At 72.2% G+C, this 458,760-nt stretch carries 413 protein-coding genes, 3 rRNA genes, 9 pseudogenes and 2 CRISPR repeat arrays (2 of these 427 only partly in view); of the genes and pseudogenes, 220 read left to right on the top strand and 205 right to left on the bottom strand.

All coding sequences use genetic code 11. From position 1 onward, the window contains the following. The 5 genes from ABFY03_RS35065 to ABFY03_RS35045 form a co-directional block, all read right to left on the bottom strand. Positions 1-337, bottom strand: the 5' portion of a protein-coding gene (locus ABFY03_RS35065; protein ID WP_346171875.1) for a GTP-binding protein. Its footprint begins 275 nt before the window's first position; only the first 337 of its 612 coding nucleotides appear in the window; its start codon is at positions 335-337; its stop codon lies beyond the left edge, outside the window. Further along, positions 318-746 carry a DUF742 domain-containing protein gene (locus ABFY03_RS35060; RefSeq protein ID WP_319012245.1) on the bottom strand — a complete coding sequence of 143 codons (429 nt, stop codon included), beginning with the start codon at positions 744-746 and terminating at the stop codon, positions 318-320. The genes ABFY03_RS35065 and ABFY03_RS35060 overlap by 20 nt, the downstream gene beginning before the upstream one ends. 12 nt (positions 747-758) lie before the next feature. Then, positions 759-1,193 carry a roadblock/LC7 domain-containing protein gene (locus ABFY03_RS35055; RefSeq protein ID WP_319012244.1) on the bottom strand — a complete coding sequence of 145 codons (435 nt, stop codon included), beginning with the start codon at positions 1,191-1,193 and terminating at the stop codon, positions 759-761. Then, complete coding sequence (locus tag ABFY03_RS35050) at positions 1,190-4,156, bottom strand: sensor histidine kinase (protein ID WP_346171874.1); 2,967 nt, start codon at positions 4,154-4,156, stop codon at positions 1,190-1,192. Before ABFY03_RS35050 ends, ABFY03_RS35055 begins: the two co-directional genes overlap by 4 nt. 128 nt (positions 4,157-4,284) lie before the next feature. Continuing rightward, positions 4,285-5,121, bottom strand: coding sequence for an MHYT domain-containing protein (locus ABFY03_RS35045; protein ID WP_346171873.1), 837 nt, complete (start codon positions 5,119-5,121; stop codon positions 4,285-4,287). A 151-nt stretch (positions 5,122-5,272) separates the two neighbouring features. On the opposite strand from ABFY03_RS35045, the gene ABFY03_RS35040 reads away from it, so the two are divergent. From ABFY03_RS35040 to ABFY03_RS35030, 3 genes are all read left to right on the top strand, one after another. Then, a complete protein-coding gene (locus ABFY03_RS35040) occupies positions 5,273-5,881 on the top strand; it encodes a class I SAM-dependent methyltransferase (RefSeq protein WP_319012241.1) in 609 nt (202 codons plus the stop codon). 190 nt (positions 5,882-6,071) lie between these two features. Then, positions 6,072-6,362, top strand: coding sequence for a hypothetical protein (locus ABFY03_RS35035; RefSeq protein WP_346171872.1), 291 nt, complete (start codon positions 6,072-6,074; stop codon positions 6,360-6,362). Positions 6,363-6,452: 90 nt separating this feature from the next. After that, positions 6,453-7,259, top strand: coding sequence for a hypothetical protein (locus ABFY03_RS35030; RefSeq protein WP_319012239.1), 807 nt, complete (start codon positions 6,453-6,455; stop codon positions 7,257-7,259). A 19-nt stretch (positions 7,260-7,278) separates the two neighbouring features. On the opposite strand, the gene ABFY03_RS35025 is transcribed toward ABFY03_RS35030, so the two are convergent. Both ABFY03_RS35025 and ABFY03_RS35020 read right to left on the bottom strand, forming a co-directional pair. Continuing rightward, entirely contained in the window at positions 7,279-7,824 is a 546-nt protein-coding gene (locus ABFY03_RS35025) for an MOSC domain-containing protein (protein WP_319012238.1), read from the bottom strand. A 48-nt stretch (positions 7,825-7,872) separates the two neighbouring features. Then, on the bottom strand, positions 7,873-8,961 hold the full coding sequence (locus ABFY03_RS35020) for a fatty acid desaturase family protein (RefSeq protein ID WP_346171871.1): 1,089 nt from the start codon (positions 8,959-8,961) through the stop codon (positions 7,873-7,875). Positions 8,962-9,237: 276 nt separating this feature from the next. Here ABFY03_RS35020 and ABFY03_RS35015 point away from each other — a divergent pair, with 276 nt between their 5' ends. From ABFY03_RS35015 to ABFY03_RS34985, 7 genes are all read left to right on the top strand, one after another. Continuing rightward, positions 9,238-12,186 (top strand): DEAD/DEAH box helicase, encoded by a 2,949-nt coding sequence (locus tag ABFY03_RS35015; RefSeq protein WP_386723803.1) that lies wholly within the window; start codon positions 9,238-9,240, stop codon positions 12,184-12,186. After that, positions 12,183-13,511 carry an SWF or SNF family helicase gene (locus ABFY03_RS35010; RefSeq protein ID WP_319012236.1) on the top strand — a complete coding sequence of 443 codons (1,329 nt, stop codon included), beginning with the start codon at positions 12,183-12,185 and terminating at the stop codon, positions 13,509-13,511. Before ABFY03_RS35015 ends, ABFY03_RS35010 begins: the two co-directional genes overlap by 4 nt. A gap of 471 nt (positions 13,512-13,982) precedes the next feature. Next, complete coding sequence (locus tag ABFY03_RS35005) at positions 13,983-15,494, top strand: ATP-binding protein (protein ID WP_346171870.1); 1,512 nt, start codon at positions 13,983-13,985, stop codon at positions 15,492-15,494. Between the two features lies 1 nt (position 15,495). Further along, positions 15,496-15,906: a roadblock/LC7 domain-containing protein gene (locus tag ABFY03_RS35000; RefSeq protein ID WP_031012348.1), complete on the top strand. Its 411-nt coding sequence runs from the start codon at positions 15,496-15,498 to the stop codon at positions 15,904-15,906. Next, positions 15,903-16,259, top strand: coding sequence for a DUF742 domain-containing protein (locus tag ABFY03_RS34995; RefSeq protein ID WP_031012350.1), 357 nt, complete (start codon positions 15,903-15,905; stop codon positions 16,257-16,259). Before ABFY03_RS35000 ends, ABFY03_RS34995 begins: the two co-directional genes overlap by 4 nt. Then, positions 16,240-16,860 carry a GTP-binding protein gene (locus ABFY03_RS34990; protein ID WP_319012234.1) on the top strand — a complete coding sequence of 207 codons (621 nt, stop codon included), beginning with the start codon at positions 16,240-16,242 and terminating at the stop codon, positions 16,858-16,860. The genes ABFY03_RS34995 and ABFY03_RS34990 overlap by 20 nt, the downstream gene beginning before the upstream one ends. After that, positions 16,857-18,314, top strand: coding sequence for a cytochrome P450 (locus tag ABFY03_RS34985; protein ID WP_346171869.1), 1,458 nt, complete (start codon positions 16,857-16,859; stop codon positions 18,312-18,314). The genes ABFY03_RS34990 and ABFY03_RS34985 overlap by 4 nt, the downstream gene beginning before the upstream one ends. Before the next feature lie 4 nt (positions 18,315-18,318). Here the strand turns inward: ABFY03_RS34985 and ABFY03_RS34980 are convergent, their stop codons facing one another. The 3 genes from ABFY03_RS34980 to ABFY03_RS34970 form a co-directional block, all read right to left on the bottom strand. Then, positions 18,319-19,458 (bottom strand): terpene synthase family protein, encoded by a 1,140-nt coding sequence (locus ABFY03_RS34980; protein WP_346171868.1) that lies wholly within the window; start codon positions 19,456-19,458, stop codon positions 18,319-18,321. Positions 19,459-19,788: 330 nt separating this feature from the next. After that, positions 19,789-20,436 (bottom strand): alpha-ketoglutarate-dependent dioxygenase AlkB, encoded by a 648-nt coding sequence (locus ABFY03_RS34975; protein ID WP_319012231.1) that lies wholly within the window; start codon positions 20,434-20,436, stop codon positions 19,789-19,791. A gap of 60 nt (positions 20,437-20,496) precedes the next feature. Continuing rightward, positions 20,497-21,429, bottom strand: a complete 933-nt coding sequence (locus ABFY03_RS34970) for an LLM class F420-dependent oxidoreductase (RefSeq protein WP_346171867.1) — start codon at positions 21,427-21,429, stop codon at positions 20,497-20,499. Between the two features lie 113 nt (positions 21,430-21,542). Between ABFY03_RS34970 and ABFY03_RS34965 the strand changes: the two genes are divergently transcribed. Continuing rightward, positions 21,543-22,055: an HD domain-containing protein gene (locus tag ABFY03_RS34965; protein ID WP_346171866.1), complete on the top strand. Its 513-nt coding sequence runs from the start codon at positions 21,543-21,545 to the stop codon at positions 22,053-22,055. A gap of 5 nt (positions 22,056-22,060) precedes the next feature. On the opposite strand, the gene ABFY03_RS34960 is transcribed toward ABFY03_RS34965, so the two are convergent. The 4 genes from ABFY03_RS34960 to ABFY03_RS34945 form a co-directional block, all read right to left on the bottom strand. After that, positions 22,061-22,420: an ArsR/SmtB family transcription factor gene (locus ABFY03_RS34960; protein WP_319012228.1), complete on the bottom strand. Its 360-nt coding sequence runs from the start codon at positions 22,418-22,420 to the stop codon at positions 22,061-22,063. Between the two features lie 7 nt (positions 22,421-22,427). Further along, complete coding sequence (locus ABFY03_RS34955; protein ID WP_319012227.1) at positions 22,428-22,790, bottom strand: zinc ribbon domain-containing protein YjdM; 363 nt, start codon at positions 22,788-22,790, stop codon at positions 22,428-22,430. A gap of 70 nt (positions 22,791-22,860) precedes the next feature. Then, entirely contained in the window at positions 22,861-24,717 is a 1,857-nt protein-coding gene (locus ABFY03_RS34950) for a CASTOR/POLLUX-related putative ion channel (protein WP_346171865.1), read from the bottom strand. A gap of 123 nt (positions 24,718-24,840) precedes the next feature. Further along, positions 24,841-25,656 (bottom strand): SDR family NAD(P)-dependent oxidoreductase, encoded by an 816-nt coding sequence (locus ABFY03_RS34945; protein ID WP_319012225.1) that lies wholly within the window; start codon positions 25,654-25,656, stop codon positions 24,841-24,843. A 185-nt stretch (positions 25,657-25,841) separates the two neighbouring features. Between ABFY03_RS34945 and ABFY03_RS34940 the strand changes: the two genes are divergently transcribed. The 5 genes from ABFY03_RS34940 (at position 25,842) to ABFY03_RS34920 (ending at position 29,751) form a co-directional block, all read left to right on the top strand. Further along, a complete protein-coding gene (locus tag ABFY03_RS34940; protein ID WP_346171864.1) occupies positions 25,842-27,404 on the top strand; it encodes a sensor histidine kinase in 1,563 nt (520 codons plus the stop codon). Then, positions 27,401-27,802 (top strand): roadblock/LC7 domain-containing protein, encoded by a 402-nt coding sequence (locus tag ABFY03_RS34935; RefSeq protein ID WP_031012374.1) that lies wholly within the window; start codon positions 27,401-27,403, stop codon positions 27,800-27,802. Before ABFY03_RS34940 ends, ABFY03_RS34935 begins: the two co-directional genes overlap by 4 nt. Then, a complete protein-coding gene (locus tag ABFY03_RS34930; protein WP_319012223.1) occupies positions 27,799-28,158 on the top strand; it encodes a DUF742 domain-containing protein in 360 nt (119 codons plus the stop codon). Before ABFY03_RS34935 ends, ABFY03_RS34930 begins: the two co-directional genes overlap by 4 nt. After that, a complete protein-coding gene (locus ABFY03_RS34925) occupies positions 28,139-28,735 on the top strand; it encodes a GTP-binding protein (protein ID WP_319012222.1) in 597 nt (198 codons plus the stop codon). The genes ABFY03_RS34930 and ABFY03_RS34925 overlap by 20 nt, the downstream gene beginning before the upstream one ends. Positions 28,736-28,839: 104 nt before the next feature. Continuing rightward, positions 28,840-29,751, top strand: coding sequence for an adenosine kinase (locus tag ABFY03_RS34920; RefSeq protein ID WP_319012221.1), 912 nt, complete (start codon positions 28,840-28,842; stop codon positions 29,749-29,751). Here ABFY03_RS34920 and ABFY03_RS34915 read toward each other — a convergent pair. After that, the gene (locus tag ABFY03_RS34915; protein ID WP_319012220.1) at positions 29,744-30,430 is read right to left on the bottom strand and encodes an adenosylcobinamide amidohydrolase; all 687 of its coding nucleotides are present in this window, start codon (positions 30,428-30,430) and stop codon (positions 29,744-29,746) included. The genes ABFY03_RS34920 and ABFY03_RS34915 overlap by 8 nt on opposite strands. Positions 30,431-30,471: 41 nt before the next feature. Further along, positions 30,472-31,761 carry a threonine/serine exporter family protein gene (locus ABFY03_RS34910; protein ID WP_319012219.1) on the bottom strand — a complete coding sequence of 430 codons (1,290 nt, stop codon included), beginning with the start codon at positions 31,759-31,761 and terminating at the stop codon, positions 30,472-30,474. A 186-nt stretch (positions 31,762-31,947) separates the two neighbouring features. On the opposite strand from ABFY03_RS34910, the gene gadC reads away from it, so the two are divergent. Together gadC and ABFY03_RS34900 are read left to right on the top strand one after the other, a co-directional pair. Beyond that, positions 31,948-33,414, top strand: coding sequence for a glutamate/gamma-aminobutyrate antiporter GadC (gene gadC / locus ABFY03_RS34905; protein ID WP_319012218.1), 1,467 nt, complete (start codon positions 31,948-31,950; stop codon positions 33,412-33,414). Beyond that, complete coding sequence (locus tag ABFY03_RS34900; protein ID WP_319012217.1) at positions 33,411-33,851, top strand: hypothetical protein; 441 nt, start codon at positions 33,411-33,413, stop codon at positions 33,849-33,851. The genes gadC and ABFY03_RS34900 overlap by 4 nt, the downstream gene beginning before the upstream one ends. Before the next feature lie 21 nt (positions 33,852-33,872). Here ABFY03_RS34900 and ABFY03_RS34895 read toward each other — a convergent pair whose 3' ends face one another. Then, the gene (locus ABFY03_RS34895; protein ID WP_346171863.1) at positions 33,873-34,697 is read right to left on the bottom strand and encodes a polysaccharide deacetylase family protein; all 825 of its coding nucleotides are present in this window, start codon (positions 34,695-34,697) and stop codon (positions 33,873-33,875) included. A 221-nt stretch (positions 34,698-34,918) separates the two neighbouring features. On the opposite strand from ABFY03_RS34895, the gene ABFY03_RS34890 reads away from it, so the two are divergent. Continuing rightward, on the top strand, positions 34,919-36,721 hold the full coding sequence (locus tag ABFY03_RS34890) for an ATP-binding SpoIIE family protein phosphatase (protein ID WP_346171862.1): 1,803 nt from the start codon (positions 34,919-34,921) through the stop codon (positions 36,719-36,721). A 194-nt stretch (positions 36,722-36,915) separates the two neighbouring features. After that, positions 36,916-37,185 carry a hypothetical protein gene (locus ABFY03_RS34885; RefSeq protein WP_346171861.1) on the top strand — a complete coding sequence of 90 codons (270 nt, stop codon included), beginning with the start codon at positions 36,916-36,918 and terminating at the stop codon, positions 37,183-37,185. A gap of 24 nt (positions 37,186-37,209) precedes the next feature. On the opposite strand, the gene ABFY03_RS34880 is transcribed toward ABFY03_RS34885, so the two are convergent. Next, positions 37,210-39,150 (bottom strand): hypothetical protein, encoded by a 1,941-nt coding sequence (locus ABFY03_RS34880; protein ID WP_346171860.1) that lies wholly within the window; start codon positions 39,148-39,150, stop codon positions 37,210-37,212. 70 nt (positions 39,151-39,220) lie between these two features. On the opposite strand from ABFY03_RS34880, the gene ABFY03_RS34875 reads away from it, so the two are divergent. After that, positions 39,221-39,619, top strand: coding sequence for a hypothetical protein (locus ABFY03_RS34875; protein ID WP_346171859.1), 399 nt, complete (start codon positions 39,221-39,223; stop codon positions 39,617-39,619). 96 nt (positions 39,620-39,715) lie between these two features. Then, positions 39,716-40,936, top strand: a complete 1,221-nt coding sequence (locus tag ABFY03_RS34870; protein ID WP_386723804.1) for a nitric oxide synthase oxygenase — start codon at positions 39,716-39,718, stop codon at positions 40,934-40,936. Positions 40,937-40,949: 13 nt separating this feature from the next. Here the strand turns inward: ABFY03_RS34870 and ABFY03_RS34865 are convergent, their stop codons facing one another. Together ABFY03_RS34865 and ABFY03_RS34860 are read right to left on the bottom strand one after the other, a co-directional pair. Beyond that, a complete protein-coding gene (locus tag ABFY03_RS34865; RefSeq protein WP_319012211.1) occupies positions 40,950-41,504 on the bottom strand; it encodes a hypothetical protein in 555 nt (184 codons plus the stop codon). A gap of 107 nt (positions 41,505-41,611) precedes the next feature. Further along, a complete protein-coding gene (locus ABFY03_RS34860; protein ID WP_346171857.1) occupies positions 41,612-42,055 on the bottom strand; it encodes a DUF1707 SHOCT-like domain-containing protein in 444 nt (147 codons plus the stop codon). Positions 42,056-42,108: 53 nt separating this feature from the next. On the opposite strand from ABFY03_RS34860, the gene ABFY03_RS34855 reads away from it, so the two are divergent. Beyond that, positions 42,109-42,678 carry a TetR/AcrR family transcriptional regulator gene (locus tag ABFY03_RS34855; RefSeq protein ID WP_319012293.1) on the top strand — a complete coding sequence of 190 codons (570 nt, stop codon included), beginning with the start codon at positions 42,109-42,111 and terminating at the stop codon, positions 42,676-42,678. A 21-nt stretch (positions 42,679-42,699) separates the two neighbouring features. Here the strand turns inward: ABFY03_RS34855 and ABFY03_RS34850 are convergent, their stop codons facing one another. The 6 genes from ABFY03_RS34850 to ABFY03_RS34825 all read right to left on the bottom strand — a co-directional run bounded on the left by ABFY03_RS34850 (position 42,700) and on the right by ABFY03_RS34825 (position 48,355). After that, entirely contained in the window at positions 42,700-43,317 is a 618-nt protein-coding gene (locus tag ABFY03_RS34850) for a TOPRIM nucleotidyl transferase/hydrolase domain-containing protein (RefSeq protein ID WP_346171856.1), read from the bottom strand. A 66-nt stretch (positions 43,318-43,383) separates the two neighbouring features. Next, complete coding sequence (locus tag ABFY03_RS34845; protein ID WP_319012208.1) at positions 43,384-43,872, bottom strand: hypothetical protein; 489 nt, start codon at positions 43,870-43,872, stop codon at positions 43,384-43,386. Between the two features lie 194 nt (positions 43,873-44,066). After that, entirely contained in the window at positions 44,067-45,032 is a 966-nt protein-coding gene (locus ABFY03_RS34840; RefSeq protein WP_346171855.1) for a TIGR03557 family F420-dependent LLM class oxidoreductase, read from the bottom strand. A gap of 92 nt (positions 45,033-45,124) precedes the next feature. Then, positions 45,125-45,397 carry a hypothetical protein gene (locus ABFY03_RS34835; RefSeq protein WP_319012206.1) on the bottom strand — a complete coding sequence of 91 codons (273 nt, stop codon included), beginning with the start codon at positions 45,395-45,397 and terminating at the stop codon, positions 45,125-45,127. A 186-nt stretch (positions 45,398-45,583) separates the two neighbouring features. Further along, positions 45,584-47,416: an ABC transporter ATP-binding protein gene (locus ABFY03_RS34830; RefSeq protein WP_319012205.1), complete on the bottom strand. Its 1,833-nt coding sequence runs from the start codon at positions 47,414-47,416 to the stop codon at positions 45,584-45,586. A 123-nt stretch (positions 47,417-47,539) separates the two neighbouring features. Continuing rightward, positions 47,540-48,355, bottom strand: a complete 816-nt coding sequence (locus ABFY03_RS34825) for an alpha/beta fold hydrolase (protein ID WP_319012204.1) — start codon at positions 48,353-48,355, stop codon at positions 47,540-47,542. Between the two features lie 226 nt (positions 48,356-48,581). Between ABFY03_RS34825 and ABFY03_RS34820 the strand changes: the two genes are divergently transcribed. Beyond that, a complete protein-coding gene (locus tag ABFY03_RS34820; protein ID WP_346172356.1) occupies positions 48,582-49,685 on the top strand; it encodes an amidinotransferase in 1,104 nt (367 codons plus the stop codon). A 148-nt stretch (positions 49,686-49,833) separates the two neighbouring features. Further along, positions 49,834-52,023: a catalase/peroxidase HPI gene (gene katG, locus ABFY03_RS34815; RefSeq protein WP_346171854.1), complete on the top strand. Its 2,190-nt coding sequence runs from the start codon at positions 49,834-49,836 to the stop codon at positions 52,021-52,023. A 142-nt stretch (positions 52,024-52,165) separates the two neighbouring features. Here the strand turns inward: katG and ABFY03_RS34810 are convergent, their stop codons facing one another. Continuing rightward, a complete protein-coding gene (locus ABFY03_RS34810; RefSeq protein WP_319012202.1) occupies positions 52,166-52,465 on the bottom strand; it encodes a hypothetical protein in 300 nt (99 codons plus the stop codon). Between the two features lie 156 nt (positions 52,466-52,621). Between ABFY03_RS34810 and ABFY03_RS34805 the strand changes: the two genes are divergently transcribed. Then, complete coding sequence (locus ABFY03_RS34805; RefSeq protein ID WP_346171853.1) at positions 52,622-53,905, top strand: ROK family transcriptional regulator; 1,284 nt, start codon at positions 52,622-52,624, stop codon at positions 53,903-53,905. A gap of 7 nt (positions 53,906-53,912) precedes the next feature. Here the strand turns inward: ABFY03_RS34805 and ABFY03_RS34800 are convergent, their stop codons facing one another. Next, positions 53,913-55,391 carry a TerD family protein gene (locus ABFY03_RS34800; protein WP_346171852.1) on the bottom strand — a complete coding sequence of 493 codons (1,479 nt, stop codon included), beginning with the start codon at positions 55,389-55,391 and terminating at the stop codon, positions 53,913-53,915. Positions 55,392-55,585: 194 nt separating this feature from the next. On the opposite strand from ABFY03_RS34800, the gene ABFY03_RS34795 reads away from it, so the two are divergent. From ABFY03_RS34795 to ABFY03_RS34765, 7 genes are all read left to right on the top strand, one after another. Next, positions 55,586-56,161 (top strand): SRPBCC family protein, encoded by a 576-nt coding sequence (locus ABFY03_RS34795; protein ID WP_346171851.1) that lies wholly within the window; start codon positions 55,586-55,588, stop codon positions 56,159-56,161. 58 nt (positions 56,162-56,219) lie between these two features. Continuing rightward, positions 56,220-56,375 carry a hydrophobic protein gene (locus tag ABFY03_RS34790; RefSeq protein ID WP_319012198.1) on the top strand — a complete coding sequence of 52 codons (156 nt, stop codon included), beginning with the start codon at positions 56,220-56,222 and terminating at the stop codon, positions 56,373-56,375. A gap of 159 nt (positions 56,376-56,534) precedes the next feature. Continuing rightward, the gene (locus ABFY03_RS34785; protein ID WP_319012197.1) at positions 56,535-57,014 is read left to right on the top strand and encodes a carboxymuconolactone decarboxylase family protein; all 480 of its coding nucleotides are present in this window, start codon (positions 56,535-56,537) and stop codon (positions 57,012-57,014) included. A 135-nt stretch (positions 57,015-57,149) separates the two neighbouring features. Further along, complete coding sequence (locus ABFY03_RS34780; RefSeq protein ID WP_346171850.1) at positions 57,150-58,667, top strand: SulP family inorganic anion transporter; 1,518 nt, start codon at positions 57,150-57,152, stop codon at positions 58,665-58,667. A 113-nt stretch (positions 58,668-58,780) separates the two neighbouring features. After that, a complete protein-coding gene (locus ABFY03_RS34775; RefSeq protein ID WP_319012195.1) occupies positions 58,781-59,533 on the top strand; it encodes an ABC transporter ATP-binding protein in 753 nt (250 codons plus the stop codon). A 5-nt stretch (positions 59,534-59,538) separates the two neighbouring features. Then, positions 59,539-60,909 carry an FtsX-like permease family protein gene (locus ABFY03_RS34770; RefSeq protein WP_346171849.1) on the top strand — a complete coding sequence of 457 codons (1,371 nt, stop codon included), beginning with the start codon at positions 59,539-59,541 and terminating at the stop codon, positions 60,907-60,909. Beyond that, positions 60,902-62,182 (top strand): sensor histidine kinase, encoded by a 1,281-nt coding sequence (locus ABFY03_RS34765; protein WP_346171848.1) that lies wholly within the window; start codon positions 60,902-60,904, stop codon positions 62,180-62,182. Before ABFY03_RS34770 ends, ABFY03_RS34765 begins: the two co-directional genes overlap by 8 nt. A gap of 11 nt (positions 62,183-62,193) precedes the next feature. Here ABFY03_RS34765 and ABFY03_RS34760 read toward each other — a convergent pair whose 3' ends face one another. Genes ABFY03_RS34760 through ABFY03_RS34750 form a run of 3 tightly spaced genes read right to left on the bottom strand, consistent with a single transcriptional unit; the run spans position 62,194 to position 63,610 of the window. Further along, positions 62,194-62,865, bottom strand: coding sequence for a response regulator (locus tag ABFY03_RS34760; protein WP_386723806.1), 672 nt, complete (start codon positions 62,863-62,865; stop codon positions 62,194-62,196). Next, complete coding sequence (locus ABFY03_RS34755; protein ID WP_319012191.1) at positions 62,865-63,182, bottom strand: MazG-like family protein; 318 nt, start codon at positions 63,180-63,182, stop codon at positions 62,865-62,867. Before ABFY03_RS34755 ends, ABFY03_RS34760 begins: the two co-directional genes overlap by 1 nt. Before the next feature lie 41 nt (positions 63,183-63,223). Next, positions 63,224-63,610, bottom strand: coding sequence for a VOC family protein (locus ABFY03_RS34750; protein ID WP_319012190.1), 387 nt, complete (start codon positions 63,608-63,610; stop codon positions 63,224-63,226). 563 nt (positions 63,611-64,173) lie between these two features. Between ABFY03_RS34750 and ABFY03_RS34745 the strand changes: the two genes are divergently transcribed. After that, positions 64,174-65,748, top strand: a complete 1,575-nt coding sequence (locus ABFY03_RS34745; RefSeq protein ID WP_319012189.1) for a pectate lyase family protein — start codon at positions 64,174-64,176, stop codon at positions 65,746-65,748. Positions 65,749-65,759: 11 nt separating this feature from the next. On the opposite strand, the gene ABFY03_RS34740 is transcribed toward ABFY03_RS34745, so the two are convergent. Both ABFY03_RS34740 and ABFY03_RS34735 read right to left on the bottom strand, forming a co-directional pair. Next, entirely contained in the window at positions 65,760-67,022 is a 1,263-nt protein-coding gene (locus ABFY03_RS34740; RefSeq protein WP_319012188.1) for an arginine deiminase, read from the bottom strand. A 70-nt stretch (positions 67,023-67,092) separates the two neighbouring features. After that, complete coding sequence (locus ABFY03_RS34735; protein ID WP_319012187.1) at positions 67,093-68,553, bottom strand: basic amino acid/polyamine antiporter; 1,461 nt, start codon at positions 68,551-68,553, stop codon at positions 67,093-67,095. Positions 68,554-68,765: 212 nt separating this feature from the next. Here ABFY03_RS34735 and ABFY03_RS34730 point away from each other — a divergent pair, with 212 nt between their 5' ends. Beyond that, on the top strand, positions 68,766-69,188 hold the full coding sequence (locus tag ABFY03_RS34730; RefSeq protein WP_346171847.1) for a CBS domain-containing protein: 423 nt from the start codon (positions 68,766-68,768) through the stop codon (positions 69,186-69,188). A gap of 19 nt (positions 69,189-69,207) precedes the next feature. Here ABFY03_RS34730 and ABFY03_RS34725 read toward each other — a convergent pair whose 3' ends face one another. Further along, positions 69,208-70,386, bottom strand: coding sequence for a lactate 2-monooxygenase (locus ABFY03_RS34725; protein ID WP_319012185.1), 1,179 nt, complete (start codon positions 70,384-70,386; stop codon positions 69,208-69,210). A 220-nt stretch (positions 70,387-70,606) separates the two neighbouring features. Here ABFY03_RS34725 and ABFY03_RS34720 point away from each other — a divergent pair, with 220 nt between their 5' ends. The 4 genes from ABFY03_RS34720 (at position 70,607) to ABFY03_RS34705 (ending at position 74,202) form a co-directional block, all read left to right on the top strand. Continuing rightward, a complete protein-coding gene (locus ABFY03_RS34720) occupies positions 70,607-71,626 on the top strand; it encodes an aminoglycoside phosphotransferase family protein (protein ID WP_319012184.1) in 1,020 nt (339 codons plus the stop codon). 472 nt (positions 71,627-72,098) lie between these two features. Next, positions 72,099-72,827: a hypothetical protein gene (locus tag ABFY03_RS34715; RefSeq protein WP_346171846.1), complete on the top strand. Its 729-nt coding sequence runs from the start codon at positions 72,099-72,101 to the stop codon at positions 72,825-72,827. Between the two features lie 101 nt (positions 72,828-72,928). After that, positions 72,929-73,561 carry a carbonic anhydrase gene (locus ABFY03_RS34710; protein ID WP_319012182.1) on the top strand — a complete coding sequence of 211 codons (633 nt, stop codon included), beginning with the start codon at positions 72,929-72,931 and terminating at the stop codon, positions 73,559-73,561. Continuing rightward, the gene (locus ABFY03_RS34705; RefSeq protein ID WP_319012181.1) at positions 73,558-74,202 is read left to right on the top strand and encodes an L-threonylcarbamoyladenylate synthase; all 645 of its coding nucleotides are present in this window, start codon (positions 73,558-73,560) and stop codon (positions 74,200-74,202) included. Before ABFY03_RS34710 ends, ABFY03_RS34705 begins: the two co-directional genes overlap by 4 nt. A 75-nt stretch (positions 74,203-74,277) precedes the next feature. Here the strand turns inward: ABFY03_RS34705 and ABFY03_RS34700 are convergent, their stop codons facing one another. Beyond that, positions 74,278-75,498, bottom strand: coding sequence for a S8 family peptidase (locus tag ABFY03_RS34700; RefSeq protein WP_346171845.1), 1,221 nt, complete (start codon positions 75,496-75,498; stop codon positions 74,278-74,280). Between the two features lie 358 nt (positions 75,499-75,856). Between ABFY03_RS34700 and ABFY03_RS34695 the strand changes: the two genes are divergently transcribed. Beyond that, positions 75,857-76,471: a hypothetical protein gene (locus ABFY03_RS34695; RefSeq protein WP_346171844.1), complete on the top strand. Its 615-nt coding sequence runs from the start codon at positions 75,857-75,859 to the stop codon at positions 76,469-76,471. Between the two features lie 7 nt (positions 76,472-76,478). On the opposite strand, the gene ABFY03_RS34690 is transcribed toward ABFY03_RS34695, so the two are convergent. The 4 genes from ABFY03_RS34690 to ABFY03_RS34675 all read right to left on the bottom strand — a co-directional run bounded on the left by ABFY03_RS34690 (position 76,479) and on the right by ABFY03_RS34675 (position 79,639). Next, positions 76,479-76,889, bottom strand: a complete 411-nt coding sequence (locus ABFY03_RS34690) for a RidA family protein (RefSeq protein ID WP_319010336.1) — start codon at positions 76,887-76,889, stop codon at positions 76,479-76,481. A gap of 59 nt (positions 76,890-76,948) precedes the next feature. Further along, positions 76,949-77,743: a DUF6193 family natural product biosynthesis protein gene (locus tag ABFY03_RS34685; RefSeq protein WP_346171843.1), complete on the bottom strand. Its 795-nt coding sequence runs from the start codon at positions 77,741-77,743 to the stop codon at positions 76,949-76,951. Positions 77,744-77,769: 26 nt separating this feature from the next. After that, the gene (locus ABFY03_RS34680) at positions 77,770-79,113 is read right to left on the bottom strand and encodes an MFS transporter (RefSeq protein WP_346172355.1); all 1,344 of its coding nucleotides are present in this window, start codon (positions 79,111-79,113) and stop codon (positions 77,770-77,772) included. 166 nt (positions 79,114-79,279) lie between these two features. Next, entirely contained in the window at positions 79,280-79,639 is a 360-nt protein-coding gene (locus ABFY03_RS34675; RefSeq protein ID WP_346171842.1) for an ArsR/SmtB family transcription factor, read from the bottom strand. A 411-nt stretch (positions 79,640-80,050) separates the two neighbouring features. Between ABFY03_RS34675 and ABFY03_RS34670 the strand changes: the two genes are divergently transcribed. Then, positions 80,051-80,455, top strand: coding sequence for an STAS domain-containing protein (locus tag ABFY03_RS34670; RefSeq protein ID WP_346171841.1), 405 nt, complete (start codon positions 80,051-80,053; stop codon positions 80,453-80,455). 141 nt (positions 80,456-80,596) lie between these two features. On the opposite strand, the gene ABFY03_RS34665 is transcribed toward ABFY03_RS34670, so the two are convergent. Then, on the bottom strand, positions 80,597-81,805 hold the full coding sequence (locus ABFY03_RS34665) for a GNAT family N-acetyltransferase (protein ID WP_346171840.1): 1,209 nt from the start codon (positions 81,803-81,805) through the stop codon (positions 80,597-80,599). Between the two features lie 458 nt (positions 81,806-82,263). Next, the gene (locus tag ABFY03_RS34660; protein WP_319010331.1) at positions 82,264-82,695 is read right to left on the bottom strand and encodes a VOC family protein; all 432 of its coding nucleotides are present in this window, start codon (positions 82,693-82,695) and stop codon (positions 82,264-82,266) included. Between the two features lie 128 nt (positions 82,696-82,823). On the opposite strand from ABFY03_RS34660, the pseudogene ABFY03_RS34655 reads away from it, so the two are divergent. Further along, positions 82,824-83,381 (top strand): annotated as a pseudogene (locus tag ABFY03_RS34655) (2-phosphosulfolactate phosphatase); the annotation flags it as partial. Positions 83,382-84,087: 706 nt separating this feature from the next. After that, positions 84,088-85,668 (top strand): carbohydrate-binding protein, encoded by a 1,581-nt coding sequence (locus ABFY03_RS34645; protein WP_346171839.1) that lies wholly within the window; start codon positions 84,088-84,090, stop codon positions 85,666-85,668. Positions 85,669-85,705: 37 nt separating this feature from the next. Here ABFY03_RS34645 and ABFY03_RS34640 read toward each other — a convergent pair whose 3' ends face one another. The 3 genes from ABFY03_RS34640 to ABFY03_RS34630 all read right to left on the bottom strand — a co-directional run bounded on the left by ABFY03_RS34640 (position 85,706) and on the right by ABFY03_RS34630 (position 88,861). Next, a complete protein-coding gene (locus tag ABFY03_RS34640) occupies positions 85,706-86,356 on the bottom strand; it encodes an HAD family hydrolase (RefSeq protein WP_319011330.1) in 651 nt (216 codons plus the stop codon). A 102-nt stretch (positions 86,357-86,458) separates the two neighbouring features. Then, a complete protein-coding gene (locus ABFY03_RS34635; protein ID WP_346171838.1) occupies positions 86,459-87,853 on the bottom strand; it encodes an NAD(P)/FAD-dependent oxidoreductase in 1,395 nt (464 codons plus the stop codon). A 141-nt stretch (positions 87,854-87,994) separates the two neighbouring features. After that, on the bottom strand, positions 87,995-88,861 hold the full coding sequence (locus ABFY03_RS34630) for a PaaX family transcriptional regulator (protein ID WP_346171837.1): 867 nt from the start codon (positions 88,859-88,861) through the stop codon (positions 87,995-87,997). Positions 88,862-89,034: 173 nt separating this feature from the next. Here ABFY03_RS34630 and ABFY03_RS34625 point away from each other — a divergent pair, with 173 nt between their 5' ends. The 4 genes from ABFY03_RS34625 to ABFY03_RS34610 are packed head-to-tail and all read left to right on the top strand — an operon-like array spanning position 89,035 to position 92,864. Further along, positions 89,035-89,970, top strand: coding sequence for an SDR family NAD(P)-dependent oxidoreductase (locus ABFY03_RS34625; protein WP_346171836.1), 936 nt, complete (start codon positions 89,035-89,037; stop codon positions 89,968-89,970). Between the two features lie 11 nt (positions 89,971-89,981). Then, the gene (locus ABFY03_RS34620; protein WP_319011436.1) at positions 89,982-90,851 is read left to right on the top strand and encodes an amidohydrolase family protein; all 870 of its coding nucleotides are present in this window, start codon (positions 89,982-89,984) and stop codon (positions 90,849-90,851) included. 10 nt (positions 90,852-90,861) lie between these two features. Next, positions 90,862-92,391: an acyl-CoA synthetase gene (locus ABFY03_RS34615; RefSeq protein ID WP_319011326.1), complete on the top strand. Its 1,530-nt coding sequence runs from the start codon at positions 90,862-90,864 to the stop codon at positions 92,389-92,391. Positions 92,392-92,408: 17 nt separating this feature from the next. After that, positions 92,409-92,864: a MaoC family dehydratase gene (locus ABFY03_RS34610; RefSeq protein WP_319011325.1), complete on the top strand. Its 456-nt coding sequence runs from the start codon at positions 92,409-92,411 to the stop codon at positions 92,862-92,864. 121 nt (positions 92,865-92,985) lie between these two features. Here the strand turns inward: ABFY03_RS34610 and ABFY03_RS34605 are convergent, their stop codons facing one another. Further along, positions 92,986-93,702, bottom strand: coding sequence for a TetR/AcrR family transcriptional regulator (locus ABFY03_RS34605; RefSeq protein WP_319011324.1), 717 nt, complete (start codon positions 93,700-93,702; stop codon positions 92,986-92,988). A 205-nt stretch (positions 93,703-93,907) separates the two neighbouring features. Here ABFY03_RS34605 and ABFY03_RS34600 point away from each other — a divergent pair, with 205 nt between their 5' ends. Continuing rightward, entirely contained in the window at positions 93,908-95,542 is a 1,635-nt protein-coding gene (locus ABFY03_RS34600) for an amidohydrolase (protein ID WP_346171835.1), read from the top strand. 19 nt (positions 95,543-95,561) lie between these two features. On the opposite strand, the gene ABFY03_RS34595 is transcribed toward ABFY03_RS34600, so the two are convergent. Next, positions 95,562-96,767, bottom strand: coding sequence for a LacI family DNA-binding transcriptional regulator (locus ABFY03_RS34595; RefSeq protein ID WP_346171834.1), 1,206 nt, complete (start codon positions 96,765-96,767; stop codon positions 95,562-95,564). 143 nt (positions 96,768-96,910) lie between these two features. Between ABFY03_RS34595 and ABFY03_RS34590 the strand changes: the two genes are divergently transcribed. The 5 genes from ABFY03_RS34590 to ABFY03_RS34570 are packed head-to-tail and all read left to right on the top strand — an operon-like array spanning position 96,911 to position 102,156. Beyond that, positions 96,911-98,551: an ABC transporter substrate-binding protein gene (locus ABFY03_RS34590; protein ID WP_319011321.1), complete on the top strand. Its 1,641-nt coding sequence runs from the start codon at positions 96,911-96,913 to the stop codon at positions 98,549-98,551. Then, positions 98,548-99,501, top strand: a complete 954-nt coding sequence (locus tag ABFY03_RS34585; protein WP_319011320.1) for an ABC transporter permease — start codon at positions 98,548-98,550, stop codon at positions 99,499-99,501. The genes ABFY03_RS34590 and ABFY03_RS34585 overlap by 4 nt, the downstream gene beginning before the upstream one ends. After that, on the top strand, positions 99,498-100,367 hold the full coding sequence (locus ABFY03_RS34580; protein ID WP_346171833.1) for an ABC transporter permease: 870 nt from the start codon (positions 99,498-99,500) through the stop codon (positions 100,365-100,367). The genes ABFY03_RS34585 and ABFY03_RS34580 overlap by 4 nt, the downstream gene beginning before the upstream one ends. Positions 100,368-100,372: 5 nt before the next feature. Beyond that, positions 100,373-101,356: an ABC transporter ATP-binding protein gene (locus ABFY03_RS34575; protein WP_346171832.1), complete on the top strand. Its 984-nt coding sequence runs from the start codon at positions 100,373-100,375 to the stop codon at positions 101,354-101,356. 5 nt (positions 101,357-101,361) lie between these two features. After that, positions 101,362-102,156 (top strand): ABC transporter ATP-binding protein, encoded by a 795-nt coding sequence (locus tag ABFY03_RS34570; RefSeq protein WP_346172354.1) that lies wholly within the window; start codon positions 101,362-101,364, stop codon positions 102,154-102,156. Between the two features lie 231 nt (positions 102,157-102,387). On the opposite strand, the gene ABFY03_RS34565 is transcribed toward ABFY03_RS34570, so the two are convergent. Beyond that, positions 102,388-103,860 (bottom strand): dienelactone hydrolase family protein, encoded by a 1,473-nt coding sequence (locus ABFY03_RS34565; RefSeq protein ID WP_346171831.1) that lies wholly within the window; start codon positions 103,858-103,860, stop codon positions 102,388-102,390. A gap of 112 nt (positions 103,861-103,972) precedes the next feature. Between ABFY03_RS34565 and ABFY03_RS34560 the strand changes: the two genes are divergently transcribed. The 9 genes from ABFY03_RS34560 to ABFY03_RS34520 all read left to right on the top strand — a co-directional run bounded on the left by ABFY03_RS34560 (position 103,973) and on the right by ABFY03_RS34520 (position 115,925). Further along, complete coding sequence (locus ABFY03_RS34560) at positions 103,973-104,881, top strand: MerR family transcriptional regulator (protein WP_346171830.1); 909 nt, start codon at positions 103,973-103,975, stop codon at positions 104,879-104,881. Between the two features lie 120 nt (positions 104,882-105,001). Beyond that, positions 105,002-105,823 (top strand): VOC family protein, encoded by an 822-nt coding sequence (locus ABFY03_RS34555; protein ID WP_319011315.1) that lies wholly within the window; start codon positions 105,002-105,004, stop codon positions 105,821-105,823. 98 nt (positions 105,824-105,921) lie between these two features. Beyond that, complete coding sequence (locus ABFY03_RS34550; RefSeq protein ID WP_346172353.1) at positions 105,922-106,311, top strand: MarR family winged helix-turn-helix transcriptional regulator; 390 nt, start codon at positions 105,922-105,924, stop codon at positions 106,309-106,311. Between the two features lie 143 nt (positions 106,312-106,454). After that, on the top strand, positions 106,455-107,318 hold the full coding sequence (locus ABFY03_RS34545; RefSeq protein WP_346171829.1) for a DUF4344 domain-containing metallopeptidase: 864 nt from the start codon (positions 106,455-106,457) through the stop codon (positions 107,316-107,318). Positions 107,319-107,488: 170 nt separating this feature from the next. After that, positions 107,489-110,479: a carbohydrate binding domain-containing protein gene (locus tag ABFY03_RS34540; protein WP_346171828.1), complete on the top strand. Its 2,991-nt coding sequence runs from the start codon at positions 107,489-107,491 to the stop codon at positions 110,477-110,479. Positions 110,480-110,695: 216 nt separating this feature from the next. Beyond that, positions 110,696-112,462 (top strand): S8 family peptidase, encoded by a 1,767-nt coding sequence (locus tag ABFY03_RS34535; RefSeq protein WP_319011312.1) that lies wholly within the window; start codon positions 110,696-110,698, stop codon positions 112,460-112,462. Between the two features lie 214 nt (positions 112,463-112,676). After that, a complete protein-coding gene (locus tag ABFY03_RS34530) occupies positions 112,677-113,582 on the top strand; it encodes an AurF N-oxygenase family protein (RefSeq protein WP_319011311.1) in 906 nt (301 codons plus the stop codon). A gap of 40 nt (positions 113,583-113,622) precedes the next feature. Next, entirely contained in the window at positions 113,623-115,284 is a 1,662-nt protein-coding gene (locus ABFY03_RS34525) for an FAD-dependent oxidoreductase (RefSeq protein WP_346171827.1), read from the top strand. Positions 115,285-115,385: 101 nt separating this feature from the next. After that, positions 115,386-115,925, top strand: a complete 540-nt coding sequence (locus ABFY03_RS34520; protein ID WP_319011309.1) for a DUF6328 family protein — start codon at positions 115,386-115,388, stop codon at positions 115,923-115,925. Between the two features lie 40 nt (positions 115,926-115,965). On the opposite strand, the gene ABFY03_RS34515 is transcribed toward ABFY03_RS34520, so the two are convergent. Then, positions 115,966-116,544, bottom strand: a complete 579-nt coding sequence (locus ABFY03_RS34515; protein ID WP_319011308.1) for a Type-2Aa cytolytic delta-endotoxin — start codon at positions 116,542-116,544, stop codon at positions 115,966-115,968. A 74-nt stretch (positions 116,545-116,618) separates the two neighbouring features. Next, entirely contained in the window at positions 116,619-117,386 is a 768-nt protein-coding gene (locus ABFY03_RS34510; protein WP_319011307.1) for a LysR family transcriptional regulator substrate-binding protein, read from the bottom strand. A gap of 92 nt (positions 117,387-117,478) precedes the next feature. Here ABFY03_RS34510 and ABFY03_RS34505 point away from each other — a divergent pair, with 92 nt between their 5' ends. The 4 genes from ABFY03_RS34505 (at position 117,479) to ABFY03_RS34490 (ending at position 120,334) form a co-directional block, all read left to right on the top strand. Next, positions 117,479-117,889 (top strand): DUF5997 family protein, encoded by a 411-nt coding sequence (locus tag ABFY03_RS34505; protein WP_346171826.1) that lies wholly within the window; start codon positions 117,479-117,481, stop codon positions 117,887-117,889. 57 nt (positions 117,890-117,946) lie between these two features. Further along, positions 117,947-118,900, top strand: coding sequence for a universal stress protein (locus tag ABFY03_RS34500; protein WP_346171825.1), 954 nt, complete (start codon positions 117,947-117,949; stop codon positions 118,898-118,900). Positions 118,901-118,912: 12 nt separating this feature from the next. After that, a complete protein-coding gene (locus ABFY03_RS34495) occupies positions 118,913-119,434 on the top strand; it encodes an NUDIX domain-containing protein (protein ID WP_346171824.1) in 522 nt (173 codons plus the stop codon). A gap of 102 nt (positions 119,435-119,536) precedes the next feature. Further along, positions 119,537-120,334 (top strand): VOC family protein, encoded by a 798-nt coding sequence (locus ABFY03_RS34490; RefSeq protein ID WP_346171823.1) that lies wholly within the window; start codon positions 119,537-119,539, stop codon positions 120,332-120,334. 90 nt (positions 120,335-120,424) lie between these two features. Here the strand turns inward: ABFY03_RS34490 and ABFY03_RS34485 are convergent, their stop codons facing one another. The 10 genes from ABFY03_RS34485 to ABFY03_RS34440 form a co-directional block, all read right to left on the bottom strand. Beyond that, positions 120,425-122,014 (bottom strand): hypothetical protein, encoded by a 1,590-nt coding sequence (locus ABFY03_RS34485; protein WP_386723808.1) that lies wholly within the window; start codon positions 122,012-122,014, stop codon positions 120,425-120,427. A 149-nt stretch (positions 122,015-122,163) separates the two neighbouring features. After that, positions 122,164-122,280 (bottom strand): 5S ribosomal RNA (gene rrf / locus ABFY03_RS34480). A gap of 72 nt (positions 122,281-122,352) precedes the next feature. Next, positions 122,353-125,473: ribosomal RNA gene (locus ABFY03_RS34475) — 23S ribosomal RNA — on the bottom strand. Positions 125,474-125,758: 285 nt separating this feature from the next. Beyond that, a 16S ribosomal RNA gene (locus tag ABFY03_RS34470) occupies positions 125,759-127,284 on the bottom strand. Together the 16S, 23S and 5S rRNA genes form the textbook arrangement of a ribosomal RNA operon. 645 nt (positions 127,285-127,929) lie before the next feature. Continuing rightward, complete coding sequence (locus ABFY03_RS34465) at positions 127,930-128,124, bottom strand: hypothetical protein (protein ID WP_031007597.1); 195 nt, start codon at positions 128,122-128,124, stop codon at positions 127,930-127,932. Positions 128,125-128,242: 118 nt separating this feature from the next. Then, positions 128,243-128,914, bottom strand: coding sequence for an ABC transporter ATP-binding protein (locus ABFY03_RS34460; RefSeq protein WP_346171822.1), 672 nt, complete (start codon positions 128,912-128,914; stop codon positions 128,243-128,245). Next, positions 128,907-129,899 (bottom strand): ABC transporter ATP-binding protein, encoded by a 993-nt coding sequence (locus ABFY03_RS34455; protein ID WP_346171821.1) that lies wholly within the window; start codon positions 129,897-129,899, stop codon positions 128,907-128,909. The genes ABFY03_RS34460 and ABFY03_RS34455 overlap by 8 nt, the downstream gene beginning before the upstream one ends. After that, complete coding sequence (locus ABFY03_RS34450; RefSeq protein WP_319009961.1) at positions 129,896-130,732, bottom strand: ABC transporter permease; 837 nt, start codon at positions 130,730-130,732, stop codon at positions 129,896-129,898. The genes ABFY03_RS34455 and ABFY03_RS34450 overlap by 4 nt, the downstream gene beginning before the upstream one ends. After that, on the bottom strand, positions 130,725-131,717 hold the full coding sequence (locus tag ABFY03_RS34445; protein WP_319009960.1) for an ABC transporter permease: 993 nt from the start codon (positions 131,715-131,717) through the stop codon (positions 130,725-130,727). The genes ABFY03_RS34450 and ABFY03_RS34445 overlap by 8 nt, the downstream gene beginning before the upstream one ends. Continuing rightward, positions 131,714-133,348 carry an ABC transporter substrate-binding protein gene (locus tag ABFY03_RS34440; RefSeq protein WP_346171820.1) on the bottom strand — a complete coding sequence of 545 codons (1,635 nt, stop codon included), beginning with the start codon at positions 133,346-133,348 and terminating at the stop codon, positions 131,714-131,716. The genes ABFY03_RS34445 and ABFY03_RS34440 overlap by 4 nt, the downstream gene beginning before the upstream one ends. Before the next feature lie 125 nt (positions 133,349-133,473). On the opposite strand from ABFY03_RS34440, the gene ABFY03_RS34435 reads away from it, so the two are divergent. Beyond that, a complete protein-coding gene (locus ABFY03_RS34435; RefSeq protein WP_346171819.1) occupies positions 133,474-134,172 on the top strand; it encodes a class I SAM-dependent methyltransferase in 699 nt (232 codons plus the stop codon). Positions 134,173-134,919: 747 nt separating this feature from the next. On the opposite strand, the gene ABFY03_RS34430 is transcribed toward ABFY03_RS34435, so the two are convergent. The 4 genes from ABFY03_RS34430 to ABFY03_RS34415 form a co-directional block, all read right to left on the bottom strand. Next, the gene (locus tag ABFY03_RS34430) at positions 134,920-136,005 is read right to left on the bottom strand and encodes an acyl-CoA dehydrogenase family protein (RefSeq protein WP_346171818.1); all 1,086 of its coding nucleotides are present in this window, start codon (positions 136,003-136,005) and stop codon (positions 134,920-134,922) included. Beyond that, positions 136,002-137,189 (bottom strand): acyl-CoA dehydrogenase family protein, encoded by a 1,188-nt coding sequence (locus tag ABFY03_RS34425; protein WP_319009956.1) that lies wholly within the window; start codon positions 137,187-137,189, stop codon positions 136,002-136,004. The genes ABFY03_RS34430 and ABFY03_RS34425 overlap by 4 nt, the downstream gene beginning before the upstream one ends. After that, positions 137,186-138,154, bottom strand: a complete 969-nt coding sequence (locus ABFY03_RS34420; RefSeq protein ID WP_346171817.1) for an NADPH:quinone oxidoreductase family protein — start codon at positions 138,152-138,154, stop codon at positions 137,186-137,188. The genes ABFY03_RS34425 and ABFY03_RS34420 overlap by 4 nt, the downstream gene beginning before the upstream one ends. A gap of 165 nt (positions 138,155-138,319) precedes the next feature. Beyond that, entirely contained in the window at positions 138,320-138,907 is a 588-nt protein-coding gene (locus ABFY03_RS34415; RefSeq protein ID WP_346171816.1) for a helix-turn-helix domain-containing protein, read from the bottom strand. A gap of 67 nt (positions 138,908-138,974) precedes the next feature. On the opposite strand from ABFY03_RS34415, the gene ABFY03_RS34410 reads away from it, so the two are divergent. Then, positions 138,975-139,925, top strand: coding sequence for an NAD(P)/FAD-dependent oxidoreductase (locus ABFY03_RS34410; protein WP_346171815.1), 951 nt, complete (start codon positions 138,975-138,977; stop codon positions 139,923-139,925). Between the two features lie 456 nt (positions 139,926-140,381). After that, positions 140,382-141,161, top strand: a complete 780-nt coding sequence (locus tag ABFY03_RS34405; RefSeq protein ID WP_346172351.1) for a VOC family protein — start codon at positions 140,382-140,384, stop codon at positions 141,159-141,161. A 10-nt stretch (positions 141,162-141,171) separates the two neighbouring features. Here ABFY03_RS34405 and ABFY03_RS34400 read toward each other — a convergent pair whose 3' ends face one another. From ABFY03_RS34400 to ABFY03_RS34370, 7 genes are all read right to left on the bottom strand, one after another. Beyond that, complete coding sequence (locus ABFY03_RS34400) at positions 141,172-141,762, bottom strand: hypothetical protein (protein ID WP_346171814.1); 591 nt, start codon at positions 141,760-141,762, stop codon at positions 141,172-141,174. A gap of 55 nt (positions 141,763-141,817) precedes the next feature. Next, positions 141,818-142,579 carry a PIG-L deacetylase family protein gene (locus ABFY03_RS34395; RefSeq protein WP_319009951.1) on the bottom strand — a complete coding sequence of 254 codons (762 nt, stop codon included), beginning with the start codon at positions 142,577-142,579 and terminating at the stop codon, positions 141,818-141,820. Next, on the bottom strand, positions 142,576-143,511 hold the full coding sequence (locus ABFY03_RS34390; protein ID WP_319009950.1) for an SIS domain-containing protein: 936 nt from the start codon (positions 143,509-143,511) through the stop codon (positions 142,576-142,578). Before ABFY03_RS34390 ends, ABFY03_RS34395 begins: the two co-directional genes overlap by 4 nt. Positions 143,512-143,614: 103 nt before the next feature. Beyond that, positions 143,615-144,922, bottom strand: a complete 1,308-nt coding sequence (locus ABFY03_RS34385; protein ID WP_346171813.1) for an alpha/beta fold hydrolase — start codon at positions 144,920-144,922, stop codon at positions 143,615-143,617. 197 nt (positions 144,923-145,119) lie between these two features. After that, entirely contained in the window at positions 145,120-145,518 is a 399-nt protein-coding gene (locus ABFY03_RS34380; protein ID WP_319009948.1) for a VOC family protein, read from the bottom strand. 103 nt (positions 145,519-145,621) lie between these two features. After that, complete coding sequence (nadE, locus tag ABFY03_RS34375; protein ID WP_319009947.1) at positions 145,622-146,452, bottom strand: ammonia-dependent NAD(+) synthetase; 831 nt, start codon at positions 146,450-146,452, stop codon at positions 145,622-145,624. Positions 146,453-146,495: 43 nt separating this feature from the next. Continuing rightward, on the bottom strand, positions 146,496-147,650 hold the full coding sequence (locus tag ABFY03_RS34370; RefSeq protein ID WP_346171812.1) for a sulfite oxidase: 1,155 nt from the start codon (positions 147,648-147,650) through the stop codon (positions 146,496-146,498). 162 nt (positions 147,651-147,812) lie between these two features. Here ABFY03_RS34370 and ABFY03_RS34365 point away from each other — a divergent pair, with 162 nt between their 5' ends. Continuing rightward, positions 147,813-148,235, top strand: coding sequence for a hypothetical protein (locus ABFY03_RS34365; RefSeq protein WP_386723509.1), 423 nt, complete (start codon positions 147,813-147,815; stop codon positions 148,233-148,235). A gap of 27 nt (positions 148,236-148,262) precedes the next feature. Here the strand turns inward: ABFY03_RS34365 and ABFY03_RS34360 are convergent, their stop codons facing one another. From ABFY03_RS34360 to ABFY03_RS34340, 5 genes are read right to left on the bottom strand one after another with little or no spacing between them, the layout of a single operon-like run. Continuing rightward, positions 148,263-150,338, bottom strand: a complete 2,076-nt coding sequence (locus ABFY03_RS34360; RefSeq protein WP_346171811.1) for an ATP-binding protein — start codon at positions 150,336-150,338, stop codon at positions 148,263-148,265. 51 nt (positions 150,339-150,389) lie between these two features. Continuing rightward, the gene (locus ABFY03_RS34355; RefSeq protein ID WP_319009944.1) at positions 150,390-151,364 is read right to left on the bottom strand and encodes an amino acid ABC transporter permease; all 975 of its coding nucleotides are present in this window, start codon (positions 151,362-151,364) and stop codon (positions 150,390-150,392) included. Continuing rightward, a complete protein-coding gene (locus ABFY03_RS34350; protein WP_319009943.1) occupies positions 151,361-152,026 on the bottom strand; it encodes an amino acid ABC transporter permease in 666 nt (221 codons plus the stop codon). Before ABFY03_RS34350 ends, ABFY03_RS34355 begins: the two co-directional genes overlap by 4 nt. Positions 152,027-152,036: 10 nt before the next feature. Continuing rightward, entirely contained in the window at positions 152,037-152,879 is an 843-nt protein-coding gene (locus ABFY03_RS34345; protein ID WP_319009942.1) for a glutamate ABC transporter substrate-binding protein, read from the bottom strand. Positions 152,880-152,898: 19 nt separating this feature from the next. Then, complete coding sequence (locus tag ABFY03_RS34340; protein ID WP_319009941.1) at positions 152,899-153,708, bottom strand: amino acid ABC transporter ATP-binding protein; 810 nt, start codon at positions 153,706-153,708, stop codon at positions 152,899-152,901. Positions 153,709-153,888: 180 nt separating this feature from the next. Between ABFY03_RS34340 and ABFY03_RS34335 the strand changes: the two genes are divergently transcribed. The 3 genes from ABFY03_RS34335 to ABFY03_RS34325 all read left to right on the top strand — a co-directional run bounded on the left by ABFY03_RS34335 (position 153,889) and on the right by ABFY03_RS34325 (position 156,270). Further along, positions 153,889-154,347: a Crp/Fnr family transcriptional regulator gene (locus tag ABFY03_RS34335; protein ID WP_319009940.1), complete on the top strand. Its 459-nt coding sequence runs from the start codon at positions 153,889-153,891 to the stop codon at positions 154,345-154,347. Between the two features lie 98 nt (positions 154,348-154,445). Beyond that, positions 154,446-154,823, top strand: a complete 378-nt coding sequence (locus ABFY03_RS34330) for a DUF6114 domain-containing protein (protein WP_346171810.1) — start codon at positions 154,446-154,448, stop codon at positions 154,821-154,823. 85 nt (positions 154,824-154,908) lie between these two features. Next, positions 154,909-156,270, top strand: a complete 1,362-nt coding sequence (locus tag ABFY03_RS34325) for a carboxyl transferase domain-containing protein (protein ID WP_319009938.1) — start codon at positions 154,909-154,911, stop codon at positions 156,268-156,270. 64 nt (positions 156,271-156,334) lie between these two features. Here ABFY03_RS34325 and ABFY03_RS34320 read toward each other — a convergent pair whose 3' ends face one another. The 3 genes from ABFY03_RS34320 to ABFY03_RS34310 form a co-directional block, all read right to left on the bottom strand. Continuing rightward, the gene (locus tag ABFY03_RS34320; protein ID WP_031007533.1) at positions 156,335-156,658 is read right to left on the bottom strand and encodes a hypothetical protein; all 324 of its coding nucleotides are present in this window, start codon (positions 156,656-156,658) and stop codon (positions 156,335-156,337) included. Positions 156,659-156,679: 21 nt separating this feature from the next. Continuing rightward, positions 156,680-157,006 carry a DUF3040 domain-containing protein gene (locus tag ABFY03_RS34315; RefSeq protein WP_346171809.1) on the bottom strand — a complete coding sequence of 109 codons (327 nt, stop codon included), beginning with the start codon at positions 157,004-157,006 and terminating at the stop codon, positions 156,680-156,682. 79 nt (positions 157,007-157,085) lie between these two features. Then, positions 157,086-157,508, bottom strand: a complete 423-nt coding sequence (locus tag ABFY03_RS34310; RefSeq protein ID WP_346171808.1) for an ATP-binding protein — start codon at positions 157,506-157,508, stop codon at positions 157,086-157,088. A 190-nt stretch (positions 157,509-157,698) separates the two neighbouring features. Here ABFY03_RS34310 and ABFY03_RS34305 point away from each other — a divergent pair, with 190 nt between their 5' ends. Then, complete coding sequence (locus tag ABFY03_RS34305) at positions 157,699-158,622, top strand: SigB/SigF/SigG family RNA polymerase sigma factor (RefSeq protein ID WP_346171807.1); 924 nt, start codon at positions 157,699-157,701, stop codon at positions 158,620-158,622. Here the strand turns inward: ABFY03_RS34305 and ABFY03_RS34300 are convergent. The 5 genes from ABFY03_RS34300 to ABFY03_RS34280 form a co-directional block, all read right to left on the bottom strand. After that, on the bottom strand, positions 158,570-159,073 hold the full coding sequence (locus ABFY03_RS34300; RefSeq protein ID WP_346171806.1) for an ATP-binding protein: 504 nt from the start codon (positions 159,071-159,073) through the stop codon (positions 158,570-158,572). The genes ABFY03_RS34305 and ABFY03_RS34300 overlap by 53 nt on opposite strands. Continuing rightward, a complete protein-coding gene (locus ABFY03_RS34295; protein WP_346171805.1) occupies positions 159,070-159,492 on the bottom strand; it encodes an STAS domain-containing protein in 423 nt (140 codons plus the stop codon). Before ABFY03_RS34295 ends, ABFY03_RS34300 begins: the two co-directional genes overlap by 4 nt. 111 nt (positions 159,493-159,603) lie before the next feature. Continuing rightward, positions 159,604-160,773, bottom strand: coding sequence for an oxygenase MpaB family protein (locus tag ABFY03_RS34290; protein ID WP_346171804.1), 1,170 nt, complete (start codon positions 160,771-160,773; stop codon positions 159,604-159,606). A gap of 116 nt (positions 160,774-160,889) precedes the next feature. After that, entirely contained in the window at positions 160,890-161,945 is a 1,056-nt protein-coding gene (locus ABFY03_RS34285) for a polyprenyl synthetase family protein (RefSeq protein ID WP_319009931.1), read from the bottom strand. Then, positions 161,938-162,243 carry a polyprenyl synthetase gene (locus ABFY03_RS34280; protein WP_319009930.1) on the bottom strand — a complete coding sequence of 102 codons (306 nt, stop codon included), beginning with the start codon at positions 162,241-162,243 and terminating at the stop codon, positions 161,938-161,940. The genes ABFY03_RS34285 and ABFY03_RS34280 overlap by 8 nt, the downstream gene beginning before the upstream one ends. Before the next feature lie 185 nt (positions 162,244-162,428). Here ABFY03_RS34280 and ABFY03_RS34275 point away from each other — a divergent pair, with 185 nt between their 5' ends. Further along, complete coding sequence (locus ABFY03_RS34275) at positions 162,429-162,911, top strand: hypothetical protein (RefSeq protein ID WP_346171803.1); 483 nt, start codon at positions 162,429-162,431, stop codon at positions 162,909-162,911. A gap of 10 nt (positions 162,912-162,921) precedes the next feature. Here the strand turns inward: ABFY03_RS34275 and ABFY03_RS34270 are convergent, their stop codons facing one another. Next, positions 162,922-164,634, bottom strand: coding sequence for a glycosyl hydrolase family 8 (locus ABFY03_RS34270; protein ID WP_346171802.1), 1,713 nt, complete (start codon positions 164,632-164,634; stop codon positions 162,922-162,924). 134 nt (positions 164,635-164,768) lie between these two features. Beyond that, complete coding sequence (locus ABFY03_RS34265; RefSeq protein WP_319009927.1) at positions 164,769-165,533, bottom strand: alpha/beta fold hydrolase; 765 nt, start codon at positions 165,531-165,533, stop codon at positions 164,769-164,771. Positions 165,534-165,734: 201 nt separating this feature from the next. On the opposite strand from ABFY03_RS34265, the gene ABFY03_RS34260 reads away from it, so the two are divergent. Beyond that, the gene (locus ABFY03_RS34260) at positions 165,735-166,370 is read left to right on the top strand and encodes a LysE family translocator (protein ID WP_346171801.1); all 636 of its coding nucleotides are present in this window, start codon (positions 165,735-165,737) and stop codon (positions 166,368-166,370) included. Here ABFY03_RS34260 and ABFY03_RS34255 read toward each other — a convergent pair. The 3 genes from ABFY03_RS34255 to ABFY03_RS34245 form a co-directional block, all read right to left on the bottom strand. After that, complete coding sequence (locus ABFY03_RS34255) at positions 166,360-167,889, bottom strand: hypothetical protein (RefSeq protein WP_386723507.1); 1,530 nt, start codon at positions 167,887-167,889, stop codon at positions 166,360-166,362. The genes ABFY03_RS34260 and ABFY03_RS34255 overlap by 11 nt on opposite strands. A 96-nt stretch (positions 167,890-167,985) precedes the next feature. Further along, entirely contained in the window at positions 167,986-168,372 is a 387-nt protein-coding gene (locus tag ABFY03_RS34250; protein ID WP_319009924.1) for a VOC family protein, read from the bottom strand. Next, entirely contained in the window at positions 168,369-168,662 is a 294-nt protein-coding gene (locus tag ABFY03_RS34245; protein WP_319009923.1) for an ArsR/SmtB family transcription factor, read from the bottom strand. Before ABFY03_RS34245 ends, ABFY03_RS34250 begins: the two co-directional genes overlap by 4 nt. A 137-nt stretch (positions 168,663-168,799) precedes the next feature. On the opposite strand from ABFY03_RS34245, the gene ABFY03_RS34240 reads away from it, so the two are divergent. Then, a complete protein-coding gene (locus ABFY03_RS34240; protein WP_346171799.1) occupies positions 168,800-171,190 on the top strand; it encodes an ATP-binding cassette domain-containing protein in 2,391 nt (796 codons plus the stop codon). Here ABFY03_RS34240 and ABFY03_RS34235 read toward each other — a convergent pair whose 3' ends face one another. The 3 genes from ABFY03_RS34235 to ABFY03_RS34225 are packed head-to-tail and all read right to left on the bottom strand — an operon-like array spanning position 171,191 to position 172,958. Continuing rightward, positions 171,191-171,835, bottom strand: a complete 645-nt coding sequence (locus ABFY03_RS34235; protein WP_346171798.1) for a 4'-phosphopantetheinyl transferase family protein — start codon at positions 171,833-171,835, stop codon at positions 171,191-171,193. Next, positions 171,832-172,062, bottom strand: a complete 231-nt coding sequence (locus ABFY03_RS34230; RefSeq protein WP_319009920.1) for an acyl carrier protein — start codon at positions 172,060-172,062, stop codon at positions 171,832-171,834. The genes ABFY03_RS34235 and ABFY03_RS34230 overlap by 4 nt, the downstream gene beginning before the upstream one ends. Before the next feature lie 29 nt (positions 172,063-172,091). Continuing rightward, positions 172,092-172,958, bottom strand: coding sequence for a class-II aminoacyl-tRNA synthetase family protein (locus ABFY03_RS34225; RefSeq protein WP_346171797.1), 867 nt, complete (start codon positions 172,956-172,958; stop codon positions 172,092-172,094). A 460-nt stretch (positions 172,959-173,418) separates the two neighbouring features. Here ABFY03_RS34225 and ABFY03_RS34220 point away from each other — a divergent pair, with 460 nt between their 5' ends. Genes ABFY03_RS34220 through ABFY03_RS34205 form a run of 4 tightly spaced genes read left to right on the top strand, consistent with a single transcriptional unit; the run spans position 173,419 to position 178,892 of the window. After that, positions 173,419-174,543: a phytanoyl-CoA dioxygenase family protein gene (locus ABFY03_RS34220; RefSeq protein WP_386723506.1), complete on the top strand. Its 1,125-nt coding sequence runs from the start codon at positions 173,419-173,421 to the stop codon at positions 174,541-174,543. After that, a complete protein-coding gene (locus tag ABFY03_RS34215; protein ID WP_346171796.1) occupies positions 174,525-175,862 on the top strand; it encodes a DUF6271 family protein in 1,338 nt (445 codons plus the stop codon). The genes ABFY03_RS34220 and ABFY03_RS34215 overlap by 19 nt, the downstream gene beginning before the upstream one ends. Continuing rightward, a complete protein-coding gene (locus tag ABFY03_RS34210; RefSeq protein WP_346171795.1) occupies positions 175,859-177,607 on the top strand; it encodes a condensation domain-containing protein in 1,749 nt (582 codons plus the stop codon). Before ABFY03_RS34215 ends, ABFY03_RS34210 begins: the two co-directional genes overlap by 4 nt. Continuing rightward, positions 177,594-178,892, top strand: coding sequence for an MFS transporter (locus tag ABFY03_RS34205; protein WP_346171794.1), 1,299 nt, complete (start codon positions 177,594-177,596; stop codon positions 178,890-178,892). Before ABFY03_RS34210 ends, ABFY03_RS34205 begins: the two co-directional genes overlap by 14 nt. 51 nt (positions 178,893-178,943) lie before the next feature. Here the strand turns inward: ABFY03_RS34205 and recQ are convergent, their stop codons facing one another. Next, positions 178,944-181,028 (bottom strand): DNA helicase RecQ, encoded by a 2,085-nt coding sequence (recQ, locus tag ABFY03_RS34200; RefSeq protein ID WP_346171793.1) that lies wholly within the window; start codon positions 181,026-181,028, stop codon positions 178,944-178,946. 162 nt (positions 181,029-181,190) lie between these two features. Between recQ and ABFY03_RS34195 the strand changes: the two genes are divergently transcribed. Further along, entirely contained in the window at positions 181,191-181,448 is a 258-nt protein-coding gene (locus ABFY03_RS34195; protein WP_319009913.1) for a lipopolysaccharide assembly protein LapA domain-containing protein, read from the top strand. 32 nt (positions 181,449-181,480) lie between these two features. On the opposite strand, the gene ABFY03_RS34190 is transcribed toward ABFY03_RS34195, so the two are convergent. After that, on the bottom strand, positions 181,481-181,813 hold the full coding sequence (locus tag ABFY03_RS34190; RefSeq protein WP_319009912.1) for a helix-turn-helix transcriptional regulator: 333 nt from the start codon (positions 181,811-181,813) through the stop codon (positions 181,481-181,483). Between the two features lie 102 nt (positions 181,814-181,915). On the opposite strand from ABFY03_RS34190, the gene ABFY03_RS34185 reads away from it, so the two are divergent. Continuing rightward, positions 181,916-182,239, top strand: a complete 324-nt coding sequence (locus ABFY03_RS34185; protein WP_319009911.1) for a hypothetical protein — start codon at positions 181,916-181,918, stop codon at positions 182,237-182,239. A gap of 25 nt (positions 182,240-182,264) precedes the next feature. Here the strand turns inward: ABFY03_RS34185 and ABFY03_RS34180 are convergent, their stop codons facing one another. The 7 genes from ABFY03_RS34180 to ABFY03_RS34150 form a co-directional block, all read right to left on the bottom strand. Continuing rightward, a complete protein-coding gene (locus ABFY03_RS34180) occupies positions 182,265-183,302 on the bottom strand; it encodes an ABC transporter permease (RefSeq protein ID WP_346171792.1) in 1,038 nt (345 codons plus the stop codon). Further along, positions 183,299-184,912, bottom strand: coding sequence for a sugar ABC transporter ATP-binding protein (locus ABFY03_RS34175; RefSeq protein WP_346171791.1), 1,614 nt, complete (start codon positions 184,910-184,912; stop codon positions 183,299-183,301). The genes ABFY03_RS34180 and ABFY03_RS34175 overlap by 4 nt, the downstream gene beginning before the upstream one ends. Before the next feature lie 200 nt (positions 184,913-185,112). Then, a complete protein-coding gene (locus ABFY03_RS34170) occupies positions 185,113-186,162 on the bottom strand; it encodes a substrate-binding domain-containing protein (RefSeq protein ID WP_346171790.1) in 1,050 nt (349 codons plus the stop codon). Between the two features lie 218 nt (positions 186,163-186,380). Further along, complete coding sequence (locus tag ABFY03_RS34165) at positions 186,381-187,715, bottom strand: ABC transporter substrate-binding protein (RefSeq protein WP_346171789.1); 1,335 nt, start codon at positions 187,713-187,715, stop codon at positions 186,381-186,383. A 58-nt stretch (positions 187,716-187,773) separates the two neighbouring features. Then, positions 187,774-188,751 carry a carbohydrate ABC transporter permease gene (locus ABFY03_RS34160; protein ID WP_346171788.1) on the bottom strand — a complete coding sequence of 326 codons (978 nt, stop codon included), beginning with the start codon at positions 188,749-188,751 and terminating at the stop codon, positions 187,774-187,776. Between the two features lie 5 nt (positions 188,752-188,756). Further along, positions 188,757-189,683 carry a carbohydrate ABC transporter permease gene (locus ABFY03_RS34155; protein ID WP_346171787.1) on the bottom strand — a complete coding sequence of 309 codons (927 nt, stop codon included), beginning with the start codon at positions 189,681-189,683 and terminating at the stop codon, positions 188,757-188,759. Between the two features lie 367 nt (positions 189,684-190,050). Continuing rightward, positions 190,051-191,034, bottom strand: coding sequence for a LacI family DNA-binding transcriptional regulator (locus ABFY03_RS34150; RefSeq protein ID WP_346172350.1), 984 nt, complete (start codon positions 191,032-191,034; stop codon positions 190,051-190,053). 371 nt (positions 191,035-191,405) lie between these two features. Between ABFY03_RS34150 and ABFY03_RS34145 the strand changes: the two genes are divergently transcribed. After that, the gene (locus tag ABFY03_RS34145) at positions 191,406-192,842 is read left to right on the top strand and encodes an RICIN domain-containing protein (RefSeq protein ID WP_346171786.1); all 1,437 of its coding nucleotides are present in this window, start codon (positions 191,406-191,408) and stop codon (positions 192,840-192,842) included. Between the two features lie 81 nt (positions 192,843-192,923). Beyond that, complete coding sequence (locus ABFY03_RS34140) at positions 192,924-195,362, top strand: RICIN domain-containing protein (protein ID WP_346171785.1); 2,439 nt, start codon at positions 192,924-192,926, stop codon at positions 195,360-195,362. A 68-nt stretch (positions 195,363-195,430) separates the two neighbouring features. Here ABFY03_RS34140 and ABFY03_RS34135 read toward each other — a convergent pair whose 3' ends face one another. Next, positions 195,431-197,182, bottom strand: a complete 1,752-nt coding sequence (locus tag ABFY03_RS34135; protein ID WP_346171784.1) for a glycoside hydrolase family 35 protein — start codon at positions 197,180-197,182, stop codon at positions 195,431-195,433. Between the two features lie 324 nt (positions 197,183-197,506). Further along, a complete protein-coding gene (locus ABFY03_RS34130) occupies positions 197,507-197,968 on the bottom strand; it encodes an NlpC/P60 family protein (protein ID WP_346171783.1) in 462 nt (153 codons plus the stop codon). Positions 197,969-198,183: 215 nt separating this feature from the next. On the opposite strand from ABFY03_RS34130, the pseudogene ABFY03_RS37985 reads away from it, so the two are divergent. Together ABFY03_RS37985 and ABFY03_RS34125 are read left to right on the top strand one after the other, a co-directional pair. After that, a pseudogene (locus ABFY03_RS37985) lies at positions 198,184-198,411 on the top strand (FHA domain-containing protein); the annotation flags it as partial. Then, positions 198,400-200,079 carry an FAD-dependent monooxygenase family protein gene (locus ABFY03_RS34125; RefSeq protein WP_386723510.1) on the top strand — a complete coding sequence of 560 codons (1,680 nt, stop codon included), beginning with the start codon at positions 198,400-198,402 and terminating at the stop codon, positions 200,077-200,079. The pseudogene ABFY03_RS37985 and the gene ABFY03_RS34125, both read left to right, overlap by 12 nt. 2 nt (positions 200,080-200,081) lie before the next feature. Here ABFY03_RS34125 and ABFY03_RS34120 read toward each other — a convergent pair whose 3' ends face one another. Both ABFY03_RS34120 and ABFY03_RS34115 read right to left on the bottom strand, forming a co-directional pair. After that, positions 200,082-202,154 (bottom strand): MMPL family transporter, encoded by a 2,073-nt coding sequence (locus ABFY03_RS34120; protein ID WP_346171782.1) that lies wholly within the window; start codon positions 202,152-202,154, stop codon positions 200,082-200,084. 221 nt (positions 202,155-202,375) lie between these two features. Further along, positions 202,376-202,867: a MarR family winged helix-turn-helix transcriptional regulator gene (locus tag ABFY03_RS34115; RefSeq protein WP_319009907.1), complete on the bottom strand. Its 492-nt coding sequence runs from the start codon at positions 202,865-202,867 to the stop codon at positions 202,376-202,378. A 251-nt stretch (positions 202,868-203,118) separates the two neighbouring features. On the opposite strand from ABFY03_RS34115, the gene ABFY03_RS34110 reads away from it, so the two are divergent. After that, positions 203,119-204,183 carry an AraC-like ligand-binding domain-containing protein gene (locus ABFY03_RS34110; protein ID WP_428838200.1) on the top strand — a complete coding sequence of 355 codons (1,065 nt, stop codon included), beginning with the start codon at positions 203,119-203,121 and terminating at the stop codon, positions 204,181-204,183. Then, entirely contained in the window at positions 204,180-205,172 is a 993-nt protein-coding gene (locus ABFY03_RS34105; RefSeq protein WP_346171780.1) for an alpha/beta hydrolase, read from the top strand. Before ABFY03_RS34110 ends, ABFY03_RS34105 begins: the two co-directional genes overlap by 4 nt. A gap of 10 nt (positions 205,173-205,182) precedes the next feature. Here ABFY03_RS34105 and ABFY03_RS34100 read toward each other — a convergent pair whose 3' ends face one another. The 18 genes from ABFY03_RS34100 to ABFY03_RS34015 form a co-directional block, all read right to left on the bottom strand. After that, positions 205,183-207,438 carry a helix-turn-helix domain-containing protein gene (locus tag ABFY03_RS34100; protein WP_346171779.1) on the bottom strand — a complete coding sequence of 752 codons (2,256 nt, stop codon included), beginning with the start codon at positions 207,436-207,438 and terminating at the stop codon, positions 205,183-205,185. A 169-nt stretch (positions 207,439-207,607) separates the two neighbouring features. After that, entirely contained in the window at positions 207,608-210,439 is a 2,832-nt protein-coding gene (locus ABFY03_RS34095) for a helix-turn-helix transcriptional regulator (protein WP_346171778.1), read from the bottom strand. 112 nt (positions 210,440-210,551) lie between these two features. Beyond that, entirely contained in the window at positions 210,552-211,388 is an 837-nt protein-coding gene (locus ABFY03_RS34090; protein ID WP_319009902.1) for an alpha/beta fold hydrolase, read from the bottom strand. A 135-nt stretch (positions 211,389-211,523) separates the two neighbouring features. After that, the gene (locus ABFY03_RS34085; RefSeq protein WP_346171777.1) at positions 211,524-214,280 is read right to left on the bottom strand and encodes a helix-turn-helix transcriptional regulator; all 2,757 of its coding nucleotides are present in this window, start codon (positions 214,278-214,280) and stop codon (positions 211,524-211,526) included. Further along, on the bottom strand, positions 214,277-215,164 hold the full coding sequence (locus ABFY03_RS34080; RefSeq protein ID WP_346171776.1) for a carbohydrate ABC transporter permease: 888 nt from the start codon (positions 215,162-215,164) through the stop codon (positions 214,277-214,279). Before ABFY03_RS34080 ends, ABFY03_RS34085 begins: the two co-directional genes overlap by 4 nt. Further along, complete coding sequence (locus ABFY03_RS34075; RefSeq protein ID WP_346171775.1) at positions 215,161-216,126, bottom strand: carbohydrate ABC transporter permease; 966 nt, start codon at positions 216,124-216,126, stop codon at positions 215,161-215,163. The genes ABFY03_RS34080 and ABFY03_RS34075 overlap by 4 nt, the downstream gene beginning before the upstream one ends. Beyond that, complete coding sequence (locus ABFY03_RS34070; RefSeq protein WP_346171774.1) at positions 216,126-217,457, bottom strand: ABC transporter substrate-binding protein; 1,332 nt, start codon at positions 217,455-217,457, stop codon at positions 216,126-216,128. The genes ABFY03_RS34075 and ABFY03_RS34070 overlap by 1 nt, the downstream gene beginning before the upstream one ends. A 103-nt stretch (positions 217,458-217,560) precedes the next feature. Next, complete coding sequence (locus tag ABFY03_RS34065; RefSeq protein ID WP_346171773.1) at positions 217,561-218,286, bottom strand: alpha/beta fold hydrolase; 726 nt, start codon at positions 218,284-218,286, stop codon at positions 217,561-217,563. A gap of 47 nt (positions 218,287-218,333) precedes the next feature. Further along, a complete protein-coding gene (locus tag ABFY03_RS34060) occupies positions 218,334-218,660 on the bottom strand; it encodes a GNAT family N-acetyltransferase (RefSeq protein ID WP_319009896.1) in 327 nt (108 codons plus the stop codon). A gap of 44 nt (positions 218,661-218,704) precedes the next feature. Beyond that, positions 218,705-219,430 carry a GPR1/FUN34/YaaH family transporter gene (locus ABFY03_RS34055; protein WP_319009895.1) on the bottom strand — a complete coding sequence of 242 codons (726 nt, stop codon included), beginning with the start codon at positions 219,428-219,430 and terminating at the stop codon, positions 218,705-218,707. A gap of 13 nt (positions 219,431-219,443) precedes the next feature. Then, on the bottom strand, positions 219,444-221,330 hold the full coding sequence (locus tag ABFY03_RS34050) for an amidohydrolase (RefSeq protein ID WP_346171772.1): 1,887 nt from the start codon (positions 221,328-221,330) through the stop codon (positions 219,444-219,446). Continuing rightward, a complete protein-coding gene (locus ABFY03_RS34045; RefSeq protein WP_346171771.1) occupies positions 221,327-222,280 on the bottom strand; it encodes an alpha/beta hydrolase in 954 nt (317 codons plus the stop codon). The genes ABFY03_RS34050 and ABFY03_RS34045 overlap by 4 nt, the downstream gene beginning before the upstream one ends. A 64-nt stretch (positions 222,281-222,344) precedes the next feature. Further along, positions 222,345-223,196 (bottom strand): alpha/beta fold hydrolase, encoded by an 852-nt coding sequence (locus ABFY03_RS34040; RefSeq protein ID WP_319009892.1) that lies wholly within the window; start codon positions 223,194-223,196, stop codon positions 222,345-222,347. Between the two features lie 158 nt (positions 223,197-223,354). Next, positions 223,355-224,779 (bottom strand): dihydrolipoyl dehydrogenase family protein, encoded by a 1,425-nt coding sequence (locus ABFY03_RS34035; RefSeq protein ID WP_346171770.1) that lies wholly within the window; start codon positions 224,777-224,779, stop codon positions 223,355-223,357. Continuing rightward, positions 224,779-225,357, bottom strand: coding sequence for a Dps family protein (locus tag ABFY03_RS34030; protein WP_319009890.1), 579 nt, complete (start codon positions 225,355-225,357; stop codon positions 224,779-224,781). The genes ABFY03_RS34035 and ABFY03_RS34030 overlap by 1 nt, the downstream gene beginning before the upstream one ends. A gap of 89 nt (positions 225,358-225,446) precedes the next feature. Continuing rightward, positions 225,447-225,953, bottom strand: coding sequence for a DoxX family membrane protein (locus tag ABFY03_RS34025; protein ID WP_319009889.1), 507 nt, complete (start codon positions 225,951-225,953; stop codon positions 225,447-225,449). Positions 225,954-225,958: 5 nt separating this feature from the next. Next, positions 225,959-226,621, bottom strand: coding sequence for a hydrolase (locus ABFY03_RS34020; protein WP_346171769.1), 663 nt, complete (start codon positions 226,619-226,621; stop codon positions 225,959-225,961). A 250-nt stretch (positions 226,622-226,871) separates the two neighbouring features. After that, positions 226,872-228,170, bottom strand: coding sequence for an MFS transporter (locus tag ABFY03_RS34015; RefSeq protein ID WP_346171768.1), 1,299 nt, complete (start codon positions 228,168-228,170; stop codon positions 226,872-226,874). A 56-nt stretch (positions 228,171-228,226) separates the two neighbouring features. Between ABFY03_RS34015 and ABFY03_RS34010 the strand changes: the two genes are divergently transcribed. The 11 genes and pseudogenes from ABFY03_RS34010 to ABFY03_RS33955 all read left to right on the top strand — a co-directional run bounded on the left by ABFY03_RS34010 (position 228,227) and on the right by ABFY03_RS33955 (position 239,193). Then, positions 228,227-229,249, top strand: a complete 1,023-nt coding sequence (locus ABFY03_RS34010; protein WP_346171767.1) for an ArsR/SmtB family transcription factor — start codon at positions 228,227-228,229, stop codon at positions 229,247-229,249. 247 nt (positions 229,250-229,496) lie between these two features. Beyond that, the gene (locus ABFY03_RS34005) at positions 229,497-231,407 is read left to right on the top strand and encodes a vWA domain-containing protein (RefSeq protein ID WP_346171766.1); all 1,911 of its coding nucleotides are present in this window, start codon (positions 229,497-229,499) and stop codon (positions 231,405-231,407) included. 230 nt (positions 231,408-231,637) lie between these two features. Continuing rightward, positions 231,638-231,959: pseudogene (locus ABFY03_RS33995) on the top strand (alpha/beta fold hydrolase); the annotation flags it as partial. Positions 231,960-232,086: 127 nt separating this feature from the next. Beyond that, entirely contained in the window at positions 232,087-233,064 is a 978-nt protein-coding gene (locus ABFY03_RS33990; protein WP_346171765.1) for an alpha/beta hydrolase, read from the top strand. Positions 233,065-233,355: 291 nt separating this feature from the next. After that, the gene (locus ABFY03_RS33985; protein ID WP_346171764.1) at positions 233,356-233,961 is read left to right on the top strand and encodes a sulfite oxidase-like oxidoreductase; all 606 of its coding nucleotides are present in this window, start codon (positions 233,356-233,358) and stop codon (positions 233,959-233,961) included. Continuing rightward, positions 233,958-234,692 carry an FAD-binding oxidoreductase gene (locus ABFY03_RS33980; protein ID WP_346171763.1) on the top strand — a complete coding sequence of 245 codons (735 nt, stop codon included), beginning with the start codon at positions 233,958-233,960 and terminating at the stop codon, positions 234,690-234,692. Before ABFY03_RS33985 ends, ABFY03_RS33980 begins: the two co-directional genes overlap by 4 nt. Positions 234,693-234,742: 50 nt before the next feature. Then, positions 234,743-235,030 (top strand): DUF6510 family protein, encoded by a 288-nt coding sequence (locus ABFY03_RS33975; RefSeq protein WP_346171762.1) that lies wholly within the window; start codon positions 234,743-234,745, stop codon positions 235,028-235,030. A 217-nt stretch (positions 235,031-235,247) separates the two neighbouring features. Then, positions 235,248-236,543, top strand: a complete 1,296-nt coding sequence (locus ABFY03_RS33970) for a metal-dependent hydrolase family protein (RefSeq protein ID WP_346171761.1) — start codon at positions 235,248-235,250, stop codon at positions 236,541-236,543. 119 nt (positions 236,544-236,662) lie between these two features. Beyond that, positions 236,663-237,115, top strand: a complete 453-nt coding sequence (locus ABFY03_RS33965) for a DUF5709 domain-containing protein (RefSeq protein ID WP_346171760.1) — start codon at positions 236,663-236,665, stop codon at positions 237,113-237,115. A gap of 93 nt (positions 237,116-237,208) precedes the next feature. Then, a complete protein-coding gene (locus ABFY03_RS33960; protein WP_346171759.1) occupies positions 237,209-237,493 on the top strand; it encodes an FAD-dependent oxidoreductase in 285 nt (94 codons plus the stop codon). Positions 237,494-237,666: 173 nt separating this feature from the next. Further along, positions 237,667-239,193: a catalase gene (locus ABFY03_RS33955; protein ID WP_346171758.1), complete on the top strand. Its 1,527-nt coding sequence runs from the start codon at positions 237,667-237,669 to the stop codon at positions 239,191-239,193. Positions 239,194-239,382: 189 nt separating this feature from the next. On the opposite strand, the gene ABFY03_RS33950 is transcribed toward ABFY03_RS33955, so the two are convergent. From ABFY03_RS33950 to ABFY03_RS33885, 14 genes are all read right to left on the bottom strand, one after another. Continuing rightward, positions 239,383-240,552 carry an agmatine deiminase family protein gene (locus ABFY03_RS33950; protein WP_346171757.1) on the bottom strand — a complete coding sequence of 390 codons (1,170 nt, stop codon included), beginning with the start codon at positions 240,550-240,552 and terminating at the stop codon, positions 239,383-239,385. A gap of 47 nt (positions 240,553-240,599) precedes the next feature. After that, positions 240,600-242,051 (bottom strand): purine-cytosine permease family protein, encoded by a 1,452-nt coding sequence (locus tag ABFY03_RS33945; protein ID WP_346171756.1) that lies wholly within the window; start codon positions 242,049-242,051, stop codon positions 240,600-240,602. A 158-nt stretch (positions 242,052-242,209) separates the two neighbouring features. Next, positions 242,210-243,355 carry an agmatine deiminase family protein gene (locus tag ABFY03_RS33940; protein WP_346171755.1) on the bottom strand — a complete coding sequence of 382 codons (1,146 nt, stop codon included), beginning with the start codon at positions 243,353-243,355 and terminating at the stop codon, positions 242,210-242,212. Positions 243,356-243,392: 37 nt separating this feature from the next. Continuing rightward, entirely contained in the window at positions 243,393-244,196 is an 804-nt protein-coding gene (locus ABFY03_RS33935) for an ABC transporter ATP-binding protein (protein ID WP_346171754.1), read from the bottom strand. Continuing rightward, a complete protein-coding gene (locus tag ABFY03_RS33930) occupies positions 244,189-245,187 on the bottom strand; it encodes an ABC transporter ATP-binding protein (RefSeq protein ID WP_346171753.1) in 999 nt (332 codons plus the stop codon). The genes ABFY03_RS33935 and ABFY03_RS33930 overlap by 8 nt, the downstream gene beginning before the upstream one ends. Beyond that, entirely contained in the window at positions 245,184-246,038 is an 855-nt protein-coding gene (locus ABFY03_RS33925; protein ID WP_346171752.1) for an ABC transporter permease, read from the bottom strand. Before ABFY03_RS33925 ends, ABFY03_RS33930 begins: the two co-directional genes overlap by 4 nt. Then, on the bottom strand, positions 246,035-246,994 hold the full coding sequence (locus tag ABFY03_RS33920) for an ABC transporter permease (RefSeq protein WP_346171751.1): 960 nt from the start codon (positions 246,992-246,994) through the stop codon (positions 246,035-246,037). The genes ABFY03_RS33925 and ABFY03_RS33920 overlap by 4 nt, the downstream gene beginning before the upstream one ends. Continuing rightward, positions 246,991-248,679: an ABC transporter substrate-binding protein gene (locus ABFY03_RS33915; protein ID WP_346171750.1), complete on the bottom strand. Its 1,689-nt coding sequence runs from the start codon at positions 248,677-248,679 to the stop codon at positions 246,991-246,993. The genes ABFY03_RS33920 and ABFY03_RS33915 overlap by 4 nt, the downstream gene beginning before the upstream one ends. A gap of 80 nt (positions 248,680-248,759) precedes the next feature. Next, complete coding sequence (locus tag ABFY03_RS33910) at positions 248,760-249,770, bottom strand: agmatine deiminase family protein (protein ID WP_346171749.1); 1,011 nt, start codon at positions 249,768-249,770, stop codon at positions 248,760-248,762. Positions 249,771-249,867: 97 nt separating this feature from the next. Then, positions 249,868-251,619, bottom strand: coding sequence for an urease subunit alpha (locus ABFY03_RS33905; RefSeq protein WP_346171748.1), 1,752 nt, complete (start codon positions 251,617-251,619; stop codon positions 249,868-249,870). Beyond that, the gene (gene ureA / locus ABFY03_RS33900) at positions 251,616-252,311 is read right to left on the bottom strand and encodes an urease subunit gamma (protein ID WP_346171747.1); all 696 of its coding nucleotides are present in this window, start codon (positions 252,309-252,311) and stop codon (positions 251,616-251,618) included. Before ureA ends, ABFY03_RS33905 begins: the two co-directional genes overlap by 4 nt. 200 nt (positions 252,312-252,511) lie before the next feature. Beyond that, entirely contained in the window at positions 252,512-253,090 is a 579-nt protein-coding gene (locus ABFY03_RS33895; protein ID WP_346171746.1) for a TetR/AcrR family transcriptional regulator, read from the bottom strand. Positions 253,091-253,147: 57 nt separating this feature from the next. Next, the gene (locus ABFY03_RS33890; protein WP_346171745.1) at positions 253,148-254,308 is read right to left on the bottom strand and encodes an agmatine deiminase family protein; all 1,161 of its coding nucleotides are present in this window, start codon (positions 254,306-254,308) and stop codon (positions 253,148-253,150) included. 94 nt (positions 254,309-254,402) lie between these two features. Continuing rightward, positions 254,403-255,941, bottom strand: a complete 1,539-nt coding sequence (locus ABFY03_RS33885) for a serine/threonine-protein kinase (protein ID WP_346171744.1) — start codon at positions 255,939-255,941, stop codon at positions 254,403-254,405. A 126-nt stretch (positions 255,942-256,067) separates the two neighbouring features. Here ABFY03_RS33885 and ABFY03_RS33880 point away from each other — a divergent pair, with 126 nt between their 5' ends. The 3 genes from ABFY03_RS33880 to ABFY03_RS33870 all read left to right on the top strand — a co-directional run bounded on the left by ABFY03_RS33880 (position 256,068) and on the right by ABFY03_RS33870 (position 258,888). Further along, positions 256,068-256,658 carry a TetR/AcrR family transcriptional regulator gene (locus ABFY03_RS33880; RefSeq protein ID WP_386723583.1) on the top strand — a complete coding sequence of 197 codons (591 nt, stop codon included), beginning with the start codon at positions 256,068-256,070 and terminating at the stop codon, positions 256,656-256,658. A gap of 179 nt (positions 256,659-256,837) precedes the next feature. Continuing rightward, the gene (locus ABFY03_RS33875; RefSeq protein WP_346171742.1) at positions 256,838-257,998 is read left to right on the top strand and encodes an agmatine deiminase family protein; all 1,161 of its coding nucleotides are present in this window, start codon (positions 256,838-256,840) and stop codon (positions 257,996-257,998) included. Between the two features lie 20 nt (positions 257,999-258,018). Then, a complete protein-coding gene (locus ABFY03_RS33870; RefSeq protein ID WP_346171741.1) occupies positions 258,019-258,888 on the top strand; it encodes a DUF4436 family protein in 870 nt (289 codons plus the stop codon). Positions 258,889-259,185: 297 nt separating this feature from the next. Here ABFY03_RS33870 and ABFY03_RS33865 read toward each other — a convergent pair. The 4 genes and pseudogenes from ABFY03_RS33865 to ABFY03_RS33850 form a co-directional block, all read right to left on the bottom strand. Then, positions 259,186-259,353: pseudogene (locus ABFY03_RS33865) on the bottom strand (pirin family protein); the annotation flags it as partial. 408 nt (positions 259,354-259,761) lie between these two features. Then, the gene (locus ABFY03_RS33860) at positions 259,762-260,889 is read right to left on the bottom strand and encodes a tyrosine-type recombinase/integrase (RefSeq protein ID WP_346171740.1); all 1,128 of its coding nucleotides are present in this window, start codon (positions 260,887-260,889) and stop codon (positions 259,762-259,764) included. Between the two features lie 1,502 nt (positions 260,890-262,391). Beyond that, entirely contained in the window at positions 262,392-263,099 is a 708-nt protein-coding gene (locus tag ABFY03_RS33855; RefSeq protein ID WP_346171739.1) for an HAD family hydrolase, read from the bottom strand. Continuing rightward, complete coding sequence (locus ABFY03_RS33850; RefSeq protein ID WP_346172349.1) at positions 263,096-264,574, bottom strand: helix-turn-helix domain-containing protein; 1,479 nt, start codon at positions 264,572-264,574, stop codon at positions 263,096-263,098. The genes ABFY03_RS33855 and ABFY03_RS33850 overlap by 4 nt, the downstream gene beginning before the upstream one ends. Positions 264,575-264,873: 299 nt before the next feature. Here ABFY03_RS33850 and ABFY03_RS33845 point away from each other — a divergent pair, with 299 nt between their 5' ends. The 16 genes and pseudogenes from ABFY03_RS33845 (at position 264,874) to ABFY03_RS33775 (ending at position 274,427) form a co-directional block, all read left to right on the top strand. After that, positions 264,874-265,476, top strand: a complete 603-nt coding sequence (locus ABFY03_RS33845) for a hypothetical protein (protein ID WP_346171738.1) — start codon at positions 264,874-264,876, stop codon at positions 265,474-265,476. Next, positions 265,473-266,084: a DUF6624 domain-containing protein gene (locus ABFY03_RS33840; RefSeq protein WP_346171737.1), complete on the top strand. Its 612-nt coding sequence runs from the start codon at positions 265,473-265,475 to the stop codon at positions 266,082-266,084. The genes ABFY03_RS33845 and ABFY03_RS33840 overlap by 4 nt, the downstream gene beginning before the upstream one ends. Before the next feature lie 26 nt (positions 266,085-266,110). Beyond that, a complete protein-coding gene (locus ABFY03_RS33835) occupies positions 266,111-266,488 on the top strand; it encodes a hypothetical protein (RefSeq protein ID WP_346171736.1) in 378 nt (125 codons plus the stop codon). A gap of 16 nt (positions 266,489-266,504) precedes the next feature. Further along, positions 266,505-266,696, top strand: coding sequence for a hypothetical protein (locus ABFY03_RS33830; protein WP_346171735.1), 192 nt, complete (start codon positions 266,505-266,507; stop codon positions 266,694-266,696). Continuing rightward, on the top strand, positions 266,675-266,977 hold the full coding sequence (locus ABFY03_RS33825) for a DUF6082 family protein (RefSeq protein ID WP_346172348.1): 303 nt from the start codon (positions 266,675-266,677) through the stop codon (positions 266,975-266,977). The genes ABFY03_RS33830 and ABFY03_RS33825 overlap by 22 nt, the downstream gene beginning before the upstream one ends. A 280-nt stretch (positions 266,978-267,257) precedes the next feature. Next, on the top strand, positions 267,258-267,419 hold the full coding sequence (locus ABFY03_RS33820) for a hypothetical protein (protein ID WP_346171734.1): 162 nt from the start codon (positions 267,258-267,260) through the stop codon (positions 267,417-267,419). A 122-nt stretch (positions 267,420-267,541) separates the two neighbouring features. Next, on the top strand, positions 267,542-268,141 hold the full coding sequence (locus ABFY03_RS33815) for a winged helix-turn-helix domain-containing protein (RefSeq protein ID WP_346171733.1): 600 nt from the start codon (positions 267,542-267,544) through the stop codon (positions 268,139-268,141). Further along, positions 268,138-268,314: a hypothetical protein gene (locus ABFY03_RS33810; protein ID WP_346171732.1), complete on the top strand. Its 177-nt coding sequence runs from the start codon at positions 268,138-268,140 to the stop codon at positions 268,312-268,314. The genes ABFY03_RS33815 and ABFY03_RS33810 overlap by 4 nt, the downstream gene beginning before the upstream one ends. 2 nt (positions 268,315-268,316) lie before the next feature. Then, a complete protein-coding gene (locus ABFY03_RS33805; RefSeq protein WP_346171731.1) occupies positions 268,317-268,943 on the top strand; it encodes a hypothetical protein in 627 nt (208 codons plus the stop codon). Next, a complete protein-coding gene (locus ABFY03_RS33800; RefSeq protein WP_346171730.1) occupies positions 268,940-269,731 on the top strand; it encodes a hypothetical protein in 792 nt (263 codons plus the stop codon). Before ABFY03_RS33805 ends, ABFY03_RS33800 begins: the two co-directional genes overlap by 4 nt. 61 nt (positions 269,732-269,792) lie before the next feature. Then, complete coding sequence (locus tag ABFY03_RS33795) at positions 269,793-269,987, top strand: DUF5999 family protein (protein ID WP_346171729.1); 195 nt, start codon at positions 269,793-269,795, stop codon at positions 269,985-269,987. A 14-nt stretch (positions 269,988-270,001) separates the two neighbouring features. Continuing rightward, the gene (locus ABFY03_RS33790) at positions 270,002-271,870 is read left to right on the top strand and encodes a glycoside hydrolase family 15 protein (protein ID WP_346172347.1); all 1,869 of its coding nucleotides are present in this window, start codon (positions 270,002-270,004) and stop codon (positions 271,868-271,870) included. Further along, on the top strand, positions 271,867-272,793 hold the full coding sequence (locus ABFY03_RS33785; protein WP_346171728.1) for a hypothetical protein: 927 nt from the start codon (positions 271,867-271,869) through the stop codon (positions 272,791-272,793). The genes ABFY03_RS33790 and ABFY03_RS33785 overlap by 4 nt, the downstream gene beginning before the upstream one ends. A 5-nt stretch (positions 272,794-272,798) precedes the next feature. Continuing rightward, positions 272,799-273,119 (top strand): hypothetical protein, encoded by a 321-nt coding sequence (locus ABFY03_RS33780; RefSeq protein ID WP_346171727.1) that lies wholly within the window; start codon positions 272,799-272,801, stop codon positions 273,117-273,119. Beyond that, a pseudogene (locus ABFY03_RS37980) lies at positions 273,116-273,655 on the top strand (M14 family zinc carboxypeptidase); the annotation flags it as partial. The gene ABFY03_RS33780 and the pseudogene ABFY03_RS37980, both read left to right, overlap by 4 nt. A gap of 142 nt (positions 273,656-273,797) precedes the next feature. Next, positions 273,798-274,427, top strand: a complete 630-nt coding sequence (locus tag ABFY03_RS33775; RefSeq protein WP_346171726.1) for a hypothetical protein — start codon at positions 273,798-273,800, stop codon at positions 274,425-274,427. A gap of 88 nt (positions 274,428-274,515) precedes the next feature. Here ABFY03_RS33775 and ABFY03_RS33770 read toward each other — a convergent pair whose 3' ends face one another. Further along, positions 274,516-275,121: an HD domain-containing protein gene (locus ABFY03_RS33770; protein WP_346171725.1), complete on the bottom strand. Its 606-nt coding sequence runs from the start codon at positions 275,119-275,121 to the stop codon at positions 274,516-274,518. 21 nt (positions 275,122-275,142) lie between these two features. Further along, positions 275,143-276,237 carry a helix-turn-helix domain-containing protein gene (locus tag ABFY03_RS33765; protein ID WP_346171724.1) on the bottom strand — a complete coding sequence of 365 codons (1,095 nt, stop codon included), beginning with the start codon at positions 276,235-276,237 and terminating at the stop codon, positions 275,143-275,145. A gap of 283 nt (positions 276,238-276,520) precedes the next feature. Here ABFY03_RS33765 and ABFY03_RS33760 point away from each other — a divergent pair, with 283 nt between their 5' ends. The 13 genes from ABFY03_RS33760 to ABFY03_RS33700 all read left to right on the top strand — a co-directional run bounded on the left by ABFY03_RS33760 (position 276,521) and on the right by ABFY03_RS33700 (position 289,191). Next, positions 276,521-277,447 carry an HpcH/HpaI aldolase/citrate lyase family protein gene (locus ABFY03_RS33760; protein ID WP_346171723.1) on the top strand — a complete coding sequence of 309 codons (927 nt, stop codon included), beginning with the start codon at positions 276,521-276,523 and terminating at the stop codon, positions 277,445-277,447. A gap of 2 nt (positions 277,448-277,449) precedes the next feature. Continuing rightward, positions 277,450-277,992 carry a MaoC family dehydratase gene (locus ABFY03_RS33755; protein WP_346171722.1) on the top strand — a complete coding sequence of 181 codons (543 nt, stop codon included), beginning with the start codon at positions 277,450-277,452 and terminating at the stop codon, positions 277,990-277,992. A gap of 16 nt (positions 277,993-278,008) precedes the next feature. After that, a complete protein-coding gene (locus ABFY03_RS33750) occupies positions 278,009-279,184 on the top strand; it encodes a GNAT family N-acetyltransferase (protein WP_346171721.1) in 1,176 nt (391 codons plus the stop codon). Between the two features lie 121 nt (positions 279,185-279,305). Then, entirely contained in the window at positions 279,306-280,205 is a 900-nt protein-coding gene (locus ABFY03_RS33745; RefSeq protein ID WP_346171720.1) for an aminoglycoside phosphotransferase family protein, read from the top strand. 92 nt (positions 280,206-280,297) lie between these two features. Then, positions 280,298-281,131, top strand: coding sequence for a protein kinase family protein (locus ABFY03_RS33740; RefSeq protein ID WP_346171719.1), 834 nt, complete (start codon positions 280,298-280,300; stop codon positions 281,129-281,131). Between the two features lie 37 nt (positions 281,132-281,168). Next, complete coding sequence (locus tag ABFY03_RS33735) at positions 281,169-282,203, top strand: Ldh family oxidoreductase (RefSeq protein WP_346171718.1); 1,035 nt, start codon at positions 281,169-281,171, stop codon at positions 282,201-282,203. 25 nt (positions 282,204-282,228) lie between these two features. Next, the gene (locus ABFY03_RS33730; protein WP_346172346.1) at positions 282,229-283,374 is read left to right on the top strand and encodes an LLM class flavin-dependent oxidoreductase; all 1,146 of its coding nucleotides are present in this window, start codon (positions 282,229-282,231) and stop codon (positions 283,372-283,374) included. Next, positions 283,371-284,909, top strand: coding sequence for a Gfo/Idh/MocA family oxidoreductase (locus ABFY03_RS33725; RefSeq protein WP_346171717.1), 1,539 nt, complete (start codon positions 283,371-283,373; stop codon positions 284,907-284,909). Before ABFY03_RS33730 ends, ABFY03_RS33725 begins: the two co-directional genes overlap by 4 nt. Further along, positions 284,906-285,922: a phosphotransferase family protein gene (locus tag ABFY03_RS33720; protein WP_346171716.1), complete on the top strand. Its 1,017-nt coding sequence runs from the start codon at positions 284,906-284,908 to the stop codon at positions 285,920-285,922. The genes ABFY03_RS33725 and ABFY03_RS33720 overlap by 4 nt, the downstream gene beginning before the upstream one ends. Next, positions 285,919-287,223 carry a hypothetical protein gene (locus ABFY03_RS33715; RefSeq protein WP_346171715.1) on the top strand — a complete coding sequence of 435 codons (1,305 nt, stop codon included), beginning with the start codon at positions 285,919-285,921 and terminating at the stop codon, positions 287,221-287,223. Before ABFY03_RS33720 ends, ABFY03_RS33715 begins: the two co-directional genes overlap by 4 nt. Next, positions 287,220-287,870 (top strand): PIG-L deacetylase family protein, encoded by a 651-nt coding sequence (locus ABFY03_RS33710; protein ID WP_346171714.1) that lies wholly within the window; start codon positions 287,220-287,222, stop codon positions 287,868-287,870. Before ABFY03_RS33715 ends, ABFY03_RS33710 begins: the two co-directional genes overlap by 4 nt. A 62-nt stretch (positions 287,871-287,932) precedes the next feature. After that, positions 287,933-288,547 carry an NADH-quinone oxidoreductase subunit E gene (locus tag ABFY03_RS33705; protein WP_346171713.1) on the top strand — a complete coding sequence of 205 codons (615 nt, stop codon included), beginning with the start codon at positions 287,933-287,935 and terminating at the stop codon, positions 288,545-288,547. Between the two features lie 14 nt (positions 288,548-288,561). Then, positions 288,562-289,191: a helix-turn-helix transcriptional regulator gene (locus ABFY03_RS33700; RefSeq protein ID WP_346171712.1), complete on the top strand. Its 630-nt coding sequence runs from the start codon at positions 288,562-288,564 to the stop codon at positions 289,189-289,191. Between the two features lie 78 nt (positions 289,192-289,269). On the opposite strand, the gene ABFY03_RS33695 is transcribed toward ABFY03_RS33700, so the two are convergent. Then, the gene (locus ABFY03_RS33695) at positions 289,270-290,673 is read right to left on the bottom strand and encodes a helix-turn-helix transcriptional regulator (protein ID WP_346171711.1); all 1,404 of its coding nucleotides are present in this window, start codon (positions 290,671-290,673) and stop codon (positions 289,270-289,272) included. A 1,021-nt stretch (positions 290,674-291,694) separates the two neighbouring features. On the opposite strand from ABFY03_RS33695, the gene ABFY03_RS33690 reads away from it, so the two are divergent. The 8 genes from ABFY03_RS33690 to ABFY03_RS33655 all read left to right on the top strand — a co-directional run bounded on the left by ABFY03_RS33690 (position 291,695) and on the right by ABFY03_RS33655 (position 298,500). After that, a complete protein-coding gene (locus tag ABFY03_RS33690; RefSeq protein WP_346171710.1) occupies positions 291,695-292,759 on the top strand; it encodes a hypothetical protein in 1,065 nt (354 codons plus the stop codon). Positions 292,760-292,806: 47 nt separating this feature from the next. After that, complete coding sequence (locus tag ABFY03_RS33685) at positions 292,807-293,520, top strand: ATP-binding protein (RefSeq protein ID WP_386723588.1); 714 nt, start codon at positions 292,807-292,809, stop codon at positions 293,518-293,520. 113 nt (positions 293,521-293,633) lie between these two features. Further along, the gene (locus ABFY03_RS33680) at positions 293,634-294,248 is read left to right on the top strand and encodes a WhiB family transcriptional regulator (RefSeq protein WP_346171708.1); all 615 of its coding nucleotides are present in this window, start codon (positions 293,634-293,636) and stop codon (positions 294,246-294,248) included. A gap of 51 nt (positions 294,249-294,299) precedes the next feature. Then, entirely contained in the window at positions 294,300-295,328 is a 1,029-nt protein-coding gene (locus ABFY03_RS37975; protein WP_386723584.1) for a DUF2637 domain-containing protein, read from the top strand. After that, the gene (locus ABFY03_RS33670) at positions 295,325-295,516 is read left to right on the top strand and encodes a hypothetical protein (protein ID WP_346171707.1); all 192 of its coding nucleotides are present in this window, start codon (positions 295,325-295,327) and stop codon (positions 295,514-295,516) included. Before ABFY03_RS37975 ends, ABFY03_RS33670 begins: the two co-directional genes overlap by 4 nt. A gap of 241 nt (positions 295,517-295,757) precedes the next feature. Further along, positions 295,758-296,276: a plasmid mobilization protein gene (locus tag ABFY03_RS33665; RefSeq protein ID WP_346172345.1), complete on the top strand. Its 519-nt coding sequence runs from the start codon at positions 295,758-295,760 to the stop codon at positions 296,274-296,276. Positions 296,277-296,280: 4 nt separating this feature from the next. Next, positions 296,281-297,975 carry a mobilization protein gene (locus ABFY03_RS33660; protein ID WP_346171706.1) on the top strand — a complete coding sequence of 565 codons (1,695 nt, stop codon included), beginning with the start codon at positions 296,281-296,283 and terminating at the stop codon, positions 297,973-297,975. 105 nt (positions 297,976-298,080) lie between these two features. Beyond that, the gene (locus ABFY03_RS33655) at positions 298,081-298,500 is read left to right on the top strand and encodes a hypothetical protein (protein WP_346171705.1); all 420 of its coding nucleotides are present in this window, start codon (positions 298,081-298,083) and stop codon (positions 298,498-298,500) included. A gap of 291 nt (positions 298,501-298,791) precedes the next feature. On the opposite strand, the gene ABFY03_RS33650 is transcribed toward ABFY03_RS33655, so the two are convergent. From ABFY03_RS33650 to ABFY03_RS33635, 4 genes are all read right to left on the bottom strand, one after another. Further along, positions 298,792-299,388 carry an SPDY domain-containing protein gene (locus ABFY03_RS33650; RefSeq protein ID WP_346171704.1) on the bottom strand — a complete coding sequence of 199 codons (597 nt, stop codon included), beginning with the start codon at positions 299,386-299,388 and terminating at the stop codon, positions 298,792-298,794. A gap of 228 nt (positions 299,389-299,616) precedes the next feature. Continuing rightward, positions 299,617-299,913: a hypothetical protein gene (locus tag ABFY03_RS33645; RefSeq protein WP_346171703.1), complete on the bottom strand. Its 297-nt coding sequence runs from the start codon at positions 299,911-299,913 to the stop codon at positions 299,617-299,619. Positions 299,914-299,982: 69 nt separating this feature from the next. Further along, positions 299,983-300,342: an SPDY domain-containing protein gene (locus ABFY03_RS33640; RefSeq protein WP_346171702.1), complete on the bottom strand. Its 360-nt coding sequence runs from the start codon at positions 300,340-300,342 to the stop codon at positions 299,983-299,985. A gap of 200 nt (positions 300,343-300,542) precedes the next feature. Then, a complete protein-coding gene (locus tag ABFY03_RS33635; RefSeq protein WP_346171701.1) occupies positions 300,543-301,223 on the bottom strand; it encodes a hypothetical protein in 681 nt (226 codons plus the stop codon). Positions 301,224-302,243: 1,020 nt separating this feature from the next. Between ABFY03_RS33635 and ABFY03_RS33630 the strand changes: the two genes are divergently transcribed. Beyond that, positions 302,244-302,876 carry a hypothetical protein gene (locus ABFY03_RS33630; RefSeq protein WP_346171700.1) on the top strand — a complete coding sequence of 211 codons (633 nt, stop codon included), beginning with the start codon at positions 302,244-302,246 and terminating at the stop codon, positions 302,874-302,876. Here the strand turns inward: ABFY03_RS33630 and ABFY03_RS33625 are convergent, their stop codons facing one another. Continuing rightward, positions 302,877-303,983 carry a hypothetical protein gene (locus ABFY03_RS33625; protein WP_346171699.1) on the bottom strand — a complete coding sequence of 369 codons (1,107 nt, stop codon included), beginning with the start codon at positions 303,981-303,983 and terminating at the stop codon, positions 302,877-302,879. A gap of 172 nt (positions 303,984-304,155) precedes the next feature. Here ABFY03_RS33625 and ABFY03_RS33620 point away from each other — a divergent pair, with 172 nt between their 5' ends. Then, entirely contained in the window at positions 304,156-304,308 is a 153-nt protein-coding gene (locus ABFY03_RS33620; RefSeq protein WP_346171698.1) for a hypothetical protein, read from the top strand. Positions 304,309-304,445: 137 nt separating this feature from the next. Here the strand turns inward: ABFY03_RS33620 and ABFY03_RS33615 are convergent, their stop codons facing one another. The 19 genes and pseudogenes from ABFY03_RS33615 to ABFY03_RS33525 form a co-directional block, all read right to left on the bottom strand. Beyond that, positions 304,446-305,054, bottom strand: coding sequence for a prealbumin-like fold domain-containing protein (locus tag ABFY03_RS33615; protein WP_346171697.1), 609 nt, complete (start codon positions 305,052-305,054; stop codon positions 304,446-304,448). 111 nt (positions 305,055-305,165) lie between these two features. Beyond that, positions 305,166-305,324: pseudogene (locus ABFY03_RS33610) on the bottom strand (SpaA isopeptide-forming pilin-related protein); the annotation flags it as partial. 360 nt (positions 305,325-305,684) lie between these two features. Continuing rightward, positions 305,685-307,394 carry a SpaA isopeptide-forming pilin-related protein gene (locus ABFY03_RS33605; protein ID WP_346171696.1) on the bottom strand — a complete coding sequence of 570 codons (1,710 nt, stop codon included), beginning with the start codon at positions 307,392-307,394 and terminating at the stop codon, positions 305,685-305,687. Between the two features lie 59 nt (positions 307,395-307,453). After that, complete coding sequence (locus ABFY03_RS33600; RefSeq protein WP_346171695.1) at positions 307,454-307,930, bottom strand: hypothetical protein; 477 nt, start codon at positions 307,928-307,930, stop codon at positions 307,454-307,456. A gap of 18 nt (positions 307,931-307,948) precedes the next feature. Then, complete coding sequence (locus ABFY03_RS33595; protein ID WP_428838208.1) at positions 307,949-308,563, bottom strand: hypothetical protein; 615 nt, start codon at positions 308,561-308,563, stop codon at positions 307,949-307,951. A 239-nt stretch (positions 308,564-308,802) separates the two neighbouring features. Continuing rightward, the gene (locus ABFY03_RS33590) at positions 308,803-309,996 is read right to left on the bottom strand and encodes a hypothetical protein (RefSeq protein ID WP_346171694.1); all 1,194 of its coding nucleotides are present in this window, start codon (positions 309,994-309,996) and stop codon (positions 308,803-308,805) included. 29 nt (positions 309,997-310,025) lie between these two features. Then, positions 310,026-311,288, bottom strand: a complete 1,263-nt coding sequence (locus tag ABFY03_RS33585; RefSeq protein WP_346171693.1) for an MFS transporter — start codon at positions 311,286-311,288, stop codon at positions 310,026-310,028. 29 nt (positions 311,289-311,317) lie between these two features. Next, positions 311,318-311,734, bottom strand: coding sequence for a hypothetical protein (locus tag ABFY03_RS33580; RefSeq protein ID WP_346171692.1), 417 nt, complete (start codon positions 311,732-311,734; stop codon positions 311,318-311,320). Then, positions 311,731-312,633, bottom strand: coding sequence for a winged helix-turn-helix transcriptional regulator (locus ABFY03_RS33575; protein WP_346171691.1), 903 nt, complete (start codon positions 312,631-312,633; stop codon positions 311,731-311,733). The genes ABFY03_RS33580 and ABFY03_RS33575 overlap by 4 nt, the downstream gene beginning before the upstream one ends. Before the next feature lie 43 nt (positions 312,634-312,676). Then, the gene (locus ABFY03_RS33570) at positions 312,677-313,096 is read right to left on the bottom strand and encodes a hypothetical protein (protein WP_346171690.1); all 420 of its coding nucleotides are present in this window, start codon (positions 313,094-313,096) and stop codon (positions 312,677-312,679) included. Further along, complete coding sequence (locus ABFY03_RS33565) at positions 313,097-313,519, bottom strand: hypothetical protein (protein WP_346171689.1); 423 nt, start codon at positions 313,517-313,519, stop codon at positions 313,097-313,099. Next, on the bottom strand, positions 313,516-313,953 hold the full coding sequence (locus ABFY03_RS33560) for a hypothetical protein (RefSeq protein ID WP_346171688.1): 438 nt from the start codon (positions 313,951-313,953) through the stop codon (positions 313,516-313,518). The genes ABFY03_RS33565 and ABFY03_RS33560 overlap by 4 nt, the downstream gene beginning before the upstream one ends. 400 nt (positions 313,954-314,353) lie before the next feature. Continuing rightward, complete coding sequence (locus ABFY03_RS33555) at positions 314,354-315,052, bottom strand: hypothetical protein (protein WP_346171687.1); 699 nt, start codon at positions 315,050-315,052, stop codon at positions 314,354-314,356. 143 nt (positions 315,053-315,195) lie between these two features. Continuing rightward, positions 315,196-315,540, bottom strand: a complete 345-nt coding sequence (locus ABFY03_RS33550; RefSeq protein WP_346171686.1) for an SH3 domain-containing protein — start codon at positions 315,538-315,540, stop codon at positions 315,196-315,198. A gap of 121 nt (positions 315,541-315,661) precedes the next feature. Continuing rightward, positions 315,662-316,342 (bottom strand): hypothetical protein, encoded by a 681-nt coding sequence (locus ABFY03_RS33545; RefSeq protein WP_346171685.1) that lies wholly within the window; start codon positions 316,340-316,342, stop codon positions 315,662-315,664. Continuing rightward, the gene (locus ABFY03_RS33540; RefSeq protein ID WP_346171684.1) at positions 316,339-316,995 is read right to left on the bottom strand and encodes a DUF3631 domain-containing protein; all 657 of its coding nucleotides are present in this window, start codon (positions 316,993-316,995) and stop codon (positions 316,339-316,341) included. Before ABFY03_RS33540 ends, ABFY03_RS33545 begins: the two co-directional genes overlap by 4 nt. Continuing rightward, positions 316,992-317,501 (bottom strand): hypothetical protein, encoded by a 510-nt coding sequence (locus tag ABFY03_RS33535; protein WP_346171683.1) that lies wholly within the window; start codon positions 317,499-317,501, stop codon positions 316,992-316,994. Before ABFY03_RS33535 ends, ABFY03_RS33540 begins: the two co-directional genes overlap by 4 nt. 30 nt (positions 317,502-317,531) lie before the next feature. Continuing rightward, positions 317,532-318,158, bottom strand: coding sequence for a DUF4913 domain-containing protein (locus ABFY03_RS33530; protein ID WP_346171682.1), 627 nt, complete (start codon positions 318,156-318,158; stop codon positions 317,532-317,534). Positions 318,159-318,265: 107 nt separating this feature from the next. Then, entirely contained in the window at positions 318,266-319,021 is a 756-nt protein-coding gene (locus ABFY03_RS33525) for a DNA-methyltransferase (RefSeq protein ID WP_346171681.1), read from the bottom strand. 644 nt (positions 319,022-319,665) lie between these two features. Between ABFY03_RS33525 and ABFY03_RS33520 the strand changes: the two genes are divergently transcribed. The 8 genes from ABFY03_RS33520 (at position 319,666) to ABFY03_RS33485 (ending at position 327,370) form a co-directional block, all read left to right on the top strand. Continuing rightward, on the top strand, positions 319,666-320,775 hold the full coding sequence (locus tag ABFY03_RS33520; RefSeq protein ID WP_346171680.1) for a C40 family peptidase: 1,110 nt from the start codon (positions 319,666-319,668) through the stop codon (positions 320,773-320,775). Between the two features lie 189 nt (positions 320,776-320,964). Continuing rightward, positions 320,965-321,249: a DUF6112 family protein gene (locus ABFY03_RS33515; protein WP_031008868.1), complete on the top strand. Its 285-nt coding sequence runs from the start codon at positions 320,965-320,967 to the stop codon at positions 321,247-321,249. Then, positions 321,249-321,929 (top strand): hypothetical protein, encoded by a 681-nt coding sequence (locus tag ABFY03_RS33510; RefSeq protein WP_346171679.1) that lies wholly within the window; start codon positions 321,249-321,251, stop codon positions 321,927-321,929. The genes ABFY03_RS33515 and ABFY03_RS33510 overlap by 1 nt, the downstream gene beginning before the upstream one ends. A 38-nt stretch (positions 321,930-321,967) precedes the next feature. Beyond that, a complete protein-coding gene (locus tag ABFY03_RS33505; RefSeq protein ID WP_346171678.1) occupies positions 321,968-323,299 on the top strand; it encodes an SCO6881 family protein in 1,332 nt (443 codons plus the stop codon). Positions 323,300-323,380: 81 nt separating this feature from the next. Continuing rightward, on the top strand, positions 323,381-324,832 hold the full coding sequence (locus ABFY03_RS33500) for an SCO6880 family protein (protein WP_346171677.1): 1,452 nt from the start codon (positions 323,381-323,383) through the stop codon (positions 324,830-324,832). Between the two features lie 45 nt (positions 324,833-324,877). Continuing rightward, positions 324,878-325,312: a DUF6238 family protein gene (locus ABFY03_RS33495; protein ID WP_346171676.1), complete on the top strand. Its 435-nt coding sequence runs from the start codon at positions 324,878-324,880 to the stop codon at positions 325,310-325,312. 22 nt (positions 325,313-325,334) lie between these two features. Further along, positions 325,335-326,825, top strand: a complete 1,491-nt coding sequence (locus tag ABFY03_RS33490; protein ID WP_346171675.1) for an ATP-binding protein — start codon at positions 325,335-325,337, stop codon at positions 326,823-326,825. Further along, a complete protein-coding gene (locus ABFY03_RS33485) occupies positions 326,822-327,370 on the top strand; it encodes a hypothetical protein (protein WP_346171674.1) in 549 nt (182 codons plus the stop codon). The genes ABFY03_RS33490 and ABFY03_RS33485 overlap by 4 nt, the downstream gene beginning before the upstream one ends. Here the strand turns inward: ABFY03_RS33485 and ABFY03_RS33480 are convergent. After that, a protein-coding gene (locus ABFY03_RS33480; protein ID WP_428838198.1) for an IS5 family transposase occupies positions 327,367-328,202 on the bottom strand; the annotation gives its coding sequence in 2 pieces (ribosomal slippage) (positions 327,367-327,827 and positions 327,827-328,202; 837 coding nt in all). The two genes, ABFY03_RS33485 and ABFY03_RS33480, sit on opposite strands and share 4 nt — an antisense overlap. Positions 328,203-328,288: 86 nt before the next feature. Here ABFY03_RS33480 and ABFY03_RS33475 point away from each other — a divergent pair. Then, positions 328,289-329,109, top strand: a protein-coding gene (locus ABFY03_RS33475) for an IS5 family transposase (RefSeq protein WP_428838199.1) whose coding sequence is annotated in 2 segments (ribosomal slippage) — positions 328,289-328,646 and positions 328,646-329,109 — 822 coding nt in all. Because the reading frame shifts where the segments join, the coding sequence is not laid out codon by codon here. On the opposite strand, the gene ABFY03_RS33470 is transcribed toward ABFY03_RS33475, so the two are convergent. Then, the gene (locus tag ABFY03_RS33470) at positions 329,099-329,455 is read right to left on the bottom strand and encodes a hypothetical protein (RefSeq protein ID WP_346171672.1); all 357 of its coding nucleotides are present in this window, start codon (positions 329,453-329,455) and stop codon (positions 329,099-329,101) included. The genes ABFY03_RS33475 and ABFY03_RS33470 overlap by 11 nt on opposite strands. An 82-nt stretch (positions 329,456-329,537) precedes the next feature. Here ABFY03_RS33470 and ABFY03_RS33465 point away from each other — a divergent pair, with 82 nt between their 5' ends. The 8 genes from ABFY03_RS33465 to ABFY03_RS33425 all read left to right on the top strand — a co-directional run bounded on the left by ABFY03_RS33465 (position 329,538) and on the right by ABFY03_RS33425 (position 337,294). Beyond that, on the top strand, positions 329,538-330,125 hold the full coding sequence (locus tag ABFY03_RS33465; RefSeq protein WP_346171671.1) for a hypothetical protein: 588 nt from the start codon (positions 329,538-329,540) through the stop codon (positions 330,123-330,125). A gap of 38 nt (positions 330,126-330,163) precedes the next feature. After that, entirely contained in the window at positions 330,164-330,895 is a 732-nt protein-coding gene (locus tag ABFY03_RS33460; RefSeq protein ID WP_346172343.1) for a glycosyltransferase family 2 protein, read from the top strand. Between the two features lie 2 nt (positions 330,896-330,897). Then, positions 330,898-331,962 carry a hypothetical protein gene (locus ABFY03_RS33455; RefSeq protein ID WP_346171670.1) on the top strand — a complete coding sequence of 355 codons (1,065 nt, stop codon included), beginning with the start codon at positions 330,898-330,900 and terminating at the stop codon, positions 331,960-331,962. A 549-nt stretch (positions 331,963-332,511) separates the two neighbouring features. Then, positions 332,512-332,751 (top strand): hypothetical protein, encoded by a 240-nt coding sequence (locus tag ABFY03_RS33450; protein ID WP_346171669.1) that lies wholly within the window; start codon positions 332,512-332,514, stop codon positions 332,749-332,751. Positions 332,752-332,775: 24 nt separating this feature from the next. Further along, complete coding sequence (locus ABFY03_RS33445; protein ID WP_346171668.1) at positions 332,776-333,798, top strand: hypothetical protein; 1,023 nt, start codon at positions 332,776-332,778, stop codon at positions 333,796-333,798. A gap of 41 nt (positions 333,799-333,839) precedes the next feature. After that, complete coding sequence (locus ABFY03_RS33440) at positions 333,840-335,051, top strand: MFS transporter (protein ID WP_346171667.1); 1,212 nt, start codon at positions 333,840-333,842, stop codon at positions 335,049-335,051. 43 nt (positions 335,052-335,094) lie between these two features. Beyond that, positions 335,095-335,592, top strand: a complete 498-nt coding sequence (locus tag ABFY03_RS33435; RefSeq protein WP_346171666.1) for a hypothetical protein — start codon at positions 335,095-335,097, stop codon at positions 335,590-335,592. A gap of 499 nt (positions 335,593-336,091) precedes the next feature. Further along, on the top strand, positions 336,092-337,294 hold the full coding sequence (locus tag ABFY03_RS33425) for an IS110 family RNA-guided transposase (RefSeq protein ID WP_386723767.1): 1,203 nt from the start codon (positions 336,092-336,094) through the stop codon (positions 337,292-337,294). A gap of 419 nt (positions 337,295-337,713) precedes the next feature. Here ABFY03_RS33425 and ABFY03_RS33420 read toward each other — a convergent pair whose 3' ends face one another. Then, positions 337,714-339,837 carry an FG-GAP-like repeat-containing protein gene (locus ABFY03_RS33420; RefSeq protein WP_346171665.1) on the bottom strand — a complete coding sequence of 708 codons (2,124 nt, stop codon included), beginning with the start codon at positions 339,835-339,837 and terminating at the stop codon, positions 337,714-337,716. A 28-nt stretch (positions 339,838-339,865) separates the two neighbouring features. Then, positions 339,866-340,372 (bottom strand): hypothetical protein, encoded by a 507-nt coding sequence (locus ABFY03_RS33415; protein ID WP_346171664.1) that lies wholly within the window; start codon positions 340,370-340,372, stop codon positions 339,866-339,868. 611 nt (positions 340,373-340,983) lie between these two features. On the opposite strand from ABFY03_RS33415, the gene ABFY03_RS33410 reads away from it, so the two are divergent. After that, positions 340,984-345,039: a polymorphic toxin-type HINT domain-containing protein gene (locus tag ABFY03_RS33410; RefSeq protein ID WP_346172341.1), complete on the top strand. Its 4,056-nt coding sequence runs from the start codon at positions 340,984-340,986 to the stop codon at positions 345,037-345,039. A 25-nt stretch (positions 345,040-345,064) separates the two neighbouring features. After that, the gene (locus ABFY03_RS33405) at positions 345,065-345,571 is read left to right on the top strand and encodes an Imm1 family immunity protein (RefSeq protein ID WP_346171663.1); all 507 of its coding nucleotides are present in this window, start codon (positions 345,065-345,067) and stop codon (positions 345,569-345,571) included. Between the two features lie 579 nt (positions 345,572-346,150). Here the strand turns inward: ABFY03_RS33405 and ABFY03_RS33400 are convergent. Next, the gene (locus tag ABFY03_RS33400; RefSeq protein WP_346171655.1) at positions 346,151-347,020 is read right to left on the bottom strand and encodes an IS5 family transposase; all 870 of its coding nucleotides are present in this window, start codon (positions 347,018-347,020) and stop codon (positions 346,151-346,153) included. Positions 347,021-347,270: 250 nt separating this feature from the next. Further along, positions 347,271-348,900 (bottom strand): annotated as a pseudogene (locus ABFY03_RS33395) (ISAzo13 family transposase). 227 nt (positions 348,901-349,127) lie between these two features. Beyond that, positions 349,128-349,766: direct repeats of the CRISPR family, unit length 29 nt; unit sequence CGACCCACCTCCGCCTGCGCGGAGAGCAC. Between the two features lie 200 nt (positions 349,767-349,966). Here ABFY03_RS33395 and ABFY03_RS33390 point away from each other — a divergent pair. The 36 genes from ABFY03_RS33390 to ABFY03_RS33215 all read left to right on the top strand — a co-directional run bounded on the left by ABFY03_RS33390 (position 349,967) and on the right by ABFY03_RS33215 (position 388,000). Further along, entirely contained in the window at positions 349,967-352,858 is a 2,892-nt protein-coding gene (locus tag ABFY03_RS33390; RefSeq protein WP_386723766.1) for a CRISPR-associated endonuclease Cas3'', read from the top strand. A gap of 218 nt (positions 352,859-353,076) precedes the next feature. Beyond that, entirely contained in the window at positions 353,077-354,708 is a 1,632-nt protein-coding gene (gene casA, locus ABFY03_RS33385) for a type I-E CRISPR-associated protein Cse1/CasA (protein ID WP_346171661.1), read from the top strand. Beyond that, the gene (casB, locus tag ABFY03_RS33380) at positions 354,705-355,424 is read left to right on the top strand and encodes a type I-E CRISPR-associated protein Cse2/CasB (protein ID WP_346171660.1); all 720 of its coding nucleotides are present in this window, start codon (positions 354,705-354,707) and stop codon (positions 355,422-355,424) included. Before casA ends, casB begins: the two co-directional genes overlap by 4 nt. 72 nt (positions 355,425-355,496) lie before the next feature. Next, positions 355,497-356,675: a type I-E CRISPR-associated protein Cas7/Cse4/CasC gene (cas7e, locus tag ABFY03_RS33375; RefSeq protein ID WP_346171659.1), complete on the top strand. Its 1,179-nt coding sequence runs from the start codon at positions 355,497-355,499 to the stop codon at positions 356,673-356,675. After that, entirely contained in the window at positions 356,672-357,541 is an 870-nt protein-coding gene (gene cas5e, locus ABFY03_RS33370) for a type I-E CRISPR-associated protein Cas5/CasD (RefSeq protein ID WP_346171658.1), read from the top strand. The genes cas7e and cas5e overlap by 4 nt, the downstream gene beginning before the upstream one ends. After that, complete coding sequence (gene cas6e, locus ABFY03_RS33365) at positions 357,538-358,215, top strand: type I-E CRISPR-associated protein Cas6/Cse3/CasE (protein WP_346171657.1); 678 nt, start codon at positions 357,538-357,540, stop codon at positions 358,213-358,215. The genes cas5e and cas6e overlap by 4 nt, the downstream gene beginning before the upstream one ends. A 71-nt stretch (positions 358,216-358,286) precedes the next feature. Beyond that, the gene (cas1e, locus tag ABFY03_RS33360; RefSeq protein WP_346172340.1) at positions 358,287-359,204 is read left to right on the top strand and encodes a type I-E CRISPR-associated endonuclease Cas1e; all 918 of its coding nucleotides are present in this window, start codon (positions 358,287-358,289) and stop codon (positions 359,202-359,204) included. 26 nt (positions 359,205-359,230) lie between these two features. Next, positions 359,231-359,542, top strand: coding sequence for a type I-E CRISPR-associated endoribonuclease Cas2e (cas2e, locus tag ABFY03_RS33355; protein WP_346171656.1), 312 nt, complete (start codon positions 359,231-359,233; stop codon positions 359,540-359,542). Positions 359,543-359,560: 18 nt separating this feature from the next. Beyond that, a CRISPR array of direct repeats spans positions 359,561-363,251; the repeat unit is 29 nt; unit sequence GTGCTCTCCGCGCAGGCGGAGGTGGGTCG. Between the two features lie 249 nt (positions 363,252-363,500). Further along, positions 363,501-364,370, top strand: coding sequence for an IS5 family transposase (locus tag ABFY03_RS33350; RefSeq protein ID WP_346171655.1), 870 nt, complete (start codon positions 363,501-363,503; stop codon positions 364,368-364,370). Between the two features lie 68 nt (positions 364,371-364,438). Continuing rightward, positions 364,439-365,274 (top strand): IS5 family transposase gene (locus ABFY03_RS33345; RefSeq protein WP_428838198.1). Its coding sequence is split into 2 segments (ribosomal slippage): positions 364,439-364,814 and positions 364,814-365,274, totalling 837 coding nucleotides; the frame shifts between segments, so codons are not numbered across the junction. A gap of 116 nt (positions 365,275-365,390) precedes the next feature. Further along, complete coding sequence (locus ABFY03_RS33340; RefSeq protein ID WP_043224602.1) at positions 365,391-365,801, top strand: hypothetical protein; 411 nt, start codon at positions 365,391-365,393, stop codon at positions 365,799-365,801. A 58-nt stretch (positions 365,802-365,859) separates the two neighbouring features. Beyond that, the gene (locus ABFY03_RS33335; RefSeq protein WP_346171654.1) at positions 365,860-366,750 is read left to right on the top strand and encodes a relaxase/mobilization nuclease; all 891 of its coding nucleotides are present in this window, start codon (positions 365,860-365,862) and stop codon (positions 366,748-366,750) included. After that, positions 366,747-367,388 (top strand): hypothetical protein, encoded by a 642-nt coding sequence (locus ABFY03_RS33330; protein WP_346171653.1) that lies wholly within the window; start codon positions 366,747-366,749, stop codon positions 367,386-367,388. The genes ABFY03_RS33335 and ABFY03_RS33330 overlap by 4 nt, the downstream gene beginning before the upstream one ends. 31 nt (positions 367,389-367,419) lie before the next feature. Beyond that, positions 367,420-368,184, top strand: coding sequence for a hypothetical protein (locus tag ABFY03_RS33325; RefSeq protein WP_346171652.1), 765 nt, complete (start codon positions 367,420-367,422; stop codon positions 368,182-368,184). 220 nt (positions 368,185-368,404) lie between these two features. Further along, on the top strand, positions 368,405-368,782 hold the full coding sequence (locus ABFY03_RS33320; protein WP_346171651.1) for a hypothetical protein: 378 nt from the start codon (positions 368,405-368,407) through the stop codon (positions 368,780-368,782). After that, a complete protein-coding gene (locus tag ABFY03_RS33315) occupies positions 368,779-369,555 on the top strand; it encodes an SPDY domain-containing protein (protein WP_346171650.1) in 777 nt (258 codons plus the stop codon). The genes ABFY03_RS33320 and ABFY03_RS33315 overlap by 4 nt, the downstream gene beginning before the upstream one ends. Positions 369,556-369,647: 92 nt before the next feature. After that, on the top strand, positions 369,648-370,463 hold the full coding sequence (locus ABFY03_RS33310) for a DUF317 domain-containing protein (protein WP_346171649.1): 816 nt from the start codon (positions 369,648-369,650) through the stop codon (positions 370,461-370,463). A 17-nt stretch (positions 370,464-370,480) separates the two neighbouring features. After that, a complete protein-coding gene (locus ABFY03_RS33305) occupies positions 370,481-371,065 on the top strand; it encodes a hypothetical protein (protein ID WP_346171648.1) in 585 nt (194 codons plus the stop codon). Between the two features lie 50 nt (positions 371,066-371,115). After that, a complete protein-coding gene (locus tag ABFY03_RS33300; protein ID WP_346171647.1) occupies positions 371,116-372,363 on the top strand; it encodes an ATP-grasp domain-containing protein in 1,248 nt (415 codons plus the stop codon). Continuing rightward, positions 372,360-373,139: an SPDY domain-containing protein gene (locus tag ABFY03_RS33295; RefSeq protein WP_346171646.1), complete on the top strand. Its 780-nt coding sequence runs from the start codon at positions 372,360-372,362 to the stop codon at positions 373,137-373,139. The genes ABFY03_RS33300 and ABFY03_RS33295 overlap by 4 nt, the downstream gene beginning before the upstream one ends. Beyond that, the gene (locus ABFY03_RS33290) at positions 373,136-373,753 is read left to right on the top strand and encodes a hypothetical protein (RefSeq protein WP_346171645.1); all 618 of its coding nucleotides are present in this window, start codon (positions 373,136-373,138) and stop codon (positions 373,751-373,753) included. Before ABFY03_RS33295 ends, ABFY03_RS33290 begins: the two co-directional genes overlap by 4 nt. Continuing rightward, a complete protein-coding gene (locus tag ABFY03_RS33285) occupies positions 373,753-374,526 on the top strand; it encodes an SPDY domain-containing protein (protein WP_346171644.1) in 774 nt (257 codons plus the stop codon). Before ABFY03_RS33290 ends, ABFY03_RS33285 begins: the two co-directional genes overlap by 1 nt. A gap of 5 nt (positions 374,527-374,531) precedes the next feature. Next, entirely contained in the window at positions 374,532-375,275 is a 744-nt protein-coding gene (locus tag ABFY03_RS33280) for an SPDY domain-containing protein (RefSeq protein WP_346172339.1), read from the top strand. Positions 375,276-375,323: 48 nt separating this feature from the next. Then, positions 375,324-377,117 (top strand): TraM recognition domain-containing protein, encoded by a 1,794-nt coding sequence (locus ABFY03_RS33275; RefSeq protein ID WP_346171643.1) that lies wholly within the window; start codon positions 375,324-375,326, stop codon positions 377,115-377,117. 272 nt (positions 377,118-377,389) lie between these two features. After that, a complete protein-coding gene (locus ABFY03_RS33270; protein ID WP_346171642.1) occupies positions 377,390-378,031 on the top strand; it encodes a hypothetical protein in 642 nt (213 codons plus the stop codon). Between the two features lie 12 nt (positions 378,032-378,043). Further along, positions 378,044-378,274: a hypothetical protein gene (locus ABFY03_RS33265; RefSeq protein WP_346171641.1), complete on the top strand. Its 231-nt coding sequence runs from the start codon at positions 378,044-378,046 to the stop codon at positions 378,272-378,274. A 75-nt stretch (positions 378,275-378,349) separates the two neighbouring features. After that, positions 378,350-378,754, top strand: coding sequence for an SPDY domain-containing protein (locus tag ABFY03_RS33260; RefSeq protein ID WP_346171640.1), 405 nt, complete (start codon positions 378,350-378,352; stop codon positions 378,752-378,754). A 221-nt stretch (positions 378,755-378,975) separates the two neighbouring features. Continuing rightward, entirely contained in the window at positions 378,976-379,578 is a 603-nt protein-coding gene (locus tag ABFY03_RS33255) for a hypothetical protein (RefSeq protein WP_346171639.1), read from the top strand. Positions 379,579-379,613: 35 nt separating this feature from the next. Then, the gene (locus ABFY03_RS33250) at positions 379,614-380,417 is read left to right on the top strand and encodes a hypothetical protein (RefSeq protein ID WP_346171638.1); all 804 of its coding nucleotides are present in this window, start codon (positions 379,614-379,616) and stop codon (positions 380,415-380,417) included. Then, positions 380,414-381,268 (top strand): hypothetical protein, encoded by an 855-nt coding sequence (locus tag ABFY03_RS33245; RefSeq protein WP_346171637.1) that lies wholly within the window; start codon positions 380,414-380,416, stop codon positions 381,266-381,268. The genes ABFY03_RS33250 and ABFY03_RS33245 overlap by 4 nt, the downstream gene beginning before the upstream one ends. Before the next feature lie 41 nt (positions 381,269-381,309). Further along, the gene (locus tag ABFY03_RS33240; RefSeq protein ID WP_346171636.1) at positions 381,310-381,873 is read left to right on the top strand and encodes a hypothetical protein; all 564 of its coding nucleotides are present in this window, start codon (positions 381,310-381,312) and stop codon (positions 381,871-381,873) included. A 163-nt stretch (positions 381,874-382,036) separates the two neighbouring features. Beyond that, complete coding sequence (locus ABFY03_RS33235) at positions 382,037-382,897, top strand: adenine nucleotide alpha hydrolase family protein (RefSeq protein ID WP_346172338.1); 861 nt, start codon at positions 382,037-382,039, stop codon at positions 382,895-382,897. Next, positions 382,894-384,180, top strand: a complete 1,287-nt coding sequence (locus tag ABFY03_RS33230) for a DNA cytosine methyltransferase (protein ID WP_346171635.1) — start codon at positions 382,894-382,896, stop codon at positions 384,178-384,180. Before ABFY03_RS33235 ends, ABFY03_RS33230 begins: the two co-directional genes overlap by 4 nt. After that, a complete protein-coding gene (locus ABFY03_RS33225; RefSeq protein WP_346171634.1) occupies positions 384,180-385,304 on the top strand; it encodes a DnaB-like helicase N-terminal domain-containing protein in 1,125 nt (374 codons plus the stop codon). Before ABFY03_RS33230 ends, ABFY03_RS33225 begins: the two co-directional genes overlap by 1 nt. Positions 385,305-385,320: 16 nt before the next feature. Continuing rightward, positions 385,321-386,616, top strand: a complete 1,296-nt coding sequence (locus ABFY03_RS33220; RefSeq protein ID WP_346171633.1) for a DUF317 domain-containing protein — start codon at positions 385,321-385,323, stop codon at positions 386,614-386,616. Positions 386,617-386,842: 226 nt separating this feature from the next. Next, the gene (locus ABFY03_RS33215) at positions 386,843-388,000 is read left to right on the top strand and encodes a hypothetical protein (RefSeq protein ID WP_346171632.1); all 1,158 of its coding nucleotides are present in this window, start codon (positions 386,843-386,845) and stop codon (positions 387,998-388,000) included. 618 nt (positions 388,001-388,618) lie between these two features. Here ABFY03_RS33215 and ABFY03_RS33205 read toward each other — a convergent pair. Both ABFY03_RS33205 and ABFY03_RS33200 read right to left on the bottom strand, forming a co-directional pair. After that, complete coding sequence (locus ABFY03_RS33205) at positions 388,619-388,792, bottom strand: hypothetical protein (protein ID WP_346171631.1); 174 nt, start codon at positions 388,790-388,792, stop codon at positions 388,619-388,621. Between the two features lie 15 nt (positions 388,793-388,807). Then, positions 388,808-388,954, bottom strand: a complete 147-nt coding sequence (locus ABFY03_RS33200; RefSeq protein ID WP_346171630.1) for a nucleoside triphosphate pyrophosphohydrolase family protein — start codon at positions 388,952-388,954, stop codon at positions 388,808-388,810. 259 nt (positions 388,955-389,213) lie between these two features. On the opposite strand from ABFY03_RS33200, the gene ABFY03_RS33195 reads away from it, so the two are divergent. Beyond that, positions 389,214-389,513 (top strand): DUF6087 family protein, encoded by a 300-nt coding sequence (locus ABFY03_RS33195; RefSeq protein ID WP_346171629.1) that lies wholly within the window; start codon positions 389,214-389,216, stop codon positions 389,511-389,513. A 180-nt stretch (positions 389,514-389,693) separates the two neighbouring features. Then, positions 389,694-390,110, top strand: a complete 417-nt coding sequence (locus ABFY03_RS33190) for a TIGR03618 family F420-dependent PPOX class oxidoreductase (RefSeq protein WP_346171628.1) — start codon at positions 389,694-389,696, stop codon at positions 390,108-390,110. Positions 390,111-390,260: 150 nt separating this feature from the next. Here ABFY03_RS33190 and ABFY03_RS33185 read toward each other — a convergent pair whose 3' ends face one another. Together ABFY03_RS33185 and ABFY03_RS33180 are read right to left on the bottom strand one after the other, a co-directional pair. Further along, positions 390,261-391,109, bottom strand: coding sequence for a DUF5655 domain-containing protein (locus ABFY03_RS33185; protein ID WP_346171627.1), 849 nt, complete (start codon positions 391,107-391,109; stop codon positions 390,261-390,263). Between the two features lie 510 nt (positions 391,110-391,619). Continuing rightward, positions 391,620-392,681 (bottom strand): zinc-binding dehydrogenase, encoded by a 1,062-nt coding sequence (locus ABFY03_RS33180; RefSeq protein WP_346171626.1) that lies wholly within the window; start codon positions 392,679-392,681, stop codon positions 391,620-391,622. 260 nt (positions 392,682-392,941) lie between these two features. Here ABFY03_RS33180 and ABFY03_RS33175 point away from each other — a divergent pair, with 260 nt between their 5' ends. Continuing rightward, entirely contained in the window at positions 392,942-396,154 is a 3,213-nt protein-coding gene (locus tag ABFY03_RS33175) for a bifunctional cytochrome P450/NADPH--P450 reductase (RefSeq protein WP_346171625.1), read from the top strand. A 62-nt stretch (positions 396,155-396,216) separates the two neighbouring features. Here the strand turns inward: ABFY03_RS33175 and ABFY03_RS33170 are convergent, their stop codons facing one another. Together ABFY03_RS33170 and ABFY03_RS33165 are read right to left on the bottom strand one after the other, a co-directional pair. Beyond that, positions 396,217-396,840 (bottom strand): TetR/AcrR family transcriptional regulator, encoded by a 624-nt coding sequence (locus ABFY03_RS33170; RefSeq protein WP_346171624.1) that lies wholly within the window; start codon positions 396,838-396,840, stop codon positions 396,217-396,219. Between the two features lie 755 nt (positions 396,841-397,595). Then, on the bottom strand, positions 397,596-397,736 hold the full coding sequence (locus tag ABFY03_RS33165) for a hypothetical protein (protein WP_346171623.1): 141 nt from the start codon (positions 397,734-397,736) through the stop codon (positions 397,596-397,598). A gap of 280 nt (positions 397,737-398,016) precedes the next feature. On the opposite strand from ABFY03_RS33165, the gene ABFY03_RS33160 reads away from it, so the two are divergent. Next, the gene (locus ABFY03_RS33160) at positions 398,017-398,199 is read left to right on the top strand and encodes a hypothetical protein (protein WP_346171622.1); all 183 of its coding nucleotides are present in this window, start codon (positions 398,017-398,019) and stop codon (positions 398,197-398,199) included. Positions 398,200-399,358: 1,159 nt separating this feature from the next. On the opposite strand, the gene pntB is transcribed toward ABFY03_RS33160, so the two are convergent. From pntB to ABFY03_RS33125, 7 genes are all read right to left on the bottom strand, one after another. Beyond that, a complete protein-coding gene (gene pntB / locus ABFY03_RS33155; protein ID WP_346171621.1) occupies positions 399,359-400,777 on the bottom strand; it encodes a Re/Si-specific NAD(P)(+) transhydrogenase subunit beta in 1,419 nt (472 codons plus the stop codon). Position 400,778: 1 nt separating this feature from the next. After that, positions 400,779-402,308, bottom strand: a complete 1,530-nt coding sequence (locus ABFY03_RS33150) for a Re/Si-specific NAD(P)(+) transhydrogenase subunit alpha (RefSeq protein WP_346171620.1) — start codon at positions 402,306-402,308, stop codon at positions 400,779-400,781. Positions 402,309-402,880: 572 nt separating this feature from the next. Continuing rightward, positions 402,881-404,962, bottom strand: coding sequence for a SpoIIE family protein phosphatase (locus tag ABFY03_RS33145; protein ID WP_346171619.1), 2,082 nt, complete (start codon positions 404,960-404,962; stop codon positions 402,881-402,883). Between the two features lie 736 nt (positions 404,963-405,698). Further along, positions 405,699-406,595, bottom strand: a complete 897-nt coding sequence (locus tag ABFY03_RS33140; protein WP_346171618.1) for an MBL fold metallo-hydrolase — start codon at positions 406,593-406,595, stop codon at positions 405,699-405,701. 345 nt (positions 406,596-406,940) lie between these two features. Beyond that, the gene (locus tag ABFY03_RS33135; protein WP_346171617.1) at positions 406,941-408,665 is read right to left on the bottom strand and encodes an alpha/beta hydrolase; all 1,725 of its coding nucleotides are present in this window, start codon (positions 408,663-408,665) and stop codon (positions 406,941-406,943) included. A 144-nt stretch (positions 408,666-408,809) separates the two neighbouring features. Further along, on the bottom strand, positions 408,810-409,511 hold the full coding sequence (locus ABFY03_RS33130; RefSeq protein ID WP_346171616.1) for a DUF1345 domain-containing protein: 702 nt from the start codon (positions 409,509-409,511) through the stop codon (positions 408,810-408,812). Positions 409,512-409,667: 156 nt separating this feature from the next. Continuing rightward, entirely contained in the window at positions 409,668-410,891 is a 1,224-nt protein-coding gene (locus tag ABFY03_RS33125) for a cation:proton antiporter domain-containing protein (RefSeq protein ID WP_346171615.1), read from the bottom strand. Positions 410,892-411,120: 229 nt separating this feature from the next. On the opposite strand from ABFY03_RS33125, the gene ABFY03_RS33120 reads away from it, so the two are divergent. Then, the gene (locus ABFY03_RS33120) at positions 411,121-411,834 is read left to right on the top strand and encodes a TetR/AcrR family transcriptional regulator (protein ID WP_346171614.1); all 714 of its coding nucleotides are present in this window, start codon (positions 411,121-411,123) and stop codon (positions 411,832-411,834) included. Between the two features lie 88 nt (positions 411,835-411,922). Here ABFY03_RS33120 and ABFY03_RS33115 read toward each other — a convergent pair whose 3' ends face one another. From ABFY03_RS33115 to ABFY03_RS33080, 8 genes are all read right to left on the bottom strand, one after another. Continuing rightward, the gene (locus ABFY03_RS33115) at positions 411,923-413,458 is read right to left on the bottom strand and encodes a class I adenylate-forming enzyme family protein (RefSeq protein WP_346171613.1); all 1,536 of its coding nucleotides are present in this window, start codon (positions 413,456-413,458) and stop codon (positions 411,923-411,925) included. 185 nt (positions 413,459-413,643) lie between these two features. After that, entirely contained in the window at positions 413,644-415,359 is a 1,716-nt protein-coding gene (locus ABFY03_RS33110) for an aldehyde dehydrogenase family protein (protein WP_346171612.1), read from the bottom strand. Beyond that, entirely contained in the window at positions 415,356-416,912 is a 1,557-nt protein-coding gene (locus ABFY03_RS33105; protein ID WP_346171611.1) for a GMC family oxidoreductase, read from the bottom strand. The genes ABFY03_RS33110 and ABFY03_RS33105 overlap by 4 nt, the downstream gene beginning before the upstream one ends. A gap of 85 nt (positions 416,913-416,997) precedes the next feature. After that, complete coding sequence (locus ABFY03_RS33100) at positions 416,998-417,948, bottom strand: alpha/beta hydrolase (protein WP_346171610.1); 951 nt, start codon at positions 417,946-417,948, stop codon at positions 416,998-417,000. Then, positions 417,945-419,492 carry a flavin-containing monooxygenase gene (locus tag ABFY03_RS33095; protein ID WP_346171609.1) on the bottom strand — a complete coding sequence of 516 codons (1,548 nt, stop codon included), beginning with the start codon at positions 419,490-419,492 and terminating at the stop codon, positions 417,945-417,947. Before ABFY03_RS33095 ends, ABFY03_RS33100 begins: the two co-directional genes overlap by 4 nt. Beyond that, a complete protein-coding gene (locus tag ABFY03_RS33090) occupies positions 419,489-420,763 on the bottom strand; it encodes an acyl-CoA dehydrogenase family protein (RefSeq protein ID WP_346171608.1) in 1,275 nt (424 codons plus the stop codon). The genes ABFY03_RS33095 and ABFY03_RS33090 overlap by 4 nt, the downstream gene beginning before the upstream one ends. 2 nt (positions 420,764-420,765) lie before the next feature. After that, complete coding sequence (locus tag ABFY03_RS33085; RefSeq protein ID WP_386723799.1) at positions 420,766-421,812, bottom strand: phosphotransferase family protein; 1,047 nt, start codon at positions 421,810-421,812, stop codon at positions 420,766-420,768. Further along, positions 421,809-422,564: an SDR family oxidoreductase gene (locus tag ABFY03_RS33080; protein ID WP_346171606.1), complete on the bottom strand. Its 756-nt coding sequence runs from the start codon at positions 422,562-422,564 to the stop codon at positions 421,809-421,811. The genes ABFY03_RS33085 and ABFY03_RS33080 overlap by 4 nt, the downstream gene beginning before the upstream one ends. 190 nt (positions 422,565-422,754) lie before the next feature. On the opposite strand from ABFY03_RS33080, the gene ABFY03_RS33075 reads away from it, so the two are divergent. The 8 genes and pseudogenes from ABFY03_RS33075 (at position 422,755) to ABFY03_RS33040 (ending at position 433,161) form a co-directional block, all read left to right on the top strand. Beyond that, positions 422,755-423,399 (top strand): TetR/AcrR family transcriptional regulator, encoded by a 645-nt coding sequence (locus ABFY03_RS33075; RefSeq protein ID WP_346171605.1) that lies wholly within the window; start codon positions 422,755-422,757, stop codon positions 423,397-423,399. A gap of 1,092 nt (positions 423,400-424,491) precedes the next feature. After that, positions 424,492-426,096, top strand: a complete 1,605-nt coding sequence (locus ABFY03_RS33070) for a sodium:solute symporter family transporter (protein WP_346171604.1) — start codon at positions 424,492-424,494, stop codon at positions 426,094-426,096. A gap of 197 nt (positions 426,097-426,293) precedes the next feature. Next, on the top strand, positions 426,294-427,268 hold the full coding sequence (locus ABFY03_RS33065; protein ID WP_346171603.1) for an NAD(P)H-dependent flavin oxidoreductase: 975 nt from the start codon (positions 426,294-426,296) through the stop codon (positions 427,266-427,268). A 43-nt stretch (positions 427,269-427,311) separates the two neighbouring features. Then, on the top strand, positions 427,312-428,196 hold the full coding sequence (locus ABFY03_RS33060) for a crotonase/enoyl-CoA hydratase family protein (protein WP_346171602.1): 885 nt from the start codon (positions 427,312-427,314) through the stop codon (positions 428,194-428,196). Between the two features lie 43 nt (positions 428,197-428,239). Further along, positions 428,240-428,674 (top strand): annotated as a pseudogene (locus ABFY03_RS33055) (Re/Si-specific NAD(P)(+) transhydrogenase subunit alpha); the annotation flags it as partial. A 425-nt stretch (positions 428,675-429,099) separates the two neighbouring features. After that, on the top strand, positions 429,100-430,350 hold the full coding sequence (locus ABFY03_RS33050) for a saccharopine dehydrogenase family protein (RefSeq protein WP_346171601.1): 1,251 nt from the start codon (positions 429,100-429,102) through the stop codon (positions 430,348-430,350). Positions 430,351-430,848: 498 nt separating this feature from the next. Then, positions 430,849-432,204, top strand: a complete 1,356-nt coding sequence (locus tag ABFY03_RS33045; protein ID WP_346171600.1) for a flavin monoamine oxidase family protein — start codon at positions 430,849-430,851, stop codon at positions 432,202-432,204. A 345-nt stretch (positions 432,205-432,549) separates the two neighbouring features. Next, entirely contained in the window at positions 432,550-433,161 is a 612-nt protein-coding gene (locus ABFY03_RS33040) for a TetR/AcrR family transcriptional regulator (RefSeq protein WP_346171599.1), read from the top strand. Between the two features lie 171 nt (positions 433,162-433,332). Here ABFY03_RS33040 and ABFY03_RS33035 read toward each other — a convergent pair whose 3' ends face one another. Beyond that, a complete protein-coding gene (locus ABFY03_RS33035) occupies positions 433,333-433,566 on the bottom strand; it encodes a hypothetical protein (RefSeq protein ID WP_346171598.1) in 234 nt (77 codons plus the stop codon). A gap of 221 nt (positions 433,567-433,787) precedes the next feature. Beyond that, positions 433,788-434,528, bottom strand: a complete 741-nt coding sequence (locus ABFY03_RS33030; RefSeq protein ID WP_346171597.1) for an IclR family transcriptional regulator — start codon at positions 434,526-434,528, stop codon at positions 433,788-433,790. A gap of 278 nt (positions 434,529-434,806) precedes the next feature. Here ABFY03_RS33030 and ABFY03_RS33025 point away from each other — a divergent pair, with 278 nt between their 5' ends. The 3 genes from ABFY03_RS33025 to ABFY03_RS33015 all read left to right on the top strand — a co-directional run bounded on the left by ABFY03_RS33025 (position 434,807) and on the right by ABFY03_RS33015 (position 438,879). Continuing rightward, on the top strand, positions 434,807-435,682 hold the full coding sequence (locus tag ABFY03_RS33025) for an alpha/beta fold hydrolase (protein ID WP_346171596.1): 876 nt from the start codon (positions 434,807-434,809) through the stop codon (positions 435,680-435,682). Positions 435,683-435,710: 28 nt separating this feature from the next. Continuing rightward, on the top strand, positions 435,711-437,228 hold the full coding sequence (locus ABFY03_RS33020; RefSeq protein ID WP_346171595.1) for a flavin-containing monooxygenase: 1,518 nt from the start codon (positions 435,711-435,713) through the stop codon (positions 437,226-437,228). 466 nt (positions 437,229-437,694) lie between these two features. Beyond that, positions 437,695-438,879, top strand: coding sequence for an SAVED domain-containing protein (locus ABFY03_RS33015; RefSeq protein WP_346171594.1), 1,185 nt, complete (start codon positions 437,695-437,697; stop codon positions 438,877-438,879). Positions 438,880-439,030: 151 nt separating this feature from the next. Here the strand turns inward: ABFY03_RS33015 and ABFY03_RS33010 are convergent, their stop codons facing one another. The 6 genes and pseudogenes from ABFY03_RS33010 to ABFY03_RS32985 form a co-directional block, all read right to left on the bottom strand. After that, a complete protein-coding gene (locus ABFY03_RS33010; protein WP_346171593.1) occupies positions 439,031-440,773 on the bottom strand; it encodes a ThiF family adenylyltransferase in 1,743 nt (580 codons plus the stop codon). Continuing rightward, positions 440,770-441,774, bottom strand: a complete 1,005-nt coding sequence (locus ABFY03_RS33005) for an SMODS domain-containing nucleotidyltransferase (protein ID WP_346171592.1) — start codon at positions 441,772-441,774, stop codon at positions 440,770-440,772. Before ABFY03_RS33005 ends, ABFY03_RS33010 begins: the two co-directional genes overlap by 4 nt. A gap of 645 nt (positions 441,775-442,419) precedes the next feature. Beyond that, positions 442,420-442,938 (bottom strand): ImmA/IrrE family metallo-endopeptidase, encoded by a 519-nt coding sequence (locus ABFY03_RS33000; protein WP_346171591.1) that lies wholly within the window; start codon positions 442,936-442,938, stop codon positions 442,420-442,422. Beyond that, positions 442,925-443,242, bottom strand: coding sequence for a helix-turn-helix transcriptional regulator (locus ABFY03_RS32995; RefSeq protein WP_346171590.1), 318 nt, complete (start codon positions 443,240-443,242; stop codon positions 442,925-442,927). Before ABFY03_RS32995 ends, ABFY03_RS33000 begins: the two co-directional genes overlap by 14 nt. A gap of 978 nt (positions 443,243-444,220) precedes the next feature. Next, a pseudogene (locus ABFY03_RS32990) lies at positions 444,221-444,391 on the bottom strand (pirin family protein); the annotation flags it as partial. Positions 444,392-444,863: 472 nt separating this feature from the next. Then, positions 444,864-446,099 carry a PucR family transcriptional regulator gene (locus ABFY03_RS32985; RefSeq protein WP_346171589.1) on the bottom strand — a complete coding sequence of 412 codons (1,236 nt, stop codon included), beginning with the start codon at positions 446,097-446,099 and terminating at the stop codon, positions 444,864-444,866. Between the two features lie 320 nt (positions 446,100-446,419). On the opposite strand from ABFY03_RS32985, the gene ABFY03_RS32980 reads away from it, so the two are divergent. Further along, on the top strand, positions 446,420-447,028 hold the full coding sequence (locus ABFY03_RS32980) for a helix-turn-helix domain-containing protein (RefSeq protein WP_346171588.1): 609 nt from the start codon (positions 446,420-446,422) through the stop codon (positions 447,026-447,028). A gap of 132 nt (positions 447,029-447,160) precedes the next feature. Here ABFY03_RS32980 and ABFY03_RS32975 read toward each other — a convergent pair whose 3' ends face one another. From ABFY03_RS32975 to ABFY03_RS32965, 3 genes are all read right to left on the bottom strand, one after another. Then, entirely contained in the window at positions 447,161-448,525 is a 1,365-nt protein-coding gene (locus ABFY03_RS32975; RefSeq protein ID WP_346171587.1) for an NAD(P)/FAD-dependent oxidoreductase, read from the bottom strand. Between the two features lie 50 nt (positions 448,526-448,575). Further along, positions 448,576-449,640, bottom strand: coding sequence for a dihydrodipicolinate reductase (locus ABFY03_RS32970; protein ID WP_346171586.1), 1,065 nt, complete (start codon positions 449,638-449,640; stop codon positions 448,576-448,578). A gap of 200 nt (positions 449,641-449,840) precedes the next feature. Then, a complete protein-coding gene (locus ABFY03_RS32965; protein WP_346171585.1) occupies positions 449,841-451,289 on the bottom strand; it encodes an APC family permease in 1,449 nt (482 codons plus the stop codon). A gap of 611 nt (positions 451,290-451,900) precedes the next feature. On the opposite strand from ABFY03_RS32965, the gene ABFY03_RS32960 reads away from it, so the two are divergent. The 6 genes in view from ABFY03_RS32960 to ABFY03_RS32935 are tightly spaced (at most 29 nt apart) and all read left to right on the top strand, a layout consistent with a single transcriptional unit that may run on beyond the window. Next, positions 451,901-453,436: a flavin-containing monooxygenase gene (locus ABFY03_RS32960; protein ID WP_346171584.1), complete on the top strand. Its 1,536-nt coding sequence runs from the start codon at positions 451,901-451,903 to the stop codon at positions 453,434-453,436. Next, positions 453,429-454,364 (top strand): alpha/beta fold hydrolase, encoded by a 936-nt coding sequence (locus ABFY03_RS32955; RefSeq protein WP_346171583.1) that lies wholly within the window; start codon positions 453,429-453,431, stop codon positions 454,362-454,364. The genes ABFY03_RS32960 and ABFY03_RS32955 overlap by 8 nt, the downstream gene beginning before the upstream one ends. Then, positions 454,348-455,742, top strand: a complete 1,395-nt coding sequence (locus ABFY03_RS32950) for a flavin monoamine oxidase family protein (protein ID WP_346171582.1) — start codon at positions 454,348-454,350, stop codon at positions 455,740-455,742. The genes ABFY03_RS32955 and ABFY03_RS32950 overlap by 17 nt, the downstream gene beginning before the upstream one ends. Beyond that, positions 455,739-456,443 (top strand): transporter, encoded by a 705-nt coding sequence (locus ABFY03_RS32945; protein ID WP_346171581.1) that lies wholly within the window; start codon positions 455,739-455,741, stop codon positions 456,441-456,443. Before ABFY03_RS32950 ends, ABFY03_RS32945 begins: the two co-directional genes overlap by 4 nt. A 26-nt stretch (positions 456,444-456,469) precedes the next feature. Next, the gene (locus tag ABFY03_RS32940; RefSeq protein ID WP_346171580.1) at positions 456,470-457,828 is read left to right on the top strand and encodes an NAD-dependent succinate-semialdehyde dehydrogenase; all 1,359 of its coding nucleotides are present in this window, start codon (positions 456,470-456,472) and stop codon (positions 457,826-457,828) included. 29 nt (positions 457,829-457,857) lie between these two features. Then, positions 457,858-458,760: the 5' portion of a Zn-dependent alcohol dehydrogenase gene (locus tag ABFY03_RS32935; protein WP_346171579.1), read on the top strand. The gene runs 213 nt beyond the window's last position; 903 of the gene's 1,116 nt are visible here — the first part of the coding sequence; its start codon is at positions 457,858-457,860; its stop codon lies off the right edge, out of view.

The following is a 458,760-nucleotide window of genomic DNA, read 5'->3' as shown; positions in this document are numbered from 1 at the left end:
CCGCGCCCAGGGCGCCCTGCGAGAGCTCGTCCCAGAGGAACCAGAAGCGGTCCTGGCCCGGGGTGCCGAAGAGGTACAGCGAGAGTCCCGCGCGGATCGTGATCCGGCCGAAGTCCATGGCGACCGTCGTGGTGGTCTTCTGGGCCACTCCCCCGGTGTCGTCGACGAGTTCGCCCGCCCGGCTGAGCCGTTCCTCGGTGCGCAGCGGGCGGATCTCGCTGACCGCGCCGACCAGCGTGGTCTTGCCGACGCCGAACCCGCCGGCGACCAGGATCTTCAGGGCGAGAGCGGTGTCGCCGCCGTCCGCGCCGGTGCTGTCAGAGCGCTCGTAGGCCATCGATCACTTCTCTCAGGATGCGTTCGTCGGGGAGCTGCGCGGGCGGTACGGGCCTGCTGACGCGTACGAAGCCCGATTCGAGGAGGTCGCCGAGAAGGACCCGGACGACGCCCACGGGGAGGTCGGCGTCGGCGGCGAGTTCGGCCACCGACTGGGTCTCGGCCCGGCAGAGGGTGAGCAGGGCGCGGTGTTCGGGGCCGAGGACGGCCTCCTCGGCCGGGCCCGGCGGGTCGTCGTCGACGACGACGAGGGCGATGAGGTCGAACCGCACGTTGCTCGGGCCGGGTTTGGTGCGGCCGCCGGTCATCGCGTACGGCCGGACGAGCGGCCCGGCGTCGGCGTCGTACCAGTGGCTGCCCGGTGCGGGCGGTCCGCCGCCGGCGGTGTCGCCGGTGCTGTCCATGGTCATGGGGGTCTCCGGTCAGCCGGCGGCCGGCGGGGTGGCCGCGAGCCGCGGCGGGGTGTGCAGGTGTTCGCCGACGCGTTTGACCAGCCGGGCCATCTCGTAGGCGATGAGGCCGATGTCGGCGCTGACGGAGCTGAGGACGGCCAGGCAGGAGCCGTCGCCGGCGGCGGCGACGAAGAGGAAGCCGTCGTCCATCTCGACCATGGTCTGCCGGACGCCGCCGGTGTGGAACTGGCGTCCGGCGCCCTTGGCGAGGCTGTGGAATCCGGAGGCGATGGCGGCGAGGTGTTCGGCGTCCTCGCGGCTGAGTCCGCTGGAGGCGCCGACCGCGAGGCCGTCGCTGGAGAGCACCACCGTGTGGCGGACGTCGCGCACCCTGTTCACCAGATCGTCGAGGAGCCAGTCGAGTTCGCCGGAGCGGTGGTGGGAGACCCTCTCGTGGTCGATCATGCGTCGTCTCCTTCGGATCGGGGGTCCTGGGGCGGGTTGGCGCGGGCACCGAAGTACGGGCCGAGGTCGGTACGCGCGCGTGCGTCGCCGCGCGGGTCGTGCGGGGCGCCGTGGGGGGCGGCTCCGTGGGACGCGGAGTCCGCGTGGAGCGCGGGATCGGCGTAGGGGCGCGTGACGCGGCCGGGGTCGGTCCCGGCCGGTGCGCCGACCGCGGAGGGTGCGCCGCCGCCGAGCGGCCGCCGGGCGCCCGGCGCGGGCCCGCCGCCGCGCTGCCAGCCGTCGCGGTAGGCGGCCATCCGGTCGCGTACCTGCTCGGGTGTCCGTTCCGGCGTGCCGGGGGCGGCGGGCGCGGGGACCGGGGCCGGTGCGGGCACCTCCCGCAGCTGCGGGACGAGGCTCGCCTGCCGGACGCGGCGGGGCAGGCCGGTGTCGGCGTCCACACTCCGGTCGTGCTCGGACGGCGACGGCGAGGGCGGCGACTGCGACGAACGCGCCGGTACGACAGGGCCTCCGCGCGGCCTCAGGGCGGTCACGCCCGCCGGCACGGAGGGCGGCGCGGACGGCGGTACGGCGGCGGGCCCGGCGTCCGGGGCCGGCGCGGGGACGGCCGCCGGGCGCGGCAGGGGCTGCGGCCGGCCCGGCGGGGGCGGGGCGAGGGGGGCACCCGCGGCCTCCGGTGCGGCGGGGGCGGCAGGAGCGCCGGCGAGGGCCTTCGGGGCGGCGGCGGGGGTACGGGGGTCGTCCGGCGGTCCCGCGAAGCGGCGGGCCTCCGCGCGGTGGGCCTCGGCCTGTTCGCGGGCGGCACGCTCCTCGCCCGGTGCGGCGGCCCCCGCGTCGGCGGTGTCGCCGGCCGGCGGGAGGGCGCCCTGGAGGAGGTCGGTGGGCAGCAGGACGACGGCGGTGGTGCCGCCGTACGGGGACGGCCGCAGATGGACCTTGATGGCGTGCCGGGAGGAGAGACGGCTGACGACGAAGAGGCCGAGCCGGTCGCTGTCGAAGAGGTCGAGGGCCTCGGAGTGGTCGATGCGGGCGTTGGCCTCGGCGAGGCTCTCCTTGCCCATGCCGAGTCCCCGGTCCTCGATCTCCAGGGCGTAGCCGTTGCCGACGGGTTCGCCGCTGACCCGGACCTTGGTGTGGGGCGGGGAGAACTGGGCGGCGTTCTCGATCAGTTCCGCGAGGAGGTGGGTGAGGTCGGCGACGGCGGCGCCCGCGACGGCGGTCTCGGGGAGCCTGCGCACCTCCACGCGCGCGTAGTCCTCGATCTCGGAGACGGCGGCGCGGACGACGTTGGTCAGCGGCACCGGCATGCGCCAGGCGCGGCCGGGGGCGGCGCCGCTGAGGATGATCAGGCTCTCGGCGTGCCGGCGCATCCGGGTGGTGAGGTGGTCGAGGCGGAAGAGGTCGCCGAGTTCGCCGGGGTCGTCGGCGCGCCGCTCCATGCTGTCCAGGAGGTTGAGCTGGCGGTGGACGAGGACCTGGCTGCGGCGGGCGAGGTTGACGAAGACGCCGGAGATGCCGCTGGCGAGTTCGGCGCGTTCGACGGCGGCGGAGAGGGCGGCCCGGTGGACGGTGGTGAGCGCTTCGCCGACCTGACCGATCTCGTCCTGGGGCGCGGGTCCCGGCGGGGCCTCCGCCTGGACGTCGATCTCCTCTCCCGCGCGGAGCCGGCTCATGGCGGCGGGGAGTTTGCGGCGGGCGATGCCGAGGGCGGTGTTGCGGAGGCTGACGAGTTCGACGACGAGCCCGCGGCCGATCCGGACCGAGATGACGAGGGAGGCGGCGACGGCGGCGAGGCCGAGGACGACGGCGGCGCCGGCCGGGCTGAGGATGCCGCCGGTGAAGGGGCCGGTGGCGTCGGTCGCGGCGGCGCGCGCGTCGCTCTCGACGGTGGCGAGCCCGGTGCGTACGGCGGCGAGGGCGGGGTCCCAGTCGGCGGAGGGCGCGGCCTGGGCGGCGGGCCGCCCGTCGGCGGCGGCGGAGACCCGGTCCTCGGCGGCGGTGAGCCGGGTGTGGTCGGTGTCGGCGGCGAGCCGGTTCCAGGCGTCCCGGCCGGCCGGCGGCAGGTCGGCGGTGGCCGAGGCGAGGAGGGTGCGGCGGGTCTCGACGGCGCCGGTGAAGGCGCGCTGGCGGGCGGCGGTCAGCCGGCCGGTGAGGTGGGCGGCGCCGAGGAGGGCGTCCTCGCGGGCGAGCATCTCGGAGGCGCGGGCGAGTTCGAGGAGCACGCGCGCGTGGGAGCCCTGGCCGGTGTCCTGGATGCCGCTGAGGGCTCCGCCGACGGCGAATCCGGCCGAGACCGCGGTGGTGTACTCCGCGTAGACCCGGTCCCAGTCGCCGCGGCCGCCGGCGGCGGCGGTGCGCGTCCGGGTGAGGCCCTGGGCCTCGCGGACGAAGGCGCCGACGCGGTCGGCGACGTCGGGGGGCAGGTCGCCGGAGTCGCCGACGGTGTGGCCGTCGCCGAGCCGGAGCCGGGCGACGGCCTCGTCGGTGCGGCGGATCCGGTCCTCGAGGTCGGCGGCGCGGGCGGCGCCCGGAGCGGCGATCTGCCGCAGGGCTGCGCGGCGTTCGTCCTGGAGGGCCGCGACGGCGGCGGACACCGGTCCGCGGATGTCGTCGTCGACGCGCTGCAGCTGGCGGATCCGGGCCATGTCCTGGGCGGTGGTGACGGTGGCGAAGCCCCAGAGGGCGAGGAGCGAGACGACGGGGACCATGAGGAGCGACACGATCTTGGCGCGCACGGTACGGGGCCGCAGGCCGCGTCGCCGGGAGTGCTCGGCGGGTGGCGCGACGGCGTCGCTCCCGGGGCCCTCCGCCGGGGCGCCGGCGTCGGTCGGGGTGTCGGGGCCGGCGTCGGCGGGGCGCGGTTCCGGTTCGTCGGCGGGCGGCCCGGCGTGCGCGCGCCGCCCGCGTGCGGTCGCCGGCGGCGCGGGCGCCACGGCGTCCTGGTTCTTGCGGGGAGTTCGCATGGGCTCCTCGTTCCGGCTGGAGGGGGAGGGTGGGGAATCCGGGAGACGGGGTGGAAGGGACGGGAGGCGGCGGTCGGCTGGTCGAGGGGGCGGACCGGTGGTCCGTGGTCGGGGGGACGGCCGGATGGTCAGGGGGCCGGCGTACGGAGGGGGTCGCGGCCGGCGCGGAATCCGGGCGGTGCCACGTCGACCGCGCGCTCGTCCGGTTCGGTGAGGCGTTCGGCGGAGGCGTACGCGGCCCGTTCCCCGGCCGTCGGGGAGAGGGCCACGAAGGCGGAGGTGATGAAGAGGTACGAGCCGAGGCCGACGGCCAGCGGGAAGATGAACTGCATGACGGTGGCGCCGGGGAGGTCCGCCGAGGAGGGGACGACGTCGACGCGGACCGCGAACATGCCCGTGTAGTGCATGCTGCTGACGGCCGCTCCCATGACGACGGAGGCGAGCGCGACCGCGATCGGGGCGTGGATGTTGAGGGCCGCCCAGAGGGCCGCGGTGGCGGCGACGACCGCGATGGCGACCGAGAGGGCGACGAGCAGCGGGTCGTAGTGGACGGTGCCGTGGAGGCGGAGGGCGGCCATGCCCATGTAGTGCATGCTCGCGACGCCGATCCCGGTCGTCAGGCCGCCGATCAGAAGCGATCGCACGCGGTCGCGTCCGTAACCCACGGCGAAGACGCCGACGCCCACGACGCCCATCGCGATGAGGAGGCTGAGGATGGTGAGCGGCACGTTGTAGCGGATGTCGGTGCCGGCGACGCCGAAGCCGAGCATCGCCACGAAGTGCATCGTCCAGATGCCGGTGCCGAACGCGGAGGCGGCGGTGAGCAGCCAGTTCCGTCGCGACCGGCCGGTCGCGTCGAGCGCGCGCACGGTGCAGCGCAGCCCCAGGGCGGCGCCGATGCAGGCCATCGCGTACGACAGCACAGGTGTCAGCCAGCCGAAGGTGGCGTGGTCCAGGTGTCCCATGACTGGGGGACGCTAGTGCGCACGAGGGGGCGCACAGGGGGCGCATTTCGAAAGCTGCTGGAATATGACGGAGAGAAGTACCGGATCGATCGGACGACGTTCGAACGTGCACACAGAACGTTCACACCCAGGGGTGGGCGATCATGGGCGCATGAGCGATGACCCCACAGACGTACGAGCGTTCTTCGCCACCCGCGCGGCCGACTGGGACAGCCGGTTCCCCGACGACGGCCCCGCCTACGCGGCCGCCGTCGCCGACCTCGGACTGCGCCCCGGCGACGCCGTGCTCGACGCGGGCTGCGGCACCGGCCGGGCGCTGCCCCCGCTGCGTACCGCCGTCGGGCCGTCGGGCACGGTCATCGGCGCCGACCTCACCCCGGAGATGCTGGCCGAGGCGGTACGGGCCGGGCGGCGCGGCCCCGGGGGTGCCGGGACCCTGCTCCTGGCCGACGTCGGCCGGCTGCCGCTGCGGGACGGCGCACTCGACGCGGTCTTCGGCGCGGGCCTCGTCTCCCACCTGGCCGATCCGGCCGCCGGTCTGCGGGAACTCGCCCGGGTGGTCCGGCCCGGCGGCCGTCTCGCGCTCTTCCATCCCATCGGGCGGGCCGCCCTCGCCGCCCGGCACGGCCGGCAGATCACCCCCGACGACCTGCGGGCCGAGCCGCGGCTGCGCCCGGTGCTCGCCGAGGCCGGCTGGCGGCTCGTCTCGTACGTGGACGAGGACGCCCGCTACCTCGCCCTGGCCGTCCGCGAGGACTGAGCGCCGGGGCGTGCCGGAACGGCCGTCCGGACGCGGCGGCCGGCTCCAAGGAGGAATCCGCCGCCCGCGCCGCGGGCCGGGCCGGCTCCCAACGCCCCCTTCTGTCCCGGCACTTCCCTGTCTACCGTGGAAGTGCCGGGCAGCCCTGTCCGGGGAAAGGCGGCAGGCCGTGGCACGGATAGCGGAACGCATGCGCAAGCTCCTCCCCTCCGCCCGACGCGCTTCCGGGAGCGAGGCCGCCCCAGCCGCCCGCTCCGGGCGCCAGGGCCGCAACCTCTTCGAGGCCGCGGCGGTCTACGTGGCCGCCTGCGCCGAGGACGACCAGGACCGGATGGACGAGGCCGTCGCCTGGGTCTCCCCCGGCCAGCTCACCTTCGGCGTCAACGAGCTGGCCTGCCGCGCCGTGCTCACCCTCGCCCGGGAGCGCAACCAGACGCCCGAGACCGTCGCCCGCTCGCTGCTCGGGATCAGGGAGCGCTGAGTCTCACACCCCGGGGACCCTCGACGCGCGGGTTACTCACTGGTTAAGGTGCGCCGACGATCCGATGGGCGACGAGATGGGGAGGGTGCCGTGGCGGCGACGGAACCGGCGGCGGGCGAGGACTCGCTGTACGTGCTGACCGCGTGCCTGCTCACGCCCGCGCAGTTCCCCAGCGTGCTCGGCGACGACTACCCGGCGGCCTGCGCCGCCCTGGGCCTCGAACCGTACGAGACGGGGTACGGGCTCGTCTTCGGCCAGGACGGGCTCGGCGCCCGCTGGACGGTCGTGATCGACGACGTCTCGCTGGTCGCGGTCGCCATTGCCTCCTGGGACTGCGGCATGGCCTACGACCTCTCGCCCGACGAGGGGTCCGTCGTCGCCGGACTGCCCGGCTGGCCGCTCGCCGTGGCCACCCGGGCCCCCGGCCTCCCCGACCCGCACGACCCCGCGCCGGAGGCGGGCGACCCCGCCCCGCTGGCACCGCCCGCCGAGGACGAGTGGGGCCCCGCCCAGCGGCGGCTCGGCGCCGACGAGGTGGCCCGGCACTGGCAGGAATGGCGCGGTCAGATCGAGCCGCCACCCGCCGCGGCGCAGCCGGACGAGGCCGCGCGGGAAGAGCCGACCGGCCCGTACGCCCAGGTGCGCCGCGCCCTGGACGAGCTGCGGAGCTATCTGAAGGAGCCGCCGCCGGTCGGCCGGGTGCGGTCCGGCTTCGCCGGGGAGGGCGCGCGGATGCTCCGCGCCGACGGCCCCGGCTGGTCGCTCGTGGCCCGCACCGACGACATGGCCTTCGTGCTGCTCGACGACTACCCGCGCGAGGTGCTGCCGGTGGCCCGGGGCCCCCGGCTGCCCGCCCTCCTCGAAGGGCTCGACGCGCTGGCCGTACGCCCCTCCTGACCGGGGGCCCCGGCCGGGCTCAGACGCGGTCCAGCGGGCGGTGCGGTTCGGCCGGCAGCTCCACGGCGATCGGGTCGCCGGGGCGGACCTCGCCGCCGGTCAGCACGATGCCCATGATCCCGGACTTGCGGACGATCTCGCCGTCGGCGTCGCGGCCCACGACCTGCTTGAGCAGTCCGTGGCGGAAGTCGTCGATCTGGGCGCAGGGGTTGCGCAGGCCGGTGACCTCGACGACGGCCTCGGCGCCGAGGCGGAGGCGGGTGCCGGTGGGCAGGGCGAGCAGGTCGATGCCGCGGGTGGTGACGTTCTCGCCGAGGTCGCCGGGGGCCACCTCGAAACCGGCCTCGGCGACCTCGTCGAAGAGCTCGGCCTGGATGAGGTGGACCTGCCGGAGGTTCGGCTGCGTCGGGTCCTGCGCGACCCGGGAACGGTGCTTGACCGTGACTCCGGCGTGCACGTCGCCCTCCACGCCGAGCCCCGCGAGGAGCGTGATCGACGGGCGGTTGGGCTTGCTGAAGGAATAGGTGCCGTTGCTGCTGACCGTGGTGACGGTGCCGTCGCCCATGCGGGAGACCCCCCTGGTTCTCTGCGGTGACCGCTGACGCCCGCGACCCTACTCCGGGCGTCCCGCGCGCTCCTCGCGCAGGGGGGCGCCCACCTCGTGCAGGTGGCCGAGGGCCTGCCGGTAGGAGTCGACGAAGCCGGTCTCGGTGTACGGGATGCCCAGGGCCCGGCAGTGCGCGCGGACGGCGGGCTGGGCGATCCGCAGGTGGGGGCGGGGCATGGACGGGAAGAGGTGGTGCTCGACCTGGTAGTTGAGGCCGCCGAGGAACCAGTCGGTGAGGACGCCGCCCCGGATGTTGCGGGAGGTGAGCACCTGCCGGCGCAGATGGCCCCAGCTGTCGCCGTCCTCGTGCTGGTCGGGCCGGTCCATGCCCTTGTGGTTGGGGGCGAAGGCCATGCCGAGGTGGACGCCGAACAGCATCTGGTGGACGAGCGCGAAGACCAGCGCCTGGACGGGCGTGAGGGCGGTGAGGAGCAGCGCCGTGTACCCGGCGAAGTGGAGCAGCAGCAGGGCGCCTTCGGTGAGGCGCTCGCGCCGGGTGCGGTAGGGGCCGTCCTTCGCGAGCAGGGCCTGGACGCCGTACAGCTTGAGCGCGAGGCCCTCCAGGGTGGTCAGCGGGAAGAAGAGCAGGGCCTGGTGGCGGGTGAGGAAGCCGCGCAGGCCGGTGCGGCCGGCGGTCTGGTGCTCGGCGAAGACGAGGACGTCGGCGGCGACGTCCGGGTCCTTGTCGAGGTGGTTGGGGTTGGCGTGGTGCCGGTTGTGCTTGTCGTTCCACCACTCGCGGCTCATGCCGAGGAGCAGGTTGGCGTGGACGAGCTGGACGGCGCGCCCGGCCCGGCGGTCCGCGGTGACCTGGGCGTGGCCGGCGTCGTGCGCGACGAAGGCGGCACGCGCCGAGAGCACCGCGAGGGGCACGGCGAGCAGGACGGACCACCAGGTCGGTCCGGCCAGCAGGAGGCCGCCGGCGACGGCGGCGATCCCGAGGAGGGTGAGCGCGATGTCCCGGGCGTACCAGCCGGGACGATGGTCGAGCAGCCCCTGGTCCTTCACCGTGCGCAGGAGCGGGGAGAACTCGCTGCCGCGCCGCGGCCGGGCGGCGGGCGCCGGGGCGGGGGCGGTGGCGATGGCCTGGGACATGGAGGGGCTCCGGCTTCTGTGAGGCGGGGGCGACGGCCGTCCGCAACGGGCGGGCGGCCTTGGTCCTCACCGTAGGGATCGGTGACGGTCCGGAACCATGGCGTCACCACCCGGCTGGGCGCTGGTGCGGGCCGGGGCCCGGGGGTGGGGCCTTCCCCACCCCCGGCACGGGTCCGGGGCACCTGTGGCGGGCGTCACGCGCGGAGGCGCGTGGTCCGCGGCGGGCGTGAGGTAGGGTCGGCCGCTCGCTCTCACCGGCAGTCATATGTGGGGAATGTGTTGACGTCGTCGTTCCGGTCCTCCGGCTCCGCTCCCGAACCCTCCGCGCCGTGCTCCGGCCCGGCCGTACCGGCCGCCGTGTTCCTCCCCGCCGATCCGCCCCGGGCGGGCCGGATCGCCCTCTGGTCGCCCGACGGCGCACCCGTCGCCGCCCCGCCGGGGGCGGTGGGGGGCGAGATCACCGTGGTGGACGCGGCGGAGCTCCAGCCGGTGCCGGTCCCCGCGCTCCTCCTGTCGGTACGGGACGCCCTGCCGCTGCTCGCCCGCGCCCGGCTCGCCGGGGACGCCGACCCGGCGGCCGCCTTCTGGGGCGGCGCGGCCCTGCTCGCCCTGGACCTCACGGCGCGCGGACTGCTGCTGCCCGGGGTGACGACGGCGGGTCATGACGCCTGGCGGGCGGGGCCGTTGGGGCCCGAGGAGCTGGACCGGCTGCGGACGCTCGCCGCGTCGATGCCGCCGACCGCGCACGCCGTCCCGCTGGGTCGGGCGGAGGAGCCGGACGAGCCGGAGGAATGGCTGCTGCCGGAGCCGGAGGCGCTGCTCCGCGCCTTCCTGGACGCCGTCGCCGACACCCTTCCCCGTACGCCGGCCGCGGAACTCGCCGCCGGCGGTCCGGCGTTCGCCGCGGCGGCGGCGCAGTCCGTACCCGAGCAGCGCCCGTGGGCCGCCGATCTGGCGGCCGGTCACGACGCGGGGGTACGGCTGTCGCTCCGGCTCGAACTGTCCGGCGCCGGCTCCGGGTCCGGCGCGTCGGAGGTTCCGTCGTTCCGTGCCGTGCTCCAGCTGCACTCCGCCGCGGATCCGGCGGTGGTCGTGGACGCGGCAGAGGCCTGGTCGGGTGCCGGGCCGGCGGCGGCGGCGCTCGGGCCGCGCGCCCGGATGGACGCCCTGCTGGCGCTGCGGCGGGCCGCGCGCGCCTGGCCGGCGCTGGCCCCGCTGCTCGCGGCGGCCGTGCCGGACGCGATGGAGCTGGCCGACGAGGAGGTCGTCGAGCTGCTGGGACCGGCGTCCCGGGCGCTCGCCGCGACCGGCATGCACGTCCACTGGCCGCGCGAGCTGACGGACCGGCTGACCGCGCGCGCGGTGGTCGGGCCGGTGGAGCCGGCGACCGGGGCGGGATCAGGGTGGAGCGACGGTCCTGCGGAGACCGGAGGAGCCGGCGGCGGTCTGCCGTCGTTCCTCTCCGCCGACGCGCTGCTCGCCTTCAACTGGCGTTTCTCCGTGGGCGACCAGGAGCTGACGCGCTCCGAGCTGGACCGGCTCGCCGAGGCCGGGCGGCCGCTCGTGCGGCTGCGCGACCGGTGGGTCCTGGTCGATCCGGCGGAGGTGCTGCGCGCCCGGGAGCGGCAGGACCGCAAGCTGTCGCCGGTCGACGCGCTCGCCGCCGTCCTCACCGGCAGCACCGAGGTCGACGGCCGCCGGTTCGAGGTGGTCGCGACCGGCGCCCTGGAGCGGCTGCGCGAGCGCCTCGCGGACCCCGAGGGCGGCGTCCGCGAGGTCCCGCAGCCCGCCGCGCTCGCCGCCACCCTCCGCGACTACCAGCTGCGCGGACTGAACTGGCTGCACCGGATGACCTCGCTCGGCCTCGGCGGCTGCCTCGCCGACGACATGGGCCTGGGCAAGACCATCACCCTCATCGCGCTGCATCTGCACCGGCAGGGCGATCCGGCCACCGCGGGCCCGACGCTCGTCGTCTGCCCGACCTCGCTGATGGGCAACTGGCAGCGGGAGTTCGAGCGGTTCGCGCCCGGCACGCGCGTGCGCCGCTTCCACGGCACCACGCGCGACCTCGACGGGCTCGCGGACGGGGACGTCGTCCTCACCACGTACGGCACCATGCGGCTCGACGCCGAGCGGCTGGCCGCCCGGCCGTGGGGGCTGCTCGTGGCGGACGAGGCCCAGCACGTGAAGAACCCGTACTCGGCGACGGCCCGCCGGCTGCGCACGATCGGCGCACGCGCGCGCGTGGCGCTGTCCGGCACGCCGGTGGAGAACAACCTCTCCGAGCTGTGGGCCATCCTCGACTGGACGACCCCGGGGCTGCTCGGCGGGCTCGGTGCCTTCCGCCGCCGGTACGCCGCCGCCGTCGAGGGCGGTTCGGACCCGGCCGCGGCGGAGCGGCTGGGCGCGCTGGTCCGTCCCTTCCTGCTGCGCCGCCGCAAGTCCGATCCGGGGATCGCGCCGGAGCTGCCGCCCAAGACCGAGACCGACCGGGCCGTCTCCCTGACGCCGGAACAGGCCGGTCTGTACGAGGCGGTGGTGCGCGAGAACCTGCTCGCGATCGCGGCGGCCGACGGCATGGCGCGGCGCGGGCTCGTGGTGAAGCTGCTGACCTCGCTGAAGCAGATCTGCAACCACCCGGCGCAGTACCTGAAGGAGGACCGGCCCCGGATCGCGGGCCGTTCGGGGAAGCTGGAGCTCCTCGACGAACTCCTCGACACGATCCTCGCCGAGGGGGCGAGCACCCTGGTCTTCACCCAGTACGTCGGGATGGCCAGGCTCCTGGAGGCGCATCTGGCGGAGCGCGGGGTGCGGACGCAGTTCCTGCACGGCGGCACCCCGGTCGCCGAGCGGGAGGCGATGGTGGCCCGCTTCCAGGACGGCGAGGTGCCGGTCTTCCTGCTGTCGCTGAAGGCGGCGGGGACGGGGCTCAACCTGACCCGGGCCGAACACGTGGTGCACTACGACCGCTGGTGGAACCCGGCCGTGGAGGCGCAGGCCACCGACCGGGCGTACCGGATCGGGCAGACGCGGCCGGTGCAGGTGCACCGGATCGTCGCGGAGGGGACCGTCGAGGACCGGATCGCCGCCCTGCTCGACCGCAAGCGCGAGCTGGCCGACGCGGTGCTGGGCACGTCGGGCGACGCGCCGCCGGAGCTGACCGAACTGACCGACGCGGAACTGGCGGAGCTGGTCCGGCTGCGCGGGGACGGGGACGGACGATGAGCGAGTACGGGACGGGCCACGGGGCCGAGGAGCTGACCATCGCGGTGCCGCCGCCGGTGCGCGGCGGGGCGTTCACCCGCACCTGGTGGGGGCGGGCGTGGCTGAAGGCGCTGGAGGACACGGCGCTGGACGGCCGGCAGGTGAAGGCGGGCCGGGCGCACGCGCGCGCGGGGGCCGTCGGCGCGGTGTCGGTGCGGCCGGGGCGCATCACCGCCGTGGTGCAGGACCGTGACGGCACGGCGTACCGCAGCGACGTGCTGGTGCGCACGCTGACGGACGAGGAGTGGGACCGGCTGCTCGACCTCGCCGTCGACAGCGCCGGGCACATCGCCGCGCTGCTCGACCACGAGGTGCCGCCGCACCTGGTGGAGGACGCGGCCGGCGTCGGCGTCGAACTGCTGCCCGGCATCGGCGACCTGGAGCCGGAGTGCGGCTGCGAGGCGTGGGACCACTGCCCGCACACGGTGGCGCTCTGCCACCAGATGGCCCGGATCCTGGACGAGGACCCGTTCGCGCTGCTCCTCATGCGGGGGCGGGGCCAGCGGGCGGTCGTGGACGCGCTCCAGGACCGCAGCGCCGCCCGCGCGGGCGGCCGGACCCCGTCGCCGGACGCGCCGCGGGACGCCGGGGCGGCGGACATTCCGGCCGGGGTCTCGGCGGCGGAGGCGTACGCGCTGCGGGACATTCTGCCGCCGCTGCCCGCCGCGCCGGTGCCGGAGGCAGGGCCCGGGGAGCCGCCGTCGCTGGACACGGAGACGGATCCGGAGCCGGGTGTGGAGCCGGCCGCGCTGGAGTTCCTGGCGGCCGACACGGCGGCCCGCGCCCACCGGCTGCTGACGGAACTGCTGGCCGGGCGTCCGGCCCCGGTGGGCGGGCCGGCGGCGGACCTGACGGTCGCCGAGGACGCGGTCCGGCTCGCGGCCGGCGGACCGCCCGCGTGGGTGGCGGCGCGGCTGGCCTCCCGCACCGGGCGGTCGCGGGCGGAGCTGGACGCCGCCACGCGCGCGTGGCGGTGGGGAGGGGTCGCGGCCCTCGCCGTGCTGGAGGGGTCCTGGGCCCCGGACGAGGAGGCCCTGGCGCGGGCTTCGGCACGGCTCGCCGACGCCTGGGAGGACGGCGAACGCCCGGAGCTGAGCCGGTCGGGGGCGCGATGGACGGCAGCGGGGGCGCGGGCCCAGCTGCGGCTCGGCGAGGACGGCCGGTGGTGGCCGTACCGGCGGGAGGGGGACGGCTGGTCCCCGGTCGGTCCGGCGGACCGGGATCCGGCGGCGGCCCTCTCGACGGCGAGGGGCGAGGCCGAGGGCGACGGCGAGGGCGAGGGTTAGGGCGAACGGGAGGGGCGACGGAGGGCGCGCGGCGGGCGCGCGTTCCGGCTCCCCCTGCGTTTCGGAATGACCGGTAAAAAGCACTGACCCTGATCAGTTGTTGTCATTTTCGCTATGCATTTCTGCCCTCTTATAGGGCCAGTTTGATTGATAGAACCCTTCCTTCCATCGAGGTCACACGCCAATCCCGAACTGACTATGCTCCGCAGATGTGTTGCGCCGCGCTCACAGCGAGTCATGAACGCTGGGAGCGGGCGCCTAGACGGAGCACGGCCACAGGGAGACACGGGCATCGACGTGTGAGCGAAGGAACCCGGAAACGGTCCCGTTCGAGCACGCGTACGCGATCGATCGCATGTTCACTCTTTCCTGCCGGTTCGTCGCGCCACTTCAGTCCTCTCCTATTCCAGACGCTGAGGGAAACCGTTGATGGTTCGCGCAGGTTCAACATCCAGAGCCAGGCCCGGTGCGGTGGCTCCGGTGTGGCTCGTCCCGCCGGGGGTCCTGGCCGCACTCTTCGCCATAGGGCTGCTCTTCGCGCCTGCCGAGATACGGACACCGGTGGCCTGGTACGGCTTCGCGGCGGTCTCCCTCACCGTCGGCAGCGCCGCGCTGACCGTGCGTCTGGCGCGGGCGGCCGAGGCGGCCCGGCACACCCGCACGGTGCAGGCCGCGCAGCAGGCCCACGCGGAGCGCGAGGCCGCGCTGCTCGGACGCCTCGCCGACCAGCGGACCACCACCGTGTGGCTGGCCGAGGAGCTCCTGCCGGCCGCCGTCGCCCGGCTCCAGAAGGGCGATCCGGCGTCGGAGATCGTGAACTCCGTCCGTTTCGGCGACCACCTCGACGACGGGTTCACCGACGCCCTCAGGGGAGCGCTGCGGACCCTGCTGGAGGCGGTGGAGGCCGAGGAGAACACCCGGGACTCGTCCCAGCGGGCGCTCGTGGCCGTCGCGCGCCGCGTCCAGGCGATCGTGCACCAGCTCGCCAAGGACCTGCGGGAGATGCAGATCGTCCACGGCACGGACCTGGTGCTCGCCCGCGGTCTCCAGGACGTCGACCACCGCAACGCCCTCATCGGCCGCCTCGCGGCCAGCATCGCCGTCCTCGGCGACGCCCGCCCCGGCCGCCAGTGGTCGAAGCCCATCCCGCTCTACGACGTGCTGCGCGGCGCCATGTCGCGCATCGTGGACTACCCGCGGGTGAAGCTCCAGTCGGTCACGGAGGCGGCGGTCATCGGCCCCGGCGCCGAGCCGCTGATCCACCTGCTCGCCGAGCTCCTCGACAACGCCACGTCGTTCTCGCCGCCGCACACCCCCGTGGAGGTGAGCGCCGTCGAGGTGCCCTCGGGCATCGCGATCGAGATCGAGGACCGCGGCGTCGGCCTCACCGAGGAGGTCCGGCACCGCATCAACCGCGTCATGACGGAGTCGGCGTCGGGCATGTTCCTGGCCGGACTGGGCGAGGTGACGCAGCTCGGCCTGCCGGTGGTCAGCCGACTGGCCCGCGAGCACGGCTGCGACGTCGACCTGCGTCCCTCCGCCTACGGAGGCGTACGGGCCGTGATCCTCGTACCCCGGCGCCTGATCACCACGGTGGAGAAGCCCGTCGTGAGAACCCCTGAGCCCGCCCGGAAGCGCGCGGCCGGACCGATCCGCCCGCTGCCGAAGCGCGGCACCCCGTCCGTCCCGCCGCCGGCCCCGGCCCCGCTGCCCGTGCCGCCGCCGGCGCCCGCCCCCCTCCTTCCGTCGCTGGACGACGGTGCGGACCCGTTCATCGACGGGAAGACCCTCAACGGTCTGCCGCGCCGCCGCCGCGACACCCCCGTACCGACCCCGGTCGTCCGCACCGGCCCCGAGCCGGCCCCCGCTCCCCGCACGTCCGCCCGCGAACCCGGGCTGATGTGGGAGGCGTTCAACGCCGACAAGCACGCGGGCACCGACTCCCCCACTCCGCACAGCCAGCCGTCTGATGAGGTCGAATAACATGCAGCCACTGCCCAACATCGACTGGATGCTCACCGAGCTCGTGGGCGGCGTTCCGCACGTACGGCACGTGGTCGTCCTCTCCTCGGACGGCCTGTGCATCGGCCAGGCCAACACCGCGTCCGACACCGCCGACGCGATCGCCGCCGCCTGTTCCGGCATCCAGAGCCTGGCCCGCGCGATCGCCCAGATGTTCCCGCACGGCAACGGCACGACCCACATGGTCGGGATCGAGGCCGACGGCGGCTACTTCTCCCTGATGGCGGCCGGCCCCGGCGCCTACCTCGCCGTCCTCGCCGACGAGGAGGTGGACGCGGGCCTGCTCGGCGCCCGCATGCGCGCGCTCGTGGTCCGGATCGGCCGGCACATGACCAGTCCGCCCCGTGAAGACGTCGTCCGGCAGGCGATGTGACTTCGGACAACCCCCATCCCTGGGACGAGGGAACCCCCGTACCGCTGTACGTCATCACCGGCGGCGAGGGCTCCTCTGCCAAGACCTTCGACCTCGTCACGCTCATCGCGACCAGGTCCGCACCGGAACCCTCGATGCAGCCCGAACAGGCCGCCATCCTCTCCATGTGCGAGTACCCGCTGTCGGTGGCCGAGGTGTCGGCCTACCTCAGCCTCCCGTTCAGCGTCGTCACCGTGCTGCTGTCCCAGCTCGTCGACGACGAACGCGTGGAGGCGATTGCACCCGTGCCCGTCGCGGCCTTCCCCGACCGCGGCCTATTGGAGGCGGTGATCCATGGACTACGGAGACTCTGACACGCTCAGGGCAGGACCGCGCGACACCGACCTGCTGCTGCCGCACGGCGCCAGGGGCGTCAAGGTCGTGGTCGTCGGCGGCTTCGGCGTCGGCAAGACCACGATGGTCGGAGCGGTCAGCGAGATCCCTCCGCTGACCACCGAGGAACAGATGACGCAGGCCGGCGTCGGGATCGACCACAATCCCGGCGCCTCCGGCAAGACCACCACGACCGTCGCGATGGACTTCGGCCGGATCAGCATCAACGAGGAGCTGATCCTCTACCTGTTCGGGACCCCGGGGCAGGAGCGGTTCTGGTTCCTGTGGAACGGGATCTTCGAGGGCGCGCTCGGCGCCGTCGTCCTCGTCGACACCCGCAGGATCGAGGTCTGCTTCGAGGTCATCACGCGCCTGGAGGACCGCCGCGTCCCCTTCGTCGTGGCCGTCAACACCTTCCCCGAGGCCCCGCAGTACCCGCTACCAGAATTGCGCACGGCCCTGGCCCTCAGCGAGTCCGTCCCCCTCGTCACCTGTGACGCACGTGACCGGGCGTCCTGCCGGGACGCCCTGCTCTCGCTGATGGTCTACCTGTGCTCCATCGCCGCCCAGGAGACCGTATGACCCTCCCCGCCCACGAGCACGCCCCGCACGAGAGCGGGCTCGTCCCGCCACCCGGCTGCCCGGCCCACGCCGCCACCGGACCCGGCGGGGCGGCCCGGCTCTACGGCCCCGCCGCCGAGACGGACCCCATGGGCCTGTACGAGGAACTGCGCGCCGAGCACGGCCCGGTGGCGCCGGTCCTCCTCGACGGCGACGTCCGTGCCTGGCTGGTCCTCGGCTACAACGAGAACCGTGACGTGGCCACCCGCTCCACCCAGTTCTCCCGCGACCCGCGGGTCTGGCACGGCTGGAGCACCGGCGAGATCGACCCGGCCACCTCCCCGCTGATGCCGATGATCGGCTGGCGTCCCGACTGCGTCTGCGCGGACGGCGAGGAGCACCAGCGGCTGCGCAGCGCGGTCACCGCCTCGCTCGACCAGTTCGACCACCGGGGGATCCGGCGGCGCATCAACCGGTTCGCCCACGAGCTGATCGACACGTTCTGCGAGGACGGCGAGGCCGAGCTGGTCGACCGGTTCACCGAGCATCTGCCGATGCTCACCCTCATCCACCTGCTCGGCATGTCCGACGAGGCCGCGCCGAAGCTGGTCCAGGCGGCCCGGGACCTCTTCAAGGCCACCGAGACCTCGCTGGCGAGCAACGCGTTCGTGGTGGAGAGCCTGGAACAGCTCGTCCGGGACAAGCGCGACAAGCCGGGGCAGGACATCGCCTCGGCGCTGATGTCCCATCCGGCGGGGCTCACCGACGAGGAGGTGGTGCAGCACCTGCGCCTGATCCTGCTGGCCGGCTACGAGACCACCGCCAACCTGATGTCGAACGTGCTGCGGATGGTGGTGACCGATCCGCGGTTCCGCGGTTCGCTGGCCGGCGGCCAGATGACCCTGCCGGAGGCCGTCGAACAGGTCCTGTGGGACGAGCCGCCGCTGATGGTCTGCCCGTCCCGGTACGCCAACGGGGACACCACGCTCGGCGGGCAGCGGATCATGGCGGGCGACATGCTGCTGCTCGGCCTGGCCGCGGGCAACATGGACCGGGCGGTCCGCCCGGACCCGGCGGCGCCCGTCCACCACAACCGCGCGCACCTGTCGTTCAGCGCCGGCAGCCACGAGTGCCCGGGTCAGGACGTCGGCCGCATCATCGCCGACACCGGCATCGACATCCTGCTCACCCGGCTGCCCGACATCGTGCTGGCGATCCCGGAGGAGGAGCTCACCTGGCGTTCCTCCACGTGGGCGCGGCATCTGACGGCGCTGCCGGTCACCTTCGCCCCCCGGGCACCGCGGACCCATCAGTTCGAGGCACCGCTGCCGGCGGCCCCGCCGTCGCAGCTCGCCGCCGTCCCCGCGCCGGCCCCGGCTCCGGAGGCGGTGCCGGAGACCGTCCCGGCCGCCGTGCCCGGGCCGCGGTCGGCGTCGTGGTGGGACGGGCTGCTGCGGCTGCTGCGGCTGCGGTAGGCGGTCATGGCTCGGCGTCGAGGCCGAGCCCCACGGCGGAGGGGGGTGTCGGCGTGTGCCGGCCGGCCCCCCTTCCGAACCAGTCGTCCGCGGTGGCGGGAGCGGGCCGGCGCTGTTCCGGGAAGGGCTGCTCGGTGGGGACGTACCGGGGGGCGCCGGTGTACCAGGCGTGCAGGCCGGAGAGGAAGCTGCACGCCCCGCCCAGCCAGGTGTCCAGTTCGGCCCGCTCGTCGTGGCTCAGTCCGGCGCGCCGGGCGAGCAGCGGGACGTCCTCCTCGCGGAGCTGTTCGAAGTCGCGCATGCGGGAGTTGACGAGGTGGACGGAGGCCGGCACCGCCTCGCGGAGGGGGATGCCGAGGGAGGTGCCGAGGACCACGACGAGGTTGTTCACGTCGTGTTCCTCGTGGACCTCCCGCTCGTAGGAGGCGATGTCGTTCGCCAGGCCCATGACGTCCATGAAGGCGGCGGTCAGGCCGCGGACGGTCCGGCTGTGCCGGATCCGCTCGGGTATTCGCGCTCCGGTGGCGAGCTCGACGGAGTACGGGGCGGTGTGGGCGGCGAAGCTGTCGCGCCGGAAGGGCGCGTAGTCGATGAGGTGGGGGACGCGGCCGGAGCGGCTGTTGGCCAGCTCCTCCACGCCCGCGTCGATGTAGCGGGCCAGCGCCCGGCAGAACTCCTGGCGCCAGTGGTTCAGCCGGGGCGGGAAGAGGTGCCGCTGCAGGTCGGCGATGCCCCGCTCGACGGCGTTGACGGGGTCGGGGAGCCGGGCGCCCTCCTCCGGGCGCAGGAAGGCGTGGAGCCGGGCGGTGAAGTCGTGGGCGCCCTGGAGGTCGCTGGTCCGCTTGAAGGCGTGCGCGAAGTAGTCGTCCCAGGCGAGCGCCCAGATGTTGAACCGGTGGTTGAGCCGGAGGGCGGCGGGGCCGGCGTCGGGCAGCGTCCAGGCGGTGAGGAGGTCCACGGTCATCGCCCGGAACTGGGTCTGGGTCCAGATCGGACGGCGGTCGGACCGTCCGTCGCCCGCGTCGAGCATGCCCATCTCGCGGGCCCAGGTCTCGCTCTCCGCCCGCAGGCCCGGCAGGTGCGGATTGACCCTGAGCGGGTGAGGCATCCACAACTCGGGGATTTCGACGGCATGCAGGGGCATGGTCGCTCCACCTCCTTCAGTCCTCGGAATCCGTTCGTAATGTTGCCGCTGTCACTGACGGCCGACAATTCCCGCCATGTGACGCTGCAAACCTGCCCGCCCGAACCGGCCCACAACCCCCGGATTCAACGACTCCGGATCCCGGTAACCCTGGCGTCTTCCTGGGCAGTTGTGTGCTCCTGAAGCGACGGGGCCATCCGTGGAAGGCCGTTGGGCGGTCTCCGGCGGGCCGGACGACCATGGCCAGTTCCGGCTGACGACGACCGCCTCCCGGATCGTCGGGGCCGGGGCGTTCCCGGCGGTTCCATGATCCGGACGGTGCGGACCGGGTCAGCGTACGCCGCGCGGGCGGAACTGGACGCTGATCCGGGGACCGACCGCGCGGCTCGTCTTGGGCACGGCGTGGTCCCAGGTGCGCTGGCACGACCCGCCCATCACGACCAGGTCGCCGTGGCCGAGCGGGAGGCGGAGGGCGACCGGGCCGCCGCCGCGGGGGCGGAGCACGAGGTCGCGGGGGTCACCCAGGGAGAGGATGGCGACCAGGGTGTCGCGGGTCGAGGAGCGTCCGGTGCGGTCGCCGTGCCAGGCGACGCTGTCCCGCCCGTCCCGGTAGAGGCAGAGCCCCGCGGTGGCGAACCCCTCGGCGAGCTCGTCCGCGTAGTGCGCGCCGAGGACCTCGCGGGCCTCGGCGAGGGCGGGGTGCGGCAGGGTCTCGCCCTCGCGGTAGTGCGCGAGGAGGCGGGGGACGGCGACGACGTCGTCGTACATCCGGCGCTCCTCGGCGCGCCACGGCACCCGTCCGACCAGCTCGCCGAAGAGCGCGTCGGCCCCCTGGAACCAGCCGGGCAGGTGATCCACCCAGGCCCCGCGGGCCAGCGGGGTCCGCCGCAGCCCGTCCAGGGGCCCGGGCCGGGGTTCGTCACCCTGGCCGAAGAGGGATCCCTGGAAGCCGGGCAGGTCCGGTGGTGCGGCGGTCATGGTCCCAGCATACCCACCCAACCGAACAGGTGCTCGAATATGGAGCGCGGGTGACCCGGATCATCCGGAGGCCCCGGAGAGCGCGCCGAGCAGCTTCCAGGTGCGGCTCCGCGCGTCCTCGCCGCCGAGGTCGGTGGCCGTGAAGACCACCTCGGTGGCGCCGGCCTCGTGGTAGCGGCGGACCTCGGCGGCGACGGTCTCCTCGTCGCCCAGCACGGCCAGGTCGGCGGCACGGTCGGCGCCGGAGAGGTCGAGGACGCGGCGGTAGGAGGGGATCCGTTCGTAGAGGGAGAGGGCTTCGGCGGCCCGGGGGCGCAGGCCCTCGGGGTCGGCCGTGACGACGCCGGGCACGAGGGCGACGATCCGGGGCGCGGGGCGGCCCGCCGCCTCCGCCGCGGCGGTCACGGCGGGGACGATGTGCTCGGCGAGGGCGCGCGGTCCGGCGAGGAACGGCAGGATGCCGTCGGCGAGCTCGCCGCTGACCCGCAGGGCCTGCGGCCCCATCGCCGCGACCAGGACCGGCACCGGCGGCCGGGCGCCGGGAACGGCCGCCGGGTACGGCGTCGTCGCGGTCAGCAGCTCGCCGTGGAAGTCGGCCTCGCCGCTGTCGAGGAGCGGCCGCAGGGCGGTGAGGAACTCCCTGAGCAGGCCGATCGGCCGCTGGTACGGGAGGCCGAACGCGGTCTCGGTGAGGTGCCGGGTTCCCAGGGCGAGCCCGAGGTGGTAGCGGCCGCCGGTGGCGGCCTGCGCCGTCTGGGCCTGGCTGGAGACGAGCAGCGGGTGGCGGCCGAACACGGGGAGGGCGGCCGTCCCCACCTGCAGTCCCGGCACCTCGCGGCCGACGAGCGCGGCCAGCATGGGCGAGTCGTACGCGAAGGACTGGCCGAACCACGCGGAGTGCAGCCCGGCGTCCCGGGCCTCGCGCGCGAGCTGCACGGTGTCGTCGAGGGGGAGCTGCCGGCTGGTCGAGCTGAGCGTTACGCCAAGGGTCATGCGACGGCAACGGGCCGCGCGCACAGGGGAATTCCCGGCCCACGTGAACAGTGTGCGACGGCTCGCGCACGGCATGGCTCCCGCACGCGCGCGCGTGCCGCGATGATGGGGTCATGATGACCCTCGCCGAAGTGGACGCACTGGCCGACCGGGCGCACGCCGGTCAGGTCGACAAGATCGGTGTCCCGTACGTGGAACACGTACGGGTCGTCGCGGCGGGGCTCGCGCCGTTCGGGCCCGAGCTGGCCATGGCGGGGCTCCTCCACGACGTCGTCGAGGACACGGCGTGGACGGCCGAGGACCTGCGCGCCGCCGGGGTCCCGGACCGGGTGGTCCGGATCGTCGAGGCCGTCACCAACGAGCCGGACGGCTCGCCCACGGCGTACGAGGAGAAGATCCGGCGGGTGGCGCGCGACCCCGACGCCGCGCTGGTGAAGATCGCCGACAACGCGCACAACAGCCGCGCCGACCGGGCGGCGGGGCTGCCGCCGGAGCAGCGGGAGCGACTCGCGGCCAAGTACCGCGCGGCGCGGCGGGTGTTGTGGGCGGCCGCCGACCCCGCGCGGGTGGCGACGGTCCTCCGGATCGTCAACCCCGACCTGCTGCCGGAACTGACCGGGGCCTGACCGCCTCAGGCGGCCGGAGGTGCTTCCGGTGCGGCCGAGGCCTGGAGGTCGGCGAGGAGTTCCGCCTGGCCGGCCAGGACGCCGGAGAGGATGCCGCGGGCGACCGCGAGCAGCTCCGCCATGCGCGGGTCGGTCAGCGAGTAGTGGACGGCCGAGCCCTCGCGGCGGGCGACGACCAGGTTCGCGCGCCGCAGCACCGCGAGCTGCTGCGAGAGGTGGGCGGGCTCGACGGCGACCTCGGCGAGCAGCTCGGACACGGCGTGCTCGCGCAGGCTCAGCAGCTCCAGGACGCGGATGCGGACGGGGTGGCCGAGCGTCTTGAAGAACTCCGCCTTCAGCTGGTAGAGCGGCGCGGTCCTGGTCATGGCGCGGTCAGACCTTCTTGACCACGCTCGACTTGAGCTGCATGGGCCCGAAGCCGTCGACCTTGCAGTCGATGTCGTGGCCGTCGACGCCGTTCACGAGCCGGATGTTGCGGACCTTGGTGCCGGCCTTGATGCCGGTGGGGCTGCCCTTGACCTTGAGGGTCTTGACGACGGTGACGGTGTCGCCGTCGGACAGCACGTTGCCGACGGCGTCCTTGATCACCTGGGCGCCGCCGGTGTCGCCCTCGGCGGCCGCGGCCTCACCGGCGGCCGGCCACTCGTGGCCGCATTCGGGGCAGACCAGCAGGGCGCCCATCTCGTAGGTGTAGACGCCGGAGCATTCGGGGCAGGGAGGCAGGTTCTCGTTCACCCCTCGATCCTATGAGCGATGTGACCACTTGCGAAATTCGGCAACTTGGCAGGGTCGGGGCGGTCCGGGTTCAGGCCGGTCCGACCACGATCAGGACGTCGCCCTCGCTCCAGCGTCTGGTCTCGGCCTTCGGGGGGTTGAGGCGGGGGCGGCGGGCGGCGCGGGGGCGGTAGCCGAGGGCGGCGGCGCCGTGCCGGGCGGCGGCCGTGACGAGGGCGGCGAAGGGCGCTTCGGTGCCGGGCGGGACGAAGTCGGTGGCGGGGCGGAGGCGGACGCCGTGGCCGGTGGGGGCGAGCAGGGTGTCGAAGACGGCCGCGAGGTGCGGGTTCTGGGAGACCTGGGCCATGAGGAGGGCGGCCAGCCGGCCGGTGACCACGAGGTCGGTGCGGGGTCCGGCGGGGGCGAGGGGGCGGTTGCGGGCGTCGGTCAGCTCGGCCACGGTGGGCACCGCCCGGCCCGTCTCCCGTTCCCGCGCCCTGAGGTGGAGCAGGGTGACGAGGGTGGGGGTGTCGGGGTGTCCGTCGTCGTCCGGACCGGCGAGGACGACCACCCGGTCGTACGTCTCCGGCGCCGTCGGCCGCCCCTCGTCGTCCCGCACCGCCGCCGCCCCGCCCGCCGCCAGGCCCTCGGTCACGCGCTCGCCCCGGCGGTTCCAGCCCAGGAGGAGGATCCGGCGCACGGCGGCCGGCGCCGGGGACCGGACGGGCCAGGCGGCCGCGGGGACGGCGGGCGCGGCGGGCAGGACGGTCGCCCGGTGGTCCTCGGCCAGGACGAGGAGGCCGTCGCCGGGGGCCAGCACGGTCCGGGGGGCCGGGGCGAGGTGCGGGGTGCCGTCCGCCCGGACGATCCCGACCGCACAGGCGTCCGGACAGGCGGCGGCCAGTTCGCCGTAGCGGCGGCCGGGGAGGCCGGGCGGCCGGAGGACGTGGAGTTCCGCGCCGGCGAAGTCGAGCAGGTCCTCCAGGACGAGCGCGAGGCCGGGCTCCAGGGCGCACTGGACGAGCAGCCGGGCCGCGAGGTCGTCGACGTCCAGGACGGTCGCGCCGGGCCCCGCGGCGAGGCGGGCGGCCGCGAGGTGGGCACCGTCCCGGACGGCCGCCACGACCGGCACCGGGCAGCCCTCCCCCACCGTCGCCCGGAGCGCGAGGAGCGTCCTGACGACGTGGGCGTCGGCGCCGGGGGCGTCCGACGGGAGGACGACCACCGCCCCCGCGGCGGCCGGGGTCACCCGGGCCAGCGCGGCCGGGTCGGCGGGGCGGCCCCGGCGGCACACCAGTCGCACCCGCGTCCGCGAGGGCAGCGCGTCGCGCGACTCCCGTTCCGTCTCCGCCTTGTCGCGGTCGGCGAGGACCACCACGGCGCCGCGCCCCCGCTGGGCGTGGGCGGCGAGGAGTTCCGCGACGACCGTGGGGGCCTGCTCGGACCAGCCGAGGACCAGGGTATGGCCGCGCTCGACGACCGTGGTCTGGCCGCGTTCCAGCTCGGCGAGCCGGTCGGTCAGGGCCGTCGTGACGATCCCGACGAGGAAGGAGACGTACAGCAGGGAGACGAGGGCCAGGAAGACCGTGAGGGCGATCCGCAGCGGCGGGCCGACCTCGCCGCCGAGCCGGAGGGTCTGGCCGACCGTCCGCCAGACGGTGGCGGCCTTGCCCTGGAGGGTGTCGGGAGCCTTGTTGTCGGTCCACACCAGGAGGGCGCTGGCGGGGGCGACCAGGACCAGGGAAGCCAGGGCCAGCCAGGCGACGAGGGCCGTGACCCCGCGCACCACGGTGCGGTCGACCCAGTACCGCGCCCGGGCCCGCGTCCCGGGCGGCGCGGCTTGGCCGGGGGCGGGCGGTCCGGCCGCCCGGACGGCCGGTGCCGGGCCGGGCCGGGTCCGGCGGGGCGCTCGCTGGGACGGGACCGTGGACTCGCGCTCCTTACGCACGTCAGCAGGGTGGCGGGGGCCCCGGCGCGAAACGCCGTCGACGCCCGGCGTTCATCCTTTCGGGCAGGCGCACGGGAGGCACGCGTTCGATTCGTTCACCCGGCGCGCGCCGCGGCGGCGGTGTCAACTGCGGAGGTGCGAGGCGCCGTTGAGGTCGAGGATGGTGCCGGACGCCCATTCGGCGGCCGGGGAGGCGAGCCAGAGGACCGCCGCCGCGATCTCGTCGGCGTCCGCGACGCGGCCGAAGGGGCTCTGCGCGCGGATCGCCTCGCCCTCGGGACCCTCCAGGCGGGGCGCCACCCGCTCGGTGGCGAAGAAGCCGGGGGCGACCGAGGCGACGCCGATGCCGTACGGGGCGAGGGAGACGGCGAGGGACTGGCCGAGCGCGTGGACGGCGGCCTTGGTGGCGCCGTAGGCGGGGTGGTCCGGCTCGCCGCGGAAGGCGCCCCGGGAGCCGATGTTGACGATCCGTCCGCCCGTGCCCCGGTCGATCATGCGGCGGGCCACGAGGTGGCTGAGGTGGGCGGTGGCGAGCAGGTTCACGGCGACGTGCCGCTGCCAGAGCGCCGCCCACTCGTCGTAGGGGGTCTCCGCCAGGGGGTGCGGGAGGTTCACGGCGGCGTTGTTGACGAGGACGTCGACGCCCTCCTCGCCGAACGCCTCGACGGCCCGGTCGACGACCGCCGCCGCTCCGGCGGGGTCCGCGAGGTCGCCGGCGACCAGGACGTGTCCGGTGCCGTCGAGGGAGGCGAGGGTGGCCCGGGCCTCCTCGGCGCGGGTGCCGTAGTGGACGGCGACCCGGTCGCCGTTGGCCGCGAACGCGCGGGCGACCGCCCGGCCGAGCCCTCGCGAGGCGCCGCTGACGAGGACGCGCCTGCCTGTGCCGGGCAGCTTCACCGGTGTGCCTTCCGGTCGGGGACGTACCGTACGGTCCGTCATTCTGCCCCGGGGTGCGCGGTGTTGGGCCATCGCGCCGTCATGGCCGGAACCGGTGCCACCATTTGGAAGGTTTTGTATCACTCCGGATACCGATCCGATCAGAGTGAGTTCCAGACCGATCAAGAACGCCTCTATAGTGCGGTCGTTCCGAACCTCCCTGTGCCTGCCTCACGAGAGTCCGGTAGATGTCGGCGTCGCCCACCCCGTTCCGCCCTGCCCTGATCGCCTCCGTGCTGACCGTCGCCGCGGGCGGTGCCCTCGTCGGCGCCGCGACGAGCGCCGCGCCGGCCGAGGTCCGCGCCCCGCTCGCCTGGTTCGCGGTCTGCGGAGTGCTGCTTCTCGCGGCCGCCGCCTTCGCCGTCACCTGGTACGCGCGCACCGCGCGCGGCCTCGCCCGGCGGGCCGAACGGCTCGCCGCCCAGGTCGCCTCCCAGGACACCTACGCCGCGCAGCGCCAGGCTGCCTTCGAGCGCGAGACCGCGGCCCTGAAGGAGCGCCACGAGGCCCAGTCCGCCGCCGAGGCCGCCGCGCACGCGGCCCGCGCCGACGAACTGGTCCGCGCCCAGCGGGCCGAGGCCGAGCGGCTCGCCGCCGGCCACGCTGCCGCCGTCGCCGGACTGGAACAGCGGCTGCGCCGCGCCGAGTCCGCCCGCTCCGCCGCCCTCGCCGCCGCCGCCAACGCGGCCGGCCGGATGCAGGCCCTGGCGACGAGCATGATGGCCGACCTGCGCGAGATGGAGCACCGGCACGCCGACGAGGACGTCCTCGCCGACCTCCTCCACCTCGACCACCGCACCGCCCAGGCGGGCCGGCTCGCCGACTCCGTCGCCGTCCTCACCGGCGCCCGCTCCGGCCGCCGCTGGCCCCGGCCCATCGTCATGGAGTCGATCCTGCGCGGCGCCATGGGCCGCATCTCCGGCTACCAGCGGGTCCGGCTGCACTCCACCTGCGAGGCGGCCGTCGCCGGCCACGCCGCCGAGGGCGTCATGCACGCGCTGGCCGAACTCCTCGACAACGCCGCCAACTTCTCCCCGCCCAGCGCGGAGGTCCACGTCTACGTGGAGGAGGTCCCGGCCGGCGTCGTCATCACCGTCGAGGACAGCGGACTGACCATGAGCGACGTTCAGCTGCGGCGCGCCGAGGCCGCCGTCGACGCGGCCGCCCAGGACCTGGCCGGCCTTTCCGGCACCCGCCTCGGGCTGCACGTCGTCGGCCGGCTGGCCCGCAAGCACAACCTGTCCGTCTCCTTCCGGCCCTCCGCGCGCGGCGGCACCGGCGTCGTCATGATGATCCCCCAGGAGCTCGTCACCCGCGGCACCGAGGCCGCCGCCGCGCCCGCCCCGGCGCAGGCCGCCCCCGCCCCCGCGCAGGCCGCCGCCCCGCGCCCGCTGCCCGCCCGGACCGCCGCGCCCCGCCCCGTACCGGCGGCCGAGCCGGAGACCACCCACGAGTCGGCGGCCGAGCCGCCGGCGGAGGGCACGACACCCGGCATCCCGCTGCCGCGCCGGCGGCGCGGCCGGACCCTCGCCGCGCAGCAGGAGAGCAGCGGCCGCGCGGCCGCCGAACCGGCCCGCAAGGCCACGCCCCGCACCGGCGAGGCGGCGCGCGCCCGCTTCGGCGGCTTCCAGAGCGCCCTGCGCGGCACCGACGGCAAGCCCGCCGAGACCCCCGCCACCCCCTCCTCCTCCGGGGCGGAACCGACCACGCCGTCCTCGAACGACCCCCATTCGGAAGGCAATCCGCGATGACCGGCACGACCACCGACGACAAGCTCAGCTGGCTCCTGGAGGGCCTGCTGGAACGGACCCCGGGCACCCGGCACGCGCTGGTGCTCTCCCGGGACGGCCTCAAGCTCTGCCGCACCTCCGGGCTCTCCGTCGACCAGGCCGACCAGCTCGCCGCCATCGCCGCCGGCATCCAGAGCCTGTCGCACGGGGCGTCCGTGGAGTTCGGCGACGGCACCGGCGGGGTCCGCTCCGCGATGGCCGAGTTCTACGGCGGCATCCTCTTCATCGTCGAGGCCGGGGAGGGCGCCCACCTCGCGCTCGTCGCCGACGAGGACGCCGACGCCGGGCTCGTCGGGCACAACATGACGGAGCTGGTCGAACAGCTCGGCGAGCACCTCGTCGCGAGGCCGCGGGGATGAGCCGCCTCAGGCCGGGTCGCGACGACTCCCCCGACCGCCTCTACACGCTGACCGGCGGCCGCAGCCGCACCGGGTCCACCGCCTTCGACGTGGTGACGCTCGTCGTGGCCGAGAGCGATCCGGTGCCCGGCATGCAGTCCGAGCACGCCGCCATCCTGCGCATGTGCCGCTTCCCCACCGCCGTGGTGGAGGTCGCCGCCGGGCTCGGGCTGCCCGTGTCGATCACCAGGATCCTCCTGGCCGACCTGCACGACACCGGCCGGATCAGCGCCCGGCACCCGCGCCCCACCTCCTCGTACCGCCTTCCCGATCACGACATCCTGGAGCAGGTGCTCGTTGGACTCCGCAATCTCTGAGCAGCGCCAGACCCTGAGCAGCACCGCCGACAACGGACTGAAGATCGTCGTCGTCGGGGGCTTCGGGGTCGGCAAGACCACCCTGGTCCGCTCGGTCAGCGAGATCCGTCCGCTGAACACCGAGGAGACGATGTCGCAGGCCGGCGAGGGCATCGACGACACCGGCGGCGTGGCCGCCAAGACGGCCACCACGGTCGCCTTCGACTTCGGCCGCATCTCGCTCGACGCGCGCAACGTGCTGTACCTGTTCGGCGCGCCCGGCCAGGAGCGGTTCTGGTTCCTGTGGGACCGGCTGTTCTCCGGGACGCTCGGCGCGGTGGTCCTCGTCGACACCCGCCGGATCGCGGACTCCTGGTACGCGGTCGACCGGCTGGAGCACCACGGCACCCCGTTCGTGGTCGCCTGCAACGACTTCGGCGGGCCCGCGCACACGGCCGCCGAGATCCGCGACGCACTCGACCTTCCCGACGAGGTGCCGCTGGTCTTCTGCGACGCCCGGTCCCGGGAGTCCAGCAAGCAGGTCCTCATCACGCTCGTCGAGCACCTGCAGCAGGTGGTGGCCGCCGCCGGGCGATGACCGCAAGACTTTGCTGAAATCCCGCGCAAGATCTTGCCGGTCTGCGCGCGGGGCTGGTTGACTCCTGACACGTCCACGCCGTGGTGCCCGTGTGAGGAGAAGCGATGAACAGCGACTACGACGTCCTCGTCCTCGGAGGGTCAGGCGTCGACACGATCGTGTACGTCCCCGAGCTCCCGCTGCCGTACGCCGACAGCTACATGATCCGCCCCGGCATCGAGGCGCGCGCCGGCCAGACCGGGGACTTCGTGGCGCTCGGGACGACCGCGCTGGGGCTGCGCACCCACCACGTCGACATGATCGGAGACGACGCCTTCGGCGACTTGGTGCGCGCCCTCCACCGCGACCGCGGCATCGGGTTCACCGAGGTCCCGCAGCCCGGCGGCACCAAGCGGGCCGTCAACCTCGTGGGGCCGGACGGCCGTCGGCTCTCGCTCTACGACGACAGCCGCTCCCGGGAGTCGGACCGGCTGCCCGAGGACCTGGTGCGCAAGCTCGCCGCCGCCTCCCGGCACGCGCACGTCTCGATCACGCCCCCGTGCGCCCACGCCCTGCCGCTGCTCCACGAGGCGGGCCTCACCGTCTCGACGGACCTGCACAACTGGGACGGCGAGAACCCGTACCACGAGCCGTTCGCGTACGGCTCCGACGTCGTCTTCGTGTCGGCCACGGCCCTGCCGGACCCGGTGGCGACCCTGCGCCGGGTGCTGGAGCGCGGCCGGGCGGAGGTGGCGGTCGCCACCGCCGGCGCGGAGGGCTCCTACCTGCTCACCCGCGACCGCCGGGACCCGCTGCACGTCCCGGCGGTCGCGCCGCGCGGAGCGGTCGTGGACTCCAACGGCGCGGGCGACGCCTACGCGGCCGGTTTCCTCTTCGGCCGGCTGACCGGCGAGCCCCCGGAGCGCTGCGCCCTGTACGGGGCGGTGGCCGGCGCCTTCGCCTGTACGGTGCCCGCCACCGGCAGCGACGCCATCGGCCGGGAGGCGCTGCTCGCCGAGGTCGCCGCGCTCAGCTGACACCGGGCGCGGGCAGCGCGGCGCCGACCGCCGCGTGGACGGCCCGCGCCAGGCGGGCGCCCCACAGCGAGCGCGGGCCGGCGAAGGGCTCGGCGGGACCGCCGGGCAGGGGACGGAGGGCAAGGACGCAGACAGCGTCCGTCGGGGTGCCCGAGCAGTCGTGGCCCGCGTCGAGGAGCGCCTGCGTCTTGGCCTCGGTGGCGGTCGCCACGGCGTTGACGAGCGCGGCGTCGGTGAGCGGCGCGGGCACGGTGACGACGATGTTGATGGTGCCGGGGGCCTGGGGTCCCGGCACGTCCGGGCCCGGTGCCGCCGCCCAGCCCCGGACCTCGATCCCGGCGGTGGCCACCGCGTCGACGCCGCCGTCGCGGGCGGCTCCGCTGCGGGCGACCTCGGCGGCGGTCATCAGGCCCACCCCGGAGCCGTGGAGGCCGGCCCGCCGGGCGAGCCCCGCGAGGTGCGCCTCGGGGTCGGTGCGGGTGTAGCCGTGGGCGACCTGGACGTTCATCACCCAGGTCCGCTCGCCGATCCCGCCGCCGAGCACCGCGCTGCTGACGGCCCGCCAGCCGGGACCGTGCCGCCAGACCAACGCCCCGAGCACCTGGCCGTCCTCGTCCCGCTCCCACAGCTCCGGAGGGGCCGGCAGGACCGGCGGGGTCGGTTCCACCACGGCGGTCACTGCTGCGTGCTCCTCGCTCTCGCCCGTACGTCCGGGTGATCCTACGGGCCGGTCCGAGGCCGACCGGAGGCCGGACCCCGTTCCGGCACGAGGGTGGCGCCGAGGACCAGGCCCACCGCGATGGCGGTGACGACGAGGACGAGCTCCAGCAGGTCCGTGAAGCCGTCCACGACGTGCCCGCCGACCAGCGTGGTCAGACCCCGCATGCCGAGCGAGCCGACGGTGAGCGTGAAGAAGCCGGGCAGCACGAGGAGCAGCCGGGGCGGCCGCTCCGGGCCCCGGGACAGCAGGGTCGCCGCTGCCGCGAGCACCGCCGCCGCGACGAAGGTGCCGCCGGTCTCCCCGATCAGCACGGTGGCCGCGGACTGCACCCCGACCGTCAGGTAGACGAGCGCCAGCAGGGGCCAGAAGAAGCGGCGGGGGATCGCGAAGGCGAGCAGGGTCCCGGCGGTGAAGACCGTCCACGAGGCGAAGAGCGCCCAGCGCGGCAGGTCGGCCTCGGCCGCCGTGTCGAAGAGCGCCTCGGTGGGGGTGCCGGTGACGTACACCCCGAGCAGCACCCCGACGCACAGCTGGACCAGCAGGAAGGCCGCGTACACCAGCCGGATCGCGCCGGTGGAGACGAGCCCGGCGCCGAGTTCGGCGGCGGCGGCGCTCAGGTAGTCGCCGGGCACGAAGAAGAACAGCGCGGGCAGCATCAGCAGGACCGGGCCGCCGTGCGCCGGGTCGCCGGCGAACAGCCCGACCGTGACGACGGAGACGCTCACCGAGGCGACCAGCGGCAGCACCCGGGCGAGCCGCGGCACCCGGTCGGACGCCACCGCGAGGCCCGCGGCGAGCGTCGCGAGGACGGCCGTGGTGCCGAGCTCGTACCAGGTGGGCTGCATCAGCGGGGCGAAGCCCAGCGAGAAGAGCACGATCCCGAGCAGCTTCAGCCACCACGGGTAGGGGGCCGGGGACGCCTCGATCCGGTCCAGCCGGGCGCTCGCCTCCGCCGCTCCGGCCCGCCCGGCGCACACGTCTGCCACCAGCGGCTTGAGCGCCGCGATCCGGTCCAGCCGGGCCACCTCGGGGGCGGCGTGCACGATCACGGTCCGCGCCCGGCCGCCCGGGACGGCGACGGTCAGGGTGACGGCGTCCATGACGAGCAGCACGGACACCTCGGCACCGAGGGCGCGTCCGGCCGCCGCGACCTCGCGCGCGATCAGCTCGGCGCCCTCGCCCGAGGTGCGCAGCAGCAGTCCGGTGAGCCGTACCAGGAAGCCGGTGACCGCCTCGGCGCGGTCCTCCGCGGTCTCCGCCTCCGCCGGTTCCCCCTCGGGTCGCGCCACGACCGCCTCCTCGGGTCCAGGGTGACGAACGATCAGCATCCCCCACCGGGCCGCGCCCGGCATCCGGCGCCGCTCGCCCCCGCCTCTCCCGGCCCTCCGTCACCCGAACGGCCGTCCCGCCCTGCGGCCCCCTCCCCCGTCGCGCAGCCTGGTGCGGATCACGTCGGTTCCACCTGAGGAGGGCCCATGGCATCGATGGACGTCCCGGCCGATCTGCCGAAACCCCGCGTGGAGGCACGGCCGGTCGCTCCGCCCACGATCACCTGGGTGACGCTGGCCCTGATGACGACCGCCTCGGTGGCGAGCCTGCGCGCCGCGCCGACGATGGCCGTCTACGGCCTGGCCTGCGTCTTCCTCTATCTGGTGCCCGCCATCGTGTTCCTGCTGCCGACGGCCCTGGTCTCCGCCGAGCTGGCCTCCGGCTGGTCGGGCGGTGTGTACCGGTGGGTGGCGGAGGGGCTGTCGAAGCCGCTGGGCTTCCTCGCCGTGTGGTGCCAGTTCGCGATGACGATCTTCTACTATCCGAGCCTGCTGGCCTTCGTGGCCTCGACGATCGCCTTCGTGATCGATCCCTCGCTCGCGTCGAACGGCGTCTACACCGCGATCGTCATCATGGTCCTGTACTGGACCGGCGTCTGGGTCTCCTCGCGCGGCACCAAGGCCCTCGCCGGGCTGTCGTCCTGGGGCCTGATCATCGGCACGCTGGTGCCCGGCACCATCCTCGTCGTGCTCGGCATGGTCTTCCTCGGCCAGGGCAACCCGTCGGCGGCGCCGATGGACGCGAGCCATCTGCTGCCGCAGTGGACCGGTCTCGCGAGCCTCGTCCTGATCGTCAACAACTTCCTGTCGTACTCGGGCATGGAGATGAACGCGGTGCACGTCTCCTCGCTGAAGGACCCGGCGAAGGAGTACCCGAAGTCGATGTTCCTGGCGATGGGCCTGGTGCTGCTGATCTTCATCCTGCCGGCGCTGGCGATCAGCTGGGTCGTCCCGGCGGACCAGCTGAGCCTCACGGCCGGCGTGATGCAGGCGTTCGACGCCTTCTTCTCGTACTTCCACGTCGGGTGGATGACACCGATCGCGGCCGTCATGCTGATCTCCGCCTCGCTCGGCGGCATGCTGACCTGGCTGGCCGGCCCGTCCAAGGGCCTCCTGGAGATCTCCCGCAGCGAGGGCTATCTGCCGCCGTTCCTGCAGAAGCTCAACAAGTTCGGCATCCAGCAGAACATCCTCGTCACCCAGGGCGTCGTCACCTCGGTCATCGCCCTCGGGTACGCGCTGATCCCGAACGTCTCCAGCGTGTACTGGATCTTCTCGACCATCACCACGCAGGTCTACCTCATCGTCTACCTGCTGATGTTCGTCGCGGCGATGCGGCTGCGGAAGCTCCAGCCGGACCACCCGCGCGGCTACCGGGCGCCCGCCCTCGGTCTGATCTGCTCGGTCGGGCTGCTGGCCTCGCTCGCGGCCCTGTTCATCGGCTTCGTCCCGCCCTCGCAGTTCGGCAGCGGCAGCGTGCTGTCGTACGTCGCCATCGTCGGCGGCGGTCTGGTGATCCTCGGACTGCTCATCCCCTGGACGTTCCTGAAGCTGCGCAAGCCCAGCTGGCGCACGGCCGAGGCCGCCGCCCCGAACGAGGGAGACGCCGCATGAGCCCGACCCGCTTCGCCTCCGAGCACAAGTGGATCTACTGGGGCGCGATCGTGATCCTGGTCGGCCTGCTGATCACCGGCATCGTCCGCTACGGCAGCTTCAAGCGGACCCAGGAGACGTCCCAGAAGGCGCAGCAGCTCAGCGAGCAGCTGGTGAAGGCCGGGTATCCCGCCCCCGACCTGGAGACCGCCGAGCGCCTGCTCGGCACCGACGGCGGCCCGGTCTGCGAGAACCCCGGCAACGCCCTGAAGAAGGCGCTGTACCGGCTCCAGCAGCTCACCACCGGCGCCCCCGGCCCCGGCAACCGCCCGGTGATCGCCGACTCCAAGGCGGTCGACGTCGAGCGGATCGTCCTCCAGGTCTACTGCCCCGACGAGGTCGACGAGTTCGACGAGGCCGTCGAGGACCTCAAGACCGACGACACCGTCAAGCGCTGACGGACCGTGCGGCCCCGCAGGTCAGGGGGTGTCCGGGGCCGTGCGGACCGGGAAGCTGAAGGTGTGGCCCTGCTCCTTCAGCCAGGGCAGCACCTCGCGCAGCGCCGTCACGCTCTGCGAACGGTCGCCGCCGCCGTCGTGGAAGAGGATGGTCGGCCCGTTGGGCAGCTCGTTCTTGACGGTCGCCACGATGGCGGCGGCGCCGGGCCGTTCGAAGTCCTTGGTGTCCACGTTCCATCCCAGCGGCCGCATCCCGGCGGCCGCGGCTATCTTCCGGCTGTCCGGGGTGAACGCCCCGCCCGGGGCCCGGTAGTACTGCACCTCCACCCCGCCGGCGGCCTCCTCGATCAGCTTCCGCGCGTCGAGGATCTGCCGCTTCTGGTACGCGACGGGCTTGCGGTCCATCGTCGTGTCGTGGGTCATCGTGTGGTCGCACAGCCGGTGCCCCTCGGCCACCACGCGCTTCACCAGGTCGGGGTACTGCTGCGCCTGCGGGCCGATCATGCAGAAGACGGCCTTGACGTCGTTCTCCTTCAGGATGTCGAGCACCTGCGGCGTCCACCGGGGGTCGGGACCGTCGTCGATGGTGATGTTGACGGCCCGTCCGCCCGCTTCGGCCGCGTGCGCGATGCCCTCCGGGACCCGGACCGCGGGCTTCGCCGGCCGGCCCGGCTCCGCGTTCCGCTGGGCCGGCACACCCGGCCGGGCCGCGGCCCCGCCGCCCGGGGCGGCGGCGTTCTCGCCGTCGTCGCCCACCAGCGCCGTCGCCCCCCAGGCGGCCAGGCTGATGCCGACCGCCGACGCCAACACGGCCACGTGCGCGGTGTACTTGCCCATCCGGCGCATGCGCCCTCCGATCCTCGCGTTCCCGTTGCGACCCCGCGTCCTTCGACGCGGTCCCGGGGGAGAGGACGAAACATCCCCCGAACAGGTTTCACCCGTTCGGCGGATGTGACAGAGGTACCGTTCGGTTGCGATTCCGCTGCTGTTCGGATGGTGCGCCGGACGGTCTTCCGGTGCAGACTGTGCACCACACCTGGTCGAGATCCCCCATGGAGGCCGGAAGAGTGAGCGGCGGCAGCGACGGACGACGCCTGACCGGCAGGGTCTCGCCCGTGCGCACCTCGGCGGTGTACCGGTCCGCGGCGCTGCGTGCCCGGCGCCGCCGCGCCGACGGGGCGATTCCGCTCGACGCCCCGGACACCGAGGAACGGCTCGCTTGGCTCAACGCCGCGACCACCCGTATCGGCACCACGCTGGACCTGGAGAGCACCGCCCGGGAGCTGGCCGAGTTCACCGTCCCCGGCTTCGCCGACGGCGCCGCGGTGGACATCCTGGAGAGCGTCCTGCACGGTGAGGAGGGCTCCCGCTGGACCGGCAGCGGCGTCCCGCCGATGCGGGCGGTCGCGCTCTCCGCCGTCGACACCATGAGCACCCTGGAGGCCGTGCCGGTCGGCGAGACCTATGTGCGCGACCAGACGCGGCACGAGACGCTGCTGCACCGGTACTGTCTGCGGCGCGGCGAGCCCGTCCTGGTGGCCAGGATGCGTGAGGAGGACTTCGCCCGCGTGGCCCCCACCGCGAGCGGGGCGGAGAAGATGCGCGCGCTGGGCGTGCACAGCTATCTGGCGGTGCCGCTGATCGCCCGCGGGCTGCTGCTCGGCAGCGCCGACTTCGTCCGCGGTCCGGGCAGTCCGCCCTTCTCCCCCACCGACCTGGTCCTCGCCGAGCAGCTGGCCTCGCGCGCGGCCGTCTTCATCGACAACGCCCGGCTGTACGGCCGGGAGCGCGAGCACGTCGTCTCGCTCCAGCGCACCCTGCTGCCCCGGGCGACGCCGGTCACCCCGGGACTGCGGGTGCACGGCGAGTACGCCCCCTCGGCGGCCCGCCACACGGTGGGCGGCGACTGGTACGACGTCATGTCGCTGCCCGGCGGCCGTACGGCGCTGATGGCGGGCGACGTCATGGGCCAGGGACTTCCCGCCGCCGCCACGATGGGCCGGCTCCGGGCCGTCGCCCGCACCCTGATGACCCTCGACATGGCGCCCGAGCGGGTCCTCGCCCGGCTGGACCTCGCCACCCGCGATCTGGAGGACGACCAGGTCGCCACCTTCCTCTGCGCGGTCTACGACCCCGCGGACTCCTCCTGCACGCTGGCCGGCGCGGGACACCTGCCGCCGCTGCTGCTCGACGGGCGCGGCGGGGCCTCGTTCGTCGGGCTGCCGGCCGGGGCGCCGCTGGGCGCCGGGGTGATCCCGTACGACCCGGTCACGGTCACCGTGCCGGACGACGGCGCGCTCGTGCTGTTCACGGACGGGCTGGTGAAGGCGCGGGGCGCCGACCTGGAGGAGCAGCTCGCACGGCTGCGGGCGGCCGCGCTCGGGCTGCCGCCGTCCGCGCTGGAGGGCGGCGGGCTGATCGCGGCGGCCCCGGCGGGGCCGGGCCGGTTCGACGAGGCGGTGCTGCTGACCGCGCGGTCCGTGCGGCTCGGCGCGGAGACCGGGCTGCGGGTGTGGCCGCTCTCCGGCGACGGCAGGGCCGCCTCCGAGGCCCGGCGGCTCGTCACCCGGCAGCTCGCCGAGTGGGGCCTGGACGACCTCGCCGACGTGTGCGAGCTGGTCGTCTCCGAGCTGGTCGGCAACGCCCTGCGGTACGGGAACGGGCCGGGCGAGCTGCGGCTGCTGCGCGGGGAGCGGCTGGTCGTCGAGGTGTCGGACACCGGCCCCGACCTGCCGCAGATCCAGCACGCCGACCTCAGCGACGAGGGGGGCCGCGGTCTCCAGCTCGTGAACATGCTGTGCCGCCGCTGGGGCTCCTGCCGCACCTCCGGCGGCAAGGTCGTCTGGGCCGAGCAGCACCTCCCCTCGTGATCCGCCCGCCGGGTCGGACGTCCCGGCCGGGGGTGACGTACGGCCCTGCCGGACGGCCGCCACGGCCCGGCAGGCTGTCCCTACGAAGGCCGCCGCGATCCGCCTCCGGGCGGGGCCCGAGGAAGGAGAGCCATGCCTGCGGATCCGACCGCGTCCCCGCGGCTGGGCCCCGCGCGCCGCGGGAGTTCCGCTACGTGCTCGGGCGGGCGCTGCCGTTCCTGGTGATCGTCCTCGCCACCCTCGCCGACGTCCTCACCCCACCGGTCGAGCGCTTCGACCGTTTCCTGATCGCCGCCCCGGCGCTCGCGGCCGCCACCTGGTCCGCGCGCGGCACGGCCGCGATCGGCACCCTCGCCATGGCGGCGACGGCCGTCACCGCCGCCGTGCTGGTGGTCCGCGACGGGCCGGCGGCGCCCCTCCGCCGCATCCCGTCGCCGCCGCTGGCCGGCTCCCTCCGGTCCTGAGCGGGCCGCCCCGGGGGGCGCCGCTCAGCGGGAGGGGGGTGTCCAGCCGCGCAGTACGCCTCCGTCGGCGAGCCGCCCGTCGAGGACGACCACGCCCTCCGCGGCGGAGCGGACGGCGAGGACCGCGCCCCGCGCGTGGGCGCGGACGGCACCGCCCGCGGTGATCCCGACGACGTGCCGGCTGCCCGCCGCGAGCAGGTAGCGCGTGCCCGACGGCGCCGTCCAGGGTCCTCCCGCGAGGACGTGCTGCCCGAAGCGCCCGCAGGCGGCCGTGTCGGGCACGGAGGCGAGGGGCCGGGCGGGCCCCGGGGGACGGACCGGTGTCTCCAGGAGGACGTCGGCCCGGCCGGTGCCCTCCCAGGTCTCGGCGCGGACGCACGCCCACAGCGCCCGGCCCGCCCGCTCGGGCAGCTCCTGTGCGGCGAACTCCCAGCGGTTGACGGAGCGGACGCCGGAGTCCCGGAGCCCGTCGAGGAGGCAGCCGGTACGCGCCCAGGCCGCCAGCCCCGCTGGCCCCGCGGCCTCGCGGGGCTGCCGGGAGGGGATCCCGGGAGCGGGAAGCGGCGTCCAGGTGAGGTGGGCGGGGCCGAGGCCGCCGAGGTCGGCGACGAGGAAGGCGTGGTCCTCGACGATCCGGGCGGACGAGCGCAGCTGGAGCACGGTGGTCGCGGCGCAGTCGGCCGCCGCGCCGGGCCCGGGGGCGGGCAGGGGGACGGGCGCGGTGACCCCGTCCCGCGCCACGGGCAGCGCCCGGGCGGGGGCCGCCGGCGCGCGCAGGTCCCGCGCGCCCGCCTCGGCGATCCAGGGAGCGAGGAGGAAGCGGGTGCCGGCGCCGGTGCGGGAGAGGGCGACCGAGGCCGCGGTGGTGACGTCGGCGTCGTCCGCGCGGGCCAGGGTGAGCACGGGCCGGCCGGTGGACGGCTCGGTGTAGCGGGCGAGCCGGAGGCCGTCGTGGAGCAGCACGACCGGGTCACCGTCGACATCGCCCGCGTACAGCAGCGCGGGAGGCGCGGACGGGGGTCCGCCGGCCGTCCCTGGGGTGGTGCGCGTGACGGCGTCTCCCCCGGTCCAGGCGTCGAGGGCGCGGCCGAGCAGCGCGGTGTCGCCGGTCCGGGCGCCCCGGGCGGGCCAGGCGGTGAAGTCCACTCGGGAGGTGTCGGCCCAGCGGTCGGGATCGGCCCGCCGGAGCTCCGCCGGGTCGGCGGAGGGCGCGGCCGGTGCCGGGGCGGGCGGGGGCGCTTCCGCGCGGAGGGCGTCGGCTGCGACGGGGACGGCGACGAGGAGAAGGGCCGCCGCGAGGATCCCGGCCCGGCCTCGGCGCCGGCGGCGCAGCAGGTCGGTGGGGCGCAGGTGGACCGTGCAGGGGTCGAACTCGGGGCCGCGCAGCAGGGCGGCGAGGTCGCCGGAGACTCCGGCGCGCAGCTCCTCCGCCCCGGCGAGGGCCCGTCCGGGGTCCCGTGCGCCGGCCGCGGACAGCAGGGCCGCGGTCTGCTCCGGGGTGAGTCCTTCGAGGACGGTGAGCGCGAGGGCGGCTCGGGTCTCCGGGGTGACGGCGGAGAGGGCGCGGTCGAGGGCGAGCTCGTCTCCGCCGCCGGAGCGGGGGAAGAGCCGCAGTCCGGTGACCCGGGGCAGGGCGAGCGCCGCGGGCCGGAGCGGCCGGGCGGCGAGGGCGCGGGCGACGACGCGGGCCCGCAGCCAGGCCCGGGCCTCGTCGCGTGGCGTCCGCGGATGGGGCACGGGGGCGGCGGACCGGTCCGGCCGGCCGCGGGGCAGGGCTCGCTGGACGGTGGCGTGGGCGGTGAGGACGCGCCGCTGGCGGCCGAGCGAGGGCGGCAGGACGAGGTGGGCGAGGCGCACCAGGGCGGGATAGTGCTCGACGAGCGCGGCCTCGGCCGCGTCCCGGGAGGGACGCGGGCCGGATATGCCGGCGGCCGGGCGGGCGCGAAGGGTACGGAGTTGTTGCACGTGTGGAGAACGAGCGGGCCCGGTGGGCCGTCACTCCCGGCGTCGCGGCGCCCCGTGCTAAGAAGGCCGGATGACGCTCACACAGGGCCTGCGGGTGCGCCTCGCGGCCGATCTGAGGGTGGCCGGGACGGTCACCGTGGCCGGCGACCCGGCCGAGGAGCCGGCGGCGGTGGCCGGGGGTCTGCTGATCGGGGCGGGTGCGGAGGGGGTCGTCGAGCGGGTCGACGCGCCGGAGGAGGCCCGGCCGGATCCGGAGGCGGCGGAGTACGAGCGTCTCGTGTCGCTGCTCGACGCGTTCGGTGCCCAGATGCCGCCGGCGAGCCGGGAGCGGGCGGAGGAGCGGGTGCGCGCCCTTGAGCCGGCGTGGACGGCGTACCGCGACCGCCGGCCGGTCGTCACGGCGCGGGTCCGGCTCGACGGCGGGCTGGTCCTGGAGCGGGTACGCGAGGACGTGCTGACCGCCGTCTGAGGCGGCTGCCGGGGGCCGGGCACCTTACCAGGACGGACCGCCCTCCCTGGCGAAGTTCGAACACTCTCCACAGTCGGACGAATCCGTACGGTAGTCATGGGCCAGGGAGGAAACACCTTGGTCTTCAGTCTGATCCGTCGCCGCGCGGCCGCCCCCGCCGGCGCCGCATGCCCCTACTCGGCCGCCGCAGCGGCCCCCGCCGTCGTGCCGCCGGCGGCCGTTCCGCGCGAGCCGGAGCGGGTGGACCGGCGGCAGGCGGAGGAGTTCGTCCGGCAGTTCCACGACGAGTCCCCGGGCGCCGGGGACGCGGACGCCCGGGTCCGCCAGGTGCGGGCGGAGATCGCCCGTACCGGCACCTACGAGCACACGCCCGAGGAGCTGGCCTTCGGCGCCCGGGTGGCCTGGCGCAACGCGGCCCGCTGCATCGGACGGCTCTACTGGAGCAGCCTCGTCGTGCGGGACCTGCGCGGGGTGTCGTCCGCGGACGGGATCGCGGCCGCCTGCGCCGAGCACCTGCGGGCGGCGGAGAACGGCGGGCGGATCCGCCCGGTCCTCACCGTCTTCGCCCCGGACCGGCCCGGCCGCCCGGCCCCCCGGATCGTCAACGACCAGCTGGTCCGGTACGCGGGCCACCGCACCGCTTCCGGCCGCTGGATCGGCGATCCGCGCACGGCGGCGATCACGGCGCTCGCCCGTGAGCTGGGCTGGAAGCGGGAGGAGGAGCCCTTCCAGGTGCTGCCGCTGATGGTGCGGGAGCGGCCCGGCGCCCGCCCGGAGTGGTACGAACTGCCGGACGGCGCCGTGCGGGAGGTGCCGCTGCGCCATCCCGAGCACGCCTGGTTCGCCGGCCTCGGGCTGCGCTGGTACGCGGTGCCGGCCATCAGCGACATGGTCCTGGAGATCGGCGGGGTGCGGTATCCGGCGGCGCCGTTCAACGGCTGGTACATGGGCACCGAGATAGGCGCCCGGAACCTGGCCGACGCGGACCGCTACGACCTGCTGCCGGTGGTCGCGGAGAAGCTGGGCCTGGACCGCTCGTCGGAGCGGACGCTGTGGCGGGACCGGGCGCTGGTGGAGCTGAACGTGGCGGTGCTGCACTCCTTCCAGGAGGCGGGGGTGACGATGGCGGACCACCACACCGAGTCCGAGCGGTTCCTGAAGCACATCGCGCGGGAGCGGCGGCACGGCCGGGCGACCCCGGCCGACTGGAGCTGGATCGTCCCGCCGCTGTCGGGCGCGGCCACGCCGGTCTTCCACCGCTACTACGACCCGGTCGACCCGTCCCTGCGTCCGGCGTTCGTCCCCCGGCAGGGGTAGACCGGGGCCGGGGTCAGTACCGTCCGCCGCCCGCGCGGTCGCCCCGGCCGCCCCGGCGGGGGCGGCGGCCCTGGCGGGGGCCGCCGGGGTCGGTGGCGCCGCCGGCGGCCTCCGGCGAGGAGAACAGCACCGGGACGGCCGGGCCGGAGGCGGCCGGGGTCGCGGTCCGCGGCTCCGGCACCCGCTCCGGTCTGCGGGACTCGGCCGGACTCGCCGCCCGCGCCACGATCCGGGCGTGGGTGATCAGCGGGGCGCACGCCTCGCAGATCTCGGCGAGCGTCCAGACCTCGCCGACGGCCGGGTTGTGGATGAGGACGAGGAGGGTCCGGCCGGAGCACAGGGCCCGGGCCTGGTGATGGCGGCAGCCGGCTCCCCCGCACGCGCACGAGGCGTTCGGGCGCGGGGTCGCCAGCCGGGCGTGGGCCCGCACGTGCTCGGCGGCGAACGCGCGCAGCGCGCGCACGTCCTTGGAGCGGTCCGGCATGCGGCAGCCCGCGGTGGTGCAGCTGACCCGCGCCGAGTGGTCGTGGTGGCCGGTGAGGCGAATCGTCCAGGTCCTGCCTGGCACACGGGATCCGAGTGGCATGCTCAACGCGCACAAGTCCGTTCGGGAGAGGAGGCGTTCGGTCTCTGTTTACCCCGAAGACGAGGGCTCGACGCGTCCTCCGCGGCGTGTCAGGCGGTGTCGTCACCCTTCCCGTCCCGCGGCCCGAGCGCCGCGGCGCCGAGCACGGCCGCCCAGATGGCGAGCGGGGTCACCGGCCAGTAGAACTTCAGCTCGCCGGCGCTGAGACAGGTGACGCCCCAGATCACGGTCATGATCAGGAGGCCGCCGAGCCAGTGGCGCCACTCGGCATACCACTCGGCGCGTTCCTCGCGCTCGCGCTCCTCGCGGCCGGGCACGGGCGCGGGCAGGTCGGCGGTGAGGACGGCGAGTTCCCCGGCGGTACGGGCGCTCAGGGCGGCCTCGACGCGGGCGGCGTGCTCCCGCGGCTGGAGCCGTCCCTCGGCGAGGGCGGCGGCGAGGATGTCGACGGCGGCGTCGCGTTCACGGTCGGAGACGCGCATCTCCGGGAAGCGTTCCTGCGGGTCGGTCGGCTGATCGGGCTGCTGGTCCATGTGCTCCCCCATTCGTTAGAATACGACCGTATCCCAAAGTGCGGAGCGTGACGATGCCCAGGACCGTCGACCGGTCGGAACAGCGCCGGCAGATCGGCGCCGCCCTGCTGCGCCTGGCCGGCGAGGAAGGGCTCGACCAGGTGAGCGTGCGGACCGTGGCGGCGGCCAGCGGCCGGTCCCCCGGCGCGGTCCAGAAGTACTTCCGCAGCAAGGAGGACCTGCTCCTGTTCGCCTCCGAACTGGCCGGGGAGCGGATCGAGCGGCGGATGGGCGCGGTCGACCCGGGTCTGCCGCTGCGGGCGGCGCTCCGCGAGCTGATCCTCACCACCCTGCCGCTGGACCAGGAGCGCCGCGCCGAGACGGCCGCGCAGCTGGCCTTCGCGGTCCACGCCGCCCACCACCCCCGGCTGGCCGAGGTCCGCCAGCGCGTCGACCGGGAGCTCCGCGACGCCCTCGCGCACCGGCTCGCCGCCGCCGGCAGCCCGCTGCCCGGGCCGGCCGCGGACGCCCTCATCGCCGTCTCCGACGGCCTCGCCCTGCGGCTGCTGTACACCCCCGACGAGGCCCCGCCCCTGCTCGCCGCGCTCGACCTGGCCCTCGAAACCCTGACGCCGGACGGCTGAGGCGCCGGAGCGCCCGGCCGCTCAGAGGGAGGCGAGCAGGTCGTCCAGTGGGGCCGGTACGCGGGTGAGGTCGAGGGCCTCGGCCAGCACGCGTCCGTAACGGATCTTGCGCCCCGAGGTGGTGCCGAGGAAGCGGCGCATCCGGAGCAGCGGGCTGCGGTCGCGCTGGGCGGGCTGGTTCAGGAAGGTGCGCAGGGCGCGGCCCTCGCCCTCGGCGTCGACCAGCTCCCCGACCCGTTCCACCCCGAGGGCGCGGATCAGCTCGTCCTCCAGGTCGGCGACGCAGACGAAGAAGGCGTCCGGGTCGGCCCCGGCGGCCGCCAGGCCGCGCGCGTAGTGGGCGCGTTCGGCGTCGTCGCACAGACCGGTGAGGCGCAGCCCGAGGCCGGACGGGCCGAGCAGGCGGGCGTGACGGGCGGCATTGGTGGCACCGTTCATGGACAGCACGCAGACGCCCTCGGCGGCGAGGTCACGGCCGCGGCGTCCGGCGAGCGTCTCGACCGCAGCGACGTCGCTGCGCCCTTCGAGCAGCACCACGGTGCGGACGGGGAGGCGGGCTGCGAGGTCGCGCGCGGTGTCGCCGGGTCCGCCGGCCGCCCAGGCGGCGACCTCGGCCCGGAAGGCGTCCATGTCGGTCATGACAGGAGTCTCGGCGCCGGACGGCCCGGGCGGTACCGGTTTTCGGGGGCGCGGCGGCCCACCGCGTCAGTAGCGCAGGGCGGTGGGGACCGAGGCGGTCACGGTGCCGGAGAGCTTGTGGGTGCTGCGGGCGGTGCCGTCGCCCGGTTTGCCGGCCGGCACGTCGGAGATGGTGACGACGACCGTGTCGACCAGTTTGCCGTCGCCGTCCTTGAACTCCACCTGCACCGCGAACGAGCGGGTCTTGTCGTCGGTGTTGTCCACGGTGACCGGGACGGTGGTGCGGCCGTCGGCGTCGGTGCCGGGGTCGCCGAGCGTCACCTCGTCCTTGGCGTCGACGCCGTTCTTGACCTCGGACAGCTGCTGCTTCGCCTGGTCGGCGGCCTTCTTCGCCGCGCCCGAGAGCCCTTCGGCGGCGGACTCGACCGCGGAGGCGGCCTCGCTGACCGCCCCCGAGACGGGGTTGTCGCCGTCGTCCGAGCAGGCCGCCGTGCCCATCAGGACGGCTCCCGCCAGCAGGCCGCCGGCGGCGCCCCGTACCCAGCGTCCGGACATGTCGTGGTCTCCCTCGGCTCGCGTGTGGTCGTCCGCCCAGTCAACGGCAGCGTCCGGCGGCCCGCATCCCGGGAACCGGCGGTCAGCGGTGGCCGAGCGCGACGATCACGCTCATGGGCCGGCCGGTGGCGGCGTCCACCCTCACGAACGGGAGGACCGAGGCGACGGCGAGGGTCCCTGAGTGGCAATCGGCGTCACTCCCCCCGCAGGGCGGGCAGCAGCGTGGTCCGGGCCCATTCCAGGAAGGGGCCCTGGTGGGCGCCGCCGATCTGGACGAGCGCGAGATCGGTGAAGCCGGCCTTCCGGTAGGCGTCGGCGGCCTTCACCACCGCGCCGGGGTCGTCGCCGCAGGGGATCGCCTCGGCGACGTCCTCCGGTTCGAGATGGGCGGACGCCTGGGCGAAGCTCGACGGCAGCGGCAGCTCGGGGTTGACCCGCCAGCCGCCGAGCGACCAGCGGAACTGCTCGTAGGCGCGGGCGACGGCGGCGTCGCGGTCGGTGTCGTAGCAGAGGGCGAGCTGCCCGATCCTGGGCTTCCCCGCGCCGCCGTGGCGGTCGAAGTCCTCGGTCAGCTCGCGGCGCGGCTCGACGGCGACGAGCAGGTCGGCGCGGCGGCCGGCGAGCGCGCTGGAGCGCGGGCCGGAGGCGGCGATCCCGATCGGCGGCGGCCGGTCGGGCAGGTCCCAGAGGCGGGCGGCGGTGACGTCGAAGTGGCGCCCGTGGTGGTTCACGTACTCCCCGGTGATGAGGGCGCGGATGATGTCGACGGCCTCCTCCAGGCGCTCCAGTCGGACGCGGGCGGTGGGCCAGCCGGCTCCGGTGATGTGCTCGTTGAGGTTCTCCCCGGAGCCGAGGCCGAGCCGGAAGCGCCCCTCCGAGAGGAGCTGGAGCGTCGCCGCCTTCTGCGCGACGACGGCCGGGTGGTAGCGGAAGGTCGGGCAGGTCACGAAGGTCATCAGCGGGATGCGGGAGGTGGCCTGGGCCGCGGCGCCGAGCACGCTCCACGCGTACGGGGAGTGTCCCTGGGCGTCCAGCCAGGGGAAGGAGTGGTCGGAGACCACGGAGAAGTCGAAGCCGACGCGCTCGGCCTCGACCACGTGGTCGACCAGCTCACGGGGGCCCGCCTGCTCGGTCATCATCGTGTAGCCGAAGTTCGTCATGCGCGGCGCCTTGCCGGGCGCGCCGGTTCGTAAACGGGCGCGGGGCCGTCGACGGCGGGGAGCCCCCGGCGGACGGCCGCCGGGGGCTCGGGTCACTCCTGGAGGGGTGTCGCGGCGACCGTGACGGGGCCGACGACGGTGAGGGGTATCCGGACGTTCTCGCAGAAGCGGCGCACCTTGGACAGCACGCTGAGCGAGGCGGGGGTGGGGTCGGCGGTGGAGAGCTGGACCCGGACGTGCCGGGGCCGGTGGGCGTGGGCCAGTTCCTGGGCCTCCAGGTCGGCCGCGGAGCGGCTGGTGTGGGCGAGGTCGCCGGGGAGCGACAGGTGCAGGACGCCTTCCTCGAAGGCGTGGCCGATGAGCATGACCGCCTCCTTCCGTCGTACGCCGTCCCGCGGCCCTGAGGCGGCGGGACGGACGGTTTCCGTCAAGGCGTTGTGCCGGCACGCAGACACCAGGCTGGCAGACGCGGACCGTGTCCGCACCCGCACGGCCCGCAGCCGCCGGAACCTGCGGGCGGGCGAACCCGCTGGTCGGGGCGGTTCCCCGGGTCAGTGGGCCACGGTGGCCTCCGGTCCGGTCCGGCCGGTCGGGGTGTCGTCGAGGAAGCCGCCGGACTGGTGCTGCCAGAGCTTGGCGTACGCGCCGTCGGCGGCGAGGAGTTGGTGGTGGTCGCCCTGTTCGACGATCCGGCCTCGGTCGAGGACGACGAGCCGGTCCATGCCCGCGACGGTGGAGAGCCGGTGGGCCACGACGAGCGCGGTCCGGCCCTCCATGAGGCGCCACAGCGCGTCCTGGACGAGGAGCTCGCTCTCGGAGTCGAGGGCGCTGGTCGCCTCGTCGAGGAGGAGGATCGGCGCGTCGCGGAGGATCGCCCGGGCGAGCGCGACCCGCTGCCGCTGCCCGCCGGAGAGCTTCACCCCGCGCTCCCCGACCAGGGTGTCGAAGCCGTCGGGGAGCGCGTCGGCGAACTCGGTGACGTGGGCGGCCTCGGCGGCCCGGCGGATCTCGGCCTCGGTGGCCTCGGGCCGCGCGAAGGCGATGTTCTCCCTGAGGGTGCGGTGGAACATGGCCGGATCCTGCGGTACGGAGGCGATGAGGCCGCGCAGGTCGGACTGGCGGATGCGGCTGATGTCCTGACCGCCGATCAGGATCCGGCCGCCGTCGACGTCGGTCATCCGCAGCAGCAGCCGGGTGAGGGTGGTCTTGCCGCCGCCGGAGCGGCCGACGAAGCCGACCTTGGTGCCGCCGGGAACGTCCAGGTCGAGCCCCTCGAAGAGCGGCTTCGCGCCCCGGTGGGCGAAGTGGACGCCCTCGAAGCGGACCGCGCCGGACCGGTCCACGACGGGCTCGGGGTGGGGCGGGTCGACGACGGTCGGCGGCTCCAGGAGGAGTTCGGTGAACTGGGCGGCCTCCGTCATGGAGCTCTCCAGGCGCCGGTAGATCTGGTTGAACTCGAACATGATGCGGGTGGCGTTGGCGTAGTACGTGAACGCCACGATGATCGCCTCCACGCCCCGCTCCCCCGCCCCGAGCATCAGGGCGAGGACGAGTCCGAGCACGTTGGTGACGACGGAGAGCGGTGCGACGAGGGTGTCGATCCGCAGGTTGCCGTAGTCCCAGGAGCGCAGGGTGATCCGGCGCGACTCGGCGGCGCGGGCCCGGTGTTCGGCGGCCTCCCGCTCCTCGGCGGCGAAGGAGCGGACGCTGTCCATGTTGGTGAGCACGTCGGCGACGTGCCCGGACACCCGGGCGATGGCCTGCTCGCGTTCGGCGACGATCCGCTGCCGGCGGCGGACGAGCGGGAAGACGCAGACGCCGGTGAGCGCGATCATCACGAGGAGGCCGACGACGAGCAGCGGGTCGTACTGCCAGAGGACCACCGAGGCGAAGAGCAGCGGGACGAAGCTGCCCATCACCTGGAAGGTCAGCGTGTCGACGAAGTCCTCGAAGCGGGAGGCGAAGCTGATGACCCGTTTGGTGAGGGAGCCGGCGAAGTTGTCGTGGAAGAACGCCGCGTCCTTGGCGAGCAGTTCGTCCATCCCGACGGCGTACAGGTGCTCGATGCCGCGGGCGTCGAGCCGGTTGAGGCAGTGGTAGCCGCCCCGCCACAGCGCCTCGCCGACGAGCAGCACGCCGGCGAAGGCGAGGGCGAAGGGCAGGACCGCGTCGAGGGTGGTCGGGCCGCCGTCGGCGACCCGGCCGACGAGCTTGGCGACCACCAGGGGTGCGAGGTAGTTGATGCCGATGTTCCCGAGGGCCGGGAGCAGCAGCGCGGGCACGGCCACCCGTCGGAGCCGCAGCAGTTCTCCCCCGTAATGGCGGAGCGCGAGGCGGACGGGGCCTTTGCCCGGTCCGCCGCCGCGTTGTTCTGACGTTCCCATCACGACCTTCCGTCGTCGTACCGATACGTGCGGTGACGGAGTGTGGCGGAGGACGGACCGGGCGGTCCACGGATTTTCCGGGCGGCCGGGGAGCGTACGGGGGGCGCGCGGGCGCCGCGGGGCTCAGCCGCGCAGCGCGGCGGTGAAGGCGACGAGCTCGCGCACGACCCGGTCCGGGTCCTCCCAGTAGGGGACGTGCCCGGTGCCCTCGTGGACGAGGAACCGGGAGTCGGGGATCGCGTCCAGGATCAGCTGCTGGTCCGAACGGGTGAGCAGCGGATCGCGGTCGCCCCAGACGACGAGGGTCGGGACGAGGATCCCGGTCAGCGTGGCCGCGAGGTCGGTCTCCAGGAGTCCGCGCAGGGTCTCGCGCCAGACCCGGGCCGGGGCCTTCAGGCTCTCGTCGATGACGGTCTCCAGGAAGCCGGGGGCCACCCGGCCGGCGACGAGCCCGCGGGTGAAGCCGGCGGCGAAGGCCCGGTCCACCGGGTCCTCCAGGGTCCGGACGGTCTCCCAGACGCCGGTGACACCGGGTTTGTCGGCGAGCAGGGCGGGGACGCCGAGGAGGACGAGTCCGGCGACCCGGTCGGGCCGCCGGCCGGCGACGATCCGGGCCTGGACCCCGCCGCTGGAGCCGCCGACGAGGACGGCCCGCTCGATGCCGAGGTGGTCGAGGAAGGCGACGAGGTCGTCGGCGAAGTCCTCGGGGAGGTACCCCTCCGCCGGCTTGTCCGCGTCGCCGTGGCCGCGCTGGGTCGGCGCGTAGGCGTGCAGGGCGGACGGCATGGCCCGCAGCATCGGCTCGAAGGTCCACCAGGAGTCGGCGTAGCCGTGGACGAGGACGAGCGGCGGCCCGCTCCCGGGACGGCCCGCCTCCGCGTAGGGGAGCGTCGGGCGCCCGTCGCCGAGGACGGCGCGGTGCACGGCGACGACGGCCATCGGCACCCTCCTGTCTCTCTCGCCTCAGCGTAGGAACGCTTCCCGGGGCCCTCAACACGGAGCGGGCCGCGGCAGGCATGCGGGGGCCCATCCGGGGAAGCCGCGCCGTGCACCCGGCACCCGATGCCGCGCCGCCGCCCAGGAGGCCGCCGTGACGCCCTTCCGGATCCGCTCCAGGCAACTTCCCCCGTCCGGCCCGTCGCCCGTCCCGCCGGAGACCCCACCGGTGGTCTCCCCTGCCGGGGCCGCCGCGGGCTCGCCGGTCCGCTCGTACAACGAGTGGGATCCCCTGGAGGAGGTCGTGGTGGGCCGGGTCGACGGGGCCACGATCCCCTCCCGCCATCCGGCGGTCCGGTGCAACCTCCCGACGTGGGCGGCCCGGCTCCAGGGCGCCGCCGCCGGGTTCCGCTACCCGCGGGCGCTCGTCGGGAGGGCCGAGGAGGAGGTCGAGGGCTTCGTCGCCCTCCTGGAGTCCCTCGGGGTGACGGTCCGGCGCCCGGACCCCGTCGCCCACCGGCGGCGGTTCGCCACCCCGGAGTGGTCCTCCCGCGGCTTCACCAGCGCCTGCCCGAGGGACAGCCTGCTCGTCGTCGGCGACGAGATCATCGAGACCCCCATGGCGTGGCCCTGCCGCTACTTCGAGACGCACGCCTACCGCACGCTGCTGAAGGACTACTTCCGGCGCGGGGCACGCTGGACGGCGGCACCCCGGCCGCAGCTGACGGACGCGCTCTTCGACCCGGCGTTCCGGGTGCCCCCGCCCGGCCGGCCGGTGCGCCACCTCGTGACGGAGTTCGAGCCGGTGTTCGACGCCGCCGACTTCGTCCGGGCGGGCCGCGACCTGTTCGTGACGCGCAGCAACGTCACCAACCGCATGGGCGTCGAGTGGCTGCGCCGGCATCTGGGGCCGGAGTACCGGATCCACGAGATCGAGAGCCGCTGCCGGACCCCGATGCACATCGACACCACCTTCCTGCCGCTCGCCCCCGGCCGCGCCCTGGTGAACCCGGAGTACGTCGACCCCGACCGGCTGCCGCCGGTGCTGGACGACTGGGAGATCCTCACGGCCCCCGAGCCCGACCCGCTGCCGGACCGACTGCTGCGGGTCACGTCGATGTGCGGCAAATGGCTGAGCATGAACGTGCTGATGCTCGACGAGAAAAGGGTCGTCGCCGAACGCCACCACACCGGGACCCTGCGCGCCCTGGAACGCTGGGGATTCGAGCCGGTCCCCTGCGACCTCCTGCATTACGCGCCGTTCGGCGGCTCCTTCCACTGCGCCACGCTCGACGTCCGGCGGAAGGGACCGGAACCGTTCGACCCCTCCTGAGGAGATTCCTGTCCCCTGCTTTCCGGGCCGCCGCGCCCTGCGTGTTCGCATGGCCGCGAGGACGCGCGTGCGCGACCATACGGACGCGCCGTCGTGAGAATCCCGGCCGGCGGCGGGAAAGAGCGAGCACACAGGAAGAAGGCCGTACGTGACCGGCAGCGAGAGCGAGAACCCGGCAATTCCCTCCCCCAGCCCCAAGGACACCCGGCCCCGTACCAATCGGGACTGGTGGCCGAACCAGCTGGACCTCTCCGTACTCCATCGGAACGATCCGCAGGCCGACCCTCTCGACAAGGATTTCGACTACGCGAAGGAGTTCGCGGGCCTCGACGTCGAGGCGCTGAAGCGGGACGTCATCGCCCTGATGACGGATTCCCAGGAATGGTGGCCCGCCGACTACGGTCACTACGGCCCTTTCTTCATCCGGATGAGCTGGCACGCGGCGGGCACCTACCGCATCGCCGACGGCCGGGGCGGCGGCGGAAGCGGCGCGCAGCGATTCGCGCCGCTGAACAGCTGGCCGGACAACGCGAGCCTGGACAAGGCGCGCCGTCTTCTCTGGCCGGTCAAGCAGAAGTACGGACAGAAGATCTCCTGGGCCGATCTCCTGGTTTTCGCCGGTAACTGCGCGATGGAATCCATGGGGTTCAGGACCTTCGGATTCGGATTCGGCCGCGAGGACATCTGGGAGCCGGAGGAGATCTTCTGGGGACCGGAGGACACCTGGCTCGGAGACGAGCGCTACAGCGGCGACCGGGAGCTGAAGGGGCCGCTCGGCGCGGTCCAGATGGGCCTCATCTACGTCAACCCGGAGGGCCCGAACGGGAACCCGGACCCGATGGCCGCCGCCCGCGACATCCGGGAGACCTTCGGCCGGATGGCGATGAACGACGAGGAGACGGTCGCGCTCATCGTCGGCGGCCACACCTTCGGCAAGTGCCACGGGGCCGTCAGCCCCGAGTTCATCGGCCCGGAGCCGGAGGCGGCGCCGATCGAGCAGATGGGCCTCGGCTGGAAGAACGCGTCCGGCACGGGCGTCGGCGCCGACGCGCTCACCAGCGGCCTGGAGGGCGCCTGGACGAACCAGCCGACCCGGTGGGACAACGGCTACCTCGACAACCTCTTCCGGTACGAGTGGGAGCTGACCACCAGCCCCGCGGGCGCGCAGCAGTGGAAGCCCGCCGACCCGGCCGCCCAGGACACCGTCCCGGACGCGCACGACCCGTCGAAGCGGCACGCGCCGATGATGCTGACGACCGACCTGGCGCTGCGGGCGGACCCGGTGTACGAGCCGATCGCCCGCCGCTTCCACGAGAACCCGGAGCAGCTCGCCGAGGCGTACGCCAAAGCCTGGTACAAGCTGCTGCACCGGGACATGGGGCCGCTGTCGCGGTACCTCGGCCCGTGGATCCCGGAGCCGCAGCTGTGGCAGGACCCGGTGCCGCCGGTCGACCACGGCCTGGTCTCGGACGAGGACATCGCCGCGCTCAAGGAGCGGATCCTCTCCTCGGGGCTGAGCGTGCCCCAGCTGGTCACCACCGCCTGGGCGTCGGCGGCGAGCTTCCGCGGCACGGACAAGCGGGGCGGCGCCAACGGGGCGCGGATCCGGCTCGCGCCGCAGAGGGACTGGGCGGTCAACGACCTGCCGGAGGTGGCCGAGACGCTCCGCGCCCTGGAGACGATCCAGCGGGAGTTCGCCGCCGGCCGGAGCGACGACACCCGGATCTCGCTGGCCGACCTGATCGTGCTGGGCGGCTGCGCGGCCGTCGAGCAGGCCGCGAAGGACGCCGGGCACCCGGTGACGGTGCCGTTCGCCCCCGGGCGGACGGACGCCTCGCAGGAGCAGACCGACGTGGAGTCGTTCGCGGTCCTCGAACCGCGCGCCGACGGCTTCCGCAACTACCTGGGCCCGGGCGAGAAGCTGTCGCCGGAGACGCTGCTGCTCGACCGGGCGAGCATGCTGACGCTGACGGCGCCGGAGATGACGGCGCTGGTCGGCGGCATGCGGGTGCTCGACACCGGGCACGGCGGGGTGCGCCACGGCGTGTTCACGGACCGTCCGGGCAGCCTGACCACCGACTTCTTCGTCAACGTGCTGGACATGGGGACGGAGTGGAAGGTCTCGGCGTCCGACGAGAACGTCTACGAGGGCCGGGACCGGGCCACCGGCGAGCTGAAGTGGACGGGCACCGCCGTCGACCTGGTCTTCGGCTCCCACGCCCAGCTGCGGGCCCTGTCGGAGGTGTACGCGGCGCGGGACGCGGGCGCGAAGTTCGTCCGCGACTTCGTCTCCGCCTGGTCCAAGGTGATGGAGCTGGACCGCTTCGACCTGCGCTGAGGCACGCCGCCCGGGCCGGGTCCGCCCGGACACGCGCCGGCGCCCGGACGGTCGTGCTGCGGCCGTCCGGGCGCCGGAGTGCTGCGAAGCGTCAGGCGTCGGTGGATCGGATGAATCAGGTCGATCAGGTCGATCGGGCGGATCAGGTGGAGATGGCGGGGAGCAGCCCGGTGACCGGCGCCGCCTGGTCGGTGAGCTGGTGGAGCTGGTGGAGTTCGTTGACCCGGCTCAGTCCGCCGAGCTGCTCGCCGACGCCGGGGTACGCGGCGCGGGCCTCCTCCGTCATCCCGGTGGTGGCCAGGTTGTCGAGTTCGGCGATCGGGCTGATCGGCGGTCCGAGCGGGCTCGCGGGGGCGGCGACGGCCTGCGTGGCGGCACCGCCGAGGCAGGAGAACGCGGCGGCGACGGCGAGGACCGAGGAGATGCGTCGAGGTGAGGTCACACCCTCACAACGGAACGTTCCGCCGGGGGACACGCGGCGGGCCCCGGCGTCCTCCGAACGGGCCATGGCACCCCGGCCGCCGGACCCGCCCACGGGCCGGGGACCGCGCTGTAGGCTGGCCGTTCGAACCGAGGCCGACCCGCGTGCGGAGGGCAGTTGAGCGAGCTCGTCCGCGGCACCCCCGGACTCGTGCGGGCGGTCAACGACCGCGCCGCCCTCCATCTGCTGCTCCGTCAGGGGCCGCTCACCCGCCCCGAGATCAGCCGGCTCACCGGTCTGTCCAAGCCGACCGCCTCCCAGGTCCTCGCGCGCCTCGAAGGCGCGGGCCTGGTGGTGGGCAACGGGCTGCGCACCGGGCTGCCGGGCCGGGTCCCGGAGACGTACCGGGTCAATCCGGCGGCGGCCTACGCGACGGCCGTGGACGTGACGCCGGAGTGGATCGCGGTGCGGGCCGCGGACATCACGGGCGCGGTGCTCGGCGAGACCGAGGCGCCCGCGCCGGCCGGGGGCGGCCGGGAGGCGCTCGTGGCGGCGCTGCGCGCGGCGCTCGCCCGGGTGCCGACTCCGGAGCCGCCGAGGCGGGTGGTGGTCGGCGTGCAGGGCGCGGTGGACCCGACGACCGGGCGGCTCGCGTACGCCAGCGAGGAGGACATGGCGGCGTGGTTCTTCCCGGACGTGGAGCGGACGCTCGGCGCGGAGCTGGGGGTGCCGGTCCGGATCGAGAACGACGTCAACCTCGCCGCCGTCGCCGAGCGGGCGCACGCGGCGGCCGGCTGCCCCGACTTCGTCCTGCTGTGGGCGGACGAGGGCCTGGGCGCGGCGCTCGTCCTCGACGGGCGGCTGCACCGCGGCCACTTCGGCGGCGCGGGCGAGGTCGGCTATCTGCCGCTGCCCGGCGCGCCGACCGCCCGCGAGGCCGGCGGCCCGTACGGCCGCCACGGCTACCAGGAGCTGGCGGGCGGGGACGCCGTACGGGAGCTGCTGCACGCGCACGGGGTGCCGGGCGCGGACTTCGCGGAGACGGTGGCGGAGGCGGTCCGCCGGGCCGGGTACGGGGCGGACGCGCCGCCCGTGGCCGGGGCGGGTGCGCTTCCCGAGGACGAGGAGGGCGCGCCGACCGTGGGCGGGGAGGCCGAGGCGGCGCGGGCCGGGCTCGGGCGGGTGGCGGCCCGGCTCGCCGCCGGCCTCGCCTCGATCGTCACCGTCGTGGACCCCGGACTCGTCGTCCTCGCGGGCCGGCTCTGCGCGGCGGGCGGCGAGCCGCTGCGCGCGCTGGTCGAGCGCGAGCTGCGGATCCTCGCCCACTCCCGGGCGCGGATCCGGCTGTCGGCGGTGCCCGGGAACCCGGTGCTGGCCGGTGCGCTCGACCTGGCGCTGACGGCCGCCCGCGAGGACGTCTTCGGCGGGCCGCCGCCGGTCGGGGGCGGCCCGGTCCTCTGACGCCGCCTCAGCGGCGGGGGAACCAGCCCTTGCGGTCGGCCGCCGGGGCGGGCGCCTGCCAGGGGCTCGCGGGGGCGGCTCCGGGGAAGAGCGGGCCGGTGCGCGGCTGGACGCGCTCCAGCCGGGCGGTCCACGGTCCGTCCGCGTACTCGAACTGGACGACGAGCGGGCCCTCGGGCAGCGGCGCCCGCTCGCGGCGCGGGCCGATCTCGCTGATCAGGTAGTCGTCGTCCGGGAGCACGGTGGGGTCCTCGTGCCCGGCCAGCTCGAAGACGTTGACGATGAGGTTGCTGTCGCCCCGGTAGTGGATCGCGAGGTCGGCGACGCCGAGGGTGTGCAGCAGCACGTCCGGGCCCCGGAACTCCGCCTCCCGCTCGGTCAGCCGCCGGGCCGAGGCGAGCGGCGCGACCTCGAACCGCCACGGGCCCTCGGCCTCCAGCCGGAGCCGCAGGGTGCCGCTGGTGGGGACGGTGGCGAGCACCCGGCCGACGTAGTGGTCCTCGGTGCTGCTGATCAGGTTGTCCGTGTCCTTGTTGCGCTTGTCGAGGACGTCCAGGCACGTGTAGCCGGCGTCCGGGACCTCCAGCTGCACGATGACGGGGCCGGGCGGCAGCCCCTCCACGGTGAGCACGTCGTTGTCGCGCCCCGTCTCGACGTACGGGGCGAACACGGGCCCGTACGTCCACGCGTCGTCCAGGGCCGGCGGCACCGGCGCTGCGGGAGCCTGGGCGGCTCCGTGCGGGGCCGGCGCCGGATACGGCGCGGGGGCGGGCAGGGGAGCGGGGACGGTTCCGGGTACGACTCCGGGCGGGGCGTACGCGGCGGGCGCGGCCGGCGGGGGCGCGAAGCCCGGCGCGGGGGCCGGGGCCGGGGCCGGAACGGGGACGCCGGGGCCGAAGGCGGGCGGCGCGGGCGGGGGCGCGAAGGCGGGCGCCGGGGTCGCGACGGCCGGTGGGGGTGTGTGCGGTGCGGGGGCGGTCCGCGGCTCCGCGCCGGCGACGTGCACGCCGTGGTCGGTGGCCAGGCCCTCCAGGCCGTTGGCCCAGCCCTGTCCGACGGCCCGGAACTTCCAGCCGCCGGCCCTTCGGTAGAGCTCGGCGAGCACCATCGCGGTCTCCCCCGCCGCGTCGGTCACGTCGTACCGGGCGACCGGGGTGCCGTCCGGGGCGAACGCCTCCACGGAGAGGCCGGGCACGTCCCGGAGGGCTCCCCGGTCGGTGGAGCCGACGACGAGCACGCGGTCGACGTCAGGTTCGAGGGCCGGCAGCCCGACCTCCAGCCAGTCGCCGCCGTCCTCGGCCCGGGCGAACCGCACGGCGCCGTTCGGGTGCGCGGGCTGTCCGTGGAAGACCACGTCGGCGTCGCCCCGGACGAGCCCCCGCTCGGTGAGCAGGAGCGCCATCGCGTCCATGCCCCGGCCGCGTACGGCGATCCGCAACGGCACCGAGGGCACGAAGCCGTTGCCCCCCTTGATCAGCGTCGTCATCGCGCTCCGGCCCTTCCCCTCGAGTCCCCACCTGGTCGATCAAGGAAGATCCTCCGCGACGCGCGGGCCCGGGACAAGGGCGGAGGGGCAGGACCGGGCAGCCCGGGCCGGGTTCGCGCGAGTGCTCCGGCCGGTGCGGGGCACACGCGGGATGAGGCGCCGGCTCCGCCCGGCCGTTCGAGGAGGTGACGAACATGGTCCGCGAGAGCGTCCTGGTCCAGGCGCCGCTGAAGCGGGTGTACGACCAGTGGACGCGGTTCGAGGAGTTCCCCCGCTTCATGCACGGCGTGGTGGCGGTCGAGCAGACCGACGAGCGGCATCTGCACTGGCGGACGAGCATCGCCGGGGTCCGCCGCGCGTTCGACACCGAGATCGTCGACCAGTCGCCGGACGAGCGGATCGCCTGGCGCACCGTGGGCGGCGAGGTGCGCCAGCGGGGCGTGGTGACCTTCGAACCGGTCGGCACCACGCACACGCGCGTGCGGCTGGTGATGGAGCTGGAACCGCGGGGGCCGGCCGAGAAGGCGGCCGCGGCGCTGGGCGTGGTGTCCAGCCGGGTCTCCGGTGACCTGCGGCGCTTCAAGGACTTCGTCGAGGACCGGCACGGGGCGACCGGCGACCGGCGCGGCCGGCTCCGGCCCGCCGGCGCGGCGCGCTCCCCCGGCGCGGAGCCCGGTCCCGTATCTCCTTCCCCCTCTCCTCCGCCTCCTTCCGATCCGTCCGATCCCCCCGGCTTCCCGGACGGGCGGCAGCCGATGCCGCCCCGCTGACCCCTGGCGCCCGACATCGGTCCGCCCACGTCCCCCCGACACTCGAAAGGTCCTGGTCATGGTTCCGCTCCTGCTCGTCCTTCTCCTGATCCTGGTGCTCTTCGGCACCGGCTTCGCCGTCGAGGCCCTCTGGTACGTCGCCCTTGCGGTGCTGGTCCTGTGGGTGCTCGGCTTCCTGTTCCACGGCTCGGGTTCGCGGTGGTACCGCTGGTGATCCGGACCCCGTCCCCGGGAGCCCGCCGCCCTCCGTGGGCGGCGGGCTCCCGGGCCGTTCCGGCGCCACCTCCCCGGTTAGTTTGATTTTCAACCAACAATCGGGGGATGATGACCCCACGGCCCGCGGCACGCGCGGGGCGAGGCGAAGGAGCGGACAGTGAGCGACGCCGTGGCGGCACCGGCCGGGCAGCGGATCTTCCTCGACAAGCAGACCCCCGACGCCTTCAAGGCGTACGTCAGGACGGCCCAGACGGTGCGCGCCGCCGCCGACGAGGCGGGTCTCGACCGCATCCTCGTCGAGCTGGTGAACCTGCGCGTGTCCCAGCTCAACGGTTGCGCGTACTGCCTCGACACCCACACCCGCGCCGCGCTCGCCGCCGGCGAGACCCCCCGCCGCCTCGGCGTGCTCGCGGCCTGGCGGGACACCCAGATCTTCACCCCGAGCGAGCGGGCCGCCCTCGCCCTCGCCGAGGCCACCACCCACCCGGCCGACGCCGACGCGCAGGAGCGTGCGTACGCCGAGGCCCGCGAGGTCCTGGACGACGCCGCGCTCTCCGCCGTGATCTGGGTGGCCATCACGATCAACGCCTTCAACCGGGTGTCCATCCTCAGCAAGCACCCCGTCCGCGAGAGCTGACGCCCGGTCGAGCCCCGCCCTGTCGCACACGCGATCGGCCCCGGACGGCCCGGACGGGTAAAGTCTCCGGGTCGCCCGAGCCGCCGCGCCGCCGCCCGGGACTCCCCCCTCCCCCGTACGACAGGTCCCCCTCTCTTGCCTTCCGCCGTCGCCCCCGCCTCCGCCCCGACCCCGGCCGCCTCCCGGTTCCGTGTCCCGAAGCCCGACTGGCTGCGCGATCCCCGGGTGTGGCGGACCGAGGTGCTGGCGGGGCTCGTCGTCGCGCTGGCGCTGATCCCGGAGGCCATCGCCTTCTCGGTGATCGCCGGGGTCGATCCGGCGATGGGCCTCTTCGCGTCGTTCACGATGGCCGTCACGACGGCGATCGTGGGCGGACGGCGGGCGATGGTCTCGGCGGCCACCGGAGCCGTCGCGCTCGTCATCGCGCCGGTCAACCGGGAGCACGGCGTCCAGTTCCTGATCGCCACCGTCATCCTCGCCGGCCTCTTCCAGATCGTGCTGGGGCTCGTCGGGGTGGCGAAGCTGATGCGGTTCGTCCCGCGGCCGGTGCTGGTCGGATCCGTGAACTCGCTGGCCGCCCTGGTCTTCCTCGCCCAGCTCCCCGAGACCCGGAACGTGCCCATGGCCGTGTACGGGCTGATCGCGGGCGGCATCGTCCTGCTCGTCCTCTTCCCGAAGGTGACGACGCTGATACCCGCCCCGCTCGTCACCATCACCGTCCTCACCCTGGTGACGGTGGCCGCCGGGATCGCGGTGCCGACCGTCGGCGACCGGGGCGCGCTGCCGTCGGCGCTGCCCGTCCCCGGCCTGCCCGACGTGCCGTTCACCGCCGGCACACTGGCGACGATCGCCCCGTACGCCCTCGCCGTGGCCCTCGTCGGCCTGGTGGAGTCGCTGCTGACGGCGAAGCTCGTCGACGACCTCACCGACACCCCGTCGAACAAGACCCGGGAGTCGGTCGGCCAGGGGATCGCGAACGTCGTCACCGGCCTCTTCGGCGGCATGGGCGGCTGCGCGGTCATCGGCCAGACGATGATGAACGTGAAGGTGGCCGGGGCCAGGACCCGGGTCTCCACCTTCCTCGCCGGCGTGTTCCTGATGGTCCTGTGCGTGGTCCTCGGGCCGGTGGTCTCGCGCATCCCGATGGCCGCGCTGGTGGCGGTCATGGTGATCGTGTCCGTCGCGGCCTTCGACTGGGAGTCGGTCGCCCCGCGCACCCTGCGGCGCACACCCGTAGGGGAGACCGTCGTCATGCTGGTGACGCTGGGCTGCGTCCTGGTCTCCCACAACCTCGCCCTCGGCGTCGTCGTCGGTTCGCTCACCGCCACCCTGGTGTTCGCCCGGCGGGTCGCCCGCCGCACCACCGTCACCTCCGTCACCGACCCCGACGGGGCGACCACCGTGTACCGGGTCTCGGGCGAGCTGTTCTTCGCCTCCGCCGAGGCGTTCGCCGACCGCTTCGACCCCGCCGGCGACCCGGACCGGGTCGTGGTCGACCTCTCCGCCGCGCGGATCTCGGACGCGTCGGCCGTCGCCGCGCTGGACGCCGTCGAGGCGGCGTACGCCCGGCGCGGCAAGACCGTCGAGATCACCGGCCTCGACCCGTCCGGTACGGCCCTCCGGGCCCGCCTCGCCACCACGTCGGCGCACTGACGCGTCCGCCGTCCCCCGCACGCGCGCACGTGCGTGCCGTTCGGTTTTCCGAACCCCCGGTTCGGGTGCGGGCACCATCGCCTGGTCAGGGGCCGTCCGCCCAGGATGGGGGCATGATCGAGACGGCGAAGGACATCGGGACGGAAGCGGCCGCGCGGGCGGAGGACCTGCGCCGCGTGTACGGGCGGGGCGGCGCGGCGGTGCACGCGCTGAACGGGGTGTCGGTGAACCTCGCGCCCGGCACGTTCACGGCCGTGATGGGGCCGTCGGGTTCCGGCAAGACCACCCTGCTGCACTGCCTCGCGGGCATGGACCGGCCCACCGGCGGCTCCGTCTGGTGGGGTGGTACGGAGATCTCCCGGCTGCCCGAACGACGGCTGGCGGAACTGCGCCGCAGCCGGGTCGGTTTCGTCTTCCAGGCGTTCAACCTGATGCCGGCGATGACCGTCGCCCAGAACGTCGAGCTGCCCGGCCGCCTGGCCGGCGAACGCCCCGACCGGCGCCTGGTCCTGGACGCGCTCGCCCGGGTCGGGCTCGCCGGGCGCGAGCGGCACCGGCCCGGGCAGCTGTCGGGCGGGCAGCAACAGCGGGTGGCCATCGCCCGCGCGCTGGTCGCCCGGCCGCGGGTGCTCTTCGCCGACGAGCCGACCGGCGCGCTCGACCGGGCCACCGGCCACGAGATCCTCGCCCTGCTGCGGGCCGGGGTGGACCGGGAGGGGCAGACCTGCGTGATGGTGACCCATGACCCGGTCGCCGCCGGATACGCGGACCGGGTGCTGCTGCTCGCCGACGGGGTCCTGGTGGACGCGCTCGACCGGCCGTCCGCCGCGCAGGTCGCCGAGCGCCTGAGCCGGCTGGGCGGGTGAGCCCGGTGATCACGCTCGCCCTGGCGCCGCTCCGCCGGCGCCCGGCCGCCTTCGCCGGCCTGGCCGTCGCCCTCTTCCTGGCCATCGCCACGCTGACGATGTTCGGCCTGCTGTTCGCCGCCGGTCTCACCGCCGGCGAGGAGGACCGGCGGGCGGTCGCCGGCCCCGGACCGATGGTGATCGCGGGCGCCTTCGGTGAGATCGCCGTCCTGGTCGCGTTCTTCGTCGTGGTCAACGCGCTCGGTTTCGCCCTCCGGCAGCAGCACCGCGAACTCGCCCTGCTCCGCACCGTCGCGGCCACCCCCCGCCAGACGCGCCGGCTGGTCCGCGGCCAGGTCGTGGCGACGACGCTGCTGGCCACCGCGCCGGGATGGGTCGCCGGCGCCGCCGCGGCCCGCCGCTTCCTCGGCGAGCTCCAACGGCGCGGCATGGCCGCCCCGGGCCTGCGGGTGCCGGACACCCTCCTGCCCATGGTGATCGCCCTGGCCGCCGCCCTCACCGTCGGCCTGGCCGCCACGGCCGTCGCCGCCCGCCGGATCTCCCGGATCGCGCCCGCCGCCGCCCTCACCGCCAGTGCGACCGAGCACGCGCGGACCGGCGCGCCGCGGCTGCTCGCCGGCGTCGTCGCGCTGGCCGGTGGCGGCCTGCTGCTGCGGCTGGCGGCGACGCGGCCGGCGGCGGAGGCGGACAAGGCGGGGCAGGCGGCGCTGCTCGGTTCGCTGGTGCTGCTGGTCGCGGTCGCCCTGCTGGGCCCGCTCGCGGCGCGCCTCCTGGCGGCCGCGGCGGGCACACCGGTCCGGCTCCTGGCGCCCCGGGCGGGGTGGCTGGCCGATGCCAACCTGTGCGGGTACGCGCGGCGGCTCTCGTCCGCCGTGGTGCCCGTCGCGCTCCTGGTGGGCCTGTCGGGCACCATGTCGATCATGACGAGCACCGCCGGGAACGCGCCGGGCATGACGGCGTCCGGCGTCACCTCGGACACGGACGTGTGGCTGCGCCAGAGCGAGCTGGCGCTGCTGGTCTGCTTCGCGTCCGTCTCCACGGTCAACACGCTCGTCGCCGTGACCGCGGGGCGGCGGCGCGAGTTCGCGCTGCTGCGGCTGGTGGGTGCGACGTCGTCGCAGTTGCTGCGCGTGCTGACCGTGGAGGCGGTGCTCACCACGGTGGTGGGCGTGCTGCTCGGCGCCACCGTCGCGGGTGCCGCGTCGGCCGCGTTCAGCACGGCCGTGACCGGCTCGGCCGTGCCGACCGTCCCCCTGGCCGCCTGGGGCTGGATCGTGGCGGGTGCCGCGGCGCTGACGATCCCGGTCATCCTGGTCACGGGGGCGCGGACGGTCCGCGGCCCGGCGGCGGAACGGGTGGGTGGCGACGGTGACTGAGCCGGGAGGCGGGGGCGGCGCACCAGGGGCCGCTCCGGGGGACGGTTCCGCTCCCGGAGGCGGCGGACGGTTCTCCGTCGGCGCCGGCGAATGGCTCTTCGCCGTCGTCGGGCTGCCGCTCGCGCTGGTCTGCGGCGGTTACGCGATCGCCGTCCTGTACGCGGGCGTGCTGCTGTCGCTCACGGTGCTGGGCCTGCCCTTCGTGGTCGCCGCGCTGCTGGGCGCGCGGCTGCTCGGCGCGCCGCACCGGAGGCTCGTCGGCCGGCTGCTCGGGGAGCGGGTCGAGGCGCCGGCGCCGCTCCCCCGCGCCGCGGGCCCGGTCGCGTACGGCCGTGCCGTGCTGACGGACCCGGCCTGCTGGCGCACCCTGCTCTACCTGGTGCTGCGGCTGCCGCTCGGCGTCCTGGGGTTCGCCGCCGCCGTGGCGCTCCCGCTCGGCTGCGGCTGGCTGATCGGCTTCCCGCTCTGGGTACGGCTCCTGGAGCCGGAGCCGCGGGTGTTCGGCTGGGCCGACGTCGTCTCCGTACCGCTGGGTCTGCTGCTGCTCGCCGCGGTCCCCGGCGCGATCAGGGCGCTGAGCGGCGCGAACCGGCGGCTCGCGGCCCTGCTGCTCGGTCCGGCACCGGCGCAGCGGCGGGTCCGGCGGCTGGAGGCGGCTCGGGCCGTCCTGCTCGCCGAGAACACCGACCGGCTGCACCGGCTGGAGCGCGACCTGCACGACGGGACCCAGTCCCGGCTGGTCGCGCTGGCCATCACCCTCTCGCTCGCCGACGACGCGCTCGCGCCGGCCGCGGGCCCGGACCTGGAGCGGACGCGCGGCCTGGTGGAGCGCGCCCGCGCCCAGACCGACGACACCCTCGCCGAGCTGCGGCTGCTCACCCGGGGGATCCGGCCGGTGGCGCTCGACGGCGGGCTCGCCCAGGCGCTGCCGGGCCTCACCGCCACCTCGCCCGTCCCGGTCACCCTCCGCCTCGACCTGCGGGAACGGCCGGACCCGGCGGTGGAGCGGGCGGTGTACTTCTGTGCCGCCGAACTCCTCACCAACGTCGCCCGGCACAGCGGTGCGCGCACGGCCGAGCTCGGGGCGAGCGCGGCCGGCGGGCGGGTCCGGCTGTCCGTCCGCGACGAAGGGCACGGCGGTGCGGCGCCCGGCGTCGGCACGGGTCTGAGGGGTCTGGCCGAGCGGCTGGCGGCGGTGGACGGCGTCCTCACCGTCGACAGTCCGCCCGGCGGGCCCACCACGGTCACGGCCGAACTCCCGTCGCGGCTGTGAGCGGTGCTCTCTCAGCCGCTCTCCGCGAGGTACGCGAGGACGGCCTTCACGCGCCGGTTGTCGGTACCGGTCGCGTGCAGGCCGAACTTCACGAAGACGGCGGCGACGTGCTTCTCCACCGCCCGCTCGGACACCACCAGCGACGCGGCGATGGAGCGGTTGGAACGGCCCTGGGCCATCAGCTCCAGCACCTCGCGCTCCCGCGCCGTCAGCGTGTCCACGGGGCCGCGCCGCCCGCCGCGCATCAGCCCGGTGACCACCTCGGGGTCGAGCGCCGTGCCCCCGCTCGCGACCCGGTGCAGCGCCTCGACGAACTCGTCGGTGCGGGCGACCCGTTCCTTCAGCAGGTAGCCGACGCCCGCCGCTCCGGCGGCGAGCAGCCGGGAGGCCCAGACGGTCTCGATGTGCTGGGAGAAGACCAGGATGCCGACGTCGGGGATCCGCGCCCGGATCTCGACGGCGGCGCGGATCCCCTCGTCGGTGTGGGTGGGCGGCATCCGGATGTCCACCACCGCGACGTCGGGCCGGTGTTCGTCGACCGCGGCGACCAGCTCGGGCGCCGTACCCGCGGTGGCGACCACCCGGCAGCCGCGGGCGCCGAGCAGTTCGACCATGCCGTCGCGCAGGACGACGGAGTCCTCGGCCAGGACGACGCTGAGCTGTCTTTCGATCACCGGCCCCATTATCGGGGAAGCGAACGGTCGGCCACCCGCCGCAGGTGCCCGGCGAAGACCTCGGCGGCGTCGGGGGTGAGGGTGCGCAGGGCGACCATGGCGGTGATGACGACGTCGCAGAGCTCCGCCTCGACGTCGCCCCAGCTGTGGCTGGTCCCCTTCCGCGGGTTCTGCCCGGTGGCCCCGATCACCGCCTGCGCCGCCTCCCCGACCTCCTCGGAGAGTTTGAGGACGCGGAGCAGGATCTCCTGGCCGGGCGGCAGCTGCTGGTGGGTCGTGAGCCAGTCGTGCAGGCGGGCGATGGTGGTCCAGGTGTCGTCGGTCATGGCAGCAGCCTGCCGGACCGTACGGCTCCCGGGGCCCGGGGCTACGCCTGGACGTCCTGCGGGTACCAGCGGAGTTCGACCGTGTTGCCGTCCGGGTCCTTCACGTAGACGGACTGGGCCGAGCCGCGGGCGCCCCAGCGCGGGACCGGGCCCTCCAGGACGTCGAACGCGCCGGAGTCGATGACCTCCTGCCAGTCGAGCGGGTCGACGACGAGGCAGATGTGGTCGACGTTGGACTCGCCGCGGGGCCGGGAGAAGAGGTCGATGACGGTGCCCTCGTCGATCCGGACGGACGGGAACGGCACCTTGCCGGCCCGCCACTCCTCGACCCGCTCCGGCGCGAGGCCCAGCGGGCCGGTGTAGAAGGCGAGGGCCCGCTCGACGTCGGTGACGTTGAGGACGAGGTGGTCGAAGGCTTTGACGCGCATGCGGTGTCTCCCGTGATTCCGTTCGATGGTGCCGGTTCGACGGGGTCGATGACGGCCGCGGTGCTCGACCGCGCCACCCGCCGCCCCCTCCGCGCCTCCGCGCGGCGTGACCGGCCCGCACCTCCCCCGTGCAGGTAGTGCCTATCACGTCGGACCGCCCGTCCCCCACCCCGCGTCCGTCGCGCCATCAGGTCCCGGGCGGTGGGCGGGCGTACGCCGGGGGACACCTGCGGGAAAATCGCCCGTGACGCCGCGGGGTCGGCACCTGCCCTGGGAGTCCCGGCCCGCGCGGCCCGCCGCCGGCCCCGGCCTGCGCGGTGGCCGCGCGTCGGCCGGTCGCGTACGGGGAGGACGGAGGCCGCGCGGCGGGCTCGGCCGCGGGCGGGAGAGAGCGGCGGATTCGGGCCCGTCGTGTCCGAAGCCTTGTCAGGTGCTCCGCGACGCCCCTATCGTCACGCGCCGAAAGCGCTTTCTGGAGAGCGCTTTCTATGTTGCGTTACCCAGGGACGGGGCTGACGACGACATACGTCCGCGACCACGCGGACGTCGACGAAAGGGCAGGCATGGGACGACGATCCCCCTCCACCCGGCTCCGCGCGGCGCTGGCCGCCATGGCGGTCGCCGCGGCCACCGGCGCGGTGCTGACCATCCCGGAGGCCTCGGCCGCCACCGCCGGCGCCACCGGCTACGCGAGCCAGAACGGCGGGACCACCGGCGGCGCCGGCGGCCAGACCGTCCGGGCGACCACCGGCACCCAGATCCACGCGGCCCTCTGCGGCCGCGCCTCCAGCAGCACCCCGATCACCATCCAGGTCGAGGGCACCATCAACCACGCCAACACCGCCAAGGTGTCCGGCACCAGCTGCAACACCGCCGACGGCGTCATCGAGCTCAAGCAGATCAGCAACGTCACGCTCGTCGGCGTCGGCTCCGGCGCCGTCTTCGACCAGCTCGGCATCCACATCCGCGAGTCGAGCAACATCATCATCCAGAACGTGACGGTCAGGAACGTCAAGAAGTCCGGCTCGCCCGTCTCCAACGGCGGCGACGCCATCGGCATGGAGAGCGACGTCCGCAACGTCTGGGTCGACCACGTCACCCTGGAGGCGTCCGGCGGCGAGTCCGAGGGCTACGACGGGCTGTTCGACATGAAGGACAACACGCAGTACGTGACGCTCTCCTACAGCGTGCTGCGCAACTCCGGCCGCGGCGGCCTGGTCGGCTCCAGCGAGACCGAGCTGAGCAACGGCTTCATCACGTACCACCACAACCTGTACGAGAACATCGACTCGCGCGCGCCCCTGCTGCGCGGCGGCATCGCCCACATGTACGACAACCACTACCGGCAGCTCAACGAGTCCGGCATCAACTCCCGGGCCGGCGCCCGCGCCAAGGTGGAGAACAACTACTTCGAGGACTCCAAGGACGTCCTCGGCACCTTCTACACGGACGCGGCCGGCTACTGGCAGGTCGCCGGAAACGTCTTCGACAACGTGACCTGGTCCCCCGCCGGCACCGACTACCGCCCGGCGGGCCCGAACCCGGTCTCCAACACGTCGGTGTCGATCCCGTACGCGTACACCCTCGACAGCGCCTCCTGCGTCCCCGACGTGGTGGCGCGCACCGCCGGCGCCGGCAAGGGCCTGCTCGTCTCGGACGGCTCCTGCACCCCGCAGACCCCGAGCCCGACGCCCACCCCGACCGCCACCGCGACACCCACGCCCACCCCGACCCCGACACCGACCCCCACGGCCACCGCCACCACCGCCCCGCCCTCCGGCACCAACCTGAGCATCGGCGCCGGTTCGGACGGTTCCAGCAAGGCCGACGGCACCAGCTACGGCAACGTGCGGGACGGCAGCCTGAGCACCTACTGGTCGCCCGTCGGCAGCACCGGCTCCGTCTCGGTCAAGTGGAGCGCCCCGACGACGATCTCGTCGGTCCGCGTCCGCGAGGCCGCCGGGGCGGGCACGGTCACCGGCTGGCGGCTCCTGAACGCCGACACCGGCGCCGTCCTCGCCACCGGAGGCGCGGCCGGCACGATCTCCTTCCCGGCGACCTCGCTGAGCAAGGTCACCTTCGAGATCACCGCCGCCACCGGCACCCCGCGCGTCGCCGAGTTCGAGACGTACGCGTAGCGGTCGCGGCGTCAGAAGTCGATCGGGTCGCGGACGAGGGGGCAGGTCATGCAGTGGCCGCCGCCGCGTCCGCGGCCCAGCTCCGCGCCCACGATGGTGATGACCTCGATGCCCGCCTTCCGCAGCAGCGTGTTGGTCTGGGTGTTGCGGTCGTAGGTGAAGACCACGCCGGGCTCCAGGGCGACGGCGTTGTTCCCGCTGTCCCACTGCTGCCGTTCGGAGGCGTAGACGTCGCCGCCGGTCTCGATGACCCGCAGCCCGGGCAGGCCGAGGGCCTTGGCCACGACGTCCGTGAACGGGGTGTCGCCCTCGTCGGTGATCTCGACGCCGGGGGCGCGGTCGGAAGGGCGCAGGGAGAAGCTGTGCACCGCGTCCATGATCTTCGGGTAGAGCGTGACGACGTCACGGTCGGCGAAGGTGAAGACGGTGTCGAGGTGCATGGCGGAGCGCAGTTTGGGCATGCCCGCGACGACGACGTGCCGGGCGGCGCCGTGCTCGAAGAGCGCGCGGGCGACCTGGGTGATGGCCTGCCGCGAGGTGCGCTCGCTCATGCCCATGAGGACGACGCCGTCGCCGACCGGCATGATGTCACCGCCCTCGAAGGTGGCCTGGCCCCAGTCCTGTTCGGGGTCGCCCCACCAGACGGTGGCGTCCTTGAAGTCCGGGTGGTGGGTGTAGACCGCCTTCATGAGCAGGGTCTCGCCGTGCCGGGCGGGCCAGTACAGCGGGTTGAGGGTGACGCCGCCGTACAGCCAGCAGGTGGTGTCGCGGGTGTAGAGGGTGTTGGGGAGCGGCGGCATCAGGTACTCGCGCGCTCCGACGCCCTCGCGGGCCAGGGCCGCGTGGCCGGAGCGGACGTCCAGGGGCAGGTCGGCGGTGGAGAGGCCGCCGATCAGGTAGTCGGTGAGTTCGCGCGGGGCGAGCGAGTCGAGGAAGGCGCGGGTGTCGTCGATGAGCCCGAGGCCGACCTCGTTGGCGGTGATCTTGCGGTCGAGGAGCCAGGCCCTCGCCTCGGGCAGGGCCATGGTCTCGGTGAGCAGGTTGTGCAGCTCGACGACCTCGACACCGCGCTGGACGAGCTTGTTGACGAAGTCGGCGTGGTCGCGCTGGGCGTTCTCCACCCACATGACGTCGTCGAAGAGGAGGTCGTCGGAGTTGGTCGGGGTCAGCCGGCGGTGGGCCAGGCCCGGCGAGCAGACGAGGACCTTGCGGAGCCGGCCGACTTCGGAGTGGACGCCGAGGGGGCGGGCGGCCTCGGGGGTGGCGGGGTTCATCGCTGGCCTTTCCTTTCCGGAAGGGGCGGTTCGCGGAGCTGCTGCCTTCGGGACTGCCGCTCGCGGTCGCTCACAGTTCGATCCAGCCGGCGGCGAGGGCGACGACGCCGACGACGGCACCGGCCACGGAGACGGCGCAGACGACCGCCTCGCGGGGGCTGAAGAGGCGCCGGCCCTGCTCCCGGCGGGCCTTGACGAAGAGCAGGGTGGCGGGGGCGTACAGGATGAGGGAGACCAGGAGGAACTTCGGCCCGGCCGCGTACAGCAGGAAGGCGGTGTAGAGGGTGGCGACGGCGGCGACGACGAGTTCGCGCCGGGTGCCGTCACCGGTCACCCGGTTCTGCCGGGGCCGCAGGGCGATCTTGACGGCGAAGGCGGCGGCCAGGAGGAAGGGGATGAGGCTGAGGGCGCTGGTGAGGTCGAGGGCGAAGTTGAAGGCGTCGTCGGAGAAGGCGGTGACGACGAGCACGGCCTGGCTCAGCGCGGTGGTCATGAGCAGGGCGGGGGCGGGGACGTCGTTCTTGGTGGCGCGGCCGAGGAAGCGTGGCATGTCGTCGTCCTTGGCGGCGACGAAGAGGACCTCGGCGGCCATCAGCGTCCAGGCGAGGTAGGCGCCGAGGACGGAGACGATGAGGCCGACGCTGACGAAGACCTTGCCCCAGGTGCCGACGGCGGCCTCCAGGACGCCGGCCATGGAGGGCTGGCGGAGTTCGGCGATCTCGCTCATGGGCAGGATGCCGTACGACACGATGGTGACCGAGGCGAAGACGGCGAAGACGCTGAGGAAGCCCAGGACGGTGGCGCGGCCGACGTCCTCGCGGCGCCGGGCGTGCCGGGAGTAGACGCTGGCGCCCTCGACGCCGAGGAAGACGAAGACGGTGGCGAGCATGGTGCCGCGGACCTGGTCGAAGAGGGAACCCGCGTAGTCGGCGCCGCCGAAGTTGTCGGCGAAGACGGAGGCGTCGAAGCAGAAGGCCGCGAGGAGGACGAAGACCAGGATGGGCACGATCTTGGCGACCGTGACGATCCGGTTGATCGCCGCCGCCTCCTTCACCCCGCGCCGGATGAGCAGGAAGAAGCCCCACAGGCCGACCGAGGAGAGGACGATCGAGAGGGCGGTGTCCCCGTCGCCGAGGGCGGGTGCCACGGCGCCGATCGTCGACATGATGAGCACCCAGTAGGTGACGTTGCCGACGCAGGCGCTGGCCCAGTAGCCGAAGGCGGAGAAGAAGCCCAGGTACTCGCCGAAGCCCGCCTTGGCGTACGCGTACACGCCGGCGTCCAGGTCGGGCCGGCGCACGGCGAGCGTCTGGAAGACGAAGGCGAGCATGAGCATGCCGGTGCCGGCGACGGCCCAGGCGATGAGCGCGCCCGCGACACCGGTCTCCTGGGCGAAGCGGCGGGGCAGCGAGAAGACGCCGGCGCCGACCATGGAGCCGACGACCATGGCGGTGAGCGTGAGGAGGCTGAGTCTGACGGCCGGTGGGGTGCCGCCGGAGGCGGTGTCGGAGCTGGGTTCCGCGGTGGTCATGGGCGTACCTCGCCGGTCCGCTCGCGCCGCGGTTCGGCGCGAAGTGAAGAGCGTCGGGCCGCTCAGACTCTAGTGGCGAATGACCCCTTGCGCCCGTTTTGTTGCATCTTGTACGTGCCCTGTCGGCCGGGTCGCGCATGCCGTCCGGGGGACGGGGCAGCCGCCGCGTGTACGAGAGTCCATGACGTCACGCACGACGGCAGGGGGTCGTCATGACGAAGGCACGCGAGATCATGACTCCGGACGTGACCTGTGTCCGGAGCGACGAGAGCGTGGTCGACGCCGCGCGGAAGATGGTCGAGCTCGACGTCGGCGCGCTGCCGATCTGCGGGCCCGACGAACGCCTGAAGGGCATGCTCACCGACCGTGACATCGTGGTGCGGGTGGTCGCCCAGGGCCGGGACCCGTCCGCGTGCACGGCGGGCGAGCTGGCCCAGGGCGAGCTGGTGTGGGTCGGCGCCGACGACTCCCTGGACCGGGTCCTGGAGCTGATGGCCGACCGGAAGGTCCGCCGGATCCCGGTGATCGACGGACACGTCCTGGTCGGGATCATCGCCCAGGCGGACGTGGCCCGCCGGCTCCCCGACAGCACGGTCGGCGACCTGGTCAGCGACGTCTCCCGCCCGGCCGCCTGAGGACCGCGCCCCCGGACGGTCAGAGCCGGCGGAGCGCCCCTTCCGCGCGGAGGTCGGCGAGGGCGGGGTAACCGTCGACGGCCATGAGCAGGTCGGCCTCGGCGAGGAGCGAGCGCAGCACGTGCACGACGCCGTCCTCGCCGCCGGCCGCGAGCCCGTACGCGTAGGGGCGGCCGACGCCGACGGCGGTGGCGCCGAGGGCGAGCGCCTTGACGGCGTCCGCGCCGGTGCGGACGCCCGAGTCGAAGAGGACGGGCAGCCCGTCGGCGGCCTCGACGACGCCGGGAAGGGCGTCGAGCGCGGGCAGTCCGCCGTTGGCCTGCCGGCCGCCGTGGTTGGAGCAGTACACCGCGTCCACCCCGCCGTCCCGCGCCCGGCGCACGTCCTCGGGGTGGCAGAGCCCCTTCAGGATGAGCGGCAGGTCGGTGAGGGAGCGCAGCCAGGGCAGGTCGGCCCAGGTGAGGGGGTTGCCGAAGACGCCGACCCATTCGAGGATCGCCGCCCCGGGGTCCTCCTCGGGCGCCTTGGCGAGGCGGGCGCGGAAGACGGGGTCGGAGGTGTAGTTGGCGAGGCAGTGGCCGCGCAGCTGCGGGAAGTTGCTGCCGGCGAGGTCGCGGGGGCGCCAGCCGGTGACCCAGGTGTCGAGGGTGACGACGATCCCCCGGAAGCCGGCGGCCTCGGCACGCCGCACCAGGCTCTCCGCGAGGTCCCGGTCGGTCGGCGTGTAGAGCTGGAAGAACCCGGGGGTGTCGCCGAACTCGGCGGCGACCCGCTCCATCGGGTCCACGCTCAGGGTGGAGGCGATCATGGGGACGCCGGTGCGGCGGGCCGCGCGGGCGGTGGCGAGGTCGCCGTGCCCGTCCTGGGCGCAGAGCCCTATGACGCCGACCGGGGCCATGAACAGCGGCGAGGGGAGCCGGAGCCCGAACAGGTCGACGCCCAGGTCCCGCTGGGTCGCCCCGACCATCATCCGGGGCACCAGGCCCCAGCGCTCGAAGGCCGCGACGTTCGCCCGCTGGGTGAACTCGTCGCCGGCCCCGCCCGCCACGTACGACAGCACCGACGGCGGCAGCGCCGCGCTCGCCCGGGCCTCCAGGTCGGCGTAGGTCATGGGGTGGGAGGGGAGGACGCCGCCGAGTCCGGCGAGGTAGATCTCGTTCTGGTAGTCGCCGTACCGCCCGCCGAACGCCCCGCTCATCGTGGCCCCGCCCTTCCCTCGCCCTCCCGGCCCGGGCCCGCCCCGGCCGCCGGTGGCGCCCACGGTGCCAGTCCGCGGGCCGGAGCGCCATGGTGCGGGGCGAGGTGGTCCGGGCGAGGTGGTGGTCCCGGGGCGCCGTGGTCGGGGGCCGTGGCCCGGGGCGCCGTGACCCGCTGATATTCCGGTGCGACCGGGGGCGGGCCGGTGGTGCAATCGCCGGATGCGCATGGACGACGAGCGGACGACGGTGGTGGACCGGGGGCGGTTCCCGGACGCCGTGACCCCCTGGGACGACGAGGAGTGGCGGCGGGACGTGCTCGGCTGGGCCGAGCGGGTCCTGGCCGGACGAGGTCTGGTGGAGACCGGCGCGCGCGAGGTGCGGGTGCGCCCGTGGTCGGTGCTCGTGCGGTTCCGCACCGGCGAGGGCGAGCGGGACGCGGTGTGGCTGAAGGCGGGTGCCCCGTCGAACGCCTTCGAGGCCGGGCTGTCCCGTGCGCTCGCCGACTGGGCGCCGGGTCACGTGATGACCCCGCTGGCGGTGGACGCCGGCCGCGGGGTGGCACTGCTGCCCGACGGCGGGCCGCTGTTCCGGGGGCTCGTCGACGCGGGCGAGGCCGGCCCCGAGGCGTGGACGGCGGCGCTGGGACAGTACGGGAGGATGCAGCGGCGGCTCGTCCCGTACGCGGACCGGCTGGTCGGGCTCGGGGTGCCGCGGAGCCGGACCCGCGACCTGCCGGACGCCTTCGACGCGCTCGTCGCCGACAATCCGTACATCGACGCGGACGAGCGCGCCGCGCTGCTGCGCCGGCGGCCGCGGCTGGTCGAGCTGTGCGCCGAGCTCGACGCGTACGGCCTGCCCGACTCGCTCGACCACTGCGACCTGCACGACGGGCAGCTCCTGGCCCCGGCCCCCGGCCGCTTCACCTTCTTCGACTGGGGCGACGCCTCCGTGGCGCATCCCTTCGGCAGCCTCCTGATCCCGGTGCGCGCGGTGCGGGAGCGGTACGGCCCCGAGCACGTGGCCCCGATGGTGGACGCGTATCTGGAGCACTGGACCGGCCTCGGCCCGTCCCGGGCGGAGCTGCGGCGGGCCGCGGGCCTCGCGGTCCGGCTGGCGGCGCTGGGGCGCGCGGGCACCTGGTTCCGGCTCTTCCCGGGCACGCCGCTGGGGAGCAGCCACGACGCGAGCGCGTACTGGGTGCGGGAACTCTTCGCCGCCGAGGACCTGTTGGAGCCGTGAGGCCCCGCGACCTCTCGCCGCGCGCGTCACGCCGGGCCGTCCGCGCCGGCGTGACGGGTCCGGCGGCGTGGGTGACGGCCCGTCGGACGAAGTGCCGGGGCGGGTGTCGCGGTGGGCGTCCCGCCCGGCCCGTCCTGGCACTTCGTGTCTCCGTGCGGGCCCGTGAGGCGTCCCTCCCCCCGGCCGATCGATACCGCCCCGGGGTATGAGATCCCCTCCGGGATCGGGGCCGCCGCCGTCCTCGGCGGGCGGAGGGCCGGGATGGCACCGCGTGCCTGCTCGGAGGGGACCGGGACGTCGGCTGGACGGAGGGGCCGGGAAGCTGGAAACCTCGGCGTTCGAGGACCCGATCACCGGTCCCGTACGTGCGCCGCCGCGAGGGGAGCGTGGCCCGGGGCCCGTGATCGTCGCGTCCTCGAAGGCGCGTCCGCCGCACCCGTACGCGCCGGAACCGCGAGGAGGAGGACCACCGATGACCGCCGCCCGGGAAGAACGGCTCCAGCTCGACGCCGCGAGCGTCGACAACGCGAGGACGACGCTGCTCCAGCTCCTCGCGCGGGCGGGGGTGTACTCCGGCGACGCGGAGGAGCTGATCGGCCTCGTCGAGGCGGGCGCGCTCGCCGTCGCGCACGAGACGCTGGCCGGCACCGGACGGCAGGCGCCGCCGGGAAGCGGCGAAGCGTACGGCGCGGGCTGGCGCGACGGCTCACGGGCCGTCACCGAGGGGCTCGCGGGCCTCGCCGACCGTGCCCTGGGCGCGGCCGTCGCGGCGGAGGCCGGGGAGGACCCGGACGCCCGGCCGCGGGTCGGCCGGATGGAGGTCGAGCGGGCGAAGGTGGCGGTCGTGCCCCTGTACCTCAGCTTCTCCGAGGAGTCCGACCTCGACCCCGAGGTCACCGAGCAGGTCCTCGCGGCCTCGCTCGCGACGATGGGGGTCCGTCAGCGGGCCTCCTATCCCGGACGGCTGACGGCCTTCGCGGCCGAGCACCGGCCCCATCTGGAGCGGCTGTACGCCACGTACGGGCCGGGCAGCGCGATCGCCATCCACGGCCGCTACACCCTGGTCCACTCCCCCACGAGCCTCGCCGTCCTGGAACGGCTCGCCGTCCGCCCGGCGGAGCTGCGGGAGGAATGGGACGCGGCCGAACTGCCGCCGGCCTGGCTGGACGGGCTGACCCGCGCGTGGGACGAGACGGCCTGATCCGCGCGCAGAGCGCCGGCGCGGGGTGCGCTCCGTCACACGCCCCCGGCCGAGGGCGACCCGGTATAGCACAGGCCCGGTCGCCCGCATAGGGTGGCGGCATGCCCAGAACTTCTCCGGCCCTTGCTCTCGACGCCCTCCTCGACGGCAATCGTCGCTTCGTCTCGGGCACGCCCGAGCACCCGAACCAGGACGCGGCGCGCCGCACCGAGCTCGCGCCCGGCCAGGACCCCTTCGCCGTCATCCTCGGCTGCTCCGACTCGCGGCTCGCAGCCGAGATCATCTTCGACCGGGGGCTCGGCGACCTGTTCGTCGTCCGCACCGCCGGTCACGTCATCGGCCCCGAGGTGCTCGGCAGCGTCGAGTACGCGACGAGCGTCCTCGGTGCCCGCCTCGTCGTCGTCCTCGGCCACGACTCCTGCGGCGCGGTCGCCGCGGCCCGCGCGGCCGTCGAGGAGGGCTTCTCGGCCGGCGGCTTCGTGCGGGACGTGGTGGAGCGCGTGACGCCGAGCATCCTGGCCGCCAGGACCGCCGGTCTGACGGCGGACAGCGACATCATCGACGAGCACATCCGGCACACCGTGGACCTGCTCCTGGACCGCTCCCGCCTGCTGTCCGACCAGGTCGCGGCGGGCGAGACGGCCGTCGTCGGGCTCGGCTACCAGCTGGCCGAGGGCAGCGCCCGCCTGGTCACCACGCGCGGCGTCGCCGCACCGGAGGGCACTCCGGTATGACGACCCGCTTCGACTGCGCCGACCCGGCGGCCCGTGCGGCGGGCCTCGCCGAGGCCGCGGCCGCGGTGCGCCGCGGCGACCTGGTGGTCCTGCCGACGGACACCGTGTACGGGGTCGGGGCCGACGCCTTCGACCCGAAGGCGGTCGCCTCGCTGCTGGCCGCCAAGGGCCGCGGCCGCCACAAGCCCTCCCCCGTCCTGGTCGACTCGGCCGCCGCGCTCGGCGAACTGACGGACGAACTCCCCGACGCGGCCCGGGCGTTGATCGACGCCTTCTGGCCGGGCGGGCTGACCCTGGTGGTCCGCCACCGCGCCTCCCTGGACTGGGACCTGGGCGAGACCGGCGGCACGGTCGCCGTCCGGATGCCGGACCACCCGCTGACCCTGGAGCTCCTGGCGACGACGGGCCCGCTGGCCGTCTCCAGCGCCAACCTGACGGACCACCCGTCCCCCCAGGACTGCGACGCCGCCCAGGCGATGCTCGGCGACACGGTGGCGGTGTACCTCGACGGCGGCCGGACCCCCGGCGCACTGTCGTCCTCCATCGTGGACCTCAGCGGCGCGACCCCGGTCCTGGTCCGCGACGGCGTCCTGCCCCTCCCCGAACTCCGCGCACTCGTCCCGGACCTGATCGTCCCCTGACGGGCGCTGCGCAGTCCGGCAACCGTGCCCCGGCGCCCCACAGGGGCCCGGGGCACGGTTGTCGCGGCCCTGGGGTTACGGGACCAGGCGGAGGAGGCGGTTCGGGGAGCCGGTGCCGGGGGTGGTGACCTTGCCGGGGGTGGCGCCGTTCACGAGGGCGGTGGCGACCTCGGCGGGGGTGGCGGAGGTGTGGCCGGCGAGGTAGACGGCGGCGGCGCCGGCGACGTGCGGGGCGGCCATGGAGGTGCCGGAGATGGTGTTGGTCGCCGTGTCGCCGGTGTGCCAGCCGGCGGTGATGGAGACGCCCGGGGCGAACAGGTCGAGGACGGCGCCGTAGTTGGACCAGCTCGCCTTCGCGTCGGTGTTGCTGGTGGCGCCGACGGTGATGGCCTCGGTGACCCGGGCGGGCGAGGTGTTGCGGGCGTTGACGCCGGAGTTGCCGGCGGCGACGGCGTAGGTGACGCCGTCCGCGATGGAGCGCTTGACCGCGTTGTCGAGGGTGGTGGAGGCGCCGCCGCCGAGCGAGAGGTTGGCGACGGCCGGGGCTCCGGCGGTGTGGTGGGAGGTCACCCAGTCGATGCCGGCGACGACGCCGGCGGTGGTGCCGGATCCGTTGGCGTCGAGGACGCGGACCGCGACGACCTTGGCGGCCTTGGCCACGCCGTAGGTGGAGCCGGCGATGGTGGTGGCGACGTGGGTGCCGTGGCCGTTGCCGTCCTGCGCGACGGTGTCGCCCTCGACGGCGTCGTAGCCGTTGACGGCGCGGCCCGCGAGTTCGCCGTGGCTGATCCGCACGCCGGTGTCGATGACGTACGCGGTGACCCCGGCGCCCGCGCTGTCCGGGTACGTGTAGGTGCCGGAGAGCGGCAGGTCGGCCTGGTCGATGCGGTCGAGGCCCCAGGGCGCGTTGGTCTGGGTGGCGTCCGCGCGGACGATCCGGTTCTGTTCGACGGTCGCCACGGCCGGGTCGGCGGCGAGGCGGCGGGCGGCCGCGGCGTCGAGGGTGACGGTGTAGCCGTTGAGGGCCGCGCCGAAGGTCTTGCCGACCGTGCCGCCGTAACCGGCTATGAGCCCGCGGCCCTTGGCGGAGCCGGCGGTGAAGCCGGCGCCCGGCTTGAGGGTGACGAGGTAGCTGCCGGCGACCGCGTCGGGCGAGCCCGCGGCGAGGACGACGCCCTCGGCGGGGGCGGGAGCGGCCTGCGCCGGGGCCACGGTGAGGCCGGTGGCGAGCGCGGCGACGGTGGCGGCCGAGGCGATCAGCGCCCGGCGGGCGGTGCGGTTCGCGGGGAGTGCCATGGTGAGGGATGCCTCCTCTGGGCGTGGCGCCCCGGGTCGGGCGCCGCGTGTGGGGGTTCGCGTGCGGTCGCACGCACCGCCGGGGAGGGGCCCTCCGCTCGGCGTGGGCAGTAGCCTGTGCCGCACCGGCCCGACGGATCAAGGAAGTTGACGCCTTGTCATGCATCCGACACACGCCGGACACGGAGACCCCTCCCATCCCCTGCCGAACCCCCGCGAACCACCCCCGCCCACCCCGGTGTCACGATCCGGCCGCCACCCGCCAGGACCGGCCACCGGACGACGCCGCACGAAAGCCGGACGCCCGCGACGAGACCCCGCGACGTCCCTCCCCGTGGGGCTCCGTCATGATCGGGGCATGCGCGAGAAGAACCGGCCGGACACCGGCGCCCCCGCCCTCCCCCCGTACCAGGAAGGGCTGCGCCGACGCCTCCTCTCCGCCCCGGTCGTCCCGGCACCGGCGCCCTGGCGGAGCGTTTTCGGCGGACACGCCCCCGTCGGCGGGCTCACGGGCATCGGCTTCGGCGTGGACCCCGCCACCGGCCACGACCTCGTGATGGTCGTGTCCTCCCAGGGGTACGGGGTCTTCGACGCCGTGACGGGCGAGCGGATCGCCCGGGACCGGGACCCCGAGGACGACGGGCCGGACGGCACGCCCGACCTGTCGTGCCCCTGGATCGGCCCGCTGACCGGTCGACGGGTGCGCGTCGCCGGGCTGTTCGGCGGCGGGCTGCACAGCACGAGCGGCGACGGCTGGACCGTGGACGTCGAGGCCCCCGACTGGCCGAACCACCGCATCCTGCTGTCGGACAACGGCGGGAACTGGCACCGGCCGCCGCACACCGAGGGCTGGTGGCACGTCTTCCACTCCACCTGGTCGACGCTGCGCGCCGCCGGCTTCTCCCCCACCGGACGGACGCTCGCGGTCGCCACCTCCAGCGACCTGACGCTGTGGACGCGCCGGCCCGCCTGAGGAGCGGTCAGGCGTCGAGGACGGCGGCGACGGCCTCGACCTCGACCAGCTGGTCGTGGTACCCGAGCACCGTGACGCCCATCAGCGTGCTCGGGACGTCGTGCGCGCCGAAGGCGTCCCGCACCACCTGCCAGGCGGCGACCAGGTCCGCCTGGCGGGTCGTCGCGACGAGCACGCGGGTGCTGATGACGTCCTCCATGCCGGCGCCCGCGTCCCTCAGCGCCGTCCGGAGGTTCTCGACGCAGGCCGCGGCCTGCCCGGCGACGTCGCCGACGGCGACGGTCGCGCCCTCGGCGTCGAGCGGGCAGGCGCCCGCGAGGAAGATCAGCCGGGCCTCGGCCGGCGCGGTCGCGGCGTACGCGTACTCGGCGACGTCGGAGAGGGAGGAGGAACGGATGAGGCTGACGGCACTGGGCACAGGGGGTCCTCTCGGCTGCGGCGGCGGCCCGGGGCCCGAAGCCGGCCCCGGTCACGGGATCACCCCACCATGTCAGGCCCCCTCCGCCGCCTCGACTCGATTTTCCGCGCCCCCGCGTGCGGCGCCGTACCGCACCGGCCCCAGCCCCTCCGGAAGCAGCCGCACCCCCTCCGCGACCGCCTCCGGCGCCGTGGCGACGTGCCGCCCGCCCTCCGCCATGAGGCGCGCCACCCGGTAGCCGCCCTCCCGCGCGCAGACAGATTCGGCCCCACGACGTCCAGGAACGGCCGGGTCGCGGCGGAGAAGCGCAGGGTCCAGTGGCTGGTGAACGGGTACAGCGCCCTCAACCGCGGCTCGGCGTACGCCGCTTCGACCAGCGCCCGGTACGCGTCCGCGAAGGGTGCGTCGAGTGCGGCGGCTTCCGCCACCAGGTGCCGCCACTCGGACTCCGCCATGCGCGCGGGGTCGCGATCGGTCAGCTCCAGGCGGCCGCTGGGGCGCACGAAGGGGGCCACCGCGTGGACGTCGTCCGGCGTCCGTCCGTCGTGCCACGCGCGGAGCGCCGCGGCGACCTGGGCCAGGTCGTCCGTCACGCCGTGCACGAGGGACAGGCCGAGGAGCGGTTCCGCCGCCGAGACGGACCACTTCCGCTCGTGGCTCCACGCCGAGACGCGCATCGCCTCCCGGTGCGGCAGCACGCTCCCGGCGGACGCGCTGGAGAGCGGTCCGCCGTCGGGCGAGGTCAGGGGCACGTCGTCGAGGGCGCCGTCCGCGACGGCGCGGAGCGCGGCGGCGAGGCTGCCGGCGGCGGCGATGTCGGGGAACAGGACCGCGGGTTCGGGAGGCGTCGGCATGGCGGCGATTCTGCCCGGTCCGCGCCTCAGCCGGCGGGTGTGGGCCAGTGCCGGTGGAGGGCGTCGATACGGAAGGTGTGGACGTGCCGGTGGTCCGGCCCGGTCGCGGTGACCATGTGCGGGTGGCCCGCGGGGAGTTCAGGGTGGGCGTGCTCCAGTTCCTCCGGGTCGCCGCGCGGCCACAGCCGGGCGGCGCCGGCGGCCGCGCCCAGGGCGACGGCGGTGAGGGCGGCGGCGGAGACGGCGGTCCCCGCGCGGGCGGCGAGCCAGCCGGCCAGCGGGTACGTCAGCAGCCAGCAGCCGTGCGAGAGCGAGAACCGCGCCGCGAAGACGGCGGGCAGGTCGGCGTCGGCGGCGGACCGGCGCAGCAGCCGGCCGCCGGGGGTGAGGACCGCCGAGGTGGCGGCGCCGAGGCAGAACCAGAGAGCGAGCAGCGCCGGCCAGGCGGCCGCCCGGTGCGCGTCGGCCCAGCCGGTGGCGAGCCCGGCGGTCAGCAGGCCGAGCGCGGCCGCGAGGACCGCGGCGGCGGGCAGCATGAGCGCGCGGTCCCCCGTCCGGTCGAGCAGGCGCGGGAGCAGCAGGGCGACGGTCATCGAGCCGGCCCCGTACGCGGCCAGGGCGAGGGACACGTCGCCGGCCGGCCGGGCCAGGCCGTCCTGGACGAGGACGACCGTGTCGACGAGGACCGCCGCGCCCGCGGCGGCGACGGCGAGGTCGAGGGCGAGCAGGGCGCGCAGCCGGGGCGTGGCGAGGAGGAGCCGGACGCCGAGGACCCGCGCGGCCGCCGGGCCCGGCCGGTCCTCCGGCGGGAGGCGCAGGGGCAGCACGAGGAGCGCGGAGAGGAGGAACCCGGCCGCGGTGCCGGTGAACAGCCATCCGTACGGCACGAGGGCGAGGAGCGCGGCCGCCAGGACGGGGCTGGCGAGGCTCTCCAGGTCGTAGGCGAGCCGGGAGAGGGCGAGCGCCCGGGTGTAGTCGCGCTCCTCGGGCAGGACGCGCGGGATCGTCGCCTGGAAGGCGGGGGTGAAGACCGCGGAGGCGGCCTGGAGCAGCAGGACCAGCGCGTACACCTGCCAGACCTGGTCCACGAACGGCAGGACCAGCGCGGCGAGCAGGCGTACGAGGTCGGCGCCGACGAGCAGCGCCCGGCGCGGCACGCGGCGGGCCAGCGCCCCGGCGAGCGGGGCCAGACCGACGTACGCCGCCATCTTGAGCGCGAGGGCGGTGCCGAGCACGGCGGGCGCGTGCCCCCCGGCGAGGTCGTACGCGAGGAGGGCCAGGGCGACGGTCGCCAGGCCGGTGCCCGTGAGGGCGACGACCTGAGCGAGGAAGAGGTGCCGGTACGTGCGGTCGCGCAGGACGGACAGCATGGGGACGCCCTCGGTCGGCTCGGGTGCGGTCCCCTTCACCGTAGCCGACATGTGCACGTGTGCGCACATGTCGATTCCGCAACGGCCGGAACCCGGAGTCCCCGACCCCGTCGCGGCTCCGTCGTGGCTCCGTCGCGTCAGGGGCCTCCCCGCCACCCGTCCGGCGTCAGTCGTGCCAGGGCTCCCCGGTGACCACGTGGTCGGCACGGTTCAGGGCCTCGACCACGAGCCGCTTCAGGTGCCCGTCCGGCAGCGTGTACACCACCCGCCGCCCGTCCTTCCGGGCCTGCACCAGCCCGCCCAGCCGCAGCTTGGCCAGGTGCTGGCTGACCGCCGGCCGCGCCGCCCCGCACGCCTCCGTCAGCGCGCCGACGTCGGCCTCGCCCCGCGTGAGCAACCAGAGCAGCTGCAGCCGGGTCGGGTCGCTGAGCAGCCCGAACACCTCGGCCGCCGCCGCGAGCTCGGGCGCTCCCGGCGTCCGTGGATGGACGGGAGTCACGACCTGTTCACGTACGGGATCCGCCATGGGCCCATCGTAGGGAGACGGACGAGGGGTTCGGCCCCCGCAGCGGCTCCAGGGCGGCCCGGGACTCCCGCCGGGCGTCCCGGGCCGCGACCAGGAGGGAAGGCGGGAGGACGTCGCCGTCGCGGACCGGCGACGGTCGGGGCGCGTCGTCATGGCAGGGCTTCCTCGCGGGGTGGATGGCCGTACACCGTCGTACGACGGGGCCGGTGGTTCACCCTCGTACGACGGGGTGGGTGCCGGATCCGATACGGACCCGGGAGCGTGACCCGGATCGCCTCCGGCCGCGCCCGCCTGCCCGTCCGGGTCCCGGGACGGGTGACCGATCCGTGGACCGGTCGTGCGCGGGGGCCGGGTCTCGGGTGAGGATGCTGCGGACGGCCGGGACGTGGCCGGGAGCGAGGAGAGACGACGATGACCATCGAGTGGCGCTACACCATCCACCCCGGCCTCGGTGTGCTCTCCTTGGCCGGCTTCCTCGGCCAGGAGGCGGTGGGGCGGTTCCAGGGGGCCGTCGGCTGGGCGCTCGCGCGCGGCACCGGGCCCGTGGTCCTCGACCTGACCGGGCTGCGCGGCTGGTCCGACGGCGGACGGCTCGCGGTGGCCGAGGCCGCGTCGCGGCTGGCCGCCGAGGGGCGCGGGCTCGAACTCGCCGCCGTGCCGGCGAGCGGGACGGACGGTCTGCCGGGCGGCGGATTCGCCGACGGACCGGTGGCCATCGCGGTCCACGGCGACCTCGCCACCGCCCTCGCCGCCCACCGGGACCGGGGCGTCGAGGAACGCGCATGGCGCAGCGACGCCTGGCCGGAGGGCGGCTGAGACGACGGGCCCCGGGGGCCGAGGGCCCCGCCCGGGCCGGTGTCGGCGCCGGGACCGCGGACCGGGCCGGGACCGCGGACGCTCGCCGGTCGGACCGTGCGGGCCTGCGGGCAGTGCGGGCAGCGCGGGGACGCTCGCCGGTCAGAACCAGTGCAGGCAGTGCGGCGGGCGCTCCGTCCGGAAGAGGGCGTCGGCCAGACCGGCCGCGTGGTGGGCGCGGATGTGGCCCGCGCCCACGAGCGTGCTCGGGGCCGTACCGCCCAGGTAGACCGAGCCGAGGTCGCTCACGTCCAGGGACAGGTCCGGGTCGCGGTCCGTCGGGACGCACTCGGCCTTGCCGTCCCGGACGGTCAGCAGATGGCGGCCCCGCTCGCCGAGGAACGGGTCGTGGACGTCGAGGACGAGCTCGCCGTCCGACAGCCAGCCCCGCGCGGTGAGCGCGCGCGGGACGTCGAGGACGCGCACCCACAGCCAGTCGGTGTCGTTGCTCACCTCGGCGGCCCGGTAGTCCGCGAACCGGTACCGCAGCGGATGAGCGGGCGGGACGTGCTTGAAGACGACCTTGTCGACGAGGTCGTGGTCGAGCGCGAAGCGGGCCAGCGCGGCGAAGACCGCGTCGTCGGCGGTGATGATCTCGTCGACCGTCAGCGTCTCGCCGTCGAGGGAGTACGAGGCGTACCCGTCCGGGTTCCCGTCGGCGTCCCGGTGGACGGCCACGTGCCGCGGTGCCTTCGCGACCGGGGGCTGACCGGCGCCGAGGGCCCACCAGCGGGGCGGCCGGGAGAGCGCGCCGGGCCGGGTGCGGCGGTAGCGGTCGTAGACCTCTTCGAGGACGGCGCCGCCGTCGGCCCGCCGGAGCAGTTCGACCGAGCCCCCCGGGGCAGGCGTCCCCGCGCGCGGGTCAGCGAAGGCGCTCTGGTGGCGCCGTACGGTCATCCGCTGCGTGGAGGTCGCCGGTCCGTAGCCGAACCTGCGGTAGATCAGGGCCTCGGAGGCCAGCAGCACGGAGAGGACCTCGCCCCGGCCCTTCAGCTCGGTGAGCTGGTGCCGCATCATCGCGGTGAGGACGCCCTGGCGTCGGTGCGAGGGCACGACGCCGACGGCGGTCACGCCGGAGACCGGGACGACGGTCTCGCCGGGCAGGGTGAGTTCGAAGGAGTACGCGCCGGCGGTGCCGACGGGGCGCCCGTCCGGGGCGAGGGCGAGGAGGTTGCGCTCCATCTCCAGGGCCGACCACCAGACGCCGCCGCCGTCCTCGCCGGGGGTCTCCGGGAAGCGTCCGAACGCGGCGTGCAAGGTGTCGACGAAGACCTCGAGGTCCTCGTCGGTCGTGGGACGGATCTCTACCACTACGGCTGCCTCCTCGTACCGGCGCCACGACTCCGCGGCACCCGCCCCAGTCCAGCGCCGCCCCGCGACCGGGTCAACCGAATTAGGAGGTAGGAGGCTTGACGGGGCGACACGGAGGGGGCCGGTCACGCGAGATCGGGACCGGCGGCGCGCCGGCGTGAGGCCGTGGGCGGCCGCCCCGGCCGGCGGGTCTTCGATGCCGTCATCGCCCCGTCATCGGGACCGACTCGCCCCGTCATCGCCCCGTCATCGGGACCGACTCGCCCCGTCATCGCCCCGTCATCGGGACCGACTCGCCCCGTCATCGCCCCGTCATCGGGACCGACTCGCCCCCTCTTCGGACCGGCTCGCCGTGGATGGCGTGACCCGGCCTCCCACCGGTCCTCAGTACCGCCCGCGACCGGAGCCCGCCGGTGGGTCCGGGCGACGGCGGGCGCGGTGCGGGCGGCAGCCGACGCTCAGTCGAGGCAGAACTCGTTGCCCTCGACGTCCCGCATGTTGATGCAGGACTCGTTGACGCCGTCGGCGTACAGCGTGTGGTCGTGGACCGCTCCGAGCGCGACGAGGCGCGCGCACTCCGCCTCCAGGACGGCCAGGCGTTCCGCGCCCACGAGTCCGGTTCCGGCGCGTACGTCGAGGTGCACCCGGTTCTTGACGACCTTGCCCTCGGGGACGCGCTGGAAGGAGAGCCGCGGCTCCTCGCCGACCGGGTCGATGGATGCCCGGTCCGCGCCCCGCCGCCCGGGCTCGGCGTCGTCGAACTCCTCCCAGGAGGCGAACCCCTCCGGCGCCGGCGGCGCGTCGTACCCGAGCACCGCGCACCAGAAGCGCGCGACCCGCTCGGGTTCCGCGCAGTCGAACGTGATCTGGACCTTCTTGATCGACGGCATCGGGGCCATCATAGGGAGGGGCTTCCGGAGCCCGGGGGCATTTTCTCCCTGGCGGGAGCGGGACGCCGACTGCCCTTGAACGTCGGCCACTTGAGCCGGTGCGACGGCCGTGCGCGATCATGATCCGCATGGACGCTCGCTTCCCCGGCATCACCGAACTCACCGAAGTCCCGTCCGTGGCGGTCGTGGTGGACGTCATGCGCGCCTACACCGTGGCCGCGTGGGCCTTCGCCCGCGGCGCGGAGAAGATCGTCCTCGCCGCGTCCCTGGACGACGCCATGGCCCTCAAGGCCCGCCACCCGGAGTGGTGGGCGCTGAAGGACGGGCCACCCGCGCCGGGGTTCGACCTCGTCAACTCCCCGGCGCTGCTGCGCTCCACCGACCTCACCGGCCGGACGGTCGTCCAGAAGACGACGGCGGGGACCGTCGGCGCGCTCGCCGTCAAGGACGCGGAACTGGTGCTGTGCGCGGGGTTCGTGGTGGCGGAGGCGACCGCCCGGACGCTGCGTGCGCGCGCGGGCGACACGGTCACGTTCGTGGTGACCGGCGAGGACGGGCGCGCGGAGGAGGACCTGGCGTGCGCCCAGTACATCGCCGCGAGGGCCACCGATCCGGACCCGCCCGCCGACGCGGCTCCCGCTGCCGCTGCCGACACGAGCTCCGGCGGCGCCTCCGGCCCGGGACCCCGTACGCATTCCGGCACGGCCTCCGGCCCGCAAACCGGCCCACGCTCCCGTACGACCGCCGGCCCGCACCCCGGCGCCGCCCCAGGCCCCCACTCCCGTACGACCCCCGGCCCGCAATCCGGCCCCCACCCCGGCGCGGCCTCCGGCCCGCGCTCCCGTACGGACGCCGGCACGGAATCCCGTACGCGCTCCCGTACGACCCCCGGCACCGCATCCGGCACCCGTCCCACCACGCCCGCCGGCCCGGGCCCCGCTCCCCACCCGGCCTCCGCCTCCGGCCCGGAATCCCCTCCTCGCTCCTCCCTGACGCCCTCCGGCACCGACCCCACTCCCTACCTCCGCCGCGCCGCCGCCTCGCGCGCCGCCGTCGAGCTGGCGCGGGGTGTGCGCGCGGGGGCCCATCCCGACGACGTCGCCCTCTGCCTGCAGCTGGACCGCTTCGCCTTCGCCATGGTGGCGACTGTGGAGGACGCGCTCATGGTGCTGCGCCCGTACCCGGCGCCACCGCTTCCCGCCACCCCCGCCGAACCCCCCACCCGCACCCGCACCTGACGACGGACACCTCCTCGCCTCGTTCACAACCCTGAACATCCTTCACGTACCCGCATATTGACGTGTCTCCAACACTCCCCCTAGCGTCGGCGCCAGCACGCCAGAAAGCGCTTTCTCGACCGTGTCCGAGCCGCTTCCCCACCAGGAGACACCGATGCGCACCCCTTCCCTCGCCCTGAGCGTGGGCCTCGTCGCCGGCACCCTCGTCGCGCTGTCGAGCGCCGGCGGCGCCCAGGCCGCCACCGCCCGGTACGAGGCCGAGGCCTCGCCCGCCGTCTGCACCGGGACGATCGACTCCGACTGGACCGGGTTCTCCGGCAGCGGGTTCTGCAACGGCACCAACGCGGTCGGCGCCCACGCGCAGTTCACCGTGTCGGCGCCCGCCGCCGGGAGCGCGACGCTCACCGTGCGGTACGCCAACGGGACGACCACCGCCCGGCCCGCCGACGTCGTGGTCAACGGGACGACCGTCGCCGCCGGGGCCTCCTTCGGGTCCACCGGTACGTGGACGGGCTGGACGTCCAGGACGTTCACCGTGCCGGTCGCGGCCGGCACCAACACCGTCCGGCTCGTCCCGACGACCGCCGCCGGACTGCCCAACGTCGACCACGTCGAGCTGGCCACGGCCGACTCCCCCGCCCCCTCCGGCCCCGCCCTGTACGTCTCGCCCGCCGGGACCGCGGGCGCCTCCGGCACCCAGGCCGACCCGACGACGCTGGCGTCCGCGATCACCCGGATCGGCGCCGGCGGCACGATCTACCTGCGCGGCGGCACGTACGCGCACTCCACCACCGTCACCGTGGCCGCCGGCAACAACGGCACCTCGGCCGCCCGCAAGACCATCGCCGCGTACCCGGGCGAGACGCCGGTGCTCGACTTCTCCGCGATGGCCGAGTCCTCGTCCAACCGCGGGCTCGCCCTGAACGGCAACTTCTGGCACGTGAAGGGCCTGATCGTGCAGCGCGCCGGCGACAACGGCATCTACGTCGGCGGCAGCGACAACGTCATCGAGCGCACGGTCACCCGCTTCAACCGGGACACCGGCCTCCAGCTCGGGCGGATCGGCTCCACCACCCCGCGCGACCAGTGGCCGGCCCGCAACCTCATGGTGAGCGTCGAGTCGCACGACAACGCGGACGCGGCCGGCGAGAACGCCGACGGCTTCGCCGCGAAGCTGACCACCGGGCCGGGCAACGTCTTCCGGTACGCGGTCGCCCACCACAACATCGACGACGGCTGGGACCTCTACACCAAGCCCGACACCGGCCCGATCGACCCGGTGACGATCGAGTACTCGCTCGCCTACACCAACGGCACCCTCTCCGACGGCACGGTGAACGCCAACGGCGACCGCAACGGCTACAAGCTCGGCGGGGAGTCGATCGCCGTCGACCACGTCGTGCGGCGCAGCATCGCCTACCGCAACGGCAAGCACGGCTTCACGTACAACAGCAACCCGGGCTCGCTGAAGGTCTCCGAGAACATCTCGGTCGACAACGCGCAGCGCAACTTCACCTTCGAGGCCGGCACGTCGGTCTTCCGGGGCAACACGTCCTGCCGCAGCACGGGTTCCGGCACGAACGACAAGCTCGTCGGCGACGTGGACGGCACGAACCAGTTCTGGTCCGGTACGAACGGCGCGCGCTGCGTGAACTACGGCGGCGCCCTCGGCTGGTCCTTCGCCTCGGACGGTTCGCTCGCCGCCACCTTCGGGGGCCGGCCCGTCACCTGGTGATCCGCCGGCCGCGAACCGCGCGCCCGCGCCCGTCCGTTCAGGCGCGGGCGCGCAGTTCCCTGCCGAGGGCGTACGCGGCCCGCAGGTCGTCGCCCTCGTATCCGGCGCCGGCCAGGGCGCGCAGCGCCGGAGAGGCGTTGACGGCCACCGTGTGGCGCAGGACGGAGAAGAGCGGCACGTCGGAGCCGGAGTCGCCGTAGGCGACGCAGGAGTCCCGGTCGAGGCCGAGGGCGGCGCGGAGCCGGTCGACGGCCGTCACCTTGTCCCCGGGGACGAGGATCCTGGCGGGGTCGAGCGCCGTACGGAACGGGGGCGGCGGGAAGCCGGAGGCCACCACGTCGTCGACGCCGAGGCCGCGGAGCCGGTCGGCGAAGAAGTCCGGCGACATGGTGACGACGACGGCCCGGTCGCCGCGGTCCCGGATGTCCTCGAGGACCTCCGGGAGCCCGCCGATCCACGGCGCCGCGTCGAACGCCTCGGCGACGACATCGGGGGTCAGTTCACGCCACAGCCCGTGCAGGACGGCGGCGAAGCCCCGGGTGTCGATGCTTCCGGCGGCGAACTCGGCCTCCAGGGCGCGGAGTTCGTCCAGGCAGCCGAGCCGGGCGGCGATCTCCAGGCCGGCCGAGGTGTTCCTGAGCAGCGTGCCGTCCATGTCGAAGACGTGCAGCAGCCGTCCGTCCTTCACCGTGCCTCCCCGGTCCGGGGATCAGCGTACGGTGCGGACGAAGACGACCGACACGGCGCCGGCGAGGGTGACGAGCGCGGCGGTGCGGGGAGGTGCGCGGGGTCAGCTGCCGAAGCCGAGGCCGAGGCGGTCCAGGGTGCGCAGCCACAGGTCGCGGCGGCCCTCGTTGCGGTCGGACCGGGTGAGCGAGCGCTGGGTGAGGCCGATGCCGATGGAGCGGACGGGCTCGGGCGGGAAGGGCAGCGGCTTGCGGCGTACGAGTTCGAGGGAGGTGCGCTCGGTGCGGGCGCCGGCCAGCAGGTCGAGCATCACCTCGGCGCCGAAGCGGGTGGCGCCGACGCCGAGGCCGGTGAAGCCGGCGGCGTACGCCACCTTGCCGTGGTGACTCGTGTCGAAGAAGACGCAGAAGCGCGTGCTGGTGTCGATGGCCCCGCCCCAGGCGTGGCTGAAGCGGACGCCCTCCAGCTGCGGGAAGGTGCGGAAGAAGGTGCGGGCGAGGGTGGCGAAGGTCTCCGGGCGCTGGTCGTTCTCGGCGCCGACGCGGCCGCCGTAGCGGTAGACGACGTCGTAGCCGCCCCACAGGATCCGGTTGTCGGCGGAGATCCGCACGTAGTGGAAGTGGTTGGCGGGGTCGGACCAGCCCTGGCGGTTCTTCCAGCCGACGGCGGCGAGCTGTTCGGCGCCGAGCGGTTCGGTCATCAGCGCGTAGTCGTAGACGGGCACCGTGTAGGGGCGGTGGCGGCGCAGCAGCGACGGGTAGGCGTTGGTGGCCAGGGCGACGCGGCGGGCGGTGATCCGGCCGTAGGGGGTGCGGACGGCGACGACGGCGCCGTGCTCGTCGAGGGAGAGGCCGGGGGTGTGCTCGTGGACGCGGACGCCGAGGTCGAGGCAGGCCCGCTTGAGGCCCCAGGCGAGGCGGGCCGGGTTGACCATGGCGGTGTCGCTCTTGTTCCACAGGCCGCCGAGGAAGGTGGGCGAGTCGATCTCGGCGCGGACGGCGTCGGCGTCGAGGAGGGCGGTGGTGGCGCCGTACCGTGCGGCGGTCTCGGCCTCCTCGGCGAGCCAGGGGACCTGGTGGGGTTCGGTGGCGACGGTGAGGGAGCCGGTGCGCTCCCAGTCGCAGTCGATGTCGTACCGCTCGACGGCGTCCTCCATGGCCTGGAGGTTCTCCCGGCCGAGGCGTTCGAGGGTGGCGATCTCGCCGGGCCAGCGGTCGAGGCCGTTGCCGAGGCCGTGGGTGAGGCTGGACTCGCAGAAGCCGCCGTTGCGGCCGGAGGCGGCGTGGCCGATCTCCGCGCCTTCGATGAGGACGACGTCGGTGGCGGGGTCGCGTTCCTTGGCGAGGAGCGCGGTCCACAGGCCGGCGTAGCCGCCGCCGACGACCAGGAGGTCGCAGGTGGTGCCGCCGACGAGGGCGGGGGTGGCCCGGGGGCGGCGGGGGTCGTCGAGCCAGAACGGCTTGGGTTCGGCGTCCCGCAGGGAGTTCAGGTGGTCCATGGGGGTGTCCTTCGGATCGCGGAGGAGCCCGGTCGCGGGGCTCCTTCCGAGGTGCCGCCCATGAGACCCGGCCGCGCCCGACAAGGTCAATGGTGTTGACATAAGGCGCGCAGCCAGGGCCCGGAAGGGGCCGCCGGCGGCTCAGCCCTGCGGGTCCCAGCGGTCGAGGAGCCCTTCCGCGATGCGGCGGGCGCCGGGGTCGTACCGCTGCGCGAGGGTGCGGAAGGTGCGCTCGGCGGCCTCGGCGGGCCACTCCTCGGGGAGGTGTTCGGCCGGCAGGTACGGGTCGCGGCGGACGAGTTCGAGCCAGTCGGTGTGGAGCAGCAGCTGGCGGCCGAGGTCGTCGCGGGCGTCGGCGGCGGGGTCGTCGCCGCCCCAGCGGGCGAGGAAGGCGCGGTAGCCGGCGGCGATGGCGTCGAGGTCGAAGGCGGTACGGAGCAGGGGGCCGGCCTCGGTCGGCGCGGCGGCCGCTCCGTGGAAGGCCCTGATACGGTCGCCGAGCCCGAGCTCCGCCGCGAGGGGCGCGACGTCGACGCGGCCGGGGGCGGCCCACAGGCCGCTCTGGAGCGGGCCGAAGCCGGCCCAGACGAGCCGGGAGCGCAGGTCGTGACGCTCCCGGCGCCAGGACTCGGGGAGCGAGAAGCCGACGAGGGTCCAGGTGCCGTCCCAGGCCCGGTTGACGGCGCCGGTGCGCCGGACGCGCTCCTCGCCGTCGGCGAGGACGGCGGCCGCGCGGTCGGTGAGCGAGAAGTACATGCGGCGGCCGCGCCGGTGCCGGTCCAGGAGTCCCCGTCCGACCATGCGGGTGAGCGTGGAGCGGACGGCGTCCTCGCCGACGTCGGCGCGGGCGAGGGCGTCGATGACGCTGGCCGAGGAGAGCGCGGTGCCGGTGCCGAGCACGTGGATGCCGAAGAAGCTCAGCATCAGGGACTGGGGGCGGGGCGCGGAGCCGCGTTCGCCGGTGTCGGGCTCGGTTTCGTCGGTGCGCTGCGGGGCGGGTGGGGTCACGGGGACAGCGTAGGCGGGCGGGTTCCCGGCGCGCAGACCCCGGGAGAAATATTCGGCACTTTGTTGACCGCAGACGGGACGTTGCCTAGCTTTGGCGCCGCCGGTGCGTGTGCGAGGCGGCGATCCCGCGCCCCGCCCCCGGCGACCCTCGACTCACGGGAAGGACCCCGTCCATGACTTCTCCCCAGGTGAATCCGGCGCGTCCGGTGGACCTCACCGGCAAGGTGGCCGTCGTCACCGGCAGCGGCCGCGGCCTCGGCCTCGCCTACGCCCGTTCGCTGGCCGCCGCCGGCGCCGCCGTCGTCGTCAACGACGTGGACGCCGAGGCCGCCGACGCGGCGGTGAAGGAGATCACCGAGGCGGGCGGCCGGGCCGTCGCCGAGGTGGTGCCGGTCGGCTCGACCGAGGCCGCCGAGGCCCTCGTCGCCCGGGCCGTCGACACCTTCGGCCGGATCGACACGATGGTCACCAACGCGGGCGTGCTCCGCGACCGCGTGCTGTGGAAGATGACCGACGACGACTTCGACACCGTCGTCCAGGTCCACCTGCGCGGCACCTTCACCTGCGTCCGCGCCGCCGTGGAGCGGATGCGCGAGCAGGGCGACGGCGGCCGGATCGTCGTCGCCGGCTCCCCCGCCGGCCAGCGCGGCAACTTCGGCCAGACCAACTACGCCGCCGCCAAGGCCGGCATCGCCGCCATGGTCCGCACCTGGGCGATGGAGCTGGGCCGCGCGGGCATCACCGCCAACGCCGTCATCCCGGTCGCCGCCACCGCCATGACCAAGACCGTCCCGGTCTTCGCCCCGCACATCGAGGCCCTGGAGCAGCACGGCACCCCGTTCCCGGACAGCCTGCGCAAGGGCGAGGGTTTCGGCACCCCCGAGGACGTCGCCGGCCTGGTCGCCTTCCTCGCCTCGGACGCCTCCGCCGGCGTCACCGGCCAGTGCATCGGCATCGGCGGCGACAAGCTCGCCCTCTGGTCGCACCCGCAGGAGATCGCGGTGGCGTACGCGGACGGCGGCTGGAGCGCGGACGCCATCGCCGCCGCCTGGCCGGTCTCGGTCGGCCGCGCCCCGGAGACCTACGGCATCCCGGCCCCGGTCCTGTGAGCGGCGGCGTGATGGACCTCGACGCGCTCGTCGCCATCGACATGCACGCCCACGCGGAGGTGTCCGCGAAGGGCGGGGCGTCGCTCTCGGCCGAACTGGACGCCGCCGCCGGCGCGTACTTCAAGGCGGAGCACCGTCACCCGACGCTCCCGGAGATCGCCGCGTACTACCGCGAGCGGTCGATGGCCTGCGTGGTCTTCACCGTGGACGCGGAGTCGGCCACCGGCACCCCGCCGGTGCCGAACGAGGAGATCGCCGAGGCGGCCGCCGAGAACCCGGACGTCATCATCCCCTTCGCCGGTGTCGACCCGTACAAGGGGAAGGCGGCGGTCCGTCAGATCCGGCGGCTGGTCGAGGAGTTCGGGGTCAAGGGCTTCAAGTTCCACCCGAACCTCCAGGCGTTCCACCCCCACGACCGGATGGCCTACCCGCTGTACGAGGCCATCGAGGACGCGGGCGCGATCGCCGTCTTCCACACCGGGCAGACCGGCATCGGCGCGGGCGCGCCGGGCGGCGGCGGGATCCGGCTCAAGTACGCGAACCCGATGGACGTGGACGACGTCGCCGCCGACTTCCCCGGCATGCGGATCGTCCTCGCCCACCCGTCCTTCCCCTGGCAGGACGAGGCGCTCGCGGTGGCCACGCACAAGCCGAACGTGTACATCGACCTGTCCGGCTGGTCCCCCAAGTACTTCCCGCCGCAGCTCGTCCGCTACGCGAACAGCCTCCTGCAGGACAAGGTGCTGTTCGGCTCGGACTATCCGCTGCTCACGCCGGACCGCTGGCTCGCCGACTTCGCCGGGCTGCCGCTGAAGGACGAGGTCCGGCCGAAGATCCTGAAGGACAACGCGGCCCGACTGCTCGGACTCGCCACCACCTGAGGGGGGACCCATGCGCAACCAGGGCATCGGGTCCTGGCCGGCCCGCCGCAACCGCAGGACGCCCCGCCGGACCGCCCTCGTCCACGAGGGCCGCACGACGGACTACGCGACCCTCCACGACCGCTCCACCCGCCTCGCCCACGTCCTGCGCGGCGCGGGCGTGCGGCGCGGCGACCGGGTCGCCTTCCTGGGCCCGAACCATCCGGCGTACCTGGAGACGCTGTTCGCCGCCGGGCTCCTCGGGGCGGTCTTCGTACCGCTCAACAACCGGCTCGCCACCGCGGAGTTGGCGCACCAGCTGACCGACTCCGGCAGCGACGTGCTGGTGCACGCCCGGCAGCCGGAGGGCAAGGCGGCCGAACTGGCCTCGGCCGCCGGGACCGCCACCCTGATCGCCGTGGAGGGCGAGGGTCCGGGCCGGTCGTACGAGGAGCTGCTCGCCGCCGCGCCGGCCGATCCGCTCGACGAGGAGGTGGGGCACGACGACGTCTGCCTCATCATGTACACCTCGGGCACCACGGGCCGGGCCAAGGGCGCCGTCCTCACGCACGGCAACATCGTCTGGAACAGCCTCAACGTCGTCGTCGACACGGACATCGCGGGCGACGAGGTGGCCTTCGTGAGCGCCCCGCTCTTCCACACCGGCGCGCTCAACATGAGCTGCCTGCCGACGCTCCTCAAGGGCGGCACGGTCGTCCTGGAGTCGGCCTTCGACGCGGAACGGGCCCTGCGCCTGATCCGGCAGCACCGCGTCACCGCGCTGTTCGGGGTGCCGACGATGTACGACGCGATGGCGGCCGCCCCCGGCTGGCAGGAGGCGGACCTGACCAGTCTGCGGCTCCTGCTGTGCGGCGGGGCGCCCGTCCCCGGCCGGACCGCCCGGACGTACCTGGACCGGGGGCTCGCCTTCGTCCAGGGGTACGGCATGACCGAGGCGGCGCCGGGGGCGCTGATCCTGGACCGTGCCGACTCGGCGAGCCGCGCCGGCACGGCGGGCGTGCCGCACTTCTTCACGGACGTCCAGGTGCTGCGCGAGGACGGCACGGAGGCGGCGCCCGGCGAGAAGGGCGAGGTCGTGGTGGCGGGGCCGAACGTGACCCCGGGCTACTGGAACCTGCCGGAGGCGACCGCCGCGGCCTTCCGCGACGGGGGGCGTTTCCGGTCCGGCGACATCGCCACCGTCGACGCCGACGGCTACGTCACGCTCGTCGACCGCCTCAAGGACATGATCATCTCGGGCGGGGAGAACATCTACCCGGCCGAGGTCGAGGACGCCCTGCTCCGGCACCCGGACGTCGCCGAGGCGGCCGTCATCGGCGTTCCCGACGCCCGCTGGGGCGAGGTCGGCCGCGCGGTCGTCGTGCCGCGCGCCGGGACCTCCCCGACCGCCGAGGAGCTGCTCGCCCACCTCGGGGGCCTGCTGGCCCGCTACAAGATCCCGCGGAGCGTCGTGCTCGCGCCCGAACTGCCCCGCAACGCCACCGGAAAGCTGCTGAAGGGCCCCATCCGGGACCACTACGGCAGCGACCCCGCCCACTGACCCTTCCGGAGAACCCCATGGCCCTCACCGTCCACGGCATCGACGAGATCCGCGCCCAGGCCGGCGCCGACCTCGGCCACAGCTCCTGGATCCAGATCGCCCAGTCCCGCGTCGACACCTTCGCCGACGCCACCGACGACCACCAGTGGATCCACGTCGACGAGGAGCGGGCCGCCGCCGGCCCCTTCGGCGGCACCATCGCCCACGGCTACCTCACCCTCTCCCTCCTCATCCCCATGTGGAGCGAGCTCCTCCAGGTCGAGGGCGTCTCGATGGCCGTCAACTACGGCCTGAACAAGGTGCGTTTCCCCTCCCCCGTGCGCGTCGGCTCCAAGATCCGCGCCCATGGCGGGATCGCCTCGGTCGAGGACGTCCGCGGCGGCGTCGAGGTCGTCGTCGACCTCACGGTGGAGATCGACGGCGTCGACAAGCCCGCCTGCGTGGCCCAGGCCGTCTACCGCTTCTACGCCTGACCCGCCCGCCCCGAGGAGGCGGCCGCCACCCCGGCGACCGCCTCCTCGGCATGCCCGCGGCCGGAGGCGGGCCGGTGACCACGCGCCGGGAGGACGGCTCCCGCGCGGCGCGAACGGGGTCCTACGCCGCGTCCTTCGCCGGGTCCGGGCGCAGACCCGCCAGTGCCGTCAGCATCAGCTCCAGGGCGAACGGGTAGCCGCTGTCCCGCATGTCGGCGGCGAGGAGGGGGAACGTCGCCGCGATGTGCGGGTGGGTCTCGGCCGGGAGGCGGCCGTAGACCTCCCCCCAGACCTCGGCGTCCGCCTCGCGCGCGGCCGGCGGCATCGCCCCGGCGGCGGCGTCCTGGGCGGCGAAGGCCAGCGCCTGGTCGACGAAGGCGTGGTAGGCGCGGACGGCCAGGGGGTCGGGGAAGCCGCCGTCCCGCAGGATGCCGAGGATCCTCTCGACCGCCCGCGTCTCGTGGACGCGGCCGGTCGTGCGGTGCGCGGCCAGCAGGGCGGCCTGGGGCTGGGCGACGTAGGAGGCGTGGATGCGCAGGCCCAGCGCGCGCAGGTCCGCGCGCCAGTCGCCGGTGGCCTCCCAGCCCTCCTGCGCCCGGCCGATGACCTCGTCGGCGATCGCGAGGAGCAGCGCGTCGGTGTTGCGGAAGTACCGGTAGAGGGCGCTGGGGTCGGCCCCGAGGGCCGCGCCCAGCCGGCGTACGGAGAGGGCTTCGGCGCCGTGCTGGGCCACCAGGCGCAGCGCGGTGTCGACGATGAGCCGTTCGGAGAGGACGGCGCCCTGCTTGGTGGGCCGGCGCCGCTGCCGGCTTCCTTCGGGTACGACACGTGCGGACATGGCCGGGACCTTACGTCAACACCATTGACGTGTAAACGGCTCGCGGGCTTCCATGGCGCCCGTCACCGAAACGGCGACGCCGGCCCGGTCCGGCCGCCCGACCGGTACGACCCGTCCGACGGCCGCCGCGCGCGCTCCGCGCTCCGGCCGGCCGTCGTCCGCCCCGCGCCCCCGTCGGCGCGGCCGCACGCAAGGGAGCCGCCGCATGCCCCAGGCCGATCTGGTCTTCACCCGAGGCCCCGTCCTCACCCTGGATCCGGCGCGGAGCCGGGCCACCTCGCTCGCCGTGACCGGCGACCGGATCACCGCCGTCGGCCACGACGAGGTGCGCGAACTGATCGGGCCCGGCACCGAGGTGGTGGACCTGACCGGCAAGCTGCTGCTGCCCGGTTTCCAGGACTCCCACATCCACGCGGTCGGCGGCGGCACCGAACTCGCCGAGTGCGACCTCACCGGCAGCGTCGACGTCGCCGCGTACCTGGAGCGGATCCGCGCGTACGCCGAGGCGTACCCCGACCGGGAGTGGATCACCGGTGGCGGCTGGTCGATGGAGAGCTTCGAGGGCGGCATGCCGACCCGTGCGCTCCTCGACTCGGTCGTCCCGGACCGCCCGGTGCTGCTGTCGAACCGCGACCACCACGGCGCCTGGGCGAACACCCGGGCCCTGGAGCTGGCCGGTCTCACCGCCGGCACGCCGGACCCGGCGGACGGCCGGATCGAGCGGGAGGCCGACGGCAGCCCGAACGGCATGCTCCAGGAGGGCGCGACCGGCCTGGTCTCCCGCCTGGTGCCGGACAAGACCGCCGAGGACCGGCTCGCGGGCCTGCTGCGGGCGCAGCGGCTGCTGCACTCGCTGGGCATCACCGGCTGGCAGGACGCCCTGCTCGGCTCCTTCAACGGGATGTCCGACCCCTCGGACGCCTATCTGACGGCGGCGAAGGACGGTTCGCTCACCGCCCGGGTCACCGGGGCGCTGTGGTGGGACCGCGAGCGCGGCTCCGAGCAGATCCCCGAACTGGTCGACCGCCGCGAGCAGTTGACGTCGGGCCGGTTCCGCGCCACCTCGGTCAAGATCATGCAGGACGGGATCGCGGAGAACTTCACGGCCGCGATGCTCACCCCGTACCTCGACGGCTGCGGCTGCGCGACCGGCAACTCCGGGCTGAGCTTCGTCGATCCGGTGGCGCTGCGCGGCCATGTGACCGAGCTCGACGCCCTCGACTTCCAGGTGCACTTCCACGCGCTGGGCGACCGTGCCGTGCGGGAGGCGCTGGACGCGATCGAGGCGGCGATCGAGGCCAACGGGCGGCGCGGCAACCGCCACCACCTCGCCCACCTCCAGGTCGTCCACCCCGACGACCTGACCCGCTTCGCCGCGCTCGGCGCCGTCGCCAACATCCAGCCGCTGTGGGCGGCGCACGAGCCGCAGATGGACAATCTGACGATCCCGTTCCTGGGCCCGGAGCGGGCTGCCTGGCAGTACCCGTTCGGCTCGCTGCTGCGCGCGGGGGCGACCCTGGCGGCGGGCAGCGACTGGCCGGTCTCCAGCCCGAACCCGATCGAGGGCATCCACGTCGCCGTGAACCGGCGCGACCCGGAGGCGGGGGACGACCGGGTGTTCTACCCGGAGGAGCGCCTCGACCTGCTGTCGGCGCTGACCGCGTACACGGCCGGCACGGCCCATGTGAACGGCCTCGACGACGCGGGCAGCCTGCTCCCGGGCCACCTCGCCGACCTCGTCGTGCTCGACCGGGACATCCTGGCCGCGCCGGCCGACGAGATCGCCGAGGCCCGGGTGGAGCGCACGTACGTCGGCGGCCGCCTGGTCCACGAGGCGTGACCGGCGTCCTCCGCAGGGCCTAGCCAGGCCGCACGGAGGACGCCCGTACGTCGAGCCTGACCGGCACGAGCGATCCGCCGGTCTCCTGGAGGCCCTGCTCCAGTACGGCGACGAGGTGGGCGATCCCCGCCTCGGCGACCGCGTCGGGGCGCAGGCTCAGCGTCGTCACGGGCGGCTGGGTGTGCACGGCGGTCTCGTCCTCGCTGACGCAGACGAGGAGCAGGTCGCCGGGGACGTCGTAGCCGTGCCGGCGGGCCGCGTCCAGGACGAGCGGCGGGCTGGCCTCGGCGACCACGAGGAGGGCGTCGGGGCGTTCGGGTCGGCCGCCCAGGGCGGTCTCCACGGCCCGGATCACCGGCCCGTTGCCGGGTTCGGCGGCCCGCACCGTCAGCTTCGGCAGCCCGCGCGCGGCGCACCACGCGCCGTGCGCCGCGTCCACCTCGCGGTGGAAGCGGGTGGTGCTGTCGGGGACGACGAGGACCGGCCTGCGGGCGCCCTGGGCGTGGACGTGGTCCAGGACCTGCCCGACGGCGTCCGCCGCGTCGACGTCGACCCAGTGGGCGCCCGGCCTCCCCTCCACGGACCGGTCGCTGAAGACCGGGATGCGGGCGGCCAGCAGGTCCTCGACGATCCGGTCGTCGGCGACGGGGTCGGCGACGACCACGGCGTCGAGGGGCAGGGCCGCCCACTCGCTCTGGAGCGAGCCGGCGGGCAGCAGCACCACCGCGTAGCCGCGTGCGAGCGCGGTGGCGGCGGTGGCACCGGTGAGCCGCGCGAAGTACGGCGACTCCAGGAAGGTCCACGGGGTGTCGGCCAGCTCGCCGACCACGTAGCCGATCAGCCGGGCCCGTCCCGCGCGCAGCTGGCGCGCGGTGGCGTTGGGCCGGTAGCCCATGCGGCGGGCGGTCTCGCGGGCCTTCTCCCGGATCTCGGGGGAGAGCCGGCCGGTGCCGTTCAGGGCGGCCGACACGGTGGTCTTGGACAGCCCCGCCTCGCGCGCCACGTCCACCAGACGGACGCGCGGGGCGGGCGGTGCGGCGGGCCCGCCCGCCCCCGGTCGCGGGTCCCCGGCCCCGTTCCGTCGCCCTCCGGTGCCGTCGTCCCGTACGCCGGCGCCGTCCCGCCCCGGGGCCGCCGGGGCCCGCTCCGCCGCCGTTCCATCCCGCCCCGGGTTCGTCGCGGCCCGCTCCGGGGCCGCTCCGCCGTGCTCTGAAGCTTCGGTCATGGGGCAGATGCTGCCATCCCCGTGACCATTGCAAAACCGTTCCCGCAAAGCTGGCCGGAACCCTTGTGCGGGAACGTTCCCGCATCAATACTCGCTCCATCCCCCCAGCGCCCGTCACTACACCCGTAAAGGGGTGGGTCTGCATGCGCACGCCCAGTTTCACCGCCCTCGCCTGTACCGCCGCCCTCGCGGCCTCCCTCACCGCCTGCTCCGGCGCCACACAGCCCCAGCCGGGCACCACCGGCACGGGAGCCGACTTCAAGGTCTCCCCCACCTCGCCGGCCGCGAAGGGCCCGCTCGACTCCTTCACGTGGTCGCTCTACGCGGAGCCGTACACCCTCGACTACGCGCTCGCGTACGACTACCCGCCGAACACCGTGCTCGCCAACGTCTGCGAGCAGCTGCTGCGGGTCACCCCCGACCTGAAGATCGAGCCCGGACTCGCGGTCAAGTGGGACCGGCCCGACCCGCGCACCCTCGTCTACACCCTGCGGTCCGGCGTGAGGTTCCACGACGGCACCACCCTGACCGCCGACGACGTCGTCGCCTCCCTGAAGCGGCAGATGGATCCGGCCACCGGCTCCCCCTGGGGCTCCGCCTTCAAGACCGTCGACGCCATCGAGAAGACCGGCCCGCTGGAGGTGACGATCCGCCTCGGGAAGGCCGACGCGCTCTTCCACGAACTGCTCGCCGCCTCCCCCGGCACCGTCGTCAGCGCCGCCTCCCTCGCGAAGGAGGGCAAGGACTACGGCACCCCCGAGGGCGACCTGAACTGCACCGGCCCGTACGCGCTGGAGAAGTGGGCGCAGGGCGACAGCATCACGCTGAAGAAGCACGCGGACTACTGGGACCAGAAGCTCGCCCCGAAGTCGGAGAAGGTGAGGTTCACCTTCATCGAGGACGCCGCCGCCCGCGCCAACGCCTTCCTCTCCGGCACCGCCGACGGCGGCTACATGGTCCCGTCGGCCTCCTTCGCCCAGCTCCGCACCAGCGGCAAGGGCTCGCTCCTCTTCGGCCCCAACACCGCCGCCGCCAACCTCGCGGTCACCGACTTCAAGGGCACGCTCGGCGACGTCCGGGTCCGCAAGGCCCTCTCGATGGCGCTCGACCGGAAGAACATCGTCAAGGCCGCCGCCGGCGGCGTCGGCGTCCCGGCCAAGGCCCCCGCCGCCCGCGGCGCCTGGGCCCTCGTCCCGGAGAAGACCGCCACCCTCTACGACACGCTGCCCGACCCCGCGTACGACGTGGCCGCCGCGAAGAAGCTGGTCGAGGAGGCGCACGCCACCGGCCGGAAGGTCACCCTCGCGACCAGTTCGATGGCCCCCGAGATCAGCGTCGTCGCCAACGCCGTGCAGGCCGCCGGCCGCGAGATCGGACTGGACGTGAAGCTCAAGCCGGTGTCGGCGGACGCGTACAGCAACATCTTCGTCGACCCGGCCGCCCGCGAGGGCCTCGACCTGGTCATCACCAACGGCTACGACAACACGCCGGACCCGCTGGAGTTCTACCAATACCTGCGCACCGGCGACTTCGGGAACTACGGCAACTGGTCCGACGCCGCGTACGACGTGGCCTTCGACCGCGCCAACACCGAGTACGACCCCGCCAAGCGCGCCGAACTCACCGCCGAGCTGCAGGAGATCGCCCTCGACCAGCTGCCGGTCATCCCGGTCTACGAGGCGCCCTACTCGGTCTTCCTCGGCAAGCGGATCACCGGCGCCCCGACCGGCATCGCCCAGCTCTACTACCCGTGGGCCGCGACGATCGGGGCAGCGCAGTCATGACCCGCTTCCTCATCGGCCGGCTCCTCGGCCTGGTGGCGGTGCTGTTCGTGACCTCGGTCGTCGTCTTCGGCACCATCCACCTCGCCCCCGGCGACCCGGTCACCTTCCTCCTGCACGGCCGCCCCGCGACCCCCGAGACCGTGGCGGCCCTGCGGGCCGAGCACCACCTGGACGACCCGCTCGTCGTCCAGTACGTCACGTGGCTCGGGGGCGTCCTCGGCGGCGACCTCGGGCGCTCCGCCCAGTACCACCAGGACGTCACCGCGCTCCTCGGCTCCCGGCTGCCCGGCACCGCCCTCCTCGTCGGGTACGCGGCGCTGCTCGTCGCCGTCCTCGGCGTCGGCGCCGGCATCCTCGCCGCGCTCCGCCCCGGCTTCCTCGACAAGACCGTGCTCATCGGCACCGGCGTGGCCACCGCCACCCCCTCCTTCGTCACCGCGATCGCGCTCGTCTCCCTCTTCTCGGTGCAGCTCGGCTGGTTCCCCGGCCCGGGCGGCGGCGCGGCCGAGGGGCTCGGCCCCCGGCTGCACCAGCTGACCCTGCCGGCCTTCGCGCTCGCCCTCACCTTCGCGGGCCTGCTCGCCCGGGTCACCCGCTCCGCGATGCTCGACGAACTGGGCCGCGAGCACGTCGAGGTGGCCCGCGCACGGGGCGTCGCCGGCCGGGCCGTGGTCCGCCGGCACGTGCTGCGCAACGCCCTCGGGCCTGTCGTCACCGTCGGCGGCACCATGCTCGCGGGCCTGCTCATCAGCACCGCCATCGTGGAGACCGCCTTCGACGTCCCCGGGCTCGGCTCGCTGCTCGTGCAGTCGGTCACCTCCCAGGACTTCGCGGTCGTGCAGGCGGTCACGCTGCTCAGCGTGGCGGCTTTCGTCGTCGTCAACCTCGCGGTCGACCTGCTCGCGCCGCTCATCGACCCCCGTCTCTCCCCCGGGGAAGGCTCCTCATGACCACCACCCTCACCCCGGTGCCGTACCGCAGGCCCGGCCTGCGGAGGCTGCGCCTCCTCGGGCAGGGTCCGCTCTTCACGGTCTCGGTCGCGGTGCTCGCCGTGCTCGTCCTCGTCGCCGTGTGCGCGCCGCTGCTCGCCCCGTACGACCCCGAGGCGCTCGACCTGGGCGCCAGCCTGGTCGGCACCTCGGCCGACCACCTCCTCGGCACCGACCAGTCCGGCCGCGACATCCTGTCCCGGCTGCTGCACGGCGCCCGCACCGGCCTCCTCGGCCCGCTCCTGGTCGTCGCCGTCTCCACCCTGCTCGGCACCCTGCTCGGCGTGGTGGCGGCCTGGCGCGGCGGCTGGGCCGACACCCTCCTGTCCCGCGCGATGGACCTGGTCTTCTCCGTCCCCGGACTGATGCTGGCGATCCTGCTGGTCGCGGTCACCGGCCCGGGCATGACGGCCCCGGTGATCGCGATGGCGATCGCGTACACCCCGTACGTGGGACGCCTGGTGCGCGGCATCGCCCGGCAGGAGAAGGCCCGGCCGTACATCGAGGCGTACGTGGTGCAGGGCTGGTCCGGCTGGACGGTCTGCGTCCGGCACCTGCTGCCCAACATCGCGCCGACGGTCTTCGCGCAGTCCGCGATGAACTTCGGCTACGCGCTGATGGACCTGGCGGCGCTCTCCTTCCTCGGCTTCGGCGTCCAGCCGCCGACCGCCGACTGGGGCGCCATGATCAACGAGGGCCAGGGCGCCGTCCTCCAGGGCGCGATGCTGCCGGCCCTCGCGCCGTCCGTGTGCATCGTGCTCGCGGTGGTCGCCTTCGGCATCGTCGGCGAGGGCCTCGCCGACCGCATCGCCCGTCGGGAGAAGTAGACGCCATGAACCACTCCACACCCCCTCCCGTCCTGGAGATCGACGGCCTGGAGCTGCGGCTCCCCGCCGACCGGGCCGCCCGGCCCATCCTGGACGGCGTCAGCCTGACCGTGCGCCCCGGGGAGACCGTCGGCCTGGTCGGCGAGTCCGGCTCCGGCAAGTCCGTCGCCTGCCGCAGCGTCCTCGGCCTGCTCCCCGCGGGCGCCCGCACCACCGGCCAGGTCCGGGTCGGCGGCGCCGACGTCCTCACCATGGACCGGGCGCGGCTCGCCGCGCTGCGGGCCCGCGAGGTCGCGATGGTCTTCCAGGACCCGCGCGCCTCGGTCAACCCGCTGCGCCGGGTCGGCGACTTCCTCACCGAGGGGCTCCGCGCCTCCGGCACCCCGGCCGCCAAGGCCACCGCACGCGCCGAGGAGCTCCTCGCCGCGGTCGGCATCCGCGACCCTCGCGGGGCGCTGCGCCGCCACCCGCACCAGTTCTCCGGCGGCATGCTCCAGCGGGTCGTCATCGCCGCCGCGCTCGCCGCCGAACCGGCGCTGCTCGTCGCCGACGAGCCGACCACCGCCCTCGACGTCACCACCCAGGCCGAGGTCATCTCGATCCTGGCGGGGCTGCGGGCCGAACGCGGCACCGGCATGCTCTTCGTCACCCACGACCTGGAGCTGGCCTCCGCGATCTGCGACCGGGTGTACGTAATGTACGCGGGCCGGATCGTGGAGACCCGGTCCACCGGCGAGCTGTTCGACCGGCCCCGGCACCCGTACACCGCCGGCCTGCTCGGCTGCACCCCGCGGATCGAGGCCGGCGCGCCCGCGCCCCGCCCGATCCCGGGCCGCCCGGTCTCGCTCGCCGAGGCGCCGTCGGGCTGCGCCTTCGCCGCGCGGTGCGCGCACGCGGTGGCGCGGTGCACGGAGGAGAGGCCCGAACTGGCACGGCACGGCGAGGGCTTCGCCGCGTGCCTCCGCGCCGAGGAAGGGATCGCGCTGTGACGACCGTGGTGGAGAAGGGCCTCGTCGTCGACGGCCTGCGGAAGCGGTACGGCGACCATCTCGCGGTCGACGGGGTGTCGTTCACCCTGCCTCCCGGGGGTTCACTGGCGATCGTCGGCGAGTCCGGCAGCGGCAAGACGACCACGGTCCGGATGCTGGTGGGCCTGGAGCGCGCGGACGGCGGCACGGTCCGGCTCGACGGCCGGGACCGCTCCGCCCGCCCCCGGGGCCGCGCGGAGCGGCTGGCGCGGGCCAGGGAGATCCAGATGGTCTTCCAGGACCCCTATCTGTCGCTGGACCCGCGGATCCCGGTGAGCGGCTGCCTCGACGAGGTGCTGCGCCTGCACACGCCGCTGGACGCGACCGGGCGGGCGGCCCGGGTCGCCGACCTCCTCGACCGGGTGGGGCTCGGCGCCCGCGAGGCCGCCGCCCTGCCGCGCGGGCTCTCCGGCGGCCAGCGGCAGCGGGTGGCGATCGCCCGGGCGCTGGCGGCCGAGCCCCGGGTGCTGGTCCTCGACGAGGCGGTCGCCGCGCTCGACGTGTCGATCCAGGCGCAGATCCTCGACCTGCTGCGGGAGATCCGCCGCGAGGCCGGCATCGGCTACCTCTTCGTCACCCACGACCTGGCGGTGGTCCGGCACGTCGCCGACGACGTGCTCGTCCTCAGGTCGGGCCAGGTGGTCGAGTCCGGCCCGGTGGACCGGGTCCTGGGCGCCCCCGAACACCCCTACACCCGACTGCTGTTGGACTCGGTGCCGCGCAGGGGCTGGGACCCGTCCCGGGTGACGGGCCGGACCTGAGACCGCACGCCGTCCGGTCCGCCCGGGGGACCGAGACCGCACCCCGTCCGGTGCGCCCCGGGGGACCGAGACCGCACCCCGTCCGGTCCGCCCCGGGGCCGAGGCCGACCCCCGTCCGGCCCCGGTCCCGTCGGTCCTGCCCGTCAGTCCTGCCCCGCCAGTCCGGCCCCGGTCCCCTCGGTCCTGCCCGTCAGTCCGGCCCCGCCAGTCCGGCCCGCCGGTCCGGTCCCGTCACGCCGCCCCCGTCACACGGTCCACCACGGCCCTGGCCGCGCGCGTCACGGCGGCGCGGGAGGCGTCCGTGCGGTCGAACGCCTCGAAGCCGTGCCGGCCCTCCGGCACGTCGACGATCTCGACGTCCGCCCCGTGCTTCCCGGCCGCGGTGAGGAACTCCTCCACCGTCGCCGCGAACGCGGGGTGTTCGCGTCCGGCGCGGACCAGGACCAGCGGCAGCCGGCCGGCGCCCGCGAGCGCCGCCACCGGGCGGAAGCGGGCCTCGACGGTCTCCCAGCCGGGCGGCGTGGCGAGGACGGGGTAGGAGAGGGCGAGGCAGCGCAGCCACGGCGGCGGCGCGGCGAGCCAGTCCGTGGCGAGGAGGCCGCCGCCGGAGAAGATCCAGAGCGCGATGCGGTCCGGGTCGGTCCGGGGGTGGGCGCGGAGCCGTTCGACCGCCTCGGCCAGGTCGTCGGCGGCGCGGGCGTAGTCGGTCAGGGCGTGCAGCCGGTGGTCGACGGTGGCGCCGACGACGCCGAGTCCGGCGAGGTGGCGGGCGTAGCCCCGGTAGAACGGCGTGTCGCGCGGGGTGGGGCTGCGGTCGGCCTGGACGGGGCCGCCGTGCACGAGGAGGACGGCGGGCCGGCGGCCTTCCCCGTCGGGCGGGTAGACGTCGAGGCGGCCGAGCCGCTCGTACGGGAACTCCCGTGTCTCCAGCAGGAACTCCACCTCTTCGTACGCGGGCTGGTCGTCGTCCGGCGTCAGCCGCCGCCCCTCCCCCGCGGCCGCCCGCACCAGCAGGTCGGCGAGTTCGGCCGGATGCGACAGCATCGGCCAGTGGCCGGCCGGGAGGTCGAAGAAGGCGTAGCCGGGGCCGGCCAGTTTCCTGAGGTGCGTCGGCCCCGTCCGGACGAGCATCTCCACCATGTCGACGCCCGGCCCGTCGGCCGTGCACATCACCGCGGCGGCGGGCACCCGGTCCACGGCACCGCCGAGCCGCAGGGGCTCGGTGAGGGTGCCGGCGGGCTGGGGCGCCGCCCGCCGGTCCAGGAGGGCGAGGTCGTCGGCGGTGAGCCCGTCGAGGCTGCCCCAGCGCGCCCACTCCTCGACCCGGGGCGCCGGGAGCGGCGCCGTGTCGTGGCCGAGCCGGGCCCGGACGGTCTCGTCGCGGACGAGGAGCAGCGCCGGGTCGCCGTCCGAGGGCAGCCCGGCGGCGACGTACACCACGCGGACGACCCGGTCGGGCCGCCGGTCGGCGGCGGCGAGCACGGGGTGGATGCCGTAGTCGTGCCCGACGAGGACGAGCTCCGGGTCGTCGAGCCGGTCGACGAGCTCCGTCAACTCCCTGGCGTGCGTGCCGAGTCCGGCGCCGGGGTCGCCGTCCAGGGTCACCGGGCACGCCTCGGCCCCGGCGTCCCGCAGCCGTGCGGCGACCCGGTCCCACAGCCACCCTCCGGTGAACGCGCCTCCCACCAGAACGAACGTCGTCATCCCCGCCTCCTCGTCCTCGACTCCCGCTGCGGTCACCGGCAGGCTAGGAACTCCCCCTGGGGGAGATTCCACCCCGCGCGGGGCGGTTAGGGTCGGCCGCGGGAGGTACGGGGTGACGGACACGGACGGGACGTGGAGCATCGGCGAGCTGGCCGGGCGGGCCGGGGTGACGGTGAAGACCGTGCGGTACTACTCGGACCGGGGGCTGCTGCCGGAGGACGGGCGCAGCGGCGGCGGGCACCGGAGGTACGGCCCCGGGGCGCTGGCCCGGCTGCGCGAGATCCGGTCGCTCCGCGCCCTGGGTCTCGGCGTGCCCGAGGTGGCGCGGGCGCTGGAGGACGAGGGCCGGCTCGCGGACGTGGTCGCCGGGGAGCTGCGGGGCGTGGCGCGGGAGCGGGCGGCCCTGGCGTGGCGGGAGGCGTCGCTGCGGCTGCTCGCGGAGTGCGACGGCGCGGAACGGGCCGAGCTGCTGCCGCTGTTGGGTGCGGCGGCGCTGCCGCCGGACACGGACGCGGTGGTCCGGTTCTGGCGGCGGTCGCTGCCCGTGCGGCTGCCGGCGCCCCTGGTGGCGCGGGTCCTCGACGAGGTGGTGCCGGTGCCGCCGGACGAGCCGACGCCGGGCGAGGTGCGGGCCTTCGCCCTGCTGCGCGCCCTGGTCTCGGACCCCCGGCCGGAGCGGGCGCCGGCGCCGCCGCTGCGGGGTGAGCGGTACCGGCCGGCGGTCCTGTACGAGGGACTGGCGGAGGCGTACGACCTGGCGGCGGCGGAGGTGCGGGCGGGGCGGGAGCCCGGCGGCGCGGAGGCCCTGGACTGTTTCGCCGGCGCGTACGCGCTGGCGCTCGGGGAGGTCGACTCGGCGGGCTTCCGGCGGCGCCTGGTGGAGCGGCTGGGCCGCGAGGACACGGGGGTGATGGCGCGGTACTGGAAGCTGGTCGCCCCTCTGGGGCCGGCGGACCGGCCCGCCCTCGGTCTCCTGCACCACCACCTCACGGTGGCCCTGGCCGCGCCTCCCGCCGCCTGACGGAACGCACGCGTCCGGCCGCCCGCCGACCGGGTGAACGGGGGTGTGCCGGGCGGCCTGCCGGGGAAGGCGCGCGGGGTGGCGTCCGGGCGGCGGGCGCTCGGTCAAGGAGGTGGTCCGGTGGCGGAGCCGACGACGGCACAGGCGCTGGGCGCGCCGTGCTGGCTGAGTCTGGCGGCGCGGGATCTGGATGCGGCGCAGCGGTTCTACGGCGCGGTGCTGGGCTGGACGTTCCGCAAGGGCGATCTCGAGGCGGGTTCGGCGTACGCGGTGGGTGAGCGGGACGGAGTGCCGGTCGCGGGGATCGCGGCGCTGGCGGCGGAGCTGGCGCTGCCGGTGGCCTGGACGGTGTTCTTCGCGGTGGAGGACGCGGACGCGGCGGTGGCGCGGATCCGGGAGCGGGGCGGCACGGTGGGCGTGGGGCCGGTGTCGTATCCGCCGCAGGGGCGGGCGGCGCTGGCCACGGACCGGGACGGTGCGGCGTTCGGGGTGTGGGAGGGGCGGCTGGTGTCGCGCTGGCAGGTGGGCGAGCGGGGCACCCCCGCGTGGGTGGAGCTGCACACCCGGGACGCCTTCGACGCGGCGGTGTTCTACGCCGGGGTGCTGCGCTGGGCGGAGGAGCTGCCGGGCTGCTGCGAGACCTCGTACGAGGAGGACCGGGTGGTGCTGCGCCGCGACGGGGTGGCGGTGGCGCGGCTGGACAGCGGTCCGGTGGAGGCGGCCTCGTCCCGTCCGCAGCTGCGGCCGCGCTGGCTGGTGCGGTTCCGGGTGCCGGACCTGGCGGCCTCGGTGGCGGCGGTGAAGGAGCACGGCGGGGTGGTGGTGCCGGGCGGCGAGTGGGGCGGGGCCAGGGACCCGGAGACCGGTGGCGACGAGCGCCGGGTGGTGGTGCGGGACCCGGACGGTGCGCTGTTCACGCTGGAGGCGGACGGGACGCGGTGAGCGGTACGGGTACGGGGCAGGCGGCCTCGTACCCGTACCGCCTCGGGGTCGGCGTCGATCCCGTGGAGACGACCCGGGACGGGCCCGGGTGCGCGACGATGCCGCTCGGCCGGCGCTCGCACCTCCACGCGCCGCGCGCCCGGGGCGGCGCGGGCGGACCGGACCGCAGCGCGTGCGTGCTCCTCACCCGCATCCCGATGCACGGTCCGACATCCATCGGGCAGCTCCCCGACGCCTTCGGACCCGACGCCTCCACGCTCCACCGGCAGACCGCGGCCCTGCTGAGGTCCGGGGTCGTGGAGCGCATCCCGGATCCGGACGGCGTCATCGCCCGCGAGTTCCGCCTCACCGAGGAGGGCGAGCGCCGCCCGGCGGCCGACCGCTCATACAGCATCGGCGGTCTGCGGCGGATCATGGAGCACCGGTCGTCGGCGGACGCGACCCGCTTCGTGGACCTCCTGGAGGGCCGCCCGTGGCCCCGGAGCTGACGGCCGGGAGCTGACGGCCGGGACCGACCGGACCGGCCGCGGCCGAGGGGCCCGCCTCACCCGTCCGGCACGGCGGGCTCGCCCCGCACGCCCGGCGCGGCCAGGCTCGTCGGCAGGGACGCCCACGAGACGAGGTGCCGCCGATGCCCACCGCCGCCCGCACCCGCCGCCCCGTCCGCCAGGGCCTCCCCCTCCGCCTCGCCCTCGCCGCCGCCCTGCTCGCCGGCTGCGCTCCCACCGCGGCGGCACCGGAGAGCACCCGGGGCACCGGCCGCCTCGTCGTGGCGTACGAGCCCGCCCGGACCGCCGGGGAGCGCGCCGCCCGGTCCTTCCTGCAGGAGCGCCGCGTGCTGGAGGACGCCGCCGCGTACGCCGACGCCCGGATCGCCCTCCCCCGGGACGTGCCGCTCCGCGCCGCCGGCTGCGCGGCGCCGAACCCGTACTGGGACGAGAAGACCGGGCGGATCACCTACTGCTACGGGTTCGTGCCCGAGGCCCGGAAGGTCTTCGCCGGTCTCGACACCGGCGGCACCCCGGCGGAGCGGGCCGCCGCCGTCGACGAGGACGTCGTCGGGCTCTCGAACGGCGTCCTCTTCCACGAGCTCGGACACGCCCTCGTCGACCTGTACGACCTGCCGGTCACCGGCCGCGAGGAGGACGCGGTCGACCAGCTCGCCGTCCTCCTCCTCGCCTCCGGCGACGAGCGCCACACCGACTACGCGATCTCCACCGTCAACGCCTGGGGCGCCCTCTGGAAGGCGTCCGAGGGCGGCGACCCCGGGGTGGCCGCGTACTCCGACGTCCACTCCCTCGACGGGCAGCGGTTCTTCGACTGGGCCTGCTGGCTGTACGGCTCCGATCCCCGGCGGTTCGCGGACGCGGTGGACGCCGAGGGCAACCCGGACGGGGTGCTGCCCCGCGACCGCGCCGCGCTCTGCCCGGCCGAGTACCGCCGCATCGCCTCGTCCTGGCACACCCTCCTCGGCCCCTACCTCAAGCAGCGGTGAGTCCCACGATGCGAACCGCTTCGACGCGGACCCTTTACGCGCGCGCCACACGCCGGTAACTTCCCGCCGACGCAAGAACTTTCCGCAATTTTCCGCACGCGCTTCCACGGGGGCCGATCCCCGCTCCTCCCCCGGCCCCCTCCGCGGCGCGCCCCCGTCTGGAGACCCGCATGACCCCCACCCGCATACGGCCGCGCGGGCGCGTGCTCGCGCTGCTCGCCGTCGCGGCCGGTCTGACCGGCCTCATCGCGGCCCCGCCCGGCCCGCCGCCCGCCGCCGTCCCGCTCCGGGCCGCCCCGGCGGCGGCCGTCGCCGAGAACACCGCGACGGTCTACTACTGGACGAAGACCAGGAACTGGTCGGCCTACCACCTGCATTGGGCGCCCGACGGCGGCTCCTGGACCGCCGTCCCCGGCACGGCGATGGAGCCCGCCTGCACCGACTGGGTGAAGAAGACCGTCAGCCTCGGTGCCGCCGCCGGACTCCAGGCCACCTTCAACAACGGCACCGGCACCTGGGACAACAACGGCGGCCGCAACTACGCCCTCGGCACGGGGAACATCACCGTGAAGGACGGGGTCGTCGCCCACTCCGACCCGTGCGCCGGCACTCCGCCGCCCGCCTCGAACAAGGCGACGGTGTACTACTCCTCGGCCTCCCTCGGCTGGTCCACCGTCAACGTCCACTACCAGCCGGCCGGCGGGGCGTGGACGGCCGCGCCCGGCCTCGGCATGACGGCGGCCTGCACGGGCTGGTGGAAGCGGGAGCTCGACCTCGGCGCGGCCACCTCGCTCAAGGCCGCGTTCAACAACGGCAACGGCGTGTGGGACAACAACGGCGGCGCCGACTACGCGATCGGCACCGGGATCTCCACCGTCCGGGACCGCGTGGTGACCGCGAACGCGACGGACCCCTGCGCCGCCACCCCGCCGGACACCCAGGCGCCCACCGCCCCGGCCGGCCTCACCGCGACCGCCGACGGCGTCTCCGTGCTGCTCGCCTGGAACGCCGCCACCGATGACCGGGGCGTGACGAAGTACCAGGTCACCCGGACCGGCGGAACGGCCGGCACGGTGGTCACGGACGTCGGCTCGACGGTCTTCTCGGACACGGGCCTCGCCGAACGCACCCCCTACACCTACACGGTGAGGGCCGTGGACGCCGCCGGAAACGTCTCGGCCGCCTCCGCCCCGGCCACCGCCACCACCGGTGACAAGCCAAGCGCCCCGGCCGGCGGGAAGCCGCTCGGCACGGACCCGCGCAAGGACCCGATCTACTTCGTCCTGACCGCCCGCTTCCACGACGGCGACGCCACCAACAACCGGGGCGGCAGCCAGCACGTGAAGTCGGGCAACGCGGCGGGCGACGACCCCATGTTCCGGGGCGACTTCAAGGGCCTGATCCAGAAGCTCGACTACATCAAGGGCCTCGGCTTCTCCGCCGTCTGGGTCACCCCGGTGGTCCTCAACCGCTCGGACTACGACTACCACGGCTACCACGGCTACGACTTCTACAAGGTCGACCCGCGCCTGGAGTCGGCCGGCGCCTCCTACCAGGACCTCATCGACGCCGCCCACGCCAAGGGCATGAAGATCTACCAGGACGTCGTCTACAACCACTCCTCCCGCTGGGGCGCCAAGGGCCTGTTCACGCCCACCGTGTACGGCGTCCGCGACACCCAGTGGAGCTGGTACTACGACGAGAAGCAGCCCGGCTTCGAGTACGACGGCCTGACGATCGACCCGAAGACCGGCAAGTCGTACTACAACGGCGACCTGTGGTCGACGACCGAGCCCGCCGGCAACACCTGCGTCGACTGGGGCAAGCCCACCGGCGGGAAGAGCGCCGAGGGCTACACGCTCTACAACTGCCAGTGGCCCAGCCCCACTTCGGGCATGTTCCCGAAGGCGCTCTTCCACCAGTGCTGGATCGGCAACTGGGAGGGCGAGGACTCCCGTTCCTGCTGGCTGCACGAGGACCTGGCGGACTTCGACACCGAGAACGCGACCGTCCAGAACTACCTGATCGGCGCTTACGGCAAGTACATCGACATGGGGGTGGACGGCTTCCGCGTCGACACCGCCGTGCACATCCCGCGCACCACCTGGAACCGCCGCTTCCTCCCCGCCATCCAGGAGCGGGTCACCCAGCGGCACGGCGCGGAGGCGGCGAAGAACTTCTTCGTCTTCGGCGAGGTCGCGGCCTTCGTCAACGACAAGTGGAACCGCGGCTCGGTGAACCACTCCGCGCAGTTCTTCACCTGGAAGGAGCGCAGGGAGTACGACGCCGACGACGCCAGGGCGGCGCTGGAGATGTACGACTACGAGCAGCAGCAGGGCACCGGCAACCAGCCCACCTCCACCAACGCCTTCCTGAACGGGAACAGCTACCACGCCCCCGACCACAGCCGCTTCTCCGGCATGAACGTCATCGACATGCGGATGCACATGAACTTCGGTGACGCGTACAACGCCTTCTCCAACGGCAAGGACTCGGACGACAGTTACAACGACGCCACCTACAACGTCGTCTACGTCGACAGCCACGACTACGGGCCGAACAAGTCCAGCGAGCGGTACACCGGCGGCACCGACGCGTGGGCCGAGAACATGTCCCTGATGTGGACCTTCCGCGGCATCCCGACGCTCTACTACGGCTCCGAGATCGAGTTCCAGAAGGGCCGGAAGATCGACTGCGGGCCGAGCTGCCCGCTGGCGACCACCGGCCGGGCCTACTACGGCGCGCACCTGGCCGGCACGGTCACCGCCTCCGACTTCTCGAAGGTCTCCGAGGCGAGCGGCCAGGTCGCGACCACCCTCCAGCAGCCCCTGGTCAAGCACGTCCAGCGGCTCAACGAGATCCGGCGGGCGATCCCCGCGCTCCAGATGGGCCAGTACTCCACCGAGGGCATCTCGGGCGGCATGGCGTTCAAGCGCCGCTACACCAGCGGCTCCACGGACAGCTTCGCCCTCGTGACCGTCTCGGGCGGGGCCACGTACACGGGCATCCCGAACGGCACGTACACCGATGCCGTGACGGGTGACGTGAAGACCGTCACCGGCGGCACGCTCTCGGTCGGCGCCCCCGGCAAGGGCAACCTCCGGGTGTACGTCCTGAACGGTCCCGGCAGGATCGGCGCCGCGGGTCCGTACCTGAAGTGATCCCGGCGAGGAGGGGGCGGAGCAGGAATTCCGCCCCCTTTTCGCCATGTTCAAGTCAAGATTCTGTTACATGAACGGGCTTGTCGGACAGAAGGCTTCCCTCCGCCGCGCCCGTCTGGGATCTTGCGTCCACCCCACACATCACAGGGCCCGGCCGGCGCCACCCGCGCCACCGGGCCATCGGAGGACGCATTGTTTTCCCACATACCCGGCCGGATGAGAATCGCGGCGATCGCCCTCGGTACGACCCTGGCGCTCGCGGGCCCGGCCTCGCTCGCCCAGGCCGCCCCGGTCGACAACGAGCCGCTCGCCGCCTTCACCGCGAACGCCCGGACCGCCCAGGAGGCCCCGGCCGCCTGGGCCGCCGGCACCCGCGCGTACCTGGTCATCACCACGCCCGGTGACACCACCGCGGTCCGCAGCGCCGTCGCCGCCAACGGCGGTTCGGTCTTCTCCTCCTTCGACGCCATCGGCGTCATCGTCGCCCACTCGACCTCCGCCTCCTTCGCCTCCACCATGCGCGGCGTCGCGGGCGTGCAGAAGGTCGGCGCGACCCGCACCTCGGACGTACCGGCCGACGCGTACAACCCGGCCCTCCCGGCGAACCCGGCGCAGTCCGCGGCCCCGACCACGGAGCCGGTCCGCTCGGACATGACCCAGATCAAGGCCGACCAGGCGTGGGCCGTGAACCAGGGCTCCGCCACCGTCAAGGTCGGCATCCTGGACACCGGCGTCGACGACCAGCACCAGGACCTCGCGCCCAACTTCAACGCCGCCGACTCCGTCTCCTGCGCCTACGGCAAGGCGGACACCCGCGCCGGCGCCTGGCGCGACGTCGACCAGCACGGCACCCACGTCGCCGGCACGGTCGCCGCCGCCAAGAACGGCAAGGGCGCCATCGGCGTCGCACCGGGCGTGAAGATCTCCTCGGTGCGCATCGCCGAGCCGGGCTCCACGCTGTTCTTCGCGGAGAACACGATCTGCGGCCTCGTCTGGGCCGGCGACCACGGCTTCAAGGTCACCAACAACAGCTATTACACGGACCCGTGGCAGTTCAACTGCCCGGACAACCTGGACCAGGCGGCCATCCTGGAGGGCGTGGGCCGCGCCCAGGCGTACGCCGAGTCCAAGGGCTCGCTCCAGGTCGCGGCGGCCGGCAACTCCAACGTGGACCTGGCCAACAAGACCACCGACTCGTCGAGCCCGAACGACTCGACGCCGGTCACCCGCACCATCACCAACGCCTGCCTCGACATCCCGGCCGAGCTGCCCGGCGTCGTCACCGTCTCGGCGAACGGCACCAGCGGCACCTCGAAGGCCTCCTTCTCCAACTACGGGCGGGACGTCATCGAGGTCTCGGCGCCCGGCGAGTCCGTCTACAGCACCGTCCCCGGCGGCAAGTACTCCTCGCTGAGCGGCACCTCCATGGCCTCCCCGCACGTGGCGGGCGTCGCCGCGCTGCTGGCCAGCGCCAACCCGGCGTACACCCCGGCGGACATCCGGGCGAAGCTCGGCGAGCACGCCACCGACCTGGCCTGCCCGTCGGACGCCCGCTGCACCGGCACCACGGCGAAGAACAGCTTCTTCGGCGAGGGCCGCGTCGACGCGCTCAAGGCCGTCGGCGGCTCGACCCCGCCGCCCGGCGCGTACTTCGAGAACCTGACCGACGTCACGATCGCCGACAACACGACCGTCGAGAGCGCGATCACCGTCAGCGGGGTGACCGGCAACGCCCCGGCGACCCTCAAGGTGGGCGTGGACATCAAGCACACCTACATCGGTGACCTCAAGGTCGACCTGGTGGCCCCGGACGGCTCGGTCTACACCCTGCACAACCGGACCGGCAGTTCCACCGACAACATCGTCCAGACCTACACCGTCAACGCCTCCGCCGAGGTCGCGAACGGCGTCTGGAAGCTCCGCGTGAACGACAACGCGAACGCGGACACCGGCCGGATCGACGCCTGGAACCTGACCTTCTGACGGTCGGACAGCCCGGCTGATCCTTCTCGACGGCACCCCGAAGGGGCCGGAGCGGACCCCCGCTCCGGCCCCTTCGGCACGCCCGGCGGAGAAAACCCGTACCGGGGGGTAGCCCGCGCGAGCCCCTTGCTATACGTTCCGTCTAACAAGCTTGCTAGACGCGACGTCTAACAAGAGGGAACGAGCCGACCGCGTGACCCAAGGAGCCGCAACGATGGCCAGCAGCACCGTGCGCCCGGACCACCACGACCACGACGACGTCGCCGAACGGCTCCTCCGGTCGGCCGCCAAGCTCTCCTACGACCCCGCCGTCGAGGTCGACTGGGACACCCCGCTCGACAAGGGGTTCCACGGACAGAGCCCCGAGTGGAACAGCCTCTACGGAACCGCCTACTGGCACGAGATGACCGAGGAGCAGCAGAAGGAGCTGACCCGCCAGGAGTCCGCCTCCGTCGCCTCCACCGGCATCTGGTTCGAGATGATCCTCCAGCAGATGATCCTCCGGGACATCTACCGCACGGACCACACCGACCCCCGCTTCCAGTGGGCGCTCACCGAGATCGCCGACGAGTGCCGCCACTCGATCATGTTCGCCCGCGGCTCCCAGAAGCTCGGCGCCCCCGCCTACCGGCCCCGGCGCTCCGTCATGGAGCTCGGAAGGGTCATGAAGACCGTCGGCTTCGGGGAGGCCGCCTACGCCGGCATCCTCGTCGCCGAGGAGGTCCTGGACGTCATGCAGCGCGACTGGATGCGCGACGAGCGGGTCGTCCCCTTCGTCCGCACGATCAACAACATCCACGTCGTCGAGGAGTCCCGGCACATGAAGTTCGCCCGGGACGAGACCCGCCGCCACCTCGCCCGCGCCGGCCGCGCCCGGCGCCACCTCCAGGCGCTGATCGTCGCCATCGCCGCGTACTACATCATCACCAGCCTCGTCCACCCCGAGGTCTACGTCCGGGCCGGCCTCGACCCCGAGCGCGCCCGCCGCGAGGCCGCCGCCAACGAGCACTACAAGGCGCGGCTCCGCGCCAGCTGCTCCGGCCTCATGGAATTCCTCGGCGACGTCGGCATGCTGACCCGCCCCGCCGTCTTCTTCTACCAGCGCGCCCACCTCCTCTGACCCCGCCGCCGACCCCGACGAGCCGAGCCGAGCCGCCGCCATGACCTACGCCATCACCCAGACCTGCTGCTCCGACGCCACCTGCGTCGCCGTCTGCCCGGTCAACTGCATCCACCCCACGCCCGACGAGCCGGACTTCGGCACCACCGAGATGCTCTACATCGACCCGAAGAGCTGCATCGACTGCGGCGCCTGCGCCGACGCCTGCCCGGTCGACGCGATCTTCCCGGTCGACCGGCTCACCGGACCGCTGAAGCGGTACGAGGCGGTCAACGCCGCCCACTACGAGGGCCGCGACCCCGCCCCCGTCCCCGCCTCCCCCACCTTCCACCCCTGGGGCGCGCCGTCCTTCACCCGCTCGCTGCCCTCCGACTTCGCCCCCCTCCGGGTCGCCGTCGTCGGCACCGGCCCGGCCGGCATGTACGCCGCCGAGGACCTGCTCCTGCACACCAACGCCGAGGTCACCCTCATCGACCGGCTCCCGGTCGCCGGCGGACTCGTCCGCTACGGCGTCGCTCCCGACCACCCCGGCACCAAGGGCGCCGGCGACACCCTCGCCCGCTTCCACACCCACCCCCGGGCCACGGTCCGGCTCGGCGTCGAGATCGGCCGGGACGTCACCCCCGAGGAGCTGGCCGCCCACCACGACGCGGTCGTCTACGCGGTCGGCGCCCCGTCCGACCGCCGCCTCGGCATCCCCGGCGAGGACCTGCCCGGCAGCCTCTCCGCCACCTCCCTCGTCTCCTGGTACAACGCCCACCCGGAGACAGCGCCCGACACGGTCGCGCTCGACACGGACGCGCTCCGCGCCACCGGACGGGCCGTGGTCGTCGGCACCGGCAACGTCGCCCTCGACGTCGCCCGGATCCTCGTCTCCGACCCCGCCGCCCTCGCCGGCACCGACATCGCCGACCACGCCCTCGCCGCCCTGCGCGGCTCCCGGATCCGCGAGGTGGTGCTGCTCGGCCGGCGCGGCCCCGAGGACGCCGCGTACACCGCCTCCGAACTCCTGGCCCTCGGGCACCTGCCCGGCGTCGACCTCGTCGTCGACACCCACGACCCCCGGATCGCGGAGGCCGTCGACGCCGCCGGCACCGGCGAGAAGGCGGCCCTCCTGAAGGACGTGGCCCGCGACACCGTGGACTGGAGCCGCGGCCCCGACACCGGCCGCCGCCGCATCGTGCTCCGCTTCCACTCCGCGCCCGAGGAGGCCGTCGGCCCCGACGCCGTCCGCGCCGTCCGCACCGGCGGCGCCGACCTCCCGGCCGGCCTCCTCGTCCGGGCCATCGGCTACCGGGGCGTCCCCCTCGCCGGACTCCCCTTCGACGAGACCACGGGAACCGTCCCGCACACCGCCGGCCGCGTCGACGGCATGACCGGCACCTACGTCGTCGGCTGGATCAAGCGCGGACCCTCCGGCGGCATCGGCGCCAACCGCGCCTGCGCCGCCGAGACCGTCGGCAGCCTGCTCGCCGACGCCGTCGACGGCCGCCTCCCCCAGCCGACCGGAACCGCGAAGGCGTTCGGACGGCTCGCCCGCGCCCGCAGCGGGCGCCTGGTGGACGCGCGCGGCCTCGCCGCCATCGACCGGGCCGAACGGGCCCGCGGCGCGGCCGCCGGCCGGCCCCGGGTCAAGCTCGCGACCGTCCCCGAGCTGGTCGCGGCGGCCCGCCGGGGCCGACTGCGCGGACCGGCCGTCTGACCCGGTCCCGCCGTCGGGCCAAGGGCGACGGGGCAAGCGACGACGGGGCAAGCGACTACGGCAAGGGGCATACGGGGCGGGCGCGGGGGCACTCGCCCCGTATGACCACCGCAGGTGACGTCCCGCACGACGACGGGCGCGGGGAGAGCCGCGCCCAGCGCGCCGACCGCCGCTGGAACGAACTCCTCCAGGAGCTGCGCGTCGCGCAGACCGGCACCCAGATCCTGTTCGGCTTCCTCGTGGCGGTCGTCTTCCAGCCGCGCTTCGCGGAACTGGGCACGACGGACCGGGTCATCTACGTGGTCACCGTCTGTCTGGGAGCGGCGACCACCGGTGCGCTCGTCGCGCCCGTGGCGGTGCACCGGCTGGTGGCGGGCCGCCGGCTGAAACCGGAGGCGGTGTCCTGGGCGGGGCGCCTCACCCTGGTGGGCGTGGTGCTGCTCTACCTGACGATGGTGTCGACGTTCCTGCTGATCATGCGCATGGTCCTGGACGACGGGATCGCGCTGTGGCTGGTCGTCGTGATGGCGCTCTGGCTGGCGCTCTGCTGGTTCGTGGTCCCGTTCATCGCCCGGCGCAGCGGCACCAACGGCAACGGGAACGGCAAGGCGGAGGACGGCTTCGGGCCGTGGCCGCGCTGAGGGTCCGGCCCGGGACGGCGGGCCGGCGGAACGCGGCGGATCAGGCCGCGACGGGAAGCGGACGGCGCAGCACGATCGCGTTCAGCCCGACGGCGAACGGCGCCGTGTCCGTCAGGCCGAGCCCGAGCACCCGCTCCTTCGGCAGCTCGACGGTGACGTCCACGCAGAACGCCAGCGCGTGCAGCGCGTCGCCCGAGCTCTCGTCCTGCAGCGCGAAGAAGAGGTCCCGGTAGTAGCGGGTGCGCTCCCCGGACTCCTCGTAGAACTTCAGCCCCGGCTCGTCCGCCGCCTCACCGAGCCCGGTGAACGCGGCGACCAGCTCCCGCTCCACCGTCCCCCAGAAGCCCGCCTCCGCGCAGGCGGCCGGCAGCGCCTGCCGGACCGCCTCCTTCAGCGACAGCACCATCACGAGCAGCGGCGCGTGCTCCCGCAGCCCCCAGCCGCGCACCATGCGGACGACGGTGCAGTCCGGGACGGCGGCCGCCGCCCGGTGGATGGCGTCGAAGTCGAAGTCGACGGTCGCCGGGGCGATCGCCTCCTGGAAGACCCGGTCGATCGACCGGGCCTCGTCGAGGTGGGCGGGAGCCACCTCGATCACGGTCCTGAAACTGGCTGCCAACGGCCTCTCCTGTTCTCGCCGCCCACCGCGGTGGGCGCTCTTGATCGACAGGAGGAGTATGCCGAGGAGCCCGCTCAGCGCCCCCGGCGGGGCTTCCCGCCGCGCCCGGCGGCACCGCCCTTGCCCCGCGCGGGCTTCGCCGGCCGCGCCGGCTTGCCCCCGGCGGCCTTCTTCGCGGGCTTCGGCGCAGGCTTCGCGGTCTTCTGGCCCTTCTGGGCCTCCGCCCGCCGCCCGCGGGTGCTGTTCACCGTGCGGCCCCGGACGATCCCGATGAACTCCTCCACCAGGTCGGGAGCCTCCTCGGCCTTCGGCCACGACAGCGCCACCCGCGACTGGGGCACACCGGTGATCGTGCGGTACGTGAGGTCCTTCCGGTGGTGCAGCCGGGCCAGCGACTGCGGCACGACCAGCACGCCGACCCCGGCGGCCACCAGCTCGATGGCGTCGGCCGTGGTCTCCGGCCGCTGGAACGCGGGTCGGCCGGGCGGCGCCTCCCAGTCGAGGGTGTCGTCCAGCGGGTGCAGCACCAGCTCCTCCGCCAGGTCCTCCGGACTCAGCTCCTCGGCCGCCGCGAACAGGTGGTCCTTCGGCACCACCACCACGCTGGTCTCCTCGTACAGCGGGATCGCCGCCAGGTCCTCGCCGTCGACCGGCAGCCGCAGCAGCGCGGCGTCCGCGGCACCGTCCCGGAGCATCCCGAAGGACTCCCCGGGCGTCACCTGGAGCAGCGCGAGCGGGACGTCGGGCAGCCGCTGCTCCCAGATCCGCACCCACTTCGAGGGCGTCACACCGGGCACATAGGCGAGCCGGAAGGTCGTGGGGGCCGGGGAGGAGTCAGTCACCCCGCAAGATTACCCGCCGGTCCGGCCCGTCCGCGCAGGTCGGCGGGCGGCCGTGGTCGGCGCACGCCCGTCCGCTCGATACCCTGGACACCATGACGCAGCACCAGAACTCCCAGACGATGAAGCCCGCGACCGCGGCGAAGAAGCTGGGTGTGTACCTCGACGCCACCCCCGCCGACTTCCAGGAGGGCGTCGTCACGCGCGCCGAGCTCAACGAGCTCCAGGCCGACCCGCCGGCCTGGCTCCGGGAGCTGCGCCAGAACGGCCCGCACCCGCGCCCCGTCGTCGCCGCCAAGCTCGGCATCTCCATCTCCGGTCTCGCCCGCGGCGGCGTCACCGAGGCGCTGACCACCGAGCAGATCGAGGCGCTCAAGGCCGAGGCCCCGGAGTGGCTGGTCAAGGAGCGCGCCACCCAGGCCGAGGTCCGCAAGGAGAACGTGCGGATCAAGGAGCGCAACGCCCAGCGCGCCGCCGACGAGGCCGCCCGCGCGCAGAACGCCTGACGGACCCGCTCGCCGTCGCCGGTGTGGCGCGGCGCCGGGCGCGGGAGGCATCCCCTCATGAACGAGGTAACCGACCCGCCCGTCGTCGCCGCCGTCGACGGCTCCGAGCACAGCCTCCGCGCCCTCTCCTGGGCGCTGGGCGCCGCCGAGACCGTCGGCGCCCCGCTGGTCGTGGCCCACGTCCGCTCCGACGCCCTCCAGCTGGGCGCGGCCCGGATCGCCTCGCTCGGCACCGAGCCGGAGCTCAGGGACACCGTGCTGGACGCGGTCCGGACGGTCGTCGAGGAGCGCGGCCACACGGTGCCGGTGCGGTACGACTCCCTGGACGGCACGGTCACCGAGGTCCTGCCCGCGGCGGCCCGGGGCGCCCGCCTCCTGGTGACCGGCTCGCGCGGCCACGGCGGCTTCGCCACCCTGCTGCTCGGCTCCACCGGCCGGGCCCTCGCCGCCCGCTCCCCCTGCCCCCTCGTGGTGGTCCCGCACGAGGCCCGCACGGCGTCCCTGGACAGCGGCCCGGAGGCCGGACGGATCCTGCTGGGCCTGCATCCCGAGGAGACCCCGGACGAGGTGGTGACCTTCGCCTTCGAGACGGCCCAGCGGCGCGGCGTCCCGCTGGAGGCGATGACGGCACTGCCCCTCCCCCCGAACCCGTCCGCGCTGGTCGCGGCCCCCTCCCCGGCCTTCCAGATGCCGCCGCCGCTCCCCCTCGCGGACGACACCGAGGACCTCCTGGCGGAGGCCCGGCGCGTACAGGAGAGCCGGCTGCGGCCCTTCGCCGAGCGGTGGCCGGGCGTGAAGCTGGTCCGCACGGTGGCTCCGGGAGACGCCGCGGGACTCCTGGTGGACGCCTCCGCCGACGCGGCCCTGCTGGTCGTGGGGCGGCACCACCGGCACCGGATCGCGGAGCTCCTGGTGGGCTCGGTGGCCCACGCGGTGCTCCACCACGCCGCCTGCCCGGTGGCGGTCGTCCCGCCCCCGGCCGCCGACCGGCCCTCTGTCGGTGCCGGCTGATAGACAGGGCGCATGAGTTCCGACAGGTACGCCTCCGACACCGCCGTCGCCCCCGCCGCCGCGTCCCGCAACACCCGCCCGCCGACCGCGACCGCCGCGCTGGGCGCCGGGATCGTGGTGCTGGACGACCGGGGCCGGGTCCTGCTCGGCCTGGACCGCTCGGGCGTGTGGGAGCTGCCGGGCGGCGGCATCGAGCCGGGCGAGTCGATCGAGGAGGCCGCGGCCCGGGAGCTCGCCGAGGAGACCACGCTGGTCACCGGCGCGGCCGAGGTCGAGGTCCTCGGGCTGCTCCTGGACACGGTCACCTCGCCGGAGCTGACGCGGATGACGGCGGCGACGGTCGTCCGCACCTTCACGGGCACCCCGGCGGTGGCCGAGCCGGAGAAGATCCGGCGCTGGGAGTGGACCTCCCCGGACGCACTACCGGAGGCCCTGTTCCTGCCCTCCGCCCAGGTCCTGGCCGTGTGGCGGCCCGACCTCGCCCTGCCGCCGGCGCCCTTCCACCGCTACACGCTCGGCCGCCCGTCGTCCTGAGCCGACCGCGCGCCACCGCGCGGGACCGGCGGGGCGTGGCTAGCGTGGGCGTGGACCACGAATCACCCATAACGTCACCGAATCGGAAGCGAGAGTCACGTCATGGCCGCACGACCTGAAGGCACCCCGGTCTGGACCGACGCGATGTTCACCGACGCCGAGGGCGCCAAGACCTTCTACGCCGATGTGCTGGGCTGGACCTTCGGGGAGGCGTCGACGGAGTTCGGCAACTACACCCAGGCGTACAAGAACGGGAAGGCGGTCGCCGCCGTCGTCCCGCCGATGCCCGGCGGGGACACCCCGCCGCAGTCCGCCTGGTGTCTCTACTTCGCCTCGGACGACGTCGGCGCCACGGCCGAGAAGATCAAGGCCGCGGGCGGCACGGTGCTGATGGAGCCGATGAAGGTCGGCGACTTCGGCTCCATGTGCATCGCCCGGGACCCGGCGGGCGTCGTGTTCGGCCTCTGGCAGGCGGGCGTCCACGAGGGCTTCGAGCTCGAAGGGGAGACCGGATCCTACGTCTGGGCCGAGGTCTTCACCCGCGAGCCCGAGAAGTCCGACGCCTTCTTCACGGACGTCTTCGGCTACAACGCCAAGAGGATGACCGGCGAGGACATGGACTACAAGGTCTTCGACCTCGGCTCCGACCCGATCCTCGGCCGCATGAAGATGACGCCCGAGGACTTCCCGGCGGAGGTCCCCTCCTACATCCAGATCTACTTCGCCGTCGACAACTGCGACCTGGCGGTCGCCGCGGCCGAGCGTCTCGGCGGGCGCAAGGTCTTCGGCCCGATGGACAGCCCTTTCGGCCGCTTCGCCGCCGTCCTCGACCCGCAGGGCGCCGCGTTCGCGGTGATCGACGTCCGGACGACCGTCGGCGAGGTCCCGCCGATGGAGTAGACCCGGCGGGGGTACGGTACCGGCGCGACACCCGCCCGAGGGCACCGCGCCGGTGTCGCCGTACGTCCGTCCTCGGGGCACCGCCCGGGCTCAGGCGGTGTCCCGTACGGCGACGATCCCGTTGAAGACGCCGATGTAGGCGGTGCCGTCGGGGCCGAGGGTGATGGGCGCCCAGTTGTTGTCGTAGCCGAGCCCGGTCCCGGTGAACCGCGAGTAGACCCGGGCGCCGGTGCGGAAGTCGACGGCGGTCAGGTACCAGGCGTCGATCCCGAACGCGTGCGGCCGCTTCTCGTAGAAGTAGAGCAGCCCGTTGGCCGTGGACAGCTTCGGCACGGTGGACGGCGAGCGCACGTCGCTCTCCCACACCACGTCACAGCCGCTCCCGTCGGGCCGTACGTCGATGCGCGTGGCCCCGCCGACGACGCTCCGTCCGAAGCCGAGCGACGACGGGTTCTCGTATCCGTAGTTGTTCTCCACGACGAGGCTGTCGCCCCAGCTGATCAGGGAGTTGTCGGTCGTCGAGGCCCCCGAGCCGAAGACGGGCACCTTGCACAGGAGCCGCTCCCCCGCCGGCACGCCGGCCTCCCGCCGGTAGACGAGGACGTTCATGCGGTCGTCGGCGTTGTCGGTGATGGCGACGTACGCACTCCGGCTGCCGAAGAGATCCGGTGTGGTCCCCGACCCCTGGTTCACCGAGCCGGGCTTGGTCCCGGTCCCCCGGTCGTACTCCTCCCGCCAGACCACCCGCGGCGTCCCATCGCCGTCCGCCCGGAACGCGTACAGGGCGTGGTCGGTGACGATCGAGACGCCGTCCTCGGCGACGGAGAAGGAGTTCTGGATCTCCTCCCCGTCGAGCCGGATCGCCCGCAGCGCCCCGGTGGCGGGGTCGACGGTCCCGACCCGCCCGAGCCGGGTGACCCACCAGATCCGTCCGTCCCAGTCCGGCATGACCGAGGTGACGGGGTCGCACTTCCCGCTGGGGAAGAGGTTGGTCCAGCTGACGCAGTCGTGCGGCACGAGCGGGGTCAGGTCCCAGTCGTCCTCGACGGTGAACTCCCAGGAGCCGTCCGCCTTCCGCCCGTGCGCGATGCGCAGGACGTGCTGCCGGGAGTCGGCGAGCACGACCCGGTCGCGGTGGTCCAGGTAGAAGTAGGCACCGCCCGACGTGTCCTTGAAGATCTTCTCGAAGTCGAGCCGGGTGACGGCCTCCACGGTGGAGGAGCGCTGCGGCAGCTTGTGCTCGGCGAGGGTGTCGAGGCTCCGCGGGTCGAGCAGCTTGAGCAGGAAGCCGTTGAAGGTGCCGCAGACGGTGAGGAGCCGGCCGCCGGTGTCGAAGGTGGCGGTGGCGCACTCGCCGCCGAGGGGGGCGATCTGCTCGCTCGTCACCTCGGGGCTCCTTCCCAGCGGCGCCGGATACGGGTGGGTACCGCTGCCGGCCCCGTCGGCGTGCATGCCGCTGCGTCCGTTGGGCGCGAGATGGGGGTGCTGGGCGGGTCCGGCGCCCGGCAGCGGCCTGGCTGTCGCCGGGGCGCCGAGGTAGTGCTCGACGAGCCGGTGCCCCAGCGCGAGGGGGATCTCCTCGGCCTGGGCGACGGGCGCCGAGCCGACGAGCAGGACCGCGACGAGGGCGGCGGCCAGAGCGGCCAGGCGCCCTCTGCGAGGAGGAGTACGTGAGGTCAAGACAGCTCCTCCGGGTGGGGACGACAGTCGCGCCGGCCGCCGACGCTAGGCCCGTCCCCCGGAGAAGGGAAGCGAAGTGCCTCACGCTTCACGAGAACGCAAAAATGCCTCAACCCCCGGACAGGGTCCGGGGGTTGAGGCTAAAAATTGTTCGGCGGCGTCCTACTCTCCCACAGGGTCCCCCCTGCAGTACCATCGGCGCTGAAAGGCTTAGCTTCCGGGTTCGGAATGTAACCGGGCGTTTCCCTAACGCTATGACCACCGAAACACTATGAAGTTGAACTCAACCGGCATGGGAGTTCGTTACTTCAGAACTAACACAGTGGACGCGAGCAACTGAGGACAAGCCCTCGGCCTATTAGTACCGGTCAGCTCCACCCATTACTGGGCTTCCACATCCGGCCTATCAACCCAGTCGTCTACTGGGAGCCTTACCCTCTCAAGGAGGTGGGAATACTCATCTCGAAGCAGGCTTCCCGCTTAGATGCTTTCAGCGGTTATCCCTCCCGAACGTAGCCAACCAGCCATGCCCTTGGCAGGACAACTGGCACACCAGAGGTTCGTCCGTCCCGGTCCTCTCGTACTAGGGACAGCCCTTCTCAATATTCCTACGCGCACAGCGGATAGGGACCGAACTGTCTCACGACGTTCTAAACCCAGCTCGCGTACCGCTTTAATGGGCGAACAGCCCAACCCTTGGGACCGACTCCAGCCCCAGGATGCGACGAGCCGACATCGAGGTGCCAAACCATCCCGTCGATATGGACTCTTGGGGAAGATCAGCCTGTTATCCCCGGGGTACCTTTTATCCGTTGAGCGACGGCGCTTCCACAAGCCACCGCCGGATCACTAGTCCCGACTTTCGTCCCTGCTCGACCCGTCGGTCTCACAGTCAAGCTCCCTTGTGCACTTACACTCAACACCTGATTGCCAACCAGGCTGAGGGAACCTTTGGGCGCCTCCGTTACCCTTTGGGAGGCAACCGCCCCAGTTAAACTACCCATCAGACACTGTCCCTGATCCGGATCACGGACCCAGGTTAGACATCCAGCACGACCAGAGTGGTATTTCAACGGCGACTCCACAACCACTGGCGTGGCTGCTTCAAAGTCTCCCACCTATCCTACACAAGCCGAACCGAACACCAATATCAAACTGTAGTAAAGGTCCCGGGGTCTTTCCGTCCTGCTGCGCGAAACGAGCATCTTTACTCGTAGTGCAATTTCACCGGGCCTATGGTTGAGACAGTCGAGAAGTCGTTACGCCATTCGTGCAGGTCGGAACTTACCCGACAAGGAATTTCGCTACCTTAGGATGGTTATAGTTACCACCGCCGTTTACTGGCGCTTAAGTTCTCAGCTTCGCAACCCCGAAAGGTCACTAACCGGTCCCCTTAACGTTCCAGCACCGGGCAGGCGTCAGTCCGTATACATCGCCTTACGGCTTCGCACGGACCTGTGTTTTTAGTAAACAGTCGCTTCTCGCTGGTCTCTGCGGCCACCCCCAGCTCACGGAGTAAATCCGATCACCAGGCGTGGCCCCCCTTCTCCCGAAGTTACGGGGGCATTTTGCCGAGTTCCTTAACCATAGTTCACCCGAACGCCTCGGTATTCTCTACCTGACCACCTGAGTCGGTTTAGGGTACGGGCCGCCATGAAACTCGCTAGAGGCTTTTCTCGACAGCATAGGATCATCCACTTCACCACAATCGGCTCGGCATCAGGTCTCAGGCTACGTGTTGTGCGGATTTGCCTACACAACGCCCTACACCCTTACCCCGGGACAACCACCGCCCGGGCTGGACTACCTTCCTGCGTCACCCCATCGCTTACCTACTACCACCTTGGTTCGCCGGCTCCACCACTTTCCTTTCCCCGAAGGGTCCGGAACGGCTTCACGGGCTTAGCATTAATGGGCTCGATATTGGGCGTTTCAAAGCGGGTACCGGAATATCAACCGGTTGTCCATCGACTACGCCTGTCGGCCTCGCCTTAGGTCCCGACTTACCCTGGGCAGATCAGCTTGACCCAGGAACCCTTAGTCAATCGGCGCACACGTTTCTCACGTGTGTATCGCTACTCATGCCTGCATTCTCACTCGTGAACCGTCCACAACTCGCTTCCGCGGCTGCTTCACCCGGCACACGACGCTCCCCTACCCATCACAGCGGGCGTTGGCCCTCATGCTGCAATGACACGACTTCGGCGGTACGCTTGAGCCCCGCTACATTGTCGGCGCGGAATCACTTGACCAGTGAGCTATTACGCACTCTTTCAAGGGTGGCTGCTTCTAAGCCAACCTCCTGGTTGTCTCTGCGACTCCACATCCTTTCCCACTTAGCGTACGCTTAGGGGCCTTAGTCGATGCTCTGGGCTGTTTCCCTCTCGACCATGGAGCTTATCCCCCACAGTCTCACTGCCGTGCTCTCACTTACCGGCATTCGGAGTTTGGCTAAGGTCAGTAACCCGGTAGGGCCCATCGCCTATCCAGTGCTCTACCTCCGGCAAGAAACACACGACGCTGCACCTAAATGCATTTCGGGGAGAACCAGCTATCACGGAGTTTGATTGGCCTTTCACCCCTAACCACAGGTCATCCCCCAGGTTTTCAACCCTGGTGGGTTCGGTCCTCCACGAAGTCTTACCTCCGCTTCAACCTGCCCATGGCTAGATCACTCCGCTTCGGGTCTTGAGCGTGCTACTGAAACGCCCTATTCGGACTCGCTTTCGCTACGGCTTCCCCACACGGGTTAACCTCGCAACACACCGCAAACTCGCAGGCTCATTCTTCAAAAGGCACGCAGTCACGAGACACAAGCAAGCTTGCGTCCGACGCTCCCACGGCTTGTAGGCACACGGTTTCAGGTACTATTTCACTCCGCTCCCGCGGTACTTTTCACCATTCCCTCACGGTACTATCCGCTATCGGTCACCAGGGAATATTTAGGCTTAGCGGGTGGTCCCGCCAGATTCACACGGGATTTCTCGGGCCCCGTGCTACTTGGGTGTCTCTCAAACGAGCCGCTGACGTTTCGTCTACGGGGGTCTTACCCTCTACGCCGGACCTTTCGCATGTCCTTCGACTACATCAACGGTTTCTGACTCGTCCTGTCGCCGGCAGACGACAGAAGAGAGATCCCACAACCCCGCATGCGCAACCCCTGCCGGGTATCACACGCATACGGTTTGGCCTCATCCGGTTTCGCTCGCCACTACTCCCGGAATCACGGTTGTTTTCTCTTCCTGAGGGTACTGAGATGTTTCACTTCCCCTCGTTCCCTCCACACTGCCTATGTGTTCAGCAGTGGGTGACAGCCCATGACGACTGCCGGGTTTCCCCATTCGGAAACCCCCGGATCAAAGCCTGGTTGACGACTCCCCGGGGACTATCGCGGCCTCCCACGTCCTTCATCGGTTCCTGGTGCCAAGGCATCCACCGTGCGCCCTTAAAAACTTGGCCACAGATGCTCGCGTCCACTGTGTAGTTCTCAAGCAACGACCAGCCACCCATCACCCTGACCACTAAGGACCAGGTTCACTGGGGCCGGCATCGCGAAGATACAACCTTGCGGCCGTACCCTCAGATACCCAACAACGTGCCAGGCACGATCCCTTGAGATCTCGTCACGTTCCACGCCGAAGCAGTACTGGTGAAGGACTCTCGTGATCGTGCCAACTAATCAACGTTCCACCCATGAGCTGACCGTGCAGAACGTTTGCCTGCAATCGGTACTGTGCTCCTTAGAAAGGAGGTGATCCAGCCGCACCTTCCGGTACGGCTACCTTGTTACGACTTCGTCCCAATCGCTGGTCCCACCTTCGACAGCTCCCTCCCACAAGGGGTTGGGCCACCGGCTTCGGGTGTTACCGACTTTCGTGACGTGACGGGCGGTGTGTACAAGGCCCGGGAACGTATTCACCGCAGCAATGCTGATCTGCGATTACTAGCAACTCCGACTTCATGGGGTCGAGTTGCAGACCCCAATCCGAACTGAGACCGGCTTTTTGAGATTCGCTCCGCCTCACGGCATCGCAGCTCTTTGTACCGGCCATTGTAGCACGTGTGCAGCCCAAGACATAAGGGGCATGATGACTTGACGTCGTCCCCACCTTCCTCCGAGTTGACCCCGGCGGTCTCCTGTGAGTCCCCATCACCCCGAAGGGCATGCTGGCAACACAGGACAAGGGTTGCGCTCGTTGCGGGACTTAACCCAACATCTCACGACACGAGCTGACGACAGCCATGCACCACCTGTATACCGACCACAAGGGGGCACCCATCTCTGGATGTTTCCGGTATATGTCAAGCCTTGGTAAGGTTCTTCGCGTTGCGTCGAATTAAGCCACATGCTCCGCTGCTTGTGCGGGCCCCCGTCAATTCCTTTGAGTTTTAGCCTTGCGGCCGTACTCCCCAGGCGGGGAACTTAATGCGTTAGCTGCGGCACCGACGACGTGGAATGTCGCCAACACCTAGTTCCCAACGTTTACGGCGTGGACTACCAGGGTATCTAATCCTGTTCGCTCCCCACGCTTTCGCTCCTCAGCGTCAGTAATGGCCCAGAGATCCGCCTTCGCCACCGGTGTTCCTCCTGATATCTGCGCATTTCACCGCTACACCAGGAATTCCGATCTCCCCTACCACACTCTAGCCTGCCCGTATCGGATGCAGACCCGGGGTTAAGCCCCGGGCTTTCACACCCGACGTGACAAGCCGCCTACGAGCTCTTTACGCCCAATAATTCCGGACAACGCTTGCGCCCTACGTATTACCGCGGCTGCTGGCACGTAGTTAGCCGGCGCTTCTTCTGCAGGTACCGTCACTTTCGCTTCTTCCCTGCTGAAAGAGGTTTACAACCCGAAGGCCGTCATCCCTCACGCGGCGTCGCTGCATCAGGCTTTCGCCCATTGTGCAATATTCCCCACTGCTGCCTCCCGTAGGAGTCTGGGCCGTGTCTCAGTCCCAGTGTGGCCGGTCGCCCTCTCAGGCCGGCTACCCGTCGTCGCCTTGGTAGGCCATTACCCCACCAACAAGCTGATAGGCCGCGGGCTCATCCTTCACCGCCGGAGCTTTCCAGACGAGGAGATGCCTCCCCGTCTCGTATCCGGTATTAGACCCCGTTTCCAGGGCTTGTCCCAGAGTGAAGGGCAGATTGCCCACGTGTTACTCACCCGTTCGCCACTAATCCACCCCGAAGGGCTTCATCGTTCGACTTGCATGTGTTAAGCACGCCGCCAGCGTTCGTCCTGAGCCAGGATCAAACTCTCCGTGAATGTGTACCCGTAATCGGGTTCAACACTCGCGTTGAGCGGGACGGTCAAGTCGGAATAAGACCGACCGTCCACAGCGTCCTCGCTGTGTTTTGTTTCAAAGGAACCTCGACCAACCGAAACCGGCTGGACGGGGTATCAACTAATCTGGCGTTGATTTTTGGCACGCTGTTGAGTTCTCAAGGTGCGGACGCTTCCTTCGTTCCTGTTTCCAGGCCCTCCGGGCGCTTCCTTCGTTTCCGACTCTATCAGATCTTTCCGACCCGATTTCCTCGGTGCTTTCCGGTCCTGAGTTTCAATTCCTCGGGGCCTTCCGGCGCTTTCCGACTCTATCAGATCCTTTCGGCGTCTGATTCCCAGTCAGCGGGGTTTGTCTTTCCGGCCGCTGGGCCGTTCCGACGAGTGAGACGTTAGCGGATTCCCCGCCCCCGATGCGAATCGGGGACCTGGCTCCTTCATTTCGCAAAAACGCACGGAATGTAGAACGAGAACGACACACGAGGAATCGTGATCATCGGGCTCGGTGGTTCTTGCGGAATGGCCGTCCGGGGCCGACCGGAGTCGGTGCTCACGTCGGACAGCCCACGAAACATTACGGATCGGGCGGGGCCGTGTCAACCCCGCAGGTCGGACGACCCCTACGGGTGATCATGGCCGGAGGCTGGACACGACCTCGGCGGTGGCGGCCACGCCGTTCTGGATGGTGGGGGCCATGCTCGTGCCGGCCAGGAAGAAGCCGAGCAGGGCGCAGACGACGGCGTGGGTGACCTTGAGGCCGCCGCTGCGCAGGAAGATCACGGCCAGTACGAGGAGCAGCACCACGACGGAAACGGAAACGGCCATCGCTCTCACGTCCTTCTTCTGCCGCACCGGAATTGCGGCGTTCGGCGGACAGTGTGGCGGAATGGGCGATCCGTCCGGGGGAACGGCAGGGCGGCCATCCGGGTGACAGGCGAAAGGATCATGCACCGGGGTCCGGCGGCAGACAGTCCTGCCACTCCACCGTGCGGTCGCACCAGCGGTTCAGGAGGACGCGGTCGTGGCCGACGGCGAGGAGGCCGGCGCCGGTCCGTGCGCGGTAGGTCTCGACGGCGGCGACCAGGGCGGCCGTGGTGGAGGCGTCGAGCATGGCGGTCATCTCGTCGCAGACCAGCCAGCGGGGCTCCAGGCTGAGCGCGCGGGCGAGGCAGGCGCGCTGGAGCTGGCCGTCGCTGACGGCGTGGGGGCGGCGGGTGAGGAGTTCGGGGGTGAGGCCGACGGCGGGGGCCAGCTCGGCGACGCGGTCGGCCGCCTCCGCCTTGCGGCCGGTGGCGCGCAGGGGCTCGGCGATGAGGTCGGCGAGGGTGAGCCGGGGGTCGGCGGCGGTGCGGGGCTGCTGGAAGACGACGCCGACGGCGGTGCGCTGCGCGCGCGGGGCGCGGTGGCGCCAGGCGGTGACCTCGGTGCCGTCCAGGACGAGGCGGCCGGCGTCGGGGCGGTGGAGCAGGGCGGCGACGCGGGCGAGGGTGGACTTGCCGCAGCCGCTGGGGCCGAGGAGGCCGACGGCCTCGCCGGGGGCGACCGTGAGGGAGGCGCCGCGGAAGACCGGCTTGCGGGGTGCGTAGCCGGCGGTGACGGAGTCGAGTTCAAGCACGGGGTCGCTCCGGGTGGTGGCAGGCCACTCCGGCGCGGAGGGCCGGGATCGTGGCGCAGAGGTCGGTGGCGCGCGGGCAGCGCGGGGCGAAGGCGCAGCCGTCGGGGAGGTCGGAGAGTTCGGGCGGCATGCCCGGGATGGGGGTGAAGGCGCGGTCGGGGAGGGCGTCGAGGAGGCCGCGCGCGTAGGGGTGGTCGGGGCCGGTGGTGCCGAAGAAGCGGTGGGCGGGGGCGATCTCGACGATCCGGCCGGCGTACATCACGGCGACGCGGTCGGCGATGCGGGCGGCGGCGGTGAGGTCGTGGGTGATGAGGAGGAGTCCGCGGCCGTCGTCGGCGTGGCGGCGGAGTTCGTCGGCGGTGCGTTCGACGAGGTCGCGGTCGAGGCCGGTGGTGGGTTCGTCGGCGAGGAGGAGGGGGGCGTCGCCGATGAGGGCGAGGGCGGTGGCGGCGCGCTGGGCGAGTCCGCCGGAGAGCTCGTGGGGGTGGGCGTCGAGGTGGGTGGCGGGGAAGGCGGCGCGGTGCGCGGCGTCCTCGGCGGCTTTGCGGCGGCCGGAGCGCGGGGTGTCGGTGAGCGCCCGGACGGTCTCCTTCAGGTGGGCGCGGACGGTGCGGACCGGGGTGAGGTGGGCGGCGGGGCTCTGGGGGACGAGGCCGACGCGCCGGCCGCGTACCGATCGGGCGAGGGTCTTCTCGTCGGCGGCGAGCAGGTCGGTGCCGTCGAGCAGGGCCGTACCGCTGGTCTCGGCATTGGCGGGGAGCAGACCGAGGAGGGCGGAGGCGAGGACGGACTTGCCGCAGCCGGACTCGCCGACGAGGGCGAGGCACTCCCCCGGTGCCAGGTCGAAGTCGGCGTCGGTGACGGCGGCGACGGTGCGGCCGCCGCGGAGGCGGAAGCGGACGGTGAGTCCGCGGACGCTGAGGAGGGCGTCCCCGGCCCGTTCGGCGGTGACGGCGTCGAGGGCGCGCGCGAGACGGGAGTTCACAGCATCAGCTCCGATCGGCGGCGGGGGTTGAGGCGGTCTCGCCAGACGCCGGCGAGGCCGGCGATGGCGAGGGTGGGGACGATCAGGAAGAGGCCGGGGAAGAGGGTGGGCCACCAGTCGCCGGCGAGGAGGGAGGAGCGGGCGGACTGGACGAGGTTGCCGAGGCTGGCCTGGTGGCTGGGGAGGCCGAGGCCGAGGAAGGAGAGGGCGGACTCGTGCCACATGGCGTGCGGGACCATCAGGACGGCGGCGAGGCCGGCCTGGGGCAGGACCGCGGGGAGCAGGTGGCGGGTGGCGACGCGGCGGCGGGAGGCGCCGCCGGAGATGGCGGCCTCGATGTGGGGGCGGGTCCGCAGGGAGAGGACCTCGGAGCGGACGATGCGGGCGGTGGAGAGCCAGTGGGTGACGGCGACGGAGGCGATCACGGGCCAGACGCCGGGGCGGAAGAGGGCGACGACGAAGATGCCGAGGAGGAGGTGGGGGACGGAGGAGAAGGCGTCGACGAGGCGCATGAGGGTGCGGTCGGTCCAGCCGCCGAGGGCGCCCGCCGCCGCGCCGACGGCGGTGCCGAGGACGGTGGCGACGAGGGCGGCGACGAGGCCGACGAGCAGGGAGATCCGGAGGCCGTACACGCAGCGCAGGAGGAGGTCGCGGCCGACGTCGTCGGTGCCGAAGGGGTGGTCCCAGGAGGGCGGGAGGAGCTTCTGGGTGAGGTCGACGGCCTGTTCGTCGAGGTGGACGAGCGGGGGGACGAGGAGGACGGCGAGGACGACGGCGCCGACGACCAGCGCGGAGGTCCACAGGCGGAGGCGGTGGGTGCGGGGGTCAGCCATCGAAGCCCACCCTCGGGTCGGCGAGGCCGTAGAGGAGGTCGGAGAGGAGGTTGCCGAGGAGGACGGCCGCGGTGGCGAGCACGGTGAGGGCGGCGAGCAGCGGGAAGTCGACGGCGGTGGCGGCCTGGACGGTGGCGGCGGCGATGCCGGGCCAGCTGAAGACGGTCTCCACGAGGAGAGCTCCGGTGATGAGTTCGGGCACGCGGGAGCCGATGAGGGTGAGCATCGGGAGCATGCCGGAGCGCAGGGCGTGACCGGTGAGGACGGTGCGTTCGGCGAGGCCGCGGGCGCGGGCGCCGCGGACCGGGTCCTCGTCGAGGGCGTCGCCGACGCCCTGGCGGACGTAGAGGAAGAACCACGGCAGCTGGGAGACGCCGAGGACGAGGGCGGGCAGCACGAGGTGGCGGGCGACCTGGTCGGGGGTGACGGTGTCGCTGGCGGTGTCGGTGAGGCCGCCGGCGGGGAGGACGCCGAGTTCGAGGGCGAAGAACCAGATGGCGAGGAGCCCGAGCCAGAAGGCGGGGGCGGCTTCCAGGGTGTACGCGAGGGCGCTGACGGCGCGGTCGAGGAGGCCGCCGCGGCGGCGGCCGGCGAGGACGCCGAGGAGGGTGCCGAGGGTGATCGCGACGAGGAAGGCGGTGACGGCGAGGAGGACGGACCAGCCGAGGCGCTCGGTGATGACGTCGGCGACGGGGCGGCGCATGACGGCGGAGTCGCCGAGGTCGCCGGTGACGGCCGAGGTGAGCCATTCCCACCAGCGGGTGAGGAAGGGCTGGTCGACGCCGAGGTTGTGGCGGAGCTGGTCGAGGTTCTCCTGCGAGGCGGTGAGGCCGGCGGTGCCGGCGTACGCCTTGACGGGGTCGAAGGGGGAGGCTTCGGCGACCGCGAAGACGGCGAGGGTGACGCCGAGGAGGACGGGGACGGCGGCGAGGGCGCGCCGTCCCGTCATCCGGGCCATGGCCCCCCAGGGGAGGCGGCGGCTCACTTCTTCGTGTCTCCGGTCTTCTTGGGCTGCCAGGCTTCGACGTTCCACCAGGGGCCGGCGGCGAGGCCGTGGTCGTGGGGCTCGACCTGGGTGGTGAGGGGGGCGCCCTTGGCGTCGGAGGTCCAGGCGTCGTTCACGACGTAGAGGTGGTCGATGTGGGTGAGGAAGGTGTAGCCGGGGTTCTTGACGAGTTCGCGCTGGACGGTGTCGTACGCGGCCTTGCGCTTAGCCGGGTCGTTCGTGCGGCGGCCGTTGTCCAGGGCGCGGTCGACGGCCTTGTTGTCGTACCAGGCCATGTTGTTGAAGCCGTCGCCGGCGAGGGTGGACTTCAGGAGGAGGTACTGGTCGAAGTCGGGGTCGCCGGGCGCGCCGCCGCCGGCGAGGACCGCGTCGGTCTTCATGCGGGGTTCGATGACCTCCCAGGTGCCGGCCTGGGTCTTGATCTCGATGCCGGCCTTGCGGGCGTCGGAGGCGTAGGCGAGGGCGTGGTCCTGGCGGAGCTTGTCGCCGGAGAGGTACCAGAGGGGGAAGGAGGCGCGGACGCCGTTCTTGGCGCGGACGCCGTCGGGGCCGGGCTTCCAGCCGGCCTCGTCGAGGATCTTCTGGGCGCCGGCGAGGTCGTGGCGGCGCACGGTGCCCTGGGCGAACCAGGGGCTGTCGGTGGGGACGGGGCCGTAGGCGGGCTTGCCGGCGCCTTCGAGGATCTTGTCGACCATGGTCTGGCGGTCGACGGCGATGTCGAGGGCGCGGCGGACGGCGGTGTCGCCGGCGACGGGGTTGTGGGTGGGGAGGGTGACCGTGCGGTAGTCGTAGGTCCTGGCGGCGTAGGTCCGCTTGGCCTTGTCGTTCTGGAAGCCGGCGGCGAGGTTGGGCGGGAGGATGGCGCCGTCGAGGTCGCCGGCGCGCAGGCGGGTGGCGCGGACGTCGTCGTCCTTGATGATCGCCATGGTGAACCGCTTCACCGCGGGGGCGCCGTTCCAGTACTTCGGGTTGGCCTTGAAGGTGAGCTTCTCGCCCTTGGACCAGCCGGTGAGGACGTAGGGGCCGGTGCCTATGGGGTGGGTGGTGAAGGGGCCGGTGTTGACGTCCTGCCGCGCGGCGACGTGTTCGGGGGCGATGGCGTGGACGGTGCGCTCGGCGAAGGGCGCGTAGGGGTACTTGAGGCGGAAGACCACGGTGTCGTCGCCGACGGCCTCGACGCTCTTGAGGGCGTCGAGCTCGGTGCGGGAGGGGTTGTTGGTCTTCGGGTCGAGGATCGTCCGGTAGGTGAAGACGACGTCCTTGGAGGTGAAGGGAGCGCCGTCGCTGAAGGTGACGTCGTCGCGGAGGGTGTACGTGTAGGTGAGGCCGCCGTCGCTGATGTGCGGGAGCGTGCGGGCGAGGGCCGGCCGGAGCTTCATGTCGGCGTCGAAGGCGAGGAGCCCGTCGAAGATCTTGGAGTTGCCGTCCTTGCCGTAGCCGAGGAGGGGGCTGAGGGTGTCGGGCTCGTAGGCGATGCCGACGACCGCGGAGTCCTTGGGGCCGCCGGTGCCGGCGGTGTCGGAGCCGGGGTTGGTGCAGGCCGCGGTCGCGAGGGCGAGCGCCCCCGTGATCAGCGCGGCGGTCGCGCGGCGGACGGGTCGGGCGGCCATCGGGTCCACACCCCTTTTTGAAGATCAACTGTTATTGCGAGCAGTTCGCAATTAAACCGCACGGGTGCGGCGGGGCCCCCGGTGGGGTAGGCCGCCCCGGAGATCGACGACACCGGGAGGGGCCGATGGGCGACGGGTACGCGGACGGGGCGGCGGAGCGCGGCGGGGCGGGGGGCGTGCTGAGCGCCGCCGAGCTGTTCGACGGGGTGGGGCTGGACTACGAGCGGGCGTTCGGGCGGCTGCCCGCGCAGCTCGCGGCGGTCGAGTGGCTGACCGGGCGGCTCCCCGCCGGCGCGCGGGTGCTGGACGTCGGCAGCGGTACGGGACGGCCGGTCGCCGCGCTGCTCGCCGCGGCGGGGCACGACGTGACCGGGATCGACGTCTCCCGGACGATGGTCGAAGTGGCGCGGGAGCAGGTGCCCGGCGCGCGGTTCGAGCAGGTCGACGTCCGCGACCACGTCCCGCCGGAGGAGGGGTACGAGGCGGTGTGCGCCTTCTTCCCGCTGCTGATGATGGAGCGGGGGGAGCAGATCGCCGCCCTGCGCCGGATGGCGTCGTGGCTGGTGCCGGGCGGGCTGCTGGTGTCGGCGACGGTCCCGGCGGACGTCGAGGGCCTGGAGATCACCTGGATGGGACACCGGGCGCGCGTCTCCAGCTTCTCGGCCGAGGCGTACCTGGGGCTGCTGCGGGAGGAGTGCGGCCTGGAGGTCCTCCACCACGACCTGTCCGTCTTCACGCCCGCCGTGCCGGACGGCGAGCCCGAGGAGCACCTGTTCTGCTACGCGCGGCGGGGGCGGGGGCGGGAGAAGGGGGCGGGACGGTGAGGGGTGTGGGGGGATGAGGGGTGCGGGCGGATCAGGGCGGCGGGCGGGGGGCCGCGGTGGGTGAGGGGCCGCGGTGGGTGAGGGGCGCGGGCGGGTACGAGGCGCGGGCCGACCGGTGCGGTGCTCCGTCGTAGGAGGCGCCCCCCGACGAGGTACCCCGCTATGCGCAGTACTCCGCCGGACGAGGTGCGCCGGCCAGCGAGGCGCACCGCCCGGCAGGGCGCACCGCCCGGCAAGGCACGCGGCCTTGCGAGGCAGCTCATCGGACGACGTGCACCACCAGGTGAGGGGGTCCGGCGGGCGAGGTGCACCGCCGAGCGCGGCACGCGGCCCGGCAAGGTGCCACCGGACGCAGCGCGCCGCCGTGGGACCACTGCTTGGCGAGGCCCATCGTCGGGTGCCGCCCGCGGCCGGACGAGGCGTACCCCTTGGCAAGGGTCATCACCCAATGCGGCACGGCGCTGGGCGACGTACACCGCTGGGCACGCGCGCCGCCGGCGGGCGGACCACCCGCCGCGCAGCTCCGAGCGAGGCGCACCTCCGGCGCCCCGAAGGGTCGCCCGGCGGGACTCCGGAGGTGGCCCAGCGGGGCCCGGGAGGTGACCCGGCGGCGCCCCGCACGGGTGACCCCGGGAGGCCCCGGGAGGGTGGGCGAGCGGGGCCCCGGACGGGTGGCCCGGCGGGGCCCCGGGAGGGTGGCCCGCCGGGTCCGGTGGGCACCCGGACGTGGCCGGGGGCGCCTGGGGGTCAGGAAGGGGACGGGAGGTCGGTCAGGGTGGCGATCGTGTCTTGGTGGTGGCCGGTGGAGCCCAGGGCGAGCTGGTCGGCCTTGGCTCGTTTGAGGGCCAGGTGGGCCGGGTGCTCCCAGGTCATGCCGATGCCGCCGTGCAGCTGGACGCACTCCTCCGCCGCGCGGACCGCGACGCCGGAGCAGTACGCCTGGGCGACGGACACCGTGAGTTCGGCATCGATCGCTCCGGCGGCGAGGGCGTCGGCGGCGGCGCGGGCCGCGGCGCGGGCGCCGACGACGTCCAGCCAGAGGTGGGCCATCCGGTGCTTGAGCGCCTGGAAGGAGCCGACCGGGCGGTTGAACTGGTACCGCTCCTTGGTGTGGCGGACGGTCTCCTCCAGGCACCACTCGGCGAGCCCGAGCTGCTCGGAGGCGAGGAGCCCGGCGCCGGCGAGCAGCCCCCGGCGGACCGCGGCGCGCCCCGCCTCGGTGCCCGCGAGGCGGACCCCCGTGGCGTCGCGGGTGTCGACGACGGCCAGCGGCCGGGTCAGGTCGAGCGAGGACTGGCGGGTGACCGCGGCGTCCGCGGCGTCGACGGCGTACAGCCCGTCGGGGCGCGGCACGAGGAGGACGTCGGCGGCGACGGCGTCCGCGACGGCGGGCACGCGCCGTTCGGGGTCGCCCGGTTTCCGCGGGGCGGTGGAGAACGGCAGGGCGAGGACGGCGACGCGTTCGCCGCTCGCCAGCGCGGCGAGCAGGTCGGCCGCCGGGCCGCTGTCGGCGGCGAGCGCCAGCAGCGTCTCGGTCGCCACCACCGAGCTGGTGAGGTACGGGGCCGGGGTGACGGCCCGGCCGAGCTCCTCCAGGACCACCGCGGCCTCGCGGTGGCTCGCGCCCTGGCCGCCGAGCTTCTCGGGGACGAGAAGTCCGGCGGCGCCGATGCCGCCCGCGAGGGCCTCCCACAGGCCGGGGAGGTACGGGCTCGGCTCCTCGATCCGGCCGAGCACGGCCTGGGGGTCCGCCCGGTCGGCGAGCAGGGAGCGGACGGCGGCCCGCAGGTCGTCCTCGGTGTCGGAGTAGAGCAGATCCGGCTGTCGGGTCATCGGGCGAGGTCCTTCCAGGGGACGTCCTTGTCGTTGCGGGGCTCGGGCGGCAGGCCGAGGACGCGTTCGGCGACGATGTTGAGCAGCACCTCGGTCGTCCCGCCCTCGATCGAGTTGCCCTTGGAGCGCAGGTAGCGGTAGCCGGCGTCGCGGCCGGTGAAGTCGACCAGGTCGGGCCGGACCATCGTCCAGTCGCCGTACAACAGTCCCTCGTCGGCGAGGAGTTCGACCTCCAGGCCGCTGATGGCCTGGTTGAGGCGGGCGAAGCCGAGTTTCATGGCGCTGCCTTCGGGGCCGGGCTGGCCGGCGACGAGCTGCTGGCGGAGCCGCTCGCCGGTGAGCCGGGCCACCTCGGCGTCGACCCAGAGGTCGAGCAGCCGGCGGTGCAGGGCGTGGGTGCGCAGGTCGGGGCGGTCGCGCCAGACGCCGGCGGCCTTGCCGATCATGCCGCCCTCGCGGGGGATGCGGGCGCCGCCGATGGAGACCCGCTCGTTCATGAGGGTGGTCTGGGCGACCCGCCAGCCGTCGCCGACCTCGCCGAGGCGGTGGGCGTCGGGGATGCGGACGCCGGTGAGGAAGACCTCGTTGAACTCGGCCTCGCCGGTGATCTGGCGGAGCGGCCGGACCTCGACGCCGGGGTCGGTCATGTCGCAGACGAAGTAGGTGATGCCGCGGTGCTTGGGCTGCTCGGGGTCGGTGCGGGCGATGAGGATGGCCCAGCGGGCGGTGTGGGCGCTGGAGGTCCACACCTTCTGGCCGTCGACGATCCAGTCGCCGGTGGCCTCGTCGCGGACCGCGCGGGTGCCGAGGGCAGCGAGGTCGGATCCGGCGCCGGGCTCGCTGAAGAGCTGGCACCAGACCTCCTCTCCGGTCCACAGGGGCTTGAGGAAGCGGGACTTGACCTCGTCGGAGCCGTAGGCGAGGAGGGTGGGGGCGGCCATCCCGAGGCCGATGCCGATGCGGCGGGGGTCGTTGTCTTGGGCGCCGGCGGCGGCGAGTTCGGCGTCGACGACGGCCTGGAGGGCGCGGGGGGCGTCGAGTCCACCGAGGCCGGCCGGGTAGTGGACCCAGGCGAGTCCGGCGTCGAAGCGGGCCCGCAGGAACTCGGTCCTGTCGGTGGTGGCGGGCGGGTGGGCGGCGAGCAACGCCCGGGTGCGCGCCTGGAGTTCTGCGGCGTCGGTCATGCGCGGGCTCCTTCCGGGAGGACGACGAGGCGGCCGGTGGTGGTGCCGTCGGCGACGCGCTGGACGGCGTCGGCCGCGCCGGTGAAGGGGACGCGTTCGGCGACGAGCGGCTTGACGATCCCCTTGGCGGCGAGCGCGGTGAGGGTCTCGTGGCACTGGAGGACGGCGGCCGGGTCGCGCTGGACGTAGAGGCCCCAGTGGAGGCCGAGGATCGCGTAGTTCTTCACCAGGGCGTGGTTGAGGGCGGGGGCGGGGATGATGCCGCTCGCGAAGCCGACGACGACGATCCGGCCCTCGAAGGCGACGCACTTGGCGGACTGCTGGTAGGCGTCGCCGCCGACGGGGTCGTAGATCACGTCGGCGCCGCGGCCGCCGGTGGCGGCCTTGACGGCGGCGACGACGTCCTCGGAGCGGCGGTCGATCACCACGTCGCAGCCGAGGGCGCGGGCGACGGCGGCCTTGGCGGGGCCGCCGACCACGCCGATGACGGTGGCGCCGGCGGCCTTGCCGAGCTGGACGGCGGCGCTGCCGACTCCGCCGGCCGCGGCGTGCACGAGCAGCGTCTCGCCGGCCTGCAGGGCGGCGCGCCGGTGGAGGCCGAACCAGCCGGTCTGGTAGCCGATGTGGAGGGCGGCTGCCTCGGCGTCGTCGAGGGCGTCGGGGGCCGGGAGGAGGGCCGCGGCGTCGGCGAGGGCGTGGTCGGCGAAGCCGCCGTGCGGGAGGGCGGCGGTGGCGATGACCCGGCGCCCGTCCCGGGTCTCGCCGCAGATCTCGACGCCGGGGGTGAAGGGCAGCGGGGGGCGGACCTGGTAGTGGCCGCGGCAGAGCAGCGCGTCGGGGAAGTTGACGTTGGCGGCGCGGACCTTGAGGAGGACCTGGCCGGGCCCGGGTTCGGGGACGTCCACCTCCTCGCGGCGCATCACCGCGCCGGGTTCGCCGTTCTCGTGCACTCGCCATGCCTGCATCCGTCGAGCCTCCGTCCGTACCGAGCGGTCGGATCGCATACTAAGCGGTCGCTTGTGTCGGACGGAACAGCTCGGCCGGACTTCTTGGTCGGCGGGATTTCGGCGGGACCGCTCGGTCGGCGGCACGTGTCGCCCGCCGGGCCTCCTGCCGGTCGGCCTGCTCGGTCAGCCGGCCTTCTTGGGCCGGGCCCGTACGTGCATCCGCTCGCCCTGCGGGCCGAACAGGCTCAGGAACTCCACCGGCCCGTCGGCGGTGGGCCCGAACCAGTGCGGCACCCGGGTGTCGAACTCGGCGGCCTCGCCGGCCGCGAGGACCACGTCGTGCTCGCCCAGGACGAGCCGCAGCCGCCCGGAGAGGACGTACAGCCACTCGTACCCCTCGTGCACCCGCGGGTCCGGCTGCTCGGCCGCCGTCTGCTGGATCACCTTGTACGCCTGGAGGCCGCCCGGCTGGCGGGTGAGCGGATACATGGTGCGGCCGTGCCGGACGATCGGCCGGGCCCGCACCCGGGGGTCGCCGACCGGCGGGGCGCCGACCAGTTCGTCCAGGGCGACCTGGTGGGCGCGGGCGAGCGGGAGGAGCAGTTCGAGGCTCGGCTTGCGCTGCCCGGACTCCAGCCGGGAGAGGGTGGAGACGGAGATGCCGGTGGCGGCGGAGAGCTCGGCCAGGGTCACCCCGCGGTCGCGGCGGACCCGGCGGAGCCGGGGGCCGACCTCGGTCAGCACGGCGTCGATGCGGTCGTCGTCGGTCATGCGTCCAGTGTTGCAGAAACGGCAAGTCTTCTTGCCGGGATCGCCGCTTCCGGGTCACTCTCGCGGCATGAACGCACTCATGGACGAGAACACGTACGACGTCGTGGTGGTCGGCGGCGGGGCGGCCGGGCTCAGCGCCGCGCTGGTCCTCGGCCGGTCCCGGCGCCGCACCCTGGTCGTCGACGCGGGCGAGCCGCGCAACGCGCCCAGCGCCCACATGCAGGGGTACCTCTCGCGGGACGGGATGAGCCCGGCGGAGTTCCTGGCGGCCGGCCGCCGCGAGCTCCTCGCGTACGGGGTCGAGGTCCGCGCGGGCGAGGTGACGGCGGCGGTTCCGGACGGTGACGGCTTCGCCCTGACACTCGCCGACGGCACCGGGCTGTCCGCCCGGCGGCTGGTCGTCGCCACCGGTCTGGTGGACGAGCTCCCGGAGATCGAGGGACTGGCCGGGCGGTGGGGCCGGGACGTGCTGCACTGCCCGTACTGCCACGGCTGGGAGGTCCGCGACCGGTCCTTCGGCGTCGTGGCGCACCCGGCGATGCCGGCGCACCAGGCGCTGGTGGTGTCGCAGTGGTCCCCCGACGTGACCCTCTTCCTCAACGGCGCCGAGCTCGCCGGGCAGGACGCGCGGCTGCTCGCCGCGGCGGGTGTGCGGACCGTGCGGGGCACGGTCGAGGGGGTCACCGTCGAGGACGACCGGCTGACCGGGGTCCGGCTGGCCGACGGCCGCACCGTCGGCTGCGAGGTGCTCTTCGCGGCGGGGACGCGGCTCCTCCCCCGTGACGGGGTGCTGCGCCGGCTGGGCGCGGAGGTGTACGAGACCCCGTTCGGCTCCTTCGTGAAGATCGACGAGACGGGCCGGACCAGCGTCCCCGGCGTCTGGGCGGCGGGAAACGTGACCGGCCCGAACGAACAGGTCGTCAACGCGGCCGCGACCGGCTACCGGGCGGGCGTGACGATCAACGGCGAACTCCTGATGAGCGATCTGGCGGCACGGGCGGACGGCTTGGGCGACTGAGCGGGGTGGGGCGGGCGGAGGGTCGGGCCGCCGCCGTCCCTCGGCGAACGGCCAGACGGCCAGACGGCCAGGCGGCCAGGCGGCCGCTCGGCGAGCGGACGGGCTGGTGGCCCCCGGTCGGGGACAGGACCTGCCGGCCCGCCCACCGGCCGCGCGGCGGTCGCTCCCGGAGCGGACAGGCTGGTGCCGCCGGTGGGGTGGTCGGCCGACCGGCCGCGCCGGACGGTGCGCGGGCCGCGCACCTGTCGGCCGCGCCGGTCACGGGCCGATCGGCCTCGCCGGTCCGTCTGCCGGCCGGCCTGACCGGTCCGCTCACCGGTCGGCCCGGCCGGCCCCTGCGCCGGTCGGATGAACCGCGTCGGCAGCGGTCGCGTCGGTCGGGCGGAGGCCTGAGGATCGGCCATGGTGGCCGGAATCCGGCCCGGACGCAGGACGACGGAAGGACGGCACCGCCTCATGCTCGGCACCCAGTACACCCACGGCTCCCCCTGCTGGATCGATCTCGGCAGTCCGGACACCGCGACGGCGGCGGACTTCTACACCGCCGTCCTCGGCTGGGAGTACCGCTCGGCCGGCCCGGAGGCCGGCGGGTACGGCTTCTTCGAGCAGGACGGCGCGACCGTCGCCGCGCTCGGCCCGCTCACCGAGGAGGGCGCCCGCAGCGCCTGGACCGTCTACTTCCAGACCTCGGACGCGGACACCACACAGATGGTGACGGCCGCCGAGGGCGGCCGGGTCCGGGTGCGCGCCATGGACGTGATGGACGCGGGCCGGATGGCCGCGCTCACCGACCCGGGCGGGGCCGAGTTCGCCGTCTGGCAGCCCGGTTCGGTGCGCGGCCTCGACCGCACCTCCTCGCGGAACACCCTCGTCTGGGTGGAGCTCCACACGTCCGACCCCGAGGCCGCCCTCGCGTTCTACGAGTCGCTCTTCGAGTGGCGCTGGGCCCAGATGGAGGCACCCGGCATGACGTACCGGGTGATCTCCACCTCCGAGGGCGACCAGGAGGCGGCGTCGTTCGGCGGCGCCGCCGAGCTCCAGGACTCCGGCGAACGGTCCCGCTGGATCCCGTACTTCGAGGTCGAGGACGCCGACGGCACGGCGGACGCGGTGACCGTCTCGGGCGGCACGGTCCTGCTGCCGCCCGCGGACATCCCGGACGTGGGCCGCCTCGCCTGGTTCGCCGACCCCGCGGGCGCCGAGTTCGCGGTCCTCAAGCCGTCGCCGATGGGCTGACCGGCCGCCCTCAAGAGGTACGCGTCCGGCCGCGACGCCGGGCCCCGAGCATCAGTTCGTCCCAGCCGTGCGGAAGCTCGTGAGCGGGCGTCAGCTCGGCGATCACCTCGTCGCCGTGCCGCACGACGAGCAACTCCCGCTTGACCGTCGCCAGGGTGACGGCGGACCACGGGTGACTCCAGAGGCATGCGGTCCCGTCCCAGAACTGGAGCCGCCGCGTGGTCGAGCGCAGCTCGAAGCGCTCACCGTCGGAGCGCCGACCGGGCCGCCCGTCCACCTCCAGTGGGACGACGGCGTATCCGGCGAGGAGGGTCTCGGCCCCCTCCAGGGTCGAGTCCTTGAGCCCGACGTCCCTCCCCCACCGGGCCCCGACCCAGGCGAAGAGCGCCCCGCCCACGAGCGCCCCGGCCCCGGCGAACACGGGGCCACCGCCGAACCGGAGGAGGTCCGCTCCGATCTGGAGGAGTCCGTAGGGGACGACCGCGACGCCCACCACGGCGCCCCAGATTCCGCCCCGGATCGTCGCCCGCCGCACCCGGGGGTGCGCCGGGTCCACCGCTCGCCCTGCCGCGCCGCCCATCGTTTCCCCCGTTCCCCCCATGCCCCGCCCTGTCCTCTCCTGTCCGGTCCTGTCCGTCCCTCCGTCCGTCACGGACCTAGCGGGGGAACACCTCGAAGGTCACCGCCGGGCGGCCGCCGAAGCGGGCGGAGGCGCGGCTGGTGGTGGCGGTGACGAACTCGCGGACGTACTCCTCCGGTTCCTGGTCGGTCAGGGCCTCGATGTAGGCGCGGTGGCAGAGGAGGGAGGCGATCGCCCGGTCCAGGCCGGGGCCGGCGTCGACGGCGTGGGTGGGGGTGCTGGAGGCGGCGACGGCCACCCAGCGGACTCCGTCCCAGGGGGCGAGGCCGTGCTCGCCGAGTTCGGGGAAGATCCAGCGGTTGCCCGCGTCTGCCGCGGCGTCGAGGGTGGCGCGGCCGACGGCCACGTGGTCGGGGGTGTTCCGGGGCGCGCCCGGTCCGCCGCCCCAGGTGTCGCGGTGGTTGAGGGTGATGACGAGTTCGGGGCGGTGGCGGCGGATCGCCGCCGCGATGTCGCGGCGCAGCGCGGTGCCGTACTCGATGACGCCGTCGCGGTGGTCGAGGAACTCGACGGTGTCGACGCCGACGACGGCGGCGCTGTCCCGCTGCTCGCGCTCGCGCAGCGGCGCGCATACGTCGGGCGCGAGCGTGTCGATCCCGGCCTCGCCCCGGCTGACCAGCAAATAGACGACCTCCTTGCCGGCGTCGGTCCAGCTCGCGACGGCGGCCGCGCAGCCGTACTCCAGGTCGTCGGGGTGGGCGACGACGGCGAGGGCGCGCTGCCAGTCGCCGGGCAGCTCGGGCAGGTCGGGCAGCTCGGTGGCTCCGGTGTCGATCATGCCCGCAGGATACGGGCGGCGTCGGCCGCGGTGGGGCGGAACGCTCCGGCGAGGATGACGGAGCGTGAGACGTGGCGCGGGCGGTCGGGGTTGAGGCCGCGCCGCGCGGCGAGGGCGACGGCGAGCCGCTGGGCACGGACCAGGGCGGCGACCGGGTCGACGGCGTCGGCGGTGAACAGGGCTCCGGTGGACTCGACTTCCTCGCGGAGGCCGGCCGGGACGGGGCCGATGCACCAGACGAGGCTGGCCCGGTCGCTGACGCTGATCGGGCCGTGCCGGTACTCCATGGCCGGGTACGACTCCGTCCAGACGCGCGCCACTTCGCGGAGTTTGAGCGCCGCTTCGTCGGCGAGTCCGACGGTCCAGCCGGTGCCGAGGAAGGTGAACTGACCGCGTTTCTCCCAGTGGTGCGGGAGCGGTTCGTAGAGGGCGAGTTCGGCGTCGGCGACGGAGGGCGCGAGGTCCACCCCGAGTCCGGCGCGCAGCAGTTGAAGGGCGGTGGTCGCGAACCGGGTCTGGACGACGGAGCGTTCGTCGGCGAAGGAGAGGTCCACGACCCGGTCGGCGAGCCGGCCGGCGGGGCTGTCGGGGACGCCGGTGAGGACGAGGGTGGGAAGCCGTCCGGCGGCGCCCGCGAGGAGGTCGACGACCTCGGTGGTCGTACCGGAGCGGGTGAGGGCCACGAGGCGGTCGTAGTCGCGGCCGAGCGCGGTGCGTTCGGAGGCGGGGAAGGCGTCGGTCTCGCCCGCGCCGAGGGACTCCCGCAGGGCCGCGTAGGCGCGGGCGATCAGATAGGAGGTGCCGCAGCCGACGACGGCGATCCTCTCGCCGGGCCGGGGCAGCAGGTCGGCGAGCGGCCCGGCGAGGGCGGCGGCGCGGCGCCAGCAGTCGGGCTGGCCGGCGATCTCGGCGGTGACGTGTGACGCTCTCATGGAGCGATTTGTAGCGGCCGGGGCCGGGTCGGACCATGTGCGATCGGGGTCCGGCGCTTGGACTTTCGGAAAGCGCCGGACCCGTGCCGTACCGGATGCGCCGTCAGAGTTCGCCGCGGGAGAGCGCGAGCAGCCGGTCGAGGACGCGGGGGCCGCCGGCGCGCACGCCGTCGTGCTCGAACTCGTCGGTGACCCAGGTCCGCAGGCCGCGGATCGCGGCGGCGGTCTCCAGGGAGTGGGCGGTGTCGACGTACATGTCGTCGTGGTACACGGCGGCCGCCACCGGCACCCGGTTGGCGGCGAGCGCGTCGGGGTCGTACAGCGGGGTCCAGTCGTCCCGTTCGGCGAGGAGTTCGGCGGTCTCGCGCAGCGGGCGGAGGGCGGGGTCGGTGGTGAAGTGCCAGGGGTGGACGGTCTCACCGGTGAGGAGCACGGGCCGGCCGTCGGCGAGCGCCGCGGCGGCGTCGAACTCCGGGAAGTCGGCGCGGACCCGCTCGGCGGCCCAGGCGGTGGGGCCCTGGCCCTGTGCGTAGATGGCCTCGTGGAGGACGGCGTAGAGCGGGTGGCCGGCGTACGAGAGGTGGGCCTGGACCTGCTCCAGGAAGGCGTCGGCGAGGGCGGGCCCGGTGGGGGTCGGCACGAAGGCGCCCTCCAGGAGGTGGTGGAGCTGGTGGGTTCCGTCGCCGGAGCCGAGGAGGATGCCGAGGGACTGGAACGCCTCGACGGTGAGGAGGCCGCCGCCGGGGAGGGTGACCTCGTGGTCGAGGAGGTGGGCGGCGATCGCGCGGATGCGTTCGGCGTCGCGCGGGTAGCGGGTGAAGTGGGCGTCGTTCTTGCGCCGGACGCGCGGGTAGGCGGCGGTGTAGACGTCGTCCGCGGTGGCGTCGAGGGACGGCAGGCCGCCGGTGATCAGGACCCGCTCCAGGCCCTCGGGGGCGGTGGAGAGGTAGTGGACGGCGCAGAAGCCGCCGAAGCTCTGGCCGAGGACGGTCCAGGGGGCGCCGCCGGTGAGCCGGCGGCGGATCAGTTCGGCGTCCTTGACGATGGAGTCGGCGCGGAAGTGCGTGAGGTACGCGGCCTGGGCGGCGGCATCGCCGCGCAGCGGCAGGGTCTGGCGGTTGGCGGGGGTGGAGCGGCCGGTGCCCCGCTGGTCGAGGAGGAGCACCCGGAACTCGCGGACGGCTCGGCCGATCCACGCCTGTCGGCCGATGAAGCGGCGGGCGCCGAAGCCGGGACCGCCCTCCAGGTAGAGGAGCCAGGGGCGGCGGTCGCGCTCGGCGTCGCCGAGGCCGGCGGCGACGAGTTCGCGGCCGTAGACCTCGATCTGCTCGCCGTCGGGGCGGGCGTGGTCGAGGGGGACGGGGAAGTGGTGGTCGGTGACGACGACGCCGGGCTGGCGATAGGTGGTCAACGGTGCTCCTGCTGCTGGTCCTGCTCTCCGTGCTCCCCCGCTCGCACAGTGGATCACAGTCCGCCGCCGGTCGCCCCACCGCCCCACCGGCCACCGGCCCGCGCCCGCCGGTCCACCGGCGCCCGCCGGTCCACCGGCGCGCCCGCCGGCACCGATCACCGCCGCCGCGTCTTCGCCGCCGCGTGACCGCGCGTGCGTCACCGCTCCTGCATCACCGCGATGACGTTGCCGGCGGGGTCGGTGAACCAGGCGATGCCCGCCGGGCCGGCCTCGCCGTCCCCGGGCCGGACGACGCCCTTGTCGTCGGCCTCGAACTCGGGGTAGCGCTGGAAGGCGGCGCCCCGGGTGACCAGGTCGTCGACGGCCCGGTCGATGTCGTCGACCTCGAAGTTGAGGACCGTGAAGGAGGCGGGGGTGTGGTTCTCCTTGGGGTAGACGAAGACCCGGGCCCCGCCCGGCAGGGTCAGGAACAGCATCCGCATGTCCCCGGTGCCGGAGTCCTCCACGGTCAGACCGAGCTGGTCACCGTAGAAGTGCCGGGCGGCGTCCAGGTCGTCCACCGAGAAGCTGCTGTACGCCGTCGTCTCGCCGAACATGGTGTGCTCCCTTCCGGGGCCCCGGGCGGCGGGGCGCCCACCCTTCCAGGATCCGCCCGTTCGGCGCGGGGCGCTCAGGCGCGCGAGGCCCGGGACGGCGGGCTCAGGGCGCGATCGGCAGCTGCCGCTTGTGCTCGGTGAGGTCGTAGCGGCGGACGATCGCGGCGTAGGCGGCCTCGTCGACGGGCTTGCCCTCCAGGAAGTCGTCGATGTCGTCGTACGTGACGCCGAGCGCGTCCTCGTCGGGCTTGCCGGGGTCCAGGGTCTCCAGGTCGGCGGTCGGGACCTTCCAGACCAGCCCGGCCGGGGCGCCCAGCTCGGCGGCGACGGCGCGGACCCGCCGCTTGGTGAGGCCGGTGAGCGGGACGAGGTCGGCGGCGCCGTCGCCGAACTTGGTGAAGAAGCCGGAGACGGCCTCGGCGGCGTGGTCGGTGCCGACGACGAGGCCGTCCTGGGCGCCGGCCACCGCGTACTGGGCGATCATGCGCTGCCGGGCCTTGATGTTGCCGTGCACGAAGTCCTGGTGGTGGGCGTCTCGGAAGGTCACGCCGGCGGCGAGGGCCGCGTCGAGGGCGGCGTCGCTGGCGGCCTTGACGTCGACGGTGAGGACCTGGTCGGCGCGGATGAAGTCGAGGGCGGTCTGCGCGTCCTGCTCGTCGGCCTGGACGCCGTACGGCAGCCGCATGGCGTAGAAGGTGGCCTCGTGGCCGGCGGCGCGGGCGCGCTCGACGGCGAGCTGGCAGAGCCGGCCGGCGGTGGTGGAGTCGACGCCGCCGCTGATGCCGAGGACGAGCGAGCGCAGTCCGCTGCTGGTGAGGCGCTCGGCGAGGAAGGCCACCCGGCGCTCGATCTCGGCGGCCGGGTCGAAGGTCTCGGAGACCTGGAGCTCCCGGGCGATCTGCTGCTGGCGGGCGGTGGGCGCCGGGTCGGTCACGGAAATCTCCTCGTCGGGACGGGTACGGGCGACCCCTCCGACTTTACGGGGTGCCCGACGGTCCCCGGTCCTCCGGCTCCGGGGCGCAGAGCACCTCGACGCGCTGGACGAGGTTGTTCGCGAAGCCGCCGCGGTTCCAGGGCGCGGCGAGGGGCTGGACGCGGCCGGTGGCGTCGGTGGCGCGGACGGCGAGGTGGCGCAGGCCCGGGGTGGCGGTCCAGGTGGTGCGCCAGGCGGCCCAGGCCCAGGGGTGGGCGGGGTCGGGAACGACCTCCGCGTCGGTCCAGGCGGCGCCGCCGTCCTCGCTGACCTCGACGCGGACGACGGGTCCGTGGCCGGACCAGGCGCGGCCGGTGAGCGGCACGGGGCCGGGCCGGACGACGCGGGCGCGGGTCATGAAGTCGGGGAAGCCGGGCGGGGCCAGCAGGGCCCGGGGCGCGATGAGGGTGACGGGCTCGCCGGGTTCGCCCGGCTCCTGCCGGAGGCGGTAGGCGGTGGACTGCTGGAAGCCGGTGTAGGGCGTCGCGGTGAGGGTGATCTCGCGCAGCCACTTCACGTGGGCCATGCCGTACCAGCCCGGGACGACGAGCCGCAGGGGGCTGCCGTGCTGGGGCGGCAGCGGGGCGCCGTTCATCTCGTACGCGACGAGCACGTCCCGGCCGGGGTCGGCGGCGGTGGCGAGCGGCAGGGAGCGGCGGTAGTCCTGCTCGACCCCGCGCTCGACGCCGTGGTCGGCGCCGGTGAACACGGCCTCGACGGCGTCCTCGGCGACGCCGGCCGCGTCGAGCAGGGCGGCGAGCGGGACGCCGGTCCACTCGGCGGTGGAGACGGCCTCGACGAGCCACGGCTGGCTGACGGGCCGGGGCGTGAGCCGGGCCCGGCCGTTCCCCGCGCACTCCAGGGTGACGCGCCGGGTCACGACGGGCAGGTCACGCAGCGCGGCGAGGTCCAGTTCGAGCGGCCGCAGCACCCGCCCGCCGACGGTGAGCCGCCAGTCCTCGGCGTCGGTGTCGGGGATGTCGTAGTGCACGAGCACGTAGTGCAGCCCCGGCGGCGTGACGTCGTACCGCAGGGCCTCCAGCGGAAGCCCGTGGTTGCGCGTGGCGAGGCCGAGCTCGTCGGCGCCGATCCCCTCCCCCGGCCCGGCGACCCGCGCCGGACCGCTGACGGCCCCGAGATCTCCCAGGCTCCGGTCCATGCCTCCATGGTGCGCCGCCCCCGCCCCGGACGCCTGGGGACGCCCGGGGCGCGGAGGCGCCGACGGCGGAGGGGCGTTTATCCGGTCGCGTGCCGGGACGGTGCCGTTGTAGGTTCCGAGCGCTCGCGGCTGACCCGGGCGGACGCGGCGGCGGTGTTCGGGGTGGCGGTGGCGCGGCGCGCGGAGCGGGCCGATCTGGTGGAGTTCGGCTGGACCAGCCGGGCGGTGGAGTACGCCCCGGACGAGCCGCTGCTCGACGTGGCCGGCCGGTTCGGGCGGCTGGGCGGCACCCACACGGCGAAGGCGCTGCGGGAGCACTACGACGGGCACGACCGGGTGCTGGTGGTCACCGACGAGCAGGCGGCACCGCCGTACGGGGCGGCCGTGCCGCCGCCGGTGCCGAAGTCGGTCCCTCTGTACACGTGGAACCTGGCGGGCTACCGGCCGGCCGGGGGCGAGACCGGCCGGCGCCGGTACACGTTCGGTGGTCTGACGGACGCCGCCTTCCGGATGGTCGGCCTGGTGGAGGCGGGGGCGGAGGCGGCCTGGCCGTGGACGGCGGAGGCGGCGGCCGGGGAGGGCTGAGGTCCTGGGGCCGGGCGGCGCGGCGGGTCAGGGGCCGTCCGCGAGGGCGCGGTCGAGGCCGGACTGGGGCAGGTCGGTGAGGGCGCGGAGGAAGATCTCCTCGTAGGCGGGTTCGCCCAGGGTGGCGCGGACGCCGGCGGTGTAGTGGGCGTGGAGCGCGCGCAGGCCGGGCAGGCCGCGGCGGGGCTGGCCGGTGGCGCGCCAGTACGCCTCGCCGGTGCCGGAGACGTCGGCGGCCCGTTCGCCGTCGCCGGCGGCGGCGTAGGCGGTGGCGAGGACGTCGAGGCCGAGGGCGACGCCGAGGCCGGCGCCGAGCGCGCGGGTGCCGGCGAGCATGGCCCGGGCATGGGCCGCCGCGGCGGCCGGGTCGCCCTCCAGGAGGCCGGTGAGGGCGAGCTGGTACTCCAGGGCGGTGCGGGTCCAGTGTTCGTCGAGGGTGTCGCAGAGGGCGCGCAGGGCGAGCGCCTCGGGGCGGGCCTCGGCGAGCCGGCCGAGGCCGGTGAGGGCGAAGACGCGGACGAGGTGGCAGCGGAGGGTGGCGGCGGAGTCGGCCGGGCGGCCGCGGGCCGAGGCGAGGACGTGGTCGACGACGACGAGGGCGGCCTGGGCGCGGCCGGTGGTGAGGGCGAGGAGGCCGGCGAGGGCGGCGGCGTCGAGGGTGAGTTCGCCGGGGCCGTACGGCTCCGGGGCCGTCCAGGGCCGCTCGGGCGGGTGCTCGGTGTGGCGGGCCTCGCGGGCGCAGCGTTCGGTGACGGACTGGGCGGTTTCGAGGTCGCCCTGGAGGACGAGGGTGACGCCGAGGGCCCACAGGGCGCGGGTGCGGGCGCGGCCGCGGGCGTCGCTGAGCAGGAGGGCCTGTTCGAGGCCGTCGCGGGCCTCGCGGAGCCGGCCGCGGCAGGACCAGGCGAAGGCGACGGAGCCGACGAGGTCGAGGGCGGCGTCGGGGTCGGTGCGCAGCAGGTGGTCGAGGGCGGTGCGCAGGTCGGTGTGGTGGGTGTCGACGGCGCGGTACCAGTGGAGCTGGCGGCTGCCGTGCCAGGCGGCGGGGCCCTGGCCGGCGAGGGCGCGGAAGTGGGCGGCGTGGCGGGCGGCGACGGTGCCGGTCTCGCCGAGCCGGTCGAGCCAGCCGGCGCCGTACTCGCGGATGGTGTCGAGGAGCCGGTGGCGTCCGGCGGTGTCGGCGGGGCGGACGACGGAGGCGCGGACGAGTCCGTCGAGGGCGGCGGGCAGGGTGTCGGGGGTGAGGGGGCCGCCGGTGCAGACGGCGGCGGCGGTGGCGAGGTCGAAGGGGCCGCGGAAGACGGAGAGGCGGGCCCAGAGGAGCCGTTCGAGGGGGTCGGCGAGTTCGTGGCTCCAGCCGATGGCGGCGCGGAGGGTCTGGTGGCGGGCGGGCCAGACGCGGTCGGGGTGGGCGAGGAGGTCGAAGCGGGCGTCGGGGGGTGCGGTGAGGCGGCTGCCGAGCTGGTCGCGGACGGCTTCGGCGCCCTGGAGCCGGATCTGGGCGGCGGCGAGTTCCAGGGCGAGGGGTATGCCTTCGAGGCGGACGCAGATCTCGCCGGCGGGGCCGGTGGCGGGGAGGTCCTCGCCGGTGGCGGTGCGGAGGAGGGCGAGGGCGTCGTCGCCGGTGGGCGGGAGCGGGTCGAGGACGACGGTGTGTTCGCCGGGGACGCCGAGGGGGCGGCGGGAGGTGGCGAGGACGGTGAGGCCGGGGGCGGCGTCGAGGAGTTCGGCGACGAGCCGGCCGCAGGCGTCGGCGAGGTGGTCGCAGCAGTCGAGGACGAGGAGGAGGCGGGTGCCGGCGAGCCGTCGGCGCAGGGCGCCGGAGTCGGTGCCGGGGGTGTGGTCGGCGAGGTCGACGGAGTCGGCGACGAGGGCGACGAGGAGCCGTTCGCCGTCGAGCTGTCCGAGGTCGGCCCACCAGGCGCCGTCGGGGTGATGGTGGCGGACGCGGTGGGCGGCGCGCAGCGCGAGGCGGGTCTTGCCGACCCCTCCGACGCCGGTCACGGTGACGAGGCGGTGCTCCGCCAGCGCGGCGGTGAGGCGCTTCAGTTCCGTGCGGCGGCCTGCGAAACCCGGGTTCTCGTCCGGTAGATGTCCACGCACGCGAGCAGTGTCCTACAGGTCGGCGCCGAAAGCCGCGATGGAATCGGTTCGTTACGGTTCGCGGGTTCCGGGGCCGGGGGGTGCGGGGGGTTCGGCCGGGCCGGGGGCGGCGAGGTCGTCGACGGCCTCGGCGGTGACGACGGCGCCGGTGGAGCGTTTGCCGCGGCGCAGCCGGCGTTCGAGCCAGGAGGCGAAGGTGGTGAGGGCGATGTTGAGGAGGACGAAGAGGACGGCGACGACGGTGAAGCAGGCGATGGTGTTGGCACCGTAGTTGGCGCTCATGGGGCGGACGGAGGCGAGGAGTTCGGCGAAGCCGAGCATGGCGCCGCCGAGGGCGGTGTCCTTGACGATGACGACGAGCTGGCTGACGAGGGCGGGCAGCATGGCGGTGACGGACTGGGGCAGGAGGACGTACGCCATGGTCTGGCCCTTGCGCATGCCGATGGCCTTGGCGGCGTCGGTCTGTCCGGCGGGCAGGGCGAGGATGCCGGCGCGGACGACCTCGGCGAGGACGGAGGCGTTGTAGAGGACGAGGCCGGTGACGACCGCGTACAGGGGGCGGGTCTCGGGGCTGATGTCGGTGAACTCGGCGTAGGCGGCGTTGGCGAAGAGCATGAGGATGAGGACGGGGATCGCGCGGAAGAACTCGACGACGGTGCCGGCGCCGGCGCGGACGGTGCGGTGGTCGGAGAGGCGGGCGATGCCGAGGAGGGCGCCGAGCGGCAGGGCGAGGACCATGGCGAGGGCTGCGGCGACGACGGTGTTCTTCAGGGCGGGCAGCAGGTATGTCTGCCAGATCCGTCCGTCGGTGAAGAAGGGCTCCCATTTGGCCGCCTCCAGCTGGTTCTTGGCGGCGAGTCCGGCGATCACCCACCAGACGACGGCGGCGAGGGCGGCCAGGAAGAGCACGGTCCACAGCAGGTTGCGGCGGCGGGCGCGGGGGCCGGGGACGTCGTAGAGGACGGTGGCGGACTCGTCCTTGGCGGCGCGGCGCCCGCCCGTGCGCGCCTGTCCGGGGCGCCTCACCGTTTGACCGCCACTTTCCTGGCGAGCCGGCCGAGGAGGAGGCCGGTGGGCAGGGTGAGGCAGATGAAGCCGAAGGCGAAGATGGCGGAGACGAGGATGAGCTGGGCCTCGTTCTCGATCATCTCCCGCATGAGCAGGGCGGCTTCGGCGACGCCGATGGCGGCGGCGACGGTGGTGTTCTTGGTGAGGGCGATGAGGACGTTGGTGAGGGGGCCGACGACCGACCGGAAGGCCTGCGGAAGCACGATGATCCGCAGGATCTGGGGGAAGCTGAGGCCGATGGCACGGGCGGCCTCGACCTGTCCGAGGGGGACGGTGTTGATGCCGGAGCGCAGTGCCTCGCAGACGAAGGCGCTGGTGTAGGCGGTGAGGCCGAGGACCGCGAGCCGGAAGTTGATGGTGGTGAAGCGGTCGGCGCCCATGCTGATGCCGAGGGTCTGGAAGAGGCCGAGGGACGTGAAGACGATGATGACGGTGAGGGGGATGTTGCGGACGACGGTGACGTAGGCGGTGCCGAAGCCCCGCATGAGGGGGACGGGCCCGACGCGCATGGCGGCGAGCAGCGTCCCCCACACCAGGGAGCCGAGGGCGGACCAGAAGGTGAGCTGGACGGTCACCCAGAAGGCGCCCAGGAGGTCGTAGCCTTCGAGGAAGTCGAACACGGCGGCCGGCTCAGTCGACGATCACGCCGATCTTCGGGGCGGGTTCGTTCTGGTAGTTCGCCGGTCCGAAGTTCTTCTCGACGGCCTCGTCCCAGGAGCCGTCCTCGACCATCTTCTCCAGGGCGGTGTTGATCTTGCCCTTGAGGTCGCTGCCCTTCTGGACGCCGATGCCGTAGTTCTCGTTGCTCAGCTCGAAGCCGCCGAGCTTGAACTTGCCCTTGAACTCCTCCTGGGCGGCGTAGCCGGCGAGGATGGAGTCGTCGGTGGTGAGGGCGTCGATGACGCCGTTCTCCAGGCCGGTCAGGCACTCGGAGTAGCCGCCGTACTCCTGGAGCTGGGCGTCGGGGGCGATCTCGTCCTTGACGTTCTGCGCGGAGGTGGAGCCGGTGACGGAGCAGAGCCGCTTGTCGTTGAGGTCGGACGGCTGCTTGATGGAGTCGTCGTCCGCGCGGATCAGCACGTCCTGGTGGGCGAGGAGGTAGGGGCCGGCGAAGTCGACCTTCTCGGCGCGTTCGTCGTTGATCGAGTAGGAGGCGGCGATGAAGTCGACGTCGCCGCGCTGGAGCATGGTCTCGCGGTCGGCGCTCTTCGCCTCCTTCCAGACGATCTGGTCGGGCTCGTGGCCGAGTTGCTTCGCGATGTAGGTGGCGACGTCGACGTCGAAGCCGGTGTAGGTGCCGTCGGGGGTCTTCAGGCCGATGCCGGGCTGGTCGAACTTGATGCCGATGGTGATCTGGTCGTCGTCGTCGTGGTCGGCGGGGACGGCCCCCTGGGCGAGGGAGGCGGTGCCGAGGGCGAGGACGACGGCGGTCGCGGAGGCGACGAGGGTCCTGGTGGTCCTGAGCGGGTTCATGTGATCACCCCGTGGGGGCTCAGTGGTGGAGGATCTTGGAGAGGAAGTCGCGGGCCCGGGCGGTGCGGGGGTTGCCGAAGAACTCGTCGGGGGTGGTCTCCTCGACGATCCGGCCGTCGGCCATGAAGACGACCCGGTTGGCGGCGGAGCGGGCGAAGCCCATCTCGTGCGTCACGACCACCATGGTCATCCCCTCCTGGGCCAGCTGCCGCATGACCTCCAGGACCTCGTTGATCATCTCGGGGTCGAGGGCGGAGGTCGGCTCGTCGAAGAGCATCACCTTCGGGTCCATGGCGAGGGCGCGGGCGATGGCGACGCGCTGCTGCTGGCCGCCGGAGAGCTGCGCCGGGTACTTGTCTGCCTGGGCGGCGACGCCGACCCGGTCGAGCAGGGTGCGGGCGCGTTCCTCGGCGGCCTTGCGGTCCTTCTTGCGGACCTTGATCTGTCCCAGCGTGACGTTGTCGAGGACGGTCTTGTGGGCGAAGAGGTTGAAGGACTGGAAGACCATGCCGACGTCGGCGCGGAGCCGGGCGAGTTCCCTGCCCTCGGCGGGCAGCGGGCGGCCGTCGATGCGGATCTCGCCGCTGTCGATGGTCTCCAGGCGGTTGATCGCCCGGCAGAGGGTGGACTTGCCGGAGCCCGACGGGCCGATGACGACGACGACCTCGCCGCGCCGGATGGTGAGGTCGATGGACCGGAGCACGTGGAGGGTCCCGAAGTGCTTGTCGACCCGGCGGAGGACGACGAGCGCGTCGCCGTCGTCCGGGCCGGGCGCGTCGCCGCGGTCCGGGCCGGGACCCTTCGGGTCGGGCACTTCCGGGACGGGCATGTCACCCTCCTGGCTCACGTCCCCTGCGGCCGTTTCCTCCTCGGTCTCATGCTCCGCCCTGCTCCGTCCGGACGCACGCCGGGCAGTGCCCGGGCGGATCCCGCGCGCCGCCGCCTGCGGACCGGCCGTGGTGGGCGGAGACTGGGAGCGGAGCCGTACGCGCGAGGAGGAGGGTCCGCCATGAGGAGTGCCGCACCCAAGGTCAGTACGCTGCCGGTGGAGCACCGCGAGCGGCTGATGGCCTTCGCCGAGGACGTGTACTTCGAGTCCGGTGACCGGCTCTTCGAGGAGCAGCAGCACGCGGAGCGGTTCTGGATCGTGAAGACGGGCGCGGTGACGCTGGACGCCAAGGTGCCGGGGCGGGGTTCGCCGGTGATCGAGACCCTGCGCCACGGTGAGCTGGTGGGCCTGTCCTGGCTGTTCCCGCCGTATCTGTGCCAGTCGGGGGCGGAGGCGATGACGCCGGTCCGGGCGTACGAGTTCGACGCGACGGCGGTCCGGTCGCTGTGCCGCACGGACGAGGGGTTCGGGGCGGCGGTGTACTTCTGGGTGGGGTCGATCCTGGCGCACCGGCTCCAGGTGACCCGGGTGCGTCTGCTGGACCTGTACGCGCCGCACGGCAGCGGGATCATGGCCTGAGACGGGGCGGCGCACGGGCGTTGACCTCTCGCGGCGGTGGCCGTACGGTCCGGGCGGTCGCCCGTCCCGTACCGCTCCCCCGGCGTCAGGAGCACCACATGGCCCCGCCCGGTCCCGGCACGGCGCCCGTCCGGCGGGCGTGGCGGCGACGGCGCCCGTTCGGCGCGGGGCTCGCGCCGGCGCTGGGCGGCGCGGAGATCCTGCTGGTGCAGCGGGCCGGGCCGGACGTGCTGCTGTCGGCGGGGGCCGACGTGCGGTACGGGCTGCCGCTGCTGATGTGCGGCTGCGGGGCGCTGGTGGTCCTCCATCCGCGCGGGCGGCGCCGGTACGCGGTCGTCGGCCTGCTCGCCTCGCTCGGCTCCTGGGTGGCGTCCGACCTGGGCGGGTTACTGGTCGGCATGGCGCTGGGGGTCGCCGGCGGTCTGCTCGCCCTCGGCGGCCCGTCGGGCCGGGACGGCGCGACCGCCCCGGGGTGATCTTCGCCGCACCCGGGCCCGTGGCCGGTCCGGGGTGGCTACCCGGCGGTACGGTGGCGGACCTGGCGACGGGCGGGAGGCCCCGATGACAGCACCTGCGAACGCGCGCGAGGCCCTGGCCCTCGTCACCGACGACTTCACCGAACTCCCTGCCGCCGAGGGCCCGTACGAGGGCGACGGGCCGCTCGGCTGGCCCGGCCACGGCCGGGCGAGGGCCGAGGCCGCCGCCCGTTCGGGCGCGTCCGAGTCGGTGGTCTGCGGCACCGGCACGGTGGGCGGTACGCGGACGGTGCTGGTCTCCTTCGAGTTCGGCTTCCTCGGCGGCTCGATCGGCGAGGCGACCGGCGCCCGGGTCGCCGCCGCGCACGCCCACGCCCGGGCGCACCGGCTGCCGGTGACGGTGCTCCTCGCGACGGGCGGCAGCCGGATGCAGGAGGGGATGCGGGCGCTCGTCCAGCTCCAGCGGCTGGCCGGGGAGTCGGCGCTGACCCGGGCGGCGGGGCTGCCGCAGCTCGCGGTGCTCCGCGATCCGACGACCGGCGGCGGCTGGGCCACCCTGGGGGCCGGTTCCGACGTGGTCCTCGCGCTGCCGGGGGCGCAGGTCGGCTTCGCGGGGGCCCGGGTGCGGCCGCGGGACGCCGACCCGGCGGCGTACACGGCGGAGTCCCAGTTCGCCCACGGGCACGTGGACGCGGTCGTCCCGCCCGGGGAGCTGCGGGCGGTGCTGGGCCGCTGGCTGGCGCTGCTCACCCGCCCCGCCGGGGGCCCGGTCCCGCCGCCGTACGCGCTCGGCGGCACGGCACCGTCCGCGACCGGGCGGGAGGCGGTGGCCCGGTCCCGCCGGCCGGAGCGGCCGCGCGCCGACCGGTATCTCGCCGAGGTGTTCACGGAGCGGGCGGAATTGTCCGGCGACCGCGCGGGCGGCACCGATCCGGGCGTCCGGTGCGGCTTCGGCCGTCTCCCCGACGGGCGTACGGCCGCGTACGCGGCGCAGTGCGGGACCGCGACCCGGCCGGCCGGTTTCCGTACCGCCGCCCGGCTGGTGCGGCTGGCCGGCCGGCTCGGGATCCCGGTGCTGACGCTGATCGACACCCCGGGCGCCGCGAACGACGCGGAGGCGGAGCGGGCCGGTGCCGGGCCGGCCATCGCGGAGCTCTTCGGCGCCGTCGCGGAGGCGCGGGTCCCGGTCACCGCGCTGCTCATCGGCGAGGGCGGCTCGGGCGGGGCGCTGGCGCTGGCCGCGCCGGGGCGCACCTGGGCGACCCCGGACGCGTACTTCTCGGTGATCGCGCCCGAGCTGGCCGCGGCCGTCCTGAAGAGGCCCCCGGAGGAGGTGGACGTGACGGCCGACCGGCTGCGTCTGCGCCCGGACGACCTGGTGGAGCTGGGGGTGGTGCGCGGGGTGGTCGGCGCCCCGCCGGCGGGTCCTCCCGGCGGGGCGCACTGAACGGGCGGGGGCGGGCCCCGGTGGTCCGGTGGGCCGGGACCGTGATCCCGGGGCCCTCGGTGGTTCAGTGGCCGAGCTTCTTCTTCAGCTCGGCCTTGTTCATCTGTGACCTGCCGTGCAGGTTGCGGCGCTGGGCCTCCGCGTAGAGCTGGTCGTAGGTCGGTCCCTCGGAACCGCTGTGCGAGCGCTTCCCGCCGCGCCGCGACGACGACATGTCCTGGGTCGAGCTCTTGCTCGCGGTCTTCGACTCGCCCGAACGGGCCCGTTCCTTGTTCACGGTGCGAGCGGCGATCTCCTCCGCGCGCTTCTGGCTCTCGCCGCGGTCCAGCGCGCTCTCCTTGATGTGCTCGTACTGCCTCTCGCGCTTGGCGTTCGATCCGCGGGGCATCGCGGGCTCCTTTCGTCGGTGTCAGTCGTCGGGCCTGCCGCCAGCCGCGTGCCGCCGGGTCCAGCGGACCACCATCCGCAGCAGCAGGATCAGCGTCACCACCCAGGCGGCGGCGAAGGCCCAGGTCAGCGCCGGGCTGGCGGTCGCCACGGCGAGGACGAGCAGGGCCAGCGTCGCGGCCCCGAGCGTCAGGGCGCCGAGGCGGCCCCCGCCGAACCGGGGCCGGGGAAGGCGGAGGGGCGGCCGGTGTCCGGCCATGCGCCGGGCGAGGCCGTCGTCGGTGCTCAGGTCCTCCTCGATCTCGGCGAGTACGCGCCGCTCGTACGCGGAGAGCCGGGCCTCTTCCATAGCGGGCACCTCCTCCGGTCCTGGTCCCCCACCGGCGGCGGGGTGGTCCCGCCCCGGCGGCTACCCGCTCCGGGCGTCTTCAGACAGCCCGAGCGCTGGGGTCCGCCGACGGGAAGGGGACCTCGCACCAGACGGTCCGGCCGTGTTCCCGGGGCACCGAGCCCCAGGCGGCGGCGAGCCGCTGGACCAGATAGAGGCACGCCGTGGAGGGCTGCCCCGCGTGGTGCTCGTCCTGGGGAAGGGGGCGGCCGGGGGCGGTGTCGCTGACCTGGACCCAGACGCCGTCGGCGGAGCGGTCGAGGCGGAGCTCGTAGGGGGCTCCCCCGCGCCGCAGGGCGTGGCCGACGAGTTCGGTGACGAGCAGCAGCACGTCGTCGGCGGCCGTCCGGGCGGCCGGGGAGAGCGGTCCGTACCAGTCCCTCACCGCCTGCGCGGAGAGGTCACGGAGCCGGGCGGCCGTGCCCGGCCCTCCGCCGAGCACGTACCGCCGGGAGCGGGCCACTGCGCGGTGGCTCCTGTCACGTTGCGCCATATACGGCGGCTGACCGTGACGTGGGGTGCGTAAACGGGCTTATGGGTGAAAAAATCCCAGATGGGAATGCTTCTTACGAGGACGTTCAACCGGCGGGCCGGGATGCCGCCCTCTTTCCGAGGCGGCGCCGGCCCATCGGAACCGTCGATGGGAACATGCCATGACCGCCAGAGCCACATACGCACCGTCGGAGCGCAGGCGCGACGACGGTCGTCCGCACGCGGCGGCCGTCCGGCGCCGGGCGCTGGGGGGACTGTCCGAGCCGGAGAATCCGACCGAGGCGACGACGGACGACGCCCGGACGCTGTCCGTGGCACTCTTCCGGCGGCTCCGTGCCCTCGACGAGGGCACGCCGGAGCACGCCTACGTCCGCAACACCCTGGTGGAGCTGAACCTGAGCCTGGTGAAGTTCGCCGCACGGCGCTTCCGCGGCCGCCCCGAGCCGACCGAGGACATCGTGCAGGTGGGGACGATCGGTCTGATCAAGGCGATCGACCGGTTCGAGCCGGAGCGCGGCGTTGAATTCTCGGCCTTCGCGCTGCCCACCATCGTCGGCGAGATGAAACGATTCTTCCGAGACACCGGCTGGGCCGTACGGGTGCCGCGCCGCCTCCAGGAGCTGCGGATCGACCTCGCCAAGGCCTCCGACGAGCTGGAGCAGCGGGACGGCCACCGGCCCGACCGGACGGAGCTGGCCGAACGACTGCACCTGACCCCGGACGAGGTGTCCGAGGGCGAGCTCGCGGCCAACGCCTACACGGCCCACTCGCTCGACGCGCCGGTCGGCGACGACGACTCCGACCGCGCCCCGCAGGGCAGCTCCGGCCGGCGGACCGCCGTCGAGGAGCCCGCCTACGAGCTGATCGACGACCTCGCCTCGCTGCGGCCGCTGCTGGAGCGCCTCGGCGAGCGCGACCGGCTGATCCTCTCGCTGCGCTTCGGCGAGGAGCTGACGCAGGCGGAGATCGGCGAGCGGGTCGGCCTCTCCCAGATGCACGTCTCCCGGCTGCTCGCCCGGATCCTCGGCGAACTCAGGAGCAGTCTGCTGGAGGACGGTGCCACGGAGGACGGGACGGCCGCCTGACCTCCAGCCACACCACCTTGCCGGGGGTCTCGGGCCCCCGGTCGGAGGTGCCCCAGTCGCTCGCCAGCCGGTCGAGGACCATCAGACCGTGACCGCCGGGCAGTGAGGGCGAGCGGGGCGCCATCCGCCGCGGGTGCCGGGGACTCCGGTCGGCGACCTCGACGCGGAGCAGCCCGTCGGCGTGCCGGAGCACGAACTCCTCCGGCCCCCCGCCGTGCAGACAGGCGTTGGTGACCACCTCGGAGACCATCAGCAGCACGTCCTCGACGCGCTCCCGGGCGCGCGGGCTCTCGGCGGGGATCCAGCCCCAGTCGGCGAGGGCCCGCGCGGTGAAGTCGCGGCAGCGGGAGACCGCTCCCGTGCTGCCGTGCAGCAGGAGCCTGCGGGTCTGCGCGGGTGTCCCGTCGCCCTGGGTCATCTCGCCCTCCCACACGGCCGGAGGGCCCGTCACGCCGGGCCCTCGGGGCGGGCGTCGCCCGTCCCGTCGGCTGCGAGGGCCGTGGCCACGTCGGCGTACACCTGGAAGACGTGGAGGGCCCCGGTGATCCGGAACATGCGGTCGACGGGGGGCCGCAGCCCGGCGAGGTCGAGGCGCGCTCCGGCCTCCAGGGCCCGCGAGCGGGCCCTGAGCAGCAGGTTCAGGCCGGTGGAGTCGCAGAAGTCGAGTCCGGCGCAGTCGACGACGATGCGGGCCGCGTCCTCGTGCTTCTCCAGGGCGGTGCGCAACGGCTCGACCGTGTCGTGGTCGAGCTCGCCGAGCGGGACGACGACCACGGTGTCGGTTCCCCAGGCGGTCCGGACCTCCACCGAGAACCGGCCGGCCCGGCCGGCCGTCGGCTCCTCTCCGAGCCCGTTCCGCTCGCTGTCCATGCGCGCCTCGCCTTCACCGGGTACGACCATTTTCGGTCAGCCCGACGCAAACGGCGAGGAGAACCGGCCCGGCGGAGGAGGACGGGATCGAGCGCCTTCCCGCGGCGGGGTTCAGACGGTGGCCGGCGGCGGGGTCCAGCGGCTCTTGCGGGACACGCCCCCGTCGACGCCGTACTCCTTCCTCAGGTGCTCCGGGATGGCGTAGTGCATCACGCGGCCCCGGGTGAGCGTGGACAGCTCGAAGACCGAGGTGAGGTGGCCGAGCCGGTCGAGCGCCCAGGCGGCGAACGGCGAGGCGTCCTCCACCGACTCCAGGACGCCGAGCAACGCGGGCACGGCCTTCACCGCGGTGTCCCAGCGGCTGCGGGGCACGCCGAGCCAGTCGCCGCAGGTGTCGCCGACGAGGTGGCGGATGAGGGCCGAGACGACCGGGTCGAAGAGGGTGCCGGGGACGACCTCCTCGTACAGGTCGATCAGCTGCCGGGTGAGCAGGACGCCCTCCTCCGAGGGGGCCATGTACCGCAGCAGGTAGAGGTCGAGGTAGCGGCGTGCGTCGTCGAGGGTCCTGGGCACGGCGCCCTGGTCGACGCCGAGCATCGCGCCGACGACCCGCCAGGCGTAGTAGTACGCCTCGGCGCCCTCGGTGGACATGTGGATGCCCAGCCGGTGGAGGCTGTCGAGGACGAGCATCGAGAAGAACATCTGCCCGCCGATCATGTCCTCCTGGCAGATGGGCACGCCGTCGGCGGCGGTGTCCCAGCGGTCGGAGCGGATCAGGTGGTGGCGGATGGAGGCGTGCAGGAGGCGGACCTTCTGGGCGGCGGGGACGAACCGTCCGCCGGCCTCGAAGGCGTCGGGCCGCATCAGGTAGACGGTGAACTGGCCCGTCTCGGCCATCCGCTTGCTCGGGTAGCGCAGCCCGTGGGTGGCGGAGAGCAGCCGGGCCACGCGCGGGACGACGTAGCAGGCGGGCATGGCGGCGAAGGAGAGGGCGGTGTTGATGTGGACGTTGTTGTCGGTGAAGAAGAGCCGGGCCTTCTCCATCTCGTTCCAGTCGACCCAGGCGGGCGGGACGGCGGTGGCCTCCAGGTACTCGCGGGCGACGTCGGGCAGGCCGGCGGGCAGCTCCTGGCCGGAGACGGAGACGTACCGCATGAGGGAGTTGAAGAGGCCGACCTCGCCCCGCTCGAAGAGGGTCGCGACGACCGCGTCGGCGAGCTCGTCGCCGCTGTGGCGCAGGGCGTCGAGGGACGCCTCGGTGGGCGTCGTGGTGGTGGTCACGGGTGCGCTCCAGGGTCGGTTCGGGGCGGTTCGCGGTCGGTGGGGTGGCGGCGGGACGGCGGCGGGGGGGGCGGTTCAGTGGTGCCGGGACGGCCGGGCCGCGGGCCGTGGTCGGTTCAGTGGTGGCGGACGGCGGCGCGGTGGGCCAGGTCGGTGAGGGCGCGGCGGGCGGGGCCGGGCAGGTCGAGGTCGTCGAGGGTGCGGACGGCCTCCTCGACGCGGCCGGCGATCATCCGCTCGACGCGGGCGGGCGCGCCGAGTTCGGTCATGAGCGCCCGCACCTCCCGCAGCCCGTCGTCGTCCGGCGGTCCGTCCCCGTCGAGGGCGCCGCGCAGCAGCGCGCGCTGGGCGGGGTCGGCGGCGCTCCAGGTCTCGGCGAGCAGCACGGTCGGCCGGGCGGTGCGGAGGTCGTCGAGGGGGGCCTTGCCGGTGCGCGCGGGGTCGCCGAAGAGGCCGAGCAGGTCGTCGCGGAGCTGGAACGCCTCGCCGAGCGGCAGCCCGTACCGGGAGAGCCCCTCGCGGAGCGCGGCGGGGGCGCCGGCCAGCAGGGCGCCGAGGAGGAGGGGCTGTTCGACGGTGTACTTGGCCGTCTTGTAGCGGATCACCTTGAGGGAGGTGCCGGTGTCCGGGAGGCCGCCGGTGTGCAGGATCTCCAGGGCTTCTCCGGCGACGAGTTCGCGGGCGAGGGCGGCCCAGAGGGGGCGGCCGCGGGAGAGGTACGCGGCGGGCAGCCCGGACTCGGCGTAGAGGCGGCCGGCGAGGGCCATCAGGTGGTCGCCGAGGAGCAGGGCGAGGGCGCGGGCCGCGGCCCGTGGTCGCCGGCGGGGCTGCGGCAGCGCCGCGAAGGCGTGGTGGGCGGTGGGGCGGCCGTGCCGGAGCGGGCTGTCGTCGATGAGGTCGTCGTGGACGACGGCCGCCGCGTGCACGAGTTCCATGGCGGCGGCGGCCCGCATCAGGGCGTCGCTGTCGGGCTGTCCGGCGGCGCGCCAGCCCCAGTAGCAGAAGGCGGCGCGGAGCCGTTTGCCGTGCCGGGCGGTGGTGCGGAGGGCCTCGGCGAGCGGGTCCAGGGCGTCGTCGACGGCGAGGAGTTCGGCGGCCTCGTCGTCGAGGAAGCCGGCGAGGACGGTGTCGGTGCGGGCCTTGAACGCCTCCGGCGCCCAGACGTCACTCATCGGGGGTCGCCACGGCGGCGGCCCGGCGGGCGAGGGACTCGCGGGCCAGGACCTCCATGTGGGCGAGCCCGCCGGTGCCCTGCCCGCCGGGGGCGAGGCGGTCGAGGGCGAGCCGGCCGCGGGCGCGGAGGTCGGCGGCGGCGTCCTGGGCGAGGTCCGCGGAGTCGGACCGGCCGAGCAGGGAGCGGAACGAGCCGACGGCGGTGCCGAGGGTGTCCACCATCAGGTCGGCGAGGCCGGCGACGAGCAACAGGGCCTGCTCGTCGGGGCGTCGGTCTCGGTCGGTGCGATCGGTCATGCCGGCCGGCTCCTGGAGGAAGGGGGTGGGAGGCGTCCGCGAGGGGCGCGTACCCGGCCAGGATGGACCATGGGCGGACCGTGCCGACGGTCCGCTCACTCGTTCAGGTGATCATGGTCGGGAGTCCGGGCGGGCGGGCCCCGGCATGGGGTGTGGTTGATCTTTCCGCAGGCACCCTGTACGTGATGTCCATGATCCGGATATCCGCTCGCCCCCTGTCGCGTGCGCCCCGCCGCGCGCCCCGGGCCGCCCTCGCCCTCTCGGTCACCGCGCTGGTGACGGCGACCGCCTGCCGGTTCGGGCCCGGGCGGGTCTGCACGCTGATCGGTTCCGACTCCGGCGTCTCGGTGGGATGGGACCCGGCGGCCTACCCCGACGGCGCGCTCTTCCGCCTCTGCGCGGACGGGGAGTGCCGGGAGCGCGAGTCGCTGCGGGAGTTCCCGTTCGGCTCGCTCCAGGTGCGGATGCCGGAGGAGGACGGGCCGCGGGAGGTGGCGGTGAGCCTCTCGGTGACCGACCCGGCCCGGGGCGGCCGGGTCGTCCACGACGGCGCCGCTCGGGTCACCCTGCGGAAGGTGACCCCGAACGGGGAGGGCTGCGGACCCGTCGTCTGGCAGGCGGCGGTCCGCGCCGATCCCCGGGACGGCCTGACCCCCGCCGCGGTCTGACCCGCGGTGCCTACGGGACCCAGTGGTTGCCGGAGACCGTGATCATCACCTGGAGCTGGATGCTGGCGGAGAAGTAGCTGCTCGTGTCGACCGGCGTGGCGAGCATCTTGTTCCACAGCGCGTCGAGCCACGCCTGGCTGCCGGAGTCGGTCATGGCGGCGACGGCGAAGGGGGCGAAGAAGGCGGCCTCGCTGCCGGCGGAGATCTGGGTGCCGTTGAGCTTGTAGCCGATGCCGATCTTGTTCGGGTCGCCGCCGGTCTTGCCCTTGATCCAGGTGTTCAGCTTGCGCGCCGCGGCGAGGGACTTGGCGTCGCCGCTGGTCACGGCGTCGTCGGCGATGCGCCAGGGGGTACGGCAGGCGTTCCACCAGTACTGGCCGTCGTTGGGGTCCTCCAGGACCTGGTTCGGGGCCGGCCTGGGGCTGGTGGCGGTGTCGACGACGAAGTCGGGGAGGAGCCCGGTGCCGGGGGCGTAGCCGGACTGGAGGTTGGCGATCTGCGTCTGGTGGGCGGTGCGGACGGCGTCCCAGGTGGTGTCGCCGGAGGCGGCGCGGAAGGCGCGGAAGTGGTCGACCATCCAGTCGGAGGTGCGGGAGATGTAGTAGTACTGGTCGCCGGAGCTGGACCAGTCGCCGAGCTTGAGCAGCTTGGTGGTGGGGTTCAGCTCGTCCTTCTTGATGGCGGCGATGTGCTTGAGGGCGAGCGCCTTGTAGTCGTACGTGCCGCCGCTGCCCCACTGCTTGTCGGCGAGGAGCAGGCCGTAGGCGACGTCCATGTCGCCGTCGGTGGCGCCGTCCCCGCCGTTGACGCTGCGGCAGTTGACGTCCTGTTCGGCGGCGAGGAGGTCGGGGTTGACGGACGACGGGTGGTCGAGCTTCCACTTGACCAGACCGTCGAAGATCTTCTTCGCGTCGGGGTCGGCGCCGGCCATGGTGGCGGTGACGACCATGCCGTAGCCCTGGGCCTCGGCGACGTACGGGTGGTCGGCGTCGGGCGAGATGACCTGGTACCAGCCGTTGCCGCAGTTCTGCCGGACGAAGGCGGACTTCCAGCGGTTGTAGTAGTCGACGACCTTCTGGTCGAGGGCGGCCTGGGTGCCGGAGGGCTTGAGCATGCCGGCCGCGTAGGGCCTGAGGTGGCTGCCGAAGGGGACCGCCGGGCCGGTGCCGCCGCCTCCGCCGGTGGGTGCGCCGTAGACCTGGAACTCCCAGAGCGAGTAGCCGTACGGGGTGCCGCGTCCGGTGCCGTACATCCGGACGTAGCGGCCGCTGCCGGAGACGGCGAGGTCGTCGACGGCGCCGTCGCCGGTCGTCGTGGTGTAGACGTCGGTCCAGGTGGAGCCGTCGGCCGAGGTCTGGATGCGGTACGTCTTCGCGTACGCGGCCTCCCAGTCGAGCTTCACCCGGGACAGGGTGTGGTGCGCACCGAGGTCGATCCGGATCCACTGGGGGTCGACGCCTTCGAGGCTGGCCCAGCGGGTGGTGGTGCTGCCGTCCACGGCGAGGGCGGGGCCGAAGCCGGAGCCCTCGACGGACGAGGAGGTCGCGGGCTTGCCGGCGGAGACGAGGCTGTCGGCGGCGTCGGCGCTGGTCCCGGGGAGGACGGTGAGGGGCAGGGCCAGCAGGGCGGCGAGTCCGAGCGGGACGGCGCCGCGCGGTATGCCCCGGCGGGGAACGGCGGTGTCTGGGCTGGCACTTCGTGTGAGGAGGCTTCGTCGGCGCATGACAACTCCCTTTCACTTCACGGCCATCGCTCGTTAGGAAACGTTCCTAACCATCGGCGCGCCGAGCGTAGAGAGCGGCGGGGGCCCCGCGCAAGACCTCTGCGCGCGGCCCCCTCCGGGCATGGCCGGTAAGGCTACTGAGGGAGCGTCAGGGCGCGGGCCAGGGCGGCGGCGAAGCCGTCCGGGTTGTCGAGCATCATGTTGTGCCCCGCGGCCGGCACCTCCAGGACGGGGACGCCCATCGCCGCCGCCTGCTCCGCCGCCCGGTCCGGCAGGCTCTTCTCGCCGACCAGGAACGCGCGGGGCATCGTGAGCGCGCCGAGCACGTCGCCGGCCTCCGGGTCGCCGCCCGCGACGAGCGCGACCGCGCACCGGTGCACGGCCCGCGGGTCGGCGAGCCGCAGCCGCGCCGCGTAGTCGGCCCGGTCGGCGAGCGCCAGCATCCTGGCGAACCCCTTCCCGACGAACTCCTCCTCCGTCTGGCGCGCCACCGGTGTGCTGAACGCGCCTCCGCCCGCGTACAGGTTGGGCTCCGCGACCACGAGCCGGGCGATCCTCCCGGGCCGGGCCGCGGCCAGGTGGAGGGCGACGGCCCCGCCCATGGAGTGGCCGACGAGGTGGACGCCGGTCAGGTCGAGGTGGTCGAGGAGCGCGGCGACCGCCGCGGCCTGCCCCTCGGGCCGGTAGTCGAAGTCGGCGGGACGGTCGCTCAGTCCGTGCCCGAGCAGGTCGACGAGCAGGGCGCGGCCGCCGCCCAGCGCCGGGTGAGTGGCGATGTGCGCGAAGTCGGAGGCGGCCGTGCAGCCGAGGCCGTGGAGGTAGACGCGGACGGGGCCGTCGCCCCGGAGGTCGAGCCACCGCAGGTACGCCCGGTGGTCCGGCAGGAAGAGTTCTCTCATGCGGCCACCCTACGAACGCGCCGACCGCGCCCGGCGGCCGGAGCCACGGGTGCACGACCGGCGACCGGAGCCACGGGTGCACGACCGGCGACCGGAGCCGCGGGTGCACGACCGGCGACCGGAGCCGCGGGTGCACGACCGGCGACCGGAGTCACGGGTGTGCGACCGGCGGCGGTCCGGGCTGCGCTACGGTGGCCTTCCATGGCATCGAGCACCGCACTCTGGTCCTTCGCCCTCGTCGTGGGACTCCTCACCCTCACTCCGGGCCTGGACTCGGCCCTCATCCTGCGCACGGCCGCGCTCGGCCGCCGCACCCGGGCCTGGGGGGTCGTCCTCGGCATCCAGACCGGCACCCTGATCTGGGGCGCGCTGACCTCGCTGGGCGTCACGGCCCTGCTGACCGCCTCGCGCCTCGCGTACGAGACCCTGCGCTGGGCGGGCGCCGCCTATCTGCTGTGGATGGCGGTCCGGATGATCGCCGACACGTTCCGGCGTGACGGCGCCGGGGCGCACGCGGAGGTGGAGGTCGGGGGCGCCGACACGCTCGCCGGCGGCTGGCGGCAGGGTACGCTGACGAACCTGCTCAACCCGAAGGTCGGCATCTTCTACGTCGCCGTGCTGCCGCAGTTCGTCCCCGCCGAGGCGCCGCACTTCGCGATGGGCCTCGCGCTGACCTCCGTCCACGTCGTCCTCGGCATGCTCTGGTCGACGGTCCTCATCGCCTCCGCGACCGCCCTCGGCACCTGGCTGCGCGGCCCCCGGGCGCGCCGGATCCTGGACCGGGTGACGGGCACGGTGATCGGGGCCTTCGCGGTACGCCTGGCGGTCAGCGACTGACGACGTCGCCGCTCCGCAGCAGGTCCGCCGTCACGGCCTGCGGCAGGGCCGGGTGAGCCGCCGCAGCCTCCCGTACGCGCCAGTCCTGATGGGTGGTCAGTTCGGCGAGCGCCGAGGGCGGCAGGGCCGGGTGGCCGGCGGCGGAGCGCCGCGCCCGGTCGTCCGCCAGGCACGCGAGCAGGGCGGCGGGCGTGGCCGAGGGGTGCCGGGCGACCTCCCGGAGGACCTTCCGCACCGGCGGCTCGCGGCGGGCCAGCTCCTCCAGCAGGGCCGGGGGAGCGTCCGGGTTGGCCGCGACACCGGCGAGGACCTGGGCTCCGTGCCGGGCGATCATCCCGCGCAGCCGGGCCTCGGTGAGCCCCGGGTGCGGGGCGACGGCCGCCACCACCTTGGCGTCGGGGTCGTCGGCCAGCCGGTCGCGCGTCGCGGGCGGCAGGTCGCGACGGCGGGCGACGAGGGTCCGGACGGCGGGATCCGGCGAGCAGGCCAGCGCCTCCGTCTCGGCCGGCGAGGCACCGGCGACGCGGGGCAGGAGGGCGGAGCCGAGCCGGGTGGTGCGGGCCAGGGCGGTGAGCACGTCGAGGGGGAGGCGGGGGTGGTGGGCGAGCGCGCGGCGTACCTCGGCGGCGGGGTCGGCGGCCATGGCCCGGGCGAGGGTCGCGTCGACGGCGGGGTTCGCGGCGAGGTCCGCCCGGATGCCCGGGAGCGGGTCACCGGCGAGCACGGCGCAGGCCGCGGCGGGCAGGTCGGGACGACCGGCGAGCGCCCACCGCGCCATGGGGTCGGAGTGGCCGGCGAAGCGGGCCGCGGCCTCGGCGGGGGTGGCGGGGTTGCCGAGCGCCGCCACGCGGATCCCGTGGACGGTCGACGCGTGGGTGCCGTCGCAGGCGTCGCCCGGCGGCAGCACGCAGTCCGGGCGCGCGCAGTCCCGGCCGTGCACGAAGGGGATCTCCTCCTGGTCGCAGACCCGGCAGTGGCGGACGGGCGGCAGCCCCTCCCCCGTGAGCAGCGCCGCCAGCACGGCGGGCGGGGTCGCCTCGTTCACGGCCACGGCGTTGCGTACCGAGGCGTGCGGGTGCGAGGCGAGCCGCGCGGTCGTCTCCGCGTCGCCGGAGAAGGCGAGTTCGACGACGACCTCCGGCTCGGGGTCCGCGGCGAGCGTCTCGATCACGTCGGAGGGGAGTCCGGGACAGGCCGCCAGCCTCTCCCTCCGCTCGCGGTCCGGATCCGCCGCGAAACGGCGCGCCCAGGCGGCGGGCCCCTCTCCCCGGTCGAGCAGGGCGAGCGCCGCGTCCGGCCATACGGCGGGGTCGATGTCGTCGGCGGCGAGCCGACCGGTGGACGCCAGGGTCCTGGCGACTCCCTCGACGCGGTGCGCCAGGGCGAGCGCCCGCGTGCGGCCGAGGTCGGGACGGCCGAGGAGGACGTCCGCGACCGTCTCGTCGGCGAGGGCGACCAGCCGGTCGAGATCGGCGGCCGACAGGGCGGGGTTGGCGGCGAGCCCGCAGAGGGAGGACACGGCCGGCATCCTCCCCGGGGGCGGCGCGCGGCGCACCCGGATTTCCGTGTGTGCGGGGCGGCGCCACACCCGGTCTCCTTCGCCGCCGGTGACGTCCTAGGTGTACTGCGCGATCTGGATGAGGTTGCCGCAGGTGTCGTCGAGGACCGCCGTGGTGACCGGGCCCATCTCGACCGGGGGCTGGGTGAAGCGGACGCCGAGGGCGGTCAGGCGGGTGTGTTCGGCGTGGACGTCGTCGACGGCGAAGGAGGTCGCCGGGATGCCGTCGGCCACGAGGGCCTCCTTGTACGGGGGGACGGCGGGGTGGCCGGAGGGTTCCAGGACGAGCTCGGTGCCGTCCGGGGCCTCCGGGGAGACGACCGTGATCCAGCGGTCCTCGCCGATCGGCACGTCGTGCTTGAGCACGAAGCCGAGGACGTCGGTGTAGAAGCGGAGCGCCTTCTCCTGGTCGTCGACGAAGACGCTGGCCAGGTTGATCCTCATGGGGTGTCCTCCGGGGGTGCGGGGGTGAGCCATCGGGTGACGATGTGCTGCAGGGGGCGGGGGTCGAGGTCGTGGAACTTGTAGCGGCCCTCGCGGCGGGGCGTGACCAGGCCGGCGGCCTCCAGCACGGCGAGGTGCTGGCTGACCGCCTGCCGGGAGATGGCGAGGCCGTGCCGGGTCGCGAGCCGGGCGCATATCTCGAAGAGCGACTGTCCGTTCCGTTCGGTCAGCTCGTCGAGGATCACCCGGCGCGTCGGGTCGGCCAGCGCCTTGAACAGATCCTCCTCCATGCCGCCACGATAGGCAAGTCACCGCTTGCCTATCAAGCGGGGCGCGCGGGGCCCGGCTCTCCCGTCCCCCTGCCGCTGTCGGACCCGCCGCCTAAGGTGGGTCGGGCACCGGCCCACCCCTGACGAGGGAGACACCTTTGAGCACGGCCCAGCGGAACGGCGCGGCGTCCTCCGCCCCGCACCTCGCCGACAGCCACGAACTGATCCGCGTGCTCGGCGCGCGGGAGAACAACCTCAAGGACGTCAGCGTCGAGATCCCCAAGCGCCGGCTGACGGTCTTCACCGGGGTGTCCGGCTCCGGCAAGAGCTCGCTGGTCTTCGACACGATCGCCGCCGAGTCGCAGCGGCTGATCAACGAGACGTACAGCGCCTTCGTGCAGGGGTTCATGCCGACGCTCGCCCGGCCCGACGTCGACGTGCTCGACGGGCTGACCACCGCGATCATCGTCGACCAGCAGCGGATGGGCGCCGACCCGCGCTCCACCGTCGGCACCGCCACGGACGCCAACGCGATGCTGCGGATCCTCTTCAGCCGGCTCGGCACCCCGCACATCGGCTCCTCGCGTGCCTTCTCCTTCAACGTGCCCTCGGTGAGCGGCGCCGGCGCCGTCACCGTCGAGCGCGGCGGCCGCACGGTGAAGGAGAAGGCCAGCTTCCAGATCACCGGCGGCATGTGCCCCCGCTGCGAGGGCCGGGGCCGGGTGTCCGACATCGACCTGGCCGAGCTGTACGACGACACCAAGTCGCTCGACGAGGGCGCGCTGACCATTCCGGGCTACACGGCGGACAGCTGGTACGGGCGGACGTACCGGCTCTCCGGTCTGCTGGACCCGGCGAAGCCGATCCGGAAGTACACCAAGCGGGAGCTGGACACGCTGCTGTACAAGGAGGCGACCCGGGTCAAGGTCGAGGGCGTCAACGTCACGTACGAGGGCCTGATCCCCAAGCTGCAGAAGTCGTTCCTGGCCAAGGACGTCGAGTCGCTCCAGCCGCACATCCGGGCCTTCGTGGAGCGGGCCACCACCACGCAGACCTGTCCGGAGTGCGACGGCACGCGGCTCAACGCCGGCGCCCGTTCCTCGAAGATCAAGGGGATCAGCATCGCCGACGCCTGCGCGATGCAGATCAGCGACCTGGCCGCTTGGGTGCGCGAGCTGGACGACCCGTCGGTGGCGCCGCTGCTGGAGTCGCTGCGCCAGACGCTGGACTCGTTCGTGGAGATCGGCCTCGGCTACCTGGCCCTCGACCGGCCCGCCGGCACCCTGTCGGGCGGCGAGGCGCAGCGGGTCAAGATGATCCGGCACCTCGGCTCGTCGCTCACCGACGTCACCTACGTCTTCGACGAGCCGACGGCGGGGCTGCACCCGCACGACATCCAGCGGATGAACGAACTCCTGCTGCGGCTGCGGGACAAGGGCAACACGGTCCTGGTGGTGGAGCACAAGCCGGAGACGATCGCGATCGCGGACCACGTGGTGGACCTCGGGCCGGGCGCCGGCAGCGGCGGCGGCACGATCTGCTTCGAGGGCACCCTGGACGGGCTGCGCCGCAGCGGCACGGTGACCGGGCGGCACCTGGACGACCGGGCGTCGGTGAAGGCGGAGGTGCGGACGGCGACCGGGGTGCTGCCGATCCGCGGGGCGACCGCGAACAACCTGCGGAAGGTGGACGTCGACCTCCCGCTCGGCGTCCTCGCCGTGATCACCGGCGTCGCCGGCTCCGGCAAGAGTTCGCTGGTGCACGGTTCGATCCCGGCGGACGCCGGGGTGATCTCGGTCGACCAGAGCCCGATCCGCGGCTCGCGGCGCAGCAACCCGGCGACGTACACGGGTCTGCTGGACCCGATCCGCAAGGCGTTCGCCAAGGCCAACGGCGTCAAGCCGGCGCTGTTCAGCGCCAATTCGGAGGGCGCCTGCCCGAACTGCAACGGCGCCGGCGTCACGTACACCGATCTGGCCATGATGGCCGGGGTGGCCACCACCTGCGAGGAGTGCGAGGGCCGGCGGTTCCAGGCGGCGGTGCTGGAGTACAAGCTGGGCGGGCGGGACATCAGCGAGGTGCTGGCGATGCCGGTGGCCGAGGCGGAGGAGTACTTCGGCGCGGGCGAGGCCCGCACCCCGGCGGCGCACCGGATCCTGGAGCGGCTGGTGGACGTGGGCCTCGGCTACCTCACCCTGGGGCAGCCGCTCACCACGCTCTCCGGCGGCGAGCGGCAGCGGCTGAAGCTGGCCACGCACATGGGCGACAAGGGCGGGATCTACGTGCTCGACGAGCCGACCACCGGCCTGCACCTGGCCGACGTCGAGCAGCTCCTCGGGCTGCTCGACCGGCTGGTGGACTCCGGGAAGTCGGTGATCGTGGTCGAGCACCACCAGGCGGTGATGGCGCACGCCGACTGGATCGTGGACCTCGGCCCCGGCGCGGGCCACGACGGCGGCCAGATCGTCTTCGAGGGGACCCCGGCCGACCTGGTCGCCGCGCGCTCCACGCTCACGGGCGAGCACCTGGCGCAGTACGTGGGCGGCTGATCACCCGCCGCCGGGCGTCGGCCCTCCGAGCACCGCGGACGGCGGGAGGAGGGCCGGCGGGTCGGCGGCCACCACGGCCCCGACGGCCGTGCGCCCCTCGTCGGTCCACTCGGTGAGGTGGTGTACGGCCTCCGGCCCCGGCGGTCCCGCCTTGAAGCGGGCCTCCGCGCGGACCCAGGCGCGGAGGAGCGCGGCGCCCGGGTCGGCGTGCGCGGCCGCCTCGCGCAGGTCGGCCTCGGGCAGCACCCGGTGCAGGACCGACGGGGGGCCGGGGCGGCGGGCGGCCGGTTCGACGTCGACGCCGACCGGGCCCCGTCCGGCCGCCGCCGCGACGAGGCCGTCGGCGTGGCTCAGGCTGATGCCGAGCCCGGGGTGGTCCGGGAGGTACGGGCGGCCGTGGCCGTCCCGGTGGCACTCCGGGCACCGCTGGGCCAGGAGCCCGGTCCCGCCCGGCGGCCGGCCGGTGATCCGGGCGGCGCAGAGCCGGGCGAGGAGGCGGGCCGCCAGGACGTCGTCGCGGCGGGCCGGGACGCGGACGGCGGCGAGGCGGCGGCGCTCCCAGGGCGCGAGGAGGTGCGGTCCGAGGCCGGGGTGGTCGAGGACCTCCCGGGTGGTCGCGGCGACGGCGAAGGCGCCGGGGGTCACCGGGCGGGGCTGAGGAAGCGTTCCCGGACGCGGGCGAGAGTGCGGAAGTCGTCGATGGTGACCTCCTGGAGGTCGATCGACGTGCCGGAGATGTCCTCCAGGAGGTCGATGAACTCCAGGAAGTCCATGGAGTCGATGAGCCGGGCCTCGATGAGGTCCTCGTCGGTGTCGATCGGCCCGTCGAGGCCGGGGTTCTTCTCGTGGAGCCAGGCGGCGACGCGTTCCATGGGGTGGTTCTCCTGTCGTTGCGGGCAGGTCATGCGGGGGTGGCGGTGACGGCGCGGAGCCGGTCGAGGGCCTGCTCGGGGCCGCCGTGGGCGAGGAGCAGGGCGTGCACCCAGCGCTCGACGCCGAAGGCGACACAGGCGCTGTAGGCGGGGCCGTGGTCGCCGGCGCGGATGCCGAGGCGTTCGCCGAAGAAGTTGCGGTGGCGGTTGACGGAGGCGATGGCGGTGCCGTCGGGCGCGCTGTACTCGTGCTTGACGGGGTCGAGGGCCATCAGCCGGGCGCGGGAGCCGCCCTTGTCGTAGAAGGGGTCGTCCGCGGTGGCGCGGGTGAGGACGAGGCCGAGGCGTTCGGCGGTCTCCTGGATGAACGCGCCGCCGCGTTCCAGGTGTTCGAGGGCGCCGTCCTTGGTGCCGAGGTAGACGACCTCGCGCATGTGGAAGCCCCAGAGGCGGCGCAGGCCGTCGTAGTGGGTCTCGTTGCGGAAGCAGCGTCCGGCGGCGGAGATCCGCAGGCCGTCGGCGCCGACGTCGGTGCCCTCCAGGGAGAGCAGCAGTCCGTAGCAGGTGGCGGAGGGCAGGACGTAGCCGGTCGGTTCGAGGGGGCGGTCGCCGGGGGGCCGGCCGGCGGCGAGGGCGTCGTAGGCGTCGGGGGCGAACCGTCCGGCGGAGACGCCGAGATGGGGGAAGTTGCGGAAGTAGTCGAGGCGGGCGAGGTCGGCCGCGGCGAGCAGCGGCGGGCCGGTCACCTCGGGGGCGGAGAGCCGTGCGGCGAGGCCGGTGAGCAGGGTGTCGAGGCCGCGCAGCAGCGCGGTGTGCGCCGGGTCCAGCGTGATCAGCCCCGGGCCTGGGCTCCGGAGGCCGGGGACGGGCGGGGTCGTGGCGCTGGTTGTGCTCATGGAACCGTTCCCTCTCGGCGTGGCGGTCGGTCTCGGGCCGGCGTCCGGCGCGCGGGCCGGTCGGGGCCCGGGGCGTGGGTCGTGCGGGCGCGGGCCGTGGCCCCGACGCGGGTGCGGGTGGGGTGCGGCCTGGCTCGCGGTCGCCGTCGACCGGGGCGCGGTGGTCGGGCCTGACCGAGGGGTCGGGTCGGTCTCGGCTCCGCGCAGTGGGACAGTAGGCCAGCCACCCGAGGGTTGTCTAGACCAAAGATCACGACCTCAACTCTCCGCCGCCCGGCGCGATTTCGCGCGTCGGCCGACACACGGGGCATATCGGCGCGTCACTTGACACCGGCGTTGGTCTACACCAATTCTGTCCTTCGTCCCCGCGGTCCCCCCACCGTCGCCACCGCGCCCCCGTCCCGCCGTGCCCCGCTCCCCCACGCCCGCACGCCCGCACGCCCGCACGCCGTCCGACCCCATGCCTGGAGGGACCTTGACCACGCCCCCCGCCCCCGCCCCGCGCCGCCCGCGCTCCCCTTACCTGCACCGGGCGGCGACCGAGCGCCCGTACTTCAGCGCCGACGGCGAGTCCTACCTCGCCGCGACGACCCTGCGCGAGCTGCGGAAGACCCGGCCGCTGCGGGTGCTCTCCGAGGAGGACTTCGCGCACTGGCAGACGTACGGCTACGTCATCGTGCGGGAGGCGATCCCCGCCGCGGCGGCCCGCCGGCTGCTCGACTTCGCCTGGGACTTCCAGGGCCTGGACCCGGACCGGCCCGACAGCTGGTACGAGGACCGTCCGTTCCGCTCCGAACTGGACCAGCAGCTGCACATCTACGGCTTCGTCGAGGCGTACCACCACCAGCTGCTCTGGGACAGCCGCCAGGCCCAGCGGGTCTACGACGCCTTCGTGGACGTCTGGGACTGCGAGGAGCTGTGGGTCACCCTCGACCGGCTCAACCTCAACCCGCCCAACATCCGCAACCGCGACCGGGCCCTCATCGAACCCACCGACCGGGGCTTCGACATCGAGCTGCACTGGGACATCGACACCACGCTCGGCGTGCCGCCGCAGCGCGTCCAGGGCATCATCGCCCTCAACGACACCAGCCCCGAGACCGGCGGCTTCCAGTGCGACCCGGAGCTCTTCCGCCGCTTCGAGGAGTGGAAGCTCGGCCAGCCCGCCGACCGCGACCCGATCCGCCCGGACCTGGACCGCGCCGAGTACCCGGTCGTCCGCCCCGACCTGCACCCCGGCGACCTGCTCATCTGGAACGGTCTGCTCGCCCACGGAGTGGCCCGGAACGCCTCCGCCGACGGGGTCCGCGCGGTGCAGTACCTGTCGATGATGCCCGCGCTGGAGGAGCACGCGAAGCTGCGCCGCTCCCGCGTCGAGTCCTGGCGCCACCTGCGCACCCCGCGCTGGAACCGGACCCTGGTCGGCGACCCCGTGCTGCACGAGTCCCGGCGCTACCCGACGGCCGACCTCACCCCGCTCGGCTCCCGGCTGCTGGGCCTCACCTCCTGGCACGAGGACCCGGCCGACGCGACCGGGCCCGCGACCGCGTCCCCCGGGGAGCCCGCGTGCGCCGCGTCTGCCTGACCCTGCCCACCCATCGCGCCTGCACCGGGACGATCGCGGTGGTCGCCGAGGAAGCCGCCTACGGGGCAAGGGAGTTCGGCGTCGAGGTGCACCTGCTGATTCTGGACTCCTCGGCGCCCGCCGACCTCGCCGCCCACCGGGCCGCGGTGGCCGCCCTGCCGCCGGCGCCCGGGGTCGTCGTCCACCACCTCGACGAGGACCGGCAGCGCGCCTTCCTCCGCGAGGTGCTGACGGCGGCCGGGCTCGCCGGCGCGGACCGGCTGCTCGACCTGCTGCTCCCCTCCGCGGTGTCGTACGGCGCCTGCACCGACCGGGCCTTCCTGCTGGCCGAGGCGCTGGGCTGCGCCTCGGTGCACCGCCGCGACTCCGACAGCCGCTACCAACTCCTGGACGGCGAACCGGTCTTCCCGATCCACCACGAGCTCACCGCCCTCGGACGACGGGCCGCGGACCTGGCCGGCACGGTCGTGCGCAGCCGGCTCGACCCCGGCTGCGCGGACCGGACCGTCGTGCTCGCCGGTGCGTCCTTCATCGGCGAGCTCTCCGTGGACGTCGCCGAGATCCGCGCCCTCGACCCGGAGGTGTACCGCGAGGTCGTCGGCCTGTCCGTGCCCGACGGCTATCCGGAGATCTGGCGCCGGAACCTGATCGACGAGGCGTTCCGGGGCGCCGGCACCACCCCGTTCACCACCGACCTCACCACGCTGACGCTGGTCAGTCCCACCCGCGTCGACATGTGCAACGTCGCCCTCGGACGGGAGGTCTACGGCCGGGTGCCGCTGCCGCCCGCCACCGACACCATCGGCACCGACTACTTCCTGCTGCACCTGGTGCGCCACGCCCGGCTCCCCGGCGTCCTGCACAACCGGCACATCGTCAACTACCACACCGACGAGCGGCGTTCGGACGAGGGCTTCCTCGCCTACCAGCTCCGCTTCGCCAAGTACCTGCTGGCCACCGCCCACCTCGACACGGTGTACGCCGGACTCGCCGCGGCCGGCGACACGCTCCTCGACGCCGCCGGGCGGGTCCGGCCCGCCGCCGTCGCCGCCCTGGTACGCGACAGCACCCGGATCGACCCGGCGGACAGCGAGACCCGGCTCGACGTCCTGGAGCGCGGCTACCGCTCCCTCGGCGGCCGGTACACCGCCGCCGCCGACCTGTTCGCCGGGCGGCGCGCGCGGCTGATCGCCGAAGCCCGCGCCGACATGGCCGACTTCGCCCTGCTCGTCGACGCCTGGGGCGCCCTGACCGCGCACGCGAAAGGCACCGCCGTGAACCGTCCGCCCGGCTCCCGCCCCTCCCTGGTGGCGCCATGACGACCGCCCCCGCGCCGGGCGGTGTCACCGGCTCCCGCACGCTCACCGTCCGCTACACGGGCGGCGGTGCGCGCCGGGGTCCCGTCACCATGGGCCAGGCCAACATGATCCGCTGCATCCTGCGGGACGAGCCCGACAGCATCAACATCCACGACGTGTGGCCGGTTCCCGACGACACCGGGATGGACCGGGCCCTCGACGCCCTCGCGACGCTCACCACCCGCCACGAGGCCCTGCGCACCACGTTCCCGTACGAGGCGGGCGGCGGAACCGCCCCCGCCGAACAGGTCGTGGCCGCCGAAGGCTCGTTCACCGTCACCGTCCTCGACCACGACGCGCTCCCCGAGGACACCGACGCGTACGCCGAGGCGGTGGCCCGCGCCGCCCGGGCCACCCGCTTCCGCCTCGACCTCGACTTCCCGCTGCGGCTGCGGATCCTGGCTCTCGGCGGCCGGCCCGTCCGGATCGCCGTCGCCGCCAGCCACGCCGTCACCGACGGCAGCGCCCTCGGCGTGCTGCGGGACGAATGGCTCGCCCTCCTCGCGGGCGAACCGCTGCCGCCGGTCACCGCGCTGACCCCGCTCGACCTCGCCGCCGAGGAGCACAGCCCGGCCGGGCGCCGCAAGTCCGCCGCCTCCCTGGCCCACTGGGAGCGCATCCTGCGCACCGGGCCGCAGGCGATGTTCGCCGAGGACGGCGCCGCCGGCACCGAGACCGACACCCCGGGGCTCACCCTCCGCTCCGCGCGCGGGGCGCGCGCGCTGGCCGCCGCCGCCCGGCGCACCGGCGCGCTGCCCGGCACGGTGCTGCTCACCGCCTGGTGCGTGCTCACCGCCCACCGGGCCGGCCAGTCCGTCTGCGTCGCCGCCGTCCCCACCTCGAACCGCTTCCTGCCGAAGCTGGCCCGCTCGGTCGGCACCCTCTCCCAGGACGCCCTCCTGGACCTCGACGTCCGCGCCCCGTCGTTCGACGCGGTCCTCGCCAAGGCGTGGGGCGCGGCGATGAACGCGTACCGGCACAGCCGGTTCGACGCGCTCGACCTGTGGGAGCTGATCGGGCGGGTCACGACCGAGCGCGGCAGCCAGTTCGCGCGGGACGCCGTGTACAACGACATCAGCGCCCTGCCGAGCACGCTCGCCGGAGCCGCCGCCCCGGACGAGGACGTCCCGGAGCTGGAGCTCGTCTGGGGCGGGGCGCAGTCGCTGCCGACCCGGCTGCTGACCTTCGTGTACGAGACGGAGCCGGTCCTCCGCCTGGCCACCTGGGCCGACCCCGCGCTGTTCCCCCGGGCGGCGGCCGAGGAGCTGGTCACGGGTCTGGTCCGGCTCCTGGAGGCCGTCGCCGAGGCCGACGTGCCGCTCGGCGCGCCGGGGCCGCTGACCGAGGCGACGGGGGTGCGTCCGGTGGTGCGCGGTCCGGAGTGGGTGCGGGTGGACGGCTGTTGGGTCCGCCCCGCCGCCGTGGCCGAGGCGCTGGCCGAGGCGCTGGGCGGGCGGCGGGTCGAGGTCGTGGTGGAGGGCCCGCGGCTGGTCGCGTACATCGGTGAAGGCGAAGGCGCCCCGGAGCTGACTCCTGATCAGGCCCACGCGGCGCTGATGGGGGTGCTGCCGGGGCGGCCCGGGGTGCTCGCGCCGCACCGGTACGTGTTCGTCGAGGGCCCGCCGCGGCAGTCCGCCGCGGCGCAGCGGATTCTCAGGGAAGGAACCGGCCGGACGGGCCGGGAGATGCCACATGACCACCGATGACACCGCCGCGGCGCACGGGGCCGGGCCGCTGCCCAGCCCGTGGCGGTCGCGTCTCTTCCGGCTGTTCTTCACCGCGCGCAGCGCCTCGCTGCTCGCCGACGGCATGCTCATGGTCTCCGTGACCACGTCGGTCCTCGGCTCCGGGTTCGGGGCGACCGGCGTGGGCTACGCGCTCGCCGCCTGGATGGCGCCGATCGTGCTGCTCATCCTCTTCGGCGGGGTGCTCGCCGACCGGTTCACCCCGCAGCTGATGATGGTCGGCGCGGACGCGGTCCGGGTGGTGGCGATGCTCGTCATGGCCGGGCTGTTCGCGGCCGGCGGGGTACGGCTCTGGCAGATCATGGCGCTGATGGCGGTGAGCGGCGCGGCGACCGCCATGTTCCAGCCGGGCCTCGCGAGCATCGTGCCGCGCGTCGCCGACGACATCCAGCGGGCCAACGCGCTGCTGCGGATCTCCGAGTCGATGGCCGCCCTCATCGGGCCCGGTCTGGCCGGGTTCCTGGTGGCGTACGGGGACCGGGCCGTGTCGTTCCTGGTGATCGCGGTCGCGTACGCGGTCAGCGCCGGCGGTCTGCTGCCCCTGCGGGGGCTCGCCGCCGAACGGGACGAGAGCGACGATCCGATGTGGCGGCGGCTCGCCACCGGCTGGCACGAGTTCCGGTCCCGGACCTGGCTGTGGGGCGTCATCTCGCTGTGGGCGGTGTACGGCCTCTTCGTCTTCGGTCCGTCGCTGCCGCTGGGCGCGGCGCTCCTCACCGAGCAGCACGGCGCCACCGGGTACGGCTGGATCGCCTCGGCCGACGGTCTGGGCACGATCGTCGGCGGTCTGCTCGGCATGCGGGTCCGGCCGCGGCGGCCGCTGGTCGCGGGCGTGGGCGCGATGTTCTTCTTCGCCCTCAACCCGCTGGCGCCGGCCCTCGGCTGGAACTTCGCCGTCACGGCCGTCACGGGCATGATCGCCGGCTGCGGCTTCGCCTTCTGGGGCGTGATGTGGGCGACGAGCGTGCAGTCCCACGTCCCGCTGGCCGTGCTGAGCCGGGTGTCGGCGTACGACATCGCCGGCTCGATCATGGTGATCCCGCTGGGCCGCGCCCTGGCCGGACCGGTGGCGGACGACTTCGGCGCGGACCGGGTGCTGCTCTTCTCCTCGGCCGTCTCGTTCCTGCTGCTGGGCGCGATGCTCTGCGTCCCCGCCATCCGCCGCCTGCGGCGCCGCGACCGGCCCGCGGACGCACCGCTTCTCCGGGACGAGCGGTCCGCGCCGGCGGAGACGACGGCACCGTGAGCGTCTGGGCGGGCGCCCGGCCGGACTGCGGTCCGGCCGGGCCCCGGTGCGTCACTCCCAGTCGTCCCAGGACGGCTCCGTCTCGTCCTCGCCGAAGAAGAGCGGCTCGTCCTCGGGTGCCGGGGCCGCGGCGGGGCGGGGCGCCGCCTTACGGGCCGCCGGGGCCGCCGGTGGAGCGGCGACCTGGCGGGCCGCCCGGTGGTCGGCCGCCTCGGTGACCGCGCGGGCCGGGGACTCGGCCGGGGCCGCGCCCGCGGTGCCGGCGAACTCGGCCAGGGCCTCCAGCAGGCTCTCCCCGTACTTGGCGAGCTTGGCCTCGCCGACGCCGCCGACCGTGCCGAGCTCGGCGACGGTCGTGGGAAGCGTCGTCGCGATCTCCCGCAGCGTCGCGTCGTGGAAGACGACGTACGCGGGGACGCCCTGCTCGCGGGCGGTCGCCGCGCGCCAGGCGCGCAGGGCCTCGAAGACGGGCACGGCCTCGGCGGGCAGGTCGACCGGGACGCGGGCCTTGCCGGACCGGCCGCCGCCGCTCTCCTTGCGGGGCGCCGCGGCCCTGGTCTCCTTGCGCATGGGGACCTGGCGCCGGCCGCCGAGGACCTCGCCGCTGGCCTCGGTGAGGACGAGGGTGCCGTAGTCGCCCTCCACGGCGAGCAGCCCCAGGGCGAGGAGCTGGCGGACGACGCCCCGCCACTCGGCCGTGCCGAGGTCCGCGCCGATGCCGAAGACGGAGAGGCTGTCGTGGTCGAACTGGATGACCTTGGCGGTCTTCTTGCCCTGAAGGATGTCGATGATCTGGCCGGCGCCGAACTTCTGGCGCCGCTCGCGGGCCAGCCGCCAGACGGTGGAGAGCAGCTTCTGCGCGGCGACCGTGCCGTCCCAGGACTCCGCGGGGGTCAGGCACGTGTCGCAGTTCCCGCAGGGCCCGGACTCCTGCCCGAAGTAGGCGAGCAGGCGGACGCGCCGGCACTCGACGGTCTCGCAGAGGGCGAGCATCGCCTCCAGGTGGGCGGCGAGGCCGCGGCGGTGCCGCTCGTCCCCCTCGGAGCCGTCGATCATCTTGCGCTGCTGGACGACGTCCTGGAGGCCGTACGCGAGCCAGGCGGTGGCGGGCTCGCCGTCGCGGCCCGCGCGGCCGGTCTCCTGGTAGTAGCCCTCGACGGACTTGGGCAGGTCGAGGTGGGCGACGAAGCGGACGTCGGGCTTGTCGATGCCCATGCCGAAGGCGATGGTGGCGACGACCACGACGCCGTCCTCGCGCAGGAACCGTGCCTGGTTGGCGGCGCGCGCGGCGGCGTCCATGCCCGCGTGGTACGGGATGGCGTCGACGCCGTGCTCCGCGAGGAAGGCGGCGGTCTTCTCCACGGAGGAGCGCGACAGGCAGTAGACGACTCCGGCGTCACCGGGGTGCTCGGTGCGGATGAGGTCGAGGAGCTGCCGGGTGGGGCTGTTCTTGGGGACGATCCGGTACTGGATGTTGGGCCGGTCGAAGCTGGCGACGAAGTGCCGGGCCTCGTCCAGGCCGAGGCGCGTGGCGATCTCCCCGTGGGTGGCCTCCGTGGCCGTCGCCGTCAGCGCGATCCGCGGCACCTTGGGCCAGCGCTCGTGGAGCATCGAGAGGGCGAGGTAGTCGGGCCGGAAGTCGTGGCCCCACTGGGAGACGCAGTGCGCCTCGTCGATCGCGAAGACGGAGACCGTGCCCCGGTCGAGGAGCCGCTGGGCGCCCTCGGTGCGCAGCCGCTCGGGGGCCAGGTAGAGCAGGTCGAGCTCTCCGGCGAGGAACGCCTGCTCGACGGTCTGCCGCTCGTACGGGTCCTGGGTCGAGTTCAGGAAGCCGGCCCGGACTCCGAGCGCGTTCAGCGCGTCCACCTGGTCCTGCATGAGGGCGATCAGCGGGGAGATCACCACGCCCGTGCCGGGCCGCACCAGGGCCGGGATCTGGTAGCACAGCGACTTGCCGCCGCCGGTCGGCATGAGCACGAGGGCGTCTCCCCCGGCCACGACGTGCTCGATGATCTCCTGCTGCTCGCCCCGGAAGGAGCTGTAGCCGAAGACCCGGTGGAGGACCTCCAGGGCGTCGGAGGATCCGTCGGGGCTCGGGGCGGAGGAGGCGTCGGAGGATGCGTCGATGAGGGCCACCCGAAAAGCCTAGCCGCCCGGACACCCCCGCCGGGCCGCCCGCCGAAGCCTGTGTACAACCGCTCGTCGACGGGTCCGGCGGAACTCCCTCCGGCGGGACAGCGGGGTCCCCGGCCTCGATACTGGGGAGGGAACGCCTCCTCCCGAGAGAGGAACCGGCCCATGGCCCGGAACACCGCGAAGAAGCCGCACGATCCGGCGACGGTGACGGTCAAGGGGCGGGACATGCGGCTGAGGACCATCGGGTTCCTCGTGGTCGCCGCGCTCGCCGTCTGGTTCATCGCCGCCAACACCGGCTCCGTCACCATCCGGCTCTGGATCCCGACGGTCACGCTCCCGCTCTGGATCGTCCTCACGGTCACGCTGCTCGTCGGCGTGCTCCTCGGCCTGTTCGTCGCCCGCCGCCGCGCCCAGCGCTGACGGCGCCGCCGGGGCGGGGCTCCGGACGGGACCTAGGAGACGGCGGACTCACGGCTCGCCGCGGGCTCGCGGGCGAGGAGCTCCAGCAGTCCGGCGATCTCGTGGCCGGCCTCGGCGGGGTGCCGGAAGGGGGCTTCCGGGTTGACGAGGTAGTGGTTGCGGCGTCCGTCGGCCGCCCGGCCCCTGACCAGGTATCCCCCGTCCTCCAGATCGGCGACGATCCCCTGGACGGTCCGCTCGGTCACGCCGCAGTGGGCGGCCACCTCCCGGAGCCGCATCTCGGGATCGCGGGCGACGGCGAGCAGTACGCGCGCGTGGTTGGTCAGGAAGGTCCATCCCACCTGGCCGTTCTCGTTCGCTGCCATACGGGTCCCCTGCCCGCTTCGCCCAGGATTATACGCAATACATTTCATGTAAATGTTGACGCATTTCCGTACAAAGCGGACACTCGGCAGTGAGGAGTCGTCGTGACGACCCGAACCCCGGAGCATCCCATGAGCCACGAACTCGTCCACCGGGTCCAGATCGTGCTCGCTGATGCCGGTTTCGGTCCGGACAGCGGCATCACCACGCAGAGCGACGGCGTGGCGGTCATCGTCGCCTGGCACCCGGACCGCCTCATCCGCCCCACCATCGCGGCGCACGCTGACGACCCCGACGTCTACGCCGCCGCCGAGATCCCCGGCATCCGCACCGCCCTGGAGCAGGCTCTGACCAGCGTGTTCCTCGCCGCCGGCCTGACCCCGCTCAGCCAGCCCGAGGGCATCCGGGTCACCGCCCCGGTCGGCTGAGCGAGGCCGCCGCGGCGCCGCCCCGTCAGTGGGGCAGCCCCACCCCCCGCTCGCCGCCGCGACGCTGCTGGACGACGACCGCGGCGACCAGCAGCGCGCCCTGGGCGACGTTCTGCCAGAAGGTGTTGATCCCCTGGACGGTCAGACCGTTCTCCAGGCAGCCGAGCAGGGCCACCGCCAGCAGGGTGCCGCCGACGCCTCCCTTCCCTCCCTTGAGCGCGGCACCGCCGAGCGCCGCCGCGGTGATGGCCTTCAGTTCGAGGCCCTCGCTGCCGGAGACCGGCTGGCCCGAACCGGTACGGGCGGTGAGCAGGATGCCGGCGACCGCCGCCACGACGCCGATCAGGGTGTAGACCGCGATCAGGTACTTGTTGATGCCGATGCCTGCCAGCCGCGCGGCCGTGTCGTTGCCGCCGATGGCGTACAGGTTGCGCCCGACGTCGGTGTACTTGAGGAGCAGGTGCACCGCGCCGGCGACGAGGATCAGGATCCACACCATGACCGGAAGACCGGCCACGGCTCCGCGCCCGAGAAAGACGAAGACGTCGTCGTTGAGGACGTACCCCTGGGCGCGCCCGTCGGAGAGCAGCTGGGCGATGCCCTTGTAGGCGGCGAGCCCGGCGAGCGTGGCGATGGTGGGGTTGACCCTGCCGTGGACGATGACCAGGCCGTTGAGCGCGCCGACGAGGAGGCCGGCGCCGACGGCGGCGGTCATGCCGAGGAGGGCGTTCGCGCCCGTCGCGGTGAACACCATGGCGCTGACGACGGAGGCGATGCCCACCTGGGAGCCGACGGAGATGTCCAGGCCGCCGCAGATGATGACCACGGTCTGTACGACGGCGAGCAGGCCGGTGATGGTCGCGGCCTCCGCGATCACCCGGAGGTTGGTCAGGCTCAGGTAGTTGTCGTTCAGGATGCCGAAGAGGACGAGGACCGCGGCGAGCGCGCCGAGGAGGCTGATGTTCTGGCCGCCGATGCCGGCCAGGAGCCCGGAGCGACGCGGCTTGCGGGCGTCGCTCCGGGGCTCCCGCACGGCCGGGCCGGGGGTGCTGGTGAGGGTCACGGGTGTGCTCCAGGTACGGCGCCGGCGAGGTCGTCGGCCATGGCGAGGGCGAGGACGGCCTCCTCGGTGGCGTCGGCACGGTCGAGCGCGCCGGTGATCCGGCCGCCCTGCATGACGACGACCCGGTCGGAGAGGCCGAGGAGTTCGGGAAGTTCGGAGGAGATGACGAGGACGGCGACCCCGTCGGCGGCGAGGTCGGCGATGATCCGGTAGATCTCCGCCTTCGCGCCGACGTCGATGCCCCGGGTGGGCTCGTCGAGGATCAGCAGCTTCGGTCGGCGGGCCAGCCAGCGGGCGAGGACGACCTTCTGCTGGTTGCCGCCCGACAGCTTCCCGACCTCGTGGTCGACCGACGGGGTGCGCACTCGCAGCCGGTCGGTGAACTCCTGGGCGAGTCGGCGTTCGGCGGCCCGCCGGACGAAGCGGAGGCGGCGGAACCGGTCCAGCACGACGAGCGAGACGTTGTCCTTGACGGACCGTCCGAGGAACAGCGCCTGGGCCTTGCGCTCCTCGGGCGCCAGGCCGAGCCCGGCCCGGATTGCGTCGCCCGGGCGCCCGGCGCGCAGCGGTACGCCGTCGAGCGTGACGGTTCCGCCGCGGACGGGCAGGTCGCCCGCGAGGGCGAGGGCGAGCTCGGACCGTCCGGCGCCGATGAGGCCCGCGAGTCCGACCACCTCGCCGGCGTGCACCCGCAGCGACACGTCGGTGACGGCGTCGGTGGTGAGCCGCTCGACGTCCAGGACGAGCCGGTCCGTCGCGACCCGCTGCCGTACGAACATGGCGGACAGGTCACGGCCGACCATCAGGCGGACGAGCGCCCCCTCGTCGGTGGCGCGCGCGTCCCGGACGCCGACGAGGCCCCCGTCGCGCAGGACCGCGATGCGGTCGGCGAGCCGGAAGATCTCCTGCATGCGGTGGGAGACGTACACGACCGCGACACCGTCGTCGCGGAGCCGCCGGATGAGAGCGAAGAGCGCCTCGACCTCGTGCTCGGACAGCGAGGACGTCGGCTCGTCGAAGGCGATCAGGCGCGCCGGCGTGTCCCCGGTCAGGGCCCGCATGATCTCCACGAGCTGCCGCTGCGCGGGGGTGAGCCGGGAGCCGGGCAGCTCCGGGTCGAGGACGCCGGCGAAGCCGAGCCGGTCGAGGTCCGTCCTGACGCGCCGGTCGAGTCCGGCCCGGTCGAGGACGCGTCCGCGCAGGCGGGGCAGAGAACCGGCGTAGACGTTCTCGGCGACGGAGACGTGCGGGATGATCTCGGGTTCCTGCGGGATGATCCGGATGCCGGCGGCGCGCGCGCGGGCCGGGGAGCCGAGTTCGACGGGCCGTCCGTCGACGAGGACGTCCCCCTCGGTCGGCCGGTGGTCGCCGGTGAGGATCTTGAGCAGGGTGGACTTGCCGGCACCGTTCTCGCCCATCAGGGCGGTGACCTGGCCGGCCGGGAAGTCGAGGGTGACGCCGCCGAGGGCGCGCACCTCGCCGAACCGTTTGGTGACGCCGGAGACGCCGACCGAGGACGGGCGGGGCCCCGGGGGCGGCCCGCCGGTGGGCCCCGGCGCGTGGGCCGGTTCCGGCGCCGGGGCCGGACCCGGGAGGGGGACGGGTGTCATGTCGGGGTTCACCTCGAAGGGCTCGAAGGGGCTCGAAGGGGGCGGCTGGTGGAACCCCGGCGCGCCGGGCAGCGGGGCGCGGTCCCGGGGCGCCGGGGAGCGTGGGGCCGTCGTACGAGGACGGCGCGTCGCATCGGGAGGACCGGCCGGCGGCCGGCGGGCAGGAACGCCGGGCGCCGGTGGTAAGGACCCGATGGGGCTCAGGCGCAGGTCAGGCCGGCGCTCTTCCAGGTGGCCCGGTCGACCATGGTGGTCGGGGCGAAGGCCTCCCTGGGGAAGTCCTTGCCGTTCTTGAGCTTGTCGTACATGGTCTGGACGGCGAGCGCGCCGACGTCCTGGCCGTTGATGAACAGCGCCGCCTTCATGCCGCTCGGCTTGTCCGACTGCCACTCCTTGCAGGCCAGGTAGGCGCCGAGGCCCACCCCGATGACGCGGTCGGCCGCGATGCCCGCGTTGGCGAGGGCGGTCACCCCGCCCATGACGTTCTCGTCGTTGCAGCCCCAGACGACCCAGTTCTTCACCCCGGCGTTGGCGGTGACCGTCGCGGCGATCCTGTCCTGGGCGCCGGTGGGGGTGTTGTCGGTGGGTACGTCGAGGGTCCGTACGCCCGGCACGGCGGCGTCGAACGCCTCCTTCGCCGCGGCGACCCGCTCTCCGCAGACGGTCACGTCCTGCTTCCAGGCGGAGACGACCCGGGTGTCGGCGGCGGACCAGCCGGCCTTCGCGAACTCGGCGGCGGCCCGCTTGCCGACCTCCTCGCCCATCTGGGCGCCGCTGAAGCCGATCCGCGGCACCAGATCGCCCGCGCCGCAGGCGGCCGGGTCCGGGCCGCTGGTGCAGATCTGGTCGTCGGACGTGAGCAGCGCGACCCCGCCGTCCTGCGCGGTCCGGACGACCTGGGGGCCGACGGCCGGGTCCGGGACGACGATGATGACGCCGTTCGCCTTCTGAGCGATCGCCGACTGCACCTCGCTGACGGTCTTGTTGGCGTCGTTGCCCAGGTTCACGACCTTCAGGTCGATGCCGAGTTCCTTCGCCTTCGCCTGCGCTCCGGCCGCCTCGCCGATGAAGTACTCCTGGTCGCCCTGCTTCTGGAGGTAGGCGATCGAGAGTGTGCCCTCGACCTTGGCGACGCCGTCGCCTGTGGTGCCGGTGGTGCCGGTCCTGCCGGACGAACAGGCCGTGCTCAGGCCGAGGCTGACGAGGAGGCCGGCGGCGAGGGCCGCGCGGCGTGGGGCGGTGCCGAGCATCAGGGAACTCCTTCAGATGATCAAAATCCCTCGCACACAAACAGAAACAAACATCCATGGGCATGGCGAAGCACACCACGCGGACCGTGTGGCGAAGGGGAACGAGAGAAGAGAGAAGAGAGGAGAGGGACGAGGGGAGGCGGGGGGCAGGATGCGACGCGGGGGCCGCGGCCGCCCTCGCGGGAGGCCGGAACCGCGTACCGTCCGCTCGCCGACCGCTACTCGCCGACCGAGAAGCCCTGGTCGGCGCCGTACTTGATGCTCGCCTCCTGCCAGGCGGCGAGGCCCTCGGAGAGCTTCACCGGGGAGACGTACGCCTTGCCGACGGTGTCGTTGAAGACCGAGTTCGCGTACACCTGGTAGGGCAGGTACGACCAGTCGGTGCTGACGTTCCGGGCCGACTCGGCGAAGATCCGGTTGGCCTTCTGGCCGCCGAAGTAGGGGAACTCGGCGTCGAGGAACGCCTTCGACTCGAGGTCGGCGCTGGTCGCCGGGAAGGCGCCCGCCGCGACACGGCTGCTGGCGCCGGCACCGGTGGTCGCGAACTCCGTGAAGGCGTAGGCCAGTTCCTTGTTCTTGGCGGCCTTCGGGACGGCGAGCGAGCTGCCGCCGTTCTCGGCGCTCGCCTTGTCCCCCTTGGTCCACTGCGGGAGCGGTGCGACCCGCCAGTCGCCGGCGGCCGAGGCGACGCCCGAGGTGAGGTTGGCCGGCATCCAGGCGCCGATGGAGAGGGTGGCGATGGAACCGTCGGCCAGTCCCTTGTACCAGGCGTCGCTCCAGGAGCCGATCGGCGCGACGAGCTTCTCGTCCAGGAGCTTCTGCCAGGTGGCGGTGTACTTCCTGGTGCCCTCGTCGTCGAAGTCGATGCGGACGTCGGTGCCGCGGGCGTGGTACGGGCGTCCGCCGGCCTGCCAGATCAGGCTGGTGGTGGCGCCGGCGTCCCCGGTGTCGTTGGTGATGAAGACCTTGGGGTCGGCCTTGTGCAGGGCCCGGGCGGCCTCCACGTACTCGTCCCAGGTGGTGGGGACCTTGACGCCGTGCTTGTCGAAGACCTTCTTGTTGTAGAAGAACGCCATGGGGCCGGAGTCCATCGGCAGGGCGTAGACGCCGTCGTCCCGGCGGACGGCGTTCCAGGGGCCGGGGGTGAAGCTCTTGGCGAGCTTGGCGGCCCCGTACGGCGCGAGGTCCTCGACGGAGTCGCCGATGGTGAACTGACCGAGGGCGTAGTACTCGACCTGGGCGACGTCGGGGGCGCCCGAGCCGGCGGCGAGGGCGTTCTGCAGCGCGGTGTACTGCTTGTCGCCGGTGCCGGCGTTGACCAGCTCGACGTCGACCTTGGGGTACTTCTTCTCGAAGTCCTCGACCACCTTCTTCAGCGTGGGCTCCCAGGCCCACACGGTCACCTTGCCGCCCTTCTCCAGCGCCGCCGCGATGTCCTTCGGGCCGGCGGCGGTGCCGTCGGAACCGCCGGAACTGCAGGCCGTGGCGGTGACGGCGAGGGCGGAGGCCATGGCGAGCGCGCCGAAGGCCCTGCGGGTGGTGTGGTTTCTCATGGGATGTGCTCCTGGTCGGTGGTACGGGTGGGAAGGAGGACGGGGAGGGTGCGCGCGGTCATTCCTTGACGCTGCCCGCGGCGAGACCGGACTGCCAGTACCGCTGGAGGAGCAGGAAGACGGCCACGATCGGGACGATCGTCAGGAGGGAGCCGGTGATGATGAGGTCGAAGACGGCCTCGCCGCCGGCGGTCTGGGCCTGCGCGTTCCAGGCGTTGAGTCCGAGGGTCAGCGGGTACCAGTCGGGGTCCTTGATCATGATCAGCGGCAGGAAGTAGTTGTTCCAGGTCGCGACCATGGAGAACAGCAGGACGGTGACGGTGCCCGGCATGAGCAGCGGCAGGGCGACGGTGAGGAAGGTGCGGAGTTCGCCGGAGCCGTCGATGCGGGCGGCCTCCAGGAGTTCGGTGGGCACCGCCTCGGCGGCGAAGACCCACATGAGGTAGAGGCCGAAGGGCGAGATCAGCGACGGGATGATGACGGCCCACGGGGTGTTGGTCAGACCCATGCCGCTGAACATCAGGAAGGTGGGCACGGCGAGGGCGGTGCCGGGGACGGCCACGGCGCCGACGACGACCGCGAACACCGCCTTCCGGCCGGGGAACTCGTACTTCGCGAGGGCGTAGCCGCCGAGGACGGCGAGGACGGTGGCGCCGCCCGCGCCGGCGGCGACGTACAGCAGGGTGTTGAGGAGCCAGCGGACGAAGACGCCGTCGTCGTAGGCGAGGGTGCGGGTGATGTTGTCCCAGAGGCCGACGTCGTCGGCGAACCAGAGCCCGAAGGAGTCGAGGAGGCCGTTCTGGTCCTTGGTCGCGTTGATCAGCAGCCAGACCAGCGGCAGCAGGGTGTAGACGAGGACGAGGCCGGTGACGAGGGTCAGCGGGAGGCTCGGCCGCGGGTTCAGCGGGGTGTCCGGGACGCGCCGGCCGCGCCGCGGGGCGTCGGCCCGGGTGGTCGGGGAGGAGGTCCGCGCGGGGGCCGGCCGGGGGGTCCCGGCGGGGTCTCCGGCCGCGGTGGTGGTGAGGGAGGTGGTCATTCGGCTCAGCCCTTCCGCATGCCGCGCAGCTGGACCGCGTAGGCGATGATCGCCGTGATCACGCCCATCACGATCGCCACGGTCGCCGCGTAGTTGTGCTGCCGGCCCGCGAAGGACAGCGAGTAGGTGTAGAGGTTCGGGGTGAAGTCGCTGGTGATGGCGTTGGGCGCGAGCTTCTGCAGGATGCTGGGTTCGTTGAAGAGCTGGAAGCTGCCGATGATCGAGAAGATCGTGGCGATGACGAGGGCGCCCCGGATCGCGGGGAGCTTCACCGAGCGCACGATCCGCCACTCCCCCGCGCCGTCGATCGCCGCGGCCTCGTAGAGCGAGCGCGGGACGATCCTGAGCGCCGAGTAGAAGATCAGCATGTTGTAGCCGACGAACTCCCAGGTGACGATGTTGCCGATCGAGGCGAGCACCAGGGAGGGCGAGAGCGGGTCCGGGAGCGTGACGCCCAGGGCCTCGTTGACGTTCCCGACCAGGCCGAACCGGGTGCCGTACATGAACCCCCAGATCAGGCCGGCGACGACCGCGGGGACGGCGTACGGCAGGAAGACCGACACCCGGAAGAAGCTCGCGCCGTAGAGCCGGCCGCTGTCGATGGCCAGGGCCACCAGGAGGGCGATGCCCAGCATGACCGGCACCTGGATCACCAGGAACAGGCCGACGCGGGTCAGGCCGTCCCAGAAGCGGGGGTCCGTGAGCGCCTCGGTGTAGTTGTCGAGGCCGACGAAGGACGTGCCGCCGATGAGCCGGTCCCGGAAGAGGCTCAGGTAGAGGGCGTAGCCGATCGGCGCCAGGAACACCAGGCCGAAGACCGCGACGAACGGGCCGGCGAAGCCCCATCCCGCCCAGGCTTCCTTGCGGAGGCGGAATCGGGCGCGGCGGGGTGGCGGGGCGGCTGCCCGTGCTGACGTCGACAGGAGCGTCATGGTGGTTCCTTGCATCGGTGACCGACCGGTCGGAAGCGGAGGAGCGGAGCGGTGAGGCGGAAGCGGGGACCTCGGGCCGGGAGGCCGGACGAAGTCTGATCGGAACCCGATGTTTACGTAATCATCGGTGGGCCGATGGTTGCACCACCGTCAGACGGGCGTCAAGCACGAGGAGGCGGCGAATCGGCGGGGACACGGGGGCCGGAGGCGGTGCGGAGCGGGGCCTCGGCGTCGGCTCAGGGGCACGCCGACGGGGCCGCGCGACCGGGTCGGATACGGCCCCGCGGCGGAGGAACAGCAGGTGGGAACGGGCGGCCGCGACCGGGCCGAGGGAGCGGGGGCCGGCCCCGGCGGCGCCGGCCCGCGGTCAGGCGGGCGGGGGCGCCGTGCTGGCCCGGACGACGAGGGTGGGCTCCACGGCGAGCCGCCTGGGACCGCTGGCGCGGCGCTCGATCTGCTCCAGCAGCAGCGTCACGCAGTGCCGGCCCACCACGTCGAAGTCCTGGTGGACGGTGGTCAGCGGCGGCTCGAAGAAGCGCGCCTCGGGCACGTCGTCGAAGCCCGCGACGCTGACCTCGCCCGGGACGGAACGGCCGGCCTCGTGCAGGGCGCGCAGCACGCCGAGGGCCATCTGGTCGTTGGCCGCGAAGACCGCCGTGACGTCGGGGATCTGGGCCAGGGTACGGCCGGCGAGATAGCCGGACTCGGCGGTCCAGTCCCCGTAGAGCACCGGGCGCAGCGGGGCCCCGGCGGCGACCAGGGCGCGTTCCCACGCCTCGGCTCGGCGCCGGGCGGCGAAGGAGTCGTGCGGGCCGCTGACGTGGTAGACGGTGCGGTGGCCCAGCTCCAGGAGGTGGCCGACGACGCTCTGGGTGCCGCGGGCCTGGTCGAAGTCGACGTTCGGGTAGGCGTGGCCGGTGGCGCCGTCGGCGACCACGACCGGCATCGTCGGCGGCAGGTGCAGCGACGGGGTGTCGAGCATCTGCGACTCGACGAGCACGATGCCGTCCACGGACTGCAGCATGAGGTGGCGGAACGCCTGCCGGACGGCGGCCTCGGTCTGGGCCCTGACCCCCATGAAGTTGATCGAGAAGCCGGCCTCGCGGGCCGCGTCCGCGATGGCGCCGAGCGTACGGGCGTTGCCGTGCGCGCCGACGTCGAAGCTGACCACGCCGATCGCGCCGAACTTGCCGGTGACCAGGGCGCGGGCCGCCGCGTTCGGGCGGTAGCCGAGCTCCTGCATCGCGGCCAGCACCTTGGCGCGGGTGGTCTCGTCGACGTTGTCGTGGTTGTTGGCGACGCGGGAGACGGTCTGGGAGGAGACGCCGGCCCGCGCCGCGACCTCCGCCATGGAGGGCCACTTGCGGGGCGGTCGCGACCGGGGCGTCCTCGTCACCTTGTCCGCCACCTCGGACCGCTCCTTCCCTGGACTCCCGGGGCCCGCGCGCGTGCCGTGCCCCATCGAGTCATGTTGACGCAAACAGGCTTGCGCGGTCAAAACATCAGCCGCTTCCGTCCGGGTCCTTGACAGGCCCGCGCACCCCTCCCAGACTTCCGGCTACATCGTGTTTACGAAAACATTACGTCGATCACGGTGCTCCGGCCTACGAAGGCCGTCCCCCTCCCCGGCGCCCCGTCCGCTCCGGTTCCCTCGGCTCGGCCGTCCGCCGCGCCGCCGGCGCGGAGCGCCCGGCCCGACGCATCCTCACGAGGTATCGCTCCATGCGACTCACGATCCATGGGACGGCGGCACTGCTGTGCGCCCTCCTCCTGTCCCTCGTCACCGGCCTGGGCACCGCCCACGCGGCCCCGGTGACCGTCGTCAACGGCACCCAGTTCACGGACCCGGCCGGCAACCCGGTGCACGCGCACGGCGGCGGCGTGCTCAAGGTCGGTGCGTACTACTACTGGTTCGGCGAGAACCGGAACGCCGACAACACCTTCCGCTACGTCTCCGCCTACCGCTCCACCGACCTGAGGACCTGGGAGTTCCGCAACCACGTCCTGACCCAGGCGTCCGACCCCGAACTCGACCGGGCCAACATCGAGCGCCCGAAGGTGATCCACAACAGCGCCACCGGCCAGTTCGTCATGTGGATGCACAAGGAGAACGGCTCCGACTACGGCGAGGCCCGCGCCGCCGTCGCCGTCTCGTCCACCGTGGACGGCGACTACACCTGGCGCGGCAGCTTCCGCCCCCTCGGCCACATGTCCCGGGACATCACGACCTTCGTCGACACCGACGGCACCGGCTACATGATCTCCGCCGCCAACGAGAACGCCGACCTGCACGTCTACCGGCTCACCCCCGACTACACGGCGGTCGAGGCGCGGGTCCAGCGCCTCTGGCCCGGTCAGTGGCGCGAGGCCCCCGCGATGTTCAAGCGCGGTGACGTCTACTTCCTGCTCACCTCCGGCGCCACCGGCTGGTCGCCCAACCAGCAGAAGTACGCCACCGCGAGCAGTATCACCGGCACCTGGAGCGGCCTCCGCGACGTCGGCGACGGGACGGCGTACCGCAGCCAGACCGCCTTCGTCCTCCCGGTCCAGGGCACCAAGGGCACCGACTACCTCTACATGGGGGACCGCTGGGGCGACTCCATGGGCGGGACGGTCAACGACTCGCAGTACGTGTGGCTGCCCCTCCTCTTCCCCACCGCCACCACCATGACCCTGGACTACTCGCCGCAGATCACCGTCGACACCGCCGCCGGCACCGTCACCGGCATGAGCGGGCCCTGGGAGACGCTGGCCGCACGCAGCAGCGGCAGGTGCGCCGACGTGGCGGGCTTCGACGCGTCGGACGGCGCTCCGCTGGTGCAGTGGGGCTGCGGCAGCGGGGTGAACCAGCACTTCTGGTTCAAGAAGCTGGGCACGGGACACGTCCAGATCGTGGCCCGCCACAGCGGCAAGTGCCTGGACGTCGCCGGGGCTTCGACCGCCGACGGAGCGGCCGCGGTGCAGCGCGCCTGCGACGGCTCGGCCTCCCAGCAGTGGCAGGTCCGGACGTCCGCGGTGGCCGGGTACGTCGAACTCGTCGCCCGGCACAGCGGCAAGTGCCTCGACGTGGCGAACTGGGCGGGCTGGGACGGCGCCGCCCTCGACCAGTGGACCTGCAACGCGGGCGACAACCAGCGGTGGCGGCGCTCCGCCGTCTGACCACCGGATCCCGCCCTCATCCGTGCCCCCGGCCGCCGGCCGGGGGCACGGCACCGGACCCCACCCCCGAAGGAGCAGACCGTGATCCCCCTCCGCCACCGGCCGACGTCCGCCCGGCCACGCCTGCCGCGCAGGGCCGCCGCCCTCGGCGCGTCCGCCGTGCTCGCCGCCACGGCCTTCACCGCCGCCGGCCCGGTCCCCCCGGCGGCGAGCGCCGCGGAGGCCCCGGCCGCCGCGCTGACCGTCCGCCTCGACCCCGGCTACCAGCAGCCGGCCTTCCAGGGCTGGGGCACCGCCCTGGCCTGGTTCGCCCATGTCACCGGCGGCTGGCCGGACGCGCGGCGCGAGGCGCTCGCCGACGCCCTGTACGGCTCCGGCGGCCTGGGCCTCACCATCGCCCGGTACAACATCGGGGGCGGCGACAGCCCCGAGACCGCTCCCTACATGCGGCCCGGCGCGGACATCCCCGGCTACTGGAACCGGCCCGGCCCCGAGTCACCGGACTGGTGGAACCCGGCCGACCCGGGCCACTGGAACCCGGACGCCGACGCGAACCAGCGCTGGTGGCTCACCGCCGCCAAGGCGCGCGGCGCCACGACCTTCGAGGCGTTCTCCAACTCGGCGCCGTACTTCATGACCGAGAGCGGGCTGGTCTCGGGAGCGGTCGACCCCTGGAAGGACAACCTCCGCTCCGACCAGTACGAACGCTTCGCCGCCTATCTGACCGGCGCGCTCCGGCGGGCCCAGGCCGCGACCGGCGTCACCTTCGACTCCCTCTCCCCCGTCAACGAGCCCGACACGGACTACTGGCGCGCCGGCGGCCGGCAGGAGGGCTCGCACTGGGACCCGGCCTCCCAGGCCCGGATGATCACGACGCTGCGGTCCGCGCTCGACGCCGCCGGACTGCGGACCCCCATCGCCGCGATGGACGAGACCAACCCCGGGAGGTTCCGCTCGAACTGGGAGTCGTACGCCCCCGCCGTCCGGGCCGCCGTGGGCCGGCTCAACACCCACACGTACGGGACGAACGGCCGCACCGGCGTGCGGGACATCGCCAAGGGCGAGGCGACTCCGCTGTGGATGTCGGAGGTCGATCTCGGCGGCAGCGTCCCGCAGAGCTTCACCGACATGAGCCCGGCACTCGACCTGGCCCGGCGGATCAACGACGACATCCGCGAACTGGAGCCGCGCGCCTGGGTCCTGTGGCAGGCGGTCGAGGACTACGAGAACATGACGCCCGGCCGCGAGAACTCCAACTGGGGCCTGATCCAGACCGACTTCACGCCCGAGGACCCGGCCACCGAGCCGCTGCGCACCAACAAGAAGTACTGGGCGATGGCCCAGTACAGCCGCTTCGTCCGCCCCGGTGCGCGGATCATGGCCACCGACGACCCGGAGACGCTGGCCGCGGTGCGCCCCGGCGGCGCGGGCGTGGTCGTCGTCCACACCAATCCGACCGGCGTCCCGCGTGACGTCACCCTGAACCTCGACGGCTTCGCGACGGCGGCGGACGGCCCCGTCGAGCGGTGGACGACCGACGCCGGCAAGAACCTCCTGCGGGAGGCCGACGCCGCCGTCACCGGCCGGACGCTGAAGGCCACCGTCGGCCCCGGCTCGGTCACCACCTTCGTCCTGCCCACGGTCGGCGGCGTGGACGCGGCCGCGTCGGTCGCGCCCACGGGCATGCCCCGCCTCCTCCGCAACGACCACAGCGGCAAGGCGCTGGCCGTCGCCACCTCGGGCGGGCGCAGCGCCCTCGTCCAGCAGACCGCCGCCGCGGCGGACACCGCCCAGCAGTGGACCTTCACCAAGGTGTCCGCCGCCGACTGGGGCAGCACCGCCGCGTACCGCGTGACCAACACCAGGACCGGCAAGGCGCTCTCCGTGTCCGACGGGGTCCTCGGCCTGGCGTCGCCGGGCTCGTCCACGGCCCAGCAGTGGATGCGTTCGACCACCGGCGACGGCCACCACACGCTCGTCAACGTGGCCGCCGGCACGCTCCTGGACGTCACCGGCGCCTCCACCGCCGACGGCGCGCCCGTGGGGGTCCACCGGCCGACGACCGGCGCCAACCAGTCCTGGACCTTCCCCGCCACGGCCCCGGACGTCTGGCGGCCCCTGGTCCTGCGGCACAGCTCCCAGTGTCTCGACGTGAGCGGCGCGGGTACGCAGGACGGCGTGGCCGTCGTCCAGTACGGCTGCAACGGCGGCACCAACCAGCAGTGGTCGCTCCGGCCCACCGGCGGCGGGTACGTGACCGTCGTCGCCCGCCACAGCGGCAAGTGCCTCGACGTGAGCGGGCTGTCCACGGCCGAGGGCGCCGAGGTGTTCCAGTACGCCTGCAACGGCGGCCGGAACCAGGAATGGGCGGTCCGGAGCACCGGGGACGGACACGTCACGCTGACGGCCCGGCACAGCGCCCGGTGCCTGGCGGTCCGCGACGGCTCGACCTCGGCCGGCGCGCCGGTCGTCCAGCGGACCTGCGACGGGACGACGGCCCAGCAGCTCCGGCTGGGCTGAGGACGCGCGCGAGCCGGGCTCCGACCGGAGGGTCGGAGCCCGGCTCTTCCGCGCGCCGCCGGTGGGGGCTATTCCTCGGTGGGTCCGAGGTCGGGCGCGTCGCGGAGATCGACCGTGCGGGCGCGGTGCGCGGCGTGCAGCTCCAGCACGACGACCTCGTTCGTCCCGGGGCGCAGGACCGGCGCCGGCACGTACAGGGAGCGCTGGGGGCCCCGGGACCAGTATCGGCCGAGCGCGAAGCCGTTGATCCAGGCGTTGCCCTTGGTCCAGCCGTCGAGGTGCAGGAAGGCGTCGGCCGGCTCGGTCACCTCGAAGGTGCCCCGGTGGAAGGCCGGGCCGACGGGGGTCGCGGCGGACGCGGCGAAGGGGAGGGCGTCGAGGGAGGTGAGCGGGAGCGGACGGCTGCTCCATCCGGCGAGTTCGGCGCCGTCCAGGAGGACCTTCCCGAGGAGGCCCTTGCGGTCGTGGACGCCCTCCCCGTAGTTGACCCGGCCCTGGTTCTCGACCAGCACGGTGAGCGTGCAGCCGGCCCGGGGGACGGTGAAGGCGAGGGCGTGCTCGTGGTTCTCCCGCTCCAGGACGCCCACGGGCTGTCCGTCGACGAAGACCTGCGCCCGGTCCCGGACGCGCTCGAACTCCAGGAGGGCCGGGCCCTTCACGGGCAGGGCGGTCTCGTAGAGGACGAAGCCGAAGTCCTGCTCCAGTTCCTCCATGGCCAGGGGGCGGCTCGCCTCGACGGCCGTGCCCAGCAGGGCGGCGTGCTCACGGAGCCCGGCGGTGCCGGTCAGGGCCACGGTCCGCGGGGCGAGCTTGGTGCCGACGGGCGGGACGGGACCCTCGGGCACGGGCGCGTACTTGGCGATCACGTCACGGAAGGCGGCGTACTTCGGGGTCGGGTCGCCGGCCTCGTCGAGCGGAGCGTCGTAGTCGTAGGAGGTGACGGTGGGGCGGTAGGTGTGCTTGTCGTTGGCGCCGTTGGTGAAGCCGAAGTTGGTGCCGCCGTGGAACATGTAGAAGTTGACGGAGGCGCCGGTGGCGAGCAGTTCGTCGAGCTCGCGGGCGGCCTGGTCGGGGTCGCGGACGACGTGGTGCGCGCCCCAGCGGTCGAACCAGCCGATCCAGAACTCCGTGGTCATCAGCGGGGCTTCGGGCCTCACGGCGCGGAGCCCGGCCAGGTGTGCGGCGGACCGGCTGCCGAAGTTGACGGTGGCGAGGACGCCGGGCAGCGCGCCGCGCTCCAGGTCGGCCGGCTGGTCGCAGGTGAAGAGGGGCACGTCGACGCCGCAGCGGCGCAGCGAGTCGGCGAGGTGCTCCAGGTAGGCGGTGTCGTCGCCGTAGGCGCCGTACTCGTTCTCCACCTGGACGGCGAGGACGGGTCCGCCCTGGGTGGCGAGGTACGGCCGGAGGGGGGTGAGGAGCCGGTCGAGGTAGTCGTCGACCGCGGCGAGGAACCGGGGGTCGCGGGAGCGGAGCCGCATGTCCGGCTCGGCGAGCAGCCAGGAGGGGAGGCCGCCGCCCTCCCATTCGGCGCAGATGTACGGCCCGGGGCGGAGCAGGACGTACAGGCCCTCGGCGGCGGCGAGGTCGAGGAACCGGGGCAGGTCGAGGCCGCCGTCCAGCACGAAGCGGCCGGGTCTCGGCTGGTGGAGGTTCCAGGGGACGTACGTCTCGATGGTGTTGAGGCCCATCAGCCGGGCCTTGCGCAGCCGGTCCGCCCACTGGTCGGGGTGGACGCGGAAGTAGTGCAGACCGCCGGACAGGAGCCGAAACGGTGCGCCGTCGAGGGTGAAGCCGCCCTCGTCGATCTGAAGGAGAGGCATGTGCGGTTGCTCCTGTGCTGGGGGTGCGGCTGGGGGTGTGTCCTGCGGGAACGGGGTGGGCCCGCCGCGGGCGCGACGGGCCCGACCCCGTCATGTTTGCGTGAACATAGCTGCCCTGGCAAGCCTCGACACAGGACGGGTGGCACCTCTCAGCGAAGTTCACCGAGCGGCATACGGAACGATTCACCCGTAATCGGGCGGCAGGGCGTCCACGCCGGCATCCGACGGCGCGGCAGGGGACGTCGGGGCGGGCAGGGGGCACTCAGCAGCGACCGCGTCCGGTGTTTACGCTCCCAGCACACCCTCCGGGAGCTTCCGGCGCGGTCAGGCCGTCCGGGGCGGGAGGACCCGCTTGGCGCCGAGCAGCACGCGGTAGCGCTCGCGCGCCGCGAAGTCCTCCGGGCGCCAGACCACCGGGCGCCCCACCTCCGCGCAGAGGTGCAGGATCCCCTCGCCGCCGACGCTCACCCCGACGTGGGCGCCGTAGGCGTCGTCGGTGGCGTTGTACAGGAGCAGGTCGAGCGGGCGGGCGACCGGCACGCGGACGGTGGACGCCGTGTCCTCCCACAGCTCCGAGGAGCGCAGCTCCGGAGGCGTCAGACCGAAGTGCCGGAGCACCTCGTACGCGAACACCTGGCAGTTGGCGCCCGCCGCGAGCCCCGGCCGGGCGGCCACGGCGGCGGAGCCCGGGTAGCGCGAGCCCTCGTAGCGGACCGCCCAGAATCCCGCCGGCAGACGGGAGACGAGCGCATCCGCCCCGCCGTCGCACCGGGACCCGGATTCCACGGAAAACGCCTCTCGCGTCATTCTGGTCCCACCTTTCCCAAACGATTCCGCGGACCCTGCCGGGCACTTCCCGTGACATCTTCACGGAATCGACACGGCGTGATGATCAGTCGGTCCGCACGCCTTCTCAGCGGCGTCGGGGCCGCCCTAAGATTGCCCCGCGCGACTTCGCCCTTCGTCATCGGATCCGTGACTCTTATGGAATTGGGTGAACCATGCCTCCTCGGCTTGTCGGCCATCAAGGCTCCCTGGCTGGACAGCAGTTCCCGATCGGCACCACACCGGTGACGCTGGGCCGCAACGGCGACAACAGCATAGTGATAGTCGGCGAGAACGTTTCACGCTTTCACGCCGAAGTGCGCCGCGAAGGCCATGGATTCGTGCTGTACGACAGCGGCAGCAGTAATGGGACGCGTATCAACGGGACGCGCGTGACCTCCCACGAACTGCAGCCCGGAGATCTCATCGAGATCGGCGCGGAGACGTTCCGGTTCGAGGCGGCCGACGCGATGGAGACCATCCTCGACCTCTCCGTCCTGCGCCCGCTCGTCCCCTCCTCGCCCGCGACCCTGGCGGCGGGGCCGGTGCTGGAGGTCACGGTCTCGGGCGGCGGTCCCGTCGGCCTGAGTTTCGCGCTGCTCCTGGAACACCTCATGGGGCGCCGCGTCGCCCTCACCGTCTACGACGGCCGCTGGACCCAGGACGGGCCGAGGGTGGTGTGGAAGGACGAGAGCCAGGGCAACGTCCGCCGGCAGCAGGTCGTCACGGTGCAGAGCCGCCAGTACCTGAACCTCCCCGAGGAGGTGCAGCGGCGGCTCTTCCGCGGCGACGCGTTCACCGAGATGTGGCCGGTCGGCCCCGACTCGATCCGCGGCCACAGCCCGCGGAACCTCCGGATCGCCTACATCGAGGACACGCTCCTCGACCTCGCGAACGAGAAGCCGGACCGCATCCGGCTGGTCCCCTCCGCCTTCGACCCGGAGGAGCACCGGAATTCCGGGGCGCGGCCGCACGTGCTCGCCATCTGCGAGGGCGGCCGGTCCCGTACCCGGGAGTATTTCGCCGACAGGTTCGGCAGCGCCGACAAGTCGATCTACTCGCTGCACGGCGAGCACATTCAGGACGTCGTCCTCGGCCTGCGCGTGAAGTCGAATCTCACGGATCCCATGACGGTCCTGCTGACCGTCGCCCAGAACCGATTTCTCCTCAACGCCCTGCGCGGCGAGGGATTCCTGAACATGCGGCTCACCGACGCCGAGGCCGCGGAAGTCGTCGGCATCGATCCGGTGCGGCACGTCTTCGAGGAGTGCATCGCCTCCCGCCCGTGCGTGATGGGGCGCGACGACCACGGCGACTTCCAGTGCTCGACGCACAGCACGCTCTTCCTGCCCGCCATGGTCCGGGGTTCGGCGCTGTGGCGGCGGGTGCTGGAGGGGCTCGCGCTGTTCGGCGTCGCCGAGCGGGACCTGAGCGCCGTCACCGCCTTCCGGCTCGACATGGTGCAGCGGCCCCGGTTCACCACCCGGCTGCACCCCGCCACGGCGACCTCCCCGGGGACGTACGGCTTCCTCCTCGGCGACGCCGCCAACGCCATCCACTTCTGGCCCGGCCGCGGCCTCAACAGCGGCCTGGGTTCGGCGATCTCGCTGGCCCGGTCCCTCGACGGGGCCTGGACGGGCCGCCCGTTCCGCGACGCCGACTTCGCGCGCCACGAGGCGGCGATGTCGATGCTCCAGTACCGGCACAAGAGCCGCGCCTGGAACACCATGATCACCACGGACGAGAACGGCGTCAGCCGCCCGATCAAGGAGAAGATCGCCCGGAGCATCGAGGAGTGGGAGGGGAAGGAGCTCGACCGGGAGGCGGACACCGACGCCCTGATGGAACGGCTGCGCTCGATCCGCGACCGCCTGTCGTCCCGCCTCCCCGGCATGCCCGACGACGCGACCCTCCGCGAGCACCTGCGCTCGCTGAACTCCTCGACCCTGCGCACGCTGTGGGAGAGCGGCGCGTGGGACACCCTGATCGTCGGCGGCGAGGAGGTCGACATCGACATCTTCTACCGCCAGGACCCGCCGTCCACCGCGCCGAGGGCCCCGGCCGTCTCCTGACCCTACGGCCGGTGGCGCAGCGCCCCCGGCCACCACACGACCGGTCCGATGTCCCGCACCAGCGCCGGAACCAGCAGCGACCGCACCACGAGCGTGTCGAGCAGGACGCCGAACGCGACGATGAACGCGATCTGCACCAGGAACGCCAGCGGGATGACACCGAGCGCGGCGAACGTGGCCGCCAGGACGACACCGGCGGAGGTGATGACCCCGCCGGTGGCGATCAGGCCCCGGCGGACGCCCTCGCGCGTGCCGTGCAGCTCCGTCTCCTCGCGCACGCGCGACATCAGGAAGATGTTGTAGTCGACGCCGAGGGCGACGAGGAAGACGAAGCCGTAGAGGGGCACCGCGGAGTCGGTGCCGGTGAATCCGAAGACGTGCTCGAAGACCAGGGCGGAGACGCCGAGCGTGGCCACGAAGTTGAGCGCCACCGTGGCCACCAGGAGCAGCGGCAGCAGCAGCGAGCGCAGCAGGCCGACCAGGATCACCAGGATGATCGCGAGCACGACCGGGATGATGAGCTGCCGGTCGCGCTCGGCCGTGAGGCGGGTGTCGTACTGCTGGGCGGTGTATCCGCCGACCAGGGCCTCGGCTCCGGGCACGGCGTGCAGGGTGCTCCGCAGCCGGGCCACGGTGTCCTTGGCGGCGTCGGAGTCCGCGGAGTCCGCGAGCGTGACGTCGATGCGGACGCGGCCGTCGGCGACGACCGGCCGCGTCGTGCCGGGGACCGTGTACACGGCCGCGGAGTCGGCCCCCTCGACGCCCTCGGCGGCGGTGCGCACCCGCTCGGCGGCCCCGGCGTCGGCGATGACCACGACCGGGTTGCCGGCGCCGCCCGGGAAGTGTTCGCCGAGCCGCGCCTGGGCGGCGACGGAGGGAGCGTCCTTGACGAAGATCTCGTCGAGCGGGACGCCCTTCGAGTCGAGCGAGAAGGAGAAGGCCGCACAGGCGAGGAGGGCGGCGAGGGAGCCCGCCCAGACCTTGCGCGGCGCGCGGTCGACGAGCCCCGCGACCTTGTGCCAGACCCGGTGCGCCTCGGCCCCGGCCGCCGCCTTGGGCCGGGCCGGCCAGTAGGCCGCCCGTCCGAGCAGCACCAGGACGGCGGGGAGGAAGGTCACGGCGCTGAGGACCGCGCAGACGATCCCGATGGCACCGACGGGGCCGAGGGCCCGGTTGTTGGTGAGGTCGCTGAACAGCAGGGCGAGCAGGCCGAGCGCGACCGTCGCGGCGCTGGCCACGATCGGCCCGAAGGACTGCCGGAGCGCGGCGCGCATGGCCGGGATCCGGTCGCCGTCCCGCGCGCCGAGCTCCTCGCGGTAGCGGGCGGCGAGCAGCAGGGCGTAGTCCGTCGCCGCGCCGATGACGAGGATGGACAGGATGCCCTGGACCTGGCCGTCGACCCGTACGACGTCGTTGTCCGCCAGGACGTACACGACGGCGCAGGCCAGGCCGAGGGCGAACACCGCGCCCACGATGATCACGAGCGGGAGCAGCACGCTGCGGTAGACCAGCAGCAGGATGACCAGGACCGTCACCAGGGCGACGACGAGGAGCAGACCGTCGATGCCCGAGAAGGCGTCGCCGAGGTCCGCCTGGGTGGCCGCGGGGCCGGCCAGCCAGGTCTCGGTGCCCGGTACGGCGGAGGCTGCCGCGTCGACCTTCCCGAGCACCGCGGTCAGGTCGTCGCCGAGGTCCGGGCGGAGCTGGACGATGCCCCGCAGGGCTTCGCCGTCCGCCGACGGAAGCGCCGGGGAGGGGGCGCCGACGACGCCCTCGGCGCCCTTGAGCGACGCCAGCGCCCGCGTGGCGGCTTCCCGCGCCGCAGGGTCGACGGCGCCGCCGCCCTCGGCGGTCCAGACGACCAGGGCGGGGAGGGTCTCTTCCTGGCGGAACGCCTCCTGCGCCCGCAGCACCTGCGTCGACTCCGCGCTGCGCGGCAGGAAGGCGGCCTGGTCGTTGGTCGACACCTCGCCGAGCTTGCCGGCGTAGGGGCCGAGGCCGCCTCCCACGGCCAGCCAGACGACAAGGACCAGAAGCGGCAGCAGTCTGCTCGCCCACCGTGCGGGTGTGGACATGGAGGCCCCCAGGCTTCTCTCTCGATGATTAACAATCTCAATGATCGAGAGATATTGAAACACGTCGGGTATCGGTGTCGAGTCTTCGCCCCCTGCACGCCGAACGGATGCGGAGGAAGGCGCCCTCGGCGACGCGGCCGCCGGGCCACGGGTCAGGTGCGCAGATGGGTGCGGGTCAGGTCCGCGGGCGGGTGCGGGTCAGGTCCGCGGGGGGGTGCGGGTCAGGTCCGCGGCGGAACGCGCAGCTCGCCGAGTTCGTCGTTGAGCGCGTCCAGGTACCTCAGCACGGTCGCGAGCTCGTCGTCGCTGAAACGGCCGCTCGCACGGTCGGCCGCCTGCGCGAGCGGCATGAAGTAGGCGCGGGCCACCGACCGCGCGCCCTCGTCGTAGTGGATGCGGACGACCCTGCGGTCGTCGTCCGCCCTGCTGCGCCGGATGTGGCCCGCCTTCTCCAGCCTGTCGAGGCACGCCGTCACGGCACCGGACGTCAGACCGAGGTGCTCCCTGAGCATGCCCGGGGTGGCCGCGCCGGAACTGTCCATCACGAACGAGAGCGCGTGGATGTCGGTCGGGTGGAGCTTCTGCTCGAGGGCGAAGCCGTGGACCAGACGGTTCATCTCGCCGAGCATCCGCCGCAGGGCCACCCCGAACCTCTGCCGGGCACCGCTGTCCGCGGTGCGGGCCGCAGCCGCCTCGACGTTCCCCTCGTTCACCGGACCAGCCTATGCCGCGGCCCGGCCTCGCGTCGCATCACCCCGTCCTTCTCCGCTTCCGGCGCCTCCGGCGAACAGGCAGTGCCGATTCCTGCCTGTGGTTCTGCCTGGAGGCGGAACGGGCCCGCTGCTTGGCTGGTGGTGCGGGCGGAAAACCGGCGGTCCTCTTCCGGATCGGCGCGGCGGGCCGTTCGCGTGCGTGACAGCCCGGAGCGACTTCCCCGGAGCGACTTCCCCTGAGCGGAGAGAAATTGAGCGTGGTGATGACGACCGCCTCCGTGCCGGACCGGGACAAGGTGGAGTACTGGAACGACGCGGTGAGCAGGGCGCTGGTGCCGATGGAGGTCGCCCCCCGGGGCGTCGGGCCGTTCGACGGCCGGATCGCCACCAGCCGTCTCGCCTACCTCCAGGTCTCCACCGTGGAGGCCGACGCGGGGCGGGTCAGCCGCACGCCGGCGCTCATCGCCAGGTCGTCCGCGCCGCTGGTGGCGGTCGGTGTCCAGACGTCCGGCACGGCCACCTTCGTCCAGGACGGCAGACGGGCCGAGGTGGGTGAGGGCGACCTGGTGGTGTACGACACGACCCGGCCGTACTCCTTCGACTACCCGCGGCGGTTCGCCACGCACGTCTTCCAGCTGCCCCGCCGCACGCTGGGCGTGCCGGACAGCGACATCCGGCAGGTCACCGGCAACGCCATCGGCACCGGGAACGGCTTCGGCGCGATGCTGCTCCCGTTCCTGGCCACCCTGGCCTCCTCCCCCGCCGACCGCTACCCGCCGGCGGTCGCGGACCGGCTGGCCGGCAACGTCGTCGAGCTGTTCGCCACCCTGATCACCGAGCGGGCCCATCCGGGCGGCGCGGTCGCGGACGCCCCGAGCCATCTGGTGCGCCGCGTCCGCGACCACATCAACCGGAACCTGGGCGACCCGGACCTGTCACCGGAGGGCATCGCCCGGGCGCACCGGATCTCCGTCCGGTACCTGCACCGGCTGTTCGAGGGCGAGGGGACCACGGTCAGCCGGTTCATCCGGCAACGGCGCCTGGAGGAGTGCGGCCGTGAACTGGGCCGCCGCGGCGGGACGACGCCCACCGTGTCCGCCGTGGCCCAGAGGTGGGGCTTCGTCAGCCCGGCCCACTTCAGCCGCTCCTTCCGCGCCGCCTACGGCGTCTCCCCCCGGGAATGGCGCGCCCTGCGCACCGCCGAGGACGATCGCGCGGGAGCCACGGGGGCCGCTCCGGCGTCGGGGCTTCCCGCCCGAGTCCCCGCTGCCGGCCGGCACGCGGCCGGTCCCGCGCCGGCGGGAGACTCCGGGTGACCGAGTTCGTCCCCCCGTCGTCTCGCCCCGTCCTGGACCACGCCACGCTGGCCTTCGTCTCCCGGCACACCTGCCCGCCGGCGGCCCCCGACCGGGATCCGCGGCAGGCCCGGCTGGACTTCGCGCGTCTCCAGGGCTCGGACGAGCCCGACCCGCGCGAGGAGGAGGCCGTCTCCACGGAGTGGCTGGCCCTGCCGGGAGGGCCGACCGGTCACGTACGGGTGCGGGTGGTCAGGCCGGCCGACAGCGTCGGCGAGATCCCCGTCGTGCTGTACCTGCACGGCCTCGGGTGGGTTCTCGGCGACGCCGACACCCATGCCCGTCTGGCGCGCGCGTTCGCCCTCGGCGCGGACGCGGCCGTGGTGTTCGTCGAGTACGCGCGCGCCCCCGAGGCGCGGTATCCGGTGGCCGTCGAGCAGTGCTACGCCGTCGCGAAATGGGTCTGCGAGCGGGGCGGTGACATCGGCCTGGACGGCAGCCGGATGGCCGCCGTGGGCGACTCGACGGGCGGCAACCTGGTGGCGGCGCTGACCCTGCTCGCCAAGGAGCGCGGCGGGGTCCGGCTGCTCCAGCAGGTGCTGCTCTGCCCGGTCACCGACGCCGGCTGCGACACGCCGTCGTACCGGGAGTTCGCCACCGGATCCTTCCTCGGGGGCGCGACCATGCGCTGGTTCTGGGACCAGTACCTGCCCGACGTGCGGCAGCGGAGCCAGGTCACCGCGTCACCCCTGAGGGCGTCCCTGGAACAGCTCGCCGGGCTGCCGCCGGCGCTGGTGGTCACCGGCGACGCCGACGTGGCGCGCGACGAGGGCGAGGCGTACGCGGCGAGGCTCCGGGCGGCCGGCGTACCGGTGGTCGCCCTGCGCTACCACGGGACCGTCCACGGCTTCATGGTGCTGGATCCGCTCCGCGACACGGACTCCGCCCGCGCCGCCCTCGTCCAGGCCCTCGACACCGTGCACGTCGCCCTGCACCGGCGCCGCGGCTGAGCCCCCGTGCTCATGCCGCGGGGAGCGTGGCCAGGAGCCTCCGCGCGGTCTTCAGGTCCTTGCCGTCGACCGCTTCGCCCAGGGCGACGGCCTGACGGAGACAGGACCGTGCTTCGTCGGTCTCCCCCAGCTCGATCAGGGCCTCTCCCAGGTACACGAAGGTGCTGCCCTCGATGTGGGGCATGCCGAGGCGGCCGGACAGCGTCAGGGCGTCGCGATAGTGGTCGGCCGCCTCGCGCCACCGCAGCAGTTCCGCGTAGCTCCGGCCGAGCGCGCGGGTGGCGTTGGCGCGGTTCATGGCGGCGAGGTGCCCGCTCACCGGGCAGTCGGGGGCGTCCAGGAAATCGACGACGCGCTGGTGCAGGATCACGGCCTCCTCGGCACGACCGAGCAGGCGCAGGGAGGTGCCGTGGGTGAACATGGCCCCCAGCCAGCCCTCGCGGTCGTCGGTCTCCTCGTAGAGTCCTATCGCGGCGAGCGAGGTGTCGGCGGCCTCCCGGACCTCGCCGAGCGCCGACCGGGCCCATGCCGCCAGCGTCAGGGCCGACGCCTGCTGGGGGACGTTCCCGGCCCGCCGGGCGAAGCGCAGCCCCTCCGCGGCCTGTTCGACGGCCTCCCGGTACCGGGATTCGCAGGAGAGGGACCAGGAGAGCATGTTGTGGTGAAAGGCCCGCATGTCGTGGTCGTCGAGCGCGGCGGCGGACACCACGCCCAGGCGGAACACCTCCGGCCAGTGGCCCCAGTGGACCCACAGGTTGACGAACCACTCCATGGCGCGGGTCGTCCGCAGGAGCTGGGCGTCCTCCCCCCGCCGATGGGCTCCGCGCAGTGCTGCCAGCCAGGACGGGGCTTCGTTCTGGAGCCAGGTACGGGCCTCCTCCGCGCTCTCCAGCGGGACCAGCCCCTGCCAGGACGGCGGCGGCGCCCCGTACTCGGGCTGGTACCAGCGGCCGGCGACGACGGCCGTCTCCAGGAGCCAGGCGCGCAACCGGTCCTCGGCCGCCTCCCGCTCGCCGGGCTCCTCGTCGCGGGGCAGCCGGGCGCGCCCGAACAGCCGGAGCAGGTCGTGCAGCTGGTACCGGCCCGCGAAGGTGGCCTGGAGCAGTCCGGCCTCGACCAGCTCCTCCATCACGTCCTCGGCCTCGAAGGCGTCGGTGGCGGTCAGCGCGGCACCGTAGGCGGCGGTCATGTCCGGCCCCGGGACCAGACTCAGCAGCCGCAGCATGCGCGCCGCCTGGCCGGTCAGCTGACGGTACGACAGCTCGAACGCCGCCTCGACCCGTACGTCGCCGGCGGCGAGCGCGCCCAGCCGGCGCTCCTCGTCGGCCAGGCGCCTGACCAGGTGCTCGACCGTCCAACCGGAGCGGACCGTCAGCCAGTTGCCCGCCACCCGCAGGGCCAGCGGCAGTCGCCCGCACAACTCCGCCACCCGCGCCACGGCCGCGGCCTCGGCGTCCGCCCGCTCCGCACCCAGGATCCGGCGCAGCAGGCCGACCGCCTCCTCCTGCGTCATCTCCGTCAGCGGGAGGCGGCCGACGTCCTCCAGGCCGGTCAGGGGCCGCCGGCTGGTGACCAGCACCAGACTCCGCCCGCCCGCCGGCAGCAGCTCGCGCACCTGCCGCTCGTCACGGGCGTTGTCCAGCACCACCAGGCACCGGCGGTCGCCCAACAGCGCCCGCAGCAGCCCCGCGCGGCCCTGCGGGTCCTCCTGCGCCAGCCGGCGGTCCGACACCCCGAGGGCCTTCAGCAGCTTCAGCAGCGCCTCGCCGGTGTCCACCGGGCCGTCCACCCCGTGCAGGTCCACCACGAAACAGCCGTCGGGGAACCCCTCCGCCAGATCCGCCGCCGCCTTCAGCGCCAGCGTCGTCTTCCCGCACCCCGGAGGGCCCGAGACCACCCACACCGTCGCTCCCCCGTCGGCCCGGACCCGTTCCGCGGCCGCCCTCAGGAGGGCCAGCTCCGGTGCGCGCCCCGTGAAGTCCCCCACCGAACGGGGCGGTACGACCGTGCCCGCCACCGCGACGGCACGCGTCGGGCGGGCGGCGCGCGCCGTGGCCAGCAGCGCCTCCCGCTCGTCGTCCGCGAGTCCGAGTCCCTCCGCCAGCGCCACCACCGTGCGCCGCTGCGGCACCAGACTGCGCCCGCGCTCCATGTCGCCGATGGCCCGGACGCTCACGCCCGACGCCTCGGCCAGCTCCTCCATCGTCAGACGGCCGCGCTGCCGCAGACCGCGCAGCACGGTGCCGAAGGACTTCTTCCCGTACACGACTCTCCCTCGGCGTGCGGTGGATGTGCGCCGCGGCCGGGGTCCGGGAGCCGAGGCGCACCCGGCCGCCTCTCCCCGCCGCGGTCATCCATCAGTCTGGGGAAACGGCCACGTCGGCACATCGCACGAATCGTCCATTGCCCCGGCGCCCGTGGGGGGTACGAAGCGACTACTCTCCGCTGTCGCGCTGCCTGACCAGCCGGGTGAGCTCCGCGCGCGAGGTGACGTCCAGCTTGGTGAAGGCCCTCCGCAGGCGGGAACCCACCGTGTGCGGCGAGAGGGAGAGCCGCTCGGCCACCTGCCGGTTGGCCAGGCCCTGGGCGACGAGGCGGGCCACCCGTGTCTCCGCCGGCGTCAACTCGGGCCAGGCGTCGTCGGGTCGGGCCGTCGAGGGCCGGCGGCGGACGCCCGCGGCCCGGAGCCGCCGACTCACCCGTGCGGCGTCCCGTTCGGCGCCCGCCCGCGTGTAGAGCGCGAGGGCCTGTTCGTAGGACGGCACCGCTTCGGCCCTGCGGGTGGCCGCCAGCTTGCGTCCGGCGTCCTCCAGCGCCGACGCCCGGGCCAGGACCCGGGGGCAGTCCTCGTACAGCCGGACGGCGCGGACGAGCGGGGCGAGGTCGTTGTCGAGGAGTCCCCGGGCGTGCGCGGCGGTGGCGGCGAGGAAGGGGAGGCCGGGATTGAGCACGGCCCGCCGCTCGGCCGTGGCGACCGCCTGCGCGGCCCGTTCGTGCCGGCCCGCGCGCAGCGCCATGCGGACGAGCACGGGGGCGTCGGCGGGGTCGATCAGGCCGGCGTAGGCGGGCCGGTCCGCGGCGGGTGTCGTCATCACCGCGTCGAGCGCGGCCATGGCACGGTCCGGCCGGTCCTCGTGGTCGGCCATCAATGCCAGCATCCAGGCGCCGAAGTGGCGGACCACGAGCGCGTCGTCGTCGCGCATGCGCCTCGCCTCCGCCGCGTACGCCTCCGCGGTCCGCCGGTCGCCGGTGTGCAGGGCGACGCGCAGCATCACGTACCGCAGCGTGACGTCGGCGAGGTTGCCCGGGCCGGGTTCGCCGGCCCCCGGGAACGCGGCTTCCGCGTCGGCCCGGGCGTCCGACAGCCGTCCGGTCTCCAGGAGGACGCGGGTGCGGGTCATGAGCCACATGCGGGTGGCGACCGTGCGGCCCTGCTCCCCGGTGACCCGGATGCCCTCCTCCGTGGCGGCGAGCGCCTCCGCGGTGCGTCCGGCGGTGTTCGACAGGAGGGCGTGCCACAGGGCCTCCGGTACCCACAGCGAGGTGCTGACGCCCAGGGCGTCGGCCAGCGCGGCGGACCGCTCGGCCTGCCGGAACGCCTCGGCCAGGTCCATGCGGTGGAAGCTCGCGGCGGAGCGGACCGTCGTCAGCGTGGCCTCGGCGGTGCGGTCCCCCGCGACCGCCGCGGTCTCCCACGCCTGTGCGGCGACCCGCTCGGCCGCCGCGTGTTCGCCCGACATCGACAGGCCGACGGCGAGCATGGCGAGCAGGCGGCCCCTCGCGGTCGGGGAGATCCCGGGCAGGGCCGCCCCGGCGCGGGCCTGCCGGACCGCCTCGGTGAAGTCGAACTGCACGGAGAGGCGGGCCAGGGCCAGGCGGACGAACGCCTCGTCCTCGGACGCGAGGCCGCCGGCCGCGAGGGTGTCGGCGCCCAGTGCCCGCGCCTGGGCGACCCGGCCCGTCTGCCAGAGCAGCGGGATCGTCTCGGCCACCACCCGCGGCCGCTCCGGGGCGTCCGCGGCGAGGAGTGCGAGGGCTTGGAGGCTGCGGTCCGCGGCGGTTCGGGGATCGGTGACGGCGAGTTCGGCCGCCTCGGCGCGCAGCCGGTCGGCCTCCGCGGCGTCTCCCGGCGCCGCTCCCCCGCCCTCGGTCGCGGTGGCCGGCGGCCCGCCGGGCGGCAGCCCGGCGTGGCGGCGCAGGGCCTGACGCAGGGTCAGCGGGAGGCCGGCCTCCACCGCCTCGCGGATCAGGTCCTGGCGGAAGGCGAGGCGGTCGCCGCTCTCGGTGAGCAGGTCGGCGTCGAGGGCTTCCCGTACGGCGGTGATGAGCGCCGCCGGGGTCCTGCCGAGCAGGTCGGCGAGGAGCGCGACGGTGACCGTGCCGCCCACGGCGGCCGCCGTCCGCACCAGCTCGCGCGCCCCGTCGGACAGCTGGTCGAGGCGGCGTTCGACGGAGGGGAGGTGCCGTGGGGCGGGGGATCCGGCCGGCAGCGCGGCCGTGCCGTTCTCGATCGTCACCGCCTCCTCGCGCAGCGAAGCGAGCAGCTCGACGAGCAGCTGGGGCACCCCCTCGGCGCGGCGGGCGAGGCGGAGGACGTCCGGGCCGGGAGGGGCGCCGAGGACGTCCTCGGCGATCCGGGCGACCGCCCGGTCCTCCAGCGCCTCCAGGACCAGCTCGTGGGCGCCCGCCTGGCGGATCCGGTCCAGGGTGGTGCGCACCGCGGACGGCACGCTGCCGGAGCGGACGGCGGCCAGCCACAGGATCGGGTGCGCCGAGAGTCCCGCCGCGAGGGTGTGGAAGGTGAGGAGGGTCAGGTCGTCGCACCACTGGAGGTCGTCGAGGACGACGAGCAGGGGTCCGTTCCGGGCCGCCTCCCGCAGGCGGTCCCCCAGCTCCTGGAGCAGCCAGAAGCGCCGGCCGGGGGACGTGGCGAGGTCCCGGAGCGGTGCGGCGCCCGCCAGCGGGTCCTCGCCGGAGAGTACGGCTTCCAGGAGGGGGCCGAGCGGTACGAACTGGGCGTCGGGGTCGGCCGCGCCCTCGAACACCCGTGTCCCGCGCCGCCTCGCGGACGCCGCGGCCTCGGCCAGGATCCTGGTCCTGCCGATGCCGGCGGGGCCCTCGACGAGGACGATCCCGCCCGTGCCGCGGCCGAGCGCGTCGAGCCGCTCCTCGACGGACGCGCGTGCGGCGTCCCTGCCCCGGAGGGGTGTCCGTACGCCGTCGGGCTCGTCGGGCGTGGTTCTCGTCGTGCTTCGCTTCCCGCTCATACGGCGGACCAGTATGAACGATGCGTACCACCCCGTCGGCCGCGGACGGGGCGGCCGCGGGGCGGGGTGACGCCGGGGTCCGGCGTCACCCGGCGGTGTCAGCGGTGCGGTGTCACTTCGCGAGGAAGGCGAGGAGGGCGGTGTTGACCTCCTCGGCGTGGGTCCACAGCAGACCGTGCGGGGCGCCCTCGATCTCGACGTAGTCGGCGGACGGGAGCGCCTTGTGGAAGGGACGCGCGGTGCCCTCGGCCGGCAGGATGCGGTCGGCGGTGCCGTGCAGGATCAGCGCCGGCACGTCGACGGCGGGGATGTCGGCGCGGAAGTCGGTGTACCAGGTGGCCGGCGCGGCGGAGGCGGCGAAGGCGCCGCCGCGGGCGGCGGTGTTCCAGCTGTTGCGGACGGCCTCCTCGCTGATGCGGGTGCCGAGGTTCTCGTCGAGGTTGTAGAAGTCCTGGAAGAAGGCCGTGTAGTAGGCGTAGCGGTCGGCCTTGACGGCGGCGACGACGCCGTCGAAGAACTCCTTCGGGGCGACGCCGTCCGGGTTGTCGTCGCTCTTGAGCAGGCAGGGCTCCAGCGAGGCCAGGAAGGCGACCTTGGCGACGCGCTCGGAGCCGTATGTGGAGACGTAGCGCGCGACCTCGCCGGTGCCCATGGAGAAGCCGACGAGGACGGCGTCCCTCAGGTCGAGGCTCTGCATCACGGTGTTCAGGTCGGCGGCGAAGGTGTCGTAGTCGTAGCCGGTGGTCGGCTGGGAGGACCGGCCGAAGCCGCGGCGGTCGTAGGTGATCACGCGGTAGCCGGCGTCGAGCAGTGCGGCGCTCTGGCGCTCCCAGGAGTGGCCGTCGAGCGGGAAGCCGTGGATGAGGACGACGGGCTGCCCGGCTCCCTGGTCCTCGAAGTAGAGCTCGACGGGGTTGGTGTTCTCCTGGCCCACGGTGATGTACGGCATGGGTGTGCGTCCTCGATTCGGGGTGCTGGTGCGCGCGTCGGAGCGGCGCGGTACACCCGTCACGCTAGGACCGGTCGCGCACCTCCGTTTGTCGTACCGCGCACCGCGCCTTGCACCGGGGCGCAGGGGGCGCGCTCAGTCGCCGGCCGGGGCGCCGGGGTCGTCCTCCGCGAGGACGACCCGCGCCAGGTGGACCCTGGAGCGCACCGAGAGCTTGCGGAAGATCGAGACCAGATGGGTGTTGACCGTGTGCGGGGAGACGACGAGGGTCTCCGCGGCCGACCGGTTGGTGTGGCCCGCGGCGATCAGCCGGGCCACCTTGCGCTCCGAGGCCGTGAGCGCTTCCCAGCCCTGGTCGGTGCGCGGCCGGAGACGGCCGGCGCGTCGGCCGGGGCGGCGGGTGGCCCGTTCCAGATCGGCCCGGACCCGGTCGGCCTCGGCGTCGGCCCCCGCCCGGGCGTAGCGGTCCAGCGCCCTGGTCAGGGCGGCTGTCGCGGCGGCGTCGCCCGAGGCGAGGAGGGCGCGCCCCAGGTCGGCGGAGGCGGCGGCGAGGGGCAGCGGCCGGGGGCCGTCGAGGAGGATGTCCACGGCCCGCTCCAGGAGGCCGTGGTCGGCGTTCACCAGGGCCGACGCGTGGGCGGCCGTCCCCCGGGCGGTCGGCACCGTGGGGTTGCGGGTGGCGTGGGCGGCGGCCTGGGCGGCCAGGTCCTCGGCGAGCCGCCGGTCGCCGCCGCGCAGGGCGATCCCGACGGCCTGGACGACATGGGGGCGCAGGAGCCGCCAGCGGAGGAAGGGGTGGTCCCGCTGCACCGAGCGGAGGAGTTCGGCCGCTGCCGCGTGGTCGCCGTCGGCGTCGGCGACGACGGCCTCGAAGTACCGGTGGGTGGCGTGGTTGCCCGTGTTGGGGCGGTCGGTCACGGCCGCCCTGACGACGTCCAGGTGTTCTCCCGCGGCCTCGCGGTCGCCGCGCAGCAGCGCGAGGAGGCCGCGGTTGACGCGGAGGTTGACCAGGTTGCCGGGCACCTGGAGGTCCGCTTCGAGGCGTTCGGCGGTGACGAAGTCGGCGTCCGCGTCGTCGAGCCGCCCGAGCCCCATGTTCAGGGTTCCCTGGGTCCAGCTGAGCATGGCGGGGCGCGGGGGGAGGTCGCCGGCCGTCCGGAGCAGTCGCCGTACGGCGTCGAAGTCGTCCATGTGGATCAGGGCGACGGCCTCCTCGGGCAGGAAGGCCGGGTCGAACACGCTCAGCGCCGTGTGGTGGGCGACGGCGGCGGCGCAGTCGCCCGCGTTGAGGGCGATCTCGCCGAGTCCCCACAGCGCGAGGACGCGGGCCTCCCGGTCGCCCGCCCGCTCCGCTTCGGCGAGCGCCCGTTCGCCGGTCTCCCGGGCGGCCCTGAGGTCGCTGCCGCGGGAGCGGGCCAGGGCGTGCCGGGCGGTCAGCCGGGCGCGGATCGCCGGGTCGGTGACGGCCGCCAGCGCGGTCGTGGTGCGGCGGGTCAGCTCGTGGACGTCGTCGAGGTGCCAGAGGGTGTCGCCGAGGACGCACTGGAGGCGGGCGAAGACGTCCAGGGGCGGCTGCCGGGCGAGCAGCGCGTCGCCGGTGTCCCGTGCCTGCGTGTACCGGCCGGCGCGGGTCAGCGCGACGATGGCGCGTTCGCCCGCCTCGTACGCCAGGGGCGCACGGGCCGGGGCGAGTTCCAGGGCCCGTACGGCCAGGTCGGCGGCGAGGTCGGGCATCACGGCGAGCACGTCGTCGGCGGCCGTGCCGAGGAGTGCGATCGCCTCCGTGTCGCCGTGTTCGGCGCTCTTCAGCAGGTGCGGGACCGCGTCGCCGGAGCTGCGGCCCGCCGCGACGAGCCGGCTCGCGGCCTCCCGGTGCAGGGCCCGGCGCACGGAGGGGGCGAGGTCGGCGTACACCGCCTGGCGGAGCAGGTCGTGGCGGAAGAGGAGGCGTTCGCCGTCGTCGTGGAGGAGGGCGGCCGCGATCGCCTCGTCGACCTCCGCGCCGAGACCGGCGGCGGGCCGGCCGCAGAGGGCCGCGGCGTCGGCGAGCGAGAACGCGCGGCCGAGGACGGAACCGATGCGCAGGAAGTGCAGGGTGTCCGGGCGGAGTCCGGCCAGCCGGCCGCGTACGCCGAGGACCAGCCGCTCGGGCGGCTCCGGCCCGTCGGCGCCCGTGGCCGCGATGCCCGAGAGCACCTCGGCCGCGAGGAAGGGGTTGCCGCCCGCCCCGTCGAGGAGGTCGCCGACGCGCGCCGGCACGTCCGCGCCGAGGACGTCGTGCGCCAGTTCGGCCAGGGCGGTCGCGGACAGCGGCCGCAGGGGGAAGGTCGTCGTCAGCGGCCCCTGCCCGTACAGCCCGGGGTCCTCCCTGCTGGTGAGCAGCCAGAGGACCGGGGAGCTGAGCAGCCGCGCCGGCAGCACGCCGAGGGCGAACCGGCTGAGCGGGTCGGCCCAGTGGACGTCGTCGACGGCGAGCAGGACGGGCCGGCCCGCCGAGCGTTCCTCGATCAGCTGGGCGAGCCGTTCGACGAGCCGGATGCGCTGGTCGTGGTGGCCGGCGAGGTCGGCGAAGTCCGTGCCGGAGAGCAGCGGTGGGTCACCGTGCAGGAGGCCGGAGGCCAGGGAGGCGAGCGGCGCCAGTTCGTGCAGTTCCTCGGCGCGTCCGTGGCTGACGAGGAATCCCCGGGCCCGCGCGAGCGAGACGGTCTCCTGGAGCAGTGCGGTCTTGCCGATCCCGGGCTCGCCCAGGAGCAGCGCGACCGCGCCTCCCTCGCCGTCGCGCACGGCTTCGGTCAGGGCGCGCAGCCGCTCCAGTTCGGTTTCGCGGCCCCGCAGTCCGGGCCGGCTCAGCCCCGTCGCCGTGCCGTGCCCGTCGGTCCGGTCGGGGCTCATCCCTTGACCGATCCGGCGAGCAGTCCCCGTGCGAGGTGCCGCCGGAGAAGGAAGAAGACGAGCAGCGGGACGAGCGCGGCGACGAAGGCTCCCGCGGTGAGCCGCTGCCACTCGTTGCCGTAGGTCCCGGCCATGTTCGCCAGCCGGACCGTCATCGGCGCGGTCTCGGCCGTTCCGCCCGACAGGGTCAGGGCCACGAGGAGGTCGTTCCAGACCCAGACGAACTGGATGACGGCGAAGCCGGCGAGCGCCGGGCGGGCCAGTGGCAGCACGATCCGGAGCAGCAGCGTCCCGTGCGAGGCGCCGTCGACGCGGGCGGCCTCGACCATCTCCCTGGGCAGCGCGGCCAGGTGGTTGTGGAGGAAGTACACCGCGAACGGCAGCGCGAAGGCCGTGTGGGCGAACCAGACCTGGCCGAACCGGGCGGCACCGGTGAGCTGCCACGCGGGCAGGAACAGCCAGCCCTGGGAGAACAGCTTCAGGAGCGGGACGAGCGCCATCTGGAGCGGCACGGCCTGGAGGGCGAAGACGCCCACGACGAGGGCGTCGCGTCCCCGGAAGTCGATCCAGGCCAGCGCGTACGCCGCGAGGAAGGCCAGCACGAGCGGGAACAGCACCGAGGGGACGGTGATGACGACGGAGTTGACGAAGTGCTCGGCGAGCCGCCCCGACCCGTTCCCGCCGCCGGAGAGCACCTCGGCGTAGTTGTCGAGCGTGAGGTGCGGCGTACCGAACAGCGTCCACCAGCCGGTGGTCTTGATCTCCTGCTCGGGGCGGAACGAGGAGAGCAGCAGACCGAGGGTGGGGGTCGTCCAGAGGACCGCGATCACCACGGCGACCGCGGTGAAGGCACGGGAGGCCAGACGCTCCCGGACGCCGTTCACCCGGTCCTCCGCCGCGTCCGGAGCCGGTGGGCGACGAGGGGGACGACGAGGAGGAAGAGGAGCACGGCGAGGGCGGCGCCGCGGCCCGTCTCGCCGTAGCGGAACGCCTGGTCGTCCATGGCGTGGGCGAGGACGCCCGTGTCGAACTGTCCGCCGGTCATGGCCCGGACGATGTCGAAGGCCTTGAGGGTGCCGATCGCCTGGGCGAGGAGGACGACGAGCAGGGTGGGCCTGATCGACGGCAGGGTGATCCGGCGGAAGACCTGCCGGGGCGACGCGCCGTCGAGGCGGGCGGCCTCGGTCAGCTCGGCGGGTACGGCCCCGATCGCGCCGGCCAGCAGGACGGCCGCGAAGCCCGTCTGCGTCCACACCATCGCCACGATGAGGAACAGGACGTTCCAGGGGGAGTCGACGAGCCACTGCCGCGGCTCGCCGCCGGACGCGACGACGAGCCGGTTCAGCAGCCCGATCTGCTCGGCCCCGGCCGGACGGTAGGCGTAGACGAACTTCCAGACGACTCCGGCGCCGACGAACGAGAGCGCCATCGGGGTCAGGAGCAGGGACAGCGCGACCGTCCTGCACCGCGACCGGGCGACGGCCGCCGCGTAGAGCAGACCGAGCGCGGTGGACGCGAGCGGCACGAGCACCGCCCACACCAGGGTGTTGCGCAGGGCGACGAGGGCCCGGGGGTCGGTGAACATCCACGCGTAGTTGTCGAGGCCGACCCACGTGTCGCCGGCGCTGTCGGTGAACGACAGCGCCAGGGTGCGCAGTCCGGGCAGGACGAGGCCGATCGTGAGCGGCAGCAGCGCGGGGGCCAGCAGGAGCAGCGCCGCGGCCCTCCGCCGCGCCGGCCCCCGGTGGAGGGCGAGCAGGACGAGGGAGACCACCGCGGCGAAGGCGGCGACGCCCTGGAGCAGGTACAGCAGCTTGGGCTGCTGGGCGACGACGTCGAACGGCATCACCGGGTCGGCCAGGACCGTTCGATGGAGCCGGCGACCTGCCGGGTGCCCGCGCCGCCGATCCAGTCGACGGCTCCCTTCCAGAACGTGCCGGCGCCGACCGACGCCGGCATGAGGTCCGAGCCGTCGAACCTGAACTGCGTCCGGGGGTCCTGGAGCAGCCGGATCGAGAGCCGGTCGACCGGGGTCGCGGCGTTCGCCGGATCCACGCCCTTGTGCGCCGAGACGTACGGGCCCTTCCTCATCCGCGCGTTCGCGAAGTCCGCGGAGGCCAGGTACTCCTGGAAGGCACGGACCTCGGGGCGGTCGGCGAACGCGGCGGTGAACACGCCACCGCCCAGGACGGGCCGGCTCGCCGGGTCGACGCCCGGCAGGAGGAAGGCGTAGACGTCCTTGTCCGGTCCGATCTCGGTGCCCTCGGGCCACAGGTCGGCGTAGAACGAGGCCTGGCGGTGCATCGCGCAGTCGCCGGACAGGACCGGTGTGCCGGCCTCCTGGAAGGAGATCGACGCCATCGACCGGGCGGGGCCGAAACCGCCGTTGGCGTACCGGTCGTTCTTGAGGAGGGACCCGACGGTGTCCATGGCCCGGAGGACGCGGGGGTCGTCGAAGGGGATCTCGTGGGCGACCCACTGGTCGTAGACGCGCGTGCCCTGCTGGCGGAGGAGGACGTCCTCGATCCAGTCCGTCACGGGCCAGCCGGTCGCCTCGGCGGACTCGACGCCCGCGCACCACGGCTTGACGCCCGAGGCCGCGACCTTCTCGGTCACGGCCATCAGCTCGTCCCAGGTGCGGGGGACGCTCAGTCCCCGGTCGCGGAAGAAGGCCGGGGAGTACCAGACGAACGACTTCACGTTCGCGACGAGCGGCGTGCCGTAGAGGGTGCCGTCCACGGTGGCGTAGCTGTTCCAGTCCGCCGACCAGCCCTGCTCGGCGAGAGCGGCGACCCCCGCGCCGACGGGCTTGAGTCGCCCGGCTCGCGCGAAGCGCTCCATGAGGCCGGGCTGGGGGAAGAACGCCACGTCGGGGGCGTTCCCGCCGTCGACCCTGAGTTGGATCCGAGCCTCGAACTCCCCGTCGCCCTCGTACCGGACGTCGATGCCCGTGCAGTCGGCGAAGTCCGCCCAGGTCTCTTCGAACAGGTCGGCTTCCCGGTCGCGGTTCTCCGCGTAGACGGTGACCTCGGTGCCGGGGTGCTCGCCGTAGCGGGCGTACGGTGCGCAGTCCGCGGCGGTGCGCGACGGCGAACCGCCGTCCTGCGGGGCGCCGCAGGCGGTGGCGGTGACGGCGAGGGTGATGACGGCGAGCGCGATCCTCGCGCCGAACCTCATGGGTGTGCTTCCTCCGATCGCCCGCCGCGAGTTCTCGGCGGGCGTTTCGGAAAGCTACCGGGTTCGAACGTCATAGACCAATCGTTCGACGCTCAAGCGCAGGTCAGCGCCCCGTGGACCGGGCCGCCTCCAGGATCAGCTCCGCCACGGCCTTGGGCTGGGAGAGCATGACCAGGTGGGAGGAGTCGACCTCGACGGTGGTCATGCCGGCCCGCTCGTACCCGTACCGCTCCACGTCGGGGTTGATCGTGCGGTCGGCGGAGGCGACCAGGCCCCACGAGGGCTTGGTCCGCCACGCGGCGACCGGTGCCGGCTCCGCGAACGCCCGTGCGGCCAGGGGGCGCTGGGAGACGGCGAGCACCGCGGCGAGGTCGGGGGCGACGTCCGCCGCGAACAGGGCGGGGAACCGGTCGACCGCCACGGACACGTCGGTGCCGGGCTCGCCGGAGCCGGGCACCGGGAACGGGGTGTACACGAGCGCCTCGCCGAGACCGGAGTCGGGGAAGCCGCCCTGCAGCTCGCCCAGGCTCTCGCCCTCCTTCAGCGCGTACCCCGCGAGGTACACGAGGGCGCGGACGTTGTCCTCGGTACCGGCGAGGGTGATGACGGCGCCGCCGTAGGAGTGCCCCACGAGGATCACCGGGCCCTCGACGGCACGGATCACGGAGGCGATGTACGCGGCGTCGTCGACGAGGCCGCGGTTGGGCACCGCCGGAGCCAGCACGTCCAGGCCGGCGGCGGTCAGTTCGGGGACGACCCGGGCGAAGCTGGAGGCGTCGGCGAAGGCGCCGTGGACCAGGACGACGGTGGGACGGGCGTGTCGGGGCAAGGGGAACTCCTCGGTGAGGGGAAGGGGGAAGGCGGTCGGGGGCCGGTTCACAGGCCGAAGCGGGCGCGGCGCTCCGGGGGCACCAGGTCGGCGTACGCGGGGTGCTTGCCGATCCAGCCGCGGATGAAGGGGCAGTACGGGAGGACGCGCAGGCCCCGGTCCCGGGCGTCGTCCAGGGCGCCGCGCGCGAGCAGCCCGCCCAGGCCACGGCCGCCGAAGCGGGGATCGATCTCGGTGTGGATGAAGGCGATCTCACCCTCCGAGAGGTGGTATTCGGCGAAGCCGGCGGTCTCGGTGGCGTCGCCGCCGGCGTCGGCGTCGACGACGATCTCGTACCGGGACCTCTCGGGCCGGTCGGTGATCCGGGGTTCCATGGGGCTCCTGTCGGGTCGAGGGGGAAGGGGGCGGGGGCCGGGGGTCAGAGCGTGCGGCGCACGCCCGCCTGGCGTTCCAGGTTGCGGAGCTGGACGCCGAGGTCGCCCTCCACGGCGAGGTGGGCGGGGCCGCTGCGTCCGATGGGCAGGACCTGCTCACTGCGCATGTCCTCGAGCATCAGGGCGAACGCCGTGTACATCGCGACGAGCGCCACCACGAGGCCGAGCGCGCCGGACACGCGCGTCAGCCACTCGACCCCGGTGACGCCCGCGAGGCCGGTGGCCGCCCAGCGCGGCAGGGAGACCGCGAGGACGAGCCACAGCGCCCGCTTGGGCCCGGTCACGGCGGTCATCAGCGCGCCGAAGCAGAGCAGCGCCAGGTTGAAGACGCCGAGGACCTTCGGGCCGTCGGCCGCGCCGCTGAGCATGATGAGGGCGTAGGGCAGCCAGCTGCCGGCGAAGACCGCCATCAGGGTCGCGGCGATCACGTCACGGGCGCCGAAGGCCAGGTAGCTGACCAGGAGTTGGAGGACGAAGGCCGGCAGCACCGTGAACGCGACGGCCGCGCGGGCCTCCTCCCCGAGGATCCCGAGCTGGAGGCATCCCGTCATCACGGACGCGAGGGCGATCGTGAAGAAGCCGAGCGGCATGGGCGAGGCGATGGGGCGCAGGTTGATCCGGGTCATCGACCGGAGGTCCGGCTCGAATCGGCGCCCGGGCGGGACAGCCGCGGCGTCGTCTCCGTCGGCGGCCGGGGAGGCTGTACTCATCGTGTGGTCTCTCTCAGTGGGCGAAGCAGGGGTCGACGAACGACGGCGGCGCGTCGGGGGCGGCGCCGCGCGCGACGCGCCACCGGCGGTGCCGCTCGGACTCGGCGACGGCCTCGGCCACCAGCGAGGCCTGCCGGGCACCGCTCTGGTAGCCGCCGAAGCGGGCCACGGGGCTCCACTCGGGGGTCACCGGCGGGACGGCCTCGTCGAGGCCCTCGTACTCCGCGGTCGCGTAGACGATCCGGCCGCCGACGACGGTGAGGACGGACTCGATGTCGGGAATGACGTCCTCGGGCACCGTGAGGAAGTCGTCGGAGAGGATCGCGAGGTCGCCGTAACAGCCCTCCCGCAGCGTTCCCTTGACGTCCTGCTCGCCGGTGAGCCGCGCGCCGCCCCGGGTGTAGAGGCCGAGGGCGGTCTCCCGGTCGACCAGGTTCCCGGCCGGGTAGAGCGCGGTGCCGCCGACGGTGCGCCCGGTGACCAGCCAGTGGAGCGCGACCCACGGGTTGTACGAGGAGACGCGGGTGGCGTCGGTCCCGGCGGCGACGGACAGGCCGCGGTCGAGCATGGCCCGGACCGGCGGGGTGTGGGCGGCCGCCTCGGCGCCGTAGCGGTCCAGGAAGGCGGCGCCCTGGAAGGACATCCGGTTCTGGACCGAGACGGCGCCGCCGAGGGCGGCGATCCGGTCGAGGCTGCCGGGCGAGACCGTCTCCGCGTGGTCGAAGAGCCAGCGGTTGCCGCCGGGGAACAGCCCCTCCGCGGCGAGCTTCTCGAAGACGGCCAGGTCGCGGCGGATCGTCTCGTCGTACGTGGCGTGGAGCCTGAACCCCCAGCCGTTCTCCAGCAGGAGCCGTACGGCGCTCTCGAACTCGGTCTCGTACCCGGCGGCGAGCTCGGGCCGTGGCTCGGAGAAGTTCTCGAAGTCGGCGGCGGCCCAGGTCAGGTTCTCGCCCGCGCCGTTCAGCCGCAGCCACTCGTCGCCGTCCCCGGGCCTGACCGTCTCGGTCCAGCGCTTGAGGTCGGCGAGCTCCTGCCCGGCGGTCTGCGGGAAGAGGTGGTAGGCGATCCGGAGCGTCAGCTCCCCCGCCTCGGCGAGGTCGACGACCGTGGCGTAGTGGTCGGGGAAGTTCTGGAACCCGCCCGCCGCGTCGACGGCGGAGGTGAGTCCGAAGCGGTTCAGCTCGCGCAGGAAGTGGCGGGTCGACGTCCGCTTGTCGGCCTCGTCGAGGGCCGGCGCCTTCGCCAGCGTCGAGTAGAGGAGGAGCGCGCTCGGCGCCGCGAGCAGCACGCCGTTGGGTTCGCCGTCCCGGCCCCGGACGATCTGCCCGCCGCGGGGATCGGGGGTGTCGCGGGTGAAGCCGGCGGCCTGGACGGCGGCCCGGTTCATCAGCGCGGACTGGTAGAGGTGCAGGACGAAGACGGGGGTGTCGGGCGCGGCGGCGTTCAGCTCGGCGACGGTCGGCATCCTGCGCTCGGCGAACTGTTCGGCGGTCCAGCCGCCGACGACGCGGATCCACTGCCCCCGGGGCGTGCGGCCGGCCTGCTCGCGCAGCATCGCCAGGGCCTGGCCGAGGCTGCGCACGCCGTCCCAGCGCAGTTCGAGGACGTAGTTGAGGCCGCCGCGGATCACGTGGAGGTGGGAGTCGTTCAGGCCGGGGATCACCCGGCGGCCGAGCGCGTCGACGACCTTGGTGCCGGGCCCGACGAGGTGGGCGAGGTCGTGGTCGTCGCCGAGGGCCGCGACCCGGCCGTCGCGGAGGGCGACGGAGCGGGCCTCGGGACGGCCCGGGTCGCCGGTGAACACCTTGGCGTTGCGGACGAGGAGATCGGCGTGCCCGGGCTCCCGTCGCGGGGCGGGGACGATGCCCGCCACCGGCATGCCGGTCGACGGCCCGGTCATGCGAGGGCCTTGCGGAGGGCGTCGGTGGCCAGGCCGATGGCGAGGTCCGCGGCCCAGGTGTCGCGCAGCGCGTTCAGCATCACGAAGTCGTGGATGGCGCCCTGGACGCGCAGGGCGGTGACGGGGACGCCGGCGGCACGGAGCTTCGCCGCGTACGCCTCGCCCTCGTCGCGCAGGACGTCCGCCTCGGCCGTGATCACCAGGGCCTGCGGCAGGCCGGTGAGCTGCTCCGTGGAGGCGCGCAGCGGGGAGGCGGTGATCTGGGCGCGCTCGGCCTCGTCGGTCGTGTACTGGTCCCAGAACCACTTCATGGCGTCGCGGCGCAGGAAGTAGCCCTCGGCGAAGGCGTGGTACGACTCCGTGTCGAAGCGCGCGTCCGTGACCGGGTAGAAGAGGACCTGCTGGACGAGGGTGACGTCGCCGCGCTGCTTGGCCATGAGGGTGAGGGCGGCGCTCATGTTGCCGCCGACCGAGTCGCCCGCGACGGCGAGGCGCGTGCCGTCGAGGTCCTTGTGGTGGCCCTCGCGGGCGATCCACTGGGCGACGCTGTAGTTCTGCTCGATCGCGACGGGGTAGCGCGCCTCGGGCGACAGGTCGTACTCGGGGAAGACCACGGCCGCCCGGGTGCCGACGGCGAGTTCGCGGACGAGCCGGTCGTGGGTGTGGGCGTTGCCGAAGACCCAGCCCGCGCCGTGGAGGTAGAGGACCACGGGGAGCGGGCCGGTGACGCCGCGGGGGCGGACGATCCGGGCGCGGACGTCGCCGGTCGGGCCGCCGTGGACGGTGATCCACTCCTCGTCGACCTCGGGCAGGGGCACGCCCTCGCCGCTCTGGACATCGTCCACGGCCTTGCGGCCTTCGGCGACGGGGATCTGGTAGAGGTACGGCGGCTGGGCGGTGGCGTCGGCGAACGCCTGGGCGGCGGGTTCGAGGACCGGACGGCTGCTCATGAGGGGTCTCCTTCGGGAGGTACGGGACGGTGAGAGGAAGGGCGGGAGGTACGGGTCGGGGGGGTCAGCGGGTCGCGCGCGCGGCGGCGAGGATCACGTGGGTGACCACGGCCGGGCGGGAGACGGCCACGGCGTGCGACGCGTCCACCTCGGTGACGTGCGAGCCGGCCCGCCGGGCCATCCACCGCTGGGCGGCCGGAGGGATGTTCTTGTCGGCGGTGGCGATCAGCGCCCAGGACGGGATCGTCCGCCAGGCCGTCTCGCCGGCGCCCTCCTCCAGGGCGGCGGTGGCGACCGGGCGCTGGGACGCGGCCATGACGGCCGCGTCGGCGGTGGGCACGTCTGCGGCGAACTGCCGGTGGAACGCGCTCTGTTCGATGACGAGTTCGGTGCCGGTGCCGCCGCCGGGCAGCGGGTACGCCTGCGGGCGCACGGTGTCGCCGAGGGTGGAGCCGGGGAACCTGGCGGCGAGTCCGGCCGCGCTCTCGCCCTCGGCCGGGGTGAACGCGGCGATGTAGACGAGGGCCTTCACCCGCGTGTCGCCCACCGCGGCGCCGCTGATGACGGCGCCGCCGTAGGAGTGGCCGACCAGGACGACGGGGCCGTCGACGCCGGCCAGCACGCTGCGCAGGTAGGCGGTGTCCTCGGCGAGACCGCGCAGCGGGTTGGCGGGGGCCAGGACGGGGTGACCGGCGTGCTGCAGCCGCCGGATCGTGCCGCGCCAGCTGGAGGCGTCCGCGAACGCTCCGTGGACCAGGACGATCGTGGGCTTCTGACCGTGGCGGCCGGCGCCGACGCCGGAGTCGGCGTCGACGTGGGCGTCGGACGGACGGCTCGCGGGCCCGGCGCCGACCAGGGCGGCCAGCGTCGCGGGCAGGGCGAGGCCGAGGGTGAGGGCGCGCCTCGTGGGATGCATGGGTGGGTGGTTCCTTCGTCGGGTGGTGTGGTGGGGTGTGCGGGTGGGCTCGGTCGGGCGTGCGCGGTCGCGCGGGGTGCGGTCGCACGGGTTACGGCGATGGGGCCGAGCGGGTACGGCGGTCGGACCGCGCCGGTACGGCGGTCGGCGGGCTCGCCTCAGAGGCCGTACGCCTCAAGGAGCCGGAGCCAGACCTCGCTCACCGTCGGGAAGGCCGGCACGGCATGCCACAGCCGCTCCAGGGGGACCTCGCCCACGACGGCCACGGTGGCCGTGTGGATGAGTTCGGTCGCCATCGGGCCGGTGAGCGTGCAGCCGACGACGACACCTCGGGTCTCGTCGACGACGAGCTTGGCGAGGCCGCGGTAGTCGTCCGCGTGGAGCGCCGCGCCGGCGACGTCGTCGACGCGGTACTCCACCACGCGTACCGCGAGACCCGCTTCGCGTGCCGCGCGCTCCGTGAGGCCGACGCTCGCGATCTCGGGCCGGGTGAAGACGGCCTGCGGGACGGCGAAACGGTCGGCCTCCGCGCTCCACGGCTGCCGGCCGCCGGTGACGGCCGGCCGCCCGGCGGCGCGCTCGGCGATCGCCGCCGCGCACGCACGGGCCTGGTACTTGGCCATGTGGGTCAGCGGCGCACGGCGGTTGACGTCGCCGACGGCGTAGAGCCAGTCGCCCTCGACCGCGGTGACCCGGCAGGTGTCGTCGACCGGAAGCCAGTCGCCGCCCGGCAGTCCCACGGCGTCCAGGCCGAGGTCCGTGGTCCGCGGGCGCCGTCCGACGGCGGCGAGGACCTCGTCGCAGACGAGGGTGGTGCCGTCGTCGGTGTCCACGGTCACCGTGCGGGTGGCGGCGTCACGGGCGACCCGGACGGCCGACACCCCGAAGCGGAGGGTGACGCCCAGATCGCTCAGCCCCCGGGTGACCTCCTCGCCCGCGCACGGCTCCCAGCCGGTCAGCAGGGCCTGGTCGCGGACCAGCAGGGTGACGGAGGCGCCGAGCGAGCGCCACGCGGTGGCCGTCTCGCAGGCCACCACTCCCCCGCCGATGACGACGAGCCGCCCGGGCACCGCGTCGGCCGTGGTGGCCTGCCGGTTGGTCCACACGCCGATCCGGTCGATCCCCTCGACCGGGGGCAGGGCGGGCTCCGTGCCGGTGCAGACCACGACCGCGTACCGGGCCCGCAGGGTACGGACGCCGCCGTCGGCCCCCGTCACCTCCACGCGGCGCTCACCGGCGAGCCGCCCGTGCCCCCGTACCAGCGCGACGCCCGCACGGCCGAGCCAGTCGGCCTGGCCGGTGTCGTCACCGCGCCCGGTGAAGCGGTCGCGGCGGGCCAGGACGCGGGCCGGGTCGAGGTCCGCCGTGACCGCCTGCCGGGCCCCGTCGACCGACCGGGCCTCCGCCCGGGCGGCACCGGGGCGCAGCAGCGCCTTGCTCGGCACACAGGCCCGGTAGGAGCACTCGCCGCCGACGGCGTCGGCCTCGACGACGACGGCGGTGAGACCGGACCGTACGAGCCGGTCGGCGACGACCTCGCCGGCCGGTCCGCCGCCGACCACCACGACGTCGTACGTGTCCATCAGCCGCGCACCAGAGGGGTGTCGACGAGGTGCTCGGCCAGGAACCACACCTGCGCCTCGCCGGTGCGGACGACCTCGGAGACGAGCAGGTCGGCGCTGCCCTCGTCGCCCTCCCCGGAGAGCCGGGCGGCGGCGTCCCGGGCGTCGATCAGGATCCGCTCGTGGGCGTCGAGGAGCCGCGACAGCATGACGGGCACCGGCTCGACGCCGTCCGGCGGGCGGGGGATCCCGGTCAGCTCGGCGACGTGGCGCGGGTCTCCCACGGCGACGCCGCCGAGGCTCTGGACCCGCTCGGCCAGCGCGTCCACGATGGCCAGTTGGGTCTCCGCGTGCTTGTCCAGCATCAGGTGGAGCGAGTAGAAGGTCGCCCCCCGCATGAGCCAGTGGTGCTTCTTGTAGAGGGAGTAGAGGATCTGCGTGTCGGCGAGGACGTGGTTGAGGCGCTGACAGGCGTACATGCGGGTGTCGTGGCCGAGTCCGATCGGCAGCTGCTTCAGCGTGCCGAACGCCTGGGTCTCGGCGCCCTTCTGGTGCAGCAGCGGCTGGCCGCCGCCGTGCGGGGTCGCGAGGGTGTCCATCGGGTGCTCCTGTCGGGGTGAGGGTGAGAAGGGCCCGGCCGCCCGGTCGGGGGTACGCGGCCGGCCGGACCCGGTCCGCGCGGCCGCGCTCAGCGCTCGGCGCGTGCCGGGGCGGCGGGCCGGTGCAGCACGAGCCGGGTGAGAAGTCCGCTGCCGAGCCCGGCCGCGAGCGCGAGGGCGGCCGCCCACAGGGGGTACGGGGTGAGGCCGAGGGCCGCGTCGAGGGACCAGGCTCCGGGGCCGGTGGCGGCGAGGGCGGCGGCGGTGCCGATGAGGACGAGCGGATACTCGTACCCGTCGTTCTGCACCCAGAGCCCGTGGCGCCACTTCACGGTGAGCGCGACCGTCATGACCCCGACGACGCCGGTGGCGGCGAGCGGGGTGAGGAGGCCGGCGGCGAGCAGCAGGCCGGAGCCGATCTGGCCGCCGCCCGCCGCGAGCGCGGTGAGGACACCGCCGCGAAACCCGTCGGCGCGGAACTCCTCGGTGCCGCCTTCCAGGCCCCTGCCGCCCAGGTGCGTGCTGACCTTCTGCACGCCGTGCCCGGCGACGAGCAGTCCCACCAGCAGACGCAGGATCAGAATGCCGGTGTCCACCGCGGTCAGCCGGCCGCGTGCGCGCCGATGACCGACTGCGCGTACACGACACCCAGGCCGTAGGCGCCCGCGTGGGCCTTGACGACCTCGGTGACGGGGACGTACGTCTCCTGGCGCGCCCAGTCGCGCTGGAGCTCCAGGAGCACCTGCACCCAGGTCACCGGGACGGCGCCGGCGGCGATCATCCGCTGCAGCGCGTGCTCGTGGGCGGCCGGGGTGACGCCGCCGGAGGCGTCGGCGACGACGTACACCTCGTAGCCCTGCTCCAGGGCGGAGAGCGCGGGCAGCACCAGGCAGACCTCGGTCCACAGGCCCGACAGGATGATCTTCTTCCGTCCGGTCGCCTTGACCGCCGCCACGAGCGCCTCGTCCTCCCAGGCGTTCATGGTCGTGCGGTCGATGATCTCCTGCTTGGGGAACACCTCGGCGAGCTGCGGCAGCAGCGGCCCGGAGAACGACTCGGCGGCCACCGTGGTCAGGACGACGGGCACGTCGAAGACCTGGGCCGCCTTGGCGAGACCCACGGTGCTGTTGATGATCGCGGCACGGTCGCCGCTGCCGGTGCCGAAGAACATCTGCGGCTGGTGGTCCACGAAGAGCATGACCGCGTTGTCGGGCGTGAGCAGGTCCTTGCTCGGGGCGGCCTGCACCTTGTCGATGTCGAACATGAGGGGTCCTTTCGAAGCCATGGGTGACGCCCCGCCGCCTCTGCGGCGCGGCGCTCCCTCACGCTACGAGCGACCCGACGGCCCGAGTTGATCTCCTGCGCCCAGCCGCTGGCACGACAGCGCACAACCGGGCGGCCCGATCACCGCCCGGCTCGGCGCGCCCGCCCCCGGTCCCGTCCCTCGTACCGCCTGGGCACCGCATCGGCCCGCACCGGACACCGGTTCGCCACGGCGCCGCCGCCGCGAGGGCTTACCTGCGTCGTCGTGCGGCCCAGCGGGCGGTGGCGGGCAGGGCGAGTGCCGCCGAGGCGAAGAGAGCGGCCAGGGTGCTCCAGCCGGCGGTACCGTGGGGAAGGACGAACGCGGTCAGCAGGCCGGGGCCGAGGGCCTGGCTGACGGAGATCCCGGTCTGGTAGATGCCCTGGTAGGTGCCTTGTGCGTGTTCGGGGGCCAGGTCGTAGGACAGGGTCCAGCTGCCCGCTTGCGAGGTGACCTCGCCGAGGGTCAGCACGACGACGGCGCCCACGAGGATCACGGCGGCGGTGCCCGGAGCGCGGTCGGCCGCACACGCGATCGCGATGCAGGCGGCCGCGACGAACAATCCGCCGCGGCGGAAGGAGCGTGCGGCCTGGACCGTTGTGGTGATGCCGCGGGCGGCCCGGACCTGGAGGGCGATGACCAGGGCGGTGTTGACGACGAGGAGCCAGCCGACCGTGGCCTGCGGCGCGCTGGTGCGGGTGAGGAGCCACAACGGCAGAGCTACTTCGAGGACGACGTAGAGAGTGTTGACGACCGCGTTGAGTGCGGTGACGGCCAGGTAGGGCACGTCGCGAAGCGGGTGGGGCGAGTGCCGCTCGGCTCCGGGTGCAGAGGTGTCCTGGCGGGAGGCCGCCGTGCCCGCTGTCCGGGGCGTCTGCGCGGGCGCCTGGGGCTGGGGGGCGGGAATCGCGTGCAGGGGGATCAGCGCGAGGAGGAACGCGGCGGCGCTCAGGCAGATCGCTCCCCGGTACGCCGCGTGGGTGTCGAAGGCGAGGACGGCCGAGCCGAGGGCGGCGCCCGCTCCGATGCCCACGTTGTTGACCGCCCGCAGCACTGCCAGGGCACGGGTGCGCCGGTCGGGCGGAAGGACATGGGCGTACAGGGCGCCGCGTGCGGCGGCGTTGGCGCGGCTGCCGGCCGTGGCCAGGCAGGCCAGGACGAGGAAGAGGGGAAAGGACCCCGCGACCGCGTACAGGGCGATCGCGGCTGTTTGCAGCAGGTGCAGGAAGGCCAGGACCCTTTTCGCGCTCCAGCGGTCGCACGCGCGCCCGGCGGGCAGGGCGGCGGGGATCCCGCACAGTCCCGCCACCGTCAGCACCAGTCCGACCTGCTCGACGGAGTAGCCCAGTCCCCGGGTGAACCACAGGGTGCTGACGGTCAGGAAGAGCCCGTTGCCGACGGCGTTCACGAGAAGCAGAGCGGCGAGCCCCCGCACGGCCGGGTCGCTGCCCGGCCGGGGAGGTGAGGTGGGAGAGGCCGGTTTCGACGCCGGGGTGGTACTGGTGTCCATGGCCGCCAGCACACCTTCGGCCCGGCGCACACGGAATGGTTTTACCCTGGTGCTTAATGATTCGTTTCCGTCTGGACCTGTCCGACCTGGCAGCGACCTCTTTCGCCTACTCGCCGCTGCAGGAGACCGTTCTCAGCCTGCGGATGTGGACCGGTCATGCGCGGCGCTTCCCCGCCCTGCGCGATACCTTCGCGGGCCTGCGGCCCGTCTTCGAATGCCTCGACCACACCCTGCTGACCTCGCTGGTGGCCCGCCGCCGCTACTGGGTGCCCGATTTCCTCACCCCCCGGCCGCACACCTCGGCGCCGGACATCCGCCACGAGTTCGACGCGCTGCGGGCCACCGACCCGGCCATGGTGCGGCCCGGCCTGGAGCAGACTTTCCTGCCGCTGGGCGAGCCGGTCCCGGCCAGGCTGACCGACGCGTGGGACGACCCGTCCCGCCTGCTCACCGACATCGCCGACGCCCTGGAGGAATACTGGGAGCAGTGCCTGCGCCCCCTCTGGTGGCCCCGCGCCAGAGCGGTGCTGGAAGCCGACATCGCCCACCGCGCCCGCGTCCTGGTCGAAGGCGGCGCAGACGCCCTCTTCACCGGAATCAGCTCACAGCTGTCCTGGAAAGAGGGCGTGGTCGCCGTCGAACGCAACGGCCCCCGATCTTCTGTGCCCACGGACATCCCGATCGACGGCCGCCGGCTGCTGCTCACCCCCAGCTGCTTCGCGGACGGCGTCTCCACCATGCTCAGCTCCCGGGCCCTGCCGCACATCGTCTACGGCACACGCGGCCTGGCCACCCTCGCCGAACGCCCCGAACCGCCGGCCACTTCCCAGTCGCTGGAACGGCTCCTGGGCACCCCCCGCGCCCGCCTGCTGACCCTCCTCGCCGAACCCGCCTCCACCACCGAACTCGCCCACCGCCTCGGCGTCACCCCCGCCGCCGTCAGCCAGCACCTGTCCATCCTCAAAGCAGCGCACCTGCTGGAACGAACCCGTCACGGGCGCCACATCCGCTACCGCCACAGCGCGCTCGGCGCCGCCCTGTGCACACCCCACCACGCCCGCAACTCCGACATCCGCTGACTCCGCCCCGGCAAGAGCCACGCGGTTCCTCGCCGCCGCCCTCCTGCTGCGCAGTTCCGGCCTCGCGAGCTCCCGTGCCGACCCCGGCAAGAACAGAAACAGGTGTCTCTCTGCGACATGCCCACTGATGCCAGAAAAGAATTGATAAAGGGCGATATCTATACAGTGCGATTCTTGATCTCTTCTGCTTCGGGAGCTCTGTGTGAGACCGCAACCACGCCCGTTCGCCCTAGGCGCCGCCGCTGCTTTGACCCTTGCAGGCATCTGTCCGTCCGGGGCGGCGGCCGAGGTGCCGGATCCGGCCCCGGGCACGTCCGTGGTGACGGTCAGGACGGGCGGGGACCGCAGCGGTGACGCGTCGGTCGCGCCACTGGCCGGGGTGCGGCTGGCCCTGTTCGCAGGGGAGAACGATCCCGACCCGATCGCGGAGGACTGGGCGCGGTGCACCTCGGATGCCGACGGTGACTGCAGCTTCACCGTGCCCTCCACCGCAAGCGGCCAGATCAACGAGGGCGAGCGTTTCTGGGTGGGGCAGGAGCCCGACGGAGTACCACCGGGGTGGTTCGTGAATCCCTCGCTGCGCACGGGCAAGGGCAGCGGAAGCGGATCGGTCGAGTCGGACTACCGCTTCCGCACCCCCGCTCTGGAGGAGGGCAACACCTACTCCTCGCTGTCGGACTTCATGCGCAGCACCGCCTGGTCGGCCGTGCCGTACGTCGCTTCGACCGGTATCTGGCAGCAGTCCCGGGTGAATCCCGCACTGCCGGCCGCCTGTGGTCTGGACGTCGCGGTGGTGCTGGACCTGTCAGCCTCGGTGGGCAGCGCACTGCCTCAGCTGAAAGCGGCCACCGACCAGCTGACGGACACGCTGACCGGAACGCCCTCGCGGCTCGCCCTGTTCTCCTTCGACCGCAACTCGCCCAGCACCGGAACTGCCAACCACCCCGACCTCGTTCCGGTCTCGACCAGGGACGGCGCTGACGCCTTCAAGGACCTGTACGCGGACTGGGGGCTGGGGTCCGGCACGAACTGGGACCAGGGCCTGAACGCCGTCGCGCAGGCCGGACCGGTCTACGACCTGGTGATCGTTCTCACCGACGGCAACCCGACCCGCTTCAGCAAGCCGTACTCGGGCGACGGCACCAACACCCACTTCGCCGACGTGGAAGGCGGGATCTTCGCCGCGAACGCGGTCAAGGCCAAGGGCTCCAGGGTCGTCGCCGTCGGCGTCGGCAACGGCGTGGAGGGCATCTCCGGGATCAACCTCAAGGCGATCTCAGGCCAAGAGGCGTTCGACCCCGCGGACCCCGCGCCCGAAACGGCCGACTACTACCAGACGACCGACTTCGCCGCGGCGGGCGAGGCCCTGCGTAACATGGCGCTCACCCAGTGCGAAGGAACGTTGTCGGTCATCAAGCAGCTCGTTCCCGAGGAAACCGAGGGCGAAGACGTCACCGGCGCCGCGCCGGCGGGCGCGGGCTGGCAGTTCGGCGCCACGACCACCACAGCGGGAGTCGGAGGACTGCCCGACACACAGACCACGGTGGACGACGGCACCGGCGGCGTCGTCTTCACGCCCACCTTCCCCACCGGGGCGGCAGACGCGGACATCACCGTCACCGAGACACAGCAGCCCGGCTACGAACTGGTCACCCAAAACGCCAGGAACGCCGTCTGCACCAACCTCGACAACGGCCAGCCCGTCGAGGTCACCAACACCGGCGCAGCCTCCGCACCCGCCTTCACCGTCGACGTACCACGCCTGGCCGCAGTCAGCTGCGTCGTTCACAACCGCCCCACCCCCAACCCCACGCCGACGCCCACGGACCCGACGCCGACGCCGACCGATCCCACGCCGACGCCCACGGACCCGACGCCGACGCCGACCGATCCGACACCGACGCCCACGGACCCGACGCCGACGCCGACCGATCCGACACCGACGCCCACGGACCCGACGCCGACCGACCTGCCAGGGGGCTATGGGGACGATGGAGGTTATGGGAATGAAGGTGGGTACGGCGAGCAACTCGCACACGCCGGGGACAGTCACGGGCCCTTGATGCTTCTGGCCGCTGCGGCGATGACAACCGCGGGAACAGCCTTGATCAGATGGCGGCTTCGCCGGCGCGGCAGCTCGATGCTCCGCTCTCACTAGACACCGAGCCTTCCCCGATCCAGCCAAGAAGCACAGCAGTTGGGCTGACAGCATGCTGAAGCCCCTGGTAGATGAGTTATCGGCCAAGAGAACCGTCTCCGCCAGGGGCTTCACATGCTTGTCCACCCGTCGGGTACCGACGTGTCCAGATCCGCACTTCGCCCCCTCACGCAGCAGCTGCGGCGGCACCGCCCCACAATCGGCTCCCGGTGGCGCCTGAGCACCGGGCCGCGCACGACCGCCGCGGGCACGGCCGGTCTTCGACGGCTGCGACGTCGACACCTTCGCCGACGACCTGAACGACCTGCTGACCGGGCTGGACCTGCGGAACGTCACCCTGGTCGCGCACTCCATGGGCGGCGGAGAGCTCGCCGGGTACATCGGCGGGCACGGCACCTCGCGCGTGAAGTCGGCGGTCCTGCTCTCGGCGCCCCCCTGATGATCCAGGGGCCGGACAACCCCGGGGGCGTGCCCGGTCGGTCTTCGACTCGATCAAGGACGGGGATCCTCAATGAACGTTCGCAGTTCTGGAAGGACACCGCGGAGGGGTTCCCCTGCCGGACACGAGTTCGGGTGTCGGCTTGCGACGCAGCCCCGAGCGGGCACCATGGGTCCCGGGGAAAGACCCCTCCGGGGGGGGCATCGCCTCGTCCCGAGGCGCACACACACAGGAGTGCACATGACGCAGCTTCCCCCGCCCGTCACCCCCTACCTCGAACCGGCCGCGAGGGAACTGGCCGAGGCCACCGACCCGCACCCGCGGATCTACGAGGTGCCGCCGGAGCAGGGCCGCGACATCCTCGCCGGTCTGCAGAGCGGCGAGGGGGTGCCCCGGCCGGAGGTGGACGAGGAGTGGGTGGACGTGGACGCCGGCCAGTGGGGCACGGTCCGCACCCGGATCATCCGCCCGAAGGGCGCCACCGGCCCGCTGCCCGTGGTCGTCTACATTCACGGGGCCGGCTGGGTCTTCGGCGACGACAAGACCCACGACCGCCTCTTCCGCGAGCTCGTCGTCGGAGCGGGCGCGGTGGGCGTCTTCCCGGTCTACGACCGCGCGCCGGAGGCGAAGTACCCGACCCAGGTGGAGCAGAACTACGCGGTGGGCCAGTGGGTGCGGAAGAACGGCGCCGACCACGGCATGGACACCTCGCGCGTGGCGGTCACCGGCGAGTCCGTCGGCGGCTGCATGTCCGCGGTCTTCGCGCTGATGAACAAGGAGCGCGACGACGGCCTCGACCTGAAGGCCCAGGTCCTGCTCTACCCGGTCACCGACGCCGACTTCGACACGCCGTCGTACCTCCAGTTCGCGGAGGGCTACTACCTCACCCGCGACGGCATGAAGTGGTTCTGGGACGCGTACACCACCGACCCCGAGGAGCGGAAGCAGCACTACGCCTCGCCGCTGCGGTCGACGCTCGACCAGCTCAGGGGCCTGCCCACGACTCTGGTCATCACCGACGAGGCGGACGTCCTGCGCGACGAGGGCGAGAAGTACGCCAACAAGCTCCGTGAGGCCGGAGTCGACGTCACCTCGGTCCGCGTCGCCGGCATGGTCCACGACTTCCTGCTCCTGGACAGCCTGCGCGACACCCGCGCGGCGAACGTGGCGCGCAAGCTCGCCGTCGACGCGCTGCGCACGGCCCTGCACGACAGCTGACCGCAGTCCGCCCCCCGGCCGGGGGCTTCGCTCCATGCCCACGCGGGCACAGTGCGCCGCGTGGGAACGGAGCGACGCCCCTGACCCCAAGCCCGCCCCGACGGCTGGGCCGTCAACGAGACACGATCACCGACGATCCCCACGACGCGTGGACCCGGCGCCTGCTGCCCGTCGGCCCCGGCATCGCGCCCGACCGTGCCCGGGAGTTCGTCCACGATCTCCACGCGCATGCCCAGTCGGACCTCGGCGACGAGCGGGCCGAGGCCGACTTCGAGCGGAAGGAGTAGCCCGATGGCCAGTCTGTCCCCCGGTTTCCACGGCCGCGGCAGCCGGAGCCTCGTGGAACGCCTGCCCCCGGGCCAGTACCCCACGGAGTCGTTCCCGGTGCTGTCCGCCGGCCCGACCCCGCACGTGCCCACGGACACCTGGTCCTTCACCGTCACCAGCGAGAACGGCGAGAGCAGGAGCTGGACCTGGGACGAGATGAGGGCCCTGCCGCAGGAGCAGCCGGTCGTCGACATCCACTGCGTGACGCGGTGGTCCAAGTTCGACACCCGGTGGGAGGGCGTCTCCCTCGACGTCCTGGCAGCCGGGGTGGAGACCTCCGCCGGATTCGTCGTCGCGGAGTCCTTCGACGGCTACACCACCAACGTGCCCCGTGCGGACGTCACGGGAGGCAGGGCCTGGCTCGTCCACTCCTTCGACGGCTATCCGCTGTCGCCGGACCACGGCGGTCCCGCCCGGCTGCTGATCCCCCACCTGTACTTCTGGAAGTCGGCCAAATGGGTCAAGGGCCTGCGCTTCACGACCGAGGACGAGCCGGGGTTCTGGGAGCGGGCCGGCTACCACGACTACGGCGACCCCTGGCGAGAGCAGCGCTACTGGAACGACGCATGAGCGCCCCGAAGACCGGCCGGAGCCCCTCGGGCGGCTGGTGGCGGGCGCGGCTGACCTCGCGCGACGGGCAGACGACGACCGGCCGCACCCTCCGCTTCGAGGTGCCCGGCTGGCCCGGCCACCGGCCAGGCCAGCACCTCGACGTCCGCCTGACAGCGGACGACGGCTACCAGGCCGTCCGCAGCTACTCGCTGGCGGCGCCCGCCGCCGGGGAGACCGTCGAGCTCGGCGTGCAGACGGCGCCCGACGGCGAGGTCTCCCCGTATCTGAACGATGTCCTGCCCATCGGCGCCGAGGCCGAGGTCAAGGGACCGCTGGGAGGATGGTTCGTGTGGACGCCGGAGACCCGGGGCCCGCTGCTCCTCGTCGCCGGCGGCTGCGGCGTCGTGCCCCTCATGGCGATGCTCCGCGCCCGGCGCGCGGCCGGAACCCTCGTCGACCCCTGCGCGCTGGTCTGCTCCGTACGCGCCCCTGGCGAACTCTGGTACGCGAAGGAACTCGCCGACCCGACAGGCACCGAGGACCTCCGCGTCCTCTACACGCGCCAGGCACCCCCGGGCGAGGAACGCCCGGCCCACCGCCTCGCCCCCGACGACCTGGAGGGCCTGCCCGCGTCCCCGGAGACCCGCTGCTACGTCTGCGGGCCCACCGGCTTCGTCGAGCACGCCGCCGCCCTCCTCCAGTCCCGCGGACATCCGCCGGGCTCCATCCGCACCGAACGCTTCGGCTGAGCCCCACGCACGTACGACCTCTCCCTCTCCGCGACCCCAGGGACACCACCGTGAACCAGCGACCCGCCCACCACCTCGACGGCAACTGCCTCGCCGGCCCGCTCGGCCAGGTCCTCACGCTCGACCCCACCACGGCCTGGTGGACATGCCCTGACTGCCGCACCGCGTCCCCGGTCGGCAGACTGCACGTCTACGGCCCCGAACCCGGCCTCACCGGCCGCTGCCCGGACTGCGCGCAACTCGCCCTGCGCGTGGTCACCCACCCCGGCCACCTCTGGCTCCAGCTCGGCACCGGCCAGGGCGCCTTCCGGTTCACTCTGCCTCCGTCCCCGTCGTAGAAACCGGAAGCGCACGGACTCGGCGGCTCCGGCAGCGCTACGACGTGCCGGTGCAGCTCGGCCACGGAGTCGTGCGCGACCTGCCCGCCGGCGAGCTCGAACGCCTGCAATGACACCGCGGCACCGCGCGAACCCGCCCGCCGAGCCGGCAGGCCGGAGCGCGGTGCGAGCCGCCCGCGCCCCCTCGGGCCACGTCCCGCCGGACTGGAGGAGCCTCGTGACCGAACGCCCTGTCGTGCTCGACCACGCCCGGCTGATCGACGGCACGGGAGCCGCGCCGGTCCCCGATGCGGTCCTCGTCGTGGAGGGCCCCCGGATCCGCTGGTGCGGGCCCACGGCACTGTTGCCGGACGACCCGGACCTACGGTCCGCGGCACGGATCGACCTGGGGGGCCGGACGGTGTGCCCCGGCTTCATCGACACCCACGTGCACTTCGCCCTGCCCGGTCCGGCGGGCGACCCCGCCCTCGGCGTCGCCGAGCACGTCACGTACCGCACCCTCAAGGTGCTCGAACGGCTCCGGACGACCCTGCACAACGGCGTCACCACGGCACGCGACCTCATGGGCCTCGACGCCGGCTTCCGCCGCGCGGTGGCCGAGCGGCGGATCGCCGGACCCCGGCTCCTGGTCGCCGTCACCATGCTGAGCCAGACCGCCGGCCACGCCGACTTCCGCCTCCCCGGCGGCGTCGACGGACTCGCGGCCGCCGTCGCCTTCCCCGGCAGCCCCTCCGGCATCGTCGACACCGTCGACGACATCCGCACCCGTGTCCGGGCCCTGGTGGCCGCCGGCGCCGACTGCGTCAAACTCGCCACGAGCGGCGGGGTCACCTCCCCGCACGACCGCCCCGAATGGCTGGGCCTGCGCCCCGAACTCGTCCGCGCCGCCGTCGAGGAGGCCGAGGCTTACGGGGGCCTGCGGGTCGCCGTGCACGCGATCGGGGAGCCGGGCATCGCCGCGGCGGTCCGGGCCGGCGTCCACAGCGTCGAGCACGGCTACGCCCTGACCGACGAACTGCGGGCGGAGATGGCCGAGCGCGGCCAGTTCCTCGTTCCCACCCTGCTGGAGACCATGGCGGAGCCCGATCCCGCCCGGGTCGGCCCGCACATCCACGCCAAGGCCGTGCACTGGCACCGCGTCGCCCAGGAGGCGTTCGCCCGCTCGGTGCAGGCCGGCGTCCCCGTCGCGATGGGCACCGACGCCGGACTGACCGCACCGCACGGCCGGAACCTGAAGGAACTCGGCCTCATGGTCCGCTTCGGCGGCATGACGCCGCTCCAGGCCATCCGCGCGGCGACCGCCGACGCGGCCCGTGTGTGCGGGGTGGACGACCTCACCGGCACGCTTGCCGCGGGGATGGCCGCGGACCTCGTCGTCTGCGGGGTCGACCCGCTCACCGACCTCGACGGTCTCGCCGACCCCTCCCACATCCACGCCGTCGTCAAGGAGGGCCGTCTCGCCGTCGACCGCGTCGGGGTGCTGGCCCCCGCGGGCCTTCCGGACCTCACCTGAACGGCGGAGAGGAACCACACCCCCGGGAAGGAGCAGACCCCGGTGCCGCCGGTGGCGGGGGCCCGGGGCGTCGGCCACGATGATCGGATGGATCGGGGGCCTCGGCAGAAAGGACCGCCATGACGGAGAACGACACCTGGGGCGACGACGTCTACCAGCCCGACGGCAGCCAGACCCAGGACGACGAGGGGCTGCTCGACGCGGGCGACACCCTCGACGGCCCGCCCGACGACCCCTACGGCGCGGGCTACTCGCCCCCCGACCGCCCCTGGGGCGCCGGTCACACCGGCGAGACCGCCGAGGAGCAGGAACACGGCGAAACCCTCGACGAACGCCTGGCCGAGGAGGTGCCCGACCTGACGGTGCCCGACGGCGACGGCATCGGCGACACGGCGGACACCGACGGGGAGGTCCTGGACGGCGAGGTCGGCGGCCGGCGGGCGGGCCGCCTCCTGTCCCCGGACCAGGACCCCGAGAGCGAGGACTGGTCGGCCATGGACGCCCAGGACGCCGGCCTGGACGGCGGCGCGGCCTCCGCAGAGGAGGCCGCCGTGCACGTCATCGACGAATGACCCGTCCCACGACCCCACGACCCCACAACAGGGGCGGACCGTGCCCGACGTCGACGAACTGCTCGACGCACGTCCGGCTTCGCCTCAGTGGCCATGAGCGGGATCGGAAGGGAGGGGCGCCGCCGCCAGGTCCTGTCCGACCTCACGTACTACTCCGGGGCCGAGCCCGTCGCCTGGACAGTGGACCCCTGGGCGGAGGGGGGCTACGGAGCTCACATGCCGCCTGGTGTGGTGAGCGCCTACGGTGACGTATTGCGCGAGCGCTCCGGCCGGATGCAATGGGCCGGCACAGAAACGGCGACCGAGTGCATCGGCTACTTCGAAGGAGCCCTTCAGTCGGGCATCCGGGCCGCCCGAGAAGTCCTCGGAGCAGGATGACTGCCCGGTACCTCCCGAGCAGAAGCTCCCCGTCCAGGGTGCACGCAGGAACTCGACGAGGCAGACCCTGCGGTCATGTGACCGAAGACGGGCGCAGAGGCTTCTCGGCACTCGCCTGATCACCGCAACCCAGTCTCGCACTCCCTTCCCCTCTCCTCACGAAGGGTTCGACCATGAACACCAACTCGCCGAAACCGACCACCACGACCGACTCCGGCGCCCCGGTGGAGAGCGACGAACACTCGCTCACCGTCGGCCCCGGCGGCCCGATCCTCCTCCAGGACGCCTACCTGATCGAGCAGATGGCGCAGTTCAACCGCGAACGGATCCCCGAGCGCCAGCCCCATGCCAAGGGCAGCGGCGCGTTCGGCCACTTCGAGGTCACCCACGACGTCATCCGTTACACGAAGGCGGCCCTGTTCCAGCCGGGCACCCGCACCGAACTGGTCGCCCGGTTCTCCACCGTGGCCGGCGAGCGGGGCAGCCCGGACACCTGGCGCGACCCGCGCGGCTTCGCGCTGAAGTTCTACACGTCCGAGGGCAACTACGACATGGTCGGCAACAACACGCCGGTCTTCTTCGTCAAGGACCCGATGAAGTTCCAGCACTTCATCCGCTCCCAGAAGCGCCGCGCGGACAACAACCTGCGCGACCACGACATGCAGTGGGACTTCTGGACCCTCTCCCCGGAGTCCGCCCACCAGGTCACCTGGCTGATGGGCGACCGGGGCATCCCGCGCAGCTGGCGCCACATGAACGGCTACACCTCCCACACGTACATGTGGATCAACGCCTCCGGCGAGCGGTTCTGGGTGAAGTACCACTTCAAGACCGACCAGGGCATCGAGTTCTTCACGCAGCACGAGGCCGACCAGATGGCGGCCGTCGACACCGACTACCACACGCGGGACCTCTTCGAGCACATCCGCGACGGAGAGTTCCCGAGCTGGACGCTGCACGTGCAGGTCATGCCGTACGAGGAGGCGGCGACGTACCGCTTCAACCCCTTCGACCTCACCAAGGTCTGGCCGCACGGCGACTACCCGCTCATCCCCGTCGGCCGGATGACCCTGGACCGCAACCCCACCGACAACCACGCGGAGATCGAGCAGGCCGCCTTCCAGCCCAACAACCTGGTCCCCGGCATCGGGCCGAGCCCCGACCGGATGCTGCTGGCCCGCCTGTTCTCGTACGCGGACGCCCACCGGCACCGCATCGGCGGCAACTACCAGCAGCTCCCCGTGAACGCGCCCGTCGTCGACGTCCACACGTACTCCAAGGACGGCGCGATGGCCTACCGGAAGACCACCGACCCGGTCTACGCCCCCAACTCCAAGGGAGGCCCGGCCGCCGACACCGAGCGGTACGGCAGCCCGCCGAGCTGGACGGCGGACGGCGAGATCACCCGGGCGGCCTACGTCTCCCACCCCGAGGACGACGACTGGGGCCAGCCCGGCACCCTCGTCCGCGAGGTCATGGACGACGACGCCCGCGACCGCCTCGTCGACAACGTCGTCGGCCACCTCCTCAACGGCGTCACCGAACCCGTCCTGGAGCGTGCCTTCGCCTACTGGAAGAACATCGACAAGGCGACCGGAGAGCGCATCGAGCAGGGCGTCCGCGCCAAGGCCGACGAGAAGGACCCCAAGGCCGCCGAACAGGGCAACCCCGCCCGCAGCTCCATGCAGCACAAGGCGTGACCGATCTCTGCGGGCACTGCCCGCCACGACGTGGCCCCTTCGCCGTTCGGCGGAGGGGCCACGGTGGCGTGCCAGCGGCTCTGTAGGTGATTCAACAGCGCACGGCTCCCCGCGCATGACCGCCGAGAAGGTCCGACTCGCGCCGGAGCGGGACGGCCCGGGTCCCGGAGCGGAACCCGGGCCGATGGCTCAGCGGTTGGGTTCCTGCATCGTGACGCAGTGGGCGCCACCGCCGCCGTTGCCGTAGAGGTTGTCGAGGTTGAGCTGGACGACCGGCCTGCCGTAGGCGGCCGCGATCGCCGACTTGGCCGCCGCGTCCTTGGCGGTGTCGCCGAACTGGGTGGTGATGACGGCCTGGTTGGTGACCGTCCAGTTCATGTAGGAGCTGAGGAAGTCAGCCTGCTTGCCGGCCGAGACACGGGGCAGGACGTCAGGCCCTTCGATGGTGAGGACCTGGAGGCGGCGGCCCCTGGCGTCGGTCGCGTTCACCAGGACGTCGTGGATGGCCCTGGCGTTCGCGGTCCAGACGTCCGGCCGTACGGCGCCGGCCAGCTGCACCATCACCACACCGGGCTTGATGTACCGGGCGGTGCCGTCGATGTGGCCGTCGGTGACGTCCTGTCCGGTGACGCCGGGCAGCCAGATCATCTTGGTGGCGCCGAAGCGGGACAGCAGCTCCGCCTCGATCTGGCTGCGCGACTTTCCGGGGTTGCGGTTGCTGTTCAACCAGCAGCTCTCGGTCGCCATCAGGGTGCCGTCACCGTCGTACTCGATGCCGCCGCCCTCGCCGACCACGGACGCGTTGGCGAAGGGGGTGCCCACGTAGGCGGCGACCCGGCCGGCGAGCACGCGGTCCTTGGAGTAGGCGGAGTAGGGCAGGCCGTAGAAGGTCGTGGCGTTCTCGCCCCAGGCGTTGAAGTTCAGGCCGAAGGAGTCGAGGCCGCCGGCTCCGTCGACGCGGAACAGCGGGCCGGTGTCCCGCATCCAGCAGTCCGAGACCGGGATCGAGCTGATCACCGAGACGGTGGTCCCGCACATGCTCCGGGCCTGCGAGGCGGCCGACGAGCCGTCCGCGCACATCACGACCGGCTCGTACTTGGCGACTTCCTTGGCGAGCTTGGCTATGTCGGCCTGGATCCTGGACAGGGTGTTGCCCCAGATCGTGTAGCTGGACGGCCAGGCCATCCAGGTCCGCTTGTGCGGCGTCTCCTCCCCGGGTACGCGCCAGGACGCGGCCCGGGCCGGCTGGATGCCGCCGAGTACCGGTCCCACCGCCAGTCCGGCCGCGACCGCTCCGGTTCGGGCCAGGAGGGTTCTGCGGTTGATGCCGGGCCGGTCGCCTTCGTGCTCTGTCTTCACGTGGTGCTCCTTCTCTCAAAGGTTCTGTACGTGCGGGCGCGGGTGGCTCAGTGCAGTCGTTCCAGCAGCCCCTCCTCCCGGACCAGCCGGCGCTCAGTATCCAGATCGAGGCTCCGGGTGAAGGCCCAGTAGAGGGCGCCGGCCACTGGCAGGCCGACGAAGATCGAGCAGTCCACGCCGCCGAGGAGCTTCGCGGCGGGGCCGACGTAGAGGCCGGTGATGACCATGAACGGCGCCATGCAGGCGAGGCCGATGCCATAGGCGAGATTGCCCCGCCAGCCCCAACGGCCGTAGATGCCATGCGGGTTGAAGATCTCCTTGACGACGTACTGGCCACGCCGGACGAAGAAGAAGTCGACCAGGTTGATGGCCGTCCACGGGATGAAGAGGTAGGTCAGCACCACGACCACGTGGGCGAAGAACCAGTTGAACTGGTCGATGCCGACCGCCGTGGAGACCGTCCCGACGGCCACCAGCATGATCCCGATCGTCGCGACGCGGATGGTCCGCGTCGGCTTGACGGGCCGGAACGAGTCCACGATCGAGATCATGGTGAGGCTGCCGCCGTACTGGTTGATCGCCATGATGGAGAGCAGTCCGACGAGCAGCACGACGACCGCGACCGTGCCGAATCCGCCGAACAGGCGGTCCGCCGCCAGCTTCAGGGCGGTGACCGGATCGGTGCCCTCGGGGGCGCCGGCCGAGACCACGGCCCCGAGGACGAAGACCCATATCCCGGAGATCGCGCTGGGCAGGTACGTCCACCAGAAGGTGCTGCGGACCGGGACGTCGGGTCTGAGGTAGCGCGAGTAGTCCGAGACGTACGGCGCCCAGCCCAGCTGGAAGCCGGCGACGAAGACGAACACGAGCATGAAGGGGGCGAGTTCGAACGGGCCCGGGTTCCACGCACCGTCCGGCAGGCCGCCGCCGAAGAGGGCGGCGGCGGTGATCGCAGCGGTGATCACGACGAAGGGCCAGGTGAGCCACCGGTTCAGCCGGTGGATCCAGTCGTACCCCAGGAGGGCGATCGCCGTCGCGACCGCGGCGGCCAGCAGATAGCCGAGCTCGTTGGGGACGCCGGTGAGCAGGTTCATGGCCTGACCGGACAGCAGGGCGTCCGACGTGTTGAAGGCCACGTAGTTGACCAGGGCGAAGACCCACACGGTGAGCGCGGCTCCGAGATAGCCGAACTGGGGCCGCGACTGGACGAGTTGCGGCAAGCCCAGCTGGGGCCCCTGGGCCGAGTGGAACGCCATGAAGAACGTGCCGAAGAGTGACCCGAGGACGGTGGCGACCACCGTCCACACGAGCGAGGCCCCCATCGAGAGCGTCACGACGCCGGTCGCCAGGCCGGTGAGGTTGAGGCTGCCCACGAACCAGATGGCCCCGACGTGCGAGGGTTTGCCGTGCCGTTCGGAGAGCGGCACCCAGTCGATCGAATGCAGCTCGATGCCCGGATGTGGTGCGGAGTCGTGGTACTCCGGGACAACTGACCCCATGGGGGCTCCTGTTCGGGGTGGGTGGGTCCGTGAAAGGCCGGTCGCGGCGCCGGCCTGCTCGTCGGCGTCACGCGGCGCGCGCCCACCCTAGGGACTGACTTAAATTTCAGTCAATGGATCGGACGGAACTCGCCCTCCCCCGTTGCCGTCATGTCCTCTCAGGCCACGGGCTGTTGCTGGGTGACGCAGTGGATGCCGCCGCCGCCCGTTCCCAGGCGGTCGATGTTCAACTGCTCGATGCGGCGGTCGGGGTAGAGGCGGTTCAGGGTCGCCCGTGCGGCCTCGTCCGCCCTCCTGTCGCCGAACTGGGCGGAGATGACGGCGTCGTTGCAGAGGTAGAAGTTGGCGTAGGAGGCGAGGAAGTCCCTGTTGGTGGAGCGGATCTTGTTGTAGTCCGGGCCCTGGAGGCGCATGACGTCCATCTCACGGCCTGCGGCGGTGGTCGAGGCGGAGAGGGTGTCGTACTGACGGCGGGCGTCGCGGGCGTAGGCGTCGTTCTCGGACGGGAGGGGCGTCTGCACAAGGGCCTCGCCGGGGGCGAGGAAGCGGGAGGTCGCGTCGACGTGGTCGTCGGTGATGTCCTGGCCGTAGACGCCGTCGAACCAGATGACCTTGGACGCGCCGTACGCGGCGCACATCGCCCGCTCCAGCTGCCGCTCCGACACGCCGGGGTTGCGGTTGCGGTTCACCAGGCTGCTGCGGGTGGCCATCAGGGTGCCGGCGCCGTCCTGTTCGATGGCGCCTCCCTCGCCGACCAGGTCGGCGTAGGTGAACGGGACGCCCACGTGGGCGGCGATCCGCTCGGCGACGAGGGCGTCCTTGGCGTGGGTCTGCTTGTCGCCCCAGCCGTTGAAGTTGAGGCCCACGGCGTCGAGGCCGCCGTAGCCGTCGGTGCGGAAGACGGGTCCGGTGTCGCGCATCCAGCAGTCGTCGACGGGGATGGAGCTGATGACGGTGACGGTGGAGCCGCACATCGAGCGTGCCTTGGCGGCGCTGCCGGGGTTCGCGCACATGACGACGGGCTCGTACTTCGCGATCGTACGGGCGATGAGGGCGATGTCCGCCTGGACGCCGCCGAGCCTGCCGGGCCAGATCGCGGTGCTGTCCGGCCAGGCCATCCAGGTGCGGGTGTGGCGTACGTCCTCGATGGGGACGCGGAAGACGCCGGCGGCGGGGGTGGCGTCCGCCCGGTTCTGGACGGCCGCGGCGACGGCGGCGCCGGCGGCTGTCAGGCCGGCGGCGGCGAGGAACCGGCGCCTGTTGAGGCCGGGACCCGCGTGGCGGGCGACGGCGTGATCGTTCATGGGGACCTCCGGTGTGGTTGTGGGGAGTTCGGTGGGGTCAGAGCGCCCTGCGGGCGGCGGCGATCGCCTCGGGGTCCCAGCCCGGGCGGGGCACGGATTCCAGCAGGAGCCGCGTGTACGGGTGCCGGGGTGCGGCGAGCACCTCGGTGGTGGGGCCCGCCTCGACGACGCGGCCCCGGTGCATGACGATGACGTCGTCGGTGACGCAGCGGACCACGCCGAGGTCGTGGGTGATGAAGAGGAAGGCGATCCCGGTCTCCTCGCGGATGTCGGCGAGGAGGTTGAGGATCTGGGCCTGGACGGAGACGTCGAGGGCGGCGACCGCCTCGTCGAGGACGAGGACGGCGGGCTCCACGGCGAGCGCGCGGGCGAGGGCGACGCGTTGGCGCTGTCCGCCGGAGAGCTGTTTCGGCCGCGCGTCGGCGGCGCGGGTTCCGAGGCCGACCTGGTCGAGGAGTTCGTGGATCCGCCGCTCGTGGTCGGTGCGGGTGTCGGGGAAGTGCAGGCGCAGGGTTTCACGCAGCACCTGTTCGACGCTGGTCCTGGGGTCGAGAGACAGGTAGGGGTCCTGGAAGACCATCTGCACCTCGCGGGCCCTGGCCAGGCGCTGAGCCTTGCCGCGGGCGCGGCTGGGCCGGGCCCGGCCCCGTACCCGTACCTCCCCGTCGTCGGCCCGCTCCAGGCCGACGACGATGCGGGCGGTGGTGGTCTTGCCGGAACCGGATCCGCCGACGACGCCCAGGGAACCGCCCTCGGGCAGGGCGAACGAGACGTCGTCGACGGCGCGGACGTTTCCGAAGGCGCGGTGGAGGCCGACGGCCTCCAGTGCGTTGTCAGGCATCGACGGAGCTCCCTTCGAGCCGGTCGCTGTGGTGGCAGGCGGCCCGGTGGTGCGGCTGTCCGGGCGCGGGCAGCGGTTCGGGAGCCTGGTGGTCGCAGATCTCCGTGGCCAGGTGGCAGCGGTCGGCGAACGGGCAGCCGTGCAGTTCCTTCCGCAGGTCGGGGGGCTGGCCGTCGATGGCGGCGAGCCTGCCCGGCGGGGCGTCGAGGCGGGGCGTGGAGGCGAGCAGCGCCGAGGTGTACGGGTGCCGAGGCCGCGCGAAGAGGGCTTCGGCGGGTCCGCTCTCCGCGATCCGGCCGGCGTACATGACGTAGACGCGGTCGCTGATGGCGGCGGCGAGGTCGAGGTCGTGGGTGACGAAGAGCAGGCCGGTGCCGAAGCGTTCGCGGAGTCGCGCCAGGAGGGCGATGACCTCGGCCTGGGTGGTGACGTCGAGCGCGGTGGTCGGTTCGTCGGCCAGGAGGAGGGCGGGGTCGCCCATCAGCGCGGCGGCGATCATGACGCGTTGCAGCATGCCGCCCGAGACCTGGCCGGGGTACGTGCGCAGAGCGGTGTCGTCGAGGCCGACGGCCTGGAGGAGTTCGGTGGCGCGCGCGATGGCGTCCGTCCGGCTCGTGCTCCCGGTCAGGATCACGCTCTCCGTGAGGAAGTCGCCGATGCGGCGCATCGGGTTGAGGGCCGCGCGCGGGTCCTGGAAGATCATGGACACCGTGCTGGTACGCAGGGCGCGCAGCTGGGCGGTGTTCATCGTGAGCACGTCCTGACCGCTCACGCGGACGGCTCCCTCGATCGTGGCGCCGGGCGGCAGCAGCCCGAGAGCGCTGCGTGAGGTCAGGGTCTTCCCGGAACCGGACTCGCCGACGAGGGCGACGGTCTCGCCGGCGGCGACGTGGAGGTCGACGCCGTCCAGGACGGGGCGGGCCGTGCCGGGCAGGGTGATCCGCAGCTCTCGGATGTCGAGCGTGGGTGTCGGTGGGGTCAGCGGTCTCATGGGGACCTCCTGGCGACGCGGTCGGCCCAGCGTTCTCCGACCACGTTGAAGGCGACGACGGTCAGCACGATGAACACGCAGGGCAGGACCGCGGAGAGCGGGTAGCCGTGCTGGATGGCGGTCTGTCCGTCGAAGACCATGCGGCCCCAGTCAGGGGTGAGCGCGGGGACGCCGAGGCCGAGGAAGGACAGGCCGGCCAGGTCCATGAGTGCGTAGCCGAAGTTGATGGTGGACTGGGCGAGGACGACGGGGGCGATGTTGGGCAGGACGTGGCGCAGGCAGATCTGGAGGGCCGAGTGTCCCTGGACCTGGTAGGCGCTGACGTAGGGGCGTTGGCGTTCGGCCAGGACGAGGGAGCGGGTGAGCCGGCTGACATAGGGCAGGTAGGCGATGGAGAGGGCGACGACGGGGGCGAGCAGTCCTTCGCCGTGGACCGAGATGATCAGGATGGCCAGGAGCATGCCGGGGAACGCGAAGACCAGTTCGGTGGAGCGGGAGAGGACGGAGTCGAGCCAGCCGCCCCGCCAGCCCGCGGCCATACCGATCGCGACACCGGCGACCGTGGAGAAGACCACGACCCCGAGGGGTCCCAGGAGCGAGGTGCGGGCGCCGAGGAGCAGCCGGGAGAGGGTGTCGCGCCCGGCGGCGTCGACGCCGAGCGGGTGCTCGGGGGTGGTGCCGGCCAACGCGTTGCCGAGGTCGACGGCATTGGGGTCGTGGGGCACGAGCCACGGCGCGAGGAGTGCGGCCGTGGTGACGAGGGCGACGAAGCCGAGGCAGACCAGGTACAGCGGGGACCGGGCGGTGCGGATCCTGGACAGTCCGGGCCGGCGGGTGAGGACGGCTGTCATACGGAGGAGCTCCTCGATCCGAGAGTGATCCGCGGGTCGACCAGGGGCAGCACCAGGTCGACGATCAGGTTCACGGTCATGAAGAGAGCGACGATGATCAAGGAGATGGCCTGGACGGTCGGGAAGTCCTTGGTCGTGGTGGACAGTTCCAGGAGCTGGCCGACGCCTCCGATGCTGAAGGCGGTCTCCACGAGGATCGTGCAGACCAGGAGGGTGGAGACGATCAGGCCGCCGGTGGTGAGGACGGTGCCCAGTGAGTTGCGGAACACGTGGCGGCTGATGACGTGGCGCTCGGGGACGCCGCGGCTGCGGGCGACCGTGACGTGCTCGCTGTCGAGGGCTTCGAGCATGGCGGACCGGGTGACACGGGCGAGCATGCCGATCAGATAGAGCGCGAGGGCGATCGCGGGCAGGGTGAGGTGCCAGACCTTGTCGAGGAAGCCGTCGCCCGAACCGCTGCTGGGGAACCAGCCGAGGTTGACGGCGAAGAGTCCCTGCAGCAGTACGGCGGCGACGAAGGAGGGCGTGCCGACGGCGAGCGTCGTCCCGATCAGGATGGCGGAATCGGTGCCGCCGCCGCGTACGGCGGAGAGCCGGCCCAGGGCCAGGCCGATCACGGCGACCACGACGAGCGCCATCACGACGAGCAGCAGCGTGGTGGGGAGGCGGTCCGCCAGGAGGCGTGAGACGTCGGTGCGGTACGTGATGGACCGGCCGAAGTCTCCTTGGACGATGTCGCCGAGCCAGCGGAGGTACCGGACGAAGAAGGGGTCGTCCAGGTGGTACTGGGCGTTGATCGAGGCGAGGGCCTCCGGGGAGGCCGAGCGTCCGGAGAGCAGGAAGCTGGCCGGGTTGCCCGGAGCCAGGTACATGGCGCCGAAGACCACGAACGACGCACCGAGCAGGGTGGCGGCCATCTCCGCCACCCGGCGTACGGCGAATCTCAGGAAGTTCACTTCGCGGCCCCCGCGTCCGCGGCCCCGACGTCGGCGGCCCCGACGTCGGCGGCCCACGGGTAGTACATGTACGCGATGGTGGTGGGGGCGCCGGTGATCCTCTTGTTGAGGAAGACCGCGGTGGGCCACTCTGCGACCGGGATCCACAGCAGCTGCTCGGCGGCCAGCTTCTGGAGTTCGGCCTCGATCTTCATCCGCCGGTCCGGCTCGTAGACGGCGGTGGCCTGGTCGACGAGGGTGTCGTAGCGCTTGTCGCTGTGGCCGGCGAAGTTGAGGTAGGCGCCGGTCTTGAAGTTCGTCAGCAGGTCGAGCGGATCGGTGATCGAGTTGTAGTAGGTGAGCGGGAACATGTCGATGCCCTCGCGCGCCTCGGGATCGGTGAAGAGCGCGGTGAAGGCGTTGGGGGCGATGGTCTTGAGGTTGATCCTCAGGCCGATCCTGCTGCCGGCGGCCTGGACGGCGGTGGCGAGGAGGGAGACGTCCTGGCCGATGGAGCTGGTGGCGACGGTCAGGGTCTTGCCCGTGGCGCCGGCCTCCTTGATCAGCGCCTTGGCCTTCTCGAGGTCCTGGGTGGCGGGCGGAAGCGCGGCGAACGCGGCCTGCCGGGTCTGCTCCGAGGCTCCGGCCCAGGCGGCACGTGTGGTGAGCGAGTTGGTGACCGTGCCGGCACCGCCGAGTCCGGCCTGGGCGAACCCGGACCGGTCGAGGGCCAGGGACAGGGCCCGGCGGACGCGGACGTCACCGAGCGGGCCCTTCATGTTGGTGATGTTGACGTTGACCGTGCTCAGGCCCTCGCCGAAGTACAGGGTGCCGAGACCGCTGTCGCGGAGCCGGGCGTAGCTTTCGGTGGGGATGAGGTAGCCGCCGTCGATCTCTCCGCTGAGCATGGCGTTGGTGCGGGCCGAGGGGTCGGTGATGATCCGGAAGACGGCCTTCTTCGCCTTGGCCTTGGGGCCCCAGTAGCCGTCGAAGCGGGTCAGCTCGATCGCCTGGCCCTTGCTCCACGTGCCGAGTTCGAACGGTCCCGTGCAGGCGAGTCCGCCGGTGGTGCCGTAGTCCTTGCCCGCGGCCTCGACGCCGGCCTTGGAGGCGATCACACCCGCGGCGGTCGCCATGTACTGGGGGAACTGGGAGTCGGGCTTCTTGAGCTTGACGGTGACCTGGAGGGGACCGGTCTTCCGTACGGATGCGACGTTCTGGAAGTTCTGGGCCCAGGCGGCGGCGTTGTCCGGGTCCGTCTGACGGCCGAGGCTGTGGACCACGTCGTCGGCGCTCATGGTGCGGCCGTCGTGGAAGCGCACGCCGGAGCGCAGGTCGTAGACCCAGGTGGTGGGGTCCGGGTTCGACGCCCTTCGTGCCAGGCCCGGTTCCAGGGTGAGGCCCGGTGTCCAGCGCATCAGGCTCTCGCACACGTTGGACAGGATCGTGTTCTGCGGATAGTCGAAGGCCACCGTGTAGTCGAGCGTGGGCGGCTCGGCGTAGACGGCCCAGGTGAAGGAGTCGATCTCGCCGCGAGCCGGGGGCGTGGACGCGGAGAGTGTGACCGGGGTGCCGGCACCGGCGTGCCGGGGAGGACCGGAGCAGGCCGCGAGGGCGGCGAGGGAGGCCAGGACGGCCGTCGTCGCGGCGATCCGGCGGTATCTGCCGTAAGGGCGTCTGCTGCCGGGGCGGTGCGGTGTGGTCATCGTCGCGCGCTCTTTCCGTGAGGGGGCGGGGAGCCGGAGGACCGCCGGAGCGGCCCTCCGGAAAGCGGACCGTTCCCGGTTCAGGCGCCGGGGGCCGCGGGGATCTGCTGGGTGATGCAGTGGACTCCGCCTCCGCCGTACGCGATCGCGAGCGCCCGCACCCCGACGACCTTGCGGCCCGGGTACGCCGCGGCGATGACCGCGAGGGCGGCGTCGTCCTGGGGCAGGCCGGCGACCGGGACGACGACGCCGCCGTTGGCCACGTAGTAGTTCAGGTAGGAGACCTCGACCTCGGCGCCGGCCACGGTGGCGAAGGCGGTCTGCGGGATCTCGACGATCTCGAACGGCCGGCCCTGGGCGTCCGTCGTGTGCTCCAGGACGGCGCGGTTGGCGCGCATCCGGGCGTGGTCGGGGTGGTCGGGATCGTCGGGCAGGGAGACGACGACCTTGCCGGGAGCCGCGAAGGCGCAGACGCCGTCGACGTGCCCGTCGGTCTCCGTGTCGAGCAGCCCGCCGTACGGAAGCCACACCACCTTGTCGACGCCGAGCTGGGCCTTCAGCTCCGTCTCGATCTCGTCGCGGCTCATCCCCGGGTTGCGGTTGGGATGGAGCAGGCACTGCTCGGTGGTGATGAGCGTGCCCTCGCCGTCGACCGTGATCGCCCCGCCCTCCAGGATCATGTCGGAGGCGATGCGCTCGATGCCGAGGTGCTGCAGGAGGAGGGCGCTGATCCGGTCGTCGGAGTCGTACGGGTGGTGCTTGCGGCCCCAGGCGTTGAACCGGAAGTCGACTCCGGCGCGGTTGCCCTCGCCGTCGAGCACGAAGAGCGGGGCGGAGTCGCGGAACCACGAGTCGTCCTGCGCCATCTCCACCACGGTGATGCCCGCGCCGCACTTCGTGCGGGCCTCGTCGCCGTGACCCGGCGGCGCCACCATGGTGACCGGCTCGAATGCGGCGATGGCGCGGGCGACGTTCGCGTACTCCTCCTTCACGTCGTCCAGCACGCTGCCCCACAGGTCCTCGCGGACGGGCCAGGCCATGAGGCACCCCTCGTGCTCGGACCATTCGGCGGGCATACGGAACGCGGTCATCTCAGGTCTCTTTCCTTTGGATTGCGGCATCTTCTTCCCGACTGAAAATTCAGTCAAGGGTCGAGGCATGCCTTGCTGGGACGGAGGAACTGGTGGGTCACAGGAAATACAGACGGCTCAGGGAGACCTGTTGCGCCGGCTCGGAACGCATCGGATCCCCGTCGAGGGTCACCAGGCCACTGCGCGGGTCGACGTCCACCCGGCCGAGCCGGGCGTTGCGGACCATGTCGGCCGGACCGATGCCACGGGTACCCCGGACGGCCACGCGCCGGCGCCGCGTGCCCAGCGTGTCGTACGGCGAGCCGGGCGAGCCCGACTCGGCGGCGGCGTTGCTGACGAAGGCGACGGACAGCTCGGCCGGGGCGGCTCCGTGAGCGCCGAAGAGGGGGCCGAGGACGAGCGGTTCGCAGGTGTCGGTGGCCGCGTTCGGGTCTCCGGTGACCCCGTAGGCGGGAAAGCCGTTCTTGATGACCATCTGCGGTTTCGCACCGAAGAAGGCCGGGCGCCAGAGCACGACGTCGGCCATCTTCCCGACCTCGATGGAGCCGATCTCGTGGGCGAGGCCATGGGCGATGGCGGGATTGATGGTGAGCTTGGCGATGTAACGGAGGACGCGCGCGTTGTCGTCGTGCGCGCCGTCACCCTCCAGGGGACCCAGCTCCGCCTTCATCTTCCCGGCCATCGCGAAGGTGCGTCTGACGGTCTCCCCCGCACGCCCCATGCCCTGCGCGTCGGACGAGGTGATCCCGATGGCGCCCAGGTCGTGCAGGACGTCCTCCGCGCCCATCGTCCCGGCCCGGATCCGGTCCCGGGCCATGGCGGCGTCGCCGGGGAGGTCGGTCTTGAGCGCGTGGACGGAGACGATCATCCCGTAGTGCTCGGCGACCGCGTCGCGGCCGAAGGGGAGCGTGGGGTTGGTGGAGGAGCCGATGACGTTCGGCACGCCGGCCATCTTCAGGACGTTGGGGACGTGTCCGCCGCCGCAGCCCTCGATGTGGAAGGCGTGGATCGTACGGCCCTCCAGGACGGCGAGGGTGTCCTCCACCGACAGGCACTCGTTCAGCCCGTCGCTGTGCAGGGCGACCTGGACGTCGTGCTCCTCGGCCACCCGCAGCGCGGTGTCCAGGGCGCGGGTGTGGGCGCCCATGTCCTCGTGAACCTTGAATCCGCAGGCGCCGCCCTCGGCGAGCGCCTCGACCAGCGGGGCTTCGTGGGAGGCGGATCCCCGGGCGAGGAAGCCGATGTTGACCGGCCAGGCGTCGAAGGCGCCGAACCCAAGCCCGAGGGCCCAGGGAGAATTCACGCCGACGCCCCAGCTGGGCCCGACCTCCTGGCCGATGATCGTGGTGACCCCGGAGGCCAGCGACGCCTCCATGATCCGCGGGGAGAGCAGATGGACGTGGGTGTCGACCGCGCCCGCGGTGGCGATCAACCCCTCCCCCGGGATCATCGTCGTCCCCGTTCCGACGACCACGTCGACCCCGTCGAGGGTGTCGGGGTTCCCGGCCCGCCCGATCGCGTGGATACGGCCCTCGCGGATGCCGATGGACACCTTGCAGATGCCGAGCACGGCGTCGATCACCAGGACATTGGTGATCACGACGTCACAGGTGTCGCGGACCGCCGCGGCCTTCAGGTGCATGCCGTCGCGTGCCGTCTTGCCGAAGCCCGCCAGGAACTCGTCGCCGTGCGCCTGCGAGTCGGATTCCACCCGGACGACGAGACCCGAATCCCCCAGCCGGACCCGATCCCCCGCGCGGGGGCCGTGCACGGAGGCGTACTCGTACGGGTCGATGTGCCGGCTGCCGCCCGGCGCGCAGTGGTCGCTGTGCCTGGTGGGTCTGCTCATGACTCCGCCCCTTCCGTGCCCAGGTAGCCGCAGGCGGCGGCGCGCCGCAGGGCTTCGGCCTTGGCGCCGGGCGCGTCCAGAGGCCCGTCGACGAGGCCCGCGAAGCCGATCGCGATCCGTTCGCCGCCGATCGGCACGAGCCCGACCTCGACGGCAGTGCCGGGGTCGAACCGGGTGGACGAGCCGGCCGGGGCGGCGAGCCGCATGCCGTACGCGGCGGCACGGTCGAAGTCGAGGCGTGGGTTCGCCTCGAAGAAGTGGAAGTGCGAGGTCACGCTCACCGGGACGGCAGCCGTGTTGCGGACCGTCAGGGTGATCAGCGGTTCCGGTTCCGGCAGGGTGCCGGTGTGGGGCAGGACCGCGCCGGGGGCGCCGGCGTCGTGCTCCACCTCGCCGAACGGGGCGCTGATCACGGCCAGTCTGGTGCCGTCGTCGAACACGGCCTCGACCTGGATCTCCGTGACGACGTCGGTGACGCCGGGAAGCACGTCGTCCGGGGCGAGCACGCGGCGGCCGCGGTCCAGTGCCTCGGCCAGGTGGAGGCCGTCGCGCGCGGCCTCGCACACCGTGTCGGCGATCAGTGCGGTGGCCTCCGGCACGTTGAGGCGCAGACCGCGCCCCAGTCGTGCCCGCGCGAGTTCGGCGGCCGTGAAGAGCAGCAGCCGGTCCCGCTCCGTGGGGGTCAGAGGCATGTCGCCCCCTTCCTTTTCCATGCTGGGGGTGGGTGTGAAAACAGAGTCGCACTGACTGAAATTTCAGTCAATAGTTGAGGGGGGATGCGGCCCCGTCGATCCCCACGAAGGTTCTCGGGGGGGGGGATCGACGGGGCCGGGTGGGACGGAGTGGAGACCTTGCGAGGGCCGCAGGCGGCTCCCGACGCCGACTGGTCGCGTCAGCGGCCGAGCTGCGCGATTTCGGTGTCGATGGCCTCGTTCATCAGGGTGCGCGCGTGGGAGATCTGCAGCGTGCCGCTGAGCCAGCGCATGCTCAGGCCCTCCAGGAGCGCGGTGAGCCGCTCGGCCGCGGCCGTGAGAGCGACCGCCGGAGCCATGGGCTGGACCTGGCCCAGCAGGGCCGCCACCTCCTGGACCCAGACCAGGGTGGCCTTGGCCAGGTCCTGGCGCAGAAGCTCGTCGAAGACGGCACTCGCCCGCAGCTCGCCCCAGGCCGTGCTGTTCTCCCGTACCTCGGTCGTGTCCTGGAGTTCCAGGAGGAGCGTCTCCTCCAGTTCCTCGCGGGGACCGAGCGGTTCGGCGTCGGGATCGCGTTGGGTGGTGTAGCGCTCGGCGCGGTCGTTGATGAACTCCAGCGTCTTGCTGAGGATGCCGGCGCGGTCCTTGAAGTGGTAGTAGATCAGCGCGGTGGACACGCCCGCCTCGGCGGCTAGCTCCTCCACGCGCAGGCCACGGACACCGCGCCGGGCGATCACCCGGGCGGCTGCTTCGAGGATCTGAGTACTGCGAGACGCCATGGCCCGAACCTTACCGGGCGCTTGCCGCGCCTGGGGCTGCGGCCTCGGGCCGCCCGGTCAGGCCGTCGGGGGGACGACCGGCTGCGACTGGGTGGCGCAGTGGATGCCACCGCCGCCGCTCGCGATGTTGTCGATGTCGAGCTGGACGACGGTCCGGCCGGGGTAAGCGGCCGCGAGGATCCCGTAGGCCACGCCGTCGGCGTAGCCGTCGCCGAACTGGGGGACGAGCACGCCGCCGTTCACGGTGTAGTAGTTGGTGTAGCTGGACAGAAAGGCGGTGCCCCTGCCGCGGATGAGGCGGCGGTCGGGGCCGGGGAGTTCGGTGAGGGCCAGCCGACGGCCCTGCGCGTCGGTCGCGCTCAGCAGGATCCGCTTGGTCTCGTTGTAGACGGCGACCCACTTGGGGTCGGTGCCGGGACCGGGCTGGTCGAGGATGACCTGCCCCGGCGCGACGAAACGGGCCAGGCAGTCGATGTGGCAGTCGGTGATGTCCTGACCGGCGAGGCCGGGCACCCAGATCACCTTGTCGATGCCGAGCGCCGACTTCATGGCCTGTTCGACCTGGTCCTGGGTCATGCCCGGGTTGCGGTTGCCGTTGACGAGCGAGCTGACCGTGGCGAGCAGGGTGCCCTGGCCGTCCGTCTCCAGTGAGCCGCCTTCCCCGACGAAGCCGGCCTGGACGCGCTGGACGCCGTACTGGCCGAGCAGGGTCGCCGCCGCGGCCGCGTCGTTCGCGTAGGGCTGCGCGTACGGTGTGCCGGTCTTGCCCCAGCCGTTGAAGTTGGTGTCCACGCCGGCGACGGCGCCCGGGGCGACCACGAAGGTGGGGCCGAAGTCCCGTATCCACAGGTCGTCGTTGGCGATCTCGACGACCTCGATGCCGTAGTAGGCCCCGGCGCCGCAGGCGTACCGGGCATCGGCCGCCTGCGCGGGGCGGGCCAGCACCACGACCGGCTCGTAGCGGGAGATGGCGTCGGCCACCCTTGCGATGTCGCGGCGGACGCCCTCGAGCTGCGTGGACCACACGGAGGACAGGGCGGGCCAGGCCATGAAGGTCCGCACGTGGCGGTCGGTCTCGGCGGGCATCCGCAGCGTGGCACCCGAAGGACTGGTGGCGGCGCGGGCCGCCGTGGGCAGGGTCGAGCCGAGGGCCGCGAGCGGCAGAGCCGCCGCACCGAGCTGGAGCAGTCGGCGTCGGGACGTCGTGGGTGTGTCCATGAGGGAGCTCCTACCTGTGCGAGAGGGGTGGTGCTCCCGGCATGGTGGCGCAGACTGAAAATTCAGTCAATAACTTCTACCGGACCATGAGCCCCTACCGATCCAGGCGGTAGTGCTCGAACGCCGCCCTGACCGGCCCGCCATCGGCGTGGGCCTCGATCAGCCGCACGACGACGATGTCCCGCCCGTCAGGGCTCCGGATGCAGAAGGCCCGCTCGTCGGGCAGGTCGGAGAAGGCGATCCGGGTCACCGGCTCCGTGTCGATGCCCCGGACGCACGCGACGGGGCCGAGCTCGTCCCCGGGGGCCAGAAAGGCGTCGCTGTCCTCGGGGAGGACGAATTCCGTCCGGCTGCGGGCCAGGTACCAGTCGGCGGTGTCCGAGGGCACGACCTTCCTGGCTCTCAGGTCGAACTCGTAGGTGGCGTCGGGCGAGGTCAACTCGACCTCCTTGCCGCCGGGCGCATAGGAGCCGGCGGCTGGATCCGCCGACGAGCCGTTCGGTCGCGCCGAGGCGTCGAGGAGGTACCAGGCCGCGCCGGCCGTCACGAGGGTCGCGAGTGCGACGAGTGCCGTCACGACCAGGCGTCGCCGGCCGCCCCGCACCCTGCGAGAAGAAGGCGCGGCAGGACCGATGCCCTGGAGCGGTACGGGCGGCGGCGCGGGCACGGCCGGGGGCGGCACGGCCGCGAGCGTGGGCTGCGCGTGCACGGGCGCCGTACCGAGAGGCCGTACCGCCATCTCGCTGCTGATCGACCGGGGCAACCACCCGTCACCGAACTCCGGGCGGGGCCCCACCAGCGGATGGGCGTGCACGGCCGCGATCAGGTCCACCGTGGCGGGCCGGTCCTCGGGCCGCTTGGCCAGGCACCACGCCACAAGGTCCTTCAGCTCGTGCGGTACGCGGGTGAGATCGGGCTGCTCGTGGACCACCCGGTACAGCGCCGCCGATTCCGGGCCCGCCCCGAAGGGGGCCTCGCCGCCCGCCACGTACGCGAGGAGCGCGCCGAGCGCGAAGACGTCGGTGGCCGGGGAGACCGGCCGCCCCAGGGCCTGCTCGGGGGCCATGAACGCGGCGGTTCCGATGCTCAGTCCCGTCCCGGTCAGCGCGGCGGAGTCGGCCGCACGCGAGATGCCGAAGTCGATGACGCGGGGGCCGTCTTCGGCGATCAGCACGTTGGCCGGCTTGAGGTCGCGGTGGACGACACCGGCCCGGTGGATCGCCTGCAGGGCCTCGGCGATGCCGGCCACGAGCAGCAGCACCGTTCGCACCGGCAGCGGGCCGTGGCGCTGGACCACCTGGTGCAGCGACGGGCCGGGCACATAGGCGGTGGCCAGCCACGGCGTCGGGGCGTCCACTCCCGAGGCGACCACCTGCGCGGTGAACAGACCGTGAATGCGCTCGGCGCTGGCCACTTCCTGCGCGAACCGCAGGCGGAACTCGGGATCTCCCGCGAACTCCTGTCGCACCACCTTCAACGCGATGGGGCGGCCTCCTGGGGTGTGGGCCAGGTACACCACACCCATGCCGCCCGAGCCGAGCCGGGCCTGGAGGCGGTAGCCACCGATCTCTCGGGGGTCGTCGGCGGTCAGCGCCGCATGAGCGGGCTGGGCGCCGGAAAGCTGATCGGACATGCGGTGGCTCTTTCGACGATGTGGAACGAAGGGCGCAGTTCGACCGCGCGACTGGCGCATAGTCGCCCTAACTAAAGTTTCAGTCAACATGAGACACTTCTGGTTCAGACCACCGAGAAGGGGGATGTGGTGAGGGACCGCCGAACGGCCATCCTGGAGGCCGCCGCCCGGGTCGTAGCCCGGCGAGGAGTACGAGGGCTGCGGATGGAGGAGTTGGCGACAGAGGCAGGGGTGTCCACCGCGCTGGTCTACTACCACTTCAAGGACCGGGCCGGCGTCCTGCGCCACACCCTGGAGTTCATCAGCGACCGGGCCGACAGGTACACGTCCGACGGAGACGGCGGCGGCGGACCGCTCGACGCCAGGGAGGAGCTGGAGCAGTCCCTGCTCCTTGAGTTCCAGGACCTTCCCGCGGTCCGCGAGAACAGCACGGCCTGGGGCGAGCTGCGGGCCAGCGCGGTCTTCGAGCCCGAGTTGCGCGGAGATCTGGCCAGGGCGACCCTGGCCTGGATCCACGACGTCGCCGACCTCCTGAGCCGCGTCCGGCCGACGGCTCCCGCGCCGACCCTCACGGCGTCCGCGGAACGGCTGACCGGCCTGCTGGAGGGGCTCAGCACCCGCTGGCTCAGCGGGGCGCTCCCCCTGGCCCACGCCCGGGGACTGGTGAAGGAGGCGGTCGCCGTCGAGATCGAGAGACTGGGACACCCTGAGATTTGACTGATTTTTCAGTCAGTGTCAGTGTGGCGACACGAAGGCGCATCCGGCCCGGCGGTGCCGCGGGTGAAGTGGATCGCGCGTGCACCCTGATCACGTGCGGCACGCCACCGACAGGACTCGCCTCACCCCGCCGCCCTCCGCCGGGTCCCTGGCCCCCACCCTCACGATCGGAGACCCCGATGTCGGACTTCCGCCCCTCACGCCGGTCCGCTCTGCGCGTACTCGCCGGAATCGGCGCACTCGCCCTCGGCACCACGGCGTGCGGCCCCGGCGATCCAGGCCTGTCGAGCACCCCGGGCACCCCCGGCCCGTCGGCCGCGCCCGAGGAGGCACGCCGCCTGGGCGCCGAGTGGGAGAGCCACGCCCGCACCTTCATGTCGTGGCCCGCGCTCGCGTCCGTGTGGGAGGACGACCTCCCCTACGTGCGGCAGGACATCGCGCGCGTGGCCCGGGCCATCGCGGAGTACGAGTACGTCGTGATGATGGCCCGCCCGGACCAGGTGGCCGCGGCTCAGAAGGCGTGCGGCAGGGACGTCGAGGTCATTCCGCTCGCCGTCGACGACCTGTGGGCCCGTGACACCGTGCCCGTCTTCGTCGAGGAGGGCGGAGACGTCGTCGGCGTCGACTTCAACTTCAACGGCTGGGGCGACAAGCAGGTCCACGACAACGACGGCCAGGTCGGCCGGAAGCTGCTCGCGAAGTACAAGATCCCTCGCGAGCAGGCGCCTCTCGTCGCCGAGGGCGGCTCCTTCGAGACGGACGGCGAGGGCACGCTCCTCATCACGGAGAGCTCGATCGTCAACGACAACCGCAACCCGGGCAAGTCCCGCGACCAGATCGAGGCCGAGCTCAAGGAGCTCCTCGGCATGGAGAAGGTGATCTGGCTGAAGGGCGTGCGGGGCGAGGACATCACCGACGCGCACGTCGACAGCCTCGTCCGGTTCACCGCACCCGGCGTGATCCTCCTGGACCGCGCCTTCCCCGGCATGCCCGCCGACTCCTGGTCCCGCTCCTCGGACCAGGCCATGGCGGTGCTGAGCGAGGCGACCGACGCGAAGGGCCGCCCCTTCGAGGTCATCGACCTGCCGCAGCCCGACCCCGACCGGATCAGCGGCTACAGCGACGACTTCCTCTCCACGTACGCGAACTTCTACATCGGCAACGACGCCGTGTACATGCCCAAGTTCGGCGACCGGAAGGCCGACGACCGCGCGCGGGGCATCCTCAAGGAGCACTTCCCCAAGCGGGACATCGTGCAGGTCAACATCGACACCATCGCCACCGGAGGCGGCGGCATCCACTGCGCCACCCACGACCAGCCCGGCAAGCCGGTCGACTGACCCCGATGCGAGAACCCTCCGTGTCCCCCACCCGACGCCGCGTACGGCCGCGCGGCGGGCTGGTCCCCGCCGCGCTCGCGGCCCTCCTGATCGCGGCGGCCGTCACCGTCGGCGCCTGGCTCCAGTTCGGCGAACGCCAGGCCCTGGACGAGGCGTACGGCGCGGGCTCTTCGGCCCCCGACCGCATCGACGTCCGGGCCTCGATCCAGCGCGTCGACGCCGCCGCCCGGGAGCTCACCCTGCGCGTCCTCGTCACCCCGCGGGGAGAACTGGCCGAGGCCGGCGGCGTCTCCCCCACCGAAGACCTGACGCTCCAGACGTCGACCTCCACCCGCGGCGACCTGTCCTTCAAGGCACACAGCCGTATCGCAACCGCCGACCTCGCCGTCACCATGACCGGCGGCTCGATCACGGACTACCCGTTCGACGCCTACGACGCGGCCATCGAGTTCAACGCCACGCAGGGAGGTGAGCCAGTCCCGGTCCGCGTGACGCTGACCAACAGCGACGCGCTCTTCACAGCTGGAGTCGACGCGACGGAGGTGCGGGGGACGGCGGTCTTCGACGTCACCCTCGGGCGCTCGAACAGCGTGCTGGTCTTCGCCGTCTTCATGATGGCCGCCATGTGGGCCCTCGCCGTCTCGGTCCTCATCGGCGCGTGGTTCCTGGTCACCCGCCGCAAGGGCCTGACCTGGCCCGCGCTCGGCTGGATGGCCGCCACGCTCTTCGCCCTGGCCGCCTTCCGCAACACGGCACCGGGCACACCGCCGATCGGCTGCCTCATGGACTACATGGCCTTCCTCTGGGCCGAGACGATCATCGCTTTCTGCCTCGTGACCACGGTCGTCACCGGCTTCACGGCCGAGCGTCGCTCATCGAGCACGGAGTAGTCGACGTGGAGGCCCACGCTCCGCCATGGCCCACGCAGGTCACGGTGCCGAGACCGCCGCGCTGCCACTGCCTGCGCTACACGGCCAGAGCACCTGATGAACCGTCAGTGAAGTCGGCAAGGGGTCAGCATTCAGCTGACCAGACCTGCTCGCACCCCAGCACGCTCCGAAAGCGCGCCCGCCGACTGCACGACTGCGGAAGGGGCTGCGACCCGTGCCCTCCCGCAGTCGCGACGAGAGCCCCGGCGAAGCCGAGCGCCCCTCGACTTCGACTCGACACAGAAGGGAAAGCCCAGGTCAGCGCACCCTCCCTCGCGCCTTCAGCGGCGTCGCCGGGACCTCCGGGGCGGGGAGGCGGTCGCCGTCGTACCCCTTCACCTCGCCGAAGCGGTCGCTCGCCGTCCAGTCCTCCCTCGCCTGGCGGATCTCCTCGTCCGTGCGGCCGACGAAGTTCCACCACAACACACCTCATTACGGCGTCCCCGCAGGTGAAAGCCACATCGACGCGGCCGAGGTCAGCAAAAGGTCAGCATTGTTCTCACTTCCGACCATCGCGGCGGTACATAGGGCGAGAGCCAGCCGGATTGCCTACCAGCTCCTGACGGCCTCTGCGGGCCTACCGGCAGGGAACCACGCTCGTCTGCGACTGCGCTCGTCCGACGCCAGATCCCCACGGCCCCGAGGGCATCGAGAGGAGGATGCGGGCAACGGGCCGGCTGTGGAGCGCCGGGGCTGAGCCGAACGGCAGACATCCTGCAAACCGGCGGCGTACGCGCCAGCTGTGTGCCATCCAGGTTCCCCGCCGACCGCTCGCTGCTGCTGCCCCACCGAGTGCAGGTCCTCGCACCCTGACAGGTGCTGCTCGGCGCCGAACTACGCCGCCAGGCCGATGTCCAAGATCTTGGCTGCGCTTCCGATCGACCCAGGCATCAGATGCCTGTAGGTCTTGAAAGTGACCTCAATGCTCTTATGACCCATCCACTCGGCCACGTCGGTGATGGGTATCCCATGGGATAGACAGTTAGAGGCGAAGAAATGACGGAACCCATAGAGGGTCATTCCTTCCGGTATCTGCACCTTCCCATCGGCCTTAATTCTCCGCCACCGGTTCTGCAGGACATGCAAAGAGAAGGCTCCAGACGGATCCTTTGGATTCCTGAGAAGATATCCATCGACAACCCCATATTTTTCCACAAAGCCATCGACTGTCGCCTTAACCCTCGCAGGGAGCGGAACATCCCGATACTGCCCCTTTTTTCGATGCTTGAGGGGCGCATAATCTCCTGTCGTCTGATTTACTTGCTCACGCACACGATAGACATCGTCAGCAACGATATTTTTCACGTTAACCGCCAGCGCCTCTCCGTTCCGGAGCCCGCACCCGCTCATCATGTCTGCCACGAGCCTAAACACGTCATCGCTGGCGGATCGGATCTCACGGAGCTCGCCGAGAGAGGGAATGACGGCGTGGCTGGGGTCATATTGGGGCGGCTTCACACCTTCTAGAGGGCTGTCCTCGTACAACCCTAGACGGTGCGCGTCAAGGAGGACCATTTTCAGTTTGTCAAACGCGTTCGATTGAGCGGCCAAGCCGACCCCATTGCGCTCCATGGACCGGATGAACCCCTCTACCACTTTATGGTCGAAGGAATCCATACGCCGACTCCCAAGCGCCGGCAGGAGGTGATGCTGCAATAGAGACTCGAGGTGACGCACAGAGGAAGGAGAAAGGTGACGCTGCCCTTCTTTCCACTCCGCAACATATTCCTCAAACCTCATATCGCCGTACTTTTGAATCCTCTCCCGCTTGCTCTGCCCTATACGCCGAGAGTTCTTTGCGTTATAGATCTCGGTAAGACGATCTATAGCCTTCTTCTGCGTCGGAAAGCCGGATTCTTCGACCTGTCTTCCCGTCGCATTTCGATATCGAATCTTGTACGGGTGCGGACACTTCGGCCAGCCAGGCTCGGAGTGTACGCACTCCTTAAAGAAGGTCCCCATACCGCGCACTAGCGCCCTGCTCAAGCGGTTCCCCCAATCTCATTTTTTCTAGCAACCGAAAGGATTTACGGCATTCGCCGCTGGTCAGCCCACCGCTTGACCTCATTTACTTCAAACTGGATCTTCGCGTTCCTCCCCGAACCGAATTTGTACCTCCGCAATCCGCACCTAGCCGAGTCGCGATAAACCCAGGAAAGTGACATGTTCAAGAATGAAGCCGTCTCACGGGCATCCATGTATCGCCGTTCCATGATTCTCCTTCTCAGTCGATTCAACACAGGTTCGGCTGCGAGGAGCCGACTCAGGAGGTAATGGTCTGCCACCTTCCCCGGTTTCGGAAACCGGGGAAGGTCCGCTATATTGCGCCCCGCGTTCAGCACCCCGTCAGGTCGCGAGGCTGTACCGGCAAACACCACCAGGAAGTTGGCGGCGGGACAGGAACCCGTCCTTTGCCAGACGCTCAAGGTCAACTTGGGCTGTCGACGTTGAACAGCCAACAGCTCTCGCTACCTGGCCAGCCGTCACTTCCGGGTGATTCGCCACCCACACAAGGGCCTTCTGGCCGCGCAGCAGAGCCTGCTGCTTCTGGGTAACGACGAAAAGCCCAGCAGCGCAGAGGCAAAGACATAGGGCAGTCGAGACGCTGACGAGGCCGCCCTGCAGCGATGCCGTAACGGCGTTCGTTGCCCCCATCGCGAAGAGGACGGGGGCAACGTATCGAAGGCATCCGAAATGGAGCAGGGGAATCTCCTAAAGGACTGAGGCCGCCAACTGGCGGCCGATGAATCGGAGGTGTGTAGATTGCCATCCGGATGCGCTCTATTCCAGTCCTGTTCCGAGGATCCCTGTCTGCCGAAAGCGATACCGGCTGTTGCCCGTTTTCTCCTACCGTCTGGGCGATCGCCATGTTCGCCACGTACGCGGTCTGTGAACGTCCCCGGGGCCCAAGGGCGGGCTGTAGGACCGCGGACCACTGGAGGCCGCTGACGAGCGAGGAGGTGTCTCTACGAATCGTGGATCAGGCTCATGGAACCGCAGGGCATCTTGGGCGGCGGTGGGCGGCGTTCCGCGACAACGTGGATCTCTGCGGACTTCCGGCATCGCCGACCTGGCTGCTGAAACTCCGCGACCCGACGGCGGCCCGCAGAACGGGAGCGAGGGCGCGGTCGAGACGATGCCCCTCGCGCTCCAGAGCACCCGCCCCGGCGCCACTCTCCGCCTCGCACGCTGTGGAGAAGCGCTGCGCTGCCTGCGCACGCTCTTCGGGAACCTGCCCGGCGTCGTTTAGATCCGCTTCTGATCGGAGAAGCATCGCCTCATGCGTGGAGGACGAGACCAGCGTTCGTCACGTTCTCCAGGCGGACCTCTGGGGGCTGTGTGCGGTGTGCCCCGTGCTGACACGGCGCACACCTTCTGTTCGTCGGGCACTCGCGTCAGCCTCGGAGGGCTGAGGCGAAGAGCGCGGGGAGGTCTTTCCAGTGGACGACATCACCCAGCCCACTCTAGGAAGCCCGCACCTGGCCGATGAGACGAAGGAGAGTACGAGTCGAGCCGAGGTTGGGCATGACATGGTCTGCCCCTGCTGCTCGTAGTTGCTCTTCAGTGGTGGTGCCTGAGGCGACCCCGATGACCCTGGCACCTCCTTCCAGACCGGTACGTACGTCTTCCAGCGAGTCACCCACGATCACGGTGTTCTTGCGATCGAATTGGTCCCCGTGCTTCGTGGCTGCCCGGTCTTGGGCGATGCGTACGAGAGCCGGGCGGTGGGGATCGTCGGACGCATAGCCGCCGATGTCGGTGTCGAGGTAGCCGATAAGGCCCAGCGCGGACAGCTTGGTCTCGGCGCTGCCTCGCAGGTTTCCCGTGACGACGGTCGGGATCAGGTGCTCCGTCTGCTGAACCGCGGCCAGCGCGTCCACGGCTCCGGGCATGATGACCCCCTCGGTGGCCAGCTGCTCCCGGTGGCCGGACAGGCGGTCGGGGAGCTCGGCGACGATGCGGTCCGCCAGCATCTCCACGCTCTTCTCGGGAACGTGGTTGACGCGCAGGAGCTCACGGACTGCCAGGGGCATGGTGACTCCGGTGCCGCGGGCCGGCAGAGCGGTCGGGGGGCGACCGACAACGCTGGTGAAGCTCTCCCGGTACACACGCCGGTCGATGTCACCGGTGTAGACGAGGGTGCGGTCAATGTCCCACAAGACCAAGATCATGCGGCACGCTCGCTCATGACGGCCTGACCGCGTTCCAGAAGGTCTCGGACGGGAGCCACCGAGGCGTAGCGGCGGGCTTCGGCGAGCATCGCGTCCAGATTGTCGTCCAAACGTGCGGAGCGGACTCCGGTGACGAGAGCGAGGACCTCGTGTCCGGTCGCGGATCCGGCGTCGACGTCGCCGGCGCGCATCTGGGCGGTGGCGGCGCGGGAGAGGAACTGGGCGCGGGTGCGGATCTCATCCGAGCTGAATGCGTTGCGGGCGTCAGCGAATGCCTGGGCGGCCTGGTCGGGGCGGCCTAGATCGAGCAAGCAGCTGGCTGTCTGGCCCATGATCTCGCCGGGGTTGATCCAGTAGAGCCAGCGGGGGTCGTCCTCGCCGCGCCCCTGGGCACACAGGGCCTGGGCCTCCTCCAGGGCGATGCGGGCCTGGCGTTCCTCTCGCAGACGGGCGTGCCCGCGGGCCTGGCGGGTGAGGAGCATGGCGTGCAGGGCGGGCGCGTCCTGGTCGGCGATTACCTGGCGGGCGGTGCGCGCGGCGGTGATCGCGTCGCGGGGGTCGCCCACGGAGTAGCCGTGGATGGCGACGAAGGACAGCGCCCCAGCACGCAGCCTGCTGTCGCCACTGGCATGGGCAGCGCGCAGGGCCCCGAGGAGAAGGTTGCGGGCGACGTCGTGAGCGCCGCTGTCGAAGTGGTACCAGCCGGTCTGGATCGCGGTGTCCGCAGCCACCGCCGCGAGGCGCCGGCCGGTCGCCTCGGTGAAGTCCCCTTCCTTCAGAAGCCGGAGGAGGACCTTGAGGTGTGCCGTGGCGGCTCGGGCGAGGTTGCCGCTGCCGTGGTTGGCATCGGCCTGACGCAGAGCGTCGGTGGTCGACTGCAGGCTCGTGAGGAGCTGGTCGGAGACGCTGATTCCGTTCCGAGCGGTGGAGGCCACGGCCTCAGGAGGGGCGATGGCTGCTTGCAGGATGTACTGCGTGAGGCCGGCCCCACCCAGGGCGATCACACTGCGGCGGTTCAATCCGGTCATGGCTCCTCCGACGGCTGCGTCCAGTGACGTCACCATACGAGCCGTCGTCCACGGCAGGGCCGGGTCGATGGCAGCGCTGAGCCGCTGCGATTCAGCCTGCGCGAAGGGGGTCAGGAGGAGCGGGCGCAGGTCGGCAGGAAGCCCAAGTCCGGTCAGAAGGTCGATGATCGCCTCTCGGCCGTTAACCTGTTTGAGACCGCGCTCCACATCCGAGATGTAGCCCTGGGTCAACCCGGTCAGCTCGCGTACTGCTTTCTGGGAGAGCCCGGATCGGCGACGGACAAGGCGTACGACAGTCCCGAAATCCCAGGCAGCAAGGGCCTTGTGTACTTGCTCGTCGCGCCAGGCCCGGTCCGGGATCGTCGGTGCCTCATCAGTCCGAGCGCAGGCAGCGCACCGCGTATCCGGGTTATACCGGCTGATCGGCAGCCCGCACCGCACACACATCCGCCCAGGCGCCTCTGACATGGCCACCTCAGCTCCCCTGGTCGTGATCCAGCTCGCCCCAGCCGTGAGAACAGGCTAGGCGGAGATCGATATCGCCGCAGCGATATCGCTGCGGCGGTGCCCTGCCAGTCGGCTCGACTCCAAACTCATGGCACTGAATCCGTTACTCCCCGTTGAACTTTGTTGCTTCCAGGCCGTTTTGATCCGCTGCTTCAGAAAGGTGATGCCCCATGAGACGAGGACACAGGGCCGTGTCCGCATCACGTGGCAGGCGTCTTCGGCACTCGAACCAAGTCCTGGTGGCAGGCCCCAGGAGTACGTACGACCAGGTCACCGTCGCGGCCGACCTGCTGCGCGCACTGGTGTCCACCAGCATCTATCCCCTGATGTCGTCCCTGCCCGTCCAGCCGGATCTGTCCCGGCTCCTCGCTGCCGAGAGGTCGGTCGTCAGTCGGGCTCTGCACCGGCTGCACGAGGAGGGGTACCTCTCCGTCCAGCACAGCAGGCGATCAGTGGTCCGCCCGGTGCCGCCGGCCCCGGTGAACGGGCCGCCCACGGTGGAGGACTTGGTCGGGCGGCTGCGCAGTGCGGCGCCGTCCGGTACGGATCTCGACCGTGCCGACTTCCGGAAGAGCTGCCGCCGGGCCAAGGTCTGGTGGAACCGTCGCTCAGTCCCCGACGCCGAATTGCTCCGAGAGGTACGCCAGAGCCTGGTCGCCTCCGCCGCAGACCTCCTGCCGCCCGCCGCCCGCCGGCACCCGGACGCACACGCCGTCCTCGGGTACACCGTCACCGCCGCGCTGCACGACTGGCCGGCGGAGCGGGAGATCGAGGTCTGGCGGCTGGCGTGCGTGGCCACCGCCGTCCTGGACGTCCTCGACCTCGCAGGGGATGCCGCGTGAGCGCCGACCGCCTGCACCAGACCCGGAGCGTGATGAGTACCGCCCCGATGCACCCCCACCTCGCGCGCGAGCTGGTCGCCCGGGCGAAGGAGGCTGACGAGCACTGGGCCCGGCTGGCCCGGATGCAGCCGGCCGACCAGCAGATCGGCGCGGCCCGCCACATCGATCACGGCAACGCCGCGGTCCTGGCGCGAGCCGTCGCGGACTACGGCTGGCCGGGCGTGCCGCTCGTCGGCGAGGAAGGTGCGAGGGCCGCGTGGCGTCTCGCCCTTCGCGCCGACACCCGGGCCGACGTCCAACGGCTCGCCTCCCGGCTGATGTACGACGCCGTGGACCGGGGCACCGCCTCCCTTCGGCAGTGGGCTCACCTCTACGACCGGTGTCTCGTGAACGCCGACCTGCCACAGCTCTACGGCACCCAGTACCGTCTCGGCCCCGACGGGCCCCAGCGGCAGGCGGTGTCCGAACCGGCCGGCGACCTCGACGCGCGCCGGTCCGCGGTGGGACTCCCGCCCGCCGGCCTCGCGCTGCGCAGACTGCGCGACCGCCTGACAGCAAGCCCGTGCTTCGGCGACACGGCACCCGCTGCCCTCGTGGGCGCGGCATGACCGCCGCTGCCGCTCCGGACGCAGCCGTGAGCCTCCGGAAGAAGGCGCGGGCGCTCGCGGAGGAGGTTCTGGCGTGGGCGCCGGACGGTGAGGACCGGCCGTCGCTGGACCGGGCCGTCGCCGCGGTGCACCAGCTCAACGCGTACGGGGAGCGTCTGCGCGACGCGGTCCAGGCCGGTGTGCGGCCGGACTCTCCCGACCGCACGCTGGCCGTCCTCGGCGAGGCGCACGGGCGGCTCGGCCAGCCGCTGACGTCCGCGGTGCCGCCGTTCGTCCTCACGACCGGCACCGTCGTCCGCCGGGCGCAGAACCTCGCGCGCCTCGTTACCGGGCTGCTGTCCGCCCTGGACGCCGGCCCTTCCACTCCGCCCGATCTGGGCGGAAACACCACCAGCACCCCTTGAGAGAAAGGACTTTCCGATGAAGCTCGGTACCGCGGCGGTACTGCTTGCGGGCGCGGCTGTGGCCGGCGTCGGTGTGGCCCGCCTGCGCCAGGAGGCGAAGCACCAGCGGGAGCGGGTCGACATCGCCCTCGCCCGCAACCAGCTCGACTGGCTGGAGAAGGTCTCCACGGACCCGCCGTGGCGGCGATGTGGGCGCCCGCCGGCATGAAGGCCGAGGAGTACATGGGGCTGATGTCCGCCAACCACCTGATCTGCACTCTCAGCCTGCGCGACCGGCTCGGCCGCGTGAGCGGGCGCCAGCTCCGCCTCTACGCCTCGATGATCATGGGCAACGAGACGGCCCGGCGGTACTGGGACCGGTTCGGGGACCTGCGGATCCGGGAGGCCCTGGGAGACCCGCGGGCCGAGCGGCTGAACGACGCCCTGGAGAAGGCCGCGGCCGAAGCCGTACGGGCTGCCGAGCGCGAGACCCAGCCCGCCACCGCCTGACGCGGAGGGGACGTCCCGCGCCGTCCTGACGGCGCGGACCTGAACCGGGGCCTTCCTCGCCCGAGGGAGGCGGCGCACCCGTCCGCGCCCCGGCCGCACCTCCATGGGGGAGCTCGCGGCCGGCCCTTCCCCCTCACCGGTACCGGGAGCCTGGGGCCGACACGGCATCCCCCACCCCAAAAGCACCCCTTTTGCACCGATATGACTGTCAGCCGAAGCGGGGGCGGTGTTCTGGCCGCCCGCTTCGTGTGGCAGCCGCCAGCAGACACGGAGGAGAGCGATGACCTTGTGGGGAGCCCTGTTCGTCGCCGGGTTCTGCGGCGCGGTCCTCTTCCTCGTGGAGATCGTGCCCCGCCTGCCGGGCCGGCGCCGCGCCGACGCGGGGACAGCGCCACCACCGAATGACCAGCACGCCCACGACGACCAGAAGGGAGCGCCTTGACCATGAGGTCCTCTTCGACGATGCGCAGAAGCACTCGCACGGCGCTCTCCGCAGCGGATCCCCGTATGCCCGCGCCCGGCCGGGCAAGATCCGGTACGCCACAGCTCCCCCGCGTCCGCGGAATGGGAGCGGGGCCCGACCAGCCGATGCTCCTCACCCTGCGCGAGGAGCTGCGCTCGGGCGTCTGGCGGCCCGGGACGGTGCGTACCCAGACCGGCCTGCGGACCCGCTTCGGCGAGACCCACCTCATGACCACGGCCGTGACCCGTGTCCTGCGCGACGAGGGCCTGGTCACGCTCGACGGGTTTCCCGGTGTGCGGGCCCTCGGGCCCGAAGGCCAGCCGGCCCACCGCACCAGCACCGCGACCGACGAGGTCGTGCAGGCGATCCGGAAGCGGCTCACCGACCACACCTACCAGCCCGGCGAGCAAATGCCGCCCCAGCAGTCCCTCGCCATCGAGTTCGACACGTCACGGACGACGATCCAGCTCGCCTTCCTCCAGCTCACGCTGGAGGGGCTGCTGCGCCGCCACCAGGCGGCCGAGAGGCCCGGGACGTACGTCCTCGACCCGTCCCGGGAGGCCCGGGAGGCTCTTCTCCTGGCCGATCTGCAGGTGGCGATGCGTCGGGGCGGGTGGACGTGGGCGGAGTACCCCGACGTCGTCGAGCGCGCGCTGCACGTTCTCGTCGGCTCCGCCGCACGAGCGGGGGCTGAGCCGTGACCGACGCCTTCACCGTGATCGCCGCCCTGCTGCCGCTCGGCCTGGCGGGTGCGAGCGCCCGGCACAGACAGAAGAAGCCGGCGCCTGCCTTCCAGACCAGGCGGAACGGGTTTCCGTCCTGCACCGGCTTCCTCGCCGACCGCGCCGCCGCCCCGCTCTCGACCTCGGAGTGACCGTGTTCCTTCTTCCTCTCCCCCGACCGGCGGACCCGGCCGTCGTACGGACGGCGACCAAGCTGAAAGAAGACCTCGCCGCGCTGCGGCAGGTGACCCACCGCCGCGCCTGGCCGGCGGCGGCCGTCGCGGAGGCGCACCACCACATCTATGCCTCGACGCAGCCGTGGCTCAGCCTGGCCCGGACCCGGCGCGACACGACGGACTCGCCGGCCGACCGGGCCCGGTGGGACATGTGGATCGCGGCGCTCACCCCGCCCGAGCAGTCGGTCCGGGGCACCTACGCCCAGGCGTGCGTCCTCGTCGGCCAGGGCCGGGAGATGCTGCGGGCGCTGCGCGAGACGCTCGCCCCCTGCCCCTCGGTCGGGACGGTCGCCAACGAGATCGAACGGCTCATCCGGGCAGGGGCGCTGAAGCCCGCCGCCCGGGTTCCCCGCAGGTCGCTGGCCAGGCGCCTTCGGGTGCCGGCCGTGTACGTCGACCTGGCGCTCGCGGACCTGGCCGCGAGGAAGCTGGTGGAGATCCGCGCCAGCGGGAGCGCCGTCGTCCTGGACGCCGCCGCCCGCGTGAGCGCTCCCGGTCTCCAGCAGGACCCCGCTATAGACGAGACCTCGGTGGGAGCGGCATGACCACCCTCACGCCCTCGCTCGTCACGGCTTCTCTGCCTCCCCTGGACCGGCAGGTTCTGGAGCTCATCGCCGAAGGCCACAGGGATCCGGAGGTGGCGGCCCGACTCAGACTGGGGACCGTCGCGCGCGTGCGGTCCCGGCTCGACCAGATCGCCCGCCACTTCGGTCTGGAGGCCGCAGTCCGGCCGCAGCTCGTCCACCACGGCTACGCCTGCGGCGCTGTGCCACCGCCCCCTCTGCTCCACCCGCTCCTCCTGGACGCGGACGCGTTCGACCTGGTCCGTACGCTCGCCGCCGGCAAGACCCTCACCGCCTACGCACGCCAGCGGGGAACGGCCTCCCACCAGGCCACTTACCTGTTGGAGAAAACCTCCGCCAGGCTTGGGGCGACGACGCGGCCCTCGCTGATCCGGCACGCCTGGCAACGGCAGATCCTCGGCCCCCGCCCGTTCGCCGCCGACCTCGCCGCCCTGCACGCCCAGCGCCCGCGTCCGCCGGAGACCGGGCGGTGGCTGATCGTGCCCCTGCTCAGCGGCTACCGCCTGGCGGCCCCGGCCACCAGGCACTCCCCCACCCGGCACCTCGACATCGCCGACCGCGAGGAAGCGCTCGTCGCGGCCCGCTTCCTCGCCGACCGCGAGGGCTACGCCCCCCTGTGGATCACGCAGCCCACACAGCCCGGCCGCCCGTACCGCGTGAGCTGGGGCCGGCGGACCGCGGCGGCCCAGCCGCGGCACGGCTTCGCCGCCGAACAGGTCCCAGGCCCCGATCACCGCCGGTCCGCCTGACCCCCAGCCGCGTCCGGTCTCGCTCGCCTCTGTCCCCTTTTTCTCGTTCAAGGACTGCCTCATGTGCCAGCACCAACCCGCCTGCCCCACCGCTGACTCCGCCGACCGAGAGGCGGCCAAGCCGGTCGCGAGCCACCCCGAGCAGGGCTGGACCCTGCTGTGCAACGGCGTCCTGCTCTTCGAGGACACCGGCGAGCTGCTGCCCGACGGCCGGATCATCGCCCCGCACCGCCCCACGACGGCGGTGGCCGCGTGACCGCCCTCCCCTACATCCCCCGCCAGCACACCGCCGGCCACCCGCTCGCAGCCGGCCCGCGGATCGAGGACCACGGGCTGCTGAGCGACCAGAAGGGCAGCGCCCTGGTCCGCCGGGACGGCGCCGCCGTCTGGCTGTGCATGCCGCGCTTCGACTCCCCCGCCGTCTTCGCCAGCCTCCTGGGCACCGAGGACCACGGCTTCTGGCAGATCGCACCCGCCGCGCTCATGGAGGGCACCGCCGTCCCTGGCTCGGGCCGCCGGTACGTGGGCAACTCCCTTGCCCTTGAGACCACGTGGGTCTGCGACACCGGCACGGCCACCGTCCGCGACTTCATGGTGCCCGGCGGCGGGTCCCCGCGCCTGGTGCGGATCGTGACCGGCGTGACCGGCAAGGTGACCATGCGGTCGCTGCTGCGGGCCCGCCCGGACTACGGACGCACCGTGCCCCGGATCAGCGTCTTCGACCGGCGGCACGCGATCGACCTCCCCCAGGGCGAAGACGCCCGGCTGTGGCTCGACGCCGACGCCCATGTACGCGTCGAAGGCGCCGATCTGGTCGCGGACTTCACCGTCGCCGAAGGCGAGTCGGTCGCCTTCGGACTCTCGTGGCGGGAGGGCGTGGACAGCCCGCCGCCCGTCCCCGTCGATGACGCCCTGCTGCAGTTCACCCTCGATTTCTGGGAGGCGTGGGCGGCCCGCTGCACCTACACCGGACCGGACCGCGAGGATGTCGTCCGCTCCCTGCTCACCCTGGCCGGGCTCATCTACGCCCCGACGGGCGCGATCGTGGCAGCTCCGACCACCTCGCTGCCGGAAGAGATCGGCGGCACCCGCAACTTCGACTACCGCTTCGGCTGGCTGCGCGACGGCGCCTTCGCCGCTGGTGCCCTTCGCCGGTACGGCTACCTGCGCGAGACGTTCGCCTGGGCGATGTGGGCGGCGCAGGCCGTCAGCAGCGCCGGCCGCCTGCAGATCATGTTCGGCGTCGGCGGCGAGACGGAGCTGCCCGAGCGCGAGCTGGACTGGCTGCCGGGATACGAGGCATCGACGCCGGTCCGCATCGGCAACGCCGCCGCGAACCAGCTCCAGGTCGACGTCTACGGCGAACTCGCCATCGAACTCCACGAGCTTGCCCTGGCCGACAGCAGCTGGGCCCGGCGTCTCGGCTCGCTCGTCGTCACGCTCGCCACCGAGCTGGAGCAGGTCTGGGACCAGCCGGACTCGGGCATCTGGGAGATGCGCGGGCCCGAACGGCACTTCACCCACTCCAAGCTGATGGCCTGGGCGACCATCGACCGTGCCGTCCGCACCATCGAGGCCGGCCACGCCGACGGCCCCCTGACCCGGTTCCGAGAACTGCGCGAGAAGATCCACGCCGAGGTGTGCGAGCACGGCTACGACGCCGACCGCAACGCCTTCACCCAGTCGTACGGGTCACGGGAGCTGGACGCCTCGCTCCTGCACGGCTTGCTCGCCGGTTTCCTGCCCGGCGACGACAAGCGTTTCATCGGGACCGTCGAGGCGGTCCAGCGCGAGCTGGGCACTGACGACGGGTTCCTGCTGCGCTACCGGACCCACGCTGGCGAGGTCGGGCCCGACGGCTTCGCCGGTGAAGAGGGCCGGTTCCTGATCTGCACGGGGTGGCTGGCCGAGGCCCTCGCCCGGATCGGCCGGCCCGACGACGCCCGCACCGCCCTGGCCAGCCTGCTCGCCGTCCGCAACGGGCTCGGCCTGCTCGCCGAAGAGTACGACCCCTATACCGGCCGCCAGCTCGGCAACTTCCCGCAGGCGTTCAGCCACATCGCCCACCTCGACGCGACCGCCGAAATCACGACCCTCGAAACCTGCAGCATCGCCGAGCCGGCGGGAGCGGAGTCGTGACGACCAGGGCCCGACCTCGTCCGGTCCTGAGCCGCTGGGACATGCCCCACTGGATGCCGGACAGCAGCCATACCCTGCCCGCCCGCTGCGACGAGGACTTCACCGCGATCCGCGTCCCGGCCGACCTCGCCCGCCCGGCGCTGACCGCGCTGGGGCCGCGCACCGGCCCCGTCCTCGCCAACCGCACCACGCGGACCTGGCACTTCCTCCTGCCGTCCGACTCCATCCTCCCGGCCGACTGGCCCCACGGCGTGCGGGTCATGCCGAAGGGCAGGTCCATAGGCATCCCCCCGCTGACCACGACCGGCGGCCTGGACGTCCACTGGGCCGTGCCCCCCGGCCAGGGGGTCACCTCCCCCGCCGACCTGCACCGCGACCTCCGGCTCCTGACCGCCCGCGCCGCTCCCGCGCCAGCCGAACCGCCGGCCGCTGCGACGGCGCCGGTCCGCACCGCCGCCCCGGCCAGGCCATCCCCGCTCACCTCGGCCCAGCTGCGGGTCGGACAACTCCTGCTCACCGGGGCGTCGGACGCGCAGATCGCCGAGGAGCTGGGCCTGCCTGTCGGGATCGTCCGCCGGCACCTGACCTCGATCGGCCGCCGCTTCGGCGCCCCGACCGCTGCCCGCAGGGCCACCGCCCTGCTCGCGGGCGGCCACGTCTCTCCACCTCCGGTGTCGATGCTCGCCCCGGACCTCACCGAGACCGACCTCGCCGTCCTGCGCGTCCTCGCCGGCCTCACCACGGAGGACGACCTTCCCCAAGACCTTCGGCCCAGCGGTCTGTTCCTCGACCGCGTCGACGAGCTGCGTGAGCGGTGCGGCGCCCGCAGCGACCAGCACCTCATCGCCCTGGTCGCCTTCCGGGAACTCCTGCCCGACCTCATCGCCCCCACGTCTGCCTCCGGAAAGGAGCAGCTGCCGTGATCCGCATGGCTCGCTTACCCGCCCCCGCCACCAGAATCGGGTGGTCCGCCCTCGACCTCCTCGAAACCGTCCCCGGGCTCATGCTCCTCGGCATGAACGCCGCCGGCCTCGCCCTGACCGGAAGTCTGATCGCCGACGAGGTCGGCAGCCCCCGCGGGCTCGCCTCCGCGTCCGTGCCGGACCTGGAGCCGCACGCCGAAGAGCAGCCGCAGCACGACGCGGCCAACGCCACGGCAGGCACCAGCACCAGCACCCGCGTCTACCGCTATGAGCCCCACATGCCGGGGCCGGCCCACGGCGCTCTGCGCGTGGAGGGCTGGTCGTGACCCCCGATACGTTCGCCCCCTACATCGGCGACCGGCCGCCCACGCTGGAGGAGCTGGACCAGGAGCTGCGGAACACCTCCGCCGAGCACCCGACGCTCTGCGCCTTGTCCGAGATCGGCCGCTCCCGCGAGGGCAGGCCCATGACGATGCTGACCGTCCAGGGCGGCCCCAAGCACGTCCTCGTCCTCGGCGCCCCGCATCCGAACGAACCGATCGGTCTGACCGTGGTCACCGCCTTGGCCCGGTACCTCACCGAGTGCCCCCAGGCGCGGGAGGAGGTCTCCTGGCACCTCGTGGGATGCGCCGACCCCGACGGCGTCGCCGCCAACCAGGACTGGTGGGCGAAGACCTGGCCGCCGACGCTGGAGGACTACCACCGCGGCCTGTACCGGCCCCAGGCCCGCTGCCAGCCCGAGTGGACCTTCCCCACCCCCTCGTTCGACGCGCCCCTGCCGGAGACCCGTGCCCTCATGAGGGTGATCGACACCGTACGGCCGGCGCTGACCGTCTCCCTTCACGGCAGCGACTCCGGCGGGGTGTGGGCGATGGCCTCCCGCACCGAGCCCGCCCGCCCGCCCCGAGATCATGGGAGACCTGGCGGCCCGGTAAGGCCTGCGCGTCGAGAAGACCCCGTCGGACTGCATCGGACTGCCCTCCTTCGGACCAAGCGCCTACCTCTTGGCACCTCCCGCCACCACCGAGACGGACAGTTCTCACGGCAAGGGCGACGACCGCGAGTGGGAGCCGGCCGGATCCAGCAGCGCCCATTACACCGCCCGGCACGGCGGCCTCGACCTCTTCCCCGAGGTACCGATGTGGGACTCCGACCCCATCCGGCTCTCCCCCCAGGAAGCCGTCGGCGTACTCGAAGACGCCCTCCACGTCCTCGGCGACCTCATCGCCGAGCTTGCAGCGGCTTCGGAAGAGGAGACCGTGTTCCTGGCCTCCGCGAAGGAGGCCCGCTCGATCACCCCCCGGATGATCCGGCAGATCCAGGAGAACCCCCAGGCCAGCCGCGACCAGGCCCTCGTCCTCCTCGTCCCGGCGCGCGCCGCCGGCATGCTCCTGCGGCACGCCGACCAGCTCCTCGCCGCCGCCCCGGACCACGACCAGCTCCAGGCCCTGCGAGCGAAGACCGAGGCCGTCCTCATCGCCTGGTGCCACCGGGCGGAAAAGGCCATCCGCCCCCGGCCCATGCCGCTGTCGCGTACGGCCGGCTACCAGGCGGAGATGGTCCTGTCCCTGGCGGGGCTGCTCTCGGCAGCGCCTTCCGGCGCGTCCGGGCCCGCGGTACGCGATGACCACTGAGGGCGCCCTCGTGACCGACCGCTATCGGCTGCCCGCCGGTCAGGGCTCCGGTCCGGGCGTGGGGGGTGCGGCAGCCGTTCAGCGGAGCTCAGTGAACGGCTGGTGCACCGGGCAGCGTGCGCTGCCACTGGGCTGGTTCCATCGCGGTGGCGGCGTTCGCGAGGCTGCGGGCGGAGGCGGTCGTCAACGCGGCGTGACACCTTTCGATCTTGCCGTCGGTGCGGTAGCCGGCCGCCTGGTACTCCAGGGCTCGATAGAGGCAGTCCAGTTTGTCGGCGTCTCGGGCGCACCTGGCTTCGAGGGTCTCTCCGGCTTCGAACTCCTCGATGGCCGCGGTTACAGCGTTCCCGACGGCAGGGTGCGCGCCGGCCACTTGGTCGGCTGTGACCTTCCGCGGGTCGGCGGTTGTGACGTAGCGGCGGGTGACTGGCGTCTGATCGCCGATACGGGTCTCGTGGAGGTCGTGGAGCGTGCACAGCAGGGCGGTGCGGGCGGGGTCGGCGCCTTCCATCGCGGCCAGTGCGACGCCGATGACGGTGGTGCGGTGGCTGTGCTCGGCGACGGTCTCGGTGGCAGAGAGGGGAACGCCGTCGTAGGGCCAGCCGGTGCGTGGCTGGTTGCGCAGGGCGCCGGCCTCGAAAAGGAGAGCGGCTGTGGCGGCGGTCTCGGCGTCGGTGGGTGCGTGTTCGGGCACGTGCTGGCTCCTGGCGGTGCGTCAGTTCGTTTGCTGGAGACGGTAGTGGACCGATTCAAGGTCGCGTCGCGATACCGACGACAGGACGCCGCCGTCGAGGAGTTCGACGGCGCGCTCCCCCAGTTGCCGGGCGGCGGCGGGATCGGCGAGCGGCAGCCACGGATGGAGGTGGAGCAGGGTGTGGAGGGAGTGCACGTACAGGTCGACGGTGCCGGGCGCGTCGTGGAGCGAGCCGGTCAGCTGCTGGAACAGGTGGACCGGGCTCCACGCGGCGGGGTCCGGGTGGTGGAGGAAGTGGTCGTCCGGCTGGGTGGGCGGCATGGAGCCCAGCCAGTAGGCCCAGTAGGCGAGGTTGGCGAGCTCGCTGTGCTGGTCGGCGGCCAGGGCGTCGACGAAGTCGTACAGGGGCACGGGGTCGCCCTGGCGGGCGGCGACCGTCGCGGCGGTGCGGGCCTCGATCCACCGCGGCGTGTAGTCGCGCAGAGCCAGCGCCGGCCGCATCGTGCGCAGCGCCTGATCGGCCCAGTCCTCGGCATCGGGGGCCGGGTCGTAGGAGGCGAGGTAGAGGCTTTGGCGGCGCAGGAGCAGTCGGCGTTCCCCTGCCCGGTCGGCGCTCTCCGCGGTCCGGCGAAGCTGGGCGAAGAAGTGCGTCCGGTCGGCGGCCGAGAGCTGGGGGCCGGCGGGGGCGGGGCCGCGTCGTCGGCGGATGGCGTGCGGCTGCAGGGCGGGCGGGATGATGCCGCGCACAGCCCACGCGATCAGATGCGCTGTCTCGCGGGACTGGACCCAGCCGGCCAGCGGGTGGGCGGCGGGATCTGCCGGCGGGTGCAGTACTGCCGTGAGGATGCGGTCGGCGTCCAGCGCGGCGTCCAGCCAACCGAGCAGGGATCCGCCGGCGCCCAGGAGCGCCAGGGTCCGGCGCAGCTGCAGCAGGTCCATCGTGCGGACGTTGCCGAGCGGCCGGCGCCCGCTCTCCCAGCCCTGGACGGTGCCGAGGTCGACCCCCAGACGCTCGGCCAGAACGGCCTGCGGGAGGGGGACGCTCTCCCGCAGCATCCGCAGGACGAACCCCGAGACCACACCGGTGTCGGTCCGGCTCCGGCTACCGGTCCCCATTGTGGTCCCTTCCGGTCGGCCCCGGCTGTGCCTCGCGCCCGCCCGCAGGGGCAAACCCGTACCGGGAGTGAGTCTTGTTCAGAAGCCGCTCTTCCTAGGCTAGTTCGGCGAACCAGCCCCCAGTGGCGGTTCGGAGCATCGGCCGGAGCGTGCAGCGGGCTGTCGCCCCCGCTCGATGCCTGCTTGTCCGGGTGCCGTTTCCCAATTCCCTGTTCCTGCTTCCGGTCCGTCGTGCCCGTACGGGCAGCGACCGGGCCGGTCGACCGTTCGAGAGGAGATCGACGTGCAGCCTCCGTTGGATCGGGCGAACTCCGCGCCGCCCGACACCGCCAGGCCCAGTGGGCTGACCTGGCTGGTGACTCCCGGCATCACGCCCGCGCGTTTCGACACGGCAGTCGACTCCGGTGCCGAGGTGGTGCTCCTCGACCTGGAGGACTCGGTACCGGCCAGATCCAAAGCCGATGCGCGGGCGGCCGTACTGCCGTTCGCCAGTGCCCGGACGCGGAAGTCCGACGGGCCCCTGCTGGGCGTGCGGATCAACGCGGTGGGCGGCGCGGAGGGTCTGCGGGACCTTGCCGTCATGGCTGAGCAGGGGCTGTGGCCGGACCTCATCGTGGTCCCCAAGGTGGAGTCGGGCCGCCAGATCGAGGCCGTCGTGCAGGCTGCGCGCGGGGCGCAGGCGGCGCCGAAGGTCTGGGCGCTGATCGAGTCCCCGCGGGGAGTCGTCGAACTGGCCGGCATCGTGCGCACCCCGGGCCTTACGGGCGTGCTCTTCGGCGCCGCCGACTACGCGGCGGCGACCGGGTGCCAGCTCACGTCCCGGGCAATGTGGTACCCGCGCGCTCAGCTCGTCACTGCGGCCTCCGCCGCCGGGATCCCTGCCGTGGACTCCCCCTTCTTCTCCCTCGATGACCAGGACGGGCTGCGCCGGGACGCCCTGGAGGCGGTGGAGCTGGGCTTCGCGGGCAAGGTCGCCGTCCACCCGCGCCAGCTGAGCGTCATCGCGCAGGCGTTCACTCCCACCCCGCGCGAGCTGGAGTCAGCCCGCGCGGTGCTCGACGCGGCCTGCGTGGTGGCCACGGAGGGCGGCGCCATCACCACGGCGGACGGCGCGATGGTCGGGCCGCCGCTCGTCGAGGCAGCCCTCGCCATCGTCCGCCGAGCCGGCCACCGCCCCTCCGCCACCATCTCTGCCACGAAAGCGAGCTGATGATGCCGAAGCAGCAGCCCTCGTCCGTCCCGGCCGGATTCCGCCAGGTGGAGGACGGCCGCCTCCGCGAGGTCGTCGGCCTGGGCCTGGGCGACCTCATCCCCGGCCTGGTCATCGAACACCGGCCCGCCCGGACGGTAACCGAAGCCGAGCACGTCCAGGTCCTCGCGCTGATGGGCAACGAGGCGCCGATCCATTCCGACCTCGAATTCTGCCGTCGTACCGGCCAGCCGCGGGTCCTGGTGTGCGGGATGCTCACCCTCAACCTCGTGCTCGGCATGACGGTCCGCACGACCAGCGGCATGACCACCGGCAACCTCGCGCTGGACGAGGTCCGCTGGAAGAACCCCGTCCACGTTGGCGACACCCTCTCCGCGCGCAGCACCGTCCTGTCCGCCCGCCGCTCGAACAGCCGCCCCGACCAGGGCATCGTCACTTGCCGCGTCGACGGGTTCAACCAAAACGGCCAGCTGGTCGTCACCGGCACCCGCACCTTCTTCGTCCCCGCCGACCCGGACGTCGTCCGCGACGCCACCGGCTACTAGAAGGGAGGGGTCCACCATGGATGTGGAGTTCGCCGAGGCCGACGACGCCCAGTGGGCGGAGTACGACGCTCTGGCCCGCCGCGCCTACGGCCAGCCGGTGCCCGACATCACACGCCTGGGACCGTACGCGGAGCGGCGGGTGGCGCTACGCGGCGGTCGGGTCGTCGCCGGGGGCATGGCCGTGCTCGTCCCGCAGTGGTTCGGCGGCCGGCCGGTGCCCGCCGCGAGCATGGGCTGCGGCTGCGTCGCCCCGGAGGAGCGCGGCGGCCGTCTCGCCGCACACCTCGCTCAGGAGAGGGTGCGCGCCGTGCAGGAGCAGGGCGCGGTCCTCGCCACGCTGTGGACGGCCTCCAACGGCTACGTGCGGCGGCTAGGCTGGGACGCCCCGGCGCAGGTGTTCTCCTGGACGGTGCCCACCGCTGCCCTCAAGCAGGCCGCCACCGACACGATGGAGATCACCCACGGCGACACCGCGCAGCTCGCGGACCTGCGGGACCGGCTGGCCGGGCGGTGGAACGGGCCATGGCAGCGACCCCCGTGGTGGGGAGCCTGGCAGCAGGAGCGGCATCCGGACCTGGAGACCTACGCGTTCGCCTCGCGTCGGCGGGAGCCGAGCGGTGTCCTGGCGACGGCGACGCAGCGCACCCCGGGCGGCCGACAGCTGGTCGTCCACGACTTCTGGGCCGCCGACGCGCCGGCCACCGACGCGATGCTCGCCTTCCTCGGACAGCACCACGGCCGCGTCCCCACCGTGATGTTCGAGCGCACCGGACTTCCGCCCGGACCGGTGCTGCAGCAGCGCCTCGCGAGCGTCGGCACGGCGACGGCCAAAACCTGGCATCCGTGGATGCTGCGCGTCCTCGACCCCGTCCGCGCCATCGAGCTGCGCGGCTGGCCCGGGCACCTGGACGACGAGATCGTCCTCGACCTCGCCGACCTGGACGGCGCCGGATTCAGCCGCCACACCCTGAGCATCAGCGCAGGCAGCGCCCGTCTCACCCCCGGCGGCGCGCAGCGCGGCCGTACCGCCGACGTCACGCTGACCATGGGGCAGTTCTCGCTCTGGTACGCCGGCGGCTACCGCAGTCCGGCCACCGCCGCGCTGGCGGGCCTGCGCGGAGAGGACTCCGTCCTCGCCCGCCTGCTCGCCGCCACCGCCGACCGGGAGCCGTGGCTCGCCGACTACTTCTGACCCTCGCCCCCCGCCCGCCATCCGGCCGTTGAACCGGCGGGAACCGCAGCGCGCCCCTCACACCTTTGTGCACGGCCCCACCGAATCCACCCGCTACGCCTCCGTTTGGAGACCGATCTTCATGACGACCGCCAAGCCCACCAAGCCCTTCCCGCCCGAGCTGCGCGACTGGGTCGCCGGCCACCTCTCTGGCCTGGACGCGAACGAGGACCGTTCCTGGCCGCGCAGCACCTCTCTCGTGTGGCGCGTGAGCGCGGCCGGCCGGGACGCCTATGTAAAGGTCAGCCCCAGCGACATCGACTTCGAGCGCGAGGTCGCCGGATACGCCTTCACCGCGGCGCACCTGAGCGAGACCGAGGCGCCGCGGCTGCTGGCCTGCGACCCGGGCCTGCGCGCGATCCTCAGCACGCCCCTGCCCGGCCGCGTCGTACGAGACCTGCCCCTGGAAGCCGACACCGAGCTGCGCCTGTACGAGAACGCCGGGCGGCTGCTGCGCCGCTGGCACGACGCGTCCGAGCCCGGGACGGACGCGGACCGCACCGCGGTGCGGTCCGACATGGAGGACAAGGCCCGTGAGGCCGCCGACTGCCTGGAGGAGGTCGCGCCGTACCTGGCCGCCGACCGGCTCGCCCTGGTCGAGGCCGCGTCGAAGGAACTCCCCGGACTCGCCGAGCAGCTGCCGCTGGTCTACCGGCACGGCGACTACGAGACCCGGAACTGGCTGTACGACGAGGACAGCGGCCACCACGGCCTGATCGACTTCGCGATGGCCGCGCACGGCATCGCCGCGTCCGAGTTCGTGTGGCTGTGCGGCGCGGTCTGGTCCGTCCACCCGGAGCTGCGCGAGGCGTACTTCACGGGCTACGGCCGGCCGCTGACGGCCGAAGAGGACCGCCTTCTGCGTCTGCTGACCGTCCGCCTCGGCGTGTCCTACCTGCGCAACGGCCTGGCCAAGGGCCGCGACGAGCTCGTGGCGCGCGGCCACCTCGTCCTGGACCGGATGGCCGCACCCCGGCCGTAGTCCGCACCGCGCGCGGACCCGGCACCCGCCCGGGTTCGGGTCCGCACTCTTTCTTCCTCTGTCTCGCAGCGATCCGGATCAGGAGGTGCTTGGTGAATCTCGTCCCGGGCCTGCCCGCTCACGCCGCGTCTGCCGTCTGGGGCGGCGTCCCGCAGCCGCTGCGCGCCGCCGTCGAGTCCGCTGCCGGACCAGTCCTCAACGCCGTCGAGGCCGTCTCGGGCAGGACCGCCCGGCTGCGCCTGTCTCTGGATGTCCCCGGGCGTCGGCTGTTCCTCAAGGCCACTCCGCTGTCCCACCGCCACGCGCCCACCCTGGACACCGAGGCACGCCTCGCACCCGCCGTCCGCGCGCTCGCGCCCCAGCTGCTGCACCACGGCATCGCCGGCGCCTGGCGGTGGCTGCTGTTCGAGCACGTCCCCGGCCGATCTGCCGACCTTTCCCCGGGCTCGGCGGACCGTGACGCCGCCGCCGGCGCGCTACGACACCTCGCGACCCTGCCGGCCCCCGCCGCCGCCACACTTCGGGTCGAGGACCGCTGGGCACATCTCGGCGCGGGCCTGGACCTCGGTCTGCTGGCCGGCGACCGGCTCGTACACACCGACCTGAACGAGGGGAACATCCTCGTTCAAGGCGGCAGTGCCGTCCTGCTGGACTGGGCGTGGCCCGGCCGGGGAACCGGGTGGCTGAGCGCCGGGTTCCTGCTCGCGCAGCTGATCGACGCCGGTACCCCCGCGGCGGACGCCGAGGCGTGGGCCCGCCAGGCACTGCCCGGCTGGGCCGCCGCCCCCACCGAGGCCGCCGACACCTTCGTCACCGCGCTCGTCCGGCGCCGTGTCGAGCAGGTCGCCACCTGTCCTCCGGCTCGCCGCGCCGAGCGGGAGGGGCAGCTGCGCTCCGCCCTGACCTGGCACCGCTCCCGCACCTGAACCGCTCCCCTTCTCCCGCCCCGTCGAACGGAGAACCATGTCCCACACCCCCGTCCGCGGCCCCGCCGTCGAACTGGCGAACGTGCAGGTGCCGATCGCCTACGTCGAGGACCTGATGGCCCGGACCTGCACGGCCGTTGGCGTCGGCGACAGCGCGGCCCGCCTGGTGGCCTCCCACTTCCTGACCGGAGAGCTGCGCGGCAAACCGTCCCACGGGCTGGCGAAGTTCGCCTTCGAATCGCGGTTCTTCCCCGAGCGGCAGGCCCCGCCCGAGATCGTCCGCGAGCGCGGGGCGTTCGCCGTCGTCGATGCGCACCGCGAGATCGGACCGCTCAGCGCCGGTTTCGCGACCACTGCGGCCATCGAGCGGGCCCGCCGTCTCGGCGTCGGTCTGGTCGGGGTCATCAACTCCCAGCGCTACGGCGTCCTGTCCACGTTCACCGAGGCCATCGCCGCACAGGGCCTGGTCGGCATCGCCGCCAACACCTCGCGGGCCGAAGCCGTCCCGGCCGGCGGCGCCACCCCCGTCCTCGGCGTCAACCCCCTCTCCTTCGCCCTGCCCACCCTCGGCGAGCCCCTGAGCGTGGACATGGGCACCACACTGGCGCCGATGGGCGTGCTGTGGGAGCACCGCCGCTCGGGCCGGCCTCTGCCCGAAGGGTGCTTCGTCGACGCCGGCGGCCGTGCCACCCGCGACCCCCACGCCGCGTCATCCGCGATCGTCTTCGGCGACCACCGCGGCCTCGCGCTGTCCCTGCTCGTGCAGGCTCTGACCGGCTCCGTGTTCGGCTTCCCCATGGGGGACGACGTCGATTCCACCTGGACCACCGGCTACGTCTTCCTCGCCCTCGACCCCGCCTTCGCCGCCCCCGGCCAGAATGCGGCCACCGCGAACACGCGCCTCGCCGACCGGCTGCGGGACGCGGCGACGGCCGACGGCACCTGGCGCGTGCCCGGCGACCAAGGCCGCGCCCTCGAAGCCGCCGCCCGCGAGAAGGGCACCATCCCAGTCCCCTGGCATCTTCTCGCCCGTCTGTCCGCCCGCGCAGCCGGCGACTTCACCTCCGACTGAACCCCAGGAGATCGACTTGACCCGCTTGCAGTTCCACTGGTTCCTGCCGACCGGCAGCGACGGCCGCACCCTGACCACCGGGATGCGCGGCGTTCACGGGCCCGGCCACGACACGGCCACCGGCACCGGTCCGGGCGCCGACCGGCACCGCGCCCCCGACCTGCGCTACATGACCCAGATCGCGCAGGCCGCCGAGCACATGGAGTTCGACGCGATCCTAACCCCCGCCGGCACCTTCAACGAGGACCCCTGGATCACCTGCGCCGCCCTCGCCCAGGCCACCGAGCGCTTGAAGTTCCTGGTCGCGCAGCGCCCGGACTCGATATCCCCGACGCTCGCCGCGCAGATGGCCGCGACGTTCCAGCGGCAGACCCGGGGCCGGCTGCTGCTGAACGTCGTCACCGGCGGCGACCAGGCCGAGCAGGCCCGCTTCGGCGACCACCTCGACAAGGCCGCCCGCTACACCCGCACCGACGAGTGGCTGACCGTCCTGCGCGGAGCACTGTCCGGCAAGCCGTTCGACTTCACCGGCACGCACTACGACGTACGGGGAGTCGCCGTCTTCTCGTCTCCTGCCCCGCTGCCCAGCGTGTATTTCGGCGGCTCCTCCGCCGAGGCCGCCCCTGTCGCCGCCCGGCACGCGGACGTCTACCTCACGTGGGGCGAACCGCCCTCCGACGTCGCCGCCAAGCTGGACCGCATCCGCGCTCTGGCCGCCGACGCCGGGCGCAGGGCGCCGAGGTTCGGGATCCGGTTCCACGTCGTCGCCCGCGACACGAGCGAGCAGGCGTGGGCCGCCGCCGAACGCCTGCTGACCGGCATCGACCCAGCGCACGTCGCACGGGTGCAGGCCACCTTGGCCCACAGCCAGTCCACCGGGCAGGCCCGGCAGAGCAGCCTGCACGCGGCCTTCCGGGACAGCGGCCGGACCTCTGATCTGGAGGTGTGGCCGAACGTGTGGGCAGGCGTGGGGCTGCTGCGCGGCGGCGCGGGCACGGCGCTGGTCGGTTCGCACCGCGAGGTCGCCGACCGGATCGCCGAGTACGCGGACCTCGGCATCGAGGAGTTCATCCTGTCCGGGTTCCCGCACCTGGAAGAGGCGTACGAGGTCGGCGAGGGCGTCCTGCCGCTGCTCGGCGCCGGTATCGGCCGCGAGGCGGTGGACAGGTGAGCGGTGCCGTGAACGTGCTGGTCGTCGGGGTCGGCCCGCACACCCGCCTCAACCACCTGCCCGCGCTGGCCGTCGCCCAGGACGCGGGCCTCGCCGGCACCGTCACCGGCGCCGACCTGCCCGACGTGGCTGCCGCCGCAGTCGAGTACGGCACGCCGGGCCGGCCACGGCGGATGCTCGTCGTTCCCGTCGAGCCCTTCCCCGTCTCCTGCCGGGCCCTGCCTGGCGGGGTGCGACATGTGCTGGAGGGTGTGGTGGAGCGGGAGCGGATCGGGGCGGTCGTGGTGGCGACCGAGCCGTCCGTGCACCTGCCCTACGCGCTGTGGGCGATGGAGCGGGGCCTGCCGGTGCTGCTCGACAAGCCGCTGACCGTGCATCCCGGCGCGTCCACCGACCCGGTGGCCGCGCAGGCGATCGCCGATGACTTCGACACCCTGCTGGATGCCTACCGGGCGGCCCGGCGGCGCGATCCGCGGATGGTGGTCAGCGTGATGAGTCAGCGCCGCTGGCACCCCGCATTCCGCCGGGTGCGGGAGCTGATCGCCGAGGTGGCCGAGGCCACGAACTGCCCCGTCACGTCGGTCCAGTCCAGTCACGGCGACGGCCAGTGGCGGCTGCCGGACGAGCTCGTCGACCTCGGCTACCACGGCTTCGACCGCGGGTATGGCAAGGCCGCGCACTCCGGCTACCACCACTTCGACACCGTGCCGTGGTGGCTGGCCGCGGGCGAGCGGCCGGGCAAGGAGATCGACGAGATCGAGGTCCACGCCGCGTGCACCCGGCCCGCCGACTTCCTCGCCCAGCTCACCGTCGCCGACCACGCCCGGCTGCTGCCCGGCTTTGCCGCCCGTAACCCGTACACCGAGCAGGACCTGGATCGGCTCGTCACCGGCTTTGGCGAGATCGATGTGTTCCTCAACGTCACCTACCGCAGCCGCGGCCGGGTGATGGCGCTCGGCAACCACAACCTCGCCCACACCACCTTCTCCCAGCGCGGCAACCTCCACGCCGTGGCCGGCGGCCTCTACAAGGGCAACGGCCGCATCGGGCAAGAGGTCCACCTCATCCAGCAAGGGCCCTTCCAGGCTCTGCATCTGCACGTCCTGCAGACCCTTCACGGCGACGAGGGTCGGATCGACCGGCACGCGGCGGGCGGCGCGGACCACATCGAGCTCCACGTCTTCCGCAACGACCGCCTGGGACTGGGCTGGGAACGCCACCGCGCGCTCGGCTTCACCGACCTCGTGGAGGACTGCGGCGACCGGACGGTGCTGCCGACCCAGCGCTCGGCCCGCACCTGCGCCGTCACCGAGTTCCTCGCCCACCTGGCCGGCCGCGTCCCCCGCGCGGAGCTGGCCTCGGACCTGGCCGACCACTGGCGCCCGGCCCGGTTGATGGCAGGCGCCTACCTGTCGATGTCCCGCCGTTGGACCGCGACCGGCCGGCCCGCCGCCCCCGTCGTCCTCGGCTTCCGCCCCACCGCCCCGGCCCCGCGCGCCGGGCACGCACTCGCCGCCCTGGGAGGCACGCGATGACGCTCCCCCTCGCCCCCGGCCACATCGCGCCCGGCCTGGGAGCGGTCCTCGGGCCGCACCTGCAGCTGGTCCTCGCCGCGTGCCGCCCCCACACCGGACGCCTCACCGGCGTCGAGGAGTGCCTCGGCGGCAACGTCGCCCACGTCTTCCGTGTCCGTGGCGAGGCGGGCAACGTCATCGTGAAGATCCGCGGCCACCGCTTCGCCAGGATCCGGCACATCGCGACCGACCCGGCGCTCATCGCGGTCGAGCACCGGGCTCTGACCCTGCACCACAGCCTGCTGCCCGACCTGTTCCCGGAGGTCCTGGCGTTCCTGCCCGACGCGCACGCCATGGTGATGACCGACGTCTTCCCCGACGGCCGGACCTGGCGCGAGCACCTCGACCAGCGCGCCGCCACCGCCGAGGAGTGCACACGCCTGGCCACCGCCCTGACCCGCGTCCATCACGCCACCGCCGGCCTGCCGCCGCTGCGTGAAGGCGACGGCGACGACCTCTTCCGCGCCGAGCACGCCTACGGCTACTGCCTGCGCTCCAGCGGCCACCCCGTCCTCGACGAGGCGTGCCGCCGCCTGGACGCCCTGCCCGGCCGGCAGCTGATCCTCGGCGACGCCTGCCCGAAGAACCTCAGCCTGGCGGCGGGACGGACCGCGTTCGTCGACCTCGACAACGTGCACACGGGCGCGCCGCTGTTCGACCTCGGCTACCTCCTCGCCCACCTGGTCCTGCACCACATCACCCGGCCGTCACATCTGCACCCGCTCGCCGGCGCGTTCCTCGACGCCTACACCCTCCCGGGCCACGCCCGGCCCTGGCGCGACGACGACCTCCTCGCGGCGGTGGCCGCCGGGGTGCTGCTGTACCGGCTGGAGGCCTGCACCGTCCCCTACCCGGCAACCAGTCCACCCGCCGCTGCCGACCCTCTGCGCCACAGCCTGCGCCGCCTGCTGGACGCCGGGCCGTTCAGCGTCCGCGATCTGCTGGATGCCGTCACCGGGCCGGTGACGTCGTGAACGTGCCCTTCGCTCCGCCCGGTGGCACGCCGGACCAGGATCCGCTCGCCGAACTGCGCGCCCGCGGCATCCATGTGCCCAGCGTCCAGTCGCTGGCTCGCGACCAGAGCCCGTTCGCCCACCCCACCCCGGCGCGGAGCCGCGCCCTCGCGCCAGGCGTCGTCTTCGCGGCCCGACCGATCGGCCTCGGCGACGGATGCCTCACCAACGCCTACACCCTCACCCTCGACCTCGACCGCGCCGGGTGCCGGCCCGTATCCTGCCCGCGCGGCTTCCACCTGCGCCGCCTCGTCACCGGCCCTGTCGCCGCCGCGGTCTCCGGCACCTTCGCCTACATCTCCGACGACCCCTCCTATCAGCCTGCCGAGCCCTGCCTCGACCTCGCCCTCCGCGACCACGATGTCGTCAGCCTGCCCACCGTCACCAAACCCGCCCTCCTCATCCACCACGGCCGTCCGCTCGTCCGCGCCCTGGCCGCCACCGGCACCCTCACCGTCGCCGGCCACCCGCACACCTGGACCGGTTCGAAGGACCCCACGCCGGGCCCGGCCCCGGCCGGCCACCTCACCGTGTTCGGTGCGGCGAACTGCCGCATCCGCTACCACGACGATCCCCGCACGGGCTTCCGCCGTGACGTCGACCCGGCCGCCAACACCACGCCCCGGGATCGGCAGGCCCTCGACTGCACAGTCTCCCTCTCCCCCGCCGGGGCCAGGATCACCGCTCTGCATCCCGGCGGCGGCGCCGACCTGTTCGCCGGCGCCTACATCCTGCGCGCCCACCACCCCTGGCCCGCCCACCTCGTCACGAACGCGCCCGTCCGCGTCACGGCCGTCGATGCCTTCGCCACCGCCGGCATCGAAAGCGCCCTGTCCCTGGGGCCGTCCGCCGCCGACGCCGCCGCCGGACGCACCGCGCCCTGGGACCAGAGCCTGGGCACCAGCCCGTTCCGCCCCGGCGTCCGCTACGCCCGCACCCTGCTCGCGCTCGACGGCCGGCATCTGACGCTGACCGTCCTGGACGGCGCACCCCTCGCCCCCGCGTTCCAGGGCGTCACCGTCCAGGAGGCCGCCGAGCTGTGTGCGCGGGCCGGCCACGACCCGGCGGCGGTGTTCCACCTCGACGGCGGCCAGACCTCCAAGATCGCCTACCGGCACGGGCGCGGACCGGCGGATGCCGTCGGCAGCCTCCATTACCTGCGCTGGCCCCGCGACGAGTACGAGCCCTTCCGCTGGCAGGGCCTAGACGGCCGCCGTCTGCACAGCGCCCTGCAGATCACGCTCCACGAGGAGTCCCGTTGACCGCCTCCCGGTCCGTCCTGGTCGTCGTCGCCCACCCCGACGACGCCGAACTCGCCATGGGCATGCGCATCCGCGACCACGTCCTGGCCGGCGACCGTGTCCGGGTCCACTGCCTGACCGTCGGGCACCCCGGCACCATGACGCGCCGCGACGAGTGCCTGGCCGCCGCGAAGATCCTCGGCATCGGCAGTTACACCTTCTCCCCCATCCCCGACAGCCGGTTCACCGACCACCGCGGAGCCATCAACGCTTGCCTGTTCGACGCCTTCGCCGCCGAACGCCCCGACGTCGTCTACACCCACCACCCCGACGACCAGCACCTCGACCACGCCGTCACCGGCGAGGAAGCCACCACCGTCGCGATGCGCGAGGCCGCCGACCTGGTCCACTTCCGCTCCCCCTACAGCCGCAACTTCGAACCGAACCTCTACTTCGTCGGCACCCCCGAACTCCTGGCCGCCAAGCAGGCAGCCCTGGCCTGCTTCTCCTCCCAGCAGCAGCTCGACATGAAGGTCTTCGGCGGCCTGACCGAACTGGCCTACCGGCAGCACGTGCACCACCGCGTCGTCGAGCGCTTCCCCGACGGCGCCCACGGCGCCGAGATGTTCCGCACCGTCCGCGAGATCGTCCACGCCTCCCGCCCGTAGGCGAGGCCACCGACGCCCCTTTCCCGCTCCCTGCCGGCCACATGACCAGGAAGACACACCTGATGATCACTCTCACGCACAGCGGCGAGGAGACCCTCTCGGCCCTGCGGGAGGCATGCCTCCACGCAGGCTTCGACGCCACCCGGGCCCAGCTAATCCGCGCCCTCGACAACGGCATCTGGCGCCTGTCCAACGGCGCCGTCGCCCGGGTCCACCAGCCGGGCACCAGGCTCAACGCACAAAAGGAGATCGGCGGCGCCTACTGGCTCTACGGCAACGGTATCCCCGTCTCCCTGCCCCGCCGCTCCGAACCCGTGGTGGCCGCCGGACGCCCCGTGACCTTCTGGACCGACCTCGGCCCCGGCGGCCCCGCAAACCCGGCGGATGCCGCCCGGATACTCCGGGCCCTTCACCGCCTCCCGGTCCCCGCCGACCTCCGCCTCCCCTCCCACGCCCCCTTCGCACGCTTCCCCGCCCAGATCGCCGCCGCTCACGCCACCCCCGGAGAGAAGGACTGGGGGCAGCCCGTCGGACCACACACGAGCGCTACTCCTGGCGGTCCAACACGTCCCGCTACTTCGAAATCTACGACCGCGCCCTCGCCGACAGACCAGAAAGCACGGCTCGCCCGACTCTGCCCCTCGTTCGGTAGCAACGTCAGCTTGCCGACCTTCTAAGCACATTCATGACCATGAAGAGAACAGTCACGGCGGTGCACGCTCAGGACCCGATCTCGCAGGCGGGGGTGACGAGCCAGTTGCGGACGCGCCCCGAGACCAGCCTGGTGGAGTGGAGCGAGACCGCCAACCCCGCGCCCGAGGTCGTCGTGCTCGTGGTGGACACGGTCAACGAGGACGTGCTGCGTCTGCTGCGACACGTCACCCGAACCAGCAAGGCCCGCCCGGTCCTGGTGACGACCGACATCGACGAACAGAAGCTGGTGAGCGCGGCGGAGTGCGGGGTCGCCGGGGTGATCCGGCGCGCGGAGGCGACCCCCGAGCACCTGGTGCACGTCATCGGCACGGTCGCGAAGGGCGCCGGACACCTCCCCTCCGACCTGGTGGGACGCCTCCTAGAGGAGGTCGGCCGGCTCCAGGGCCAGGTCCTCGGCCCGCGCGGCCTGCACTTCACCGGCCTCGCCACGCGCGAGGTGGACGTGCTGCGCCTGGTCGCGGAGGGCTACGACACGGCGGACATCGCCGCGAAGCTCTCGTACTCCGAACGCACCATCAAGAACGTGCTGCACGCGGTCATCACCCGGCTGCAACTGCGCAACCGCTCGCACGCGGTGGCATACGCGATGCGACAGGGGCTTATATAGCCAAACCGGCCGCCTGGAGGAACGCCGACGGCCAGCCCCGGCAGGAGGGGCTGGCCATCAAGGCTCGGGAGGTCTCGCTCAGATCTCGTCGGTCGGATCCCAGATGTACGGGAGTGTCGGGTCCTGCTCGTACAGGTCCCGCCCGATCTGCTCCAGGAAGTGAATCCTGTTCCGGAGTTGGGGCAGAAGCTCCTGGATCCGTCCCGACGCCTGCTTGGGATCGGCCGGCAGGTTGGCCCTGACCAAGGTCTTCATCTCCGCCCGGGCTTCGGGTTCGGTGGCAGCGTGAGGAAGCTTCACGATCGCGGTGTAGACCGAGACCTCCGAGACGCTCCAGGCTCCGTCCTCCTCCTTCACCGCCCAGATGACCGACTGGGCAGAGGGGGACAGGGTGAGCTGGCACCCGTCACCCATGAGCCGACTGAGCACCGGGAGGGGAACGGCGTCAGCCCCGGCCAGCGTGGCTGCTTCTTCTGCCGTGGGAACAGATATCCGCCCAGTAATCGCATGAGCGATCCGACGTCGAGCTGCGGCAGCCGGCGGAGTCGGCTGCTGAACCTGCGACTCTTCTCCTGCAGCGCCGAGTGCTGTGTCCACGTCGCGCGCCTCCTCCTCGCCATCCTCGTTTGTCCACCAGGTGATTACGACCATGCGACAGTCGGGAAGTGTTGCCGGATACAAGACGTGCGAGACGACATCGATCGGCTCCCAATCCATCGCCGGAATCGACATCCGGAAGATATGCCCGTCCCGATTCTCCGTCAGCTCGTTCGTCGCCTCCCAGATACCCCGTACATCCGCGTCCTTGCAGACGTCGCCGATCAGTTCAATCAGTTCGGCCGAGTCGCTCCCGCGGGCGAGGGCGAACTTCAGCATGCGGACGTACTCGCGAGCATGACGTTCCCAGTCGTGATACTGGACGCGCGCCTCGCCTGACGTAAGCGCCCATCTCATGAGATTGGCACCGGGCTCAAGGACCCAGGGCCACCACTGCGCCATCGCCGGGTTGAATCCGATGATGTTCCAGTGGGCGTCGCACAGGTAGGTAGGAGCCGGCATCTGCTTGTCGATCAGCAGGCGCAGGCCACTGCGAACTCGCGGATCTGCCGTGGCACCGCTGTCAGCAGCGGCAATGGTCAGGTTGTTGTAGAGCAGCAGGGCGATGTACTCATCCCGATCCAGCTGGAGAAGTTCCGCGAGGCTGTCGCACTGGGCGCGGTCGAGGCGATTGCGGCCGTCGCCGCGTTCGAGGGCTCGCCACCACCTCTCCGACCTGCCGACCGCGGTCGCGCACTCTTCTTGGGTCACTCTCCGGCCTCGACGGTGCCCGGCCGCCTTGCGCCAGGTCTTGAGCTGGCCGGCGAAACCCATGACCTGTCCGGCCCACGGGGTCTCCTGCCCTTCGCGCTCCCTGCCAGCCGTCCGCTCCGCGCCTTCCCCGCCGCTCCCGGGGCCCGGGTGGAGGGGCTCAGTCGCGCCCATCCGCTCTCCTCGATCGTCGTGTGCTTCCCCTCGCATTGAGGGCTACCTTCCCCGAGCGGAGGCAACAAAAAGAGGGGGGACCTTGCGCGATACGCGCCGGCCCGCCCCTGCCTCTACTCCAGAGTACGAGATCATTTTCGGTGGCCAGGATCACCTCCGCCCACAGGGTGACGCGCCCCACAGCTACCTACGCTAGCGTAGGTAAGAAGCTCAGGGGCAATAGAGATGCGATCCGCCCGAATCGGACAATAAACCGGCAAGGATTTTCCGGTTCCGAAACCGGCAATTAATTGCCGGTTTTTTCTCTCCGCACACCTTCGACACCTTTACGACCTCTTCACGACCAACTCTCGATGGCCACCCTCCCGCCATCCCTCCTTACAAGAAAGGCAAGTTGGGAGCCAGGTCGCTCCCCAGGACCTCCCGCAGCACCATCCTCTACGCGCGTAATTGCGGCTTGAGATGACGTTGACGATGAATCCCGAGCGGGCTTAAATCCTGGACATCACCAGATCGGCGGCGTAGTCACCCCGCCGTCGAGGCAAGGAGAAAGAAGATCATTTCCGTTGAGCGGCAGACGGAGACGGGCTCCTATGGCCCTGGCCCCCTCACCTCGGGGCACCGCACCCCACACGGACAGTGACGAAAACTAGTGCGAAGTATGGACTTGCGCCGGCGCTCTACGTATGTTCGTCGTCCCTCGCCGGGTAGCCCGGCGAAAGAGCGATATGAGGATCCGAGCAAGCACCTAGAAACGCCGCGGCGCCCAGGAGAGCCAACTCCCGGGCGCCGGAATGCGAAGAGTCCTACCTTTCCGCCGAGCCAACGGCGGACAGGCGACCCGTCACCACCGCACCGGCCCTTCCTACGGGGCAACACCGGAGCGGCTTGTACTACAAGGAGAGTCTTGCATGAGCACGGCCCTGCGCGGAACCCCGTCTTCTGGGACCGGGCCCGTGGAGCCCACTGCGGACACGGCTGTCACGAACCGTCCGGCTCGCCGGCGCGGCGGTGAGGTCTGATGGCCCGCATCCGCACGATCAAGCCAGAGGCTTGGGAGTCGGAGGACCTCGCCTCCGTCCCCGTGACAGCGGTACTGACCTTCATCGGCCTGCTCACCCAGGCCGATGACGCGGGCCGGCACCGCGACCTGCCAGCCGTGATCGCCGGGCGGCTGTGGGCCCTGCGCCCCGACCACACCCCGGCGCACGTCGCCCAGGATCTGGAGCAGCTGGCCGAACGCGGCCTGATTTGCCGCTACACCGGATGTGACGGGAAGACGTGGCTGCACATCGTCACGTGGGATCGTCACCAGAAGATCAACCGCCCTTCGGTGTCCCGCCTGCCACGCTGCCCGCTCCACGAGGCCAAGAAGCCGTGCGGCGAATGCGGCACCCGCGCCTGCCCGGCGCAGGGCCACCTCGGCCGCCGCGAGGGCGACCTGGCGGCGCCCGCCTTCATGAGCCCTCACGACGACCTTATGCTGGCTGATCCGCCGGCCCTCGGCGCCAAAGAGGCCCCCATCACTCCCTCAACCCCTCGCGTGATGGAGGCCACTTCGCCGGAAGGGCCTGCCCTCTGGCGAGGATCCGAAAAAGTCGCAGGTCAGAGCGATACCGCTGGATCTGGTGACATGACGGAGGCCACATTCACTGAGGGTTCCGGTACTGGATCTAGGATCTTGGATCCTGGATCTTCCCGTAGGGGGCGCGAGGCGCCCGCGCCGGTCCCCTCCTCGGAGCAGGTACTGGAGTCCGCCGAGGCGGACGAGTGGTCGGCGAAGCGGCTGATGGCGGAGTACCTCCGCGAATGCAGCCGCCGTCCGCCGAAGACGTTCCTCGGCCACCTGGGCAAGGAGATCCGCCAGCTGCTGGACGAAGGCTTCGAGCCCGACGCGCTACGGCCCGCGCTCGACCGCCTGCGGGCCAAGGGCCTGCACCCGAGCGTCCTGCCGAGCCTCGTCAACGAAGTGGTCAACTCGGCGCCGTCCTCCGCCTCCGGCGCGGGCCCTTGGGCCGCCGCCCCCGCCTACACCCCGTACCTCAATCCCACCGCCCCGACCGGGACCTTCGGAGTCGCCCTGTGATCCGCTCTTGCCTCGACGACCCTCAGACGGCCGCCGACAACCCGGCGATGGCCTGGATGCAGCGCAAGCTCGCCGAGCGGGGCATCGACCCGAACGCCACTGCGCCGCTCGTTGAACGTCCTGAGCCGAACCCGGCCCTGGAAGCCGCCCAGGAGCGCATCCCGTACGAGTACCGCGCCGCTCAGACCGAGCATCCGGACGTCGCCCGCTGGGTGGGCTCCATCGCCGACGCGGCGGTCGGCCACGCCGCCAATGCCCTCGCGCCCCACGTCGGCCGGACCGGCCAGCGCGAGATCACCCACGGCCGCAGCCTGCTGCTCTGGGGGCCCACGGGCGCCGGCAAGACCCACGAGGCGTACGGGGCGATCCGCGCACTGACCGCCGCGGGGTGCGGGGTGCGGTGGGAGGCGACGACCGCGGCGGACCTCTACGGCGCGATGCGGGCCCGGAACGGGCTCGATCCCGAGTACCTGCTGCGCCGGATCGTCCGCGTGCCGCTGCTGCTGCTGGACGACCTCGGCGCCGCCAAGAGCACCGAGTGGACCGAGGAGATCACCTTCCGCCTGCTCAACTGGCGCTCGGAGCACCGCCGGCCGACGATCATCACCACCAACCTGCCGCCGGTCCGCACCGAGCACATGGACCCACGCCAGCCTGTCCTGCGCGACAAGATCGGCGACCGCGTCCTCTCCCGCCTGTCCGGCATGTGCACCCCGGTCCACCTCAGCGGCCCCGACCGCCGCTTCCGCGCCGCCGCCTGACGGCCACGGAACCCCTCACCTGCTTCTCGCCGCCCGCCCCAGCCGCGCGCCGACCACCACCTTCGCGTGCCGCGCCGCTCCTGCCTGCCCGGCGGCATCCCCTGGAGACACCCATGCGCCACATCACCGCCAACGCCAGCAGCCCGACCCCGCCCGTACGAGGCATCGCCGACATCTCCTGGCACGCCCGCGGAGCCTGCCGGGACCTGGAAGCCGACGAGGCCGACCGGCTGTTCTTCTCGGCGCCGCGCGCCCTCTCCGACATCGCCGAGGGGAAGTCGTTCTGCCTCCGGTGCCCCGTCCGCCAGGACTGCTTCACCCACGCCCTCGACAACGACATCCGCTGGGGCATGTGGGGCGGACTGACCCGAGACGAGCGCCGGCCCTGGCACGCCAAGGTCGCCAAGCGCCTCGACTACGCCCGAGTGCGCGCCGCGATCATGGGCCGGGACGTGTTCCTCACCGCCGCCGAACGAGACGCCGTCGCCCGCCACGCCTACGTCCGCAAGTGGACCCCCGAGCGCCTCTCCTACGTCCTCGCCGTCGACCTCGACCATGCCCGCGACCTTCTGCGAGACGCCGGCCACGCCATCACGGACCGCGACCGCTACTGGACGCCGGCGGACCCGGACGACAACGAGGCCGACGCCACGGAAGAAACGTTCTGCCCGGTCCCCCGGCAAGCCCAGACGGATGACCTGATCGATGCCCTGCGGAAGGCGGCATGAGCCGCCCCATCCGCCCGATCCACGCTTCCACCACCAAACGAAAGGCACCTGTTGACCGAGGAGACTGCGGACCGATATGCCCTGACCGCAGCCGTGATGGTGATCGCGGTGCTGACAGGGTCCGGCTTCTGGCTCTCCTACGCCCACCTAGCGGAAGTCGCCGCACGACACGGCCTCGACAGCTCGCCCATCCGGCAGTGGGCCTGGCCGGCCACCCTCGACGCCTTCATCGTGGCGGGTGAGCTGCTGATGTTCCGCGCGGGCCTGCGCCGACGGACGGACTGGTGGGCGATCGGCGTGACCGCCACCGGATCCATCGGATCGATCGCTCTCAACGTCCTCGGCGTCAGCGGTGCGACCCCCGGTCCGGTGCCGCACCTGGACTACGTGGTCGCCGCAGTCCCGCCCACGGCCAGCATGCTCGCCTTCGGGGTGCTGATGCGGCAGATCCACCAGCGCGTCGCCCGCCCCCTGCCTAACGAGGAGCCGGTCCGGGCCTCCGAACCCGGACCGGAAGCCGAACCCGGACCAGCCCCGGAACCCGGACCAGCCCCGGACCACTGCCCGAACCCGGACCCCGAACCCGGACCGGAGACCGAACCCGGACCGACCCCGGAACCCGGACCAGCCCCGGACCACCGCCCGAACCCGGACCCCGAACCCGGACCGGAGACCGAACCCGGACCGACCCCGGAACCCGGACCAGCCCCGGACCACCGCCCGAACCCGGACCCCGAACCCGGACCGACCCCGGAACCCGGACCAGCCCCGAGACCTGTCCGCCGGCGGACGCGAAACGGTCCGGCTCGCCCGGGGACGGTGCACGCTCGGGTACAGGCGAGCCGGCAGTCCCGAACCGGGCCCAAGCGCCTGTCGCACGAGCAGGTGGTCGAGCTGGTCCTCCCCCACGTGCCCGACGTCCTGAGAGAGGACGGCAACGCCCAGATCACCCGAGCCCAGCTCCGGAAGATCATGCGCAGCCACGAGATCCCGCTCAGCAACGAACATCTGACCCCGGTCCTGGCCCTCGTACGGGCCGCCTCCCCGACCTCTACTCCCCCCAAAGGAGCTGCTCGATGAAGACCTGCGACCGCTTCAACCGGATAAAGGCCGGTTTCGAGAATGACCTCGCCATCCTGAACAGCCACGCTGCCCAGCACGAGGGGAGCAACCCGGCGAAGGCGAGCAGCCGGATCGCCAAGGGCGTGAAACTGAACATGGGGCGGGCGCTCTCTCGCCACTACTCCCGGTGCAGGCTCTGCTGCTGAACCCGGAATCCCGACGGTGGCCCGGCCTCGCCGGGCCACCGCCCCGTTCGCCTAAGCGCCCCGGCTCCGAAGGAACCCCATGTCCGCCACCTCTCCCTGCTCCGATTCCGGTGCCGGCCGTCCGCTCCCGGCGGTCGTGTCCTCGCTTCCCTTGTACGGTTCGGCTGACGACAACTCGGTCTCCGACGGAGCAAGTTATCGGCCAAGACACTCTTCCCCGTCGGGGAAGCGCGTCTTGGCCATGCCCGCCATGGAGGGGGCGGGAGCGGTCCAGCACCGGGGGGTGCTGGACCACGAGGCGGCGACCGAGGGCGGATCGCAGCCGGAGAAGCCCGAGCTCGGCCGCAAGCGCCGTGCCGCGAAGACCGCTTCGCGCAAGCGCTCGCCGAAGCCCGATCCTGACAAGCGCTCCTACGTGTGCAGCGTCCGCCTCAACACCACCGAGAAGCAGCAGCTCGCCGGCGCCGCCGCTGCCGCCCGTACGAGCCTTCCGGCCTTCCTCGCCCGCGCTGCGTTGGCCGCCGCCCGTGACCCTGAATCCGCCGCCGGGTCCATCGCCGGCGAACGCGAGCTGATCTCCGAGGTCTTCGCCGCGCGCCGGCACCTCGGTCACGTCGGCAACAACCTCAACCAGATCGCCCGGGCGGTCAACTCCGGCGATCGGCCAGCGGACGCACAGCTCGACGCCGTCCTCGACGCCGTCCGCCGGGCGACCGAGCGCGTCCAGGCCGCCACCGACAAGCTCCTCGAAGGCCGCTAGGAACATGGTCCCGAAGATCCACAAGCGCGGGAAGCGCACCATCGGCCTGCTCTACTACCTATACGGGCCGGGCAAGGCCGAGGAACACGTCGACCCGCACCTCGTGGCGTCCTGGGACCACGCCGCCCCTGACCCCGGTCGCGATCCTGAGGCCACGTACAAGCAGCTCCAGCAGCTCCTCGACCAGCCCTTCGCCCTCCTCACCGACGACCAGCGGGCGAAGCCGCACGTGTGGCACCTGTCAGTGCGCAACGGTCCCACCGACCGGCTCCTCACGGACGAGGAGTGGGGCGACGTCGCCCGGCGCATGGTTGCCGCCGCCGGCATCGACGACCCCGACCAGGGCGCGGGCTGCCGCTGGGTCGCTGTCAGGCACGCCGACGACCACATCCACATCCTCGCCACCCTCGCCCGCGAGGACGGCTACCGGCCCGACCTCGACCGCGACGCCGTCCGCGTCCAGGCCGAGGCCCGCCTCCTAGAGCAGGAACTCGGGCTGCGCCGCCTCAAGCCCGGCGACGGCACCGCCGCCCAGCGGCCCACCAGCGCCGAACGACACAAGGCCGAGCGCCAGGGCCGCGAGCGCACCGCCCGCGAAGAACTCCGTGAGACCGTGCGGCGGGCTGTGGCCGGCGCGGTCAGCGAGGAGGAGTTCTTCGGCCGCCTGGCCGCCGCCGGTCTTCTGGTGAAGACGCGCGTGGCCCCGTCCGGTGACCTGCTGGGCTTCAAGGTCGCACTGCCCGACGACCGCAACAAGGACGGCGAACCCGTGTACTACCCCGGCGCCCGCCTCGCCCCCGACCTCAGCCTGCCCCGCATCCGCGAACGCTGGTCCGCGGACACTGTCCCCCAGGACGGCGACACGGTCCGGCCCCTGCGCCCTGCGGACCCGGCCATGGCGCGGCGCAGCACAGCGGCGGTCGCCTGGCAGGCCCTCCTGATTGTCGAGCAGGGCGAGGACGGCCTGGCCGCCGCGCACATCGCCGCCGCCGGCGAGGTCCTCGACGCGCTCGCGAAGACGTCCGCCGCCCACACCCGAAGCGACCTCCAGCAAGCAGCCTGGGCGTTCGAGCGCGCCTCCCGCTCGCACGTCCGCGCCGTACGCGGGCACGACCGTGCCCTGCGGCAGGCCGCCCGCGATCTCGTTCGCGGCGGGCCGGCCCTCGGCCGCGGCGAGGACGGCGCGAGCACCGCCATGGCGATCGACATGCTGTTCTTCCTGATCACCGCCGCCGCCCACTGGCACGCGAGGAAGGGCCACGCGCAGCAGGCCGAGGCCGCCCAGCAGGCCGCCGAGCACCTTCGCTCCGCCTACCGGGCCGCCGCTGGCCACCCGCTCGCCGTACTCCACCAGCGCGGCCGGCGCCTCTCCCGGCCCCTGCTCCAGCAGCAGACCGTCATCCTGCGCGAGGCAGTCCCCCACCTCGCCGAGCAGGTCCTCGCCGAGGGGGGGTGGCACGCCCTGGCGGCCACGCTCGCCGACGTCGAGGCCGCGGGCCACGACCCGGCCGTCCTACTCGCTGATGTGGCGGGCCGCCGCGAGCTGGGCACGGCCGAGTCAGTCAGCGACGTCCTGGTGTGGCGACTGCGCCGCGCCGCAGATCTTCCGGCTGACGCCGCGAGCGCTCCCGTTCCTCAGCGCATGCCTGGCACAGCCTCGACTCAGCCTCGCGACCGGGACCGCCGACGGCACCGGTAGCCGGCTCCGCCGTTCACGGATTCGTGAGTTGCCCGACGTCCCGCCCGTGGGGCACTCTCGTCGTCCGCTGCCGGGGCGAGGCAGCCGAATGCGAGGGGAGGCCGTATGTTCGGGCGCAGGAAGGCGCGGAAGAGCGAGGGCGAGCTGGGGCCGGCGGGTGCGCCGTGGCTGGACTACCCAGCGCCGACATGGCCGCAGGAGGCCGCGCCCGTCGGGGAGACCCGGGCCGCGCCGGCGGGCGAGGACTTCCTCCCGGCGGACCTCCGGCTCGATCTGAGCACGAAGCGCTTCCTGGTGTGGCGCCGGCCGCTGGTCCTGGAGGGCGAAGTCCGCTCCTGCCCGCAGTGCGCGGCGTACCGCGACTGGGCCATCCTCGCGGTGGAGGGCCAGATCTGGCTCCGGTGCCCTGCCAAGCATGTGACGCCGGAGCCTCGCCTGAGTCTCGCATGGTTCAACCGGAACGCCGGTCCCACCAGCTCGACGTACGGCTCCCTGGACGAGGGCCTGGACGACTTCGGCCTCTGAACCGGTGACGTGGTCCCGCGCCCTGCTCAGCCGCCCTGGGTGAGGCTGGCTTCCCGGACCGCGAGCTCGCCGCCGGCCTCCACGCCGCTGAGGGTATGCGCCGAGCCGGTCCGGAGGAAACCAGGTGCCGGGCGGCCCGACCTCCCGGAAGAATCCAAGGACGCTCGCCAAGGGGCCCGGTGCCAGGTCGAATGACCTGGCACCGGGCCCTGTTTGTGCTGCTGTGTGTGCTGAGGGACGGCTGTTGGCCCCGAAGAGGTACGAGGCCCTGCTGGCGGCTGGCCCCAGGGGTCAGACGGTAGGGCGCAGGGAGAGTTGTCCCTCGCTGTCGCCGGGCAGGGTGTGCCGGAGTACGGGGTCGGGAGAGGCGAGGGAGGCGGCGAAGGCGGCGACGAGGTCGTGCGGAGTGCTCGCGGAGAACCCCGTAGCCCAGAGGTAGCCTCGCCCGATCCGGGGCTCGCACCAGGCCAGCCAGCCGGTTTGCTCGGCGGTGGGGTCGAGGCAGAGCGGGTTTCCGTCCTGGAGGTACTCCGGGAGGAGGCTCAGCGCCATGCCCGCGGCCAGCTGCGGATCGGAGAAGGCGGCCGGATTGTCGATGTCGCGGACCCAGCCGCGCTCCGCGAGCGACTCGAAGACCACGTGCGGGCCTGCATACCCGTGCGCCGGATCCGGACAGGCCTCCAGGGCGAGCAGGAAGTCGGCAACGGCTTCGGGCGGGACGCCGGTGGTGAAGTAGGCGGTCCACTCAGCCAGCCCGTCCGCGGTCGAACGGGCGGAGACGGTCCACGCCACCGGCAGGTCCCCGAGGATGATCGGCTCGTCGGCAAGCACCCACTGGGCCCAGCGAAGTCCGTCGGGAGCGACGTACAGCACAGTGCTGCGAACCACCTGCTGAACCGCGTCCGGATCATCCGGATCAACAGGTTCACGACGGCCGCGAGCGAGTGTCAGGGAAGTCCAACCGGCGGCGGAGAGGTGGGAGGCGACGTGGTCTGCGAGTGCTCCGTCGTCACCGGCAAGGTGGCGCGGGGTGACCCACCAGGCGGGAAAGGCCGGAACGTCGGACGGATCGGAAGGCGTGGACTGGCGCAGAAGTGCTCCTTGTCGTACGGGCGGTCAGGGGGAGACGGCGCGCAGTCTGCGGCGCGGACTCGTCGGCGGGTCGACCGGCGGCATCCAGGTCAGCGCCTCGGCGACTGGCCGGGGCAGGTAGCCGTACTGCACGGCCTCGGGGTCTTCGGCGAGGTACGCCACCGGCTGTCCGTCCAGGTCCTCAGCGACGAGGACGTCAGCAAGACGGTGGGCCATCGGGCAGAAGGGGTTGATGGCGAGACGGACGGGGGTGTCAGGGTCCAGGACGGCGAGGCGGTCGATCAGGTGTCGGACGGTCATGTCCGATGCTGGTGCGGGCATGTGCACTCCTTGCGGGGACGGGGAAGGCGGAAGCTCGGGGACAACAGGAACGCCTGGACGGTGCGGTCGTCAGAGACGTTTGGCCGTAGCCAGAACCTCGGAGACGGTCCTCGCGACCAGGTGGGCCGGCGTGTGGGGATCAAAGGTGATCCTGTAGCCGGGAGTCCGAGCGGTGCCGGTGACCGCGAGCACCCAGCCTTCGTGCTCGGCGCCGGGTCGGCCGGCGGGGAAGTGGCCGAGGTAGAAGCGGCCGTCGGCGGAGGCGATATGGGTGTCGGCCCGGTCGTCGACGATGAAGTGGAAGTCGCCGTTCGCGGCAGGGAAGGTGTCGATGACCTCGGTCGCCTGTCCCGGCCCCAGGAGCCAGTCGTGCAGCCTCAGGCGCTCGGTCGTGGTCCGGAATCCTGCGGAACTCAGATCCACTGTCACGGCATCACCTCTCTGACCTGCTATTTTCCGGGTTTCCCGGAAAGGGTCGTCTAGGTTGACATGCCCCTGAAGCGTGTTCCAGTCCTTTCGCGATCTTTCCTGTCTGCCAGAGGCGAACTGGCATGGCGAGCCCTCCGCGGAGGAAGCGGCTACGGTCCTCAGGTCCAGCAGCGAAGCTGTCCCCCGACGAGACCGCAGCTTCACCCACCCCCAGGTCGGGGCGAGATGTCGTGGGCTTGGGTGCGGCGCCAGACAAAGCCGAGGTCCGCAAGTCGCCCTCTCATTGCCCCGCGTTGCTCCTCCAACTCCAACGAGGCCGGCGAGAGGAGGTAAACGTTTCCCTGGTACTGCCGGAACCCGACGAGCTCCCATCCCCTGGCGATCTTGGTGGTCACCCGGTCCCACTCCGTCCGGTCCCTCAGGCGGTCGCTGCTGAGGTCGGTGACGCCCGGCGAGCACGCGATGGCACGGCAGCCGGCCATGAGCCGGTGGATCGCCTCGGTGGCGAGGATGGCTCCGAGGCCGTGCCCGCGCCACGGCTCGTCCAGGGTCACCTTGTCCATGGCGAGCAGGGAGGACCCCACGTACGGAAGCGAGCTGCTGGCGTCCTCGGTGAAGCCCCCTGTGCTCGGATCCAGCAGGGCCTGGGCGATCTCGTCGAGTTCTTCGGACTCCTCCTCCATGACCCGGACGGCGTTCATGCCCCGGTCGAGGTGCACCCGACAGAAGGTGATCGACCCCACCGTCCCCTCCGTGTGGAGGACGGACACGTCCCAGCGTTCCAGGGTGTCGGCCTGTGGGGTGTCGGCGAGTTCGTCGGTGTAGGAGATACGCAGGCGCAGCTCGAACGGGTCTCCGGGCAGCGTGGACAGTTCGGTCACCGCTGAAGCCTAGCCACGCGCAGCAGCCCGGAGACGGCGGGCAGAGCCGCCGAGCGACGGCCGGAGGTCTGCGGCCCGGTCCCAGGAGCGTCGAGGCTCGTGCCAGGGTTGTCTCCATGACGCCGATGATCCCCGCGCACGTCCCCGACGAGCCGCCGCTCACCTACGCCGACAGCTTCGACATACCGGTCCTGTTCCGTAACGGTCCCGCGGACAAGCCGTGGAAGCAGTGGCGGACGGCCAAGCACAAGGAGTGGAGCGCGACGGACGGGTTCCCGAAGGCGGACGGCTGGTACGCCCCGACCACCACGTGGCGGGAGATCATCAAGGCGGCCACCGAGGTCGGCCGCGACATCAGCCCGCACCTGCAGAACCAGCCGCGGTACGCACACGGGGAGCTCGTCGCCCGCGTCGCCCCGCTGTACGCCTACCTTGGTGCGCACCCCTTCAAGCACCAGCCCCCCGTGCCGGGCGCCACGGGCCGGCGCCTGACGCTGAACCCGGTCTACGCGTACGGCACCGAGCGCACCGCGAAGAGCGCTGCCGCCTACCGGCTGGGCATGACGATGACCGAGTGGGCCTGCCGCTCGCTGCTGGGTCTGGGGCAGACCGAGCACCTCGAACTCGGCGGCCCCATCCCCGCCCTGAGCGCCACCTTCAAGGACCCCAAGAAAAAGCTGCCGGACCTGTGGGGACGACACGAGGCGGAGAAGGTGTACTGGCTGATCGAGGCCAAGGGCGGCATCTGCGACGTCGGCACCCTGCGCGGCGGGTGGGCGCAGCTGGAGTCTGGGAGCGAGGTCCTCGGCTCGTACGCGCACCGCAGCGTCCTGGTCGGAGCCGCCGTGCGGCCCGGAGACGACCTCTTCCTGACCATCGACCACGCCCTGCACCCCGGCCAGCCGCCCCTCCCCCCCGGCCGGATCCGACCCCGACGGCAAGGAAGCCACGGGCGAGGGCAACCTCGAAAACCACCTCGGCGACAACGACGACGCGCTCATCGGCGCGGCCCGCGCCCAGATGCTCGTCTACCAGGCACTGCGCTCCGCTACCCCCTCACAGCTGCGCACCGTCCCGGTGCCGGCCGACCGCGCTTCGCGCCACCGACGCCACGGACTCACCACACCGCTGGAAGACGACGACCACACCCGCGCCATGCGGGCCGACCTCCGCGGAGCGGCACTTCATCTCAATCAGGACCTCACGCGTTCCCAGATCCGCTCCTGGGGGATCGACGACTTCCTCACCTGCCGCATCCCCGGCACCGAAGTCCACCTCGGCATGTCCCGGAAGCTGTTCGCCGTCTGCGCGCGCCTCCACGAGGAAGATCTCGCCATCGCCCGGCACACCCCTGGGCTGCGCGCCGAGGACCAGCTGGCCGTCAACGAGCGAGGCAGCGAAGAGGCTCAGGAAGAGCAGCGGCTCGCCCAGCGGCGGATTTTCCACGAGCAGCAGGAGGAGGCCCGCCCCCGGCTGCGTTCCCTGCTCCGGGAAGCCTATGAGCGTGGAGAGACGAGCGACTGGCGCGACCTGCTGCGCCGTCCCGAGGAACCAGAGCTCGACCTGGCGAGTGACGAAGGGCTCCTCGAAGCGGCGACCCCGGAAACGTACCTGGCCGTCAGCCGCTACGACTTGCCCCCGATCCACGCCTAGCTAGCAGTCAGGTCTGGGGCCTGGGTCCAGCTCGCCGTCCATAAGGGCCTGGATGATCCTCTCGGTGCGGGCACGCGTCTCGGGTCCGTGGCCGGCGAGGTTGTGCTCGAGTTCGTGCTGCTGCATGTCAAGCACCGGCTTCATCTCGCCGATGAGGTCGGGCCATGGCGCAAGCGAGTCGGTCAGTTCCTCAACGTTGCCGGACCACTCGGCCTGGCGTGCTCCCAGGGCGAAGGCGAGCAGGAGGACGGCGAAGAGGGGTTCGCTGTCGAAACCGGCGAGTACCCCGAGCCCTGCGGGGTTCTCCTTGCCGGTGTGGGTGGCGACAGCCCGGGCGACAACGGGGAGCTGGAGGAAGAGCGCCGTGGCCACCGAGCGGGCTTCTTCCCATTCTGGGTCGGTGGCTTCGGCGAGCGCTTCGCTCATCCGCGGCAGGGACACGAAGTCGGCAGCGCCGACGAGGAGGCTCGCTGGACCGGTCAGCCACGGCTCGGCGCCTTCCACCCGCTGCCGTCTGCCCGGCGAGACGCCAAGGACCTTCTCGATCGTTCCCGCCTCGTCTTCCGTCACCTCGGGCCGCGTGCCCAGGGCGAAGATCTGGAACATGTGCGCGACAGCCGTTGCCCGGTCGCCGGCCGGGACACGGATCGGGCGGGGCAGCGCGTTCTTGCCTCGCATCGCGGCCATGGTCGCGGCGAGGGTGCCCACGACCGCGTCCTGGTCGTCGACCGGGTCGAGGCCCTGGCGGGATGCCTCGGCGTGAAGGAGCTGCTCCAACTCATGCGACAGGTCGTCTACCACGATGGTCGCGGAGGTACGGACGGCGTCGAGGTCGAAAGAGAAGCCCTCGACCCACAGCACGACGCGCAGCAGGTTCACGTCCCGTGTGCGCTCGCGCCAGCGCAGGAGCTGGACCAGCTGACGGTCACTGTCCGTCGGGTAGATCCAGACCGGGCGGCGTCCGTCGTTGCCGGCTCGGGTGGGATGGGGCATCAGGCCGTTGCTGATGAAGCTCTCCAGCTTCCTCGCGGTAATGGTGCTGAAGCCGGCGGATGTGGCGGCGCGCAGAAGGTCGGCGCGCTGTAGGAGACGGGGTTCGACTGCCATGCCGGGCAGCGTAGGGGCGCTGCGGTACGCCGCGCGAGCCGAGTACTCCCACTCCAGGCCGGTCTAACTTGCAAACGGGTCGGCCCCCGTTGCCACCAGCAGGTTTGCGCTGCTTCTGTGGGTGCGCGGCACCAACTCGGGCGCTGCTCTCCCCTCTCGAAAGGACTTGTCCATGTCCAGGAATACGGCAGCGGCGGTGACCGGAATGATCGTGCGTTCCCTCGCGAAGCGGTGGGCCGACGCGAACGGCCTCAGCAGGGAGCAGGGCCTGCTCCTCGCATGGGCGGCCGGCGCCCTCGCGTCGGTGGCCGTCATGCGCGTCTGACGCTGTAGCGGAGCGGTATCGGTCTCCGCAGACATGGCGAAGGCCCCGGGAACCGTGGTGGTTCCCGGGGCCTTCGGGCTGAAAGGGGCTTGCCTGTGCCGCGTGCTCGCGCCTCGGCTCCTGGCAGGTCCCTCTGATCAGCCGGTGGTCGGAGTCTTCGCCTCGTCCTGCGTCTTCTTCCGTCGTGCCGCGATCAGCGCCCCGCCGCCGGCCGCGAACAGCAGGCCGCCGGCCGCGAGGAGCCACGCGTTGGAGTCGGCGCCGGTGTGCGCGAGGGAGCCCTCGGAGGGCGGGGTGCTCGGGGTGTCGGTCGGGGACACCGGCCCGGTGGAGGTGGACCGGGTCGGGGTGGCCGGCGGGGTCGTCGCCGGTGTGGTGGGCGGGGTGACCGGCGGGGTCGTCGGGGGCGTAATGGGCGGTGTGGTCGTCGGGGGCGGAGTCGTGGGGGGCGTGGTGGGCGGCGGGGTGGGCTTGTTCTTCTTGGTGTTGGTGAAGGTGGCGGTGGTCTTCGCGGCGGGCTTGGCGGTGATCTTGACGGGGGTGGTGTCGAGTTCGTAGCCGGTGGGGGCCTTGGTCTCGGTGCCGGTGTAGGTGGTGCCGTTGCGGGAGGAGACGGGGAGCGGGGTGGTGGCGGTGCCGTCCTTGCCGGTGGTCAGCGTGATCGTCTTGCCGATGCCGGTGGCGGGGGTGATGTTGATGACGGCGCCGGCCAGGGGCTTGCCGGTCTTCTTGTCGGTCTTCCGCACGAGCAGCTCGGCGGGCTTGAAGGTGTCGATGATCGTGAGCTTCGCGGTGTGCTCGGGGGCGACGATGACGTCTTGGTCGGGGGCCAGGTCGTGGAGGGGGCTGCCGGTCGAGGTCTCCTTGAGGCAGTAGCTGCCGGGGTGGACGCCCTCGAAGAGCAGGATGCCGTCGGCGTTCGTCTTGCCGGTCAGGGCCTTGGCGCCGTTGAGGGTGTCGAGCAGGGCGAACGCGGCGCCGGCGAGCAGGGTGCCGTCCGGGTCCTTCTTGGTGATCTCGACGGCGCCCGGCGGGATCTCGGGGGCGTTGGCGAAGGCGGTCGGGGCCCAGATCAGAGAGCTGGTTGCCAGGGTGGTCGCGGCGACGGTGGCCGCGGTACGGCGGGGACACGCATGAAGAAGGAGTTCTCCTCGGTCAGGTGGTGGGCGGAACGCCTTGAGGGCGGAAGTCAGCGAGAGCGGGTAGCCGGCGTTGGGACGGGTGCCGGGGCGGGGCGTGCCGGAGGCGGGCTCGTCCGAAGGAGAAGTGGCCGCGTGCCGTCAGGTGGCGGCTGGGACGATGGCGTGCTGCCTGTCCGTCTACACGCTGCGGGTTGTCGGGTTCGGGACCGGTGGAGCGGGACCCGAGACTCCTGGTCAGCTGGCCGTGTCGTTCGTGCGCCGGCGGCGGCTGAACAGGTAGAGGCCCGAGCCGCCGGCGAGCAGAGCGGTCGCGCCCGCGATCAGCCACGGTGTGGTGTCCGCGCCGGTGTGGGCGAGGGAGCCGGACGGCGGTGCCGGCGGCGTGCTCGGCGGAGCCGGGGGCGTCGTGGGCGGAGCCGGGGGCGGGGTGCTGGGGCTCGGCGGCGGGGTGGTCGGGACGGGCTGGTCGGCGAGGGTGACCGCGACGGCGGCGCCGGGCTTCGCGGTGAAGGCGAGGGGGGTGGTGTCGAGCTGGTAGCCGTCGGGGGCGGTGGTCTCGGCGGCCCAGTAGCGGGTACCGGCCTTGAGGGTGACGTCGAGGTCGGCCTCGGCAGTGCCGTTCGTGCCGGTGGTCAGCGTGGTGACGACCTTGCCGGGGACGTGCTTGCCGGTCTTGTCCATCTCGTCGGCCCGGATGGCGATGACCGCGCCCGCGAGCAGCTTGCCGGTGTTCTTGTCGATCTTCTTCACCGACAGATCGGCCTTCTTGAACGGGTCGACCAGGTCGATCGGGTTGGCCTGGGCGGTGCGTCCGGCGGTGATCGTGATGGTCTGCTCCGGAACGAGGTCGTGGACGGGGCTGCCGGAGGACGTTTCGCGCAGGCGGTAAGTGCCGGCCCGGAGTTGGCCGAAGGCGAGGACGCCGTGCTCGTCGGTCTTGCCCGCGGCGACCTTCTTCCCGTCCTTGTCCAAGAGCTCGAAGGCGGCGCCGACCAGCCGGCTGCCCTCGGGGTCCTTCTTGCGGATGGTGACGCCGCCGGTCGCCTCGTCCACGGTGACGGCGGCCGAGTCCTTGACGCTCGTGGTGCCGCCGGCGAGGAGCATCCGCTGGGCGGCGGGGTTCTTCGGGGTGAGGACCTGCAGGTGGGTGGCGGGCAGGCCGTCGGCCTTCGCGGTGACGCTGGCGGTGCCCGCGGTCTTCGCGGTGAACGACCACTCGGCGGTGCCGCTCGCGCTCGTGGTGACCTTCCCGGAGGCGGTGCCGGAGCCGGACTCGGCCAGCGCGACGGTCACCTTCGGCACGGGGGCGCCCGCGCTCGTGGCGACCTGCACGGCGACGGTGACCTTCGTCCCGGCGCTGGTGGTCGTCACCGACGGAGTGATCGTGAGGGAGTAGGGGCCGGCGAGCCGCTTGGCCTCGGCGATGTAGCCCTGGGCGAGGGTGCGGGCGGTCGGCGAGACGACCGGGTAGCCCAGGCGCTGCTTGCCGCGGGCGCCGTCGAGGGCGTACGTGCCGCCGGCCAGATACTCGTACACGACGGCGTCGACCGCCGCCGCTTGCGCGTTGTCGCGAGTCTGGCCGTACTTGCCGATCACGTACGCGGCTTGGGCGAGACGCTCCTTCGGCACGGTCTTGCCGGTCACCGACGACGTCCAGGACGTCACCGGCTGCGGGGCGCCGTAGCCGCCTGCGTCGGCGGGGCCCTTGCGCTCGGGGTCGGCGCAGTAGGTCTCGGCGTCGCCGTGGACGGCCGGGCCGGGCGGGCCGTAGGCGCCGATGTGGCTGGAGCCGGCGTTCCCTTCGGAGTCCGGGATGGTGTAGCCCGGGCCGAGGATCTCGCCGGCCGAAGGCGCCGCCAGGGCCGGGGTGGCCAGGACAGTGCCTGCCGTGCAGGCGGCGACCGCGACGGCCAGGTGTACGGATCGGGCGGAGCGAAGACGCATGGAGATGGTGAAGTCCTGTCGGAGTGGGTGTCGGTGGTGAGAGGAGCCGCGAGGCGGGGTTACCGGCTGCGAGCGGCTGGGATGGCGGTCCGGCTGGGCAGGGCCGCAGAGGGTTTCGTCTCCGTACGTATCTGCGGGGCGCCGGGGAACCAGAGCTGGACGTAGCGGTCGATCGCCTTGCGGAGGATGGCGGTGCCGATGCCCTGCCAGGGTGGCGTGTCGGTGTGGCGCCAGTCGGTGAAGGTGCCGTAGTTCCCTTCCCCGGGCCTGGTGCCCAGCCGCTTGTCGCGGACGGCGAAGGCACCGTGGTCGGCGAAGCTCAGCCACTGGGAGTCGATCAACCCCCTTTCCAGGTGCACGACTTCGAGGCGTAGGCCGTCGTAGCGCTGGTGCATGCGGGTGTCGGTGAAGCTGATCCGAAGTCGGAGAGGAAGGTCGGGGGCGGGTCTGGCGTAGTAGGTGTTTCCGACGACGGCCGCCTCCGGATACGGGAGGGTGAGGTGGTCGTCGAAGAACTGCTCGGCGTACAGGGACAAGCGCGGGGCTCCTGGTGGTCAGCGGCGTGCAGCGGGACGGGTGGGCAGAAGCACCGAGGGGGTGGCCGTGCTCCAGCGCGGGATGCTGCCGACGGGGACCGGCGGGCGGACGGCGATCCGGGATCGGATGTCGCGCGGCGTCGGGACCGGTGCCTGGGGCGGTTCGACCGGAGTGAAGGTGGCGTGGGCGGCCAGGCGCGGATGAAGGGTGTCTCGCCAGCGGGGCAGAGGTGCCGGGTCGGTGAACGCCTTCGCGGTGGCGGCGATCAAGTGGGAGGGCGTCCGGGAGCTGAAGGCGATCCCGGCGCGCGTGCCCCACCCAGAGGGTCCGGCCCACAGCGTGATCGCCTCGTCGGGGTGCCGGTTGACGATGTCGATGCTTGCCCCGGCCTGCCCGTCGGGAGCGGTGACGTGCAGCCGTCCGCGGGCCGGGCCGCTGAGTGTCCAGCCGGCCGTGATGAGCGGCGCGACGGCGTCGGACCAGGGGCCGGCGGCGTGGAGGAAGCGGTCGCTGTCTTCCGCCCAGTCGTGCGCGAGCGCGGTGGTCAGGGCGCCGACGAGTTCGGTGGGCGTGTTCTGGTTGGCGATGGCCATCCACTGCGGTGAGGACATCGCGTCGGGTGCAGCGCTGATGGTCCACAGGTCGTAGTCGTCTCCGGCCCAGCCGATCCGGATGCGGTGGTCCGGGCTGGTGACGACGAGTTGGTGGGGGCCGTCGTCGAGGTGGTGGTGGGGCCAGTGGGAGACGGGCGCGAAGCCGGCGTCGCCGTGGCCGGAGGATCCGGCCAGGTATCGGGGGGTGACGTAGACGTCGCCGTCTACGGGCTGCGGGGTGGGCAGGGGAGGCTCCGGGGTTCGTGAGGAGGGGCTGGTCAGCGCATGGCGGGTGCGGTTGGCCGGGGTGCAGGCGCGGGCAGAGGCGGCGCCGTGTCCGGTGTCCGTGCGGGCACGGCAGCGGCGCGGGCTTCGGCGATGAGCCGGCGTTTGAGGCTGGCGCGTTCGACGGGCGGGAGTTCGATCAGGCCGTCGCCGGTGGTGTGCGGGAGCAGGCCGGTGACGAGACGGGAGGCGGCGGCCGGCTGCTGGTTGACGAGTTGGTCGATGGCTGTCTTGACGGCCCGGCGGCGCAGGTCGTGTTCCGGGGAGGAGCGGCGGCGTTCGGTGACGGTGGCGGCGTAGTGGCGGAGGAGGTGCTTGCGTTCGGCTTGGCGCTGCCAGACGGCGGTGAGGAAGCGGCGCGAGTTGAAGACCTTGTACGCGTCGATCTCCGGCAGGTCATAGACGCCGGCGGGCAGCGGACCGAGGACCGAGGAGCTGGAAGCCAGGGCCACGGGGATGGTCAGCTCGGCGAGTTCGTCCAGGGCCTGGGCCCAGCGCCGCTGGAGGAGCGGGTGGCGCAGGGCCGTGGCGCGGGCGTTCTGGGCCCGGACGTCGTCGGCGACCAGGCTGCGGAAGGCGACGGCGCCCTTGGCGAGCAGCTCGTCCACCTGCTGGGTGCGCGGATCGGTGAGGAGACCGTCGTCCCATCCTTCCTCGACCGTGCCGAAGACGTCGGCAGCGGCGGGGCGGAGGGGAAATCCAGCCTCGGCGAACGTCCTGGTGAGCAGCCGGTTGAAGTGGTCGGGAAGGGCGTCCACGAGCCAGTTGCGGGCCATGACGATGACGTCGGTGGAGGGTGGCGTGGCCTCGGCTTCACGCTGTCGTCCCTCCTCGCGCCGCACGGCGGTGGTCTTCCGGGTGACCTCGTGCAGGGCGGTGCGGACGCGTCGCAGGAGGCGGGTGGTCCGGGCGGCACGGGCGTCGCCGTGGTAGGCCATCCACTCGGCGGCGACCTGGAGGTCGCCCTGGGCGAAGGTGAGGGCGTCGTGCAGCTGAAGGAGGCGTCCGGGGGCGTGGAGGGCCGTGTGCTGTTCGGGACGGAGCCGGCCGTCGGCGTCGGCTATCGCAGCCGTGACCAGCTGGTCGAACCGCTCCTCTATATAGAGGTCGAAGGAGCGGTCGTCGAGGAAGGCGACCTCGTGCAGGTGCAGACGCTCGTGCCGGGTGTCGTCGGTCGGCTGAGTCATGGCGGGGCGGTTCCTTGTACGGGTAGGGGTCACGCGGTCGCGGGGCGGCGAGTGGCGGGGTGGCGGCGGAGCTTGGCGAAGGAGACGGCGAGTCCGAGGGCCTGCAGGACGGCGCAGGCGGTGATGACGTGGCCCAGCAGGTCGGGCGGAGTGAGAGCGACCAGGGCTCCGGCGATCGGGAAGGGGGCCAGGAGCAGCAGGATGATCAGGGAGAGGGTGGCGCCGAAGACCTCGGCGGGGACCAGGCGGGCGCGCAGGGTGCGCAGGACGACGGTCATGCCTGCCTCGCCGGCCATGAGGAGGGCCACGAGGACCAGGAAGACGGTGTAGGTGTGGGCGGCGGCCAGGGCGAGGCAGGTGGCGGAGGCGAGGGCGGCGGCGGCTGCGCCGACCGGCCACAGGCCGACGCGATCGATGGCGAGTCGGGCGAGGGCGACCATGGCCAGGGAGGCGACGGCGGCGGCCGACCAGACCAGTCCGACCTGGCTGCTGGTACCGCCGAGCTGCTGGATGACCAGTACGGGGCCGGCGGCCTGGACCAGGCCGATCGCGCAGTTGGAGAGGAGCAGGCCGACACAGAGCCAGCCCAGGGCGGGCAGCGACCGGAGCGTTCTCCAGCCGGTCTTCATGCCCTGGACGACCGGGGCGGGAGCCTCCTGCGGCCAGATCGGGCGCTGGCGCGGGGCGAGCGCGGCGCCGAGCAGGGAGCAGGCGGCGATCGTCAGGAGCATGCCGGTCGCGCCGACGTACTGCAGCAGGACGCCGGCCAGGGCCGGGCCGGCGAGCGTGGCGCACTGGTCGATCCCGAGCAGGACGGCCTGCACCCGGTGAGCGTGTTCGCCCGCGTCCCGGCTCGCGGCGCCGCCGGCGGTCTCGGCCGCGATGTACGCGAACTCGCTCAGGACGCCCGTCGCGGCGGCGAGCACCATGACGGTGACCACGGCGCCCAGGCCGTCGCCCATCGCGGGCAGGGCACCGGCGGCGGCCAGGACGACCACGGCACGCAGCACCGACGCCGTGCGCAGCACCCGCGTGCTGCCAACCCTGTCGACTGCGGCGCCCGCGAGCGCGAAGGCCGAGAGGCGGGGAAGCCATTCGAGAACAAAGGCCAGGCCCGTCAGAGCGGCGGAGTCGGTGACCGCGAGGACCAGGAGAGGGATGCCGTAGGTGCTCATCGCGAACGCGCCGGCATCCGCGGTGCGCGGGACGTAGACGCCGCGCACGGGGCCGAAGACCGGGATGCGGGCGTGGCGGCCGGCGGGCGGCCGGGGCATGGAGTGCGTGCGGGGCATCGGGCGTTTCCAGGGGAAGGTACGTAGGTTCAGCGGCCGTTGAGGCGGCGGCCCGGGGAGCGGCTCACCACCGGGGCAGGTGCGGCGGTGGCCGGGGAGAGGGCCTTCAAGGCGGTGCACAGACCGGTCAGGTGGCGTACGGCGTCGCCGCGGCGGGCGAGGAGCATGTCGATCTGCGGGCCGGTGAGCTGCAGGACGCCGTCGGTGGAACGGTGGCGGTACTGGTCGCGGCCGTCGGCGACGCGGCTGAGCTGATCGATGGCGTACTCGGCCTGCTGGTGGAGCTGCTCGGCGATACCGTCGAGCACGTCGGCCTCTTCGCGGATGAGGCGGCTGAGGAGGGCAGCCGCCTGGCTGCTGGCGGGATCCCGGACGGGCATCCCGCCGAGCAGGGAGCGGACGGTGGCTTCGCCGAGCCGGGGCGCCGGCCGGGGTGTCCGGGTCACCGGCAGGGGCCGGTCGTCGGGGAGGAGAAGAGGTCGGCTGGCCGCCAGGTCTTCGCCGGGGCAGGAGCGGGCGGCTGGGCGACCGGCAGAGCAGGGCGCGTGCTCTGGCGGGCCTGATGGGCGGCCCACTGCCCCGTCCGCGCGGCGGCCGGGAGGCGGGGGGCGCCCCACAGCGGGTGGCTGGCCGCGTCCTTGTGGGGCCGGCCGCTCGCCCAGACGGAGGCGGCCCGGTAGACGGGGGCCAGGGCGTGGGCGGCGTCGGTGAGACGCAGCTCCATGCCCTCGTCCTCGGCGCCGGTGGGCCAGACGGGCTGGCGGACGGAGACGAGGCGGTCGTCGATGAGCCGGTGCACGGGCGGGTACACGGCGCTGGGGCTGTAGCCGGGGAGCAGCGTCTTGCGCAGGGACACGATGCTGGACGGCCCGCGTTCCTTGAGGGCCCACAGCAGGGGGGTGGCGTGCCGGTAGGAGATGAGGGCGAGGGCGTCCTCGGCGTTCTGGGCAGCCGGGATCCGCTCGGGCAGCTGCATCACCTGCGGCTTGCCCTCCATGATGATCGTCGTCTCGACGAGATCCTTGTCGAGGTGCTGATCGCCGTACTCCGCCAGGGCGTGCAGCGTCGGAAGGAGTGCACGGCCGCGGTCGGTGAGGCCGTAAGTGACGTGTCGGTGGGTCACCTCGGTGCGCTCCAGCAGCCCGGTCTCGCACAGGGCGCGCAGGCGCGGGGTGATCTGACTGGCGATGAGCCAGGGCAGGCGGGACTGGATCTCGGTGTAGCGCAGGCCCTTCGGCTCGGAGGCGAGGGTCATGAGCATCCAGACGCTCCAGCGCGGCGCGATCATCTCCAGCGTCTCGGCGACGCGACGCAGGTCGGGGGAAAGGGCTCGGGCAGCGGCCACGACGGAACTCCAGCGGCAGAAGAGGAACGGGGTGGGAAGCGGGTTACCGCGCGCGGGCGGCAGGAGAGACGACGGCCGGCGGCAGGTCGACGGCGGTCTCGGGGACGGCTGGTGGGGTGGCCGGCGCTGGCTCGGGTACGCGGTGGAGGCTCTGCAGGACGTCGCCGAGGACCTGGTCGTGTGCGTCTCGGGCAGTGACGGCGTGAGCGAGGCGACGGGCGGCGTCGATGATGTGCCCGGCGTCCGTGGCCTCGAAGGTGCTCCCGGGGGCGGTCAGGCGATGCAGCTGCTCGGCGTAGAAGGCGACGCCGTGGTCGGCGTGCTGCAGGACGTCGAAGGCGTTGAGCAGGGCGTACCGCATGGTGCCCGGCTCGGCGCCGACCGCGAGTTCGGTGACCGGCCGGCCGTAGAGAGCTGCGATCCGGTCCCCCGCCGCCCGGGAGGCAGCGTACGGATCGGGCACTCAGCGTCCCCGTGCTGCCGGCCGGATCTGTGCCGAGGAGGAGGGCTGCGTGGGAGGCAGAGTGCTGGTCAGGGGGGTGAGGCGGGTGGTCGGCGGCGGCATCGCGGCCAGAAGTGCGTCCAGCGTGCGGATGTATCCGCGCCGGCCATCGAGCGCGGCGTCGAGCCAGTACACGTCGGTCTGGAGGGTCTCCGCCGAGAGCTCGTCCAGGTTTCCGGCGGGGGCCATGCTCGCGTGGACGCGGTCGCGGACGCGGACGACCTGCTCCTCGGACAGGGCGAGCATCGCCCGCACCTCAAGGGCCCGGGTGAGCGCGGGGGACGCCCCCGACCGAACGACCTGCGCGTAGAGGTCGGCGAGCGGAGCGCCGAACGCCCGCTCCAGAGCCTCGTCACGGCTGCTCTTCTTGTCGGCGACGCTCATCGTGCGATTCCGATCTGCGCGGGCCGAGCCGGGGCGGCCACAGGGAGCGTGGTGGTCAGCCGGGGCGCCGGACTGGTTCGCGCGCGCTGTGGTCCGGCCGGGACCTCCACCAGCGCGCTCACCCACTGGGCGTACAGGTCCCGCGCTTCGACAGCCCGGTTCACCTGGTGGGCCAGGCTCATCACCGGGTCGTCCAGAACCTCGCCCGTGGCCGTCTCCAGGGCGACGACGAGCACGTCCTCGGCTTCCTCCAGCGCCGACTGCGCCTGCGTGAGCAGGCCGTAAGCGTGGATGACGCTGGTGAGTCCGGCCGTGGCGGACGCCTGGTTCGCGGACCGGATCAATTCGTCGAGCGGCGTCCCGAATCGGGCTTCGATGCGGCCGGCCAGCACGGCGACGATCTCGCCGTCGAGGAAGTCGGGGGTCTCGGACACGGAAGGTGCTCCAGAAGAGGATGAAGGGCGGGGAAGGTCAGGGGCGGTCGCGGTCGTCGCGGCGGTTGTGCCCGGCGTCGGCTGAGCCGGGGGCACTTGCGGCTGGGGGGACGTGACGTCCTCCGCCGGACGGGGCCGGCCGGGGCGGATGAGACCGGAACGCGAGGGGGCGGCTCGGAAGGACGGTGGCTTCGATGGAAGCGGGCGAGTAGCACACGACGGAGGCTCCGGACCAGGGGGAACAGGGAAAATGCAGCCCTGCGAGAGGGCCGCTGTAGTAGGCAAGGGTCCGGAGAATCCCCGGTTTCGGAAACCGGGGGTCCGCCGCTATATTGCGCACTTTTGATGCTGGCCGAACCTGTCCAAGAGCGGCTGCTTCGGTGGCGCAGGCCCGGCCAGGTCAGCGTCCTGGTGGCCTGGCCGTTGTCGGTGCCGGGGTGACGGGCGTGACCGTCGGCGCGGTGCGCAGGACGGTGGGGGCGGGCGGCTGGAGCGGTGGGGCGTCTCCGTCGCTCCAGGCTTCCCACCACTGGATGGCCTGGTCGTAGGTGGCGAAGCCGCCCTCGCGCAGGGTGTGTGTGCCGGCGCTCATGTCGACACACTCCCGCAAAATCCTGAACTCCGGTCCGGCCTCCGGGTTGAGGGAGCGCAGCATCACCGCAGTCTCGGGGGCGTCGCGCTCGTCGTCGGTGTAGCTGGCGAGCAGGGCGAAGTGGTCACCGTCGCGGCGGATGCGGGTTTCCAGGGCGTGCGTGACGGCGTCGGCCGGCTGGTAGCGGTCAGGGCCGACCACGGCGGCCGGGCAGCCTCGCGCCATCAGCCACGACTCGGCCATCGCGATCAGCGGAAGCTCTGTGCTGTCGATCGTGAAGGTGCGGGCTTTCAGGTCCCGGGCGACGTGTACCGCTCTGAGCTGAGGTGCCCCGGGTATACCCCAGGTAGCGCCCTCGTCGTACAGAACGAAGTAGGCGTCGGTCCACGTGCGGTGCTCGCCGAGGACCTTGTACGACGAACTCTCCACGGCATCGAGGAGGTCCTGGTGGCAGGGGGCGGCGGGCTCGAAGCCGTCGAGGTCGTAGGCGGGGCTGTCGTCGGTCACGTGCGATGGGGCTTTCGGTCGAAGGGGGCGGTCGCGCCGCCGTCGTGTCCCCGCTGCGGGAGCGGGGACACGACGCGGCGCGACGAGTCACGCGGGTGCCGGACGGAGGTGGCCGGAAGGTCGGGCAGCGCCCGGCTGGGGGATCAGTCGAGGCACATGCGAACGTCGCGGTAGACGTAGGTGCCGGAGACCCAGCCCTTCACGCCGGTGGTGAGGTCGGTGATGTAGTGCCAGCCGCTCCGGGAGGAGTGGACGGTGAAGCGGTGGCCCTTGTAGAGGACGCCCACGGCGGTGGAGCTGGTCGTGGGGCTCTTGCGGATCTTGACGGCGCTGGTGCCGATGGTCCACGGACCGGGGAGGTCGCAGGCGCGGACAAGCGGAGTGGCCGCAGGGGCTGTGGTGGTCGCGGCGGTGGCCGCGGAGGCTGCAGCCGGGACGGCGACAGTGGCGAGGGCGACGGCGCACAGGGCGGCACGGGTGAAACGCACGGAGGAACTCCTTGAGGGTTCTGGGGATGAGGGAAGGCGGGGCTGCTGGGCGGGCAGAGCGTCCGCCGGCGGCGAGGCTGGTGGCCTCGGGGCCGTCCGCCGTTGGGCGGCGGGCGGTGATTCAGCGGCTGCGCGCCGGAACCGGCCAGGCGCCGGCGGGACGTGCGGGCGCGGCAGGCTTCTGTTGTGCGGGGTGGCGGGAGCCGACGAGGGTGGAGCGGCCGGCGTCGGTAAGGGTGATGGGCTGGCCGACGATCAGGTCGCGGGAGGCGTCTCTCACGGCGAGGCCGTGGTGTTCGAGGCGCTGGAAGGCCATGTAGTCCACGAGACGGCCCTGGGTCGTCCGGACGGAGACCCGGTGGGTGTGCAGGTGCTCGCGGACGGTTCCGCCGGCGGCAAGCGAGAGCAGGGCGGCCAGGTCGTGCGCGGTGAGTTCGGCGCTGATCGCGGGCGTAGGCGGGGCGGAGGCTCGGACCCTCTCCAGGGCAGCAGCAGCGCGAAGTTGCTTCTCGTCCCGGTCGTCAACGGCCTGGGCGAGGTCCCGTAGGGTCCGCCGCATCCGGTCGAGCAGGGCGTCGTCGACGACGTGCGCGCCGGAGGACAGCCGCATCAGCACATTGCAGTGGTAGGCGACCGCGGTCTCGGCAACCCCGAGGTCGCGGTGCGCGGACGCCAGGGCGGCACGGTCCTCCGAGAGCAGCCCGGCATGGTGATCGTGATGCAGGCCGGCCAGGTCTCCCACGGCTTGCTCGATCGGTCCGTCCAGGGCTGTCGGCGCCGTGGTGCGGGGCGCAGCTGTCACCGGGTCTGCCAGAAGCCTGCGCAGTCCGAGCAGAGGACGGCGAGGAGGGCCGTGCGCCGGTACGACTTGCGGCGTCGGCCGTCCGGGAGGGTGATGTCGCGGCTGGAGACCTCGTACGGGCGCAGCAGCGTGGCCAGCCTGGCCTGCGTGAGGGATGCGTACGGCCAACGTCCCTCGGCCACGCCCGGCAGAGTCCGAAGACCGTCGACGAGGTCAGCGGAGGCCAGGGCGTCCGGAGAGCCGTACGCGGAGAAGACGGCCAGACAGGCAGCCGCGATGCACTCTCCGCCGAGAGGACGACGAGGGAAGCAGCACGGGTCCAGCTGAGGGACGGCCCCGTCCCGGTCGGTCTCGACCGGGACGGCCGGTGCCGAGCAGGTGTCGTCGCCCAGCAGGCGATCCACCTCCCGCCCTGCTGCGATCAGATCCTTGAGGATGGCCGCGATGTCCTCGATCTCGTCGTCGACCTCAGCGTCGGTGACCGGCCTCGGCCCGTTGACGATGTCGAGCAGTTCACGTTCGAGGTCGTCCTGGCGGGCCTTCGCGTCCAGGAGGGCCTGGTGGTGCGGGTTCGGCGCGGGCGTGCGGGCGTCCGTGAGGTCGTCGTCCAGGAGGGTGCCAAGGAGGCGGAAGAACGGGCTTCGGGTGGTCAACGCTGAGGTCCTTTGGGGTCGGTGTGGGGCGTGGGCGAGGTGAACAGGTCCGCCGGTCGCCACGGCGGCGCCGGCGAAGCAGTCGTGGCGGCCCTGGGCGCAGGCTGCGGAGCGTTGCTCTGCAGCTGAGGCGGGATGGTGCGGGCCGCGTGGACACGAGGGCCCGCTGGTGGGCGCGGCCGGTTCACGCGGGCGCGGACGATGTCGTACACCTCGTGCCGGGCGCGGGGCCGGACTGCGACGATGTGCGCCTCGACGGTGTGCTGGGAGCTGGGCGGGGCCTTCTGCAGGCGGTAGACGATCCGCCATTCGGCGCCGGCGCCGAGGTAGAGCTTGCGGTACTCGCGCAGCTCGTAGGCGAGTTCGGGGCCGGTGATCCGGGCCCGGACGACGCCCTCGATCAGGTCGAGTGCCCGGTCCCGGATGTCCTGTGGCAGGGCGCGCAGGTCCGTGAGGGCGCCGGGGTTGAACGACAGCCCGTAGGCAGGGCGGGGCTCGGCCGTCATGACGCGGGGCCGGCTTCGGTCGAGGGCGCGTCACCGTTCTCCTGCCGCTCGGGCGTCACGGGCGAGGGTCCTGGTCGACGGGCCGGGACCACGGAGGAGCCGGTGCTCGGGACGCTCCGGGTCCGTCTGGCAGGCGCTGAGCGGCCCGCCGGGTGAGCGGACGTGAGCCATGGCGTGGGTGAGGAAGTCGCGGTGCCAGACGAACATCCCGGACGCGCCGGCGTCCGGCTCCTTGTGCTGCTGGTAGGCCATCCACAAGGCGTGCAGCCACGCCACGACGTCGAGGTGCTCCTGCCATTCGGGGCACCAGGGCGCGGCGGTGGTGATCTCGGGGCCGTAGACGTCCATCAGGACGTCGTCGACCCAGTCGCTCAAAACGGCCAGCTCGTCCTCGAACTCGTTGCCTTCCAGCTCCAGGATCGGTTTGGGGTCCGGTGGCGGGGTGAAGGCCGGCATGCCGGGGAAGCCGGCGAACGGCATGCCCGCCGATCGCGGATCGGCCGGCGGGGCGGCTGCGAGACGGTCGATGACCCGCGCTTGTTCGGCCGAGCGATCGAGGAGTTTCCGGACGGACACCTCGATCGATTCGAGGTCCGGCTCCCGAACACGGACGGGCTCCAATTCCCCGCCGTCGGGGGACTCGGTGAATTCGGACACGAAAAGGATCTCCTTGCAGCCGGAGCCGGTGACTCAGTGGCTCCGATGGTCCGGAGAATCCCCGGTTTCGGAAACCGGGGATCGGCCGCTATATTGCGCCCTTCCGTTCAGGCGCCGAGGATGAAGTCCTCCTGGGATGCGGTCTCTCGCAGGGTCTCCGACAGGCGCTCGTTGGCGACGGACGCGTACTCCTCGGTCTTCTCTATGCCGATGAACTGCCGTCCTTCGAGCAGAGCGGCCACGCCGGTGGAGCCGGATCCGGCGCAGAAGTCCAGGACCGTGCCGCCGGGCGGGGCGATCTTGACGAGCTCGCGCATCACCGAGACGGGCTTCTGGGTGATGTGCTTGCGGTCCTTGCCCGAGGGCTGCGAGGCGCTGTAGAGGCCGGGCAGGTAGACGGGGTTCGCGGAGGCGTTGACCCGCCCCTTCGCTCCCCAGACGATGAATTCGCAGTCCTGCCGGAACTTGCCCTTCTGGGGCCTGGCCTGCGGCTTGTGCCAGGTCAGGACGCCCAGCCACAGCCAGCCGGCGGCCTGGAGGGCATCGGTGGTAGCCGGGAGCTGGCGCCAGTCGGTGAACAGCAGCGCCGTGCCGCCGGTCTTCGTGGCCCGGTGCGCCTCGGTCATGATCTGCGTCAGCCAGAGCGTGTAACTGCGCTGGTCCATGTTCTCGCCCGTGAAGTCCGGCAGGACGTGCTTGGCGTCCGCGGAGACGTACTTCTGCCGGGCCGAACGGCTCGTGCGCTCCTGCGCGGTCCGGCCGCCCGAGTTGTACGGCGGGTCGGTGATGACGGAGTCGGCGCAGCCGTCGGGCAGGGTCGACAGGACGCTCAGCGCGTCACCGTGGTGCAGGGAAAAAGACATGAGGGTGCCCCAATTCGGAGGAGAAACGGAAGGAGGGTCCCCTGATGGCAGGCCCGGCGGCAGAAGCCGAGTTCGACCGGGCGCAAAGGGGGAGGTCGAAACTCTAGGGCACGATCCCCGGTTGAGAAGCATCACCGCCGAAGAGCCGCCAGAAAAGGCGCTCCGATTCCGGCTGGCGATTTCGGTGACCGGGGATCCGGGTTTACTGTCTTGTCATTGCCCGGCGGACACCGCTGATGGCTCCCCCTCTGCCCGCTCCTGCCTAGGAGGCCCGTGTGTTCCGTCCGTGACCCCGCACGCGCTCCGCGCCGCCCTGTTCGCCCTTCCCTCCCCAGCATCACCGACCTGAGACGGAGGCCGTCATGTACCGCCCCTGCTGACCCCACCTGAACTCCTCGTCTTCCCTCCCCGCGCCATGGAGGTCCTGCTGATGTTCCGTCCGTAACGCCCCTGCCTGACGGGGTGCGTGAGCCAACACGCACCCCGGCCAGCCCGCTCTCGCACCACCGCTCCGGCCGCACGGCCCTTCCTCTCGCACACCGTGCGGCCGGAGCCCGCCCCGAAGGACTCGCCTTGTCCCTGTCCCGCCCCTTCCCTTCCCCACGCGACCGCTTCGCTGACCGCCTTCCGGAGACCGCTCGCGAGTGAAGGGCATCGCCGCCGCGATCGGCGCGCTCTGCCTTCCCCCTCTTCTCCTCGCCGGCACGGCCGTTGTCGCCGCCGCCGGCGGATCCTCGGCCGTGACGGTGCCGTCCTGCACCACCGCCCCGGTCGACGCCGCCGCTGTACAGCAGCAGGTCGCCGCCGTCCTCGGTGGTTCCGGCGCCAAGGGCTCGCGTATCGAGGGCCTCGAACTGCCCGACGAACAGATCCCGCACGCCCGCACCATCGTCGCCACCGGCATCGACCTCGGCGTCCCCGAACGCGGCCAGGTCGTCGCGCTGGCCACCGCGATCCAGGAGTCCCGCCTGCGCAACTTGTCGTACGGCGACCGCGATTCGCTAGGTCTGTTCCAGCAGCGCCCGAGCCAGGGCTGGGGAACTCCCGCTCAGATCCGCGACCCCGCCTACGCCAGCAGGAAGTTCTACGAGGGCCTGCTGAAGGTCTCCGGCTGGCAGCAGATGACCATCACCCAGTCCGCGCAGGCGGTACAGCGCTCCGGCTTCCCGGACGCCTACGCCCAGTGGGAGCCCCTCGCCCGCGCCCTGCAGCAGGCGCTGATGACCGCACTCCACGCGCCCGACGGTTCCGCAGGCGGAACACCGGCCCAGCAGCCGGCCGACTCGTGCGAGCCGCAGACCGGCGGTGCCGCCACCGGTCCGATCCCCGAAGGCACGGTCCCGAAGGGATACACGATCCCCGCGGACGCCGATCCTCGCGCGAAGACCGCTCTCGACTGGGCCATGCACCAGCTCGGTACGCCGTATCAGTGGGGCGGGTCCTGCACGGACGCGCACGGCCAAGACGCCCTTAAGCGCTGCGACTGCAGCTCCCTGACCCAGCAGTCGTACAAGGCCGCCGGCATCGCTCTCACCCGGGTCTCCCAGACCCAGGCGCACGAAGGGCGAGCCGTCTCCCTCACCCAGCTCCGCCCGGGCGATCTGCTGTTCAGCCGCGGGACCAAGGCCGCCCCTGAGCATGTCGGTCTGTACGCGGGCCACGGGCTCGTCATCGAGGCCCCGCGCACCGGCCGCAACGTCCGGTTCAGCACCCTCGCGGACTACGCCGCCCACAGCGCGCGCCGGGTCCTCTGACACCGGCCCCGCCCGGCCAGCCCTTTCGAGGCGCCGGGCGGGCCGGGCCACCTTCGCGCCGCCGAGCGCTTCTCCCCCTCTCCTTCCTTCTTCTCCCGTTCCCCGGCACGGGCCGCTGAGCCCTGCCCTCACAAGGAGCGCACCACCATCTCCCCCGCCACCCTCACCGCCCTCCCGTACGACCATCTCCTGCTCGCCTTCGACCCCGGCGTTTCCCCGAAGGGCGGCGGTCTGCCGGGCCTCGAAGTCCTGCGCACCGTCGTGAACAGCATCAATTTGTTCGGCATCGTGGCCGTGGTCGGCGCGCTCGCCGTCAGCCTCGGCGTGTGGGCCTGGGGTCACCACACCGGCGGCCACCAGGCCGAGGCCAACGGCAAGAAGGGCGCCGTGGTCGCCGCCGGCGCCGCCCTCGGGCTCGGCGCCGCCAACGGCATCGTGGCCTTCTTCTCCGCCCTCGGGTCCCAGGTCCAGTAATGGGGAAACGCTCCCTCTCCCCCCGTGTCGACTGGAGGCCATCACGACGGATCGTCATCGCCGCCGGCGCACTGATCATGCTGCTGCTCGTGGCCGGCGTGGTCGCCTGGTGGACCGGCAGCAGTAAGACGGCCGACGCCTCGCCACAGCCGCACGCCACGACCTCGCCCCCTGCCGGCGCCGCCGGTTCGGCTCCTCCTCCGCACGGCGAATCGGCAGCGCCGGTGGCCGGGCCGCCTCCGGTCTCTGGCCCGCTCGTCTTCGCCCGGGCCAGCGCGGTGATGCTGTGGTCCTTCGACGCCCGGACCACCAGCCACGCCGAGCAGCTCGCCGGGATGAAGTCCTGGATGACGTCCGAATCCGCCTACGCGGACTGGGACTCCGTGCAGGCCCAGATCCCCGACCCGGTGCTGTGGTCGCGGCTGAAGGACAACGGCCAGCACGCCACCGCAGCCGTCTCCGAGGCGCACTTCCCCAGTGCCTTCAAGCAGGCCATCGCCAACGATCCCGCCGCGATCACCGAGGCGTACATCTACGCCGTCACCGTGCGCGGCAAGACCCAGCTGGCCTGGACCGGGGGCGGGTCTGGAGTCGAGGACCGCCAGATCACCCTGGCCGTCCAGTGCCGGCCCAGCGCGGACTGCCGCCTGGTCGCCGTCGCCCCGCGCGTCGCCCCGTAGCCCTCTCCCGTACTTCCTGACCCGAAAGGACGCCCGACGTGGGCTTCTGTGACCTGCCCGTCGCCGGTTCGATCTGCGACATCGGCGACGCGATCGAGTTCGCCTCCGATCCCGTCGGCGCGATCGGGAACTGGATGGTGCAGAGCGCCGGTGACCTCGCCGCCGCGGCGGCCGACCTGGCTGCCAAGGCCATCGACCGCACCACCGCCATCGACCTCGGCGCGAGCTGGTTCCGCGACAACTACGAGACGACCTTGCCCATCGGCCTCATCGTGCTGGTCGCCACCTTCTGCGCCCAGCTCGTCAGAGCCGCCATCAAGCGAGACGGCCAAGCCCTCGTCCAGGCCCTCACCGGAACAGCGAGCGGCGTTCTCTTCGCATTCTGTGCGATCACCTTCACCACCGTGGCCATCGAAGTCGTCGACGCGCTGTCCGCCGGACTGTTCGCGGCGGCCGGCACGGACATCGCCTCCGCCGTGCGCCGGATCGTGAAGGTCTCGGCCATCGGTGCCGTCGCCGGACTGGGCTGGCTCGTCGCGGTCATCGCCGCGCTCGCCTCAGCCGCAGGAGCGTTCCTGTTCTGGTGCGTGATGATGGTCCGGAAGGTCGGCATCCTGATCCTCGTCACCTTGGCCGTGTTCGCGGGAGCGGGCGGCGGCTGGGAGGTTGCCCGCCGGTGGCGCCGCGGCTGGATCGAAGCCACCGCCACCCTCGTCGTCTCCAAGCTTCTGATGACGATCGTCTTCGTCCTCGGCATCTCCGCGCTCGGCGAAGCCGACAGCAAGGACGGCCTCGCCGCCCTGGCGGACGTCGCGGCAGGCATGGTGATCATGCTGCTCGTGCTGCTGTGCCCGTACATGGTCTTCAAGTTCGTCCACTGGGCGTCCGAGGGCACCGACGGCGAATCCATCCACCGCGCCGGTGGCGCAGGAGCCTCAGTGGCCCGCCAGCACGCCGAGAACGCCGGCCGTAAGGCAGCAGCCGCAGCGGCGACCGCCGGCACGGGCGGCGCCGCCGCAGGAGTCGGCGCGGCAGGAGGTGCCCAGGCTGGCGCCGGCGGGTTCCCCGGTGACATCGCCGCCAACCCCGCGACCGACACTGGCATGCAGAGCGAAGGCTCCAAGGGCGACTCGGAGAGCCGTCTGCAGGACCTGCTCCAGCAGACGATCTCGCCTCAGTCCCAGGGCGGCGGCACGCCCGACGGCCAGGAGGGCACCCCTCCGAGCTGGAGCGGGAACTGGGCCGGCAGCGAAGCGACTCCCGCGGGACAGCAGAGCGGTGAGCTCGGCAGCAGCTCGGCTGCGATGCCGCCCGCTCACGGGGCCGCGAGCAGCGACTCCGCACCCGCCGGCCCGCCGCCGGGCCCGTAGCCGCCCCTCCCGTACACCCGCCGCCGGGGGCAGGGGATCCTCCCCGCCCTGCCCCCCGGCTCCTCCCTCCCGGAAGCGATCGTGTCCTCCGTTCTCACCGTCAAATTCCCTACCCGGTCGCGTCGCGGCATCCTCCTCGGCCTGACCCTCCCCCAGCTCGTCCTGGTCTCCTCGACCCTCGCCGTGCTGCTGGCCACCGTGGTGACCGCGGGCCTGCTCGGCGCCGTCGTCCTGGCTCCGCTGTGGCTCACCACCGCCGTCCTGGTCGGCGTACGGCGCGACGGCCGCTCCCTGATCGACTGGGCGCCGCTCGCCGGACGCTTCGCCCACCGCCGACGGACCGGCCAGACCCTGTGGCGCGCCCGCCCCGTCTCCCGGCCCCGAGTGGAGGGGCTGCTGCACCTGCCCGGCACCGCCGCATCCCTGCGCGTCGCCACCGCCGACTCCGGGGCCGCCGCCGTCCACGACCCCCACACCCAGACCCTGACCGCCGTCGCCCGCGTCAGCTCCCGCGCCTTCGCACTGCTCGACCCGGCCACCCAGACCGCCAACGTATCCGCGTGGGGCCGGGCTCTCGCCGGCATCGCCCGCACCGGACGCATCTCGACCGTGCAGGTCCTGGAGCGGACCGTGCCGAACTCCGGCGACAGCCTCACCCGGCACTGGACCGAGCACGGCAACCCCCATGCCCCGATCGCCGGCCAGATCTACACCGAGCTCCTCGCTTCGGCCGGACCTGCCGCCGCCCCGCACGAGGCGTACCTCGCCATCGCCCTGGACCTGAAGGCCGCCAAGCGCCTGATCAGCCAGGCCGGCGGCGGCCTCGCCGGCGCCTTCACCGTCATGGAGCAGACCACCTCCTCGGTCGCCCAGGCCGCCCGCAACGCGGGCCTCACCGTCTCCGGATGGCTGGGGCCCCAGGAGATCGCCGCCGTGCTGCGCACCGCGTACGACCCGGCGTCCACCGCCCACTTGCAGCAGTGGTCCGCCACCGGCCAGGCAGAGGCCGACCCTGCCGCCGCCGGACCGGTCGCCCAGGTCGAGGAAGCCGACCGGCTGGTCACCGACAGCGCCCGGCACGCCACCTTCTGGATCGAAAACTGGCCGCGGACCGAGACAAGCCCGGGCTTCCTGCACAGCCTGATGTTCAGCGCCGGCGTCCGCCGCACCTTCTCCCTCATCTACGCGCCCCAGGGCATCGACTCCGCTCTGCGGGACGTCCAGCGCCGCAAGGCCGCGATCATCGCGGACGCCTCCGAGCGCCAGCGCCGAGGACAGGTCGACTCCGAAGCCGACAGCGTCGAGTACGCCGACGTGAAGACCCGCGAGAAGCAGCTCATCTCCGGCCACGCCGACGTCGCCCTCACCGGACTGCTCACCGTCTCCGCCGACACCGACCAGGACCTCGACGCCGCCTGCACCCAGATCGAGACGGCCGCCGCCGACGCCCAGGTCGACCTGCGGCGCCTGATCTACCAGCAGGCCGATGCCTTCATCACCGCGGCCCTCCCGCTCGCCCGCAGCACCCTGTAGCCCGCCCCGCCGCCCGACGGCGTCCTCCTTCCCCGCGAGAAGCCCATGTCCCCTGATGACCGCCGCGACGCCTTCGACGGTGACGCGTACCCCTACCTGCGGGCCGCCACCGCCGGGCTGCGCCACCACACCCGCGCCCAGAGCGCGACCGGCCAGGCCCAGCCCAGCGACCGGCCGCAACTTGACGCGCTCCACGCCCACCTCACCGCCCTGCACCGCCTCATCGACCAGGCCGCCGAGCAGACCCGCCCCGAGCACCCGGCAGCCGGGCGTCACCTGGCCACGGCCCACGCCCGGGTGTGGCAGGCCGCCGACTCCGTCCACGCGGCCTTCCACCTGGTCCCTGCGGCCACGGAGGACGAGACGTGCCAGCCCGACCGGCTTCCCGAGGGACCGCCCTTCCTCACCATCTGCCAGCGGCACCTCGCCGCCGTCCACGCGATCCGGCGCAAGACCACCGCCGCCGACCTCGCGTCCTGAACCGTCCTACTGGAAGCGTCCCTTGTCCCACCGCCGCGCCAGCGCCACTCCCCTGTTCACCCCGCATGGCATCGACCGCGCCCAGCGCCGGGCTCTGCGCAAGCAGACCGCCCGCGCAGAAGCCCGGGCCCGCACCGCCGCCGGCACCGGACCCGACCAGCAGTCCGGGGAAGCAGCCTTCCCCGCGCCGTTCTACCCACCCACCGGACGTCCCGGTCCCGCCTCCGCCCGCGGCAACCGCCTCAAGCTCCCCGCCCACCGCATGACCACCGCCGTCGCCAGCGCCGCCTACCCCTTCCTCGCCGAAGGCGGCCTGGGCGCCGACGGCATCTACATCGGCAAGGACCTCCACGCCGAAGGCAGCTTCACCTTCGACCCGTTCTCCCTGTACGGGCGCGTCGAGGGCTTCACCAACCCCAACGTGCTGCTCGCCGGGGTGATCGGCCAGGGCAAGTCCGCCCTGGCCAAGAGCCTGGCCCTGCGCAGCATCGCCTTCGGCTACCGCGTCTACGTCCCGTGTGACCCCAAGGGCGAATGGTCGGACGTCGCCCGGGCCTTGGGCGGCGAGTCCATCGCGCTCGGCCCGGGCCTGCCCGGCCGCCTCAACCCCCTCGACGCCGCACCCCGGCCCTCCTCGGTCCCACAGACCGAATGGGCGGGAGAGGTCCGCACTCGCCGTCTGCTCCTGCTTGCTTCCCTGGCCCGCACCGTCCTGGGCCGCGATCTGCTGCCCATGGAGCACACGGCCCTCGACATCGCGCTCGACAGCGCCGTCGCCCGGGCCGCCGCCTCCAGCCGCGAGCCTCTCCTCGGCGACGTCGCCCACGCCCTGGCCGACGGTCCCGGCCTCGAACTGGCCGGCGGCCGGCTCTCCGGACGCCTCGGAGATGCCGCCCGCGACCTCGCCCACGCCATGCGCCGCCTGGTCTTCGGCGACCTGGCGGGCATGTTCGACGCCCCGTCGACCACGGTCTTCGACCCCTACCGGCCGATGCTCACCGTCGACCTCTCCCGCCTCGGCGGCAGCGACGACACCGCGCTCGTCCTCGCCATGACCTGCGCCTCCGCGTGGATGGAAGCCGCCCTCACCGACCCCAGCGGCGGACGGCGCTGGGTGGTCTACGACGAGGCGTGGCGCGTGCTGCGCCACCCTGCCCTCCTCATGCGCATGCAGGGTCAGTGGAAGCTCTCCCGCGGCCTGGGCATCGCGAACCTGATGGTGATCCACCGCCTGTCCGACCTGCTCTCCGCCGGCGACGCCGGCAGCCAGAGCCGTGCCCTGGCCGAGGGCCTGCTCGCCGACTGCAGCACGCGCGTGATCTACCGGCAGGAGACCGACCAGCTCGCCGCCGCCTCCAGCCTCCTCGGCCTGACCTCCGTAGAAGCCGGAGCCCTGTCCCACCTCAGCCGGGGCCGCGGCCTCTGGAAGGTCGCCGGACGCAGTTTCGTCGTCCAACATCAGCTGCATGCAGCCGAATTGGACCTTTTCGACACCGATTCCCGTATGCATTGACCCCTTCTCCTGGAGTTCCCCTGCACCCCGATTACGAGCACTACGACAACATCGGTCGTAGCACCGAACAGATCATCGCCGCGCACTTCGGCATGGCGACGGAGGGCGACCTCCTGCGATGGGCTCGTCGTGACGCCGAGGCGTACCTCGCCGAGCGTCCTCTGCCGACTGGCTCGCCTGTCCCTCTCGACACCGCCGCATATCGCGTCGCACTCAACGAGGCCCGGACAATCGCCGAGGTCAGTGCGGTCACCAGACACCTGATCGAAGCCTGCAGGCCCGTGCTGGAGTCGATGGGCCTGGTCCTGTCAGACATCGCCGACTGGAACGGCCGGTATGGGAAGTCGGAAGCCGACTCCCCGTCCCGGAAGGTGATGGAGGCGGCCAACCGCCTCGTGTCCACGCTCTGGGACGCCGAGGCAGCCGACCTCGCCGCGCTCCGGGCGACGTACGACCCCGCTCCTACACGCCCGGGTTCGAAGCCCGCGCCGGGCCTCCCTCCTGCCCCGCCCGAGGCGCAGTCCTCCGGCCCTAAGAGGTCCTAACAAAGGCGTTGGACGTGTCGGTGGGTGATGAGACAGGTGGCGAGGCCGAGGAAGGCTTCGTGGATGTCGTCGCGTCGTTCCCATCGGATGCGCAGGCGGCGGAATCCGTGGAGCCAGGCGATGGTGCGTTCAACGACCCAGCGGTGGACGCCGAGGCCCGAGCCGTGTGGGACACCGCGTCGGGCGATCACCGGTTTGACGCCCTGGGCCCAGACGAGGCGGCGGTATTTGTCGTGGTCGTAGCCGCGGTCGGCCAGCAGTGTGTCCGGTCGTCGTCGCGGCCGTCCGACCAGGCCGGCGACGGACGGGATCCTCGCGAGCAGGGGCATCAACTGCGTCACGTCGTTGCGGTTGCCGCCGGTCAGCGACACGGCGAGCGGGATGCCCTGTCCGTCGACGAGGACGTGATGCTTGCTGCCCGGACGTGCGCGGTCGACCGGGCTGGGTCCGCTTTTGGGCCGCGCCGAGCGGCCCTGACATGACTGGAGTCGATCACCGCCCGGGACCAGTCGAGCTGCTTCGCCGACCGCAACTTCGTCAGCAGAACGACATGGAGCCGGTCCCACACACCCGCCTCGTTCCATGCGGCAAGCCGCCGCCAACACGTCATGCCGGAGCCGAAGCCGAGCTCCTGGGGCAAGTACTCCCACTGGATCCCCGTGTGAAGCACGAAGAGGATCCCGCACAGAGCCTTCCGGTCAGGAACCCGCGGGCGCCCCGCCACCAGCTTCGGCGCCGGGACTGGCAGCAACGGCTCGATCAGCAGCCACAGTTCGTCCGAAACGATCCACGGCCGAGAGTTCCTCTTCCCCACGAACGGACCAACGAGCATCCAAGCCGACAGTCACACCATCAATGGCTTCTGTTAGGACCTCTAAGACGTCGTTTCTTATGGCGTGATCGTTCGTTGATCCGTTCATGACGGATCTGGTTGAGCGGCTGGTACCGGACGAGTTGTGGGTGCTGTTTCAGCGGGTGGTGCCACCGACTGAGGTGATACGTCCGCAGGGCGGTGGCCGGCGTCGGGCGGGTGACCGTGAAGCCCTGGCGGCAATCATCTTCGTGGCGACCTCAGGCTGCACATGGCGGCAGCTGCCGCCGGTGTTCGGTCCCGCCTGGCCCACCGTCTACCGCCGGTTCGCCCAGTGGAGCCGGGAGCGGGTCTGGGCCCGGCTCTACCGCGTGATCCTCGACGAACTCGGAGCGCGGGGCGAACTGGACTGGTCACGGTGCGCGATCGACTCCGTCAGTCTGCGGGCCGCAAAAGGGGGCCACTGACCGGACCGAATCCGACCGACCGCGGCAAACTGGGATCGAAAATCCACCTGATCTGCGATCGCAACGGACTGCCGCTGTCCCTGGGCATCTCGGGTGCGAACATGCATGACAGCCAGGGCCTGGAGCCGCTCGTGCGCGGTATCCCGCCCATCCGGTCCCGGCGCGGGCCCCGGCGTCGGAGGCCGGCGAAGCTGCACGCGGACAAGGGCTACGACTACGACCACCTGCGCCGATGGCTCCGCAAGCGGGGTATCCGCCACCGCATCGCCCGCAAGGGCATCGAGTCCTCGCAGCGGCTGGGCCGGCATCGCTGGGTGGTCGAGAGAACCGTGTCCTGGCTGGCGGGCTGCCGGCGCCTCCACCGGCGGTACGAACGCAAGGCCGAACACTTCCTCGCCTTCGTCGGCATAGCCGCGACCCTGATCGGCTACCGCCGATTGGCGGCCCTGCTCACGGCCTGAGCCGGTCCTGCTGCACGTCGAAGCAGACCAGTCCCATGGACTCCGCGACGGCCGCCGCGTAGGCCGACGCCTCCTCGGCCATGCTCCACCGCATGGCGAAGTAGATCAGCGGACCACTGGCCTCGTCGATCAACGGACCGGTCGACCAGGGCGAGGTGTCCTCCTCGTCCTCGGTGATGTCGCACCACCGCTCAAGCAGCGCGGCCACGTAAGCCGCAACGCGTTCGGACGGAGGCTCTTCCACCTCGCCGTCGATGTAGCGGTCGTAGAGGTCGCTGAAGACCTGGCCGGCGGTCTTGTCATCCGCCGGCCTCTCGCCTTCCCACACAGCAAGGTCATAGCTCATGACCGGAGACTCTCATGCCGCTCGGACAGCCATAAGAAACGACGTCTAAGCCCAGCCGCTAACCCCTTTCTGGAGGCTGAACTTGTCGACCCGTTCCTTCATCGCTCGCCCCACCGACCCCTCGACCGGAAGCCGGTACGCCGGCCGTTACTGCCACTTCGACGGCTATCCCGAGAACCAGCTCCCTCTGCTGCTCGGTGCTCTGCAGTACCGCTTCGCCGGCGACCTAGAAGCCCTTCGCCGCCATCTCATCGACGCCCCGCACGATTGGTCGGGGCTCGGCATGGACCTGCTGGAAGGCGCCCCCGAGCACGTGCTGAACCAGATCGATCCGCACGCGGAGCGCTTCCCCAGCCGCCCCCTCGACGACGTCGTCACCCTGTCGGGCGAGCCGGCCGAGCCCATCACCATCACGCAGGCCAACGCCGGCGGTCTCGAATGGGGCTACGTCCTGCACGACCACGGCATCGAGGTCATCGCCCTGACCTGGGACGACCGCGGAGGCCCGATCGTGAGCTGGGACACGTCCCCGCTCGCACGCTTCCAGGGCACCCCGTCGCTGTGGGGCCGCGACCAGCCCGTGCCCGTCCGGCCAGCCCGCCCCGCGCTGAAGGTCGTCCCGCCGGTCAGCCCCCTGCCGGCCCCGGCCAAGACCCGCGTCACCCGCTGACCCCCGACTCCAGGAGCCCATCCCTGTCCGCCCCGCAGATCACCGTCGTCATCGCCACCCAGCTCCGCCCCGACCGCCTGCTCTACCTGGAGCAGATGCACGCGAGCCTCACCCGGCAGACCGTTCCGTGGGAGGCCGTGCTCGTCCTCGACGGCGCCCCGCCCGAAAACGTGCCTGCTCCGATCGCCGCCGACCCGCGGGTACGGGTTCTCCCCCTGCCCCGTTCGGTCGGCGCCGCCTGCGCCCGCAACCTCGGCCTGAACCTCGTGAACACCGAGTTCGTGAACTGGGCCGACGACGATGATGTCTTCCCCGACTGGAGCCTGGGCGTACGGCTGGCCGCAGTCACCGACCGCCTCGGGTGGGTCGCCGGGTACAGCGCGGACTGGCTGCCAGACGGCACCACCCGCGTGTGGGAGTGCCCCACGCCGCCCGGTTTCCACGCCGCCGGCGACGTGGTCACGTACTGGCCGCTCCCGCAGGACACCATCCCGATCGGGCCCACGACGATCCTGGCCCGCACCCGCCTCGTACGCGCGGCCGGCGGCATGGGCGGCCTCGTCCAAGGCGAGGACTACATGGCCGCCGTCGGCGTCACCAACCTGGCCCCCGGCGTCCTGCTGCCCTTGCCCGTCTACAAGTACCGCAAGCACGACGGGCAGATGACACAGGGCGAGCAGTACGACGAGCTGGAGCTCGCCGCCCGGCAGCACGCCCACGCCTACGGCCACGCCCTGCGCAACGCCTTCGTCGCCGCCCGGGCAGCGTGAACATGGCCGGCACCGCACTGCCGCAGGCACGGCCGGACGCCGAGATCATCCTCTGCATCAGCGCCAAGGAGGGCCTGGTCGCCATCCCCGTGGGTGAGAAGTACTCCCACGGACACACCGCCCTCCGCTCGACGGGCGCCTTCGAGAAACAGAAGGCGGGCTTCCACGTCCTGCGCGACCTCAGCACGATGCGCGTCGTGATGCCCGCGCTGGCCCAGGCCGCCAAGCTCTATCGGGTCGCACTGACCACCAGCTCCAACCCGTATCTGGGGGACTACGCCCAGAAGCTGGCGCGCTGCCTGCCCGGCGCATGGACAGCGACGGTCGAGGTCTACGCCCACCCTGTGTGGCAGGAGGACTGGCTCCCCCTGCTGTGGGACGGCGGTGAGCTCACCGAGGCAATGGAGCGCTGCCGCGTCCCGTATGGCGCTGTCCTCACGAGCTCGACCGGCGCGGAACTGCTCCTGATCGAGCAGCCGGGCGCCGCAGGTCGCTACCTGCTCGGCGCGTGCGCGAGCAGCACCTTCGACGACAACTACGACAATCCGTTCGCTCCGCCGGCCATCGGGTTGCCCAACTACCCGAGGCTCGCCGCCGCCAAGGTGACGACCAGCTTTCTTCCCCGCTATGAGCACGCGGTGCACAAGCGCCTGTTGGCGGAGGTCGAGAGCGGGCACGGACGTCTGGAAGACCTGCGGCGCTCTGCCGGTGACGGCCCCGCCGAGAGCTCGACGGCCGTGCTCCGCCGGCTTCGCCCCCACGCGGCTCACCTCCTCGACCGAGTCTGGTGGGCCACCACCCCGGACCGGGCGGATGCCGAGGCGCTGGACCGGCTGGACGCCCTGCTCCGGCCGGGGCGAGGCGACCGGCCCTCTGTATTCAGGGCGCCGGCCCCGCTGCCCTCTGCGTCGGCCGACGACGTACGCCGATGGCTCGCCGACGCCCCCGTACTCCTGAAGCACGCCCGGGCCACCCTGCCACCCCCGTCTGCGGCCGACTCCCGCAGGGCGCTCGCCTCGGCTCCCCGAGCCCCCGCAGCCCCGACCGCCTCAGGTCGCGGCCGGTGAGCCCGCTCTCCTTCCTCCCCTCCCACTCCGAGGACGTACATGCCCCATGTCCCCCATTTCCACTTCGGCCTCGACCCCGGCCTCGGTGTCGTAGCCCGACCGACAACGGAGATCACGCCGCATCTGGCCAACTGGTACCTAGTGCATGAGCAGTTCGAGCTCGTTCCCGGCACCGCAGATCTGTACCGGCTCACCCGGCAGGACCACGATCCTTGGCGACGAGGCCGACAAGCCGTACACGATCTCCGCAAAGCCGGATTCGCCGTCCAGGCCGACTACAGCCTCGATCCCGCCCAGTCCGCCCCGCCCGCTCCCACGCGAGGCAACGGGCTGGCCGAGCGCCGAGCCCGCATCGCAGCGGCGGCAGCCAGCCGTTCCCCTCAGCGCCCCCTCACGACAGCGCCCGCGGCAACGGCGCCCATCCCCGCCGCTGGACCGGTTCGCGCTGCTGTCTCGCGGGGGCGGTGACCCGTGGACGACGCCTCGATTCGCATCGTCCGTGAGCGCGGCGGCGAAGTGGAAGTCACCGGCCCTGTCGATCCACTCGCCATGGAACTGCTCCTGAGGGCCGGCTTCCTGGCCCAGCCCACGCTGAGAGGCCCCTGGATCCGTCTCCCGTTCGACATGGGCGAGACCTGGGAGAACGACCGCGCCCAGTGGGCCGCCGACATGCTCCGCACCGCGCGGTACCCCGTCCTCCTCGACTCCAGCCTCAGCTCCGCTTCTCCCCCCGCCCCGCCCCATCGCCGCGCTCCCGCCCTGCGCGCGGCTCCGTCGCGACGCCGCTGACGCGCCGCCTTCCGGAGAACACCCGTGTCCCCTACCGCCCACATCACTCTGCACTCAAGCCCTGACGACGGCATCGTCGCCCTCCCCGGCGGACCAGGTGCCGACTGGGCCGTCATCGCCCTTGACCTCGCGCACTTCGAGTCGGCCGACGAAGGAATCCACGTCCTGCCGATGTCCGACCTCGACCGTGTGCAGAAGGCGCTCGACACGCTCTACACCAACGCGCACCGGTTCGGCATCACGGTGACCACCACCCCCCAGCCGTTCATCAGCGACATCGGGCGAGGCATCGCTGCACGCCTTGATGACTCCTGGACGGTGGAGATCGGCAACTGCCTGCTTTCACCCTCGGATTCACGTAGCCGCCTGAACTTCCTCTGGGACTCCCTGGGGGGATCCCTGTCCTACGTCATGCAGACGCACTCGGAGCAGGTATCGGCAGTGGCCTTCCTCCGCTCAGAAAACGGCCTCGAACTGGCGGTGCTGCGGCGCCCGTGGGACGGCCAGATCGTCGTCGGTGCCCTCGCTCCGGATGCGCAGTTCGCCTCGCTGGGGACGGTGGCGCCGGTCAGCGTCGTCGCACCCGATGTCGCCGGCGTCCTGAAGAAGGTCACGGAGACACTCCTGCCTTCCTACGAACACGCCCTGGCGCAGGCCCACTTCCGGCTCCTAGGACGCGTCCTTGATCAGATCCGGTCGGCCCGGACGAGCGGCGCCCTGCCCCGCGTCTGGGCGTTGAACGAGGACCTCTGCCAACACTGGTACAGCCTCGACCAGCATCTACGCCGAGGCGTGTACGGTCCGCTGCCGAAGGCTCTGGACGATCTCCTCCGCGGGGCCGATGCAGCCCTGACCGAAGGCAGCGCGCAGGATGAGGAAGGAGCTGTTCAGCTCCTGGAGCGCTGGCTACAGCAGGGCACACTGCTCGTCGACCTGGTGCAGTCCCTCGACCCGGACTTCACCGCCTCCTCGGTCACACCGTCGGCACCTGCTCCCCTCCCGCCCGGGCCGCCACATCAAGGGCGCCGGCCGGGGATGAGCAGGTGACGACCGCACGGACGTCGGGACCGGTTCTGGGCGAGCCTTACGTGGCTCGGCTACTGGTCGGCACCATGATCGCGCGGCTCCCGACGGGCATGGTGCCGGTCGTGCTCCTCCTGTTGGTCGCCGACCAGGGCGGGGCCGCGTCCACGGCCGCCCTGATGTGCGCGGCGTACGGGCTGGCCTCCGCGCTCGGGCAGCCGGCACTCGGCCGGGTCGTGGACCGGCACGGGCAGACGGCCGTGACCTGGCCGGCTACCGGCGTCACCAGTCTGGCGATGCTGGCCATGCCCCGCGTCGACTCGACCACGCAGACGCCGCTGTTCATCACCCTGGTCGTCCTCGCCGGCATCTCCACCCCGCCGGCCGAGGCCAACCTTCGAGCCCTGTGGCCGAGCGTGCTGCCCGATCCTCAGCAGCAGCGCGCCGCGCTCGCCCTGGACACCGGCTCGCAGGGGCTGATCTTCATCGTGGGGCCCCCGCTGGTCGCCGCCATCACCACGTTCGCCGGACCGGACACCGCCATGGTCGCGACAGCCATGCTCGGCCTGGTCGGGGCGGCGGTCGTCCTGAGCGCCGCCCCGTCCCGGAGCTGGCGCCCCGGCACGGCCGCGTCGTCCGGGCTTCTCGGCCCCCTGCGCTCGCTCGGGCTGGTCGCTCTGCTCGTCGCCATGACCGGGACCGGCGTCGCGCTCGGTGCCCACACGGTCTGGGCCGTCGCGCTTGCCGAGCGGAGCGAGAGCGCTCTGCTGCTGGGACTCCTGCCGGCGGCGCTGTCCGTCGGCAGCCTCCTCGGCGGCACGCTCTACAGCCGACGGGCGTGGCCGGGCAGTCTCACCTCTCAGCTCGTTGCGGGCTCCGCCGCCTTCGCCGTGTGCTGGCTCCCCCTGCTGCTGAGCCCCGGGCCGGCAGCGGCCGTCGCCGTGTCCGCCCTGCCGGGTCTTGCCCTCCCGGCGCTGGTGACCAGTGCCTTCCTCACCGTGGACGCGCTCGCCCCGGCCGGCACTGTCACCGAGGCGTACGCGTGGCTGATCGCCGCCATCGGCATCGGTCAGGCCACGGGGACGGCCTTCGCCGGCCAACTCACCACCCACCCCCAGCTTGGCGCCGGCCTCCCCGCCGCCGGAGCGGCGCTCACCATCGCCGTGCTCGCCGCGGCGTGGAGCTGGATCTACGTGCCCGGCACCCGCGCACGCCGCGGTCGGCACCGCCGTGTTCCCGCGCACCGCGCGGGGAGGGCTTCGGCCCGGCCCGTCTGACACCCCCTTCCCTCTTTCCCTTCTCGAACCCAAGGAGATCTTCATGGCCGTGCCCACGTCCTTCGAGGTCGTCCACAGCTGTGGACACGCCGTCCCCTACGACATGTCGACCCGGTCGGCCGACCAGCGCGCCGGGTACGCCCGGTGGCTCGCCGAACGGAAGTGCGCCGAGTGCTGGCGAGCCGAACATCGGGCCGATGCCGCGAGTACCGCGGAGTGGCTGGCCGCCAAGCGCGCCGAGGAACAGGCCGCCGCGGCGGCGTGGGCCACCCAGTTCGACATGCCCGAGCTGGAGGGTCCCGAGAAGATTCTCGGCTGGGGCGAGCGCTGCCGGCACCAGCTCGTGACCAGTGCGTACGAGACTCTCGTAACTGAGGGGAGCTGGGACGAAGCCGACTGGGCACAGCTGGAGGAGCAGATCCGCCTGCTGACCCGGGCCGGCTGGTGGGTCGACCAGCGCGACGCCGACGGTGTGGATCTGCCGGAACTCGTCGAGGCTGCGAGCGACCGGGACCGGCCCACGGAGAACCCGTTCCGATAGGACTTGTCCGGCCGATCATGTGACTGCTTCTTGCCCGAGTCGTTCCTGTGGGCATGGGGCGGGGTGATCTGAGTGATGCCGAGTGGAAACGGCTTCGGCCGTTCCTTCCGGTCAGCTACGGGCGTCGTGGCAGGTGGCGGGATCATCGGCAGGTGATCGACCCTCACACCACCCTGCGATGCCACGCACGGCGGCCACCTTGCGGGCCGCAGGATCGCCGACTGGCCGCGCGAAGCCAAAGCCAGCACTCTCTCCCCCCCCCCGTTACCTTCTTCGTGGCTCCGCAATGGGGCTACCGGCCTTCGGGTCCGGCATGACTTCCCCCTCCTGTTGTTGATGATCCGGGGGGTGGTGTCACCGGGCCCGGAGGCATCGACGGACCGCTGATGAGGGGCTTGAGCACCGGCTTCACCCAGGCTGGAAGAGCTCTCCGTAACGTGGATGTGGCAGCTCGGTGCCGTGGCAAGGCCGGACGAAAGCGTGATGGAGGGGCTGGCACGTGATCGACACCGGCGACATCGACGTCTTCCTCGGCCTGGACGTTGGCAAGGGCGAACACCACGCCACCGCCGTCACACCGGCCGGGAAGAAAGCGTTCGACAAGCGGTTACCCAACACCGAACCCAAGCTCCGCGAGCTGTTCGCGAAACTCCAGGCCAAGCACGGGACGGTGCTGGTCGTGGTCGACCAGCCGGCCTCGATCGGCGCCCTGCCGCTGGCGGTCGCCCGCGACATGGGCTGCCCGGTCGCCTACCTGCCGGGCCTGACGATGCGGCGGATCGCCGATCTCTACCCCGGCGAGGCCAAGACCGATGCGAAGGACGCGTTCATCATCGCCGACGCCGCCCGCGCGATGCCCCACACGCTGCGGGCCATCGACGGCGAGGACGAGACGATCGCCGAGCTGGAGATGATCGTCGGCTTCGACGACGACCTGGCCGGCGAGGCCACCCGCGTCGCGAACCGGCTGCACGGCCTGCTGACCCAGATCCATCCGTCGCTGGAACGGGTGCTGGGGCCGCGGCTGCAGCACCCAGCCGTCCTCACCCTGCTGGAACGGTTCGGCTCCCCGGCACAGATACGCAAGGCGGGCCGTCGGCGGCTGGTCACGCTGCTGCGGCCGAAGGCCCCGCGGATGGCCGAGCGACTGGTCGAAGAGATCTTCGACGCCCTGGACGAGCAGACCGTGACAGTCCCGGGGACGGAGGCGGCCGCGCTGATCGTCCCGAGCCTGGCCGGATCGCTCACGGCCGTGCTCGACCAGCGGAAACTGTTGGCCGGTCGGATCGAGGAACTGCTGGAGGGCCACCCTCTTTCCAAGGTCCTGACCTCGATGCCGGGCATCGGCGTCAGGACCGGAGCCCGCATCCTGATCGAGGTCGGCGACGGCAGCACCTTCCCGACCGCCGGCCACCTCGCCGCCTACGCCGGACTCGCACCCGCGACCCGGAGCTCAGGTTCCTCGATCCGCGGCGAACAGCCCTCCCGGAGAGGAAACAAGCAGCTCAAACGAGCCTTCTTCCTCTCCGCGTTCGCCGCCCTGGGCGACCCGGCATCCCGGGCCTACTACGACAAGAAAATCGCCCAGGGCAAGCACCACACCCAGGCCCTGCTCTGCCTCGCCAGGCGCCGGGCCGACGTCCTTTTCGCCATGCTCCGCAACGGAACCTTCTATGAACCCCGGCCAGCCTCAGCCGGCTGATCCTCAGCGGCCTCGCCGCACACAGGGCAGTCCCGCTCGTCGACCGAGTCCATCACGACCGGATGACCACAGAAGTCACACGGCCGCATCCCCTCGCCAGCCGACTCTCGGACAGGCACGTCATTACTCATGACAGTCACAGTGCCACCCGACCACCTTGACCAAAGACATAGGGGCACCCCCCCCGCCCACGAACAAGCCCTCACCGACATCGACACCTGGTGGCACTCGTCCTTCGCCGTCATCTGGCCCCGCTTCTACGCGTACGCCAATGCACACGTCGAACAGCATGGCAGCGAGCACCTCTCCAACGTCAACAAGACCCCGACGGCGTTCCGCTGGGACCAGGCAGCGACAGTGGGCAGGGCCCGGCAGGTCGGGGTGAGCTGCCAGGCCCTGCGGTGAGCTTGTGGTTGCAGTTAGCCGTTGTGGCGGTTGGTGAAGTGGGTGCTGGCGTAGGACCAGGCGCCGGCGGTGGTGGTGGACCAGCTGACCTTGACGGGGTCGAAGGTGGCGTCGGGCTTGGTAAGCCAGGTGAACATCTTCACGGTGCCGTCGGTGTAGCCGTACATGGCGCCGATGTCGTCGCGGCCGTCACCGTTGTAATCGCCCACGACCGTCTTCATCGACGCGTACGTCAGGCTGCCGGCGGGAATCGTGAGCGCGGCGCGCGGGGCGACGAAGGTGCCGTCGGCGTTGCTCTTGAGGACGTAGGCGATGTCGCGGCCGTCGGCGTAGTCGAACCAGAAGAGGATGTCGTCGCGGCCGTCGGCGTCGAAGTCGCCGGAATGGACCTTGGTGGCGGCCCAGTCGCCCCAGCCGTCGTGGACGAAGCCGGCGAAGGGAGCCGCGTACCCGCCGTTGGGCTGGGCGAGGAACGTCCACACCTTGATGGCGCCGCCGGCGTAGTCGTAGAAGACGGCGATGTCGTCGCGGCCGTCGCCGTTGTAGTCACCGGTGACCGTCTTGCCCATGGCCCGGGTCCAGGTGGTGGAGGTCCAGCTCTTGACCGGGGAGCCGAAGCTGCCTTGCGGGTTGGCGACGAAGGTGAACAGGGCGTCGCTGCTGTCGGAGTACTCGTACCAGGCGATGACGTCGTCGCGGCCGTCGCCGTTGGAGTCACCGGAGTGCAGTACGGCGCGTTCCCACTGCCAGCTCTCGATGGGGCCGGTCCAGGTGGCGAACGGGGTCTGGAAGGCCCCGTTGGGCTTGCCCAGGAAGGTCCAGAGCCTGGTCTCGCTGTCGTACCTGTTCATGACCGCGATGTCGGCGATGCCGTCGCCGTTGAAGTCGCCGGAGACCTTCTTCATGTCGCCGAGGTCCCACTGGTCCGTGGCAGTGCGGGCCATCGAGGAGTGGGGGGCGGCGATGGAGCCGTCGGTCGTGCCGGCGAAGCGGTGCATGGCGTCGGTGCCGTCGGCGTAGGTGTACCAGTCGCTCATGTCGGCGAAGCCGTCGCCGTTGAAGTCGTTGCGGACGACGGTGCCGCTGGACCACTGGGAGATGCCCTGCGCGGTGTACACGGTGAGGTTGCCGCGGTCGGTGAGGACGGCGGTGCCGCCTGCGGCGGTGGTCTTCGCCTCCCACAGGTTCGCGGTGTCGGCGGCGTTGCGGACGACGAGGTTGCCGGAGGCGTTCAACAGGGCTGTTGCCCCGGCGCCGGTGGTGCCGGTGGACCACAGGGTCTTGCCCGCGTTGGAGGTGATGACGAGGTTGCCGTCGGCCTTCATCATCAGTTTGGCGGAGGCAGAGGCAAGGGTCACGCCGGGAAGCAGACGCTGGCCGGCCTTGAGACGGGATCCGAGCACGATGTTGTCTGCACGGGCCGCGATCGCCCCAGTGCGGGTCTCGGTCTCGCTCGCTTCGAAGCATCCGCCCTGCCACGAGCGGCTGCTGACACCGACGAGCTCGGGAGTACCGTTCGTCATGCGGGTCAGCGGCGCTCCGGTGTCGCCCTTGCAGATCGCATCACTCGCGGTCCTGCCCGCGATGTGAACCTCAGCTTCAGCGACGGAGTTGACGGCGAATGAGGCCGTGTGGAGCTTGTTGGGCACCCATTCCGTCTTGGTACGGCCGTAGCCACTGACCGTGAGCGTGTCACCGCTCGTGGCCGGGGTGTTGGCCACGGATACTGGCGTAATGCCCGCTGCAGGTGTGGCCAGCCGAGCCATGACCAGGTCGCGCCCTTCGCGGGGCACCAAGTCGACGATTTCACTGACGTGCCCGCCGGTCCCGGTCAGGTCGGCACGACCGATCGTCGCGACGGTCTTCTGAGCCGGCTTTCCGGGCGTGATCTCGGTGAGTCCGCCGGTGAAGCATGAGGCGGCAGTCAGCACCCAGTGGGCGTCGATCAGGGCACCGGAGCAGGCGCGCAGGCTCCGCCCCCCATCGGTGATCTCGATCCTCGTGGTGAATGCGTAGGCGTCCCCGGCGACAGGGGTGCCGGTGACGGCCTGGACGGGGGTGGTGATGAGCGCGCTGACGGCAGAGGCGGCCGTGACGGCGCCGACTATGCGAGCGGTGCGTGTACGTCTTGCAGACACGGATGATTCCTTGGGTACGAGGTGGGTGTCAGCCGGTGATGCGCAGTTCGATGAGCATGGTGGGGTTGCTTGCATCCGAAGCCTCGCCGTAGCCCGTGAAGTCGTTGGCGGGCGCGCTGACGACCTGCGTGGCACCGCTTTCCTCCTTGATGCTGGTCTTGACCGGATCGTCGGAGGTCCAGATGCCGTAAGCCTGGGGAATCTCGAGCGCGAGGTAGGCGGGCCTGGCCGTGACATTGAAGCAGAACTGCTTGGCCCCGAAACGGCTCTCGATCAGGATGTCCTGGGTACCGTCGCATGTGGTCATCAGCAGATGGCCATCACCGTGCTTCAGAACGACACCGGTATCGGCCTGGATCTTCCCCGCGTACGGGTAGCTGAAGTCCTCCAGTGCGTACGGCATCTCTGTCTCTGCAGCAGCAGCCGCGACTGAGGTGCTCGGGGCGGCCTGAGCGACGCCCAGCATGGTGGCCGTGGCCGCAAGCACGCCGGCCAGGCCGGCCAGCAAGGCTTTGCGCGTATGGGACATGGTCATGGTGTGCCTTTCAAAGGCTGGCAAAGGGAAGCGAAGTCTCTATTCACTCAGGGCATGTTGAGCACGCGCAAGTTCCAGACTCTCAGGGTGCTTCCGTGATCCACATCACCAAGAACCCCTGACCTCGGTCGCGGCCTTCGTCGCACTTCGCCCATAGTTGACTAATTCCGGCGATGACTCCACCGGCAGGTAGGAAAACTGCATGCAAACCGGGAAAACACTTCCTGCGTGGACTCTTTACGCAGAGCTGCCGATCTCGGTCGCTCGGGGGGCCCCGCATCAACTTGACCTGTACGTTCCCGCCTTGAAAGATCGACGGGCGCGCTCCCGGCCTGCGCGGCGAGCGCCGCCCGGATGCGCGCCCTATCAAGCGGTACCAGCCGGGCGGGGGCCTTGCGCGAGATATACTCGGGTCGCCATGATCAAAACGTAATTGGCGTTTGTGTCCCGCCACTTGAGTGTCGCTCATGCGACCTGCCTGGCCGAACCGCTCCTTACATTGGAGGGGTCGCCGAGTGAAACGGCGTAAAGCCTCCCGGACGCCTGGTTCGGGAGTATTCAAGAGACTCGCAGCGCGACGCCGGACACCAGCAATTCTGCTGTCCGTGGGCATGCTGTCATGCCTATTGGGAGCACCCGCAGTTGTAGCGGCAGAGTCGCCGGAGCCGACTCAGAGCGTCCGTGCTGACATTGTCGATCTCTGGGAGACCGGCGGGGCCGGCCTGAGGGTCGCAGCCGAGCAGGCGTTGCTCGGCGGGGACGACGCGATCCAGAGGTTCCTGGCCGAAGCCGAGTCGATCCAGCACGACGACAACCGCATCGAGACCGCACGACTGGCGATGACGGGCGGCCCCGGTGTCCGTCAGGCCGCCAAGGACGCGATGCTGCTCCCGCCGGCGGAGCTGGAGTCATGGCTCCTCACGGGCTACTACGAGCCGTTGGATGAGGACCACAAGGTCGAGATCGCTCGGCTGGTGACCCTCGGGGGTCGTGGCGTGCAGGCGGCCGGAAAGGCCGCACTCCAGGGTTCCGCCGAAGACAGGGAGCTGTTCCTCTCTCAAGGCCAGCGCGAGGCCCAGCAAGACGACAACCGGGTAGAAACGGCCCGCCTGGCGTCGACATCGACCAGCGGCCCCAACGTCAAGGCAGCAGCCAAGGCGGCACTGAAGGGCACCCCTGAAGCCATCGAGGAGTTCCTGGCGATCGGGCAATTCGTAGCCCGCAACCGAGACCAGGAACACGCGTCGGTCGCTCAGTTGGTCGCACAGGCCCAGGCGGCCGGCAAGGATGCCGAGGACGCGAGAAAGAAGGCGGAAGAGGCGTCCAAGAAGGCCATCACCGCATCCGGACTGGCCATGGACGCCGCAGTGCACGCGGCTGAGGAGACTGCGGCCGCGAAGGACGATGCCGCCAAGGCAGGAGTCAAGGCTCAGCAGGCCGCCGACGCAGCACGAGCTGCAGCCGAGGCTTCGCAGCAGGCGATCGGCTCCGCGAACGCCGCTTCCGCTGCCGCTCGCCGCGCCTCGATCGCCGCCGCGCAGACGGCCTCGGCCGCCGCGGCAGCCGCGAAAGCGGCAAACGAGGCCCACCGTGCGGCCATCGCGGCAGCCGGGGACAAGGCACTGGCAGACGGCGCCTATGTCGCTGCGGCGCAGGCACGACTCGCAGCGACGGTAGCCAGAACCTCGGCTGTCGCCGCCGACAACGCCGGAAAGGCATCGGACGCTGCCAGGGGTGCCGCCCTCGCGGCCAAGAGCGCCTCCACGAACGCGCGAGCCGCTGCTGACGCCGCTGACGCCGCCAACGATTCCGCGGCAGCTGCCGGTGTGAGTTCCAACGCGGCCCGCCAAGCTGCAGCTGAAGCGCGCCGTCATGCCTCTGCTGCCGACAGGGCGGCCGACCGTTCTGCCGAGCTGGCACGCCAGGCTGCCCTCGCCGCCTACGGAGCCCGGGACGCCGCGAACTCGGCCGCCACTCACGCGGACAAGGCCGCTGACTACGCACAGGAAGCCGCGGTCCAGGCCGGGAACGCGACCACATACGCCGCGGTGTCCAAGAAGAACGCCGATGCAGCCAAGGTGGCCGCCGCCGCCGCGACAACCGCGGTGGACAAGGCCAAGGAGATATTCGCCCTGGCGAGGCAGACTGAGACCGCCGACCTGCTGACTCGGACGGAGGGCCAGATCGAGCAGGCCCGCTCGATGAAGGCCGTCACCGAAATCGGGATCGGGGCCGCTGCCGCCACCCAGAAGCATGCCTTGGCCTTGGGCATCACCGCCGACGCGTTGGCCCAGGAGGCCAGCCGGCCCGATGTCGACATCCAGGCCACCGCCCTCAAGGGCCGCCAGCTCGCCATGCAGGCCATGAAGCTCCTCGGCCCCTGGCACAAGGAAGCCGCCGCCCGGGCGTTGTCGGGGACCGACCAGGACGTCCTGGACTACCTGCGCACCCGCTGGAAAGAAGCCGACCACAACGAGATCCGCCAGCGCGTCCTCAACCTGAGCACGCAGAGCCCGTATGCCTCGGTACGCACTGCGGCTGCGGAAGTCCTCACCGGAACCCCCGAGCAGCTCGAGGCGTTCTACGCCACCGGCCAGTACGAGGCCGGGCTCGACGACATGAAGGTGGAGACCGCCCGCCTGGCCCAGACCGGCGGCCCCGGCGTCAGCGCAGCCGCGAAGGCCGCCCTCGCCGACGGAACAGGAAGAGCACTCGCGACCTTCCTTCAGGTCGGGCAGTACGGCGAGAGCGTCACCGACGAGAAGGTCATCGCCGCCCGACTGGCCGAGACCGGGGGCCCCGAGGTCCAGTCAGCGGCCAAAATCGCCCTGGCCGGCCCGCCGCAACTGGTGCACGAATTCGTTACCGTCGGCCGGTCCATAGCCCAGCGCAAGGACGACCTCGCCACTCACCACGTCCACCAGGTCGAACGCCTCATCGCCGAAGGCTCCCTGGTCGCAGCCACCGCACACGCGGACGCATGGCGCGCCACCGAAGCCGCAGCCAAGGCCATCAACGCCGCCGCCGAAGCCACGGCGGCCGCCGTCGCGGCGCAGCAGTCGGCGGATGCCGCCCAGGGGTACGCCAACGAAGCCGACGCCTCAGCGGACAGCGCCGAACAGAGCGCCCGGGACGCAGCTGCATCTGCCGCTACCGCACGCAACGCCGCCAACCAGGCACACGCCGACGCCGCGGCGGCAGAGTCCTCCGCCGCCGCAGCTTCGTTCTCCGCGTCCTACGCCCGCCAGTCCGCAGCCGCAGCGGACAGGTCCGCGGAGACCGCCCGGGCCGATGCCCTCGCCGCAGGCAAGAGCGCGGATCAGGCCGAAGCCGCTGCGAAGGCCGCCTGGCAGCACACACTCACCCTCTACGAACAGGAGATGGCGGAGGCGCTCCGGCAGGCAGAAGAGGAGCGCAAGGCAAACGAGCCCGATTCCAAGAAGCTCTGCTTCTCGTACACCATTCCCTACTACGGGTACCGAATCGGGGATTGCACCACCGATTTCACCCCGTACATCGAAGCGGCGAAAGACCCTCGCACGTGGGCGAACATCGCCTATGAAATATCGGGCCTGGCCGACATTCAGGCATGTATCGACAACCCCGCTGCCCTCGCCTGCTCGGTGGCTGTCCTCGGCGTCACGCCCTGGGGAAAGCTCAGGCTCCTCGGCAAGCTCGACAACGCCGTCGAAGCCATGCAGGCCGGCCGCACCGTCCGGCGCACCGTCGCCTGCCTGACCGGAGCGGCGCACAGTTTCCCCGCCGGCACCGGCGTTCTGATGGCCGACGGCACCAGCCGTCCCATCGAACAGATCCGGACCGGCGACCTCGTCACAGCTACCGACCCGACCACCGGCGAAACCGGCCCTCGGCGCGTCACGAGGACCATCCAGACCCCTGACGACCGGAACTTCACCGACGTCACCCTCGCCGACGGCTCCACACTCACCTCGACCAGCCACCACCCGTACTGGTCCGAAGGTGACCGATCCTGGAAGAACGCCGCCGACCTCAAGGCCGGCGACACCCTGCAGACACCGCAGAGCGACACCGCCACCGTCGCCCAAACCCGCGACTGGCACGGGCTCCAGGATGCCTACGACCTCACCGTCGAAGGTCTTCACACCTACTACGCCTCTACGGGCACGACGAACGTTCTCGTCCACAACTCTGACGGGACCGCTTCTTGCCCCCTCTGGGTCAGGAATGCGTGGAAGGACATGCCCCTGGATGCGGATGGGCAGATCACGTCAGGATTCGTATTCACTCCCGATGGAAAGAAGCTTTGGCAGAGCCCGGTTCAGAGTGGCCGCACCGCTACCACGGAGGAAATCAGCCGCTTCCTTCAGGGCTCTCCGGATTTTCCATACATCCCTGGCTATTCTCCGCTTGCCCATCACGCTGAAGTCAAGACTGCGTGGGAGATGCGCAACAAGGGATCGGAAGGAGATGTGCTCCATATCGTCATCAATAAAAACTATCTCTGCCCCAGAGTCACCGACGCGGTTCAAGTCGGTTGCAAGCAGTCCGTTCCCGCCATCCTGTTCGAGGACCAGATTCTGTGCGTATGGGTACCTGGATCGAGTAAGGCTGTCCCCTTGCCTGGTAGGGTGAAAAGGTCTGGCTCAACATGGTCCCCACCTGCTGGCGATAGGTGCGCTGTCTAGTTCACGCCGTACTGGAGATGGAATTGTGATTGTTGCAGGCGGAACTCACAAAGGTGCGTTCTATGCGCGATCGGAAGAAGAAATAGACGATCTCATCGATCACATCATGAACGACCTGATTCAGGGCGGAATAACTCCGGACGGGTTCCAGGTCATGCCCGAATACGCAACGGTGTGCATCGTCGAAGGGGAGTATCCGGAGGAGACCGCTGAAAGGTGGCCGAGCAACTACCTCCACGTCGCAGTGAACACAAGTAATGGGTACGGGGCGCTGAGATGGTTCTCCACTGTAACCCCGGAAGGGGCGGATGAGAGTCACGTCTCCCGGTTCGTATGGATCTCGCAGAACTCAGAAGACCCACCTTCTTTCGATCCCGGTCTGATCCTGGATCCCCCGACTCCCATCTATTATCCGCGCGAAGCAGCAATTCCCGTTGCGATGGTTCGCGAGGCGCTCGAAGAATTCTGCCGGGTGCGAACGGGAGAACGGCCCCGATGCATCGGATGGATGCTGGATCAGTCTTCGCTGTAGCGGGATCTGTCTTGCCGACACGCCAGTTCGGGGGTCCTCGTGGTTGACGAGACCGCGAACTCACGCTCCCCGCAGGCGAATGTGGACGCGACCTCAGGCGATCACGGATTCTGAACCCGTTGATCGCACCATGGTCGCGTCCGCATGCCCTCATCGACGTTCTGGGTAACGTTCGGGTCTGCGTTCGTCACGAGGGCCAGCGATACGTTGTGCCAGCCAGCGAGGGGCTTCCGAGAAGACCTTGCTCGCGCCGCGCAGCCGAAAGCGGTTGGCAGCAGCGGTTGCCGGTGCCATCGCCGTACACGCCCGGGTACGCCGACGAACCGCGCGCCGGCCAGGGGAAGGCTGCGCCGGCCCGCACCGCTACGAAGGCCCCGGCCCCGCCTGCGGCCGCCGCGACCGATGCACCCCGTACCCGCCCCCGCTGGCTCGCCCGCCACCCACCGCGCACGTCCCTACCTCCGCGCCGCCGAGGCGCCGGCGCCCCAGAGTAAACCGACGACGAAGCCGAAGATGCGGGCCGCGGGCCCGGCCAGGAAGCCGGAAGTGCCGCCTAAGAGGTCGTTTTCGCCCGATGTTTCATCCCGTGATGGGATGTTCTGTGGTGCTCTTCGGGTCGCGCCAGGAAATGGCGTTCTCGCTGGTGAGGCGGCGGGCCATGAGACCGGTCATCGCGAGGTGGATCATGGCTTCGGAGCGGGTGGGCAGGGTTTCGTAGTCGCGGGCCAGGCGCCGGTGGAGCATGAGCCATCCGTAGGTTCGCTCGACTGCCCACCGTTTCGGTATCGGGGTGAATCCCCTGGTTCCGGGCTTGCGGGCGGTGATCTCCATGTCGATGCCGAGGGTGGCGGCATGCTCGACGAGGTGCTGTCGGTAACCGCCGTCGACCCACACCTTGCGGACCCGGGGGTGGTCGGCGGCGACCTGGTCGAGCAGCGTTGTGCCGGCCACCGAGTCCTGCACGCCGGCCGCGGTGACCAGTACGGCGAGGAGGAGTCCGAGCGTGTCGGTGACGATGCTCCGCTTCCGGCCGACGATCTTCTTGCCGGCATCGATGCCCTGGCTCGAGGCCGGAACGCTGGTGGAGGTCTTGACGCTCTGCGCGTCGATCACACACGCCGAAGGCTCGCCGTTCCGGCCCTCCTTCTCACGCAGCAGCTGACGCAGTAGGCCGTTGAGCTGCACGAACACGCCCTCGTCGGCCCATTTGGCGAAGTAGCCATAAACGGTGTTCCAGGGCGGGAAGTCGTGCGGGAGATAGCGCCACTGAACCCCGGTCCGGTCGACATACAAGATCGCGTCCATGATGTCGCGCAGATCGCGGTCGGGCGGCCGGCCGAAGTGCAGAGCCGTGCGCCGGCGCTCGAGACGCCAGGCGGTCAGAACCGGCTCGATCAACTCCCAGCGGGCATCGGACAGATCACTCGGATACGGACGTCGCTTCGCCATGCTTCCGGCCTACCGCCACGAACCGCATGCGCCCAGGCGCACAGCAGCGGCGCTGGAAGCACGCCACCACGAAGACCGGGCATCATGGGATGAAACAGGATCACGTCGAATCCAGCCCCATCCGCAACCTCACCTGTCCGGCGAAAAGCGGAAGCATCGACAGTCTCACCAGCACCGCCATCCAGCACCCCAATAAACGCCTCATAGGTGGCAGTTCAGGCGAAAACGACCTCTAAGGGCTTGCAGATCATTAACACGTTGTCTTGATCTTGCTGCTGGCTTCGCTGCTCGGAGCGAGAACCCGTGCGTGGAGGACCGCGAGGGCGGCTGGCGGAGTAACGGCGGGTGGGATGGCGACGCCGTGCGCCTTGAGCAGTCTCCTGATCTTCAGGAGGGTGCGGTGCATGGCTGTGCGACTGCTGCCGAAGAGTACGGCGAGGGGTTCCGCGGCCAGATTGACGCACAGGTGGAGCACCGCGGCCAGGACCTGGTCAGGGAATGCCAGCCGCGGCGGGCGGCCGCGCTGGGTGTCCCGGTCCGGTGCCAGAGTCTGGACCAGGTCGTGCAGTTGGTCCGGAGACATCCCGGTGAGCGCGGGGTCGGACAGCAGGGCCGGGGCCCACTCCGGCTCGGACGGTTTCGGGGTCCGGGCGGCTGGGACGGTCGGGGCCGGCTGGGGATGCAGGACGTAGTTCCAGTCGCCGTGGAAGCCGTGGCGGGTCAGCGGCAGTGCCGCCATCTCCGCGTCAGCAATCTGTACTCCGGTCGGGTAGGTGCTGGTGTCGAGTTCGGCATGGACGCGCAGTCCGGTGCGGGTGGTGGTTGCGGCGATGGACTGGACGATGACTTCGTGGCTGGTCAGCGGGCGGCCCCGCCAGTTCATCGTGATGTGGGAGAAGAGGCGGTGCTCGATCTTGTTCCACTTCGATGTGCCTGGCGGCAGGTGACAGACGGTGATCGTCAGTCCTGTTTCAGCGGCGAGGTGGGCGAGTTCGAGTTTCCAGGCCCGGGTGCGGTAGCCGCTGGAGCCACCCGCGTCGGCGGTGATCAGCAGCCGTGTCCGCCTGCGGGTAGGAGGCGTGGCGCTGGCCGTGCCACCAGCGGCGGATCGATTCCACCGCGAACGCAGCGGTGTCGTGATCGGTGCCGACGTTGACCCATCCGGTGTTCGCCGCCAGGTCGTAGACCCCGTATGGGATGGCCTTGCCTAGCTGCGGGTCGGCGAAGTCGTGCATGTGAACCGGCACCGGGTCACCGGCAGGCCGCCACGAGCGGCCGTTGTTCTTGAACTCTCCGACGAGTTCCTTCTTCTTGGTGTCCACGCTGATCACCGGTTGGCCGGCGTCCCGGTGCTCGCGCGCCTGCTCGTTGAGATCGCGGAACTGGGCATCGCGGTCCGCGTGCTGGCCGCCTTCCAGGGTCTTGGCGTTGGCCTGCAGGCTGAAGCCCGCCTCCCGCAGCAGAGCCGCGACGGTATCGGCGCTGACCTTGTGACCGGCTCGGGTCAGTTCCCGAGCGAGGAGGCGGGTCGACTTCACCGTCCACCGCAGCGGCGACATCGGATCACCCCGCTCGTCCGATTCGACCAGCGCCAGCAGCGCGGGCCGCAGCCCCGGATCGAGGACCGCGACCCGCTTGCGCCCTCCGCCTGGCCGCCGCACCCGTCCCAGCGGTTCCTCGCCGGCCTCGAGTTCGTACACGCCCTTGCGGACCGTCGTCTCACTCACCGTGGCCGCCAGTGCGACGGCCCGAACACCGCCGTGCCCCAGGACACGAGCCTCGGCAGCCAGCAACAACCGACGCTGCCGCTCGTCGAGATGCGGAAACAACACCGCGAACTTCACGGAGAGTTGATTACGTGTCTCGTCCGGGATGCGCATACCACACCAACGAGGCCCAGAACGGGAAGCAACACCTTTATTCCCTCAAGCCCTAAGGGTTGTCCCGCAAATGATCTTCGGGTTGCCTTGGGCGTGGTTGGCTGCTGTGCGGCCAACCGGCCTATCCGGCGTGGGCGAGGTTGTGCATCCGGGCGATGCCGAGCATCGCGTGGTGGACGCCTGCGCGGAGAGCACGGACGGGCGGACCGGCCCCCAGTACCCGGTCAAGACCCACCTCCGCCTGCGCGGAGAGCACGGACATCCGGGCCTGGCCGGGATGTTCAGCATCGACCCACTTCCGCCTGCGCGGAGAGCACAAGATCGACTGGCGCAGGCCGTCCGCAGACGCCGACCCACCTCCGCCTGCGCGGAGAGCACGACCACGCGGAACTGGTCAAGGTCCTGGGAGCCGACCCATCTCCGCCTGCGGGGAGAGCACAGCTCACCGACGTGGAGGAGGGAGCCGGCCATCGACCCACCTCCGCCTGCGCGGAGAGCACGCTGGAGCCAGGCGGCGTAGACGTCGAGTTCCTGACCCACCTCCGCCTGCGCGGAGAGCACGCTGGAGCCAGGCGGCGTAGACGTCGAGTTCCTGACCCACCTCCGCCTGCGCGGAGAGCACTTCTCCATGCCCTTGGCGATCTCGACCATCTGCGACCCACCTCCGCCTGCGCGGAGAGCACTGGTCCTGCTCGTACCGGTACAGGGCCGGCGCCGACCCACCTCCGCCTGCGCGGAGAGCACATGGTGGCCAGGCCGATGATGCCCATGCCGATCGCCCCACCTCCGCCTGCGCGGAGAGCACGGAGAAGACCTGGCCGCCGATCTGTACCGGCACGACCCACCTCCGCCTGCGCGGAGAGCACCTTCCTGAGCAGGCGCTCCAAGAGGGCTTTGCCGTTTCTTGACGATTCCTTTCTTTCGAAAGAAACGCCAGCACGTCTGCCCTCCACATGCCTGGTCACAACGGCGAAGCCTACGGCACATCAGCCGGAGCAGTACGCCCTGCTGCAGTGCACCGAGGCAGGCGTGGCACCACGAGGGCTTGCAGATCAGGGCGTTGTCAGTGCCACCTGATACCTGTGGCGTCGTGCCAGAACTTGATGCTGTCTCCGCGTGTGCCGCCGGCCCCGACTGCCGTCTGTGGGGTAAGGAACGAGGCTTGGAGCGTCCTTACCCGGCCATCTGCCATCTGCTGGATGCGGCAGCTGTCTTCGGCGTGCTGTGGGATGTGGTGCTGAGTTCCCGGACCCGGGCACGTATCGCGGAGGCCGTGCAGCTGTCCGAGCCGGAGGCCCGGCAGGTCCTGTCGTTCTGGGCGGGCCTGCACGATCTCGGGAAGATCACTCCGGCTTTTCAAGCTCAGGTGCCTGCGGCTTTCGCGGCCGTGCGGAAGGAGCCGGCGTACTTCGCCGTTCCGGGGGCCGAGCACGAGACCACTTTCCGGCATGAGGTGGCGACGCACTGGGCAGTGACCTCGCTCCTGGACGAGATCGGTTACCCGGGTGACCTCAATCGGATGCGGCGAGCGGTGAGTCACCAAGTGGCCCAGTTGCTCGGTGGTCATCATGGCGTGTTCGGTAAGCCTCTGTTGAAGCGGAAACTGGGTGCCGGGAGCATCCATGCACCGGGTCTCGGCGAGCAGGGTTGGGCCGATCAGCGCCGTCAGCACTTCAGCGAGCTGCGGCGGGTGGTGGGGGCGGTGGCCTTGCCGAAGGGTGGGCTGCCGGCTGAACTCTCCGTTGTCGTTGCCGGTCTGGTCGTGGTGGCGGACTGGCTGGCGAGTCAGACAGACTGGATCAAGCCGCTTCTGCCTGCGGCAGGGTGGAAGGCGACGCCCCGCGCGCTGGACGAGCACTGGGCCAGGGCTTCTCATGCCGCTCCTGGCGTAGTGCGGGCCGCACAGCTGGGCCGGGCGGATTTCGCGCTCCAGCAGTTCGAGGGGATGTTCCCGTTCTCCCCCAACCCGTTGCAGCGGGACTTGGTGGAACACCTTCCCGGGCTGGCGGCAACGCGGGGTTCCGGTCTGCTGCTGGTCACTGCCCCCACCGGTGACGGAAAGACCGAGGCCGCGCTGTATGCGGCTGCGGTGCTCGGGCGGGTGGCGGGGGCGCGCGGACTGTATTTCGCGTTGCCGACGATGGCGACGGCGGACGGCATGTTTCCTCGGGTGGCCGCTTTTGCCGATCAGGCATTGTACGGGGAGCGTGCGCTGACGCTTCTGCACTCCATGGCCTGGCTCGGACCCGCCTACGACAGTTCTTCCGGCACGGGTTCGCTAGCAGCAGGTGCGAGTGCGGTGGTCGCGGAGCGCGGCACGGCGACCGCTGCCGGAACCTGGCTGCGGGGGCCGAAGCGGGGTCTTCTCGCGCCGCTGGGAGCGGGGACGATCGATCAGGTGCTGGCCGGTGTGCTTCCGCTGCGGTACAACGTGCTGCGCCTGATGGGTGTGTCGGACAAGGTCCTGGTGATCGACGAGGCCCACGCGTACGGGCCGTGGATGCACAGTCTGATGACCCGGTTGCTCGAGTGGCTCGGGGCGTTCGGCGCTCCGGTGGTGCTGCTGTCGGCGACCTTGACGGGTTCCACGGCGGGTTCGCTGGTGAACGCCTATCGGCGGGGCGCCGGTTTCCTGGAGCCGGTGGAGGTGAGGCCGTGTTATCCGGGCTGGCTGTTCGCGGACGCGGCGAGCGGTCAGGTGTCCACGCCGCGCGCGACGCTGACCGAGCGGGCTCGGACCGTGGATGTCGAGGTCCACGGTGTGCACTGGGACAGCCTGGACGCTCCGGGTTCCGCTGTCCGCAGGGGCGGGAGGCGCGAACGGCTTCGGGAGCAGTTGCGGCAGTTGGCGGAGGAGGGCGGGACCGCTCTGGTGTGCTGTACGACCGTCGCCGAAGCCCAGGCGACCTACCGGGACTTGTGTGCGACGTTTCCCGAACTGAACCGGCGGGAGGGCGGGCTGCGGATTCTGCACTCGCGTTACCAGGCTCGGGAGCGCCGGCGGATCAGCAGGGATTGTGAGAGGGCGTACGGCAAGCCCGCCGCGGTCGAGGAGATCGGGGTGCGGGCGGGGTCGATCCTGGTGGCGACCCAAGTAGTGGAGCAGTCGCTGGATTTCGATTTCGACCTCGTCATCAGTGACCTCGCTCCGCTCGCCCAGTTGTTGCAGCGGGTGGGCCGCGGTCGGCGGCACCGGCGGGGGTCGAAGGGACGTCCTTCCTGGGCGCAGGCGGAGGAACGCCCCAAGCTGGTGGTTCTGGAGCCGTGGGACGGTGAGGGCCGCACGAAGGTTCCGCCGGTCTGGGGCACGGTGTACGACCACGGGCTGCTCGTTCGCACCGCGGAGCTGCTGCGCCGGGAACAGGCGGGCGGGATCGCGGTTCCCGGCGATGTGCAGCGGCTGGTCGACGCCGTGTACGCGGCTGACTTCGTCGAGGGTCTGGATGCGGCGGTGAAGCAGGAGCTGGCGCGGATGGATCTGAAACGCGCGGCGAAGGAGACGGCCGAGTCTCACCTGGCCCGGATGGCGACGATCTGCGGGCCGCATGATGTCGAGGGAGACCTCGGCAGGCTCAGCGCACTCCAGGACGGTGTGACCGAGGAGCTGTTGACGACCCGGCTGGGAGCGGACACCGGACGTGTCCTGCTGCTGTACACCCAGCCCGGTGGGGAGTTGACGCTCGACGAGGAAGGCGCCATGAGTCTGTCCGCTCTGGCGCGCAGATCGACGCCCACGCGCGAAGAACTGGGCTCGATCATGTCCCGGGTCGCACCCGTTCCGGGGTCGTGGCTGCCTGAGGGCGAAGGCATGCCCCATCCTCCCGGCTGGGAGAAGCAGGTGGCTCTACGCGACCTCGTTCTGGTGGCCGTACACCGTGAGCCGGACGGGGCAAGCTGGCGCGGACGCCATGGGAAGCGATCAATTTCTGTCTCATCAGTAGGACTTGAGATCACTTGACGCCAGCTCACGTCAAGCGCTCTTCCTGTAGCAGCAGGCTTGATGAAATTTATTCAGCACACCACTGACCACCCTGGCCGAGGGAGATACCCCTCTGCCGGACGGCACGCCCGCTCACGCGGGCAGGGGATGCGCTGACCCGGTTGCCCAGTAGCGGCAGGCGAGTCACCTCCGTCTGCACGAAGACCCCGTCGCATTGTGACTCCTGAGAGGCATTGATGCCCGCACGTTCGCACAGCACAGCGGAAGCGCCGCTCTTCCCGGTCATCTGGGCGCCGCACGCGCGAAGCAGTACCTTCGAGCCTCTTCCCGGGATGCTGGGGTTCCGTGAGCTGCTTTTGCGCAGTCAGGACATCACGGGGCTCGCGGTCGCCGAACCGCCCGCGCACTCGGCTCTGCTGCGCATCCTGTACGCCCTGACCGCGCGGGTCACCCGGCTCGACGAAAGCGGTCCCGGTGACTGGGGCGAGCGCCGCATGGACGTGGTCGAGGCGGGGAGGCTGCCCGCTGAGGCGATCGAGGAGTACTTCGCCACCTGGGGACACCGCTTCTTCGTCTTCGACGGTGAAGGGGGACGGCCCTGGATGCAGGACCCCCGCCTGGCGGAGCAGTGCGACGCCGGCAACACCGCGGGCGTGAACAAGCTGATCGTGACGCGCCCCGCAGGCAACAACCACTCCTGGTTCACCCACGTCAGCCCCCTGTCCCCCACCCTTCCGACGGTGTCGGAGGCCGTTCTCAACCTGCTGGTGTGGCACTTCTACGGGCCTTCCGGAAGGTGCTCGGCCCGTGAGGTGGGGGGTGTGAAGAGTGCCAGCGCCACCGCAGGACCGCTGCGTACGGCGTTGTCCTACCACCCCGAGGGCGAAACCCTCTTCCAGACCCTGCTGGCAGGGCTCACCCCGCCGGAGGTCACGGTCCGCCGTGATGTCGATCTGTGCCCGTGGGAGTGGGAGGAGCTGCCCGACCCCGAGACCCCGCCGGCTGACAGGACCGGTCCGCTGGCTCTGCTCACCGCCTGCTCCTCACATGCCCTGCTGCTCGTGGCGGACGAGGAACAACCGGACGCGGTGGCGGACGCGTTCATCACGTGGGCGTACCGCGGCGAGCGCATTCCCCGGGACGACGCCTATCTGATCTGGCAGATCAGCCAGCAGGGCAACCGCTACCCGCGGCCGGCGGACTCACGTCGGGCGCTGTGGCGTGATGTGGACGCCCTGCTGCTGTACGAGGCGGGCGGGCCGGCGCAACCGCGGCGGCCGAAGGTGTTCGACACCGCCTTCGAGGTCGCCGAGACCCTGCGGGTAAGAGCGCTGGGATTCGAACAGGAGGGCCAGGCCAAGGACCGGCAGTTCGTCGAGGGGTCCACTCCTCCCCTGCTGGGCTTCGTGGAGGAAGACGCCCCGCGCACCGAAGCGGCGGCGGGCCGGCTGCGTCAACTCGGCGAGTTGTACGGCCACAGGCTGGAGCGCGCGGTGCGCAGAGCCTGGTCCCTCTACGTCGACGACCCCAAGGCCGAGCAGTCCACCTGGTCCGCCGAGGCCGGCGCCCGCTACTGGCCGCAGGCAGAGACGGAATTCTGGTCGCGCTACCGCCGGCTCGACCGCTCCTCGGCCTCGCTCGACGCGGGCCTGGACCGAAAAGCCACACGCAAGGCATTCCTCGCCCTGGCAGAACGCAGCTACGACACGGTCACCGCACCCCTCGCGTCCCATGTGCGCGGTGCCAGAGCCGTGGCCGAGGCCCGTATCGAGCTCTACGGGGGCCGGCCCCCCAAGGGCGCGGGAACCGGCAGCGCTGCCGGTTCCCGCCTCGAACCCACCGGATCGGATCAGGGAGTTTCCGTATGACCATCCCGTCACCGCGAACGGCTGCCGGCCTTCGCCGAGAGCACCTGCACAAGTACGTCGCCTGGGTCACGGACGCGTGCCGCGACCCCGGTACCCGCAGCGCGCTGCGCGCGGGTCTGCGCCGGGACCTGGACCATGTGCGCCCGATGCACCGGATCGTGGCACCCTGGCTTCCCCGTCATCGCCGTGTGTCCGAGACGGAAGAGCGCGCCTTCTACCTGGTCGCGTCGATGATCGCCGACCGGCCGCGGCACACGTTCACGACCGAGGACGAACCCGCCGAGGCCGCCGAGGAAGCCCCGCCTACGCCCCCTGTCGCGGATGGCCCCGGCTCAGCCCCGGTGCGCGAGAACGAGGACACATGGTCCGAGCACTGGGGCCGGAGTCTGGGCCACTGCCTCGCGCAGGCTGTCACCGAAGGCCCCGGGCGTGAACGCGAGATGCGCGTCTCCAACGCCGAGGCCCGGCTGCACCTGCTGACCCGGCAGAGCGCCGCCGGGCTGCACCGCCACCTGCCGGCCACCGTGCGCCACCTGAGGCAGACCGGCATCGATGTCGACTGGGTCCGGCTGATGGAGGACCTGATCGCCTGGCCGGCGTTCTCAGGACGCATCAGCCGCCGCTGGCTCCAGGACTACTACCGCAAAACCTACGAAGACCAGCGCAACAAGAGCGACCAGACGGACGAGAACGCCCTCCTGGACAACAGGCCGTAACCCCCTCTCGCCGAGCTGTTCCACAGCCCGCCCTCCCCACCACACCGCCCTCACCACAGAATGCGACCCGTCATGACACCGAACACCGCCCGCTTCATCGACGTCCACGTCCTTCACCCCGTCCCGTTCTCGAACCTCAACCGGGACGACGCCAACGCCGTCAAGACCGTGCAGTACGGCGGCACGCTGCGCACGCGGGTCAGCAGCCAGTGCTGGAAGCGCGCGGCACGCGAGGACTTCCAGACGCACATCGGCCAGGCCGCCCTGCGCACCCGGCGCATCGGCGAGCGGGTCACGAGCGAACTGCAGGAGCGGGGGTGGCCAGCCGACCTGGCGCTGCGGGCCGGCGGTCACCTCGCGGCGGGCAGCAGCATCAAGTTCGAACTGGCCAAGACCAAGGACAAGGAGATCATCCCCAACAAGGTCCTGACCAACGCCATGGTCTACGTCCCCGAGACGGCCGTCGGCGAACTCGCGGACCTCGCCGAAGAGTTCCGCCCGCTGCTGGAAGCGGCCAAGGACATCAAGAAGCCCGCAGACAAGAGCGTGCTGCCCAAGGAGCGCATCGAGACGGTCCTGCGCTCCCGCAACGGAGTCATCAACCTCTTCGGCCGGATGCTCGCCGAGGTCGACGAAGCCGGCGTCGACGGCGCCGTCCAGGTCGCCCACGCCCTGACCACCCACACCACCGATGTCGAGGTGGACTACTTCAGCGCGGTCGACGACATCACCGCCGCCTGGAAGGACAGCACCGGCAGCGGCCACATGGGGCACGCCGAGTACAGCGCCGGCACCTTCTACCGGTTCGCCACCATCGACCTGCGCGACCTGTCGGCGAACATCGGCGACGAGCCGGACGCACTGCGCGAGCTCACCAGCGCTTTCCTGTCCGCCTTCATCGAATCGGTGCCGCGCGCCAAGAAGAACTCCACCGCGCCGCACACCCTGCCCAGCCTCATCCACGTCTCCGTCCGCACCGACCGCCCCGTCTCCTACGCTGCAGCCTTCGAAAAGCCCGTCCGCGCCACCGAAACCAGCGGTTTCGCCGAACCCTCCGCCGACCACCTCAGCACCTACGCCCAGGCGGCCAACGCCATGCTCGGCAACAGCCGGATCCTCACCTGCGGCTTCACCAGCACCACCTCCAAGGACCTGCCCGGTCTCGGCATCCGCTACGGCTCCCTCGACGAGCTCCTGGAGACCACCCTGGCCACCGCCCTCACCCCCGCACCGGCCGGAACCAGCGCATGAGCAGCCCCGCCCTGCCCGAACCCGGCCTCCTGCTGCGGCTGACGGGCCCCCTGCAGTCCTGGGGCGAGCACAGCCACTTCACCGACCGCGACACCGCCGCCTTCCCCACCCGCTCCGGGGTCATCGGACTGCTGGCCGCAGCCCTGGGCCGCAGCCGCGGCCAGTCCATCACCGACCTGACCCGCCTGTCGCTGACCGTACGGGCCGACCGGCCCGGCGTGCGCCTGCGCGACCTGCACACCGTCGGCGGCGGCCTGCCCGCCAAAGCCACCGTCACCACCGCCGAGGGCAAAAAACGCAGCGGCGACACCACCACACTCCTCAGCCACCGCCACTACCTCGCCGACGCGGCCTTCACCATCGCCCTCACCGCACCCCCCGCCCCAAGCAGCACACCCGCGGAGCACGCGGACCACCGCGACCTGCTCGCGCGCTGCGAAAACGCCCTGCACTTCCCCCAGTGGCCGCTCTACCTCGGCCGCCGCTCCTGCCCGCCGGAAGGCCCCCTCCTCGTGGCCCGTACCGACGACGCACTGCACCACCTGGTCCGCCTCCCCCTGGCCGCGACCGCCCCGGCGCCCTCCGGCATCGAGTTCCTCTCCGACCGGCCCCTGCACACCCTGCCCGTCCCCGAGAACCTGCTCACCGCCGACACGAGCGACGGCGCCCATCCCGCGGGCCAGGCCACCGACGAACCCCTCACCTTCCACACCACACGCCGCACCTACCGAGCCCGCCCCCTCTACCGGCGCTCCCTGCACCTGCCCGCCGAGCAGTACGCGGGCCTGGGCACCAAGCAGCTCGACGCCCTGGCCGCCTACCTGTCCCGCCACCTGCCGGAAACCATGGAAGGAAACCGTCCGTGACCGTCTGGCTCACCCGTATCGCCCCCGACCCACGCTCGGCCCAGGCCCGCAACGACACCACCGGCACCCGCATGGGCCTCGCCCTCCACCAGCGCCTCATGGCCCTGTTCCCCCCGGACGCCGGGCCGGATCCGCGAGCCCGGTTCAACGTGCTCTTCCGCACCGAAGACACCCCCCACGGCCTGCACCTGCTGATGCAAAGCACCCACGAGCCCGACCTGGCCCGGCTCCCCGAGAACTACGGAACCAGCCTCTCCCGCCCCCTCGACGCCCTCCTCGACGCCCTGCGCCCCGGGCTCACCGTCCGCTACCGCTGCATCGCCAACGCCGTCCGCCGCCCCGGACACACCACCCGCGCCCACTACAACCTCCCCGCCGTCGTCCCCCTCCACGGCACAGCGGCCGACACCTGGTGGGAAGGACAGGCACAAGCCGCCGGCCTCACCCCCCACACCATCGAATCCGTCTCCCTCGACGCCGCCGGCGGACGCCACGGCAAACGCGGCACAACCACCACCCGCGACCTGGTCCGCCACGCCCGCACCCGCTTCGACGGCACCGCCACCATCGAAGACCCCGAACTGCTCCGCACGAAAATCACCGAAGGCATCGGACGCGGAAAAGCCTACGGATGCGGCCTGCTCACCATCGCCCCCGCCCGAGGGTCCCAGTGACCACACCCGACCCTGCACCGAACGCCGCCCGCTCCCACGGGCGGCGTCGCCTTGCCGCACCCACCGTCGCCATGCTGCCCCGCGTCGCCGACTCCCTCTCCTTCCTCTACCTGGACATCGTCCGCATCCACCAGGACGACACCGGAGTGTGCGCCGAAGTCACCAGCGAACGACGCGGCACCGAAACCGTCTACCTCCCCACCGCCGCCCTCTCCTGCGTCCTCCTGGGCCCCGGCACCTCCATCACCGCCCGCGCACTGGCCACCTTCGCCCGCCACGGAACCACAGTCCTGATCACCGGCGCCGGCGGCGTCCGCTGCTACGCCGCCACCCTGCCCGACTCCCTCACAACCACCTGGCTGGAACACCAGACACGAGCCTGGGCCGACGACACCCGACGACTCGCCGTCGCCACCGCCATGTACGAAAAACGCTTCGGCCCCGGCACCGTCCCCGCCGGCGCCAACTTCAACCAACTCCGCGGCTTCGAAGGACAACGCGTCAAAGCCCTCTACCAACTCCTCGCCCGCCAGTACAAGATCGGACGCTTCCGCCGCGCCTACGACCCGGACTCCTGGGACACCCAGGACCCCGTCAACCTCGCCCTGTCCTCCGCTAACACCTGCCTCTACGGCATCGTCCACGCCGCGATCCTCGCCCTCGGCTGCTCCCCCGCCCTGGGCTTCGTCCACAACGGCAACCAGCAAGCCTTCGTCTACGACATCGCCGACCTCTACAAAGCCGACCTCACCATCCCGCTCGCCTTCTCCCTCCACAACTCACCCGACCCCGAAGCCGCAGCCCGCCGCTCCTTCCGCGACGGCCTGCGGCTGTTCAAACTGCTCCCCCGCATCGTCACCGACATCCAGACCCTCCTCGCACCCGGCCACCCCACCGACATCCCCGACCCCGAAGAACAACTCGTAGACCTCTGGGACCCCACCACCGGAACCGTCCCCGGCGGCACCAACCACACCCCCGGCCCCTGACCACACCCCGGGAGACCCCCACCACCATGCCCTCGATGATCGTCATCTCCGCCACAGCCGTACCCGACCACCTCCGCGGCGCCCTCACCCGCTGGCTCCTCGAAGTCACCCCCGAGCTGTACATCGGCACCGTCTCCGCCCGCGTCCGCGACGAACTCTGGACCTCCGTCACCGCCTGCACCGCCAACGGCGCCGCCGTCCTCGCTTATCCCGCCGCCAACGAACAAGGCTTCACCCTCCGGACCACAGGCAGCCGACGCCGTACACCCATCGACTTCGACGGGCTCACCCTGATGGCCTTCGGGAAAAAGAGTCAAGAAATGGCAAATCTCTTTTAGAATCGCAGGTCAGGAAGGGTGCTCTCCGCGCAGGCGGAGGTGGGTCGCGCTGGGTGAGTCCGTCGCGGGTGTACTGGAGGTGCTCTCCGCGCAGGCGGAGGTGGGTCACCTGCAGCGCGGCGTGCGCCACCGACCAAGACGTGCTCTCCGCGCAGGCGGAGGTGGGTCGATGATGGGGCGCCGGATCACCGAGCAGAGGAGGTGCTCTCCGCGCAGGCGGAGGTGGGTCGGCGGCCCCCTCCTCCCCGAGACCGCCGACACCGTGCTCTCCGCGCAGGCGGAGGTGGGTCGTTCCTCGCCGACCTCGCCCGCGCCAACAAGGGGTGCTCTCCGCGCAGGCGGAGGTGGGTCGCGGTGACCTCGGGTCTTACGCGGGACGTGACCGTGCTCTCCGCGCAGGCGGAGGTGGGTCGGCGTTGGTGATGTCGGCCTCCAGGCGCTCCTCGTGCTCTCCGCGCAGGCGGAGGTGGGTCGGAGCAGCCGCTACGACCGCTGCTCTCCGTCCAGTGCTCTCCGCGCAGGCGGAGGTGGGTCGACGTCCTCGAACTCCTTCAGCACGAAGGTGGCGTGCTCTCCGCGCAGGCGGAGGTGGGTCGATCCACAACCTCCCCGGAGGTGCGCGAGAGCCGTGCTCTCCACGCAGGCGGAGGTGGGTCGGAGGCGGCGGCGGCCAGCTGTCGTTCCTGGCGGTGCTCTCCGCGCAGGCGGAGGTGGGTCGACACGGTCGTCATCCGGGGCAAGACGTACCGCGTGCTCTCCGCGCAGGCGGAGGTGGGTCGCTCTTGTCGGTGACGACGCCGGTCGTCATCGGGTGCTCTCCGCGCAGGCGGAGGTGGGTCAGGCCGGGCGCAGGGACGGTGTCGGACTGGGCGCGTGCTCTCCGCGCAGGCGGAGGTGGGTCGTCTCGATTCCGACAAGCTGTCCCGTGACGTCAGTGCTCTCCGCGCAGGCGGAGGTGGGTCGTCTCGATTTCCTTCCGGGTCGGCGCGGGAAAGGTGCTCTCCGCGCAGGCGGAGGTGGGTCGCCAAACAACCCGCCAAAGCCGCAGCCGCAGCCGTGCTCTCCGCGCAGGCGGAGGTGGGTCGGCTCAGGTCGTCGCGGCACGACCGTTCGTCACGTGCTCTCCGCGCAGGCGGAGGTGGGTCGACGTTCCCGGTGCCGGTGTCGCGGACGTAGGTGTGCTCTCCGCGCAGGCGGAGGTGGGTCAGATGGTGCTGTCGTCGCCGGCGATCCTGTCGGAGTGCTCTCCGCGCAGGCGGAGGTGGGTCGTTGTTCGCGTCCGCCGTGCGAGCCGTGAGGAAGTGCTCTCCGCGCAGGCGGAGGTGGGTCGTCCAGTTCGATGTAGTCGATATCGCCGAACTCGTGCTCTCCGCGCAGGCGGAGGTGGGTCGTTCACCCGGACCCTGAGCGACGCCGCCGCGGAGTGCTCTCCGCGCAGGCGGAGGTGGGTCGCGATGGGGATCCACTGGACGGACAAGCGCAAGGTGCTCTCCGCGCAGGCGGAGGTGGGTCGCGGTACGACGCGGGCGTGCAGTGGGCGGTTGAGTGCTCTCCGCGCAGGCGGAGGTGGGTCGGAGATGCTGGACGGGCCGTGGGCCGTGTACTGGTGCTCTCCGCGCAGGCGGAGGTGGGTCGGCGAAGGGTCTGGCGCCGGTGTTGCTGGAGGCGTGCTCTCCGCGCAGGCGGAGGTGGGTCGGCCGCCGGCCGTGGCTGGACGGTGCACAGCGCGTGCTCTCCGCGCAGGCGGAGGTGGGTCGACGTACCGGCCGGAGGGGCTGCGGTCCCTGGGGTGCTCTCCGCGCAGGCGGAGGTGGGTCGTCCGTCGAGGAGCAGCTGATGGAGGCGATGGAGTGCTCTCCACGCAGGCGGAGGTGGGTCGGTCTGCTGGGGCACGTCGTTCCTCGTGGATCCGTGCTCTCCGCGCAGGCGGAGGTGGGTCCTCGAACCCCACGAGATCGGCCGGGCCATGTCCGTGCTCTCCGCGCAGGCGGAGGTGGGTCGGAGCTGTGGCTGCTCTTCGAGAACGAGGACGGGTGCTCTCCGCGCAGGCGGAGGTGGGTCGGTGGAGAACGGCCTGCTCTCACCGTCACGCGAGTGCTCTCCGCGCAGGCGGAGGTGGGGCGTTCTTCTCACCGCCGCGGGTGGCCTGGTAGGAGTGCTCTCCGCGCAGGCGGAGGTGGGTCGCCTTCGATGAGGTCCGGGGTGGGGTCCTTCTTGTGCTCTCCGCGCAGGCGGAGGTGGGTCCTCCGGGCCGGCCGACGGCCCTCTCGGTACGTTGTGCTCTCCGCGCAGGCGGAGGTGGGTCGTCATCGGGCGCGATCTGCGATGTGCCGCGCGTGTGCTCTCCGCGCAGGCGGAGGTGGGTCGATCCAGGCAGGCGCGGAACTCGACCTCCTGAAGTGCTCTCCGCGCAGGCGGAGGTGGGTCGGAGTCGGCCGCATCGAGGGCAAGCTCGACCAAGTACTCTCCGCGCAGGCGGAGGTGGGTCGGCCGGCGCCCTCTACATGGTCGGATGGGGACGGTGCTCTCCGCGCAGGCGGAGGTGGGTCGCCGTCGACTTCGTCCGCGGCCGGCTGCCCGCACGTGCTCTCCGCGCAGGCGGAGGTGGGTCGCTGTAGGTCAGACCCTACATTGTGTGATCATGGTGCTCTCCGCGCAGGCGGAGGTGGGTCGGCTTCGCTGTCGAGCCACAGCTTGTCCGGGTTGTGCTCTCCGCGCAGGCGGAGGTGGGTCGCACCCGTATTCGAGAGCACCGAGGACGCCCTGGTGCTCTCCGCGCAGGCGGAGGTGGGTCGCCCAGGTGGCGGTGATCGGGGCGGGGAAAGCCGTGCTCTCCGCGCAGGCGGAGGTGGGTCGACCTTCATGGGCTACCAGCTCCGTCGCGACCTGTGCTCTCCGCGCAGGCGGAGGTGGGTCGGATGAGAACCTCCTCCGCGCCGCCCTGGTCGAGTGCTCTCCGCGCAGGCGGAGGTGGGTCGCCGCAGGCATGATCGATTGTGGGAGGTGTGGAGTGCTCTCCGCGCAGGCGGAGGTGGGTCGCGAGTCAGTCCGCAGAACTTCCCGTCGAGTAGGTGCTCTCCGCGCAGGCGGAGGTGGGTCGATCGCACCCGGTGAGCCGGACCCCTCGCACGCGTGCTCTCCGCGCAGGCGGAGGTGGGTCGCAGTGGGGCTACACGTACGAGGAGGCCATGGAGTGCTCTCCGCGCAGGCGGAGGTGGGTCGGCCAATCAGTTGGCGACCCTCGTGAAGGTGTCGTGCTCTCCGCGCAGGCGGAGGTGGGTCGTCCCAGGCGTCCAGGGCGCTGGAGAACATCGGGTGCTCTCCGCGCAGGCGGAGGTGGGTCGGCGTTCAGCCGCTTCCTCGCCCGGGAGGCGAAGTGCTCTCCGCGCAGGCGGAGGTGGGTCGTTGGCACCGATCGCCCAGGCCACCCGGCTCGGGTGCTCTCCGCGCAGGCGGAGGTGGGTCGCCCCAGCCGATGTCCGCGGCGCGCCGGCGGTTGTGCTCTCCGCGCAGGCGGAGGTGGGTCGGCTCGACGCGCCGGCCTGGTGGCTTGCGCGCGTGCTCTCCGCGCAGGCGGAGGTGGGTCGACGCCGTCGTGTCCTACGTCCAGAAGATCCACGTGCTCTCCGCGCAGGCGGAGGTGGGTCGGACGGCGCCCTGCCGGTCTACAAGCATCCGACGTGCTCTCCGCGCAGGCGGAGATAAATCGTACTCCGCGACCTAGAGGTCGTTTTCTCACCTGAACTACCGCCTATAAGGCGTTTCTTGGGGCGCTGGATGGCGGTGCTGGTGAGACTGTCGATGCTTCCGCTTTTCGCCGGACAGGTGAGGTTGCGGATGGGGCTGGATTCGACGTGATCCTGTTTCATCCCATGATGCCCGGTCTTCGTGGTGGCGTGCTTCCAGCGCCGCTGCTGTGCGCCTGGGCGCATGCGGTTCGTGGCGGTAGGCCGGAAGCATGGCGAAGCGACGTCCGTATCCGAGTGATCTGTCCGATGCCCGCTGGGAGTTGATCGAGCCGGTTCTGACCGCCTGGCGTCTCGAGCGCCGGCGCACGGCTCTGCACTTCGGCCGGCCGCCCGACCGCGATCTGCGCGACATCATGGACGCGATCTTGTATGTCGACCGGACCGGGGTTCAGTGGCGCTATCTCCCGCACGACTTCCCGCCCTGGAACACCGTTTATGGCTACTTCGCCAAATGGGCCGACGAGGGCGTGTTCGTGCAGCTCAACGGCCTACTGCGTCAGCTGCTGCGTGAGAAGGAGGGCCGGAACGGCGAGCCTTCGGCGTGTGTGATCGACGCGCAGAGCGTCAAGACCTCCACCAGCGTTCCGGCCTCGAGCCAGGGCATCGATGCCGGCAAGAAGATCGTCGGCCGGAAGCGGAGCATCGTCACCGACACGCTCGGACTCCTCCTCGCCGTACTGGTCACCGCGGCCGGCGTGCAGGACTCGGTGGCCGGCACAACGCTGCTCGACCAGGTCGCCGCCGACCACCCCCGGGTCCGCAAGGTGTGGGTCGACGGCGGTTACCGACAGCACCTCGTCGAGCATGCCGCCACCCTCGGCATCGACATGGAGATCACCGCCCGCAAGCCCGGAACCAGGGGATTCACCCCGATACCGAAACGGTGGGCAGTCGAGCGAACCTACGGATGGCTCATGCTCCACCGGCGCCTGGCCCGCGACTACGAAACCCTGCCCACCCGCTCCGAAGCCATGATCCACCTCGCGATGACCGGTCTCATGGCCCGCCGCCTCACCAGCGAGAACGCCATTTCCTGGCGCGACCCGAAGAGCACCACAGAACATCCCATCACGGGATGAAACATCGGTCGAAAACGACCTCTTAGAGGTCCTAACAGAAGCCATTGATGGTGTGACTGTCGGCTTGGATGCTCGTTGGTCCGTTCGTGGGGAAGAGGAACTCTCGGCCGTGGATCGTTTCGGACGAACTGTGGCTGCTGATCGAGCCGTTGCTGCCAGTCCCGGCGCCGAAGCTGGTGGCGGGGCGCCCGCGGGTTCCTGACCGGAAGGCTCTGTGCGGGATCCTCTTCGTGCTTCACACGGGGATCCAGTGGGAGTACTTGCCCCAGGAGCTCGGCTTCGGCTCCGGCATGACGTGTTGGCGGCGGCTTGCCGCATGGAACGAGGCGGGTGTGTGGGACCGGCTCCATGTCGTTCTGCTGACGAAGTTGCGGTCGGCGAAGCAGCTCGACTGGTCCCGGGCGGTGATCGACTCCAGTCATGTCAGGGCCGCTCGGCGCGGCCCAAAAGCGGACCCAGCCCGGTCGACCGCGCACGTCCGGGCAGCAAGCATCACGTCCTCGTCGACGGACAGGGCATCCCGCTCGCCGTGTCGCTGACCGGCGGCAACCGCAACGACGTGACGCAGTTGATGCCCCTGCTCGCGAGGATCCCGTCCGTCGCCGGCCTGGTCGGACGGCCGCGACGACGACCGGACACACTGCTGGCCGACCGCGGCTACGACCACGACAAATACCGCCGCCTCGTCTGGGCCCAGGGCGTCAAACCGGTGATCGCCCGACGCGGTGTCCCACACGGCTCGGGCCTCGGCGTCCACCGCTGGGTCGTTGAACGCACCATCGCCTGGCTCCACGGATTCCGCCGCCTGCGCATCCGATGGGAACGACGCGACGACATCCACGAAGCCTTCCTCGGCCTCGCCACCTGTCTCATCACCCACCGACACGTCCAACGCCTTTGTTAGGACCTCTTAGGCGCGCAGCGCGCAATATAGCGGCGGATCCCCGGTTTCCGAAACCGGGGATTCTCCGGACCCTTTGTCTTCCACCGCCGCCCCGCGACCTTGTGGAAGGACCGTCCGTGCCTGAGACCCGTCCCGTGTACCTGCCGCACGACCCGCTCACCCCGAAGCGGGACATCACCCACGCGCACTTCCGGCCCGGGGAGCACGTGGTGATCTTCAAGGGGGCCGCCGAGGGGCGGCTGTGGGGTGACGCGATGAAGGTGGTCACCGACTCGTGGCACACGCCGACCGACGAGAACGGGTGGCGGCTGCTCGACCCGAACGGTGGCCACCGCTCCTACCTCACCGCCCACCCCCGCTACATGGTGCACCTGTCCACCCGGTGCCCCGAGTGCCTCGTGCACCAGCAGGCCCTGCGCGAATACCTGATACCGCGCGTCGGGACCGGCGAGGAGCCGGTCGACTGCCGCTGGTACTCGGTGACCGCGCTCAACCAGCTGGTCCACGTCGCTGACGTCGGCCGATAGGCGGACAGGCCCACATCCCTCCCCCCCTACCTGTCAGTCCGACACCCCCAGCGAGAACATGATCATTCACCTGTACCGGCACGGTTTCGAAGCCGCCGACGCCCTGGCCGATGCACTCGGTCGTCCCCTCAGCGCGGACGAGGGGCTCACGACCGAGCCCGGCGGCACCGTGGTGGCCTACTGGGACCAGCTCGACCGGTACACCGACGAGAGCCGGTACTGGACGACACCGGAGTGGGCCCAGCACCTCGCCGATCCGCTGGTCGAGCATCCCTTCGCCGCCGCCCCGGACGGCTCCCGACGCGCGATCCTCCACCTGTACGTGCGCCTGCATCCACTGGACCGGGAGCTCTCCCCGGCCGAGTGGTCCGAGGTCGGCCACCGGCTGGCGCGTACGGCCGGCCTGGCTCCGCCCGGCGACGAGTGGTCCTGCCGCTGGGTCGCCGTACGGGACAAGGCCAACCGCATGGACCTGATCGGCAACCTCATCCGCCTCGACGGCGCCTGGGCAACCACCCCCCGCCGCCTGGCCGAAGCCCTGGAGGCAGAAGCCCGCCGAATTGAAGCCGACCTGCTTCTTCACACCGGGCACCCGTCCGTCCAGGAGAAGGCGCCCGCGGCGATCCGGCCGACCGCCGCCTCACCGGCCCGCGCTCCGGCTGCGACAAGTCCGCTCGCAGGCATCCTGAACCAGCTGGCCGCCGAGCAGGCCGGGCCGATCGCGGCGGTGCGGCAGCTCGTCGAGCAGGTCGGCCGCCAGGCCGCCGCCCTGCCCGGCCACGAGACCGCCGCCGCCGGCCGGGACCTGTTCTGGGCGGCCCGCCGCCTCCACGGGGTGCAGGATCAGCTCGGACAGATCGCCGCCCGCCTCGCGCCCGCTCCGCCCGCCCCGGGCCCCGCGCCCGTACTCCCGCGGACGTCTACGCCGGCCGCGTCGGTGCGGCGGTGAGCACAGAGGGCGCGACGGCCGAGCAGACGGTGGTCATCGTGCGCGATCTGGCGACCGACGTGATCACCGCGAGCGGCGGGGACGGTCTGGCCCACGGCATCCTGGAGCGATCCTTCTTTCTGCGGGAGACGCACGGGGGCACCTGGCACCGGCTCTCCCCCACGGTCACGCCGGAGGAAGAGCAGGCCGTCGCCCGTATGGCTGTAGCCCGCCTCCAGGCCGCCGGGTACCGGGTCCTCGCCTCTCCGGAGTTCGCCTGGGAGGGCACCGAGGCACGTTACGTGACGACGGGCCGGGCGATCGAGAACCTCGCCGACAGGATTCGCGAGGCCGCCTCCGTGGACGACCTCACCTTCGAGCTCGCGGAGCTCACCGCCACGCGCGACGGCATCGTCGCCTCGCTCGGTCTGGTCCTGCACGCGCTTGCCGACGCTTACGACCGGTTCAGCGGACCGGCCGATCCGCGCTGGGGTGCCCGCCTGCGCAGCGAGGCAGATCACGAACTGCGGCTCATTGAAACGGAGTTGCGGAGCGTACGCGCCACCCTCGCGGACCGCGCCACGCTTCCGGGCCGTCGCGGGCCTCAGCCCCCGCCACCGGCTCCACCGACGTCTACCGCCTTCGGACGGACCCGATGATCTTCCCCCCTGTCCCCTCATCGAGGAGCCCATGTCCCTCCCCCGATCCCTCCCCGACGACGCCCGCGACCTGGAGTCGTTCGCCACCCTCCTCGCCGAGAACCTGGACGGCGACTGGACGGTCGAGTACCACCCGCACCAAGGCGACGAGGACCAGTTCCGGCACGCCGAAGAAGTCTGGGACCTCAACCTGGTCAGCGGCGCCATCGCCGAGTTCGTCCTGCGTGAGGACGCTCACCTGATCCGGCAGGACGGTACCCGCCTGTACGTCACGATCCGCCCGCTGCACGACGACGAGTTCCTGGTGGCGGCCATCGCCCCGACCGGATCGATCGCCGCCGAGGCGTTCGAAGGGGTCCGGGAGCCCGATGGAATCGCCGTGCCGGGCGATCCCGAGAGGGCCGCTCATGCCGTCACCGCCGACCTCCTGCCCCGCTTCGAGGTCGCACTCGCCCAGGTCAGGCACGCCGCCATGAACCCTCCGCAGCCCGCTTCCCGCCCCGACACGACGGTCGTGATGACCTGGCGGGAGGACGGCTCCCTCTCGGCGACGACCACCGCCCGGCCCGCGTCCGAGGTGCTGCTCGCCGAGGGCTTCGTGTGGGAGACCGCCTCGAACGCCTACGTGCTGGCCGGCGACGACACCCGCGCCCAGGGCCACGCGGTCCAGGCCGCCGGCGCCCGTCTCGCCCGCCTCGGCATCGGTGTTGCGCTGCGAACAGCCCCCCGCCCCGCAGCTGATGTCGCCCTTCCGGCGTCCCAGCCCGGTGGCCGCGCGACCGCTCGCAACCGGTGACGCAGGCCCGCACCCCGCGCCCGTCCGTCCCTCCGCTCGATCCGGTCCGCCGGCCTCGCCTCGCCGTCTTCGTCCTACGCCGCTACCTGCGCGCGGCGGTGGTCAAGGCGGGCGGGACCAGCCGTCTTCCTGCCCGTCCGGCGCCGCCCTCCGGTCCAGCTGCGCCCGTCTCCCGCCGAACCCGCTGACCAGCCTCGCGGGCCAATCCCCTTGGAACGCCATGAACCCGCCCGTCACCGACGACGCCCTCCTCGACGCCATCGCCCAGCACCTCGACCAGCTCGCCGACCATCTGCTGCAGGCAGACGCTCGCCAGGCCGCACAGATCCTGGCGCGGGTCGTTGATCTGGAGGACGGTGTCCTTCGCAAGCTGACCGACCTCGTCACTGACTGCAGCCGGGCGTCCCGGAACCACGCTGCCGACGGACTGTTCCCGCCAGAGGCATGGCTGGCCTTCGGTCGTGCCGGCAACACGCTGGCCAATGTCTCGGGCGACCTCGACCAGCATCGGAACGTCTTCGAGCAGATCGGTAAACAGGCACCTGCCTCCGCGCCGCCGAAGGCCACCGCGTTCGTCGCCCGGGGGCGGCACCGGTGAGCAAGCAGCGACAGAAGTGGTCTGGCTGGGGCGACCAGCAGGCCGCACAGCAGCACTACCTCATCGAGCCTCGATACCTGGCCGGTGGCGGGGACCTGCGGCACATCACCGAATACCTGCGCGCCTCCGGCTGGAAGGACAGCACCCCCCGATCGTCCGCCGCCCTCGTCTTCGGCTCCCCCGACGGAGCCGTCCGTGTCGCCTACCAGCCACCGGGCGGCTGGCAGATCCACGGCTCCGCCCAAGGACACCAGCCGGCCTGGCAGGTCACGTTCACCGCGCAGACGCCGGTGGAGATCGTCGCCGGCCTCACCGACGCACTGACCAAGGAACGCTCCGCACACGCCCCCAACGTGTGGGCGCCGCTCTCCGAACACGGCTGGTCCACCGACACCGGCCAGGAGTACACCGCCGTCAGCCCCACCCGGGACGCCTTCGTCCAGTACGTCGACGCCGGGCCCCAGCAGCACTGGTGGATCGGCGCCCGCAACGAACACGGAGCGGTCTGGAACCTGCAGGCCACCCCGACCACCCCCCTGCACCTGCTGCAGGGCCTGACCGAGGCCCTGGCCTCCCCCGAGCCGGTGATGCGACCGCGCGGGCACGTGCCGCCAAGCAAGCGCATCCGGGTCACCTCCGTGTCCGTACTTCCCGAACAGCTCAGAGGCTGGCAGCAGGCGCGCATCACCGCCGCCCGCGCCGCCACCTGGGCCCGCAACTCCGTCCGCGTCGCCCGGCCCCACACGAAGACCCGCCAGCACGTCCCCCACTGACCCCAGGAACCCCCCGTGCCTTCTCCGCTCCCGCGTCCCACCGCCCCAGAACCGAATGAGACCGGCGCCACCGAGTCCGCACAGGCAGTCACGTGGCTCTGAGCCCCGCCCAGCGAGCCTCCTACAGCCACGACCACCACTCGAAGATCCCGTTCCTCACCACACCCCGGCACCTCTCCGGGCCCGGCGACCCGCGACACGTCACCCACGCACTGCTCGCCTCCGGCTGGAGCGTCACCTCCGCCCCCGGCGACCCCCGCACCGCGCTGACCGGCCCCGACCACGCCCGCCACCAGCTCATCCTCGACCCGCTCTCCACCTCCTACTGGCAGATCGAATCCGCCGACTGGAGCTGGTACGCCTCCTTCGGCCGAATGGTGCCCGCCGAAATCGTCGCCGGATTCACCGACCGCCTCATCGCCGGACCCCGGCGCAGCGACGTCGGCATCTGGGAGCGGATGGCGACGGCGGGCTGGTCCGTCGAGCGCCGCCCCGACGGCACTGGTGAAAGCCGCTCCTCCGGCCCCCACCGACTGCGGGCCGAACTCGTCCAGCTCTATGAGGAAGACCCCAAGCGGACGGCCTGGCGGATCGAAGCCCTGCCGAAGTATCACGGGCCGCCCGCCTGGCGCATGTGGATCAGCGGCGCGATCCCTGAGCACCTGCTGGACGGCCTCGCCGAGCAGCTCGTCACCACCACCCCTGTCATCCGCGGCATGCACGACCCGGAGAGCCACGGCGCCCAACAGGAGCCGAGCGGCCTCACCCCCGAACAAGCGGTCGCAGCGCACTTCACCCGAGTCGACGCCCTCAGCAGACGGGCCCGGAACCGCCGCCGCACCGGGCCGACGGCCTCCCTGCCCGCACCGGCCGCGCCCTCCGCCCCCGCCTCCGTCTCCCTTCGCTGACCTTCGAAAGACCCCCCGTGCCCAACCCTTCCCCTCCCGCGCCCCTGCCCCCGGACCACACACCGCCGATCGCCCGACTCTCAGCCTTCCTCCTGCAGGGCGACGCGGTGATGGCCGCGTGGGAGCGGTTCGACGACGAGAACACCGACCTCGACGGCTGGCCATACGACCAGGACACCTACGACGCCCGGCAGGCCGAGAAGGACGCCGCCCTCTGGCACCGCTTCTCTCCCCTGCGAGAGCAAGCCGCCGCCCTGCTGGACGCGGCCGAGACGTCCGCCGACCAGCTCGCCGGAAACTCCGGCCAAGCCCGCTGGAGCTGGCAACTCGCCCACCTGCGCGGGGCCCTCGAACGAGTCGACACCGCCCACACCGAGTACGAGCGAGTGGTGGCCGATCCATCCACCAGCGCCGAGGACCTCCTCGCAGCCTCCGCCGTACGCAACAAGCAAGCCTCCGAAGCCCTGGTCGACTGGCTCACCCACGGACGTGCCGTCCTGGAGATCCACGCCGCCACCGTGCGAGCCGGGCAGACCGGCATCCGCCTCACCACCCGCGCACCGCACGCCGCCACAACGGCATCACCCGCCCGCCGCCGCTGAACCCCCCTTTCTCTCTTGCTCTTCCGCGCCTCACTTCCTTGGAGCCCTTCGTGTCCCAGCGCCCGCTCGTCCTGGTCGTCGCCCCTGGTGATGACGTGTACCGCGGCTACTGCCTGCGCCAGGTCGCCGACGCCTACGACGTCGCCGTCCTCACCACCGACCCGCTCACCTGGGAGAAGCCGTACGTCGTCGACCACGAGACGGTCGCCGACTTCGACGACCTGGACGCCCTGCTCAACGCCGCCGAAGCCATCACCACGCGCCGGCCGGTCGCGGGCGTGCTGACCTGGAACGAGTCCCACCTCACCGCGGTCGCCCAACTGGCCGAACGTCTCGGCCTGGCGGTCACGACCACGGAGTCGGTCCGCACCTGCCGGGACAAGGCCGCCAGCCGCGCCGCGTTCGCCCGCCACGGCGTGCCCTCCGCCCGCTCCGTCGCCGCCGCGTCCCTCGACGAGGCTCTCGCGGTCGCCGAGGCGATCGGCTTCCCCGTCGTGGTCAAGCCGGCAGCTGTGGGCGGCAGTATCGGCGTCATCAAGGCCGAGACCCGCGAGGACCTCGCCGAGGCGTACGCGTTCGCGACCCGCGGGGTGCAGCAGCACGGCGGCGACAACTGCAGCGTCCTCGTCGAGGAGTATCTGTCCGGCCCGGAGGTGAGCGTCGAGTGTGTCACCTACCAGGGCGTGACCACGCCGGTCGCCGTCACCCGCAAGGAACTCGGCAGCGAGCCGCTCTTCGAGGAGACCGGCCACACCCTCACGGGCGGCGACCCGCTCCTGGAGACCGTCGCCCCGATCGCCAAGGCCGCGGTGCGGGCGACCGGCGTGACCGGGGGCATCCAGCACGTGGAGATCCGTCTCACTCCCACGGGCCCGCGCGTGATTGAGGTCAACGCGAGGGTCGGCGGCGACTGGATCGGCTGGGCCGTCGAGCAGGCCCTCGGCCTGCCCCTCGCCCGTATCGCCGCCGACATCGCCGTCGGCGCCGCCCCCGACCTGACGCCCACCCGCCAGCAGGCCGTCGCGATCCAGGTCCTATACGCCCCGGCGTCCGGCACGCTCGCCCAGCGGAGCATCGCCTCCGGCTTCGCCGAGACGGCCGGCTGGGTCCACGGCCCGGCCTGGCTGATGGAGGAGGGCGACGAGGTCCTCCTCCCGCCCGAGGGCGACCTGGACTCCTCCCGCGTGGGCCTGATCGCGACGTACGCCGACACCATCGGTCTCGCCGTCGCCCGCCGCAGCGCCACCAACAGCCACATCGCCCTCGCCGTCGACGCCCCTGCCCCGGGCCGCCCGTGACCGAGACCGCCCGGCAGCCCGCACTCGCCCAGGTCTCGCCCCGGTACCTCGCCGGAGGCGGTGACCCCCGCTGGGTCACCGCGCCCCTCCAGCAGGTCTACCGGTGGCAGATCGCGCACCTCCCCCTCACCCCGGTGGTGCGTGTCATCCCCCGCGACCGCAAGACGGAGCTGCACCTGTCGCCCGACCCCGACCAGCCCTGGTGGACCCTGCGGCACCTCGGGGCCGAAGAGGAGGAGCCGTGGACGATGTCGTTCGGGGCCCGCACACCGGCTGAGATCATCACGGCGGCGACCATCGCCTACGCCGCCGGGCCCGCGCCCGAAGACCTCCTCGACCCCGTCACGGTCCTCGAACAGGCCGGCTGGCCCTCGCGCCACCAACGGCACTTCGACTCCCCTGACGGGCACGTCCACATCGGCCGTCTCGCCAACGGCTCGTGGCACATCAAGGTCACCGCCGGCATAGAACCCTGGCGGATCTCGCACCAGCAAGTGGCCGTCTGGGAAGCGCACTTCACTGAGCACACCCCTCCGCACGTGGTCGCCGCATTCCTCGCCGACCTCGTCTCCCCCGACCCGGTCCTGCGCCACGAACGGACCATGGCCCCCACCCTGCGATACAGCGTCCGCATCCAGCGCGAACGCGTCCCGGCCCAGCAGGCGGAGGCAACGCTGTGGGCCCGGGTCGAGCGGCTCTTCCCCCTGAGCACCAGCCGCGAGCTACCGCCCTCCCCGCAGCGCCCGGGCAGTCCCCTCCCCCGCCGTACCCGGTGAGCACCATCCCGACCGAAGGAACCACTCTGACCTCCCCCTTTCCCTATCGCGCCGACCAGCACGCCGCCGCCCTCCAGGCGCTGACGGTGTTCCTGGTGCAGAGCGAGATGATCCTCACCTCCTGGGATTCCTACTCCGAGAAGCACACCGACACCGACTGGATGCCGTACGACGACGAGTCGTACGGCTGGCGGAAGGTTCAGCGAGACACCCAGATCTGGCGCGCTTTCGAGCCCGTCCGCCGCTCGGCACGCTACCTGCTCGCCACAGCGCGGTTCCAGCTCCAGCACATCGCCGCCGGCGACGTCGAGCCCCGCTGGCCGTGGCAACTGTCCGAGCTCGCCCAGGCATACGACCGCCTGGAGGCTCTGCGTACCGAGTGGGCTCAGACCCGCGAAACGATGCGCACCTCCTGGACGGCCCACAAAGAGTTCATCAACGCGCTGGCCGAGCGGAACGCTGAAGCCTGGGGCTACCTGGATGCCTGGGCCACCCACGGACACGCCCTCCTCGACCTGCACGCCGTCGCCCTCAAAGCCCCCGCACCGGCACCCATCGCCGTCGCGAACCCCGCCCAGCAGCCCACCGCCGGCCGGACGACGGTGGGGCGCTGATGAACAAGCACGAACTGGTCGACCAGGCGCTGGTGGCCCCCGTCTACCTCGCCGGCCCCGGCGACCCGGCCTGGGTCACTGTGCCCCTGGCCACGGTGTCCGGCTGGACGGCGCTGAACCAGCCCCTCGTTCCTCATGTCGTACTGACCGGCCCCCTCTCCAAGAGCCAGCTCCGTCTGGAGCCGGTACTGGAAGGACCGTGGTGGCATGTGTCACACCGAGACGGCCGCGCCGGAACGAACTGGCGCGCGTCCTTCGACGGATCCACGCCCGTCGAGCTGATCGCCGCCGTCACCGACGCCCTGACCCACCCCGGCCACCCCCTGCGGCAGCCGGTCGACCCCTACGAGCCCCTGCGGCAGGCAGGCTGGACCGTCGCCGGCGGCCGGGGAACCTTCCTGTCCCCGGACGGACATGTCCGCGGCAGCCGGAACACCCTCGCCGGCAGCCGCTCCTGGCGGATCACCGCCGGCCTCGACGAGGACGACCCCCTGTGGCACGCCTTCCTGTCCGCAGGCACACCCAACGTGATCCTGGCTTCGCTCTTCAAGGCCCTCGCCTCCCCGGAACCGGCACGGCGCTCCGCCGAGCAGATGAAGGGCTTCCCGCGCCGCGGGATCACTCTGGAGTGGGAGCGGCGGCCGGCCGAGCACGTCGCCCGGGCCCTGCCCGAGCGGGTCGAGCAGCTCGCCGCCCGGCGCGCGGTCACCTCACCGCCGCCGTGTCCACCTGTTGGAGAAAGTCTCGCCCCGGCAGGGCGGAGGCTCCGGTGACCGACATGATCGACCAGGCGCTCATCTCACCCCGCTACCTCGCCGGCCCCGGCGACGCGGCCTGGGTGACCATTCCCCTCCACGAGGCCGCTGGCTGGAGCCACGGACACGAGCCCCTGCTGCCCCGGGTCCTCCTCTCCAGTCCGGACCAGAAAACGCTCCTGCGACTCGAGCCCGCACCCGGCGACCAGTGGTGGCGGATCATCCACAACGGCGGCAGCGCTGCCACCAGTTGGTACGCATCCTTCGGCGCGCGGACCCCCGTCGAGCTGATCGCCGCGGTCACCGACACCCTGACCGAACCTGCCTACAACGAGCGGGCCGTCGCCGATCCCACTCAGCCGCTGCGCCAGGCCGGGTGGGAGACGGCGCCCTCCGGCGAGTTCCGCTCCCCCGACAACATCGTGACGGGCGAGCGGATCACCTTCTCCGGCATGACCAGCTGGTTCATCACCGCCGCCCTCGACCAGGACCACACGGTCTGGCAGGCGCGCTTCGACGGCCGCGCCCCCGCTAGCGTCGTGGCGGCCTTCACCCAGGCACTGGCCGTCGTAGAGCCCCTGCCGAGAACGCACGAGCAGACCCTCGGCCTCAGCAGGCAGCGTCTGACCCTTCACTGGCAGCAGGCGACGCCCAAGACCGTCGCCTCCGCGCTGCCCGCCCGCGTGCAGCGCCTGGCCGCCCGCCGGAGCAGCAAGCCGTCACCGGCGCCGCAGCCACCTCGGTCGACGCCGCGCCGTACTCACTGACCACCTCAGCACCGCCCCTCCCCGGCACCGCCAAGGAACCACTGCCCCTTGCCCAGTCCCTCTTCCTCCAGCTCCGACGGCTATGACATAGCCCTGAAGATCGGCATCGCCGTCTTCGCCATCGGCTTCCCCCTCGCCAACTTCGCCTGGCTGGCCGGGAACGTCGCCGCCCGGTTGTCCGGGTCCACCCCGTGGGTGTCCTACCGCCCGGCTGACGCGCTCCTCCATCCCGACCAGCTCTGGCCCGCAGCAGGAGAAACGTCCCTGCTCGTCGCCACCCGTATCGTCCCTGTCCTGCTGACGCTGGCCCTCGCCGCCGGCGCGGGCGTCCTGTGGCTCCGGTACAAGAACCGGTCCGGCGGCGGGAAGAAGACCGTCGACGGGATGGCGACGGCCCGCGACATCCAGCCGCTGCTCGCCAAGGCCGTCGAAGCCAAGGCCCGCTCCCTGCGGCCGAGCCTGAAGCACGCCAAGCACATCGAACCCCGCGACGCCGGCATCCTCGTCGGCAACCTCGCTGGGACCCGACACGAGGTCCGCATGGGCTTCGAGGACGTCGCCGTCGCGATCATGGCCCCGCGCTCCGGCAAGACCACGAGCCTCGCGATCCCCTCGATCCTCGCCGCGCCCGGACCGGTCCTGCTCACCTCCAACAAGGCGGCAGGCGACGCCTTTACGGCGACCTTCGACGCCCGTGCCGCCGCGGGGCGGGTGTGGTCGATGGACCCGCAGCAGATCGCCCACGCCTCCCGCGAGATGTGGTGGAACCCCCTCGCCGACGCGAAGACCCTCGACGGCGCCAACCGGCTGGCCGGGCACTTCCTTGCCGCGAGCGTGGACGCGAGCCAGCAGGGCGACTTCTGGTCCAAGGCCGGCAGCAACATCCTCAGCCAGTTGTTCCTGGCCGCCGCGCTGGACGAGCGGCCGATCACCGACGTGATGCAGTGGCTGGCCTTCCCCGCCGACCGGCGCCCCCTCGACATCCTGCGCGACCACAAGTTCACTGCGGTCGCCTCCCAGTTGAAGGGCACAGTGGAGGGGCCGCCGGAGACCCGGGACGGCATCTACGAGACCGCACGCCAGTACGCCTCCGCCCTGCTCAACGCCGAGATCGCCGCCTGGGTCACCCCTCAGAAGGACGTCCCCGAGTTCCGGCCGACCAACTTCGTGACGAGCAACGACTCGTTGTTCCTGCTGTCGAAGGACGGCGGCGGCGGCGCGAGCGCGCTGATCGCGGCGTGTGCCGACAGCGTGATGCGGGCCGCGACCGCCCAGGCCGAACGCGCCGGCGGCCGACTCGACCCGCCGATGCTCGCGATCCTCGACGAGGCCGCCAACGTCTGCAAGATCTCGGACTTGCCCGACCTGTACTCCCACCTCGGGTCGCGCGGGATCATCCCGATCACGATCCTGCAGTCCTACCGCCAGGGTCAGAAAGTCTGGGGGGACGCCGGCATGGACGCCATGTGGAGCGCGGCCACCGTGAAGATCATCGGCTCCGGTATCGACGACCCCGATTTCGCGGACAAGCTCAGCAGGATGGTCGGCGACCACGACGTTGAGACCGTCTCCACCTCGCACTCCGAGTCCGGGAAGTCGACCTCGGTGTCGATGCGGCAGGAGCGGATCCTGCCGGCCGACGCGATCCGCGCCCTGCCCAAGGGCAGCGCCCTGTGCCTGGCCACCGGCATGCGGGTCGCGATGCTCGACCTGCGCCCCTGGTACGCCGAGCCCGGCGCCGACGAACTCAGTGCCGCCTCCGCCCGGGCCTCGAAGGCCATCACCGCCCGGGCCCTCGCCAAGACGGCCTCCCGGCAGGACGACTACGACTCAGCGGCGTGACCAGCCGTCCCCGGCCTCGGGTGCACTCCCCCAGCACGTCGCGACCGAGTTCGCCGTGGCCGCCGAATTTCCCATCCCCGAAAGGATCTCCTCCCATCACACCCTCATCCGCTTCGGACACCGCCGCACCCTTCCGGGACCTCGCCACCCACTTCGCGAAACTGCGCGCCCAAGTCGACGCCGTGGAAAAGGCGCCGGGTCCCGGGTTCCACTCCACGGTCACGCCGCTCCTCCTGGAATCCCAACAACTGACGAGACAGCTCGTCACAGCGTTGTCGTGGCTCAGCACGAGCGACTACGTCACCGTGCCCGGCAACCGCAGCACCCTGGACACCCTCACCGCCACCGTCTCCAGCGCGGCCCTCGTGACCACCCACCTCGCCCAGGCCATTTCCGTCAATCCTCTGATCGGCGCGAGCCTTCCCGGCGCGGCGGTCGACGAGAAGGCCGTCCGTCAGGCCCGCGAGACCGATGCCGAGAGCGGCATCGTGGAGTGCCTGGCCGAAGCCCTCCACGACCTCGACCTCACCGCCACCTGCTGCTCCTACGCCGCCACCAGCATCGGCCGCGCCCTCGAACGCCCGGAGGCGGCCATGCCCCTGCCCAAGCTCAACACCAAGCAGGCGACCGCCCTTGAAGACCTGGCCCAGGGCGAAGGGCGACGGTACGAGGACAGCTTCGGCCGCAAGACCAAGGTCTATCTCTCCGGCGGGTCCTCCGTCCATCCGGCCACCTTCGCCTTCTTCGAGAAATACCGCCTGGTCCAGGTCGAGGCCGAAACCTCCGACCGCCAGGGGCAGAGGGTGAGCGTCACGGACCGCGCCCGGCGGCTTCTCGCCCAGTCTCGTCCGGCCACTCCCACAGGCCGGCCCGCTCCTGTCGCACAGGCGGCGATGGCCGGACGGTCGAGGTGAGGACCATGATCGATGAGCAGAGCCGGTTCCTGGGCTCACCGCGGCACCTGGCCCGGAGCCGGGGACCGTCTCGCCGACGTCCTCGGGCCGCTGATCCACGTTTTCGGGTGGTCCTGGACTCACGATCGGGAGACCGGGCGCGTCACCGTGGTCAGTCCCGACGACACGCTCCAGGTGGATTTCTCGCCGTCCCGCCTGGACGGTATGTGGTGGACGATCGCCCGCAACGACCTGGCCTGGTAGATCACCGCTACGCGGCAGACGCCGCTGGGGGCCCTCGCCGGCGTCACCCAGGCGCTGCCCCAACTGCTGGGCGACATGCGGCATTCGGACCGCATCCCGCTGACGGAACGTTCCGTCGCCGACATCGCCGACCTGTACGACTGGACCGCGGGCACAGGGGCTTACGCCTCTCCCGACGGGCACTGCACCATGCACCACACGCCCGGCCAGCCGTGGCGGGTGGAGCACTCCGTGTTCGACGGATTCGACACCCACTGGGCCGTCCACGCCACGGGCGCCGTCCCGGCCCAGCTCCCGGCCCAGTTCCTCACCTTCCTGGCCACGCCCGACCCGGTGGAGCGCACCCTCGCGGACGTCCCGTACCTGGCCCGGAGCGCAGCCCGGCTGACCTCGCTCACCGGTCTCCCCTCGGGGCTCGGGGCGCAGGTCGTCCACGCCCTCGGAGATCTGCCCACCAACGGGGAGGGGCGCCGGCGATGACAAGCCCTTCGGATTCCCGCCCTTTGTTGCTGGCCGAGCTTGCCCCCGCCCACGTCCTGCTGCTGGCGGGGGAAGTCACCATGTTCCGGGACCGCCTTTCCACACTGGAGTTCTCCAGGCCGGCCGCTCCGTCGGAAGCCCTGGCACACGCAGGACGCGCCGACGACCTCGCCGATGCCGCAAGGGCGGTGAGGACTGAGATCGGCAAGGTCCGGATCTACGTGAGCCCCGCGGTAGAGGACGCGTACAGCCGTATCCGGCTTCTGGAGACCCAGGCGGCCCTCGCGGGCGAGCACCTGCGGCTGGTCCATGCCTACCTCGTCCAGGTGTCGCCCCAGGAGCGTGCCCACCGGCCCTACCCGCGCGGCAGGGTCCTCGACACCCTCCTCGAAGCCGGCCACCACCTGCAGGACGCGTCTCTGCTGACCTCGCTCGGTGCCTCCGACGCCCTTCGTGCCGTCACGGATCTCGCGGGCGCGCTACGCGCCCAGAAGCTGATCGACGGCAGGCCGCAGGCGATGTCGCCCACGCAGTACCAGGCGCTGCGCGCCATCGCGACCGGGCGTCTGAGCGTCGAAGTCTCCAGTGGCCGCGAGTGGGCGTGGATGAGGGACGCGTCGTTCTCGATGGCCACGGTCCGGTCCCTGGAGTCGCGGGGCTGGGTCCGCCGCGAGGCACGCCACCCCGTTCCCGGGGCACGCTCCGCCCGCCTTCACCTCACCGAGGCCGGCCGCGTTGCTCTCGCCTCCTGGCTCGGCCGTGTCCCCGTCGCCTCCCGCCCGGCCGCACTCGCCACCCGGGCAAGCCGGACGCCCGTCCGCTGAGCCGTACTCCCCCCCCGATCCGAAGGCAGCCCCCCATGTCCCGTCACCTCCCTCAGGCCCCCCATTACGAGGTCTGCCTGCAGATGCTGACCCTCGCGACGAAGGTCGCCCAGTGCTTCGACGTGCTCGACGACCGCTCGCTGGCTTCTCCGCAGGCGACCGGGCGGATCGCCCGGCAGGTCACGGCGGTCATCTCGCTCGCCGAGGACGCCGCGGCCGTCGGCACGGCCCATCTGGGCCTGCCGATGTCCCTCATTGACCACACCGACCACACGGTCGCCTCCCGGCTGGCCCAGCTCCAGGTGGTGGCGAAGGCGGCGGCCGAAGCCCTGCGGAGCGCCGCCGAGAGCACCGACCCCGCCTCGATGACCGCCGCGGACACCAGGCTGACCCATGTCCAGGCGGCCCGGGACCTGCTCGCCACCGCGGCCTCCGACCTCCTCGCCTGTGCCGAGCGCGTCGCCGCCGAGATGGAGCGCTACCGGAACAACTACGCCGTCCCCGAGGCCCACCACCAGATGACCGCCGACCAGTTCAGGGCCCTGAGGCTCATTGCGACCGGGGTCGTCTCGATCGACGAGGACGGCCAGCCCTGGGTGGGAATGGACAAGACCGCCGTCCACCCGAGCGCGATCCGCGCCCTCGACCAGCAGGGGCTCATCGAGCCCGTGCCCTGTGCGTCCTGGGCCGAGGAGATCCGCGTCCTGCCCAGCCCGATGGGACGGCTCGTCCTGGCAGTCACCCTCGGTCGGCCGGAGCACCCTGCCGCCGAGGCGCCGTCGGTGCCCAGCCCGCCGTCGGCCGGGCCCGTTGTCTCCGCGGCGAGAGCCCGCCGATGACTGCAGATCACCCGCAGGAAGCCGGTGCGGGATACGCCGGGCGGTCCCCCGGCGCGACCGTCTCCTTCATTGAGCAGCTCCTGTCCTTCGGGACGGACCACATCCTCCAGCACGACCTGCTGGCCTCACCGGCTCTCACCACCCCCAAGGGGGCCCCCGAGATCGCCGTCCGAGCCGCCACGGCGCTGTCCCTGGCCCGGCGCGCGCTGGACCTGCAGGAGAAGCTCGTCGGCCTGCCGCTCCACCAGGGCCAGACCTTCAGGTCGGTCCAGGCGCGGCTGCGGCAGCTCGCCATGCTCGCCACCGACTCCAGCGAGGCCCTGGCCAACGCCGCCGACGCCCTCGCCCCGGTCCGCGGGATCACGAGCCTGGAGGAGCTGGGCGCCCCGTGGGCGATGGAAGCCCGGCAGCTGGCCCGGGATGCTGTCGCCGCAGGCCGCGACTTCATGGCCTTCGGGGCGCAGGACTGCCTCGCCGCCGCGGAAGCGCTCGCCGCCGACCTACGGCAGCGGGGTTCCTGCCCCTCGAAGCGGCCCGCGGGCCTGTCGCCTGCTCAGCACGCCGGCCTGCGGGCCATCGCCCTCGGTCATGTCGCCGTGAGCGACGACAAGACGGTGCACCTGCACGGCGACAGCCGCCCTGTGGCTATCGCCACGATCCGCTCCCTGGAAGCACGCGGCCTGACCACCCGCGAGGTCTCCCCGCTCCACTGGTTCTGGTCCCGCTGCATCCCCACAGCAGACGGGCACCGCGCCCTCGCGGCCACGCTCACCGCGCCAGCCACCTTCCTGTCGGCGTCCGCCCCGGCCTCCCGGCCAAGCCGCCCGACCCCGCACACCACGAACCTCTGACCCCTGGCGAAACGCCGAGGTACACACCCACGGAGATTCCCTTGAACACCACCCTGGCACTCGCCCTCTACGACACAGCCAGCCGAATCGACCGCCTGCGTTTCCAGCTCCAGACGCTGCCGCCGGCACCCAAGACCCCGGCAGCGGACAGCGTCTCCGCACTCATCGTCGATCTGGTCACCATCACCATGGACGTGACCACCCACATCAAGAGCTGCTTGTCCGAGCTGTCCGCCGGCAACTCGCCGAAGACGGCGCTCAGGGCCTACAGCGGCGCGCTGGCGCCGCTGGGCGAGGCGCTGACAGAACTCGGCCGCATGCACGCCGAGATCGCTCACTGGAACTTCAGCGCCGACGCCACGCGCCAACTCGGCTCGATGGGGCAGGTACTTCCGTCCCAGCGCGTGATCGATGCGATATCCGGCTGCCGTGAGGCAGTCGACGAGATCCTCGACGCGACGGCCATCGACCTCCGGACCAGCGCGACCGAGCTGGCGTCCCCTCCCTCGCTTCTCCGGTCCGGCGCTCCCGCACGCACGCTCCCCGCCACCGGCCCCGCGCCGGCTTCGCCTCCCGCTGCCCTCCCCACAGCGAAACGTCGCTGACGCCACCGCGGCAAGCCCTGGCCCCGTCCACGCCCCTTCCTCGCCGAGCCCGCTCCCACCCCCAGGAGCCGCTTCTCCGCCCCCTCATCCAAGGATTTTCCAAATTTCCACCTCCCCCCAGTTCCGCGCTCTTTCCCTTGGCGCCGGCGTCCAGTCCAGCGCCCTGCTCGCCCTCTCCGCAGAAGGAATTCTCCCGAAAGTCGATTGCGCGATCTTCGCCGATACCGGATGGGAGCCCAGAAGCGTCTACGCACACCTTGACCGCCTCGAACAGGAAATCGCCACACCGGCCGGAATACCCATTCTCCGGGTCTCCTCCGGAAATATTCGCAACGATGCTCTGGACCCCGATCACCGCTTCGCTTCGATGCCGCTCTACATCCTCAACGCGGACGGCCGACCTGGGATGACCCGACGCCAGTGCAGCGGGGAGTACAAGGTCAAGCCCATCAAGAAGGAAGTCCGCAAGCTCCTCGGATACCCCTATCCGACGCGTGTCCCGAAGGGCGTCTTCATCGAGCAATGGATCGGGATATCCACCGACGAATTCCATCGCGCCAAGGACGCGGACGTGAAGTACATGCGCAACCGGCACCCGCTGATCGACATGGACTGGACGCGTTCCGACTGCATCCACTATCTCACCTCTCTCGGGCTCGCGGACACCCCGAAATCTAGTTGCCTGGGCTGCCCGTTCCACGGAAATGCCCAGTGGCGACAAATCCGTGACACCTCGCCCGACGAATGGGCGGATGTCGTCGAGTTCGACGCCGCTATCCGGAAAGGCAACGCCCGCGCCAACGCGACCGGCAACACCCTGCTGGGCCAAGCGTTCCTGCACCGCTCGCGCGTCCCCCTCGACCAGGCCCCGATCGACCACGTCACCAGGGCCGAGCGCGCCGCCCTCGACACCGCGGCGGAAGCCGAGGCCGACGCCGCCGAACTGGGCGTGATGAATGGCTGCTCGCCCTGGAGCTGCCGGGGGGACGAGCCGGAGCAGGACGACTTCGGACTCGCGTCGTGATCCCGCCGAAGGGGCTCGTGCTCGACCTGTTCGCCGGCCCCGGCGGCTGGAGCGTCCCCCTGCACCGCTTCGGGATCCGGGACGTCGGGCTGGAGTGGGACGAATGGGCGTGCCGGACGCGGGCGGCGGCCGGCCTGCTGACGATCCGCACCGACGTGGCCGCATATCCGGTGCACGTCTTCGCCGGCCGGGTCCGGGGGTTCATCGCCTCGCCCCCATGCCAGGCATGGAGCCGGGCGGGCAAACGGCTCGGGCTGCTCGACCAGGACCTCGTCCACCAGGCGGTCGCCGACCTCGCCGCCGGCCTCGACACCCGCACCAAGCTCCTAGCCGCCTGCCGGGACGAACGCTCCCTGCTCGCAGCCGAGCCGATGCGCTACCTCCACGCCCTGAACGCCGTCGGCGAGCCGGAGTGGGTGGCCATGGAAGAGGTGCCCGACGTGCTGCCGCTGTGGAAGCAGTACGCGCAGATCCTGAGGTCCTGGGGCTTCTCCGTGTGGTGCGGCATCCTCAACTCGGCAGACTACGGGGTGCCGCAGACCAGGCGGCGGGCGATCCTGGTCGCCTCCCGTGTCCGTACCGCCGAACCCCCGGCGCCGACCCATGCCGAGGTCGCCGAGCCCGAGAGCCTGTTCGGACCGGGCCGCACCCGCTGGGTGTCGATGGCGGAGGCTCTGGGCTGGGGGGCGACCGACCGGCCCGTCCCGACCGTCTGCGCCGGCGGCGGGCCCGGCGGCGGCCCCGAACCCTTCCCCTCCGGGGCCCGCAAGACCCTCGTCGCCGCCCGGGCGCGCGGAACCTGGACGGCTCCCCCAGCCGTCGAGGACGTCGTCCTCAGGCCCCAGACCCGCGGAGCGGGGTGGACCGCCCGTCACGGCGCCCGCGACGACAGCCCCGCCACCGGACCGGCCCCCACCTGCACCGGCAAGACCGGCCACTGGACGTGGTCCCTGCGCAGCAACAACCAGGCCAACGCCACCGTCCGGAGCGTTGACGAGCCGGCCGGGACGCTGTTCTTCGGGCACCGCGCCAACGAGTGCACCTGGATCGCCGCACCGGCCCCTGCCGGGAACGATGACGCTCCGACTCCGGCGTCGATCAGGATCACCGCAGCCGAAGCCGGAATCCTGCAGTCCTTCCCCGCCGACTACCCGTGGGCCGGGAACAAGGGACAGGTCTTCGGCCAGATCGGCAACGCCGTCCCCCCGAGACTGGCGGCGCACATCCTCGCCCCGCACCTCGACCGCACCCTCACCACCGACGACTTCACCCTGGCCGCTTGATGTCCCACAGCCCCGATCCCGACGAGGATGACCTCGGCACGACCCCTGCGCCGCACCCGGTGTTCCATGCCGAGCAAGCCCTCCTCGGCGCACTCCTCTTCGACCCACGCCTCTGCGGCGACGTGCCCGGAATCTCCGCCGACTCGTTCTCCACCGCCGCGCACGCCGCCCTGTTCACCGCCATCAGCACCCTGCCGCCGCCCGACCCTGCCGAACACGCGAAGAGCGCCGCATGGCTTCACCAGGTGCTCATGGCAGGCCAGGAACAGGCGCGCGGCCTGAGCGCCTCCTACCTGCACACCCTCATCCAGGTCTGTCCCTGGCCCCGGCACGCGCCGGCCTACGCGCGGATGGTCGAGGCCGAGCACGCCCGCCGCCGACTACGGGCCGCCGCCGACCGCCTCGTCCAGACGGTCCACGACGCTTCCCTGCCGGAGCCCGTCCAGGCGGTGCTCGCCGAGGCCGACGCGCTCACCGGGACTGTGGACGACATCGCCACACGCTTCCCGCCCCGCGCCGGCGTCCTGCCCCGCACCCCGGTGCCCCCGCCGGACACCGTGCCCGACCGCACCGAAGCGGCAGAGGAGGAACGGCTGCTCCTCGCCACCGCCACTGCCCGCCCCGCCGACATCGAGTCCGTCCGGTGGCTGCTTGCCGAGGACTTCACCCAGCCCCTGCACGCCGGCCTGTGGCAGTGCCTCACCGCCCTCGCCCGGCGGCACGAGCCCGTCGACCCCGTCACCGTCCTGTGGGAGGCACAGCAGCGCGGGCTGCTGCACGATGGAAGTGAGCCAAGCGGCGTACTCCGCCTCCTCGCCGAGCCCGCCGGGTCCGTCGGGCACTGGGGCCAGCGTGCCCTCACGCGCTCGCTCCTGGCCGCCGCCGACCAGACCGGCCGGCGCATCCAGGCGTACTCCGACGACCCGATGAACACACCGTTCCAGCTCGTCGCCGGTGCTCGCCGGGCCCTCGCCGACATCGGCGCCATCCGCACCCGCTGGCAGCACGCCACCGGGCACTCCCTCCCTCAGCCGGCGCGAGCCGCACGCGCCGGACCCGCGGCCCGCCGCGCCCTCGCCGTCTCGCCGCCGGCACGTCCCGTCGCCGCCGGCCGGACCCCCTGATCCTCGAAAGGCCCCCATGCCGTACGCCCCCGCCAACGCCCACATCCACTTCGCCCTGCACCCCGACCACCATCCCGCCGTCATCGCCACCACGACGGGCCCCACGGCCGACGCCGCCCGCTCCCACCTGCACGACCACGGATGGCGCAGCACCGGCCCGGCCACGATGGTCCTGGCCCGCATCGACTGCGACGAGCCCCACTACACCGCCCAGGCCGCCGAGCAGCTCCGGCGGTACGGCTTCACCACCGAGATCGACCCCGCCCTCCAGGAGGAGATCGACACCGAGTGGACCTGGGCGGACTACCCCATGCCCTGGTGCACCCGCGAGGAGATCCGCGAGGTCGGCGCCGCGGCCCAGCGCATCCACGACGACATCGCCGCCGGACACCTGACCATCCACCTGCACGCCCACGACGGCCACACCACCGTCGCCGTCGGCTCCTACAAGGAAGGCGTCCGGCGGCACGTACACCTCCACGGCGAGGACCACCTCCGGCAGGGGACCGACCTCACGTTCCCCACCGAAGCCGAGGCCGTCGCCGAGTTCCACCGCCTCTACGGCGTCGCCGTCCGCCCCGGCCCCGCCCCGCTCACCAGCCGAGAGCAGGCCGTCCGCCAGCTCCTCGCGGGCAAGCCCCCGTCCGCCGCCGAGGAGACCCCCGCGCCCGCGGCCGAACCGCCGATCGCGGAGCCCGGCGAGCACGAAGCATTCCTCGCCGCCCTCTTCGACGAGGACCGCCAGTGGGAGAAGTACCGCCCCTTCGACGAGACGACCATCGCCTCCCACGAATCCCTCACCGTACGAGTGGAGTTCGACCACGAAGCGCGCCACCGCACCGACGTCGCCTGGACGATCGCCGAGTACGACGGCCCCGTCGGCGAGCGCCTCTGGCACGCCACCCTCACCGCTGGCACCCCCGTCCCCCTGATCCACGCGATACTCCAGTACCTCGACGCCCCGCCGCTCAGCACGGCGGACCACCCGGACGACGTCCTCCGCAGCGCCGCCTGGCGCCCAGCGAGCCACCCCGCCCGCACCACCTGGACGGCGCCGGACCGAACCATCGTCTTCGAGTCCGCCCCGCACGCCGTGGCGGACCGATGGACGCTGTACGGCGGAGAGGACCTCGACCGGACGGCGTGGACCATCCGCCTCTCCGCCGGCGTTCCCCACGCCCTCCTGGCCGAGCTCGCCCAGACCGCCGCCGACCTGCTTCCGTCAACCACACGCCCGACCCCGAAGCCGCTTCCGGCGCCCGCCAGCTGGCTTCCCGCAGCCGTGCCTGCCCAGCGCGCCCGCGGTAGGTAACCGACCCCGACGGCTGCTGTCGTAGGGGGCTGCCTACTGAGGGCCAGGCACCCTGGGCTGTTGGGGACGCTCTGGTGACTCGCGCCCAAGGGAGGAGCTTTTTACCTCTGCTGCCCTCAATACAGACTGCACCTGTCTGAGCGCCGAAGGCGCGTCAGGGACCAAGCTGTCGATCCCTCGTCTGTACTTACGTCAACCTGTCAGAGCCCCTCAGTAGCCTTGGCTCATGAGGGCCAACGACTTTTTCCGAACGGTCATCACCGGCACTGGTGGCTGGGGAGAACCCCTAACGGCCTATGAGTTTGAGATGGAACTCGTGGAACGGCTACGCAAGGGACCTCTGGAAGGCACCTTGGACCGTGACGCGGCCGAGGGCTTGTCCACGCTGGTGCACTCGGAGCTGGAGCACTGCGGAACCGACAGCGGGCAGCGGCTCGACGATGAGGAGATCGCAGCTGCGATCATGTGCCTGAAGGCCATGCTTCGGCGGCTCGGTGTCGCATTCAACCCGCCTTTCCGGGACTTCCGAGGGTTCCATGGCTATTGGAGCGCCCAGGGGATGAGCGGCGGGGGCGGCTGGGCCGCGCGTCGGGGGTACCTGAACACGCTCTTCTCGCCGGTCTGGTTGGCCCTGGATGAACTGGAAGCGGCGGAGGACGAGGGCGTCGGCTTCCGTGGGGTCGACGGCGCACCCAAGAACATCATCTTCGCCTCCACTGGGTTCAAGCCCGAGATCGTCATGAGTCAGGTCATAGACGGGGCGATCGAGATCGTGGAGCACGAAGACAACTGTCTGGTCTACAACCGGCCGCTGACGGAGTCCGGACTGACGTGGGGGCAACTCGTCGACTGGTGGCGCGAGCGGAACGGCATGGGCGAGGCAGACGACCGTACCGCTGCTCGATCGCTGTATGAGCGGCTCAAGGAGTCCCTAGCCTCAGACGCTGAAAGGTTCGTCTTCCATGCCTTCGGCAGCCGATACGCCGGGCCCAACGCGATGGAGGAGCCTGCTCTGTTGCCGCAGGTGTATCTGCACTTCGATCCGCTCACAGAGCGACAGCGGCGGACCCTGAACAAACCCCGCCGGCTGGCCCGCGAGCGCATGGACTTTCTGCTCTTGCTGCCCGGCGGAGTGCGCATCGTGATCGAGGTCGACGGCAAGCACCACTACGGTCGGGAGGTTCCCCCTGGATCAGGGAACTGGGAGGCCGCCGCGGACCTCTACTCCGAGATGGTCGCGGAGGACCGTGCGCTCCGACTCAAGGGCTACGAGGTCTTCCGCTTCGGAGGGCGAGAGATACTTGAGGCCCGGGAGGATCTCACCTTCATCCGCCGATTCTTCAGAGATCTGGAGGCTCGATACTGGCCCGCGGCAAGGCCATGACCTTAGGCATTTCGACTCGGCGGCGACCAAGATCCCGGCGGCGCGTACCGCACCGGGTCCCGTAGATGGTCCGTGTCCTGGTGGTTCATCGCAACCTAGGCCACTGGCGACGACTCGACGGAGTGGTACGGACCCGCGTGTCCCACACAGTGAAGCCGCCCCGAGAGCCGGTCCAGCTCCCGGGCCGCCGCCGCGTCACCCTCGCGACTCCGGTATCGCCCGCTCACCGCTGGCCCCCTTCCGGCTGACGCGCTGAGCCGGCGAACTCGTCGTCCTCGACCGCCCCGCCCAGCCGCCATCCAGCCGGAGTCCCCGACGGGCGGCGGCACCGTATTTCGCACCGACGTTACCCCCGCGGGGCAGGGCATCTGGGACGTCCCCAACGCCCACACCCGCGAGTTCGTCGGCTTCATGGCCGACCGCGCCGCCGTCGAACGCTGGCGCCAGACCATGGTGCTGTACTTCGGCGAGGTCTCCGGGCCGCCCACCCCCGGCTGGCTCGGGCTGTCCCCCACCTGCCACGCCTGAACTACTCTCTGCCCCGATTCAGCCGCTGCGTGAATACGACGAGCCGGCTTCACGGCCCCTGCTGTGGACATCAGTGGCCAGCCCCTTGTATCAGCGGTTACCCATCCAGACGATCCGTCCGGCGAAGCTGCCTCGCTCGCCTGCCTTCGCAACGCGGATCGCTTCCAGCTGCTCCGGGCTGAGGCCGAGATCAGCGGCAAGCGCGAGCAGCACCCCCGCCACGTCGGCCAGCTCGCCGGGCGCAGCCCCTTCATCCGCGTCCAAGAGCTCCGCGACCTCCTAACGCAGCTTCTCCCGCAGCCGGGCCCGGTACTCCTCGGCCCCTGCGACGTAGGTAACCGGTTCAGCTCCCTCATTCCGGATGATCTGCGGGATCCGGTCCCGCACCAACTTGCCGTCTCCAGCGCTCGTCTCGGTGCCTGCCATCAGACCTTCCTCAGCTCAATGAGTGACCGCTGGGTGTCCGTCTGCCCTGAGGAGATGCGAACACGTGCGGCTGACCGTGTTGTTCCACTTCGCCCCGGCTGGCCGGACCGGGCTGAATGGATCACGTCATCCTGCCCACAGGATGCCGACCGCCGGGCGCGTTCTACCTTCGGCCATCACCCGTGCGGGTGACAGGGTGGCGGCCCGGCCCGTACCTCGGTCACGATGCCCGGATGCAGGATGACGAACCGCTGGAGGAGTGGGCTCCCGGCGCAATGCACGCCAGGCCGCCTCGAAGGGCAGGCGGCGCGCGGTGCCGCTCGGTGACGGCCCTCATCGTGGGGCCCACGTGGACCCCGAGGCCCCGAGAGCGATCGAGGAGTGGACCGGTAGCGAGTGGATGGTCGTCGGCGTCGTCGAGGACTTGGCTGCCGCGAAGGCCCTGTTGTATCCGCCGCCGCCCATGCAGGAGAAGCCCGCCGAGTGGGACCGGCCTGCCATGGACGAGGGACGCGGCCGGCACCGGAAGCCGTCCTCCGCTGAGGATCGGGACCAGTAGGTCCGAGGTGTGTCCCGGCCTCGCGTCCCTCGCTCATCTCGAAGCCGCCTTCGATTCCTCCCCCGACCTCGCTCGGTCGCAGCGCCTGACCCTCTGATGCGGATAGCTCCGCGTTACGGTCGAAGCGACCCGCAGGGCGTCGTTCCGGCGTCCGAGCCATCGCACCGAGGAGACCGACCGTTGGACACCGCCCCCCTGCCCACCGACGGGGACCTGTTCTGGCAGGAGCGCCGGACCTGCTTCCTGACCACCCTCCGGCCCGACGGCTCCCCGCACACCACCCCGGTCGGCGTCACCTACGACCCCGAGACGCGGATCGCCCGCGTCATCACCGACGGCGGCAACAAGAAGGTCCGCAACGTCTGCGCCGCCCTGGCCTCCGGGGGCGAAGCCCGCGTCAACGTCAGCCAGGCCGAAGGGCGGCGCTGGTCCACCCTCGAAGGCACCGCTGTCATCAAGGACGACCCCGCCGCCGTCGCCGACGCCGAGCGCCGCTACACCGAGCGGTACAAGACCCCGCGCGTGAACCCCAACCGGGTCGTCATCGAGATCACCGTCACCCGCGCCCTGGGGCCCACCAAGCCTTCCGGCTGGTGACCCCGCCCGGCCTCGGCGCGGGCGCAATATAGGCGAGGATCCCCGGTTTCCGAAACCGGGGATCCTGCGGAGGATGGACGACACCACCGCCACTCCCCGCCCCTCCGTCGAAAGGCGCCTCCCTCACCGAGATCCTCGCCCCACCAAGCGCTACGCCGCGGCGTACGACAGCCGGAACAGCTCCAGTGCCCGCTCCACGTCCTTCTCGGAGCGCAGCTGGACCTCCAGGTCGCCCGTGCCGTGATGGCCCAGCCCCGTCACGTCCCGGGTGAAGCCTGGCACGAGTTCCACCGCGGCCGGCGCGACCTTGAGGTACACCAGCAGCTTGTCCTGCCGCCCGGTGACGCAGGCGAAGTTCCGCAGCCGCTGGTACGCGTCGTACTGCTTGCGCTCGACCTTCGTCACGCCCTCGCCCAGCCCCAGCAGCGCCTCGTCGACCACGGCCGCCAGATCCGCCAAGGCGTCGGGCCGCCGACGCGGTGACGCGCCCCGCCCGCCACACAGGCTCTGCCGCCGCATCCCGCTGCCCTGGGCAGCGACCGACGCGACCGTCTCCAGCGCGATGTGGTGCTCGCCCAGCATCGTGTAGCGCACGAGGTCGATGGACCGGCGGTGCTCGCGCACGGCGTGCAGGTCGTAGCGCGTGAAGCCGCCGGCCACGCAGATCAGCCGTGGCGTGCTCCACAGAACGCCGGCAGCTGCCGCCTGCCCGAGCCGCTCGCGGACCAGGGCCTCGAACTCCTCTCGGTGGTCCATCAGCCAGGCCACGTAGAACAAGCCCTGCGACAGCACGCCGGGGTCGGTCGCCCGCTTGTACTCGACGATCACGGGCGAGCCGTTCTCATCGAGCCCGAGCGAGTCGATGCGCCCACGGTGGACGGGGCCGGTGCTGTACTCGGTGGCCAGGAAGCGGACCCCGAGCATGGGCTCCATCGCGCTCTCGACGAGCGCCTGCACATCAGCCTCAGCCTCAGCCAGCCACGGCGTGACCTCGGTCACGCCGTTTGCCGTGTCGAACAGTTTCAGGTCCAGCCACCCCCACTCGGCGATTGCCGAACGAAAACGTCGCGGAGGGTCGGGATTATTTCCCGATAGACACCCTCCGCCCCGTCGAACGGGGCTGGACTGACATATGGCCTTAAAAGGAACACCTAGACCCCTGGGACACCCTTGGGACCGCCGCACCCCTAACGGAATGTCAGGTAGACCGCCGGCCTGCGATACACGCAGACGGCCTCCACCAGCGGGTGCACTTCAAGGCTGCTGCAGCACCCTTCCACTGTCGGCATCTACTACTCCTCTGGGACTTTCAGCTCCAAGCGGTACCAGGATGAGAGAAGGGGGGGACGATTCCCCAGGTCGGACAGCTTGCGTCACGAGTCTGCGCACCTCACAGGGCTACCAAGCCCTGTCGGCACTGGACACGAGAGGCGGCCGGGCGGCAAGTGCCGTAGGTTGACTTCAACCTAGACCTTCTCGCCCACCCCGGTGCCGCGACCGGGAGACTGCTCAGGGGACGAGGACCAGGCGGACGGGGTCGCCGACCTTGTTCTCCAGGCGCGCGACCGCGTCCGCCGCCTCCGCCAGCGGCACGTGAGCTGTGATGGACGGGGCCAGGTCGATCCGTCCGGCGGAGACCAGACCGACGAGCTGTTCCACATGTTCCGGACCCGAGCCGTAGTGCCCCCGGACCTGGTTGATGTTGAAGCAGAAGTCGATGCTGCCGTCGATGGTGACCGGCTCTGGTGTGAGCCCGGCGAGGACGAGGGCGCCGAACGGGCCGAGCGTCGAAGCGGCCTGGGCACGGGCCGCCCCGACTCCCGCGAAGTCGAAGGCGACGTCGAGACCACGTCCGGCCGTCGCCCCACGAACCGCCTCCACGAAGTCCGGCGCGAGCGGGTCGAAGGTGAAGTCCGCACCGAAGGCAAGGGCCCTCGCGCGGGCCGACGGCAGCGGGTCGACCGCGATGATCGGAGCCGCGCCGACCATTCGGGCGAGTCGCACGGCGTGCGCCCCCAGGCCGCCCGCACCCCAGATGCCGACCGCCTGGGCCGGACGGACGGCACCCGTGTCGACGATCGCCGCGTACGGGGTGGAGACGGCATCAGGAATGATCGAGGCCTGGTCGAAGGGCAGGCCGTCCGGGATCGGGAACAGGGTGTCCTCGCGGGCGACGGCGTACTGGGCCCAGCCGCCGTCGTAATCCACGCCTCGCGTCAGCGGCTGCCGGCACATCATGCGGCTGAGGCAGCCCGCACACTCACCGCAGGCCTGCCCCGCCTGGAGCACCACCCTCTGCCCGAGGGTCCATGGGCCCCGCACATCAGGGCCGAGGCTGTGGATGACACCGGCCACTTCATGGCCGAGGGTGACCGCGCGCGCCTCCCTGACCGCGGCGACAGGGAAGAAGGGGCTGACGCTTCCATCGATCAAGTGGATGTCCGAGAGGCACACTCCCGCGGCCCGAACCTCGATCAGGACTTCTCCCGGACCGGGGGTCGGCAGGGGAACCTCCTCGACGGTGAACGCATGCGTGTCCAGCTGGAGCCGTCCGGCGAGCATGGTTTTCATCAGGGGCCCTCATCTCGTTCCGTGGAAAGGGGGTGAGTTTGGCGTCGGCCACCGATTCGTTCGAGTGACCATGTCACTTAACCATGTCGACAGGAGAGCGTTCCGTCAAGAACTACACAGCGCGACCACCTCGCGTGCGACCCTCGCGGATCCTGTGCGGCGCTCGACAGGGTCCCCCGACTTTGTCACTCGACAACGTCGTCTGTACATTGTTGACGACGCCTTATGGCGACCCATGACGCCCAGGGAAAGGCACGCTCATGAGTCACACGCCCGTCTCAGCGCTCCACGCGATTCCGGAACGTCCGGCGCTGCCGCTGGTTGGTCACGCCCTCGGCCTACCCGGAGGAGCCGACGGCCTCGTTCACCTGATGAAGGAGGTCAAAGAGCTAGGCCCCGTGTTCCGGGTCCGCACCTTCGGGACCGAGCTCATCGTGGTGGGCGGCCTGGACCTGGTGACGGAACTGTCGGACGAGAGCCGGTTCCGCAAGAACGTCAGCCGGGACCTGGCCGAAGTCCGGCAGATCGGCAGGGACGGCCTCTTCACCGCCTTCAATCATGAGCCCAACTGGCGCAAGGCACACGACATCCTGATGCCGGCGTTCTCGCTGGGGGCGATGCGCAGCTACCACCCGGCCATGCTCCGCGTGGCCCGCTCCCTCATCGCCAAGTGGGACCGGGTCGGCGGGGGCTCTGTGGACGTGCCCGAGGACATGACCCGGCTGACGTTCGACACCATCGGACTCTGCGGGTTCGGATTCGACTTCGAGTCCTTCCAGCGGCCTGAGCCGCATCCCTTCGTCAACGCCATGGCGCAGGCGCTTGCCTTCGCCCAGGGCAGGACCGAGGCCGTCCCGGGCATGGAACTGTTCCAGCGGAAGCAGGCCGAGCAGTTCCGCCGTGACAACAAGCTGATGAGGGACCTGGTCGACAAGGTCATTCGACAGCGCAAGGCGTCCGGCGACACGAGCACGGACGATCTGCTGGGTCGGATGCTTCACACTCCGGACCCGGTGACGGGCGCGGTGCTGGACGACGAGAACATCCGCAACCAGGTGATCACGTTTCTCATCGCCGGACACGAGACAACCAGTGGCGCCCTGTCCTTCGCCCTGTACTACCTGACCAAGCACCCCGAGGTGCTGGCTCGGGCCCAGGCCGAGGTGGACGCCCTGTGGGGGAACGCGGACAACCCGCAGGCCGAGTACGGGGACATCGGGAAGCTCTCCTACATACGCCAGGTGCTCAGCGAGAGCCTGCGGCTGTGGCCGACCGCACCCGGCTACGCGGTGGAACCCCTTGAGGACACCGTCATCGGCGGCAAGTACGCCGTGCGCAAGGGCGAAGCGCTGTCGATCCTCGCCCTGGCGCTGCACCGCGACCCCGCCTGGGGAGAGAACGTCGAGCTGTTCGACCCCGAGCGCTTCACTCCTGAAAGGGAGGCGGCACGCCCCGTCCACCTCTACAAGCCGTTCGGCAACGGGGAACGCGCCTGCATCGGAAGGCAGTTCGCCCTGCACGAGGCCACGCTGCTGCTCGGCCTGCTGGTGCACCGTTACCGGCTGATCGACCACACCGACTACCAGCTGAAGGTCAAGCAGCAGATCACCATTAAGCCCGACGGCTTCACCATCAAGCTCGCCCGCCGCACCGCCGCTGAGCGACGCCTGCCCGCCGTCGTCGCCGACAGTGCCCCCGGCGGCCGTCCCGTGGCCGCCTCCCGGCGGGCCACCGGCACCGCGCTGGGCTTTTTCCACGGCTCCAACCTGGGCACCTGCGCGGGCATCACCCGAGACCTGGCGGCGGACGGAGCGGATCACGGATTCGTCGCTTCCGTGGCCCCCCTCGACGATCTGGCCGGCCGGCTGAACGCCGCTAACGGCCCGGTGGTAATCGTCGCCGCCTCGTACAACGGCCGTCCCACCGACGACGCCGTCGAGTTCGTCACCAGGCTGGAAAGCCTGGAGCCCGGCTCCCTTGAAGGACTCCGGTACGCCGTCCTCGGTGTCGGCGACCGCAACTGGGCCGCCACGTACCAGCGGATCCCCACCCTGATCGACGAGCGCCTGTCCGCCGCCGGCGCCACCCCGCTCCTGGAGCGCGGCGCCGCCGACGCCTCAGGCGACTTCGCGGGCGCGGTGGACCGATGGACCGCCGACCTGTGGACCACCCTGCTCGACGCGTACGGCGAGGCCGTCGACGGTGCCGCCCCCGCCGGGACGGGCGAGGAGGAAGGGCAGGGCCTGTACGAACTGGAGGACACCTCGGAATCGGTTATCGGCGGCCTCGCGGACCGCCACGGCGTCCAGCCGATGGAGGTCCTCGAAGCGTACGAACTCGTCGACACCGACCACGCTCTCGGCCGCTCCAAGCGTTTCCTGAGGCTCCGCCTGCCGGAAGGCGTCACCTACCGCACCGCCGATCACCTGGCGGTCCTGCCGAGCAACCCCGACGTCCTCGTCCAGCGCGTCGCCACCCGCTTCGGCCTCGACCTGGACCGCACCGTCAGGCTGCGCGCCCGCCGACGAAGCCGCAACGCGCTGCCCGTCGACCGTCCGCTCACCCTGCGACGCCTGCTGACGGACTTCGTCGAACTCCAGGATCCTGCCACCCAGGAGCAGGTCGCCGTACTCGCGGAGCACACCAACTGCCCGCCCGAGTGGCGGCCGCTGGCCGAGCTCGCCGAAGTCGACGCCGAGACGTTCCGGGAGCGGGTCACTGTCGCCGGACGCAGCGTCCTCGACCTGATGGAGCAGTACCGCGCCTGCGAGCTGCCCTTCGAGGGCTTCCTGGAACTGCTGCCCGTGCTGCGTCCCCGCCACTACTCGGTCTCCTCGTCCGCCGCGGCCTCGCCCGGGGAGGTGGATCTCATGGTCTCGCTGCTCGCCGCGCCCCACCGCGCCGGGGAGGGCACCTTCCAGGGCGTCGCCTCGCATTACGTGCAGAACCTCAGGCCCGGTGACACCGTGCAGGCCCGGCTGCTGCCGTGCAGCGAGTCCTTCCGTCTTCCGGAGGACACCACCGTGCCGGTGATCCTGGTCAGCGCGGGTACTGGTGTCGCGCCCTTCCGGGGCGCTGTCCTCGAGCGGCACCACACCGGATCGACCGGCCCCCTGCTGTGCTACTTCGGCTGCGACCACCCCGACGTGGACTACCTGCACCGGGAAGAGTTCGAGGCGGCGGAGGCGGCCGGAGCCGTCAGCATGCGTCCCACCTTCATGCACGCCCCCGAGAACGGAGCCCGCTTCGTCCAGGACCGGATTGCCCGGGAGAGCGACGAGGTCTGGGCCGCCCTGGAGGCCGGTGGACGCGTCTACGTCTGCGGCGACGGTCGCCGCATGGCGCCCGCCGTGCGGGAGGCGTTCATGGCTGTCCATCGCGACCGGACCGGCGCGAGCGACGAAGAGGCGGTGGCCTGGTTGACGGGCCTCGTCGAGTCCGGCCGCTACGTCGAGGACGTCTGGGCGGGCTGACAGCATCCGGAGGCCCCCCCCGGGCGTGTTCGCCGGCGCGCCCAGGGGGTTCCCTTCTTTCCTCACTCCACCGGCACGTCCGTGAGCTCCAGTCGGCCTCCGGCGAGAGCCACCGTCGCGGACACCAGGGCCTGCAGGCCCACGCGTTCGGCGGCCTCGTCCGGCAGACAGATACGCTGCATCGTCAGCCCGTCGAAGCCCGAGAGGACGAAACGGGCGATCGTGTCCGCCGGCTGGGCCAGCTCGTGCCCGGTCCGTACCGCCGTCTCGGTGAGCAGCCGCGCGGTCACCTCTATCACGCGGCGGTAGTGCTCCTGCCGCGCCTCGCTCAGCCGGGGAGTGCGCAGAGCGAACATGGTCAGCTCGGTGAGAAGCTGCTGGTGCGCCGCGGGTTCATGCATGGCTCGCCACAGCGCGCCGGCCAGCGCGGCGATCGTCTCCTCGAACCCGGCGCCCTCGGGAGCCGCCCGCTCCACCTGCGCGATGAGGTCCTCGGTGATCTGGTCCATGACGGCCCGGTAGAGGTCCTCCTTCGTGCCGAAGGTGTAGTGCACCGTGGCCTGCGCCACCCCAAGCTCCGCGGCGATGGCGCGCGTGCTGCCGGCGGCCACGCCCTCCCTGGTCATGAGGTCGATGGCCGCCTTGATGAGCTGAGGGCGGCGTTCGGCCGCGGGAACGTGAGCCATGTCCGAATCATATCGGCGCGCGTCGTCGACTCAGTCAGTAGACCATGTCACATTTCGCACCGCCTGGAACCCGCCGCTCGCCGAGCAGCACCGGCCCAGGGCGGGTCTCGCCCTCGCACTCGACGGGTTCGCTCCGCGGAACGGGCACCCTCTGGTGGTCGAGGGTGGTCCGCTGGTCGTGCTGTGCGAGGGCACCGGCGGGCTTGACGCCTCAACGATCGCTACGCAACGCACTGAGAGCGGCGCGCGCCCCACCGATGGCCGATCACTGCCGTCCCGCTGGGCCGAGAAACGCGGCAGCGCAAACCGCGAAGGGCCCCGGGCAGCAAGATGAATCCGCTGAAGCCGTCGGGAATGTCGCCGCCCGGAGTCGTTGACCGAAGGCCGGCACTTCTTCTCATCGATGAAATGGACGCCGTCAGCCTGTATCTCTACGCCGCTGCCCGTATAGCGCACCCGTCCCGCGCCTTGGGCTCTCGCCGGCTTGAGGATCGTTTCCTTCGTATGAGCGAGGACCTTGCAGCACAGGGCGGTTACCGAGGACTCTCACAGGCGAGTGACACGCGGCCTTCAGAGGCCGGGAAAGTCGGCTTCAACGGCGGACCCGGCGGTGCTGCCCGTTTTCACCCGTCAGGGACGGCGGAGACGGCCCCCACGGCCTCCGAGGAGTCATGGGGGCGATCCCGGCCGACGCGGACGGTGTCGGCACCGCCGCCATCGGGCCCGCCGACACACTCTTCGACTCCCGACCCACCTCATTCTTGCGCATGCGCACTCAGGAATCCGACCAGGTTGAGGAACGCATACGCGCCGAGGACGTAGAAGAACACTCGCAAGGCGACGCCCTTCATCTTCCATCGCTCAACCGTCTGATCGGTTCGGTGATCATCGTTCATAGCAGCTTCCTTCCCGGGTGTAACCGGATAGCGGACCAGGCTGGCCCTTGGGGGCAGGCCGCCGCATTTGACAGCCAAGCCCCAGAGCAGCTTAGACTCAAAATTGATTCCACTTCGAATTACGCATCTCAGGCAGGTGTCGGGAGCGATCATGATGAGCAGTGAGGTATGTGGGACCACTCGCCATGTGCCCCTTGAGGGGTACTCCCGCCGAGCACGGACATGGCGGGAAGCGAGCTGGAGCCGAGTTCTCCGCGAGATCGCCGTCGGCAGCCTGATCATGCTCGTCCCCGTTCTCCTGCTGGGATTCTTCATCTCCTGGTGGGCCGGGGTCGCCATCCTCTGGGTGACCGCGACGATGGCCAGCCTCACCTCCGTCTTCTTCTCCCTCCGGGGGCATACGTTCGGATGCTCCCTGAAGAAGGGCCTGGTTCTGACCCTGGGCTGGTGGGAGCGGGTCTGAGAGGGCACGACGGTTGCCCGCGACATGACACTTCGATGGCCCACACTGAGGTTCGGGCCGAGGCGCGCGTCCGCGTCAGGCCATGCCCCGACCGCCGGCGAGAACCTCGTGCCGCCGAGCCGGCCGAGAATGAAGGCCGCCGGGACGAGGCCAGTGCCGGGCTGGGGAACCGGTACAAGCCGAAGGCCACCTCCGGCCACAGCACGTACACGGTCCCGGCGTCGACCGGGGAGAACAAGGCGGGACGGTGCAGAGCGCCGGCCCCCGTACACGGGCCACACCAGTCCCCGGTGGTTGAACCGCGACCACAAGAAGAAGTGGACGAGCGGATCCTCATTGCGGACCGGGTGCGGGAGAAGGCCACTCGTGCGGGCGATAGCCGCCGAGCTGGATCGCAGCCCGTCCAGAAGCAGCATGGATACCCGCGGCGGCCGAACGGACGCGACGCGCGGCCGGTGACACTACCGTCCGCTCGCGGCCGATGCCGGGGCTCATGCCCGCTGCCCCCTGAAACCCCGCAGGATCAGCTCGGATTCCGAGCCGCAAGACGCCTTCCAGGTGATGCTGGATGGGAAAGCGACGGGCCGATCGTCGGCAGCCCGGTTCACCACACCGATGGTGCTGATGAGCGAACGGCCCGCCAAGGTCGAGGACCGGACCGTAGCCGGCGACGGGGACCTGACCGACGGCAAGGACAGGGAGTCCGCAATCGCCACCTGCTGGAGTGCGCCACCCGCTACATCAACTCGTGCACCTGACGGCCAATCAGTACGCCGAGCCGTTCTGAGAGCCCCTGCATCCACCGTCCAGACCCGGCTCGGCCAGCCGATGCGGTCCCTGACCTGGGGCAAGGGCAGCGGGACGGGCCGGCGCTGCAAGTTCGCCCTCACATCGGACAAGATCCTGGTCTCTTCCTGCGACCGGGCCAGCCGCTGGTGGCTCGGCTCGAACAACACCAACGGCTGCCTGTGCCAGTGCTTCCCCAAGGCCACCGAACAGCCCCCTGCACAACCCCGCAGACCTGGCCGCCGTCGCCGGCCAGCACAACGAACGCCCACGCAAAACGCTCGGCTGGGAAAACCCAGCCGAGCGCCTGCCATGAACTGCTCACTACCTGATCAGCACAACCACGTGTTGCAACGACCCTAGAAACCGCTGTTCAGAGGGCGCCGACGATGTCCTCGACCCGGGCCTTCGCGTCGCCGAAGAGCATCGCGGTGTTCTCCTTGAAGAAGAGCGGGTTCTGCACGCCCGCGTACCCGGAGGCCATCGAGCGCTTGAAGACGATGACCTTGCCGGCCTCCCAGACGGTGAGCACCGGCATGCCCGCGATCGGGCTGCTGGGGTCCTCCGCTCCGGCCGGGTTGACCGTGTCGTTGGCGCCGATGACGAGGACGACGTCGGTCTTGGCGAAGTCGTCGTTGATCTCGTCCATTTCGAGGACGATGTCGTACGGCACCTTGGCCTCGGCCAGGAGCACGTTCATGTGTCCGGGCAGGCGGCCGGCGACGGGGTGGATGCCGAACCGCACGTCGACGCCCTTGGCGCGCAGCTTCGAGGTGAGCTCGGCGACAGGGTACTGCGCCTGGGCGACGGCCATCCCGTACCCGGGGGTGATCACCACGGACCGGGCCTGGCTGAGGAGTTCGGCGGCGGCCTGGGCGGTGATCTCCTGGTGCTCGCCGTAGTCGACGTCGGCGCCCGACGGGGCCTCGATGCCGAAGCCGCCGGCGATGACGGAGATGAAGGAGCGGTTCATCGCCTTGCACATGATGTACGACAGGTAGGCACCGGAGGAGCCGACCAGCGCGCCGGTGATGATCAGCAGGTCGTTGCCGAGGAGGAAGCCGGAGGCCGCCGCGGCCCAGCCCGAGTAGCTGTTGAGCATCGAGACGACGACCGGCATGTCACCGCCGCCGATCGAGGCGACCAGGTGCCAGCCGAGGGCCAGCGCCAGGACCGTCACGGTGATCAGCAGCCACAGCTCCGGCGTGATCACGAACCACACCGTGAGGCCGACGAAGAGGACTAGCGAGCCGAGGTTGAGGGCGTTCTTACCCGGCAGCACCAGCGGCTTGGAGTTGATCTTCGCGGAGAGCTTCAGGTACGCCACGATGGAACCGGTGAAGGTCACCGCGCCGATGAAGAGGCCGATGAACACCTCGGCGTGGTGGATGCCCAGCGTGCCGAGGGCGTCCAGGGCCTTGGCCTCGTGGCCGTCGGGGTCGTGCTCGACGTTGAGGTAGCCGTTCCAGCTGACCAGTACGGCCGCCAGACCGACGAAGGAGTGCAGCAGCGCGATCAGCTCGGGCATGCCGGTCATCTCGACGCCACGGGCGCGCTGGAAGCCGATCACCGCGCCGATCAACATGGCGCCGGCCATCAGGCCGAGGCCGGCGGCGCTGACTTCGCCGTCGATCGCGAGGACGACCGTCGCGACGAGCGCGACGCCCATGCCGAGCATGCCGAAGGCGTTGCCGAGTCGGGCCGACTCGTGCTTGGAGAGTCCCGCCAGCGCCAGGATGAACAGCAGCGCGGCGACGAGGTAGGCCGCCTGTGCGGCAAGGGTCGCAGACATGTCAGCTCCGGTTGAACATGGCGAGCATGCGACGCGTCACCGCGAAGCCGCCGAAGACGTTGATACTGGCCAGGAGGATCGCCACGACCGACAGCACGGTGACCGCCGTGCTGGAGTGGCCGATCTGCAGGAGCGCGCCGACGACGATGATCCCGGAGATCGCGTTCGTCACCGACATCAGCGGCGTGTGCAGGGCGTGGTGCACGTGGCCGATCACGTAGTAACCGATCACGATCGCCAGGACGAAGACCGTCACGTGCGGCAGCAGCGCCGCGGGGGCGAACGCGGCGAGGAGGAATAGCGCCAGGGCGCCGAGGGCCACGCCGCCGAACCGCTGCTTCGGCGTCATCGGCGTCTTCGCCGGCTTCGCCGGTTCCGCCGCGGCCTTGGCGGGTGCGGCGGCCGGGGCCGCCGAGACCTGGACCGGCGGGGGCGGCCAGGCGGACTCGCCCGCGCGCACCACGGTGATCGAGCGCTGAACCGGGTCGTCCCAGTCGAGGACCAGGTGCCCGTCCTTGCCGGGCGTCATCAGCTTCAGCAGGTTCACCAGGTTGGTGCCGTACAACTGCGAGGCCTGCGCGGGCAACCGGCCAGCCAGGTCGGTGTAGCCGATGATCGTCACGCCGTTGGCGGTGACGACTTTCTCGCCCTTCACGGTGCCGACGACGTTGCCGCCGTTGGCGGCCGCCATGTCGACGATCACCGAACCGGGCTTCATGCTCGCCACCATCTCGGCGGTGATCAGCGTCGGCGCGGGGCGTCCCGGAATCAGGGCGGTGGTGATGACGATGTCGACCTCGCGGCACTGCGCGGCGTAGAGCTCGGCCTCGCGCGTCTTGTAGTCGTCGCCCATCTCCTTCGCGTAGCCGGTCTTGGAGACCTCCACCTCGGGGGACTCGATCGACAGGTACTCGCCGCCCAGAGAGCGGACCTGGTCGGCCACCTCCGGTCGCGGGTCGGTGGCCCGGACGATCGCGCCGAGCGAGCCCGAGGCGCCGATCGCCGCCAGGCCGGCGACGCCGGCGCCCGCGACGAGCACCTTCGCGGGCGGCACCTTGCCCGCGGCCGTCACCTGGCCGGTGAAGAACCGGCCGAACTCGTGCGCCGCCTCGATGACGGCCCGGTAGCCGGCGATGTTCGCCATCGAGGACAGCACGTCCATCGACTGCGCCCGGCTGATGCGCGGCACGGCGTCCATCGAGAGCACGGTGAAGGGGCGGCGGCCCAGGTCCTCGACCATCGCCGGGTCGAAGGCCGGGGAGAACATGGCGATCACCGTCGCCTCCGCCCGGACCCCGTCCAACTGCGCGGCACTTGGGGCGTTGACCCCGAGGACCACGTCCGCCGCCACCGCATCACCGACGGTCGCGCCGGCGGCCTCATAGGCGCCGTCGGTGAAACCGGCCGCCACGCCGGCCCCCGGGTCGACCACGATCTCGTAGCCCAGTTTGCGGATCTGTTCGACCGTGGCCGGCGTGGCCGAAACGCGACTCTCACCTGCCCGCGCTTCCTTGAGGACTCCGACAATCACGAGTGTTCTCCGTTCGCTGCGTTCGCCGTCAACAACCCGCCGACTTCTCAAATTCATATCGAGTTTCAGGCCTGACCAGCATCAGGCCGCCCCCACCTCGATAGGAAGCTCTCCAGCCGTGATCAATGCCACATCATCCCTACGACCCTGACCAGGGGCCTTCGGTGTCCGCGCCCCCCGAGCATGTGTTTGCCGCTCCTGCATCACAACCGCATTGACCCGGCTGGTTCGTCATGCATGCGCCGTGCACACCTTGGCCTGCCCCTGCGGCTCGCTCTCGGCCAGGGCGTTCTCGTGGCCCTCGTCCAAGCCGCCGGTGAAACCAGAGGGTCCGAACGCAGGCGTACGTATTGGCCAGCGCGGAGTCCGGGTACAGCTCTCCGTCGCCGTGCACCTGGCTCGCCCTGTCGAGGATCCGCTGCACCGACACCAAGGTCGCGACCTTGATCGCCTGGATCTCCCCGCGCCCTCCACGAACGGCTCAACGGCAGTACGGCCCCTGGGCCATCTACCTGGTTCCGGCCGGCAGGTCGAGCACCGGCTTCCGACGCGGCAGCAGGCCAGGCGCGAGGTCAGTCGCTGAGGACGTCTCCGAAGAGGTCGAGGCCCCCGGCGTCGGCGCCGATCGGAACCTCGGCCCAGATCGTCTTTCCCTCACGGGTGTAGCGGGTGCCCCACCGATCGGCGAGCTGGGCGACCAGGAACAGGCCGCGGCCGCCCTCTTCGTCCGGCCGTGCCCTCCGCAGGTGCGGCGAGGTCTCGCGGCTGTCCGAGACCTCGCAGATCAGGGCGCGGTCCTTGTCCCGCAGGAGCCGCAGGTCCACCGGCGGAGCCCCGTACCGGATGGCATTGGTGACGAGTTCGCTGACGATCAGCTCGACGGCGAAGCCGACGTCGTCGAGGCCCCACTGCTCCAGCTGCGCGTTCGTCGCCGCCCGGGCTCCGGCCACCTCGACCGGATCCGGGTCGACGCGCCAACCGGCCATGTGGTCCTCGGCCAGGGCGTGGACGCGGCCGACGACGAGCGCCACGTCGTCGTGGCCGTCGGCAGGAAGCCCGGACGCGACGATCCGGTCCCGGACCGCGGCCGGCGGAAGACCGGAGCACTCGTCCAGCGTCCGGCACAGAACGGCGACTCCCGCCTCGGGATCATGCTCGGCGCCCGTCACGAGCCCGTCGGTGAACAGCGCGAGCAGGCTGTTCTCCGCGATCTCGAACTCGGCGGACTCGAAGGGCAGGCCACCGACGCCCAGAGGCAGGCCGACGGAAACCTCGAGCGGCGCGGCGGCGCCGCCGGGAGCGATCAGGACCGGCGGCAGATGACCCGCGCTTGCCACGGCGCACCGTCCGTGTACGGCGTCGTACACCAGGTACAGACACCGCGCGCCCACCGCCGGGTCCATGCCGTTCGCCTCCTTCGGATCGATGCCGATACGCGCCTGTCCGATCAGGTCGTCGAGCCGCCCGAGGAGCTCCTCGGGCGCGAGGTCGAGCGCGGCAAGGGCACGTACGGTTGTCCGCAGCCGCCCCATCGTGACCGCAGCGTGCAGCCCGTGCCCCACCACATCACCCACCACGAGCCCGACGCGGGCGCCTGACAGCGGGATCACGTCGTACCAGTCGCCGCCGACCCCCGTGAGCCCCTGACCGGGGGCGTAGTAGTGGGCGATCTCCACAGCGGTGTGCTCGGGCAGCTCCTGCGGGAGCAGGTTGCGCTGGAAGAGCAGGGCGGTGGCGTGTTCCTTGGCATAGCGCCGCCCGTTGTCGAGGCAGACCGCCGTGTGGGCGACCAGCTCGGCGGCCAGTGCGCGTTCGGCGTCGCTGAAGGGGGCCCTTTCGGCGGTTCGCACAAGGGTGACCATCCCGAGCCCGGCGGCTCCGGCGGTCAGGGGAAGGGCGAGTCGCCTGCCGTCGGCCGGGAGCCCCCTCCAAGGCGCACCGCCGTGACCTGCGCCGATACCGCCGGTGACCCTGCGGGAAGGTGTCGATTCGCCCCAGGGAGCGGGTTCCTCACCAGTGAGTACGGACTCCGCCAGGTCCACCCATGCCACGTCCGTGAGATCTGGGGCCACCACATCGACGAGTTCCTCGCACGTTCGGACCCCGTTCAGTGTCGTGCCGATGCTGGAAGAACGGCTCAGCAGCTCGAGACGTCGTTGGGCCTCGTAGCGCTCGGTGATGTCGAAGGCCGATTCACAGACTCCCAAATGGCGGCCGGCGGCGTCCTGCAGGCGGAAATAGGAGCAGGACCAGACGTGGTGTGTGGGTGGGTCGCCCGGCAAGGCACTTCGGAAGTGGAGGTCGATGACGGGTTCGCCGGTCCGGAAGACGTCCTCGATCACCGCTTCGAGCGAGCGGCCTCGCCATTTCGAGGAGATGATCTCCCCCTCGGGGAGGATCCTTCGAACCTGCAGGCCGTAGTAGTCGTCGCCCCTGAAGCCGAACTCGTTCTCCATGGCGGGGTTGACCCACTTCACCCGGGTGCCCTCGTCCATGACGGTCAGCGAGATCGGCGACTGGGCGGAGAGCCCGGCCAGCATGGCCTGGTCGGTCGCCCAGCGTTCCATCTGATCCGCCTCGACGGACACGACGCCCCAGGCCGCGGTAGTCGGCTGCGCCTCGGCGGGCCCAAGCCGCAGGACGTACAGCACCACGTGCACGACGCTCCCGTCGCGCCTGCGGAGGGCCCACTGATCGCCCCACGACTCGACGGGTTGGTCCGGGGCGAAGAGAGGAGGCCCTTCGACGGGGACGAAGCACCTGTGGGCCGGCGTTCCGAGGACGTCCTCGGCCCTGTACCCGTACAGGTCCTGGGCCGCGGCGTCCCAGCCGATGATGTCGCCCCGGTGATCGAGTACGGCGGTGGCCATGATCCCCAAGCTGAACGGAGTACCGAGGTAACGCTCTCCTGCCCCGGGCGTACTCATGGCGGCCTCCCGATGGACGTCTCCCCCGTCGTCAGGCTACTCGGCGTAGGCGTGACAGCGCTCGACGGAACTGCGCGCCGGGGCCCGGCAGGACTCGCTGACGGACTCTGCGGTGCTCCGACCACGCCTCGCCACGAACTATATCCGATCATGATTCGAGTTCGAGAGTTGTGCACCCGATGCGACCCGGCCCGGCCAGGCGGCACCAAGGGCTCCTACCCGCGGTCAAGCCCGACCGTTGCTCCGCCGCCCGGACCTGGCCGCCCGCGGCACGGGACCTTCCGCATCAGCGAGGTCGGTCGTCGCACCAGCCGTTCGGCGCATCGCCTACATGACGTCATGGAAGTGGAGTCCCCCACGACATGTCGGGGCGCGATCGAGCGCTCCGCCGAGACAGCCGGGGAAGCGGACTGAAGGCTGGTGCTCTACGACATCCAGCCCGACGCCGACGCACGCCAGCCACTCATGTCGCGCGGAACCGGCCTTCCTCCGCCTCCGCGACCCGTCCTCCGCTCATCAGCCGGTCAAGGTGTTGCACGGCGGTCCTCCGTTCCACCGGCCTCACCTGTGGCCCTTCGACGTGGGGCCGGTAGACCAGTCGATGCTCGACGATCTCGTCCACGGTCCGCGGCTCACGGAGGAACGTGAGGAGCGCCGCGTCCCTCTTCTCCACCACGTCGGCGAAGGCATCCAGCCTGCGGCGGAACTCCGCGGCGCCCTCGATGACGCCTTTCTGGTGGGACGTGCCGTACCAGCGGGCGTCGATCTCCCGGCAGCGGCGCATCGACGCCTCGAAGTCCACGAGGTTGCTGCCGACGTCGCCGTAGTACGGACCGAACGACGTGAGGTCGATGTCCGCCACGAACAGGAAGCCGTCCGGCTCGATCAAGAAGCCGCTGTGGCCGGCGGTGTGGCCGGGGAGGTGTACGACGGTCACCGTGCGGTCCCCGAGGTCGAACACGGTCCCGTCGCCGAAGCCCCTCGCGTCCGGCCGTTCCCGGACTTGGAACGCCTCCCACATCTGCTCGCCGAGGGCATCGGCCTCATCGGACGGGAGGCCGAACTGGGCGAGCAGAGCCTCGCGCGATCGCAGCGCGTCGAGATCGCCTTCATGGATGTGGACCGGCACCTCGTAGCCTCCGAGACCGGCGATGTGGTCCTCGTGCGCGTGGCTCACGAGGACCGCGTCCGCCGGGGGAGCCGCCCCCAGCAGCGACAGCGACGGATCAACGACCAGCGACGCGGACGAGCCGCGCACGAGGAGCGAGTTGCCGTGCGGGTAGGCGCCTCCTCCTTCGCCGACAAGCACGCTGACCCGGCCGTACTCTGCCGGCCTGTACCCTCCGGCGGGCGTGTCCATCACGTGTTGATCCTCCGGGTTGACGTTCGGTTCCAAGGCCGGTCGCCTCACGCGGCAACCGTCACCCGGCTCGTCGCGTGCATCAAGGCCGCGTGATCCCCCTCCGTGCCGGCGAGCTCCAGAAGCTCCGCATCGGCCGCGCCGGGAGAGGCGGCGGAATTTCGACGACCTCTCATCCGGGCTGCTTAAACTCAAAACTGATTCCAGTTATAGTTTAGCGGCCGGCCTCTTCCTCTGACAGGTGGATTCCGGATGAATCCTGGTCGTGCCGCGAGGGACACCGGCCGACGCGTCGGCCTCCACGGCTGGAGAGGCAGGAACACAAACCCTGCACCACTCGCCCCTTCACCCCTGTGAGATGACGGTTCGGAGACGGTGGAGGTCCTCCTCTCCGACGCCGGAAGGACGCAGGACGGCGTTCCAGCCGTCGACGTACTCGGCCCGGTAGGTGTGGCCGTGGCCGTCGGGCACACCCGTTGCGAACGGGAGGTCGGCAGTGACCTGCCAGAACGTCACGAACGGGACCCAGAACATGCTCTCCAGCACATCGTGACCGGGAGCTTCACCGATCCAGTCCGGCTCGTCGTACATCAGGTGGGGTCCCCACCAGACGATCGGGTCCGAAGCGTGCAGCAGGTACAACACGCGCGTGCCCTCCCACGGCGTGTCCGACGGCGGGACGGCCATCGCCGCGTCGGAGGCGAAGCGCACGGTGCGCCCGTTCTCATAGACGGGCTGAATCTCGGGGCTGCCGGCCTCGCGGTGATCACTGAATCGTCGAAACAGCGTGTTGAACTGGGGCGGGCCCGCGAAGAGCGTGCCCGACGTACGGTTCCGGAGGTCGTACTCACCGCTGAAGGCGGTCTCACCGCCGAACGACCCGAGGCTCTCGCCGGCCACGTACAGCCGCGGGCGGGCGTCGGGGGGCAGCTTCGACCAGGTGTCGTAGACGGCGTCGAAGAGTTCTCGGCCCGCCTCGCGGGCCTTGGACTGGTCGACGAGGTACGACATCCATGACGGCAGGTAGGAGTACTGCAATGCCACGGTCGCGGAGTCGCCGCCGGTCAGGTACTCGAAGCTGTCCACCGCGGCGGGGTCGACCCAGCCGCTGCCGGTCGTCGTCATGACCAGGAGGTTGTGGCGCCGGAACCCGCCTATGCGGCGCAGGTCGGCCACCGCGCGGGCGGCCCGGGTCTCCGTGTCGCCCGCCGTCTGCAACCCCGCGTACGAACGAACAGGCTCCTGCGCCGGGCGGCGGGTGAACCGCTCGATCTCGGCGGCTGAGGGTCCGCCCGCCACGAACGTGCGCCCCTTCCTGCCCAACGAGTCCCATGGCACGAACGTCCCCGGGCCCCCGGAGCGCAGTGCGGTCGACGGCCGGACCACCCCCTCCTCGGTCTGGGTGTCCCGCAGTGAGAAGGCCTGGTTCGCGGCGGCGACCAGGCCGTCGACGAGCAGACCGCTCAGCAACAGCACGGACGCGGCGGCTACCAGGATGCCGCCCACCGCCTTCGCCGCCCTCTCACCCACATACATTCGGAGCAGGCCGGCCACCCAGCGGTACACCCGGCGGACCCCGCGAGCGGCCAGCAGGATGATCCAGAAGAACAGGAAGGCCACCAGGGGCATGACGATCGCCTGGAGAAGGCTGTACTCCGTCACACCGAGGAGCAGGCGGATCCGGTGCTGCCAGTACTGGCCGAGGCCGAATGCGACGCCGAACAGGACGACCCCGGCGACGAGGAGGACGCGCCAGGACCGGCCTCTCGCAGGACGTGGTTCCCTGTCGGTGAAGGCCCGCCAGATCCACGCGGCGGTCACACCGAGCGCGTACCCGATCGCGGCGAGGATCCCGGTGATCACCCCCTGGAGGATCCCTGCACGGGGCAGGAGCGACGGGGAGAAGGACAGGCAGCCGAGAAGCAGGGCACCGCAGGCACCGGGCAGGGTCGCGTGCCGGATCGGCAACCGTCTGCGGGCGTCGGTCGGCGCGGCGCCCCGCTCCTCCGCGTGCCGCCGGCCGTCGTCAGGTGGCGGCACGCCCGGTGCCGTCGGTGGCCCCTGGTCCATGAGTCCTTCCTCCTCCTCGTGCGCGAGAAGCGCTCGGTCACCGGAACCGCGAAGCCGCCGGGTGGGCACGGCGTGACGAAGACGACCCCCGCCACGGGCGGACCGGCGGAGGACCGGCGTCCTCCGGAGCCGCGTCGACCCTGCTCATACGCTGTCCAGGGCGGAGACGAGACTGGCCACGGTCACGGTGTTGAAGACGAAAGCGATGCACGCGTTGACCGTCACGGTCCGGCGCATCTCCTTGGACGTCACGTCGACGTCGGTGGTGCCGAACGTCGTCATGACCGAGAAGGCGAAATAGACGTAGTCGATCCAGCTCGGGATTTCCTCGCCCGGGAAATCCAGCGCCTGTTCCTCCTCCACCAGGTTGTCGGCCTGGAAGGCGACCGCGAAGGAGACGGCCACGCAGATCCAGGCGACGGCGACCAGGATGAGCGCCACCGCCGCGCGGGGAAGGGGTTCGAGTTCGGAGCCCATGTGCCCGGGGCGCCACACGACCGCCACCACGAGGGCGGCAGCCGCGATGAAGAGAGAGACCCCCGGGCCGGGCGCTGTCCCGTACACGTACCGCTGGAGCACCGTGCCTCGAGACTCGCGGTCGGCCCAGCTGCGCACCCTCTCCGGGGATGCGGTCGAGAAGGCGATGGTCGTGATCAGGAGATAGGGAAAGAGGTAGGCGAGCAGCAGGAGCACGCACACGTCGGCCCCCGAGATCTGCGCCCAGCTGTGATCGAGACCGAGGAGCAGCGCCGCTGTTCCCGCGGCGATGCATCCGCTCACTGTCGACCGGCGGCGTTCGGAGAGCCACTGGTTCCGACGGCGCGGTCCGGAACGTGACGGATGCACGGGTGGACTCCTTCAGGACACCGACTGCCGGCCAGTTCGAATCCTGAAATTACGGCATGCCTCCCGCCCACCGGTGGTACGAGGCGGGGTGTCGTCCGGGCAACGAGCAGCCTCACACACCCTTCCCGCTCGGTTCGATCGCCGGCAGCAACCGTGTCACCCTGCGGAATCGGCTGGTGCGGTGGGCGCAGCGGGCTGAGAACGACGCGAGAACCAGCGTGCGACGGGTTCCATCGTGACTCCGTGCAGGACGACGCTCAGCAGGACGGTCGCGCAGGTCACCTTGACGACGAAGGCCGCGTCGTCACCCGTCAGCTGGGTGTACGCGAGGACGGCGAAGACGATGGACGTGACGCCGCGCGAGCCGAGCCAGCCGACGGTGAGACGTTCGGCCCGGCTGAAGCGCGTGCCGGTGAGCGCGGCGACCACGGGCACGATCCGGGCAACGGTGAGAGCGAGCAACGCGTAGCCGAGGACCGGCAGGTCGATTCCGTCGGCGAACTCCTCCGCGATCAGCGCGCCGAAGGTGAACCACACCGCCAGGGCCATCAGATGGCTGGCGTCGTACACGAGATCGAGGTTGTCGTCGCCGACGGCATGCGCCGTGCGGGCGTAGCACAGACCGGCGACGAACGCCGCGACGAAGCCGTTGCCGTCGATCAGCACGGAGGCCGCGAAGGCGAGGAACGGCAGGGCCAGGATCGCCATGCGCAGCCCGGCGGGCGTGGCCCACGCGCGCTCCAGGCACCTCCGCACCAGCCAGGCGGCCACGAGCCCGATGAGTCCGCCGGCCAGAACCGCGTACCCGGCCCCCTTGAGAGCGTTCACGACGAGGTCGGTGAAGGTGTCGCCGTCAGTGGTGCGCAGATTGGCCACGCAGAACACGAAGAGAGGGGAGATCAAACCGTCGTTGAATCCTCCCTCGATGTTCAGGGCTGCCCTCACCCGCAGGGGAATCCGTTCGTCCCTCAGGAACATGAGGACGGGGGCGAGGTCCATGGGCATCACGCAGAGCGCGGCCACGGCGAGGAGCCACCAGTTCGTTCCGGGGAAGAGCAGGGCGCCGAAGAGTACGGCGAGGAGGACGGAAGCCGGCAGGGCCAGGCCCAGGAGACGCCCCTCCCCCACCGTCTTGCCCAGCCGCTCGTATCCGGTGGCCTCAGTGGCGTCCGTGAACAGCATCACGGCCAGCACGAGTTCGACGATCCTCTGGAACGTGTGGGTGTCCAGGTCCAACGAGACCGCCGGACGGTCTCCACTGGTGAGGACGAGTCCGGCGATCGCGAAGGCGATGGGCGCCGTGACGCTCCAGCGGGCGAGCCGCTCCGACACCAGGGACCAGAGGAACAGAAGGGACAGGAGGACGAGGACAGCGACCATGAGGACTCACAGAAGCAGAAGGGTGACAATTCGAGCCATAGGGGCATCCTCGCAAATCCCGGGTGAGGCGTCGGCTCCCCCGTGGTGTGATCACACCGTGTCCGCTTTCTGCGATGCAGCCGAGCCCACCGCCCGCCTCTCATGCGATGTCTCGTTGAGAGGCTGCCGCGGGCAGGGGCAGGGAGGTGGCCTGAGGGGACCTTGGTAGACTGTCGAATTATGATCGAGTTTGCTCGTCCGGCTGGAGGACCGCGTGGTTGAGGAGAGTGCCGGCGGGTCGAAGCGCGGCCGATCGGCAGGCGCAGCGCCAGTGGCGCCCCAGGCGCCCGCCCGGCCGGAAGCGTCACTGCAGCGGCGTGGAGTGGCCCGGGTCAAGGCGATCCTGGACGCCGCGGAGGAGATCCTGGCGGAGAGTGGCTACGAAGCGGCCACCCTCAAGGCGATCGGAGAGCGGGCGGGGATTCCGACGCCCTCCGTGTACCACTACTTCAGCGACCGCTATCAGGTGGACGCCGCCATCATCAAGCGTCACGGCGAGGCGTTGGCGGGTGTGCTCGACGGCATCGAGAGCGAGGAGTTCCGATCGGTCCCGGATCTCGTGACCCTCGTGTTCGATCCGATCGTCGCGTACTTCCGGGCGCATCCGAGCTGTGTCCAACTCTGGTTCTCCGGCCGCAACGAGACTCTGAGCGCCCTGGTCAAGGAGTTCGACGATCGCGTGGCGGAACGGCTGTGGCGTCTGGGGATCGGTCGCGGACTGCTGCGCGTGGACACGCCCATCCTCGTGATGAAGCTGGCCTTCGAAGCCGGCGGCCGTATCTTCGATGTCGCGTTCCAGCAGGACCGGAACGGGGACGAGGCGACGATCACGGAAGCGAAGCGTCTGGTGACCGCCTACCTCGAGACCTACGCGGAAAAGGTCACGACCTCTCGGGGCGAGTGACGTGCCGGGCCCGGGCCCCTGTCCCGGGCGCGAAGGAGGCGGATGCCACGGGGCGGACCGTCGACGGTCCGCCCCGTCCCGCGGTGTGTCACCGCAGAGGGGCGCCCCACCGCACCTGTTCCCGGATCCGGTTCTTGAGCAGCTTGCCGCCCGCGTTGCGCGGGAGCGCCTCGGCGACGACCGTGGCGTACTGGGGAACCTTGAAGTCGGCGAGCCGGTCCCGGCAGTGCGCGAGGACCGCCGCGAGGTCGAGCCCGTCCCGGGCCGCGTAGAGGACGGCGCCCACCTTCTCGCCCATCACGTCGTCGGGCACGCCGAGGACGGCGGCGTCCTCCACGCCGGGCGCGGAGAGCAGGACGGCCTCGACCTCCACGCTGGAGACGTTCTCCCCACCCCGGTTGATGATGTCCTTGATCCGGTCGACGATGTGGACACGGCCGGCGTCGTCCACCCGGACGATGTCACCGGTGTGCAGCCAGCCGTCCACCACCGTCGCCGCCGTGGCCTCCGGCCGGTTCCAGTAGCCGGACATCACGTTGGCGCCCCGGACCACCAGCTCGCCGAGGTTCGGATCGTCGCCGAGCGGCACCAGGCCGAGGTCCACCGACGGCACCGCGTATCCGACGGAGTCCGCGTGCTCGACGGCGTCGTCGTCCGGCAGGGCGGTGATCAGCGCGGCCGTCTCCGTCATGCCGTACCCGTTCATGACCCTGGCCTGCGGGAACGCCTCGCGGAGAGCCCGAACCAGGACGGGGGCGATCGGTGCGCCCCCGTACGCCACGGTGCGCACCCCGGAGATGTCGGCGCCGGCGAAGGCCGGGTGGCGCAGCAGCAGGGCGTACACCGCGGGCACGGTCACCAGGAAGGAGATCCGCTCCGCCGTCAACGCCTGCACCAGCTCCGGAAGGTCGAGCGCGGGCATGATCACGGATGTGCCGCCGACGTAGGCGGCGACCAGCAGTTGCGCGTTGCAGGCGGTCACGTGGAACAGCGGTACGGAGATCAGCGTCCGTAGGTCGGGGCCGGCCGTGCGCGGTATGCCGAAGCAGCGGACCACGTTCTCCGCGCTCGTGAGGAACGACTCGTGTGTGGTCGGCACGCCTTTGGGGTGGCCGGTCGTGCCCGAGGTGTAGAAGAGAGCGGCGATGTCGTTGCGGTCGGGGTCCGCCGTCACGAACGGCGCCCCGTCGGGCAGCGGGGCGTCGGCCGACAGGTCGACGCGCACGCCTGCGTCCTCGAGGACGAATTCGACCTCCGGTTGCGCGGACCGTGTGTTGACCGCGACGGCGATGGCGCCGGCCATGACCGTGCCCCAGAAGGCGAGCACCCAGTTCGTCCCCGCCGGGTACCGCACGGCCACCCGGTCCCCCTGTGTCACGCCGAGGGCGCGGAGGCCGCCGGCGACGCGCGCGGCGCGTTCCCACAACTGCCGATAGGTCAGTCGGTCCCCGCCGAGTTCGACGAGCGCCTCGGCGTCGGGCCGTTCCTCGACGTGCGTGCGGAGCAGGTCGAGCAGCGTCGCCGGTACGTCCGCGTAGTGGGGGACGCCGTTCGCGTCCCTGGTCAGATCGTCCTGGGGAAAGGGATCACGCGCGCGCGTGAGGGGGATGATGGTGTGGGGCATGGCAACGGCTCTCCTGGAAGAGGTGGGGAACACCTGCACACGTGCGGTGTACGGGGTGACCAGGGCGCCGCCGCACCCCGACCTCCCCGGTACGAGGTCGCGGCGACGCCCTGATCGGAGCCGAGTCGGGAGCGTCCCTGGTGCGCCGACTCGACGTTCTGGTGGCGCGGTGTGTCCGCGTGGTGTCAGCCGCGCAACGCGGAGGCGAAGATTCCCGGTAGGGCGGACCAGCGGGGCGACGCGGCGAAGTCGGCAAGGAGACGGCCGGTCGTGGCTGCGGTGCGGTTGCTGACGAACCACGGGGGCTTGGGCGACAGGGCGGCCTCGCCGTGCAGGACCGACCGGGGCGCCGGCCGGAACGGGCCGCGGACGACGGTGCGTTCCGGCGTGTCGAGCAGGAGCGCGTTGTGCACGATGCCGATGCCGCTCTGCACGTCGTCGAGGGTGTGGCCCGGGAAGGCGCCCCAGGTGGCCGTGGCGGTGAGGTAGCCGACGCCGGTCCAGGCGTTCAGGGCGACCGTCCCGTAGCGGAGTTCGGCGATGATCCTGTCGAGCGAGCAACCCAGCTGCGCGATGGTGCGCGGATGCGCGATGAGGTTCACGCCGAGCGTGCCGGCCAGCCTCTCGTTCGCGGTGAGAATCGCCTCGTCGAGAAACTGCCCCATGTCTCCCGGGAGTTCGAGCACCGCGAGCACCGGGCCGAAGTACTCGGTGGTCAGGGCGGGGCCTGGAGCGGCCGGGTCGAGGTCCGTGAGGAGCACACGGCCCCGGTCGAGGCGTCGCGCGCCGGGGTACGCGTCGACCGCCCCCCTCACCCGGTCGTCGCTGCCCGGGTAGTAGGCGGGCCGGGCCGGGGCTTCGGACAGCGCCCGGCGTACGTGCGCCAGGAAGCGGTCCTTCTGGGGCCAGTCGGAGTTGACGACGAGGACCTGGCTGGCCACGCAGTTGTAGCCGCCGTTGTGCAGCTTCTGGGTGGCGATGTGCTCGGCCTGGTAGCGCAGGTCGGCCTCGGACCAGTCGCCCGGTATCACGATGGTGGGCGAGACCCCGCCCAGTTCGCTGGTGACCGGCTTGTCCAGGAGCGGCTTCCCGGCCCTCTTGCGGGCCGCGCCCTCCTCGCCCGTGCCGAAGACGATCGCGTCGTGCGTCGCCGCGCTGCCGGTCATGTGGACGTGGCCGACCTTCGGGTGGCGCACGAGGTACGTTCCGACGTCGGCGCCGCCGGTGAGGATCCGCACCGCGCCCAGCTCGATCAGGGGGGCCAGGACCCGGCTGAAGACCTCGTACAGGCCGTCGGTGACGGGGTTCAGCTTCAGGGCCACCACCCGGTTGTGCGCGTACAGCTCGTACAGCACGTCCAGGACCGGGATCGAGGTGATGTTGCCCGCGCCGAGCACCACCCCGACGCCGCCGGTCTCGGTCGGGCGGAGCTGGCCCAGACCTGCCTGGGCGCGGACCGTGTCCTCGGTGGCGCCCGGCGGCATCCACACCTCGGCGCTGAAACCGCTCAGCAGCAGCTGGTCCCAGACGCCGTGCGGCAGCACCCGGACGGCGACCCGCCCGCCGGGCGCCGGCTTGACGGAGAAGCCGTCGACGGGGCTGCGGCCCGCCTCCAGGGCGCCGACGGTCGCCGCCAGCGCGCCCGCGGAGGTCAGCACCGGATACGGGCCGGTGATCCACTCCTCGCCGAGCAGCGGGCTGTCGTCCGGCAGCCTCTTGTACGCGGCGGCGGCGCGCACCCACGCCTCGGCCTGCTCGGCGGTGGCCGCGTGCACCCGCTCGATCAGTTCGCGGCGCTCGGCCAGGCCGCAGGCGGCCCAGGCGGCCTCGCCGCGGACCAGGTCCTCGACGGCCCGGTCGATCTCCCACACCTGCTCGGTGGAGGGTGGGGGCGGCGTCATCGGACGGCTCCCTTGATGAGGTCGGCGGCCTTCTCGGCGGCCATGATCGTGGGCGCGTTGGTGTTGCCGCGCGGCACCGACGGGAAGACCGAGGCGTCGACGACGCGCAGGCCCGCCACGTCGTACACGCGCAGCTCGGGGTCGACCACCGCGCCGATCGCGCACGTCGACGTCGGGTGGAACAGCGTCTGCCCGGCCCGACGCGCCCAGTCGAGGAGGCCGGCGTCATCGTGCGAGGTCGGCACGTCGAAGGCCTCCGTGACCAGACCGGCCACCGCCGGCCGGGCGGCGATCTCCAGGGCGATCCGGAGGCCGGCGACGATGGCGGCCCGGTCCTCGTCCGTCGTCAGGTAGTTGTGGACGATCCGGGGCGCCGCGTCCGGACGGGTGGAGCGCAGGGTCACCGCGCCGCGGCTGCTGGGGGCGACCACGCACGGGCCGAAGGAGAAGCCGTGCCCGGTCGGGGCGCCGAGGCCCTCCTGGTGGAAGAGAACCGGAGCGGCGTGGAACTGGACGTCGGGGGCGTCCAGTTCGGGACGGCTGCGGAAGAAGCCGCCGGCCTCGCCGATGTTGGAGGTGAGCGGGCCGCGGGCCTCGCTCTGCAGCAGCGCCGCGTTCTCGGGGGACGCCGCACTGATCAGCGACTCGGTGTCCGTACGGAAGTTGAGCAGCGTCATGTAGTGGTCCTGCAGGCCCTGGCCGACCGGCAGGTCGCGGACGACCTCGATGCCGAAGGCCGACAGCTGGGCGGCGGGCCCGATCCCGGAGAGCATCAACAGCTTCGGGGACTCGTAGGCCCCCGCGGACAGGATCACCTCGCGCTCGGCCCGGACGACCTCGACCTCGCCGCCCCGCTCGACCTCGACGCCCGTGGCTCGGCCGCCCTCGATCACCACGCGGTGGGCGAGGGCCGAGGAGAACACGGTCAGGTTCGGCCGGTCGAGGGCGGGGTGCAGGTAGGCGACGGCGGCGCTGCACCGCAGTCCGCCGCGCTGGGTCAGCTGGTAGCGGCCGACGCCGTCCTGGGTCTCGCCGTTGAAGTCGTCGTTGGCCTGGTGACCGGCCTGTTCGGCGGCCCGCACGAAGGCCGTGGCGAGGGGGTGGCGGGACCTGCCGTCGCTGACCGTGAGCGGCCCTCCCTCCCCGTGGTAGAGGTCCTCGCCGCGCTCGTTGTCCTCCGAGCGGCGGAAGTACGGCAGCACGTCGGTGTACGACCAGCCGGTCGCCCCGGCTGCGGCCCAGCCGTCGTAGTCGGCTCGGTTGCCGCGGATGTAGATCATCGCGTTGATCGAGCTGGAGCCGCCGAACACCTTGCCCCGGGGCAGGTAGGCCCGCCGGCCGCCGATGCCCGGCTCCGGGTCGGTGTCCAGGTCCCAGTCGAGCGTGGACTTGAACAGCTGGGGGAAGGCGGCCGGGACGTGGATCTCCTGGGCGGTGTCGGGGCCTCCGGCCTCGATCAGCGCGACCCGGACGTCGGGGTCCTCCGAGAGTCGCGCCGCGAGGACACAGCCTGCGGATCCGGCGCCGACGATGACGTAGTCGTACATGTTCATTCCGTCCCTTGAATGAAGAATGCATGGTCACGAACTAGGGGTGTGGGGAGCGCGTGCCGGTGGGCGTGCGCTCCCTGGCGTGCCGTTACGTCCGTGGCGCGCGGTATCGCCCCGGGGGCCGGGACGAATGCCGCGGGTCGAGGCGATCCGTCAGGAAGACCAGCTGATCGGCGAGCGCCCGCGCCTGTCCCGGTCCGTCATAGACGTCGAGATGGTCGACGGCGTACTCGCGCAGCTGCGCCCACGTGCCGGCCCTGGCGGCCGTTCGACGCGCCGCTTCGGGCGGTGCGATGCGGTCCAGCGTGCCGACCTGCACGAGGATCGGGCAGGCCAGGCGTCCGACGAAGGTGGTGGGCCGGTTCAGCCCGACCTTCAGTGCCGCGCGGGCGCACACCTCGTTACGGAAGGTGGGGCCGGCGAACGAGGAGGCGCTCTTCAAGGCGTCGGGGAGGGTCATCATCGCCAGTGCCCCCGGGTCCCCCACGACCGGCACCTGGTGCGGCGGTCGCCCGGTGAGGGCGTGAGCGGTGTCCCGCAGCCCGTGGCCGGCCAGGCGGCCCAGCGGACGGACGCCGCCACGGCGCAGAAGGTGGGCCAAGGAGGCGAGGCCGTCCGTCACCGGCGTCAGTGACACGACCGCCGCCACCCGCCCGTCCTGGGCCGCGACCACGAGGGCGTGACCGCCGGAGTACGAGGCTCCCCACAGCGCGATCCGGTCCGGGTCGACTCCCGGCAGACGCCGCGCGGCCGCGAGGGCCGCGTGGTAGTCCTGCCGCTGGCGGCGGACCGAGACGTCCTGCCGGGGTGTGCCGCCGGAGTCACCGAAGCCGCGGTAGTCGAAGACGAACGCGTCGATGCCGGCTTCGGCGAAGGGTTCGGCGTAGTTCAGCAGGCCGCTGTCGCGGGTGCCACCGAAGCCGTGGGCCATGACCACGCACGGCCGCCCCTCCGGACCGGCCAGCGCGTCGCTCCGCGCCGGTACGTGCCAGGCGGCGCAGGTGACTCCGTGGCTCGTGAAGCGGATCTCGGTCTTCATCGCGTTCCCGTCGGCCGGGAGGTCGACCGGGCGGGCGCCGCGGGGGCGGCGGTCCTGGTGAACCTCAGCGCGTTGTCGTCGACCGGTTCGTCACGCAGCCGCTCGACGTCCTTCTCGTACGCCATCTCCACCGTCCACGGCCCCTTGGTCCCGCGGCGGGGGAACATGCCGATCCCGCGCTGGACATAGCCCGAGGTCAGGTCCATGTAGGGCAAGCGGTCCATGGCACGGTCGTTCAGGACAGGTTCGACGGTGGTGTAGCCGTGGGTGTCCATGTGGTCGAGCAGACGACAGAAGTGCTCGCAGACCAGATCGACCTTCAGCGTCCAGGAGAGGTTCGTGTAGCCCAGCGCGAACACGAAGTTGGGCACGCCGGAGAGCATCATGGCCTTGTACGCCGTCGTGTCCGGCACGTGCACCTGCTGCTTGTCGATGCTCAGCCGGATCTTGCCGAACACCGCCATGTTGAGGCCGGTCGCGGTCACGATGACGTCCGCGGCGAGTTCCTGGCCGGACTCCAACCGGATGCCGGTCTTGGTGAACCGGTCGATGCGGTCGGTGACCACCGACGCACGGCCGGAGGAGATCGCCTTGAAGAGGTCACCGTTGGGCACCACACAGAGCCGCTGGTCCCAGGGCGCGTAGTGGGGCGTGAAGTGGGTGTCGACGTCGTAGTGCCGGGGCAGCTGCCGACGCACGTTGGCGATCAGCAGTCGGCGCATCAGCTTCGGCATGCGCCGGCAGACCTTGAAGAGTCCCCGGGTGACGAAGATGTTCTTGCGCCGGACGAGGTCGTGGGCGCGCCGGTGTCCGACCAGTGTCCTGAGCGTTTGGGCGATGGCGTCCTCGGCAGGCATCGAGAACACGTAACCGGGCGAGCGCTGGAGCATCGTGACGTGGCCGGCCGTACGCGCCATGGAGGGGATGAGGGTGACGGCCGTGGCGCCGCTGCCGATCACCACCACGCGCTTGCCGGTGTAGTCGAAGTCCTCGGGCCAGTGCTGCGGATGGATCACCGTTCCGGCGAAGTCCTCGACACCGGTGAAATCGGGGGTGAAGCCCGCATCGTGGTCGTACGGGCCGGTGCCGACGAACAGGAACCGGGCCGTGAACCGCGCCTCCTTGCGACTACCGGACTGCTGGGCCGTGACGGTCCAGCGACCGGTCGCCGTCGAGAAGTCGGCGCCGATCACGCGGTGGCCGAGGCGGATGTGTCCGGTCAGGTCGTTCTCGGCGGCCGTCTGCCGCAGGTAGTCCAGGATGAGGTGTCCGTCGGCGATGGACTTCCGGTGGGTCCACGGCCTGAATCCGTAACCGAACGTCGGCATGTCCGAGTCGGACCGGATGCCGGGGTACTGGAACAGGCTCCACGTGCCACCGATCTCGTCGCGTGCTTCCAGGATCGCGAACGACGTGCCGGGGCGGTGGGTACGGAGGTGACTGGCCATGCCGATCCCCGAGATCCCGGCGCCGATGATCAGCACGTCGACGTCGTCGTGGGTGGCGGCCTCCGAGGGCGTCCGCCTGGTGGTCGTGCTGGTCACTGGTGCCTCCTGGGCGCGGGGGTGAGGGGATGCACGGGGCCGGCGGCCGCCGCTCGGGCGGCCCTCCGGCCGAGTTCGGTACGTGCGAGGGCGTTCTTGTGCGCCTCGTCGGGTCCGTCGGCGAAGCGCAGGGAACGGATGCCGGCGTAGGCGCGGGCGAGGGGGAAGTCCTGGGAGAGGCCGGCGGCGCCATGCGTCTGGATGGCCTTGTCGAGGATCCACTGGACGGTGCGGGGCGTGGCGATCTTGATGGCCTGGATCTCGGTGTGGGCGCCCTTGTTGCCGACGGTGTCCATCAGCCAGGCGGTCTTGAGCACCAGGAGGCGGAGCTGCTCGATCCGCACCCGCGACTCGGCGATCCAGTCGCGGATCACGCCCTGGCGGGCCAGTGGCTTGCCGAAGGCAACCCGTTCCGCGGCGCGGTCGCACATCGCTTCGATGGCCAGTTCCGCGACGCCGATGAAGCGCATGCAGTGATGGATCCGTCCCGGTCCCAGGCGGGCCTGGGCGATCGCGAATCCGTCGCCCTCCTGCCCGATGAGGTTCGCGGCCGGGACCCGTACGTCGTGGAAGAGCATCTCGGCGTGGCCGCCGTGGTCGTGGTCGTCGTAGCCGAAGACCTCCATCCCACGGCGGATCTCCAGACCGGGGGCGTCGCGCGGGACGAGGATCATCGACTGCTGCCGGTGCCGCTCGGCTTCGGGATCGGTCTTGCCCATGACGATGAACACCTTGGCGTTGGGGTTCATCGCGCCGGTGATCCACCACTTGCGGCCGTTGATCACGTACTCGTCGCCGTCACGGACGAGGGAGGTGGCGATGTTGGTGGCATCGGAGGAGGCGACGTCGGGTTCCGTCATCGCGAACGCGGAGCGGATCTCACCGGCGAGGAGCGGGTCGAGCCATTCCTTGCGCTGGGCCTCGGTGCCGAACATGGAGAGGACCTCCATGTTGCCGGTGTCCGGCGCGGCGCAGTTGAGCACGGCGGGGGCGAGTTCCAGGGAGCGGCCGGTGATCTCGGCGAGCGGCGCGTACTGGAGGTTGGTGAGCCCCGCGCCCTCCTCGCCGGGCAGGAAGAGGTTCCACAGCCCGCGTCGACGGGCCTCGGCACGCAGCTCGTCGAGGACGGGGACCGAGTCCCAGGCCCAGGGGTCGTCCAGGGCTCCGAGCTCCTGCTCGAACACCGGCTCGGCCGGATGAATGTGGCTCCACATCAAGTCCTGGAGGTTCTCGCGGAGCATCTCGGTACGGGGGTCGAACGCGAAGTGCATGGTCAGTGTTCCTTGAGTGCGGCGAGTCCGGCGTCCAGAAGGGGATGGACCACCTCGCCGATCCGGTCGAAGCCGGGGCCGACCGTCTGTCCCTTGAGATGGCGGTAGTGGATGCCTTCGAGGATCGAGGCGAGCTTCAAGGCCGCGAGGCCGAGATGGAAACCGAGATCGCCGAGATCGCGCGCGCTGCGGGCGGCGTAGCGGGCGACGATCTCCGCCTCCGTCAGGAAACCGGGCGCCAGGCCGGCGTCGGGAGCGATCTCGGCACCGACGAGACGGGCGAGGCGGGTGTAGAGGAGCATCAGCGCCAGGTCGGTGACCGGGTCGCCGACGGTGGCCATCTCCCAGTCGATGACGGCCCGGATCCGGCCGTCGCCGTCGACCAGCACGTTGTCGAGGCGGAAGTCTCCGTGGACGATTCCGGGACGGGCGGCGGCGTCGGCTGCGGGGGCCCGTTCCTCCAGCGCGGCGTGCAAGGTGACGGCGTCGGGCAGGTCACGGGAGTACGAGGCGCCCAGCTGGCGTCGCCAGCGCGCGACCTGGCGGGTGAGGAAGCCTTCGGGGCGGCCGAAGGAACCGAGCCCGACCGCATCGGGGTCCACCGCGTGGAGGTCGGCGAGGGTGTCGACAAGGGCTCCGGAGATCCGCCGCACCCGCGCCGGCCCGAGCGGTCCCAGGTCCGCCGCCGTGCGGTACGGCCTGCCGGGGACCGCTTCCATGACGTAGAACTCGGCGCCCAGGATGCCGGTGTCGAGGCACATGCCGTGCAGGGCGGGCACGGGGACGGGGGTGTCGGCGAGTGCCGCCATCACCGTGTACTCCCGGCCCATGTCGTGGGCCGTCGCAAGGACGTGGCCCAGGGGCGGCCGGCGCAGGATCCAGTCGGCCTCGCCATCGGTGAGGAGGTAGGTGAGGTTGGACCGGCCACCGGTGATCAAGGTGGCGGAGAGCGTGCCGACTCGCGCGTGCGGCACGGCCTCGGCGAACCAGGGGCGCAGGCGTGCGAGGTCCAAGCCCGGCGTCCTGTCGTGACACGAGCCGCCCGTCATGCTGCACCCCCCAGTGTGAAGCCGCCGTCGACGACCACTGTCTGGCCGGTCATCCACGCCGCGTCCTCGGAGAGGAGGAAGGCCGCGGCACCTGCGACGTCACGGGGAGCACCGAGCCGGCCCAGCGGGTACGCCGCCGCGACCTCCTCCTCGCGCCCCTCGTACAGGGCGCTCGCGAACTTCGTCTTCACCACGGCCGGGGCGACCGCGTTGACCCGGATACCGGGACCGAGCTCAAGGGCGAGCTCCGCCGTCAGGTGGATCAGCATCGCCTTGCTCGCGCCGTACATGGCGATCCCGGGCGCGGGCCGGATGCCGCCGACGGACGCGACATTGACGATCGCACCGCCGTGCTTGCCCATCCATGCCTGGTGGGTCTTCTGCACCCAGGACAGCGCGGAGATGCAGTTGACCTCGACGATGGTGCGGGCGACGGCGAGATCGAGTTCCGTCAGCGGGCCGTAGACGGGGTTGATCCCGGTGTTGTTGACCAACAGATCGGCGCTGCCGAAGGTGTCGATCGCCCGGGTGATGACCTCGTCGCAGTGGTCGGCGTCGGCGGTGTGTCCGGCGACGCCGAGTGCCTGGTCATGCCCGCCGAGGCGGGTGACGGCCTCGGCCAGTGCGTCCGCCTTGCGCCCGGTGATCACGACCTTCGCGCCGTCGGCGACGAGTCGTTCGGCGATCGCGAGACCGATGCCACGACTGGCACCGGTGATGATCGCGGTTCGTCCCGCGAATCTGTCGGACATGGTTCCTTGTTTCTCCTCGCACTGGGAGCGGACCGCGGAGGTGGCCGTCGGTAGGCAGGCGTCCGCAGGTGGAGCCTCGCGCCCGGGTACAGCACTCAAAATTGACTTGAATTCGAGTTTAGGTCTCGGCCTCGCGGTGTCAACCCTCTGGGCGCCGCAAGGTGCGGTTTGGCTGATGTAATGTCGAATTGTGTTCGAGAAAAAGTCGACCCTCCAGACGCCTCCGCGCCCCGCCAGGGCACAGCGTCGTGGCATCGCGCGCAGACAGGCCATCCTCGACGCCGCTGAGGCCCTGCTCGGCGAGCAGGGTTACGAGGCGGCCACGCTGAGGGGGATCGGTGAGCGAGCGGGTATCCCCGTCGCCTCCGTGTACCACTACTTCTCCCACCGCCATCAGGTCGGGGCCGAACTACTGCGACGCCATGCCGACGCACTGGACGCCCGACTCGCTGCCGCCCTGGCCGACGAGCGGCCGCGCACGCTTCCTGACGTGGTCGACACGGTGATCGACTCGCTGCTCGACTACTTCCGCAGCCACCCCGGCTGCGTCTCCTTGTGGTTCAAGAGACATCTCGCGCCAGTGAGTGCGCAGGTCCGCGCGTTCGACGAGGTCCAGGCCGAGCGGGTGTGGCGGCTCCTGGTCGCACGCGAGCTCATTCCCGCCGACCTGCCCCTCCTCGTCGTGCAGCTCGCCTTCGACGTGGGCAACCAGCTCTTCAACGCGGCCTTCCGGCACTCACCGGAAGGTGACGACGCCACGATCCGGGAAGCGCGCCGCATCGTGATCGCGTACGTGGAGACCCACATCGCCGAAAGGCGTGCCGGGCGGAACTGACCCTCCCGGGGTGGACGGGGTGGTAGAAGACCGGGGCACCACCGCACCCGCCCTCCTCGAGCGCGGCTCACGGTGACGCCCCGGCCGGGGCGAATCGCGAGCGTCCCCAGCGCGGCGACTCGCCGATCTCGCGTCACGGAGCATCCGCCCCCTCCTGGGTATGCAGACCCCCCGGGCCCCTCCGGCCCCACGGCGACCGAGCCGGCGCACCGACCGACCGAGGGTCGGCTTCGCCCAAGCCGGGGCGGCATGAAGCGCGCGTTGACGGGCCTGCGCTTGTCACCCGCCCCAACGTGGCAGCAGGCCACGGGCCGCGCCGTTCCACTTCCACCGCCAAGGACAGCGACTCGCCCATCCGTGACGACTCAGAATCGAGTTTGAGCTTAACCCTTGGGCAAGTGTCGTCAAGGCTCTCACGGCCGGAGTTCAGTTCGACGCTGCGGCCCGGGTGGTCACGCCAACTGGGCGAAGTCGCCGCTACGCCTGCCAGGTCGCTGCCACGGGCCCAGGTCAACAGGCCCACGGGCCGTGGCGGTTGACGCTGGACGATTCGCTGTGCATAAATTCGGAGTCAATTCGAGATCAACTTCGACTCTCTCGGCGCGATTCTCACGGCCTACCGCCCGGCGCGTAGCGGGACATCACGGCTGCCCCGCGCCCGCCGGAAGATCGGCTCGCTCCTCCCGTACGAGGCCGCCGCGCCCGCCACTCCTCAGCGCCCGGAGGTTTCCTTGCGCGCCCCCTTCAGCCCGGTTCCCCCAGGCGGTCCGCCCGCCTCGCCACGAGGCGTCGGCCCCCATGACGTCGGCCGACGCGTACGGCGAACGTTCCTGGTCGTCAACGCGGTACCCCTGTCCATCGGGGTGGTGCTGTCCTGCACCCCCGCGATCGCCGGTGTCACCGTGTACGGACGACTCACGCTCGGTGTCGTATGGGTCGCCCTGCAGCTCGCCCTCTTCCTCCTCAGTACGTGGTGGTACGAGGACCGGTCCACGCGACTGTGCGAGGGGGCGGGGCCGGGCACGGCCGGCAGCCCGCCCCGGGCCGGGACCGCGGAAGCGTCTTCCTCGCGGCAGCCGGGGTGGTGAGCCGGTGACGACTCCGCTTCTCCTGAGCTGGGGCACGGTCGACCCGGTCGGCTCGGCCGCCCGGGGGCCCGTGATCAGTACTTTTCTCGTCTTCATCGGTCTCTGCCTGCTCTGGGTCTTCACCCTTGCCAGCCAAGACGACAACCCCGAAAGGCTCTACATCACCGACCGTTCCCTCTCACCGGTCTTCAACGGCTTCGCGCTGGCCGGCGAGCACATCACGGTCGTCGCCCTCTTCGCGGCACCGGGAGCGGTCGCGCTCTTCGGCTACGACGGATTCGCCTCCGTCATCGCCGACAGCGTCCTCGCGCTCGGAGTGCTGCTCCTCCTCGCCCAGAGGATCCGTGACAGCGGTCACTACACACTCGGCGGTCTCTTCTCCCTGCGCGCGTCCGGTCCGGGAACACGGACGGCGGCCGCCGTCGTGACACTCGTCATCACCGTCCCCTTGCTCATGGTCCAGCTGCGCGCCGCCGGCATCAGCGCGGCCCTCCTGATCGGCATGTCGAGTCCTGCCTCGCAGGTGGCCTGCACGGTGCTGATGGGATGTCTCATCACGTGCTTCGCCGCGGTGGCCGACCTGAGGGGCACCAGCTTCGTCCAGGTCGTCAAAGTACCCGTCACGCTGGCGACGCTCGTGGTGGTCACCCTGCTGGCCCTGGACACGTTCTCATGGGATCCGGGTGACATGCTGTCGGCCGCCGCGGATCGGAGCACGGCGCCGGACACGTACTTGAGCCCCGGACTGTGGGCGCACACGGTGAACCTCGGCCCGGTGAACACGATCAGCGATCACATCGTCGTGATCCTCGGCACGGCGATGATGCCCCACCTCGTACTCCGCATCGGCGCCTCACGAAGCGGAAGGTCGGCCCGACGTTCCACGAGTCTCTCGGTGGGACTGACGGGCGCCTTCTACCTCCTCCTCGCCACGACCGGGGTCGCGGCAGCGGCGGTGGTCGGCAGCGAGGAGATCAGCGCGGTCGACGCGAACGGACAAGCAGCCCCCATCCTGCTCGCCTCCGGCGTGCTCGGGCACGCGTCGACGTGGCGCGTGGTCCTCATCACCCTCGTGGCGTGCGTCGCCTTCCTCGCGGTGCTGACCGCGGTGACCAGCGTGACCTTCGCCGCTTCGGTCTCCCTCACGCACGACGTCCTCACCCGGACCAGGCGCTCTCTCTCCGGAGCCGGAGAGATCTGGGCCGTTCGTCTCGCCGTCGTCCTCCTGTGCGTCGGAGGAATGGCGCTGTCCGTCACCTTCCACCGGTATCCCGTCGAGTTCCTGGTGAGCTTCTCCCTCGGCGTGGGGGCGACGTGCGTCTTTCCCGTACTGGTCTACTCCTTCTTCTGGCCGAGGTTCAATCGCCGGGGTCTCCTTTGGTGCGTCTACGGAGGACTCCTCACCTGCGTCGTCCTGACGGTCTTCTCCCCCACCGTTTCCGGAACTGACTACGCGCTGCTGCCGAAGGTGGACTTCAGCTGGTACCCGTTCCACACTCCGGGTGTGATCTCCGTACCGACGGCATTCCTTCTGGGCTGGCTGGGCAGCACGAGGCCGTCGGGGCGAGCCATGATCGAGTCCCAGCAGACCGATGCCGTGAAGGCATAGGGCGCCGACCGCGCCTCCGGTGCGCCCCTCCCGTACCACCGGCCGGACAGAGCTTGACAGGTTCTCGGCGGAAACCCCTAGAGTCGAAACTTGACTTGGATTCCACATCTAAGTCCATGCGCACGGATTGCCCTGTCGGCCGCAACGGGACCACCACCCGCGTACCGACGACGGCACCAGAATCAAGAGGGACTCACATGATCACGACCCCCTTCACCGAACTGTTCGGGGTGGACCACCCGGTCGCCTGCGGCGGCATGACCGGCGTCGGCACGGCGGAGCTTATCTCCGCCGTGGCCAACGCCGGTGCGCTCGGCTTCCTGACGGCGCTCACCCAGCCCACCCCGGAGGCACTGGCGGCGGAGATCGCCCGCTGCCGCAACATGACCGACCGGCCGTTCGGCGTCAACCTCACCATCCTGCCCACCATCAAGCCGGTTCCCTACGCCGAGTACCGCGCGGCCATCATCGAGAGCGGCGTGACGGTGGTGGAGACCGCCGGCAGCAACCCGGCCGAGCACGTGGCGGACTTCAAGGCCCATGGCGTCAAGGTGATCCACAAGGCCGTGGCCGTCCGGCACGCCCTCAAGGCCCAGAAGCTCGGCGTCGACGCCGTCAGCATCGACGGCTTCGAGTGCGCCGGCCACCCCGGCGAGGAGGACATCCCCGGCCTCGTCCTCATCCCGGCCGCCACACGGCAGCTGGACATCCCGGTCATCGCCAGCGGCGGCTTCGCCACCGGCAGCGGACTCGCGGCCGCCCTCGCGCTCGGAGCCTGCGCCATCAACATGGGCACCCGCTTCGTCGCCAGCGCCGAAGCCCCGGTGCACCAGAACGTCAAGGACCAGATCGTCGCCAACGACGAACGGGCCACCCAGCTGGTCTTCCGCGAGTTCGGCAACACCGGCCGGGTCGCGCGCAACGCGATCTCCGAGGAGATCGTCACCCGCTCCCGCCGCCCCGGAGCGGTCTTCGCCGACGTAGCCGACCTGGCCTCCGGCGTCCGCGGCCGCACCCGCGTGCTCCAGGAGGGACAGATGGACGACGGCCTGTGGTGGGCCGGGCAGGCCCAGGGACTCATCGAGTCCGTCGCCACCTGCGAGGAGATCGTCAGCGGCATCGTGACCGACGCCGAGAAGATCATCGGCCGCCTCTCCGACCTGCGCGGATGACCCCGGCACCGACACCGCACCACAGAGACAGGAACCCACCCCCATGACCTGGACCACCCTCCACCACAGCATCGACGACGGCATCCTCACCGTCACCCTCGACCGGCCCGGCCGCCTCAACGCCTTCACCCCCACGATGGCCGGGGAACTTGAGCGCACCTTCACCGAGGTCAACGACAACGACGACGTGCGCGCCGTCATCGTCACCGGCGCGGGCAAGGCGTTCTGCGCCGGCATGGACCTCGGCTCCGAGGGCAACGCGTTCGGGCTCGACGAGTCACGCACGCCCACTCTGGCCGACCTGCGCGACCTGAACGACCCCGCCGTCAGCCGGGTCCGGGACACCGGCGGACGGGTCACGCTCGCGATCCACGCCTGCCGCAAGCCCGTGATCGCCGCGATCAACGGCGCCGCCGTCGGGATCGGCGCCACCATGACGCTGGCGATGGACGCCCGGCTGATGTCCACCGACGCGCGCTTCGGCCTGGTCTTCGGCCGCCTCGGCATCACACCCGAAGCCGTCTCCACCTGGTTCCTCCCCCGCCTGGTCGGCATGCCCAAAGCGCTGGACCTGCTGTACTCCGCCGACATCCTCGACGCCCAGGCCGCCGCGAAGGCCGGCCTCGCCACCGAGGTCCACGACCCCGACCAGCTCCTGAAGCGCGCCGTCGAACTGGCGGACCGCTGGACCCTCGGCCGCTCCCGGGTCTCGACCGCGTTGATCCGCCAGATGACGTACCGCAACGCCTTCCTGGACGACCCGCAGGACGCACACCGGGTCGAATCCCTGGCCATGTTCTACTCCAGCATCGGCGACGGCGCCGAGGGCGTGGCGGCCTTCCGCGAGAAGCGCTCCCCGGTCTTCACCCAACGGGCTTCCGCGATGCCGCCGTTCTACGACGAGTGGCTCGATACGCCCGCGTCCTGAGGACCGGCCATCGGCCCGCGCGCAAGGCTTCCTGCCCGCAACGGCTCTTGCGCACGTCTTGTCGCCCTACGGTGACGCGGTGGCGGCGGACGTGGTCCTCGGGGTCAACGCCCCAAGTGCCGCGCAGTTGGACGGGGTCCGGGCGGAGGCGACGGTGATCGCCATGTTCTCCCCGGCCTTCGACCCGGCGGTGGTCGAGGATTTGGGCCGCCGCCCCTTCACCGCGGTCTCGATGGACGCCGTGCCGCGCATCAGCCGGGCGCAGTCGATGGACGTGCTGTCCTCGATGGCGAACATCGCCGGCTACCGGGCCGTCATCGAGGCGGCGCACGAGTTCGGCCGGTTCTTCACCGGCCAGGTGACGGCCGCGGGCAAGGTGCCGCCCGCGAAGGTGCTCGTCGCGGGCGCCGGCGTCGCCGGCCTGGCGGCGATCGGCGCCTCGGGCTCGCTCGGCGCGATCGTCCGGACGACTGACCCGCACCTACGGCAAGCCCCGTCCGCCTGCGGTTCGTCCTCGAATCGGCCCTGACCTGCGAAATGTTCGACACCAACGGCGCCACTCCGCACCGGGTGGCCGCGGCCTGCTGCTCGTCGCCCAGCTCGCCAAGCGCCGAGGCGCGCATCACGGCTGCGAGGGCAAGTCCACCCGGGCCGAGCAGGCGTTTCCGTAGGCCGACGCATCCTGTCGGCCGCGAGTCCCGAGTCGGCCTCGTTGACAACGAGACCTTGACTGCAGTCGACGGACAGCTAAACTCGAATTCGATTTGATACCGAACTCTCGCCTTCGGCTCTTCAGCCGTCCGCGACACGGAGGTCGCCGCGCGTACCCGGCGACGACAACAGAACGGAGCGGGTCATGACCCACTGTTATGACGTTGTGGTGCTCAAGGCCGGAGTCGTCGCATGACGGCGCGGCGGGTCGTCTTCATCGGCGCCGCGGGCGAGATGTGCAAGGTGGCCATCGAGCGCTTCGCGCGAGCGGGCGGCGACTTCGAGCTCATCCTGTGCGACATCCGGCCCGAGCTGCTGCAGCCGCTGGTGAAGAGGCTGCCGGCGGGCCGGGCCAAGGTCCGGCGGCTCGACCTCTACGACCGCGAGGCCCTTCTCGACGTGGTGAAGGGCGCCGCCCTGGTCGTCCTGGGCGCGGGCCCCTACATCCGTACCTCCGAGCCCGTCATCACGGCCTGCATCGAACTGAAGGTGCCGTACCTCGACTTCGACGACGACGTCGAGAGCACCCAGCACGCGCTGAGCCTCGCCGACAAGGCGCAGAAGGCGGGAATCCCGCTCTACATCGGCTGCGGCGCCTCGCCGGGCATGAGCAACGTGCTGGCCGTCGACGCCGCGAACGAACTCGACACCGTCGAGGACATCGAGATGTTCTGGACCGTCGGCGACGAGCGGCCGGACGTCGGCCGGGCCGTGCTTCAGCACCTCATGCACATCGCCGCCGGTGAGTGCCTGACGTGGGAGAACGGCGGGCCGGTCGTCCACGAGTCGTACGTGGAGACCGGTACGGCGCCGATGGGCGGCGGTCTGGGCGAGACCCTGCTCTACGAGACGGCCCACCCGGAGCCCGTCACCATGCACCGCCGTTATCCCGAGGCCCAGCGGATCCGCTGTCTGGGCGGCATGGACCCGGCCCCCGTAAACGGGCTCGTCAAGGGACTCGGGCAGGCCATCGAGTCGGGCCGGATGACCTCCGACGAGGCGGTCGACTTCATGATGTCGATCGTCAAGAGCCGCTTCGGCACTCCCGTGGGCTGGCGCCACGCCCTGGGCGGCATGATCACCCAGGTCCGCCGAGGCGAGAGCGGAACGGGAGAGCTGCTGAAGTTCCTCGGAGCCTCGGCCGTCCGGCGCCGCTACACCTGGCGGGGCGGCCTGCTGGCCCGCGTCAGCGGCACCCGGAACGGGCGCCCGGCCGTGGCCGTCCGCCGTACGCCGGTCAGCGGGCCGGGGGCGTACCTCGTCGCCAGCATGGCGACGGTGACGGGCACCGCCTGCGCCGCGTTCATGGTGCTGGCGCTCGACGAGGCCGGCAAGCGCGCCGGTTCGTTCGCCCCGGAGGACTGGGCCGAGCCGGAGTCCTTCTACAACGCCCTGGAGCGTGTGGGCACACCGCGATACGAGATCGTCGAGTCGGTGCGCTAGGGATCGCCTCCGACCTGACCCTGGCCAGGGCATCGCTGCGACCGTGCACTCGGAAGGTTCGGGTGCAACGGTGCCCTGGTCGCCCCACCCCTGCAGGGCGGCTGTGCACAACGCCTGCCGCCGGGCCGGCCGGAGCGCTCCGTCGCAGGGGGGCTATTCCGCTCCGCGTCGGGGCTCTCCCTTACGGGAGGCCCCCACCCACCCTCCGCACTCCGTCACCGACCGCACCACGGCCGCCACGAGGCGCTCACCCGCCCCCTGCTCTCCCGCTCTCCCAGCAAGGGCCCCGCGGGCTGCCAGTCAAGCACCAACCCCTCGGTGCAGCACCTGAACCGGTCAGCCGGCGCGGACCAGGTTGCGGAGATCGAGCGAACGGGTTCTGCACCACGCACCGCACGCGCGCCGTCCGGATGTCATGGAGTCGGCGACTCCAAAGTTATCGAAATCGATTACAGTTTTAGTTAATGCACGAGGAACAGGTACAGGGAGTCGCGAGTCATGGCCGCAGTGCAACACAGTGACGAGGAGACCTGCGACGTCGTGGTCATCGGCGCGGGAATGTCGGGCCTCATGGCGGCGACGACCCTCGCGGGCAAGGCCGACGTCGTCGTGCTCGAAGCGGCGGACCGGCCGGGCGGACGCGTCGAGACCGTCCGGAAGGGTGACTACTGGATCAACGTCGGCACCCAGTTCACGGAGGGGACCGGGCCGTTGATCGACGCTCTCCATCGGCACGACATCGAGATGGGTTCCCTGGCCGACACGAGCGTGGCGCTGGTACTCAACGGGACACTGGTCGACACGTCCAATGTGCTCGCCCTCATGTTCCGCACACGGATGAGTCTCAAGGACCAAGTCGGCCTGGCCATGGTCGGTGCCCGCATCCTCTCGGCGGTCCCGTTCCTGGAATCGGAGAGCCGTCTGGCGAAGAAGGTGCGGGCCAGGCTCGACAGGCGTCCCGCGTCGGACCTCCTGCGCGGCGTCCGCTCCGAGGTGACTCGGGCCGTGGTCCGGTCCTGGTCGGGTCAGTGGATGGGGTGCGAGCCGGAGGAGACGGCGGCGACCCAGCTCGTGACCTCGATCGGAATCGCCCTGACGGACCCGGCGAAGGTGCCGAACTTCGCCCTGCCCGTCGGGGGGAACCAGACCCTGACCGACGTCCTCGCCTCGGACCTCGGCGAACGCCTCCGGCTGGGCTCCGCCGTCCAGTCCGTGAAGACGAGCGAAGACGGCGTCGTCGTGGACTACGTCGCCACGGGCCGCCCCGCACGGCTGCGCGCGAAGCACGCCATCGTCTCGGTCCCCAGTGACGTCGCGCTGCACATCCTTCCGGAACTCCCGCAGACGTACCGCGCCGCGTTCGACGACATCCGCTACGGACGGTACGTGGTCGTCGGCTTCTTCACGGAAGAGGAGGGGCCTCAGCCCTGGGACGGACTCCTCGGGGTCTCCACACCGCAGCTCTCCTTCCAGGCGGTGTTCAACCACGCCGCCGCCCTCCGCAAGAACGGTCCACGGAAACCGGGCGGCGCGCTGGCGTGCTTCGCCGGCGGCGCCTCGGCCGACGCCCTCTTCGAACTCTCCGACGAAGAGATCGTCGCCCGGTTCTCCAAGGACTTGCTCACGGTCTACCCCCAGCTCGCGGGGAAGCTCGGGGAGGGAATCGTGCGTCGCCACCAGCGCGTGGTGCCGTTCTGGGCGCCCCGAGGACGCGAGTCGCTGCCGACGCTGCGCGCGCCCCTCGGACCGATCCACCTGGCCGGCGACTATCAGCTCGACATGCCGTCACTCGCCGACGCGGCCACGTCCGGCGAGAACGCGGCGAAGGCGGTTCTCTCGAGTCTGGACCACTGACCGTTCCGCCCGGGCATCCCGGCGCCCGGGCCGAGTGCGGCGCACACGGAGTGCCGAGGCCGACAATCACCCCGCCTGTGAGGACGTCATCCTCGGCTTCGGTCCGGAAAGCACGCCCAGGTCGGCTGGCGCAGCCAACGACGAAAACCAGCTGCGGCCGCACCAATGAGGCGGATCTCGCTATACGCCTCATGGGCCAAAGTGGGTTTGTTCATGAGCCCTAAACGTACGCCCAGTCGGGCGTAAATCTCGACGACAACCATCAATTTCATCCCAATTGCCAGGCTGCGGGTTGAATTCATCAGGAACCCAGCTAGCGGGGGGACCTTTACACAGGAGGAAGTCGTGCCACGAATCCCCGCCGCGGAACGGCGCGGCGTCTTCATCGAGGCAGCGGTGAAAGTCATCGCGACGCGGGGTATCGACGGCGCCACGACCCGGCGGATCGCCGAACAGGCCCAGGCACCCCTGGCGACGCTGCACTACTGCTACCGCACCAAGGAAGACCTGATAGCGGACGTCTACGATTTCACGGCCCGCAGATTCCGCGATGTAGTCAGGGGCAGCGCTCCCCATGCCGACCGGGCCACGACGGCTCGACGACTTCTCCGCAGGCTGATGGAGTGCTACCTCGAATCAGCCGACTTCGCGACGACGGCGCTGGAACTCACCGGCTGGGCGCGGCGGCGGCACGAAGACCGCAGCATCAGGGTGTACGACGGGGCCGTCGAGGCCATGCGCACAGTGCTTCGGGGCACGGCCTCGAGCCCCCCGGCCGAAGCGGAAACCATTGATGAGATCGCCTATGCCATCGCCACCTTGGCTGCTGGCTTCGCCCTGAACTGGCTTGCGTACGCGGATCAGTCCACCGCGGTGAAGCAGATGGAGATCACCACGTCGATACTCGACAGTTGGCTGGCAGATCGGCTCGTGTCCGTGCCGGCAGCACCTGGCTGACCGCGGACCCTTCACCACGAAGTGGAACGCATCAGCCGGCTCTCCGGCCATGAGAACCGGCTCGCGGACGTCCATGGCCTCCTGCGATGGCAGGAGGCCATGGCGCGTACGACCGGTCCAGCAGTCGGGACGGCCGTAGGGCAGCTTTCTCGACGATGGGGCTGCACTGACTCACAGAGGTAGGTCGAGGACGTCGACACCGACCACCCTGTCGCTGTAGAGGGCGCACACCGACTCGGCCGGCCCGTGATCGCCGACCCGCGCCTCCGGCGGCAGATCCGCGAAGAGCTGCCTCACCCGCCGTCGCTCCATCCCCTCGGTGAAGCAGCCGCCCGGGCCACGCAGCAGACAGCCGTCCTGCGTGGTGCCGTACTTGGCCGCGTACCGCTCGATCGCCTCCCACACCGACCACGGCAGCAGCGTCTCCCCGGAACTCCGCCGCCTTACGGCGCTTCAGCTTCGTCGGCCTCAGCGTGTTGGAGTGGGTCTACTCGGGCACCCCGTAGTCGTCCTGGGCCACGACGTTGTGGACGCTCACCGCTCGCGCCTTGCCGTCGCGCAGGCCGCAATCTCGCAAGAGGGTCTTGGGGGCCGTGAATCGGCGCTGTCGCCGGGGTGACGCGGCCCTACTGGATGAAGGCGGTCATCTCACGGGCCGTCCGCAGCAGGAGGGGGGCCACCTCGTCCACGCGCCACGGGGGAAGACGGTCGTTGATCGCCGAGATGGTGAGGGCCATGTACGGTTCGACGGTCGCCGACAGGATCGGGGCCGCCAGCCCCGAGACGCCCTCCAACACGGTGTCCCTGTCGAAGCAGTAGCCGCGTTCGCGTACCTGGGCGGTCGCCTGGCGTACGGCCGTCACGTTGTCGCCGAGGTCCAGGATGGATCCCCGCAGCGTGCGCTGTACCGACTGGTTGGCCCGCACCTGGGCTTCCATGGCCTCCGGGCCGTGCCAGGAGAGCAGGGCGATGCCGGCGTAGGTGACGCCCAGGGGCATCGTCTCGCCCACGTCGACGAGCCTTGCCCGGATGGGGTAGGCGCCCTCGCAGCGCGTCAGGTAATGCACGCCGTCGAACCGCCGGATGGCTACGTAGACGGTGTCCCCGGTCTGCTGGGCGAGGCGCTGGGCCGCCCTCTCGATGTTCCCGAGGTCGCGGATCGGGCTGGGGGCGCCGAGGCCCAGCGTGTAGAGAGCCGGCCCCAGTCCGTACCGCTTGCCGGAGCGCTGTTCGATGAAGCCGGCCCCCATCAGTTCCTGGAGAATCCGGTGCACCGTAGGGCGGGCGATGCCCGTCGCGTCGGCGACGTCGAGCAGACGAGCCCCTTCCGAGCCATGCCGAGTGACCGCGGTGAGGATGCCCGTCACCCGGGAAACCACGCTCGTTCTTGTCGGTTCCATTACGCCTCCCTGTCCGGCCCATACTGCGGTACTCATGCCGCCATCCGCAACGAAGTCCACTCAGTGGAATTCGCGAAAATCTCTTTCTACTGGACACCTTCCTGTGATCGGCACCTCTTGACTTAGGAATAGGTCGAGCCTTTCATCAAACGGGGAGGCGATCCCAGCCGATCCGAATGATCTAGAGCCGCGAATAGTCCACTGAGTGGACTTCTATGCCGTGCACACCGGAAAGAGGAACCGTCATGAGTAAGGTCGAATCAGAGCGCCAGGCCGCCGAGGGGAGCTTGACCGTCGACGGCGCCGAGGTGCGGTACTCCGATTCGGGCGCGGCGCACTTCTCGGGCCAGGGAGACGACCGGGCTCCGATCGTGCTCGTGCACGGCACCGGCGGCAGTACGCAGAAGCACTACGGGTACCTGTTCCCCCTGCTGTCCGCGCGGCAGCGCGTCGTCTCGGTCGACCTGGCCCAGCCAGTCCCGGCCGGCGGCACCCTCACGGTCGAGCACCTGGAGAAGCAAGTCGCGGCCGTCGTCGAAGCCGTGCTCCCCGGCCAGGCGGTCACGCTGGTGGGCTACTCACTGGGCTCCGTCGTCGCCGCGGCCGTCGCGGCGCGCCACCCCGAGCTGGTGCGCAACCTCGTCCTGGTGGCCGGGTGGATCACCACGGACGCCCAGCAGAAGCTGCGCAACAAGGTGTGGCAGCAGCTACGCAAGGAGGGCTCGTCCGCGCTCGGCGAGTACACGGCCTTCTGCGCGTTCGGCGGCCCCTTCCTGGCCCTCGCCAACCTCGAGGAGCTGGCGCACACACTCAAGTCCCTCGCCCCGGACGACTTCTACGACCTGCAGATGGCGCTGAACCAGACGGTCGACATCTCCGGGCTGGTCCCGGGCATCAAGGCCACCACGCTGGTCGTAGGCTGCACGCACGACCAGATGGTGCCGGTGCGGCACAGCAAGGCGCTGTTCGGCGCGATTCCCGACGCCCGCTACGCCGAGATCGCGTCGGGGCACGCCGTCGTCTTCGAACGTCCCGCCCAACTGGTCCAGATCATCGACCAGTTCAACGCGTCGCCGTCGCGGCACGCCGCCGGCTCGATCGTTCCCGCCGACCGCCCGTAGAGCCACTCACCCCAAACGGAGATTTCCCATGAACACGCCCACCACCTCCCAGGGCCAGATCACCGAGGACCCCCTCGCCCACGTCGAGGTCGTCATCATCGGCACCGGCTTCGCCGGCCTCGGCATGGCCGCCCAGCTGAAGCGCAACGGCCGAGAGTCCTTCGTCGCCCTGGAGCGCGCGCACGACGTCGGCGGCACATGGCGCGACAACACCTACCCCGGCGCCGCGTGCGACGTCCCCTCGCACCTCTACTCCTTCTCCTTCCGGCCCAACCCCGACTGGTCGCGGATGTTCTCCCCGGGCCCGGAGATCCAGCAGTACCTGCGGGACACCGCCCGTGAGGAGGGGCTGCTGCCGCACATCCGGTTCGGCGCCGACGTCGAGGACGCCCGCTGGGACGCCGACGCGCAGCTCTGGAGGGTCAGGACCTCCAGTGGCGTCTTCACCGGACGCTACCTGGTGACCGGCACAGGACACCTCGCCGACGAGAGCCTTCCCCCGATCCCGGGCCTGGACGGTTTCACCGGCCAGGTGTTCCACTCGGCCCGCTGGGACGGCGAGGTTTCCCTGGAGGGCAAGCGGGTCGGCATCGTCGGGTCCGGTGCCACGGCGATCCAGGTAATCCCCGAACTCGCCAAGATCGCCTCCGAGTTGGTGGTCTTCCAGCGCAGTGCCCCGTACGTCATTCCACGTCCGGACCGCGCCTACAGCGAGATCGAGAAGCGGACCTTCCGCCGGGACCCGGAGTCCATGGCCACCCACCGCTCGGAGATCTTCTGGATGCTCGAGAACTCCTACGCGCAGCGGCGGGCGGTTCCGCAGTACCTCGCCCAGGCCAAGGCGCTCGCAAGCAAGCACCTTGCGAACCAGGTCGAGGACGAGACGCTGCGTGCCAAGCTGACGCCCGACTACGAGATCGGCTGCAAGCGGGTCCTGATCTCCGACCTCTTCTACCCGGCACTGCAGCGGGACAACGTCACGCTGGAGGCCTCGGCCCTCGATCGCGTCGAAGGAGAGAAGGTCTTCTCTGCGGACGGCAACGCCTACGAATGCGACGTGCTGATCTTCTGCACCGGATTCGAGGTCACCGAGCCGCCGTACGCCGCCCTGGTCCGGGACGCGGAGGGGCTCTCACTCGCCGACCACTGGGCCGAGGGCATGGAGGCCTTCGCGTCGACCACGGTCGCCGGCTTCCCCAACCTGTTCATCATCAACGGCCCCAACACGGGACTCGGCCACAACTCCATCGTCTACATCATCGAGGCCCAGATCGACTACGTCCTGGGTGCGCTCGAGTGGAGCAAGGCCCATGGCAACCGCGTCGTCGACGTGCCCGCCGAGGCCCAGGCGCGGTACGTGGACGAACTCCACGAGCGTAGCCAGGGCACCGTCTGGCTCAGCGACGGCTGCAAGAGCTGGTACGTCGACGAGCGCAGCGGCCGCCTGACCATCGTCTGGCCGGAGTTCGCGCACGAGTTCCGGTACCGCAACGGCACCTTCGACCCGACCCCGTACACCACCGCCGAGCTCGCTACGCCCGCGTAAGCACCATGGGGCCCGGTAGAACACCGGGCCTCATCCCTCACGGCATGTCCGAGCACCACTCCCACTGCGAGAAAGAGTCCTGAGGACCACGGGGCACCCCCGCCGACAGATTACGAGCTGGTGCGTGCTAGCGGCCGAGGGGTGCTCGCGCGAGGGTGGGGTGATCCAGCCCGTGGTGATCATGATCAACCGGAACATCCTCGCGCATCAGCTGTTCACGGATGTCTCCCGGCATCATCTGGGCTGCTCGGCCGAGGGCGTCGAGCTGCGACTGGACGGTTCGGAGCCGTGTTCCTAGGGTGTGCCGCGCTTTGTCAAATCCCCCTGGTGCCGGGGAGGCGTCATCTAGCGTCTGCTCTGTCGCGAAAGGCTGGAGGGGGCGCTGATGAGCGGAAGCGGCGGGAAACGGAACCGTGTTTCACCCAGGGCGATCCTCGCTGTGTGGGTGCGCAGTGGAGGCAGGTGCATGCTGTGCAACGCGTATCTGCTGGAGGGGGCCATGTCGGGACGGACACTGCCTTTGGGGGAGGTCGCGCACATTGTCGGGCAGAGCACTGATCCACGCTCGCCGCGCGGCGGGGATCCGTTGGACATAGCCCTCCGGGATGAGGCAGACAATCTGATGCTGCTGTGTGCCCAGCAGCATATGGAGATCGACGCGAAGGCCGCTCTGGACGTCTTCACCGTCGAGTGGCTGCGCCGTGTGAAGCAGCAGCACGAGGATAGGGTCAGGCACCTGACCGCGCTGGGACCGGAGAGGGCCACCACGGTGGTGCGGATGGTGGGGTCGGTGCACGGCAATGCGGTGGAGCTGTCGCGGGAAACCGCTGCCGACGCAGTGACGGCGGGCCACCGGTTTCCTTTGTACCTGGAGTCCTACACCCGGCATGGTGTGGAGATCGATCTGCGGCACACTCCCGGCGAGCAGGCAGCCGCTGCCTGGGATGCGGAGGCCGCCGCCGAGGCGAGCCGCCTCTACTACCGGCAGGCGGCCAAGGTCATCGACGGCGTGGTCCGCGATCGGCTACGGCCGGGGATAGAGCGGGAATCCGTACAGCACATGAGCGTGTTCGGGTTCGCACGTCTGCCGTTGCTGGTCTATCTGGGGTCGGTCTTGGACGACACCGTGCCCACGGACATCTACCAGCGTCACCGGCACGAGCAGTCCTGGGCATGGCCGGCCGAGAGCGGCCTGGTCACCGAATTCACCGCGCGTCCGGTTCAGGGTGGGCCGCACGGACACGAGGCTGTCGTCGTGATGAACGTCTCAGGGGTCATCGCCCCCTATGAGATTCCGCAGGAGCTTTCGGCGCTGCGCCGCTACGAGGTCAGGCCGGTGAATGCGCAGGCCGGTCCGGACATACTGCGGTGCCGGGCATCACTGCGGCAGCTGGAGGTGACGCTGCGGATGTTTCTGGCACGGCTGGAAAGGGAGGCGAAGTCGCTGCGCCGCCTGCATGTCCTGCCTGCCGTTCCCCTCTCCGCGGCTGTCGTCCTGGGCCGTGCTCACCATCCGCAGGTGCACCCGCAAATGGTGATCTACGAGCGTCTGGCGGGCCGCTATGTGTCCACCTTGGAGGTGGGGCAGGTCCGGGCTGATAGTGGAATGGGACGCCGGGCGGCATCCCATTCTTCGGGTGCGGAGGTGTAGGGCCGCGGCACGGCGTGCGGGGTTATGGGGAGCTGTGCCGGAGGGCGGCCGGGGTTTGAGCGGCCTGCCGCCGAGAGCCGACAGCTTAGCGGGGCCGGCAGCCCTGCCGGAATGCAGGGCTGCCGGTTCAGCGGCGCGAGGGGGGTGCTCCTTACCCGGTGGGGTAGGGGATGAAGCGGTGTGCCGGGGCTGCCCCGGAGTGAGGCTGAGCGCATAGGTGGGTTCCGGATACGGGGTGACGCATCTGGGTGCCCAGCATGTTGATCAGGGTGGCGGTGGTGGCCATCAGGTCGGCGGCGGAGCCGTGGAAGGTGGGAGTGGAGCAGCCTCGTGTGGGGCGCAGTTCCTCGCCCGGATCGGGTTCGTCCCACAGGGCGTGGTATGCCTCGAGGCTCGGGTCGTTGAGAACGTGACCCCCGACGGTGTGGTCAATGGCGGACAGGGAGGTGGGGGTGTCGGGGGCGGCGATGGTGAGGATTCCCAGACTGGCGGTGAGGCTGTCCGTGGCGAGCTGCGCCAGGACGGCTTTGCGGTAGGGCTGCTGGGCAAGGAGGTCGAGGAAACGTCCGGCGGTGATGCTGACGGTGGCGTCGATGACGAGGTCGGCTTGGTCCGCGGCTTTCAGGAGGGCGGGGTCGGGAGGCGGGGCGGCAATGTCGATACGGAGGTCGTCGCGGAGGGTGCGCAGGCGTGAGGCCAGAGCTGTCGCCTTGGTCATGCCGAGGTGCTCTTCGGTGTAGTTCTGCCGTACCAGCAGGCCGCCGGTGACGCGGCCGGGGTCGCTGAGGGTGAGATGTGCGGCCCCGGCGCGGGCCACCATTTCGGCCGCCCAGGAGCCGATGCCACCGCAGCCCCAGATGTGGATGTGGCAGTCCTGGAAGACGCGGACGGGGCGGAGGGTGTCGCGGCGGGTGGTGACTTCGGGGCGTTCGTCGGAGAGGTAACACCATGCGAGGGGGACGTCGGCTAGCTCCTCGGGCAGGCTGCCCAGGCGGCTGGGGGTCGAGCGGCGTGCGAGGCGGCGCAGTGTGTCGGCGGCCTGGGGTGGCAGGCGGCCGACGAGGAGGAAGACGGGTGTCGCGGGGGCGGTAGGGTGCCGGACGGCCAGGACGAAGTGCTGGGGGGTGTCTTCGGGGTTGCGCAGGGCACTAGCGGCGAGTGCGGTCAGCAGCGCCGGGGAGGCAGCATCGGCCGTTTGCGGGTCGTGGGCGGTGGGGGGACGGGTAAGGGTGAGGAGTTCGGCCAGGGTGCTGCCCGCTCCCAGGGGCAGGGTGTCCACGGGCAGGATCGGGGTGCGGTGGCTGTGGGGGTCTGCGGGGGCGCAAGTCAGGTCGAGCCGGTCGGGGGTGCGCTGGGTGAGCCAGGCTGTGGCCGGCCGGTGCGGGACGGGCTCTCGTACGACGACGGTGGCCGTGCCGGGTGTGTGGTGCAGGACGCCACCGACGGGGTGGTAGAGGGCGGTGGCGGCATCGAAGGCGCCGGCTGCGGCGTCGGTGAGCCACTGCCACAGCCGGTTGATGACGGGGGTGATTCCGGCGGCGGGGTCCCATTCGCGGGCCGGGTCGAGGTAGAGGCACAACCGGTTGCCCTGCAGGACGTGCGGGGTACCGGCGAACCGGATGTGGGAGGTGCGCACCTGGGGCGGGATCATCGGGGTGGCGGGCAGGGTGAGAAGGAAGTCCTCGCTCTGCTGGAGCGGCAGTCCTCCTGCAACGTGGGGCATGTTGCTGGTGCGGACACTGATGGGGACAGTGACCAGGCCGTCGGTGCCGGTGCGGGGGCGGCCGGTGATGCGCAGGTCCGGTGCGTGCGCGGCGGCCAGCGCGGTGAGCTCCTCCAGCAGGCGGCGCTGGGAAGGGCTGGGGCGGGCCGCGGGCGGCTTGTGCTTGGTCATCCGGCACGCCCGGTGCGAGACGTCGTGGTGATGAGCAGCGGGGTGGCGAACTTGGCCGCCGCCGGGGTGAGGGAGGCGGCGGGACGCGGCTGGTCAGGGAAGGCGTCGCCGAACAGCTTGCGCCACAGCCGCACGCTCCGGTCGTAGTCCGGCTCGTCGTATGCACCACGGATCTCGCGGGCGTGGGTGTGGATGCGGTCCCGGAAGTAGCTGTAGGTCGCCTGATCCCAGCGGTGGTCGAAGGTGACACCCGATCCGGAGGGGTCGGCGATGGAGGGCTTGTAGGGGCGCGCCTGCAGCCAGCGGTCGAGGTCCTCGACGATGGTGAGCAGGGTGGTGGGCACGTCGCTGTAGCAGCCGGGGTCCGTGAGCGGCTTGATCTCCTCGACGCGCTCGCCGAGCAGGGTGGTGAGGATGATGGAGCGAGTACCGGTGAAGGAGCCACGGTGGTTGCGCAGGTACTTCATCAGGCGGATGACCTTGCGCAGGTTGTTGTTGGCGATGCCGTCCTTCTTCTGCATCCAGGCGGTGAACCCGGCCGGGTTGGCCTGCTCCCACGTGTTGGCGTCACGGTTGACGATCACCTCGCGGCCGTCGGCCAGCTGAAGGTAGGGGACGATGTCGACGTGCATGGAGTTGGCGTAACTCAACTGTACGCAGCGGCACTTGCGGGTGTGAGGCATGGCGCCGTAGATGCTGTGGCGGTGGAGTGCGGCGTAGACCTTGTCGATGTAGGTCTTGGGGCTGTCGGCCCACTCGGTGTTCTCGGTGAGGTGGAGCATGAAGTCGGCGTCGAACTCACTGTCGCCGACCGGGTTGATGATGGTGCGCTGCGCCCAGGACCCCTGGGGCTTCTTGCCGCGGATGAGCGGGCCGAGTTCGGGGTCGGCCTTGAGGGCCTGATAGATGGCCTCGACGCGTACGTCGAGGAGGGTGAGCTTGGCCTGGCTGAGGTTCACGGTGTTCTTGAGGAAGGTGTCGAAGTTCTTGCGGCACTGCATGGCGAGGGTTCCTTTCTGCGGCGAGCCGGCTGAGGGCTCGGGGTGACGAAATGGGTTTGGGGCATGCCGACGGGAGCCGTGACGGCACAGGGCATGAAGGGATCGGGAAGGTCCGGGAGCTTGCCCATGAGGGGGCGCACGACTGCGGACATGGGTGGGCTTGCGCGAGGGGCCTGGTGTGGGCTCGCGGAGGAGGCCGACCATGGCACTGGGCAGAGGGTCGGCTGATGCGCGGCATCAGCGGATGGCCTTGGGTGACGGCTGGCCATCGAGTGGAGCCGGTGCGGTCCGGTCGACGATGCCGACCATCACGGCCAGGCACGCGTACGCGGTATCGCCCAGGGGGGGTGGTCTGGCCCGTCAGCCTCACGCCGAGCAGCGGCCACCCGTTACACACAGAGACCGTCACTCTCTGCGGTAACCAGTGCACCACATACAGCGACACTCACGCAAGACACTTTTCGAAGGTCAGCCTTGCTGACATCTCTTCAGTGCGGGTTAGACAGCAGCTGGTTCGACTCCCCCAGTCTTGGCCATCCGAGACGGGAGGGAGAAGGATAGGACTCCTCAGCAGCCGTGGCAGGAGGCAGGGGGAACGTACAACGGATGGCAGGAGGTCGAGCCGACGGGTTTGGTCGGGTGGCTTCAGTGAGCGGGGCCGGAGACGATACCGAGGTTCATCAGGCGGTAGGTCATGGCCATCTCGCTCATCTGGAAACGCTTGGCCAAGACCCGCACGAGGTCGTCCGTCGTACGGAAGCCGATGTGCTGTGCCGCCCGGCGGACCATGCCCTCCGGGGCCAGCAGCGCCGCGGCGAATCGGTTGGCGTCGATCTCCTCGCGGTCCGTGGCCATGCTCGAGACCGCATTGCGGTAGTTCACGCGCGCGTCGGTGTCCAGAATCAGCGGGCGCCCTTCGTGCAGGCGCAGGTGCCCCAATTCGTGCGCCACCGTGAAGCGTCGCCGCTCGAAGGAGTGCGCCTGGTTGACGCCGATGACGCAGGCTCCGTCTTTGCGCAGGAGCATGCCTGAGACGTCGTCGTCCATGTGCTGCGGAACGACGAGGACACCGAGGTGTTCGGCCAGAGCGAAGGGGTCCACCGGTGGGGCGTCGATCCGGAATTCTCGGAGCAGCCCGCGGGCCGCCAGGTCAGCCTTCGCCACCGGCACTCCTCCTCTTCGAGGCCTGCGCCCACACCGCGGCGACATCGGCGGCATGACGCGCGGCGAGTCCGGATGCTTCGTCCAGGCGGAGCGAAGGAAGCAGGTCGGCAGGGGCCGCATTGACCGCTGCGGCAATCAGGGCAAGCCGGTAAAGAGGGGGGGACTGGGTTCCGGACTCGATGTTCGTGATCGAACCGCGCGTCAGCCCCGCTTGACGCCCTACGTACTCCTGCGTCACCCCGGCACGCATCCGCGCCTCACGGATCAGCCGGGCAACGGTCTCGTTGAACTCCCGCTCGTCCACATATCCCCCAAGCGCTGCCAGTCTCACTGACAACCTAGTTCCCCGCCCTGCACCCGACCAGCCCTGGACGGCGACACGCTGACCGAACCGGCCCGCTTTACCTGCTCACCGGAAAGCAGGGTTTGCCTGAGCATGACAGGAGGCCGCCACCCGGCAGGAGGCACACGGCACCTGCGGCGACGGGAGCACTTGCGATTCCCGACCGAGGCTGGGGTACAGCCCTGCGGTACGCCCGTGCGCTTCTACCCCCCAAGTGACCGCGCTACGGCCGACGGCCGTAGCTAAGAGGGCAAGCCCCGCCCACGGAGGGCACCCCCGTTCCCGATCGATCCCATGCCTTCCCCCCTGCCGCCCTGGCCGGCGCGCACCAAGATCCGGACCATGCCCCGACCAGCCCACGCCATGAGCCGCATCGGCTGCCGTCTTGCCAGGTCAGCATGGGCGTCCCCGCTGTATCAACAGCAGACGAAGAATCTGCAGGTCAGATGCCGCCGAAGCAGATGGCACGTGAGGGCGCCGCACGCCCCCTACGGATCCGGCTCACGGAACCGGCCGATCCCAGACTGGTAGGGAAGCCCAGATCGGCCAGGTCCCTCGCGGCTCGTCACCGATCAGGCCGATGCCGAGTAGGGCGTCTCCGCTGCAGCCCAGGGCGCGCAGCAAAGGGCTCGCACAGGGCCTGCGTCTCCTACGACGTCTCGTCGGCCCACGAACGGCACAGGCTACGGTGCCGAAACCGGCGCGCCGTCACCCTGCGCCACACCCTCAAGGAACCTGATGGCCTGTCAGTAAAGTCAGCAAAAGGTCAGCATTCAGCTGACCAGACCTGCCCGCAGACGAGCACGCTGTGAAAACGCCTGCCAACTGTGCGACTGCGGGAGGGCTGCGACGTGCCCCCCTCCCACAGTCGCCGCGCCAGCGACAGGCAGGGGTCGCGCATCTCTCAGCCCTACGTCCGCGCGACAGAGAAACCACAGGTCAGCGCACTCGACCTCGCGCCTTCAGGTGGGTCGCCGGGACCTCGGGGGCGGGGAGCCGGTCGCCGTCGTACCCCTTCACCTCGCCGAAGCGATCGGACGACATCCAGTCCTCGCGGGCCTTGCGGATCTCCTCGTCGGTGCGACCGACGAAGTTCCACCACATGATGAGCAACACGCATCGCCGCAGGTCAGCGGCTTGCGAATCTCGGAGGTCAGCAAAAGTCAGCATAGGCGGCAGGAGGTGGCCGATGCTGATCTTCTTCGTATGACGATGATGTGGAGAACTCAGTCGGTGGCATCGTAGCTGGGGCTCGAGGCCGCCGACCGCGTTTCTCACTCGCGTCCTGAGACAGGCCCGGCGCGCGAGGTACCGGTTTCCAGGACCGGGGCTCCTCGCGCTGTCCTTGCTCGCCGACGTGAGAGGCTGTGCTGTCGTGTCCGTCCTGGCCGATCGGCGCAGCGGGCTCATGGGCGCCATGATCGCCTTCACCTCGGCGGCCCGCCTCCCGCTCTCCCCGGTCCCAGGCACCGACCCGGGCGGCTCGCTGATGACCGGTCCCGGAACGCCTTCGCGGTCCTGCTTGCCCTCCTGCACCTCATCCATGCCAAAGAGCTCGGCACCACGCCCCCGTGGTGTGACCTCAGCTCGGAGCGATCGTCACGATGTCAGGCGCGATGTCCAAGACCAGGAGCGCCGCTGCCACGTGGGTCGGGTTGTCCTCCACCTTGACGGCCGAGAGCTCGTTGGCGCGTGAGACGCGCCGTTCGACGGTGTTGCGGTGCGCGTAGAGGTCGGCGGCCGCCCGGGTGGTGCTGAAGCCGCACTGCACGTAGGTGAGCAGTGCCTGTCGCAGGGCTGTGTCGGCTTCGGCCAACGGCCCGAGGGTGTTGATGACGAACCGACGCGCGCCGGGCCGGTCCTTCGTGAGCGCGTCGATCAGCTCGACGTCGGCGTAGGCGGTGAACCGCCGGTCGGAACCCAGCCGGATCACGAGCGCCTGCGCCGCGAGGGCGTCCTGGTGGCTGGAGCGGAAACCTTCGAGACCTCGTCCCGGCCTTCCCACCGCCGCGCGGACCGCGTCGGTCGCCGCGAGGTCCTTCTCCACGTGGTGAAGGTCCGGGACGGCTTCCCCCGAGAGCCAGATCCACCGCGACGTGGCGCTGGCGCGCGCCACCAGGGCGCTTCGGCCTCCGGCGGAGCAGCGCACGGCGGCGATCGCCTCGTCCAGGGCGTCGGCCTCCTGGGGATCGTCGACCCAGAGGACGAGGCCCACGTGCCACCGCGCCATCCGGTAGCGCAGGCGTCCTTCGGCGAGGTCCTCCGCCATCGGCGCCCCACTGGCGATCAGCTGGATCAGCGCGATCCCCTCGGCATCCGTGTTTCCCATCGCCGCGGCGAGGCCGGCTTGCCGCAGGGCCGCGACGGAGTCGAGGGCGTACTGCACCAGCGACTGCGCCGTCACGTCCAGGACCCCCACGAGAAGATCGGGGTCCGCGCAGTCCGCCACGCATTCCTCCAGCCATCGCCGCCAGCCGATCCCCAGGGCCACGCGCCAGGCACCGGCGAAGTCGGGCGCGATGCCCCGGGAGACGAGGTCGTTGATGTACGCCGTGGTCCTCGGGCTGACGTAGGGCTCCACCCTCCGCCCCGGTTGCTGAACGTTTGCGGTCAACCACTGGACCACCTCAGAGCGGTTGAGCGCGCGATCCTCCTCGACCAGCGATGCGTCCGCGAGGAGAGCGGGATCGTTCTGGGCGACGAGAGAGGGCCTTGCGAAGGCGTCGATCAGGGCGTCCGTTTGCGTCAACAGGCGCTGACACAGGGACCTGATCGCATCGGCGACCTCACGCGAGGGCGGGGGCCACAGCTCTTCCATGTTGTCAGTGTCCCTCTGCTCTCGGGGAGCCGAGGCTCCCGACATGCCGTGTCCCGGACAGGTGAGGGGCTCGTCGGCGACCTGGCCGCCGACACGGGCGCGGACCCTCGACTGCTGTTTACTACCACTAAACGGCGGCAGGTGTACCACGCCCTCACTGGCGCCACAAGGGGTTCGACGCCGTCGCCCCCTCCGCAGGGGCGCACCGGCCGCCCCTGGCGCGCATGCCTTAGCCTCGTGCCACGGAGAGGACTCGTCCGGGTCGGCCCGTCACCTGACAGGCACACGACCTCGGCCTCGGGACGGGCGGTGAGCACACCATGTCCATCGGTGACGACGGGACAGCAGAAGGAGCGGAACGCGGCGCCGCCGCCCTCGAAGCGTCCACGGGTGCGCGGCTGCGGAAGATCAGGCTCGACCGCGGCTTGTCGTTGACGGAGGTCGCGCACCGGGCAGAGGTCACCAAGGGCTTTCTGAGCCAGTTGGAGCGTGGGCTCACCAGCGTGTCCGTCCCGACGTTGCTGCGCGTCTGCGAAGTGCTGCGGATCGGGGTCGGGGAGCTGTTCGCGTACCCCGAAGAGCACGTCGTGGACGGTGGAAGCAGGATCGACATGGGCGGTGAGGGCGTGGCCGAGTACCTGCTCACGCCCGCCGACACCACGGCGTTCCAGGTCTTCCGCTCCGTGATCGAGCCGGGCGGGGGCACCGGGGGGCCCTATCGGCTCGACACCGCCACGGTCTTCGCGATGGGGTTGAGCGGTTCGACCCGTCTGATCGTCGGGGGCGAGACCCGGATGCTGTCGGCAGGGGCGTCCACGTCGTTCTCCGGCCAGACGCTTCACCAGTTCGACAATCCGGGTACGACGGCGAGCGAGGTCCTCTGGGTCCTGTCGCCTCCCCTGCCGCGCGCCGCGCGAGGGCCCGCCTAGATCCTGTCGTCGCATGCCGCCCGCGTCAGGAGTGGTACGGGGGCGACGGCTGTTTCGCAGGACCCGGCGGTCTTGTCGCAGCGGGTGGCGATCTCGCACCGCGTCGTCACGGAGCAGGCGTCGCCCGAACCCTCAGGAACCCCCGCGCCTGCCACGGCGGAGCGCCCGTCGGGCCCGCGTCCTGCTGCCGTTGAAGAAGTCGTTGAACCGGTCCAGCCCCCAGACGGCCCGGAGGACGAACGGCTGCAACAGCAGCGACATCGACGGCGAGTACTTCGAGGCGTCCGACCAGATGCCGGCGAGGTCGTCCGACATCTCGCCGTCGACGATGTAGTCGGCGAGCTGATGGGTCACGTACGGCACCTGGCAGAGGCCGTGGCCGTTGCAGGCCATCGCGTAGAAGACGTTGTCACCCACCTGCCCGGCGACCGACAGCCAGTCCGGGCTGATGCCGATCCAACCGCCCCAGGCCCGCTCGATGGCCACGTCGGACAGCGACGGGAACCGGTTGGCCAGGTCCTTCCCCATGTCCCGCACGACGCTGGGGTCCGGGACCCGGTCCGGGAGCGGGTAGGTCTGGCCTCGCTGCGCTTTGCGGACCCCGCAGACGATGGTGTTGCGCTCGGTGAGCCGGTAGTGGGTCATCAACTGGTGCTGGGTGATGATGCCGGACCGACTGGTCCAGTCCAGCGCGGCGAGCCGCTCCGGCGCGATGGGTTCCGACTCGATCTCGATGACGTACAGCGGCGTCGCGAGGTTCTTGGGCGTGATGTCCCACTCGCCGCCGTAGACGCTGGTCGCGAGCAGCACCTTGTCGGCCCGAACGGTGCCGCGCGGTGTCGTGATCTCGACGATGCCGCCGGTGCGCCGGACATCGCTCACCCGCGTCCGCTCGAAGACCTTGGCCGAGGAGTCGAGCAGTGCGCGACGCACACCACGGGCGAGCTTGCCCGGGTTCAGCATCCCCCCGATGGATTCCCTCATCCCGCCCACGAAGCCGGCGGGGAGGCCGAGCTCCTCTCTGCTGCCGACGGTCCCGCCCCCGCCGAAGGCGCGCAGGATCGCCGCCTGGGTACGCACCCTGAGCATCATGAGGGGTGAGACCGCACCCCACACCAGACCGTTCGCCACGTAGTCGCAGTCGATGTCGTGCCTCTTGATGAGGTCTTCCACATAGCGGCCCGCGTGTTCCGCCAGTTTGGCCATGACCGGCATCTTCTTCGGGGACTGGAGGCTGAGCATCCGCAGGTCGCCGCCCGGCGCCCCGGCGATCTGACCGCCGTTGCGCGAGGCCGAGCCGTAGCCGCAGAACTCGGCCTCCAGCAGGACCACGTCCTGGTCGCGCTCCGCGAGGCGCAGCGCGGCCGCCATGCCACCCATGCCGCCGCCGATGACGGCGATGTCGCAGGTGAGGTCGCCGTCCAGCGCGGGCTGCACGTCGTCCGGCGGGTCGATCCAGCCGGTGAAGCTGGTGTACTTCGTGCTGTCGGTCCTCATGCTGACCCGATCTCCTTCCAGGTGGGGCGTCCGCCCCACTTCGTGCTCTCTCAGTCCTGAGAAGTCGTGGCCCCGAGTGAGGCCCGGCCCGCTCGCCGCTCCCCCTTGGCCGCGACCGAACGGACGGGCAGGTCCCCCATCGTCAGGAGACCGGGACGCGCCTCGACGACCGCGGTGGAGGCGTTGACCGCCGCCGCGACGGTGCTGAGGAAGGAATCGAAGCCCACGGAGGAACGGAGGTCGACGACCTGCTCCTCTCCGACGATCCGGTAGTCGTCGCCCGCGGCCACCTCGTCGGCCGGCTCGAAGAACCCGAACGTGATCTCCAGATCGATCACCACCTCGCCCTTGAGCACGCCCCGGGCGGCGTGAGTGACCGCCGCGATCTGCCCCGGTTCGATGCGCAGGTGGTCCCCTACGCGCGGCGAAGTCGTCACGACAGCGGGTTCGACCTCTCCCACGTCCACCGAGTCGAGATCCCATCCGAGCCCTGCCGCGAGCGCCCCGATGGCCTGCTCGAAGCCGTGGTGCCCGACGACCTCGCCCCGGCTGCGAGCCGTCGCGAACTCGCGCGTGGTCAGACCGAGGCCGAACTTCGACAGGATCGCGCCGTAGCGTGACATGTTCGTCCGCCGGCGGATCCGCACGCTCTCCACACGCTGGGTCAGTGCGGTCAGGAGGAGAGGAAGGGTGTCCATCAGGACGCCCGGGTTCGCCCCGCTGCCCAGGACGGTCACGCCGTGCGCCTTCGCCGTGTCGTCGAGCCGCCGGGCCAGATCGGGGTGGCTCCGCCATGGATGGGCCAGCTCTTCGCAGATGCTCAGGACGTTGTACGAACGTTCCAGCAGCGGCAGCAGGACGTCGGCCGCCCTGTGCAGATCCGAGACGGTCGCCACGATCGCTAGGTCGGCGGCGGGCAGCTCGGCCGGGTCGCTCACGACGACGACACCGTTCGCGACGCCGCCGAGGAGCACTCCGAGGTCCTGACCGACCACGCGGGGGTCCCGGTCCGCCGCTCCCACGATCTCCACGTCCGCGCGTCGCAGCATGGAGGAGGCGATGGCCCGGCCAGTGGCACCGAGCCCCACCACGACAGTCCGATTCTTCAACGTCACTCCCTCGGGCGCCTCGGTCGGCCCGCCCACGACACGGTGCTCGGTGAAACCGGACTTCGCCGGTGGCGGTTGCCTGGTACCCCACTGTCACAGGCCACGGCCGTGGTGAGAACGACACTGGGCACCGGCTTCCTCCGGGGGCGGTGCACGGTGCACAGACCGACCGCGCCCTTGCGCTCACGAGCTGCCCGGCACGTCGCTCAGAGTCGCTCGTAGACAGCCGGCCGGCGCGCGCGCAGGACGAGGGCCTGCACCGCGCCGGCCACGGCCGAGAGGGCGACGAGGCCGCCGATCACCCAGGCACCCGTGGTGGTGCCGACGAGGAGCGGGAAGTTGGCGACCATCATGCAGACCACGCAGGCCAGGCCGAGGAAGGCGACGGCCGGGGCCACGACCGTCCGCCACACCGACGGCCGCCCGTCGGTGCGCCGGAAGAAGCCGATGACGGCGAGGCTGGTGGCCGCCATCAGCAGGACGATGCCGAGCGTGGCGGCGCCGGAGAACCAGGCGTAGAGGTCCCCGATCGGGTCGAGGCCGAGCGAGGCGACGACGAGCGTGGTGACGAACGCGACCGCCGAGGCGACGGCCGAGGACGCCGACGGTGCGCGGTGCCGGGGGTGGACGACGCTCAGCGACGCCGGAAGCGCGCCGGCCCGGGACAGCGCGAACTGGTAGCGCGTCACGACGTTGTGAAAGGCCAGTACGCAAGCGAACTGACTTGTGATCAGCAGGAGTTGCATGGCGTCGGCCCAGACGGACCCCACGTAGCTCCGCGTCAGCGTGAGGACCAGGCCCTCGGGGTCGGCCTGCGCGGCTCCGACCACCGAGTCGACGCCGGCCCCCACCACGATCGCCCACACGGTGAACGAGTAGAAGGCTCCGATCACCAGGATCGCGACGTACGTCGCCCGCGGGACCGTGACGTCGGGGTCCTTCGCCTCGTGGCGGAACACGGCCGTCGCCTCGAAGCCGATGAAACCGAAGAGGGCGAACATGACGCCGAGGCCCAGGGAGCCGGTGCCCACGATCGAGGGCGACACCGGCTCGGCCGTCAGTCCGTGGGCGCCGCCGTGGCCCACGATGCCGAGGTCCAGGACCAGGAGCAGCAGGGATTCCAGCACCAGCACGGCACCGAGCACCTTGGCGCTCAGTTCGATGTCGCGGTAGCCGAGGAAGGCGATGACGCCCAGCGAGACGAGCGCCCAGGCCCACCACGGGGAGCCGACGTCGGCGTACCGCTCGATGACGTTGCTCGTCGCGACCCCGACGTAGGCGTTCACCCCGACGAGAAGCAGCGTGTAGGAGAAGAGCGCGAGGGTCGCCGCCGAGAGACCGGGGATCCGGCCCAGCCCCGCCTGGACGTAGGCGTAGAAGGCCCCCGCGTCGCGTACCCGTCCGGCCATCAGCGTGAAGCCGACCCCGAAGACCAGCAGCAGCACGGTGGACAGCGCGAAGTACAGCGGCATCCCCGGGGTGCCGCTCACGGCGAAGGCGAGCGGCACCCCGCCGGCCACGAGGCCGAGCGGTGCCGCCGCGGCGACGACCATGAACACGATCTGCGACACGCCGAGCCCGCGGTGGAGCGGGTTGCCCGATCCCGCTTCACCGCCGGGTGCTTCGGCGTGCCCTGTCTTGGAGAGGTCGGTCATCGCGATCACCTTTCGGCTCACGGGCCGGTACCGGCTCGTCATGGGTGGGTGAAGGAGTGCGTGGAGCGGTACGCCTGCGCGAACGAACGGGTGCGGGTCCCTCGCGGTGGCTGGGCCGGAGCGGCAGGAGGTGGCTCCTCCCGCCCGAGAAGACGTGGCCCCGTGCGGGTTCCGGGTCGTCGGCCGCTTCCGCTCGGCCGCGATCGGGGGAGTGACGGCGGCGGTCCCTCTCCAGCTCGATACGCCTGTGGGCCCCGCTACGCCGCGTGGTCGTGACGACAGCGGGTTTGACCTCTGCACATGACCTCGACCCCGCTGTTTAGTACCACTAAACAGCGGCAGCAAACCTCTACCCCCTCGGTCTTGCTCCCGCAATGGTGCGCCGGCGAGAAGCCGCTGGACGGTCGTCTCCGACCGCCCTCCCGGAAGGGCCGGGCCGCGGGCTCGACCGGGGCCCGGCCCGAACGTCGGACACCGTACGGGCGCAACGGCCCGGTCCGCCTGTGCATCGTGCACCGAGCCCTGGCGAAGGAGGTGCCCGCTGTCGTTCTCGCAGGCGGTCCTCGCTGGCGACAGTGAGGCAACCGCCACAGGAACAGCGAGGAAACGCCATGACAGCTGAGGTGTTGGACGCCGTCGAGGAATTCGACGTGGTGATCATCGGAGCCGGGATCTCCGGGATCGGCGCGGCCACCTATTTCAGCCGGGAGCTGCCCGACAAGTCGCTCGCCGTACTGGAAGCGCGCGACGACATCGGAGGCACGTGGGACCTGTTCCGCTATCCCGGCATCCGCTCGGACTCCGACCTCCACACGTTCGGGTACGCGTTCAAGCCCTGGCGCCACGAAGCCGCGATCGCCGACGCTCCCCTCATCAAGGAGTACCTCCACGAAACCGTCGAGGAGAACGGCCTGGAGCGCTTCCTCAGGCTCGGCCACCGGGTCGTCCGCGCGGAGTGGTCCACGGCGGACTCACGGTGGACCCTCACCGTCCAGACATCGGACTCCGCGACGGGAGCGACCCGGACCAGGACGATCCACGCGGGATGGGTCTTCGCCGCCACCGGCTACTACCGGTACGACGAGGGGTTCTCCCCGGAGTTCCAGGGACGGGACGAGTTCGAGGGCCGGATCGTCCATCCGCAGCACTGGCCCGAGGGACTCGACTACAGCGGCAAGAAGGTCGTCGTCATCGGCAGCGGCGCGACCGCGATCACTCTGGTGCCGGCCATGGCCACCGGGGCGGGCGCCGCCCGGCACGTGACGATGCTGCAGCGCACCCCCACCTACGTCATGGCGCTCCCCCGCGTCGACAAGGTCGCCCTGGCGCTCACGAAGCTGCTCGGGGAAGAGCGCGGGTACGCCGTGACGCGGTTCAAGAACATCTGGACCGAACACGCCGTCGTGAAGGGCCTGCGGACCTTCCCCAAGGCAGGACGGGCCTTCATCCGACGCGAGAACGTCAAGCGCCTTCCCAAGGGATTCGACGTCGACAAGCACTTCAACCCGCCGTACGACCCGTGGGACCAGCGGGTGTGCGTGGCACCGAACGGCGACTTCTTCGACGCGATCAAGGGCGGAAGGGCCTCCGTCGTCACCGACGCCGTGGCGCGTTTCAGCAAGCGCGGCATCGTCCTGGCGTCGGGTGAGGAACTGGAAGCCGACATCATCGTCACCGCGACGGGGCTGAACCTGCGGCTCTTCGACGGCATGCCCCTCGTGGTCGACGGGCACCAGGTCGACATCGCGGACGCGCTCTGTTACCGCGGCATGCTGCTGAGCGGGATGCCGAACTGGGCGATGGCGATCGGCTACACCACCTCGTCCTGGACGCTCAAGGTGAGCCTGATGTGCCGTTACTTCATCGACCTGGTCAGGCACATGGACGCCCGCGGATACGACACGGTGGTTCCGGTCGCGCCGCCGGGAACGAACCGCAGGCCCGTCATGGACCTCCAGGCCGGGTACGCCAAGCGCGGCGAGAAGCTCATGCCCAAGCAGGGCCCCGAGAAGCCCTGGCGGATGGCGATGTCCTACCCCGAGGACGCCAGGGCGCTGCGCGGCCCGGTGGCCGACGAGAACCTCCGGTTCGGCGCCCGCCGGGCGGCCGCGCCGGCACCCGGCGGGAGGCGAGCCACCCGTGCCTGAGACGAGCGCCGTCGAGAGCGCCGACCAGTACGCGACCCTGCCGTCCGGGATGACGATCTGCTTCCGGGACCACGGCGACAAGGACGACCCCGTGATGCTGCTCATCGCGGGACTGGGCGAAGACCTCACCTTCTGGACCGACTCGTTCGTCGGCTCCCTCGTCGCCCACGGTTTCCGGGTCGTCGCGATCGACAACCGTGACGCGGGCCAGTCGACGTTCGTCGCCACGCCCCCTCCCGGAACCTGGCGCCAGATCGCCGCGCGTCCGCGCGGCGACGCGTACACGCTCGCCGACATGGCCCAGGACGCCGTCGGCGTGCTCGACCATCTCGGGATCCCGCGGGTGCACCTGGTCGGGCGGTCGATGGGCGGAATGATCGCGCAGACGATCGCGGCCACGGCGCCCGAGCGGGTCCTGTCGCTGGCCTCCCTCTACTCCACGACCGGGGCGCGCAGGGTCGGTCAGCCGGCCCTGTCGACGATCCGGCTCCTCGCCGCCCCGCCGGCGAGGAACAGGACCGCGGCGGTCCGCGCCCACCTGAGGCTCACCCGGCACGTAGCGGGAACGGAACATCCCATCGACGACGCGGCCGAGGCGGCCATCGCGGCGCGCGGCTGGGACCGCAGCGGCGGCGACCCGGCGGCCGGCACGGCGCGCCAGATCCAGGCCATCCAGCGCTCCGGGGACCGGACGGCCCAGCTGAGCCGGATCACCGCCCCGACGCTGGTCATCCACGGCGACCGGGACCCGCTGGTGCACCCGAGCGGCGGCGCCGCGACCGTCAGGGCGATCCGCTCGGCCCAGCACGTGGTCATTCCCGGCATGGGCCATCACCTCCCCGAGTCCCTCGTCGGCCCCGTCACGACCTACATCGCGCAACACGCGAACCGCGTGGGTGAAGGAGGCAGCCATGTCCGGATCTCGTGAGCCCCGCTCCGGGAACACCACGGTCGACGTCGTGGTCGTCGGTGCCGGTTTCGCCGGTCTGAGCGCGGCGGAGCGACTGGTGAGCACGGGGCGGTCCGTCCTGGTCGTGGAAGGCCGCGACCGGGTCGGAGGCCGCTCGCTCTCCGGCGAGGTGGCCGGCGTGAAGGTCGACCTCGGAGCGACCTGGGTGGCCCGGCGCCACACCGCCGTCCGGGACCTCGCGAGCCGGGTGGGGTGCACCACCACCGACCAGTTCGCCCAGGGGCGCAACGTGCTGTGGATGGCGGGTCGGCGCCGCACCTACAGCGGGACCATTCCCAAGGTCTCCCCCGCGGCCCTGGTGGACATGGCGCGCATGCAGGCGGCGGTGAACAAGCTGGTCGCGACCGTCGACGTGGACGCGGCGTGGGAGACGCCGGGGGCCGGCCGGCTCGACGCCGTCTCGTTCGGCGAGTGGCTCGACCGGAAGAACGCGCTGCCCGGCACCCGCGCGCTGATGACCGTCATCAGCAAGGTGCAATGGGGCTGCACCCCGGGAGACGTCTCCCTGCTGCACGCACTGCGCTACATCCGTTCGGCGGGCGGACTCGACCACATGCTGGACGTCGAGGGCGGCCAGCAGCAGGACCGGATCGTCGAGACCACCCAGGAGATCGCCCAGCGGGTGGCGGAGCGGCTCGGCGACCGCGTGTGCCTGGAGACACCGGTGCGCCGCATCGCACAGGACGACGACGGCGTCACCGTCCGCACCGACTCCGGCGAGATCCGCGCCCGGTACGCGATCGTCACGGCCTCGCCGGCGCACCGCGCCGCCATCGCCTTCGAGCCCGCTCTGTCCGAGCAGGGCGAAGGGCTCACGCGGACCTGGCGCATGGGCGTGCTGAGCAAGGCGTTCGTGGCCTACGAGAGGCCGTTCTGGAGGGCGGAGGGCTGTTCCGGTGAGGCGGTGACCGACACCGGGACCGTGTTCATCACCTTCGACGTGTCCCCCGCCCCCGGCGGACCGGGCGTCCTGATGGCCTTCTGCGATCCGCGCGTCTTCGACGGCTTCGGCCCCGGGGCCCGGCGCGACCGGGTGGTCCGGCAGCTCGCCGACCTCTACGGTCCGCAGGCGCTCGCCCCGATCGACTACGTGGACCACTGCTGGGGAGCGGAGCCCTTCGCCCCGGGCGGCCCCAATCCCGCCGTCGCCCCCTACGCGACCACGAGCTTCGGCAAGGCGCTGAGCGAGCCCCACGGGCGCGTCCACTGGGCGGGCTCCGAAACCGCCGGCGAATGGGCCGGAACCATGAACGGCGCGGTTCTGACGGGCCAGCGCACCGCAGAGAGCGTCCTCACCCTGCTGACTCGCGACGTCCGAGAGGGGGCGTCCCGATGAAGGAGACGCTGTTCCTGCTGGCCGACCTGTGGATGATCTTCGCCGGTTACTTCTACGGCTGGAAATTCATCCGCCGCTACGGCAACTACCTCCTGGGTCTCGAATGGATGGTCGTCGCCACGTCGGGCACCAACTTCCTGCTCTGGTCGCTGCTCGGGGCCAAGAGTGACAGCGTGCTGTACGACGTGGCGTACTTCTTCGACGCGTTCTCCAGGTCGGTCGGCATCACCCTCATCCTGGTCCTGGGCCTGATGAAGGTCACCCATCGCTACAAGCCGAGCCGCGGCGTCGACGTCGCCGTGTTCGGGGTCGCGATCGTCGCCGCCCTGTTCCTCCGCCCCTTCCACGGCGCGGATCTCGACACCGACCGCGGTGCGTTCTGGGTCTCCGTGTTCTACGTCGTCGTCAACCTGCTCACGGCCGCGTTCCTCTGCTTCTTCGTCAAACGGCTCTGGAGCGCGGGCGCGAGGTGGCCGGCGGTCTGGACCGGACTGGTCACGGCCGCCGGGACCACCATCGCGATCACGTACGACTTCTTCCCCCTGCCGTTCGACGACGCGAACCGCACGATCTTCTACACCGCCGCGCTGGCGACCTGGGGCACCCAGGGATTCGTCTACTTCCGCGCCTACCGCGCGCTGCACGACCGCAACGCGGCCTTGGACTCGAACCCGGCCCGCACGGCCGGGGCCCCCGCATGAACCCGAATCACGACGAAGGAGTCAGCATGGCGAAGAGGCACGTGTACGCGGTGGTGGACCCCGCCAGCGGCAAGCTGGTCAAGGAGTACCCCACCGCGACGGACGAGACCGTCGACGCGGCGCTCGACGCGGCGGCGGAGGCCTACGCGCAGTGGTCGAGGCAGACCTCCGTGGAACAGCGCGCCCAGCTGTTGCACGCCGTCGCCACCCTGCACGACGAGCGCAGCCGGCAGCTCGCCGAGATCATCCACCGGGAGATGGGCAAGCCGGTGGAGGAGGCCGTCGGGGAGGTCGAGTTCAGTGCCTCGATCTACCGGTACTACGCCGAGAACGCGGAGAAGTTCCTCACCGACGAGCCGATCGAGCTCCTGGAGGGAGAGGGCACCGCCTTCGTCCGCCGCCAGCCGGTCGGCGTGCTCCTTGGGATCATGCCCTGGAACTACCCGTACTACCAGGTGGCCCGGTTCGCCGCGCCCAACCTCGCGCTGGGCAACACCATCGTGCTCAAGCACGCGTCGCAGTGTCCGGAGTCGTCCGCGGCTCTCCAGCAGCTGTTCACGGACGCCGGCTTCCCCCAGGGTGCTTACGTCAACGTCCACGCCACCGGGGAGCAGATCGGCCGCGCCATCGCGGACCCCCGCGTGCAGGGCGTCTCCTTCACCGGTTCGGAGCGGGCCGGCGCGGAGGTCGCCGAGAAGGCCGGACGCAGCCTCAAGAAGGTGGTGCTCGAACTGGGCGGCTCGGACCCGTTCATCGTGCTGTCGACCGACGACCTCGACGCCACGGTCCAGGCGGCGGTCGAGGCGCGGTTCGAGAACGCCGGGCAGGCGTGCAACGCCGGGAAGCGCTTCATCGTCGCCGAGGACCTCTACGACGCCTTCCTCGCCACGTTCACCGAGAAGGTGCTCGCGCTGACCGACGGACTGGCGCCGCTCTCCTCGGTCGCCGCCGCCGAGTACGTCGAGGAGCAGGTCGGGCGAGCCGTCGCCGAGGGGGCGACCTTCGTCTCCGCACGGCAGCGCGAGGGGGCATACTTCCCGCCCGGCGTGCTGACGGGCCTCTCCCCGGCGTCGCCGTCGGCCGCCGAGGAGCTCTTCGGCCCCGTCGCGACCGTCTACCGGGTCGCCTCCGAGGACGAGGCCGTCGAGCTGGCGAACGACACCCCGTACGGGCTGGGCTCCTACGTGTTCACGACGGACGCCGAGCAGGCGCTGCGCGTCGCCGACAGGATCGAGGCCGGCATGGTCTTCATCAACGGCGTCGGTCTCGACGGCGCGGAACTGCCTTTCGGTGGCGTCAAGTTGTCCGGCTTCGGCCGCGAGCTCGGCCGGGCGGGAATCGACGAGTTCGCCAACAAGAAGCTCATCCGCACCGCTCGGACGTGACCGCCCCACCACACGGAAGGAAGACCTTCATGACGATCGAGTTCGACGCCGCCGTCTTCAGGACGCCGAACGAACCACTGACCATCGAGCGGGTGACGATCCCCTCGACGCCTCCGCCCGGCGAGGTGCTCGTGCGACTCCGGGCGAGCGGGGTGTGCCACAGCGACCTCCACGTCCTCCTGGGCGAATGGGAGGTTCCTACGCCGATGATCCTCGGCCATGAGGGAGCCGGGATCGTCGAGAGCGTCGGCGAGGGCGTCACGACGCTCAAGAAGGGCGACCACGTCGTGCTGTCCTGGACGCCCTCGTGTCGCCGCTGCCGCTACTGCATCAGCGGCAGGCCCGTCCTCTGCGACATGGTCAGACAGCACTCGGCGAACCACCTGTCGTTCGACGGCCGGCCCCGGATCACGTCCGCCGACGGGGGCGACGTGCTCAGCTTCGCGGGCCTCGGAACGTTCGGCGAGTACGCCCTCGTGCCCGAGTCGGGTGCGATCGCCGTCCGGGACGACGCCCCGTTCCCGCAGGCGGCTCTGGTCGGATGCGCCGTCACGACCGGTGTCGGCGCGGCCGTCAACACCGCCGACGTGCGGCCGAGCGACATCGTACTGGTCCTCGGCTGCGGCGGCGTCGGCCTGAACGCGATCCAGGGGGCCCGGCTCGCCGGCGCGCGGAGGATCATCGCCGCGGACATCTCCGACGAGAAGCTGGAGCAGGCGCGCGTCTTCGGTGCGACCGACCTGATCAACAACGGCCGCGAGGACTTCGCGGACCGGGTGCGACAGCTCACCGACGGACGCGGTGTGGAGATCGCCATCGAGGCCATCGGGCTGCCCCGCACCATCGAGGCGGCCTACGAGGTCCTGGCCCGGGGCGGCACGGCGGTGGTCGCCGGGCAGGTGGCGGACGGCCTGAAGGTCTCCATCGACCCC

This window comes from Streptomyces roseofulvus (assembly GCF_039534915.1).
Lineage (GTDB): Bacteria > Actinomycetota > Actinomycetes > Streptomycetales > Streptomycetaceae > Streptomyces > Streptomyces roseofulvus.
The sequence above is the reverse complement of the archived record's forward strand: the minus strand, read 5'-3'. Positions and strand labels throughout refer to the sequence as shown.

Coding starts and splice junctions, on each gene's coding strand:
- ABFY03_RS33885 (WP_346171744.1), bottom strand. CDS start 255,941: ATGTCCGATCAGCTTTCCGGCGCCCAGCCCGCTCATGCGGCGCTGACC.
- ABFY03_RS34230 (WP_319009920.1), bottom strand. CDS start 172,062: ATGGAACGCGTCGCCGCCTGGCTCCACGAGAAGAACCCCGGCCTCGAC.
- ABFY03_RS33260 (WP_346171640.1), top strand. CDS start 378,350: ATGCGGCATTCGGACCGCATCCCGCTGACGGAACGTTCCGTCGCCGAC.
- ABFY03_RS33700 (WP_346171712.1), top strand. CDS start 288,562: ATGAAGAGAACAGTCACGGCGGTGCACGCTCAGGACCCGATCTCGCAG.
- ABFY03_RS33050 (WP_346171601.1), top strand. CDS start 429,100: ATGACGGCGCGGCGGGTCGTCTTCATCGGCGCCGCGGGCGAGATGTGC.
- ABFY03_RS33860 (WP_346171740.1), bottom strand. CDS start 260,889: ATGGGGACCTTCTTTAAGGAGTGCGTACACTCCGAGCCTGGCTGGCCG.
- ABFY03_RS33735 (WP_346171718.1), top strand. CDS start 281,169: ATGTCCCACACCCCCGTCCGCGGCCCCGCCGTCGAACTGGCGAACGTG.
- ABFY03_RS34405 (WP_346172351.1), top strand. CDS start 140,382: ATGCTCGGCACCCAGTACACCCACGGCTCCCCCTGCTGGATCGATCTC.
- ABFY03_RS34070 (WP_346171774.1), bottom strand. CDS start 217,457: ATGAGGTTCGGCGCGAGGATCGCGCTCGCCGTCATCACCCTCGCCGTC.
- ABFY03_RS34395 (WP_319009951.1), bottom strand. CDS start 142,579: ATGATCGACACCGGAGCCACCGAGCTGCCCGACCTGCCCGAGCTGCCC.
- ABFY03_RS33670 (WP_346171707.1), top strand. CDS start 295,325: ATGAAGACCTGCGACCGCTTCAACCGGATAAAGGCCGGTTTCGAGAAT.
- ABFY03_RS34660 (WP_319010331.1), bottom strand. CDS start 82,695: ATGCCGTCGATCAAGAAGGTCCAGATCACGTTCGACTGCGCGGAACCC.
- ABFY03_RS34855 (WP_319012293.1), top strand. CDS start 42,109: ATGCCCAGGACCGTCGACCGGTCGGAACAGCGCCGGCAGATCGGCGCC.
- ABFY03_RS34745 (WP_319012189.1), top strand. CDS start 64,174: ATGGGACGACGATCCCCCTCCACCCGGCTCCGCGCGGCGCTGGCCGCC.
- ABFY03_RS34520 (WP_319011309.1), top strand. CDS start 115,386: ATGACCACCGCAGGTGACGTCCCGCACGACGACGGGCGCGGGGAGAGC.
- ABFY03_RS34465 (WP_031007597.1), bottom strand. CDS start 128,124: ATGGCCGTTTCCGTTTCCGTCGTGGTGCTGCTCCTCGTACTGGCCGTG.
- ABFY03_RS33285 (WP_346171644.1), top strand. CDS start 373,753: ATGAACAAGCACGAACTGGTCGACCAGGCGCTGGTGGCCCCCGTCTAC.
- ABFY03_RS33335 (WP_346171654.1), top strand. CDS start 365,860: ATGATCATTCACCTGTACCGGCACGGTTTCGAAGCCGCCGACGCCCTG.
- pntB (WP_346171621.1), bottom strand. CDS start 400,777: ATGTCTGCGACCCTTGCCGCACAGGCGGCCTACCTCGTCGCCGCGCTG.
- ABFY03_RS34715 (WP_346171846.1), top strand. CDS start 72,099: ATGACCGCCGCCCGGGAAGAACGGCTCCAGCTCGACGCCGCGAGCGTC.
- ABFY03_RS34860 (WP_346171857.1), bottom strand. CDS start 42,055: ATGGACCAGCAGCCCGATCAGCCGACCGACCCGCAGGAACGCTTCCCG.
- ABFY03_RS34210 (WP_346171795.1), top strand. CDS start 175,859: ATGACGACCGCCCCCGCGCCGGGCGGTGTCACCGGCTCCCGCACGCTC.
- ABFY03_RS33565 (WP_346171689.1), bottom strand. CDS start 313,519: ATGAGCGTCGCCGACAAGAAGAGCAGCCGTGACGAGGCTCTGGAGCGG.
- ABFY03_RS34335 (WP_319009940.1), top strand. CDS start 153,889: ATGAGGAGTGCCGCACCCAAGGTCAGTACGCTGCCGGTGGAGCACCGC.
- ABFY03_RS33015 (WP_346171594.1), top strand. CDS start 437,695: ATGCTGTGCAACGCGTATCTGCTGGAGGGGGCCATGTCGGGACGGACA.
- ABFY03_RS34495 (WP_346171824.1), top strand. CDS start 118,913: ATGAGTTCCGACAGGTACGCCTCCGACACCGCCGTCGCCCCCGCCGCC.
- ABFY03_RS34220 (WP_386723506.1), top strand. CDS start 173,419: ATGCCTGGAGGGACCTTGACCACGCCCCCCGCCCCCGCCCCGCGCCGC.
- ABFY03_RS33080 (WP_346171606.1), bottom strand. CDS start 422,564: ATGTCCGACAGATTCGCGGGACGAACCGCGATCATCACCGGTGCCAGT.
- ABFY03_RS35035 (WP_346171872.1), top strand. CDS start 6,072: ATGCGCAAGCTCCTCCCCTCCGCCCGACGCGCTTCCGGGAGCGAGGCC.
- ABFY03_RS33585 (WP_346171693.1), bottom strand. CDS start 311,288: ATGCCCCGCACGCACTCCATGCCCCGGCCGCCCGCCGGCCGCCACGCC.
- ABFY03_RS34150 (WP_346172350.1), bottom strand. CDS start 191,034: ATGGCGGAGGTCGCGGCGCGGGCCGGCGTCTCCTCCCAGACCGTCTCC.
- ABFY03_RS33510 (WP_346171679.1), top strand. CDS start 321,249: ATGGGGAAACGCTCCCTCTCCCCCCGTGTCGACTGGAGGCCATCACGA.
- ABFY03_RS33320 (WP_346171651.1), top strand. CDS start 368,405: ATGAACCCGCCCGTCACCGACGACGCCCTCCTCGACGCCATCGCCCAG.
- ABFY03_RS34620 (WP_319011436.1), top strand. CDS start 89,982: ATGGACCTCGACGCGCTCGTCGCCATCGACATGCACGCCCACGCGGAG.
- ABFY03_RS33105 (WP_346171611.1), bottom strand. CDS start 416,912: ATGAACATGTACGACTACGTCATCGTCGGCGCCGGATCCGCAGGCTGT.
- ABFY03_RS34410 (WP_346171815.1), top strand. CDS start 138,975: ATGAACGCACTCATGGACGAGAACACGTACGACGTCGTGGTGGTCGGC.
- ABFY03_RS33470 (WP_346171672.1), bottom strand. CDS start 329,455: ATGAGCTATGACCTTGCTGTGTGGGAAGGCGAGAGGCCGGCGGATGAC.
- ABFY03_RS33780 (WP_346171727.1), top strand. CDS start 272,799: ATGGCTCGCTTACCCGCCCCCGCCACCAGAATCGGGTGGTCCGCCCTC.
- ABFY03_RS33660 (WP_346171706.1), top strand. CDS start 296,281: ATGGTCCCGAAGATCCACAAGCGCGGGAAGCGCACCATCGGCCTGCTC.
- ABFY03_RS34845 (WP_319012208.1), bottom strand. CDS start 43,872: ATGTCCGGACGCTGGGTACGGGGCGCCGCCGGCGGCCTGCTGGCGGGA.
- ABFY03_RS33025 (WP_346171596.1), top strand. CDS start 434,807: ATGAGTAAGGTCGAATCAGAGCGCCAGGCCGCCGAGGGGAGCTTGACC.
- ABFY03_RS34340 (WP_319009941.1), bottom strand. CDS start 153,708: ATGCCCGTCCCGGAAGTGCCCGACCCGAAGGGTCCCGGCCCGGACCGC.
- ABFY03_RS34430 (WP_346171818.1), bottom strand. CDS start 136,005: ATGACCCGACAGCCGGATCTGCTCTACTCCGACACCGAGGACGACCTG.
- ABFY03_RS33875 (WP_346171742.1), top strand. CDS start 256,838: ATGTCGGACTTCCGCCCCTCACGCCGGTCCGCTCTGCGCGTACTCGCC.
- ABFY03_RS34040 (WP_319009892.1), bottom strand. CDS start 223,196: ATGCATCCCACGAGGCGCGCCCTCACCCTCGGCCTCGCCCTGCCCGCG.
- ABFY03_RS33850 (WP_346172349.1), bottom strand. CDS start 264,574: ATGTGTGTGCGGTGCGGGCTGCCGATCAGCCGGTATAACCCGGATACG.
- ABFY03_RS34760 (WP_386723806.1), bottom strand. CDS start 62,865: ATGGGGCCGGTGATCGAAAGACAGCTCAGCGTCGTCCTGGCCGAGGAC.
- ABFY03_RS34970 (WP_346171867.1), bottom strand. CDS start 21,429: ATGACCCTTGGCGTAACGCTCAGCTCGACCAGCCGGCAGCTCCCCCTC.
- ABFY03_RS34920 (WP_319012221.1), top strand. CDS start 28,840: ATGAACAGCGACTACGACGTCCTCGTCCTCGGAGGGTCAGGCGTCGAC.
- ABFY03_RS33135 (WP_346171617.1), bottom strand. CDS start 408,665: ATGGACCAGGGGCCACCGACGGCACCGGGCGTGCCGCCACCTGACGAC.
- ABFY03_RS34575 (WP_346171832.1), top strand. CDS start 100,373: ATGAACCACTCCACACCCCCTCCCGTCCTGGAGATCGACGGCCTGGAG.
- ABFY03_RS34755 (WP_319012191.1), bottom strand. CDS start 63,182: ATGACCGACGACACCTGGACCACCATCGCCCGCCTGCACGACTGGCTC.
- ABFY03_RS34615 (WP_319011326.1), top strand. CDS start 90,862: ATGCGCAACCAGGGCATCGGGTCCTGGCCGGCCCGCCGCAACCGCAGG.
- ABFY03_RS32940 (WP_346171580.1), top strand. CDS start 456,470: ATGGCGAAGAGGCACGTGTACGCGGTGGTGGACCCCGCCAGCGGCAAG.
- ABFY03_RS34790 (WP_319012198.1), top strand. CDS start 56,220: ATGGTTCCGCTCCTGCTCGTCCTTCTCCTGATCCTGGTGCTCTTCGGC.
- ABFY03_RS33065 (WP_346171603.1), top strand. CDS start 426,294: ATGATCACGACCCCCTTCACCGAACTGTTCGGGGTGGACCACCCGGTC.
- ABFY03_RS33140 (WP_346171618.1), bottom strand. CDS start 406,595: ATGGACACGCCCGCCGGAGGGTACAGGCCGGCAGAGTACGGCCGGGTC.
- ABFY03_RS33435 (WP_346171666.1), top strand. CDS start 335,095: ATGGCCGTGCCCACGTCCTTCGAGGTCGTCCACAGCTGTGGACACGCC.
- ABFY03_RS34170 (WP_346171790.1), bottom strand. CDS start 186,162: ATGCTCGGCACCGCCCCACGCCGCGCGGCCCTCGCCGCCGGCCTCCTC.
- ABFY03_RS33455 (WP_346171670.1), top strand. CDS start 330,898: ATGGCCGGCACCGCACTGCCGCAGGCACGGCCGGACGCCGAGATCATC.
- ABFY03_RS34870 (WP_386723804.1), top strand. CDS start 39,716: ATGGGCCAGGGAGGAAACACCTTGGTCTTCAGTCTGATCCGTCGCCGC.
- ABFY03_RS34030 (WP_319009890.1), bottom strand. CDS start 225,357: ATGGACACCCTCGCGACCCCGCACGGCGGCGGCCAGCCGCTGCTGCAC.
- ABFY03_RS34680 (WP_346172355.1), bottom strand. CDS start 79,113: ATGCTGTCCGTCCTGCGCGACCGCACGTACCGGCACCTCTTCCTCGCT.
- ABFY03_RS34275 (WP_346171803.1), top strand. CDS start 162,429: ATGTCCATGATCCGGATATCCGCTCGCCCCCTGTCGCGTGCGCCCCGC.
- ABFY03_RS34245 (WP_319009923.1), bottom strand. CDS start 168,662: ATGGAGGAGGATCTGTTCAAGGCGCTGGCCGACCCGACGCGCCGGGTG.
- ABFY03_RS33200 (WP_346171630.1), bottom strand. CDS start 388,954: ATGGCAGGCACCGAGACGAGCGCTGGAGACGGCAAGTTGGTGCGGGAC.
- ABFY03_RS34610 (WP_319011325.1), top strand. CDS start 92,409: ATGGCCCTCACCGTCCACGGCATCGACGAGATCCGCGCCCAGGCCGGC.
- ABFY03_RS34710 (WP_319012182.1), top strand. CDS start 72,929: ATGCCCAGAACTTCTCCGGCCCTTGCTCTCGACGCCCTCCTCGACGGC.
- ABFY03_RS35020 (WP_346171871.1), bottom strand. CDS start 8,961: ATGTCCCAGGCCATCGCCACCGCCCCCGCCCCGGCGCCCGCCGCCCGG.
- ABFY03_RS33720 (WP_346171716.1), top strand. CDS start 284,906: ATGACGCTCCCCCTCGCCCCCGGCCACATCGCGCCCGGCCTGGGAGCG.
- ABFY03_RS33115 (WP_346171613.1), bottom strand. CDS start 413,458: ATGCCCCACACCATCATCCCCCTCACGCGCGCGCGTGATCCCTTTCCC.
- ABFY03_RS34830 (WP_319012205.1), bottom strand. CDS start 47,416: ATGGGAACGTCAGAACAACGCGGCGGCGGACCGGGCAAAGGCCCCGTC.
- ABFY03_RS33685 (WP_386723588.1), top strand. CDS start 292,807: ATGGCCTGGATGCAGCGCAAGCTCGCCGAGCGGGGCATCGACCCGAAC.
- ABFY03_RS34120 (WP_346171782.1), bottom strand. CDS start 202,154: ATGTCCACACCCGCACGGTGGGCGAGCAGACTGCTGCCGCTTCTGGTC.
- ABFY03_RS34535 (WP_319011312.1), top strand. CDS start 110,696: ATGAGAATCGCGGCGATCGCCCTCGGTACGACCCTGGCGCTCGCGGGC.
- ABFY03_RS34730 (WP_346171847.1), top strand. CDS start 68,766: ATGACGAAGGCACGCGAGATCATGACTCCGGACGTGACCTGTGTCCGG.
- ABFY03_RS34895 (WP_346171863.1), bottom strand. CDS start 34,697: ATGCGCCGGATGGGCAAGTACACCGCGCACGTGGCCGTGTTGGCGTCG.
- ABFY03_RS34280 (WP_319009930.1), bottom strand. CDS start 162,243: ATGACCGATCGCACCGACCGAGACCGACGCCCCGACGAGCAGGCCCTG.
- ABFY03_RS34315 (WP_346171809.1), bottom strand. CDS start 157,006: ATGGAAGAGGCCCGGCTCTCCGCGTACGAGCGGCGCGTACTCGCCGAG.
- ABFY03_RS34980 (WP_346171868.1), bottom strand. CDS start 19,458: ATGCCCCTGCATGCCGTCGAAATCCCCGAGTTGTGGATGCCTCACCCG.
- ABFY03_RS33010 (WP_346171593.1), bottom strand. CDS start 440,773: ATGACCAAGCACAAGCCGCCCGCGGCCCGCCCCAGCCCTTCCCAGCGC.
- ABFY03_RS33280 (WP_346172339.1), top strand. CDS start 374,532: ATGATCGACCAGGCGCTCATCTCACCCCGCTACCTCGCCGGCCCCGGC.
- ABFY03_RS33100 (WP_346171610.1), bottom strand. CDS start 417,948: ATGAAGACCGAGATCCGCTTCACGAGCCACGGAGTCACCTGCGCCGCC.
- ABFY03_RS33525 (WP_346171681.1), bottom strand. CDS start 319,021: ATGTCTTTTTCCCTGCACCACGGTGACGCGCTGAGCGTCCTGTCGACC.
- ABFY03_RS34545 (WP_346171829.1), top strand. CDS start 106,455: ATGCCCACCGCCGCCCGCACCCGCCGCCCCGTCCGCCAGGGCCTCCCC.
- ABFY03_RS34195 (WP_319009913.1), top strand. CDS start 181,191: ATGGCCCGGAACACCGCGAAGAAGCCGCACGATCCGGCGACGGTGACG.
- ABFY03_RS33250 (WP_346171638.1), top strand. CDS start 379,614: ATGTCCCGTCACCTCCCTCAGGCCCCCCATTACGAGGTCTGCCTGCAG.
- gadC (WP_319012218.1), top strand. CDS start 31,948: ATGGCATCGATGGACGTCCCGGCCGATCTGCCGAAACCCCGCGTGGAG.
- ABFY03_RS33215 (WP_346171632.1), top strand. CDS start 386,843: ATGAGGGCCAACGACTTTTTCCGAACGGTCATCACCGGCACTGGTGGC.
- casA (WP_346171661.1), top strand. CDS start 353,077: ATGCCCGCACGTTCGCACAGCACAGCGGAAGCGCCGCTCTTCCCGGTC.
- ABFY03_RS33800 (WP_346171730.1), top strand. CDS start 268,940: ATGACCACCCTCACGCCCTCGCTCGTCACGGCTTCTCTGCCTCCCCTG.
- ABFY03_RS33990 (WP_346171765.1), top strand. CDS start 232,087: ATGACGCAGCTTCCCCCGCCCGTCACCCCCTACCTCGAACCGGCCGCG.
- ABFY03_RS34095 (WP_346171778.1), bottom strand. CDS start 210,439: ATGAGCGGGAAGCGAAGCACGACGAGAACCACGCCCGACGAGCCCGAC.
- ABFY03_RS34585 (WP_319011320.1), top strand. CDS start 98,548: ATGACCCGCTTCCTCATCGGCCGGCTCCTCGGCCTGGTGGCGGTGCTG.
- ABFY03_RS32960 (WP_346171584.1), top strand. CDS start 451,901: ATGACAGCTGAGGTGTTGGACGCCGTCGAGGAATTCGACGTGGTGATC.
- ABFY03_RS33655 (WP_346171705.1), top strand. CDS start 298,081: ATGTTCGGGCGCAGGAAGGCGCGGAAGAGCGAGGGCGAGCTGGGGCCG.
- ABFY03_RS33400 (WP_346171655.1), bottom strand. CDS start 347,020: ATGGCGAAGCGACGTCCGTATCCGAGTGATCTGTCCGATGCCCGCTGG.
- ABFY03_RS33665 (WP_346172345.1), top strand. CDS start 295,758: ATGCCCGCCATGGAGGGGGCGGGAGCGGTCCAGCACCGGGGGGTGCTG.
- ABFY03_RS34425 (WP_319009956.1), bottom strand. CDS start 137,189: ATGACCGACGCCGCAGAACTCCAGGCGCGCACCCGGGCGTTGCTCGCC.
- ABFY03_RS34380 (WP_319009948.1), bottom strand. CDS start 145,518: ATGTTCGGCGAGACGACGGCGTACAGCAGCTTCTCGGTGGACGACCTG.
- ABFY03_RS33495 (WP_346171676.1), top strand. CDS start 324,878: ATGTCCCCTGATGACCGCCGCGACGCCTTCGACGGTGACGCGTACCCC.
- ABFY03_RS34205 (WP_346171794.1), top strand. CDS start 177,594: ATGACCACCGATGACACCGCCGCGGCGCACGGGGCCGGGCCGCTGCCC.
- ABFY03_RS34260 (WP_346171801.1), top strand. CDS start 165,735: ATGGCATCGAGCACCGCACTCTGGTCCTTCGCCCTCGTCGTGGGACTC.
- ABFY03_RS33755 (WP_346171722.1), top strand. CDS start 277,450: ATGCCGAAGCAGCAGCCCTCGTCCGTCCCGGCCGGATTCCGCCAGGTG.
- ABFY03_RS33955 (WP_346171758.1), top strand. CDS start 237,667: ATGAACACCAACTCGCCGAAACCGACCACCACGACCGACTCCGGCGCC.
- ABFY03_RS34155 (WP_346171787.1), bottom strand. CDS start 189,683: ATGACGCTCCTGTCGACGTCAGCACGGGCAGCCGCCCCGCCACCCCGC.
- ABFY03_RS32985 (WP_346171589.1), bottom strand. CDS start 446,099: ATGGAAGAGCTGTGGCCCCCGCCCTCGCGTGAGGTCGCCGATGCGATC.
- ABFY03_RS33815 (WP_346171733.1), top strand. CDS start 267,542: ATGGGAGCGGGGCCCGACCAGCCGATGCTCCTCACCCTGCGCGAGGAG.
- ABFY03_RS34090 (WP_319009902.1), bottom strand. CDS start 211,388: ATGCCGTACATCACCGTGGGCCAGGAGAACACCAACCCCGTCGAGCTC.
- ABFY03_RS33325 (WP_346171652.1), top strand. CDS start 367,420: ATGTCCCTCCCCCGATCCCTCCCCGACGACGCCCGCGACCTGGAGTCG.
- ABFY03_RS34035 (WP_346171770.1), bottom strand. CDS start 224,779: ATGGACACGTACGACGTCGTGGTGGTCGGCGGCGGACCGGCCGGCGAG.
- ABFY03_RS33925 (WP_346171752.1), bottom strand. CDS start 246,038: ATGACAGCCGTCCTCACCCGCCGGCCCGGACTGTCCAGGATCCGCACC.
- ABFY03_RS33415 (WP_346171664.1), bottom strand. CDS start 340,372: ATGACCATGTCCCATACGCGCAAAGCCTTGCTGGCCGGCCTGGCCGGC.
- ABFY03_RS34055 (WP_319009895.1), bottom strand. CDS start 219,430: ATGAGTACAGCCTCCCCGGCCGCCGACGGAGACGACGCCGCGGCTGTC.
- ABFY03_RS34060 (WP_319009896.1), bottom strand. CDS start 218,660: ATGGAACCCCGGATCACCGACCGGCCCGAGAGGTCCCGGTACGAGATC.
- ABFY03_RS33060 (WP_346171602.1), top strand. CDS start 427,312: ATGACCTGGACCACCCTCCACCACAGCATCGACGACGGCATCCTCACC.
- ABFY03_RS33915 (WP_346171750.1), bottom strand. CDS start 248,679: ATGACCACACCGCACCGCCCCGGCAGCAGACGCCCTTACGGCAGATAC.
- casB (WP_346171660.1), top strand. CDS start 354,705: ATGACCATCCCGTCACCGCGAACGGCTGCCGGCCTTCGCCGAGAGCAC.
- ABFY03_RS34450 (WP_319009961.1), bottom strand. CDS start 130,732: ATGGCTGACCCCCGCACCCACCGCCTCCGCCTGTGGACCTCCGCGCTG.
- ABFY03_RS35000 (WP_031012348.1), top strand. CDS start 15,496: ATGCAGCCACTGCCCAACATCGACTGGATGCTCACCGAGCTCGTGGGC.
- ABFY03_RS32980 (WP_346171588.1), top strand. CDS start 446,420: ATGTCCATCGGTGACGACGGGACAGCAGAAGGAGCGGAACGCGGCGCC.
- cas5e (WP_346171658.1), top strand. CDS start 356,672: ATGAGCAGCCCCGCCCTGCCCGAACCCGGCCTCCTGCTGCGGCTGACG.
- ABFY03_RS34960 (WP_319012228.1), bottom strand. CDS start 22,420: ATGACCAGGACCGCGCCGCTCTACCAGCTGAAGGCGGAGTTCTTCAAG.
- ABFY03_RS33680 (WP_346171708.1), top strand. CDS start 293,634: ATGCGCCACATCACCGCCAACGCCAGCAGCCCGACCCCGCCCGTACGA.
- ABFY03_RS33090 (WP_346171608.1), bottom strand. CDS start 420,763: ATGCACTTCGCGTTCGACCCCCGTACCGAGATGCTCCGCGAGAACCTC.
- ABFY03_RS33820 (WP_346171734.1), top strand. CDS start 267,258: ATGACCTTGTGGGGAGCCCTGTTCGTCGCCGGGTTCTGCGGCGCGGTC.
- ABFY03_RS33350 (WP_346171655.1), top strand. CDS start 363,501: ATGGCGAAGCGACGTCCGTATCCGAGTGATCTGTCCGATGCCCGCTGG.
- ABFY03_RS34225 (WP_346171797.1), bottom strand. CDS start 172,958: ATGAGCACAACCAGCGCCACGACCCCGCCCGTCCCCGGCCTCCGGAGC.
- ABFY03_RS33795 (WP_346171729.1), top strand. CDS start 269,793: ATGTGCCAGCACCAACCCGCCTGCCCCACCGCTGACTCCGCCGACCGA.
- ABFY03_RS33765 (WP_346171724.1), bottom strand. CDS start 276,237: ATGGGGACCGGTAGCCGGAGCCGGACCGACACCGGTGTGGTCTCGGGG.
- ABFY03_RS33960 (WP_346171759.1), top strand. CDS start 237,209: ATGAGCGGGATCGGAAGGGAGGGGCGCCGCCGCCAGGTCCTGTCCGAC.
- ABFY03_RS34740 (WP_319012188.1), bottom strand. CDS start 67,022: ATGAACCCCGCCACCCCCGAGGCCGCCCGCCCCCTCGGCGTCCACTCC.
- ABFY03_RS34975 (WP_319012231.1), bottom strand. CDS start 20,436: ATGACCGCCGCACCACCGGACCTGCCCGGCTTCCAGGGATCCCTCTTC.
- ABFY03_RS33630 (WP_346171700.1), top strand. CDS start 302,244: ATGCTCGTCTACCAGGCACTGCGCTCCGCTACCCCCTCACAGCTGCGC.
- ABFY03_RS34795 (WP_346171851.1), top strand. CDS start 55,586: ATGGTCCGCGAGAGCGTCCTGGTCCAGGCGCCGCTGAAGCGGGTGTAC.
- ABFY03_RS34725 (WP_319012185.1), bottom strand. CDS start 70,386: ATGAGCGGGGCGTTCGGCGGGCGGTACGGCGACTACCAGAACGAGATC.
- ABFY03_RS34045 (WP_346171771.1), bottom strand. CDS start 222,280: ATGAGCAGCCGTCCGGTCCTCGAACCCGCCGCCCAGGCGTTCGCCGAC.
- ABFY03_RS33225 (WP_346171634.1), top strand. CDS start 384,180: ATGTCCCACAGCCCCGATCCCGACGAGGATGACCTCGGCACGACCCCT.
- ABFY03_RS34600 (WP_346171835.1), top strand. CDS start 93,908: ATGCCCCAGGCCGATCTGGTCTTCACCCGAGGCCCCGTCCTCACCCTG.
- ABFY03_RS33020 (WP_346171595.1), top strand. CDS start 435,711: ATGAACACGCCCACCACCTCCCAGGGCCAGATCACCGAGGACCCCCTC.
- cas7e (WP_346171659.1), top strand. CDS start 355,497: ATGACACCGAACACCGCCCGCTTCATCGACGTCCACGTCCTTCACCCC.
- ABFY03_RS34590 (WP_319011321.1), top strand. CDS start 96,911: ATGCGCACGCCCAGTTTCACCGCCCTCGCCTGTACCGCCGCCCTCGCG.
- ABFY03_RS34190 (WP_319009912.1), bottom strand. CDS start 181,813: ATGGCAGCGAACGAGAACGGCCAGGTGGGATGGACCTTCCTGACCAAC.
- ABFY03_RS34565 (WP_346171831.1), bottom strand. CDS start 103,860: ATGACGACGTTCGTTCTGGTGGGAGGCGCGTTCACCGGAGGGTGGCTG.
- ABFY03_RS33985 (WP_346171764.1), top strand. CDS start 233,356: ATGGCCAGTCTGTCCCCCGGTTTCCACGGCCGCGGCAGCCGGAGCCTC.
- ABFY03_RS34085 (WP_346171777.1), bottom strand. CDS start 214,280: ATGAGCCCCGACCGGACCGACGGGCACGGCACGGCGACGGGGCTGAGC.
- ABFY03_RS34595 (WP_346171834.1), bottom strand. CDS start 96,767: ATGACCGAAGCTTCAGAGCACGGCGGAGCGGCCCCGGAGCGGGCCGCG.
- ABFY03_RS34285 (WP_319009931.1), bottom strand. CDS start 161,945: ATGAGTGACGTCTGGGCGCCGGAGGCGTTCAAGGCCCGCACCGACACC.
- ABFY03_RS33965 (WP_346171760.1), top strand. CDS start 236,663: ATGACGGAGAACGACACCTGGGGCGACGACGTCTACCAGCCCGACGGC.
- ABFY03_RS33085 (WP_386723799.1), bottom strand. CDS start 421,812: ATGACGGGCGGCTCGTGTCACGACAGGACGCCGGGCTTGGACCTCGCA.
- ABFY03_RS34540 (WP_346171828.1), top strand. CDS start 107,489: ATGACCCCCACCCGCATACGGCCGCGCGGGCGCGTGCTCGCGCTGCTC.
- ureA (WP_346171747.1), bottom strand. CDS start 252,311: ATGCCTCTGACCCCCACGGAGCGGGACCGGCTGCTGCTCTTCACGGCC.
- ABFY03_RS34525 (WP_346171827.1), top strand. CDS start 113,623: ATGACCTACGCCATCACCCAGACCTGCTGCTCCGACGCCACCTGCGTC.
- ABFY03_RS34935 (WP_031012374.1), top strand. CDS start 27,401: ATGACCGGCACGACCACCGACGACAAGCTCAGCTGGCTCCTGGAGGGC.
- ABFY03_RS33110 (WP_346171612.1), bottom strand. CDS start 415,359: ATGACGCCGCCCCCACCCTCCACCGAGCAGGTGTGGGAGATCGACCGG.
- ABFY03_RS34295 (WP_346171805.1), bottom strand. CDS start 159,492: ATGGACAGCGAGCGGAACGGGCTCGGAGAGGAGCCGACGGCCGGCCGG.
- ABFY03_RS34505 (WP_346171826.1), top strand. CDS start 117,479: ATGACGCAGCACCAGAACTCCCAGACGATGAAGCCCGCGACCGCGGCG.
- ABFY03_RS34695 (WP_346171844.1), top strand. CDS start 75,857: ATGCGCGAGAAGAACCGGCCGGACACCGGCGCCCCCGCCCTCCCCCCG.
- ABFY03_RS35025 (WP_319012238.1), bottom strand. CDS start 7,824: ATGGGCGACGGCACCGTCACCACGGTCAGCAGCAACGGCACCTATTCC.
- ABFY03_RS34875 (WP_346171859.1), top strand. CDS start 39,221: ATGACGCTCACACAGGGCCTGCGGGTGCGCCTCGCGGCCGATCTGAGG.
- ABFY03_RS34705 (WP_319012181.1), top strand. CDS start 73,558: ATGACGACCCGCTTCGACTGCGCCGACCCGGCGGCCCGTGCGGCGGGC.
- ABFY03_RS34635 (WP_346171838.1), bottom strand. CDS start 87,853: ATGGACCACCTGAACTCCCTGCGGGACGCCGAACCCAAGCCGTTCTGG.
- ABFY03_RS33705 (WP_346171713.1), top strand. CDS start 287,933: ATGATCACTCTCACGCACAGCGGCGAGGAGACCCTCTCGGCCCTGCGG.
- ABFY03_RS34490 (WP_346171823.1), top strand. CDS start 119,537: ATGGCCGCACGACCTGAAGGCACCCCGGTCTGGACCGACGCGATGTTC.
- ABFY03_RS34675 (WP_346171842.1), bottom strand. CDS start 79,639: ATGGCGGATCCCGTACGTGAACAGGTCGTGACTCCCGTCCATCCACGG.
- ABFY03_RS33410 (WP_346172341.1), top strand. CDS start 340,984: ATGCTGTCATGCCTATTGGGAGCACCCGCAGTTGTAGCGGCAGAGTCG.
- ABFY03_RS34720 (WP_319012184.1), top strand. CDS start 70,607: ATGCGCATGGACGACGAGCGGACGACGGTGGTGGACCGGGGGCGGTTC.
- ABFY03_RS34020 (WP_346171769.1), bottom strand. CDS start 226,621: ATGTTCGACATCGACAAGGTGCAGGCCGCCCCGAGCAAGGACCTGCTC.
- ABFY03_RS33745 (WP_346171720.1), top strand. CDS start 279,306: ATGACGACCGCCAAGCCCACCAAGCCCTTCCCGCCCGAGCTGCGCGAC.
- ABFY03_RS33160 (WP_346171622.1), top strand. CDS start 398,017: ATGCTCGTCCCCGTTCTCCTGCTGGGATTCTTCATCTCCTGGTGGGCC.
- ABFY03_RS33855 (WP_346171739.1), bottom strand. CDS start 263,099: ATGATCTTGGTCTTGTGGGACATTGACCGCACCCTCGTCTACACCGGT.
- ABFY03_RS34440 (WP_346171820.1), bottom strand. CDS start 133,348: ATGGCCGCCCGACCCGTCCGCCGCGCGACCGCCGCGCTGATCACGGGG.
- ABFY03_RS35055 (WP_319012244.1), bottom strand. CDS start 1,193: ATGATCGACCACGAGAGGGTCTCCCACCACCGCTCCGGCGAACTCGAC.
- ABFY03_RS33905 (WP_346171748.1), bottom strand. CDS start 251,619: ATGAGCAGACCCACCAGGCACAGCGACCACTGCGCGCCGGGCGGCAGC.
- ABFY03_RS33830 (WP_346171735.1), top strand. CDS start 266,505: ATGAAGCTCGGTACCGCGGCGGTACTGCTTGCGGGCGCGGCTGTGGCC.
- ABFY03_RS33220 (WP_346171633.1), top strand. CDS start 385,321: ATGCCGTACGCCCCCGCCAACGCCCACATCCACTTCGCCCTGCACCCC.
- ABFY03_RS35050 (WP_346171874.1), bottom strand. CDS start 4,156: ATGCGAACTCCCCGCAAGAACCAGGACGCCGTGGCGCCCGCGCCGCCG.
- ABFY03_RS34435 (WP_346171819.1), top strand. CDS start 133,474: ATGGGCGACGGGTACGCGGACGGGGCGGCGGAGCGCGGCGGGGCGGGG.
- ABFY03_RS33910 (WP_346171749.1), bottom strand. CDS start 249,770: ATGACCGCGTTCCGTATGCCCGCCGAATGGTCCGAGCACGAGGGGTGC.
- ABFY03_RS34010 (WP_346171767.1), top strand. CDS start 228,227: ATGATTCGTTTCCGTCTGGACCTGTCCGACCTGGCAGCGACCTCTTTC.
- ABFY03_RS34990 (WP_319012234.1), top strand. CDS start 16,240: ATGGACTACGGAGACTCTGACACGCTCAGGGCAGGACCGCGCGACACC.
- ABFY03_RS33125 (WP_346171615.1), bottom strand. CDS start 410,891: ATGGTCGCTGTCCTCGTCCTCCTGTCCCTTCTGTTCCTCTGGTCCCTG.
- ABFY03_RS33265 (WP_346171641.1), top strand. CDS start 378,044: ATGAGCAGAGCCGGTTCCTGGGCTCACCGCGGCACCTGGCCCGGAGCC.
- ABFY03_RS33625 (WP_346171699.1), bottom strand. CDS start 303,983: ATGGCAGTCGAACCCCGTCTCCTACAGCGCGCCGACCTTCTGCGCGCC.
- ABFY03_RS34250 (WP_319009924.1), bottom strand. CDS start 168,372: ATGAGGATCAACCTGGCCAGCGTCTTCGTCGACGACCAGGAGAAGGCG.
- ABFY03_RS33170 (WP_346171624.1), bottom strand. CDS start 396,840: ATGGCTCACGTTCCCGCGGCCGAACGCCGCCCTCAGCTCATCAAGGCG.
- ABFY03_RS34175 (WP_346171791.1), bottom strand. CDS start 184,912: ATGACACCCGTCCCCCTCCCGGGTCCGGCCCCGGCGCCGGAACCGGCC.
- ABFY03_RS32965 (WP_346171585.1), bottom strand. CDS start 451,289: ATGACCGACCTCTCCAAGACAGGGCACGCCGAAGCACCCGGCGGTGAA.
- ABFY03_RS33825 (WP_346172348.1), top strand. CDS start 266,675: ATGTGGGCGCCCGCCGGCATGAAGGCCGAGGAGTACATGGGGCTGATG.
- ABFY03_RS35010 (WP_319012236.1), top strand. CDS start 12,183: ATGAGCGAGTACGGGACGGGCCACGGGGCCGAGGAGCTGACCATCGCG.
- ABFY03_RS32950 (WP_346171582.1), top strand. CDS start 454,348: ATGTCCGGATCTCGTGAGCCCCGCTCCGGGAACACCACGGTCGACGTC.
- ABFY03_RS33695 (WP_346171711.1), bottom strand. CDS start 290,673: ATGGGCGCGACTGAGCCCCTCCACCCGGGCCCCGGGAGCGGCGGGGAA.
- ABFY03_RS33690 (WP_346171710.1), top strand. CDS start 291,695: ATGGCCCGCATCCGCACGATCAAGCCAGAGGCTTGGGAGTCGGAGGAC.
- ABFY03_RS33890 (WP_346171745.1), bottom strand. CDS start 254,308: ATGGACACACCCACGACGTCCCGACGCCGACTGCTCCAGCTCGGTGCG.
- ABFY03_RS33045 (WP_346171600.1), top strand. CDS start 430,849: ATGGCCGCAGTGCAACACAGTGACGAGGAGACCTGCGACGTCGTGGTC.
- ABFY03_RS34305 (WP_346171807.1), top strand. CDS start 157,699: ATGACCGCCAGAGCCACATACGCACCGTCGGAGCGCAGGCGCGACGAC.
- ABFY03_RS33245 (WP_346171637.1), top strand. CDS start 380,414: ATGACTGCAGATCACCCGCAGGAAGCCGGTGCGGGATACGCCGGGCGG.
- ABFY03_RS34700 (WP_346171845.1), bottom strand. CDS start 75,498: ATGGCACTCCCCGCGAACCGCACCGCCCGCCGGGCGCTGATCGCCTCG.
- ABFY03_RS34075 (WP_346171775.1), bottom strand. CDS start 216,126: ATGCCGTTCGACGTCGTCGCCCAGCAGCCCAAGCTGCTGTACCTGCTC.
- ABFY03_RS34940 (WP_346171864.1), top strand. CDS start 25,842: ATGTCGGCGTCGCCCACCCCGTTCCGCCCTGCCCTGATCGCCTCCGTG.
- cas2e (WP_346171656.1), top strand. CDS start 359,231: ATGCCCTCGATGATCGTCATCTCCGCCACAGCCGTACCCGACCACCTC.
- ABFY03_RS34685 (WP_346171843.1), bottom strand. CDS start 77,743: ATGCCGACGCCTCCCGAACCCGCGGTCCTGTTCCCCGACATCGCCGCC.
- ABFY03_RS34265 (WP_319009927.1), bottom strand. CDS start 165,533: ATGAGAGAACTCTTCCTGCCGGACCACCGGGCGTACCTGCGGTGGCTC.
- ABFY03_RS34165 (WP_346171789.1), bottom strand. CDS start 187,715: ATGAGAAACCACACCACCCGCAGGGCCTTCGGCGCGCTCGCCATGGCC.
- ABFY03_RS34400 (WP_346171814.1), bottom strand. CDS start 141,762: ATGGGGGGAACGGGGGAAACGATGGGCGGCGCGGCAGGGCGAGCGGTG.
- ABFY03_RS34670 (WP_346171841.1), top strand. CDS start 80,051: ATGACCATCGAGTGGCGCTACACCATCCACCCCGGCCTCGGTGTGCTC.
- ABFY03_RS34840 (WP_346171855.1), bottom strand. CDS start 45,032: ATGACGAACTTCGGCTACACGATGATGACCGAGCAGGCGGGCCCCCGT.
- ABFY03_RS35040 (WP_319012241.1), top strand. CDS start 5,273: ATGAGCGATGACCCCACAGACGTACGAGCGTTCTTCGCCACCCGCGCG.
- ABFY03_RS34145 (WP_346171786.1), top strand. CDS start 191,406: ATGCGACTCACGATCCATGGGACGGCGGCACTGCTGTGCGCCCTCCTC.
- ABFY03_RS34160 (WP_346171788.1), bottom strand. CDS start 188,751: ATGACCACCTCCCTCACCACCACCGCGGCCGGAGACCCCGCCGGGACC.
- ABFY03_RS33180 (WP_346171626.1), bottom strand. CDS start 392,681: ATGAAAACCATGCTCGCCGGACGGCTCCAGCTGGACACGCATGCGTTC.
- ABFY03_RS34270 (WP_346171802.1), bottom strand. CDS start 164,634: ATGCGCCGACGAAGCCTCCTCACACGAAGTGCCAGCCCAGACACCGCC.
- ABFY03_RS33940 (WP_346171755.1), bottom strand. CDS start 243,355: ATGAACGATCACGCCGTCGCCCGCCACGCGGGTCCCGGCCTCAACAGG.
- ABFY03_RS34580 (WP_346171833.1), top strand. CDS start 99,498: ATGACCACCACCCTCACCCCGGTGCCGTACCGCAGGCCCGGCCTGCGG.
- cas1e (WP_346172340.1), top strand. CDS start 358,287: ATGCTGCCCCGCGTCGCCGACTCCCTCTCCTTCCTCTACCTGGACATC.
- ABFY03_RS34965 (WP_346171866.1), top strand. CDS start 21,543: ATGATGACCCTCGCCGAAGTGGACGCACTGGCCGACCGGGCGCACGCC.
- ABFY03_RS33645 (WP_346171703.1), bottom strand. CDS start 299,913: ATGCCCGCACCAGCATCGGACATGACCGTCCGACACCTGATCGACCGC.
- ABFY03_RS33005 (WP_346171592.1), bottom strand. CDS start 441,774: ATGCAGTGCCGCAAGAACTTCGACACCTTCCTCAAGAACACCGTGAAC.
- ABFY03_RS33165 (WP_346171623.1), bottom strand. CDS start 397,736: ATGAACGATGATCACCGAACCGATCAGACGGTTGAGCGATGGAAGATG.
- ABFY03_RS33175 (WP_346171625.1), top strand. CDS start 392,942: ATGAGTCACACGCCCGTCTCAGCGCTCCACGCGATTCCGGAACGTCCG.
- ABFY03_RS34015 (WP_346171768.1), bottom strand. CDS start 228,170: ATGGACACCAGTACCACCCCGGCGTCGAAACCGGCCTCTCCCACCTCA.
- ABFY03_RS32945 (WP_346171581.1), top strand. CDS start 455,739: ATGAAGGAGACGCTGTTCCTGCTGGCCGACCTGTGGATGATCTTCGCC.
- ABFY03_RS34370 (WP_346171812.1), bottom strand. CDS start 147,650: ATGGACCGGAGCCTGGGAGATCTCGGGGCCGTCAGCGGTCCGGCGCGG.
- ABFY03_RS33590 (WP_346171694.1), bottom strand. CDS start 309,996: ATGACTCAGCCGACCGACGACACCCGGCACGAGCGTCTGCACCTGCAC.
- ABFY03_RS34645 (WP_346171839.1), top strand. CDS start 84,088: ATGCGCACCCCTTCCCTCGCCCTGAGCGTGGGCCTCGTCGCCGGCACC.
- ABFY03_RS34930 (WP_319012223.1), top strand. CDS start 27,799: ATGAGCCGCCTCAGGCCGGGTCGCGACGACTCCCCCGACCGCCTCTAC.
- ABFY03_RS34985 (WP_346171869.1), top strand. CDS start 16,857: ATGACCCTCCCCGCCCACGAGCACGCCCCGCACGAGAGCGGGCTCGTC.
- ABFY03_RS32975 (WP_346171587.1), bottom strand. CDS start 448,525: ATGAGGACCGACAGCACGAAGTACACCAGCTTCACCGGCTGGATCGAC.
- ABFY03_RS34320 (WP_031007533.1), bottom strand. CDS start 156,658: ATGCCCCGCGGATCGAACGCCAAGCGCGAGAGGCAGTACGAGCACATC.
- ABFY03_RS34415 (WP_346171816.1), bottom strand. CDS start 138,907: ATGACCGACGACGACCGCATCGACGCCGTGCTGACCGAGGTCGGCCCC.
- ABFY03_RS33935 (WP_346171754.1), bottom strand. CDS start 244,196: ATGCCTGACAACGCACTGGAGGCCGTCGGCCTCCACCGCGCCTTCGGA.
- ABFY03_RS34325 (WP_319009938.1), top strand. CDS start 154,909: ATGACAGCACCTGCGAACGCGCGCGAGGCCCTGGCCCTCGTCACCGAC.
- ABFY03_RS34735 (WP_319012187.1), bottom strand. CDS start 68,553: ATGACCACCGCGGAACCCAGCTCCGACACCGCCTCCGGCGGCACCCCA.
- ABFY03_RS35045 (WP_346171873.1), bottom strand. CDS start 5,121: ATGGGACACCTGGACCACGCCACCTTCGGCTGGCTGACACCTGTGCTG.
- ABFY03_RS34605 (WP_319011324.1), bottom strand. CDS start 93,702: ATGTCCGCACGTGTCGTACCCGAAGGAAGCCGGCAGCGGCGCCGGCCC.
- ABFY03_RS33450 (WP_346171669.1), top strand. CDS start 332,512: ATGGAACTGCTCCTGAGGGCCGGCTTCCTGGCCCAGCCCACGCTGAGA.
- ABFY03_RS34900 (WP_319012217.1), top strand. CDS start 33,411: ATGAGCCCGACCCGCTTCGCCTCCGAGCACAAGTGGATCTACTGGGGC.
- ABFY03_RS33945 (WP_346171756.1), bottom strand. CDS start 242,051: ATGGGGTCAGTTGTCCCGGAGTACCACGACTCCGCACCACATCCGGGC.
- ABFY03_RS34500 (WP_346171825.1), top strand. CDS start 117,947: ATGAACGAGGTAACCGACCCGCCCGTCGTCGCCGCCGTCGACGGCTCC.
- ABFY03_RS34945 (WP_319012225.1), bottom strand. CDS start 25,656: ATGACGGACCGTACGGTACGTCCCCGACCGGAAGGCACACCGGTGAAG.
- ABFY03_RS34800 (WP_346171852.1), bottom strand. CDS start 55,391: ATGACGACGCTGATCAAGGGGGGCAACGGCTTCGTGCCCTCGGTGCCG.
- ABFY03_RS33895 (WP_346171746.1), bottom strand. CDS start 253,090: ATGGCGTCTCGCAGTACTCAGATCCTCGAAGCAGCCGCCCGGGTGATC.
- ABFY03_RS35060 (WP_319012245.1), bottom strand. CDS start 746: ATGACCATGGACAGCACCGGCGACACCGCCGGCGGCGGACCGCCCGCA.
- ABFY03_RS34850 (WP_346171856.1), bottom strand. CDS start 43,317: ATGACCGACATGGACGCCTTCCGGGCCGAGGTCGCCGCCTGGGCGGCC.
- ABFY03_RS34420 (WP_346171817.1), bottom strand. CDS start 138,154: ATGCAGGCATGGCGAGTGCACGAGAACGGCGAACCCGGCGCGGTGATG.
- ABFY03_RS34835 (WP_319012206.1), bottom strand. CDS start 45,397: ATGCTCATCGGCCACGCCTTCGAGGAAGGCGTCCTGCACCTGTCGCTC.
- ABFY03_RS33980 (WP_346171763.1), top strand. CDS start 233,958: ATGAGCGCCCCGAAGACCGGCCGGAGCCCCTCGGGCGGCTGGTGGCGG.
- ABFY03_RS34625 (WP_346171836.1), top strand. CDS start 89,035: ATGACTTCTCCCCAGGTGAATCCGGCGCGTCCGGTGGACCTCACCGGC.
- ABFY03_RS33605 (WP_346171696.1), bottom strand. CDS start 307,394: ATGCGTCTTCGCTCCGCCCGATCCGTACACCTGGCCGTCGCGGTCGCC.
- ABFY03_RS34135 (WP_346171784.1), bottom strand. CDS start 197,182: ATGCCTCTCCTTCAGATCGACGAGGGCGGCTTCACCCTCGACGGCGCA.
- ABFY03_RS34390 (WP_319009950.1), bottom strand. CDS start 143,511: ATGAGAGCGTCACACGTCACCGCCGAGATCGCCGGCCAGCCCGACTGC.
- ABFY03_RS34050 (WP_346171772.1), bottom strand. CDS start 221,330: ATGACCGGGCCGTCGACCGGCATGCCGGTGGCGGGCATCGTCCCCGCC.
- ABFY03_RS33930 (WP_346171753.1), bottom strand. CDS start 245,187: ATGAGACCGCTGACCCCACCGACACCCACGCTCGACATCCGAGAGCTG.
- ABFY03_RS33620 (WP_346171698.1), top strand. CDS start 304,156: ATGTCCAGGAATACGGCAGCGGCGGTGACCGGAATGATCGTGCGTTCC.
- ABFY03_RS34345 (WP_319009942.1), bottom strand. CDS start 152,879: ATGAACCCGCTCAGGACCACCAGGACCCTCGTCGCCTCCGCGACCGCC.
- ABFY03_RS33535 (WP_346171683.1), bottom strand. CDS start 317,501: ATGACGGCCGAGCCCCGCCCTGCCTACGGGCTGTCGTTCAACCCCGGC.
- ABFY03_RS34750 (WP_319012190.1), bottom strand. CDS start 63,610: ATGCGCGTCAAAGCCTTCGACCACCTCGTCCTCAACGTCACCGACGTC.
- ABFY03_RS33750 (WP_346171721.1), top strand. CDS start 278,009: ATGGATGTGGAGTTCGCCGAGGCCGACGACGCCCAGTGGGCGGAGTAC.
- ABFY03_RS34330 (WP_346171810.1), top strand. CDS start 154,446: ATGGCCCCGCCCGGTCCCGGCACGGCGCCCGTCCGGCGGGCGTGGCGG.
- ABFY03_RS34550 (WP_346172353.1), top strand. CDS start 105,922: ATGCCGCTCGGCCGGCGCTCGCACCTCCACGCGCCGCGCGCCCGGGGC.
- ABFY03_RS34530 (WP_319011311.1), top strand. CDS start 112,677: ATGGCCAGCAGCACCGTGCGCCCGGACCACCACGACCACGACGACGTC.
- ABFY03_RS34775 (WP_319012195.1), top strand. CDS start 58,781: ATGATCGAGACGGCGAAGGACATCGGGACGGAAGCGGCCGCGCGGGCG.
- ABFY03_RS34825 (WP_319012204.1), bottom strand. CDS start 48,355: ATGGCCGTCGTCGCCGTGCACCGCGCCGTCCTCGGCGACGGGCGCCCG.